Annotated in this window: 425 protein-coding genes, 1 other RNA gene and 3 pseudogenes (2 of these 429 cut by a window edge); 182 read left to right on the forward strand and 247 right to left on the reverse strand. The window is 59.8% G+C overall.

From position 1 onward, the window contains the following. Window positions 1-717, reverse strand: partial view of a prolipoprotein diacylglyceryl transferase gene (gene lgt, locus F475_RS01365; protein WP_111452999.1) — the 5' portion only. It extends 96 nt beyond the left edge of the window; the window shows 717 of its 813 coding nt (coding positions 1-717); it begins with the start codon at window positions 715-717; its stop codon lies beyond the left edge, outside the window. An 83-nt stretch (window positions 718-800) separates the two neighbouring features. Continuing rightward, entirely contained in the window at window positions 801-1583 is a 783-nt protein-coding gene (locus F475_RS01370) for a sulfite exporter TauE/SafE family protein (protein ID WP_018928658.1), read from the reverse strand. A 134-nt stretch (window positions 1584-1717) separates the two neighbouring features. Between F475_RS01370 and F475_RS01375 the strand changes: the two genes are divergently transcribed. Beyond that, window positions 1718-2464, forward strand: coding sequence for an NRDE family protein (locus tag F475_RS01375; RefSeq protein WP_111453000.1), 747 nt, complete (start codon window positions 1718-1720; stop codon window positions 2462-2464). Between the two features lie 95 nt (window positions 2465-2559). On the opposite strand, the gene ptsP is transcribed toward F475_RS01375, so the two are convergent. Continuing rightward, complete coding sequence (gene ptsP / locus F475_RS01380; protein ID WP_018928656.1) at window positions 2560-4839, reverse strand: phosphoenolpyruvate--protein phosphotransferase; 2280 nt, start codon at window positions 4837-4839, stop codon at window positions 2560-2562. Window positions 4840-4861: 22 nt separating this feature from the next. Beyond that, complete coding sequence (locus tag F475_RS01385) at window positions 4862-5341, reverse strand: RNA pyrophosphohydrolase (protein WP_007897732.1); 480 nt, start codon at window positions 5339-5341, stop codon at window positions 4862-4864. A 143-nt stretch (window positions 5342-5484) separates the two neighbouring features. Here F475_RS01385 and F475_RS01390 point away from each other — a divergent pair, with 143 nt between their 5' ends. Continuing rightward, window positions 5485-6141: an HAD family phosphatase gene (locus tag F475_RS01390; protein WP_111453001.1), complete on the forward strand. Its 657-nt coding sequence runs from the start codon at window positions 5485-5487 to the stop codon at window positions 6139-6141. 117 nt (window positions 6142-6258) lie between these two features. Here the strand turns inward: F475_RS01390 and F475_RS01395 are convergent, their stop codons facing one another. Beyond that, window positions 6259-6687 carry a DUF2269 domain-containing protein gene (locus F475_RS01395; protein WP_111453002.1) on the reverse strand — a complete coding sequence of 143 codons (429 nt, stop codon included), beginning with the start codon at window positions 6685-6687 and terminating at the stop codon, window positions 6259-6261. 39 nt (window positions 6688-6726) lie between these two features. After that, window positions 6727-8241 carry a threonine ammonia-lyase, biosynthetic gene (gene ilvA, locus F475_RS01400; RefSeq protein WP_018928653.1) on the reverse strand — a complete coding sequence of 505 codons (1515 nt, stop codon included), beginning with the start codon at window positions 8239-8241 and terminating at the stop codon, window positions 6727-6729. Between the two features lie 349 nt (window positions 8242-8590). Here ilvA and rpiA point away from each other — a divergent pair, with 349 nt between their 5' ends. Beyond that, a complete protein-coding gene (rpiA, locus tag F475_RS01405) occupies window positions 8591-9262 on the forward strand; it encodes a ribose-5-phosphate isomerase RpiA (RefSeq protein ID WP_111453003.1) in 672 nt (223 codons plus the stop codon). A 61-nt stretch (window positions 9263-9323) separates the two neighbouring features. Here rpiA and F475_RS01410 read toward each other — a convergent pair whose 3' ends face one another. The 4 genes from F475_RS01410 to F475_RS01425 form a co-directional block, all read right to left on the reverse strand. Then, complete coding sequence (locus F475_RS01410; RefSeq protein ID WP_026286613.1) at window positions 9324-10229, reverse strand: SdiA-regulated domain-containing protein; 906 nt, start codon at window positions 10227-10229, stop codon at window positions 9324-9326. A gap of 87 nt (window positions 10230-10316) precedes the next feature. Beyond that, window positions 10317-11252: an SdiA-regulated domain-containing protein gene (locus F475_RS01415; RefSeq protein ID WP_018928650.1), complete on the reverse strand. Its 936-nt coding sequence runs from the start codon at window positions 11250-11252 to the stop codon at window positions 10317-10319. Between the two features lie 181 nt (window positions 11253-11433). Continuing rightward, entirely contained in the window at window positions 11434-12099 is a 666-nt protein-coding gene (locus tag F475_RS01420) for a fumarylacetoacetate hydrolase family protein (RefSeq protein WP_111453004.1), read from the reverse strand. Between the two features lie 38 nt (window positions 12100-12137). Then, complete coding sequence (locus tag F475_RS01425; protein WP_111453005.1) at window positions 12138-13532, reverse strand: FAD-binding oxidoreductase; 1395 nt, start codon at window positions 13530-13532, stop codon at window positions 12138-12140. A gap of 204 nt (window positions 13533-13736) precedes the next feature. Here F475_RS01425 and serA point away from each other — a divergent pair, with 204 nt between their 5' ends. Beyond that, window positions 13737-14966 (forward strand): phosphoglycerate dehydrogenase, encoded by a 1230-nt coding sequence (gene serA / locus F475_RS01435; RefSeq protein ID WP_018928647.1) that lies wholly within the window; start codon window positions 13737-13739, stop codon window positions 14964-14966. Between the two features lie 77 nt (window positions 14967-15043). On the opposite strand, the gene F475_RS01440 is transcribed toward serA, so the two are convergent. Continuing rightward, the gene (locus F475_RS01440) at window positions 15044-15469 is read right to left on the reverse strand and encodes a DUF4399 domain-containing protein (protein ID WP_111453006.1); all 426 of its coding nucleotides are present in this window, start codon (window positions 15467-15469) and stop codon (window positions 15044-15046) included. Window positions 15470-15609: 140 nt separating this feature from the next. Between F475_RS01440 and F475_RS01445 the strand changes: the two genes are divergently transcribed. Next, on the forward strand, window positions 15610-16194 hold the full coding sequence (locus F475_RS01445; protein WP_064621014.1) for a transporter substrate-binding domain-containing protein: 585 nt from the start codon (window positions 15610-15612) through the stop codon (window positions 16192-16194). Between the two features lie 29 nt (window positions 16195-16223). Here F475_RS01445 and F475_RS01450 read toward each other — a convergent pair whose 3' ends face one another. Together F475_RS01450 and F475_RS01455 are read right to left on the reverse strand one after the other, a co-directional pair. After that, on the reverse strand, window positions 16224-16709 hold the full coding sequence (locus F475_RS01450) for a DUF523 domain-containing protein (protein ID WP_018928644.1): 486 nt from the start codon (window positions 16707-16709) through the stop codon (window positions 16224-16226). A gap of 2 nt (window positions 16710-16711) precedes the next feature. After that, complete coding sequence (locus tag F475_RS01455) at window positions 16712-17344, reverse strand: 2OG-Fe(II) oxygenase (RefSeq protein WP_018928643.1); 633 nt, start codon at window positions 17342-17344, stop codon at window positions 16712-16714. Window positions 17345-17477: 133 nt separating this feature from the next. Here F475_RS01455 and F475_RS01460 point away from each other — a divergent pair, with 133 nt between their 5' ends. Further along, window positions 17478-18230, forward strand: coding sequence for a DUF2059 domain-containing protein (locus F475_RS01460; protein WP_018928642.1), 753 nt, complete (start codon window positions 17478-17480; stop codon window positions 18228-18230). A gap of 42 nt (window positions 18231-18272) precedes the next feature. On the opposite strand, the gene F475_RS01465 is transcribed toward F475_RS01460, so the two are convergent. Next, a complete protein-coding gene (locus F475_RS01465; RefSeq protein ID WP_111453007.1) occupies window positions 18273-19220 on the reverse strand; it encodes an alpha/beta hydrolase in 948 nt (315 codons plus the stop codon). A 97-nt stretch (window positions 19221-19317) separates the two neighbouring features. Here F475_RS01465 and F475_RS01470 point away from each other — a divergent pair, with 97 nt between their 5' ends. Together F475_RS01470 and F475_RS01475 are read left to right on the forward strand one after the other, a co-directional pair. Next, on the forward strand, window positions 19318-19896 hold the full coding sequence (locus F475_RS01470; RefSeq protein ID WP_111453008.1) for a DUF6436 domain-containing protein: 579 nt from the start codon (window positions 19318-19320) through the stop codon (window positions 19894-19896). Window positions 19897-19998: 102 nt separating this feature from the next. Continuing rightward, on the forward strand, window positions 19999-22401 hold the full coding sequence (locus F475_RS01475; RefSeq protein WP_111453009.1) for a penicillin acylase family protein: 2403 nt from the start codon (window positions 19999-20001) through the stop codon (window positions 22399-22401). Window positions 22402-22540: 139 nt separating this feature from the next. Here F475_RS01475 and F475_RS01480 read toward each other — a convergent pair whose 3' ends face one another. The 8 genes from F475_RS01480 to F475_RS01515 all read right to left on the reverse strand — a co-directional run bounded on the left by F475_RS01480 (window position 22541) and on the right by F475_RS01515 (window position 31772). Further along, entirely contained in the window at window positions 22541-23431 is an 891-nt protein-coding gene (locus tag F475_RS01480; protein ID WP_018928638.1) for an ABC transporter permease subunit, read from the reverse strand. After that, window positions 23428-24348: an ABC transporter permease subunit gene (locus F475_RS01485; protein ID WP_018928637.1), complete on the reverse strand. Its 921-nt coding sequence runs from the start codon at window positions 24346-24348 to the stop codon at window positions 23428-23430. The genes F475_RS01480 and F475_RS01485 overlap by 4 nt, the downstream gene beginning before the upstream one ends. After that, complete coding sequence (locus F475_RS01490; RefSeq protein ID WP_018928636.1) at window positions 24345-25487, reverse strand: ABC transporter ATP-binding protein; 1143 nt, start codon at window positions 25485-25487, stop codon at window positions 24345-24347. The genes F475_RS01485 and F475_RS01490 overlap by 4 nt, the downstream gene beginning before the upstream one ends. 61 nt (window positions 25488-25548) lie before the next feature. Further along, a complete protein-coding gene (locus tag F475_RS01495) occupies window positions 25549-26646 on the reverse strand; it encodes a polyamine ABC transporter substrate-binding protein (protein ID WP_086944379.1) in 1098 nt (365 codons plus the stop codon). Window positions 26647-26884: 238 nt separating this feature from the next. Further along, window positions 26885-27979: a polyamine ABC transporter substrate-binding protein gene (locus F475_RS01500; protein ID WP_018928634.1), complete on the reverse strand. Its 1095-nt coding sequence runs from the start codon at window positions 27977-27979 to the stop codon at window positions 26885-26887. A gap of 182 nt (window positions 27980-28161) precedes the next feature. Beyond that, complete coding sequence (locus tag F475_RS01505) at window positions 28162-29526, reverse strand: aspartate aminotransferase family protein (RefSeq protein WP_018928633.1); 1365 nt, start codon at window positions 29524-29526, stop codon at window positions 28162-28164. Window positions 29527-29598: 72 nt separating this feature from the next. Beyond that, complete coding sequence (locus F475_RS01510; protein ID WP_018928632.1) at window positions 29599-30957, reverse strand: glutamine synthetase family protein; 1359 nt, start codon at window positions 30955-30957, stop codon at window positions 29599-29601. A gap of 38 nt (window positions 30958-30995) precedes the next feature. Beyond that, window positions 30996-31772, reverse strand: a complete 777-nt coding sequence (locus F475_RS01515) for a gamma-glutamyl-gamma-aminobutyrate hydrolase family protein (protein ID WP_064621023.1) — start codon at window positions 31770-31772, stop codon at window positions 30996-30998. A 278-nt stretch (window positions 31773-32050) separates the two neighbouring features. On the opposite strand from F475_RS01515, the gene F475_RS01520 reads away from it, so the two are divergent. After that, window positions 32051-33427, forward strand: a complete 1377-nt coding sequence (locus tag F475_RS01520) for a glutamine synthetase family protein (RefSeq protein WP_018928630.1) — start codon at window positions 32051-32053, stop codon at window positions 33425-33427. A 205-nt stretch (window positions 33428-33632) separates the two neighbouring features. Beyond that, complete coding sequence (locus tag F475_RS01525; RefSeq protein WP_018928629.1) at window positions 33633-34268, forward strand: TetR/AcrR family transcriptional regulator; 636 nt, start codon at window positions 33633-33635, stop codon at window positions 34266-34268. Window positions 34269-34363: 95 nt separating this feature from the next. On the opposite strand, the gene F475_RS01530 is transcribed toward F475_RS01525, so the two are convergent. The 9 genes from F475_RS01530 to F475_RS01570 all read right to left on the reverse strand — a co-directional run bounded on the left by F475_RS01530 (window position 34364) and on the right by F475_RS01570 (window position 43332). Continuing rightward, entirely contained in the window at window positions 34364-34579 is a 216-nt protein-coding gene (locus tag F475_RS01530) for a molybdopterin-binding protein (protein WP_003229256.1), read from the reverse strand. Window positions 34580-34613: 34 nt separating this feature from the next. Further along, entirely contained in the window at window positions 34614-35420 is an 807-nt protein-coding gene (ssuB, locus tag F475_RS01535) for an aliphatic sulfonates ABC transporter ATP-binding protein (RefSeq protein ID WP_111453010.1), read from the reverse strand. Continuing rightward, window positions 35417-36199 (reverse strand): aliphatic sulfonate ABC transporter permease SsuC, encoded by a 783-nt coding sequence (gene ssuC / locus F475_RS01540; protein ID WP_018928627.1) that lies wholly within the window; start codon window positions 36197-36199, stop codon window positions 35417-35419. Before ssuC ends, ssuB begins: the two co-directional genes overlap by 4 nt. 9 nt (window positions 36200-36208) lie before the next feature. Continuing rightward, window positions 36209-37357: an FMNH2-dependent alkanesulfonate monooxygenase gene (ssuD, locus tag F475_RS01545; protein WP_111453011.1), complete on the reverse strand. Its 1149-nt coding sequence runs from the start codon at window positions 37355-37357 to the stop codon at window positions 36209-36211. Window positions 37358-37382: 25 nt separating this feature from the next. Then, the gene (locus F475_RS01550) at window positions 37383-38348 is read right to left on the reverse strand and encodes a sulfonate ABC transporter substrate-binding protein (protein WP_064621026.1); all 966 of its coding nucleotides are present in this window, start codon (window positions 38346-38348) and stop codon (window positions 37383-37385) included. Between the two features lie 101 nt (window positions 38349-38449). Further along, complete coding sequence (gene ssuE, locus F475_RS01555; RefSeq protein ID WP_018928624.1) at window positions 38450-39043, reverse strand: NADPH-dependent FMN reductase; 594 nt, start codon at window positions 39041-39043, stop codon at window positions 38450-38452. Between the two features lie 239 nt (window positions 39044-39282). Beyond that, window positions 39283-39921 (reverse strand): peroxiredoxin, encoded by a 639-nt coding sequence (locus tag F475_RS01560; protein WP_018928623.1) that lies wholly within the window; start codon window positions 39919-39921, stop codon window positions 39283-39285. 291 nt (window positions 39922-40212) lie between these two features. Continuing rightward, entirely contained in the window at window positions 40213-41595 is a 1383-nt protein-coding gene (locus tag F475_RS01565; protein ID WP_064621027.1) for an OprD family porin, read from the reverse strand. Window positions 41596-41991: 396 nt separating this feature from the next. Next, window positions 41992-43332 (reverse strand): OprD family outer membrane porin, encoded by a 1341-nt coding sequence (locus F475_RS01570; RefSeq protein WP_064621028.1) that lies wholly within the window; start codon window positions 43330-43332, stop codon window positions 41992-41994. A gap of 295 nt (window positions 43333-43627) precedes the next feature. On the opposite strand from F475_RS01570, the gene F475_RS01575 reads away from it, so the two are divergent. After that, the gene (locus F475_RS01575) at window positions 43628-43981 is read left to right on the forward strand and encodes a hypothetical protein (RefSeq protein ID WP_111453012.1); all 354 of its coding nucleotides are present in this window, start codon (window positions 43628-43630) and stop codon (window positions 43979-43981) included. A 66-nt stretch (window positions 43982-44047) separates the two neighbouring features. Here the strand turns inward: F475_RS01575 and argA are convergent, their stop codons facing one another. Together argA and argE are read right to left on the reverse strand one after the other, a co-directional pair. Then, window positions 44048-45346, reverse strand: a complete 1299-nt coding sequence (gene argA / locus F475_RS01580; RefSeq protein WP_019580550.1) for an amino-acid N-acetyltransferase — start codon at window positions 45344-45346, stop codon at window positions 44048-44050. Window positions 45347-45481: 135 nt separating this feature from the next. After that, window positions 45482-46639, reverse strand: a complete 1158-nt coding sequence (gene argE, locus F475_RS01585; protein WP_111453013.1) for an acetylornithine deacetylase — start codon at window positions 46637-46639, stop codon at window positions 45482-45484. A 177-nt stretch (window positions 46640-46816) separates the two neighbouring features. Here argE and F475_RS01590 point away from each other — a divergent pair, with 177 nt between their 5' ends. Beyond that, window positions 46817-48184, forward strand: coding sequence for an inorganic triphosphatase (locus F475_RS01590; RefSeq protein WP_018927599.1), 1368 nt, complete (start codon window positions 46817-46819; stop codon window positions 48182-48184). Between the two features lie 152 nt (window positions 48185-48336). On the opposite strand, the gene F475_RS01595 is transcribed toward F475_RS01590, so the two are convergent. After that, complete coding sequence (locus F475_RS01595) at window positions 48337-48807, reverse strand: Lrp/AsnC family transcriptional regulator (protein ID WP_018927598.1); 471 nt, start codon at window positions 48805-48807, stop codon at window positions 48337-48339. A gap of 126 nt (window positions 48808-48933) precedes the next feature. Between F475_RS01595 and F475_RS01600 the strand changes: the two genes are divergently transcribed. The 5 genes from F475_RS01600 (at window position 48934) to F475_RS01620 (ending at window position 53012) form a co-directional block, all read left to right on the forward strand. Further along, complete coding sequence (locus F475_RS01600) at window positions 48934-49272, forward strand: hypothetical protein (protein WP_111453014.1); 339 nt, start codon at window positions 48934-48936, stop codon at window positions 49270-49272. Window positions 49273-49375: 103 nt separating this feature from the next. Then, window positions 49376-51160: a GspE/PulE family protein gene (locus tag F475_RS01605; protein WP_111453015.1), complete on the forward strand. Its 1785-nt coding sequence runs from the start codon at window positions 49376-49378 to the stop codon at window positions 51158-51160. A gap of 99 nt (window positions 51161-51259) precedes the next feature. Next, window positions 51260-52174, forward strand: a complete 915-nt coding sequence (locus tag F475_RS01610; protein WP_007940374.1) for an SPFH domain-containing protein — start codon at window positions 51260-51262, stop codon at window positions 52172-52174. Window positions 52175-52185: 11 nt separating this feature from the next. Continuing rightward, window positions 52186-52623, forward strand: a complete 438-nt coding sequence (locus tag F475_RS01615; RefSeq protein WP_018927595.1) for an NfeD family protein — start codon at window positions 52186-52188, stop codon at window positions 52621-52623. Window positions 52624-52691: 68 nt separating this feature from the next. After that, entirely contained in the window at window positions 52692-53012 is a 321-nt protein-coding gene (locus tag F475_RS01620) for a DUF2388 domain-containing protein (protein ID WP_018927594.1), read from the forward strand. A gap of 76 nt (window positions 53013-53088) precedes the next feature. Here the strand turns inward: F475_RS01620 and gcvP are convergent, their stop codons facing one another. Next, the gene (gene gcvP / locus F475_RS01625) at window positions 53089-55962 is read right to left on the reverse strand and encodes an aminomethyl-transferring glycine dehydrogenase (RefSeq protein ID WP_111453016.1); all 2874 of its coding nucleotides are present in this window, start codon (window positions 55960-55962) and stop codon (window positions 53089-53091) included. Window positions 55963-56115: 153 nt separating this feature from the next. Between gcvP and F475_RS01630 the strand changes: the two genes are divergently transcribed. Then, window positions 56116-57255 (forward strand): DegT/DnrJ/EryC1/StrS aminotransferase family protein, encoded by a 1140-nt coding sequence (locus F475_RS01630; RefSeq protein WP_064621367.1) that lies wholly within the window; start codon window positions 56116-56118, stop codon window positions 57253-57255. A 47-nt stretch (window positions 57256-57302) separates the two neighbouring features. Here the strand turns inward: F475_RS01630 and gcvH are convergent, their stop codons facing one another. The 8 genes from gcvH to F475_RS01670 all read right to left on the reverse strand — a co-directional run bounded on the left by gcvH (window position 57303) and on the right by F475_RS01670 (window position 66338). Continuing rightward, the gene (gene gcvH / locus F475_RS01635; RefSeq protein WP_018927591.1) at window positions 57303-57686 is read right to left on the reverse strand and encodes a glycine cleavage system protein GcvH; all 384 of its coding nucleotides are present in this window, start codon (window positions 57684-57686) and stop codon (window positions 57303-57305) included. A gap of 50 nt (window positions 57687-57736) precedes the next feature. Beyond that, on the reverse strand, window positions 57737-58819 hold the full coding sequence (gcvT, locus tag F475_RS01640) for a glycine cleavage system aminomethyltransferase GcvT (RefSeq protein ID WP_111453017.1): 1083 nt from the start codon (window positions 58817-58819) through the stop codon (window positions 57737-57739). 156 nt (window positions 58820-58975) lie between these two features. Continuing rightward, window positions 58976-60592, reverse strand: a complete 1617-nt coding sequence (locus F475_RS01645) for an iron ABC transporter permease (RefSeq protein WP_111453018.1) — start codon at window positions 60590-60592, stop codon at window positions 58976-58978. A 176-nt stretch (window positions 60593-60768) separates the two neighbouring features. Then, on the reverse strand, window positions 60769-61773 hold the full coding sequence (locus F475_RS01650) for an extracellular solute-binding protein (protein WP_019650158.1): 1005 nt from the start codon (window positions 61771-61773) through the stop codon (window positions 60769-60771). Between the two features lie 131 nt (window positions 61774-61904). After that, on the reverse strand, window positions 61905-63122 hold the full coding sequence (locus tag F475_RS01655; RefSeq protein ID WP_177431086.1) for a 2-octaprenyl-3-methyl-6-methoxy-1,4-benzoquinol hydroxylase: 1218 nt from the start codon (window positions 63120-63122) through the stop codon (window positions 61905-61907). Between the two features lie 115 nt (window positions 63123-63237). After that, complete coding sequence (gene ubiH, locus F475_RS01660) at window positions 63238-64425, reverse strand: 2-octaprenyl-6-methoxyphenyl hydroxylase (protein ID WP_064621037.1); 1188 nt, start codon at window positions 64423-64425, stop codon at window positions 63238-63240. After that, the gene (gene pepP, locus F475_RS01665) at window positions 64422-65756 is read right to left on the reverse strand and encodes a Xaa-Pro aminopeptidase (protein WP_111453020.1); all 1335 of its coding nucleotides are present in this window, start codon (window positions 65754-65756) and stop codon (window positions 64422-64424) included. The genes ubiH and pepP overlap by 4 nt, the downstream gene beginning before the upstream one ends. 27 nt (window positions 65757-65783) lie before the next feature. Then, entirely contained in the window at window positions 65784-66338 is a 555-nt protein-coding gene (locus F475_RS01670) for a YecA family protein (RefSeq protein WP_007940361.1), read from the reverse strand. A gap of 125 nt (window positions 66339-66463) precedes the next feature. On the opposite strand from F475_RS01670, the gene F475_RS01675 reads away from it, so the two are divergent. The 4 genes from F475_RS01675 (at window position 66464) to F475_RS01690 (ending at window position 67889) form a co-directional block, all read left to right on the forward strand. Further along, the gene (locus F475_RS01675; protein WP_007940359.1) at window positions 66464-66673 is read left to right on the forward strand and encodes a TIGR02449 family protein; all 210 of its coding nucleotides are present in this window, start codon (window positions 66464-66466) and stop codon (window positions 66671-66673) included. After that, entirely contained in the window at window positions 66670-66987 is a 318-nt protein-coding gene (locus F475_RS01680; RefSeq protein ID WP_018927584.1) for a cell division protein ZapA, read from the forward strand. The genes F475_RS01675 and F475_RS01680 overlap by 4 nt, the downstream gene beginning before the upstream one ends. Window positions 66988-67017: 30 nt before the next feature. Then, a non-coding RNA gene (gene ssrS / locus F475_RS01685) (6S RNA) lies at window positions 67018-67196 on the forward strand. 87 nt (window positions 67197-67283) lie between these two features. Beyond that, a complete protein-coding gene (locus F475_RS01690) occupies window positions 67284-67889 on the forward strand; it encodes a 5-formyltetrahydrofolate cyclo-ligase (RefSeq protein WP_018927583.1) in 606 nt (201 codons plus the stop codon). A 35-nt stretch (window positions 67890-67924) separates the two neighbouring features. On the opposite strand, the gene F475_RS30385 is transcribed toward F475_RS01690, so the two are convergent. Next, window positions 67925-68074, reverse strand: a complete 150-nt coding sequence (locus F475_RS30385; RefSeq protein WP_018927582.1) for a hypothetical protein — start codon at window positions 68072-68074, stop codon at window positions 67925-67927. A gap of 200 nt (window positions 68075-68274) precedes the next feature. Between F475_RS30385 and F475_RS01695 the strand changes: the two genes are divergently transcribed. The 4 genes from F475_RS01695 to F475_RS01710 all read left to right on the forward strand — a co-directional run bounded on the left by F475_RS01695 (window position 68275) and on the right by F475_RS01710 (window position 73657). Then, window positions 68275-68724 (forward strand): EVE domain-containing protein, encoded by a 450-nt coding sequence (locus tag F475_RS01695; RefSeq protein WP_064621039.1) that lies wholly within the window; start codon window positions 68275-68277, stop codon window positions 68722-68724. A gap of 129 nt (window positions 68725-68853) precedes the next feature. Then, window positions 68854-69819, forward strand: a complete 966-nt coding sequence (locus F475_RS01700) for an HlyD family secretion protein (RefSeq protein WP_019580536.1) — start codon at window positions 68854-68856, stop codon at window positions 69817-69819. Next, the gene (gene rbbA / locus F475_RS01705) at window positions 69816-72539 is read left to right on the forward strand and encodes a ribosome-associated ATPase/putative transporter RbbA (RefSeq protein ID WP_111453021.1); all 2724 of its coding nucleotides are present in this window, start codon (window positions 69816-69818) and stop codon (window positions 72537-72539) included. Before F475_RS01700 ends, rbbA begins: the two co-directional genes overlap by 4 nt. After that, entirely contained in the window at window positions 72539-73657 is a 1119-nt protein-coding gene (locus F475_RS01710; RefSeq protein ID WP_111453022.1) for an ABC transporter permease, read from the forward strand. The genes rbbA and F475_RS01710 overlap by 1 nt, the downstream gene beginning before the upstream one ends. 60 nt (window positions 73658-73717) lie before the next feature. Here F475_RS01710 and F475_RS01715 read toward each other — a convergent pair whose 3' ends face one another. Next, entirely contained in the window at window positions 73718-74125 is a 408-nt protein-coding gene (locus F475_RS01715; RefSeq protein ID WP_019580533.1) for a flagellar basal body-associated protein FliL, read from the reverse strand. Between the two features lie 150 nt (window positions 74126-74275). On the opposite strand from F475_RS01715, the gene F475_RS01720 reads away from it, so the two are divergent. Both F475_RS01720 and glpT read left to right on the forward strand, forming a co-directional pair. Continuing rightward, on the forward strand, window positions 74276-75253 hold the full coding sequence (locus F475_RS01720; RefSeq protein ID WP_018927576.1) for an NADPH:quinone oxidoreductase family protein: 978 nt from the start codon (window positions 74276-74278) through the stop codon (window positions 75251-75253). A 203-nt stretch (window positions 75254-75456) separates the two neighbouring features. Continuing rightward, complete coding sequence (gene glpT / locus F475_RS01725) at window positions 75457-76806, forward strand: glycerol-3-phosphate transporter (RefSeq protein ID WP_018927575.1); 1350 nt, start codon at window positions 75457-75459, stop codon at window positions 76804-76806. On the opposite strand, the gene F475_RS01730 is transcribed toward glpT, so the two are convergent. Continuing rightward, window positions 76782-77450, reverse strand: a complete 669-nt coding sequence (locus tag F475_RS01730) for a gamma-glutamylcyclotransferase (protein ID WP_018927574.1) — start codon at window positions 77448-77450, stop codon at window positions 76782-76784. The two genes, glpT and F475_RS01730, sit on opposite strands and share 25 nt — an antisense overlap. A 385-nt stretch (window positions 77451-77835) precedes the next feature. Here F475_RS01730 and F475_RS01735 point away from each other — a divergent pair, with 385 nt between their 5' ends. After that, window positions 77836-78279 (forward strand): hypothetical protein, encoded by a 444-nt coding sequence (locus F475_RS01735; RefSeq protein ID WP_019580529.1) that lies wholly within the window; start codon window positions 77836-77838, stop codon window positions 78277-78279. A 14-nt stretch (window positions 78280-78293) separates the two neighbouring features. Here F475_RS01735 and F475_RS01740 read toward each other — a convergent pair whose 3' ends face one another. The 5 genes from F475_RS01740 to F475_RS01760 all read right to left on the reverse strand — a co-directional run bounded on the left by F475_RS01740 (window position 78294) and on the right by F475_RS01760 (window position 83531). Continuing rightward, a complete protein-coding gene (locus F475_RS01740) occupies window positions 78294-79262 on the reverse strand; it encodes a CDP-6-deoxy-delta-3,4-glucoseen reductase (protein ID WP_111453023.1) in 969 nt (322 codons plus the stop codon). Next, on the reverse strand, window positions 79262-80728 hold the full coding sequence (ubiD, locus tag F475_RS01745) for a 4-hydroxy-3-polyprenylbenzoate decarboxylase (RefSeq protein ID WP_019580527.1): 1467 nt from the start codon (window positions 80726-80728) through the stop codon (window positions 79262-79264). The genes F475_RS01740 and ubiD overlap by 1 nt, the downstream gene beginning before the upstream one ends. 138 nt (window positions 80729-80866) lie before the next feature. After that, on the reverse strand, window positions 80867-82126 hold the full coding sequence (rho, locus tag F475_RS01750) for a transcription termination factor Rho (RefSeq protein ID WP_007899384.1): 1260 nt from the start codon (window positions 82124-82126) through the stop codon (window positions 80867-80869). A gap of 247 nt (window positions 82127-82373) precedes the next feature. Then, the gene (gene trxA / locus F475_RS01755) at window positions 82374-82703 is read right to left on the reverse strand and encodes a thioredoxin TrxA (RefSeq protein ID WP_003206727.1); all 330 of its coding nucleotides are present in this window, start codon (window positions 82701-82703) and stop codon (window positions 82374-82376) included. A gap of 120 nt (window positions 82704-82823) precedes the next feature. After that, window positions 82824-83531 carry a FadR/GntR family transcriptional regulator gene (locus F475_RS01760; RefSeq protein WP_064621043.1) on the reverse strand — a complete coding sequence of 236 codons (708 nt, stop codon included), beginning with the start codon at window positions 83529-83531 and terminating at the stop codon, window positions 82824-82826. Window positions 83532-83788: 257 nt separating this feature from the next. Here F475_RS01760 and F475_RS01765 point away from each other — a divergent pair, with 257 nt between their 5' ends. The 5 genes from F475_RS01765 to ppx all read left to right on the forward strand — a co-directional run bounded on the left by F475_RS01765 (window position 83789) and on the right by ppx (window position 88377). Then, window positions 83789-84574, forward strand: coding sequence for a transporter substrate-binding domain-containing protein (locus tag F475_RS01765; RefSeq protein WP_028939126.1), 786 nt, complete (start codon window positions 83789-83791; stop codon window positions 84572-84574). Window positions 84575-84596: 22 nt separating this feature from the next. Next, complete coding sequence (locus F475_RS01770) at window positions 84597-85277, forward strand: amino acid ABC transporter permease (protein WP_018927567.1); 681 nt, start codon at window positions 84597-84599, stop codon at window positions 85275-85277. After that, window positions 85274-85924 carry an amino acid ABC transporter permease gene (locus tag F475_RS01775; RefSeq protein WP_111453024.1) on the forward strand — a complete coding sequence of 217 codons (651 nt, stop codon included), beginning with the start codon at window positions 85274-85276 and terminating at the stop codon, window positions 85922-85924. The genes F475_RS01770 and F475_RS01775 overlap by 4 nt, the downstream gene beginning before the upstream one ends. After that, window positions 85911-86648, forward strand: coding sequence for an amino acid ABC transporter ATP-binding protein (locus F475_RS01780; RefSeq protein ID WP_064621044.1), 738 nt, complete (start codon window positions 85911-85913; stop codon window positions 86646-86648). The genes F475_RS01775 and F475_RS01780 overlap by 14 nt, the downstream gene beginning before the upstream one ends. A gap of 226 nt (window positions 86649-86874) precedes the next feature. Further along, complete coding sequence (gene ppx / locus F475_RS01785) at window positions 86875-88377, forward strand: exopolyphosphatase (protein ID WP_018927565.1); 1503 nt, start codon at window positions 86875-86877, stop codon at window positions 88375-88377. Between the two features lie 181 nt (window positions 88378-88558). Here ppx and ppk1 read toward each other — a convergent pair whose 3' ends face one another. Continuing rightward, window positions 88559-90781, reverse strand: a complete 2223-nt coding sequence (gene ppk1, locus F475_RS01790; RefSeq protein WP_018927564.1) for a polyphosphate kinase 1 — start codon at window positions 90779-90781, stop codon at window positions 88559-88561. An 18-nt stretch (window positions 90782-90799) separates the two neighbouring features. After that, window positions 90800-91813 carry a porphobilinogen synthase gene (gene hemB, locus F475_RS01795; RefSeq protein ID WP_111453025.1) on the reverse strand — a complete coding sequence of 338 codons (1014 nt, stop codon included), beginning with the start codon at window positions 91811-91813 and terminating at the stop codon, window positions 90800-90802. Between the two features lie 208 nt (window positions 91814-92021). Here hemB and F475_RS01800 point away from each other — a divergent pair, with 208 nt between their 5' ends. Next, window positions 92022-92654, forward strand: a complete 633-nt coding sequence (locus F475_RS01800; RefSeq protein ID WP_064621046.1) for a DedA family protein — start codon at window positions 92022-92024, stop codon at window positions 92652-92654. Here F475_RS01800 and F475_RS01805 read toward each other — a convergent pair. Then, entirely contained in the window at window positions 92635-93870 is a 1236-nt protein-coding gene (locus tag F475_RS01805; RefSeq protein WP_111453026.1) for a sterol desaturase family protein, read from the reverse strand. The genes F475_RS01800 and F475_RS01805 overlap by 20 nt on opposite strands. A gap of 114 nt (window positions 93871-93984) precedes the next feature. Between F475_RS01805 and elbB the strand changes: the two genes are divergently transcribed. After that, window positions 93985-94653, forward strand: coding sequence for an isoprenoid biosynthesis glyoxalase ElbB (elbB, locus tag F475_RS01810; protein WP_018927560.1), 669 nt, complete (start codon window positions 93985-93987; stop codon window positions 94651-94653). A gap of 49 nt (window positions 94654-94702) precedes the next feature. Here the strand turns inward: elbB and F475_RS01815 are convergent, their stop codons facing one another. Next, entirely contained in the window at window positions 94703-95158 is a 456-nt protein-coding gene (locus tag F475_RS01815) for a YaiI/YqxD family protein (RefSeq protein WP_064621049.1), read from the reverse strand. A gap of 106 nt (window positions 95159-95264) precedes the next feature. Further along, window positions 95265-97163, reverse strand: coding sequence for an FTR1 family protein (locus F475_RS01820; RefSeq protein ID WP_086944363.1), 1899 nt, complete (start codon window positions 97161-97163; stop codon window positions 95265-95267). Between the two features lie 153 nt (window positions 97164-97316). On the opposite strand from F475_RS01820, the gene F475_RS01825 reads away from it, so the two are divergent. The 5 genes from F475_RS01825 to F475_RS01845 all read left to right on the forward strand — a co-directional run bounded on the left by F475_RS01825 (window position 97317) and on the right by F475_RS01845 (window position 102077). Continuing rightward, window positions 97317-98714 (forward strand): COG3014 family protein, encoded by a 1398-nt coding sequence (locus F475_RS01825; RefSeq protein WP_064621051.1) that lies wholly within the window; start codon window positions 97317-97319, stop codon window positions 98712-98714. 207 nt (window positions 98715-98921) lie between these two features. Further along, window positions 98922-100316, forward strand: a complete 1395-nt coding sequence (locus F475_RS01830) for a COG3014 family protein (RefSeq protein ID WP_064621052.1) — start codon at window positions 98922-98924, stop codon at window positions 100314-100316. Window positions 100317-100331: 15 nt separating this feature from the next. Beyond that, the gene (locus F475_RS01835) at window positions 100332-100703 is read left to right on the forward strand and encodes a YcfL family protein (protein WP_018927555.1); all 372 of its coding nucleotides are present in this window, start codon (window positions 100332-100334) and stop codon (window positions 100701-100703) included. Window positions 100704-100742: 39 nt separating this feature from the next. Beyond that, window positions 100743-101330: a penicillin-binding protein activator LpoB gene (lpoB, locus tag F475_RS01840; protein ID WP_007941608.1), complete on the forward strand. Its 588-nt coding sequence runs from the start codon at window positions 100743-100745 to the stop codon at window positions 101328-101330. A gap of 3 nt (window positions 101331-101333) precedes the next feature. Next, window positions 101334-102077, forward strand: a complete 744-nt coding sequence (locus tag F475_RS01845) for a hypothetical protein (RefSeq protein ID WP_018927554.1) — start codon at window positions 101334-101336, stop codon at window positions 102075-102077. A 70-nt stretch (window positions 102078-102147) separates the two neighbouring features. On the opposite strand, the gene F475_RS01850 is transcribed toward F475_RS01845, so the two are convergent. The 3 genes from F475_RS01850 to F475_RS01860 form a co-directional block, all read right to left on the reverse strand. After that, window positions 102148-102780 carry a LysE family transporter gene (locus F475_RS01850; protein WP_018927553.1) on the reverse strand — a complete coding sequence of 211 codons (633 nt, stop codon included), beginning with the start codon at window positions 102778-102780 and terminating at the stop codon, window positions 102148-102150. Between the two features lie 117 nt (window positions 102781-102897). Beyond that, window positions 102898-103488: a mechanosensitive ion channel family protein gene (locus tag F475_RS01855; RefSeq protein WP_019650132.1), complete on the reverse strand. Its 591-nt coding sequence runs from the start codon at window positions 103486-103488 to the stop codon at window positions 102898-102900. Continuing rightward, window positions 103488-105398, reverse strand: a complete 1911-nt coding sequence (locus F475_RS01860; RefSeq protein WP_064621055.1) for an ATP-binding cassette domain-containing protein — start codon at window positions 105396-105398, stop codon at window positions 103488-103490. The genes F475_RS01855 and F475_RS01860 overlap by 1 nt, the downstream gene beginning before the upstream one ends. Before the next feature lie 50 nt (window positions 105399-105448). Here F475_RS01860 and F475_RS01865 point away from each other — a divergent pair, with 50 nt between their 5' ends. After that, window positions 105449-105913 carry a TIGR02444 family protein gene (locus F475_RS01865; protein ID WP_111453027.1) on the forward strand — a complete coding sequence of 155 codons (465 nt, stop codon included), beginning with the start codon at window positions 105449-105451 and terminating at the stop codon, window positions 105911-105913. On the opposite strand, the gene F475_RS30545 is transcribed toward F475_RS01865, so the two are convergent. Next, the gene (locus F475_RS30545) at window positions 105910-107091 is read right to left on the reverse strand and encodes an AlgP family protein (protein WP_111453028.1); all 1182 of its coding nucleotides are present in this window, start codon (window positions 107089-107091) and stop codon (window positions 105910-105912) included. The genes F475_RS01865 and F475_RS30545 overlap by 4 nt on opposite strands. 192 nt (window positions 107092-107283) lie before the next feature. On the opposite strand from F475_RS30545, the gene F475_RS01875 reads away from it, so the two are divergent. Further along, the gene (locus tag F475_RS01875) at window positions 107284-107949 is read left to right on the forward strand and encodes an FKBP-type peptidyl-prolyl cis-trans isomerase (protein WP_111453029.1); all 666 of its coding nucleotides are present in this window, start codon (window positions 107284-107286) and stop codon (window positions 107947-107949) included. A 61-nt stretch (window positions 107950-108010) separates the two neighbouring features. Here the strand turns inward: F475_RS01875 and F475_RS01880 are convergent, their stop codons facing one another. The 7 genes from F475_RS01880 to F475_RS01910 all read right to left on the reverse strand — a co-directional run bounded on the left by F475_RS01880 (window position 108011) and on the right by F475_RS01910 (window position 114567). After that, window positions 108011-108481 (reverse strand): Rsd/AlgQ family anti-sigma factor, encoded by a 471-nt coding sequence (locus F475_RS01880; protein WP_018927547.1) that lies wholly within the window; start codon window positions 108479-108481, stop codon window positions 108011-108013. Window positions 108482-108659: 178 nt separating this feature from the next. Further along, window positions 108660-109211, reverse strand: a complete 552-nt coding sequence (locus F475_RS01885; protein ID WP_018927546.1) for a disulfide bond formation protein B — start codon at window positions 109209-109211, stop codon at window positions 108660-108662. Between the two features lie 361 nt (window positions 109212-109572). Further along, window positions 109573-110811 (reverse strand): heme biosynthesis protein HemY, encoded by a 1239-nt coding sequence (locus F475_RS01890; protein WP_111453030.1) that lies wholly within the window; start codon window positions 110809-110811, stop codon window positions 109573-109575. After that, the gene (locus F475_RS01895; protein WP_111453031.1) at window positions 110808-111962 is read right to left on the reverse strand and encodes a uroporphyrinogen-III C-methyltransferase; all 1155 of its coding nucleotides are present in this window, start codon (window positions 111960-111962) and stop codon (window positions 110808-110810) included. The genes F475_RS01890 and F475_RS01895 overlap by 4 nt, the downstream gene beginning before the upstream one ends. Window positions 111963-111978: 16 nt before the next feature. After that, complete coding sequence (locus F475_RS01900) at window positions 111979-112746, reverse strand: uroporphyrinogen-III synthase (RefSeq protein WP_111453032.1); 768 nt, start codon at window positions 112744-112746, stop codon at window positions 111979-111981. After that, window positions 112743-113684, reverse strand: coding sequence for a hydroxymethylbilane synthase (gene hemC / locus F475_RS01905; protein ID WP_111453033.1), 942 nt, complete (start codon window positions 113682-113684; stop codon window positions 112743-112745). The genes F475_RS01900 and hemC overlap by 4 nt, the downstream gene beginning before the upstream one ends. Before the next feature lie 136 nt (window positions 113685-113820). Continuing rightward, complete coding sequence (locus F475_RS01910) at window positions 113821-114567, reverse strand: LytTR family DNA-binding domain-containing protein (RefSeq protein ID WP_064621063.1); 747 nt, start codon at window positions 114565-114567, stop codon at window positions 113821-113823. Between the two features lie 462 nt (window positions 114568-115029). Here F475_RS01910 and argH point away from each other — a divergent pair, with 462 nt between their 5' ends. Continuing rightward, window positions 115030-116424: an argininosuccinate lyase gene (gene argH, locus F475_RS01915; RefSeq protein ID WP_019580504.1), complete on the forward strand. Its 1395-nt coding sequence runs from the start codon at window positions 115030-115032 to the stop codon at window positions 116422-116424. A 107-nt stretch (window positions 116425-116531) separates the two neighbouring features. On the opposite strand, the gene F475_RS01920 is transcribed toward argH, so the two are convergent. Beyond that, window positions 116532-117191: a glutathione S-transferase family protein gene (locus F475_RS01920; RefSeq protein ID WP_064621064.1), complete on the reverse strand. Its 660-nt coding sequence runs from the start codon at window positions 117189-117191 to the stop codon at window positions 116532-116534. A 125-nt stretch (window positions 117192-117316) separates the two neighbouring features. Here F475_RS01920 and F475_RS01925 point away from each other — a divergent pair, with 125 nt between their 5' ends. The 3 genes from F475_RS01925 to F475_RS01935 all read left to right on the forward strand — a co-directional run bounded on the left by F475_RS01925 (window position 117317) and on the right by F475_RS01935 (window position 121080). After that, window positions 117317-117601 carry a hypothetical protein gene (locus tag F475_RS01925; RefSeq protein WP_111453034.1) on the forward strand — a complete coding sequence of 95 codons (285 nt, stop codon included), beginning with the start codon at window positions 117317-117319 and terminating at the stop codon, window positions 117599-117601. Between the two features lie 179 nt (window positions 117602-117780). Then, window positions 117781-118026, forward strand: coding sequence for a TIGR02647 family protein (locus F475_RS01930; protein WP_007894898.1), 246 nt, complete (start codon window positions 117781-117783; stop codon window positions 118024-118026). Between the two features lie 207 nt (window positions 118027-118233). Beyond that, window positions 118234-121080 (forward strand): class I adenylate cyclase, encoded by a 2847-nt coding sequence (locus tag F475_RS01935; protein WP_111453035.1) that lies wholly within the window; start codon window positions 118234-118236, stop codon window positions 121078-121080. Window positions 121081-121085: 5 nt separating this feature from the next. Here the strand turns inward: F475_RS01935 and rnk are convergent, their stop codons facing one another. The 3 genes from rnk to cyaY form a co-directional block, all read right to left on the reverse strand. Beyond that, window positions 121086-121496 (reverse strand): nucleoside diphosphate kinase regulator, encoded by a 411-nt coding sequence (rnk, locus tag F475_RS01940; protein WP_007941285.1) that lies wholly within the window; start codon window positions 121494-121496, stop codon window positions 121086-121088. Between the two features lie 275 nt (window positions 121497-121771). After that, entirely contained in the window at window positions 121772-121990 is a 219-nt protein-coding gene (locus F475_RS01950; protein WP_081625749.1) for a DUF1289 domain-containing protein, read from the reverse strand. A gap of 4 nt (window positions 121991-121994) precedes the next feature. Further along, entirely contained in the window at window positions 121995-122327 is a 333-nt protein-coding gene (gene cyaY / locus F475_RS01955) for an iron donor protein CyaY (protein WP_018927535.1), read from the reverse strand. A 238-nt stretch (window positions 122328-122565) separates the two neighbouring features. On the opposite strand from cyaY, the gene F475_RS01960 reads away from it, so the two are divergent. The 6 genes from F475_RS01960 to F475_RS01985 are packed head-to-tail and all read left to right on the forward strand — an operon-like array spanning window position 122566 to window position 127176. After that, window positions 122566-122739 carry a lipoprotein gene (locus F475_RS01960; protein ID WP_007941283.1) on the forward strand — a complete coding sequence of 58 codons (174 nt, stop codon included), beginning with the start codon at window positions 122566-122568 and terminating at the stop codon, window positions 122737-122739. Window positions 122740-122748: 9 nt separating this feature from the next. Then, complete coding sequence (lysA, locus tag F475_RS01965) at window positions 122749-123996, forward strand: diaminopimelate decarboxylase (protein ID WP_018927534.1); 1248 nt, start codon at window positions 122749-122751, stop codon at window positions 123994-123996. Window positions 123997-124000: 4 nt separating this feature from the next. Beyond that, complete coding sequence (gene dapF / locus F475_RS01970) at window positions 124001-124831, forward strand: diaminopimelate epimerase (protein ID WP_018927533.1); 831 nt, start codon at window positions 124001-124003, stop codon at window positions 124829-124831. A gap of 13 nt (window positions 124832-124844) precedes the next feature. Beyond that, window positions 124845-125570, forward strand: a complete 726-nt coding sequence (locus F475_RS01975) for a DUF484 family protein (protein WP_007941280.1) — start codon at window positions 124845-124847, stop codon at window positions 125568-125570. 2 nt (window positions 125571-125572) lie between these two features. Next, window positions 125573-126472 (forward strand): tyrosine recombinase XerC, encoded by a 900-nt coding sequence (gene xerC / locus F475_RS01980; RefSeq protein ID WP_018927532.1) that lies wholly within the window; start codon window positions 125573-125575, stop codon window positions 126470-126472. Then, a complete protein-coding gene (locus F475_RS01985; protein WP_019650117.1) occupies window positions 126469-127176 on the forward strand; it encodes an HAD family hydrolase in 708 nt (235 codons plus the stop codon). Before xerC ends, F475_RS01985 begins: the two co-directional genes overlap by 4 nt. Window positions 127177-127257: 81 nt before the next feature. Here the strand turns inward: F475_RS01985 and sutA are convergent, their stop codons facing one another. The 4 genes from sutA to glnK all read right to left on the reverse strand — a co-directional run bounded on the left by sutA (window position 127258) and on the right by glnK (window position 130033). After that, window positions 127258-127581, reverse strand: a complete 324-nt coding sequence (gene sutA, locus F475_RS01990; protein ID WP_018927530.1) for a transcriptional regulator SutA — start codon at window positions 127579-127581, stop codon at window positions 127258-127260. A gap of 102 nt (window positions 127582-127683) precedes the next feature. Then, entirely contained in the window at window positions 127684-128109 is a 426-nt protein-coding gene (locus F475_RS01995; RefSeq protein ID WP_018927529.1) for a secondary thiamine-phosphate synthase enzyme YjbQ, read from the reverse strand. Window positions 128110-128321: 212 nt separating this feature from the next. Continuing rightward, the gene (locus F475_RS02000) at window positions 128322-129659 is read right to left on the reverse strand and encodes an ammonium transporter (RefSeq protein ID WP_018927528.1); all 1338 of its coding nucleotides are present in this window, start codon (window positions 129657-129659) and stop codon (window positions 128322-128324) included. Between the two features lie 35 nt (window positions 129660-129694). After that, window positions 129695-130033, reverse strand: a complete 339-nt coding sequence (glnK, locus tag F475_RS02005; RefSeq protein ID WP_002555808.1) for a P-II family nitrogen regulator — start codon at window positions 130031-130033, stop codon at window positions 129695-129697. Between the two features lie 416 nt (window positions 130034-130449). Here glnK and F475_RS02010 point away from each other — a divergent pair, with 416 nt between their 5' ends. Next, window positions 130450-130710: an accessory factor UbiK family protein gene (locus tag F475_RS02010; protein ID WP_111453036.1), complete on the forward strand. Its 261-nt coding sequence runs from the start codon at window positions 130450-130452 to the stop codon at window positions 130708-130710. A 233-nt stretch (window positions 130711-130943) separates the two neighbouring features. On the opposite strand, the gene F475_RS02015 is transcribed toward F475_RS02010, so the two are convergent. Continuing rightward, on the reverse strand, window positions 130944-131207 hold the full coding sequence (locus F475_RS02015) for a HigA family addiction module antitoxin (protein WP_018927527.1): 264 nt from the start codon (window positions 131205-131207) through the stop codon (window positions 130944-130946). A 340-nt stretch (window positions 131208-131547) separates the two neighbouring features. Here F475_RS02015 and F475_RS02020 point away from each other — a divergent pair, with 340 nt between their 5' ends. Then, window positions 131548-133041 (forward strand): YifB family Mg chelatase-like AAA ATPase, encoded by a 1494-nt coding sequence (locus F475_RS02020; RefSeq protein WP_111453037.1) that lies wholly within the window; start codon window positions 131548-131550, stop codon window positions 133039-133041. 6 nt (window positions 133042-133047) lie between these two features. Here the strand turns inward: F475_RS02020 and F475_RS02025 are convergent, their stop codons facing one another. The 3 genes from F475_RS02025 to F475_RS02035 form a co-directional block, all read right to left on the reverse strand. Continuing rightward, window positions 133048-134262, reverse strand: coding sequence for an aldose 1-epimerase family protein (locus F475_RS02025; RefSeq protein WP_111453038.1), 1215 nt, complete (start codon window positions 134260-134262; stop codon window positions 133048-133050). Window positions 134263-134444: 182 nt separating this feature from the next. Further along, window positions 134445-136421 (reverse strand): methyl-accepting chemotaxis protein, encoded by a 1977-nt coding sequence (locus tag F475_RS02030; RefSeq protein WP_018927516.1) that lies wholly within the window; start codon window positions 136419-136421, stop codon window positions 134445-134447. A 185-nt stretch (window positions 136422-136606) separates the two neighbouring features. After that, window positions 136607-137527: a LysR substrate-binding domain-containing protein gene (locus tag F475_RS02035; RefSeq protein ID WP_019580487.1), complete on the reverse strand. Its 921-nt coding sequence runs from the start codon at window positions 137525-137527 to the stop codon at window positions 136607-136609. A 157-nt stretch (window positions 137528-137684) separates the two neighbouring features. Here F475_RS02035 and F475_RS02040 point away from each other — a divergent pair, with 157 nt between their 5' ends. Next, window positions 137685-139082, forward strand: coding sequence for a NorM family multidrug efflux MATE transporter (locus F475_RS02040; RefSeq protein ID WP_018927512.1), 1398 nt, complete (start codon window positions 137685-137687; stop codon window positions 139080-139082). A gap of 73 nt (window positions 139083-139155) precedes the next feature. On the opposite strand, the gene F475_RS02045 is transcribed toward F475_RS02040, so the two are convergent. After that, window positions 139156-140829: a bifunctional diguanylate cyclase/phosphodiesterase gene (locus F475_RS02045; protein WP_111453039.1), complete on the reverse strand. Its 1674-nt coding sequence runs from the start codon at window positions 140827-140829 to the stop codon at window positions 139156-139158. Between the two features lie 262 nt (window positions 140830-141091). On the opposite strand from F475_RS02045, the gene rep reads away from it, so the two are divergent. Both rep and F475_RS02055 read left to right on the forward strand, forming a co-directional pair. Then, the gene (gene rep, locus F475_RS02050; RefSeq protein ID WP_018927510.1) at window positions 141092-143101 is read left to right on the forward strand and encodes a DNA helicase Rep; all 2010 of its coding nucleotides are present in this window, start codon (window positions 141092-141094) and stop codon (window positions 143099-143101) included. A gap of 57 nt (window positions 143102-143158) precedes the next feature. Then, window positions 143159-143731: a xanthine phosphoribosyltransferase gene (locus F475_RS02055; protein ID WP_018927509.1), complete on the forward strand. Its 573-nt coding sequence runs from the start codon at window positions 143159-143161 to the stop codon at window positions 143729-143731. A 53-nt stretch (window positions 143732-143784) separates the two neighbouring features. Here F475_RS02055 and F475_RS02060 read toward each other — a convergent pair whose 3' ends face one another. The 7 genes from F475_RS02060 to dadA form a co-directional block, all read right to left on the reverse strand. Next, complete coding sequence (locus tag F475_RS02060) at window positions 143785-144936, reverse strand: hypothetical protein (protein ID WP_111453040.1); 1152 nt, start codon at window positions 144934-144936, stop codon at window positions 143785-143787. A 227-nt stretch (window positions 144937-145163) separates the two neighbouring features. Continuing rightward, window positions 145164-147086, reverse strand: coding sequence for an acetyl-CoA hydrolase/transferase C-terminal domain-containing protein (locus F475_RS02065; protein WP_111453041.1), 1923 nt, complete (start codon window positions 147084-147086; stop codon window positions 145164-145166). A 129-nt stretch (window positions 147087-147215) separates the two neighbouring features. Continuing rightward, window positions 147216-147644 carry a cytochrome c5 family protein gene (locus F475_RS02070; protein WP_081625748.1) on the reverse strand — a complete coding sequence of 143 codons (429 nt, stop codon included), beginning with the start codon at window positions 147642-147644 and terminating at the stop codon, window positions 147216-147218. A 170-nt stretch (window positions 147645-147814) separates the two neighbouring features. Then, window positions 147815-148363 carry a cupin domain-containing protein gene (locus tag F475_RS02075; RefSeq protein ID WP_018927504.1) on the reverse strand — a complete coding sequence of 183 codons (549 nt, stop codon included), beginning with the start codon at window positions 148361-148363 and terminating at the stop codon, window positions 147815-147817. Between the two features lie 128 nt (window positions 148364-148491). Continuing rightward, a complete protein-coding gene (alr, locus tag F475_RS02080) occupies window positions 148492-149565 on the reverse strand; it encodes an alanine racemase (protein WP_111453042.1) in 1074 nt (357 codons plus the stop codon). A 111-nt stretch (window positions 149566-149676) separates the two neighbouring features. Continuing rightward, window positions 149677-150030, reverse strand: a complete 354-nt coding sequence (locus F475_RS02085) for a RidA family protein (RefSeq protein WP_018927502.1) — start codon at window positions 150028-150030, stop codon at window positions 149677-149679. Continuing rightward, window positions 150002-151306, reverse strand: a complete 1305-nt coding sequence (dadA, locus tag F475_RS02090; protein WP_064621369.1) for a D-amino acid dehydrogenase — start codon at window positions 151304-151306, stop codon at window positions 150002-150004. The genes F475_RS02085 and dadA overlap by 29 nt, the downstream gene beginning before the upstream one ends. 156 nt (window positions 151307-151462) lie before the next feature. Between dadA and F475_RS02095 the strand changes: the two genes are divergently transcribed. Then, window positions 151463-151951: an Lrp/AsnC ligand binding domain-containing protein gene (locus F475_RS02095; RefSeq protein ID WP_003206849.1), complete on the forward strand. Its 489-nt coding sequence runs from the start codon at window positions 151463-151465 to the stop codon at window positions 151949-151951. Window positions 151952-151954: 3 nt separating this feature from the next. On the opposite strand, the gene F475_RS02100 is transcribed toward F475_RS02095, so the two are convergent. Beyond that, a complete protein-coding gene (locus F475_RS02100; protein ID WP_007934627.1) occupies window positions 151955-152308 on the reverse strand; it encodes a YkgJ family cysteine cluster protein in 354 nt (117 codons plus the stop codon). Between the two features lie 148 nt (window positions 152309-152456). Here F475_RS02100 and F475_RS02105 point away from each other — a divergent pair, with 148 nt between their 5' ends. Further along, window positions 152457-153770, forward strand: a complete 1314-nt coding sequence (locus tag F475_RS02105; protein WP_111453043.1) for an FAD-binding oxidoreductase — start codon at window positions 152457-152459, stop codon at window positions 153768-153770. Window positions 153771-153821: 51 nt separating this feature from the next. On the opposite strand, the gene F475_RS02110 is transcribed toward F475_RS02105, so the two are convergent. Beyond that, window positions 153822-154067, reverse strand: a complete 246-nt coding sequence (locus F475_RS02110; protein WP_018927498.1) for a DUF1127 domain-containing protein — start codon at window positions 154065-154067, stop codon at window positions 153822-153824. A gap of 179 nt (window positions 154068-154246) precedes the next feature. On the opposite strand from F475_RS02110, the gene F475_RS02115 reads away from it, so the two are divergent. Together F475_RS02115 and F475_RS02120 are read left to right on the forward strand one after the other, a co-directional pair. Beyond that, complete coding sequence (locus F475_RS02115) at window positions 154247-155668, forward strand: PLP-dependent aminotransferase family protein (RefSeq protein ID WP_018927497.1); 1422 nt, start codon at window positions 154247-154249, stop codon at window positions 155666-155668. 56 nt (window positions 155669-155724) lie between these two features. After that, window positions 155725-157305 (forward strand): phospholipase D family protein, encoded by a 1581-nt coding sequence (locus F475_RS02120; protein WP_111453044.1) that lies wholly within the window; start codon window positions 155725-155727, stop codon window positions 157303-157305. 16 nt (window positions 157306-157321) lie between these two features. On the opposite strand, the gene F475_RS02125 is transcribed toward F475_RS02120, so the two are convergent. Both F475_RS02125 and F475_RS02130 read right to left on the reverse strand, forming a co-directional pair. After that, entirely contained in the window at window positions 157322-158464 is a 1143-nt protein-coding gene (locus tag F475_RS02125; RefSeq protein WP_111453045.1) for an MFS transporter, read from the reverse strand. Window positions 158465-158620: 156 nt separating this feature from the next. Further along, a complete protein-coding gene (locus tag F475_RS02130) occupies window positions 158621-160114 on the reverse strand; it encodes an aldehyde dehydrogenase (protein ID WP_086944351.1) in 1494 nt (497 codons plus the stop codon). Between the two features lie 236 nt (window positions 160115-160350). Between F475_RS02130 and F475_RS02135 the strand changes: the two genes are divergently transcribed. Continuing rightward, window positions 160351-160713 (forward strand): cupin domain-containing protein, encoded by a 363-nt coding sequence (locus tag F475_RS02135; RefSeq protein ID WP_018927493.1) that lies wholly within the window; start codon window positions 160351-160353, stop codon window positions 160711-160713. 84 nt (window positions 160714-160797) lie between these two features. Here F475_RS02135 and rpmG read toward each other — a convergent pair whose 3' ends face one another. Together rpmG and rpmB are read right to left on the reverse strand one after the other, a co-directional pair. Continuing rightward, a complete protein-coding gene (gene rpmG / locus F475_RS02140; protein WP_003177274.1) occupies window positions 160798-160953 on the reverse strand; it encodes a 50S ribosomal protein L33 in 156 nt (51 codons plus the stop codon). An 11-nt stretch (window positions 160954-160964) separates the two neighbouring features. Continuing rightward, window positions 160965-161198, reverse strand: a complete 234-nt coding sequence (gene rpmB, locus F475_RS02145; RefSeq protein ID WP_018927492.1) for a 50S ribosomal protein L28 — start codon at window positions 161196-161198, stop codon at window positions 160965-160967. Between the two features lie 447 nt (window positions 161199-161645). Between rpmB and F475_RS02150 the strand changes: the two genes are divergently transcribed. Beyond that, window positions 161646-163232 carry an ABC transporter substrate-binding protein gene (locus F475_RS02150; RefSeq protein ID WP_018927491.1) on the forward strand — a complete coding sequence of 529 codons (1587 nt, stop codon included), beginning with the start codon at window positions 161646-161648 and terminating at the stop codon, window positions 163230-163232. Between the two features lie 64 nt (window positions 163233-163296). Here the strand turns inward: F475_RS02150 and radC are convergent, their stop codons facing one another. Continuing rightward, complete coding sequence (radC, locus tag F475_RS02155; RefSeq protein WP_086944350.1) at window positions 163297-163971, reverse strand: DNA repair protein RadC; 675 nt, start codon at window positions 163969-163971, stop codon at window positions 163297-163299. A gap of 135 nt (window positions 163972-164106) precedes the next feature. On the opposite strand from radC, the gene coaBC reads away from it, so the two are divergent. From coaBC to F475_RS02185, 6 genes and pseudogenes are all read left to right on the forward strand, one after another. Beyond that, window positions 164107-165315, forward strand: a complete 1209-nt coding sequence (coaBC, locus tag F475_RS02160; protein ID WP_019650096.1) for a bifunctional phosphopantothenoylcysteine decarboxylase/phosphopantothenate--cysteine ligase CoaBC — start codon at window positions 164107-164109, stop codon at window positions 165313-165315. A gap of 5 nt (window positions 165316-165320) precedes the next feature. After that, entirely contained in the window at window positions 165321-165776 is a 456-nt protein-coding gene (gene dut, locus F475_RS02165; protein ID WP_018927488.1) for a dUTP diphosphatase, read from the forward strand. 65 nt (window positions 165777-165841) lie between these two features. Then, window positions 165842-166042 carry a hypothetical protein gene (locus F475_RS02170; protein WP_111453046.1) on the forward strand — a complete coding sequence of 67 codons (201 nt, stop codon included), beginning with the start codon at window positions 165842-165844 and terminating at the stop codon, window positions 166040-166042. 17 nt (window positions 166043-166059) lie between these two features. Further along, a pseudogene (locus tag F475_RS02175) lies at window positions 166060-167436 on the forward strand (phosphomannomutase/phosphoglucomutase); the annotation flags it as partial. A gap of 25 nt (window positions 167437-167461) precedes the next feature. Continuing rightward, window positions 167462-168367 carry an acetylglutamate kinase gene (gene argB / locus F475_RS02180; RefSeq protein WP_018927486.1) on the forward strand — a complete coding sequence of 302 codons (906 nt, stop codon included), beginning with the start codon at window positions 167462-167464 and terminating at the stop codon, window positions 168365-168367. Between the two features lie 196 nt (window positions 168368-168563). Further along, a complete protein-coding gene (locus F475_RS02185; RefSeq protein WP_018927485.1) occupies window positions 168564-168824 on the forward strand; it encodes a hypothetical protein in 261 nt (86 codons plus the stop codon). A gap of 91 nt (window positions 168825-168915) precedes the next feature. Here the strand turns inward: F475_RS02185 and pyrE are convergent, their stop codons facing one another. After that, a complete protein-coding gene (pyrE, locus tag F475_RS02190; RefSeq protein ID WP_018927484.1) occupies window positions 168916-169560 on the reverse strand; it encodes an orotate phosphoribosyltransferase in 645 nt (214 codons plus the stop codon). Window positions 169561-169642: 82 nt separating this feature from the next. On the opposite strand from pyrE, the gene F475_RS02195 reads away from it, so the two are divergent. Beyond that, window positions 169643-170422, forward strand: coding sequence for an exodeoxyribonuclease III (locus F475_RS02195; protein WP_007934608.1), 780 nt, complete (start codon window positions 169643-169645; stop codon window positions 170420-170422). A 91-nt stretch (window positions 170423-170513) separates the two neighbouring features. Here the strand turns inward: F475_RS02195 and F475_RS02200 are convergent, their stop codons facing one another. Together F475_RS02200 and rph are read right to left on the reverse strand one after the other, a co-directional pair. Continuing rightward, window positions 170514-170882 (reverse strand): DUF4870 domain-containing protein, encoded by a 369-nt coding sequence (locus F475_RS02200; RefSeq protein ID WP_018927483.1) that lies wholly within the window; start codon window positions 170880-170882, stop codon window positions 170514-170516. A 30-nt stretch (window positions 170883-170912) separates the two neighbouring features. Beyond that, complete coding sequence (gene rph / locus F475_RS02205; protein WP_007934600.1) at window positions 170913-171635, reverse strand: ribonuclease PH; 723 nt, start codon at window positions 171633-171635, stop codon at window positions 170913-170915. 268 nt (window positions 171636-171903) lie between these two features. Between rph and F475_RS02210 the strand changes: the two genes are divergently transcribed. The 6 genes from F475_RS02210 (at window position 171904) to F475_RS02235 (ending at window position 177208) form a co-directional block, all read left to right on the forward strand. Next, on the forward strand, window positions 171904-172767 hold the full coding sequence (locus F475_RS02210) for a YicC/YloC family endoribonuclease (RefSeq protein WP_018927482.1): 864 nt from the start codon (window positions 171904-171906) through the stop codon (window positions 172765-172767). A 12-nt stretch (window positions 172768-172779) separates the two neighbouring features. Next, window positions 172780-173400, forward strand: a complete 621-nt coding sequence (gmk, locus tag F475_RS02215; protein WP_018927481.1) for a guanylate kinase — start codon at window positions 172780-172782, stop codon at window positions 173398-173400. Between the two features lie 167 nt (window positions 173401-173567). Beyond that, complete coding sequence (gene rpoZ, locus F475_RS02220; RefSeq protein ID WP_003177259.1) at window positions 173568-173831, forward strand: DNA-directed RNA polymerase subunit omega; 264 nt, start codon at window positions 173568-173570, stop codon at window positions 173829-173831. 56 nt (window positions 173832-173887) lie between these two features. Beyond that, entirely contained in the window at window positions 173888-175993 is a 2106-nt protein-coding gene (gene spoT / locus F475_RS02225) for a bifunctional GTP diphosphokinase/guanosine-3',5'-bis pyrophosphate 3'-pyrophosphohydrolase (protein ID WP_007934594.1), read from the forward strand. Between the two features lie 24 nt (window positions 175994-176017). After that, window positions 176018-176398 (forward strand): RidA family protein, encoded by a 381-nt coding sequence (locus F475_RS02230; RefSeq protein ID WP_003177257.1) that lies wholly within the window; start codon window positions 176018-176020, stop codon window positions 176396-176398. 69 nt (window positions 176399-176467) lie between these two features. Then, complete coding sequence (locus F475_RS02235; RefSeq protein ID WP_018927479.1) at window positions 176468-177208, forward strand: hypothetical protein; 741 nt, start codon at window positions 176468-176470, stop codon at window positions 177206-177208. 140 nt (window positions 177209-177348) lie between these two features. Here the strand turns inward: F475_RS02235 and F475_RS02245 are convergent, their stop codons facing one another. Beyond that, window positions 177349-178206, reverse strand: a complete 858-nt coding sequence (locus tag F475_RS02245) for an SDR family oxidoreductase (RefSeq protein WP_064621106.1) — start codon at window positions 178204-178206, stop codon at window positions 177349-177351. Window positions 178207-178395: 189 nt separating this feature from the next. Between F475_RS02245 and exbB the strand changes: the two genes are divergently transcribed. The 6 genes from exbB (at window position 178396) to F475_RS02275 (ending at window position 185206) form a co-directional block, all read left to right on the forward strand. Continuing rightward, window positions 178396-179346, forward strand: a complete 951-nt coding sequence (gene exbB / locus F475_RS02250; protein ID WP_064621107.1) for a tonB-system energizer ExbB — start codon at window positions 178396-178398, stop codon at window positions 179344-179346. Between the two features lie 6 nt (window positions 179347-179352). Next, window positions 179353-179781, forward strand: coding sequence for a TonB system transport protein ExbD (gene exbD, locus F475_RS02255; RefSeq protein ID WP_007934588.1), 429 nt, complete (start codon window positions 179353-179355; stop codon window positions 179779-179781). Continuing rightward, a complete protein-coding gene (locus tag F475_RS02260) occupies window positions 179778-180524 on the forward strand; it encodes an energy transducer TonB (protein ID WP_111453047.1) in 747 nt (248 codons plus the stop codon). Before exbD ends, F475_RS02260 begins: the two co-directional genes overlap by 4 nt. A 188-nt stretch (window positions 180525-180712) precedes the next feature. Next, window positions 180713-181642: a hydrogen peroxide-inducible genes activator gene (locus tag F475_RS02265; RefSeq protein ID WP_008007618.1), complete on the forward strand. Its 930-nt coding sequence runs from the start codon at window positions 180713-180715 to the stop codon at window positions 181640-181642. 9 nt (window positions 181643-181651) lie between these two features. Beyond that, on the forward strand, window positions 181652-183727 hold the full coding sequence (gene recG / locus F475_RS02270) for an ATP-dependent DNA helicase RecG (protein ID WP_111453048.1): 2076 nt from the start codon (window positions 181652-181654) through the stop codon (window positions 183725-183727). Between the two features lie 78 nt (window positions 183728-183805). Beyond that, window positions 183806-185206 (forward strand): aminoacyl-tRNA deacylase and HDOD domain-containing protein, encoded by a 1401-nt coding sequence (locus F475_RS02275; protein WP_064621108.1) that lies wholly within the window; start codon window positions 183806-183808, stop codon window positions 185204-185206. A gap of 267 nt (window positions 185207-185473) precedes the next feature. On the opposite strand, the gene F475_RS02280 is transcribed toward F475_RS02275, so the two are convergent. Next, window positions 185474-185857, reverse strand: a complete 384-nt coding sequence (locus F475_RS02280; protein ID WP_018927473.1) for a hypothetical protein — start codon at window positions 185855-185857, stop codon at window positions 185474-185476. 531 nt (window positions 185858-186388) lie between these two features. Between F475_RS02280 and F475_RS02285 the strand changes: the two genes are divergently transcribed. Further along, the gene (locus F475_RS02285) at window positions 186389-186769 is read left to right on the forward strand and encodes a DUF6124 family protein (protein WP_064621110.1); all 381 of its coding nucleotides are present in this window, start codon (window positions 186389-186391) and stop codon (window positions 186767-186769) included. A 55-nt stretch (window positions 186770-186824) separates the two neighbouring features. Here the strand turns inward: F475_RS02285 and F475_RS02290 are convergent, their stop codons facing one another. The 41 genes from F475_RS02290 to tagH (F475_RS02495) form a co-directional block, all read right to left on the reverse strand. Continuing rightward, window positions 186825-187247 carry a hypothetical protein gene (locus F475_RS02290; protein ID WP_064621111.1) on the reverse strand — a complete coding sequence of 141 codons (423 nt, stop codon included), beginning with the start codon at window positions 187245-187247 and terminating at the stop codon, window positions 186825-186827. A 55-nt stretch (window positions 187248-187302) separates the two neighbouring features. After that, window positions 187303-188295 carry a hypothetical protein gene (locus F475_RS02295; protein ID WP_256597035.1) on the reverse strand — a complete coding sequence of 331 codons (993 nt, stop codon included), beginning with the start codon at window positions 188293-188295 and terminating at the stop codon, window positions 187303-187305. Between the two features lie 31 nt (window positions 188296-188326). Then, a complete protein-coding gene (locus F475_RS02300; protein WP_111453050.1) occupies window positions 188327-189082 on the reverse strand; it encodes a lysozyme inhibitor LprI family protein in 756 nt (251 codons plus the stop codon). Between the two features lie 2 nt (window positions 189083-189084). Beyond that, on the reverse strand, window positions 189085-189951 hold the full coding sequence (locus tag F475_RS02305; protein ID WP_230138909.1) for a type IV pilus biogenesis/stability protein PilW: 867 nt from the start codon (window positions 189949-189951) through the stop codon (window positions 189085-189087). A gap of 82 nt (window positions 189952-190033) precedes the next feature. Continuing rightward, entirely contained in the window at window positions 190034-191431 is a 1398-nt protein-coding gene (locus F475_RS02310; RefSeq protein WP_177431083.1) for a lysozyme inhibitor LprI family protein, read from the reverse strand. Window positions 191432-191439: 8 nt separating this feature from the next. Then, a complete protein-coding gene (locus F475_RS02315) occupies window positions 191440-191901 on the reverse strand; it encodes a hypothetical protein (RefSeq protein WP_111453052.1) in 462 nt (153 codons plus the stop codon). A 79-nt stretch (window positions 191902-191980) separates the two neighbouring features. Further along, window positions 191981-192490: a lysozyme inhibitor LprI family protein gene (locus F475_RS02320; RefSeq protein WP_111453053.1), complete on the reverse strand. Its 510-nt coding sequence runs from the start codon at window positions 192488-192490 to the stop codon at window positions 191981-191983. 90 nt (window positions 192491-192580) lie between these two features. Continuing rightward, window positions 192581-193546: a hypothetical protein gene (locus tag F475_RS02325; RefSeq protein ID WP_146602927.1), complete on the reverse strand. Its 966-nt coding sequence runs from the start codon at window positions 193544-193546 to the stop codon at window positions 192581-192583. A gap of 55 nt (window positions 193547-193601) precedes the next feature. Then, window positions 193602-194891, reverse strand: coding sequence for a M23 family metallopeptidase (locus F475_RS02330; protein WP_111453055.1), 1290 nt, complete (start codon window positions 194889-194891; stop codon window positions 193602-193604). A 50-nt stretch (window positions 194892-194941) separates the two neighbouring features. Continuing rightward, on the reverse strand, window positions 194942-196975 hold the full coding sequence (locus tag F475_RS02335) for a type VI secretion system tip protein VgrG (protein WP_111453056.1): 2034 nt from the start codon (window positions 196973-196975) through the stop codon (window positions 194942-194944). 28 nt (window positions 196976-197003) lie between these two features. Beyond that, window positions 197004-198020 (reverse strand): serine/threonine-protein kinase, encoded by a 1017-nt coding sequence (locus F475_RS02340; RefSeq protein ID WP_177431084.1) that lies wholly within the window; start codon window positions 198018-198020, stop codon window positions 197004-197006. Further along, a complete protein-coding gene (locus F475_RS02345) occupies window positions 198017-198745 on the reverse strand; it encodes a PP2C family serine/threonine-protein phosphatase (protein ID WP_019580447.1) in 729 nt (242 codons plus the stop codon). The genes F475_RS02340 and F475_RS02345 overlap by 4 nt, the downstream gene beginning before the upstream one ends. Next, window positions 198745-202284, reverse strand: a complete 3540-nt coding sequence (gene tssM / locus F475_RS02350) for a type VI secretion system membrane subunit TssM (RefSeq protein ID WP_168206147.1) — start codon at window positions 202282-202284, stop codon at window positions 198745-198747. Before tssM (F475_RS02350) ends, F475_RS02345 begins: the two co-directional genes overlap by 1 nt. A gap of 13 nt (window positions 202285-202297) precedes the next feature. Then, entirely contained in the window at window positions 202298-203173 is an 876-nt protein-coding gene (gene icmH / locus F475_RS02355) for a type IVB secretion system protein IcmH/DotU (RefSeq protein WP_018927447.1), read from the reverse strand. Between the two features lie 5 nt (window positions 203174-203178). Continuing rightward, entirely contained in the window at window positions 203179-204510 is a 1332-nt protein-coding gene (gene tssK / locus F475_RS02360; RefSeq protein WP_018927446.1) for a type VI secretion system baseplate subunit TssK, read from the reverse strand. Between the two features lie 2 nt (window positions 204511-204512). Next, window positions 204513-205013, reverse strand: a complete 501-nt coding sequence (gene tssJ, locus F475_RS02365; protein ID WP_018927445.1) for a type VI secretion system lipoprotein TssJ — start codon at window positions 205011-205013, stop codon at window positions 204513-204515. Window positions 205014-205018: 5 nt separating this feature from the next. Next, window positions 205019-206215: a type VI secretion system-associated FHA domain protein TagH gene (gene tagH / locus F475_RS02370; RefSeq protein WP_111453058.1), complete on the reverse strand. Its 1197-nt coding sequence runs from the start codon at window positions 206213-206215 to the stop codon at window positions 205019-205021. Between the two features lie 17 nt (window positions 206216-206232). Then, window positions 206233-206373 (reverse strand): hypothetical protein, encoded by a 141-nt coding sequence (locus tag F475_RS02375; RefSeq protein ID WP_018927443.1) that lies wholly within the window; start codon window positions 206371-206373, stop codon window positions 206233-206235. 93 nt (window positions 206374-206466) lie between these two features. Continuing rightward, window positions 206467-207984: a sigma-54-dependent Fis family transcriptional regulator gene (locus F475_RS02380; protein WP_018927442.1), complete on the reverse strand. Its 1518-nt coding sequence runs from the start codon at window positions 207982-207984 to the stop codon at window positions 206467-206469. A 10-nt stretch (window positions 207985-207994) separates the two neighbouring features. After that, entirely contained in the window at window positions 207995-210643 is a 2649-nt protein-coding gene (gene tssH, locus F475_RS02385; RefSeq protein WP_018927441.1) for a type VI secretion system ATPase TssH, read from the reverse strand. A gap of 13 nt (window positions 210644-210656) precedes the next feature. Beyond that, window positions 210657-211664, reverse strand: a complete 1008-nt coding sequence (gene tssG / locus F475_RS02390) for a type VI secretion system baseplate subunit TssG (RefSeq protein ID WP_018927440.1) — start codon at window positions 211662-211664, stop codon at window positions 210657-210659. After that, complete coding sequence (gene tssF, locus F475_RS02395; protein ID WP_019650073.1) at window positions 211628-213415, reverse strand: type VI secretion system baseplate subunit TssF; 1788 nt, start codon at window positions 213413-213415, stop codon at window positions 211628-211630. The genes tssG (F475_RS02390) and tssF (F475_RS02395) overlap by 37 nt, the downstream gene beginning before the upstream one ends. Before the next feature lie 63 nt (window positions 213416-213478). Then, on the reverse strand, window positions 213479-213679 hold the full coding sequence (locus F475_RS02400) for a hypothetical protein (RefSeq protein ID WP_019650072.1): 201 nt from the start codon (window positions 213677-213679) through the stop codon (window positions 213479-213481). A 285-nt stretch (window positions 213680-213964) separates the two neighbouring features. After that, window positions 213965-214771: a hypothetical protein gene (locus tag F475_RS02410; protein ID WP_168206148.1), complete on the reverse strand. Its 807-nt coding sequence runs from the start codon at window positions 214769-214771 to the stop codon at window positions 213965-213967. Beyond that, on the reverse strand, window positions 214768-215280 hold the full coding sequence (locus tag F475_RS02415) for a PAAR domain-containing protein (protein ID WP_064621122.1): 513 nt from the start codon (window positions 215278-215280) through the stop codon (window positions 214768-214770). The genes F475_RS02410 and F475_RS02415 overlap by 4 nt, the downstream gene beginning before the upstream one ends. A gap of 10 nt (window positions 215281-215290) precedes the next feature. Further along, window positions 215291-215698: a type VI secretion system baseplate subunit TssE gene (gene tssE / locus F475_RS02420; RefSeq protein WP_018927433.1), complete on the reverse strand. Its 408-nt coding sequence runs from the start codon at window positions 215696-215698 to the stop codon at window positions 215291-215293. Window positions 215699-215710: 12 nt separating this feature from the next. After that, window positions 215711-217186 (reverse strand): type VI secretion system contractile sheath large subunit, encoded by a 1476-nt coding sequence (gene tssC, locus F475_RS02425; RefSeq protein WP_019580436.1) that lies wholly within the window; start codon window positions 217184-217186, stop codon window positions 215711-215713. Between the two features lie 28 nt (window positions 217187-217214). Then, window positions 217215-217718 carry a type VI secretion system contractile sheath small subunit gene (gene tssB / locus F475_RS02430; protein WP_007934526.1) on the reverse strand — a complete coding sequence of 168 codons (504 nt, stop codon included), beginning with the start codon at window positions 217716-217718 and terminating at the stop codon, window positions 217215-217217. A 32-nt stretch (window positions 217719-217750) separates the two neighbouring features. Then, window positions 217751-219307, reverse strand: a complete 1557-nt coding sequence (gene tssA / locus F475_RS02435; RefSeq protein ID WP_019650068.1) for a type VI secretion system protein TssA — start codon at window positions 219305-219307, stop codon at window positions 217751-217753. 836 nt (window positions 219308-220143) lie between these two features. Continuing rightward, entirely contained in the window at window positions 220144-221073 is a 930-nt protein-coding gene (gene tagQ, locus F475_RS02440) for a type VI secretion system-associated lipoprotein TagQ (protein WP_019650067.1), read from the reverse strand. Window positions 221074-221157: 84 nt separating this feature from the next. Further along, window positions 221158-222885, reverse strand: a complete 1728-nt coding sequence (locus F475_RS02445) for an SUMF1/EgtB/PvdO family nonheme iron enzyme (RefSeq protein ID WP_018927429.1) — start codon at window positions 222883-222885, stop codon at window positions 221158-221160. After that, on the reverse strand, window positions 222878-224074 hold the full coding sequence (locus tag F475_RS02450; RefSeq protein WP_111453059.1) for an ABC transporter permease: 1197 nt from the start codon (window positions 224072-224074) through the stop codon (window positions 222878-222880). Before F475_RS02450 ends, F475_RS02445 begins: the two co-directional genes overlap by 8 nt. After that, on the reverse strand, window positions 224074-224790 hold the full coding sequence (locus tag F475_RS02455; protein WP_111453060.1) for an ABC transporter ATP-binding protein: 717 nt from the start codon (window positions 224788-224790) through the stop codon (window positions 224074-224076). Before F475_RS02455 ends, F475_RS02450 begins: the two co-directional genes overlap by 1 nt. Then, window positions 224790-227822 (reverse strand): serine/threonine-protein kinase, encoded by a 3033-nt coding sequence (locus F475_RS02460; RefSeq protein WP_111453061.1) that lies wholly within the window; start codon window positions 227820-227822, stop codon window positions 224790-224792. Before F475_RS02460 ends, F475_RS02455 begins: the two co-directional genes overlap by 1 nt. After that, on the reverse strand, window positions 227819-228538 hold the full coding sequence (locus F475_RS02465) for a PP2C family serine/threonine-protein phosphatase (RefSeq protein WP_168206193.1): 720 nt from the start codon (window positions 228536-228538) through the stop codon (window positions 227819-227821). The genes F475_RS02460 and F475_RS02465 overlap by 4 nt, the downstream gene beginning before the upstream one ends. Before the next feature lie 12 nt (window positions 228539-228550). Next, the gene (gene tagF / locus F475_RS02470) at window positions 228551-229201 is read right to left on the reverse strand and encodes a type VI secretion system-associated protein TagF (RefSeq protein ID WP_064621130.1); all 651 of its coding nucleotides are present in this window, start codon (window positions 229199-229201) and stop codon (window positions 228551-228553) included. After that, a complete protein-coding gene (gene tssM, locus F475_RS02475; protein ID WP_111453062.1) occupies window positions 229198-232698 on the reverse strand; it encodes a type VI secretion system membrane subunit TssM in 3501 nt (1166 codons plus the stop codon). Before tssM (F475_RS02475) ends, tagF begins: the two co-directional genes overlap by 4 nt. Further along, on the reverse strand, window positions 232695-233993 hold the full coding sequence (locus tag F475_RS02480) for a DotU family type VI secretion system protein (RefSeq protein WP_018927422.1): 1299 nt from the start codon (window positions 233991-233993) through the stop codon (window positions 232695-232697). The genes tssM (F475_RS02475) and F475_RS02480 overlap by 4 nt, the downstream gene beginning before the upstream one ends. 6 nt (window positions 233994-233999) lie before the next feature. Beyond that, a complete protein-coding gene (gene tssK / locus F475_RS02485) occupies window positions 234000-235334 on the reverse strand; it encodes a type VI secretion system baseplate subunit TssK (RefSeq protein WP_018927421.1) in 1335 nt (444 codons plus the stop codon). A gap of 16 nt (window positions 235335-235350) precedes the next feature. Then, complete coding sequence (tssJ, locus tag F475_RS02490; protein ID WP_018927420.1) at window positions 235351-235857, reverse strand: type VI secretion system lipoprotein TssJ; 507 nt, start codon at window positions 235855-235857, stop codon at window positions 235351-235353. A 75-nt stretch (window positions 235858-235932) separates the two neighbouring features. Continuing rightward, entirely contained in the window at window positions 235933-237372 is a 1440-nt protein-coding gene (gene tagH, locus F475_RS02495; protein ID WP_111453063.1) for a type VI secretion system-associated FHA domain protein TagH, read from the reverse strand. Between the two features lie 404 nt (window positions 237373-237776). Between tagH (F475_RS02495) and tssA (F475_RS02500) the strand changes: the two genes are divergently transcribed. The 20 genes and pseudogenes from tssA (F475_RS02500) to F475_RS02590 all read left to right on the forward strand — a co-directional run bounded on the left by tssA (F475_RS02500) (window position 237777) and on the right by F475_RS02590 (window position 259400). Beyond that, a complete protein-coding gene (gene tssA, locus F475_RS02500; protein ID WP_111453064.1) occupies window positions 237777-238808 on the forward strand; it encodes a type VI secretion system protein TssA in 1032 nt (343 codons plus the stop codon). Window positions 238809-238888: 80 nt separating this feature from the next. Further along, window positions 238889-239398 carry a type VI secretion system contractile sheath small subunit gene (gene tssB, locus F475_RS02505; protein WP_007894500.1) on the forward strand — a complete coding sequence of 170 codons (510 nt, stop codon included), beginning with the start codon at window positions 238889-238891 and terminating at the stop codon, window positions 239396-239398. Window positions 239399-239413: 15 nt separating this feature from the next. Then, window positions 239414-240907: a type VI secretion system contractile sheath large subunit gene (gene tssC, locus F475_RS02510; protein ID WP_018927417.1), complete on the forward strand. Its 1494-nt coding sequence runs from the start codon at window positions 239414-239416 to the stop codon at window positions 240905-240907. Window positions 240908-240993: 86 nt separating this feature from the next. Further along, window positions 240994-241482, forward strand: coding sequence for a type VI secretion system tube protein Hcp (locus tag F475_RS02515; RefSeq protein WP_018927416.1), 489 nt, complete (start codon window positions 240994-240996; stop codon window positions 241480-241482). Between the two features lie 82 nt (window positions 241483-241564). Continuing rightward, a complete protein-coding gene (locus F475_RS02520; protein WP_018927415.1) occupies window positions 241565-242017 on the forward strand; it encodes a type VI secretion system amidase effector protein Tae4 in 453 nt (150 codons plus the stop codon). Beyond that, complete coding sequence (locus F475_RS02525) at window positions 242017-242442, forward strand: hypothetical protein (protein WP_019650056.1); 426 nt, start codon at window positions 242017-242019, stop codon at window positions 242440-242442. The genes F475_RS02520 and F475_RS02525 overlap by 1 nt, the downstream gene beginning before the upstream one ends. Further along, on the forward strand, window positions 242436-242948 hold the full coding sequence (gene tssE / locus F475_RS02530) for a type VI secretion system baseplate subunit TssE (protein WP_018927413.1): 513 nt from the start codon (window positions 242436-242438) through the stop codon (window positions 242946-242948). The genes F475_RS02525 and tssE (F475_RS02530) overlap by 7 nt, the downstream gene beginning before the upstream one ends. Then, on the forward strand, window positions 242945-244804 hold the full coding sequence (gene tssF, locus F475_RS02535; RefSeq protein ID WP_111453065.1) for a type VI secretion system baseplate subunit TssF: 1860 nt from the start codon (window positions 242945-242947) through the stop codon (window positions 244802-244804). Before tssE (F475_RS02530) ends, tssF (F475_RS02535) begins: the two co-directional genes overlap by 4 nt. Further along, the gene (tssG, locus tag F475_RS02540; RefSeq protein ID WP_086945203.1) at window positions 244768-245820 is read left to right on the forward strand and encodes a type VI secretion system baseplate subunit TssG; all 1053 of its coding nucleotides are present in this window, start codon (window positions 244768-244770) and stop codon (window positions 245818-245820) included. The genes tssF (F475_RS02535) and tssG (F475_RS02540) overlap by 37 nt, the downstream gene beginning before the upstream one ends. Then, window positions 245813-248491 carry a type VI secretion system ATPase TssH gene (gene tssH / locus F475_RS02545; RefSeq protein ID WP_111453066.1) on the forward strand — a complete coding sequence of 893 codons (2679 nt, stop codon included), beginning with the start codon at window positions 245813-245815 and terminating at the stop codon, window positions 248489-248491. Before tssG (F475_RS02540) ends, tssH (F475_RS02545) begins: the two co-directional genes overlap by 8 nt. Before the next feature lie 48 nt (window positions 248492-248539). Beyond that, window positions 248540-250477: a type VI secretion system tip protein TssI/VgrG gene (gene tssI, locus F475_RS02550; protein ID WP_111453067.1), complete on the forward strand. Its 1938-nt coding sequence runs from the start codon at window positions 248540-248542 to the stop codon at window positions 250475-250477. An 18-nt stretch (window positions 250478-250495) separates the two neighbouring features. Further along, a complete protein-coding gene (locus F475_RS02555; protein WP_019650052.1) occupies window positions 250496-250930 on the forward strand; it encodes a DcrB-related protein in 435 nt (144 codons plus the stop codon). A 12-nt stretch (window positions 250931-250942) separates the two neighbouring features. Next, the gene (locus F475_RS02560) at window positions 250943-255358 is read left to right on the forward strand and encodes an RHS repeat-associated core domain-containing protein (protein ID WP_111453068.1); all 4416 of its coding nucleotides are present in this window, start codon (window positions 250943-250945) and stop codon (window positions 255356-255358) included. Window positions 255359-255369: 11 nt separating this feature from the next. Beyond that, a complete protein-coding gene (locus F475_RS02565) occupies window positions 255370-255981 on the forward strand; it encodes an imm11 family protein (protein ID WP_111453069.1) in 612 nt (203 codons plus the stop codon). Window positions 255982-255994: 13 nt separating this feature from the next. Next, entirely contained in the window at window positions 255995-256240 is a 246-nt protein-coding gene (locus F475_RS02570) for an RHS repeat domain-containing protein (RefSeq protein WP_111453070.1), read from the forward strand. Then, the gene (locus F475_RS02575; RefSeq protein WP_111453071.1) at window positions 256221-256655 is read left to right on the forward strand and encodes a hypothetical protein; all 435 of its coding nucleotides are present in this window, start codon (window positions 256221-256223) and stop codon (window positions 256653-256655) included. The genes F475_RS02570 and F475_RS02575 overlap by 20 nt, the downstream gene beginning before the upstream one ends. 22 nt (window positions 256656-256677) lie before the next feature. Beyond that, window positions 256678-256863: pseudogene (locus F475_RS30565) on the forward strand (RHS repeat-associated core domain-containing protein); the annotation flags it as partial. A gap of 27 nt (window positions 256864-256890) precedes the next feature. Next, window positions 256891-257202 (forward strand): hypothetical protein, encoded by a 312-nt coding sequence (locus tag F475_RS30570; protein WP_256597036.1) that lies wholly within the window; start codon window positions 256891-256893, stop codon window positions 257200-257202. Next, the gene (locus F475_RS02585) at window positions 257203-258357 is read left to right on the forward strand and encodes an ankyrin repeat domain-containing protein (protein ID WP_111453072.1); all 1155 of its coding nucleotides are present in this window, start codon (window positions 257203-257205) and stop codon (window positions 258355-258357) included. Window positions 258358-259004: 647 nt separating this feature from the next. Continuing rightward, window positions 259005-259400 (forward strand): DUF6124 family protein, encoded by a 396-nt coding sequence (locus F475_RS02590; RefSeq protein WP_111453148.1) that lies wholly within the window; start codon window positions 259005-259007, stop codon window positions 259398-259400. 88 nt (window positions 259401-259488) lie between these two features. On the opposite strand, the gene F475_RS02595 is transcribed toward F475_RS02590, so the two are convergent. The 3 genes from F475_RS02595 to F475_RS02605 all read right to left on the reverse strand — a co-directional run bounded on the left by F475_RS02595 (window position 259489) and on the right by F475_RS02605 (window position 261291). Then, the gene (locus F475_RS02595; protein WP_003213368.1) at window positions 259489-259764 is read right to left on the reverse strand and encodes an HU family DNA-binding protein; all 276 of its coding nucleotides are present in this window, start codon (window positions 259762-259764) and stop codon (window positions 259489-259491) included. Window positions 259765-259956: 192 nt separating this feature from the next. Further along, a complete protein-coding gene (locus tag F475_RS02600; RefSeq protein ID WP_007934519.1) occupies window positions 259957-261105 on the reverse strand; it encodes an NAD(P)/FAD-dependent oxidoreductase in 1149 nt (382 codons plus the stop codon). A gap of 18 nt (window positions 261106-261123) precedes the next feature. After that, entirely contained in the window at window positions 261124-261291 is a 168-nt protein-coding gene (locus tag F475_RS02605; RefSeq protein ID WP_007896465.1) for a rubredoxin, read from the reverse strand. 200 nt (window positions 261292-261491) lie between these two features. Between F475_RS02605 and F475_RS02610 the strand changes: the two genes are divergently transcribed. Next, window positions 261492-262055, forward strand: a complete 564-nt coding sequence (locus tag F475_RS02610) for a chorismate lyase (RefSeq protein ID WP_064621149.1) — start codon at window positions 261492-261494, stop codon at window positions 262053-262055. Next, entirely contained in the window at window positions 262055-262945 is an 891-nt protein-coding gene (ubiA, locus tag F475_RS02615; RefSeq protein WP_018927398.1) for a 4-hydroxybenzoate octaprenyltransferase, read from the forward strand. The genes F475_RS02610 and ubiA overlap by 1 nt, the downstream gene beginning before the upstream one ends. Window positions 262946-263021: 76 nt before the next feature. Here the strand turns inward: ubiA and F475_RS02620 are convergent, their stop codons facing one another. After that, window positions 263022-263405, reverse strand: a complete 384-nt coding sequence (locus F475_RS02620) for a hypothetical protein (RefSeq protein ID WP_018927397.1) — start codon at window positions 263403-263405, stop codon at window positions 263022-263024. Window positions 263406-263557: 152 nt separating this feature from the next. Here F475_RS02620 and phoB point away from each other — a divergent pair, with 152 nt between their 5' ends. The 3 genes from phoB to F475_RS02635 all read left to right on the forward strand — a co-directional run bounded on the left by phoB (window position 263558) and on the right by F475_RS02635 (window position 267073). Further along, window positions 263558-264247 (forward strand): phosphate regulon transcriptional regulator PhoB, encoded by a 690-nt coding sequence (gene phoB / locus F475_RS02625; protein ID WP_007896474.1) that lies wholly within the window; start codon window positions 263558-263560, stop codon window positions 264245-264247. Between the two features lie 75 nt (window positions 264248-264322). Next, window positions 264323-265609: a phosphate regulon sensor histidine kinase PhoR gene (gene phoR, locus F475_RS02630; protein ID WP_218585017.1), complete on the forward strand. Its 1287-nt coding sequence runs from the start codon at window positions 264323-264325 to the stop codon at window positions 265607-265609. Window positions 265610-265732: 123 nt separating this feature from the next. Beyond that, the gene (locus F475_RS02635) at window positions 265733-267073 is read left to right on the forward strand and encodes a hemolysin family protein (protein ID WP_018927395.1); all 1341 of its coding nucleotides are present in this window, start codon (window positions 265733-265735) and stop codon (window positions 267071-267073) included. A gap of 66 nt (window positions 267074-267139) precedes the next feature. On the opposite strand, the gene F475_RS02640 is transcribed toward F475_RS02635, so the two are convergent. The 8 genes from F475_RS02640 to F475_RS02675 all read right to left on the reverse strand — a co-directional run bounded on the left by F475_RS02640 (window position 267140) and on the right by F475_RS02675 (window position 277855). After that, window positions 267140-268060 (reverse strand): peptidoglycan DD-metalloendopeptidase family protein, encoded by a 921-nt coding sequence (locus tag F475_RS02640; protein ID WP_018927394.1) that lies wholly within the window; start codon window positions 268058-268060, stop codon window positions 267140-267142. 200 nt (window positions 268061-268260) lie between these two features. After that, window positions 268261-269205, reverse strand: coding sequence for a response regulator (locus F475_RS02645; protein WP_086945212.1), 945 nt, complete (start codon window positions 269203-269205; stop codon window positions 268261-268263). 181 nt (window positions 269206-269386) lie between these two features. Beyond that, the gene (gene phoU, locus F475_RS02650; RefSeq protein ID WP_007934507.1) at window positions 269387-270148 is read right to left on the reverse strand and encodes a phosphate signaling complex protein PhoU; all 762 of its coding nucleotides are present in this window, start codon (window positions 270146-270148) and stop codon (window positions 269387-269389) included. Between the two features lie 71 nt (window positions 270149-270219). Continuing rightward, window positions 270220-271053, reverse strand: a complete 834-nt coding sequence (pstB, locus tag F475_RS02655; RefSeq protein ID WP_008150054.1) for a phosphate ABC transporter ATP-binding protein PstB — start codon at window positions 271051-271053, stop codon at window positions 270220-270222. A 166-nt stretch (window positions 271054-271219) separates the two neighbouring features. After that, window positions 271220-272890 carry a phosphate ABC transporter permease PstA gene (gene pstA / locus F475_RS02660; RefSeq protein WP_018927392.1) on the reverse strand — a complete coding sequence of 557 codons (1671 nt, stop codon included), beginning with the start codon at window positions 272888-272890 and terminating at the stop codon, window positions 271220-271222. 15 nt (window positions 272891-272905) lie between these two features. Beyond that, window positions 272906-274939 (reverse strand): ABC transporter permease subunit, encoded by a 2034-nt coding sequence (locus F475_RS02665; RefSeq protein WP_172901218.1) that lies wholly within the window; start codon window positions 274937-274939, stop codon window positions 272906-272908. 461 nt (window positions 274940-275400) lie between these two features. Further along, the gene (locus F475_RS02670; RefSeq protein ID WP_018927390.1) at window positions 275401-276402 is read right to left on the reverse strand and encodes a phosphate ABC transporter substrate-binding protein PstS; all 1002 of its coding nucleotides are present in this window, start codon (window positions 276400-276402) and stop codon (window positions 275401-275403) included. Between the two features lie 154 nt (window positions 276403-276556). Then, the gene (locus tag F475_RS02675; RefSeq protein ID WP_111453073.1) at window positions 276557-277855 is read right to left on the reverse strand and encodes an MFS transporter; all 1299 of its coding nucleotides are present in this window, start codon (window positions 277853-277855) and stop codon (window positions 276557-276559) included. A gap of 365 nt (window positions 277856-278220) precedes the next feature. Here F475_RS02675 and F475_RS02680 point away from each other — a divergent pair, with 365 nt between their 5' ends. Together F475_RS02680 and F475_RS02685 are read left to right on the forward strand one after the other, a co-directional pair. Then, entirely contained in the window at window positions 278221-278625 is a 405-nt protein-coding gene (locus tag F475_RS02680; protein WP_007896491.1) for an acyl-CoA thioesterase, read from the forward strand. A gap of 73 nt (window positions 278626-278698) precedes the next feature. Further along, the gene (locus tag F475_RS02685) at window positions 278699-279598 is read left to right on the forward strand and encodes a D-hexose-6-phosphate mutarotase (RefSeq protein WP_111453074.1); all 900 of its coding nucleotides are present in this window, start codon (window positions 278699-278701) and stop codon (window positions 279596-279598) included. Between the two features lie 47 nt (window positions 279599-279645). On the opposite strand, the gene F475_RS02690 is transcribed toward F475_RS02685, so the two are convergent. The 5 genes from F475_RS02690 to F475_RS02710 all read right to left on the reverse strand — a co-directional run bounded on the left by F475_RS02690 (window position 279646) and on the right by F475_RS02710 (window position 283342). Beyond that, a complete protein-coding gene (locus F475_RS02690) occupies window positions 279646-280182 on the reverse strand; it encodes a DUF3299 domain-containing protein (protein ID WP_026286519.1) in 537 nt (178 codons plus the stop codon). An 88-nt stretch (window positions 280183-280270) separates the two neighbouring features. Next, window positions 280271-280516, reverse strand: coding sequence for a GlsB/YeaQ/YmgE family stress response membrane protein (locus F475_RS02695; RefSeq protein WP_018927386.1), 246 nt, complete (start codon window positions 280514-280516; stop codon window positions 280271-280273). A gap of 101 nt (window positions 280517-280617) precedes the next feature. Continuing rightward, window positions 280618-281700: a 5-(carboxyamino)imidazole ribonucleotide synthase gene (locus tag F475_RS02700; protein WP_007934491.1), complete on the reverse strand. Its 1083-nt coding sequence runs from the start codon at window positions 281698-281700 to the stop codon at window positions 280618-280620. Between the two features lie 11 nt (window positions 281701-281711). Next, window positions 281712-282203 (reverse strand): 5-(carboxyamino)imidazole ribonucleotide mutase, encoded by a 492-nt coding sequence (gene purE, locus F475_RS02705; RefSeq protein ID WP_003196369.1) that lies wholly within the window; start codon window positions 282201-282203, stop codon window positions 281712-281714. 224 nt (window positions 282204-282427) lie between these two features. After that, window positions 282428-283342, reverse strand: coding sequence for a LysR substrate-binding domain-containing protein (locus F475_RS02710; RefSeq protein WP_018927385.1), 915 nt, complete (start codon window positions 283340-283342; stop codon window positions 282428-282430). A gap of 180 nt (window positions 283343-283522) precedes the next feature. Here F475_RS02710 and aspA point away from each other — a divergent pair, with 180 nt between their 5' ends. Beyond that, a complete protein-coding gene (gene aspA, locus F475_RS02715) occupies window positions 283523-284947 on the forward strand; it encodes an aspartate ammonia-lyase (protein ID WP_007934488.1) in 1425 nt (474 codons plus the stop codon). Between the two features lie 56 nt (window positions 284948-285003). On the opposite strand, the gene F475_RS30200 is transcribed toward aspA, so the two are convergent. After that, complete coding sequence (locus F475_RS30200) at window positions 285004-285186, reverse strand: hypothetical protein (RefSeq protein ID WP_138866537.1); 183 nt, start codon at window positions 285184-285186, stop codon at window positions 285004-285006. A 250-nt stretch (window positions 285187-285436) separates the two neighbouring features. Between F475_RS30200 and F475_RS02720 the strand changes: the two genes are divergently transcribed. From F475_RS02720 to F475_RS02750, 7 genes are all read left to right on the forward strand, one after another. Beyond that, complete coding sequence (locus tag F475_RS02720; RefSeq protein WP_111453075.1) at window positions 285437-286885, forward strand: sodium:alanine symporter family protein; 1449 nt, start codon at window positions 285437-285439, stop codon at window positions 286883-286885. Window positions 286886-287018: 133 nt separating this feature from the next. Continuing rightward, window positions 287019-288023: an asparaginase gene (locus F475_RS02725; protein WP_111453076.1), complete on the forward strand. Its 1005-nt coding sequence runs from the start codon at window positions 287019-287021 to the stop codon at window positions 288021-288023. A 108-nt stretch (window positions 288024-288131) separates the two neighbouring features. Next, on the forward strand, window positions 288132-289124 hold the full coding sequence (locus F475_RS02730; protein WP_111453077.1) for an AraC family transcriptional regulator: 993 nt from the start codon (window positions 288132-288134) through the stop codon (window positions 289122-289124). A gap of 71 nt (window positions 289125-289195) precedes the next feature. Beyond that, complete coding sequence (locus F475_RS02735; RefSeq protein ID WP_146602928.1) at window positions 289196-291085, forward strand: ankyrin repeat domain-containing protein; 1890 nt, start codon at window positions 289196-289198, stop codon at window positions 291083-291085. A 163-nt stretch (window positions 291086-291248) separates the two neighbouring features. After that, the gene (locus tag F475_RS02740) at window positions 291249-292280 is read left to right on the forward strand and encodes a histone deacetylase family protein (protein ID WP_018927381.1); all 1032 of its coding nucleotides are present in this window, start codon (window positions 291249-291251) and stop codon (window positions 292278-292280) included. 12 nt (window positions 292281-292292) lie between these two features. Continuing rightward, complete coding sequence (locus tag F475_RS02745; protein WP_111453079.1) at window positions 292293-293393, forward strand: polyamine ABC transporter substrate-binding protein; 1101 nt, start codon at window positions 292293-292295, stop codon at window positions 293391-293393. Window positions 293394-293553: 160 nt separating this feature from the next. After that, on the forward strand, window positions 293554-298179 hold the full coding sequence (locus tag F475_RS02750; RefSeq protein WP_111453080.1) for a dermonecrotic toxin domain-containing protein: 4626 nt from the start codon (window positions 293554-293556) through the stop codon (window positions 298177-298179). Between the two features lie 44 nt (window positions 298180-298223). On the opposite strand, the gene F475_RS02755 is transcribed toward F475_RS02750, so the two are convergent. Continuing rightward, a complete protein-coding gene (locus tag F475_RS02755; protein ID WP_111453081.1) occupies window positions 298224-299768 on the reverse strand; it encodes a PLP-dependent aminotransferase family protein in 1545 nt (514 codons plus the stop codon). Window positions 299769-299892: 124 nt separating this feature from the next. On the opposite strand from F475_RS02755, the gene F475_RS02760 reads away from it, so the two are divergent. Together F475_RS02760 and F475_RS02765 are read left to right on the forward strand one after the other, a co-directional pair. After that, a complete protein-coding gene (locus F475_RS02760; RefSeq protein WP_111453082.1) occupies window positions 299893-300339 on the forward strand; it encodes a GNAT family N-acetyltransferase in 447 nt (148 codons plus the stop codon). Between the two features lie 17 nt (window positions 300340-300356). After that, entirely contained in the window at window positions 300357-301028 is a 672-nt protein-coding gene (locus F475_RS02765) for a GNAT family N-acetyltransferase (RefSeq protein WP_111453083.1), read from the forward strand. Between the two features lie 88 nt (window positions 301029-301116). Here the strand turns inward: F475_RS02765 and F475_RS02770 are convergent, their stop codons facing one another. After that, window positions 301117-302013: a homocysteine S-methyltransferase family protein gene (locus tag F475_RS02770; protein WP_111453084.1), complete on the reverse strand. Its 897-nt coding sequence runs from the start codon at window positions 302011-302013 to the stop codon at window positions 301117-301119. A gap of 112 nt (window positions 302014-302125) precedes the next feature. Here F475_RS02770 and F475_RS02775 point away from each other — a divergent pair, with 112 nt between their 5' ends. The 3 genes from F475_RS02775 to F475_RS02785 all read left to right on the forward strand — a co-directional run bounded on the left by F475_RS02775 (window position 302126) and on the right by F475_RS02785 (window position 306114). After that, window positions 302126-302947: an ABC transporter substrate-binding protein gene (locus F475_RS02775; protein ID WP_064621156.1), complete on the forward strand. Its 822-nt coding sequence runs from the start codon at window positions 302126-302128 to the stop codon at window positions 302945-302947. Beyond that, window positions 302944-303777 carry an amino acid ABC transporter permease gene (locus tag F475_RS02780; protein ID WP_086945218.1) on the forward strand — a complete coding sequence of 278 codons (834 nt, stop codon included), beginning with the start codon at window positions 302944-302946 and terminating at the stop codon, window positions 303775-303777. The genes F475_RS02775 and F475_RS02780 overlap by 4 nt, the downstream gene beginning before the upstream one ends. Window positions 303778-304026: 249 nt before the next feature. Then, on the forward strand, window positions 304027-306114 hold the full coding sequence (locus tag F475_RS02785; RefSeq protein WP_111453085.1) for an autotransporter domain-containing protein: 2088 nt from the start codon (window positions 304027-304029) through the stop codon (window positions 306112-306114). A 78-nt stretch (window positions 306115-306192) separates the two neighbouring features. Here F475_RS02785 and oadA read toward each other — a convergent pair whose 3' ends face one another. Next, a complete protein-coding gene (gene oadA, locus F475_RS02790) occupies window positions 306193-308001 on the reverse strand; it encodes a sodium-extruding oxaloacetate decarboxylase subunit alpha (protein ID WP_018927372.1) in 1809 nt (602 codons plus the stop codon). Window positions 308002-308012: 11 nt separating this feature from the next. Then, a complete protein-coding gene (locus F475_RS02795) occupies window positions 308013-309428 on the reverse strand; it encodes an acetyl-CoA carboxylase biotin carboxylase subunit (RefSeq protein WP_111453086.1) in 1416 nt (471 codons plus the stop codon). 190 nt (window positions 309429-309618) lie between these two features. Between F475_RS02795 and F475_RS02800 the strand changes: the two genes are divergently transcribed. Beyond that, window positions 309619-310581, forward strand: coding sequence for a LysR family transcriptional regulator (locus tag F475_RS02800; RefSeq protein ID WP_007934452.1), 963 nt, complete (start codon window positions 309619-309621; stop codon window positions 310579-310581). Here the strand turns inward: F475_RS02800 and F475_RS02805 are convergent. The 3 genes from F475_RS02805 to F475_RS02815 form a co-directional block, all read right to left on the reverse strand. Continuing rightward, window positions 310523-310735: a PA3496 family putative envelope integrity protein gene (locus F475_RS02805; protein WP_019020903.1), complete on the reverse strand. Its 213-nt coding sequence runs from the start codon at window positions 310733-310735 to the stop codon at window positions 310523-310525. The two genes, F475_RS02800 and F475_RS02805, sit on opposite strands and share 59 nt — an antisense overlap. A gap of 215 nt (window positions 310736-310950) precedes the next feature. After that, window positions 310951-311817: a transcriptional regulator HexR gene (gene hexR, locus F475_RS02810; protein ID WP_017850032.1), complete on the reverse strand. Its 867-nt coding sequence runs from the start codon at window positions 311815-311817 to the stop codon at window positions 310951-310953. Window positions 311818-311952: 135 nt separating this feature from the next. Then, window positions 311953-314826 carry an EAL domain-containing protein gene (locus tag F475_RS02815; protein WP_111453087.1) on the reverse strand — a complete coding sequence of 958 codons (2874 nt, stop codon included), beginning with the start codon at window positions 314824-314826 and terminating at the stop codon, window positions 311953-311955. 259 nt (window positions 314827-315085) lie between these two features. On the opposite strand from F475_RS02815, the gene uvrD reads away from it, so the two are divergent. From uvrD to F475_RS02835, 4 genes are all read left to right on the forward strand, one after another. Next, window positions 315086-317269: a DNA helicase II gene (gene uvrD / locus F475_RS02820; protein WP_111453088.1), complete on the forward strand. Its 2184-nt coding sequence runs from the start codon at window positions 315086-315088 to the stop codon at window positions 317267-317269. An 88-nt stretch (window positions 317270-317357) separates the two neighbouring features. Beyond that, on the forward strand, window positions 317358-317798 hold the full coding sequence (locus tag F475_RS02825) for an EamA family transporter (RefSeq protein ID WP_018927368.1): 441 nt from the start codon (window positions 317358-317360) through the stop codon (window positions 317796-317798). 179 nt (window positions 317799-317977) lie between these two features. Next, a complete protein-coding gene (locus F475_RS02830) occupies window positions 317978-318847 on the forward strand; it encodes a Tim44 domain-containing protein (protein ID WP_111453089.1) in 870 nt (289 codons plus the stop codon). Window positions 318848-318981: 134 nt separating this feature from the next. Then, on the forward strand, window positions 318982-319389 hold the full coding sequence (locus F475_RS02835; RefSeq protein WP_007934432.1) for an SMI1/KNR4 family protein: 408 nt from the start codon (window positions 318982-318984) through the stop codon (window positions 319387-319389). Window positions 319390-319554: 165 nt separating this feature from the next. Here the strand turns inward: F475_RS02835 and F475_RS02840 are convergent, their stop codons facing one another. Next, complete coding sequence (locus F475_RS02840) at window positions 319555-321318, reverse strand: cation:proton antiporter (RefSeq protein ID WP_111453090.1); 1764 nt, start codon at window positions 321316-321318, stop codon at window positions 319555-319557. Between the two features lie 204 nt (window positions 321319-321522). Between F475_RS02840 and F475_RS02845 the strand changes: the two genes are divergently transcribed. Continuing rightward, entirely contained in the window at window positions 321523-322005 is a 483-nt protein-coding gene (locus F475_RS02845; RefSeq protein ID WP_007934430.1) for an acyl-CoA thioesterase, read from the forward strand. Between the two features lie 80 nt (window positions 322006-322085). Here the strand turns inward: F475_RS02845 and pdxY are convergent, their stop codons facing one another. Continuing rightward, entirely contained in the window at window positions 322086-322958 is an 873-nt protein-coding gene (pdxY, locus tag F475_RS02850; protein ID WP_018927365.1) for a pyridoxal kinase PdxY, read from the reverse strand. Window positions 322959-323078: 120 nt separating this feature from the next. Between pdxY and F475_RS02855 the strand changes: the two genes are divergently transcribed. Beyond that, on the forward strand, window positions 323079-323492 hold the full coding sequence (locus tag F475_RS02855; RefSeq protein ID WP_064621161.1) for a DUF3301 domain-containing protein: 414 nt from the start codon (window positions 323079-323081) through the stop codon (window positions 323490-323492). A 42-nt stretch (window positions 323493-323534) separates the two neighbouring features. Here F475_RS02855 and F475_RS02860 read toward each other — a convergent pair whose 3' ends face one another. Continuing rightward, the gene (locus tag F475_RS02860) at window positions 323535-324500 is read right to left on the reverse strand and encodes a GTP-binding protein (protein ID WP_111453091.1); all 966 of its coding nucleotides are present in this window, start codon (window positions 324498-324500) and stop codon (window positions 323535-323537) included. Between the two features lie 27 nt (window positions 324501-324527). Between F475_RS02860 and F475_RS02865 the strand changes: the two genes are divergently transcribed. Further along, window positions 324528-324884 carry an NADH:ubiquinone oxidoreductase gene (locus F475_RS02865; RefSeq protein WP_111453092.1) on the forward strand — a complete coding sequence of 119 codons (357 nt, stop codon included), beginning with the start codon at window positions 324528-324530 and terminating at the stop codon, window positions 324882-324884. Between the two features lie 4 nt (window positions 324885-324888). On the opposite strand, the gene F475_RS02870 is transcribed toward F475_RS02865, so the two are convergent. Next, window positions 324889-325539 carry a DUF1826 domain-containing protein gene (locus tag F475_RS02870; RefSeq protein WP_111453093.1) on the reverse strand — a complete coding sequence of 217 codons (651 nt, stop codon included), beginning with the start codon at window positions 325537-325539 and terminating at the stop codon, window positions 324889-324891. Then, window positions 325539-326747 (reverse strand): zinc metallochaperone GTPase ZigA, encoded by a 1209-nt coding sequence (gene zigA / locus F475_RS02875; RefSeq protein WP_111453094.1) that lies wholly within the window; start codon window positions 326745-326747, stop codon window positions 325539-325541. Before zigA ends, F475_RS02870 begins: the two co-directional genes overlap by 1 nt. A gap of 143 nt (window positions 326748-326890) precedes the next feature. On the opposite strand from zigA, the gene F475_RS02880 reads away from it, so the two are divergent. Then, window positions 326891-327268, forward strand: a complete 378-nt coding sequence (locus F475_RS02880) for a hypothetical protein (protein WP_064621165.1) — start codon at window positions 326891-326893, stop codon at window positions 327266-327268. On the opposite strand, the gene F475_RS02885 is transcribed toward F475_RS02880, so the two are convergent. Continuing rightward, window positions 327265-328473, reverse strand: coding sequence for an N-acetylmuramoyl-L-alanine amidase (locus F475_RS02885; protein ID WP_111453095.1), 1209 nt, complete (start codon window positions 328471-328473; stop codon window positions 327265-327267). The two genes, F475_RS02880 and F475_RS02885, sit on opposite strands and share 4 nt — an antisense overlap. Window positions 328474-328559: 86 nt before the next feature. Here F475_RS02885 and folE2 point away from each other — a divergent pair, with 86 nt between their 5' ends. The 7 genes from folE2 to F475_RS02920 are packed head-to-tail and all read left to right on the forward strand — an operon-like array spanning window position 328560 to window position 334699. Continuing rightward, window positions 328560-329456 carry a GTP cyclohydrolase FolE2 gene (folE2, locus tag F475_RS02890; RefSeq protein ID WP_111453096.1) on the forward strand — a complete coding sequence of 299 codons (897 nt, stop codon included), beginning with the start codon at window positions 328560-328562 and terminating at the stop codon, window positions 329454-329456. Beyond that, complete coding sequence (locus F475_RS02895; protein ID WP_111453097.1) at window positions 329453-330121, forward strand: metal ABC transporter ATP-binding protein; 669 nt, start codon at window positions 329453-329455, stop codon at window positions 330119-330121. The genes folE2 and F475_RS02895 overlap by 4 nt, the downstream gene beginning before the upstream one ends. Then, window positions 330121-330987 (forward strand): metal ABC transporter permease, encoded by an 867-nt coding sequence (locus tag F475_RS02900; RefSeq protein WP_111453098.1) that lies wholly within the window; start codon window positions 330121-330123, stop codon window positions 330985-330987. The genes F475_RS02895 and F475_RS02900 overlap by 1 nt, the downstream gene beginning before the upstream one ends. Window positions 330988-330998: 11 nt before the next feature. Continuing rightward, on the forward strand, window positions 330999-331874 hold the full coding sequence (locus F475_RS02905) for a metal ABC transporter substrate-binding protein (RefSeq protein WP_111453099.1): 876 nt from the start codon (window positions 330999-331001) through the stop codon (window positions 331872-331874). Then, window positions 331871-332431 carry a DapH/DapD/GlmU-related protein gene (locus F475_RS02910; protein ID WP_019580363.1) on the forward strand — a complete coding sequence of 187 codons (561 nt, stop codon included), beginning with the start codon at window positions 331871-331873 and terminating at the stop codon, window positions 332429-332431. Before F475_RS02905 ends, F475_RS02910 begins: the two co-directional genes overlap by 4 nt. Window positions 332432-332433: 2 nt before the next feature. Continuing rightward, complete coding sequence (locus F475_RS02915; protein WP_111453100.1) at window positions 332434-333771, forward strand: dihydroorotase; 1338 nt, start codon at window positions 332434-332436, stop codon at window positions 333769-333771. Between the two features lie 34 nt (window positions 333772-333805). Then, window positions 333806-334699 carry a His/Gly/Thr/Pro-type tRNA ligase C-terminal domain-containing protein gene (locus F475_RS02920; RefSeq protein WP_111453101.1) on the forward strand — a complete coding sequence of 298 codons (894 nt, stop codon included), beginning with the start codon at window positions 333806-333808 and terminating at the stop codon, window positions 334697-334699. A gap of 78 nt (window positions 334700-334777) precedes the next feature. On the opposite strand, the gene F475_RS02925 is transcribed toward F475_RS02920, so the two are convergent. Continuing rightward, window positions 334778-335299 carry a DUF3617 domain-containing protein gene (locus F475_RS02925; protein WP_111453102.1) on the reverse strand — a complete coding sequence of 174 codons (522 nt, stop codon included), beginning with the start codon at window positions 335297-335299 and terminating at the stop codon, window positions 334778-334780. Between the two features lie 132 nt (window positions 335300-335431). Here F475_RS02925 and cls point away from each other — a divergent pair, with 132 nt between their 5' ends. Beyond that, window positions 335432-336871, forward strand: coding sequence for a cardiolipin synthase (gene cls / locus F475_RS02935; RefSeq protein WP_111453103.1), 1440 nt, complete (start codon window positions 335432-335434; stop codon window positions 336869-336871). Here the strand turns inward: cls and cfaB are convergent. The 8 genes from cfaB to hflK (F475_RS02975) form a co-directional block, all read right to left on the reverse strand. Further along, a complete protein-coding gene (gene cfaB / locus F475_RS02940) occupies window positions 336868-338052 on the reverse strand; it encodes a C17 cyclopropane fatty acid synthase CfaB (RefSeq protein ID WP_111453104.1) in 1185 nt (394 codons plus the stop codon). The two genes, cls and cfaB, sit on opposite strands and share 4 nt — an antisense overlap. A 71-nt stretch (window positions 338053-338123) precedes the next feature. Beyond that, entirely contained in the window at window positions 338124-338924 is an 801-nt protein-coding gene (locus F475_RS02945; protein WP_111453105.1) for a DNA-binding domain-containing protein, read from the reverse strand. Then, the gene (locus F475_RS02950; protein ID WP_064621173.1) at window positions 338915-339760 is read right to left on the reverse strand and encodes a DUF692 domain-containing protein; all 846 of its coding nucleotides are present in this window, start codon (window positions 339758-339760) and stop codon (window positions 338915-338917) included. The genes F475_RS02945 and F475_RS02950 overlap by 10 nt, the downstream gene beginning before the upstream one ends. A 65-nt stretch (window positions 339761-339825) precedes the next feature. After that, a complete protein-coding gene (locus tag F475_RS02955) occupies window positions 339826-340080 on the reverse strand; it encodes a membrane protein (protein ID WP_018927345.1) in 255 nt (84 codons plus the stop codon). A 119-nt stretch (window positions 340081-340199) separates the two neighbouring features. Then, complete coding sequence (locus tag F475_RS02960) at window positions 340200-342110, reverse strand: heavy metal translocating P-type ATPase (protein WP_111453106.1); 1911 nt, start codon at window positions 342108-342110, stop codon at window positions 340200-340202. Then, complete coding sequence (gene hflK, locus F475_RS02965; RefSeq protein WP_026286517.1) at window positions 342107-343165, reverse strand: protease modulator HflK; 1059 nt, start codon at window positions 343163-343165, stop codon at window positions 342107-342109. The genes F475_RS02960 and hflK (F475_RS02965) overlap by 4 nt, the downstream gene beginning before the upstream one ends. After that, entirely contained in the window at window positions 343162-344217 is a 1056-nt protein-coding gene (hflC, locus tag F475_RS02970) for a protease modulator HflC (protein WP_086945235.1), read from the reverse strand. The genes hflK (F475_RS02965) and hflC overlap by 4 nt, the downstream gene beginning before the upstream one ends. Beyond that, window positions 344214-346178 carry a protease modulator HflK gene (gene hflK / locus F475_RS02975; protein WP_111453107.1) on the reverse strand — a complete coding sequence of 655 codons (1965 nt, stop codon included), beginning with the start codon at window positions 346176-346178 and terminating at the stop codon, window positions 344214-344216. Before hflK (F475_RS02975) ends, hflC begins: the two co-directional genes overlap by 4 nt. A gap of 210 nt (window positions 346179-346388) precedes the next feature. On the opposite strand from hflK (F475_RS02975), the gene lpdA reads away from it, so the two are divergent. Further along, on the forward strand, window positions 346389-347789 hold the full coding sequence (lpdA, locus tag F475_RS02980) for a dihydrolipoyl dehydrogenase (RefSeq protein ID WP_018927339.1): 1401 nt from the start codon (window positions 346389-346391) through the stop codon (window positions 347787-347789). A gap of 45 nt (window positions 347790-347834) precedes the next feature. Here lpdA and F475_RS02985 read toward each other — a convergent pair whose 3' ends face one another. Then, on the reverse strand, window positions 347835-348308 hold the full coding sequence (locus F475_RS02985; protein WP_019580354.1) for an Lrp/AsnC family transcriptional regulator: 474 nt from the start codon (window positions 348306-348308) through the stop codon (window positions 347835-347837). A 145-nt stretch (window positions 348309-348453) separates the two neighbouring features. Between F475_RS02985 and F475_RS02990 the strand changes: the two genes are divergently transcribed. After that, window positions 348454-349083, forward strand: a complete 630-nt coding sequence (locus F475_RS02990; protein WP_064621373.1) for a LysE family translocator — start codon at window positions 348454-348456, stop codon at window positions 349081-349083. A 3-nt stretch (window positions 349084-349086) separates the two neighbouring features. On the opposite strand, the gene F475_RS02995 is transcribed toward F475_RS02990, so the two are convergent. The 26 genes from F475_RS02995 to rpmH all read right to left on the reverse strand — a co-directional run bounded on the left by F475_RS02995 (window position 349087) and on the right by rpmH (window position 376680). Next, window positions 349087-351219 carry a hypothetical protein gene (locus tag F475_RS02995; RefSeq protein WP_111453108.1) on the reverse strand — a complete coding sequence of 711 codons (2133 nt, stop codon included), beginning with the start codon at window positions 351217-351219 and terminating at the stop codon, window positions 349087-349089. Then, a complete protein-coding gene (locus F475_RS03000) occupies window positions 351206-352399 on the reverse strand; it encodes a DUF3142 domain-containing protein (protein ID WP_111453109.1) in 1194 nt (397 codons plus the stop codon). Before F475_RS03000 ends, F475_RS02995 begins: the two co-directional genes overlap by 14 nt. Before the next feature lie 176 nt (window positions 352400-352575). Beyond that, on the reverse strand, window positions 352576-354606 hold the full coding sequence (locus F475_RS03005; protein WP_111453110.1) for a pyridoxamine 5'-phosphate oxidase family protein: 2031 nt from the start codon (window positions 354604-354606) through the stop codon (window positions 352576-352578). A 63-nt stretch (window positions 354607-354669) separates the two neighbouring features. Next, window positions 354670-355296, reverse strand: coding sequence for a glutathione S-transferase family protein (locus tag F475_RS03010; protein WP_018927332.1), 627 nt, complete (start codon window positions 355294-355296; stop codon window positions 354670-354672). A 131-nt stretch (window positions 355297-355427) separates the two neighbouring features. After that, window positions 355428-356330 (reverse strand): LysR family transcriptional regulator, encoded by a 903-nt coding sequence (locus F475_RS03015; protein ID WP_111453111.1) that lies wholly within the window; start codon window positions 356328-356330, stop codon window positions 355428-355430. A 79-nt stretch (window positions 356331-356409) separates the two neighbouring features. Continuing rightward, window positions 356410-358242, reverse strand: a complete 1833-nt coding sequence (gene glmS, locus F475_RS03020) for a glutamine--fructose-6-phosphate transaminase (isomerizing) (protein WP_111453112.1) — start codon at window positions 358240-358242, stop codon at window positions 356410-356412. A gap of 1 nt (window position 358243) precedes the next feature. Beyond that, window positions 358244-359020 (reverse strand): DeoR/GlpR family DNA-binding transcription regulator, encoded by a 777-nt coding sequence (locus F475_RS03025; RefSeq protein ID WP_007934349.1) that lies wholly within the window; start codon window positions 359018-359020, stop codon window positions 358244-358246. A gap of 195 nt (window positions 359021-359215) precedes the next feature. Next, window positions 359216-360583: a bifunctional UDP-N-acetylglucosamine diphosphorylase/glucosamine-1-phosphate N-acetyltransferase GlmU gene (gene glmU, locus F475_RS03030; protein ID WP_019580347.1), complete on the reverse strand. Its 1368-nt coding sequence runs from the start codon at window positions 360581-360583 to the stop codon at window positions 359216-359218. A 117-nt stretch (window positions 360584-360700) separates the two neighbouring features. Beyond that, window positions 360701-361126, reverse strand: a complete 426-nt coding sequence (locus tag F475_RS03035) for a F0F1 ATP synthase subunit epsilon (RefSeq protein ID WP_007934346.1) — start codon at window positions 361124-361126, stop codon at window positions 360701-360703. Between the two features lie 45 nt (window positions 361127-361171). Further along, window positions 361172-362548, reverse strand: a complete 1377-nt coding sequence (atpD, locus tag F475_RS03040) for a F0F1 ATP synthase subunit beta (protein WP_007969907.1) — start codon at window positions 362546-362548, stop codon at window positions 361172-361174. Between the two features lie 27 nt (window positions 362549-362575). After that, window positions 362576-363436 (reverse strand): F0F1 ATP synthase subunit gamma, encoded by an 861-nt coding sequence (gene atpG / locus F475_RS03045; protein WP_007934344.1) that lies wholly within the window; start codon window positions 363434-363436, stop codon window positions 362576-362578. 50 nt (window positions 363437-363486) lie between these two features. Next, entirely contained in the window at window positions 363487-365031 is a 1545-nt protein-coding gene (atpA, locus tag F475_RS03050; RefSeq protein WP_007969905.1) for a F0F1 ATP synthase subunit alpha, read from the reverse strand. Window positions 365032-365052: 21 nt separating this feature from the next. Next, entirely contained in the window at window positions 365053-365589 is a 537-nt protein-coding gene (locus F475_RS03055) for a F0F1 ATP synthase subunit delta (RefSeq protein WP_086945241.1), read from the reverse strand. Window positions 365590-365601: 12 nt separating this feature from the next. Then, complete coding sequence (locus F475_RS03060) at window positions 365602-366072, reverse strand: F0F1 ATP synthase subunit B (protein ID WP_007969903.1); 471 nt, start codon at window positions 366070-366072, stop codon at window positions 365602-365604. Between the two features lie 58 nt (window positions 366073-366130). Next, complete coding sequence (gene atpE, locus F475_RS03065; protein ID WP_003097235.1) at window positions 366131-366388, reverse strand: F0F1 ATP synthase subunit C; 258 nt, start codon at window positions 366386-366388, stop codon at window positions 366131-366133. Between the two features lie 133 nt (window positions 366389-366521). Beyond that, the gene (atpB, locus tag F475_RS03070) at window positions 366522-367391 is read right to left on the reverse strand and encodes a F0F1 ATP synthase subunit A (protein ID WP_007934337.1); all 870 of its coding nucleotides are present in this window, start codon (window positions 367389-367391) and stop codon (window positions 366522-366524) included. 16 nt (window positions 367392-367407) lie between these two features. Next, entirely contained in the window at window positions 367408-367815 is a 408-nt protein-coding gene (locus F475_RS03075) for a F0F1 ATP synthase subunit I (RefSeq protein ID WP_064621181.1), read from the reverse strand. A 148-nt stretch (window positions 367816-367963) separates the two neighbouring features. Next, complete coding sequence (locus F475_RS03080) at window positions 367964-368836, reverse strand: ParB/RepB/Spo0J family partition protein (protein ID WP_007934333.1); 873 nt, start codon at window positions 368834-368836, stop codon at window positions 367964-367966. A 9-nt stretch (window positions 368837-368845) separates the two neighbouring features. Then, on the reverse strand, window positions 368846-369643 hold the full coding sequence (locus F475_RS03085; protein ID WP_007934331.1) for a ParA family protein: 798 nt from the start codon (window positions 369641-369643) through the stop codon (window positions 368846-368848). Window positions 369644-369661: 18 nt separating this feature from the next. Then, window positions 369662-370306, reverse strand: coding sequence for a 16S rRNA (guanine(527)-N(7))-methyltransferase RsmG (rsmG, locus tag F475_RS03090; protein WP_111453113.1), 645 nt, complete (start codon window positions 370304-370306; stop codon window positions 369662-369664). Beyond that, the gene (gene mnmG / locus F475_RS03095; RefSeq protein ID WP_111453114.1) at window positions 370303-372201 is read right to left on the reverse strand and encodes a tRNA uridine-5-carboxymethylaminomethyl(34) synthesis enzyme MnmG; all 1899 of its coding nucleotides are present in this window, start codon (window positions 372199-372201) and stop codon (window positions 370303-370305) included. The genes rsmG and mnmG overlap by 4 nt, the downstream gene beginning before the upstream one ends. A gap of 550 nt (window positions 372202-372751) precedes the next feature. Continuing rightward, a complete protein-coding gene (mnmE, locus tag F475_RS03100) occupies window positions 372752-374122 on the reverse strand; it encodes a tRNA uridine-5-carboxymethylaminomethyl(34) synthesis GTPase MnmE (RefSeq protein ID WP_111453115.1) in 1371 nt (456 codons plus the stop codon). A 79-nt stretch (window positions 374123-374201) separates the two neighbouring features. After that, window positions 374202-375887, reverse strand: a complete 1686-nt coding sequence (gene yidC, locus F475_RS03105) for a membrane protein insertase YidC (RefSeq protein WP_018927323.1) — start codon at window positions 375885-375887, stop codon at window positions 374202-374204. A gap of 2 nt (window positions 375888-375889) precedes the next feature. Beyond that, the gene (gene yidD, locus F475_RS03110; RefSeq protein WP_003213574.1) at window positions 375890-376135 is read right to left on the reverse strand and encodes a membrane protein insertion efficiency factor YidD; all 246 of its coding nucleotides are present in this window, start codon (window positions 376133-376135) and stop codon (window positions 375890-375892) included. Further along, window positions 376128-376529, reverse strand: coding sequence for a ribonuclease P protein component (gene rnpA, locus F475_RS03115; RefSeq protein ID WP_026286513.1), 402 nt, complete (start codon window positions 376527-376529; stop codon window positions 376128-376130). Before rnpA ends, yidD begins: the two co-directional genes overlap by 8 nt. A gap of 16 nt (window positions 376530-376545) precedes the next feature. After that, window positions 376546-376680: a 50S ribosomal protein L34 gene (gene rpmH, locus F475_RS03120; RefSeq protein ID WP_003213577.1), complete on the reverse strand. Its 135-nt coding sequence runs from the start codon at window positions 376678-376680 to the stop codon at window positions 376546-376548. A gap of 568 nt (window positions 376681-377248) precedes the next feature. On the opposite strand from rpmH, the gene dnaA reads away from it, so the two are divergent. Genes dnaA through gyrB form a run of 4 tightly spaced genes read left to right on the forward strand, consistent with a single transcriptional unit; the run spans window position 377249 to window position 383459 of the window. Next, window positions 377249-378769 carry a chromosomal replication initiator protein DnaA gene (gene dnaA, locus F475_RS03125; RefSeq protein ID WP_007934322.1) on the forward strand — a complete coding sequence of 507 codons (1521 nt, stop codon included), beginning with the start codon at window positions 377249-377251 and terminating at the stop codon, window positions 378767-378769. A gap of 39 nt (window positions 378770-378808) precedes the next feature. Further along, a complete protein-coding gene (gene dnaN, locus F475_RS03130) occupies window positions 378809-379912 on the forward strand; it encodes a DNA polymerase III subunit beta (protein WP_007903001.1) in 1104 nt (367 codons plus the stop codon). Between the two features lie 20 nt (window positions 379913-379932). Next, window positions 379933-381036, forward strand: coding sequence for a DNA replication/repair protein RecF (gene recF / locus F475_RS03135; RefSeq protein WP_018927321.1), 1104 nt, complete (start codon window positions 379933-379935; stop codon window positions 381034-381036). Window positions 381037-381041: 5 nt separating this feature from the next. After that, a complete protein-coding gene (gene gyrB, locus F475_RS03140) occupies window positions 381042-383459 on the forward strand; it encodes a DNA topoisomerase (ATP-hydrolyzing) subunit B (protein WP_007934319.1) in 2418 nt (805 codons plus the stop codon). A 79-nt stretch (window positions 383460-383538) separates the two neighbouring features. Here the strand turns inward: gyrB and F475_RS03145 are convergent, their stop codons facing one another. Further along, window positions 383539-384258, reverse strand: coding sequence for a response regulator transcription factor (locus F475_RS03145; protein WP_111453149.1), 720 nt, complete (start codon window positions 384256-384258; stop codon window positions 383539-383541). 269 nt (window positions 384259-384527) lie between these two features. Between F475_RS03145 and F475_RS30390 the strand changes: the two genes are divergently transcribed. The 3 genes from F475_RS30390 (at window position 384528) to F475_RS03165 (ending at window position 388358) form a co-directional block, all read left to right on the forward strand. Continuing rightward, a complete protein-coding gene (locus F475_RS30390) occupies window positions 384528-384698 on the forward strand; it encodes a hypothetical protein (RefSeq protein WP_177431085.1) in 171 nt (56 codons plus the stop codon). Window positions 384699-385040: 342 nt separating this feature from the next. Continuing rightward, window positions 385041-386027, forward strand: coding sequence for a FecR domain-containing protein (locus F475_RS03160; protein WP_371924227.1), 987 nt, complete (start codon window positions 385041-385043; stop codon window positions 386025-386027). An 18-nt stretch (window positions 386028-386045) separates the two neighbouring features. Next, complete coding sequence (locus tag F475_RS03165; RefSeq protein ID WP_111453118.1) at window positions 386046-388358, forward strand: CHASE2 domain-containing protein; 2313 nt, start codon at window positions 386046-386048, stop codon at window positions 388356-388358. A gap of 182 nt (window positions 388359-388540) precedes the next feature. Here the strand turns inward: F475_RS03165 and F475_RS03170 are convergent, their stop codons facing one another. From F475_RS03170 to glyQ, 4 genes are all read right to left on the reverse strand, one after another. Further along, a complete protein-coding gene (locus F475_RS03170) occupies window positions 388541-389320 on the reverse strand; it encodes a 1-acyl-sn-glycerol-3-phosphate acyltransferase (protein ID WP_018927315.1) in 780 nt (259 codons plus the stop codon). Window positions 389321-389401: 81 nt separating this feature from the next. Then, window positions 389402-389941, reverse strand: a complete 540-nt coding sequence (gene gmhB, locus F475_RS03175; protein WP_167331188.1) for a D-glycero-beta-D-manno-heptose 1,7-bisphosphate 7-phosphatase — start codon at window positions 389939-389941, stop codon at window positions 389402-389404. A 4-nt stretch (window positions 389942-389945) separates the two neighbouring features. Beyond that, on the reverse strand, window positions 389946-392000 hold the full coding sequence (gene glyS, locus F475_RS03180) for a glycine--tRNA ligase subunit beta (protein WP_111453119.1): 2055 nt from the start codon (window positions 391998-392000) through the stop codon (window positions 389946-389948). Beyond that, the gene (gene glyQ / locus F475_RS03185; protein ID WP_003213601.1) at window positions 391997-392950 is read right to left on the reverse strand and encodes a glycine--tRNA ligase subunit alpha; all 954 of its coding nucleotides are present in this window, start codon (window positions 392948-392950) and stop codon (window positions 391997-391999) included. Before glyQ ends, glyS begins: the two co-directional genes overlap by 4 nt. 81 nt (window positions 392951-393031) lie before the next feature. On the opposite strand from glyQ, the gene tag reads away from it, so the two are divergent. Together tag and F475_RS03195 are read left to right on the forward strand one after the other, a co-directional pair. Continuing rightward, a complete protein-coding gene (tag, locus tag F475_RS03190; protein ID WP_019580331.1) occupies window positions 393032-393589 on the forward strand; it encodes a DNA-3-methyladenine glycosylase I in 558 nt (185 codons plus the stop codon). 40 nt (window positions 393590-393629) lie between these two features. After that, complete coding sequence (locus F475_RS03195) at window positions 393630-394517, forward strand: lysophospholipid acyltransferase (protein ID WP_111453120.1); 888 nt, start codon at window positions 393630-393632, stop codon at window positions 394515-394517. 60 nt (window positions 394518-394577) lie between these two features. Here the strand turns inward: F475_RS03195 and F475_RS03200 are convergent, their stop codons facing one another. From F475_RS03200 to def, 5 genes are all read right to left on the reverse strand, one after another. Further along, complete coding sequence (locus tag F475_RS03200) at window positions 394578-394892, reverse strand: tetratricopeptide repeat protein (protein WP_018927310.1); 315 nt, start codon at window positions 394890-394892, stop codon at window positions 394578-394580. A gap of 131 nt (window positions 394893-395023) precedes the next feature. Beyond that, window positions 395024-396397, reverse strand: a complete 1374-nt coding sequence (gene trkA / locus F475_RS03205) for a Trk system potassium transporter TrkA (RefSeq protein WP_018927309.1) — start codon at window positions 396395-396397, stop codon at window positions 395024-395026. A 22-nt stretch (window positions 396398-396419) separates the two neighbouring features. Continuing rightward, entirely contained in the window at window positions 396420-397730 is a 1311-nt protein-coding gene (rsmB, locus tag F475_RS03210) for a 16S rRNA (cytosine(967)-C(5))-methyltransferase RsmB (RefSeq protein ID WP_019580328.1), read from the reverse strand. Then, a complete protein-coding gene (fmt, locus tag F475_RS03215) occupies window positions 397727-398686 on the reverse strand; it encodes a methionyl-tRNA formyltransferase (protein WP_018927307.1) in 960 nt (319 codons plus the stop codon). The genes rsmB and fmt overlap by 4 nt, the downstream gene beginning before the upstream one ends. 70 nt (window positions 398687-398756) lie before the next feature. Continuing rightward, entirely contained in the window at window positions 398757-399263 is a 507-nt protein-coding gene (gene def / locus F475_RS03220) for a peptide deformylase (RefSeq protein ID WP_007941507.1), read from the reverse strand. Between the two features lie 169 nt (window positions 399264-399432). On the opposite strand from def, the gene F475_RS03225 reads away from it, so the two are divergent. The 3 genes from F475_RS03225 (at window position 399433) to F475_RS03235 (ending at window position 402258) form a co-directional block, all read left to right on the forward strand. Further along, the gene (locus F475_RS03225) at window positions 399433-400458 is read left to right on the forward strand and encodes a LysM peptidoglycan-binding domain-containing protein (RefSeq protein WP_018927306.1); all 1026 of its coding nucleotides are present in this window, start codon (window positions 399433-399435) and stop codon (window positions 400456-400458) included. 80 nt (window positions 400459-400538) lie between these two features. Next, window positions 400539-401645 carry a DNA-processing protein DprA gene (gene dprA, locus F475_RS03230; RefSeq protein ID WP_111453121.1) on the forward strand — a complete coding sequence of 369 codons (1107 nt, stop codon included), beginning with the start codon at window positions 400539-400541 and terminating at the stop codon, window positions 401643-401645. 55 nt (window positions 401646-401700) lie between these two features. After that, the gene (locus tag F475_RS03235) at window positions 401701-402258 is read left to right on the forward strand and encodes an L-threonylcarbamoyladenylate synthase (protein ID WP_018927304.1); all 558 of its coding nucleotides are present in this window, start codon (window positions 401701-401703) and stop codon (window positions 402256-402258) included. A 38-nt stretch (window positions 402259-402296) separates the two neighbouring features. Here F475_RS03235 and F475_RS03240 read toward each other — a convergent pair whose 3' ends face one another. Then, a complete protein-coding gene (locus F475_RS03240) occupies window positions 402297-403274 on the reverse strand; it encodes an NADPH:quinone reductase (RefSeq protein ID WP_019580323.1) in 978 nt (325 codons plus the stop codon). A gap of 181 nt (window positions 403275-403455) precedes the next feature. On the opposite strand from F475_RS03240, the gene hemF reads away from it, so the two are divergent. Continuing rightward, entirely contained in the window at window positions 403456-404370 is a 915-nt protein-coding gene (hemF, locus tag F475_RS03245; RefSeq protein ID WP_018927302.1) for an oxygen-dependent coproporphyrinogen oxidase, read from the forward strand. Window positions 404371-404383: 13 nt separating this feature from the next. After that, on the forward strand, window positions 404384-405205 hold the full coding sequence (gene aroE / locus F475_RS03250; protein WP_018927301.1) for a shikimate dehydrogenase: 822 nt from the start codon (window positions 404384-404386) through the stop codon (window positions 405203-405205). Between the two features lie 61 nt (window positions 405206-405266). Here aroE and F475_RS03255 read toward each other — a convergent pair whose 3' ends face one another. From F475_RS03255 to betC, 3 genes are all read right to left on the reverse strand, one after another. Further along, a complete protein-coding gene (locus F475_RS03255) occupies window positions 405267-406835 on the reverse strand; it encodes a SulP family inorganic anion transporter (protein WP_111453122.1) in 1569 nt (522 codons plus the stop codon). Window positions 406836-407037: 202 nt separating this feature from the next. Then, the gene (gene choX, locus F475_RS03260; RefSeq protein WP_064615651.1) at window positions 407038-407970 is read right to left on the reverse strand and encodes a choline ABC transporter substrate-binding protein; all 933 of its coding nucleotides are present in this window, start codon (window positions 407968-407970) and stop codon (window positions 407038-407040) included. Between the two features lie 16 nt (window positions 407971-407986). Beyond that, window positions 407987-409501 (reverse strand): choline-sulfatase, encoded by a 1515-nt coding sequence (gene betC, locus F475_RS03265; protein WP_111453123.1) that lies wholly within the window; start codon window positions 409499-409501, stop codon window positions 407987-407989. Window positions 409502-409615: 114 nt separating this feature from the next. Between betC and F475_RS03270 the strand changes: the two genes are divergently transcribed. Beyond that, entirely contained in the window at window positions 409616-410566 is a 951-nt protein-coding gene (locus F475_RS03270) for a LysR family transcriptional regulator (RefSeq protein WP_018927297.1), read from the forward strand. 5 nt (window positions 410567-410571) lie between these two features. Here the strand turns inward: F475_RS03270 and F475_RS03275 are convergent, their stop codons facing one another. Then, window positions 410572-411237 (reverse strand): NAD(P)-dependent oxidoreductase, encoded by a 666-nt coding sequence (locus tag F475_RS03275; RefSeq protein ID WP_111453124.1) that lies wholly within the window; start codon window positions 411235-411237, stop codon window positions 410572-410574. A gap of 83 nt (window positions 411238-411320) precedes the next feature. Here F475_RS03275 and F475_RS03280 point away from each other — a divergent pair, with 83 nt between their 5' ends. Next, entirely contained in the window at window positions 411321-411647 is a 327-nt protein-coding gene (locus F475_RS03280) for a DOPA 4,5-dioxygenase family protein (RefSeq protein WP_019580317.1), read from the forward strand. Here the strand turns inward: F475_RS03280 and F475_RS03285 are convergent, their stop codons facing one another. Then, window positions 411648-412049 carry a GFA family protein gene (locus F475_RS03285; protein ID WP_111453125.1) on the reverse strand — a complete coding sequence of 134 codons (402 nt, stop codon included), beginning with the start codon at window positions 412047-412049 and terminating at the stop codon, window positions 411648-411650. 319 nt (window positions 412050-412368) lie between these two features. Between F475_RS03285 and F475_RS03290 the strand changes: the two genes are divergently transcribed. From F475_RS03290 to F475_RS03330, 9 genes are all read left to right on the forward strand, one after another. Next, window positions 412369-413676, forward strand: a complete 1308-nt coding sequence (locus F475_RS03290) for a CitMHS family transporter (RefSeq protein WP_018927294.1) — start codon at window positions 412369-412371, stop codon at window positions 413674-413676. A gap of 82 nt (window positions 413677-413758) precedes the next feature. After that, window positions 413759-414526 carry a TerC family protein gene (locus F475_RS03295; protein ID WP_018927293.1) on the forward strand — a complete coding sequence of 256 codons (768 nt, stop codon included), beginning with the start codon at window positions 413759-413761 and terminating at the stop codon, window positions 414524-414526. Between the two features lie 211 nt (window positions 414527-414737). Continuing rightward, a complete protein-coding gene (locus tag F475_RS03300; RefSeq protein ID WP_018927292.1) occupies window positions 414738-416396 on the forward strand; it encodes a Na/Pi cotransporter family protein in 1659 nt (552 codons plus the stop codon). Window positions 416397-416451: 55 nt separating this feature from the next. Next, a complete protein-coding gene (locus F475_RS03305; RefSeq protein ID WP_018927291.1) occupies window positions 416452-417828 on the forward strand; it encodes a pitrilysin family protein in 1377 nt (458 codons plus the stop codon). Window positions 417829-418069: 241 nt separating this feature from the next. Further along, window positions 418070-419098 (forward strand): DUF5924 family protein, encoded by a 1029-nt coding sequence (locus tag F475_RS03310; protein ID WP_028940067.1) that lies wholly within the window; start codon window positions 418070-418072, stop codon window positions 419096-419098. Window positions 419099-419151: 53 nt separating this feature from the next. After that, window positions 419152-420300, forward strand: coding sequence for an ABC transporter permease (locus F475_RS03315; RefSeq protein ID WP_018927289.1), 1149 nt, complete (start codon window positions 419152-419154; stop codon window positions 420298-420300). Continuing rightward, a complete protein-coding gene (locus F475_RS03320; RefSeq protein ID WP_018927288.1) occupies window positions 420297-421100 on the forward strand; it encodes an ABC transporter ATP-binding protein in 804 nt (267 codons plus the stop codon). The genes F475_RS03315 and F475_RS03320 overlap by 4 nt, the downstream gene beginning before the upstream one ends. 1 nt (window position 421101) lies before the next feature. Then, window positions 421102-422040 carry an MlaD family protein gene (locus F475_RS03325; RefSeq protein ID WP_018927287.1) on the forward strand — a complete coding sequence of 313 codons (939 nt, stop codon included), beginning with the start codon at window positions 421102-421104 and terminating at the stop codon, window positions 422038-422040. Beyond that, window positions 422037-422663, forward strand: a complete 627-nt coding sequence (locus F475_RS03330) for an ABC-type transport auxiliary lipoprotein family protein (RefSeq protein WP_019651219.1) — start codon at window positions 422037-422039, stop codon at window positions 422661-422663. The genes F475_RS03325 and F475_RS03330 overlap by 4 nt, the downstream gene beginning before the upstream one ends. Window positions 422664-422713: 50 nt before the next feature. Here F475_RS03330 and F475_RS03335 read toward each other — a convergent pair whose 3' ends face one another. The 5 genes and pseudogenes from F475_RS03335 to F475_RS03360 form a co-directional block, all read right to left on the reverse strand. Then, entirely contained in the window at window positions 422714-423943 is a 1230-nt protein-coding gene (locus F475_RS03335) for a nucleoside recognition domain-containing protein (RefSeq protein WP_111453126.1), read from the reverse strand. 105 nt (window positions 423944-424048) lie between these two features. Then, window positions 424049-425380 carry a glutamate/aspartate:proton symporter GltP gene (gene gltP / locus F475_RS03340; protein ID WP_018927284.1) on the reverse strand — a complete coding sequence of 444 codons (1332 nt, stop codon included), beginning with the start codon at window positions 425378-425380 and terminating at the stop codon, window positions 424049-424051. Window positions 425381-426063: 683 nt separating this feature from the next. After that, window positions 426064-426168: pseudogene (locus F475_RS03350) on the reverse strand (Ivy family c-type lysozyme inhibitor); the annotation flags it as partial. Window positions 426169-426234: 66 nt separating this feature from the next. Continuing rightward, window positions 426235-426399 carry a DUF1328 domain-containing protein gene (locus F475_RS03355; protein ID WP_003177151.1) on the reverse strand — a complete coding sequence of 55 codons (165 nt, stop codon included), beginning with the start codon at window positions 426397-426399 and terminating at the stop codon, window positions 426235-426237. Window positions 426400-426480: 81 nt separating this feature from the next. Beyond that, window positions 426481-426768 (reverse strand): hypothetical protein, encoded by a 288-nt coding sequence (locus tag F475_RS03360; RefSeq protein WP_111453127.1) that lies wholly within the window; start codon window positions 426766-426768, stop codon window positions 426481-426483. A 440-nt stretch (window positions 426769-427208) separates the two neighbouring features. Between F475_RS03360 and algB the strand changes: the two genes are divergently transcribed. Then, window positions 427209-428555 (forward strand): sigma-54-dependent response regulator transcription factor AlgB, encoded by a 1347-nt coding sequence (algB, locus tag F475_RS03365; protein ID WP_086945253.1) that lies wholly within the window; start codon window positions 427209-427211, stop codon window positions 428553-428555. 10 nt (window positions 428556-428565) lie between these two features. Then, window positions 428566-430356 (forward strand): KinB sensor domain-containing domain, encoded by a 1791-nt coding sequence (locus F475_RS03370; protein WP_111453128.1) that lies wholly within the window; start codon window positions 428566-428568, stop codon window positions 430354-430356. A gap of 12 nt (window positions 430357-430368) precedes the next feature. On the opposite strand, the gene F475_RS03375 is transcribed toward F475_RS03370, so the two are convergent. The 7 genes from F475_RS03375 to F475_RS03410 form a co-directional block, all read right to left on the reverse strand. After that, window positions 430369-431985: an EAL domain-containing protein gene (locus tag F475_RS03375; RefSeq protein ID WP_018927280.1), complete on the reverse strand. Its 1617-nt coding sequence runs from the start codon at window positions 431983-431985 to the stop codon at window positions 430369-430371. A gap of 73 nt (window positions 431986-432058) precedes the next feature. Beyond that, window positions 432059-432838, reverse strand: a complete 780-nt coding sequence (locus tag F475_RS03380) for an N-acetylmuramoyl-L-alanine amidase (protein ID WP_064615664.1) — start codon at window positions 432836-432838, stop codon at window positions 432059-432061. Between the two features lie 102 nt (window positions 432839-432940). Then, window positions 432941-434980, reverse strand: a complete 2040-nt coding sequence (locus F475_RS03385) for a GGDEF domain-containing protein (protein ID WP_111453129.1) — start codon at window positions 434978-434980, stop codon at window positions 432941-432943. After that, window positions 434981-435841, reverse strand: coding sequence for an endonuclease/exonuclease/phosphatase family protein (locus F475_RS03390; RefSeq protein WP_007940704.1), 861 nt, complete (start codon window positions 435839-435841; stop codon window positions 434981-434983). A gap of 14 nt (window positions 435842-435855) precedes the next feature. Then, complete coding sequence (locus tag F475_RS03395) at window positions 435856-436497, reverse strand: thiol:disulfide interchange protein DsbA/DsbL (protein ID WP_019580303.1); 642 nt, start codon at window positions 436495-436497, stop codon at window positions 435856-435858. A 198-nt stretch (window positions 436498-436695) separates the two neighbouring features. Then, window positions 436696-437307 carry a cytochrome c4 gene (locus tag F475_RS03405; RefSeq protein ID WP_007940706.1) on the reverse strand — a complete coding sequence of 204 codons (612 nt, stop codon included), beginning with the start codon at window positions 437305-437307 and terminating at the stop codon, window positions 436696-436698. 46 nt (window positions 437308-437353) lie between these two features. Continuing rightward, complete coding sequence (locus tag F475_RS03410; protein WP_019020904.1) at window positions 437354-437644, reverse strand: cytochrome c5 family protein; 291 nt, start codon at window positions 437642-437644, stop codon at window positions 437354-437356. A 191-nt stretch (window positions 437645-437835) separates the two neighbouring features. Between F475_RS03410 and yihA the strand changes: the two genes are divergently transcribed. Next, window positions 437836-438477, forward strand: coding sequence for a ribosome biogenesis GTP-binding protein YihA/YsxC (gene yihA, locus F475_RS03415; protein ID WP_007940707.1), 642 nt, complete (start codon window positions 437836-437838; stop codon window positions 438475-438477). A gap of 298 nt (window positions 438478-438775) precedes the next feature. Here yihA and polA read toward each other — a convergent pair whose 3' ends face one another. Beyond that, window positions 438776-441544 carry a DNA polymerase I gene (gene polA / locus F475_RS03420; protein ID WP_111453130.1) on the reverse strand — a complete coding sequence of 923 codons (2769 nt, stop codon included), beginning with the start codon at window positions 441542-441544 and terminating at the stop codon, window positions 438776-438778. A 74-nt stretch (window positions 441545-441618) separates the two neighbouring features. Here polA and F475_RS03425 point away from each other — a divergent pair, with 74 nt between their 5' ends. Continuing rightward, complete coding sequence (locus F475_RS03425) at window positions 441619-441909, forward strand: DUF2782 domain-containing protein (RefSeq protein WP_111453131.1); 291 nt, start codon at window positions 441619-441621, stop codon at window positions 441907-441909. Window positions 441910-441967: 58 nt separating this feature from the next. Beyond that, on the forward strand, window positions 441968-442918 hold the full coding sequence (locus tag F475_RS03430) for a homoserine kinase (RefSeq protein WP_111453132.1): 951 nt from the start codon (window positions 441968-441970) through the stop codon (window positions 442916-442918). A 47-nt stretch (window positions 442919-442965) separates the two neighbouring features. Here the strand turns inward: F475_RS03430 and F475_RS03435 are convergent, their stop codons facing one another. Then, the gene (locus F475_RS03435) at window positions 442966-443886 is read right to left on the reverse strand and encodes a zinc ABC transporter substrate-binding protein (protein ID WP_111453150.1); all 921 of its coding nucleotides are present in this window, start codon (window positions 443884-443886) and stop codon (window positions 442966-442968) included. Window positions 443887-443952: 66 nt separating this feature from the next. Here F475_RS03435 and zur point away from each other — a divergent pair, with 66 nt between their 5' ends. From zur to F475_RS03455, 4 genes are read left to right on the forward strand one after another with little or no spacing between them, the layout of a single operon-like run. Next, on the forward strand, window positions 443953-444435 hold the full coding sequence (gene zur, locus F475_RS03440; RefSeq protein WP_026286509.1) for a zinc uptake transcriptional repressor Zur: 483 nt from the start codon (window positions 443953-443955) through the stop codon (window positions 444433-444435). After that, entirely contained in the window at window positions 444435-445220 is a 786-nt protein-coding gene (gene znuC / locus F475_RS03445; protein WP_007940713.1) for a zinc ABC transporter ATP-binding protein ZnuC, read from the forward strand. The genes zur and znuC overlap by 1 nt, the downstream gene beginning before the upstream one ends. Then, window positions 445213-446001, forward strand: coding sequence for a zinc ABC transporter permease subunit ZnuB (gene znuB / locus F475_RS03450; protein WP_019580298.1), 789 nt, complete (start codon window positions 445213-445215; stop codon window positions 445999-446001). Before znuC ends, znuB begins: the two co-directional genes overlap by 8 nt. 37 nt (window positions 446002-446038) lie before the next feature. Further along, window positions 446039-446755, forward strand: coding sequence for a PA5502 family lipoprotein (locus F475_RS03455; RefSeq protein WP_064615672.1), 717 nt, complete (start codon window positions 446039-446041; stop codon window positions 446753-446755). 119 nt (window positions 446756-446874) lie between these two features. Here F475_RS03455 and katE read toward each other — a convergent pair whose 3' ends face one another. Next, complete coding sequence (gene katE, locus F475_RS03460) at window positions 446875-449013, reverse strand: catalase HPII (RefSeq protein WP_290371192.1); 2139 nt, start codon at window positions 449011-449013, stop codon at window positions 446875-446877. Between the two features lie 248 nt (window positions 449014-449261). Here katE and F475_RS03465 point away from each other — a divergent pair, with 248 nt between their 5' ends. From F475_RS03465 to F475_RS03475, 3 genes are read left to right on the forward strand one after another with little or no spacing between them, the layout of a single operon-like run. After that, a complete protein-coding gene (locus F475_RS03465) occupies window positions 449262-450269 on the forward strand; it encodes a methionine ABC transporter ATP-binding protein (protein ID WP_007940716.1) in 1008 nt (335 codons plus the stop codon). Continuing rightward, window positions 450269-450943, forward strand: a complete 675-nt coding sequence (locus F475_RS03470) for a methionine ABC transporter permease (RefSeq protein WP_111453134.1) — start codon at window positions 450269-450271, stop codon at window positions 450941-450943. Before F475_RS03465 ends, F475_RS03470 begins: the two co-directional genes overlap by 1 nt. Before the next feature lie 58 nt (window positions 450944-451001). After that, entirely contained in the window at window positions 451002-451775 is a 774-nt protein-coding gene (locus tag F475_RS03475) for a MetQ/NlpA family ABC transporter substrate-binding protein (RefSeq protein ID WP_111453135.1), read from the forward strand. A 77-nt stretch (window positions 451776-451852) separates the two neighbouring features. On the opposite strand, the gene F475_RS03480 is transcribed toward F475_RS03475, so the two are convergent. Genes F475_RS03480 through F475_RS03500 form a run of 5 tightly spaced genes read right to left on the reverse strand, consistent with a single transcriptional unit; the run spans window position 451853 to window position 455761 of the window. After that, window positions 451853-452488: an SCO family protein gene (locus F475_RS03480; protein ID WP_018927266.1), complete on the reverse strand. Its 636-nt coding sequence runs from the start codon at window positions 452486-452488 to the stop codon at window positions 451853-451855. Next, complete coding sequence (gene cyoE, locus F475_RS03485) at window positions 452485-453384, reverse strand: heme o synthase (protein WP_018927265.1); 900 nt, start codon at window positions 453382-453384, stop codon at window positions 452485-452487. The genes F475_RS03480 and cyoE overlap by 4 nt, the downstream gene beginning before the upstream one ends. After that, complete coding sequence (locus F475_RS03490; RefSeq protein ID WP_018927264.1) at window positions 453372-454451, reverse strand: heme A synthase; 1080 nt, start codon at window positions 454449-454451, stop codon at window positions 453372-453374. The genes cyoE and F475_RS03490 overlap by 13 nt, the downstream gene beginning before the upstream one ends. A 10-nt stretch (window positions 454452-454461) precedes the next feature. Next, window positions 454462-455055 (reverse strand): hypothetical protein, encoded by a 594-nt coding sequence (locus tag F475_RS03495; RefSeq protein WP_086945258.1) that lies wholly within the window; start codon window positions 455053-455055, stop codon window positions 454462-454464. Then, a complete protein-coding gene (locus F475_RS03500; RefSeq protein WP_111453136.1) occupies window positions 455021-455761 on the reverse strand; it encodes an SURF1 family protein in 741 nt (246 codons plus the stop codon). The genes F475_RS03495 and F475_RS03500 overlap by 35 nt, the downstream gene beginning before the upstream one ends. A 70-nt stretch (window positions 455762-455831) precedes the next feature. On the opposite strand from F475_RS03500, the gene F475_RS03505 reads away from it, so the two are divergent. Beyond that, a complete protein-coding gene (locus F475_RS03505) occupies window positions 455832-456035 on the forward strand; it encodes a twin transmembrane helix small protein (RefSeq protein WP_018927261.1) in 204 nt (67 codons plus the stop codon). A gap of 15 nt (window positions 456036-456050) precedes the next feature. Here the strand turns inward: F475_RS03505 and F475_RS03510 are convergent, their stop codons facing one another. The 4 genes from F475_RS03510 to coxB all read right to left on the reverse strand — a co-directional run bounded on the left by F475_RS03510 (window position 456051) and on the right by coxB (window position 460449). Then, window positions 456051-456938, reverse strand: a complete 888-nt coding sequence (locus tag F475_RS03510; protein WP_018927260.1) for a cytochrome c oxidase subunit 3 — start codon at window positions 456936-456938, stop codon at window positions 456051-456053. A 33-nt stretch (window positions 456939-456971) separates the two neighbouring features. Further along, window positions 456972-457529 carry a cytochrome c oxidase assembly protein gene (locus F475_RS03515; RefSeq protein ID WP_018927259.1) on the reverse strand — a complete coding sequence of 186 codons (558 nt, stop codon included), beginning with the start codon at window positions 457527-457529 and terminating at the stop codon, window positions 456972-456974. A gap of 117 nt (window positions 457530-457646) precedes the next feature. Then, on the reverse strand, window positions 457647-459239 hold the full coding sequence (ctaD, locus tag F475_RS03520) for a cytochrome c oxidase subunit I (RefSeq protein ID WP_018927258.1): 1593 nt from the start codon (window positions 459237-459239) through the stop codon (window positions 457647-457649). Window positions 459240-459321: 82 nt separating this feature from the next. Next, on the reverse strand, window positions 459322-460449 hold the full coding sequence (gene coxB, locus F475_RS03525) for a cytochrome c oxidase subunit II (RefSeq protein WP_019580289.1): 1128 nt from the start codon (window positions 460447-460449) through the stop codon (window positions 459322-459324). A gap of 372 nt (window positions 460450-460821) precedes the next feature. Between coxB and F475_RS03530 the strand changes: the two genes are divergently transcribed. Continuing rightward, window positions 460822-461373, forward strand: the 5' portion of a protein-coding gene (locus F475_RS03530) for a hypothetical protein (protein WP_018927256.1). The gene runs 99 nt beyond the window's last position; the window shows 552 of its 651 coding nt (coding positions 1-552); it begins with the start codon at window positions 460822-460824; the stop codon falls past the right edge of the window.

A 461373-nucleotide genomic window follows, 5' to 3' on the forward strand; every position in this document is an offset into this window, starting at 1 on the left:
CATGGTCAGCCAATTCCACGCCAGATAGCCCAGTTGCGCATCCGGAACGCGGACGAACTCGACAATGAAACGGAAAATGCCATAGAACAGCGCAAACATCCCGGATACCGCCATGGTCGGCCGTGGCTTGCGCGAGAACAGCCAGAGGATCAGGAACAGCGCCACACCTTCCAGCGCAAACTGGTACAGCTGCGACGGGTGACGCGGCAACTGCGCCGGGTCGCTGAACGGAGGGAAGATCATCGCCCACGGCACGTCGGTCGGCTTGCCCCACAACTCGGCGTTGATGAAGTTGCCGATGCGCCCGGCACCCAGACCGATCGGCACCATCGGCGCAACGAAGTCCATCAGCTGGAAGAACGACTTGTTGTTCTTTTTACCAAACCACAACGCTGCGAGCATCACACCGATGAAGCCACCGTGGAACGACATGCCGCCCTTCCACACTTCGAAGATCAACATCGGGTTGGCCAGGTAAGCGCTCAGATCATAAAACAGCACATAACCCAAGCGGCCACCGACGATGACGCCCATCGACATCCAGAACACCATGTCGGAGAGTTTCTCCTTGGTCCAGGTCGGGTCGAAGCGGTTCAGCCGACGGGACGCCAGCAGCCACGCGCCGCCGATGCCGACCAGATACATCAGGCCGTACCAGTGGATTTTCAGCGGACCGATGGCCAGGGCCACCGGGTCGATCTGCGGGTAAGGCAGCATTGCGACTCCTCGTTAGAGTTGAAACCTTCAAAATTCCCGGGCGACGCTGTCACGCCAGGATTAAGCCAGGATTGCGTTAGGTGTCAGAGCAGGAAGTTCAAGCCGACGCAAAACAGCAAAGCGGCAAACAGTCTTTTCAGCAAGCGTGGCGACAGCCTGTGGGCCAGTCGTGCACCGAGGCGGGCGAAGACCATGCTGGTCAGAGCGATCCCCAGCAGCGCCGGCAAATAAACAAAACCGAGACTATGGGCCGGCAGCAGTGGATCGTGCCAGCCCAGAATCATGAAACTTAATGCACTTGCCAAGGCGATGGGCAGGCCACAGGCCGACGATGTGGCCACCGCTTGTTGCATCGGAACGCTGCGCCAGGTCAGGAATGGCACGGTCAGCGAACCGCCGCCGATCCCGAAAATCGCCGAGGCCCAGCCAATTACACTGCCGGCCACGGTCAGACCGACTTTACCGGGCACCGTTCGGCTGGCCTTGGGTTTGAAGTCCAAGGCGAGTTGAACAGCGATGATCAACGCGAATATGCCGATGATCTTCTGCAGATTCGGCCCGGAGATCGCTTCGGCGGTCAGCGCGCCGAAACCGGCACCGATCAGAATGCCGAGGGTCATCCAGGCAAAAATCGGCCAACGCACGGCGCCGCGGCGATGATGTTCGCGAACCGCATTGACCGACGTAAAAATGATCGTCGCCAGGGAAGTACCGACTGCAAGATGCGTCAGGATCGACGGATCAAATCCCTGCAAGGTGAAGCTGAACACCAGCACCGGGACGATGATAATCCCGCCGCCTACCCCAAACAGCCCGGCCAGCACGCCCGCACAGGCGCCCAGCGCCAGATAGAGCAGAAATTCCATGGCCACATCCCCAAGCATCCCGAAACAGGAGCGGCATGGTAACGGATGCATGGCCTCGGGCTCCACTGCGGATGGCGATGGATCGATGAGCGATGTCTGCGTAGAGTGAGCAAAAAACACACAAGGACCACCTTATGTGCCTGATTGTCTTTGCCTGGCGGCCGGGTCATGCCCAGCCGCTGATCGTGGCGGCCAACCGCGACGAATTCTATGCCCGGCCCAGCCTGCCCCTGGCGCAATGGCCGCACGCCCCGCATGTCTACGCCGGGCGTGACCTCGAGGCCGGCGGTACGTGGCTCGGTGTCGGCGCCAATGGGCGCTTCGCCGCACTGACCAACATCCGTAATCCCCTTCAACCGCCGGCCGCCAAGTCGCGAGGCGAACTGGTGGCGCAGTTTCTCAGCGGGGAAACGCCCATTGAAGACTATTTAAGCGACGTTATCGCACGTTCGGCTGAATATGCCGGGTTCAATCTGCTGATCGGCAATGCCAAAGAGCTCTGGCACTTCAACGCTCGGGAAACCTCGGCGGTCAGGCTCGAACCAGGGCTTTATGGGTTATCGAACGCGGGGCTGAATACGCCGTGGCCAAAAGTGCTCAAGGCCAAGGCAGCGTTGAGCGAAGTCCTGGACGATCCACAACCACAGGCGTTATTGGCCTTGCTGAGCGATCCGCAGATCGCACCACTTGCCGAGCTGCCGGACACTGGCGTGGGGCAAGCCACCGAGACGTTGTTGTCGAGCGTGTTTATCAAGAGCCAGGCTTATGGGACGCGGGCGAGCACGGCGTTGATTGTTCAGGCGAATGGGATGCGGCATATGGTCGAGCGGAGTTTCGGGCCGTATGGGGGGCATTTGGGGGAGGTAGAGATCAGGATTTAGAGATGCGGTGTGTTTGCGGACGTCTTCGCGGGCAAGCCTCGCTCCTACAGGACGGTGTAGGAGCGAGGCTTGCCCGCGAAGAGGCCCTCAGCGTTTTAGAGGGTCTTGACCGAAGCCGGATTGATCATCCGTGCCAACCCAAGGTTTTTCAGCGCCAGTTGCAGCGAGCTGTGGATAACTTGCGGGTTGTCGATGGTCATCAGCTCCGCCAGCAACTCCTTGGCCTTGCTCAGGTTGATCTGACGCAGCATCCACTTCACTTTCGGCAAGTTGGTGGCGTTCATCGACAGGCTGTCGAAGCCCATTGCCATCAACAGCACTGCCGCCGCCGGGTCACCGGCCATTTCGCCGCAGATACTCACCGGTTTGCCTTCGGCATGCGCATCGCGCACCACGCTCTGCAGGGCTTGCAGCACCGCCGGGTGCAGGTAGTCGTAGAGGTCGGCCACCCGTGGGTTGTTTCGGTCCACGGCCAGCAGGTACTGAGTCAGGTCGTTGGAGCCGACCGACAGGAAGTCCACCTGCCGCGCCAGTTCCTTGGTCTGATACACCGCTGCCGGAATCTCGATCATCACGCCAACCGGCGGCATCGGCACGTCGGTGCCTTCGTCGCGGACTTCGCCCCAGGCCCGGTGGATCAGGTGCAAGGCTTCTTCCAGTTCATGGGTGCCGGAAATCATCGGCAGCAGAATACGCAGGTTGTTCAGGCCTTCGCTGGCCTTGAGCATGGCGCGGGTCTGCACCAGGAAGATTTCCGGGTGGTCGAGGGTCACGCGAATCCCGCGCCAGCCGAGGAACGGGTTGTCTTCCTTGATCGGGAAGTACGACAGCGCCTTGTCACCGCCAATGTCCAGGCTACGCATGGTCACTGGTTGTGGATGGAACGCGGCAAGTTGCTCGCGATAGATCGCCAGCTGTTCCTTTTCGCTCGGGAAACGCTGGTTGATCATGAACGGCACTTCGGTGCGGTACAGACCCACGCCCTCGGCACCGCGCTTCTGCGCCCGTGCCACGTCCGCCAGCAGGCCGGTGTTGACCCACAGCGGCATGCGGTGGCCATCAACCGTTACGCACGGCAGGTCGCGTAATGCATCCAGCCCGAGGGCCAGTTGTTTCTCTTCCTCGACCACGTCGGCGAACTGCTTGCGCAGCACGTCACTCGGGTTGGTGTAGACCTCGCCGTGGTAGCCGTCGACGATCATCTGGATGCCGTCGACCTTGGAGTACGGCAGGTCGACCAGGCCCATCACCGTCGGAATACCCATGGCGCGCGCCAGGATCGCCACGTGGGAGTTGCCAGAACCGAGTACCGACACCAGGCCCACCAGCTTGCCTTCCGGTACCTCGCCGAGCATTGCCGGCGTCAGTTCTTCGCTGACCAGAATGGTGTTGTCGGGGTAGACCAGCGTCTGCTGCCGCTCTTCCTGCAAGTAGGCGAGCAAACGGCGGCCGAGGTCCTTGACGTCCGAGGCCCGCTCACGCAGGTAGGCGTCGTCCATCAGTTCGAAACGGTTGACGTGATCGGTAACCACCTGACGCAGCGCGCCCTGGGCCCACTGACCGGTCTTGATCACGGTGGTGACTTCGCTGCCGAGCGAGGCATCGTCGAGCATCATCAGGTAGACGTCGAACAGCGCCCGCTCTTCAGGTCGCAGCTGGGTTGCCAGCTTGGCGGACAAGGCACGCATGTCGGCGCGCACGCCTTCGATGGCCGTCTTGAACAGCCCAAGTTCTGCATCGATGTCGGTGATGGTCTTGTCCGGCACCACATCCAGATCGGCCGGCGGCAGCATGACGACTGCGGTGCCGACCGCCGCGCCCGGCGAACCCGGTACGCCGACGAACTTTGCTTCCTGGATACCTTTGCCCTGACGGCCCAGGCCACGGATCGAACCGGTGGCCTCGGCATGGGCGATAACGCCGGCGAGCTGCGCGCTCATGGTCACGAGGAAGGCTTCTTCACCCTCATCGAACTGGCGGCGTTCCTTTTGTTGAATGACCAACACGCCGACGACGCGGCGGTGGTGAATGATCGGCGCCCCGAGGAACGACGCGTAGCGCTCTTCACCGGTCTCGGCGAAGTAACGGTAGCGCGGGTGATCCGCGGCGTTTTCGAGGTTCAGGGGTTCTTCACGCGTGCCGACCAGGCCGACCAGACCTTCGTTGGGTGCCATGCTGACTTTGCCGATCGAGCGCTTGTTCAAGCCCTCGGTGGCCATCAGCACGAAGCGGTTGGTCTCTGGATCAAGCAGGTAGACCGAGCAGACCTGGCTGCCCATGGCCTCTTTGACGCGCAACACAATAATCCCCAACGCCGCCTTGAGATCCTTGGCGGAGTTAACTTCCTGGACGATCTTGCGCAGCGTATTGAGCATGGCTCGGGGTCGAACTCCGTCGTCAGTCGCGCGCTAAAAGGCGCGGGGCAAGCTCTTTGAGAGCGCGTCGATACACCTCGCGCTTGAATGTCACCACCTGGCCCAACGGATACCAATAGCTGACCCAGCGCCAGCCATCGAATTCCGGTTTACCGGTCAAATCCATCCGCACCCGCTGCTCGTTGGAGATCAGGCGCAGGAGAAACCATTTCTGCTTCTGGCCGATGCACAGCGGTTGGCTGTGCGTTCTGACCAGACGTTGCGGCAAACGATAACGCAACCAGCCCCGGGTGCAGGCGAGAATTTCAACATCTTCGCGCTCCAGGCCCACTTCTTCGTTCAACTCGCGGTACAAGGCGTCTTCCGGCGTCTCCTGGGGGTTGATCCCGCCCTGTGGAAACTGCCAGGCATCTTGATTGATTCGGCGAGCCCATAGCACCTGGCCAGCATCATTCGTCAGAATGATCCCGACATTGGGGCGGAAACCATCGGGGTCGATCACGGCAACAACCTCGCAAACGCATGTCGCCGCATTGTTCCACAAAGGTTGTGAAAGCAGCAACGAGCCGACCTACCTTATGTGCACTCTTGTGAAAAGTCCGTATTCTGGAGACCTTTCTACAGACTTTTCAGCGAGTAACTGCAATGCGGCTGGCTTTATTCGACTTGGACAACACGCTTCTGGGCGGCGACAGTGACCACGCCTGGGGCGATTATCTGTGCGAACGCGGTTTCCTCGACGCCGTCGCCTACAAGGCGCGCAACGACGAGTTCTATCAGGATTACCTGGCCGGCAAGCTGGATAACGATGCGTACCTGAACTTCTGCCTGGAAGTCCTCGGTCGCACCGAAATGGCTACGCTGGATCAATGGCACCTGGACTACATGCGCGACTGCATCGAACCGATCGTGCTGCCCAAAGGCCTCGAACTGTTGGCCCAACACCGTGAGGCTGGCGACAAGCTGGTCATCATCACCGCCACCAATCGCTTTGTGACCGGGCCGATTGCCACGCGTTTGGGCGTCGAGACCCTGATCGCCACCGAATGCGAAATGATCGACGGACGGTACAGCGGGCGCAGCACCGATGTCCCGTGCTTCCGTGAAGGCAAGGTGACCCGGTTGACTCGTTGGCTGGAAGAGACCGGCCACAGCCTGGAAAACAGCTATTTCTACAGCGACTCGATGAACGACTTGGCATTGCTGGAGATAGTGACCAACCCGATTGCGGTCGATCCGGATCCGAACCTGCGGGCCGAAGCCGAGAAGCGGGGTTGGCCGGTGATCAGTCTGCGCGACTGATTAAGCCTGTAGCAGCTGCCGAGGTACGAGGCTGCGTTGCGGTCCGCAGGACCGCCCTTGGGCCCGCTTCGCAACCCATCGCGGTCTCGTACCTCGGCAGCTGCTACAGATTCCGCGCTATACCGGCTTGGCCCCCATCAACCCCGCAATGGCGATCAAGCAGACAAAACTGAACAACGCCAACGCCAACGTAAACTTCCCATTACCCACCGAAGGCGCCTTGCGCAGCCGATTGAGCCGCACCAGCAGCCAGAACCAGCCCAGCGCCGCCACGGTGTACAGCACACTGGACGCCAGCAACCAGGTCTGCCCCAACGGCCAGCCCACCAGATGCACCATCCACCAGCCGGTGAACGGCATGCTCAACAGCGCCAGGCCCATCAACAGCCAGATGAACACCTGCGGTCGCTGCAAGGTACGCGCAGGCGCCGTCGCATCACCGTTACGACGAGTGCGCCAGACCCAGATTGCCAGCCCCAGTGCGCTGATCAACAGCAGCACCGTCGCCACGCCATGCGCGACTTTGAGGGCGGTTAACGTTTCCATTGTTCGAATTCCTTATAGGCTGCCCATCAGCGTAGCCGCTCAGCCGAGAAACAGCTGATAGGCCGGGTTGTCGCTTTCGTCCCAGTACGGGTAGCCGATTTCTTCCAGCGCCGCCGGTACCAGATGACGCTCGTCGTGGGGCACTTGCAGGCCCGCGACCACACGGCCATCCGCCGCGCCGTGGTTGCGGTAGTGGAACATCGAAATATTCCAGCGCCCACCGAGCTTGTTGAGGAAGTTGAACAACGCACCCGGACGCTCCGGGAACTCGAAGCGCAGCACCACCTCATCGACCACCTGGGCGGCACGCCCGCCAACCATATGGCGAATGTGCAATTTGGCCAGTTCGTTGTCGGTCAGGTCGAGTACCGGGAAACCCTGCTCGGTCAGGCTGGCGAGCAGCGCACTGCGCGGGTCGTTTTCCGGATGGGTCTGCACGCCGACAAAGATGTGCGCTTCGCTGCCGGTGTTATAGCGGTAGTTGAATTCGGTGATCTGGCGCTTGCCGATGGCTTCGCAGAACGCCTTGAAGCTGCCCGGTTTCTCGGGGATGGTCACGGCGATGATGGCTTCGCGGCCCTCGCCCAGCTCGGCACGCTCGGCGACGTGTCGCAAGCGGTCGAAGTTGACGTTGGCGCCGGAATCGATGGCCACGAAGGTGTGGCCGGTGACGCCACGTTGCTCGACGTATTTCTTGATCCCGGCCACGCCCAAGGCGCCGGCAGGTTCAGTGATCGAGCGGGTATCGTCGTAGATATCCTTGATCGCCGCACAGATTTCATCGGTGCTGACGGTGATCACTTCATCAACGTAGTCTTTGCAGATATCGAAGGTGTGCTGGCCGATCTGCGCCACCGCGACGCCATCGGCAAACAGGCCCACGGTCGGCAACACCACGCGCTCACCGGCCGCCATGGCGGCTTGCAGGCAGTTGGAGTCATCCGGTTCGACGCCGATGATCTTGATGTCCGGACGCAGGTATTTCACGTACGCCGCAATCCCGGCGATCAATCCGCCACCGCCCACCGGAACGAAGATCGCATCCAGACGCCCCGGGTGCTGGCGCAGAATCTCCATGGCCACCGTGCCCTGCCCGGCAATGGTGTGGGGATCGTCGTAGGGGTGAATGTAGACGTAGCCTTTTTCGTCGACCAGTTTCAGCGAGTAGGCCAGGGCTTCCGGGAACGAATCGCCGTGCAGTACCACTTTGCCGCCGCGCGAACGCACGCCCTCGACCTTGATCTCCGGGGTGGTCTTGGGCATCACGATGGTCGCTTTCACGCCCAGCACTTTGGCTGCCAGGGCCAGGCCTTGCGCATGGTTGCCCGCCGAAGCGGTGACCACGCCACGGGCGCGCTCTTCATCGCTCAGTTGCGTCAGCTTGTTGTAAGCGCCGCGAATCTTGAACGAGAACACCGGCTGCAAGTCTTCACGCTTGAGCCAAATCTCGTTGCCCAGCCGCTCGGAGAGCTGGCGAGCAGTCTGCAATGGGGTTTCTACGGCAACGTCATAAACGCGCGAGGTGAGGATCTTTTTGACGTACTGTTCGAGCATCGGAAAGCATCACTGAACGGGTTGGGCAGGGCCAAGGAGTCTAACCCGGCTTTCGGGCGGGCGACCACACTAAACAGGTGGTTTTAGCCACTCGCAAACGCAAGAGACTCATTGTGGCGAGGGAGCTTGCTCCCGCTGGAGTGCGAAGTGCTCCCCAAAACAGGCAGCCCGTTTCTTCAAACACACTGTATTGGCAGGTTTTACGACTGCTGCGCAGCCGAGCGGGAGCAAGCTCCCTCGCCACAGACAAGCCCCCTCGTCTCCATTCGACACACTGGCAATGACCTTCCACATCGCGAGGCCTATAATGCCGGCCTTTCGTCCCCCTCTTCGGCACCTCGGAGCCCGCATGACCCAGGATCAACTCAAACAGGCAGTGGCTCAGGCCGCCGTCGACTTCATCCTCCCGAAACTCGATGACAAGAGCATCGTCGGGGTCGGCACCGGCTCTACCGCCAATTGCTTCATCGACGCCCTGGCCAAGCACAAAGGCTCGTTTGACGGCGCAGTGGCCAGTTCCGAAGCCACCGCCGCGCGCCTCAAGGGCCACGGGATTCCGGTGTATGAGCTCAATACCGTCAGCGATCTGGAGTTCTACGTCGACGGCGCCGATGAAAGCGACGAGCACCTGCACCTGATCAAAGGCGGCGGTGCAGCCCTGACCCGCGAGAAGATCGTGGCGGCCGTGGCCAAGACCTTCATCTGCATCGCCGACGCCAGCAAACTGGTGCCGGTGCTCGGTGCGTTCCCATTGCCGGTGGAAGTGATCCCGATGGCTCGCAGCCACGTGGCCCGCGAACTGGTGAAGCTGGGCGGCGACCCGGTTTACCGTGAAGGCGTGCTGACCGATAACGGCAACATCATCCTTGACGTGCACAACATGCAGATCACCAACCCGGTGGAGCTGGAAGCACAGATCAACGCCATCGTCGGCGTGGTCACCAACGGTTTGTTCGCGGCCCGCCCGGCGGACTTGCTGCTGTTGGGCACGAGCGAAGGCGTGAAAACCCTCAAGGCCTGATGCCACACCCATTTGTAGGAGCGAAGCTTGCTCGCTCCTACAATTGGTTTTGCGGTGTTGGTCAGGGCTGTGCCGGTTTTTTGAAGACGTAGAACAGGTTCGGCTCGCTGACGAGGTACAGGGTGCCGTCGTCATCCATGGCAATGCCTTCCGGCTTGTGCAATCCCTGACGACCCTTGCTCAGTGACAGGGTGCTCAGCGGTCGCCCGTCCACATCCAGTTCAAGAATCAACCGCGACTCATCGGACAGTGCCAGCAAATGGCCGCTGCGCTCGTCATATTGCAGGCTCGACAGGTCTCGCACGAACATTCCGCCATCGCGCTTGGGATTGTTCACCACGTGCACCGCGTAGGACTTCTCCGGGTTGTAATGGGGAAAGCCCTGCACTTCGTAGATCAGCATCGGGTCGCGCTCCTTGGCGACGAACAAGCGCTTGCCCACCGAGTCATAGGCCAAACCCTCGAAACCCTTGTTGCCGCTCATGTGCACGCCGAGGGTCATCTGCTCGGCGTCCGCGGCATCGAGGAACGTCGTGCCCTTGCGCAGATGAATCTTGATCAGCCGTTGCTCACGCTCATCGGTGATCACGTAAGTGTCAGCGCTAATGAACTCCACTGCTTCCGGGTCGCCGAACCCGACCAGCGCCACACGCCGCAGGATTTTGCCTTCCAGGGACAACTCGATCAGCTCGGCGTTTTTTTGGGTGACCGTGAACAGGCTTTTGCGCACGGGATCGAAGGTCAGCGCTGAAACATCGTCGTCCAGACCGTCAATGACTCGCGCCTCGATCGCCACCTGATACTGGTCCAGGCCAATGGATCGGGTATTCATCGGCTGCCATAGCGCCTGCACATTGAACCCGCTGCGTTCAAACAGGCGCTGGTACTGGCCGACGGCAACCAACACGATCAGGGCAATGACCGACAGGATCAGCATCAGGGGTTTGGGGCGGACAAGTCGACGCATTCAGGCAAACTCGGAAACAGGACGGGCGGATGAAACACCACGGCTGCCTGAATTAAAACCCTAATGGCCCGCGACCTTCTACCGCAACTACCGAACCTGTTGCTTTTCGAAGCGGTAGAACAGGTTCGGCTCGCTCACCATGTACAGCGTGCCTGCTTCGTCCATGGTGACGCCTTCGGCACGGGGAATGGTTTTCTTCAGGCCATTGAACCCTCCGAGCAAGGTCATGAAACTGACCTGCTCGCCCTTCTCGTCCAGTTCCAGCAACAAGTGAGAGTCGGCGGACAGCACCAGGGTGTGGCCAGTGCGCGGATCGATGGCCAAGGCCGACAGGTTACGGACATCCAGTGCGTCGCTGGAGAGTTTCTGCTTGTCACCCTTCAGGATCTGGCTACCATCGCTTTTCCAGCTGAACAGCGCTGGTGGACGCTCTTCACCCAGCAGCAGTTGCTGGCGACGGGCATCCCAGACGACGGCTTCGAAGCCTTTATTCTGGTTTTTCGAGGGGCCGAGATCGTACTTCGGGAAATTGGCGATGTTCAGCTCGCGCGTATCGGCATCGACCTTGACGATCGAGAGCAGGTGTTCGCGCTCATCGGTAATCGCCAGCAAACCATTGCCCATTACCGTCACCCCTTCCGGGTTGCTCCACCCCACCAGCGGCATTTTGCGCAACACGTCGCCTTGCAACGTCAGCTCGACCAGGAACGGGTTCTTGCCCATCACGGAGAACAGGGTTTTGGTCTGCGGGTCGTAAGACACGTCCGACGCTTCGTCCTTCTCCATCCCCGGCAGCAGTTTGGCGTCGATCACCGCCCGATAGTCCGGCAGCCAGACACTCTCTTTTCGTTCGGCAGGGCTTTCGAAGCGTTCCTTCACCCAGAGCACACCGCGATCATCCCAATGCATCGCAAACGCAAGGCCATAAGCGGCGACCGCCACCAGTAAAAGCCAGAAATACCAACGCATGACAAAGCGCGAGCGGCGGGCAGTTTTCAGCTTGGGCAGCGATTCGATGGCCATTCAGGGATGCGTTCCAGAAATTCAGGCTATGGGTAATAGCACATTGGGACAGGCTCAGATGCCATAAGCCCCGGAATTATCCAGACAAAATGTGAAAAAAACGGGAAATGGCCGGATTGCCCTGTGTGGGCAGCCAAGATCAAAAGATCGCAGCCTGCGGCAGGCTGCGATCTTTTGCTTTTTAGAGAACGGTACTGGTAAAGCGGCTGACACCCGGCAATTCAAGCACCAGTTCGTCACCGACATTCAGCGGGCCAACGCCCACCGGCGTGCCAGTGAGGATCACGTCCCCGGCCTGCAGCGAGAAGCAGCCGGCCATGTACTGGATCATCGGCACGATCGGATTGAGCATGTCCTTGCTGTTGCCATCCTGGCGGACTTCGCCATTGATGGTCAGGCGGATGCCGATGTCGGTCAGGTCGGCAAACGTGCTGCCGGCCACGAATGGTGCAATCACCGCCGCACCGTCGAAGCACTTGGCGATTTCCCACGGCAGGCCCTTGGCTTTAAGCTCGGCCTGCTTGTCGCGCAGGGTCAGGTCCAGGGCCGGGGCGAAGCCGGAGATGGCATCCAGCACTTCTTCGCGGCTCGGCTTGGTCGACAATGGCTTGCCGATCAGCACCGCTATTTCTGCTTCGTAATGCACCGAACCGCGCTCGGTCGGAATGCTGAAGCTGCCTTCCAGTGGCACCACGCAGCTGCCGGGCTTGATGAACAGCAGTGGTTCGGTGGGCACCGGGTTGTCCAGTTCCTTGGCGTGTTCGGCGTAGTTGCGGCCGATGCACACCACTTTCCCCAGCGGGAAATGAATACGCGTTCCGTCGACATACTGGTGCTGATAGCTCATTGACCGACTCCTGCTTCGTGCTCTTAAAGTTCGAAGAATCAAACAGCGAAAATCTTGCCCGGGTTCATGATGCCGTTCGGGTCGAACACCGCTTTGACGGCTTTCATGTACTCGATCTCAACCGGTGAGCGGCTATAGGTCAAGTAGTCACGTTTGGTCATGCCCACGCCGTGTTCGGCGGAAATCGAACCGTTGTACTTCTCGACGGTTTCGAACACCCACTTGTTGACGGTGGCGCACTTGGCGAAGAACTCATCCTTGCTCAGGTTATCCGGCTTGAGGATGTTCAAGTGCAGGTTGCCGTCGCCGATGTGGCCGAACCAGACGATTTCGAAGTCCGGGTAGTGTTCGCCGACGATCGCGTCGATTTCCTTGAGGAACCCCGGGACTTTCGACACAGTGACCGAAATGTCGTTTTTGTACGGCGTCCAGTGGGAAATGGTTTCGGAGATGTACTCGCGCAGCTTCCAGAGGTTCTGCAACTGGGTTTCGCTCTGGCTCATCACACCGTCCAGCACCCAGCCCTGCTCGACGCAGTGCTCGAAGGTTTCCAGGGCGTGATTGGCCACTTCATCGGTGGTCGCTTCGAATTCCAGCAATGCATAGAACGGGCAGTCGGATTCGAACGGCGCCGGCACATCGCCGCGAGCCATGACCTTGGCCAGGGCTTTGTCGGAGAAGAACTCGAAGGCAGTCAGGTCAAGTTTGCTCTGGAACGCGTGCAATACCGGCATGATCGAATCGAAATCGGCGGTACCGAGCACCATCGCGGTGAGGTTTTTCGGCGCACGGTCCAGACGCATGGTGGCTTCGACGACAAAACCCAGGGTGCCTTCAGCGCCGATGAACAGCTGACGCAGGTCGTAGCCGGTGGCGTTCTTGATCAGGTCTTTGTTCAGTTCCAGCAGATCGCCCTTGCCGGTGACGACTTTCATGCCGGCCACCCAGTTACGGGTCATGCCGTAGCGAATCACCTTGATCCCGCCGGCATTGGTGCCGATATTGCCGCCAATTTGGCTTGAACCTGCCGAAGCGAAGTCCACCGGGTAGTACAAACCGTGCTCTTCAGCCTTGTTCTGTAATTGTTCGGTAACCACGCCCGGCTGACAAACAACGGTGCGATCGGTGAGGTTCACGTCGAGAACCTGGTTCATGTAGTCGAAGGACACGACCACTTCGCCATTGGCCGCCACTGCTGCGGCAGAAAGCCCGGTACGACCGCCGGACGGCACCAGTGCAACCTTGTGTTCATTGGCCCAACGGACAATGGCCTGGACCTGCTCGATGGTCTTGGGGAACACAATGGCCGTCGGGGCCGGGGCGAAATGTTTGGTCCAATCCTTGCCGTAAGCGTTCAGGGAGTCGACGTCGGTCAGCACCTTGCCAGGCTCAACCAGGGTCTTCAGCTCATCAATCAGCGCAGGATTGGTCATCGACAGAACTCTCGAACAATTCATGGTCATCCTGAGTACGCTTCACGTCGCAGAATGAGTGTTAGCAGGTCGCATATGCTAGCATACCGACCCCGCAGGATAGTGCCCAAAGGCTGTTCTGCGGCGACGGCTTTCCTGCCGTCCGGGTCAGCTCTGGCTGCTCCCTTCCCTGCCATTTTTTCTCCGGGACACAGGTTTACGCAGATGAGCAAGACTTCTCTCGATAAGAGCAAGATCAAGTTCCTTCTTCTCGAAGGCGTCCACCAATCGGCTGTCGACGTCCTCAAGGCGGCGGGCTACACCAGCATCGAGTACCTCACAGGTTCTCTGCCGGACGCCCAGCTGAAGGAAAAGATCGCTGATGCTCACTTCATCGGCATTCGCTCCCGCACTCAACTGACCGAAGAGATCTTCGATCACGCGAAGAAACTGGTGGCTGTCGGCTGTTTCTGCATCGGCACCAACCAGGTCGACCTCAACGCGGCTCGCGAACGCGGTATCGCGGTATTCAACGCGCCGTACTCCAACACTCGCTCCGTTGCCGAGCTGGTGCTGGCCGAGGCGATCCTGTTGCTGCGCGGCATCCCTGAGAAGAACGCTTCCTGCCACCGTGGCGGCTGGATCAAAAGCGCAGCCAACTCCTTCGAAATCCGCGGTAAAAAGCTGGGTATCGTCGGTTACGGCTCGATCGGCACTCAACTGTCGGTCCTGGCTGAAGGCTTAGGGATGCAGGTTTACTTCTACGACACCGTGACCAAGCTGCCATTGGGCAACGCCACCCAGGTCGGCAACCTGCACGAGCTGTTGGGCATGTCCGACATCGTCACCCTGCACGTTCCGGAAACCGCTGCCACCCAGTGGATGATCGGCGAGAAGGAAATCCGCGCCATCAAGAAGGGCGGCATCCTGATCAACGCCGCGCGCGGCACCGTGGTCGAACTGGACGCCCTGGCGGACGCGATCAAGGACAAGCACCTGATCGGCGCGGCCATCGACGTATTCCCGGTGGAGCCACGCTCCAACGAAGAAGAGTTCGAAAGCCCGCTGCGTGGCCTGGACAACGTGATCCTGACCCCGCACATCGGTGGTTCTACCGCTGAAGCGCAGGCCAACATCGGCCTGGAAGTGGCGGAAAAACTGGTCAAGTACAGCGACAACGGTACGTCGGTATCGTCCGTGAACTTCCCGGAAGTGGCCTTGCCGGCTCACCCTGGCAAGCACCGTCTGCTGCACATCCACGAAAACATTCCGGGTGTGATGAGCGAGATCAACAAGGTCTTCGCCGAAAACGGCATCAACATTTCCGGTCAGTTCCTGCAGACCAACGAGAAAGTCGGCTACGTCGTGATCGACGTCGATGCCGATTACTCGGAAATGGCGCAAGAGAAGCTGCAGCACATCAACGGCACCATTCGTTGCCGCGTGTTGTTCTGATCGCGACTTGAGCGACAAAAAAGGGAGCTCCTCGGAGCTCCCTTTTTTACGGCTGCTTTTTTATCGCTGTGGAAAAGTTACTTCACCGTCACGGTGATTTTCTTCGACACGATCGGCGGCTCGAACGGCATGTGACCGCTGTCGCCCAGTTCGAGCTGCAAGGTGTGCTTGCCCGGTGCCAGTTTGATTTCAGCGTGAGTCTGCGCTTTGCCAAAGTGCATGTGATTGGCATCGTTTGGAATCGGAGCGCCGGCAGCCGGTAGTTTGTCGACATCGATCAGCAGATGGTGGTGCCCAGTGTTTTTGGTGGTGTCGCCCGCTGGTGCCAGTGCGATTTCCTTGACGCCGAAATTCACTGTAAAGGTTTGCGCGACCGTGGCTCCGTCCGCAGGAGATACGATGAACACTTCTGCCCCCTTCGGAGCCGGGGTGGCGGCACCGGCCAGCACCGAAACACCCATCAGCACACCAGCCAATGCTGCTCGTGACATAAAGCTTTTCATTCTCTTCTCCAGTTTTTCCGTAAAATTCGCTCGACCGTGAACAACTTAACGGCCATTCGTTGTCGAAGGCACTCAATAACCATAGCAAAGCGAGCCTGAACAGCGCGTCGCGATAGATAAATGAATTCAAAGGAGTGACCATGCGCTTTTTGCCTGGCCTGATCTGCCTGCTACCCCTTTTGAGCCCTTTGGCTCATGCCGAACTGATGGACGATGTAAACGACCGCGGCGAATTGCGCATTGCTCTTGAGGCTAATACACCGCCCTTCAATTTCAAGGATGACGGCAAACTGACCGGGTTCGAGGTCGAGTTGGGTCAACTGCTGGCCAATGAGCTGGATGTACGGGCCGACTTCGTCGTCACCGATTCCGACGATCTGATGACCGGCGTCGAAAGCGGCAAATACGACGTTGCCATCAATCACATAGCACTGACCCCGGACCTGAAGGATCGTTTCGACTTCAGCGAACCTTACATTCACACCAACGCACAATTGATCGCGCAGAAAGAAGAGCAACCACGATCAATCCTGTTGGTGCAGTCGCTGACGGAACAAAAACCGAAGGCCACCCCTGTGAGCCTGGCGATTCCGTTTCAGAAGGGTAATCCGGCGTTTCATGCCAGCCTTGAGAATGCAATGCAGCGGATCAAGGCCGATGGCCGGCTGGAGGCGCTGGAGCAAAAGTGGTTTGGGGCAGATGCGGGTGTGGCGCCGAAACCTTGATTCGGGCGAATGAGTAACCCTGCGGGCTGTTACTTCAGGGTTGCCAGGGCCTGCGCCGCTTGCGGCAACTCCAGCTCGCTGAAGACTTGCACACCATGGCGCTTGAGCAGCGCGGCGGTCACGCCCTCACCGCTGACCTTCACTCCACTGAACGTCCCGTCATAGGTCAGCAGATTCCCGCAAGACGGGCTGTTGGCCTTGAGCACGGCAATCCGGATGCCGTGCTGTTGCACCAGCTCCAGCGCCTGAGAAGCCCCCGATAGAAACTCGGCACTGACGTCCTCGCCCTCGGTGGTGATGACCGATGCAAGGCCATCAAGCACTTCACCGCCCTGCCCGCCGGGAATTTCCGCCGCAGCCCTGGGTGTCGGCAACCCGCCGGCGACTTCCGGACACAACGGCACCACCCGGCCCTCGGCAATCCACTGTTCCAACAGATCGAACGGCCCGCTGGCCCCGCCGTCGTAACGGACGCGGTGACCGAGCAAACAGCGGCTTACCAGAATCTTTTGCATGATCAGAACGGCTCGTTGCCACGACGGCGGAACCAGCCCGTCAAGGACAGGCGTTCTCGGGTCGCGGGCAGGACTTCGTGGGGCACGTCGCCCGACAGGAACACCACCAGGCATCCGCCGGTGGGCACCACATCGTGTTCGACGCCTTCGTCCAGGTACATGCGCAACTGACCCCCATGCTCGGGCAGCCAGGCGTCGTTGAGGTAGATCACCGCCGAGACCATGCGCCGGTCGTCGTCACGGAAACGGTCGACATGCTTGAGGTAGAAAGCGCCGGGCGGGTACAGGGCGAAATGGCTTTCGAAATCTTCCAGGCCCAGGAACAAACCACGATTCATCGCCTCACGCAGGCTGTCCATCAACCCCAGGTAGCTGTCGCAGGACTCGGCCTGGCCGGGTTCGAGCCACTGGATATGGTCGCCGCGAATGCCCTCGCGAATCTCCGAAAACGCCCCGCGCCCCACGGCGGCCGGGGCTAGCTCACCCTCGGCGGCACGTTTACGACATTCGGCGGCCAGCGCCCGGGTCAGGTCCAGGGGCAGGAAAATATTCTGCTGCGACCAGCCGTGTTCGGCCAGGTCGTCGACGATACGTAACAGCAGTGGATGATCAGAGGGTATGTGCATGGCGCGCATAGTATTCCTGTGCCCGCAAATCCGACAGAGCCACGCAGCGGAGGATTGGTCGGATAAGGTACTCAACCTGATACGAATTCTCGACAAGTACGAATGCCGCACGGAGAATAGTCGCCTGCTGACAGGAGTCCCTATGCGTCGCTTGCTTTTCTCACTGTTGATGTTCTGCGTTTTGCCCGCCTGGGCGGACGGCCACGACCAGTTGTACAAGGTCGCCGGTTGGCCAGAACAACGCGCGCATTTCAACGATGCTCTCTCGGCCGCTCAGCAGCGCTATCAGAACAGCTTGCCACCGGCAGTGTTCCAGGCCCTGGTCGACAACAGCAATCTGCGGTTCGCCCCCAAGGCCATGGACCAGCGCGCCGAAGCGCAACTGCGCAAGAAGCTCGCCGACCCGAAACCTGCGCTGACCTTCTTTCAATCGCCCCTGGGCAAGAAAATCGTCGCCGCCGAACTGCTGGCGACCCGTCGCGATCAATTGGCGAAAAACGCCAAGGGCTTGCCGAAGATGCAAGCCAGCGATACCCGTCAACTGATCATCGGCCACCTGGCCCAGGCCCTGCCCGCCCGCGAGGCCGGCGCTGAAGTCAGCCTGGCGATCGCAGGCGTCGCGGCCGACAGCCTGAGTTCGATGATCCCCGGCCTGCTCGGCAACGGTCAGGCTCAAGGCATGTTGAACGGTCAGCGCCAGCGCCTGATGGAGCAGATCGGCGCCGACCTGAACAACACGCTGCTGTATGTCTATCGCGACCTGTCGGATGACGAACTGGAAGAGTTTTCGACCTTTGCCGAGTCCTCTGAAGGCAAGGCTTATTACCAAGCGGCATTGGCGGCGATTCGGGCGGGGTTGGCAGTGGGGCAAAGTACGTCGAGCCTGACCCAGTAATTTTTGGCGTCCGTGAAATGGCCCGCGAAGACTATCGAAATGTCACCGCCGATCCCGACTCATGCGCTTGGTCAAAAACCCGAAATACTCCTGCCGCAACCCCGGCGACTCATTCGCCAGATGATGCCGCGCCTCAGGCAGCATCAACACCTGGGGCCGATCGAACTTGCCTCGCAGCACTTCAAGGTTGTGCTCCCAATCCACGGTCATGTCCGCCTGCCCCTGCACGATCAGCGGCCGCCGCGGGCTGCTCGGTGCCGCTTCGATACGCTTGATCCACCGTCCCAGCGCACCGACCCAGGCCGTTGGCAGACGCAGCGGTTGCAGCGGATCGGCCTGCAGGAACGCGAGGAAGTCAGGGTCGTTGGAATTCTCGCTGAAGCGCCGGGCGATGCCTTTGACAAACGGCTTGAGCAGGTAATAACTGAGCCGCGACCAACCCCAGGCTCGCGGTCGCACCAAGGGCGACAGCAGAATCACTTGCCCCTGGGCCGGGCTGCTCGCACCTTGATTGAGTACATGGTCGATCACAATCGCCCCGCCGGTGCTTTGCCCGCACAAGTGCCAGGGCTGCGGAAGACCCAACGACTGCGCCTCGGCCAGCAGGCCTTGCAGGGCGCTCTGGTACTCGGCGAAGTCCTTGATACTCGCCCGTTCGCCACTGGACAAGCCATGCCCCGGCAGGTCGCAGGCGATTACCGCAAACCCTTGGTCCAGCGCCCACTCGATCACATGCCGGTAGAGCCCGGTGTGATCGTAGAAGCCGTGAAATAGAAACAGCGTCGCCTTCGCCCGCTCGGGCCACCAGAGCTGGCTGACCACTTCATAACCATCGATCTCGAAACGCCCCAAGCCACGGCGCAGGGTCCGCTGTGGAAAATCCATACCGTAAAAACGCTGATAGGCCATGGCCTCCGTCGACAGCGGCTGCCACTCGGCCAACGGCCGCAGGCTGGCACGCAAATGATCGGGATCGAAAGTGGCAGACATGGGCTATTCCAGAGCGCTAAACGGACTTTATCGGCCTGCGATATTCATCTGTCGCAGCAAGCATGGCAAGCTAGCCGACCTTCGAGGATTGAAACCCATGCGCCCGGCCTATCGCACCACACTGCTTGCCAGCCTGCTCGCCCTTGTGTGTGCCAGTGCGCTGTGGGCCGCTTACAACTGGTTTCAGGGACGCTACCTGCGAGCCTTCAGTTCGCACACCGCCGTGTTCTCCGGCGACCCGTTGCGCCTGCCCGACGAACTCGCCGGCCCCGGCGCCATTCGCCTGGTGCACTTCTGGGACCCGGCCTGCCCATGCAATGTCGGCAACCAACAACACCTGACTGAACTGGTTGAGCAATATGTACCGCAGGGCGTCGAGTTCTATACGGTACAAAAGCCCGGCAGTCACGGCCAGTTGCCCGGCACCTTGAGCCGCCTGAAAACCCTCGCTGTCCTGCCTGGCTCCGAACAGATTCCCGCCAGTCCGGCAGTGGCGATATGGGACCGCGACGGCAAGCTGGCATATTTCGGCCCGTACAGCGAAGGCCTGACCTGCAATTCGAGCAACAGTTTTATCGAGCCCATCCTGCAAGCGCTGAACGCAGGCAGGACGGTGAACGCCACCCATACGATGGCGGTGGGTTGCTACTGCCCGTGGCCTGCGAAGGCGAAGTAAGGCATTCCTGACTTTTCCAGGACCGCGATGCCCGGCACAGGAGGTCTGTGCTACACGTTTGCAGCCCGCACGGGGGCAACCCCGAAAGAACAAGGAGTCACCATGAAACGCGTCCTGACCGTACTTGCCTTGCTGATCGTCGCGCTCGCCGCCGGGGGCGGCTGGTATGTGTACAGCAAACAACCGACGCGCCAGGGCCAGGTGGCGTTGCAGCATCTGCAAGGTTCAGTGACCGTGCGCTACGACGAGCGCGGCGTGCCGCATATCCGCGCCGAAAACGAAACCGACCTCTACCGCGCCCTCGGCTACGTGCAGGCCCAGGACCGACTGTTCCAGATGGAAGCCGTGCGGCGCCTGGCCCGTGGTGAGCTGGCCGAAGTCCTCGGCCCGAAACTGCTCGACACCGACAAACTGTTTCGCAGCCTGCGCATCCGCGAACGTGCTGACAGTTACGTGGCCGCGCTGGATCGTCAGTCGCCGGCGTGGAAGGCCCTGCAAGCCTATCTGGACGGCATCAATCAATATCAGGACAGCCACGCCGCGCCAGTAGAGTTCGACGTGCTGGGAATCCCCAAGCGCCCTTTCACCGCCGAAGACAGCATCAGCATCGCCGGCTACATGGCCTACAGCTTTGCCGCGGCGTTTCGCACCGAACCCTTGCTGACTTACGTGCGTGATCAACTGGGCGCCGATTACCTGAACATCTTCGACCTCGACTGGCAGCCCAAGGGCGTGCTGGTCAAAGGTCACGCCAGCCCTGCGCCGACGCTCGCCGCCAGTGACTGGAAAGACCTGAACGCCCTTGCCCGTCTGAGTGAGCAGGCTCTGGCCGACCACGGCCTGCCGCAATTCGAAGGCAGCAACGCCTGGGTGATTTCCGGCAACCGCAGCAAAAGCGGCAAGCCGCTGCTGGCCGGTGACCCGCACATACGCTTCTCGGTGCCGTCAGTGTGGTACGAGGCGCACCTGTCGGCGCCAGGCTTCGAGCTGTATGGCTACCATCAGGCGCTGGTGCCGTTTGCATTTCTCGGCCACAACCTGGACTTCGGCTGGAGCCTGACGATGTTCCAGAACGACGATCTGGACCTGATCGCCGAGAAGGTCAACCCGGACAACCCGAACCAGGTCTGGTATCGCGGCAAGTGGGTGGACATGGTCACCACCGAACAACAGATCGCAGTGAAAGGCCAGTCACCGGTCACATTGACGCTGCGCCAGTCGCCCCATGGCCCGATCGTCAACGATGCGCTTGGCACTGCCGCCGGCAAGACGCCGGTTGCCATGTGGTGGGCGTTCCTCGAAACCCCGAATCCGATCCTTGACGGCTTCTACCAGCTCAATCGCGCCGACACCCTGGCCAAGGCCCGCGCCGCGGCCGCCAAGGTTCAGGCTCCAGGGTTGAACATCGTCTACGCCAACGCCAAGGGCGACATCGGCTGGTGGGCCTCGGCGTTGCTGCCCAAGCGTCCGGCCGGGGTGAAGCCCGGTTTCATCCTCGACGGCAGCACCCCTCAGGCGGACAAGGAAGGTTTTTACCCGTTCAGTGCCAACCCGCAGGAAGAGAACCCGGCGCGGGGCTACATCGTCTCGGCCAACTTCCAACCGGTGTCGCCGACCGGCATGGAAATTCCCGGCTACTACAACCTCGCCGATCGCGGGCAGCAGCTCAATCGCCAGCTCAGTGACAAGAATGTGAAGTGGGACAACGTGGCCAACCAGAAGCTGCAACTGGGTACCACCACCGCCTACGGGCCGCGTTTGCTGGCGCCGCTGTTGCCGGTGTTGCGTGAAGTGGTGAGCGATCCGGCCGAGCTCAAACTGGTGGAGCAACTGGCGCAGTGGAGCGGCGATTACCCGCTGGACTCCATCAGCGCCACCCTGTTCAACCAGTTTCTGTTCAACCTCGCCGACGCGACGATGCATGATGAACTGGGCAATGACTTCTTCGAAACACTGCTCCCGACCCGGGTGATCGATGCCGCGCTGCCGCGCCTGGCGGCCTCCGCCGACTCGCCGTGGTGGGACAACCGCAACACCCCTGGCAAGGAAACCCGCGCCGATACGGTCAAGGTGGCCTGGCAAGCGAGCATGGCTCATCTCAAAGCCACCCTTGGCGCCGATTCCGCGCAATGGCAGTGGGGCAAGGCGCACACCCTGACCCACGGCCATCCGCTGGGGATGCAAAAGCCCCTGGACCAGATTTTCAACGTTGGCCCATTCGCGGCACCCGGCACCCACGAAGTACCGAACAACCTCTCGGCCAAGATCGGCCCGGCGCCGTGGCCCGTGACCTACGGCCCGTCGACCCGGCGGCTGATCGACTTCGCCGACCCGGCCCATAGCCTGACCATCAACCCGGTGGGCCAGAGCGGCGTGCCGTTCGACAGCCACTATGCCGACCAGGCCGAGGCGTATATCGAAGGGGTTTATTACCAGGCGAATTTCAATGAGGAAGAAGTGATGGCCAATACCCGCAGCACCTTGAAGCTGTTGCCGGCGCGGTAGGTTTTTTCTGGCCGGGCTGACGCCTTCGCCGCAAAATTCTGGGCCATAAAGTCAAAAGATCGCAGCCTGCGGCAGCTCTTACGGGATTCACATTCCACTGGAGCTGCCGCAGGTTGCGATCTTTTGATCGGCAGCAGTTTTAAGCCGCTTCCGGTGCCTGCGCCCGACGTACGTCCGGTTGTTTCCAGGAGTCGGCAGCGGCTTCCTCGATGGCTTGCTGGATCGCACGTTTGCGGCTTTCTTCGGCGCGACGGCTGAAGAACCAGACCAGGAAGGTCACCAGCGACACCGCCAGCAGAATCAGGCTGGCCACGGCGTTGATCTCAGGCTTCACGCCCAGACGCACCGCCGAGAACACTTCCATCGGCAGGGTCGTGGAGCCTGGCCCGGACACAAAGCTCGCCAACACCAAATCATCCAGCGACAAGGCAAACGACATCATGCCGCCGGCCGCCAGTGACGGCGCGATCATCGGGATGGTGATCAGGAAGAACACTTTCCATGGCCGCGCACCGAGGTCCATGGCGGCTTCTTCGATGGACAAATCCAATTCACGCAAGCGCGCCGACACCACCACCGCCACATAGGCTGCACAGAATGTGGTGTGAGCGATCCAGATGGTGACGATGCCGCGCTCCTGCGGCCAGCCGATCATCTGCGCCATGGCCACGAACAGCAGCAACAGCGACAGACCGGTGATCACTTCCGGCATCACCAGCGGCGCCGTCACCAGGCCGCCAAACAGTGTGCGGCCCTTGAAGCGGGTGATGCGGGTCAGCACGAACGCCGCCAGCGTCCCCAATGCCACCGCCGCTATCGCCGTGTAGCAAGCGATTTCCAGCGAGCGCACCACTGAGCCCATCAGTTGCGTGTTGTCGAGCAGGCCGACGTACCACTTCACCGACCAGCCGCCCCACACCGTTACCAGTTTCGAGGCGTTGAACGAGTAGATCACCAGGATCAGCATCGGTGCGTAGATGAACAGCAGACCCAGCACCAGCATCAGGTTCGAGAAACGGAAGCGCTTCATTCTTTACCCTCCATTTCCTTGGCCTGACTGCGGTTGAACAGGATGATCGGCACAATCAGGATTGCCAGCATCACCACCGCCAGGGCAGACGCCACCGGCCAGTCGCGGTTGTTGAAGAACTCTTGCCAGAGCACTTTACCGATCATCAGGGTTTCCGGACCACCGAGCAGTTCCGGGATCACGAACTCCCCCACCACCGGGATGAACACCAGCATGCAGCCGGCGATAATGCCGTTTTTCGACAGCGGCACGGTGATCTTCCAGAAGCTGTTGAAGTTGCTCGAACCGAGGTCCGATGCGGCTTCCAGCAGGCTGTGATCGTGTTTCACCAGGTTGGCGTAGAGCGGCAGGATCATGAACGGCAGATAGGAGTAAACAACCCCGATATAAACCGCCAGGTTGGTATTGAGGATCTGCAACGGCTCGTCGATCCAGCCCATGCTCATCAGAAAACCATTGAGCAGCCCGTTGTTGCTGAGGATGCCCATCCACGCGTACACGCGGATCAGGATCGCGGTCCAGGTCGGCATCATGATCAGCAGCACCAGCACCGTTTGCAGCTCTTTGCGGGCGGTGGCAATGCCATAGGCCATCGGGTAGCCGATCAGCAGACAGAGGATGGTGCTGAACAGCGCCATCTTCAGCGAGCCTAGGTAAGCGGCGATGTACAACTCGTCATCGCCCAGCATCGCGTAGTTGGCCAGGTTGAGCAGCACCTGCAGTTTCTGGTCAACGAAGGTGTAGATCTCGGTGTACGGCGGAATGGCCACGTCGGCTTCAGCGAAGCTGATCTTCAGGACGATGAAGAACGGCAGCATGAAGAACATGAACAGCCAGATGAACGGAACCCCGATGACCAGCTGACGGCCACCGGGAAGTATTCGATTGAGCCGGCGTTTGAGTTTGCGCATGTTCATGAGCGAAGTACCACGCCGCTGTCGTCTTCCCACCACACGTAAACCTGGTCACCCCAGGTCGGGCGCTGGCCACGGCGCTCGGCGTTGGCGACGAAGGACTGCACCAGCTTGCCGCTCGGCAGTTCGACGTAGAACACCGAATGGCCGCCGAGGTAGGCGATGTCGTGCACCTTGCCGCTGGACCAGTTGTGTTCGCAGGTCGGCATTTCGGCCGTCACCAGCAGTTTTTCCGGACGGATCGCATAGGTAACGGACTTGTCCTGCACCGAGGTGCTGATGCCGTGACCCACGTAAATGTTGCGGTCCAGATCCTTGCAGGTGATCAGTGCATGGCCCTCGGCGTCGTCCACCACTTCACCTTCGAAGATGTTGACGTTGCCGATGAATTCGCAGACCAGTCGGCTGGTCGGGGTTTCGTAGATGTCGATCGGGCTGCCGATCTGGGCGATCCAGCCCAGGTGCATGATCGCAATGCGCTCGGCCATGGTCATGGCCTCTTCCTGGTCGTGGGTCACCATGACGCAGGTTACGCCGACGCGCTCGATGATCTCGACCAGTTCCAGCTGCATTTGCGAACGCAGCTTCTTGTCCAGCGCGCCCATCGGTTCGTCGAGCAACAACAGCTTCGGCCGCTTGGCCAACGAACGCGCCAGGGCCACGCGCTGACGCTGACCACCGGACAGCTGATGCGGTTTGCGCTTGGCGTACTCGCTCATCTGCACCAGCTTGAGCATCTCGGCCACGCGGGCATCGACCTCGGCCGTCGGGATCTTGTCCTGCTTGAGGCCGAAGGCGATGTTCTGCGCCACGGTCATGTGCGGGAACAACGCATAGGACTGGAACATCATGTTGATCGGCCGCTCGTACGGCGGCATGTCAGTGATGTCTACGCCATCGAGGAAAATGCGCCCCTCCGTGGGCCGTTCGAAACCTGCCAGCATCCGCAGCAAGGTGGATTTGCCCGAACCCGAGCCGCCGAGCAAGGCGAAGATTTCGCCTTTCTTGATTTCCAGGGACACGTCGTCCACGGCAATCGTCTCGTCGAACTTTTTGGTGACCCGGTCGATTTTGACCAACACCTGTTTAGGTGATTGGTCGCCCTCGAGGGCTTTCTTATAGGCGCCGGAGGCAACTGCCATTTACGAAACTCCCAACAGAATTTGCAGTTCGCTCAATGGGGCGAACCTGGATAGTTTGACGCTATTTGCCCGACTTGACCTTGGTCCAGCTGCGCGTCATCAAACGTTGAATGTTCGGCGGTAACTCGATGGACACGTACATCTTGTCGAGGACCGCTTGCGGCGGATAAACCGACGCGTCGGTGCGTATGGATTGTTCCATCAGTTTGTCCGACCCAGGGTTTGGGTTGGCGTAGCCCACGGTATCGCTGACCTTGGCGATCACCTCAGGCTTGAGCAAATAGTTGATGAAGGCGTGGGCTTCCTTGACGTTGGCCGCATCCTTGGGGATCGCCAGCATGTCAAACCAGAGCGCGCCACCCTCTTTTGGAATCGAGTAGGCGATGTTTATGCCTTTACCGGCTTCAGCCGCGCGGGCCTTGGCCTGGAACATATCGCCGGAAAAACCGATTGCAACGCAGATATCGCCGTTGGCCAGGTCCGCGATGTATTTGGATGAGTGGAAGTACGTCACATAAGGCCGCACCGCCAGCAATTTAGCCTCGGCCTTTTTGTAGTCTTCGGGGTTGGTGCTATTGGCGTTCAGGCCCATGTAATTGAGGACCGTGGGCATCATTTCATCGGCGGAGTCGAGGAACGCGACGCCGCAGCTGTGCAGCTTCTTGATGTTTTGCGGCTCGAACACCACATCCCAGGAGTCGATCTTGTCGAGCCCCAGCACAGCCTTGATCTTGTCGACGTTGTAACCGATGCCGTTGGTGCCCCACAGATATGGCACGGCATATTGGTTACCCGGATCGTTCTGCTCCAGGCGCTTGAGCAACACCGGGTCGAGGTTGGAATAGTTGCCTAGCTTAGACTTGTCGAGCTTCTGGAAAGCGCCGGCCTTGATCTGCTTGCCAAGGAAATGGTTGGACGGCACGACCACGTCGTAACCGGTACGCCCGGCCAGCAATTTGCCTTCCAGGGTTTCGTTGGAATCGAATACGTCGTAAATCGGCTTGATACCGGCGTCTTTCTGAAAGTCGGCCAGGGTGGTCTCACCGATGTAGTCCGACCAGTTATAAATATGCACCGTGCCGGTGGCCTGGGCACTGACGGCAAGCGTCAGCCCGGCGCCGACCAGCAGGGCATTGCGCAACAAAGAAAAAACAGGCAAGTGGAGGTCCTCTAAAATTAGTTGGGCCCAAGTTGCCCCGCGCTACATGACAGCCATGGCTGCCTGACAACAAAACCGGCGCGCAACTTACCCTCGAAAAACCGTTCCAGCAAACTTTATGAAGATCCTGTAGCAGCGGCCGCAGGCTGCGTTCAACTGCGAAGCAGTTGTGCTGTCGAAAAGCGGAGGTCCTTCGGACCTCAACGCAGCCTTCGGCAGCTGCTACAGGGTTTATTACTTATTTACCGGATTTGATCTTGGTCCAGCTGCGGGTCAGTTCACGCTGGGTGGCGGCTGGCAAATCAGCGATCGCATACAGCTTGGCCTGTACTTCAGGAGTCGGATAGATGCCCGGATCCGAAGTGATGTCCTTGCTCACATACTGGGTGGCTTCAGCATTACCGTTAGGGAAACGCACAGCGTTGGTGATGTCAGCCATTACTTTCGGTTGCAGCAGGTAGTTCATGAACTTGTAGGCCCCCTCGACGTTTTCCGCATCCTTGGGGATTGCGACCATGTCGTAGAAGCTGCCAGCGCCTTCTTTTGGAATGGCGTAGCTGACTTTCACCTTGTCACCGGCTTCGGCAGCACGGGACTTGGCTTGCTGGACGTCACCCGAATAGCCGACGGCTACGCAGATGTTGCCGTTGGCCAGGTCCGAGATGTACTTCGAGGAGTGGAAGTAGGTGATCGAAGGACGAATCTTGAGGAACAGCTCCTCGGCTTTCTTGATGTCTTCTTTCTTCTGGCTGTCGGTTGGCAGACCCAGGTAATGCAGGGCGACCGGCAGCATTTCGGTCGGCGAATCCAGGAAGCTCACACCGCAGCCCTTGAGCTTGGCAATGTTTTCAGGCTTGAGCAGGGTGTCCCAGGAATCGATCGTGTCGACGCCCAGTGCTGCCTTGACTTTCTCAGGGTTGTAACCGATCCCGATCGAGCCCCACATGTAAGGGAAGGCATGTTTGTTGTCCGGGTCACTGACGGAAACCGCTTTAAGAAGTGATTTGTTCAGGTTGCCGTAGTTGGACAGCTTGGACTTGTCCAGCTCCCGGTAAACACCGGCCTTGATTTGCTTGGCGAGGAAGTTGTTCGACGGTACGACAACGTCGTAACCGGACTTGCCTGCCAGCAACTTGGCTTCCAGGGTTTCGTTGCTGTCGAATACGTCGTACACCACCTTGATCCCGGACTCTTTTTCGAAGTTCGCGATGGTGTCCGGTGCGATGTAATCGGACCAGTTGTACACGTGCAGCACTTTATCGTCGGCCTGAACGGCGCCCGCCATCACGCCCATCAGGGACATGGCGAGGAGGGTCTTGCCAGTTATCTTCATACCTAATGCCTTCATGGGTAATGCTCCAGTTTTTCTTTTTAACCACGTGCTCAGCAGCCTGTTACAGGGCATCCGAACAACCGTTAGTCTGGCAAGATCCAAGGCAGGCTTTCAAGGAAAGCCCCATCCTTTGTTTGCACTGAGCGAAGTGCAGACATTGCACCTCGCTCAGAGCCTAGCACTTAGCCCTGCAACGCACTCAGGGTCAGGTCCAGGCACTTGCGCGCCTTGGTCACCAACTCGTCGATTTCAGCCGGTGTAATCACCAGTGGCGGAGCAATGATCATGGTGTCGCCAACGGCGCGCATGATCAGGCCGTTGTCGAAGCAGAACTGCCGGCAGATCATGCCGACGCCCTTGCCTTCGTAACGCTTGCGAGTGGCCTTGTCCTGAACCAGCTCGATAGCCCCCAACAGACCGACCCCACGCACTTCCCCCACCAACGGGTGATCGTTCAGTTCCCGTAGACGCTTCTGCAAATAAGGTGCCGTCTCTGCTCGCACATGCTCGACAATTTTCTCATCGCGCAAGATGCGGATGTTTTCCAGCGCCACCGCCGCGGCCACCGGGTGCCCGGAATAGGTGAAACCGTGGTTGAAATCACCACCTTCGTTGAGCACCTCGACCACATCGTCATGCACGATCAGGCCACCCATCGGGATGTAGCCGGACGTCAGACCTTTGGCGATGGTCATCATGTGGGGCTTGAGGTCGTAGAAATCGGTACCGAACCACTCACCGGTACGACCGAAACCGCAGATCACCTCGTCGGCCACGAACAGGATGTCGTACTTGGCGAGGATTTCCTTGATGCGCGGCCAGTAGCTGTCTGGCGGAATGATCACGCCGCCGGCGCCCTGGATCGGCTCGGCAATAAAGGCACCGACGTTGTCGACGCCGATTTCCAGAATCTTCTCTTCCAGCTGATTGGCCGCCCAGATACCGAACTCTTGTGGCGTCATGTCACCGCCTTCACCGAACCAATACGGTTGGGCGATGTGGACGATGCCCGGGATCGGCAAATCGCCCTGTTCGTGCATGTACGTCATGCCACCCAGGCTCGCGCCGGCCACGGTGGAGCCGTGATAGCCGTTCTTGCGACTGATGATGACTTTCTTCTTCGGCTGGCCCTTGATCGCCCAGTAGTGGCGAACCATCCGCAGCATGGTGTCGTTGCCTTCAGAACCGGAACCGGTGAAGAACACATGATTCATGCCTTCAGGCGCGATTTCAGCGATGACCTTGGCCAGCTCCAGCACCGGCGGGTGAGCGGTCTGGAAGAACAGGTTGTAATAAGGCAGTTCGCGCATTTGCTTGGCGGCGGCATCGGCCAGTTCATCGCGACCATAGCCGATCGCGACGCACCACAGACCAGCCATGCCGTCGAGGATCTTGTTGCCTTCGCTGTCCCAGAGGTAAACACCCTTGGCATTGGTGATGATCCGCGGGCCTTTCTCTTTCAGCTGCTTGAAGTCGCTGAACGGGGCCAGGTGGTGATCATTGCTCAGGGTTTGCCATGCACGGGTTTGCGGGTTGTTGCTGGTCATGCGAATTCTCCTTGGATTGCAGTGACGGCGCGACGTCAGAGGGCAATCACGCCCCTTGTCGCGCCCGGCGCATCAGACGGCGAAGAGCAGGAACTCCCGCTCCCACGAACTGATCACGCGCTTGAAGTTTTCATGCTCGGCCCGCTTGACCGCGACGTAGCCTGTGATGAATTTCTTGCCCAGATACTTTTCGATGGTCTTGCTGTTTTCCATACGATCCAGCGCGTCTTCGATGGTTAACGGCAGGCGCAGATTGCGCCGCTCGTAACCACGCCCCACCACCGGGGCACTCGGGTTATGCCCTTCGAGCATCCCGATCAGGCCGCACAACAGGCTGGCGGCGATGGCCAGGTAAGGGTTGGCGTCGGCACCCGGCAGACGGTTTTCCACCCGACGGTTCTGCGGCCCGGCATCCGGAACCCGCAGGCCCACGGTGCGGTTCTCTTCGCCCCACTCCACGTTCACCGGTGCCGAGGTATCCGGCAGGAAGCGGCGGAACGAATTGACGTTGGGCGCGAACAGCGGCAGCAACTCAGGGATGAATTTCTGCAAACCGCCGATGTGATGGAGGAACAGCTGGCTCATGGTCCCGTCTTCATTGGAGAAGACGTTTTTGCCGGTCTCGATGTCGATGATGCTCTGGTGCAAATGCATGGCACTGCCCGGCTCGCCAGTCATGGGCTTGGCCATGAAGGTCGCCGCCACGTTGTGCTTGAGTGCGGCTTCTCGCATGGTGCGTTTGAACACCAGAATCTGGTCGGCCAGGGACAGGGCATCGCCGTGACGGAAGTTGATTTCCATCTGCGCAGTGCCGTCCTCGTGGATCAACGTGTCGAGGTCCAGCTCCTGCAATTCGCACCAGTCGTAGACGTCTTCGAACAACGGGTCGAATTCGTTCGCCGCTTCAATGGAGAACGACTGGCGACCGGTTTCCGGACGGCCGGAACGGCCAATCGGCGGTTGCAACGGGTAGTCCGGGTCATCGCTGCGCTTGGTGAGGTAGAACTCCATTTCCGGCGCCACGATCGGCTGCCAGCCGTGGTCGGCGTAGAGTTTCAGTACCTTCTTGAGCACGTTGCGCGGCGACAGCTCGATCGGGTTGCCCTGCTTGTCGTAGGTGTCGTGGATCACGATGGCGGTGGGTTCGATGGCCCAGGGCACCAGGAACACGGCGTTCTGGTCGGGGCGGCAGACCATGTCGATGTCGGCCGGGTCGAGCAGTTCGTAATAGATGTCGTCTTCGACATAGTCGCCGGTCACGGTCTGTAACAGAACGCTTTCGGGCAGGCGCATGCCTTTTTCGGCGATGAACTTATTGGTCGGCGAGATCTTGCCCCGGGTGATGCCGGTCAGGTCGCCAATCATGCATTCGACTTCTGTGATCTTGTGGTCTTTCAACCAATCGGTGAGCTGGTCGAGGTTGTTACTCATAAATGCCTCTTAGGCTTGAGTTTCCTGACTTTTATAAGTCAGGCGTTGTTTGACGCATCGGCGTCGCGTTGTAATGCGCGCTTGCGGCAGGCATCGCCAAATGCCTGGAAAATCGCAAGGTAGTCAGGATTCAAGCTTACCTGCCATTCGGGATGCCATTGCACGCCTAAAGCAAAAGCCTTGCCTTCGATCACAGAGACCGCTTCGATCAGCCCATCGGGCGCCACAGCTTCCACACGAAGGCCCGGCGCCAGCCGCTCGACGCCCTGACCATGAATCGAGTTGACTTGAATGTCGCTCGCCAGGCCCAGCCCCGCAAGTACACCACCCGGCTGGACGTGTACCGGGTGACTGGGGGCGTACTGCCCTTCGAGCGGCAGGCTGTCGTCTTCACGGTGGTCCATGAAGGGACCGGCCTCGTGGACCTTCTGATGCAGGCTGCCACCGAACGCCACATTCATTTCCTGGAAGCCGCGGCAGATACCGAGCACGGGAACGCCAGCTTCGACAGCGGCGCGGATCAGCGGGAGAGTGGTAGCATCGCGTGCAGAATCATGAGCAGTACCCGGCGCGCTGGCCGGGCCGTTGTAGTGAAACGGTTCTATATTAGAAGGAGAGCCTGTAAAAAGAATGCCGTCCAGAGCGTCCAGAATATCGGACGGCGCCAGTCGATCTGCCAGGGATGGAAGAATCAACGGCAGGCCTTTGGCAGCTGAAGCCACGGCGCGTACGTATTTGTCGCCACTGATGTGATAAGCATGCAGACCGATCTGCTTTGAGCAGGCGGTGACGCCGATTAACGGCAGGCGAGACATGAAGCACCCCGGTATTATTGCTGTTATGGGTTTGAATCGAGCTTAGCCTTGTTCATTTTTTTACACAACACCCCCGTAAAAAATACAACACGGCCCGCTCAAGCCCGCGGGCGCCAAGACGTCAGAAGACAAAAATACGCCCCAAAGTGCCTCAAAAAAGCCTTTCGAGCGCTTTTTTAGGGCAAAAAAGGCCTCGCTTGACTTCGGCATGCCGTTCGGGTTGACTGGAATCTGAAAAGATCAATGATTGATATTTTTAACAACAAAGGTGTTGCATCATGTCGGTACCCCCGCGTGCCGTTCAGCTTAACGAAGCGAACGCGTTCCTTAAGGAACATCCTGAGGTTCTGTACGTTGACCTTCTGATTGCGGATATGAATGGTGTGGTGCGCGGCAAGCGCATCGAACGCACCAGCCTCCACAAGGTTTACGAGAAAGGCATCAACCTGCCGGCCTCTCTATTTGCTCTGGATATCAATGGCTCGACGGTGGAAAGCACCGGCCTGGGCCTGGACATCGGCGATGCTGACCGAATCTGCTATCCAATCCCCGACACCCTGTGCAATGAGCCCTGGCAGAAGCGCCCGACTGCGCAACTGCTGATGACCATGCACGAACTCGAAGGTGAACCTTTCTTCGCCGACCCGCGCGAAGTCCTGCGTCAAGTGGTGACCAAGTTCGATGAGATGGGCCTGACCATCTGCGCCGCGTTCGAACTGGAGTTCTACCTGATCGACCAGGAAAACGTGAACGGTCGCCCGCAACCGCCGCGCTCGCCGATCTCCGGCAAACGTCCGCACTCGACCCAGGTCTACCTGATCGACGATCTGGATGAATATGTCGACTGCCTCCAGGACATTCTGGAAGGTGCGAAAGAGCAAGGCATCCCTGCCGACGCGATCGTCAAGGAAAGCGCCCCGGCGCAGTTCGAAGTGAACCTGCACCACGTGGCCGACCCTATAAAGGCCTGCGACTACGCGGTGCTGCTCAAGCGCCTGATCAAAAACATCGCCTACGACCATGAGATGGACACCACCTTCATGGCCAAGCCTTATCCAGGCCAGGCGGGTAATGGTCTGCACGTCCACATCTCGATTCTTGATAAAGATGGCAAAAACATTTTTGCCAGCGAGGATCCCGAGCAGAACGCCGCACTGCGTCACGCGATCGGCGGTGTGCTCGAGACCCTGCCGGCGCAGATGGCTTTCCTCTGCCCGAACGTCAACTCCTACCGTCGTTTCGGCGCGCAGTTCTACGTGCCGAACTCGCCGTGCTGGGGCCTGGACAACCGCACCGTGGCGATTCGCGTACCAACCGGCTCCTCCGATGCCGTGCGCATTGAACACCGTGTGGCTGGCGCCGATGCCAACCCGTACCTGCTGATGGCCTCGGTCCTGGCCGGCGTGCACCACGGCCTGGTCAACAAGATCGAGCCGGGCGCGCCCGTGGAAGGCAACAGCTACGAGCAGAACGAGCAAAGCCTGCCGAACAACCTGCGCGATGCACTGCGCGAGCTGGACGACAGCGAAGTCATGGCCAAGTACATCGATCCGAAATACATCGATATCTTCGTCGCCTGTAAAGAGAGCGAGCTGGAGGAGTTCGAACACTCCATCTCCGACCTCGAGTACAACTGGTACCTGCATACCGTGTAAACGGTTGCTGTAAATACAACGCCGCCGGCCTTACCGCCTGCGGCGTTTTTTTATGGCCGCCTGCGGCGGTTCGCGGGCAAGCCTCGCTCCTACAAGCCCATGTCGATCGGCGCCCCTGTAGGAGCGAGGCTTGCCCGCGAAAGCGTCCTGGCAGACAACAAAGAAACCTGCTCGTACAATGCCCGCTGCCCTGCAGGAGACTTCAATGACCCGACTCGCCACCCCACGCAAACCCCGCGCACGCAGCCAGGCCCGGATCGATTCGATACTCGATGCCGCCCGCACGCTGCTGGCCGCCGAGGGCGTGGCCAGTCTGTCGATCTACAGCGTCGCTGAACGCGCAGAGATCCCGCCCTCCTCCGTCTACCACTTTTTCGCCAGCGTCCCGGCCCTGCTCGAAGCCCTGACCGCCGACGTCCACGCCGCGTTCCGTGCTTGCCTGCAAGCGCCCATCGACCACCACGCCCTCAACGGCTGGCGCGATCTGTCGCGACTGGTGGAGCAACGCATGCTCGACATCTACGACGAAGACGCCGCTGCCCGCCAACTCATCCTCGCCCAGCACGGCCTGACCGAAGTCACCCAGGCTGACCGCCAGCACGACATCGAACTCGGCGACCTGATGCACAAACTGTTCGACCATCACTTCGAGCTGCCAAGGCTGCCGACAGACGTCGATGTGTTTGCCCTGGCCATGGAGCTGGGAGATCGAGTGTATGCGCGCTCGGTGCAGCAACATGGGCAGATCACGCCGCGCATGGCTGAAGAAGGGATGCGGGTGTTTGATGCCTACCTCGGGCTGTATTTGCCGCCGTACCTGCCCAAGCGCGTAGCGCTTTAAAAGATCGCAGCCTTCGAATACACCACCACTACCACTGCACGCATAAAAAACCCCGAAGGGCTCACACCCTCCGGGGTTGTTGTTGGCGCACGCACTTACAACTTGGCGATCGACACCTCGGTGGATTTCACAAACGCGATCACTTCGCTGCCGACCACCAGTTCCAGCTCTTTCACCGAACGAGTGGTAATCACCGAAGTGACGATGCCGGAGGCAGTCTGCACGTCGATTTCCGAGAGGACGTCGCCGAGCACGATTTCCTTGATCGAGCCTTTGAACTGGTTACGAACGTTGATGGCTTTGATAGTCATGATGTTGATTCCTGTCGTTGGATGAGTTTTTACGTTATTGAGCCCAGCGCAATTGCGTGGGCAATGGTGAAACAGGTTCCGGTTCCGGCGGTTGGCCGGGTACCGACAGCACGCGGTTGAGCACTTCGGTTTCCAGCGCCGCCAGCCGATGGGAGCCGCGAATCCGAGGGCGCGGCAACTCCACTGCCAGGTCGAGGCCGACTTCGCCCTCTTCAATCAGAATCACCCGATCGGCAATCGCCACCGCCTCACTGACGTCGTGGGTTACCAGCAACACGGTGAAACCGTGTTTCTGCCAGAGCCGTTCAATCAGTTGCTGCATTTCAATACGGGTCAGGGCATCCAGTGCCCCCAGCGGTTCGTCGAGCAACAGCAGGCGCGGTTGATGGATCAGCGCGCGGGCCAGGGCCACTCGTTGCTTCTGGCCACCGGACAGTGCCGCCGGCCATTCGTGGGCGCGGTCCGCCAGGCCGACCGACTCCAACGCGTCCAGTGCTTGCGGCCGCCAGTTGCCCTTGAGCCCGAGACCGACGTTGTCGATGACCTTCTTCCACGGCAGCAACCGCGCTTCCTGGAACATCAGCCGGGTGTCTTCCCGGGCGGCACTCAGCGGCGCGGAGCCAGCAAACAACTCGCCAGCCGTAGGTTTGTCGAGACCGGCGAGCAAGCGCAGCAAGGTGCTTTTGCCGCAACCGCTGCGCCCGACCACCGCCACAAACTGCCCGGCAGGAATGTGCAGGTCGATTTCACGCAGCACTTGCCGCGAACCGAAGGTCTTTTGCAGCTTGCGCACTGCCAGCGGGATTCCGCGCAGCAGGCGTGGAGGTTGTTGAGCCGTCATGCGGCACCTCCCTTGGCAACCTGATAGGCCGGATGCCAGCGCAGCCACACGCGTTCAAGTCCACGGGCCGCGAGATCAGCGAGTTTGCCGAGCACGGCATACAAAAGAATCGCCAGCACCACTACGTCGGTCTGCAAGAACTCCCGGGCATTCATTGCCAGGTAACCGATGCCGGCGTTGGCAGAGATGGTTTCGGCGACGATCAGGGTCAGCCACATGAAGCCCAGGGCAAAACGCACGCCGACCAGAATCGAAGGCAGCGCACCCGGCAGGATCACCTGACGGAACAGGCTGAAACCGGACAGGCCATAACTGCGGGACATTTCCACCAGCGCCGGATCGACGTTGCGGATGCCGTGATAAGTGTTGAGGTAGATCGGGAACAACGTGCCCAACGCCACCAGGAAAATCTTCGCCGACTCATCGATGCCGAACCACAGGATCACCAGCGGAATCAGCGCCAGGTGCGGTACGTTGCGGATCATCTGCACCGAACTGTCGAGCAGGCGCTCGCCCCACTTCGACAGGCCGGTGATAAAGCCCAGCGCCAGGCCAATGCCGCCGCCGATGGCGAACCCGAGTGCCGCGCGCCAGCCGCTGATAGCCAGGTGAGTCCAGATTTCACCGCTGCGGAACAGGCTCACACCGGCTTCGATCACCGCGATCGGTGCCGGCAGAATCCGCGTCGACAACCAGCCCGCCGACACCGACAACTGCCATACCGCCAGCAACAGAATCGGCAACACCCAGGGTGCGAGGCTGTGGATAGTTTTCTTCATGGCCACGCCTCAGCTCTGGGACGCGGCTTTGGGAAGAATGTCGTTGGCCACCATCTCGCCGAACGGGCTGACGTAACCGGCGCTTTTCGGCAGTTCCGGGCGCTCGATGTCCAAGTGCGGGAACAGCAACTCGGCCACCCGATAGGATTCTTCCAGGTGTGGATAACCGGAGAAGATGAACGTATCGATGCCCAGATCGGCGTATTCCTTCACCCGAGCGGCCACGGTCGGACCATCGCCGACCAGCGCCGTACCGGCCCCGCCGCGCACCAGACCGACACCGGCCCAGAGGTTGGGACTGACTTCCAGGTTGTCGCGACTGCCGCCATGCAAAGCGGCCATGCGTTGCTGGCCGACCGAATCGAAACGCGCCAGAGAAGCCTGGGCGCGGGCAATGGTGTCATCGTCCAGATGAGAGATCAGTCGATCCGCCGCTTGCCACGCCTCGGCGTTGGTTTCGCGAACGATCACATGCAGGCGAATACCGAAGCGCACGGTGCGCCCGAGCTTCGCGGCTTTGGCGCGAACCTGTGCGATTTTCTCGGCAACGGCGGCCGGTGGCTCACCCCAGGTCAGGACCATTTCGACCTGCTCCGCCGCCAGATCCTGCGCCGCTTCCGACGAGCCGCCGAAATACAGCGGCGGACGCGGTTGCTGGATCGGCGGATAGAGCAACTTGGCGCCCTTCACGCTGATGTGCTGACCGTCGTAATCGACGGTTTCGCCTTCCAGTACCCGGCGCCAGATGCGGGTGAATTCCACCGAGGCCTGATAGCGCTCTTCGTGACTGAGGAACAGACCGTCGCCGGCCAGTTCTTCCGGATCGCCACCGGTGACCAGGTTGAACAGCGCACGGCCGCCGGACAGACGATCCAGGGTCGCGGCCTGACGCGCCGCCACTGTCGGGGAAATGATCCCGGGGCGCAGGGCGACGAGGAACTTCAAACGCTGGGTCACCGGGATCAGCGAGGCAGCCATCAGCCACGAATCTTCGCAGGAGCGACCGGTGGGAATCAGCACCCCGCCGAAACCCAGACGATCCGCCGCTTGCGCGACTTGTTGCAAGTAACCGTGGTCGACGGCGCGAGCGCCTTCGGCGGTACCAAGGTAATGGCCGTCGCCGTGGGTAGGCAGGAACCAGAAGATATTGAGGCTCATGGAGTGGTCTCCTTGGGGAATCGGATTACGGCGCTTTGGCGACGGCTGCCGGTGGCGTCCAGATCACGTCCTTGATACTCAAGGGCTTGGGAATCAGCTTGAGCTGGTAGAAGCTGTCGGCGATTTTCTGTTGGGCGGCGACCACCTCAGGGGTCAGGAACAGCGCGCCGTAACCCTGGCGTTTCACCGAAGTCAGGGTGATGTCCGCCGGCAGGCCGAGCAGTGGCGAAACCTGTCGGGTGACGTCCTCGGGATTGGCCCGGGACCATTCACCGACCGCGCGCACTTCTTCCACCAGGGCCTTGATCACGTCAGGATTTTTTTGCGCGTAAGGCTTGGTCGCCAGGTAGAACTGGTGGTTGTCGACGATGCCTTTGCCATCGCGCAAGGTGCGCGCTTGCAATTGCTGTTCGGCGGCAGCCTGGTACGGGTCCCAGATCACCCAGGCATCGACACTGCCGCGCTCGAATGCGGCGCGGGCATCGGCGGGCGGCAGGAACACGGTCTGGATATCGGTGTATTTGAGGCCGGCGTCTTCCAGCGCACGCACCAGCAGGTAGTGCACGTTCGAGCCTTTGTTGAGCACGACTTTCTTGCCCTTGAGTTCCTGCACCGATTTGATCGGCGAGCCCTTCGGCACCAGGATCGCTTCGCTGTGGGGCGCTGGCGGTTCATAAGCGACGTAGAGCAGATCGGCGCCCGCGGCCTGAGCGAAAACCGGAGGCGTTTCGCCGGTGACGCCGAAGTCGATGGAGCCGACGTTCAGGCCTTCAAGCAGTTGCGGGCCGCCGGGGAACTCCGTCCATTGCACGTCCACACCTTGGGCGGCGAGGCGTTTTTCCAGAGTGCCTTTGGCTTTGAGCAGCACCAGGGTGCCGTATTTCTGATAGCCGATTCGCAAAGTCTCGGCTTGGGCTTGAGTAATGACGCCGAAGGACACAGCCGCAGCAAACAGAGCGACCAGACCACGACGCAAAATGACAGGGCGCATGGCGCTCTCCTTTTTGCAGTTGGGTTTTGGCTGCACCTGCTTGCCCGTTGGCGGGCCAGTAAGGTGAGTACTTCAAATTCAGATGTTGCTTGAGGGCTGGCTTAAATGCTCCAGCGAGCACTCAACAAACGTTCGTTCAACAGGTTTGGATCGAGCGGCTTGGGCCGGCGAGCCATGGCGCTGTAGAACAGCTCCAGCGATTCATTCAGTCGTTGTGCAAGCTCGGGAGCCAACTGCGCCTGGGCGCTGCCTTCGCCGTAAGCGATCTGACTGTCTACGGCGAAAATCCCGTGGAGCATTTCCTGAGCCTTCAACGCCGACAGCACTGGCTTGAGCGCGTAATCCACCGCCAGCATGTGGGCGATGCTGCCACCGGTCGCCATTGGCAGAACCACTTTGTGGGCCAGGGCGCGTTCGGGCAGCAAATCCAGTACGGTTTTCAACGCGCCGGAGAACGACGCTTTATAAACCGGTGTGGCGATGAGCAGGCCGTCGGCGTTATCAATCTGTTGCAACAGATCGATCACCTTCGGGCTGTCAAAGCGGGCATGCAGTAAATCTTCAGCCGGGAAGTCCCGTACCTGATAACTCACCACTTCCACACCTTGCTCTTGCAACCAGCGTTTGGAGCGCTCCAGCAACACCCCGGAACGGGAGCGTGGGCTGGGGCTGCCACCGAGTGAGACGACCAGCATTCAGACAATTCCTTGAGCGGTGTTGGCGATTCGCAGCTTGCGATCTCGCGTCGATGGAATGACCTTAACAGGTGATTTATATATCCATAAATCATATTTATTCATTTGGTTATAGCTTAAGTGAATATGTTGTTTGTCTTTTTCCGGACAAAAAAACAGGCCGTCGAAACGGCCTGAAAATCCCCTGCTTTGGTAGACATGATCGTTCCCACGCTCTGCGTGGGAGCGATCTTTTGACGTTAACGATTCGGCTGCGGCGTCAGGCGCAGGTACGGTTTCACCGCGCGATAACCCTTGGGAAAACGTCGCTGGATTTCATCTTCGTCCTTGAGCGACGGCACGATCACCACCTCATCACCGTCCTGCCAATTGGCCGGTGTGGCCACCTTGTAGTTGTCGGTGAGCTGCAGCGAATCGATTACCCGCAGAATCTCATTGAAGTTACGGCCGGTACTCGCCGGGTAAGTGATGGTCAGCCGGATCTTCTTGTTCGGATCGATCACGAACAACGAGCGCACGGTCAAGGTGTCGTTGGCATTCGGATGGATCAGGTCGTACAGGTCGGACACTTTACGGTCCGCATCGGCGAGGATCGGGAAATTGACGATGGCGTTCTGGGTTTCGTTGATGTCCTCGATCCACTTGTGATGCGAATCCACCGGGTCCACGGACAGGGCAATGGCTTTGACGCCGCGCTGGGCGAATTCATCCTTGAGCCTGGCGGTGAAGCCCAGCTCGGTGGTGCACACCGGCGTAAAGTCTGCCGGATGGGAAAACAGCACGCCCCAGCTATCGCCTAGCCATTCGTGGAAACGGAGGGTGCCGGCGCTGGAATCCTGTTCGAAATCGGGGGCGATATCGCCAAGTCTGAGGCTCATGGTGCTGCTCCTGGTGAGTGCTTGTTGAGCTCAACTGTGCCTGCGTTCAAATTTAATTAAAAAGAATAAATATCAATTTATTTAGATCATAAAGAAATATTAAAGATCTGTTCACTGGACCTGATCCGCCATCGGGACGAACATCGATCCCAAGGTTCGAGAAGGCCTTGAGTTGTTGCAAAAAGGGAACTTCAAGGAGGGTTTACGGGGGTGAGCCCGCCTTGAAAACGCAAAAGCCCCGCCCGGCGTGATGCCGGGCGGGGCTTTTTTTTGTCGGTTATGCGAGCGCTATTACAACAGCGGGATCGAGTAGCTGACGATCAGACGGTTTTCGTCCTGGTCGCGCTGACCTGGGATGTCGTTGCGCCACATGGCGTTTTTCCAGGTGAGGCCCAGGTTTTTCAACGGACCTTCTTGTACTACGTACGCCAGGGTCAGGTCGCGTTCCCACTCGGAACGGCCAGTTGCGTTGACGCTAGTCTGAGCTGCCCCCACTTTACCGGTTGTGTCGATGTTATCGCCACGCAGATAAACCATGCCCGCAGTCAGGCCTGGGACGCCGACTTTGGCAAAATCGAACGCGTAGCGAGCTTGCCAGGTACGTTCGCCAGCACGGGCAAACTTGGCGATCTGGCTGTCGGTAGTCAGGTAAGCCGACGAGCCATCACCCTGGTTCAGCCAAGGGAAGTCGCTATTACCATTGCTGACCTGGTAACCGCCGCCGAAGGTGTGACCGGCAACCGAGTACAGGAAAAGACCGCTATACAGGTTATTGTCGACTTTACCTTTGGTAATGCCGGTTCCGTAGTCACCTGTAGTGAAATAGGCAGAGTCATGGCCGTTGGCGCCATCGTTACGGCTGTTGAAGTAACGGAAGTCAGACTTCAGTACACCTGGACCAATCGACCAGTTGTGAACCAGACCCAGGAAGTGCTGCTTGTAGAAATCTTCCAGGTTGCCGTAGTAGTACTGGGCGGTCAGGTCCTTGGTGATTTTGTAGTCGCCACCGCCATAGATGAACTTGTTGCTGTCACGACCGGCAGCAGTGTGAGCGTTGGCACCAGCGATCGACAACTCTTCGTTGTTGCTGGAGTTACGCCCCTTGGCGTGCTCGATCTGACCGCCAACCAGTGTCAGGTCTTTGATTTCGTTCGAGGTGATCTGACCGCCCTGGAAGGTTTGCGGCAGCAGACGACCGTCGTTGGTCACGATCACCGGCAGTTTTGGCTGCAGGGTACCCAACTTCAATTCGGTCTGGGAAATCTTGGCTTTGGCAGTCAGGCCCAGGCTGGAGAAGTTATCAACCGCTTTGCCGTTGGACTCACTTGGGAAAACAGTGCCGCCGTAAGAAGTCGAAGTGGCGCCGTTAGTACCGCCACCGGTGTCCAGACGCACGCCCAACAGGCCGATGGCATCGATACCGAAGCCGACAGTGCCTTGGGTGTAGCCGGAAGTGAAGCGCAGATCGAAACCTTGGCCCCATTCTTCGTTCTTGCTTTGAACGCCGTTGGCCTTGACCTTGGCGGTACCCGCGTCGGAATCGCGGTTATCGGTGTTGATGTAGAAGTTACGCAGCCCCAATGTAGCCTTGCTGTCTTCGATGAAACCGGCGGCGCCTGCCTGCTGCGCCAAAACCCCTACGGCCACAGCCAGGGCCAAGGTGGACTTGTTCATTGTTTCGCTCCTCTCATTTCTAATTCTGGGTTCCTGGTCCTGGTCGAGTGCCCGGATCCAAAGATGCGCAATGAGCGCCGGGTGGTCAGCCCCCTTGTTTTTGCCGACATGACAAACCAAAAGATTTATTGCGGTTTTTTTTAATGCCATTTAGGCATATATATCCATGCCGGGACACAAGGTATCGGCTCATGAACCAATTCCTTGATCTTCAAAATCGGGGGGTGCTGAATCCGATACTCGTGTCGCTGCCAATGAGTACCTGATGGATTCATTTTATAGACTTGGGTAAAAAACAAAAAAGAATAAATAATCAACTTAAGCTATTTTTTTGGAATATAAAAAAACACACCAAAAAAAACCTCGCCAACAGGCGAGGCTTTTTTTTGAGGGTTATTACAGGAAGCTGTAGGTGTAGTTGAAGATCAGACGGGTCTGGTCTTGGTCAGCGGTGCTGGTATTACCGCTGTAAGTACCGTGACGCAGAGTCGTGCCAAACCCTTTGAGTGGGCCCGTTTGAATCACGTAGTCCACACGCGCGTCGGTCTCGTGCTCATTCAGGTCTTTACCCACGCCGTTGGTTGCCTTGATGTCTCGGCCATCGAGGTAAGCAATCGAAGCTTTCAAACCTGGCACGCCCAGTGAGGCGAAGTCATAGGAGTACTGACCGTACGTGGTGTTTTCACCGGCACGGATGAAGCTGCCCACGGTGGCGTCGGTGAACGAGTAGAAGCTGGCGCCACCGGCACCTTCTGGACGACCTTTGCTATCGATCAGGCTGCCCTGGTTCAAGAAGACAAAGCCGCCGTCATCGCTGACACGCTGATGACCAAGCAGGAACGCGCTGCCACCCAGGGTGTAGGTGAACGTCGCGCTCCAGGTCTTGTTATCGACCTCGCCTGGATTCTTGGCGTAGCCATTGTTGTTGTTGAAGCGGTAGCCGACGTCGCCGTTCTTGCCATCGGAGCTGCTGTCGAAATAACGAATATCAGTCTTGAACGACTGGTTCGGGGCGATCGGGTAGACGTGCACCAGGCCGAGGAAGTTCTGCTTGTAGTAGTCTTCCAGGTTCGCGTAGTAGTACTGCAGCGTGAGGTCTTTGGTGACTTTCCAGTCAGCACCGGCGTAACGGAACTGGTTGCTGTCATGAGTACCGCCAGCCACTGCCAGGCCAGTTCTGTTGGAGGAGGCGCGACCCGACGCGTGCTCCAGTTGACCCAAGTTGAAGGTCACATTGTCAATTTCCTTCGAGGTGATGGTGCCACCGTCAAAGGTCTGCGGCAGCACACGGCTGTCGTTCGCGATCAGGATCGGCAAGTTAGGTGCCAAAGCGCCACCCAAGTGGGCCTCGGTCTTCGAGAAGCGCGCCTTGACGTTGCCATCCAGACGACTCCACTCGTCGGCGGACCTGTCGCCGTCGCTCGGGAAGAAGGAGTTGCTGTTACCGAGCGGGTGATGTCCCCTGCCGCCATCCAGATGGATGCCGACCAGTGCCTGGGCGTCGATACCGAAACCAACGGTACCCTGGGTGAACCCGGACAGGTAATCGAACTTGAGACCCTCAGCGGCTTCTCGCTGTCTGTTAGCAGGAGTGCTCGCACCTTCACGTACGTCAGCGTCGTAATACATCGTGCGAGAACTGACGGAAGCCTTGCTATCTTCCAGGAAACCCGCTGCGCCTGCCTGCTGCGCCAAAACCCCCACGGCCACAGCCAGGGCTAAGGTGGACTTATTCATGTTTCGCTCCTCTCGTTTTCTAATTTTTGTGTTCTTTGGTCTTGGGTCGAGAGCCCTGGATCCACAGATGCGCGATTAGCGCCAGACCGTGACTACCAAGTCAATCGTAACCATGTGTGTCTACGACCAAGGTCTAACGTCGAATATTGAGTCCCTGCCGGCGGCTCATCGAACCGGATATAACGGCATTGGCCCAAAAGCTAATTCCTAAAGGGTATTTACCAGCCTTTTTTTATTCCCATTGGCTTTGGCACATCCCGTACGCGTCAATCCCTATCGAAAAGGCGACGCCATCATGGCTAAACGCGCACTATCTAGTCAATTTGTTACAGTTTGTGTATCGCTAATATTTTCTCTTTCCACTCAGGCGACGACGCTCGCGTTCGGCTATCAAACCGGCGTCCCCCCCCCACCGCAGGCCTTCGAGCCGACGACGATTCGAGAAACCATAGGCCATAAAGTCGATTGGCGTCGTTTCAATAACGATCCGGAAATGGTCAGCCCCGCGCAGCAGATCACCGCGCAGCGCAATGACGGCACGGCCAAAGCGATTGGCGAGAGAACGAAATTCTTGCAGGAACAAGGGAAGGTAGAGGCTGTGCTGCCGGACTATGCGCCGTATGTCAGCGCCAAATACGTCACTGAGTAGCACGTAAAACCTGTGGCGAGGGAGCAAGCTCCCTCGCCACAAAAGCCAATATAGACAGCCACTCAGTCAGAGGGCTTTTTCGAAGATCTTCGAATTACGCTGATAGTTGTACAGCGACGCCCGCGCCGACGGCAGGCGATCAACGCTGCTCGGCACGAAACCTCGCTCACGGAACCAGTGGGCAGTCCGGGTGGTGAGCACGAACAGGGTTTTCAGGCCCTGAGCCCGGGCGCGGGTTTCGATGCGCTCCAGCAATTCATCACCGCGACCACCATGGCGGTACTCCGGGTTCACCGCCAGACACGCCAGCTCCCCCGCATCCGAATCGGCAATCTGATACAGCGCCGCGCAGGCGATGATCATGCCTTCACGCTCGACCACGCTGAACTGCTCGATTTCGCGCTCCAATACCTCGCGGGACCGGCGAACCAGAATGCCCTGCTCTTCCAGCGGGCTGATCAAGTCCAGCAAACCGCCGACGTCCTCGATGGCCGCCTCGCGCACAACTTCGAATTGTTCCTGGGCCACCAGCGTACCGCCACCGTCACGGGTGAACAGTTCGGTCAGCAGCGCGCCGTCTTCGGCGTAGCTGACGATATGACTGCGCGCCACACCACCCCGGCATGCCTCAGCGGCCGCATCCAGCAGCTCGGCCTGATAGTTGCTGCCCAGGCGTTGCAGGTGTGCCGGCACTTGTTGCGGACGCAACTCGCGAACCAGACGACCCTGCTCATCCAGCAGACCGAGCTCGGCGCCGAACAGCAGCAACTTGTCTGCGCCCAGGTCGATGGCCGCACGGGTCGCGACGTCTTCGCAGGCGAGGTTGAAGATTTCGCCGGTCGGCGAGTAACCCAACGGCGACAACAGCACGATGGAGCGTTCGTCCAGCAGGCGATTGATGCCCTTGCGGTCGACCCGGCGCACTTCGCCGGTGTGGTGATAATCGACACCTTCGAGCACGCCGATCGGCCGCGCAGTGACCAGATTGCCGCTGGCCACCCGCAGGCGCGAGCCCTGCATCGGCGACGAGGCCATGTCCATGGACAACCGCGCTTCGATGGCGATGCGCAGTTGGCCGACCGCATCGATCACGCACTCCAGCGTCGCTGCATCGGTGATGCGCATGCCGTGGTGGTAGTGCGGGGTCAGGCCGCGAGCAGCGAGGCGGGTTTCAATTTGCGGACGCGAACCGTGAACCAGCACCAGTCGCACGCCCAGGCTGTGCAGCAGCACCAGGTCGTGGACGATATTGCCGAAGTTCGGGTGCTCCACACCGTCGCCGGGCAGCATGACGACGAAGGTGCAATCGCGGTGGGCGTTGATGTAAGGCGAAGCGTGACGAAGCCAATTGACGTATTCGGGCATGAACCTGGGCCTGTAATAAATAGCAGCCGAAAAAAGAGTAACGCAGTAAACGCACAGCGGGCTGATGGTTATCGTCGGAACAGGCTTGGCGACACGCGCGCTCTCCTCATAAGTACGGGTAGTGACACTGGCAATTTATACGAGCGACGCCGGCGTCAGGCAGTAATGTTCGATCAGTTGACGTAATAGATGCACGGTAGGCTGCAAACGTGACATTTCGAGGTATTCCCCCGGTTGGTGGGCGCAGGCGATATCGCCGGGGCCCAAGACCAGTGTTTCACAGCCAAGGCGCTGAAGATAAGGCGCTTCTGTGCCGAACGCCACTGCTTCGGCGCGATGGCCGGTGAGCTTTTCGGCGACCCTCACCAATTCCGAGTCCTCGGCCTGCTCGAATGGCGGCACTTCGGGGAACAATGGCGCGTAATCGATCTTCACCTGGTGCCGTGCGGCAATAGGGTTGAGCTTCTGCAAAATCGCCGCGCGCAGGGCACTGGGGTCCATGCCCGGCAGCGGACGCAAGTCAAATTCCAGCGAGCACTGGCCGCAGATGCGGTTGGGGTTATCGCCACCGTGAATGCAGCCGAAATTCATCGTCGGCTGCGGCACACTGAACTGCGGATTACGAAATTCCCGCTGCCACGCCAGACGCAAGCCGCGCAGTTCGCCGATGGCATCGTGCATGGCTTCAAGGGCGCTATGGCCCAGGCTCGGGTCCGAGGAGTGACCGCTCTGACCGAGGATGTCGATGCGCTCCATCATCACGCCTTTGTGCAGACGGATCGGTTTCAGCCCTGTCGGCTCGCCAATCACCGCCGCACGACCTAGTGGCCGCCCGGCTTCGGCCAAGGCACGCGCACCGGACATCGAGCTTTCTTCATCGCAGGTCGCAAGAATCAGCAAGGGTTGCTTGAATGGTTGCTCGAGCAAGGGTTTGACGGCTTCGATGGCCAAGGCAAAAAAGCCCTTCATGTCGCAACTGCCCAGGCCCACCCAACGGCCGTCCACTTCCGTCAGTTTCAGCGGATCGGTCTGCCACAGCGCCGCGTCGTACGGCACCGTATCGCTGTGACCGGCCAGCACCAGGCCGCCGGGACCGGAACCGAAACTGGCCAGCAGGTTGAACTTGCCGGGGCTGACCTGCTGGATGTCGCAGGCAAAACCCAGCTCCCCGAGCCATGTCGCCAACAAGTCGATGACCGGCCGATTGGTTTGATCCAGATTCGGTTGGGTACAGCTGACGGACGGCGCGGCGATCAGTGCAGCGAACTGATCTTTCATGGACGGCAAAGGCATCGCTGACTCCCAACTCCCGAATTGAAGTCCATCATAGAGCCATCCGGCGACAGGAATAAACCGTCGCGGCCGTCACCAAGCGTCAACAGACCCTACAACCCTTGAGTCCTGTACACTGCACGACCTTGGCAGCCACACATTTCCCCGGCTGCGCTCCCGATCCTGGATTTTCCGGCCATGCAGAAAGAAACCGAAATCAAACTCCGCGTCAGCCGCGAAACCCTCGCCGCCCTGCGCGAGCACCCGTTACTGAAGAAACGCAACAAAAGTGGCTGGGAACGCCGTGAGTTGATGAACCAGTACTTCGACACGCCCGAGCGCGACCTGGCCCGCGCCAAGGTTGCCCTGCGCCTGCGCCGCGATGGCGAAGAAGTGATTCAGACCCTCAAGACCCGTGGCCAGAGCGTCGCCGGTCTGTCCGAACGTCACGAGTACGACTGGCACCTGCCCAAAGCCAAACTCGACGTGAAGAAGCTCGACGGCGAATGCTGGCCCGAGCAGTTGGCCGAACTGGACAAGAAAACCCTGAAAGCCATCTTCACCACCGATTTCGTGCGTGAACGCGCGGAAATCGCCTGGGGCCGTGGCAAGACCAAAGTGGTCATCGAAGCCGCGCTGGACCTGGGCCACGTGGTGGTCGGCAAGCAGAAAGAAGAAATCTGCGAGCTGGAACTGGAACTGCGCGAAGGCGAGCCGGCCGCACTGCTGGAACTGGCCGCCGAACTGGCCGCGACCCTGCCGCTGATGCCATGCGACATCAGCAAGGCCGAACGCGGTTATCGCCTGTTCGACGCCAACAGCTACTCGCTGAGCTTGCCGGCGCCGCAGATCACCGCCGAAATGCCACTGGACGATGCGTTCGCCGCCTTGTGCTGGCATTTGCTTGGTAGCAGCCAGCGCCTGGCCGAGCAATATCGCTTCAATGGCCACTGGCGCCTGCTGCAGGACTGGGTCGAAAACCTCGCTGAAATGCGCGCGCTGATCAGCAGCCTCGGTCAAGCCGCGCCGCGTCAGTCGACTCACGATCTGCGGGTCGCGCTGGATGCCTTGCTGGAAGACTGGCGCCCGCTGGTACAGGCCGGCCTGGACGACGAAGACGTGCGCAAAGCCGCGCCGGAGCAGTTCCTCGAAGAGCTGGAAGATCCGCGCTGGGGCCTGTTCTCGCTGAACACTTCGCGCTGGTTGCTGGCCCGTACCTGGGCTGCCGATCGCAACACCCGTGGCAATCGCCAGGGCGCCGCGCAACTGGGCAGCTGGCTGCCACGCCTTCTGGGCGAAGAAGCCAACTCGCTGCAACTGCAGCGTTACCAGCAACAGCCGGAAGACCTGGCCGAACAACTGCCGCGCATCGAGCGCATCCAGGCCTGGCTGCACCACGCCCGTAGCGTGCTGGACATCCCGGAAATGGATCGCCTGTACGGTGAGCTGAAACAGCTTGCCCTGCTGGCTAACGAGCCGATCACCGATGAGTCGCTGGATGCGCGTAAGCAGCAGGCGATTGCGGTGTATCAGAATCGTGCCTGGAAAATGCTATTGCGCATGTAACACCTGTGGCGAGGGAGCTTGCTCCCGTTCGGCTGCGAAGCAGTCGTAATCCGGGCATCGCGGTTTGTCTGGCATACCGCAATGGCCGGATTAGGAGCGCTTCGCACTCCAGCGGGAGCAAGCTCCCTCGCCACAAAGGCCCTCGAACATCATCAACGCAACACCGGCAAACTCGTCGTGGATTTGATTTCCGACAAAGCCACGATCGAGTTGACCTCCTGTATCCCCGGCACCATTGACAGTTTCTCGAAGAAGAAACGCTCATAAGCCTCGATGTCTGCCGTGACGATCCGCAACAAGAAATCCACCGATCCCATCAGCACATAACATTCCAGCACTTCGGGGAAACCGCGAATCGCTTCGGTGAACTCAGTGAAGTTCGAGCGCCCGTGGGCGTTGAGTTTGATCTCGGCGAAGATTTGCGTGTTGAGGCCGATTTTCTTGCGGTCAAGCAACGTCACCTGACCGCGAATGATCCCCTCCTCCTTCATCCGCTGAATCCGCCGCCAGCAGGGCGACTGCGAGAGCCCCACCTGTTCGGCGATCTGCGCGCTGGAGAGCGAAGCGTCCTCTTGCAGCAACGCGAGAATCTTGCGGTCGTAGCCATCCAGCTCGCTATGCATAGAAAAACCTTAAATTAATATGATCTTGAATTGATCGATTCGATAAATCGTCAACAAGCCCAATCATAGATAAGAAATACCCCACACCGAATGTAAAAATTCCTCCAATGATTTTGGAGCCTGACCATGCCGCCCCTCGAAGCCGTGAACACCCCGCCCGCCCGCGCCGATGTCTGGAACGTCAGCAACACCCACTGCCGCGTTCAATATCAACTGCTGGCCGAGGCCGAGCCGGACCTGCTGTGCCGCGCACTCAATCTGTTCGCCTTGCAGTTTCTGACGCCGCAGCAGGTCAACGTGCAGCGCCTGGACGATCTGCTATCGATTGACATCGTCATGGACGGCCTGAGCTGGCACCGAGCCCAGGTGATCGCGGAAAAGCTGCGTAACCTGATCAGCGTCTGCTCGGTGAATCTGCAAGCGGCCGATTCGGCGTGGCAGGAGCCGGCGCAGGCAGCGGGCTGACCCCCTCCCCTGAAAAAAACCGACACGTGTTGGTCGGGTAGTGGCCCAACGGTCTGCGGGTGCCCAGCTATCCTTTGCGAACGGTTGTTCATAAGGAGCCCGCATGTCCGTTCAACTTGCCACTCAGGACCGCTGGCTGGACCTTAACGATTTGCTGCGTGAACTGGTCGCCCAGGGCTTTGTCAGCCAGGACTCTGCCGAACACGCACTCAACGCCCGCCGCCGTCATGCCACCAATGCTCAGCAACATCCGCTGGAGTTCATCGCCAGCCAACACCTGGACGACCTCAGCCGTCCCGGTAAACACCTCGATCTGGAAAGCCTGACGCTGTGGCTGTCCCAGCAGGCCGGCCAGCCTTACTTGCGCATCGACCCACTGAAAATCAACGTCGCCGCCATTACGCCGCTGATGTCCTATGCCTTCGCCCAACGCCACAAGATTCTGGCGGTGGCCATCGACCGCGATGCCGTCACCGTGGCCAGCGCCCAGCCCTTCGTCAGCGGCTGGGAAGTCGACCTGACCCACGTATTGAAACTGCCGATCAAGCGCGTAGTGGCCAACCCGGTGGATATCCAGCGCTTCAGCGTGGAGTTTTTCCGCCTGGCTAAATCGGTCACCGGCGCCACCAACGCCGATCAGAAGACAAGCAACCTGGGCAACTTCGAACAATTGCTCAACCTCGGCGCCAGCGACCAGGAGCCGGACGCCAACGATGCGCACATCGTCAACATCGTCGATTGGCTGTTCCAATACGCGTTCCAGCAGCGGGCCAGCGATATCCACATCGAACCCCGGCGCGAGCAAGGCACGGTGCGCTTTCGCATCGACGGCGTGCTGCACAACGTCTATCAATTCCCGCCGCAGGTAACCATGGCCATCGTCAGCCGCCTGAAAAGCCTGGGGCGGATGAACGTTGCGGAAAAGCGCAAACCCCAGGACGGCCGGGTCAAGACCAAGACCCCGGACGGCGGCGAAGTCGAGCTGCGGTTGTCGACATTACCGACAGCGTTCGGCGAGAAGATGGTGATGCGGATCTTCGACCCGGAAGTGTTGCTCAAGGATTTCGACCAACTGGGTTTCTCCGCCGAGGACCTGCGCCGCTGGCAAGACATGATCCGCCAGCCCAATGGCATCATTCTGGTGACCGGACCAACCGGTTCGGGCAAGACCACCACGCTGTACACCACCCTCAAAAAACTGGCGACGCCGGAGGTCAACCTCTGCACCATTGAAGACCCGATCGAAATGGTCGAGCCGGCGTTCAATCAGATGCAGGTCCAGCACAACATCGACCTGACCTTTGCCGCCGGCGTGCGCGCGCTGATGCGACAAGACCCGGACATCATCATGATCGGCGAGATCCGCGACCTCGAAACCGCCGAGATGGCAATTCAGGCGGCACTTACCGGCCACCTGGTGCTGTCGACGTTGCACACCAACGATGCCCCCAGCGCCATCAGCCGCCTGCTGGAACTCGGCGTGCCGCATTACCTGATCAAGGCCACGGTGCTCGGGGTCATGGCCCAGCGTCTGGTGCGTACGTTATGCCCTCACTGCAAGGCCCCCTTGACGTTGAGCGAAGACGACTGGCAAACCCTGACCCGGCCTTGGCAAGCGCCACTGCCGACCAATGCCCAGCGCGCCATCGGTTGCCTGGAATGCCGCGAAACCGGCTATCGCGGTCGCGCCGGGGTTTACGAAATCATGCAGCTTACGGATGGCATCAAAGCGCTGATCAACCCCGACACCGATTTGCTGGCGGTCCGGCGTCAGGCGTTCAAGGAAGGCATGCGCAGTTTGCGGTTGTCGGGGGCGCAGAAAGTGGCGGCGGGATTGACCACGATTGAAGAGGTGTTGCGGGTGACACCGCAGAGTGAGCAGAAATAGGTTACAGATTGCGCTCGGATGCTTCCCCCAAGTCGCATCCAAACCTTTTGCCCTACACTCTGGTCATCGCAACTCAATCCAGACTGGACAGGGACCGTTATGAGCATTGCACTGATTCTCTTCGTCGCGCTGGTCGTGGCCATTCTTTTCATGGGTTTCAAAGTGGTGCCCCAAGGGTTTGAATGGACGGTCGAACGCTTCGGCCGTTACACCAACACCCTCAAGCCAGGCCTGAGCATCATCATTCCGGTGATGGACCGCATCGGCCGCAAGATCAACGTGATGGAAAGCGTGCTGGACATTCCGCCCCAGGAAGTCATCACCGCCGACAACGCCACCGTGCAGATCGACGCTGTGTGCTTCTTCCAGGTGGTCAATACTGCCCAGGCCGCCTACGAGGTGAACAACCTCGAACATGCCGTGCGCAATTTGCTGCAAACCAATATCCGCACCGTGCTCGGGTCCATGGAGCTGGACGCGATGCTCAGCCAGCGCGACAACATCAACGAAAAACTGCTGCGCACCGTCGACGAAGCCACGGCGCCGTGGGGCATCAAGATCACCCGGATCGAGATCAAGGACATCAGCCCTCCCGCCGACCTGATGGCCGCCATGTCCGGCCAGATGAAAGCCGAGCGGATCAAGCGCGCACAGATTCTGGAAGCCGAAGGTTTGCGCGCTTCGGCGATCCTCACCGCCGAAGGCAAGAAGCAGGCGCAGATTCTCGAAGCCGAGGGCAGTCGTCAGGCGGCGTTCCTCGAAGCCGAGGCCCGGGAACGTCAGGCCCAGGCCGAAGCCCAGGCCACCAAAGTGGTGTCCGAAGCCATCGCCGGCGGTAACGTGCAGGCGGTCAACTACTTCGTCGCACAGAAGTACATTGATGCCTTGGGCAAACTGGCCTCGGCCAACAACAGCAAAGTGATCCTGATGCCGCTCGAAGCCGGTTCGATGATTGGTGCAGTCGGCGGCATCGGCGAAATCGTCAAGGCCACCTTCGACGGCAAGAAAGGCTGAGGTCGCCGCCCATGGAACTGTTCTCGTTCTGGAGCTGGCTGGCCCTGGGTGCGCTGTTGCTGATCCTCGAGGTGTTCGGTGCCGGCGGTTATCTGCTGTGGATCGGCATGGCAGCCGCCGCCGTCGGCGTGCTGAAGTTCCTGATACCGGGTTTACCCTGGGAATGGCAGGTGCTGTTGTTTGCCGTTTTTTCGATCCTCACCGCCCTGTACTGGTGGAGACGTCAGCGCAGTGTGGTGCGGGCCAGCGATCAGCCGAACCTGAACCTGCGAGGGCAAGAGCTGATCGGCAAGGTGTTCGTGGTCACTGAAGCGATTGTCGATGGCCGCGGCAAGATCAAGGTCGCCGACGGTGTGTGGATGGCCCGAGGGCCTGATGCCGCGTCCGGCAGTCGTGTTCGGGTGATCGGGCAACAAGGGGCGATTTTACTGGTGGAGCGGGCCGACTAACGTCACGGAACTCGATTGGGTTATTGGCAATCAAAGGCCGCAGTTAAAACCCAGTGGAGTCACCTTTTATGCGTCTCAAACTTGCTGTCGCTACCGTCGCCGTGTTGTCCCTTCAAGTCGGTTCGGCGATGGCTGATGACAGCTTTTTGCGTAACGTCCTTACTTCCGGTGCCACCACCGGTACGTCCTACCTGACCTCCAGGGATCACAAGCTGATCGTCGCCGCCCAGGACGACGCCGGTAGCTTTGTCGCCAGTGACGGCGCCATTCGCGGCCCCTATCTGGAAGCCGCCATGCAGAAAGTCCGCGCTGAAAACCCTGGCCTGCAAGCCACGGACATGGAACTGGCGAACGCCATCCTGGCGAAGAATGCCATCGCCTCGAAGTAAGGTTCGTTGCTGAACAAAAAATGCCGCTCTAAATGAGCGGCATTTTTTCGCCCCTGATTTGTAGGGGCGAGTGACTTCAGCGGTATTCATCCACCGGCACACACGCGCAAAACAGGTTGCGATCGCCGTAGACATTGTCCACACGGTTCACCACCGGCCAGTACTTATGGGCCTTGGTGTGTGCATCCGGCGTCACCGCCTGCTCGATGCTGTACGGCCGCTCCCAGACACCGGTGATGTCGGCCAGGGTATGCGGCGAACGCTTCAGCGGGTTGTCCTCCGCCGGCCAGTTGCCGTTCTGCACCTCGTTGATTTCCGCGCGAATGCTCAGCATCGCATCGATAAAACGGTCCAGTTCCGCCTTCGATTCACTCTCGGTCGGTTCGACCATCAACGTCCCCGGCACCGGGAATGACATGGTCGGCGCATGGAAGCCGTAGTCCATCAGGCGTTTGGCAACGTCTTCTTCGCTGATCCCGGTCAGCACCTTGAGCGGACGCAAGTCGAGGATACATTCGTGGGCCACGCGCTCGTTGCGCCCGGTGTAGAGCACCGGGAACGCCCCGGACAAATGCTGCGCCAGGTAATTCGCGGCGAGGATCGCCACCTCACTCGCATCCGCCAGTTGCGGCCCCATCATCGCGATGTACATCCAGCTGATCGGCAGAATGCTTGCACTGCCCCAAGGGGCTGCGCTTACCGCACCATTCCCCGGCAGCGGGCCATCGATCGGCACCACCGGGTGATTGGCGACAAACGGCGCCAAGTGCGCCCGGACACCAATCGGGCCCATCCCCGGGCCCCCACCGCCGTGGGGAATACAGAACGTCTTGTGCAGGTTCATGTGCGACACGTCGGCGCCGATGTCTGCCGGCCGCGCCAACCCGACTTGCGCGTTGAGGTTGGCGCCATCCATGTATACCTGACCGCCATGGCGGTGGATAACTTCACAGATCTCGCTGATGCCTTCCTCGTAAACCCCATGGGTCGAAGGATAAGTCGCCATCAGGCAGGCGAGTTTATCCCCCGCCTCGATGGCCTTTTCTTTCAGATCTTCCAGATCGACATTACCCGCCTCGTCACACTCGACGATCACTACCCGCATCCCGGCCATTTGCGCCGAGGCCGGGTTGGTGCCGTGGGCCGAAGACGGGATCAGGCAGATATCCCGCGCGCCCTGATGACGGCTCTCGTGATATTTGCGGATCGCCAGCAACCCGGCGTATTCGCCCTGGGCGCCCGAGTTGGGCTGCATGCAGATCGCATCGAAACCGGTGATTGCGCAGAGCCAGCGTTCCAGTTCCTCGATCATCAAGGAATAACCCACCACCTGCTCTTTCGGCACGAACGGGTGCAGGTTGGCGAACTGCGGCCAGGTGATCGGGATCATCTCGCTGGTGGCATTGAGCTTCATGGTGCAGGATCCCAGCGGGATCATCGACTGATTGAGCGCCAGGTCTTTGTTTTCCAGCTGCTTCAAGTAACGCAGCATTTCGGTTTCGCTATGATGGGCGTTGAACACCGGATGACGCAGATAAGGCGTACTGCGCTGCAATCCTGCAGGAATGCCGGACACCAGGGTCTCAGCATCCAGTTCCTCGACGTTGAGCCCATGATCGGCCCCTAGAAATACATCGAACAGCTTCGCCACGGTGCCTTCGTCACAGGTTTCATCGAGGCTCAGGCCCAACCGCCCGCGACCGAGAATGCGCAAGTTGATCTGCGCCGCCTGGGCACTTTCGATGATCGCGGTCTGAGTGCCACCGACCTCCAGGGTCAGCGTGTCGAAGAACTGTTGGTTCACACGTGTAACGCCATGGCGTTCCAGACCGGCGGCGAGGATGCAGGTCAGCCGATGGACACGCTGGGCAATATTTTTGAGCCCTTCCGGGCCATGGTAGACCGCATAGAAACTGGCGATATTGGCCAGCAGCACCTGGGCGGTGCAGATATTCGAGTTGGCCTTCTCCCGGCGAATGTGTTGCTCGCGGGTTTGCAGGGCCATGCGCAGGGCGACATTGCCGCGAGCATCTTTCGACACGCCGATGATCCGCCCGGGAATCGCCCGTTTGTACTCGTCGCGGCTGGCAAAAAACGCCGCGTGCGGGCCGCCGTACCCCATGGGCACGCCGAAGCGCTGGGATGAACCGAACACCACATCGGCGCCCAACTCTCCCGGCGGAGTCAGCAACAACAGGCTGAGCAGGTCGGTGGCGACGCAGGCCAAGGCTTGCTGGGCATGCAGATGATCGATCAGCGGACGCAGGTCGCGAATTTCGCCATGGGTGTCGGGATATTGCAGCAACGCGCCGAACACTTGATGCTGCTTCAAGTTATCCACAGCGTCGATGATCAGGTCGAAACCGAACCCTTCGGCCCGGGTCTGCACCACGGAAATCGTCTGCGGGTGACAGTTTTCGTCGACGAAGAACAGATTGCTTCTGGACTTGGCGACACGCTTGGCCAGCGCCATGGCCTCGGCGGCCGCCGTGGCTTCATCCAGCAGCGAGGCGTTGGCCAGTTCCAGACCGGTCAGGTCGATGGTCAGTTGCTGGAAATTCAACAGCGCTTCGAGCCGGCCTTGGGCAATCTCCGGTTGGTAAGGCGTGTAAGCGGTGTACCAACCGGGATTTTCCAGCACGTTGCGCAGGATGACGGCCGGCGTGAGGGTGCCGTGATACCCCATGCCGATCAGGCTGGTCCAGACCTGGTTCTGTTCGGCGTAGCCGCGCAGTTTGGCCAGTGCGGCTACCTCATCGAGGGCCGGCGGCAGGTCCAGCGGTCGGTTGAGGCGGATTCCCGGCGGCACCGTCTGCTCGATCAACTCGACGCGGCTGCCAAGGCCCAGGCTGTCGAGCATCGCCTGCTGCTCGGCGGCATCGGGCCCGAGGTGGCGGCGCAGGAAGGTATTGGGGTCGCGTAACTGGCTCAAGGACGGCAACTGGGACATGACGGGCTCTCTCATGACTGGCGCTCAGCGTCGATGCAACTCGGTCAAACCAGCATAGCAGTCGATACCGGCACGGATGGCGTGGCGCTGTCGGTCAATCCGGATCATTATGCTCGGCGCCTACAAACGTTCGCTGATCGGGTATCCACATTTATGAGCCAACTGTCTTTCCTGCCCTTCTCCAAACCCACCATCGATGAAGCCACGATTGCCGCTGTCGGCGATGTGCTGCGCTCGGGCTGGATTACCAGCGGCCCCAAGGTGCAGGCTTTTGAAGCGCAACTCTCGGAATATTTCGGCGGGCGCCCAGTGCGTACGTTCAATTCCGGCACCTGCACCATGGAGATCGCATTGCGAATTGCCGGCGTCGGACCGGGTGATGAAGTGATCACCACGCCGATTTCCTGGGTGGCCACCGCCAACGTGATTCTGGAAGTTGGCGCCACGCCGGTGTTTGCCGACATCGACCCAGTCACCCGCAATATAGACCTGACGCAGCTTGAAGCAGCGATTACCCCACGCACCAAAGCCATCATCCCGGTGTTTCTCGCGGGGCTGCCCGTGGACATGACGCGCCTTTACGCGATTGCAAAAAAACACGGTTTGCGAGTGGTGGAAGACGCGGCCCAGGCGTTGGGTTCGAGCTGGAACGGCCAGCGAATCGGTGCGACTGGCGATTTCGTGTCCTTCAGTTTCCAGGCGAACAAGAACGTCACCTGTTCAGAAGGCGGTTGCCTGGTACTGAACAACGCCGAGGAAGCGCGGCTGGCGGAAAAGTACCGCTTGCAGGGCGTCACCCGCAGCGGTTTCGACGGGCTGGACGTTGATGTGCTGGGCGGCAAGTTCAACATGACCGATGTCGCGGCAGCCATTGGCCTGGGGCAGTTTGCCCACATCGAAGCGATCACCGCTCATCGTCGTGAGCTGGCCAAACATTACTTCGCTTGCTTCGGCGAGGACTTCGAAGCGCAATACGGTGCTCAACTGCCCCCGGCGGATTTCGAGAACAGCAATTGGCATTTGTTCCAACTGGTGCTCCCGGAACGCCAGGATGGCAAACCGGCACGGGCTACTTTCATGGAGCAGATGCAGGCACTGGGAGTGGGTATCGGCTATCACTACCCACCGATTCACCTGCTGAGTCTTTACCGCGAACGCGGGTTCAAGGAAGGCATGTTCCCGGTCGCCGAACGGGTCGGACGACTGATCGTCTCGCTGCCGATGTTCACGGCCATGGATAAAGCGGATGTCGAGCGTTCGGTGGCCGCGGTGAAAGCCGTCTTGCGGACTTGATTCGGCCTTTGCAGGAGCTGCCGAAGACAGCTCCTGCAAAGCGGGCATTACTCGCCGATGGCGGCCTTGTAGGCCATCGGGTCGAGCAGCTTGTCCAGCTCAGAGGTATCGCTTGGCTCGAGTTTGAAGAACCAGCTGTCATAAGGCGCGCTGTTGACCAGTTCCGGGCTGTTGGCCAACTCTTCGTTGACGGCAATGACTGTGCCGGAGACTGGCGAGTAGATATCCGACGCGGCCTTGACCGACTCGACGACACCCGCCGCTTCACCGGCAGCGAACACTTTGCCGATCTCCGGCAACTCGACGAACACCACATCACCCAAGGCTTCCTGAGCATGGTCTGAAATACCCACTTTCACGCCGCCATCATGGTCTAGACGGGCCCATTCGTGACTTTCGGCAAAACGCAGGTCGACAGGGATTTCGCTCATGTTCTGTGTCCTCAAGAAAAATGTCGGCAGTCATTGACCGCCAAAAAAGGTTAGATCAAGGTTTTGCCATGGCGTACGAAGGTCGGCTTGACCACTCGAACCGGGTACCACTTGCCACGGATTTCCACTTCAGCGCGGTCGGCGGTGGCCGCCGGCACGCGCGCCAGTGCAATCGACTTGCTAAGCGTAGGAGAGAAACTACCACTGGTGATCTCCCCTTCGCCAACATCGGCGATGCGAACCACCTGATGCGCTCGCAAAACGCCACGCTCTTCAAGGACCAGACCGACCAGTTTGTGTTGTACGCCATTGGCCTGTTCGGCTTCCAGGGCCGTGCGACCGATGAACTGGCGCGAGGCCGGTTCCCAGGCAATGCTCCAGGCCATGTTGGAGGCCAACGGTGAAACGTCTTGATGGATGTCCTGACCGTACAGGTTCATCCCGGCTTCGACCCGCAAGGTATCGCGCGCGCCAAGGCCGATCGGGGAAATACCCGCGCCCACCAGATCGTTGAAGAAACCCGGCGCCTGATCGGCCGGCAGCACGATTTCCAGACCATCCTCACCGGTGTAACCGGTGCGGGCGATGAACCAGTCACCGTCGGCCTGACCTTCGAAATATTTGAGCTGCAGGATCAGCGCAGCGCGGGACTGGGTCACCAATTCGGCAATCTTGTGCCGGGCGTGAGGGCCTTGAATGGCCAGCATCGCCAACTCGGAACGTTCGTTGAGCTGCACATCGAAGTCGCCGAGATGAGCCTGCATCCAGGCCAGGTCCTGATTGCGGGTGGAGGCGTTGACCACCAGCCGATATCCGTCATCGAGGCGATAGACGATCATGTCATCGACGATACCGCCGTGCTCGTTGAGCATGGCGCTGTACAAGGCACGGCCGGGGCTGTGCAGGCGCTCGACGTCGTTGGCCAGTAAGTATTGCAGCCAGGCCTTGGCCTGGGGGCCGTCGACATCGATCACGGTCATATGGGATACATCGAAAACCCCGCAATCGCGGCGCACCTGATGGTGTTCCTCGACCTGCGAGCCGTAATGCAGAGGCATATCCCAACCGCCAAAATCGACCATCTTCGCGCCGAGGGCGAGATGAAGGTCATACAGAGGCGTGCGCTGTCCCATGGGTTTCTCCTTCCGGGCGTGGCGAAGGTGCGGACAGCCGCTGTACGGGGTGAAATGCCTTGAAATAAAGGCTTTCAGCCGATTTCAGCAACCCGGTCTGAAAGACGGACCGCACCGAATGCCGCGCATTGTAGCCGCAAGGTGTAGGACTGACACCTAGCCGTTTCGATGCGCCGACCTTCTGATTAATCCGATGACCGGCAACAGCCCGACCAGAACCAGGGTCAGTGCCGGCAACGAGGCCCTCGCCCACTCGCCTTCGCTGGTCATTTCAAAGATCCGCACCGCCAGCGTGTCCCAGCCGAACGGGCGCATCAGCAGGGTCGCGGGCATTTCCTTGAGCACGTCGACGAACACCAGCAACGCAGCGCTCAACGTGCCCGGAAGCAGCAGCGGCAGATACACTTTGAAAAACAGTCGTGGCCCACTGACGCCAAGGCTACGTGCTGCTTCGGGCAAAGAGGGCCGTATTCGCGCCAGGCTGCTTTCCAGCGGCCCGTAAGCCACGGCGATGAATCGCACCAGATAGGCCAGCAACAACGCCGACAGACTGCCCAGCAGCAACGGTTTGCCCGCGCCACCAAGCCAGCCCGACAGCGGAATCACCAGTTCGCGATCCAGATAACTGAACGCCAGCATGATCGACACCGCCAACACCGAGCCCGGCAGTGCATAGCCGAGGTTGGCCAGGCTGATGCCGGAACGGATCGCCCGGGTCGGTGCCAATCGACGGGCAAAGGCCAGCAGCAGCGCGACGCTGACGGTGATCAACGCCGCCATGCCGCCCAGGTACAAGGTATGCACGATCAACCCGGCATAACGCTCGTCCAGATCAAAGCGCCCGCGTTGCCAGAACCACACCAGCAGTTGCAGCACGGGAATGACGAAGGCGCAGGCGAACACCAGACCACACCAGCTCATCGCCGCCAGCGCCTTGACCCCATGCAGGTGATACAGCGCCTTGACCCGCGGCCGTTCGTTGCCCGCCCGGTTGGCGCCGCGGGCACGGCGTTCGCCATATAACACCACCATCACCACTAACAGCAGCAGGCTGGCCAGTTGCGCGGCGGTGGAGAGACTGAAAAAGCCGTACCAGGTCTTGTAAATGGCGGTGGTGAACGTATCGAAGTTGAACACCGACACCGCACCGAAATCCGCCAGGGTTTCCATCAACGCCAACGCCACCCCCGCGCCGATCGCCGGACGAGCCATGGGCAACGCCACTCGCCAGAACGCCTGCCACGGGGATTGCCCAAGGACTCGCGCCGCTTCCATCAGGCCTTTGCCCTGAGCCAGAAATGCAGTGCGCGCCAACAGGTAAACGTAGGGATAGAAAACCAGCACCAGCACCAGAATCACGCCACCGGTGGAACGCACTCGCGGCAGCCTCAGACCACTGCCGAACCATTCGCGCAACAGGGTTTGCACCGGCCCGGCGAAATCCAGCAGGCCTACGAAGACGAAGGCCAGCACGTAGGCAGGAATCGCGAACGGCAGCATCAACGCCCAGTCCAGCCACCGCCGCCCCGGGAACTCACAGAGGCTGGTGAGCCAGGCGAGGCTGACGCCCAACAGCGTCACGCCGATGCCAACGCCGACGACCAGCGTGAGGGTATTGCCCAGCAGCCGCGGCATCTGCGTGTCCCACAGGTGGGACCAGATCTGCTGATCGATGGTTTGCCAGGAAAGAAGCAGGACGCTCAGGGGCAGCAGGACCAGCGCAGCGATGACGAAGACCAGGGGATACCAGCGGCGTTGGGCGGGGTGGGCCAAGGACAGTTCTCGTTTAAATGATTGTGCCCACACTCTGCGTGGGCACACATCTTGTGACGCTCTGCGTCACGCCTCGACGCAGAGCGTCGGTGGATGCATTCCCATGCAGAGCGTTGGAACGATCAGGCCGGCAGGGACGCCGCCACTTCATTCGGTGGCGCAGTATATCGACAGACTCAGTTCCATCCGACCCGATCCATCATCCGAATCGCTTCAGCCTGACGCTTGCCGGCGATTTCCACTGGCAAGGTATCGGCCACGAACTTGCCCCAGCTCGCGACTTCAGCCGAAGGCGGAACGGCAGGGTTGGCCGGGAACTCCTGGTTCACGTCAGCGAAAATCTTCTGCGCTTCAGGCGTGGTCATCCACTCCACCAGCGCCTTGGCGGCTTCCGGGTGCGGTGCATGTTTGGTCAGGCCGATACCCGACAGGTTGACGTGCACGCCACGGTCGCCCTGATTCGGCCAGAACAGTTTCACCGGCAGGTCCGGCTTCTGCTTGTGCAGACGGCCATAGTAGTAAGTGTTGACGATGCCGACGTCGCACTGACCGGCATTGATCGCTTCCAGCACGGCGATGTCGTCGGAGAACACGTCGGTGGACAGGTTGTTGACCCAGCCTTTGAGGATCTTCTCGGTTTTCTCGGCGCCATGGACTTCGATCATGGTGGCGGTCAGGGACTGGTTGTAGACCTTCTTCGCCGTGCGCAGGCACAGGCGGCCTTCCCACTGTTTATCGGCCAGCGCCTCGTAGGTGGTCAGCTCACCGGGTTTCACCCGGTCGGTGGAGTAGGCGATGGTTCGCGCCCGCAGGCTCAGGCCGGTCCAGGCATGGGAGGATGCGCGGTATTGCAGCGGGATGTTGGCGTCGATCACCTTGGAGGTGAACGGCTGGAGGATGCCCATCTGCTCGGCCTGCCAAAGGTTGCCGGCATCGACGGTCAGCAGCAGGTCGGCAGTGGCGTTTTCGCCCTCGGCCTTGATCCGCTGCATCAGCGGCGCTTCCTTGTCGGTGATGAACTTCACCTGTACGCCGGTTTTCTGGGTGTAGGCATCGAAGACCGGTTTGATCAGCTCATCGATACGCGAGGAGTAAACCACCACCGCGTCGGCAGCCTGGGCGGCGGTGCTGCCTATCAGGGTCAGGGCCAGTGCGGTCAGTAGACGCTTGGGTGCCAACATGGAAGCGGTCTCTCGAAATGGGAAGTGAGGCCAAATGATAAGGACTCACATTTCGCTTCTCAATCGAACACTGGGCGGAGGAGTTACCAGATGTTGCACAATCGAATGAATGACAATGTGGCGAGTGGGCTTCAGGCCTTGGCCAACGCCGGCAGATCCCCGATCAACCCAAGCGCTTCACGCACGAACAACGCCTTGGCCTCGGGCATTTGGTCGACCATCTTCAACCCGGTATTGCGCAACCAGCGCACCGGCAACGGATCGGCCTGGAACAGCCGTTCGAACCCTTCCATCGCCGCCATCAACGCCAGGTTGTGGGGCATGCGCCGACGCTCATAGCGACTGAGCACTTTCACATCCGCCAATCGCTCACCGCGCGCGGCCGCTTGCAGCAGTACTTCGGCCAATACAGCGGCATCGAGGAAACCGAGGTTCACGCCCTGCCCGGCCAGTGGATGGATGGTATGGGCCGCGTCGCCGATCAACGCCAGGCCTTCAGCCACGTACCGCTTGGCATGACGCTGACGCAGCGGCACGCACAGACGCGGATCGGCATTGAGCACCGTGCCGAGGCAGCCTTCGAAGGCCCGCTCCAGCTCCTTGCAGAAGCTTTCGTCGTCCAGTGCCATCAGGCGTTCGGCTTCGCTCGGCGTGGTCGACCAGACAATCGAGCACCAATCCTGCTGGCCGTCCCGTTCCAGCGGCAGAAACGCCAGCGGGCCGTTGTCGGTGAAACGCTGCCACGCGGTCATTTGATGCGGTTTGGAACAGCGCACACTGGTGACGATCGCGTGGTGCATGTAATCCCATTCGCGGGTCGCAATGCCGGTCAGGCGCCGCACCGCCGAGTTGGCGCCATCCGCCGCGATCACCAACGGTGCCCGCAAGGTGCGGCCATCGGCCAGGGTCAGCAGCCAATCGTCACCGGAACGGCGCATCTGCTCTAGACGTGCGTTGGCCAGCATCCCGAGGTCGCAGTCGTGCAGCCGGTCGAGCAAGGCGTCCTGAACCACACGGTTCTCGACGATATGCCCGAGTACGTCGGCATGTACGCTGGTCGCCGAGAAATGGATCTTCCCGGTGCCGCTGCCATCCCAGACGTGCATGTCGGTGTAAGGACTGCTGCGCCGGTTGGCGATGCCGTCCCACACGCCCAGGCGTTCGAGTATTCGTTGGCTGGCCGCCGACAGGGCGCTCACCCGCGGCTCGAACGGCGCTTGGCCATCGAAGGGTTTGACGCTCAAAGGGCTGCCGTCCAGCAGCAGGACTTCAAGCCCGCTGTTTTGTAACGCCAGCGCCAGGGCACTGCCGACCATTCCGGCCCCGACAATCAGCAGATCTGCGCGCATTTCCATGCTTTAGGCCTGTCTCTCTTGCGGCTTGAGCCGCAGGTAAAGGGTTCTCTCGACGCGCGTCACCGAAGTGCTCGCGTCGTCATGAATATTGATGTGCAGGTGCGCCCGCTTAAACATCGGGACGTGTACCCAGGCCCATGGCCTGCCGGGCGAACCAGCGCTTGGCCGGCGGCAGCAGATCGAGACCGAGCAGGCCGATGTTGCGCCCCAGGGAAACCAGCGGCTGGGTGCTGCCGAACAACCGGGTGACCTGATCGGAGAAACCCACGGTCAGGTTCTGGTCCAGACGCTGACGCTCGCGATAAGCCTGCAACGTGGTGAAATCGCCGAGCGCGGTCTCGCTGCTCAGCAAGGTGTCGGCCAAGGCCTGGGCATCGCGCAGGGACAGGTTGAAGCCTTGTCCGGCAATCGGGTGCAGGCTGTGCGCGGCGTTGCCGAGGATCGCCAGATGTGGGCGGACTTGCTCCTCGGCTTCGATCAGCGACAGCGGATATAAATTGCGGGCGCCGACCTGTTTCAGCGTGCCGAGGCGATAACCGAACACGCCCTGCAACTCGTTGAGAAAGCTGCGGTCATCAAGGGCCGCCAACCGTTGCGCGTCCATGCCCAGACGGGTCCAGACCAGGGCGCAGCGGTTTTCCGGCAGCGGCAACAAAGCCATTGGGCCGTCGTCAGTGAAGCGTTCGAAGGCCATGCCGTTGTGCGCTTCGCTCGGAGTGATGTTGGCGATCAGCGCGCTCTGGTTGTACGGGCGCTTCTTGATGCCGATCCCCAGCTGTTCACGCAGGCCCGAACGGCCGCCATCGGCCAACACCGCGAGGTCGCATTCCACCAGGGTTTCATCGTTGAGCGTCAGGCGATAGCCGTCGGTCAGCGGCTCCATGGCGGTGACTTCCGCCGGGCAACGCCAACTGATCACATCCTTGTCCAGACTGTGCCAGAGGCATTGGCCGAGCCAGGCGTTTTCCACCACATAACCCAGTGCTGGAACGCCCTCTTCCATCGCCGACAACCGCGCCGTGGAAAAACGCCCACGGTCGGAGACATGAATCTGCTTGATCGGCTCGGCGCGGCGGGAAATTTCCTGCCACACGCCCAGCCGTTGATAAATCTGCCGGGCGCCGAACGACAACGCTGAAGAGCGAGCGTCATAGCTCGGTTGGTACGTATCGCCGGGGGCAAAGGGTTCGATCAGCACGATCTTCCAGCCACGGGCCTTGGCCCCGGCCTGTAACGCCAACGCAAGGCTGGCGCCAACCAGGCCGCCGCCGATGATTGCCAGATTGACTCGACTCATGCCGCTTGTGTCCGTGCGGCGGCCATCAGGGCCTCGATTTCGGCGACCGTTTTCGGCACGCCGTTCGTCAGGATTTCACAACCGGTTTTGGTGACCACCACGTCGTCCTCGATGCGCACGCCAATGCCGCGCCATTTCTTCGCCACGTTCTGGTTGTCCGGGGCAATGTAGATGCCCGGCTCGACCGTCAGCGCCATGCCGACTTCCAGCACGCGCCATTCGCCGCCGACCTTGTACTCGCCGACATCATGCACATCCATGCCCAGCCAGTGGCCGGCGCGGTGCATGTAAAACGCCTTGTAGGCTTCGCTGGCGATCAGTTCATCGACCTCGCCCTGCAACAGGCCCAACTTCACAAGGCCCGTGGTAATGACGCGAACAGTGGCTTCATGCGCCTGATTCCAGTGTTTGTTCGGTGCGATTTCGGCAAACGCCGCTTCCTGGGAAGCCAGCACCAGCTCGTAGATCGCCTTCTGTTCCGGTGAATACTTGCCGTTGACCGGCCAGGTGCGGGTGATGTCGCTGGCATAGCAGTCGATCTCGCAACCGGCGTCGATCAGCACCAGATCGCCATCTTTGAGCACCGCGTCATTCTGCTGGTAATGCAGGATGCAGCTGTTGCGCCCGGCGGCGACGATCGAACCATAGGCCGGCATCTTCGCCCCGCCCTTGCGGAACTCGTAATCGAGCTCGGCTTCGAGGCTGAACTCATGCAAACCGGCACGGCTGGCCTGCATCGCCCGGATATGCGCCTGGGCGGAAATCCGCGCGGCTTCGCGCATCACCTTCACTTCTGCCGCCGATTTATACAGGCGCATGTCGTGCAGCAGATGATCCAGGGCAACGAATTCGTTCGGCGGCTGGGCACCGAGATTCGCCTTGGAGCGGATCACGTTGATCCAGTCCATCAGGTGCCGATCGAATTCCGGGTTGCTGCCCATGGCCGAATACACCCGGTCGCGGCCTTCGATCAGGCCCGGCAGGATGTCGTCGATGTCGGTGATGGGGAAAGCGTCGTCGGCGCCGAAGTCGCGGATCGCGCCTTCCTGGCCGGCGCGCAGGCCGTCCCACAGCTCACGCTCGGCATTGCGTTCACGGCAGAACAGGATGTACTCGCCATGTTCGCGACCGGGAATCAAAACGATAACGGCCTGAGGCTCGGGAAAGCCGCTGAGGTACTGGAAGTCGCTGTCCTGACGGTAAACGTGCTCGACGTCACGGTTGCGAATGGCAACCGCGGCGGCGGGCAGGATGGCGATGCTGTTGGGTTCCATCTGCGCCATCAGGGCCTTGCGGCGACGGCTGTATTCCGATTTCGGGATATGAATCATGGGCAGATGGCTTTTCCTGGCTCGCGATTAATGCAACGACGGTTTGGCGGCTGCTTCGTCGGTTTTCTTGGTTTCAGTGAACAGCAGCAACGGTGCGACGCGCAGGTACTCCATGACTTCCATGTAGTCGCTTTCGCCGTCGTCGGACTCTTCCAGGGCGTCTTGCACCTGAGAAATGGCGGCCAGATCCTGCAGCACTTCAGTCGCTTCAGCGCTGAGGGCATATTCGCGACGGGTCAGGCCGAAGCCAGTGAGAAAGCCCTGGCACCACTGGCCCAGCGCGGCTGCGCGCTCGGTGAGCGGCGCGTCGTCGCTCGGCAGCAGCAGAACAACGGTCATGTCGTCGCTGGTAAGCTCGCCCTTGACCATCTCTTGCAGGCCGATCAAGGCGTTGCGAACGTTGTCTTGCGGCTCGCCTTCGAGCAGCTCGGCGGCGTCTGCCAGCCAGCTGTCGGCATCGAAACCGGCACCGGCGCAGCTACGGCCGAGCAGCAGGCCGTGCAACTCGGCAGGCGAGACGGGATGGCCGCTGGTACTCAGCAGGGTGGCGAAGGCTTGGTACGGAGAATTCTGAATGGGCATGGGTAGCTAGGCGCCAGACGGCGCTATGTCTAGAATGAAGGCCTTGTATCCTACATCGACAGACTCGCCAAGACTATTAAAGGCTGTCCGCCAGCTACCTCCCATCAGACGAACACGTGGACACAATGGAAGACACCGACCTGCAAGCGCTGATGGCCAGACTCGAGCTGCTGATTACCCGAGTCGAGCAACTAAAGAGTCAAAACGCACTCTTACTAGCTCAAGAAAAGACCTGGCGCGAGGAACGCGCGCACCTCATTGAAAAAAATGAAATCGCCCGGCGTAAGGTCGAATCGATGATTTCGCGCCTCAAGGCCCTGGAGCAAGACTCATGAGTTCAAGCAATAGCGTTACCGTGCAGATCCTCGACAAAGAATATTCGATCATCTGCCCCCAGGAAGAGCGCAGCAACTTGATCAGCGCCGCCCGTTACCTGGACGGCAAGATGCGCGAAATCCGCAGCAGCGGCAAAGTCATCGGCGCCGACCGCATTGCCGTGATGGCTGCGCTGAACATCACGCACGACCTTCTGCACAAGGAAGAACGTCCGGATGTTCAGGCCAGCGGCTCGACCCGCGAACAGGTTCGCGACCTGCTGGACCGCGTCGACCTGGCGCTGTCGACCGATCCGGATGTCACCAAGGGCTGATTCGCCAGGCCGCTTGAGTTATACTCGCATCACTCCCTGGGGTGCTTGCCAGTTGACCACGTCCCTGAGCCGATTCGCACTACCCTGGAGGTTGCACGTTGGGCTGGTGTGCATGTCCGCTAGACGGAAAGCCTTAAAGCCTACTGCATCTTCCACCTTGAACTTTCGGGTTCAAGGGCTAAGTCAGCAGCGGTTCATCCGGGGAGCCTGATTTCAATCCGATGCCGGTTTTCATACCGGCATCGGCATGTTTACGGGTACGCTTTTAGTACTCGCACTTTCTGAAGCCTGAATCCATGACCGAACCTGCGCTGCTGCCCCGACCGCAACTTCGACGCATGCTGCGCAAGGCCCGCCGCGCACTGACCCCCAGTCAGCAGCGCGAGGCCGCTCGCGGGCTGTATAAGCAATTGGCCCAGCACCCACTGTTCCGCCGCGCAAAACACATCTCCCTGTACCTGCCCACCGACGGTGAAATCGACCCGCGCCTGTTGATGCGTGCCGCGCAACGTCGGGGCAAGGCGACGTACCTGCCGGTACTCAGCGCCTGGCCGCGAACCAAAATGGTGTTCCAGCGGATTCGTCCCGGCGAAAAACTCAAACCCAACCGTTTCCGTATTCCAGAACCACGGGCCAATATCGCCCGGCAACGCAAGGTCTGGGCGCTGGATCTGGTGTTGCTGCCGCTGGTGGGGTTTGACGATGTCGGCGGACGCCTGGGTATGGGCGGCGGCTTCTACGACCGAAGCCTGGCGTACCTGGCGCGCCGAAAAAGCTGGCACAAGCCGACGCTGCTGGGCTTGGCCCATGAATGTCAGAAGGTTCAACGATTGGCTCAGGCGAGCTGGGATGTGCCGTTGCAGGGCACGGTCACTGACAAGGCGTGGTATTTCGCGGACTAGACGCCACTGATATCAGCGGCGTCCAAAAGACGGGCTCAGCGCTTGAAGGCCGACGGCTGTTGCTGCGCGATCTCGACGGGAGCATCGGGTTTGTTGTTCCACAGGCTTTGGGCATAGCCGGTGGTCACGACACCAAGGCCGAATAAAATAACCAAAATCCATAGTAAATCCGGTTTGCGTTTCATCGACTGCCCCCCAAAGGCACATCAACACGATGACAGCAGCGGTTTCCGTTGTAGGTGTAGGCCGTGCAGCAGCGTCAAGCTAAGAAGGCCGGCATTTTGCGACAACGTGAACCGACACGCAAACGCTGGCGTCAACCGACTGTCGGTTTGTCATAAAATTGCCTGACCACTTGTCCACCAACCTCGCAAGGAGCAAAACCATGGCTTATTGGCTGATGAAATCCGAGCCCGACGAACTCTCCATCAAAGACCTGGAGAAGCTTGGGCGAGCGCGCTGGGACGGGGTTCGCAACTACCAGGCGCGCAATTTTTTACGGGCCATGGCAGTCGGCGACGAGTTTTTCTTCTATCACTCCAGCTGCCCTGAGCCAGGGATTGCCGGGGTCGGAAAGATCGTCGAGGCGGCGTATCCGGACCCGACGGCGCTGGAGCCCGAGAGTCATTACTTCGATCCGAAGGCCACCGCCGAGAAAAACGCCTGGAGCGCGATCGATGTCGCTCACGTCGAGACGTTTTCCAAGGTGCTTAAACTCGATTATCTGAAGCAGCAAACGGCACTCGCCGAGATGCCACTGGTGCAGAAAGGCTCGCGCCTGTCGGTAATGCCGGTGACAGCCGAGCAATGGGCAGTGGTGCTTAATCTGCGCTAAATACTGCGCTACAGCCTGTGACTCTGGCTTACCTTGCCAAACGGTCAGGCTTACCCCTCAGTTGACTGACATCAAGTCGCCCTAGCACTTTCCTGTCAGACTGGGACGCAATAGACGCAGGATGCAGACATGTCGACGCACAGCCGCTCTTCGCTTTTCTTCGTTTTTTTGCTGGGGGCTGTATTGCTGGCCGCCGGAGGGTTTGGTTATTGGCGGTCGACCGTTAACCGACTGCCCCAAGGGTTGTCTGTCGGCAATGGTCGACTTGAAGCCACTGAAGTGCAGATCGCCAGCAAAACACCCGGTCGATTGGCTGAAGTGCTGGTGGACGAAGGCGACAAGGTAACCCAGGGGCAACTGTTGGCCCGCATGGACACCCGTACCCTCGAAGCACAGCGCAACCAGGCTGAAGCCGAAGTGATACGCGCCCGGGAAAATCTTTCCGCGGCCCAGGCCAATGTGAAACTGCGCCAGAGCGAGCAACTGCTTGCCCAGCAAGAGCTCAAGCGCTCCCAGGCATTGTTCAATCGCGGTTTCGCCAGCGGCCAGATCATCGACCAACAGCAGTCACGCTTCGACACCGCCAACGCAGCTGTTACTGCGGCCCGCGCTCAGGTGTCCGCCGTCGGCGCAGCCATTGGCGCTGCACAGGCGCAAGTGGCGCAGTTGAACAGCGAAATCGACGACAGCAGTTTGCGAGCCCCCATCGACGGGATCATTCAGCTTCGCATGGCCGAACCCGGGGAAGTGCTCGGCGCCGGAGGGCGAGTGTTGCTGCTGATTGACCCGAATGACCAATACATGAATCTCTACCTTGCAGCATCCGTCGCCGGACGCCTGGCGGTCGGCGATGAAGCGCGGATCCTGCTAGACGCCCTGCCCGACCAGCCACTGCCGGCAAAAATCAGCTTCGTGGCGGCCAAATCGCAGTTCACGCCCAAAGAAGTCGAGACACGCGACGAACGTCAGAAACTGGTGTTTCGGGTCAAGCTACGCCTGACCCGTCCCAGCGCAGTGCCCCAGGCCAAACCGGGGATGCCCGGCAATGGCTACGTGCGCACCGCTCCCATTGACTGGCCGGCCAATCTTCAATGACCGGCCTGGCACTGCATGCCACTCGTCTTCAGCACCGCTATGGCGAACGGCATGCGCTGACTGACATCACGCTCAGCCTGCCCACTGGCACCCGGTGTGGGTTGATTGGCCCGGATGGCGCCGGCAAATCCAGCCTGCTGGGATTGATCGCCGGCGTGAAGACGCTACAGGAGGGCCAACTGGAAGTGCTCGGTGGCTCGATCCAGGACCGGCGCCACCGCAACAGCCTCTACTCGCGCATCGCGTTCATGCCTCAAGGTCTGGGCGGCAACCTGTACCCTGATCTGTCGATCCGCGAGAACATTCACTTCTTCGCCACGCTGTTCGGGCTGTCCGCGGCCGAAAGCGATCAGCGCATGCACAGCCTGCTGCTGGCCACCGATCTACTGCGATTTGCCGAACGCCCGGCCGGCAAGCTGTCGGGCGGAATGAAACAGAAGCTCGGACTCTGTTGCGCACTGATCCATGAGCCGGATTTGTTGATCCTCGATGAGCCGACCACTGGCGTCGACCCTTTGTCCCGACGGCATTTCTGGGAGTTGATCGATGATGTTCGGCGCCAACGCCCGCAACTGACGCTACTGGTCGCCACCGCGTACATGGAAGAGGCCGAACAGTTCGAACACTGCCTGATGCTCGACGGCGGCAAGCTGATCGCCGCCGGTTTGAGCCGCGATCTGGCGGCGGTAACCCCCAGCGGCAAGCTCGATGAAGCCTTCACCCACTTTCAGGGCGACACCGGCCACGACAACCAGCCGCTAGTGATCCCTCCCCGAACCAATGCTACGGCCGACATCGCCATCCAAGCCCATGACCTGACCCTGCGCTTCGGCGATTTCACCGCTGTGGATAAAGTCAGCTTCGCCATCGGCCGCGGCGAGATCTTCGGGTTTCTGGGCTCCAACGGCTGCGGCAAAACCACCACCATGAAAGTGCTTACCGGACTGATTCCGGCCAGCGAAGGCAGTGCCATGCTGCTGGGCAACCCAGTGAACGCCAAGGATCTGGCCACCCGCAAGCGCGTCGGCTTCATGTCTCAGAGCTTCTCGCTCTATGGCGAACTCAGTGTCCGGCAGAACCTGGACCTGCACGCGCGACTGTTCGATCTGCCCCAGGCCGACAGCACTCAGCGCATCGACGAACTGATCCAGCGCTTCAGCCTGGCCAGCGTCGCCCATCAGCCGTCCGGTGCATTGCCGCTGGGTCTGCGCCAACGATTATCCCTGGCGGTGGCGGTGCTGCATCGCCCGGAAGTGCTGATCCTCGACGAACCTACCTCCGGCGTCGACCCGGCGGCGCGGGACGATTTCTGGCGACTGCTGATCGAACTGTCCCGTGAACAGGACGTGACAATCTTCCTGTCCACCCATTTCATGAACGAAGCCCAGCGTTGCGACCGCATCTCATTGATGCACGCAGGCAAGGTTTTGGCCTGCGACACCCCGGCAGCACTGCAACAGCAGTTCAACGGCCAGACACTTGAGGCCGCGTTCGTCACCTGCCTGGAACAGGCCCAGAGCCCGGGCGCGACAGAGGCGCCACCAACGCCCATCGACACAACGCTCGCACCCACCCCATCGATGAAAGACCGTCGCTTCAGCTTTGGGCGACTGCGGGCATTGGCGAGCCGTGAAGGCAAGGAACTGCTGCGCGATAGAGTACGCCTGGCCTTCGCTCTGCTCGGGGCGATGCTCATGATGGTGATTTTCGGCTATGGCATTTCCCTGGACGTGGAGAAACTCGCCTTCGCGGTCTACGACCAGGACCAGACCCCGCAAAGCCGGGCATATCTGGAGGCCTTCCGCGGCTCCCGTTACTTCGACGAGCAACCCCCGATAAGCGATCCGGCGCAGTTGCATCGACGACTGCAACGCTCGGAAATCAAACTGGCGCTGGAGATTCCCCCCGGATTCGGTCGGGATCTGTTCGCCGGTCGCCAGCCTACGGTGGCGGCCTGGCTCGACGGCGGTATGCCGTTTCGCGCTGAAACCAGCCGCAACTATGTGGAAGCGGTACACCAGGCCAACCTGGAGCAACTGGCGGATCAGTCCAGTCCCGCACCATCCCGGCAAGCGCCAGCCAAACTGGAAACCCGTTTCCGCTACAACCAGGATGTCGTCAGCGTCAACGCCATCGGCCCTGGAGTGATGGCGCTGATCCTGGCGTTTATCCCGGCCATGCTGACTGCGCTGGGCATTGTGCGGGAGAAGGAACTGGGCTCGATCACCAACTTCTACGCCACACCGCTGACCCGCCTGGAGTTCCTGTTAGGTAAACAGGTGCCGTATCTGGCCGTCAGTCTGATCAATCTCGCCGTGCTGACAGCCATGAACCGCTGGCTGTTCGGCGTCCCTTTCAAGGGCAGCGCATTGACCCTGGCCTTCGGCGGGTTGCTCTACGTGCTGGCGACCACCAGCATGGGTCTGTTGATTTCGGCGTTCACCCGAACCCAGATCGCCGCCATTCTCGGCACCATGATCATCACCAGTCTGCCGACCATCCAGTTTTCCGGTCTGATCGTGCCACGGTCGTCCCTTGATGGCGCCGCCGCGGTCATGGGGATGCTGTTTCCGGCAGGCTATTTTCTCGATATCGCTGTTGGCACCTTTACCAAGGCGCTGGATATCCGGCAGTTGTGGCCACAATGCCTGGCGCTGTTCGGGTTCTTTCTCGGGTTCACCGGGCTCAGCCTGGCCATGCTGAAAAAGCAGGAGGTCTGATGCATAAACTCGCGCACATCCTGCGTCTTGGCCTCAAGGAACTCACCAGCCTGCGACACGACAGTGTATTGCTGCTGTTCCTGTTCTACGCCTTTACAGTCGCGATCTACATGCCGGCCGCGGGCTCAGTGATCGGTGTGCACAACGCCAGTGTGGCCATGGTCGATGAAGATCACAGCCCCATGTCACGCCAACTGGCCCAGGTTCTGCGGCCGCCGGAATTTCAACCGCCGGTGCCGCTGCCTTATGGTCAACTGGACGAGGTGCTGGACAACGGGCGGTACACCTTCGTGATCAATGTTCCAGCCAATTTTCAGGCCGATCTGCTAGGCGGCCACCAGCCGGCGGTGCAGGTCAACGTTGACGCCACGGCCATGAGCCAGGCGTTCATGGGCGCAGGCTATATCGGGCGGATTTTCCAGCGCGAGCTGCTGACCTACAGTGGCCAGGGCGATGCGGCGAGCCAGACACCCGTGCTGCTGACGACACGAGCGTTGTTCAACACCAATCTGGAAGGTGGCTGGTTCCTGGCGGTGATTCAGATCGTCAACAACATCACGATCCTGGCCATCATCCTGACGGGCACGGCGCTGCTGCGTGAACGCGAACACGGCACCCTCGACCATTTGCTGGTGCTGCCGCTGACGGCACTGGAAATCATGCTGGCGAAAGTCTGGAGCAACATGCTGGTGGTGGTGCTGTGCACCTGGGTGTCGCTGGAAGTGATTGTCAAAGGCGCCCTCGGCGTGCCGCTGGCCGGCTCCCTGAGCTTTTTCTTGCTGGTAACGGCGGTTTATCTGTTCGCCAGCACGGCGCTGGGGATATTCCTCGCGACCCTCGCCCGCTCGACACCGCAGTTCGGCTTGTTGGCGATTCCGGTGATTATCCCGATGTTGCTGCTTTCCGGGGGCAGTACGCCCCTCGACAGCATGCCGCAATGGCTGCAATGGGTGATGCAGGGCTCGCCATCGACGCACTTCGTCAGCCTCAGCGCCGCGATACTGTTTCGCGACGCCGGCATCGGCGTGGTCTGGCCGGACTTGCTGGCATTAAGCGCCATCGGCCTGCTGTTCTTTACCATTGCACTGCTGCGGTTTCGCAAGAGCCTGGCGTCCTGAAGGGCCGAGTCGCCCTTCGCGAGCAAGTCCGCGAAGGGGCCGCCCCAGACAACAAAAGCCTTACTGGATAATGAGGTTGTTGAACAACAGATCCTCAACCACCGGCTTGCCGGTTTCGTCGTTCATCACTTGCTGGGTCTGCTTCAAGGCTTCCTGACGCAGCTTTTCCTTGGCTTCGACGTTGTTCATGGTTTCAGTGGTCTGCTGGGCAAACAACGCCACCAGCTGATTGCGGATCAACGGCTCATTGGCCTTCACCGCCTTGGTCGCCTCGTCACCAGTCACCCGTAGCGCCACATCGGCCTTGTAGACCTTGAGCTTCGGCGTGCCATCCAACCCATAGTTGCCCACGAACGGCGGGCTCAGGGTGATGTAGTTGACCTTCGGGGCTTCACCTTCTTTGGCTTCTTCGGCCATCGCTGCCACAGGCAGAGACAGGGCCAGCATCAACATGATCCACGCTTTCACAATTCGCTCCTTATCCGGTTTGCGGCCTAGCATAACGACCCGCCGCTCAAGCACAAGCTTATGGCTGACTATCAGGGTCGGGCATGCTCGTTGACCCGTTAACTCACACACCTACACTTATCGGCCATCACTCCCAAAGGAATAGCCCTGATGAAAGCCGTGCTGTGCAAAGCCTTCGGCCCTGCCGAATCGCTGGTGCTGGAAGACGTCGCCAGTCCTGTTGCGAAGAAGAACGAAATCCTGCTGGACGTGCACGCGGCCGGGGTGAATTTCCCGGACACGCTGATCATCGAGGGCAAATACCAGTTCAAACCGCCCTTCCCGTTTTCACCGGGTGGCGAAGCGGCTGGCGTGGTCAGCGCGGTGGGGGAAAAGGTCAGCCACCTCAAGGTCGGTGACCGGGTCATGGCCCTGACTGGCTGGGGCAGTTTCGCCGAGCAGGTCGCGGTGCCGGGCTACAACGTGCTGCCGATCCCGCCATCGATGGACTTCAACACTGCCGCCGCTTTCAGCATGACCTACGGCACTTCGATGCACGCCCTCAAGCAACGAGGCAACCTGCAACCCGGCGAAACCTTGCTGGTGCTCGGCGCGTCCGGCGGCGTCGGCCTCGCCGCCGTGGAAATCGGCAAAGCCATGGGCGCCCGGGTGATCGCCGCCGCGAGCAGTGCGGAAAAACTCGCGGTGGCCAAAGCCGCCGGCGCCGATGAACTGATCAACTACAGCGAAACCAGCCTCAAGGACGAAATCAAACGCCTGACCGACGGCCAGGGCGCCGACGTGATCTACGACCCGGTGGGCGGGGACCTGTTCGACCAGGCCATCCGCGCCATCGCCTGGAACGGTCGTCTTCTGGTGGTCGGTTTCGCCAGTGGACGTATCCCCGAACTGCCAGTGAACCTGGCACTGCTCAAAGGTGCTGCAGTGGTCGGCGTGTTCTGGGGCTCGTTTGCCCAGCGCCAACCACAGGACAACGCGGCGAACTTCCAGCAGTTGTTTCACTGGTTCGCCGAAGGCAAGTTGAAACCGCTGGTGTCACAGGTGTATCCACTGAGCAATGCGGCGCAGGCGATCAACGATCTTGGCCAGCGCAAGGCGGTCGGAAAGGTGGTCGTGCAGGTTCGTTGATCGTTTTCAAGCCAGGTCGCAGCCTGCGACCTGGCTCCGTCATCCCCGTACCGACTCTCATTTATACCTGAGCGACATGTTCATAAAGGAACATGCGATCTCTAACATTTCCGCTGTTTTGCCGATGCGAACCGGTGCTATTTTCGGTAACGAAACTGTAACATTCGCATCCGCAGTCAAAACAAGAAATCTGGAGCTCTTGAATGTTTGCTTTCTTTCGTCCTGCCGCACATCAGGCTCCATTGCCTGAAGAAAAAATAGACAGCACCTACCGACGCCTTCGCTGGCAGATCTTCGCCGGGATTTTCATTGGCTATGCCGGTTACTACCTGCTGCGCAAGAACTTCACCCTGGCGTTCCCGGACCTGATCGCCCAAGGCTATACAAAAGGCCAACTGGGTGTGGCGATGTCGGCGATTGCAATCGCCTACGGCCTGTCCAAGTTTCTGATGGGCATCGTGTCCGACCGCTCCAACCCGCGTTACTTCCTGCCCTTTGGCCTGGTGGTGTCCGCCGCGGTGATGTTCGTTTTCGGTTTCGCACCTTGGGCCACGTCCAGCGTGACCATGATGTTCATCCTGCTGTTCATCAACGGCTGGGCGCAAGGCATGGGCTGGCCGCCGAGCGGGCGAACCATGGTGCATTGGTGGTCACAGAAAGAGCGTGGCGGCGTGGTTTCGGTCTGGAACACCGCGCATAACGTTGGCGGTGGCTTGATCGGCCCGCTGGCGATTCTCGGCATGGGCTGGTTCAACGACTGGCACAGCAAGTTCTACGTACCGGCTGCCGTGGCGCTGTTGGTCGCCGTGTTTGCCTTCATTGTGATGCGCGATACACCGCAGTCGACGGGCCTGCCGCCGATTGAGAAGTACAAAAACGATTACCCGGAAGGCTACGACGCCAGTCACGAAGAGGAATTCAGCGCCAAGGACATCTTCGTCAAATACGTGCTGCGCAACAAAATGCTCTGGTTCATCGCACTGGCTAACGTTTTCGTCTACCTGCTGCGCTACGGCATTCTGGACTGGGCGCCGACCTACCTCAAAGAGGTCAAGCACTTCGACTTCGACAAGACCTCGTGGGCTTACTTCCTGTACGAGTGGGCGGGCATTCCCGGCACGCTGCTGTGCGGCTGGATGTCGGACAAGATCTTCCGTGGTAACCGTGGCCTGACCGGCATGGTGTTCATGGCGTTGGTGACCGTTGCGACGATCGTGTATTGGCTGAATCCACCGGGCAATCCGATGATCGACATGATCTCGCTGTTCGCCATCGGCTTCCTGATCTACGGCCCGGTGATGCTGGTCGGCCTGCAGGCGCTGGAACTGGTGCCGAAGAAGGCCGCGGGTACGGCCGCAGGCTTTACCGGCCTGTTCGGTTACTTGGGTGGTTCCGTCGCGGCCAGTGCCATGATGGGCTACACCGTGGACTATTTCGGCTGGAATGGCGGCTTCATTCTGTTGGTCGTTGCCTGCCTGCTGGCTATGGCGTTCCTGGCTCCCACCCTGGGCCACAAAAACGTCGCCAGTCAGGGCCGCGAAGCGCTCGCCTGATCTGCCTTTGATTTACAGCGCTTGAGCCGCGCCTCCAGATTCCGGTCTGGCATGGCGTGGCTACGCAGGGCGTGGGCGGTCTGCTCGACATACTCGCGAGTAGTGCCATAGCGCCCGCAAGCGTTCTCGAATACTTGGCTCAGCACGTGATCCGGCAAGTTGCCGGCATAGCTGGGCAGGTGCCGCTCCAATACAAATCCCAATGCCTGAACCTGGTTTCCGTTTTCAAGACGGCAGTTGAGCCAGTGTGGACGATAGGAAGGGAATGGCATCTCGCGCTGCCAGAGTGCATAAAGTGAAGCCTCGAGTTGTTCTTCGGGCAAACGATAGGCGAACCCGCTGCACGAACCACCGCGATCCAGGCCAAATACCAGCCCCGGCACTTCCGGCGTGCCGCGATGCTCGTGGGACCACAGGTACAAACCGCGATGGTAGCCATGCACCCGGCCGCGCACCCGCTCAACCGCCGCACATTCAGGCCGCCAGATCAGCGAACCATACGCGAATAACCAGACCGGCCCACCCTTATGGCGCGCCATGGTCGACTGCATCGAGCTGAGCAATTGTTCGTGTGTAAGCTGCGGCCCCAGATCGAGCCGCGGAGGGTAAGCCAGATTCAAAAAAGCAGATTCAATGGCGCTCATGGCAATAAAATTTTGGTCCAGCAATTATTACAAAATATAAACAACTTTCACTTCATAGAACATATAGCAGTAATACTAAAACGAAAAGTACTAAGCGCCCTATGACCTTGCGTCCCCTATAAAAAATCCAATACTGAAGCTGGAGGGCTTGGCGATATACCCTAATATCATTTAAGAGAATTCTTAAATACCAGAACGAAATATACATAAGCATTCGGCGCGTCTAGGATAAAGCTCACCTAGGAGAAAATGCCTACAAACCCTTCGGATTTACCGCCTACCCATTGCAGCTTTACGTCGCGTATAACGGCCACCCAAAGACGCAAACCAAACTGCCTCAAAGGCCTGAACAATGAAAACACCATGGATTTACGGGTTACTTCTAATGCTCACGGCGCAGCACTCGCTGGCCGAGGACACCTCTGCGAAAGACACCGGCTCCTGGTATTTGCAGGCCAGCGTCTATACCAGACACTTCTCCCCCGACTCCGACCACAATAACAATCAGGACCTTATCGGTCTTGAGCGCGAGCAAGCGTCCGGTTGGTTGTTTGGTGGCGCAACTTTTCGCAACTCGTTCAGCCAGCGTTCATATTATGCGTATGCGGGCAAACGCTACGAGAGCGCTGACTATCCCGTGTACATAAAACTTACCGGTGGTCTGTTGCAAGGTTACAGCGGCAAGTCTCAGGACAAGATCCCTCTGAATCACTTCGGGGTCGCGCCGGTGATCATTCCTTCAGTCGGGGCACACTACGGACCATTGGCAGCCGAGCTGGTGTTGCTCGGCTTCAATGCCGCCATGGTGACAACCGGGGTGCGCTTCTAGAACGGTTCACGCACCTATGATCGCGGGGCGTAAGCAAATACATCGGCACGCATTTGATGGGCATCCATCCCCGCTTCGACCAAAGCATCGAGCGTGCCATAGACCATGGCTGGAGAGCCGCTGGCATAGACGTGCAGTGCTTTCAGATCAGGGAAATCTTCACACACCGCCTCATGCAACATGCCGCAACGCCCCTGCCAGCCGCATTGATCGCTGACGACTTTATGCAGGAACAGATTGGGCAGCTTCAGCCATTCATCCCAATGTTCGATCTCATAAAAGTCTTCGGGACGACGTACGCCCCAATACAGGTGCACCGGATGCTTGAAGCCCGTGGCGCGGCAATGTTCGATCAGGCTGTGAATCTGGCCCATGCCGGTACCGGCAGCAATCAGTACGAGAGGACCGTTCGGCAGTTCCGCCAGATGGGTGTCGCCGAACGGCATCTCGATCCGCACCATCGGGTTGCGCTGGAGCTGTTCGATCAGGCTCAGCGCGCTGCTTTCGCGCGCCAGCACATGAATTTCCAGGTCGCGGCCGGAATGCGGTGCAGAGGCCACGGAAAAAGCGGATTTCTCGCCACTCTCACGCTCGATCATCAGGTACTGGCCGGCGTGATAGCGCGGCGGCTTGCCCGCTGGCGCACGCAGACGCACGCGCCAGGTATCGCCACCGACGTCCCTGCATTCAATGACCTGACACGACACGCTGCGCACCGGCAGTTCTCCCAGCGCGAGCACGCCATCCCACAACACGATGCAGTCTTCCAGCGGCTCTGCAATGCAAGTGTAGAACTCGCCATGGTCGCGCACATCGCCAGCCTGTTCGACCCGCCCTTCCACCAGCAATGCGCCGCACACATGGCAATTGCCGTTACGACAGCTTTGCGGGCATTCATAGCCCAGGCGCCGCGCGCCATCGAGAATCCGCTCGCCGGGCAGAATCTCAAGCACTGCTCCGGAGGGCTGCAAGGTTACACGCATCAATCTATTCCTAACTGATTCCAGATGGCATCGATCCGTTGGGTAACGGCTTCATCCTTGACGATGACCCGGCCCCACTCACGGGTGGTTTCGCCTGGCCATTTATGCGTGGCATCGAGCCCCATCTTCGAACCCAGGCCGGAGACCGGCGAGGCGAAGTCCAGGTAGTCGATCGGCGTGTTATCGATCATCACCGTGTCGCGCTTGGGGTCCATGCGCGTGGTAATGGCCCAGATCACGTCGTTCCAGTCCCGTGCGTTGATATCGTCGTCGGTGACGATAACGAACTTGGTGTACATGAACTGTCGCAAAAACGACCAGACACCGAGCATTACCCGCTTGGCGTGACCGGGATACGACTTCTTCATGGTCACGATGGCCATGCGGTACGAGCAGCCTTCGGGTGGCAGGTAGAAGTCTGTGATCTCCGGGAATTGCTTCTGCAGGATCGGTACGAACACTTCGTTCAGCGCCACACCGAGAATCGCCGGCTCATCCGGCGGACGGCCGGTGTAGGTGCTGTGGTAGATCGGCTTGATCCGATGGGTGATGCGCTCGACGGTGAACACCGGGAAGCTGTCGACTTCGTTGTAGTAGCCGGTGTGGTCGCCGTACGGACCTTCATCGGCCATTTCGCCCGGATGGATCACGCCTTCGAGGATGATTTCGGCCGTGGCCGGTACTTGCAGGTCGTTGCCGCGGCATTTCACCAGTTCGGTGCGATTGCCCCGCAGCAGACCGGCGAAAGCGTATTCGGAGAGGCTGTCCGGCACCGGCGTCACGGCGCCAAGAATGGTGGCCGGGTCAGCGCCCAGCGCCACGGACACCGGGAACGGCTGGCCGGGGTGTTTTTCGCACCATTCGCGGTAATCCAGCGCGCCGCCACGGTGACTCAACCAGCGCATGATCACCTTGTTGCGACCGATCACCTGTTGACGGTAAATGCCGAGGTTCTGGCGATCCTTGTTCGGACCTTTGGTGACAGTCAGGCCCCAGGTGATCAGCGGGCCGACATCGCCTGGCCAGCAGGTCTGCACCGGCAACATCGCGAGGTCGACATCGTCGCCTTCGATGACCACTTCCTGGCACACCGCGTCTTTGACGACTTTCGGCGCCATCGAGATGATCTTGCGAAAGATCGGCAGCTTGGACCAGGCGTCCTTCAAACCTTTCGGCGGCTCGGGCTCCTTGAGGAACGCCAGCAACTTGCCGATTTCGCGCAACTCGCTCACCGCCTCTGCACCCATGCCAAGCGCCACGCGCTCAGGCGTACCGAACAGATTGCCGAGCACAGGGATGTCATAACCCGTGGGCTTTTCGAAAAGCAGGGCCGGGCCTTTGGCGCGCAATGTGCGGTCGCAGACCTCGGTCATTTCGAGCACTGGGGACACCGGAACCTGGATGCGCTTGAGTTCGCCGCGCTGTTCCAGGCCGCTGATAAAGTCGCGCAAGTCGCGATACTGCATGCGTGAGCCTCGTTTTGGCCGTGGCGTTCGGGGGTGGCAGTTTAGCGCCGAACCCCTCAGTTCAGAACCACGAACTGCCGTTGATCAAAAATCAGATAGCAAAAAGCCGGGTTTCCCCGGCTTTTTGGCCTGTTCGATTTACTTGCGTTTCATCGACAGGAAGAACTCGTCGTTGGTCTTGGTCTGTTTCAGCTTGTCGACCAGGAACTCGATGGCAGAGACTTCATCCATCGGGTGCAGCAGTTTGCGCAGGATCCACATACGCTGCAGTTCGTCGTCGGCTGTCAGCAACTCTTCGCGGCGAGTACCGGAGCGGTTGATGTTGATGGCCGGGAACACACGTTTTTCGGCGATCTTGCGATCCAGAGGCAGTTCCATGTTGCCGGTGCCTTTGAATTCTTCGTAGATCACTTCGTCCATCTTCGAACCGGTTTCAACCAGCGCGGTAGCGATAATGGTCAACGAGCCGCCTTCTTCGATGTTCCGCGCAGCGCCGAAGAAACGTTTCGGTTTCTCCAGGGCGTGGGCATCGACACCACCGGTCAGCACCTTGCCGGAGCTCGGGATCACGGTGTTGTAGGCACGGGCCAGACGGGTGATGGAGTCGAGCAGAATCACCACGTCCTTCTTGTGCTCGACCAGGCGCTTGGCCTTCTCGATCACCATTTCAGCAACCTGCACGTGGCGGGTTGGCGGCTCGTCGAACGTCGAGGCAACCACTTCGCCGCGCACGGTGCGCTGCATTTCGGTCACTTCTTCCGGACGCTCGTCGATCAACAGCACGATCAGGTGAACTTCAGGATTGTTACGCGCGATGTTTGCCGCGATGTTCTGCAGCATGATCGTTTTACCGGCTTTCGGCGGAGCAACGATCAGGCCACGCTGGCCTTTGCCGATCGGGGCGCACAGGTCGATGACACGACCGGTCAAGTCTTCGGTGGAACCGTTGCCGGCTTCCATCTTCATGCGCACAGTCGGGAACAGCGGGGTCAGGTTCTCGAAGAGAATCTTGTTTTTCGCGTTCTCGGGACGATCGTAGTTGATCGTGTCGACCTTCAGCAGCGCGAAATACCGCTCGCCTTCCTTTGGAGGACGGATCTTGCCAACGATGGTGTCACCGGTGCGCAAGTTGAAGCGACGGATCTGGCTCGGCGAGACGTAGATATCGTCCGGGCCGGCGAGATAGGAAGCGTCAGCGGAGCGCAGGAAGCCGAAGCCGTCCTGGAGAATCTCCAGCACGCCATCACCGGAGATTTCCTCGCCGCTTTTCGCGTGCTTTTTGAGCAGGGAGAAAATCACGTCCTGCTTGCGCGAACGGGCCATATTTTCTATGCCCATCTGTTCGGCCAATTCGAGCAGTTCGGTAATCGGCTTTTGCTTGAGTTCAGTCAGATTCATATAGGAATGACGTAATCATTTATGGAGGGGGGAAATTAAGCTTTTGGCTTAATGAGGCCGCGCCGCAGAGAAGGCGACAGGATCGCGTACTTATTCGAAAAGGAGTGCGTCGGCGACGGCTAGCAGGGGGCAGTGGAGAAACCAGTGCGGGGCCGAATGTACCACCTGAGTTTCGGAGCGTCTAGCCCTCAATAACGAAAAGGCCCCGCATAATGCGGGGCCTTTTCATGACGCTTTATAACAACGCTTAGATGTTGGCGTCGAGGAAAGCGGCCAATTGCGACTTCGACAGCGCGCCGACCTTGGTGGCTTCGACGTTGCCGTTCTTGAACAGCATCAGCGTCGGGATACCACGCACGCCATGCTTGGCCGGGGTTTCCTGGTTCTCGTCGATGTTCAGTTTGGCAACGGTCAGCTTGCCTTTGTAGGTCTCGGCAATTTCGTCCAGGACAGGAGCGATCATTTTGCAAGGGCCGCACCACTCAGCCCAGTAGTCGACCAGTACAGCGCCTTCGGCCTTGAGTACGTCGGCCTCGAAGCTAGCGTCGCTAACGTGTTTGATAAGATCGCTGCTCATGGAAGTCTCCAGGTTGTAAGCAAAAAAACGTGGCCCATCATAGCTGCCCTTCCCCCGTTCAGGAAGCCGCAGATGATTGAGTCTCGCTATGGTGCCCCATGAATTTGGGTATAGCTCAAGTCACGAGGTGGCGGGAGCGACGAAGGCAATTCCGGTGCGCAGGGCGGCGTTGCGCACATGCTCCTGCATGGCCTTCTGCGCGGCGCCAGAGGCTCGACGGGCCAGTGCGCGGAGGATTTTACGGTGTTCCTGCCAGGTTTCCATGGCCCGTTCGGCCCGGATGAACGGTAGCTTCTGGCTCTCCAGAAAGATGTCGGCGCTGGCTGTCAGGATGCTCAGCATCGCCTGATTGCCGCTGGCCAGGAGGATGCGCCGGTGAAACTCGAAGTCCAGTCGCGCCGCTGCATCGAAGTTGGCGGCACGCAGTTCGTTGCGCATGGCGGCGACGTTGTCTTCCAGGGCATCGAGATCCTCGGTGCTCAGGGTCACGGCCGCCAAACCCGAGGCAAAACCCTCCAGCGCATAGCGCAACTGGAAGATGTCCAGCGGCGATGCCTGGGCCGCGAATGGCCAGCCCGGCACCGCCTCGCCCCGGGGCAGATCGACCGGTGACTGCACGAACACGCCCTTGCCCGGCTGGATGCTGATCACGCCCAGCGCACTCAGGGACGACAACGCCTCGCGCAACGACGCCCGGCTGACCCCCAATTGCACCGCCAGATCCCGTTGCGAGGGCAAGGCATCACCCGGCCCGAAACCTTGCTCGGTGATCAGTTTGCGGATGGCTTGCAGCGCCACTTCAGGTACTGCACGGGAGATCGAATTCATGGTTTCTTCAGACGAACCAGGCCAATGAGCGGCTAGTTGTAAAGCTATTCGCGACGTCCGGCAAGTCGTGCCCCATGGGGGTTCGGGAGTTTTCACGATTGCGCCATCAAGGTGCGAAATGCCACCTAACTGTTCAGACCAGTAAGACCGAGAAACACCAGCAAAACCGTGGCCTGCAACCCCTGAAACCGAATCTTGGCATGGCCCGTGCTCTGTCGATCCGCAGAAATCACTTCCCGCCGATCCGGAGATTTGCCATGACCCAGCGTTACAGCGCCCTCCTCGCCGCCCTGTTTGCCAGCCTGATGCTGAGCCAGGCACCTGCCCACGCCGACGGTCTGGAGGATGTGGTCAAACGCGGCACCCTCAAAGTCGCCGTGCCCCAGGACTTCCCGCCGTTCGGTTCGGTCGGCCCGGACATGAAACCGCGCGGCCTCGACATCGACACCGCCAAACTGCTGGCCGACCAACTCAAGGTCAAACTCGAACTGACCCCGGTCAACAGCACCAACCGCATCCCGTTCCTGACCACCGGCAAGGTCGACCTGGTGATTTCCAGCCTCGGCAAGAACCCTGAACGCGAGAAAGTCATCGATTTCTCCCGTGCCTACGCGCCGTTCTACCTCGCCGTGTTCGGTCCGCCAGACGCCGCCATCAAGGGTTTGGACGATCTCAAGGGCAAAACCATCAGCGTCACCCGTGGCGCCATCGAAGACATTGAGCTGACCAAAGTCGCCCCCGAAGGCGTGACTATCAAACGCTTCGAAGACAACAACTCGACCATCGCCGCCTACCTTGCCGGGCAAGTCGACCTGATCGCCAGCGGCAACGTGGTGATGGTGGCCATCAGCGAGAAAAGCCCGAAACGCGTACCGGCCCTGAAAGTGAAGCTCAAGGACTCGCCGGTGTACGTCGGTGTGAACAAGAATGAGCCGGCGTTGCTGGACAAGGTCAATCAGATCCTCACCACCGCCAAGGCTGACGGTGCGCTGGAAAAGAACTCGCAAACCTGGTTGAAAGAACCGCTGCCGGCCGATCTCTGATCGTTCGCTCGGGAGACGACTTATGGCTTATCAGTTCGATTTCTTGCCGGTGGTGGAAAACACCGACCTGCTGCTGCGCGGTGCGTTGTTCACCCTTGAGCTGACGGCCGTTGGCGCAGTGTTCGGGGTCGCTCTGGGCATCATCGGCGCACTGGTGCGGGCGTGGAACATCCGCCCGTTCGCCGGCATTTTCGGGGTCTACGTCGAGTTGATCCGCAACACACCCTTTCTGGTGCAGTTGTTTTTCATCTTCTTCGGTTTGCCGTCGCTGGGCCTGCAGATTTCCGAATGGCAGGCGGCGGTGCTGGCGATGGTGATCAACCTGGGCGCCTATTCGACCGAGATCATCCGCGCCGGCATTCAAGCGATCCCCCGCGGGCAACTGGAAGCCGCAGCCGCCCTGGCAATGTCGCGTTTCGAAGCCTTCCGCCACGTGGTTCTGCTGCCGGCACTGGGCAAGGTCTGGCCGGCCCTGAGCAGCCAGATCATCATCGTCATGCTCGGCTCGGCGGTCTGTTCGCAGATCGCCACCGAAGAGCTGAGTTTCGCCGCCAACTTCATTCAGTCGCGTAACTTTCGCGCCTTTGAAACCTACGCCCTGACCACGCTGCTCTACCTGTGCATGGCGCTGCTGATCCGCCAATTGCTGAACTGGATCGGTCGCCGCTACATATCCAAGAGCAGCGCAAGGAGCAGCCAATGAGCGATTTCACCTTCTGGGACATCCTGCGCAACCTGCTTACGGGCCTGCAATGGACGCTGGCGTTGTCGCTGGTGGCGTTTATCGGCGGTGGGCTGATCGGTTTGCTGATCATGGTGATGCGGATTTCAAAGAAATCCCTGCCCAGCCACTTCGCCCGCACCTACATCGAATTGTTCCAAGGCACGCCGCTGTTGATGCAGCTGTTTCTGGTGTTCTTCGGTGTGGCCTTGGCCGGTGTGGAAATTTCACCGTGGATGGCGGCGGCGATTGCCTTGACGCTGTTCACCAGCGCCTACCTGGCAGAGATCTGGCGCGGTTGCGTCGACTCGATCCCCAATGGCCAGTGGGAAGCCTCATCGAGCCTGGCGCTCAACCCGCTGGAGCAATTGCGTTACGTGATCCTGCCACAAGCGCTGCGCATCGCCGTGGCGCCGACCGTGGGCTTCTCGGTGCAAGTGGTCAAGGGCACCGCCGTCACCTCGATCATCGGCTTCACCGAACTGACCAAGACCGGCGGCATGCTCGCCAACGCGACCTTCGAACCCTTTATGGTCTACGGCCTCGTCGCCTTCGGTTACTTCCTGCTCTGCTACCCCTTGTCCCTCAGTGCGCGCTACCTGGAAAGGAGACTGCATGCCTCTGCTTAGAATTTCCGCCCTGCATAAATATTACGGCGACCATCATGTGCTCAAAGGCATTGACCTGAGTGTCGAGGAAGGCCAGGTGGTGGCGATCATCGGTCGCAGCGGCTCGGGCAAGTCCACCTTGCTGCGCACCCTCAATGGTCTGGAATCGATCAATGACGGCGTGATCGAAGTCGACGGCGAATACCTCGACGCCGCCCGCGCCGACCTGCGCAGTCTGCGACAGAAAGTCGGGATGGTGTTCCAGCAGTTCAACCTGTTCCCGCACCTGACCGTCGGCGAAAACGTCATGCTTGCGCCACAAGTGGTGCAGAAAGTGCCGAAAGCCAAAGCCACCGAGCTGGCGCGACAGATGCTGGAACGGGTCGGGCTGGGCGAGAAATTCGACGCCTTCCCGGATCGACTCTCTGGCGGCCAGCAACAGCGGGTGGCGATCGCCCGGGCGCTGGCCATGTCGCCGAAAGTCTTGCTGTGCGACGAAATCACCTCGGCCTTGGACCCGGAACTGGTCAATGAAGTGTTGAGCGTGGTCCGGCAACTGGCCAGGGAAGGTATGACATTGATCATGGTCACCCATGAGATGCGTTTTGCCCGGGAGGTGGGCGACAAATTGGTGTTCATGCACCAGGGCAAGGTGCATGAGGTGGGAGATCCGAAGGTGTTGTTTGCCAATCCGCAGACGGCGGAGCTGGCGAACTTCATTGGGACCGTGGAGGCGGCGGGCTGACACCCCTGTGGCGAGGGGGCTTGCCCCCGTTGGGCTACGAAGTAGCCCCAAAACCATTCACATCAACTCCAAATAGACCGCGCATGCAGGTTTTACGACTGCTGCGCAGCCGAACGGGGGCAAGCCCCCTCGCCACAGGGTTGGATCAAGGCTTTCAACTCTGCGCGTTGGCGCGAGCGTTTGATCGTGGCAGGATGTCGAGGTTATCGACCGAGACCCCCTGACCATGCCGCTATCCCAAGTCAAGAATCTGTCCCTGATCGCCGCAATCGACCTGGGCTCCAACAGCTTTCACATGGTCGTGGCCAAGGCCCAGAACGGCGAAATCCGGATTCTCGAGCGTCTCGGGGAGAAGGTTCAGCTGGCCGCCGGCATCGACGAAGAGCGTCAACTCAGCGAAGAATCCATGCAACGCGGGCTCGATTGCCTGAAGCGTTTCGCCCAACTGATCAGCGGTATGCCGCCCGGCACCGTGCGGATCGTCGGCACCAACGCCCTGCGCGAAGCCCGTAACCGCGGTGAATTCATCCATCGGGCCGAAGAAATCCTCGGCCATCCGGTAGAAGTCATCTCCGGCCGTGAAGAAGCGCGCCTGATTTACCTCGGCGTCTCCCACACCCTCGCCGACACCCCGGGCAAACGCCTGGTGGCCGACATCGGCGGCGGCAGTACCGAATTCATCATTGGCCAGCGCTTCGAACCGCTGCTGCGCGAAAGCCTGCAAATGGGTTGCGTCAGCTATACCCAACGCTATTTCAAGGACGGCAAGATCACCCCGGCCCGCTACGCCCAGGCGTACACCGCGGCGCGGCTGGAGATCATGAGCATCGAACACGCCCTGCACCGCCTGACCTGGGATGAAGCCATCGGCTCCTCGGGCACCATTCGCGCCATTGGCCTGGCGCTGAAGGCCGGCGGGCATGGCACTGGCGAGGTGAACGCCGAAGGCTTGGCCTGGCTCAAGCGCAAGCTGATCAAGCTCGGTGATGTCGAGAAAATCGACTTCGAAGGCATCAAGCCCGACCGCCGGGCGATCTTTCCCGCCGGGCTGGCGATTCTCGAAGCGATCTTCGATGCCCTCGAACTGCAACGCATGGACCACTGTGAAGGCGCCCTGCGCGAAGGCGTGCTCTATGACCTGCTGGGCCGTCATCATCACGAAGATGTCCGTGAGCGCACGCTCAGCTCGCTGATGGAGCGCTACCACGTCGACCTGGAGCAAGCCGCGCGGGTCGAACGCAAGGCGCTGCATGCCTTCGATCAAGTGGCCGAGGATTGGGACCTGGACGACGGTGTCTGGCGCGAACTGCTGAGCTGGGCGGCCAAGGTCCACGAAGTGGGCCTGGACATCGCGCACTATCAGTACCACAAACACGGCGCCTACCTGATCGAGCACTCGGACCTGGCCGGGTTCTCCCGCGAAGACCAACTGATGCTCGCGCTACTGGTGCGTGGCCACCGTCGCAATATTCCCAAGGACAGGTTTGCCGATTTTGGCGACGACGGCATCAAGCTGATTCGCCTGTGCGTGCTGCTGCGCTTCGCGATTCTGTTCCACCACATCCGTGGCACCCAGGAAATGCCACAGGTCGTGCTGCACGCCAACGGCGACAGCCTGGATGTGTTATTCCCGGAACATTGGCTGGATGACAACCAGTTGACCCAGGCCGACTTCGCCCTGGAAGCCGAATGGCTGACCCGCGTCAGCTTCGTGCTGAACGTTCGCTAAAAAACCGAAAATGGTCGCCGAACACGGTCCTGTAGGAGCCGGCTTGCTGGCGAAGGCGTCCTTGAAATGGATGCATGACTTGAAAGCCATTCGCTGGCAAGCCAGCTCCTACAAGGGACGGTGGTGGAAATGAAAATGGCGATCCACATGGATCGCCATTTTTTATCGCCCAAGGTTTGCGTTAACGCACCGCCAGAATCGGGCTGCCCAACCGCTCCAGCAAGGTGGCCTGGGCGCTGCGCGGGTTCTGGTTGCCGGTCGGTGTATTACGGACGTAGCGACCGTCCGACTGCAGGCTCCAGCTGTGGGTGTTGTCGGTAAGATAAAGCTCCAGCTCTTTCTTGACCCGCAAAATCAGCTTCTTGCCCTCGACCGGGAAGCAAGTCTCGACGCGCTTGTCGAGGTTGCGTTCCATCCAGTCGGCACTGGACAGGAACATCTGCTCTTCACCGCCATTGAGGAAGTAGAAGACCCGGGTGTGCTCCAGGAAACGACCGATGATCGAACGTACGTGGATGTTGTGCGATACCCCGGCGATGCCCGGTCGCAGGCAGCACATGCCGCGCACCACCAGATCGATGCGTACCCCGGACTGGCTGGCCTTGTACAACGCGCGGATGACCTTTGGATCGGTCAGCGAGTTGAACTTGGCGATGATGTGCGCCGGTTTGCCGTCGAGGGCGAATTGCGTCTCCCGGGCAATCATGTCGAGCATGCCCTTCTTCAACGTGAACGGCGCGTGCAGCAGTTTTTTCATGCGCAGGGTTTTACCCATGCCGATCAACTGGCTGAACAGTTTGCCGACGTCTTCGCACAAGGCATCGTCGGAGGTCAGCAGGCTGTAGTCGGTGTACAGACGGGCGTTGGCCGCGTGGTAGTTGCCGGTACCCAAGTGAGCGTAGCGAACAATCTCGCCGGCTTCGCGACGCAGAATCAGCATCATCTTGGCGTGGGTCTTGAAGCCGACCACGCCGTAAATCACCACGGCGCCGGCCGCCTGCAGACGGCTGGCCAGCTGCAGGTTGGATTCTTCATCGAACCGCGCGCGCAATTCGATCACCGCCGTCACTTCCTTGCCGTTACGCGCCGCATCCACCAGCGCATCGACGATCTCCGAGTTGGCGCCGCTGCGATACAACGTCTGGCGAACCGCCAACACGTGTGGATCCTTGGCCGCCTGACGCAGCAAGTCGACCACCGGGGTGAAGGACTCGAACGGGTGCAGAAGCAAGATGTCCTGCTTGCTGATCACGCTGAAAATGTTCTCGCTGTTCTGCAGCAGTTTCGGGATCTGCGGGGTGAACGGCGTGTATTGCAGCTCCGGATGACTGTCCAGGCCGGTGATGCTGAACAGCCGGGTCAGGTTGACCGGACCATTGACCTGATACAGCTCGGTCTCCTGCAGGTTGAACTGCTTGAGCAGGTAATCGGACAGGTGTTTCGGGCAGGTGTCGGCCACTTCCAGCCGCACCGCATCACCATAGCGACGGGAGAACAACTCGCCGCGCAGGGCGCGGGCCAGGTCTTCCACGTCTTCGGTATCGACCGCGAGGTCGGCGTTCCGGGTCAGGCGGAACTGGTAGCAGCCCTTGACCTTCATGCCCTGGAACAGGTCGTCGGCGTGCGCGTGGATCATCGACGACAGGAATACATAGTTGTCACCCGGGCCGCCGACTTCTTCCGGCACCTTGATGATCCGCGGCAGCAGACGCGGCGCCGGGATGATCGCCAGGCCGGAATCGCGACCGAAGGCGTCGATGCCTTCGAGCTCGACGATGAAGTTCAGGCTCTTGTTCACCAGCAACGGGAACGGGTGCGTCGGGTCGAGGCCGATCGGGGTGATGATCGGCGCGATCTCGTCGCGGAAATAACGGCGGACCCAAGTCTTGAGCTTGGTAGTCCAGTAACGACGACGGATGAAGCGGACCTGATGTTTTTCCAGTTCCGGTAACAGAATGTCGTTGAGAATCGCGTATTGGCGGTCAACGTGACCGTGCACCAATTCGCTGATGCGAGCCAGGGCCTGATGCGGTTGCAGGCCATCGGCGCCAGCCTGTTCACGGGCGAAGGTGATCTGCTTCTTCAGGCCGGCCACACGAATCTCGAAGAACTCGTCCAGGTTGCTGGAGAAGATCAGCAGAAACTTCAGCCGCTCCAGCAATGGGTAGGACTCATCCAGCGCCTGTTCCAGCACGCGGATGTTGAACTGCAGTTGCGAGAGCTCGCGATGGATGTACAGGCTGCTGTCATCCAGACCGGGAATGGCAATCGCTGGCGCCGCCACAACGGGCTCGGCCACCACCGCAGGTGGAGCGGGCTCCAGCTCCGGCGGAGTTTCAGCGATTTGCTCCACCACAGGTTGAGCGTCTTTTACGGCAACTTCAGTGAGTCCTTCGGTATTCATCGAATGTTCCTGGGAGGGCTATTTTTGCTCTCGTAACAATTGAGCAGCACGGACGGCAAAGTAAGTCAGGATGCCATCAGCGCCTGCACGTTTAAAAGCGGTCAGGGATTCGAGGATAACCCCTTCGCTCAACCAGCCATTCTGGATCGCCGCCATGTGCATGGCGTATTCGCCGCTGACCTGATACACAAAGGTCGGCACTTTGAACGCTTCCTTGACCCGATAAAGAATATCCAGATACGGCATGCCTGGCTTGACCATGACCATGTCTGCGCCTTCTGACAAGTCGGCCGCCACTTCGTGCAGGGCTTCGTCGCTGTTGGCCGGGTCCATCTGATAGGAGGCCTTGTTGGCCTTGCCCAGGTTCAACGCCGAACCCACCGCATCGCGGAACGGGCCGTAGTAGGCACTGGCGTACTTGGCCGAGTAGGCCATGATCCGCACATTGACGTGACCCGCCAGCTCCAGCGCCTCGCGGATCGCCTGTATGCGCCCGTCCATCATGTCTGACGGAGCCACCACTTGAGCGCCGGCTTCGGCGTGGGACAAAGCCTGCTTAACCAGTGCGTCGACGGTGATGTCGTTCTCTACGTAGCCTTCTTCGTCGAGGATGCCGTCTTGCCCATGAGTGGTGAACGGGTCCAGGGCGACGTCGGTGATCACACCCAGCTCCGGGAACTGCGCACGCAGAGCGCGGGTAGCGCGCTGGGCGATGCCGTTGGGGTTCCAGGCTTCGGCGGCATCCAGTGACTTGAGTTCCGGTGGCGTCACCGGGAACAGTGCCAGCGCCGGAATGCCCAGCTCGACCCACTTGGCAGCCTCTTCCAGCAACAGATCGATGGTCAGGCGTTCGACGCCCGGCATCGATGCCACTGCTTCGCGACGGTTTTCACCGTCCAGCACGAACACCGGCAGGATCAGGTCATCGACGGTCAGTACGTTTTCACGGACCAGACGACGCGAAAAATCATCACGACGGTTGCGACGCAGGCGGGTTGCAGGAAACAAACGGTTGGCGGGGGTAAAGCTCACGGCAGACTCCTGAGCCCGCGCTGGCGGGCGAGCGTGACAGTTATAAGCGGCCATTATGACCAACGTATGACAGTTGTGTGCACCCCTGTGACAGGTAGCCGCATTCCATTGTCCTTGTAGGAAATGTTCACGTCGAGACACATTTGGACACTTTCATGAATGTGCACGAAGGGTTAGGCTGCGCGTTCATTTCGCCAGCACCCAGACAATGCTCCAACAATTCCTACATGACTTCGGCTACTTTGCCCTGTTCCTCGGCACGTTTTTCGAAGGCGAAACCATTCTGGTACTCGCAGGCTTCCTCGCGTTCCGTGGGTACATGGACATCAACCTGGTGGTGGTCGTGGCGTTCTTCGGCAGTTATGCCGGCGATCAGCTGTGGTACTTCCTGGGGCGCAAGCACGGGCGCAAATTGCTGGCGCGCAAACCGCGCTGGCAATTGATGGGCGATCGGGCACTGGAACATATCCGCAAGCACCCGGACATCTGGGTGCTGAGCTTCCGCTTTGTCTATGGCTTGCGCACCGTGATGCCGGTGGCAATCGGTCTGTCGGGCTATCCGCCGGGACGCTATCTGCTGCTCAACGGGATTGGCGCGGCCATCTGGGCTGCGGCGCTGGCAGCGGCTGCGTATCACTTCGGCGCGGTGCTCGAAGGTATGCTGGGCAGTGTCAAGAAATACGAGCTGTGGGTGCTGGGCGCCCTGCTGGTCCTGGGCTTTGTCCTGTGGCTGCGGCGGCGCTTCAAGAATGCCCGCTTGGCGAAAAAGATCTACGCCGATGAGCAGGCACTGAAAGCCGAACAGGCCAAGTCCAACGAACCTACGACGCCCATCGAGTGACGCGGTTTCTACAACAGTAGAGACCGATGCCGCTGAGCAGGCTGTAACTGAGCAGCACCACCCAGCCCACCGCGCTGCCCGGCCATAGCCCGACCATCGGTGCCAGCCACACCAGCGGCAGGTTCGACACCAGCCGCAACAGCTCCAGCTTCAACGCCTGCGGGCGATTCTCCAGGGCTGCACCCAACACGAACAACCCCAACGCCACGGCGCCCCAACCCAACACCAGGGCTGCGGTCGGCAGGCTCTGCTCCAAATTCATCAAGTAACTGCCCAAGGCGATGTAGACGCAGAACTGCAGCGCCACATACCACTGCTGACGTCCGTCCAGCGGCACCTCGAATTTGCGGAACTGAGCCAGGTCCGGCTTGTTCATCGGGTATTTGGCCGCCACGTCCGCCGGCCGCCAACCGGTGCGCATGAACCAGATCCGCAGCTTGTCCCACCAGCGCTCGGCGCGCCGGGCGTCATCCCACAACTGCGCGTAAAACTGCACGTTCGCCCACAACGGATTCCAGCTCGCCAGCGGCGTGGTCACGCCGAATATCACCGGTTCGTTATCGTCCTCTTCCTGGAACGAGCCGAACAGACGGTCCCAAATAATGAACACCCCGCCGTAGTTGCGATCCATGTAGAGAGCGTTCTGTGCATGGTGAGCCCGATGATTGGACGGCGTGACGAAGGACCACTCGAACCAGCCAAGCTTGGGAATATGCCGGGTATGCACCCAAAACTGGTACAACAGGTTCAACGCCGCAACGCTGACGAACACCAGCAGCGGCACGCCGAGCACGGCCAGGGGCAGGTAGAAGATCCAGCTCAACAGAAACCCGGTGCTGGTCTGGCGCAGGGCCGTGGAGAGGTTGTAGTCCTCGCTCTGGTGATGCACCGAATGCGCGGCCCAGAGGATGTTGCGCTCATGGCCCATCCGGTGCAGCCAGTAGTAGCAGAAGTCGTAGAAGACGAATGCAAACACCCAGACCCAGACACTGTCGGCCGACAGCTCGATCAAGGCCAGATGTTCCAGGGCGAAGGCATAAGTGACCAGGCCGACACCTTTGGTCAACAGGCCCGTGGTAGTCGACAATACGCCGGTGCTGAGGCTGTTGATCGCGTCTGCCACGCGGTAATTGCTCACCCCGCGCCAACGGTCGGCCAACAACTCGACCGCAATCAGCCCAAAGAAAAACGGCACCGCATACAGAATGAAGTTCATGACGCGACCTAATCGGAATCGTTCAGCAGAGATTAGGTGTAGCCGCGAATTAACCCTATGGCAACGAGTGACAAATTAGTGGACATTTAACGCCATGAATCTGGAGAAAAGCCCATGAGCAAAAAAATTGCAGTGATCCTTTCCGGCTGTGGCGTGTACGACGGCGCCGAGATCCACGAAAGCGTGATCACCCTGCTGCGGCTGGACCAGCGCGGCGCCCAGGTGCAGTGCTTTGCACCCAACATCGCGCAGTTGCATGTGGTCAACCACCTGACTGGCGAAGAAATGCCCGAATCGCGCAACGTGCTGGTGGAATCGGCGCGTATCGCCCGGGGCAACATCAAGGATATCCGTGAAGCGGACGTCGAAGACTTCGATGCGCTGATCGTTCCCGGCGGTTTCGGGGCGGCCAAGAACCTGTCGAACTTTGCCGTCGAAGGCGCCGGCTGCAGCGTTCAACCTGACGTCCTGGCGTTGACCGAAGCGTTCGCCGAGGCTGGCAAACCGGTGGGGCTGATCTGCATCTCGCCGGCCCTGGCGGCAAAAATCTACGGGCCGGGCGTGACCTGCACCATCGGCAACGATGCCGATACCGCCGCCGCGATGAACAAGATGGGCGCCACCCACGCCGAGTGCGCCGTGACCGACATTGTCGAAGACAAGGCGCGCAAGCTGGTGAGCACGCCGGCGTACATGCTCGCGCAATCGATCAGCGAAGCCGCTTCCGGCATCAACAAATTGGTCGACCGCGTACTGGAACTGACCCACGAAAACGACGAGTAACACTCGTGATTGTTCCCACTCCGCGTGGGAACGATCATTACCGTCTTGCTCAAGCTTTACGCGACAACCGGGTCAATATCCGGTCCAGCGCATTGGCGAACGCCTGTTTCTCGCGCTCGCCGAACGGCGCCGGGCCGCCGCTCATCTGCCCCTGCTCGCGCAAGTCGGTGAAGAGGTTACGCACCGCGAGTCGATCGCCCATGTTCTGCGCATCGAACTCCTTACCCCGCGGATCCAGCGCCGCAACGCCGTTCTTCACCAGCCGATCCGCCAGCGGCACATCGCTGCAAATCACCAACTCCCCCGGCACCGCGTGTTCCACCAGGTAATCGTCGGCGGCATCCGGGCCGCTGGGCACCACGATCAGTTTCACCAGCGCAAGGCCCGGCTTGATCTGCGGCTGACCGGCCACCAGTACCACTTCGAACTGGCGCTTGAGGGCGAACTTCACCACTAGATCCTTGGCTGCCCGAGGGCAGGCGTCGGCATCGATCCATACGCGCATTGGATTTCCTCTATTGAAAAGCATCGCGGGCAAGCCCGCTCCCATAAGGTTAGCGCTGAACCTGTGGGAGCGGGCTTGCCCGCGAATATGAGCGCAGCGAATGCTTTTAAGACGCCGGCAACTGCCGCTTCTCGGCCATCCGGCTGCGACTGTACAGCACGATGATCGCGATGATCGCTACAGCCTGGGCACTCAGCGAATACGCATCAGCGTGGATCCCCAACCAGTCGAAGTCAAAGAACGGTACCGGCCGCGTGCCGAAGACCCCGGCTTCCTGCAACGCCTTCACGCCATGGCCGGCAAACACCACCGACAACGCGCACAGCAATCCGGCATTGATGCCGAAGAACAGTGCCAGCGGCAGCTTTGCCGAGCCGCGCAGAATCACCCAGGCCAGACCGACCAGCATAACCAGCGCCGTCGCGCCGCCAGCCATTACGGCGTTATGCCCCGCAGGCCCCGCCTGCAACCACAAGGTTTCGTAAAACAGGATCACTTCGAACAGTTCGCGATACACCGAGAAGAACGCCAGGATCGCAAACCCGAAACGCCCACCGCCGCTCACCAGGCTGCTCTTGATGTAATCCTGCCAGGCCGCTGCGTGGCGACGGTCGTGCATCCACACGCCGAGCCAGAGCACCATGACACTGGCAAACAGCGCAGTGGCCCCCTCCAGCAGCTCACGCTGGGCCCCGCTGACGTCAATCACATACGCCGCCACCGCCCAGGTCGCCAGCCCGGCCAACAGCGCCAGGCCCCAACCGATGTTGACGCTGCGCACCGCCGATTGCTGGCCGGTATTGCGCAGGAACGCGAGGACCGCCGCGAGCACCAGAATGGCTTCCAGACCTTCTCGCAACAGAATCAACAGACCGGAAATGTAGCTCAGCGACCAGCTCAAGCCATCGCTACCGAGCAGGCCAGCGGATTCTTTCAGCTTGGCCTTGGCCACTTCCAGACGTTGCTCGACCTGGGCCACTGGCAAGCCGTCCTGCAACGACTGACGGTAAGCCATCAGGGACTTTTCAGTGTCTTTGCGTACGTTGGCGTCGACGTTGTCCAGAGAGCTTTCAACCAGTTCGAAGCCTTCCAGGTACGCCGCCACCGACAGGTCGTAGGCCTGATCGTGCTCGCCAGCGCGATAGGCGGCGATACTCTTGTCCAGCGTGGCCGCCGTGTATTCAAGCAATTGCCCCGGGCCACGCTTGACCTGCGGCGGTTGCGCTCGTTGCGCGCGGAAGGTCGCGGCCGCTTGCGGACCTTCGACGGCCTGCACTTCGGCTGGCGTCTGACGCGCCAGGTCGGCGATGTTGTAGGTTTTTTCGGATTTTGCCGCGGCCGGATCGGCGCTGAAGCCGGCGATGTAGGTCGCCAGGTCCCAACGCTGACGATCATCCAGCTGATCGGCGAAGGCCGGCATGTCAGTACCTTCGACGCCCATACCCAGCGTGTTGTAAAGCGCGTAGAGGCTCAGACGGTCCAGTCGCGCGGCATCGCGCAGATTGGTCGGCGGTGGCGTCATGCCGACACCTGCCGGGCCGTCACCGATGCCCGTATCGCCATGGCACACCGAGCATTGCTGGGCATACAGCGGCGCGCCGCGGGTCGGGTCCGGGGTAATGACCGGAGCCTGGCTGACTTCATAGGTCACCGCCAGTTTTGCCCCCAGTTGCCGCGCCTGACGGGTGACGTCCGCGCCGTCCTTGCGAGCGGCGATCGCGGTGCGCAGACCGTTGACGCCCTGCTCCAGTTCGGCACGCTGGGGTTTGGCCGGCAAATCGGCGATCAACCCTTGCAGCTCCCCCAGGAATGTCTGCTGTTCGAGATACTCAGCCTCATCAATAACCTTGCCTCCCTCGACCGCCGTCGGGTAATCGGCGGCAATGTAATCGAGCAAATGCAGGGCCTTGGGCGCACCCTCCGCGGTTTCGGCCAGCGCATTGAAGCTGCAGAACGCGATCATCGGCAGCACGAGCCACGCCAGAAAACGAGAGAAGCCAGTCATGAATAAATCTCAAATGGAAATACGAAGTAACACATTGTTCACTTCCAATGAGTTTCGCTCAAGCTTTGTTGGTATTTCCCGCATAACGGCGTGTACATTGGGCGGCAAACTGCTATCTCCTCGCGGTATCCGATCAGGGAAGAATCATCGTCCATGCGCTCCTGCCTGTTGTTCTCTTTGCTGCTGAGTTTCGCCCTACAACTGAGTGGCTGTGCCGCGTACCGAAATTATGATCAGGAGATGCAACAGACCAATGACCAACTATTGGTGGGCAACCTCCAGGGTGCGTTGGACCTAGTGGAGCTGCACAATCCCTGGGAAGACAAGGATCTGCTCTATTACTTCGAGAAAGGCGCCATCCTTAGTGTCGCCAATGCGCTGCCGGAGAGCCAGAAAGCCTGGCGCAGCGCTGACCAGATGGTATTCCAGCGCGAAGAAGCGGTGCCCTCCGGGGCCATGAAACTGCTCACACGGTTTGGCAATGAAATGGGCACCATGCTGGTCAACGACAAACTGCGTCGCTACGAAGGTTACGATTACGAAAAAGTCATGCTGACCACGCAAATGGCCCTCAACCAATTGGCTGCGAATGACTTCGACGGCGCCCGCGCCGACATCAAGAAAACCCACGAACGCGAAGCACTGATTGCCCGCCAGCGCGAGCGGCAATACGAAGAGCTCGAAGAGCAGGCCAAGGCCCAGGGCATTTCGGTGCGTTACAAGGATCTGCAAGGCTACCCGGTGACCACCCTCGATGCGCCAGCCGTCATCGAATTGAAAAACGGCTATCAGAGTGCCTTCAGTCATTACCTGGCTGGCTTCACCTATGAAGCCCTCGGCGAACGCGATCTCGCCGCGCCGGGCTATCGCCAGGCAATTGAATTGCGCCCGAACCTGCCGTTTCTCGAGCAGGCGTTGCGCAATCTCGACAAACCGCCGGCAAAAGCCGATGAAAGTGATGTGTTAATCATTGTCCAAAGCGGCCTGGCACCGGCACGCAGCTCGGTGCGCGTGCCGATTCCGGTACGGCTCAACGAAAACCTGGTGATCGTTGCCCCGATTTCTTTCCCGGTGATGATCCCGGACACCATCACGCCAGCATTCGACCACATCATCGTCGATGGTCGAAAACGGCCGCTGACCGCACTCAACAGCGTCACCGACATGGCCTTGCGCACCTTGCGTGATGATATGCCCGCCATCATCTCGCGGGCCATGTTCCGCGCCAACATGGCGGCTATCGGCCAGGCTGAGGAAAACCAACGCAACCCGGCCAAAGCATCGCTGGTGGTCACGCGCGAAGACCCATTCGAGGAGGCCGACACCCGCACATGGCGTACCTTGCCGGACAAAACCCTGGTCGCGCGTCTGCGGCTGAAAAAAGGTGAACACCTGTTCAGCGCGCCGAACGCGCCCGGCACCCCGCCGGTAACCCTGCGCATCGACCGCGACTTTCAAGTCATCAACCTGCGCACAATAAACACCGTGGCATTCGTCGTCGGAAAGACTTATGTGCAAACCTCGCCAGCGCCGGTATCAGGCCAGAAATAAGTAATGGCACGTTGTGAAAACATACAATTAAAAAGCCATTACATAGCCAGCATCCCTGTTTATAATGCCGCGCCGTCGTTCTCGCGATACGGCATTTAAGCTCCTCTTTTTATGAGGAATTGGCAGGGCGCCAGTCTCCCTGCCGATGGGTCCCAACAGCCCGACCAGCACGCGCGGCTGCTTATACTCAGGGAAGAAGTACCCCCTATGGCCTCTCGCGCCCTTACCTCGATCGCGCTCAGCGCTGTCACCTTGCTCTCCGGCTGTTCGGCTTTTCGCAACTACGATTCCGAACTGGCACAAACCAACCAGCAACTGGCTGCCGGCAACGTCGACGGCGCCTTGACCTTGTTGGAAAAGAACAACACCGGCGCCGACAAAGACCTGCTCTATTACTTCGAGAAGGGTGAACTGCTGCGCGCCAAGGGCGACTTGTCCGGCAGCCAGAATGCCTGGAGCAGCGCCGATCAGGTGGTGGGCAAGTGGGAAGACTCGGTCAAGCTCGACACCGAAAAGTACCTGGCTCAGTTCGGCAGCTTCCTGGTCAATGACAAAGTCCGTCGCTACGAAGGCTACGACTACGAGAAAGTCATGCTGACCACGCAGATGGCCCTCAACCTGCTGGCGGTGAACGACTTCGACGGCGCGCGCACCGCGATCAAGAAAACTCACGAACGTGAAGCGGTGATCGCCGACCTGCGCGACAAGGAATACCTCAAGAGCGAAGAGCAGGCCGAGAAGGAAGGCGTCAAAACCCAGTACAAGGATCTCCAGGGTTATCCGGTGGCCAGCCTCGACGCGCCAGAAGTGGTCAGCCTGAAAAACAGCTACCAGAGTGCGTTCAGCCATTACCTGGCCGGTTTCGTCTATGAAGCCCTGGGCGAGAAAGACCTGGCTGCACCGGGCTATCGCAAGGCCGCCGAATTGCGCCCGAACACCCCGCTGCTGGAACAGGCGCTGGTGAATCTCGACAAACCCGCCAAGGACGAGGACAGCGACATCCTGATCGTCGTGCAAAGCGGCCTGGCGCCGTCCCGCGACTCGATCCGCATTCCGTTGCCATTGCCGATCAGCAACCAGGTGGTGATCACACCGCTGTCGTTCCCGGTCATCAAGCCGGACACCTCGACCGCTCCCTTCGCCCAGATCGGCGTAGACGGTCAGCAGGTGAACCTGACGCAACTCAACAGCACCACCGCCATGTCCCGCCGCGCGCTGCGTGATGACATGCCGGGCATCATCCTGCGCACCACCGTCCGTGCCGTGACCAAAGGCGTGGCTCAGAAGAAGATCAACGAATCCAACCCACTGGCGGGTCTTGCGGTCGGGATCTCTTCAGCGGTGCTCGAAGGTGCCGATACCCGTACATGGCGTACCCTGCCAGACACCACTCAAGTCGTGCGTCTACGCTTGAAGAAAGGCGAGCACCAAGTCACCCTGCCGAGCGCCGTGGGCGGTTCGGTGGTCAAGATCACTGTGGATCAGCGCTATCAGGTCATCAGCCTGCGCGCCGTGGGCAATCAGGTATTCGCCAGCGGCCAGGCCGCTCATGTGATCCCGAGCGCCAACCCGACCACCGTGGCCAGCCTCAAACAACCTTAAGAACGGAGTCTTTGCATGCGCTTCAAACTCATCACTGTCGTCGCCCTGGCCTTGCTGGCCGGCTGCGCCACCCCGCCACCACCGGAGCCAGGCAGCGCTGCCAGCAAGGTCGTGGCCATGGGCAAGCTCAAGAACATCGTGGTCGGCGCCATGCGCGTGGCGCGGGAAAACGGCTTTATGACGGTCAACGCACAGCTGAGCAACACCAGCTACAACAACAAGACCTTCTACTACCGCTTTGCCTGGCTCGGCCCTGAAGGCTTCCCGGTTGCCGAAGAGGAAACCTGGAAAAGCCAGATGATGTACGGCGAGCAGACCAGTTTCATCCAGGCCATTGCGCCAACCGCCAAAGCCGTGGATTTCCGTCTCGAAATCAAAACGCCTTAAGCCCGACACCCTATTCGTTCAGTTCTAGAGAGCATTCCCATGTTTGCACGCTTTTCGTTCATCGCCGTCATCGCCCTCTTGGCCAGCGGTTGCGCCAACACTTCACCGACGCTGGGCAGCAAAAACATCAGCTACGGCGACACCAAAGCCGTGGAAACCGTGACCAACGAGTTCGGCTCCACCGACCTGCAGATGATCGCCGAATCCATGACCCGCTCCCTGGCCCAGTCCGGCATCCTGCAAGGCCGTCCGGTGGTTCAGGTCTACGACGTGAAGAACAAGACCAGCGAGTACATCGATACCCGCGAAATCACTACCAGCATCAAGACCCAGCTGATGAAGTCCGGCGTCGCCCGTTTCGCCAGCGACAACACCGCAATGCAGAGCCAGGTCGACCAGCTCAAGCTGCAAAACCAGAGCGGCCTGTACAAGAAGAGCACCGTGGCCAAGACCGGCAACATGATTGCCGCCCAATACCGTCTTGAAGGTTCGATCAGCTCGATCGTCAAGCGCAGCAGCGACTACAAGGACGTCTTCTACAAATTCAGCCTGCAATTGATCGACGTTGAAAGCGGTCTGGCCGAGTGGATGGACGAAAAAGAGATCCGCAAAACCACGGAGCGTTAATCGATGCGCACATGGATTGGCATGATGGCCCTGGCTTGCGCGTTCAGCGTGCAAGCGGCCCCGAAAGTTGCAGTAGCGGATCTGGCGTACCAGGAGCGCGTGGAGCAATACGTCCACACTGTTTCGGCACAGAGTAACCATAGCCAGAGCTATTACGGCGCCAGTGGTTCTTCCAGTTACGAAGAGTACGAAGCCACCAACAGCTACATCGAGCAAGGCGAGTTGCGCAAATTCACCGGCGACATCAAGGGCGAGATCCTGCGCACCGGGATGTTCCAGTTGGTGCAGGGCACGCCTTACACGGCATCGTCCAAAGGCGACGTGTATGACGTGATCAAGCGCATCAAGGCCGGTAGCTTCAAGGGTGCCGACTATGTGCTGTTCGGCACCGTGTCAGACATCGACTTCACCCGCGACATGAATGAGCTGGCCAACACCGACAGTTACTCGGCGGTGCTGGCGTTGACGCTGGTGGCGGACTTCAGCCTGATCAACACCAAGACCTTCGAGATCACCTCGGCCTTCACGGCGATGGGCGAAGGTCAGGACACCAAACTGGTGAATGGCCGGGACATCCGGGTTTCCCTGAACCGCCCACGGGTGGTGCGTGACGTGTCCAAGGCGCTGGGTGAAGACGTGGCTTCACAACTGAGCCAACAGCTCGGTGGTGGGGGTTACGAGCAGCCGGGGCAGGCACCGCTGCGTAATAACCTGCCGCGAGATACGGCGCCGGTGATTCTGCACTGATCTCAGACTGGCCACTCTGTAGTAATGAAAAAGGCGACCTCAATAGGTCGCCTTTTTTGTGCCTGAAGCTTTATGTCGCTGCTTTGCGCAAAGTCGCCATGAATGCCGCCGCGCCGATGAACAGCCCGGCAAAAGTGCGGTTCATGCGTTTCTGCTGCCTGGGCGTGCGCAACAAACGCAGGACCTTGGCCGCCAGCCCGGTGTAGCCGGCCATGACGATCAGGTCGACACAGATCATGGTCACGCCGAGGATCAGGTACTGGGCCACCAGCGGCGCGTGGGGATCGATGAATTGCGGCAGCACCGCGAGCATGAACACCAAAGCCTTGGGGTTGCTGACGTTCACTAGAAAACCGCGGAACACCAGCGCCATCGGCTTGCCGATCTGCCGAATGGCAGCGTCGTCGCTCATCTCATTGGGCAGCGCGCGCCATTGCTTGACCGCGAGGTAGACCAAGTAAGCCACGCCGAACCATTTGATCGCATAAAAGGCAGTGGCGGAGGCCGCGAGGATCGCACCGACACCGGCAGCGACAATCGCAATTTGCAACGCCAGGCCCAGTTGCAGACCCAGGGCGTTCCAGTAACCGCGCCAGAAACCGTAGCGCAGGCCGCTGGACATCGACGCAATGGCGCCGGCACCGGGGGAAAGACTGATTACCCAGCAGGCGGCAAAAAATGCCAGCCATGTTTGAAGCAGCATTGCACACCTCGACTCAGACTCGTGACAAACGTCTAAGCTAATGCGCCTTACGACCAATGACTACCGATTTTTTGCAGGACAGAGTGACTGCCGACCAGCGTTGACGGCGGTAGCGTCCTATCGAGCCTGCTTTTCGAACCCGTTTGAAGGAAATACATCAGTACCGCGCCAGCGTCGAACCGAGCGCTGGAAGAACAGGCTGTTGGGCACTTGCACCATGGCACTGCCGGTACCGAGCTCTTCGGCTTCGATCAGCGTGGTGTAGAGCAGATTGATCGCCACCACCCGGCCCTTGACGCCCGGCTTGTCGGTGGTGTCCACCAACTCGACCACATCGCCGATTCGGAATGGGCCGACGGTGAAGATCAGGATCGCGCACAACAGATTGGACAGCACGCTCCACATGGCGAAAAACGCCACGGCAGCCACCGCCACGAAGCCGGACAACGCGGTCCAGAGCACCGTGGCCGACACCCCAAGACGCTCCAGCACGAAGATCAGCGCGCTACCCATGATCAGCCAACGCAAACCACCGCGCAGCGGCATCAAGAACTGCGGCGGGAACGGGTAACGCTCGCCCAAGCGAGTCAGGCCTTTAGCGACGACGCGCTGAGCGACATAGCCGGCCAGCAGGATCAGCAGGATTTGCACGACCAGCCAGAGCGGCTCGACCCACATCGCCGGCAACGGCAGCTTGAAGGCCTCCATCAAGACAGCGCCTCCAGCTCCGCCTGCATGCTTTCGAGCAATTCGAGCGCTTCCATCCAGGCTTCTTCCAGCTCGGCTTCACGCACCTTCAGCCGGGCCTGCTCGGCCAGCAGATCACGCAATTCGTTCTTGCGTGCCGGCTCGTAAATATCGCTGTCGCCGAGGCTGGCGTCGATCTTCGCCAGTTTCTCGTGCAGCTTGCCCAACTCGGCTTCGAGCTTGTCGGCCTCGCGCTTGTGCGGTGCCAGTTGCTGACGCAACGCGGCGGCGGCCTGGCGCTGGGCTTTCTTGTCGGTCTTGTCCGGGTTGACCGGGGTATTGCTGACCGGCACGTTGCGCTGACGGTACTCCACCAGCCAACGGGTGTAGTCTTCCAGGTCGCCGTCGAACTCCTCGACCTTGCCGTCTGCCACCAGATAGAAATTGTCGGTGGTGCTTTTAAGCAAATGACGATCGTGGGAGACCACCAGAACCGCGCCACTGAATTCCTGCAACGCCATGGTCAGCGCCAGGCGCATTTCCAGGTCCAGGTGGTTGGTCGGTTCGTCGAGCAGCAACAGGTTCGGTCGGCCCCAGGCGATCAGCGCCAGGGCCAGTCGCGCCTTTTCGCCACCGGAGAAATTCAACACCGGCTCATCGATACGTGCACCCCGGAAGTCGAAACCACCGAGGAAGTCACGCAGGGTCTGCTCACGTTCGGTTGGCGCCAGGCGCTGCAAGTGCAGCAACGGGCTGGCCTTGGAATCGAGGGAGTCCAGTTGATGCTGGGCGAAGTAACCAACCACGGTGTTCTCGCCCCGGGTCAGTCGGCCCGCCAATGGCTCGAGCTCACCGGAGAGGTTCTTGATCAGGGTCGATTTACCGGCACCGTTGGGGCCGAGCAAACCGATCCGCGCGCCAGGGGTCAGTTGCAGCTTGACCTTCTCCAGCACGGTTTTTTCGCCATAACCCAAGCGAGCGTCCGATAGATCGATCAGCGGGCTGGAGATTTTCTGCGATTCGCGAAAGACGAAATCGAACGGCGAATCGACGTGCGCGGCGGACAGCTCTTCCATCCGCTCCAGCGCCTTGATCCGGCTCTGGGCCTGACGGGCCTTGGTGGCTTGGGCCTTGAAGCGGGCAATGTAGCTTTCCATGTGCGCACGTTGCGCCTGTTGCTTCTCGTACGCCTGCTGTTGCTGTGCCAGACGTTCGGCACGGGCCCGTTCAAACGCGGTGTAACCGCCGCGATACAGGGTGATCTTGCGTTGATCGACGTGAGCTACGTGATCGACCACGGCATCGAGGAAGTCCCGGTCGTGGGAAATCAGCAATAAAGTGCCGGGGTAGCTTTTGAGCCACTCTTCGAGCCAGATGATGGCGTCGAGGTCCAAGTGGTTGGTCGGTTCGTCGAGCAGCAACAGGTCCGAGGGGCACATCAAAGCCTGCGCCAGATTCAGACGCATCCGCCAGCCACCGGAGAAATCTCCTACTTGCCGGTCCATTTGCTCGTTGGTGAACCCAAGGCCCGCCAATAGCTTGCGAGCCCGGGCATCGGCGGTGTACCCATCGGCGCTGTCGAGCTCCGAGTGCAGGCGGGCCTGAGCGGCGCCGTCATGGGCCGCTTCGGCCGCCGCCAGGTCGCGTTGCACCTGACGCAGGCGCAGGTCGCCATCGAGCACGTAGTCGACCGCCAGGCGCTCGAGGGTGTCGACCTCCTGGCGCATGTGGGCGATGCGCCAGTCGGCCGGCAGGAAGCAGTCACCCGAGTCCGGGTGCAGCTCGCCCCGAAGCAAGGCGAACAGGCTCGATTTGCCGGCGCCGTTGGCACCGATGAGGCCGGCTTTGTGGCCGGCGTGCAGGGTCAGCTCGGCGTCTTCTAGCAGACGTTGCGGGCCACGCTGTAAAGTCAGGTTCTGAAGTCGAATCATAATGGCGGCGGAGTCTACCAGCTTCGCTCGCAACTGGCGCGAGTAGCACTATGTCCTCTGACCTGTGGAGCTTTTCCCTCGACACTTACGCCCTTCCCGGCGTTGAACACGCCTGCCTGCAATTGCAGGCAGCGGGTGTGAATGTGTGCCTGCTGCTCTGTGGATTGTGGCTGGGGCAACGTGGAGTCGCCTGCAACGAACAACGCTTGCAGCTGCTACGCGATGTAGCCGGGCCTTGGGACGTGGATGTCGTGCAACCGTTACGCACCTTGCGCCAGCAATGGAAAGCCGCTGCCAGCGAGGATGCCGGTCTGGATGATTTGCGCGAAAAAGTGAAGACACTGGAGATGGAAGCCGAAAGGCATTTGTTGCTGCGACTGGAGCGTTTGGCGCAGAGTTGGCCGCAGTGTGGAGCGACCGATCCAACGGCCTGGCTGGAAGGTATGGCAGCAGGCGCCGCCAACCTGAGCCGCGACGCGCTGCATCAGCTGCGCGTCGCGGTAACCGGCACTTAGGAAGCGCTGGTTGGGGTAGTGCTGGTGCTCGACGATGCCGCTGGCGCAGGCGAAGCTGTCGAGGTAGTGGCTACCGGAGCCGGCGAAGCCGATGCAGCTGGGGCCGGGGCCGGGGTTGCTGGCTTGGCAACAGGTGCGGCAGTCGGCTTTGCAGCAACGACTGGCTTTTTCACGGCCGGTTTTGCTGCTGGCTTGGCGGCAGGTTTTGCAGCCGGTTTGGCAGCGGCAGGTTTGGCTGCTGGTTTCGCTACAGCTGGTTTGGCGGCAGTGGCTGGCTTGGCAGCGACGGCAGGTTTCGCAGCAGCAGTTTTGGCAGCCGGTTTAGCGGCGGGTTTGGCTGCAGTTTTTGCAGCAGTTTTTGCAGCAGGTTTCGCCGCCGGTTTTGCAGCAGGCTTGGCTGCAGCGGTTTTAGCCGCGACAGGTTTGGCGGCAGTTTTGGCTGCTGGTTTTGCAGCAGGTTTAGCGGCCGGTTTGGCAGCTGCAGTTTTCGCCACGGCGGGTTTGGCAGCCGTGGTTTTGGCAGCGGGTTTAGCGGCAGCTGTTTTGGCAGCGACTGGCTTAGCGGCAGGTTTGGCAGCTGTCGTTTTAGCTGCTGGTTTCGCAGCGCTGGCAGCGACTGGTTTTTTCGCCGCAGGTTTTGCGGCTGGTTTCGCTGCAGCTTTTACCGGTGCTTTGGCGGCGGTTTTTTTAACAGGAGCCGCAGCAGGCTTGGCCGGTGCTTTTGCAGCAACCGGTTTGGCAGCGGCTTTCTTCGCAGGTGCCGCGGCTGGCTTGGCCGAACGCAGGGACAACGCCTTGCCGACAGCCTCTTGGACACGACCGACACCCTGGGCCAGTTTCAGGCTTTCTTGAGCGTCGCGTTTGAGTTGCAGGATGTAGCTGCGAGTTTCGGACTGACGAGCCTTGAGGGCGTCGAGCAGGTCCTCAAGTTCTTTCACCGCATCTTTGGCCTTGGCTTGTGCCTTGGCTTTGCCGGCCGCCGCAGCGTCCTGCAATTTGGTGCGGGATTTATGCAGTTTTTCCTGCGCTTTTCCGCGCTGCTTTTCCAGTTTGGCGAGCAGTTTTTCAGCATCAGCCAAGGCTTGGGAACAAGCGTTTTCCAAGTGCTCGAGCAGGCTGCCCGAGAGTTGTTGGAGTAAGTGCAACGGAGTATTTACTGGCTTCTTGGTGGCCGACATGGTTTACCTCCTGGCTGACGTGAATGCGGCTCATACTAGACCTCTGCTGCAACCGCCGCTAGGGCATGTTGACAGTATCGAAAGCGCTGCGTTGCAACGAAGTAAAAATGTTCTGCGCTTACGCAAAACCAGTTCACCTTCGAGAGCATTCACACTGGCATAATCCTGCGCATCTCAGGTCGGAGAGTGCCTATGTCGCGCTACCTTTTTTTATCGCTGTGCATGTTTTTTTCCGTGGTCCAGGCCGCCGAAAAAGCCACCACAAATGACGCTCACGATCTCGCTTACAGCTTGGGTGCGAGCCTTGGCGAACGCTTGCGCCAGGAGGTTCCGGACCTGCAACTTCAGGCACTGCTCGAAGGTTTGCAGCAAGCCTACCAAGGTAAGCCGCTAGCGCTGAAAGACGAGCAGATCGAACAGATTCTTGCCGAGCACGAAGCCCAGGTCGCCGAGCAACCCGCCGTCGCGCAAAGCGAAGTTGCCCTCGAAAAAGAGCGGCGCTTTCTCGATGAGGAAAAAACCAAACCTGGCGTCCGTCAATTGGCAGATGGAGTATTGCTGACCGAGCTGGCTCCCGGAACCGGCGCGAAGGCAGGACCGAACGGCAAAGTCCAGGTGCTGTATATCGGTCGTCTACCTGATGGCACCGTGTTCGATCAGAACAGTCAGCCGCAGTGGTTCAGTCTTGATAGCGTGATCAGCGGCTGGCGTAGCGCGCTGCAAAATATGCCGGTCGGCGCAAAATGGCGCCTGGTAATTCCATCGGCGCAAGCCTATGGCGCCGACGGTGCCGGCGACTTGATCGCGCCGTTCACGCCGCTGGTATTCGAAGTCGAATTGCGTGGTGCTACAAGCTGAATGCCGGAAACGAAAAACGGTGCGCATTGCGCACCGTTTTCAGTGTCTAGCCGGGAAGGGTTCAGGCCTGAACCGAACTCTCTTCCTTGTGGGCGGTGTGCAGCACTTCGATCAGGCAATCTTCCAGTTCGAAGCGTTCACGCAGTTGGCTGCCCAGCTTTTCCAGCGCTTCGGCGAAACGCTCGGTGTCGTTGCAGTCACCCTTGTGACAATGATCATTGAACGACAGCGCCATCTCGGTGCTCACGTCGATACGCGGGTTGATCTGCTCCGCCAGTTCAAGGCCGCCATCGTCGCCAAAGGCCTTGGCCTCATTGACCAGATGCTCACTCACTTCGAAGTGCCAGGCAGAAACGTAATCGACAAGAATCTCGCAGAACCGACCGTTCAAGGACTTGTCGGCGAAAGCCGGTTTGGCATTTCGCAAGTCGTGGAACGACTTTACCAACTCTTCACGCTCTTGTAGCCAGCGGTCAATGAGCTTATGAACCCCACCCCAGCGTTCCTGAGCATTCTGACAACTATCTAACATGGCGATCTCTCTTCCCTAATGGGTCATGCCGTTCTACGCCTGACCAAGACTCGGCACATCCGGTCTTGGTCAGGCAGAACAGCAACGAGCAACATAATTCCAATGATACGTGCGGGCCAGATTATGCCCGCGCGCCTATGGCTTCAAGGTACGCAGGAGATAAAGTTCATACAAGTGTTTAATCGCCCGTCAATACCCGGTGCGACGACTCGCCGCTGAGCGGTCGCTGACAGGCGATCCAGACAAGGCGCAGCAATTGATACCCGCCCAGAATCATCATCGCAACGAAGAACAACAGGCTCCATTCCGGGATACTCAGGTCGAACAGCGTCCAGGAAATTTCCGCGCAGTCGTCGGTTCCCTTGAACAACCGTTGCAAGGCACACAACCAGGGCGTACTGGCAAACAGATCAGTCAGGTTGGGCGAGCATGCCGAGAGCTGATGCACCGGATCACTCTGCAACACAACCTGCCGCCACGCCGTGACGGTACCCGCCACACTGCATAGCAGACCCAGTAACCAATACAGGAATGATCCGAAGCGACCAGGCCCCTGCACCGAAGCCATCAGGCAGACACCCGTGAGCAGCGCCAGGCAAACCCGTTGCAACAGGCACAACCCGCAAGGCTTGAGGCCGACCGCATATTCCAGGTAATAGGAAACGCCCAAGGCCAGGGCACCTGCAATGAAAACCATGAAAAACAAGGAGCGTGAGCAGGCCAAAGACATGGCTTTTCCGTAACTGTAGAGACAAGCGGTTACGGTAGAGGAAAGCGCAGCAGCCTTTCAAGGCAGGCCAGCACGGACACTTCACCAGAAGTGTAGGGAATTCCCGACAGAGTCGAGAGGATAAGATGTAGTCCGCTGTAGGACTTTGCCAGACCAGGACCACAACTCAAAAACAGTGGCAGACTCGGAGCGGTTGGATTGCCCTGACGAACGACTCCCCCTGTAGCAGCTGGCGCAGCCGGCGTTCGGCTGCGCAGCAGTCGTAATCGGTTTAACACGACTCACCTGATCCGACTGCGGCGCCTGATTTACGACTGCTGCGCAGCCGAACGCAGCCTTCGGCAGCGGCTACAGGCCGGCATCAAGCATGAGCCGGCACCGGCAGCGGAGCCGACAGCAAGCGCTCGTCCAGCAGGCCCAAGCCCTCCTGGAACAACTGATTACTGCGTTCAGTGTCACCCAATTGCGCCAGCAACCGCGCCAGTTCGGCGCAGGCTTCAGGATTACGCTGTACACGCAGACTGTTTTCCAGATAATCCCGGGCCTTGCCCCACAGACTGCTTTGCAGACACAAACGGCCCAACGTCAGCAACAGGCTCGGGTCGGCCGGATGATCCTTGAGCCAACCTTCAGCGGTGTGCAGCTGTCTGGCCGGATCGCTACCGCGAACCAGACCGTACAGGCGTGCCAGATGACTGTCGTATTTGCGCTTGAGAGCCGTACGCAGAACCTCTTCGGCCTCGACCTGCGCTCCCAGTTGCCGCAGTTGCTCGGCATAGGCGAGCACCAGTTGCGGTTCCTGCCGCTGAGCGGCGGTGAGCTGCTGCCAGGCACGAGCGAGCGATTGCAAACCGACCGTTCCGTCCTCTTCCCGGTGCGCCGCCAACGAAAGATTCTTACCCCAGGCGCGTTGCTCCAGTTCAGCCAGCTCCGCCGGCGGCAGCACCTTGTCCTTGCGTAACTCCGGCAGCAAGCGAATCACTGCCGACCAGTCGCCCCGTTGCTGATGCAGGCGTTGCAACTGGCGCAGGGTCTGGACGTTATGAGGATGACGCTCGTGCATGGCCTGCAGGGTGACCAGGGCGCCGTCGGTGTCGCCGCGGTCGGTCTGCAATTGGGCATGACTCAAGGCAATCGCCAGCTCGGCCTGGGGCTGTCGCTCCAAAGCGCGCTCCAGCAAGTTATCGCTTTCCTGGTAGAGACCTTGTTCGTTCGCGGCGCGGGCAGCACCCAAGTAGTAGAGCAGTGGCTGACGCTCGGCTTCTGCCGCGCGATACAGGTGACGCTGAGCACTGGCCCAGCGGCCCTCGGCCAAATCCAGCTGGCCGTGCTCGATCGCCACTTGCACCCGTCGACTGCGATTGCGCCGCGACCATGGGTTGACCACCCCACCGGAAGTCGTCACCAGTTCGACCAGCGCCTTGATGCCCCAGAACACCAGCCACAGCACGGCCACCAAGGCCAGGGTTGCCCACAGGCTCGATTCGTAACGGAAGCTCTTGTAGGCGATCAGCACGTAGCCGGAATGCTCGGCAATCGCCAGCCCCAAAGCGGCGGCGGCAGCGATGACCACGAACACGATCACATAGAGACGCTTCATGGTGTGGCCTCCTGCGCAGTGCTCGCGGCAGGTTTGCCAAGAGGTTTCACTGAGTCCTCGGCGTTGACGTTGCGTCGCTCAAGGTAAGCCTGGACGGCGCTCAACGTGCCTGTCAGATCCGGCGTGACCACCGTGACTGGCTGTTTGCTCAACTCGGCCACCTGCTCCAGCATGATCTTGCTCTGAGGGTTGTCCGGGTTGAAGTTACCCTTGAGCACGTCCCGCGCCTCGGTCAGCGCCTGAGTGTAGACCGCAGCCTGACCGTTGAGCGCGGCCCACTGCGCCTGTTCCAGCGCCAGGCTCAAGGCCAGACGCACCTGGCTCAGGCTCTGCCCTGCCAGCAATGGACGGACATTCTTGTCGGCGTTGAAATCGATTCGGATGTAACGCGAGATCTGATCCCACCATTGCGCCCAGCGACTGGCGCCGTCGCCATCGGCCGTCAGGCCCAGCAGGGATTCGCCACGGTCCTTGTACTCGGGCGCCAGTTCGGTGAGGCTGATCACTTGATCGCGCAAGGCACCCAGTCGCAGGAACAACCCGGTGCGATCCGGCTGTTCGGTACTGCGCAGGGCCACCAGGGTTTTGGCCACTTGCTCGCGAGCGGCAAAAGCCCCCGGGTCATTCTGTTCACGGAGTATCTCATCGGCCCCCTGCACCAGGGCCTGGGCGCTGCTGATGTCCTGCAACGCCGACAGACGCAGGCTGGCCAGTCGCAGCAAATGCTCAGCCTCGGCCAGACGCCAATCCTTGCGGCTGGCACCGAGGACGGTTTCCAGGCGTTGATTCAAACGCTGTTGATCGCCCTGAAGTTGAGTGACCAAGCGACTGCGCGCATCGAGCTCTTCGGCGGCAGGCATTTGTTCGAGGCGAGCGGTCAGACGCTGCTCGTTGAGCTTCAGGCTCTGCGCCTGATCGTTCAACGCCTGTACCTGACTCAACTGCTGCAGGTTATCGGCTTGCAGGTGACGCACCTGCCAGACTCCCCAACCGCCCACGGCAACACCGGCAGCGCCCAACAGCAGCGCGACGATTGCCAGCCCATTGCCTCGGCGCGGCTCAGTAGCAGGTGGCCCGGTTACAACCGGTGCTTCTGCCGGCGCATCGAGCACCGGCTGGACGTCATCTTTAGGCAAGGCTGTTTTGCTCACGTATCCATCCTTTGCATTAGAAAACGGGTACGGGGTGCTCCCGTAACGCCGTCAGCAAGGCCGCGGCACTGGCGCCACGACAATCCACAACTGTTTGGGCCCCGGCGGCGCGTGCCAGCTCGGCGACCCTGGGGCTTGGAACAAACAACGGCAACCGCGCCATGATCGGCCAGGCATCGCCAGCCAATCGGTGCAGGTGCTCAAAACCCTGTCCACTGCTGACCACCAGCCCGTTCAAGCGTTCCGCCTCGATCCGCTCAGGCAACGCTGCCGGTGGGTACTGCGGTAAGCCGCGTCGGTACAACTCCAGATACTCGACACTAGCACCAAGCTCGCGCAAACGCTCAGCCAGCAACTCGCGCCCACCCTCCCCACGCACGATCAACACCCGAGGATCGGGACGGGCGATAGCCTCGCGCAACCGTGGAAGTTCAAGCAAGGCTTCGCTGTCATCACCGTCGGCCGGGAAACTCACATCCAGCCCGTTAGCCTCGAGGATCTGCGCCGTTGCCGCGCCGACGCTGAACCACGTCAGAACCGGCAGTTGCGGCCAATGCTGGTGGAGCAGCTCGACAGCGATTCTGGCGGCCGGCTTACTGACCACGATCACCGCGCAATAGTGATCCAGGTCCTGAATCACTGCGCACATTGTGGCAGAGGCCGGCATCGGCTCGATGTCCAAAAGCGGCAAGCTGCTACTGAAAACCCCCGCGTCAGCCAACACGCAGGCAAGCGCCGCCGATTCATCCGCAGGGCGCGTCAGCAGCAGGCGCCAGCCAGTCACTCGTGCCCAGCCTCGCCGTAGACTGCTTTGAGAATGGCGTCGGCGCCCTGACTCAGCAGGTCTTCGGCCACTTGCACGCCCAGGGCCTCGGCCTTGCTGCGTGGCGCTCGGGCCTCGGCGCAGAGCAGCAGGCCGCCGTTCGGATCGCCCACCAAGCCACGCAACCAGATCTGCTCGCCTTCAAGCACGGCGTAGCAGGCGATCGGCACCTGGCAGCCGCCATTCAGATGTTTGTTGAGGGCACGTTCAGCGGTCACGCGGATGGCCGTATCCTGATGATGCAGCGGCGCGAGCAGTGCATGAATCTCAGTGTCGGCGCTACGGCACTCGATACCGACCGCGCCCTGGCCTCCGGCCGGCAGGCTGTCATCGACACTGATGGCCGAGGTGATGCGGTGTTCGAAGCCCAGACGAATCAAACCCGCCGCGGCGAGGATGATGGCGTCGTATTCGCCGGCATCGAGCTTGGCCAGGCGCGTGTTGACGTTGCCACGCAGGAAGCGGATTTCCAGATCCGGGCGACGGGTCAGCAACTGAGCCTGGCGGCGCAGGCTGGAGGTGCCGACGATGCTGCCTGGTGGCAACTCATCCAGGCTGGCGAAGGTATTGGAGACAAATGCATCGCGCGGGTCTTCGCGCTCGCAGATGCAGAACAGACCGAGGCCTTCGGGGAAGTCCATCGGCACGTCCTTCATGGAGTGCACGGCGATGTCGGCTTCGTTTTCCAGCAGCGCGGTTTCCAGCTCCTTGACGAACAGGCCCTTGCCGCCGATTTTCGACAGGGGCGAATCGAGCAGCTTGTCGCCGCGACTGACCATGGGCACCAGTGTCACGAGCAGGCCCGGATGGGCCTGTTCCAGACGAGCCTTGACGTATTCGGCCTGCCACAGGGCGAGAGCACTTTTGCGGGTGGCGATGCGGATTTCGCGAGAGGACATGGATCAATCCGTACTGAATAGATACGGCGGATAATAACAGCTCAGCCAAATCCACTTTGACTTGTATCAGAAACTGCATGGCCTCCCTGGCCCTCAAGGCCCTAAAACAGGGTAGAAATCCGCCCTGAATGGCGGATTAAAGCTGCTGCATCATTTTGCGCACGCCGGCCACATGGCGTCGGCTGACGATCAGGGCGTCGCCGTTCAGGCCTTTGAGAAACAGCTGGAAATGCCCCAGGGGGGTGCGTTGCAGCCGTTCAATGCGTTCGCGGGCGACCAGTGCATTGCGGTGGATCCGCACGAAACGGTCGCCAAATTCGTCTTCGAGGGCCTTGAGTGGCTCATCCAGCAGCACCTCGCCACCTTCATGGCGCAAGGTCACGTACTTGTGGTCGGCAATAAAGTAGACCACCTGGCCCAACGGGATCAGTTCAATACCTTTACGGGTGCGGGCGCTGATATGGCTGCGTGGGCCGCTGCCGGTTTCGGCGGCGGGACGAGTCAAGGCGGCGAGCTGGATGCGATTGGGGCGTTCGGCTTTTTTCAATGCTTCATGTAACTGTTCTGTGCGCACTGGCTTCACCAGATAGCCCACGGCGCTGGCCTGTAGGGCTTCCAAGGCAAATTCATCGGGCCCTGTGCAAAACACCACGGCGGGCGGGGTTTCGCGTTCGCACAATCGTGCCGCCACTTGCAGGCCATCGAGGCCCGGCATGCGAATATCGAGTAGTACGATATCCGGCTTGTGGCTGTCGATCAGTGCCAACGCCTCTTCGCCATTCGTGGCGCTGGGCTCCAGGACGTTGTATCCCTCGAGTTCGCCGACCATTCGGCTCAGGCGCTCGCGGGCCAGGGGTTCGTCATCAACGATCAGGACATTCATATTGCGCTGGATTCCTGCGTGAGTCTCGCACAAAGATAGCGTAGACAGGTGAAGTGACGTCCGTCACCGCGATCCACGCTAAGACTAGCGCGAGGGCCAAAAAGTGCCGCAAGACCGGCGGCTAAATTTTCATCTGCCGGGTGACTGACGGCCCAGGCCCGCGTTGGCGAGGCATCGCCATAAGGTTTGCTGATACACAATATGAACACCCCTCTTCTCTCTATAGTCAGCTGCAGCATCGAGAAGTGCGCTGATCCTACTGTCCAACTGTAGACGGTTGCCGCGACGATATTGCTCAAATGAGAAATATCGTTGCGCAATTTGCGCATCGCTGGCTTCGAGTATGGATCGCCCCATGAGAAAAAAACGTATCGACCAGTGTCAGCGACAGGATTGGCAACCCTGTTATTATCCGCGTCAGCGTTCCACGCCATCTTTCTTCAAGCCGATACGAGCGAATTCATGAGCACTGACAAGACCAATCAGTCCTGGGGCGGCCGCTTCAGTGAACCCGTCGACGCCTTCGTTGCCCGCTTCACCGCCTCCGTCACCTTCGACCAGCGCCTGTATCGCCACGACATCATGGGCTCGATCGCCCACGCCACGATGCTGGCCAAGGTCGGCGTGCTGACCGATGCCGAGCGCGACAGCATCATCGATGGCCTGAAGACCATCCAGGGTGAAATCGAGGCCGGCCAGTTCGACTGGCGCATCGACCTCGAAGACGTGCACATGAACATCGAGGCGCGCCTGACCGACCGCATCGGCGTGACCGGTAAAAAGCTGCACACCGGCCGTAGCCGCAACGACCAGGTCGCCACCGACATTCGTCTGTGGCTGCGTGACGAGATCGACCTGATCCTGGCTGAGATCACCCGCCTGCAAAAAGGCTTGCTGGAGCAGGCCGAGCGCGAAGCCGGCAGCATCATGCCAGGCTTCACCCACCTGCAAACCGCGCAGCCGGTGACTTTCGGGCACCACATGCTGGCCTGGTTCGAAATGCTCAGCCGCGACTACGAGCGCCTGGTGGACTGCCGCAAGCGTACCAACCGCATGCCGCTGGGCAGTGCTGCACTGGCTGGTACCACTTACCCGATCGACCGCGAGTACACCGCTCAGTTGCTGGGCTTTGACGCTGTTGGCGGCAACTCCCTGGACAACGTGTCCGATCGCGACTTCGCCATCGAGTTCTGCTCGGCCGCGAGCATCGCGATGATGCACTTGTCGCGGTTCTCCGAAGAGCTCGTGCTGTGGACCAGTGCGCAGTTCCAGTTCATCGATCTGCCGGACCGTTTCTGCACCGGTAGCTCGATCATGCCGCAAAAGAAAAACCCGGACGTGCCGGAGCTGGTTCGCGGCAAGACTGGCCGGGTGTTCGGCGCGCTGATGGGCCTGCTGACCCTGATGAAAGGCCAGCCGTTGGCCTACAACAAGGACAACCAGGAAGACAAGGAACCGCTGTTCGACGCCGCCGACACCCTGCGCGACTCGCTGCGAGCCTTCGCAGACATGATCCCGGCGATCAAGCCCAAGCACGCGATGATGCGCGAAGCGGCCCTGCGCGGTTTCTCGACCGCCACCGACCTGGCCGACTACCTGGTACGCCGCGGCTTGCCGTTCCGTGATTGCCACGAGATCGTTGGCCACGCGGTGAAGTACGGCGTAGACAGCGGCAAGGACCTGGCGGAAATGAGCCTGGAAGAACTGCGCAAGTTCAGCGACCAGATCGAGCAGGACGTGTTTGCCGTGCTGACCCTGGAAGGTTCGGTGAATGCCCGTGACCATATCGGCGGAACCGCGCCGGCACAGGTCAAGGCTGCCGTGGCTCGCGGTCAGGCATTGCTCGCCAGCCGTTAAAAGCTTCGCGGGCAAGTCGGATCGCCGCACCGCTCGCGCCTACAGGGGACCGTACCCCTCAGGCGCGAGACTTGCCCGCGAAGGCATTCTCAAGATCGTTACACAATCTATTTCTTCGACGCGATCATCTCCAGAAACGCGGGCATTGCTGCGCCCTTTTCTGCCGCAATTCGCTGCACGTTCGGATTCTGCCCCAGACGCTCCAGCAGCGCCCTGGCCGCCGGCATCTCAGCCAGCAGATCAATATCGAACAGCTTCTGCGCCACGGCACAAGCCATCGGCACGCTGTACAGGAAATACAAATCCGCAATGCTGAGACGGTCGCCCGCCACGTAAGGGGCGAACTTGCCGTGCCTGCCCAGTGAGGCGAACCCCAGCAGCAACTCGGCCTTGGTCTTGTCCTTGATCGCTTCCGGCACTGACATGCCGAAAAACGCTTCGGGGTAGCAGGCTCGCGCTGGCAGTTCGATGTACAACTCGATTTCCTTGGCCAAAGCCAGCGCCTGCGCTCGCTCGAAGGGCTCGCTCGGCAGCAGCGGTGTGCCTTTCTGGCTCTGCTCGAGGTACTCGAGAATCACGCTGGTTTCGTTGACGAAACCTTGCTCGACGCCCAGTACCGGAACCTTGCCGCGCGGGCTGATGGCCAGCGCCTCGGGGCTGGAGCCTGGGTAAAACGGCACCTCTTCAAACGGCAGTCCCTTCTCCAGCAACGCCAGCTTGACCATGTTGTAGTAGTTGCTGACGCAAAATCCATAAAGCTTGAGCATTACATAGCCTCCAGGCCGTGCAGGGGGTTGGCAGCGCCAGTTATAGAACGCCCAGGCACTTCTTGCCAGCAGCATCACAATGCTGAATGCAGGTAAACTGGCCGCCTTTCCTTGAGGAGCCTGCCATGAGCGAGCCAAACGACATCGACAACGACGACGAAGAATTCGCCGAAACGACGCTGATCGAAGCAATCGAAAACCAGATCGAAAGCGACAACCCGCCAGCGGCCAAGGCAACCTTCAACAAGCTGACCCTGGTGGGTTACGAGCGTGAAGAAATCCTCAACCTGATGGCCCATGTGCTGGCCTACGAGATCGACGCCATGCTCGATGAGGACCGTGCATTCGACACCGAATGGTATGAAACGGCGCTGCGCGCACTGCCAGAGTTGCCGCCGGAAAAGCAATAACCCCGCCCTCCCCCTGTAGGAGCGCGCTCGCTCCTACAGAAACCACCCCCGCTGTCCTTATCACCCTCCGGGGAATGCCTCTCGGGGAGAAAAACCCTGTTGCCAGCACTGGACATGCCTCACCGACGGGTTCACCTTAGGGGCGCTATCGTCTAATTCCTAGAAAGTCTGGAGTCCTTATGTCGCTTACCCCTGAGTTGGTTGCCGAACTGGAAATCCTCGCACTCTTCAACCTGGACAGTTCCCAGGAAGGTTTGAAAATTCATCAGACCGCTGCCCCGAAAGCCATTGCCGCCGCACAAAGACTGTTCGACAAAGAATTGATCACCCAGCCCGATGGCGGTTATCTGACCAGCCTGGGGCGTGACGCCGCACAAAACGTGCAAACCGTTCTCACCATTCTGTCCGTGCGGGAAACAGCCTGAGCATCACTGCATAGCCCACGGAAAGCTCTGTCACGGGATTTCCGCGGGCACACTTGATGACTGGCCCTGTGACCTGCCGTCGCCAAACGATAGAAATCTGACGCCAGGAAAACAAAATCAGCTTAAAAGTCCCGGGGCCGAGGCGCTAAACTGCCCCTCACCCTGAGCCCTCCTGCGTCCGAGCCCCGCGAGCCGGATTGAGCTGACATGACCCGCACCCATGAAATCCGCCCCGATCTGGACGAGGGAATCGATCGCAAGGTTCTCAGCCAGCTGCGCGCCCGTTTCCTGAAGCTCAACGAGGGTCGCATGGCCCGTGCGATGGAAGGGTTGTCGACCCGCCAGCAAACGGTGCTGACCCTGCTGCCGCTGTTTTTCCACGTCAATCATCCGCTATTGCCGGGTTACGTTTCGGGTAGCACCCCGGCCGGCCTGTCGAATTACGACCCCGACACCAACACCCTCGCCGAAGCCCAGCGCCTGACCCGCTCGTTTTCCTACAAACCGCGCCACGGCAGCAATCCGCCGCGCCCCATTCACGGCCTGTTCCTGATGGGCAGCCTCGGCACTCTGGCCCAGGCCGATCAGAGCGACATGGACGTGTGGGTCTGTCATGGGCCGGACCTGAGCGAATGCGAGCTCGCTGAACTGCGCAAGAAATGCCAGTTGCTGGAAGTCTGGGCCGCCAGCCAGGGCGCCGAGGCGCACTTTTTCCTGATCGACCCGGCCCGCTTCGTGCTCGGCGAGCGCGATACGCAGTTGAGCTCGGAAGACTGTGGCACCACCCAGCACTATCTGCTGCTGGACGAGTTCTATCGAACCGCGATCTGGCTGGCCGGACGCACCCCCATCTGGTGGCTGGTGCCGGTCTACGAAGAGGCTGCGTACGACCGTTACACCCACACGCTGCTTTCCAAACGCTTCATCCGTGCCGACGAAACCCTGGACCTGGGGCATCTGGCGTACATCCCTCCCGGGGAGTTCATCGGTGCCGGGCTCTGGCAGCTGTTCAAAGGCATCGAATCGCCCTACAAATCAGTGCTCAAACTGCTGCTGACCGAGGTCTACGCCAGTGAACACCCGAAAGTCCACTGCCTGAGCCTGCGTTTCAAACAGGCGGTGTTTGCCAATCGACTGGACCTCGATGAACTGGACCCGTACATGGTGGTTTACCGGCGCATCGAGGAATACCTCACGGCTCGGGGCGAACCGGAGCGGCTCGAACTGGTACGTCGTGCGCTGTACCTGAAGGTCAATCGCAAGCTCACCGGCAGCAGCGGTCGCACCCAGAGCTGGCAGCGTTCGCTGCTCGAACGTCTGGCTCACGAATGGCATTGGGATCAGCGTCAGTTGGCGTTGCTCGACAGCCGCAGCCAGTGGAAAGTCCGCCAGGTCAGCGCCGAGCGCCGTGCCTTGGTCGGCGAACTGAATTACAGCTACCGCTTCCTGACACAGTTTGCCCGTAACGAGCAGACCGTCAGCCTGATCAACAAGCGCGACCTCAATGTGCTGGGCCGGCGGTTGTACGCGGCCTTCGAGCGCAAGGCCGACAAGGTCGAATGCATCAACCCGGGCATCGCCCCCGATCTGGCCGAAGACACCCTGACGCTGGTGCAGGCCCCGAACAAGAGAGAGCCGGGGCAAACCCAATGGGGTTTGTACAACGGCAGCCTGACCGCTCATGAGTGGGAGCATTTCGCGCCGATCAAGCGCAGCCGCCAGTTACTCGAACTGCTCACCTGGTGTCACCGTAACGGCGTGATCGACAGCAGCACCCGCCTGGCCCTGCACCCCGGCACCAGCGACTTGAGCGAGTTCGAACTGTTCAACCTGCTCGGCAGCCTGCAGCAAAGCATCGCCCTGCCCCTGACCACCGTCGCCGAAGAGCCTTTGCTGCGCGCCAGCGTGCCGAGCGAAATACTGATTCTGGTGAACGTCGGCGTCGATCCGCTCAAGCACCATCGCGACATGAACATCCTGATGACCACCGAGCGCACCGATTCTCTGAGCTACGCCGGCGTGCGGGAAAATCTGGTGCTGACCCTGGATCAGGTCACGCTAAACAGCTGGAACGAGGTGCTGGTCAGCCGCTTTGACGGTCCCCATGCCCTGCTCGACTGCCTGCGCGATTACCTCAACAACCTGCCGGACGGGCCACAGCAGCCCAAGCTGCGGGTACGGTGCTTCTGCCACAACCGCGCGCAATTCATAGCCCGACGAGTCGAAGAAGTTCTCGATACCGCGCAAAACCTGCTGCTGAGCAAACTCAATCATCGCTACCTGATTCAGGTCCAGCAGCATTACCACGTGCTGGAGCTGGTGCCCGGCCAGGTCAATCACGTTGCCCTCGCCACGCTGCCGGCGCTGTTTGACTACCTTGGCGAAGAGCTGGCCAGCTACAGCCCGCTGCATCTGGACCCGATGGCACTGGAAGACCACGACCTGGCGCTGATCCTGCCCATGGGGCAACCCGACTGCGTTCAGGTGTTCTACCGGATCAACGAACACCAGGCCGATCTGTACGTACTGGATGAGTTCAATGCCTTGTGGCAACAACGCTTGCCCTATCACGACGAACAAAGCCTGCTGGTGCCGCTGCAACGTTTCCTGCAATCGATCCAGTACCGGCGCGACGCCTTGCTACCGATGGACGCCGCCCAGCCGCTGAGCCTGGAGACTTTGTATTACCAGTTATTGCCTTCAGGCACCGCGCGGGCGCGTCGGGTCGAAGCCCGACCGGCGCCGCAAACCCCGGTCAACAAACCGTTCTATGACGTGCAGGCGATCGTCGGCAAAGCCGCACCAGGACAGGTGCAAGTAACGCTGTATTGCAATCAGCGGGAATTTTCAGAGCTGGAACATGGCGACCAACTGTTCAGCGTGGTCGCCCGGGAAATCGTCGAACAGCGCCGCGAGACCGAACGCTATCGCTGCTACATCACCGACCTGGACCTGTCGGGCCTGCTCGGTGATGGTCAGAGTTCAAGCAATCTGTATTTGCGCTACAAGGCCGACCTGGAGCGCGCATTGAACGAGGCGCTCGAGCAGGTCTGAGGGGTTCATTCCGGGAACGCGCCGCCATTGGCAGGCTGCGATTCAACTTCCAGCAGGGTCAGTTTGAGAGTCTTGCCACCCGGTGCCGGCCAGTCGATGTGCTGGCCAACCTTCAGGCCGAGCAACGCACTGCCCACCGGCGCCAGAATGGAAATCCTGCCTTCGTCGGCGTTGGCATCCTTGGGGTAGACCAGGGTCAGGTGGTAGTCCTTGCCACTGCTTTCTTCGCGGCAATGCACTTTAGAATTCATGGTCACGACATCGGCCGGCACCTCTTCGTGACCGACCAGGGTATCGGCGCGATCCAGTTCGGTTTGCAGCGCGATAACGCCCGGCAGCGAGTCATCCAGGCTGTCGATCAGGCGCTCCAGACGTTGCACGTCCAGACGGGTAAGGGTGATGGAAGGTGCGGTCATGATCAGGGCAGACTCCTTTCTTCTGCACGAAAAAAGCAAAACCCCGCCAGAAAAAGGCGGGGTTTTCACGAGCCTCGATGGGTTGAGGCGTATCTGGACACTATCACAGCTCAATAAATAAACAAGCCGGGGGCGACCACGGCCCAGCGCTGACCATTGTGGCGAGGGAGCGATGTAGCGAGGGGGCTTGCCCCCGTTGGGTCGCGAAGCGGCCCCAAAAAGCTTACGACTGCTGCGCAGCCGAACGGGGGCAAGCCCCCTCGCCACAAAAGCCCTTAAGCCAAGATCTTGCGTTGTACAGCCTGCGCACAAATCACCCGCCGCCGCTCATCATCGGCCGAGCGCCATTCGCGGATATCTTCGACATGCCGAAAACACCCCAGGCAAACCTTCTGCTCATCCAGCCGGCACACACCGCTGCACGGCGAAGGCACTGCCGGGCTGACGTTGCTATAGAGCGGCTTGGGCGGGCGAACGGGCGCAGGCTGGGTCACGATCTCACAGACCTTCGAAATCGAGTTCGACGTCGGCTTGCTGCTTGACGATGCGCTCGAGCATCTCACCCAGTTGCTCGTCGCTCTTGTCACACATCCAGCGCTTGCTCTCTTCGTCATAGTCGAAGTGGAAACCGCCGGACACCGCCGCCAACCACAATTGCCGCAACGGCTCCTGGCGACTGAAGATCAACTGGCTGCCGTTTTCAAACTTGACGGTGAGCACACCGGCCGAGCTCTCCAGATCGATATCCAGGTCACTCTCATCGAAAATATCCTCCAGCGTCTGCTGGGTGGCATCGACCAGGTCGTGAAAACGGGCTTCAGTCAAACTCATTACGGGAACCTCAAAAAGTGTCTACTCACGCTCAAGCGCCGCAAGATACGGGCGAGCCCCGATGATTGCAAAGAATAACCACCAAGGACGAGGTGCGGTACGAAATATCCCTGCGCAACGCAGGACAAGTTACTGCGCCACAGTCAAAGGCCCGCCGGACGGGAGCCGCGTCACATAGGCAAGCTGCCGGGTGGCCGGTATACTCCGGCGCAATTAACGCATTTTCAAGGATTTCGCCATGAAGCGCCTGATCTCTTCCCTTGCTGCGCTCGTCGCGGTTGCCTGCCTGGTATCGGCCTGTGGTCAAAAAGGCCCGCTGTACCTGCCCGATGACAGCCAGGATCCTGCAGAGCAGGCCAAGTCGTCGCAACAGTCTCCGTCGAAAGCACACAAACACGACGTCTACCAATAAGGGAACGCCATGGACGCTTTTAACTACCGTGACGGTGAGCTGTTCGCGGAAGGTGTTGCCCTGTCCGCCATCGCCGAACGCTTTGGTACACCGACCTACGTCTACTCCCGTGCCCACATCGAAGCCCAGTACCTGGCTTACGCCGATGCGCTGGCCGGCACGTCTCACCTGGTCTGCTTTGCGGTCAAGGCCAACTCCAACCTGGGTGTACTGAATGTCCTGGCCCGTTTGGGCGCCGGTTTCGACATCGTTTCCCGTGGCGAGCTGGAGCGTGTACTGGCCGCTGGCGGCAGCCCCGAAAAGATCGTGTTCTCCGGTGTCGGCAAGACCCGTGACGACATGCGTCGCGCCCTGGAAGTCGGCGTGCACTGCTTCAACGTCGAATCCACCGACGAGCTCGAGCGTCTGCAAGTAGTCGCCGCCGAGCTGGGCGTTCGCGCGCCGATCTCGCTGCGCGTCAACCCGGACGTCGATGCCGGCACGCACCCGTACATTTCCACCGGTCTCAAAGAAAACAAGTTCGGCATCGCCATCGCCGACGCCGAAGACGTGTACGTCCGCGCCGCGCAACTGCCTAACCTGGAAGTGGTCGGCGTCGATTGCCACATCGGCTCGCAACTGACCACCCTGCCGCCCTTCATCGATGCCCTCGACCGCCTGCTGGGCCTGGTCGACCGCCTCGGCGATTGCGGCATCTACCTGCGCCACATCGATCTGGGTGGCGGTCTGGGCGTGCGTTATCGCGATGAAGAGCCGCCATTGGCCGCCGACTACATCAAGGCCGTGCGCGAACGTCTCGACGGTCGTGACCTGGCGTTGGTGTTCGAGCCAGGCCGCTTCATCGTTGCCAACGCCGGCGTGCTGCTGACCCAGGTCGAGTACCTCAAGCACACCGAACACAAAGACTTCGCCATCGTCGATGCGGCCATGAACGACCTGATCCGCCCGGCGCTGTACCAGGCCTGGATGGACGTTACCGCCGTGCGCCCTCGCGATACCGCCGCGCGTGCCTACGACATCGTCGGCCCGATCTGCGAAACCGGCGACTTCCTGGCCAAGGATCGTCAACTGGCGCTGGAAGAAGGCGACCTGCTGGCCGTGCATTCGGCCGGTGCCTACGGGTTTGTCATGAGTTCCAACTACAACACTCGCGGCCGCGCCGCTGAAGTGTTGGTGGACGGTGATCAGGCAATTGAAGTGCGTCGCCGCGAGACGGTAGCCGAGTTGTTTGCTGGCGAAAGCCTGCTGCCGGAGTAACCCCATGCTGCTGCGTTTTACCAAGATGCACGGCCTGGGCAATGACTTCATGGTTCTCGACCTGGTCAGCCAGCACGCGCACATTCTGCCCAAGCATGCCAAGCAATGGGGCGATCGGCACACCGGCATCGGGTTCGACCAGTTGCTGATCGTCGAGGCGCCCAGCAACCCGGACGTGGATTTCCGCTATCGGATCTTCAACGCCGACGGCTCCGAAGTGGAACAGTGCGGTAACGGCGCTCGATGCTTCGCCCGCTTCGTGCTCGACAAGCGCCTGACCGCCAAGCGGCAGATTCGCGTCGAGACCAAAAGCGGCATCATCGAACTGGACATCCGCAACGATGGCCAGATCAGCGTCAACATGGGCGCCCCGCGCCTGGTGCCGGCCGAGATTCCGTTCGAAGCCCCAAGCCAGGCCCTGAGCTATCAGGTCGACGTCGACGGCACCATGGTCGAACTGGCTGCGGTGTCCATGGGCAACCCCCATGCTGTGTTGCGGGTCAACGACATCAACAAAGCACCGGTGCATGAACTGGGGCCGAAAATCGAACATCACCCGCGCTTTCCGGCGCGGGTCAATGTCGGTTTTCTCCAGGTCATCGACCGGAACCGCGCGCAGTTGCGCGTCTGGGAACGCGGGGCCGGGGAAACCCAGGCCTGCGGAACCGGCGCTTGTGCTGCCGCGGTGGCCGCGATCAGCCAGGGGTGGATGGATTCGCCGCTATTGATCGACCTGCCCGGCGGGCGCCTGTCCATTGAATGGGCAGGCCCTGGCCAACCGGTCATGATGACCGGCCCGGCAGTACGCGTATACGAAGGACAAGTGCGTCTTTGAGTGAGCGAAATCCATGACCGACAAGCCCCAGGTTCCCGCCCTACAGCCCGACGAATCCCCTTCCGAAAGCCTTGAGGCGGCGGCGATTGCCGCGTACCTGGAGGCTCATCCGGATTTCTTCATCGAGCATGAAGAACTGCTCCCGGCCCTGCGCATTCCGCACCAGCGCGGCGACACCATTTCGCTGGTCGAACGCCAGATGACAATTCTGCGCGATCGCAACATCGAGTTGCGTCATCGTCTCTCGCACTTGATGGACGTGGCCCGCGACAACGATCGCCTGTTCGACAAGACCCGCCGTCTGATTCTCACGTTGATGGACGCGACCAGCCTGGAAGACGTGGTGATCGGCGTCGAAGACAGCCTGCGCCAGGACTTTCAGGTGCCCTTCGTCAGCCTGATCCTGCTGGGCGACAACCCGATGCCGGTAGGCCGCTGGGTCACCCACGCCGACGCACAAACGGCCATCGGCGGCCTGCTCTCGGAAGACAAGAGCGTCTGCGGCAGCCTGCGTGAGCATGAACTGGACTTCCTGTTCGGCGAAGAACAGCGCAAGCAGATCGGCTCCACCGCCGTCGTCGCCATCAGCCACCAGGGCATCCACGGTGTTCTGGCCATCGCCAGCCGCGATCCTCAGCACTACAAGAGTTCGGTGGGCACGTTGTTCCTCAGCTACATCGCCGAAGTCATGGGTCGCGTACTGCCACGGGTCAACAACTCCCTGCGCTCGGTACGCTGATCGTGGAACGGCAACTGGACGCTTACTGCGAACACCTGCGCAGTGAGCGGCAAGTGTCGCCGCATACGCTGTACGCCTACCGCCGCGACCTCGATAAAGTGCTTGGCTGGTGCGTCAAACAGAACATCGGCAGCTGGGCCGCACTGGATATCCAGCGGCTGCGCAGCCTGATCGCCCGTCTGCATGCACAAGGCCAATCGTCCCGCAGCCTGGCACGGCTACTGTCGGCGGTGCGCGGGCTCTATCATTATCTGAACCGCGAAGGCCTGTGCGACCACGATCCGGCCAACGGCCTGGCACCGCCCAAAGGCGAGCGTCGTCTGCCGAAAACCCTCGACACCGACCGTGCGCTGCAACTGCTGGAAGGCGCGGTGGAGGATGATTTTCTGGCCCGTCGGGATCAGGCGATTCTGGAGTTGTTCTACTCCTCCGGCTTGCGGCTTTCGGAGCTGACCGGGCTCAACCTCGATCAGCTGGACCTGGCTGACGGCATGGTCCAGGTCCTCGGTAAAGGCAGCAAGACCCGGCTGTTGCCAGTGGGTAAAAAGGCTCGCGAAGCACTGGAACTGTGGCTGCCGTTGCGGGCCATGACCAACCCGGCGGACGACGCAGTGTTTGTCAGCCAGCAAGGTCGGCGCCTCGGTCCTCGGGCGATTCAGGTGCGGGTCAAGGCCGCCGGCGAGCGCGAGCTGGGGCAGAACCTGCACCCGCACATGTTGCGACACTCTTTCGCCAGCCATTTGCTGGAGTCCTCTCAGGACTTGCGCGCCGTGCAAGAGCTACTCGGCCACTCAGACATCAAGACCACCCAAATCTACACCCATCTGGACTTCCAGCACCTGGCGACGGTCTACGACAGCGCCCATCCACGGGCCAAACGCATTAAAGGCGATGATTCATGACCATCCAACTGATCACCTTCGACCTCGACGACACCCTGTGGGACACCGCCCCGGTAATCGCCAGCGCCGAAGCCATATTGCGTGAATGGCTGACCGAGCATGCGCCGAACCTGGGCGCGGTGCCGGTGGAGCATTTGTGGTCGATTCGCGAGCGGGTATTGAGCAACGAGCCGAACCTCAAGCACCGAATCAGTGCGCTGCGTCGGCGGGTGCTTTTTCATGCTCTGGAAGAGGCTGGTTACGACCATGGTCAAGCCTCAGACCTGGCTGATCAAAGTTTTGAAGTGTTTCTGCATGCCCGGCATCAATTGGAAGTTTTCCCCGAAGTCGAGCCGACGCTGGAGACACTCGCCAAGCACTACGCCCTCGGTGTAGTGACCAACGGCAACGCCGATGTGCGCCGACTGGGCCTGGCGGATTACTTCAGGTTTGCCCTGTGCGCCGAAGACATCGGCATCGCCAAACCGGATGCGCGACTGTTTCATGAAGCGTTGCAACGGGGCGGCGCGACCGCCGAAACCGCGGTGCATATCGGCGATCATCCTGGCGATGACATTGCCGGAGCACAGCAGGCGGGGTTGCGAGCGATCTGGTTTAACCCGGCGGGCAAAGTGTGGGAAGCCGAGAAGGCGCCGGATGCCGAGATTCGCAGTTTGACCGAGTTGCCTGCACTGCTCGCCCGCTGGAACTCAGTCGATATTTGAGGTGCTGCGATCTTTTGATTTTCACCCATGAAAAAGCCCGCAGCGACGGCGGGCTTTTTTCAGCAAGCTGGAAGCAGGCGCTTAGATAGGCCGGCTGCCGTACTTGTTATCAGGCTTCTTGGGAGGATCGGCGACCACATTGGCCTCCACTTCCTGCACCTTGCCGCCCCGTGCCAGAAACTCTTCCATGGCCTTGGCCAGGGCATCGCGTTCCTTGTTCTTGGCTTCAACGCTCGGCAGCTCATCGACCGATACCGCTGCCTTGGCTTTGCCTTTGGCAGTCGGAACGGGCACATCACCGCCGTCGTCTTCAGCGACGTCTTCAGCCGCCGCTTCCAGGCCTTCTTCGGTTTCGTCGTCGTCGCCTACTTCGAGGTCGTCGTTTTCCAGATCATCGTCGCTCATGTTCTACCTCATGACTTGCGAAAAGCAGATTAGTTATAGCCCAGCTTTGCCTTCTGTCGAAGGCCGCCGGAAAAAATTCAACCACCGCTGGTGACCAGCGGTTTATTCCCCTTCACCGTGCACGGTGGCGAGGACTTTACGGGCACCGCCATGATCACGGTGCTCGCCCAGATAAACGCCTTGCCAGGTTCCCAACGCCAGTCGGCCTGCCGAGATCGGCAAACTGAGCTGACAGCCAAGTACGCTGGCCTTGAAGTGCGCCGGGAGGTCGTCCTGGCCTTCGTCGTTATGCTCATAGTCGTCCGTTCCTTGTGGGATCAGACGATTGAAAAATCGTTCGAAGTCGCGACGTACCGCCGGATCGGCGTTCTCGTTGATGGTCAACGACGCCGAGGTATGCTGTAGCCACAAATGCAACAGACCGACCCGACACGCCTTGAGTTCAGGCAAGCCGGCGAGTAACTCGTCCGTTACCAGATGAAAGCCCCGGGGCCGTGCCCGCAAGGTAATCAGAGTCTGTTGCCACATACAGTTCTCCGCACGTTCGGGGCGCATTCTAGCGCGCTCTGGGAAAAAACAAAGGCCCTAATATTCCTTCAATCGTGTAAGCCATTGGCCGCAGAAAAACACCCGTTGTAAACGCCCCTGAACGTGTATGAAAAAACCTTTCAGCCTTTCCTTCACTGACAAAATCAAGACAAAAAAATACCCGGCAAGCCGGGCATTTTTTATAGGCGTGCTTACAAGTTGTAGCCGCGTTCGTTGTGCAGCGCCAGATCGATGCCGACTGCTTCTTCTTCCTCGGTGATGCGCAGACCCATGACAGCGTCCAGCACCTTGAGGATGATGAAGGTGACGATCGCGGTGTAGATCACCGTGAAGCCCACGCCTTTGCACTGAATCCAGACTTGAGCCGCGATGTCGGTGACGGTGCCGAAACCACCCAGGGACGGTGCAGCGAACACACCCGTCAGGATCGCGCCGAGGATACCGCCGATACCGTGCACGCCAAAAGCGTCGAGGGAGTCGTCGTAACCCATTTTGCGTTTCAGAGTCGTGGCGCAGAAGAAGCACACCACGCCTGCTGCCAGACCGATGATCATCGAGCCCATCGGGCCAACGGTACCCGCCGCCGGAGTGATCGCAACCAGACCGGCCACCACGCCCGAAGCGATACCCAGTGCGCTCGGTTTACCGTGGGTCAGCCACTCGGCAAACATCCAGCCCAAGGCTGCGGCGGCGGTAGCGATCTGAGTCACCAGCATGGCCATACCGGCAGTGCCGTTGGCTGCGGCAGCGGAACCGGCGTTGAAACCGAACCAGCCAACCCAGAGCATCGCGGCACCCATCAGGGTATAGCCGAGGTTGTGCGGAGCCATCGGGGTGGTTGGGAAGCCTTTACGCTTGCCCAGTACCAGACAGGCGATCAGCCCGGCCACACCGGCGTTGATGTGCACCACGGTGCCGCCTGCGAAGTCGAGCACGCCCCAGTCGCCCAAAAGCGAACCCGGACCGCTCCAGACCATGTGCGCAATCGGCGCGTAAACCAGGGTGAACCAGATCCCCATGAACACCAGCATTGCGGAGAACTTCATCCGCTCGGCGAAAGCACCGACGATCAGCGCGGGGGTGATGATGGCGAAGGTCATCTGATAGGTGACAAACACCGCCTCGGGAAACAGCGCCGCGGGGCCGGTAATACTGGCAGGCGTGATGCCGGCGAGGAATGCCTTGGCGAAGCTGCCGACAAACGAATTGAGGTTGACGACGTTAGCTTCCATACCCGTTGTGTCAAACGCCATGCTGTAGCCGTAAAGGAACCACAGGATGGTGACCAGGCCGGTAATGGCGAAGCATTGCATCATCAACGAAAGAACGTTTTTGGAACGAACCATGCCGCCGTAGAACAGCGCGAGGCCGGGGATGGTCATGAACAGCACAAGGGCTGTCGAGGTCATCATCCAGGCGGTATCGCCGGAATTGAGGACTGGAGGCGCCACCGGATCTGCCGCCATGGCCAGGCCAGGCATTACGATGGACAACAGGGCTCCTAGCCCTGCGAATTTACGCAGAGTCATTTTGTTTTCTCCTGGGGCGTTGGGTTTGTGGCGGCTTAGATTGCGTCGGTATCGGTTTCGCCGGTACGGATGCGAATCGCCTGTTCCAGATTGACCACGAAGATCTTGCCGTCACCGATCTTGCCGGTGTTGGCGGCCTTGGTTATCGCCTCGATAACCCGGTCCAGATCCTTGTCGTCAATGGCGACATCGATCTTCACCTTAGGCAGAAAATCGACCACGTACTCCGCGCCGCGATACAGCTCGGTGTGACCCTTCTGCCGACCGAAGCCTTTGACCTCAGTAACGGTAATGCCCTGCACGCCGATCTCGGACAGCGACTCGCGCACGTCGTCCAGTTTGAACGGCTTGATGATGGCAGTGACTAGCTTCATGAAAACTCTCTCCCGAATTGGTGGACTTGCCCCAGGAAAACAAACCCGACTCAAGTCTAAGCGCAGTGCCTGGCTTTGTAACGCATCGTCGGCTTTACCTGCCCGTCCGACGCCAGCTAACCACTCCGCACGAAACTTCCCCCGTTCCGCTTGGCGCACTGCATTCGTCACAGCGACTGCATCAGTGCATGGGTCACCAGCGACTAAGCAGAAAGCTTGCCATCTATCCAAAAGCCATTGATTTCAAGCCCTTGGCCGCTAACGCAGGCCTCTCCAGCCGATTGACGTCACGGTTACGCACAACAACAGTGCGTGGCTGTCCACTCGCATGCGCGAAAAGCGTGCATCCCAGCCTTCGAGATTGACTATAGACACTGCGTGGTACACTGCCCGCCATTGTTGACAGGACATTTCCCATGCTCGCGCCCAAAGACTTCCTCGACGCCCTGAGCGGCACCGCCTCCCGCCTCTTCAGCGGCGACACCCCACTGCCGAAAAGCGAAATCGAAAGCCAGTTCAAGGCCCTGCTTCAGAGCGGCTTCAGCAAACTGGATCTGGTAAGCCGTGAAGAATTCGACTGCCAGATGGTCGTACTGGCCCGAACCCGCGCCCGCTTGGAGAGCCTTGAGGCGAAAGTGGCGGAGCTGGAAGCGAAGCTCAATCCACCCACCGAATAACCCCGCCGGTTCCCATGGCAATGGGATCTACTGTGGGGGCGAGCCTGCTCGCGATTAGAGTCACCACGGTGTTCCAGCCGCCCCGCGCTGGAACAACCACCCCGTAGGAGCTGCCGAAGGCTGCGATCTTTTGATCTTAAGCCCCGCGAACATCCCGGCAACTTCCTCCGCCGCCGTCCGCTCAATGCCTCTTGGTGGAAGCGTGCTTCGCGGGTGATGCAAGCACCCGAAGCTCAACCACGCTCGATTTCGGCCCTGCGCTGATCGTAGGTCGATTGCAGGTTTAGCCAGAGTTCGGGCGTGGTGTTCAGGTAAATGGAAAGCCTCTCGGCAAGATCAGGGCCTACATCGCTCTCCTGCATCACAAGGGCACTCACCTCATCTCCAACCTCATTCAACGAGCTAGCCAAACCAGCCGCCGTAATGCCCATTGGCTCAAGAAACTCCTTTTCAAGGATTTCGCCAGGATGAATCGGCCGCATTCCAGAATTGCTCATCTCCCCTCCTGAGGGCTTGATCAACTGTGATCATAAGCAGCCACCCCGATCCGACAAGAGCGTCCGAGCTCTTTCACCGAAGTCCTTCATCTATCCAGGCCCGGTCCTACAAAAAAACTAGCTCCTCAGTTGATTACGCCCAAATACCAGCCGCGACGTAACCTGTGTAGCAGCTGCCGAAGGCTGGTACAGATTGCGTTACGACTTAACTGACTGGAATCAGCTCGCCCAGCAACATCCTGCGAAAGTTTGGTTACTCCGCCACAACGCTAAATCATCTGCCCACGACTACCCTTCAAAAACCCGCAGGAAGCGGCCCCCGTCAGCTCAAGGAACGACCATGTCCCTATCCATCGTCCACAGCCGCGCCCAAGTCGGCGTGGATGCGCCCGCCGTCACCGTCGAAGTGCATCTGGCTAACGGCTTGCCGTCGCTGACCATGGTCGGGCTGCCCGAGGCGGCAGTGAAGGAAAGCAAGGACCGGGTGCGTAGCGCGATCATCAATTCGGGGCTGCAATTTCCAGCGCGGCGCATCACCTTGAATCTCGCTCCCGCCGATTTGCCGAAGGATGGCGGGCGGTTCGATCTGGCGATTGCCTTGGGGATTCTGTCGGCCAGCGTGCAGGTGCCGACGTTGACGCTGGATGACGTGGAGTGCCTGGGAGAGCTGGCGCTGTCGGGCGCGGTGCGTGCGGTTCGCGGGGTGTTGCCGGCGGCGCTGGCGGCGCGCAAGGCCGGGCGCACGCTGGTAGTCCCGCGAGCGAACGCTGAAGAAGCCTGCCTGGCGTCGGGGTTGAAGGTGATTGCGGTGGATCATCTGCTTCAAGCGGTCGCGCATTTCAATGGTCACACGCCCATCGAACCCTACGCTTCCAACGGTTTGCTCTACGCCAGCAAACCCTATCCCGACTTGAATGAAGTTCAGGGACAACTTGCGGCCAAGCGAGCCTTGCTGATTGCAGCGGCGGGGGCTCATAACCTGCTGTTCAGCGGTCCGCCGGGGACGGGGAAAACGTTGTTGGCGAGTCGTCTGCCGGGGTTGTTACCGCCATTGGCCGAGAGCGAAGCACTGGAAGTCGCGGCGATTCAATCGGTCGCCAGTTGTGTGCCGTTGAGTCATTGGCCGCAGCGCCCCTTCCGACAACCCCACCACTCCGCCTCAGGCCCGGCACTGGTGGGTGGCGGCTCGAAACCGCAACCCGGCGAAATCACCCTCGCCCACCATGGCGTGTTGTTCCTCGATGAGCTTCCAGAGTTTGATCGCAAGGTATTGGAGGTGTTGAGAGAGCCACTGGAATCCGGCCACATCGTGATTTCCCGTGCCAAGGACCGCGTACGCTTTCCGGCGCGCTTTCAACTGGTCGCAGCGATGAACCCCTGCCCCTGTGGATATCTTGGCGAGCCAAGTGGTCGTTGTTCCTGCACGCCGGACATGGTGCAGCGCTATCGCAACAAACTGTCGGGGCCGCTGCTGGACCGCATCGATCTGCACCTGACGGTTGCTCGTGAGGCCACGGCGTTGAATCCTGCGTTGAAACCCGGCGACGATACAGCCACCGCCGCCGAGTTGGTTGCTGATGCAAGAGAGCGGCAACACAAACGCCAGGGTTGCGCCAATGCCTTCCTCGACCTGCCAGGCCTACGCCGGCACTGTAAGTTATCCACAGCCGATGAAAACTGGCTGGAATCCGCCTGCGAGCGTTTAACGCTGTCGTTGCGAGCGGCCCATCGACTGCTCAAGGTCGCGCGCACGCTGGCGGACCTTGAGCAGGCTGACGGGATCAGACGCGAACACCTGGCCGAAGCGCTGCAATATCGGCCAACAACGCTCTAGTCCGTGTCACCCCTTGGTCAGATCAACCAACGGCGTCTGCCGCACCTCCGTCTCGCGCCCACCCTGAATCTCGCTCACCTGCTTCAACGCCTTATCCACAGCCGCTTTATCCGACAACAAGCTGTAGCTGATGCGGAACTGCTTCTGTTCCTTCGGCGCAATTGTCGGCACCAGGTTCAGTGGCCGCTGATACCGGCGGTTATAGGAAAAACTCGTCCCAGGCTCCAGCCCCGTGACGTAGCCCTGGCCTTGGGTATCGGTGTTTTTCCACAGGGAGAACACCGGCAGTGTTTGAGTGTTGAAACCGACCGAGACACCCAGGCTGCCGGCCTTGTTATGCAGCACGGTCAACGTATCGCCCTTGGCATCGGCATACGGCACCACGTTGTAAACCGTTTCGTCGTAGTCCTTGGTCGGTGCGCGGTAGGTTTGCCAGTCCGGCAGATCGCCCTTGGCTTTGTCGTTGAACGGCGAGACCTGCTTCACCGGCGCGGCGAAGCGGGCGCCCTGCTCCAGGAACGGTGTGCTGAAGTTGCTGTGATACAGCGCCTGGTATTCCTTCGGATAATCACCGTTGTTGGTCAGGGTGTCGTTGAGGGCGAACACGACGCTGCCGGGCTCGGTAACCAGTTCGGTCGCGACGGAGAAGTCGACTTTCTTGAATGCCTGCTCTTTCAGTTCACCGCGCAGGCTGATGGCGTATGGCGGTTTTTCATCAATGTGCAGGGTGACTTTGTTGGCCGGGATGTTGGCGGCGCGACCGTGCAGGGTCAGCAGCTCGCCATTGTCCATGCCGGGATGGCCGACCCATTCGTAGCCGCAGCGGGTGACCAGTTCATTGAAACCTTCCAGCCAACCCAGGCCACCGCGACCGTTGAGTTCGATGAAGGACGGGTTGACCACTTCCTTGACCGGCGAATCCCAGCCCATGCGCACATTGCCGACCGAAGCTTGCAGCACGTTCATACCGCGAGTCGGCACCACCGAGAGTTTCATCGCGCCGTTATCGATGTCGACAATGCTGACGCCCTCCTGCCGACCGCCATGCAAGGTGCGCAGGGTCACGGAGAAGGGTTTGTCGGTTTTCACGCCGAGTTGCTGGCTGGTGATCTGCCAGTTCTGGGCGGCTTTGTCGGTATCGAGCAGGACGTAATCCCAGGCCATGGCGTGGGAAGCAGCGGACAGTGCGCTGAGGGCAACGAAGAGTTTGAGCGGGGTCATGGCAGCAGCCTTTCTTGGAGTTGTGCCATTTTTATAAACTTGAAGAAACGTTTCAGCAAGCATAAAAATCGAGATCACGACGGCAAATGCCAAATGATCGTCGATACGGGGCTTGTGGATAACGCGCAGAATCGAGTTGATGCCATCGCGAGCCTGCTCGCGATGGCTGTTTCGGAGGTGCCTCAGCGGAACCGGTCAACCTCATGCCGCAAGTCCGCCGCGAGCTTCTCCAGCTCTTTGGCAGTCACCGCCAGGTTCGACACCACTTCCCGCTGCTCACTGTTCGCCAAGGCAATGCTTTGCAGGTTGCTGCTGAGCAAGGTCGCGGTGCTGCTTTGCTCCTGGGTCGCGGTGGTGATGGCGGCGAATTGCTGACCGGCCGAGCGACTTTGCTCATCGATTCGCGCCAGGGCTGAGGCGACGTTGGCGTTGCGCGACAAGCCTTCCTGCATCAGCACGTTACCCTGCTCCATGGTGCTGATCGCGTTGCCGGTTTCCTGCTGGATACTTTGGATCATCCCGGAAATTTCGTCAGTGGCCTGGCGAGTGCGTGAAGCCAGGTTGCGCACCTCATCGGCCACCACCGCAAACCCACGACCTTGTTCACCGGCACGGGCGGCTTCGATGGCAGCGTTGAGCGCCAGCAAATTGGTTTGCTCGGCGATCGCGGTGATCACCCCGACGATGCCGCCGATTTCCTGGGAGCGCTGACCCAAGGTGTTGATTACCGTCGCGGTGCTGTTCAGCGCACCGGCGATTTGCTCCAGGGATGAGGACGCTTCGTCCATCGACGTACGACCGATCTGGGTTTGCTGTGCGTTTTCCTGCGCCAGGCGCTGGGTGTTGCCCATGTTGTCGGCGATGTTCAGCGAGGTGGCGCTGAATTCTTCCACGGCGCCGGCCATGCTGGTGATTTCGCCGGACTGCTGCTCCATCCCTTCATAGGCACCGCCGGACAAGCCAGACAACGCCTGGGCGCGGCTGTTGACCTCTTCCGAGGCTCTACGAATGTGCTCGACCATGGTCGACAAGGCCTGGCTCATCTGGTTGAAAGCGCGGGCCAACTGACCGATTTCGTCGTTGCTCGACACGTTCAGGCGCACGCTCAAATCACCGGCCCCCAAGGCTTCGGCCTGACGCACCAGATCCCCCAGCGGCGCCAGTTTGCTGCGCAACAACCAGACCGCCGAACCCACCGCCAGCAACATCGCCAACAGGCTGCCGATGGCCAGACGAATGCCGACGCTCCAGGTCACCGCGCGGATTTCCGCTTTCGGCATGCTCGCCACCACCGACCATGGGCCGCCTTCGAACGGCACGGCAATGCTGTAGAAGTCTTGCGACTTGTCGCTCCAGAAATCGCCCTTGCCCGGTGTCTTGGCCAGACCGACGATGGCCGGTGCTGCCACGTCCAACGCTTGCACACCGGCGATCGGCACCAGCCATTTGTTCTGCTCATCGAGCAGCGCCAGGGAGCCGGTCTGGCCGATGCGGAAGCGCTTGAGGTTTTCGAACTGGGCGTTCTGGGCGTCGGTGTAATCGAATCCTACGAACAGCACGGCAATCACCTTACCGCCGCTGTCGCGTACGGGGGTGTACTGAGTCATGTAGGACCGTTCGAAGAGCAAGGCGCGACCGACGTAGCTCTGCCCGGCCATCAAGCGCGCATAAGCCGGGTGAGCGTGATCCAGCAATGTGCCGATGGCCCGGGTGCCGTCCTGTTTGCTCAGGGACGTGCTGACCCGGATGAAGTCTTCGCCACTGCGCACGAACAGCGTCGCAACGCCGGCAGTCATTTGCTTGAACTCATCCACTTCCTTGAAGTTGTTGTTCAACACTTCGCCACCCAGGTGCAGGCCCGGGGTCTGCACGCCCGCCACGGTCACCGGCTCATCCGGATGCACGCTCAAACCGGCGCTGAAGCGCTTCTCGAACAGGCCGCTGAGGCGCTGGGTACTCTCACGCAACGTGCCGTGGAACGTGCTCAGCTGATCGGCCAGCAGCCGCGCCTCGCTGGCTAGGTGCTCTTCGCGGGTGGCGAGGTTGGCGGCGTCCAGCGAGCGCAGGGCAAACACGGTGCTGCCGCTGATGACAATCGCCAGTATCACGGCAAGCGCAAGACCCAGCTGTGAGGCAATCCGAGCACGAGGTTGAGACATGACAGCTCCTGACCCAGTGGGCCGGATCATCCTGATCCCGTCGCACTCGGCTAAATTTCTGATAGAGGGGAAAACGTGGAGCCTGGTACGAAGGTTCCATCAGCAGATTTTCGGCGGCAAAGCCGAATACTTGAGTGATTAACGGGGATATGGCTCAAGGCCGCCATTGCAGCGGCTCCATCGATTCAACCCAGGCGTTCGACATCCGGTAATTCCATGGCCCGGACTTCGCCTTGCAGGAAATCGCTGAGCCGGCGCAAACGTTCACCTCCCGGGCGGGTTTTCGGCCAGACCAGGTAATAATTCTCACCACTGGCGACGGCCGTCGGCCACGGCAAACTCAGACGTCCCTGCGCGACATCCTCCGCCACCATCAGCAAATCACCCATGGACACGCCGTAGCCACGGGCGGCAGCGATCATGCCCAGCTCCAGCGTATCGAACACCTGCCCGCCCTTGAGCGAGACCTGATCGCTCAGGCCCATGCGCTCCAGCCAGTTGCGCCAGTCACGGCGGTCCGGCGTCGGGTGCAGCAGTTCGGTGCTGGCCAGGCGCGCAACGTCCCACGGTTGATCCTTCAGCAGATTCGGCGCGCCCACCGGAATCAACTCTTCGGGGAACAGCAAAGTCGTCTCCCAGTCCGGTGGAAAATGTCCGTTGCTGAGGATGACGGCGCAGTCGAAGGGTTCGTGGTTGAAGTCCACCGTATCGACGTCCATCCAGGCGCTGGTCAATTGCACCTCGTTCCCCGGTCGCAGGTGGCGAAAGCGACTGAGCCGCGCCAACAGCCAACGCATGGTCAGGGTCGACGGGGCTTTCATGCGCAGGATGTCGTCCTCGGCACGCAGGGTATTGCAGGCTCGTTCCAGGGCGGTGAAACCTTCGCGAATGCCCGGCAGGATCAGCCGCGCCGATTCGGTCAGTTGCAGGTTGCGCCCGCTGCGATGAAACAGCCGACAGGCGAAATGCTCTTCGAGCGTACGAATGTGCCGGCTGACCGCACTTTGCGTGATCGACAACTCTTCGGCGGCGCGGGTAAACGAACTATGCCGCGCCGCCGCTTCGAATGCTCGAAGGGCATACAAGGGAGGGAGACGACGAGACATTGGGAAACCTCCTATAGCGCGGTTGCCTCAACTTATCAGAAAGTCCCGAGCATGAGTTTTAATCATGCTACCCATCCTTTTTATCCCTTTGTGGAATCCCCGCAGAGCGCCGAGAATCGACGCTTCCTGTTCTCTCTGACAATCGAGCGTGATGATCATGCAGCATCCAGCGCGTATTGAACTCTGGGCCATCCTGCGGCTGGCGGGGCCGTTGATTGCCTCGCAGTTGGCGCACATGTTGATGGTCCTCACCGACACCTTGATGATGGCGCGCCTGAGTCCCGAGGCGCTGGCCGGCGGTGGTCTGGGCGCGGCGACGTATTCGTTCGTGTCGATCTTCTGCATCGGCGTGATCGCGGCGGTCGGCACCCTGGTGGCGATCCGTCAGGGCGCGGGCGACATCATTGGCGCAGCGCGGCTGACCCAGGCCGGTTTGTGGCTGGCCTGGTTGATGGCGCTGGTGGCGGGTCTGCTGCTGTGGAACCTCAAACCGGTGTTGCTGCTGTTCGGCCAGACCGCAACCAACGTCCAGGCCGCCGGCCAGTTTCTGTTGATCCTGCCGTTCGCCCTGCCCGGCTACCTGAGTTTCATGGCACTGCGCGGCTTCACCAGCGCCATCGGCCGGGCGACGCCGGTGATGGTCATCAGCCTCGGCGGCACCGTGGCCAACTTCCTGCTCAACTATGCGTTGATCACCGGCATGTTCGGCCTGCCGAAAATGGGCCTGATGGGCATCGGTCTGGTCACAGCGATCGTGGCTAACCTGATGGCGCTGGCGCTCGCGCTGCACATTCGTCGGCACCCGGCCTATGACGCTTATCCGTTGCGCCAGGGGCTGTCGCGGCCCAATCGTCAGTACTTGAAGGAGTTGTGGCGCCTGGGCCTGCCGATTGGCGGCACCTATGCGGTGGAAGTCGGCCTGTTTGCCTTCGCCGCGCTGTGCATGGGCACCATGGGCAGCACGCAACTGGCGGCGCACCAGATCGCCCTGCAAATCGTCTCGGTGGCGTTCATGGTGCCGGCGGGGCTTTCCTACGCGATCACCATGCGCATCGGCCAGCATTACGGCGCCGGGCAATTGCTGGATGCGCGGCTGGCCGGACGGGTCGGGATCGCCTTCGGGGCGGTGTCGATGCTGGGGTTTGCGATGGTCTTCTGGCTGCTGCCGAATCAGTTGATCGGCTTGTTCCTCGACCACAACGACCCAGCCTTTCGCCCGGTCATCGAACTGGCCGTGAGCTTGTTGGCGGTGGCGGCGTGGTTCGAGCTGTTCGACGGCACGCAAACCATTGCCATGGGCTGCATTCGCGGACTCAAGGATGCCAAGACCACGTTCCTGGTAGGTTTGGGCTGCTATTGGCTGATTGGTGCGCCGGCCGCCTGGTGGATGGCCTTCCATCTGAACTGGGGGCCGACGGGCGTCTGGTGGGGGTTGGCGCTGGGGCTGGCGTGTGCGGCGGTGAGCCTGACGCTGGCGTTTGAGTGGAAGATGACTCGAATGATTCGGCGCGAGCCATCGTCACAGCCGAGCTTCCAAATCACCCAGCCTGATTAAACCCTGCAGGAGCGAGGCTGTGTGGCGAGGGAGCTTGCTCCCTCGCCACAAAAGCATCCACCGTTGTTTGTGGTTAGCTTACGACTTCCAGTAAGGGCTGCTGACTACTGCCGAAGGTCAAATACTCAACCAACTCCGCCAACGGCAACGGCTTGCTGATCAGATACCCCTGCACCTGATCGCACCCAAACCCGCGCAACAAATCCAGCTGCTCCGGTGTTTCCACCCCTTCGGCAACCACTTCGAGGTTGAGGTTGTGCGCCAGGTTGATCATGGCGTGCACCAGCTTGCGATTCTCTTCCCGCTCTTCCATGCCGCCGACAAAGCTCTTGTCGACCTTCAACAAGGCGATCGGCAGGCTGTTCAGGTGCACGAACGATGAGAACCCGGTGCCGAAATCGTCCAGCGAAAAGCGCACACCGAGCCGTCCGAGGGCGTCCATGGTCTGCTTGACCAGGTCACTGCGACGCATCACCGCGGTTTCGGTCAGTTCGAATTCCAGCCATTGCGCCTCGACGCCACGCTCGGCAATCAACCGGCTCAGGGTCGACAGTAACTGGCTGTCCTGAAACTGCCGGAACGACAGGTTGATCGCCATGTGCAGCGCCGGCAGGCCCCGCTCACGCAACGCCTGCATGTCCCGCAGGGCTCGGGAAATCACCCAGTAACCCAGCGGCACGATCAAGCCGCTTTGCTCGGCCAGTGGCACGAATTCGCTGGGGGGCAGCAAACCGCGTTCGCCATGACGCCAGCGCACCAAGGCTTCGAGGCCGACGATCTGGCCGTCCGCAAGGTTCAGGCGTGGCTGGTAATGCAACTCCAGCTCATCGCGACGCAAGGCCCGGCGCAGCTCACTTTCAAGGTCGGCGATGCTGCGGGCATTGCGATTGATCCGCTCGTTGAAGATGTGAAAGGTACAGCCTTGAGTACTCTTGGCCTGCTGCATGGCGATGTGCGCATGCCACATCAGCGGGTCGGCGCCGGCCTGCGCCCGGGCGTGAGCAATGCCGAGACTGGAACCGATCAACAGGCTTTCGCCGTCGATCCAGTAGGGCTCGGACAGGGCTTCGGTAATCCGTTCGGCCATCCATTCAGCGCGCTGAGGGGCGCGGCGGGTGTCGATCAGCAGGGCGAATTCATCGCTACCCAGCCGCGCCAGTTGATCGCCGGCCTCCAGCTGGCTTTTCAGCCGCGAGACCACTTGCAGAATCAACCGGTCGCCTGCCTGATGGCCGAGGGCGTCGTTGGCGTGTCGAAAGTTGTCGAGGTCGAGGTGACCGAGGGCCAGGCCGCGGCCGTCGTTGTCCGCCAGACGCGCCGCCAGCAAGGTCTGGAAACCCTGACGGTTGGCGATGCCGGTCAGCGGATCCTGCTCGGCCAGGCGCTGCAAGGTGTTTTCCAGCACCCCACGCTCACGCACATGACGCAGACAGCGGCGCAACATGCCGGGATCCAGCAGATTACGCACCAGCCAGTCGCTCACACCGTCGGGCGGCGCCAGCGGCTCGTGTTCGAGCAGCAACACCGTCGGCAGGCTGCAACGGCCGGGTGCCGGCTGCAGAGCAGGAATCGTCAACAACACCGCGCTGCGGTTGTCATCGAACAGGTTGCTGACCGACTCCCAGCTCGGCGCGCTGAGCAGCACTGCCGAACTCCCCATTGGAGCCAGACACTCGCGCAACAACGCTGCCCACGCCGGCTCTTGGGCCAGTAGCAGCAAACGCAAGGGTTCGACAGGCGTAGACAAGCTAGCTCCCTAGACTCTGCAAAGATGTAGGCGGCGCGCATTATGCCGCTCGGGTAACCAATGACCCAATATCATCGGTTATCAAACACGACTTCGAGTCTTGAATACGTACATTAGACGCGAATTCATTGCGCATCCTGCGTGAAAGTATCAAAACCGGCAAATAGAGATCGCGTGTTGCGTCACAAGTCGGAGAGAGCAGCACAATTCTCTGAGCCTGTTAAAATGCCGGCCCATTTCGCTAACGACTCCCTGATTTCGTATGTCCCGACTCAATCCCCGGCAGCAAGAAGCCGTGAGCTACGTCGGCGGCCCTCTTTTGGTGCTCGCCGGCGCAGGCTCCGGCAAGACCAGCGTGATCACCCGCAAAATTGCGCATCTGATCCAGAGCTGCGGCATCCGCGCCCAGTACATCGTCGCCATGACCTTTACCAACAAGGCCGCGCGGGAGATGAAGGAACGGGTCGGCACGCTGCTCAAGGGCGGTGAAGGCCGCGGCCTGACGGTGTGCACCTTTCACAACCTGGGCCTGAACATCATCCGCAAGGAACATGTGCGGCTGGGCTATAAACCGGGCTTCTCGATCTTCGACGAGACCGACGTCAAAGCCCTGATGACCGACATCATGCAGAAGGAATACTCGGGCGACGACGGCGTCGACGAGATCAAGAACATGATCGGCGCCTGGAAAAACGACCTGATCCTGCCGCCCGAAGCCCTGGAAAACGCACGCAACCCCAAGGAGCAGACCGCCGCCATCGTCTATACCCACTACCAGCGCACACTCAAGGCGTTCAACGCGGTGGACTTCGACGACCTGATCCTGCTGCCGGTAAAACTGTTCCAGGAACACGACGACATCCTGGAAAAATGGCAGAACAAGGTCCGCTACCTGCTGGTGGACGAATACCAGGACACCAACGCCAGCCAGTATTTGCTGGTGAAACTGCTGATCGGCAAACGCAACCAGTTCACCGTGGTAGGCGACGACGACCAGTCGATCTACGCCTGGCGCGGCGCCCGCCCGGAAAACCTGATGCTGCTCAAGGACGATTACCCGTCCCTGAAAGTGGTGATGCTGGAGCAGAACTACCGCTCCACCAGCCGCATCCTGCGCTGCGCCAACGTGCTGATTTCGAACAACCCGCACGAATTCGAAAAGCAGCTGTGGAGTGAAATGGGTCACGGCGACGAGATCCGCGTGATCCGCTGCCGCAACGAAGACGCCGAAGCCGAGCGCGTGGCCGTGGAAATCCTCAGCCTGCACTTGCGCACCGACCGGCCCTACAGCGATTTCGCGATTCTGTATCGCGGCAACTACCAGGCCAAGCTGATCGAGCTGAAGCTGCAGCATCACCAGGTGCCTTACCGACTGTCCGGCGGCAACAGCTTTTTCGGACGCCAGGAAGTGAAGGACCTGATGGCCTACTTCCGCCTGATCGTGAACCCGGACGACGACAACGCCTTCCTGCGGGTGATCAACGTCCCACGCCGGGAGATCGGTTCGACCACACTGGAGAAGCTGGGCAACTACGCCACCGAGCGAAAAATCTCGATGTACGCCGCCACCGACGAAATCGGCCTGGGCGAACACCTGGACAGCCGCTTCACCGATCGCCTGTCGCGCTTCAAGCGCTTCATGGACAAGGTCCGCGAGCAGTGCGCCGGCGAAGACCCGATCTCCGCCCTGCGCAGCATGGTCATGGACATCGACTACGAGAACTGGCTGCGCACCAACAGCTCCAGTGACAAGGCCGCCGATTACCGCATGGGTAACGTCTGGTTCCTGATCGAGGCACTGAAGAACACGCTGGAGAAAGACGAAGACGGTGAGATGACCGTCGAAGACGCCATCGGCAAACTCGTGCTGCGCGACATGCTGGAGCGTCAGCAGGAAGAGGAAGATGGCGCCGAAGGGGTGCAGATGATGACCTTGCACGCCTCCAAGGGCCTGGAATTCCCTTACGTGTTCATCATGGGCATGGAAGAGGAAATCCTCCCGCACCGCTCCAGCATCGAAGCCGACACCATCGAAGAGGAACGCCGCCTGGCCTACGTCGGGATTACCCGAGCGCGTCAGACGCTGGCTTTCACCTTCGCCGCCAAGCGTAAGCAATACGGCGAGATCATCGACTGCGCGCCCAGCCGCTTCCTCGATGAACTGCCGCCGGACGACCTGGCCTGGGAAGGCAACGACGACACCCCGACCGAAGTCAAAGCCGTTCGTGGCAACAGCGCATTGGCAGATATACGCGCAATGCTAAAGCGCTAGAATTAGCCACATTTATTTAGACCTTCGGCACAAAAGACGCCAACAGAGGACAGCTTCATGGAAGCACTGCACAAGAAAATTCGCGAAGAAGGCATCGTGCTTTCCGACCAGGTCCTGAAAGTCGACGCCTTTCTGAACCACCAGATCGACCCGGCCCTGATGAAGCTGATCGGCGACGAATTCGCCTCGCTGTTCAAGGATTCGGGCATCACCAAGATCGTCACCATCGAAGCCTCGGGTATCGCCCCGGCGATCATGACCGGCCTGAACCTCGGCGTACCGGTGATTTTCGCGCGCAAGCATCAGTCCCTGACCCTGACTGAAAACCTGCTGTCGGCGACGGTCTACTCGTTCACCAAGCAGACCGAAAGCACTGTGGCGATCTCCCCGCGTCACCTGACCAGCAGCGACCGCGTGCTGATCATCGACGACTTCCTGGCCAACGGTAAGGCTTCGCAAGCGCTGATCTCGATCATCAAACAGGCCGGCGCGACCGTGGCCGGTCTGGGCATCGTGATCGAGAAGTCGTTCCAGGGTGGTCGTGCGGAACTGGATGCCCAGGGTTATCGCGTGGAATCGTTGGCTCGGGTGCAGTCGCTGAAGGATGGCGTTGTAACCTTCATCGAATAAAGCCACACCGCCTATGCCTTGTGGGAGCGAGCCTGCTTGCTCCCACTTCGGTTTCAAGCCTTTGACAGGTCCATTCTGTAACCCGCCCCAGGCGCTCCTTCATGCATCGCCGCCTGAAAGTCCGCATACAAAGCGTTCGCCTCAGCGGTAGTGATTGATCGCGAACAATCACGCAGCACCACGCGTAAAAGCACATTCTCCTGACCCGGCAGCAGCCCGAGCCTTTCAATTGCCTGCGCGGGTAAATCCGAGAACTCCCACCTTCCCTTGACTTGCATCTCCTCGATCCAGTCAGAGCAGTCGCCGGCCGCCTGCAACATTCTTTCGGTCAACACTTCCTCGCTCAGCCCCGGCGTTACCGCCAACGAAATATCACGAGCAATCGACGGCAAACGAGATACCGCCGTCCATGGATTCAGATCATGCATCTGCGCCTGCACTCGCACGTTCTGATCACGCAGCAAGCGAATATCCGGAATGCCTTTTCGCAACATCGTCAGGCGATCCAGCCCCATCCCAAGCGCCAGCCCTCCATGATGCAGCGGATCAATGTTCAAACGCTCCAACAAAGACCTCGCAATACGACCGCACTCCAGCACCTCAACCGGAGCCCCGTCATTCAACACATTTACTTCGATTCCGCCCTCCGTGTAGTGATGCGGACTATCGCTGTAGACCCAAGATTTATCGGGAACGGCAGACTTAAGAATATCGCCGACCAAACGCAACAGATGTTCGTGCGTTGCCAGTTCCGGATCACCCAGCACCCAAATATCCATTTGATGCGGTTCCGCGCAATGCCAACGATCCCGACTATCACGACGGAAAGTAATACCTGGTGCTGCCAGCAGTATCGTCTGTCCCGACTGCCGCACCTGAGCCGCTCGCTGAAGCGCTACCGGAATCTGACTGGTGGTTTGTGTTCGCAACAGCGAGCACTCATCGACCCAACGGGTGTGTTCACTCCCGAGCGTAACCTCCGCCGGGTCATAACCGAGCAAACCGTAATTTTCTTCAGCAGACACAATCCGCGGCCCAGCTTGTAGTTGCGCTTGGGGCCAACCTTTTTCAGAGAGTCCTTGGAGGATTTCATTTAGCAGCAATCGAACAGCGTGATCGGGATCGTTTGTTTCGGTTAGATCAACCAGTAACAGAGCTTGTTTAAGTGCGGCGTCCGTAACAGTTTTCCTTGAAGACGTGTCCATGCTCTTTCTCTCAACAATGGGTCCTTGCCGACAAGGTACACAGCTGTTGGGGTGTATCGCCGTAGAGCAGGGAAAATCAGAAGGGGCTGACAGCACAGTCTTACTCTGCAGACGTGCAAACTTAGAAAGAATTTAAGTGTAGGTATTGGTTCGCTCGAGAAGGGACTGTCCCTCACGGGCAAGTCGAATCGTCGCACCGCCGCTCCCACAGGTTTTTGTGGCGGCTGTTAATGCACGGTAGCCTTCAGGCCAGCCAGCAACAACCGCTGAAACAAATCCTCTTTCAATCCTTCGGGTTTCGTCAGCTGCATGCGCTCCAGATGCTCGGGAAACTCCGCCGGCTCCGGCGCATCCAGCGCCGCCTTGCCCAATTCCAGAATCTCCGTGAGCTTGAACTTGCTCTTCAACCAGTTCAGCGCCCGCAATAAATCCCGCTCCTGCGCCGTGAAATCACAGCCCAACGGATATTCCGGAAACAGATTCGAATGCCGGGCCTGAATGGCCTGTAAACGCTGCGGGCTGTTGTCGGCGAAACGCGGATCGAGGCGAAAATGCTTCGATAATTTGCCAGCGTTCTGCGCCTGTTCGATCAGCCCCGGCTGGAAGCGTGAGTCGCTGATGTTCAGCAACGCCTCGATCACCGCCGCGTCGGTCTTGCCCCGCAAATCGGCGATGCCGTACTCGGTGATGACGATGTCCCGCAGATGCCGTGGGATCGTGCAATGGCCGTATTCCCAGACGATGTTCGAACTGACCTCACCGCCCGACTCGCGCCAACTGCGCAGGAGCAGGATTGAGCGCGCGCCTTCCAGTGCATGACCCTGGGCCACGAAGTTGTATTGCCCGCCAACGCCGCTGAGTACCCGCCCGTCTTCGAGCTGATCCGCCACGCCCGCACCGAGCAACGTCATGGTGAACACAGTGTTGATGAAGCGCGCATCAAGGCGCTGCAAGCGTTTGAGTTCTTCCTGACCGTAGAGCTCGTTGATGTAACTGATGCGGGTCATGTTGAATTCGAGCCGCTTGCTCTGCGGCAACTCGCGCAAGCGCTCGTAGAAACTGCGCGGCCCGAGGAAAAACCCGCCATGTACCGAGATGCCATCGGTTTGCGCCGACTCATTCAGCGTCCCGGCGTTCGCCTGCTGCTGGGTCTGCACGTCCGGGTAGACCTTGCGTCGCACGATCCCGGCGTCCGCCAGCACCAGCAAGCCGTTGACGAACATTTCGCTGCAACCGTAAAGGCCCTTGGCAAACGGTTCGACGCCACCTTCGCGCTCGATCAGCTGCGCCCACTGGCTGAGATTCAAATCTGCCAGCAACGCCTTGTAACCGTCACTGTCCGCCTGCCGCGCCAGTAACGCCGCCGTCAGGGCATCGCCCATGGCGCCGATGCCGACCTGTAAGGTGCCCCCATCGCGCACCAGCGTGCTGGCGTGCAGCCCGATGAAATGATCCTGGCAACCTACCGGCATGTTCGGTGTGGAGAACAACGTGGTGTTGTCCTTGGCGTCGATCAGCAGATCGAAGGTGTCGATGCCGACTTCCGCGTCACCGGGCATGTACGGCAAATCGTTGTGCACCTGGCCCACCATCAGGATCGTCTCCCCCGCCGCCCGGCGCTTGGCGATCATCGGCAACAGGTCGAGGGTGATGTCCGGGTTGCAGCTCAGGCTCAGGCGATCGGGATGTTCGCTATGGCTGGCGACCAGTTGCGCCACCAGATTCAAACCGGCGGCATTGATGTCCCGTGCGGCGTGGCTGTAATTGCTGCTGACGTAATCCTGCTGGGCCGGGGCGCTGTTCAGCAGGCTGCCCGGTTGCATGAAAAACTGATGAATGTGGATGTTGTTCGGCAGGCTGTCGCGATGCAGGTCGGCGAGGAAATCCAGTTCCGGGTAATCGCCGAACACCCGCTCGATGAAGGGTTCGAGGAAGCGCTTTTGCAAGCCATCACCCAAGGGCGGACGGCCGAGACACAGGGCGGTGTAGACCGTCAGCTGCCGCTCGGGCAGTTGCGCAATGCGTTGATACAGCGCGTTGACGAAGTGGTTGGGTTTGCCCAGCCCCAGCGGCAGGCCCATATGGATATGCGCCGGCAACCGTGCCAGAACGTCATCGACCGCCTGCTCGATAGAACACAACTGCACCATCTGATCCTCCCGCCCAACCCATGAATTGGGTTGAACCGAGCTTGCCGGGTCTTTGCTGCAAAGAATAGCCTCAGACAAATCGCAGGCACAAAAAAGCCGCTCGCAAGCGGCTTTTCGTTGAAAACAGGCTTATTTCAGGCCAGACATCTTCTGGATGGCGCCTTCAAGGTCTTTCAGTTCGCAGTCACTGCATGTGCCTTTTGGTGGCATCGCATTGAGCCCGCTCAACGCTACCTTCGCCAAGCCAGCAGCGGTGCCGCCTTCTTTATCGGCACGTTTTTTCCAGTCTGCGGCATCACCGATCTTGGGTGCGCCCAACAGGCCGGTGCCATGGCAAGCATTGCAGTGTTTGGCAATAATTTCGTCAGGAGTTTTCGACGCACCGCCGCCAACCGAAGCAGCGACTTCCATCCCCTTGCATTCTTTACCCTGCACACAGACTTGGCCGACTGGCTCAAGACGTTTAGCGATATCGTCGTTGGTCGCAGCTTGTGCGCTGACTGCCCAAAGGGCCAATACGGTTGCTGGTGCGGCCAGCATTTTCATAATTAGGTTCACGCGTACACCCTCAATGGTGGCTAGTCACGCCTGCGGCCACGGTTCGCAGGCGGGCGCAAGTATAGCGGTAAGCCCGCCACACTGAAACAACCCCAAAGTCGAAGGGGTCTTATCACAAGGCGGGAATACAGCATGGGCGTCTGTGCAATCCGGGCACGACGCCGTGTCTCTTAGAAATTCGCTGGAGTGGCTGCGCTGATTAGTCGCGCCGGGGCATCGAACGGATTCCGGAAACGGTGCGGCTTGGTACTTTCAAAGTAGTAGCTGTCGCCGGCCTCGAGCACAAATGTTTCGAGCCCTACCACCAGTTCCAGCCGACCTTCCACCAGAATCCCGGTTTCCTCGCCCTCGTGGGTGAGCATCTCCTCGCCGGTGTCGGCGCCTGGCGGGTAGATTTCGTTGAGGAACGCGATAGCCCGGCTCGGGTGAGCCCGACCGACGAGCTTCATGGTCACTGCGCCATCGGAAATATCGATCAGCTCGTGGGCCTTGTAGACGATCTGAGTCGGCTTTTCCTGCAGGATTTCTTCGGAAAAGAACTCGACCATGGACATGGGAATCCCACCCAGTACCTTCCTCAGCGAACTGATCGAGGGGCTGACGCTGTTCTTCTCGATCATCGATATGGTGCTGTTGGTAACACCCGCGCGTTTGGCGAGCTCACGCTGGGAAAGACCTTTGAGCTTACGGATCGATTGCAGTCGTTCACCGACGTCCAATGCTGGAGCCTCCAGGGATTCAGGTTGCAAGAATATTGAGCGTTATCATGGCGACAGCGTTCAGTATTTACAACACTTGCGCCTGAATCCAGCCTGGCGAAGCGACTTTCGGTCGGGAGCGCTGTTTGTCAGGCCCCGGAATAGAGCAGCGGAACCCGACGCAGGTTGCAGAAGATCTGATAAGGAATCGTGTCGGCGGCTGTCGCGACATCACTGGCGAGGATATTTTTACCCCATAGCTCGACGGGCGAACCGAGGCCGGCTTGCGGCACGTCGGTCAGGTCGACGCAGAGCATGTCCATCGATACCCGACCCAGTAACTGACTGCGTTGCCCGGCCACCAGCACCGGTGTGCCGCTCGGTGCCTGGCGCGGATAACCATCGGCATACCCCATCGCCACCACACCCACACGCATCGGCTTGGGGGTGACGAATTTCGCGCCGTAACCAATCGGCTCGCCGGCCGGCAGTTCACGCACGCAAATCACCTTCGATTCCAGGGTCATCACCGGTTGCAGGCGAGACGCCACGGCATTGGCCTCTTCGAACGGCGTCGCACCGTAGAGCATGATGCCCGGGCGCACCCAATCGCTCGGAATCTGCGGCCAACCAAGCACCGCCGGCGAGTTACGCAGGCTGATTTCGGCCGCCAAACCCTTACGCGCCGCTTCGAATACCGCGACCTGATCGACGCTGGCGTGGCAGTGCAGTTCATCGGCACGGGCGAAGTGACTCATCAACACGATCTTCGCCACTTTGCCGCTGGCCAGCAGCCGTTGATAGGCTGCCTGGTAATCCGCTGGATGCAGGCCAACCCGATGCATGCCGGAGTCGAGCTTGAGCCACACCGTAATCGGTTTGCTCAGCGTGGCTTTTTCGATGGCTTCGAGTTGCCACAACGAATGCACCACACACCAGAAGTCATGCTCGACGATCAGCGCCAACTCATCGGCTTCGAAAAAACCTTCCAGCAGCAACACCGGCGCACGAATACCGGCGGCGCGCAGCTCCAGGGCCTCTTCGATACACGCCACGGCAAAGCCGTCCGCCTCGGCTTCCAGTGCCTGGGCGCAACGCACCGCGCCATGGCCATAGGCATCGGCCTTGATCACCGCGAGGGCACGGGCACCCGTGACTTCACGGGCAATCCGGTAGTTGTGACGCAGGGCTTGAAGGTCGATCAGGGCACGGGCAGGACGCATGGCGGCAGACTTCTAGTCGGTCATTGGGAAAAAAACCGGCGCTGGCTGACAGCGTGAACCACCAACAGCGCCGGGAGAGGGATCTTTGTGACTTGATTTATGGCAGAGCGTTTATGGCAGCGCGGCAACGACCGACAGCTCGACCAGGATTTGCGGTTCGCACAGCTTCGATTCGACCGTGGCACGGGCCGGCGCGACGCCTTTTGGCAGCCACTGATCCCACACCGAATTCATGCCTGCGAAGTGCGCGTCGATGTCTTTCAGGTAAATGGTCACCGACAGCAGACGGTTCTTGTCCGTCCCGGCCAGATCCAGCAAACGCTCGATGTTGGCGAGGGCTTCACGGGTCTGCTGTTCAATCCCGGCGCTCATGTCGTCGCCGACCTGTCCTGCCAGATACACAGTACCGTTATGGACAACGATCTGGCTCATGCGCTCATTGGTGAGCTGGCGCTGGATTGACATGTTTTGCAGGCTCCTTAAGTGTGTTGCCATAACGGGAAATATCGAGGCCTTCGGCGCTGATCTGCGGCGTTCTCTTGGCCATCAGGTCAGCCAGCAAACGACCGGACCCACAAGCCATGGTCCAGCCGAGCGTACCGTGGCCCGTATTCAAGAACAGGTTTTTGAACGGTGTGGCACCGACAATCGGCGTGCCGTCCGGAGTGGTCGGACGCAGGCCGGTCCAGAAACTCGCTTCGGGCAGATTGCCGCCCTGAGGATAAAGGTCGTTGACGATCATCTCCAGGGTTTCGCGCCGGCGCGGGTTCAACGACAGGTCAAAACCGGCGATTTCAGCCATGCCGCCGACGCGGATGCGGTTGTCGAAGCGGGTGATCGCGACCTTGTAGGTCTCATCGAGAATGGTCGACGTCGGGGCCATCGCCGGGTTAGTGATCGGCACGGTCAGCGAGTAACCCTTGAGTGGGTACACCGGGGCCTTGATGCCCAGCGGCTTGAGCAACTGCGGCGAGTAACTGCCGAGGGCCAGCACGTAACGGTCGGCGGTTTCCAGCTTGCCATCGATCCACACACCGTTGATGCGATCACCGGCGAAGTCGAGGCGCTGGATGTCCTGGCCGAAACGGAACTCCACACCCAGTTTCACGGCCATTTCGGCCAGGCGGGTGGTGAATATCTGGCAGTCGCCGGTCTGGTCGTTCGGCAGGCGCAAGGCACCGGCGAGGATGTCGGTGACGCTGGCCAGGGCCGGTTCGACCCGGGCAATGCCGGCACGGTCGAGCAGTTCGAACGGCACACCGGACTCTTTCAGCACGGCGATGTCTTTGGCGGCGCCATCGAGCTGCGCCTGGGTGCGGAACAGCTGGGTAGTCCCCAGGCTACGGCCTTCGTAGGCAATGCCGGTTTCGGCGCGCAATTCGTCGAGGCAGTCGCGGCTGTACTCGGACAGACGCACCATGCGCTCCTTGTTCACCGCGTAACGGCTGGCGGTGCAGTTGCGCAGCATCTGCGCCATCCACAGGTATTGGTCGATATTGGCAGTGGCCTTGATCGCCAATGGCGCGTGACGCTGCAACAGCCACTTGATGGCTTTGAGCGGCACGCCCGGTGCGGCCCACGGTGAGGCATAACCCGGCGAAACCTGCCCGGCGTTGGCGAAACTGGTTTCCATGGCCGGCGCTGGCTGACGGTCCACGACCGTCACTTCAAAGCCGGCTCGTGCCAGATAATAGGCACTGGCGGTACCGATGACGCCGCTACCCAAGACCAGAACGCGCATTTTCATATCCCTCATCGCGGCTTACCGCTGACGTTTATTGTGCAGACCGAAGATGTGGGCAGTTTAAAAAAGATTAGCCAGTGCTTTTCACTATATAAGTGCTTATATTTGGCGACAATTCTCGGCAAAAACCCTTTTCACGGAGGCGCATCCCCTATGCGGACCAACACTCAGACCAAACGTGAGCTGGACAAGATCGACCGCAACATCCTGCGGATCCTGCAAGCGGACGGGCGTATCTCCTTCACCGAACTGGGGGAAAAGGTCGGCCTCTCCACCACCCCCTGCACTGAACGGGTACGGCGCCTGGAGCGCGAAGGGATCATCATGGGCTACAACGCCCGGCTGAATCCGCAGCACCTGAAGGGTAGTCTGTTGGTGTTCGTCGAGATCAGTCTCGACTACAAATCCGGCGATACTTTCGAAGAGTTCCGACGTGCGGTGCTGAAACTGCCCCACGTCCTTGAATGCCATTTGGTGTCAGGGGACTTCGATTACCTGGTGAAAGCGCGGATTTCCGAGATGGCCTCGTACCGCAAATTGCTGGGCGACATCCTGCTCAAGTTGCCGCATGTGCGCGAATCCAAGAGCTATATCGTGATGGAAGAAGTGAAAGAGAGTTTGAATCTGCCAATTCCGGATTGAGCCCTACACCAACACCTGCCGGGTACTGGCCATGTATTCGTGGATCTGCTTCTCGACCCGCGGGTGAATCAGCTCCACCGGCCGCCGCCCATTAGGGCATGGCAATGTCTTGGTGGTACCGAACAGACGGCAGATCAATGGGCGCTCGTCATACACCGTGCACCCGTTGGGCCCCAGATGGACGCAATTGAGTTCGTCCATTGCCGCGTCCTGCTCGGCCCGGGTCTTGCGCGGCAGGCGGGACATTTCTTCGGGCGAGGTGGTGACCGGCCCACAGCAGTCATGGCAGCCGGGCACGCACTCGAAGGTGGGAATTTGCTGGCGCAGCGTGCGAATTTTCTGACTGTTGCAGCTCATCGAAGCGGTGACCCGAATGCGGAATAGACCGGGATTCTGACGCAAAAGCCCCAATCCAGACAGCGCCAACCGACCAATGTTGCCCGTATCCGAAGGGGCGGCTTATGCTCCGTCAACTTTTTCAAACACACGCATCAGGATGACGTCCATGAACGCCCCCGTTCAGCAACCTGCCCCTAACCACCGGCACGTCGCCTCTTATTACGCCGCCAGCAGCCTGCCGCAACCCGACCTTCCAACACTCACAGGTGAGCTGGTCGCGGACGTGTGCGTGGTGGGCGGCGGGTTCTCGGGGCTGAACACCGCGCTGGAACTGGCTGAACGAGGCTTGCGCGTGGTGCTCCTTGAAGCGCACAAGATCGGTTGGGGCGCCAGCGGACGTAATGGCGGGCAATTGATTCGCGGCGTCGGCCATGGCCTCGAGCAGTTCGCCAATGTGATCGGTGCAGACGGCGTGCGTCAGATGAAACTGATGGGCCTGGAAGCGGTGGAAATCGTCCGCCAGCGAATCGAGCGCTTTCAGATCGCTTGCGACCTGACCTGGGGCTACTGCGACCTCGCCAACAAGGCCCATGACCTGGAAGGCTTCGCTGAAGACGCCAGCGAGCTGCGCAGCCTCGGTTACCGTTACGAAACCCGTCTGCTGCAAGCCAACGAAATGCACAGCGTGGTGGGTTCCGATCGCTATGTCGGTGGTTTGATCGACATGGGCTCCGGGCATCTGCACCCACTGAACCTGGCACTGGGCGAAGCGGCCGCAGCCCGGCAATTGGGCGCCAAACTGTTTGAGCAATCGGCTGTAACCCGCATCGATTATGGCCGCGAGGTCAAGGTCCACACCGCCCGGGGCTCGGTCCGCGCCAAGACCCTGGTGCTGGGCTGCAACGCCTACCTCAACGATCTCAACCCGCAACTTGGCGGCAAGGTGCTGCCCGCCGGCAGTTACATCATCGCCACCGAACCCTTGAGTGAAGAGCAGGCTCACGCGCTGCTGCCGCAGAACATGGCGGTCTGCGATCAACGGGTAGCGCTGGATTATTACCGACTCTCGGCGGACCGCCGCCTGCTGTTCGGCGGCGCCTGCCATTATTCAGGACGCGATCCGAAAGACATCGCCGCATACATGCGTCCGAAGATGCTGGCGGTGTTCCCGCAACTGGCCGGGGTGAAAATCGACTATCAGTGGGGCGGGATGATCGGCATCGGGGCTAATCGCCTGCCGCAGATCGGCCGGCTCAAGGAGCAACCGAATGTGTATTACGCCCAGGCCTATTCTGGTCATGGCGTAAACGCCACGCACCTGGCAGGCAAGCTGTTGGCTGAGGCCATCAGCGGCCAGCACAGTGGTGGTTTCGATCTGTTTGCCAAGGTGCCGCACATTACCTTTCCAGGCGGCAAACATTTGCGCTCGCCGTTGTTGGCGTTGGGAATGCTTTGGCATCGTCTTAAAGAACTGGCCTGAACCCTTGCAGGAGCTGCCGAAGGCTGCACCTGCAAGGGATCGCGGTTCATCTCACAGATGCCAGAAAGGTTTAAGCCCCTCCTCCCGCGCCTGCTCCCGACTCAACCCGACATCCTTGAGTTGCTCCGGCGTCAGCTCCAACAACGCCTTACGCGTGTGCAGACGATGCCAGAACAGACCCCAGCGACCCAGGCAGGACGGTGCGTTGCGCATAATTGCCTCGCGCGCGCCGTTCTGTTGCCCTGCCGCCAGTTCCTGACTGTGTAACGTCAGCCGCACATCGCTCAAGCCGTTCATTTTCGTCGCTCCTGTTTACTTGGGTAGCCAGAGCTTTCATGATGCGCGGACGGCAAAAAGCATTACAGATTCAACAGGGCAGTATTAATTCCATACAGTTTTTCTGTTTCGGCCTCTGAATCGCTTATTTTTGCCCCATCTGTATTGGTTAACCGAATCACCCACATCGAGACTGCACCATGACCCTTTACGTCAACCTCGCCGAGTTGCTCGGCACACGTATCGAACAGGGCTTCTATCGCCCCGGTGACCGGCTACCCTCGGTGCGGGCGCTGAGTGTCGAGCACGGGGTCAGCCTGAGCACGGTGCAACAGGCCTATCGAGTGCTGGAAGACGTAGGCCTGGCGATGCCCAAACCCAAATCCGGGTATTTCGTACCGGTGAGCCGCGAACTGCCGGAGCTACCCGTGGTCGGCCGCCCAGCCCAACGACCGGTGGATATTTCACAGTGGGATCAGGTGCTGGAACTGATCCGCGCCGTGCCGCGCAAGGATGTCGTGCAGTTGGGCCGCGGTATGCCGGACATCACCTCGCCGACCATGAAACCGCTGCTGCGCAACCTGGCACGTATCAGCCGCCAGCAGGACATGCGAGGCCTGTATTACGACAACATCTGCGGCACCCTCGAACTGCGCGAACAAATCGCCCGCCTGATGCTCGATTCCGGCTGCCAATTGAGCGCCAACGATCTGGTAATCACTACCGGTTGCCACGAAGCGCTGTCGACCAGCATCCGCGCCATCTGCGGACCGGGTGACATCGTCGCAGTGGATTCGCCAAGCTTTCACGGCGCCATGCAGACCCTCAAGGGCCTGGGCATGAAAGCGCTGGAAATCCCCACCGACCCGCTCACCGGCATCAGCCTCGAAGCGTTGGAACTGGCGTTGGAGCAATGGCCGATCAAAGCCATACAGTTGACCCCCAACTGTAACAACCCGCTGGGCTACATCATGCCGGAGTCACGCAAACGTGCGCTGTTGAACCTCGCACAGCGTTTCGACGTGGCGATTATCGAGGACGATGTGTATGGCGAACTGGCCTACACCTACCCCCGCCCGCGCACGATCAAATCCTTCGACGAAGACGGCCGCGTCCTGCTCTGCAGTTCCTTTTCCAAGACCCTGGCACCGGGCCTGCGCATTGGCTGGGTCGCGCCGGGCCGGTATCTGGAGCGCGTGCTGCACATGAAGTACATCAGCACCGGCTCCACCGCGACGCAACCACAGATTGCGATTGCCGAATTTCTCAAGGCCGGGCACTTCGAACCGCATTTGCGGCGGATGCGGATGCAATACCAGCGCAATCGCGACGCAATGATCGATTGGGTCACCCGTTATTTCCCGGCCGGCACCCGCGCCAGCCGTCCGCAAGGCAGCTTCATGCTGTGGGTCGAACTGCCGGAGGGCTTTGACACCCTGAAACTCAATCGTGCACTGCATGATCAGGGCGTACAGATTGCCGTGGGCAGTATCTTTTCCGCCTCGGGCAAATACCGTAATTGCCTGCGGATGAACTACGCTGCCAAAACGACCCCGCAGATTGAAGAAGCCGTGCGCAAGGTCGGTGCGACAGCAATCAAACTGCTGGCGGAAACCGACTGACCTTTCTTCGGGATACGGCGTCCATATGCTATCCGCCACCATCCGGAATACGCGCCGTGAGAATCAGACAGCCCCTGCTTGCTCTTCTGTTACTCGCCTCACTTCTGGGTGGCTGTACGACACTCAATATCCCTCGCGAACCGAGCCAGGCCCTGCCGGCCGCCGACTCTGCTTTTGGCCGTTCGATCCAGGCCCAGGCCGCTCCCCACCAGGGCCAGTCGGGCTTCCGCTTGCTATCCGATAGCACCGAGGCCTTCACCGCCCGCGCCGAGCTGATTCGAAATGCCCAAAGCAGCCTCGACTTGCAGTACTACATCGTCCATGACGGCATCAGCACACGGATACTGATAAGCGAGCTGCTCAAGGCCGCCGACCGCGGCGTACGGGTGCGGATTCTGCTCGACGACACCACCAGCGATGGCCTGGACCAGATCATCGCAACCCTCGCTGTCCATCCGAAGATTCAGATCCGCGTCTTCAACCCGCTGCACCTGGGCCGCAGCACCGTCGTGACGCGTACCATGGGCCGGCTGTTCAACCTGTCGCAGCAACATCGCCGCATGCACAACAAACTGTGGGTGGCGGACAATAGCGTGGCAATCGTTGGCGGGCGCAACCTGGGGGACGAGTACTTCGATGCCGAGCCCAACCGTAATTTCACCGACATCGACATGCTCAGTGTCGGCCCGGTTGCCGAGCAGCTGGGGCATAGCTTCGACGAGTATTGGAACAGTGCTCTGAGCAAGCCGATCGAGCAGTTTCTCTCGATCAGGCCGACACCCAAGGACCTGGAAAATACCCGGACGCGACTGGACGAATCCCTGGAGGAAACGCGCAAACAGAATCACGCGCTCTACCAACAGTTGATGACCTATACCACTCATCCTCGCCTGGAGACCTGGCGCCAGGAGCTGATCTGGGCCTGGAACCAGGCGCTGTGGGACGCACCAACCAAGGTGCTGGCCGACGGCGAGCCGGCTCCGTACTTGCAGCTGTCCACCCAGTTGGCACCCGAGCTCAATGGAGTCAGCAAGGAGTTGATCATGGTCTCGCCCTACATCGTACCCGCCCAACCGGGCCTGGTGTACCTGACCGGTCGCGCCGATGCCGGCGTGTCGATAAGTTTGCTGACCAATTCACTGGAAGCCACCGATGTGCCGGCCACGCACGGTGGTTACGCACCTTATCGCAAAGCCTTGCTGGAGCATGGCGTGCAGCTGTTCGAATTACGCCGCCAGCCCGGCGACAACGGAGGCAGCGGCAGTGGACCGAGCCTGTTTCACAGCGGGAGCAGTTCCTCCCGTAGCTCCGACTCCAGCCTGCACAGCAAGGCCATGATCTTCGACCGACAAAAAGCCTTCATCGGCTCATTCAATTTCGACCCGCGCTCGGTACTGTGGAACACCGAAGTCGGAGTACTGGTGGACAACCCACAGCTCGCCGGACGGGTGCGTGAATTGGCGCTGGAGGGTATGGCGCCCCCTCTCAGCTATCAGGTCCGACTGGAAAAGGGCCAGATGGTCTGGGCCACTGAAGATGACGACAAGCCGCACACACTGACCAAAGAACCGGGAAGTTGGTGGAAGCATTTCAATTCATGGCTCAGTAGCATGGTCGGCCTGGAGCGGATGCTGTAGCTTGAATTACCTGGAGCTATGCCGGCTGCACCGCCCCAAACGCCCCCTGCCGCGATACCAGAATCACCAACCCCAACGCGCCCGCCGCCATCAGCAACGGCAAGGCGTGCCCGCTGACCCACTGGCTCCCGGCACCGGCCGCCAACGGCCCGATCAGGCAACCGATCCCCCACAGCTGCGCGATATGGGCATTGGCCCGCACCAGCGCATCGTCGCGGTAACGCTCACCGATCAGGATCAGCGACAAGGTGAACAGACCGCCGGCGCTGGCGCCAAACAACACCCACAGCGGCCAGATCAGCAACGTATCGATCAGCAATGGAATCGCCAGGCTCGACAGCAGCAAGAGCATTGCGCAGCCGGTAAACAATGTACGCCGCGACAAGCGATCAGCCAGCGCACCAATCGGCAATTGCAGCAAGGCATCCCCCACCACCACCGTACTGACCATCGCCAGGGCGATTTCCGTGGTGAAGCCCTGACGCAGGCAGTAGACCGGCAACAAGGTCAGGATCATCGCTTCGAACGCAGCAAACAGCGACACCGCCCACGCAATTGCCGGCAGGCCGCGGCAGAAGTTCAGCAAATCGTTGAGGGTCACGCTGCAGGCCTCACTGGTGGGCGCTCCGCTACGGCCCAGCAGCAGGAACGGTGACGTCATCAGCAAACCGACGCCCACCCAGAAACCGTAATCGTGCTCGGTGCCCAACGCCCCCAACAGTAGCGGCCCGGCCAGCTGACTCAGCGCATAACTGCTGCCATACAGCGCTACCAATCGGCCGCGCCATTGCTCGACCACCAGTTGGTTGATCCAGCTTTCACCAAGGATGAAGACGAGTGTCAGGATCACCCCGATCATCAACCGCAGCACCAGCCAGATCGGGTAGCTCGGCCATAGCGCTAGCAAGCCGATGGACACCGCCCCGGCCCACAGGCACAGGCGCATCAGATTGGCCGTGCCAAGACGGGCCGCGAGATGGCTGGAGATCTTCGCCCCCAGCAGCACGCCAATGGCCGGCATCGCCGCCATCACGCCAATCGCGAAGGAGCCGTAACCCCAGCCTTCCAGGCGCAGCGACACTAACGGCATGCTGACACCCAGGGCCAGGCCGACACTCAAGACAGACGCCAAGACGGCGAAATAAGTCGCCCAACGCATGTTCCACGCTCCTGTGGATATTTTATGTACAGCACAAAACAGTGTGGGAGCGAGCTTTTGTGGCGAAGGAGCAAGCCCCTTCGCCACAAAAGCTCGCTCCCACAAGGGATCTGCGTCGTTCAGGAGCCCGATTTACCGCCGGGCGCCCTCACTTGTTTACAACTTGATCCAGGTCGCCTTCAGCTCGGTGTACTTGTCGAACGCGTGCAGCGACTTGTCGCGACCGTTGCCGGACTGTTTGAAGCCACCGAACGGCGCGGTCATGTCGCCGCCATCGTACTGGTTGACCCAAACGCTACCCGCACGCAATGCCTTGGCGGTGAGGTGAGCCTTCGAGATATCCGTGGTCCATACCGCAGCCGCGAGGCCGTACGGCGTGTCGTTGGCAATCGCAACGGCTTCTTCGGCGGTATCGAAAGTGATCACCGACAACACCGGGCCAAAGATTTCTTCCTGGGCAATTTTCATCGCGTTGCTGACACCGTCGAAAATCGTCGGCTCGACGTAGGTGCCCCCGGTTTCCTGAAGAATACGCTTGCCGCCAGCCACCAGTTTGGCGCCATCGGTGTGACCGGATTCGATGTAGGACAGCACGGTGTTCATCTGCTGGGTATCCACCAGCGCACCGACGTTGGTCGCCGGATCCAGCGGATTGCCCGGCTTCCAGGCCTTGAGGGCTTCGATCACCAATGGCAGGAATTTGTCTTTGATCGAACGTTCGACCAGCAGGCGCGAACCGGCGGTGCAGACTTCGCCCTGGTTGAAGGCAATAGCGCTGGCAGCCGATTCGGCGGCGGCTTGCAGGTCCGGCGCATCGGCGAACACGATGTTCGGGCTCTTGCCACCGGCTTCGAGCCAGACACGCTTCATGTTCGATTCGCCGGAGTAGATCAGCAGTTGCTTGGCGATCTTGGTCGAACCGGTGAACACCAAGGTGTCGACATCATTGTGCAAGGCCAGGGCCTTGCCGACGGTATGACCGTAACCCGGCAGCACGTTCAGCACACCTTTCGGGATGCCGGCTTCAACTGCCAGCGCTGCAATACGAATAGCCGTCAGCGGCGATTTTTCCGAAGGCTTGAGGATCACTGAGTTACCGGTGGACAGCGCCGGGCCGAGTTTCCAGCAGGCCATCATCAACGGGAAGTTCCACGGCACGATCGCACCGACCACACCGACCGGCTCGCGAGTCACCAGCCCCAGCTGATCGTGCGGGGTGGCGGCGACTTCGTCGTAGAGCTTGTCGATGGCCTCACCACTCCAGCTCAGGGCTTGCGCCGCGCCAGGAACGTCGATGTACAGGGAATCGCTGATCGGCTTGCCCATGTCCAGGGTTTCGAGCAGGGCCAGCTCTTCGGCGTGCTGTTTCAGCAAGCCGGCAAAACGAATCATGGTGGCTTTGCGCTTGGTCGGCGCCAGGCGCGACCAGGCGCCGGAATTGAACGTGGCGCGAGCGTTTTCCACGGCGCGCTGGGCGTCGGCGGCGTCACAGCTGGCAATCTTGCCCAGCAGACGGCCATCGACAGGGCTGATGCACTCGAACGTTTCACCGGAGACTGCATCGGTGTATTCGCCATTGATGTAGGCACGGCCTTCGATCTTCAGATCGCGAGCCCGTTGTTCCCAGTCGGCACGAGTCAGGGTGGTCATACGAGTGTCCTCCTCTTATTGAATACGAGCGCCCGCGCTCTTCGCGGGTGCTGTCAGGAATTCTGCCCGGCCAGCCTGCTTTTCGGCTCAAGGCAACCGTTACCCTAAACCAGCGACGGGTGAAGTTTCAATATATTTGACAAAGGACCGTTAAATGGCCTTGCGATGTTCATTTTAATAAACATAGACTTTCAACTTTCCAGTCAGTCGCGCCGCAATCACGTGGGAATACCAACATGAGCATTCAGGATATCGTCGATTTCAGTCAGGCCACCACCCAGCCCGATCGCTATCGGCCAGACCCGGCCAAAGTCCTCAAGGGCGACCCCGAACAAACGGTGTACAACCACTACAACAGCCCGTGCGGCCAGATGAGTGCAGGTGTCTGGGAAGGCGAAGTCGGTCAGTGGCGGGTGAACTACACCGAACACGAATACTGCGAAATCGTTCAGGGGGTGTCAGTGCTGCGCGATGACAACGGCGGCGCCAAGACCCTGCGCGTGGGCGATCGCTTCGTGATTCCGGCCGGTTTCAAAGGCACCTGGGAAGTGCTGGAGCCGTGCCGCAAGATTTATGTGGTGTTTGAACAGAAGGCTTGAGGGTTTGTGCCGCTTGAACCGACAGGCAACAAAAAAGGCCCGTATCTCGCGATACGGGCCTTTTTCGTAAGGAGGAAAAATCAATTACTTGATTTTGCCTTCTTTGTAGATCACGTGCTTACGAACAACCGGATCATATTTCTTGATCTCGATTTTGTCCGGAGTAGTGCGCTTGTTCTTGTCGGTAGTGTAGAAGTGACCAGTACCGGCGCTCGAAATCAAACGAATCAATTCACGCATGATTAGCTCCCTTAGATCTTGCCATCGCGACGGATTTCGGCCAGCACGACATCAATGCCACGCTTGTCGATGATACGCATGCCTTTGGCAGATACGCGCAGACGCACAAAACGTTTCTCGGACTCAACCCAGAAGCGGTGATGCTGCAGGTTCGGCAGGAAACGACGACGGGTTTTGTTGTTTGCGTGGGAAATGTTATTCCCAGTCACCGGACCCTTACCGGTAACTTGACAGACTCTCGACATGCCTCAGCCCTCTAAAACCACATGCCCAACCCGGCATGGGTTGGCCGCTTAATCTCTCAGTCATTTGGCGCCAGGCGCCGCGTTTCTTTAAGGGTCTTACCGGCTACACCTACAAACGAAGGAACCGGGCCCCTAGAAAAGAGCGCTGCTTTATACCAGAAAGACCAGAGAGCAACAACAACCGGTGTGAATTGAGTTGATAAAAACCCGTTTTTTCGGGCGCCGAGCGCCTTGGGCAAAGGCTAAGCCCGATAGCGACCGCTCGTCGCAGAGAATCGGCCAACGGGACAATTCAGGGTTTTTCTCAACCGTCACTCACCGAAAACAATCGCCCATACTCCCCTGAAAATGAAAAAGGGGATAGTCATTTGCAAAAGAGCCCACTAGGGTAAGCCTTTTCCAGACTGCACTTGCAGATGGGCCTTCGATCTGTAAAGGAATCCGACCATGCGCCTCGCTGCCCTACCACTGTTGCTCGCCCCGCTTCTGCTGAGCCCCCTGGCCCATGCCGCCGCCCTGAGCGTCTGCACCGAGGCCAGTCCGGAAGGGTTCGACGTGGTGCAATACAACTCGTTGACCACCACCAACGCCTCGGCCGACGTGCTGATGAACCGCCTGGTGGACTTCGACACGGCCAGCGGCAAAGTGGTCGCCAGCCTCGCGGACAGCTGGGACGTCACACCCGACGGCCTGACCTACGTCTTCAAGTTGCATCCGCAGGTGAAATTTCACCGCACCGAGTATTTCAGCCCGACGCGCGACCTGACCGCCGAAGACGTGAAATTCAGTTTCGACCGCATGCTCGATCCGGCAAACCCGTGGCACAAAATCGCCCAGAGCGGCTTCCCGCACGCTCAGTCGATGCAGTTACCGACACTGATCAAGAAGATCGACGCCCTGGACCCACTCACCATCCGTTTCACCCTCGATCACCCGGACTCGACGTTCCTGCCGACCCTGACCATGGGCTTCGCCTCGATCTATTCGGCCGAGTACGCCGAGCAACTGATGAAGGCCGGTACTCCGGAGAAGCTCAACAGCCAGCCGATCGGCAGCGGCCCGTTCATCTTCACGCGTTTCCAGAAAGATGCCTCGATTCGCTATAAGGCCAACCGCGACTACTTCCAGGGCAAGCCATCGGTGGACCCGCTGATCTTCGCGATCACCCCGGACGCCAACGTGCGCTTGCAGAAATTGCGCCGCAACGAGTGTCAGATCGCCCTGTCGCCGAAACCGCTGGACGTGCAGGCTGCGAAGCAGGAGCCGACCCTGAAGGTGGAAAAGACTGACGCCTTCATGACCGCATTCGTCGGCATCAATAGCCAACATCCGCCGCTGGACAAGCCGGAAGTGCGCCAGGCAATCAACCTGGCGTTCGACAAGGCCAACTACCTCAAGGCCGTATTCGAAGACACCGCCGAACCTGCCAATGGGCCCTATCCGCCCAACACCTGGAGCTATGCCAAAAACTTGCCGGGCTACCCGCATGATGTCGAGAAAGCCCGGGCATTGATGGCCAAGGCCGGACTCAAGAACGGTTTCCAGACCACCATCTGGACCCGTCCTTCCGGCAGCCTGCTGAACCCCAACCCGAGCCTCGGTGCGCAATTGCTTCAGTCCGACCTGGCGGAAATCGGCATTCAAGCAGAGATCCGCGTGATCGAATGGGGCGAACTGATTCGCCGCGCCAAGGCCGGCGAGCATGACCTGCTGTTCATGGGCTGGGCCGGCGACAACGGTGACCCGGACAACTTCCTCACGCCGCAGTTTTCCTGTGCGGCGATCAAAGCCGGCACCAACTTCGCCCGTTACTGCAACCAGGATCTGGACAAGCTGATCAGCGCCGGCAAGACCACTGGCGAGCAAGGTGTACGCACCAAGCTCTACGAACAGGCCCAGGCGCAAATACAGCAACAGGCATTGTGGCTGCCACTGGCCCACCCCACGGCCTTCGCCCTGACGCGCAAAGACGTCGAGGGTTATCGGGTCAGCCCGTTTGGCCGGCAGGATTACTCCAAGGTCAACTTCAAGTAATCAGCGTCACCACAAAAGCCGTGGGAGCAGGCTCGCTCACAGTGACTCATCTAGCCTTTCCTCTTCACATCCACCCGTACTCGGCCATGGACAACGGATCGCCATCACCGACGATGAAATGGTCGAGCACCCGCACATCGATCAGGTCCAGCGCTTCTTGCAGGCGCTTGGTCAGCATCCGGTCGGCTTGACTGGGATTGGAGTTACCCGACGGATGGTTGTGGCAGAGGATCAACGCTGCGGCGTTGTGGGCCAAAGCGCGTTTAACCACTTGTCTTGGATAGACACTGGTACTGTCGATGGAGCCGCGAAACAGCACTTCAAAGGTCAGCACTTGATGTTTTGAATCCAGAAACAGACAGCCGAATACCTCGTGAGGCTCATGGCGCAGCATCGACTTCAGGTAATCACGAACCGCCTGCGGATTTTCCAGTGCCGATTTCTGGCGCGCACGTTCGGCTAAATGCCGCCTGCCCATTTCCTGTGCCGCTTGCAACTGAGCGAATTTCGCCGGCCCGAGCCCCAATTGCCTGCTGAACGCAGTTTGATCGGCTTCGAGCAGTGAACGCAGGCTGCCAAACTGACTCAGCAGATGTCGTGCCAGATCTACTGCACTTTTACCCGATACACCGGTACGTAAAAAAATCGCTAGCAACTCGGCGTCCGAAAGACTCGCCGAACCCAACTCAAGTAACCTCTCCCGCGGTCGCTCCGCCGCTGGCCAATCGCGAATGCTCATAACACCTCCATGTAAGTGGGCGCCGCTGTTCCGTAGCGGTCGCTGTGATATCGTAGCCCATCTTTTTTGCGGGCGATTTCACCCCTGGGGAGGGGGTATCGCCATGCAGTCATCAACGAAATGAAAGGCAGACCTATGCAGCGGCTGTATCGGAAACGCATCGTTCTGGGCGTCGGCGGCGGCATTGCTGCCTACAAGAGCGCCGAGCTGGTTCGCCGCCTGATCGACCAGGGCGCCGAAGTGCGCGTGGTCATGACCCGTGGCGGCAGCGAATTCATTACCCCGCTGACCATGCAGGCCCTGTCCGGGCACCCGGTCCACCTGGACCTGCTGGACCCGGCGGCCGAAGCCGCCATGGGCCACATCGAACTGGCCAAATGGGCCGACCTGGTATTGATCGCCCCTGCCACTGCGGACCTGATCGCTCGCCTGGCCCAAGGCATTGCCGACGACCTGCTGACCACGCTGGTGCTGGCCACCGACGCGGTAGTCGCCGTGGCGCCGGCGATGAATCAGGCCATGTGGCGCGACCCGGCGACCCAGGCCAACCTGCAAACCCTCGAAAGCCGCGACTTCAAAGTCTTCGGCCCGGCCTCCGGCAGCCAGGCCTGCGGCGACGTCGGCATGGGCCGCATGCTCGAAGCCACCGACCTCGCCCAGTGCGCGGCAGACTGCTTCCAGCGCCAGGCGCTGACCGGCAAACACGTGCTGATCACCGCCGGCCCGACCCAGGAAAACATCGACCCGGTGCGCTACATCACCAACCACAGCTCCGGCAAAATGGGCTTTGCCCTGGCCGAAGCCGCGGTAGAAGCCGGCGCCCGCGTGACCCTGATCACAGGTCCCGTGCACCTGCCGACCCCGGATCGCGTCACCCGCATCGACGTGGTCAGCGCCCGGGACATGCTCGCCGCTTGTGAAGCCGCGATTCCTTGCGACCTGTTTATCGCCTCGGCGGCGGTCGCGGACTACCGCCCGGAAGTCGTGGCCCCACAGAAACTCAAGAAAGACCCTACAAGCGGCGACGGCTTGTTGCTACAGATGGTGCGCAACCCAGACATTCTGGCCACCATCGCCACCCGTCCCGACCGTCCGTTCAGTGTCGGCTTTGCCGCCGAAACCGAACACCTGCTCGACTACGCTGCCCGCAAGTTGAAAGACAAGAACCTCGATCTGATTGTCGCCAACGACGTCGCCAACCCGAGTATTGGCTTCAACAGCGAAGAAAACGCCTGCAGCGTGATCGACCGGGAGCTGCACGCCACTATTTTTGCCCAGACCAGCAAAGGCAAGATTGCCCGCCAGCTGATCACTTTTATCGCCGAACGTCTGAACCAGGTTTAATTTACATGCACGCTTTGCAAGCCAAGATCCTCGACCCACGCATCGGCAGCGAATTTCCGCTGCCGCAGTACGCCACGCCAGGCTCCGCCGGCCTCGACCTGCGCGCCATGCTGGAAAAAGACACTGTCATCAAGCCGGGCGAGACCCTGCTGATCCCTACCGGCCTGTCGGTATATATCGGCGATCCGGGCCTGGCGGCCTTGATTCTGCCGCGCTCCGGCCTGGGCCATAAGCACGGCATCGTGCTGGGCAACCTGGTCGGCCTGATCGACTCCGATTACCAGGGCCCGCTGATGGTCTCGTGCTGGAACCGTGGCCAGACCGATTTCAACATGGTCGTTGGCGAACGCCTCGCACAACTTGTTCTGGTACCAGTGGTTCAAGCGCACTTCGAAATGGTCGAAGAGTTTGTCGAAACCCAGCGCGGCACCGGCGGGTTCGGCCACTCCGGCAGCCACTGATCATCGGCATTCAGGCTGGGAGCACTGCCCGGCCTGACCTGCCCTCTGCATTTTAAGGATGAAAATTGCACAGACGTCATCTGGAAGGTTTACCACTGGAAATCAAGGCATTGGCCGGCCAATTGCTCGCCGATGTTGATGGCATGGCCTTTTCACACCACGAACTCTCGGTGGAAAACACCGTCATACCCTTCAGTTTGAGCCTGCCGACGAGTTCTTCGCCGGCAGGTCCAGCCACTTTCGAGATGGAGCATTCCTACAGATGAGCACCCCAGCCCAAGTCGCACCCAAGTTCCCCGACAGCATCTTCCGCGCCTACGACATTCGCGGCACCGTCCCGGAATTCTTGAACGCTGAAACCGCTTATTGGCTCGGTCGCGCCATCGGCTCCCAGAGCCTGGCCCAGGGCGAACCCAATGTGTCCGTCGGCCGCGACGGTCGCCTGTCCGGCCCGGAACTGGTGGAACAACTGATTCAGGGCCTGGCCGACAGCGGTTGCCACGTCAGCGACGTCGGCCTGGTGCCAACGCCTGCGCTGTACTACGCCGCCAACGTACTGGCCGGCAAATCCGGGGTGATGCTCACCGGCAGCCACAACCCGTCGAACTACAACGGCTTCAAGATCGTCATAGCTGGCGATACCCTGGCCAACGAACAGATCCAGGCCCTGCACGACCGCCTCAAGACCAACAACCTGAGCAGCGGCAAGGGCAGCATCACCAAGGTCGAGATCCTCGACCGCTACAACACCGAAATCGTCCAGGACATCAAACTCGCCCGCCGCCTGAAAGTGGTGGTCGATTGCGGCAACGGCGCGGCCGGCGTGATTGCCCCGCAACTGATCGAAGCCCTGAACTGCGAAGTCATCCCGCTGTTCTGCGATGTCGATGGCAACTTCCCGAACCATCACCCGGACCCGGGCAAGCTGGAAAACCTGGTAGACCTGATCGCCAAGGTCAAGGAAACCAACGCCGACCTGGGCCTGGCCTTCGACGGTGATGGCGACCGCGTGGGCGTGGTCACCAACACCGGCAGCGTCGTGTTCCCGGACCGCCTGCTGATGCTGTTCGCCAAGGATGTGGTAGCACGCAACCCCGACGCGGAAATCATCTTCGACGTCAAATGCACCCGCCGCCTGATCCCGCTGATCAAAGAATATGGCGGTCGCCCACTGATGTGGAAAACAGGTCACTCGCTGATCAAAAAGAAAATGAAACAATCCGGCGCCCTGTTGGCCGGCGAAATGAGCGGGCACATCTTCTTCAAGGAGCGCTGGTTCGGTTTCGACGACGGCATTTACAGCGCCGCGCGGCTGCTGGAGATCCTCAGCAAAGAGAAATCCACCGCGGAAGAGTTGTTCGCGACCTTCCCGAACGATATTTCTACGCCGGAAATCAATATCCATGTGACCGAAGAGAGCAAATTCAGCATCATTGATGCACTGCACGACGCACAGTGGGGTGAAGGCGCCGACCTGACCACCATTGACGGCGTGCGAGTCGACTATGCCAAAGGCTGGGGCCTGGTTCGCGCCTCCAACACCACACCGGTGCTGGTGCTGCGCTTCGAGGCCGATGACGAGGCTGAATTGCAGCGCATCAAGGATGTATTCCACGTCCAGCTGAAGCGCGTTGCACCTGATCTCCAACTACCGTTTTGATCTATTGAAGCACCCGGAGCCCTGAATGACCCTCGAACGCGAAGCCGCCGCCAACACCGCCAAGGTCCTGTCCGAAGCGCTGCCTTACATTCGCCGCTATGTCGGCAAGACGCTGGTGATCAAATACGGCGGCAACGCGATGGAAAGCGAGGAGCTGAAAACCGGCTTCGCCCGCGACATCGTGCTGATGAAAGCCGTGGGCATCAACCCGGTGGTGGTTCACGGCGGCGGCCCGCAAATCGGCGACCTGCTCAAGCGACTGTCGATCGAGAGCCACTTTGTCGATGGCATGCGCGTCACCGACGCCGCGACCATGGACGTGGTGGAAATGGTCCTCGGCGGCCAGGTCAACAAGGACATCGTCAACCTGATCAACCGTCACGGCGGCAGCGCCATCGGCCTGACCGGTAAAGACGCCGAGCTGATTCGCGCGAAGAAGCTCACCGTCACCCGCCAGACCCCTGAGATGACCCAGCCGGAAATCATCGACATCGGCCACGTCGGCGAAGTGGTCGGGATCAACACCGACCTGCTGAACCTGCTGGTCAAAGGCGATTTCATTCCGGTGATCGCGCCGATCGGCGTCGGTGCCAACGGCGAGTCGTACAACATCAACGCCGATCTGGTGGCCGGTAAAGTGGCCGAGGCTCTGAAAGCTGAGAAGCTGATGCTGCTGACCAACATTGCCGGCCTGATGGACAAGAGCGGCAAGGTCCTGACCGGCCTGAGCACCCAGCAAGTCGACGACCTGATCGCCGACGGCACCATCTACGGCGGCATGCTGCCGAAGATCCGTTGCGCGCTGGAAGCGGTACAGGGTGGCGTGGGCAGCTCGCTGATCATTGATGGTCGGGTGCCAAATGCAATTCTGCTGGAAATCTTCACCGACACCGGTGTGGGTACGCTGATCAGCAATCGCAAGCGTCCCTGATTCAAAACCTTAAAAAGATCGCAGCCTTCGGCAGCACCTACGGATTTCGGATGTACGAAAAACCTGTAGGAGCTGACGAAGTCTGCGATCTTTTTTATGCGCGCCGGAAATGCCTGACCTGATTGGGCGAAACGTCCGACTTCACGAAGGAAGCAATCTGCATAGGATCTTCTCTGAATCCACAGGAGGTCTACCCATGCAAAAAGACTACGTCCCTTACGGCAGCGATGTTTCACCTGGCACCTATGCCTGTGTCGATTGCGGTCACGAATACTCGAATCAGGGCAAAACATCGATGCCGCCCTGCCCGCAACTCCGCAAGACCGCACACACCCGTCATGGCTGGAGAATTCTGACTGGCCAGGGCGATGCTGTGGCTGATCCGTACCCGGAGAAAACCAATGAACCCAGCGGGATCAAAAAAGCCGAGACATTCAGCAGCACCAGCAAAAAATAATGCTGGGGGACTGGGCCATACATAAACAAAAGACCCCGCTCAACATGCTGAGCGGGGTCTTTTGCTGTCTGCAATCCCTGTGGGAGCGTGATTACACGCCGAACTGGGCGCGGTAGGCTTCAACCGCAGGCAAATGTTGCTTGAGCTGCGGATCGTCAGCCAGGAACTCCAGCACCTGGTTCAGCGAAACGATGCTGATCACCGGAATGCCGAAGTCACGTTCCACTTCCTGGATGGCCGACAACTCACCATTGCCACGCTCCTGACGGTTCAGGGCGATCAGCACACCGGCAGCTTTGGCGCCGTCCTGGGAAGCGATGATCTGCATCACTTCGCGGATGGCGGTGCCCGCGGTGATCACGTCGTCGATGATCAGCACGTCGCCAGTCAATGGCGCGCCAACCAGGCTGCCACCTTCGCCGTGGGCCTTGGCTTCCTTGCGATTGAAGCACCATGGCAGGTCACGGTCGTGATGTTCGGCCAGTGCCACGGCGGTGGCTGCCGCCAACGGGATGCCTTTGTAGGCCGGGCCGAACAGTACGTCGAAGGAAATACCGCTCTCGACGATGGCTGCCGCATAGAAACGGCCCAGCTGTGCCAGGGCCTTCCCTGAGTTGAACAGGCCGGCATTGAAGAAGTATGGACTGGTGCGCCCGGACTTCAGGGTGAACTCACCGAAGCGCAAAACGCCGCGATCGATGGCAAAACGAATGAAATCGCGTTGATACGCTTGCATGAAAAAAACCCCAAATACCACGGATTTAGCTAATTAGGTAGACGCCGTGTATCATACCCGCACGCGATTTTTGGGGCCACTTATGCGGATCATCAGTGTGAACGTCAATGGTATTCAGGCTGCAGTCGAGCGTGGTTTGCTCAGTTGGCTGCAAGCACAGAATGCCGACGTCATCTGCCTGCAGGACACCCGCGCCTCCGCCTTTGAACTGGACGATCCAGCCTTCCAACTGGATGGCTACTTCCTTTATGCCTGCGAAGCCGAAGTTCCCGCCCAAGGTGGCGTGGCTTTGTACTCGCGGTTGCAACCGAAGGCTGTCATCAGCGGTCTCGGCTTCGAGACGGCCGACCGCTACGGGCGCTACCTGCAAGCCGATTTCGACAAGGTCAGCATCGCGACCTTGCTGCTCCCTTCGGGGCAGAATGGCGATGAAGACTTGAACCAGAAGTTCAAGCTAATGGACGACTTCGCCCGTTATCTGGATAAACAGCGACGCAAACGTCGCGAGTACATTTATTGTGGCTCGCTGTACGTGGCGCAACAGAAGCTGGATATCAAGAACTGGCGCGACAGCCAGCAATCCCCGGGCTTCCTGGCGCCTGAGCGTGCCTGGATGGACGAGATTGTCGGCAACATGGGTTATGTCGACGCCCTGCGGGAAGTCAGCCGCGAAGGCGACCAGTACAGCTGGTGGCCGGACAACGAACAGGCCGAGATGCTCAACCTGGGCTGGCGTTTCGACTACCAGTTGCTGACCCCTGGCCTGCGCCGCTTCGTACGCAGCGCACGCCTGCCACGTCAGCCACGGTTCTCGCAGCACGCACCGTTGATCGTGGACTACGACTGGACGCTGACGATCTAAGCGTCTTTTCGCAGATGCAAAAAAGCCGACATTGCTGTCGGCTTTTTTGTGCGTGCTGACTTTTGCTTTTTGTGGGGATTTTTGCTGCCTGTTATTTGATCAACCGCCAGGTGAAGGGATAGCGGTAAGGCACCCCGTCATTGGCCTTGAGCCCGGCAATGATGCACAGCACCATCGCCCCGATCAGGACCAGCGGCAGCAGCGCAAAACCGATCAACACCAGCATCAGCACGTAACAGATGCCCGAGACCAGGGCCACGGTAATCTGAAAGTTCAGCGCTTCTTTGCCTTGGGCATCGATGAACGGGTCGGCTTCACGCTTCCACTGCCAGAGTATCAGCGGCCCGATCAGGTGACCGAACGGAAACCAGACACCGAGAAACGCCGAGAGGTGACAAAACATCGCCCACTGGCGAGCCTCGGAGCTCGGGGTGGGAAGCAACTGCTGTTCATCACTCATGGCGCTCTCCTTTGCCGGACATCAAAACAATCAGTCAGCCAGTGCAGCCTTCTGCAGTTCGAAAATCTCGATCATGCCTTTCTTCGCCAGTGCCAGCATCGCGTTCAGCTCTTCCGGCTGGAACGGTGCGCCTTCGGCAGTGCCCTGGACTTCGATGAAACCACCAGTGCTGGTCATCACCACGTTGAGGTCAGTCTCGGCAGCCGAGTCTTCCAGGTAGTCGAGGTCAAGCACAGGTTCGCCCTGATACATGCCCACCGAAACGGCAGCGATCATTTGCTTGAGCGGGTCGCCACCTTTGAGGCCGCCGCGCTTCTTGATCACTTTCAAGGCATCGACCAGTGCAACCATGGCGCCGGTGATGGACGCGGTGCGGGTGCCGCCATCAGCCTGGATCACGTCGCAGTCGACGTACAAGGTGACGTCGCCCAGCTTGGACATGTCCAGCGCAGCGCGCAGGGAACGACCGATCAGACGCTGGATTTCCAGAGTGCGGCCGCCTTGCTTGCCGCGGCTCGCCTCACGCTGGTTACGCTCGCCAGTGGCGCGCGGCAGCATGCCGTATTCAGCGGTCAACCAGCCCTGGCCCTGCCCCTTGAGGAAACGCGGCACGCCGTTCTCGACGCTGACGGTGCAGATGACCTTGGTATCACCGAACTCGACCAGTACAGATCCCTCGGCGTGTTTGGTGTAGTTGCGGGTAATGCGGATCGAGCGGAGCTGATCGGCAGCGCGACCACTTGGACGTTTCATAGGGATTACCTGTACGGGGGACGGAAAACTGCCGAGCATTATAGAGCCGTGGGCCGCGAGTGGGCACTTCTAAAAAAATCACCCGACGATTGAAGGCTCTGAATAGAGCGTAGCCGACGGCCTGCAGCCCATTGTCACAGCGTGTGATTGGGCGCATCCGCCCCACTGCGCTACAATCCTGCGCCTTTGCTGCCTGTCGGCTTTAATTCACAGATAGCGGGTCCGCGAACCATGGGTTACGCGCCGACCTGCATTGCGAGGTACCTCCATGGTGCACAGCATGACCGCCTTCGCCCGCGTCGAGAAAGCCGGCGTCCAGGGCACCCTGAGCTGGGAGCTGCGCTCGGTCAACAGCCGCTACCTGGAACCCCATCTGCGCCTGCCGGAATCTTTCCGCGACCTCGAGGGCGCCGTCCGCGAAGCCCTGCGCCAGGGAATTTCCCGAGGCAAGCTCGAATGCACCCTGCGTTTCACCGAAGAAAGCACTGGCAAACCGCTGCAAGTGGACCGCGAGCGCGCCGCGCAATTGGTCGCTGCCGCCGAGACCGTCGCCAGCCTGATCAAGAACCCTGCCGCGCTGAACCCGCTGGAAGTCCTGGCCTGGCCCGGCGTGCTGGTGGCCGACGCCGCCGACCCGCAAGCGCTGAATGCCGAAGCCATGGCGCTGTTCAACCAAGGCCTGAAAGAACTCAAGGCCGGCCGCGAGCGCGAAGGCGCGGAGCTGGCGCGGTTGATCAACGAACGCCTGACGTCCATTGAAGAAGATGTGGTGATCCTGCGTGAGCTGGTCCCGCAGATGCTCGCCACGCAGCGTCAGAAAGTCCTCGACCGCTTCACTGACATGAAGGCCGACCTCGACCCGCAGCGCCTGGAGCAGGAAATGGTCATGCTCGCGCAAAAGAGCGACGTCGCCGAAGAACTGGATCGCCTGAGCACTCACATCATCGAAGTTCGCCGGGTGCTCAAATCCGGCGGCGCTGCCGGTCGACGCCTGGATTTCCTGATGCAGGAGCTCAACCGCGAAGCCAACACACTGGGCTCCAAAGCCTTCGACCCGCGCAGCACCCAAGCGGCGGTCAACCTCAAGGTGTTGATCGAGCAGATGCGCGAACAAGTACAGAATATTGAGTAAGGCAAACCTGACATGACCCACAGTACCGGCACCCTGTACATCATTTCCGCACCTTCGGGTGCGGGCAAGAGCAGCCTGGTCAAAGCCCTGACCGACGCTGATCAGGAGATCCGCGTCTCGGTCTCCCACACCACCCGCGCCATGCGCCCTGGTGAAGTGAACGGCGTGAACTATCACTTCGTCGAACGCAGCGAGTTCGTGAAGATGATCGAGCACGGAGATTTCCTCGAGCGCGCCGAAGTGTTCGGCAATCTCTATGGCACTTCGCAAAGCCACCTGCAGCAGACCCTGGATGAAGGTCACGACCTGATTCTGGAAATTGACTGGCAGGGTGCAGAGCAAGTGCGCAAGTTGATGCCCCAGGCCCGTTCGATCTTCATTCTGCCGCCGTCCCTGGAGGCCCTGCACCAACGCCTGACCAATCGCGGCCAGGACAGTGACGAGATCATCGAAGGCCGGATGCGCGAAGCCGTCAGCGAGATGAGCCATTACGTCGACTACGATTACCTGATCATCAACGACAATTTCGCCCACGCACTGGACGATCTGAAGGCGATTTTCCGCGCCAATCAGCTGCATCAGAAGCGTCAGCAGCAGCGTCATGGCAAATTATTAGCTGAATTGCTCGGCTAATCAGCTCTTCCCAAAACCGCTGCAAGGGCTTTACATTGGTGCTTATAGCGCGTTGAAGAGCCTGGTCAAAAAATCAGCGCTTCCCTAATCGCTGGTGATTTTTTAAACTGTTGAGTCCGCTCGCCCAACCGGGCAGCGCGCATATTGCATTCGCTCCGAGGAATACCATGGCCCGCGTAACCGTTGAAGACTGCCTAGAACACGTGGAAAACCGCTTTGAGCTGGTCATGCTCTCTACCAAGCGTGCCCGTCAACTGGCCACTGGTGGCAAAGAGCCCCTGGTTCAGTGGGAAAACGACAAGCCTACAGTTGTAGCGCTGCGTGAAATCGCTGAAGGCCTGATGAGCTACGAGTTCATCGCCAACGCTGAAATCGTCGAAGACGAACCGCTGTTCGCAGCGTTCGAGGACGAGTCCAACGAGGCAGTATAAGCCATGCCTGGTCGACGTAGCACGGCGCGGGGTCATAGCAAACGGCAGGAATTATCATGCCGAGCATAGACGCCCTCGCCGATCGCTTATCGACCTACCTCGGCAAGGACCAGGTCAACCTGGTCCGCCGAGCGTACTTCTACGCCGAACAAGCCCACGACGGTCAACGCCGCCGCAGCGGTGAGGCGTACGTCACGCATCCTCTTGCGGTGGCGAATATTCTTGCCGACATGCACATGGACCATCAAAGCTTGATGGCTGCAATGCTGCATGACGTGATCGAAGACACCGGTATTGCCAAGGAAGCGCTGCAAGCGCAGTTCGGCGAAACCGTGGCCGAACTAGTCGACGGGGTCAGCAAACTGACCCAGATGAACTTCGAGACCAAAGCCGAAGCCCAGGCCGAAAACTTCCAGAAAATGGCCATGGCCATGGCGCGCGACATTCGCGTGATCCTGGTCAAGCTGGCCGACCGCCTGCACAACATGCGTACCCTGGAAGTGCTGTCCGGCGAAAAACGCCGGCGGATCGCCAAGGAAACCCTGGAAATCTATGCGCCCATCGCCAACCGGCTGGGCATGCACGCCATCCGCATAGAATTCGAAGACCTCGGCTTCAAGGCCATGCACCCGATGCGTTCCGCGCGGATCAACCAGGCGGTCAAACGCGCCCGGGGCAACCGCAAGGAAATCGTCAACAAGATCGAAGAGTCCCTCAGCCACTGCCTGGCCATTGATGGCATCCAGGGCGAGGTCAGCGGTCGTCAGAAACACCTCTACGGCATCTACAAGAAAATGCGCGGCAAGCGTCGGGCCTTCAACGAGATCATGGACGTCTACGCGTTCCGGATCATCGTCGACAAGGTCGATACCTGCTACCGCGTGCTGGGTGCTGTGCATAATTTGTACAAACCGTTGCCGGGGCGCTTCAAGGATTACATCGCGATCCCCAAGGCCAACGGCTACCAGTCGCTGCACACCACGCTGTTCGGCATGCACGGTGTACCGATCGAGATCCAGATCCGCACCCGTGAAATGGAAGAGATGGCCAACAATGGCATCGCCGCCCATTGGCTGTACAAATCCAGCGGCGACGAACAGCCCAAAGGCACTCATGCCCGCGCCCGCCAGTGGGTCAAAGGCGTGCTGGAGATGCAGCAACGGGCCGGCAACTCGCTGGAATTCATCGAGAGCGTGAAGATCGACCTGTTCCCGGACGAGGTCTACGTGTTCACGCCCAAGGGCCGGATCATGGAGCTTCCAAAAGGCTCCACGGCGGTCGACTTCGCTTACGCGGTACACACCGACGTGGGCAACAGCTGCATTGCCTGCCGGATCAACCGTCGTCTCGCGCCGCTGTCCGAACCGCTGCAAAGCGGCTCCACGGTCGAGATCGTCAGCGCCCCCGGCGCACGGCCGAACCCGGCATGGCTCAACTTCGTGGTCACCGGCAAGGCGCGGACCCACATCCGCCATGCGCTTAAGCTGCAACGCCGCTCCGAATCCATCAGCCTCGGCGAACGCCTGCTGAACAAGGTGCTCAACGGTTTCGACAGCTCGCTGGAAAAAGTCCCGGCCGAGCGTGTGCAGTTGATGCTCCACGAATATCGCCTGGAACTGATCGAAGACCTGCTCGAAGACATCGGCCTGGGCAATCGCATGGCTTACGTGGTCGCCCGCCGCCTGCTCGGCGAAGGCGAACAGCTGCCAAGCCCGGAAGGTCCGCTGGCCATTCGCGGCACCGAAGGCCTGGTGCTCAGTTACGCCAAGTGCTGCACGCCGATCCCTGGCGACCCGATCGTTGGCCATCTGTCCGCCGGCAAAGGGATGGTGGTGCACCTGGACAACTGCCGCAACATCAGCGAAATCCGCCACAACCCGGAAAAATGCATCCAGCTCTCGTGGGCCAAGGATGTCACCGGCGAATTCAACGTCGAGCTGCGCGTCGAACTGGAACACCAGCGCGGCCTGATCGCCCTGCTGGCCAGCAGCGTCAACGCGGCCGACGGCAATATCGAAAAAATCAGCATGGACGAACGCGACGGTCGTATCAGCGTGGTCCAACTGGTGGTCAGCGTGCACGACCGCGTGCACCTGGCCCGCGTGATCAAGAAACTGCGCGCCCTGACCGGGGTCATCCGCATCACCCGCATGCGCGCGTAGCCCACCCTTCACAAGGAGTCATACATGACCAAGACCGTTATCAACAGCGACAAGGCCCCGGCCGCCATCGGTACTTACTCCCAGGCGATCAAGGCTGGCAACACCGTGTACATGTCGGGTCAGATTCCTCTGGACCCAAAAACCATGGAACTGGTCGAAGGCTTCGAAGCCCAGACCGTCCAGGTATTCGAGAACCTCAAAGCCGTGGCTGAAGCCGCCGGTGGTTCGTTTAAAGACATCGTCAAACTGAACATTTTCCTCACCGACCTGAGCCACTTCGCCAAGGTCAACGAGATCATGGGCAAGTACTTCGACCAGCCTTACCCAGCCCGCGCCGCCATCGGCGTTGCAGCCCTGCCAAAGGGTTCGCAGGTTGAAATGGATGCCATTCTGGTCATCGAGTAATGTGTCTGGCGCAGCCTTGCGAGGCTGCGCCGACTGATCTTGTACAAAGGGTTCTGAAAGGATTCCACCATGCGCCACGCGCTAGCTCTCTCGCTGGTCGCCCTACTCTTGGGCGGATGTGCCAGCAACCCTGCCGACCGTGATATCAGCGGCACCTGGATCAACCAGGTGGCGATCGATGCCGCATCCAAAGGCGGCCCCCTGCGTGAAGCGCTCCAGGCCTATGGCCCGAATCTGGAATGGAACGTCAACACCAGAGCCGGTCAGGCCCGCTACACCAATGGTTTTGAAAACGTCGAAGGCAAGCTGCTGGGCGAAAAGTCCGGCGCCTGGAATGTCGACTTTTATGGCAGCTCCGCCAGCGAGCTGAAGCGTGATGGCAAGCGACTGAACCAGGCTGCCAACGACAACGAGCCCGAGCAAGTCTTCGACCGTGCATCGGTCCAGGTTCCGGAAGGAGCGCCTATTGGCGCTAGTTTCGAGCGCGCGCTGTATTCGGCTTACATGGGCGGCAGCTGGAAAATCCTCAGCGGCCCGGGCGAAGGCAGCACCGTCCAGTTCCAGGCAGACGGTCAGGTCGCCGGTCTGCCCGGTGCAGATCGCTATGCCCTGTGCCTGGCGGGCGATTGCGCGTCGATGAGCGGCGGCAACGACAACATCTGGCTGCAGTTGAATGGCCAGGGCAATACTTGGATCTTTGCGCGCAAGGGCAAAGAACTGGAGATTTTCCAGACGGTGAACACTGCACTGGCGGACGAGATGCCTTCGTTCACACCGGGTGATCGCAAGTGGTTGCTCGAAAAGCAGTAAGCCGACCCTGAGGCCAACGCAGAACCCATGTGGGAGCGGGCTTGCTCGCGAAAGCGGTGTAACAATCAACGATGATGTTGAATGTTATGTCCCCTTCGCGAGCAAGCCTGCTCCCACATTTGGTTTGAGGTGACCGGAAGTCAGCAGCGGCCTTCGAGGATCGCGGCATAACCTTCGCGAAAACTCGGATAGCGCGGTGTCCAGCCCAACGCCTTCGCCCGGGAGTTACTGCAGCGCTTGCTGCCGGCACGACGCACACTGGCATCATCGGCCCACTCGGTCACGCCCAGATACTCACGCAACCAGCCCACCACCTCTGCCATTGGCGCAGGCGCATCATCGACACCTATATAGGCATCATCCAGCGCCACTCCACGCCGATCCGCCTCAAGCAGGAACGCCAGCAACCCCGCCGCGTCGTCGACGTGAATGCGATTGGCGTACAACGGGGGATCGATCGCCACGCGATAACCGCGACGAACCTGAGTCAGTAGCCACTCTCGACCCGGACCATAAATACCGGTCAGACGCACGATGCTGGCCGGGATGCCGCTATCACGCGCCACTTGCTCGGCTTCCAGCATCAAACGCCCCGAATAACCGCCCGCCACCGTCGGCGAGGTTTCATCGACCCACTCACCGTCCTGCTGACCGTAAACACTGCTGCTGGAGACAAACAGAATGCGCTTTGGCTGCTGGCCATGTTGTTTCAACCATCCCAGCACATGCTGCAAGCCTTCGACATAGGCGGCGCGATAGCCCGCCTCGTCGTGGTCGGTGGCAGCGGCGCTGTACACCAGATAGTCCAGTGGCGTGGTCGGCCAGTCAGCCGGGCATTGCGCGCTGAACAGGTCACCCGCAACGCCAACCACTCCGGCTGGCAAGCGCGACACATTGCGGCGCAGACCATAAACCTGCCAGTGCCCTGCCAGCAATTGCGTAGCCAGACGGCTGCCGACATCACCGCAGCCGGCGATCAAAACAGAAGGCGCGGACATCAGAAGACTCCCTCAAGAAAGGTACAGACTAGCGCCCGAAATGGATAAGCAGCTAGCAATGGAAGAAAAAAAGAGACGCTATTACTTTTGTTAACAAGAATTAATTGCAATAATGCCAGCCACTTTTGTTCTCGGCCTTACGAGGCCTGGAAGAACACTTACCGTCTTTTCCTCTCAGGTCCGGCCAGCATGACACGCAATCAACTCTCCGCTTCGCCAACCAAACGACCTCGCGCCTGGAGCGCGGTAGCCGCCCTGCTGCTCAGCCTGATGCTGGCGCCGACCGCCGCATTCGCCGATGCGCAAGCGCCGGCCACACAGCCTGCGGCCACTCAAACACCAGCCGTTCAAACCGCACCTGTCGCGACCGATCCGGTCCAGGCCGTAGACGCCGCGGACATGCCGCAAGCTCTCGAAGCCGACAACTCCCTGGGCATGGCCCACGACCTGTCGCCATGGGGCATGTACAAGAACGCCGATATTATCGTGAAAATCGTGATGATCGGCCTGGCCATCGCCTCGATCATCACCTGGACCATCTGGATCGCCAAGGGCTTCGAGCTGATGGGCGCCAAGCGTCGTCTGCGCGCTGAAATCGCTCATCTGAAAAAAGCCGCCACCCTTAAGGAAGCCAGCACCACGGCGGCCAAGGAAGGCACCCTGGCCAACCTGCTGGTCCATGACGCGCTGGAAGAAATGCGCCTGTCGGCCAACAGCCGCGAGAAGGAAGGCATCAAGGAACGCGTGAGCTTTCGCCTCGAGCGCCTGGTTGCCGCCTGCGGTCGCAACATGAGCAGCGGCACCGGCGTGCTGGCCACCATCGGTTCCACCGCGCCGTTCGTCGGCCTGTTCGGTACCGTATGGGGCATCATGAACAGCTTCATCGGCATCGCCAAAACCCAGACCACCAACCTCGCCGTCGTGGCCCCCGGCATCGCCGAAGCCCTGCTGGCGACCGCGCTGGGTCTGGTTGCAGCGATTCCTGCGGTGGTCATCTACAACGTCTTCGCCCGCTCCATTGCCGGTTACAAGGCACAAGTGTCCGACGCCTCGGCGGAAGTCCTGCTGCTGGTCAGCCGCGACCTCGACCACCAGCCGCCCGAGCGCAGCTCGCAACCGCACATGGTGAAAGTGGGGTAATCGGCCATGGGCCTGCATTTGAAAGAAGGCGCAGACGACGATCTGGCCGAGAACCACGAAATCAACGTCACGCCGTTCATCGACGTAATGCTGGTGCTGTTGATCATCTTCATGGTGGCGGCGCCGCTGGCCACCGTGGACATCAAGGTCGACCTGCCCGCCTCCACCGCCAAACCGGCGCCGCGGCCAGAGAAACCGGTGTTCCTCAGCGTCAAAGCTGACCAGCGCCTGTTCCTCGGCGAAGACGAAGTGAAGACCGAAGCCCTCGGCGCCACACTCGACGCCAAGACCCAGGGCAAGAAAGACACGACGATCTTCTTCCAGGCCGACAAAGGCGTGGACTACGGCGACCTGATGAGCGTGATGGACGCCCTGCGCGCCGCCGGCTACCTGAAGGTCGGTCTGGTCGGACTCGAGACGGCAGCCAAAAAATGATCAACACGCGCCAAAAGCTGACGCGTTACAGCGGTAGCCTGGCCGTGGTGCTGGGCGTCCATGCGCTGGCCATTGCACTGGCGCTGAACTGGACGTCACGCCCGCCGATCGAGCTGCCGCCGCAAGCGATGATGGTCGAGCTAGCGCCGATGCCGGCCCCGCCACCGCCCGCACCGCCGAAGGTGATCACGCCGCCACAGCCACCGGCACCGGTGGAAGAACTGCCGATTCCAAAACTCGCTGAAGCGCCGAAAGCCGAGATTGCCGTGCCCAAGCCGGTCAAACCCAAGCCGAAGCCGCAACCGCCCAAGCCTGTAGAGAAAAAGCCGGAGCCACTGAAGGAAAAGCCTTCCGAGGAGAAGCCTAGCGACACGCAGCCAACCCAGGCGCCGACGGAGAAATCCGCTCAGCCGGCACCCGGCCCATCGCCCGCGCAACAAGCCGCCAAGGCCAGTTGGCAAGGCACCCTGCTCGCGCACCTGGCCAAGTACAAAAAGTACCCGGCCAGCGCACAGCAACGCGGCAAGGAAGGTTTGAACCGTCTGCGCTTTGTGGTGGATGCCGAAGGTAACGTGCTGTCGTTCGAACTGGTGGGCCGCTCCGGCAACGCCGATCTGGACCGGGCTACCCTGGAAATGATCCGCCGCGCCCAACCGCTGCCCAAGCCACCGGCCGACATGCTGAACAACGGCACCATCGAAATCGTTGCACCGTTTGTTTACTCGCTGGAACGCCGACGCTAAAAACACCGCCGCCCCCACAGGTTCTTCGGCGGTTACAAAACCTATAAAAGGCACCGAAAGGTGCCTTTTTGCATATCTGGAAACGGCAAACCTGCATTGCCCAGTGTCACTTAGCACACTCAGTCTGATAACGTGCGTCTATCGATTGCAGCCGGTATGCTTGGCCCGCAACTTCATGGACGCTTGCTATGACTCTCACAGAATTACGCTACATCGTTACCCTCGCCCAAGAGCAGCACTTCGGTCACGCGGCCGAGCGTTGCCACGTCAGCCAGCCGACCCTGTCGGTGGGCGTGAAAAAGCTTGAAGACGAACTCGGTGTGCTGATTTTCGAGCGCAGCAAGAGCGCCGTGCGCCTGACCCCGGTCGGTGAAGGCATTGTTGCCCAGGCACAGAAAGTCCTGGAACAGGCCCAAGGCATCCGCGAACTGGCCCAGGCCGGCAAGAACCAGCTGACCGCGCCGCTGAAAGTCGGCGCGATCTACACCGTCGGCCCGTACCTGTTCCCGCACCTGATTCCACAACTGCACCGGGTCGCCCCGCAGATGCCGTTGTACATCGAAGAAAACTTCACCCACGTGCTGCGCGACAAACTGCGCAACGGCGAGCTCGACGCGATCATCATCGCCCTGCCGTTCAACGAAGCCGATGTACTGACGTTGCAGCTCTACGACGAGCCGTTCTACGTCCTGATGCCGGCCCAACACCCGTGGACGCAAAAAGAATCCATCGACGCCGCTCTGCTCAACGACAAGAGCCTGCTGCTGCTCGGCGAAGGCCACTGCTTCCGCGATCAAGTGCTGGAAGCCTGCCCGACCCTGGCCAAAGGCAACGACGGTGCCAAGCACACCACGGTGGAATCCAGCTCGCTGGAAACCATCCGCCACATGGTCGCCTCTGGCCTGGGCATTTCGATCCTGCCGCTGTCGGCGGTGGACAGCCACCACTACGCCCCCGGCGTGATCGAAGTGCGTCCATTGAGTGCGCCGGTGCCGTTCCGCACCGTAGCCATCGCCTGGCGCGCGAGCTTCCCGCGGCCCAAGGCGATTGAAATCCTCGCCGACTCCATTCGCCTGTGCTCGGTGGCCAAGCCGCCAGCGCCGGTGGTGGCCGGTTAAGTCGCTGTCATGACCGAGTTGTCGCAAGTGTCGGTGACGGCACTCAAGGGTGTCGGCGAAGCCATGGCCGAGAAACTCGCCAAGGTCGGTCTGGAGAATCTCCAGGACGTGCTGTTCCACCTGCCGTTGCGCTATCAGGACCGCACTCGCGTGGTCCCGATCGGCCATTTGCGACCCGGGCAAGACGCGGTGATCGAAGGCACCGTCAGCGGCGCCGATGTGGTCATGGGCCGGCGCCGTAGCCTGGTTGTTCGTCTGCAGGACAGCACCGGCGGGCTCAGCCTGCGCTTCTACCATTTCAGCAACGCCCAGAAAGAAGGCCTCAAACGCGGCACACGGATTCGCTGCTACGGCGAAGCCCGGCCCGGCGCCTCGGGGCTGGAAATCTACCACCCGGAATACCGCGCCATCACCGGTGACGAGCCGCCGCCGGTGGATGAAACCCTGACCCCGGTCTACCCGCTCACCGAAGGCCTGACCCAGCAGCGTTTGCGCCAATTGTGCATGCAAACCCTGACCCTGCTCGGCCCCAGCAGCCTGCCCGACTGGCTACCGACCGAACTGGCCAGGGATTATCAACTGGCGCCGCTGGCCGATGCGATCCGCTACCTGCATCACCCGCCCGCCGATGCTGACGTCGATGAGCTCGCCCTCGGTCATCACTGGGCCCAGCACCGCCTGGCCTTCGAAGAGCTGCTGACCCATCAACTGTCCCAGCAGCGCCTGCGCGAGAGCATGCGTGCCCTGCGCGCGCCGGCCATGCCCAAAGCCACGAAACTGCCACAACAGTATCTGGCTAACCTCGGCTTCACCCCGACCGGCGCCCAGCAACGGGTCGGCAACGAAATCGCTTACGACCTCAGCCAGCACGAACCGATGCTGCGGCTGATTCAGGGCGACGTGGGCGCGGGCAAAACCGTGGTTGCCGCCCTCGCCGCGCTTCAGGCGCTGGAAGCGGGTTATCAGGTCGCGCTGATGGCGCCCACCGAAATCCTCGCCGAGCAGCACTTCATCACCTTCAAGCGCTGGCTCGAACCGCTGGGCATCGAAGTTGCGTGGCTGGCGGGCAAGCTCAAGGGCAAAAACCGCGTGGCCGCGCTGGAGCAGATCGCGGGCGGCGCACCGATGGTGGTCGGCACCCACGCGTTGTTCCAGGACGAAGTGCAGTTCAAGAACCTGGCACTGGCGATCATCGACGAACAACACCGCTTCGGCGTGCAGCAGCGCTTGGCATTGCGGCAGAAAGGCGTCGGCGGGCGGATGTGTCCGCACCAGCTGATCATGACCGCCACGCCAATCCCGCGGACGCTGGCCATGAGCGCCTACGCCGACCTCGACACCTCGATCCTCGACGAACTGCCCCCCGGTCGCACCCCGGTGAACACGGTGCTGGTCACCGACACCCGGCGCGTCGAAGTGATCGAACGGGTGCGCGGCGCTTGTGCCGAGGGCCGTCAGGCCTATTGGGTGTGCACGCTGATTGAAGAATCGGAAGAGCTGACCTGCCAGGCCGCCGAAACCACACACGAAGACCTCACCGCCGCCCTCGGCGAGTTGAAGGTCGGCCTGATCCACGGCCGCATGAAGCCCGCCGAAAAAGCTGCCGTCATGGCCGAATTCAAGGCCGGCAACCTGCAACTGCTGGTCGCCACCACCGTGATCGAAGTTGGCGTGGACGTGCCCAACGCCAGCCTGATGATCATCGAAAACCCCGAACGCCTTGGCCTCGCACAATTGCACCAGTTGCGTGGCCGCGTCGGCCGGGGCAGCGCCGTCAGCCATTGCGTGCTGCTCTACCATCCACCGCTGTCGCAGATCGGCCGTCAGCGGCTGGGCATCATGCGCGAAACCAACGACGGTTTTGTCATCGCCGAAAAAGACCTCGAACTGCGCGGCCCCGGCGAAATGCTCGGCACACGCCAGACCGGCCTGCTGCAATTCAAGGTCGCGGACCTGATGCGCGATGCCGATTTACTGCCCGCCGTGCGCGACGCCGCCCAAGCCTTGCTCGAACGCTGGCCGGATCACGTCAGCCCGCTGCTCGACCGCTGGCTACGCCATGGGCAGCAATACGGCCAAGTGTGAGCACTGTCGCAGTTTCTGGACCCTGGCCTTAAACAAGCTGGTTATACTCCTGCAATTGTTTGAAAACGGATACAGACCATGACAGAAGCTGCCCTCGCCCCTGAAACCCCGCACGCTCCGTCTGTTATTCGGCTGCTGCTCGGCAAACTGGGCATCGCCTACCAGGAAGTCCTCGACCATCACGGCCTGAACGCCTCACGCAAAGTGCAGGCGGTTTTGCTGGACGATGCCGTCGGCGCGCTCATGGTGCTGTTTCCGCAAAGTCAATTGCTCGACCTCAACCGCCTCGCCGAACTCACCGGCCGCCGGTTGACCGCCGTATCCACCGAACGCCTGGTAAAAATGCTCGGCAAACACAGCCTGAGCCTGCTGCCCGGCCTGCCGGCGCTCACCAGCTCACCGTGCCTGTATGAAGAAAGCCTGCTGCGCGAACCGAAGTTGCTGATCAACTCGGGCGAGCCGGGCGTGCTGCTGGAAATCACCAGCGAAGATTTCAAAACCATGCTGACCAAGGCCAGCGCCGGCAACTTCGGCGAAGCCGTGCACAGCATCCGCCCGAACCTCGACCGCCCCGACGATGACCGCGAGGAAATCACCCAGGCCGTGCAAGCGTTCACCGCGCGGCGCATTCAGCAACGCCTGGAAGCGACCATCGAAATTCCGCCACTGGCCGAAACCGCGCAAAAAATAATCAAACTGCGGGTCGACCCCAACGCCACCATCGACGACATCACTGGCGTGGTCGAAACCGACCCGGCCCTGGCCGCGCAAGTCGTCAGCTGGGCGGCGTCGCCGTACTACGCCTCGCCGGGCAAGATTCGTTCAGTGGAAGACGCCATCGTCCGCGTGCTGGGTTTCGACCTGGTGATCAACCTGGCGCTGGGCCTGGCCCTGGGCAAAACCCTGAGCCTGCCCAAAGACCACCCGCAACACACCACGCCGTACTGGCAGCAATCGATCTACACCGCCGCCGTCATCGAAGGCCTGACCCGCGCCATGCCCCGCGCCCAGCGCCCGGAAGCCGGCCTGACCTACCTCGCCGGCCTGCTGCACAACTTCGGCTACCTGCTGCTGGCCCACGTCTTCCCGCCGCACTTCTCGCTGATCTGCCGCCACCTGGAGGTCAACCCGCACCTGTGCCACAGCTACGTGGAACAACACCTGCTGGGCATCAGCCGCGAACAGATCGGCTCATGGCTGATGCGCTACTGGGACATGCCCGAAGAGCTGGCCACCGCCCTGCGCTTCCAGCACGACCCAAGCTACGACGGCGACTACGCCGAGTACCCGAACCTCGTATGTTTGGCCGTGCGTTTGCTGCGTAGTCGCGGGATTGGTTCGGGGCCGGATGAAGACATTCCGGATGCCTTGCTGGAGCGTGTGGGGCTGACTCGCGACAAAGCCAACGATGTGGTCAGCAAAGTGCTTGAAGCTGAAGTGCTGCTGCGCGAATTGGCTTCGCAATTTAGCCAGGCCTAAAAGCATCGTCGGATCGCCGCCCGGACCAAGCCACGCTCCCACAGGACTCAGGTAATCCCTGTGGGAGCGGGCTTGCCCGCGATGAATCCACCTCGGTCTGACTGAAATACACCAACCCCTGTGGCGAGGGAGCTTGCTCCCGCTCGACTGCGCAGCAGTCGCAACCCAGCCGCCGCAGTGTGTCAGATACAACCGAAGTCTCAGGCTTTAGGGCCGCTTCGCAGCCCAGCGGGAGCAAGCTCCCTCGCCACAACAGCCCTTCCACTCTCAAGCCTTAGGCTTAGCCTTCCTAGGCTTCAAATACTTGGTCAACCCCTGAAACCAGATCACCAGCGCCGGGTTGCCCTTGATCTGAATCGACTTGTCCTGAATCCCCGTCATAAACGCCAGCTGCTTGTTCTTCGCCTGCATCGTGGCAAAGCCATACGCCGCGTCTTTAAAGGCAATCGCAAACGCAGGCTCGGCATACACGCCCGACTTGCTGGTAATGCGCTGGTCCTTCACAAAGAAATGCCGAGCCACCTTCCCGTCCAGGGTCTGTAGCTGAAACACCAACGCCTTGTCACCCAACTGCTGCTGAAACGCAGGATTAGTCCGACTGGCCTTACCCATCAACAAACCCAGCATCCACAGAAGAAAACGAAATTTCATGCGCACAGCCTCAAAAGAAAAATGAACGGCCGGCGCAGTGTAGCCGCTCCAAGCCAGAACGCCACCATCGTGTTGCGTTAGAAGAAGATGAACCGTTTTTCCCGCATGATGACCGCTAAGTCACGCTTTGCACTTCATTCTGAGGGACCCGACCTACACCTAAAGAAACACATTCCTGTAGGAGCTGCCGAAGGCTGCGATCTTTTGATCTTAATGCCCTCAAACCACTCGGACATTTCCTTCAAAACGCCGGGCTGTCCGTGAACTAGGCGACCTTGGCGTTCACCGATAACCTCTGTTCGTCACCGCAAAATCGGTGACTCGGACGTGCAAGTCCGGAATCGGCACACAATCGGTTATGGCTATTCATTGAGCGTTTTCTTATGCTCCCGAATCGTTATGGCGGCTGTGTGTGGGAGACCTTCGGGTCTGCCGGTTTGCCGATTCCGGTCTTGCACACCTATACACAGCTGCCACCTCATTCGAAGTGCAAGCGAAACGGTGCTAGCTCCTAATATCGGTACTACTCAAATGATCAAGCCAACACCGAATCCCCCAGAAAACCCAGCCACATCCCCCTACGAATCCTTAGATTCCAGAAAACTCCACGAAGCCGCCGAACGCGCCCTCGACCACCATTTCGCCCCACCACCCAACGAAAAACCCAAGCGCAAAGGCAAACTCTTCACCGTCTCCCCCGACATCGACACCGAAGCCCTCCTGGCCAACGCCTCCGAAGACCTGAAGTCCATCAGCGCCATCGCCGCCGACCTGGCCGATGACATCGAAGGCACCCGCCGCTCAGTCGCCCTGGCGCTCAGCAGAATGGCGGATGGAGTGCAGTTGTTGGTGGAGCGAGCGCTGGATCATATCGATTCGCCGAATCCGGCGGAGCATCGGGCTAAGGCATAAAGGGACCACAGAAAGAGAAAGGGGACGTTGAGTCCCCTTTCTCGATGATCTCGACTCACCACTGACAGCCTGTCTCTGGTGACGCCTCCATGCTGATATCCTGATCGAACGAATATTTCTTACCGGATTTGTAATTCGTGTAGTACATCGAGTTTACCCGAGCCCCCTGAGTCGCCCTTTCATACTCCCCCGTCACCACACCGTCAGAAACCTCCACCCAAGTCGTCGTGAACTGATAAGGCCCGTCCTCCGTCATGACTTCTTCCACAGTGTTCCGATAGACGAGAGGAATGGCCTTCTTTGACTTGCTATACCTAACCCCCGCGCCGCTCCATTGGGTGACCGAGTCGTAATAGGTTCTGAATTCGAAATTGATGTTTTTACCTTCCAGCGAACGGAAACACGAGACCTGTGTTGTGATCTCACTACGGGCCGTCAGCGGCAATACCAACAACAGCATTAAAAATAACTTCTTCACAGATCCCTCTGATCTCATTTTTTTGAAAACGATGACGTGCGAGCTTACCGCATGCCTAAAGTGAAAAATCCGAGACTTCTGCAAGCCGCCAACATTGCCCACGAACAAACTGATACTCGAAGACATAATCGGTATCCGGCTTCTGCAGGATCGCCGTGGCGTTGTTGCCCCGTTCTTCCTTGACGGTCAACGTAAGACCATCGGCCTCTCGTTTCCCGCGATCCGGGATGATTGGAAACTTGATCTGATCGCCGCTGACGCTGCGTTTTTCCATCTCAGGCTCGGGATCTCCCGCCACAGTCGTGACCATTTTCAGCGGTTGTTGGACGAAGGCTTTCTGCACGTCTGCGCGTTCGGAGAAAGCTGAGAGGAACGTTGAAAAGTCGGTCGAGGGGCAAGAGTCACTGGCCGCGTCACCATCGGCTTGTAGTGTCTTCTGACGGTTGCCCTGACCCAGTTTTGAATTCGCAATCATCTTTGCATCCAAGTCTGCCAAGCGCTTCTTAATGCTCGCCGCATCCTTGTAAGCACACTCGACTTCTACGTCATCTTCCAGATTTAGACCGTCGCGGCAGTTCTGCAACTCAGGGTCTGGCGGGTCACCGCGAAAAAACTGCAAGGACAAGTGATCGCCGTCCTTGAAGAGCGGCAGTTCCAGCACCGAATAGGAATCACCTTCGAAATGGCTGTGCGAGACTTTGTGTTTTGTCAGAACAAACATGGACTTCCCCGCTCGCTCAGGGAATTTGCGCTCGAAGAAGAACACCGAAGCAATTTGTTCGCCTTCGACCTTCCACACATAATTCAGCGAAGGCTTCACCGCATTCATGGGGGCGTAGAAAATTTCAGCATCAGGCACATGCACGCCCCCAACCTGACCTTTAAGGTTGTTCTTCAAAAAGAACACCGTGATCTTTTGATCACCCAACGAAGCAACCACCGGCGGATGCAGCTCGCCTATGGTTTGTAGGTCACTTGCCGATGCCGGTTGAGCCGACAAACCGACCATGCATCCGAGCGCAGCAATAAAACTTAAGAGCCTGGCCAATGCCAATCTTCAAATGTTTACGCTGATGGTTTCACGCTGCCTCAGGTGCGCTGCACTTCAGTTCTTTGATTTGCTCATTCTGAATCGGAATCACGCAGGCGAGGCGCTTCTCTCCGTCCCCACGAAGCTCGAACAAGCTGAGCGTCAGGTGTAAACCATCGGCAGCAAATGCATGATCCTCAAACAACGCACTGGCATAGCCATCCCAAAACGATTTGCCGTCAAAACTGCAAAACCGCTTGGAGGAAAGCACTCTCCAACCGCCGTTAGGCGCCAGAATCTGAACCGTCAAACAAGGGCTGCCAAAGGTGCTGACATAACGCGCCACGACATCGCCGAAGCGCTGGGAGCCGGACAGGAACACCTTGTTGAGATCAACCACATTACCCGGCTCATCAGCGACGATAGTGTCCAGATAAGCCGCACGCTCCAGGCTCATTCTGGCCACGCAGTTGTTGATAGTCGTAATATGCAGCGCCACACCGGGCTCGCTTTCCGTGGCTTCGAGCGGGCACGTGGTGTCGCGCAGCTTGATCCACGCGCGCTGGGCCTCTCTGGCCATCGCCATCAACGCCTTGCCCTGTTCAGGGTCGCGCCGCTGCTGAGACTCGAACCGCGCTAGCAGTTTCTTGTAACTAGCATTGAGCTGTACGTCGGCTTCTTTGCGTGCCGCTTCCACGCACAGATCGATCTGCCAGCTCACGGTGGTCTCTTTGCATTCGTCCTTGGCCATCGCGATGGAGGCAAACAGGCATCCAAAGGACAATGCGATACAGCGCACAAACATATTCAATTTTTCATTCCCTGAATTACAGATCGCTCAACTACACGTTGCGGAATTTTCTGCGCCTTGCCATCGGCGCTCATTGCGTCGCGGTATTGGCTGTAATAGCGCTGCGCTTCGTCTTCGCGACCAAGGCGCCACAGTGAATCGGCGATGTTCAACATCAACACTGTGCGTTTACCGAGCGCCTCAACGCCTCGATAAAACGCCAGCGCAAGCTCATCGTTTCCACCTTCAGCCAGGTAAAACCCAAGGTCGTTGAAACCTTGAACATTGCGCGCCGGTGGATGGCAAGCCATATACGCGTCCAGACTTATAGTGCCCAGACTCAATTCGAGGGCTTCCCCGCGGGATTCGACAGTCTCAATACTTGAGACCTGCTTCAGCAAATCCTTTGGAGAAGGCGTCTTCATGACAAGGTCAAGAACCTCCCCTTCACCGGAAGTCCATCGATTGCCCTCCCATTCGCCGTAGCAAAACCGAGCTACGTGTTGATGGAGCACGCAGCCAGTTTCCATCGAAATTAAATCGCAACTAGTCTCTTCTGTCGGGATCTCTTCGCCTTCCTGACCAATTACAACGCCATAAAGAGTCTGGTTAATCAGCAATGTTTTCTTGTCAGGACTTAGCCAGCCGTTATGCGTTTCGGTACCAACGTCGGAAACATAGAGGGGAAAAGTCTTGCCGTTCGCGGTAAACGAGGCGATCGCCGACTCCGGAACAGGCCTACTCCATGTCTTATCCTTCAGCGTCAATATGTGCCCGCCAACCCCGATGATTTGGGTGTCCTCGGCCAAGGTACTGGCTGAAGCCAACAGGCTCATTAGAATCATTGCCAACCTAAGGCTGCTGACGAAAAAAAGCTGTTTCACGAAAAATCCTTTTTATCTTTGGCTCGCCAGGCACTTGGCGTAACCGTCGGAAAACTACTCATCGAAAGACAATGCATCCGGTTCAAATACAGTGACTTGCCTTGAGCGCTTCCGCGCTTTGCGATCTCAAACGCTCCAGGTTTTCGATGCCCAACTGATTACCTTTGTCAGCAGCCATTTGATAACAGGCTAACGCCCGGGACACATCCTTCGTTCCCAACTCGCCACCCTCAAAGGTAGAAGCCAGATAATTCATCGCGTCAGCGGAGCCCATGGAAATAGCACGAATAACCTGCTTTTCTGCCTGCTCGGGATGCAGGCATGGGCCGCTATAGTCGGTGGAATTTCCTACGCAAAAAAACGTGGCATAAGCCAACGCTCCACTCGGTATTTTGGATGCCGCTTTGAACAAAGCCTCAACCTTGTTGGTTTCCAACTGGGACGCCATCTGCGAAAGACTCAAGCTTGCCGCCGACAGGCTCGCCTGAGCATCACCCGACTCTGCAGCACATACATAATTTTCCAAGGACGCTTCAATCAACTCCACAGTCAGAGGATATTGCTCAAGAAACCCTAACCCTCCTAAAGCCTCAGCACGTTGATAACAGAAATTCTCCGCGCGGCTCATTCCGGGGTTACCTGTTGCGACAAGATCCTTCTCACTGATCGACCAGTCTTCAATTCCCTCAAGTACCCAACATGCCTGGCGAGAGAAGTTGAAGATTTTTACATTGCTGTTGCCCGCCCGCTTATCCACCACATTGACGTGACTGTCGTCGACGTTCTCAATCTCAACCCCGACCGTCCCACTTGGACTGACAGGCGCCAGCAATGGGTAGGTCAGCGAAGCACCCTGCACTCCCGTTGTTACTGGCTCGAAGTCCGTCGGGCCCTTGCCCGCTATCGGCTTCAGTAACAGTTGCTTGACCGTCAGCGCCGTGAGACGCCGCTGAGACTCGCTATCGGCAGAAAACGCTGTCAGAAACGGAGTGAACTCCTCGGACGGGCAAACATCGTTGACCGGTGCCACTGCAGCATTTTTGTTGGCTGGGGGAGTTACCAGCTCAGGCGCGATTTTTTCCAGGGACGCCGATCGCTCACGGCTCATCCTGGCGATGCACAAATTAACGGTCGTCACATAAGCCGGTTGACCCGTCTCGATCTCGAACGCTTCCAAAGAACAACCAGTGTCCCGCAGCTTGAGCCAAGCTCGCTGCGACTCTTTGACCTTTGCGGCATACGCCGAGCCCAGCACAGGATCTGCCCGATACTGTGCTTCAAGCCGTGCCATCAACTGTTGATAACTGACATTCAATTGCGTATCAGCAGATTTTTTGGCCGACTCGGAACACGGTACCATTTCCAGACTAGAGGGAACCTGAGTGCAGTCATCCTGCGCATACACTGCCGAAGTCGGTAGCAACAGCGCGCCGACAAACGCAAAAACAAAACGCTTCACTGTGTTCAATCCTTGATTCATTCAGGTCATCAGGCCTTGCGCTTTGCAAAGCGAGTTGTGCATTGCTTGGGGACGTTCATCTCCCAGTAGGTACTGATCAACGCTTTGCGCTTGCCATCAACGCGCAGATTGACGAATCCATCACCGCAATCGGGCTGTAATTCCTGGAAGGTGCCGGTTTTGGGCTGGTAAACAAAAATCCTGTGGATGTTGTAAGTGCTCATGCCGTCATCAACCTGCCAGATCGCGAAATCTTTCACGCCGTCGAAATTGAAATCATCAATCTGCACACGTAGCTCGCTTTCGGCTTCAAAGGTGATTGTTCGGGATTCGCTGTGGCCATCGTTTGTAACCGATAACGCAAGCGAAGAGCCTTCCAATGTGAGTGTTACCTCTGCGCCTTGGGTTGGGCTGAAGGTAGTTACCTCGGCATGGGCCGACACCATCCACAACAGGCCAAGCAGCAACCCGCTTAAAAGCTTGAATCGCATGTGCTCGCCCTACTCCCACTTGCAGCCCATCCCAGGCGACCAAGCTTTGCCTGGCGCACATAAATCTGACCCTTATCTCTTACCGCGAGGGAATTATTGCATCCAAATATTTAGCTCGATCCAAGCTCATTCTTGCGATACATTTATTCAAATTCGCTGCATATAAAACCTTATCCCACTCATTTTCGAATCCTTCCAAAGAACAGTTCGTATCGCGTAGCTTTATCCACGCTCTCTGAGAGTCTTTCAACTTCCCCAAAAAAGCTTTATTCAACTCAGGCTGCGATTGATACTGAAAAATATATCTGGACTCCGCTCTATCAATTACTGCCTTGTAGCTTTCATTCAGTTTGGCGTCCGCTATTTCCATTTCCGCTTGCGCACACTGCGCGCTCTGCTCTTCAGCCATATTTTCAGCGCAAACATCTTGGGCGAAGCTCATTAATGGAAGTGACGCGCCAGCTAAAACAAAAATAACTACTCGAGTAACATTGTTGCAATTCATCCAACTCCTGCAATATTTAACAAAACTATAGCCACTTAAAAAAAACACCATAAAACAATCTACAACAAGTCTTAAAAATTTCACAACAAGCTCTCCATACCAATACCCAAAATTATTTCACCTAAGCACCTAACCACAACATCTCAAATATCAACTATGACTATTTCTAGTAAATCACTCTCGCCGCGGTTTAAAATCCTCAGGCTTTTCGTTTAGTTTGCCTACGGCATCAGGATAACTCATCAGCTCAGTCAACACAGTCAACGCGTTCGTGTAAGCTTGGTAGCGCGTCACAATTCCGTAAACACTTTTTATCTTGCTAGGATCTGGCATCGGCCGGCCATAGTTTACAGTTGATGCAACTTGCCCAAACGACTCACAAGTATAATAAACGTAATTTTTTGTACCTACCTGCTCGGTATCGCGCACCAAAACAGGACTCTTGTCGGCAAATTGAGCTGCGCCTGTCCAAGCCCAATAAGCACCTGCACTCATTGCCGCATCGTGACCTTTATCACCTACATCACTCCTCCACCGAATCATTTCGGATGTTAATCCTTTGGATGTCAGAGCGGCATCAGCCAAGTAACTCTTATCCCTAGTTTTGTCCGCAGATTTTGCCGCTGCTGAAAGCGATTTCGCCGTCGATTCGGAGATCTTGCGCCCTCGGAATCTCCAGTATTTTACATAGTTATCTGGCCAAGTTAGCTGGAAGAATCCTCGTCCATCCCACGGAGAATATCTTGCGCTAGAATCATTTTCATGTAGCTTGCCAAACCACTGCGTTTCTTGAGTTGAGTTTCCAAAAAAAGCAGCCATTCTGAACGGACTACCACTAATTAAAAACTTTCGCAGCGCTTTATTTAAGTCATCTTTCACTGTAGAAATTTTTGACTTTGTGGCTGTACCTATCGCGACAGCTTCAAAAAGCCACCCACTATTACCTTTGCGCAATATATTTGAAGGGAGCAACTGCGTTAATTCCCTCTCGCTCAACCAACCACACTTTCTAAAAGCACCTACAAATTCTTTTGGTGGGAAATGCCAATGCTTCGATCCGATACCCGCCAAGCCTGCATCTTCCCAAAAAGCCATCGCTTTCTGGTGGGATTTTAGTTTATCGTAATCACCCTTTGGCATAGCCGGCCCCAACTCCGACTCTTGTTTCAACCAACCGTAACGGATATCAAAGTCATTACCCCCCCCACTCACTTGGAAACTTAAATATGCATCGCTTAAGTTTTTCCTTAGAGCTCTCCTTTTCAATAATTTCTTGATTATGCTTCTTAATACGATAGCTCTTGCTATATACGTGGTCTTCTTCTGGCTTGGCCGGAACATGCTTAAAGTCAGGAGCCTTGGATATTTCCACTATGTTCCTAGAAGGCGGATACAATGGATCCTCATCCAACTTCAACAACTCCCGCAAATATGGTGACTGACAGTGACTATCTTCATCAGCATCATCATCAACCAACTTCCAACCCGACCATTGAGGGAAATCAGCGTCACTGAAACAAGTTACAGTGCTGCTGTTCAAATTAACCCAAGCATTTCCATCAGAGAATGCGATCTTGCGCCAATGTGCCGCATTCGTCGGCGCGAGCGCATCCGAGCCAAGTACACGGCCAAATCGGAGAAGTTCATAACCTGCACTTGGACAATCTGGAAAGCGGTCTACAGACGTTTCATAAAGATTATATTCGAAGTTCTTCTCTTCTTTCTGCTCTCCCAAACACTCACCGTCAAGCGTAAAGGTACTTAACAGACACTGTCCGCGGCTATAGCTCATACGGACAAATAGACCGTCCGCAGGAAGACGCACACAACTAGACATATTATTTGTATCTGTCCATTGGCCTGGCCGCTCCGCATACCCGAGGACTTCAGGAGGCAAATAAAAATACATGTCCCCCCAGCAGCTCTCCCTCCTCCCGGAGATTGTCTGATATGACAGTTCTCTTTCTGTACGACCTATTAAATTTTTTACTTGGCTATCATCAGCAATAATTTCAAAATGAATCTTATTTTCTGCTCCATAAATTTTCCCAGCCTCTCCGAGCACTTCTTTGCGATAAATCTGCATGCCCTTCTTCGGATCTTTCACCGTTATTTTTGAAAGATGCATGTAGATCGAGTAGAAAACCACCTTCGAATTTGCACCCTCACCAATCTCGGTTTCGTGCCGAAGAACAATGCAGCCATTGTCCGTCCAGCCGCTGTAATTCAGAGGAGCATCTTCACTCGTGTCCACGGGTGCTGGCTCGCGGAAGTAGGCCAGGGTTCCATCCGCAATCGCGCGTACCGGCAGTGCACGCCCAGCCTCTTTAGGGGCCTTCAGGTGAGTACCGCCATGCCAGTTCAAATCAAAGCTAATCGGGAAAAAGCCATCACCCGGTTCACCGCAAAGCATCGCTCGATTCAAATACGCTTCGTCACTCTCTCCAGCAGTCGGTGCAGGAAGAAATGGAGGGCTAATCAACATAGGTGTGATCCATCTTTAATCAATTTTTTCAAATCCATTGAGCGCTGACTTCACAGCGATAACAGGTACTTTGTCTTAGGTTTAGGTTCCTCAGGCACATTCCCCAACGCCTGATCCATCAAACTCCCCGCCTTATCCTTATCCGCAGCCCCCGGCAGCACCGGTGGCTTAATCCCAATCCCGGTCCCACTCCCCGCCGATCCACCGGCATTAATCTTCACCACCGGCCCAACCACGGTAACCCCACCGGCATCGAGCTTGATGAAGCTTCCGCCCGCCTTTACGGTCAGTTCCATCCCGGCTTCGATGACGATTTTGTCCCCTGCCTTGAGGTGTATTTCCTTCCCGGCACTGGTCAGCTGAGCAGTCCCCAACTTCACATGCTGGTTCTGCCCAACCGTCAGGTGGTCATCCATCCGCGCTTCGGTCTTGCGATCAGCAATCGTGGTGCGGTGTTCTTCGGCCTTCAGCTCGGTGTAGGTGTTCTTCACCACTGTGTCGTGGCGTTCATTCCCCACCCGAATCTTCTGGTCGTGCTCGACGTTTTCATCCCAATCCCGCTGGGCATGGATGAAGATCTGCTCCGCCCCTTTCTTGTCTTCAATCCGCAGTTCGTTGTACCCGCCGCCCCCCGGTGAGCTGAGGGTTTTGAAGACGGTGCGGGTTTTGTTCGCCGGCAGGTCGTAGGGAACCTGGTTTTCCTTGTGGTACAGGCAACCGGTTACCAGCGGTTGGTCGGGGTCGCCTTCGAGGAAGGTGACGAGGACTTCCATGCCGATGCGCGGGATGGCGATGGCGCCGTAGCGGTCGCCGGCCCAGCTCGAAGAGACGCGCATCCAGCAGCTGGTTTTGTCGTCGGCCAGGCCTTCGCGGTCCCAGTGGAATTGCACTTTGATGCGGCCGTATGGGTCGCAGTGGATTTCTTCTCCTTTGGGGCCGGTGACCATGGCAGTCTGGCTGCCGAGGACGCGGGGTTTTGGGTGTTCCAGGGCCGGGCGGTAGAACACGTTCCACGGGGTGGCGAGGAAGCGGTTGCGGTAGCCCTGGTGGAAGTCGTCTTTGTTGTCGGTGGTGTCGCTGGTCACCGCCTCTTCGAGCACTTGCGGCTGTTTGCCTTCGTGGACGATTTCGGTGAGCAGCCAGAGGTCGTTCCACTCGGTGCGCGGGTGGTCGGAGATTTCCAGGAAGTGGCCGCTGACGAGGGTGGTCTGGTCGCCATGGCCTTCGGCTTGCTGGTAGTCGGCGCGGTGGCGTTCCAGGGCGCGCTGGCTGAGGAATTTGCCGCGGGCGCGGTCGAGGAAGCGGCCGGGGTAGTCGTAGTCTTCGAGGTCCGGTTCGGTGCTTTCACCGTCGGGTTTGTACGCCGCTTCGAGTCGCAGGTTGGGCTTTTCGAAGTCGTAGTCGCGGCGGGTGACGCGGCCGGTGCGGGTTTCCAGGCGCAGTTTGAAGCCTTTGATCACTGGCTCGTCGGCGACCATGCCGCTGCCCTGTACGTAGGCGGTGGGCTGGCCGAGTTTGGGGAACACGGTCTGGTCGTCGCCGAACACCAGCAGGTGGGCTTTTTCGCTGTGCTGGAAGTGGTAGTGAATGCCTTCTTCTTCGCACAGGCGCTGGACGAAGTGCAGGTCGGTTTCATCGTACTGCACGCAGTAGTCGCGATCCGGGCACGGGGTGCTCAGCTGGAAGCGGTAGGCGTTGCCCTTGATGCCGTGTTCTTCGAGGATCAGCGCGATGATTTTCGGCGCCGACATCTGCTGGTAGATGCGCTGGTTGGTGCGGTGATGCAGGTATTGCAGGTGCGGCACCAAGGAGATTTTGTAGCGAGTCAGGCGCTTGCCGGCATCGCCTTGGGCGACGCGGTAGATCTGGCCGTGGATGCCAGAACCCTTCGGATCAAACGCCAGAAAGGCTTGCTTGTGCAGGAGATTTTCCAGGTCCAGGTCCGGGTTTTCGCTGACCAGTTCCAGGTCGAAGCGATACGGCTGGCTGATGCCTTCGGTGCCGGTGAACGACAGCACTTGCAGGTCGCCGACGTAGTCTTCGACTGTGAGGCTGAAGTGCGTTTCGTTAGCTGAGTTGAACATTGCTTGCTCCCTGTTCGGTAGTCATCCGTTACGCCCGCAGTCGAAGGCGTTGCAGCAAAGACGAAGTGGCGCCCAGGGCGTCACGCAATTGGGCGGCGGTGATGGTGCGCTTGGCCGCATCGAAAGCCAGCGCCGTTCGCAGGGCTGGCCAGCAGTGTTTGGGTAGATTCCGAGGTGCGTGCAGCTCGCGGTCGAGGTGGCCGTCGCGGGCCTCGGTCGACGGCAAGCGGCGGAACGGGTGTTTGCCGCCCGCCAATTCATAGAGCACGCAGGCCACGCCGTACACGTCCGCGCTGGCCGAGAGTGGCTGGCCTTCAAGCAGTTCGGGGGCGGCGTAGCCGGGGGTCCAGGCGTTGAAGCGGTCGCGGCTCAGGTGCGGCAGGCCGGGCAAGATGCCCTCTTCGGCCTGGCCGAGGCCGTAGTCGAACAGACGCACGCCCTCTTCGCTGAGCATCACGTTGCTCGGTTTCATGTCGCCGTGCAGCACGCCGCGGGCGTGGGTGTAGGCCAGCGCGTCGAGCAGCGGCAGCGCGATGTCGCGCAGCTCGAACCACGGCAGGCCCAGGGGCCGCTCGCAGAGTAATTTGTCCAGGGTCAGCCCACGCATGAGTTCCATGGTGATGAAGGCACGCTGGCAGTCGGTGTCCACTTCAAAGGTGTGCAAACGCAGCACGTTGTCGTGGCGCAGTCGTCGGGTCAGGGTGAACTCGCTGTAGAGCAAGGCACTGGCGTCCGGCGATTCGGCAAATTCTTCGCTGAGGATTTTCAGCGCAATGTAAGGGTCGGGATCGCCGAACTGTTCGCGCAGCAGATCCCGTGCACGGTAAACCGCGCCCATGCCACCAGCCCCGAGCAGACGCTCGATGCGGTAACGTCCCGCGAGCACGTCGGGCAGTTCACCAATGCTGGCCCGGGTCGGCGCCAGCGCAGGTTTGGCCTGATGCGGCTTTCCGTTTAGCGACGTGGCGAAAGCGAAGTAAGTCAGGTTATTGGCTTCTTCCTCGGTCACCAGCAGGTCGTCGATCGGTGGCATGAGTTCAGTCATTGGCGGATCACCACGGCAGTCAGGTTATCCCGGGCCGAGCCACGCAGAGCGCCGTCGAACAGACGCTCCAGCGCAACGTGCGGCGCGGTCAGGCTCAGGGCGTTGCCCAGGGCATCGCTAGTCAGCCCTTGATACAAACCGTCGCTGCACAACAGAAACGCATCGCCGGGATAGACCTCGAGTTCCAACACATCCAGCGTCAGTTGCTCGGCAGCGCCGACCGCACGGGTCAGCGCATGAGCGGCAGGATGCGCGCGAGCGTCTTCGACGCTCATGTTCTGTTCGTCGATCAGTTGTTGTTGCAGCGAATGGTCCTTGGACAGCTGATACAAACGCTGGCCGCGCCACAGGTAGCAGCGGCTGTCGCCGGCCCAGATGCAGGCCGCGCGATTACCTTCCACCAGCAGCGCCACCACGGTGCTGCCCATGATGCTGTCGTGACGGCCGGCGGTGACGGTCAACTCCTGACCCAAGCGGCGGTTGAGCCAGTGCAAGCACTGGCGAATGCCTTTGAGTCGTTCGTCGAAGTCGTCCTGCACCGGCAATTCCGCCAGGCTGGCGACGATCAACTGGCTGGCGATGTCGCCACCCTGATGACCGCCCATGCCGTCCGCGACCACCCACAGCCCCTGCTGTGGACAGTCGAGAAAGGCATCTTCGTTGCGCGCCCGAACCTTGCCCGGATCGGTACGCGCAGCGCTGCGCCAGGGGCTGGCAACCAGCATCAGAGCTGCACCGGCATACGGAAGGTGCGCAGCACGCCCATGTCGAACGGGTTCGGCGTGCGCTGGCTCGACAGCAAGTAGTTGGCGCGCAGGCCACCCACGTCAGCCTTGAGCACCAGCACGTCGCGACCGGTCAGGTACTCGGTCTGCATCAGGTCGAACAGACGGAACAACGACCATGGGCCGGTGTTCTTCTCGATGCCGATCGGGCGGCCAGCCATTTTGTCGAGAACCAGGCTGGTGCGACCGTCTTCGGCATCGGTCGGCCATTTGAACGACACCGGCACGATCGGGCCGTGGCGGTATTCGATGGTCTTGTCGCCAAACTTGAACTCGGAACGGCTGACCGCCGGGTCGAGGGTGTACGGCTCCAGTTTGAACTGCACTTGCGGCTCGGCCGGGTTGATGGCGAAGAAGCTCTGGCGGATCACTTGTGCCGCGGCCATCTGGTCGAGGTAGACCTTGGAGATCGGCATGCTGTGACCGTCAATGCTGCGCAGGCGGTAGTTGCCTGGGTCGCCACTGACGAATGGACGCATGTAGGTATCAAAGAACCGATCGGCGATGCCCTGGGCCTTGAAGAACTCGCGGAAATCGCTGATCGCGACGTCGCTGGTGCTGTGGGCGCTGAACGGGTAACGCTTGTTGATCGCCTTGCCGTAGAAGCTGTACAGCTCGCTCTGATAACGCTGGTTCAGGTACTGGTAAGAATCGTTGAGCACCAGACGCCAGGTGTCCTCGGCCAGCACGTTGAACCACACGCTGACAGGGCGCGGTAGACGGTTCGACGCATTGCGCAGGGTGCTCAGCGCATCACGCTGGCCGCTCATGCGGGTCTTGGCCATTTCAAACGCAGCCTGCTCTGGCGAACTGGCGCGGGCCAGGCTTGCCATTTGCATTTGCAGGTCGTTGAGTGCTTGCAGGGCCGGAGTCAAATCAGCGGCCGGGCCGTTGTTGTCATCCAGCAAGCGGTGCAGCGGTTCGAAGCGACGTTGCAGGGATTTCTTCGCGGTGTCCGGCAGGTTTTTGGTCGCGGCCATGTCAGACGCCGCGTCCGCTGCGGCCGACGCCAGTTTGCCCAACTTGCCGAGCTTGCCCTTCTGCTCGCCCAGTTTCGCGGCGGCATCGGCGGCTTCATCAACCGGTTCGGCTTCCGCCGGGAAACGGGTGTTCTCGCGCACTTCCACCAGCAGTTGCAGCACCGGGGAATTGGCCGACGTCAGGCCCGCCAGTTGCTCGGCACCCTCACTGAAATCGCTGATCGCGGGCAGAGCCACCTGGCCGACCGCTTCGCTCCAGAAGTTGGCGTAGTCGCGGAAGTACAGCTGCTCCAGCTCGACCATCAGGCGACGCAAGTCCATGCCGCTGATGCCCGAGCCTTCGCCCAGCACCCAGTTATCACGCAGGATATCGGTGACCAGCGCCGAACCCTGGACCGAGAAATACTGCTGATAACCCTGTTGGGTGTAGAACCCCGGAATCACGTAATCGGTGCCGACAAACAACGAACCCTGCGGGCCGATGTGTTGGCTCAGGCGGTATTCCGGCAGGTTGCGAGCCTGCTCGCGCAGCATCCGGTAAACCACGTTGGCCAGCGACTCGCTGCGCAGCACCTGACGCGCCTGCGCCACCAGCTGTTCGTTGAGCGGGTAGATAAACGGCTGCTTGAGCAAACGCTCGAAGTGGGTGTTCAAACCGTTCTGCACCGCGGTGTTGCCGGCGTAACGCTGGGACCATTCGGTAGCGACCCAATCCTTGAGCCATGCCGCATCGCGGCGATCTTTCATGTTCAGCATCAGGTATGCGCGCAGGCTGTTGAGCAGGCGTTCGCGGTCCTTCATGTTGGCGCGGATCTGCCCTTCCAGCAGCGTCGCAACCCGTGGCAGCAGTTGCGCTTCGAGTTCACGCTCATAGGCGCTCTTGACCACCGGGTTGGCGTCTTCGCCTTGGTACAGGCCACCACGTTCGTGGTACGACACGTCACCTTTGTTCGGGAACACTTGTGTCGCCGCGTAGCTGGTGTCGAGGGTCTTGAGCACCGCCATGGAATCATCGCGCGCAGTCAGGGCCGAGCGTTGCTGGTTCCAGGTTTGTGCCAGGGAACGCAGGTTTTCCAGACGCTCATAGTTGGCCGAGAAGCCGCCCGCCCAGAGCATGCCGAACAGCGCCAATGCCGCCAGTGCGCCCACGTACAGGGCACGTTGACCCCAGTGGATGCGGCTGCGCTCGCGCTTGTCCAGACCGGCCAGGTCGGCCTCGGGGAAGATCACCCGGCTGAGCAAATGGTGAATGAACCGCGAACGGCCGCTGCGCAGGGTTGGCAGCATGCCGGCGCTCATGCCCAGGTTGGCGCCGATACTGGCGGTGGTCTGGTCCATCTGTTGAGTCAGGTGCGGTGCGCTGGTCAGGTAGAAACCGCGCAACTGGCTGACACGCTGGTAGCGGTTGCCGGTGAACGCCAGGTCGACGAACAGGCACAGGCGCTCGCCGATCTGCCCCAGTTGATGCGGGAAGTCGAGGATGCGGCCACGGCGCTGGGTGTCGCGCTCCTGGTGCATGCGCATGATCACCTGGCTGTTGAGGCGACGCAGCAGCTCTTCGAACTCGGCGCGCAGCACGGCCACATCGGTGCCGCTCTGCTCTTTGCGGAAGCTGGTGCCGAGGACCTGATCGCTTTCTTCGCGGGTCAGTTGATCGAAGAACTCGTCGAAACCGAGCAGGCGATCGGCCTTGCTCAACACCAGATAAATCGGCACATCGACGTGCAGTTTCTGATGCACGTCTTGCAGGCGCGCACGCACCTGGCGGGCCAGGGTTTCGAGGTCCTGCTCGCTGCCGCCCAGCAGGGTTTCCACCGGAATGGTCACCAGCACGCCGTTCAACGGGCGGTTGCGGCGACGCTTGCGCAGCAGGTCGAGCAAGGTGCTCCAGGCACTGCCATCGACTTCGGCATCCGGCTGGGTCAGGTAACGCCCGGCGGTGTCGATCAGCACGCCGTGGTCGGCGAAGTACCAGTCGCAGTGCCGCGTGCCGAGGGTGTCGCGGGTGAGTTTGCGGTCGATCTTGTTGATCGGAAACTCAAGGCCCGAGAAGTCCAGCAGGCTGGTCTTGCCGCTGCCCTGCGGGCCGATCAGCAAGTACCACGGCAAATCACTGCGCCAGCGTTCGCTGCGGCCGCGATACAGGCTCGAGGTTTTCAGGGTTTTCAGGGCGTCCTTGAAACGCACCTTCAACTCTTTCTCTTCTTCGTCGATCAGCTCTTCACGGCGGATACGGTCCTGGCCGTCTTCGGTGGCTTCCACAGCTTTTTTGCGCACACCGGCGCGCCAGCTGACGAAGACCATGGTCAGGCCCCAGATCAGGAACAGCACACTGATGGTCAGCAAACGGGAGGTCGAACCTTCCCAGAACTTGTAGTCATTGACCGCCAGCAGCGGGCCGACGAACCACACCAGCAGCGCAACGAACAGCACCAGCAACAGGGTCCAGACCCAGGTCTGGCGCAGGAATGCGCCGACTTTCTTGAAAAACTTTTTCATCACACGTCCCTGTTTACGGCTTCGACTGCGGCTGAGCCGTGGCCGGATCAAGCTGCTGATAAGGTTGCAGAACGGTTTCGCGTTGTTCGCCCAGCACCCAGGCAAAGCCCGAATACATCACCACCAGGCACACCACGGTGAACAGCACCACCATCCACGCTGGCACGATGCGCACCAGGCTGCGACGCTGATCGTTCAAGCCTTCCCAATGCGGCGACAACTCGCGAGGCACGTCGCCGCGCAGTTGGCGAATCTGCCGATACAAAGCGTCGCGGATGCCTTCGAGTTCGAGCATGCCGCGGGCTTGCACGCGGTACTTGCCTTCGAAGCCGAGGGACAGGCACAGGTACATCAGCTCCAGCATCGGCAGGTGCTTGACCGGGTTTTTCGACAGGCGATCCAGCAGTTGGAAGAACTTCTCGCCACCGAAGGTTTCGTTGTGGAAGCTGCTGAGCAGGCTCATCTGCGACCACTCGCTTTCGTTGCCCCACGGCGTGGTCACGACAGCTTCGTCGACCACGGTGCAGAGCACATAACGGGCGGCCATCACCTGGCTGCTTTCGGCGCCATTGTGCAGCGCCCGCACTTCAAACAGTTTCAACCCGGCGGTCAGCCGCTCGTTGAGCGCGTACAGGTCTTCGCGGGTGTCGCTGTGTTTGAGCCGCACCACTTCCGACAGCAGCTCGGACGCCGCCGCCACCAGCGAATTGAGGCTGATGTTGAACGCTTCGGCCGGGCGCAGACGTGCGGCGTAGATCATCCGTTCTTCCAACTGTTCAAAACGCGGCGGTGCCGCGAAGTCAGTCAGCGGACTCGAGGCCGGGCCGTGGCCCTGGCGGTCGAGCAGGACGGTTTTGTCGTCCTGGGTGTGTTCCATGTCCTTGATCATGTCGGTCAGTTCCTGATGGCCCAGAATTTCAGTTCAAGCTCGGCGAATTCGCCGGACACGTGGAACGCGAAGCCGCCGGAGCGTTCGAGTTGCGCCAGGTCTTCGGAACTGAGTTCGAGGATGAAATAGGTTTTATTGGAGTGGAACGCGATCTGCCGTGGGGCCACCGGCAACGGTTTGACCTTGATGCCCGGCAGGTGCAGGTTGACCAGTTGGCGGATGCGCTCCACCGGGCCGACCTTGAGGTGCGCCGGCAGGCGATGGCGCAGTTCTTCGGAGTCGCAGTTGGCACTGGCCGCGAGCACGAACGAAGCCGAGCCCAGCAGTTTGTGGTCGTGCAACGGCGACACGATGATCCCGTACTGACGCGCTTGCAGAACCAGTTCGATGGCGTGCTGTTCGAGCACCATCGACAGCACCTGACGAATCGCTTCCATCAGTTTGCGGAAGCTCGCGCCCTGGTCGCTGTGCTGGTAACGGCTGTCCAGACGCGGGCGTTTGCTGTCGCTGGAAAACGTCGCCAGATCGCCGAGCATGGTCAGCAGCGTGCGGTACAACTCTTCCGGGTGAACCTGTTCCAGGCCGAGGTAATGGCGCAGCAACAGTTCAGTGCGGTTGATCAGTTGCAGCATCATGAAGTCGCCGACTTCCGCGCCGCCGACCTTGCCGTTGGAGCGGATCCGGTCGGCGATGGTGTCGCCCCGGTGGCCGAGCATGCTGATCACTTCTTTAAGGCATGACAGCAGGTAGCTGGACGAGTGCGCCTGAATGTAGGTCGGCACGAAATCCGGGTCGAGGCTGATCACGCCGTCAGGCGTGGTGTCGAGCACTTCGCAGATCTTCAGCTTCACGTAGGCCTGATCGCTCTGCTGCTCGCCGAGCAATAGCTTGAAGTCCGGACGGGCGCAACTGACCTGGCTGGCGGAGTCGTCGCCGGCGTTGGAGTCGGCCACTTCCGCTTCATACGCGGTGTAGCGCGCCAGCACGTCGGATTGCTCCGGGCGGCGGGCCTCGATGTGGTTACCCGTCACCAACGGCAGTGCCAGGTAGATCGGCGTATTGCCGGTGTTCGGCGGCACGTCCAGGGCCAACGGCTCGGTGTTGCCGCCCAGTTCGAACAGGCTGCCGTCGGGCAGAATCCCCGAGGCCTGGCTGATCACCAGTTTGCCCATGTTGAGGAACTGCAAGTCGATTTCCAGGTTGAGGAAGCCCCAGGTGTAGCTGCCCAGCAACTGGGTGCGGGTCTTCATCTGGTGGTCGTAGTAACGATCGTTGTGCTGGAAGTGCTGCGGACGCAGCAGCATGCCTTCCTGCCAAATGACTTTATGGGCATTCATGTTCAGTCATCCGCCTTGGCGAGCGTTTCATGGGTGTTGCGGATGCCGGCCTGATCGAGGGTCAGATCAGCCGCGGTGACTTGCACCGGAGTGATTTGCACGGTGTAGCGCCACTTGGTTTCCGGCAGGTCGCGGTAGGCGGCGAGCACACCAACGTAACGGCTGCCCTCTTCCACACTGAGCTTGAGCTCGACGGTTTCGCCTGGGCGCAGTTCCAGTTCTTCGCTGGCCACCAGGTCCGGGGCCAGGGATTCCTTGGCGCGTTCGTAGAGGCTGAAGAAATCAGCGTTCTCGAAGGCCACCGGGTGCTTGAGCTCGAATAGGCGCACGACGATCGGCGACGGACGACCGTTGAGGTCCGGGTTCAATTGATCGCTGGCGGTCAGCTTCAGGTTGAGTTTGGTCACGGTGGAATACGGCGACAGCGACGAGCAACCGGCCAGCAGCACCAAAGCAGCGAACGCAGTCAGCATCTTGAAAAAAGCGGTGGAACAGCGAGACATGCGCATCATCCTTGGTGGTCGGTGTGAAGGGTGGAAATCAGGCGGATCTGTTCTTCGTAGGCCTGGGCGAAGTCGCGGGCCAGCAGGCGCTCGCTCCAGTCATCGTCCTGACGCAGGGCCTGGTGATAACGCCCATAAGCTCTCCAGCGACTGCCGGAGGTGGCGAGCAACGGCTTGTTGTCGCGCTCGAAACGCAGGGTCAGCTGTTGCGGCGAGAAGTGCTCCAGGGTGCCGCGAACAGCGGCGCGGCTGGCGGTCAGCAAGGCCACCTGATGCGCCTGCAAATCGCGGAACGCACGGGAGATCGCTTGCTCGGCCGGCAATTGGCCCGGCTTGTTGCCCTGCAACAGAATGCCCAGCGCTTCACCGGCATCGACGGCGAATTTCAACGGGTTCTTTTGGCTGCCCTGCACGGTGGTCTGGGCCAGGCGCAGTTCGTTTTTCAGCTCGCTGCGGGTGCGCAGGCTCTGCTGCAAACCGCTGACGCTCTGCTTGAGCAGGCGTGCGGCGTTCAGGGCCAGGGCTTCGCGGGCATCGTGGTCGAGGCCTTTGAGGTCCACGCCCAACGCCGCACCGAAGTGCTCCCAGAAACCTTCGCTCTGACGCTCAACCGCTTTTGGCAGCGGGGCTGGCGCTGGTTCTGCCGGGGCGGCGATCAGCTCCGGCACCATCAGGCTTTCCATGTCGATGCGCGCGTAGTCGGCACGCTGACGGGTGTCCTCGATCACCGTGCTCGGGGAAATCAGCTCCTCGATCTCCGAGTACACGCGTTCTTGCTGGTCGAGGGCATTGAGCGGGTCAAGGTCGAGGAACGCATCGTCCGGGATGATGCTGCCCGCGGCCTGCGGACGGCCGACTTCGACGTCGAACGTGGCCGGGTCGCGCACCAGTCGCGCGCGAATCTCGAAGTCACCCAGCACATACACGCTGCCGTGTTCGATGCGCATCGGCTCGCCCTTGCGCAGGCGCGCGCCGCTTTCGCTGTCCTGAATCCCGTTGCTGCTGGTATCGGTCAGGAAAAACGTGCCTTCGCGGTAGCTGATCACCGCGTGGTGGTTAGACAGATGACGCTTGCGGTCGGGGATGATCCAGTCGCAGTCCTCGCCCCGGCCGATCACGCCACCGGCCTGTTTGAAGGTCTTCTGGCACAAATCCGTGGGCACGAACTGCTTGGTGTTCAGCATTTCGAAAACCAGTTCCATGATGATGCTCCTTGCGGTCACTTGCCGCGATTGACCGCCTGCGGATCACCCAATGGGCGATAGGTGTTGTCGTTGTATTTGTAATTGCCGCTACAGCCGCCGAGGCCGCATAGAACGACGAAGGTCAGCAGGACGGCTTGCCAGTGACGAACAGGCATCAGAGGGTCTCCAGAGGTAGACAAAGCACAAAGCGCCGACCCTTTCGGGTGGCGCTGTTAGAAGCGAATGAGGCGGATCCGACGGTCTTTTGCCTACCCATCGAAGTCACCCAAATTGATATTCAGCCGCCCGAGGCGGTACAGCAGCGTGCGCCGTGGCAGCCCGAGTTCGCGGGCGGCGAGGGTCTGGTTGCCGTCGTTTTTGCGCAGGCAGTCGAGCAGCAGACTGCGTTCGACCTGCTCCAGGCGTTCACGCAGGTTCAGGCTGCTGTCTTCCGGCATGGCTTCCATGCGCAGGGAGAAATGCTCGGCCAGCAACTCGCCGCCCTCGCACAGCAGCACTGCGCGCTCGACCAAACCCTTGAGTTCGCGAACGTTGCCGGGGAAGGCATAACCGGACAGGTGATCCAGCGCCGCGTCGGACCAACGCACCGCATCGCGCTGCAGAAACGCGCAAGCCTTGTCGGCGAAGTGCCGCGCCAGGTCGAGGATGTCGCCTTCGCGTTGACGCAACGCCGGCAGTTCGATCGGGAATTGCGCGAGGCGGTAGTACAAGTCCTCGCGGAACTTGCCTTCGCTGACCAGCACCGACAAATCCCGGTGCGTCGCGGCGATGATGCGCACGTCGATTTTGTGGGTGTCGTTGGAACCCAGCGGACGGATCTCGCCCTCCTGCAATACCCGCAGCAATTTGGCTTGCAGCGATAACGGCATGTCGCCGATTTCATCGAGCAGCAAGGTGCCGCCGTTGGCCGCATCGAAGAGCCCGGCACGGTCGCGATCAGCACCGGTGAAGGCGCCCTTGCGGTAGCCGAACAGCTCGCTTTCCAGCAGGTTCTCGGGGAACGCCGCGCAGTTCTGCACGATGAACGCCTGGGACCGGCGCGGGCCGCAATCGTGAATCGCCCGCGCGACCACTTCCTTGCCGGTGCCGGTCTCACCGCGCAGCAGTACGGTGTACGGGCTGTGCAGGACTTTGCTGATCAGCGAATAGGTCTGGCGCATCGCCGCGCTCTTGCCGATCAGGCCATAACCGCTGGCGCTCGGGACGTTGAGAGGCGCCGGGCGTGTATCACCGTTCGGCTGACGCAAACGCTGCAGCAAGTGCAGTTGGCCGAGCACGAACGAGCCCAGTTGACCGAGGGAATCGGCAAAGCCTTGCAGGTCGATTACCCGGCGACTGGCGCACAGCAGCAAACCTTCGACAGCCTTCTGCTGATTGACCAGCGGCACGCACAGCAGCGACTGCCAGGGCGTGGCCTGGGGCGGCAGGAAGCTGGTTTCGTGCAGGCTGCCGCTCAGCTCGCTGAGGCACACCACGCGGTTCTGGCACAGGGCGAATTGCAGCAGTTGTTCACCGTTGTAATCCGCCGGCAGGCTGGCCCCTTCCCGGGGTTGCAGAACGCCGTTCAGGCACTCGGCGTTCATCCCCAGGCAAGTGTGGGTCGCATCCAGCAGGTACAACTGCGTCAGCTCGCAACCGCTGAGCTCGGCCAGGCCGCGCACGAAGTCACCCAGCAGCACAGCGCTGTCCGCCGCCCGCGACAGGCTGGCGAACTGCGCCAGCAAGGCTTCGGCATAGACCAGCGGTTGCGGCACTTGAGTGAACATCACACCCACCTCAGGCGAACTCGCACGTCACGCTGGCATTGCCGTCGAGCGTCGCATGCACGCGCTTGAGGCTTTCACCGGTGGCCATCGCATCGAGCAAACGGTCGGCCACCAGCGGCAGTACATGCAGGTCGAGCAAGTGGTCGATCAGGCGTGCACCGCTGTCGCTTTGAGTGCAGCGTTCAGCCAGGTGATCGACAAGGTCCTGGGAGTAAGTGAAATCCAGCTGACGGCGGTTCAGGCGCTCGCCCAGACGACCGAGTTTGATTTCGATCAGCTCGCGCAGCACCGGGCCGCCCACCGGGTAGTAAGGCACCACGCGCATGCGCGCCAGCAATGCCGGCTTGAAGTGTTTGCTGAGCACCGGGCGAATGGTTTCTTCGAGGACTTCGGCTGTCGGCCGCGCGCCGTTTTCGCAGAGCTCGCTGATGCGGTCGCTGCCCAGGTTCGAGGTCATCAGGATCAGCGTGTTGCGGAAATCGATCTCGCGCCCTTCCCCGTCGTTGGCCACGCCTTTGTCGAAGATTTGGTAGAACAGGTTGAGCACGTCCGGGTCGGCTTTTTCGACTTCATCAAGCAACACCACCGAGTACGGTTTCTGCCGCACGGCTTCGGTGAGCATGCCGCCCTCGCCGTAACCGACGTAGCCCGGCGGCGCACCGATCAGACGCGACACGGTGTGCTTCTCCTGGAACTCGGACATGTTGATGGTGGTGATGAAACGATCACCGCCGTACAACAAATCAGCGAGGGCCAGCGCGGTTTCGGTCTTGCCGACGCCGCTCGGGCCGACCAGCAGGAACACGCCAACCGGGGCATCCGGCTTGTTCAGGCCTGCAGCGGTGGCGCGCATCGAGCGATCAAGGGCGTGAACGGCTTGTTCCTGACCACGAATGCGCGTGCGCAGGTCGGTGGCGAAGCTTGCGACCTTGGCGTTGTGTTCGCGGGCCAGTTGCGCCAATGGCACACCGGTCCAGGCGCTGATCACTTCGGCCACCAGACGCGGGCAGACTTCGAAGCTCACCAGGCGTTCTTTGACCTGAAGCTCGGTCAGAGCTTTGTGAGTTTCGTTGAGCGCGGTTTCCAGGGTTTCAACGCTTTGCGCTTCGTCCACCGGCAACGTTTCGATCACGTTGCCTTCGGCGTCTTCTTCAACCGTGATGCTCGGTTCGACAGCAGCGGCTTCGCGAGCCTTGGCCAGTTGCTGACGCAGCTCCAGCAGGCGCTCGGCCAGTTCTTTTTGCTCGGTCCACAGCGTTTCGAGGGCGACCTTTTCGTCTTCGGCATCAGCCAGGCGATCTTCCAGAGCGTCCAGCGCTTCGTGATCGATCAGCAGACCGGCTTCGGCGTCACGACGCAGGGCCTGACGCTGACGGCCACCTTCGGCCAGTTCGCCACGCAGGCGTTCCAGGCTTTCCGGGGCGGCGGCGAGGCTGATGCGTACGCGGGCGCAGGCGGTGTCGAGCACATCGACAGCCTTGTCCGGCAGCTGACGACCCGCCAGGTAACGGGCGGACAACTCAGCCGCGGCAACCACCGCGTCATCGCGCAGGTAGATGCCGTGGCTCTTCTCGTAGACCTGAGCCAGGCCACGCAGAATGGTCACCGCTTCGCTGACGGTCGGTTCGTGCAGTTGCACCGGTTGGAAACGACGGGCCAGGGCCGGGTCTTTCTCGAAGTATTTTTTGTACTCCGCCCAGGTGGTGGCGGCGATGGTGCGCAACTCGCCACGGGCCAGGGCCGGTTTCAACAGGTTGGCCGCGTCGGAACCGCCAGCGTTGCCGCCAGCGCCGATCAGGGTATGGGCTTCGTCGATGAACAGGATGATTGGCTTCGGCGAGGCTTTGACTTCGTCGATCACGCCTTTGAGGCGACGTTCGAACTCGCCTTTGACGCTGGCGCCGGCCTGCAACAGGCCCATGTCCAGCGACAGCAGCTCAACGCCTTTCAAGACTTGCGGCACTTCACCGGCGGCGATGCGCGAGGCCAGTCCTTCGACGATAGCGGTTTTACCGACGCCCGCTTCACCCACCACAATCGGGTTGTTCTTGCGGCGACGAGCGAGGATGTCGACCATCTGACGGATCGCGCCATCGCGGCACAGCACCGGGTCGAGTTTGCCGTCGCGAGCCTGCTGGGTCAGGTTGTGGGTGAAGCGCTCCAGCAGTGATTCGCCGGGCACCGCCGGTTTGCCGGTGGCCGGTTGTTCTTTCTGCGACAGGGCGAATTCTTTCAGACGCTCGATGTTCAGCTTGGCCAGCAACGACTGATAACGGCTGCCGGCATAGCGCATCGGGTTGCGCAGCAGCGCGAGGATCAACGCGGCTTGCTCGACCTGGCTCTGGCCCAGTTCGAGGTTGGCCACCAGCAAGGCATCCTGCAGCCACTGCACCAGTTCCGGGGCGAACACCGGGTTGCGCGAGGCGCTGTGCTCGACCCGCGATTGCAGCGCGGCGCTCAGCTCGCCAGCGTCCACTTCGGCATCCTGCAACGCCCGGGCGAGCAGGCCTTGCGGACGCTCCAGCAGGCCCAGTAGCAAGTCTTCGACGAGGATCTTGCTGCCGCCACGGGCGACGCAGCGTTCGGCAGAACTTTCCAGGTCACGACGGGTTTCGGCGTCCAGCGCCTGGATAAGTTGTTGCAGGTCTACGTTGATCATGTGTCATCTGTCCTTAATGAATTTTGCTGCCCAGGGTCACCACGCCGTCCGCTTTTTCGCGGCCGAGCCAACTGGTCCACCCCAGGCGACAGGCGTTCTGCTCACCGATGCGAAGTTCGCGGATTTCTTCCTGGCGCAGCACCAGGCGAATGTCGTAATCGAGCGGGTCACGCAGGGTGAACCGCACCAGCGCGCACAGCGGCTGGTAGCCGAAACCGATCGGCAGGAATTCGTGGAAGCGTTGCCAGTCGAGCTCGCGGATGTGAATGCGGAATTTGCCGCTGCGGTCGCGCACGTGTTCGCCCAGCACCAGGTCTTCGCCGAGCATGCTGTTGCCGCGACCGAGGCGATTGCGCTGCTCGTCGAGGATTTCGACGCGGCGCTCGATGCACTGCTCGATGGTCAGCTCGGCGTGCTTGAAGTAGTAGCGCAGCACCGCTTCGATCAACGCCGCCGAGTGCGCCCGCAAGCTGAGCAGGCCGAGGTACGGCAGCAGGCGTTTCCAGTTCAGTTCCTGGGCCTTGCGGATCTCTTCGCCGCCGAGGCCGATCAGGGCAAACAACTGCGCCGAAAACGGGTCGAGCGCGCCACTCTGGAAACTGGCGCGGTAGCGATACTTTCGCCAGATCGGCAGCATCAGCCGTTGCAGGCGATGGTGAAACAGGTCGAGAAAGTTACGGGTCGGGTTGCCGTCTTCGCTGTCACCCAGCGCTTGTTCGCCATAAAACGCAGGCAACGGCGAACCGGAGCCGACCAGGCCGATCAGGTTGAAACGCAGACGCGCGCGCCTCATCCCGTGTTCTTCGAAAAACTCCACGCGATCGACGTCGCTGCCAGGGAAACCCAGGCTCGGGTTGGCCTGGAATTCCAGCTGGTCGTACAGGTCGTCTTCGCTCAGGTGCGGGTGTGCATCGCGCAGCCGGTCAATCACCAGCAGCACGGCCTGAAACAGCGAGTACTCGCGTATTACCCGGGTCAGCCCGCTTAAAGCAGGGGCTGCAGGCCCATACGTGGTGTCCATTGGTACACCTCTCCCTGTGTGCTTTTTACCCGCAGCTCGTGGTACGAATTGAGACTGGCGTAAAGCGCGAAAAACTCGTTAAGAACCGAAGCGAACACGAACAGGTCGCCCTCGCCGATATACCCTTCCGGGTCGATGGTCAGCTCGGTGCGCAACCCGCGAACCGGCAACCCTCGGTGCAATCTGTCGACATGCTGGTGCTTGATCGACTTGAGCCCGCCCAGCAGGCGTTTGCTGACTTTTTCCGCATGCTGGTCGTAGTAGCGCGGCAGGTCGTAGGTTTCGAGAATCACCTTCAACGCGTTGACGTCGGCCAGCGACAGATAGTTGAGCGACATGTTGCTGATCAGCTTCCAGAGGAAGTCGCGGTTCAGCGGCGGCGCGAAACTCGAGGTAGCCGGGGTGATGTTGCGGAAGCTCAAAAACTCCGGCGTCTCTTCACAGGCCATGCGGATGTCGCCGAGCTTGAGCTTGCGCGGCAGGTTCTGGTTGGTGCACATCAGCTCGATCGACAGGGTTTCGTGGGCTTCGGTATGGCGGATGCCGAAACTCAAGTAGGTGTCGAGGCCGTCGTGCAGCAACGACGAACGCTGGCGGATGCTGTAATGCGGACGGCTGTTGGGCACGTCGAAACTCGGGTCGTGCTCGAAGGATTCGAATGGCACGTACTCTTGATAACCGAGGCCGCCGGGCTTCCAGCCAGTCACGGTTTCCACCGAAAACACACCGCAGTTTTCCAGGTCGTATTCGGCCGGCAACAGCAGGTATTCGTCCTGTTTGCCGTCGAGGCGAATCGGCAGTGCATCGTGCTCGAACAGGTTGACGATCGGCGTGCAATAGAGCTTCACGTTGTCCAGGGTCGGACGCATCCGCATGATGCCGCTCTTGCGAATATCGAAGCGCAATTCAAGGCCGCGCATTTGCTTGAGGGTGTCTTCCGGCAATGCCTTGAGCAGGTCCAGACCGTTGATGTCAACGAAGAGGAATTTGTCCTGGAAGGCGAAATATTCCTGCAGATAGCGATAGCCGCGGAAGGTGTTCAGCGGATACGGGATCAACGCTTCTTCTTCGGCAAAACCCACCGGCTGCACACGGTCGCCGGGCATCTTGAACGCCATCGGCTGACCGCTTACGCCGTTGATGGGCTTGCCGGCACCGTCCAGCGGGATCAGCTCGATGCCTTCGAGGTTGCGCAACAGGCTCAGGTACAGCATCTGGCTGATGTAGCGCTCACCGGCAAAGTGCAGGCGCAGACGGCTCAGCTCCAACTCGCCGAGGTGACCATCCGCGCTCATCTCCAGACGCAGGCTCAACAGCGAACCGTCACCCTTCACCGAGTAATTCAGCGCAGCCAGATCCAGCGGCAGCACCTCGGTCGGGTAGCACGTACGGAAACGGCAGCGCACATCATCGACCGGCACGCTCTCGACCGGCGTATCACGCTCAACCCTCAACGCCGGCCCGGAACGCTTCAACGGATCGAACTGCAAAATGCTGAACGCCGGCAGCGGCCGCATGTAGTTCGGCCACAGCAACTGCATCAGCGAGTGGCTGAGCTCCGGCAACTCGTCGTCGAGCTTTTGGCGCAGACGGCCAGTCAGAAAGGCAAAGCCCTCCAGCAACCGCTCCACATCCGGATCCCGCCCGGCCTGACCAAGGAAAGGCGCCAACGCCGGGCTACGCTCGGCGAAACGACGACCTAACTGGCGAAGTGCGGTGAGTTCGCTTTGGTAGTAGTGGTTAAAGGACATGGATGGGCTGCCTGGTTTTGAATTTGGGTGAGCTAGATACGTGTTTTTGCTCAGTGGTCATATTTATGCGGGAGGCAAATTCAGGAAATAGGTGCCAATGCCGTGCATCACCGGTATCGCCATCAAGACAATGAACGTCAGCAACCTATGAAGCTTCGAGTTACGGCTTTTATTGCGTAGCCCAGTCAGGGCTAGAATCAGCGATAAAATGGCCAACGTACCGAATAGGTCACTGTCAGCTAATACGGCCAGATAACCGCTCATCCCTTACATCCTCTTGAGTAAAACTTCCGTTGTAGAGCAGCAGCAGTTTCAGTGCCAAAACACCACAGAAAAAAGTCTGCATTCACGCAGGCGGTAAGTTGGCATAATAACTGCCAACCACTTCGAGCAATGTAATGGACACCAGACACAAAAAAGTCAAAACTCGGTGCCACTTTGAGTTTCTAACCCTAACAAACAAATTACCAATCGCCGCAAAAAAACAAAAAATCGCCAAAGTGCCAAACAAATCACTATCAGCCAACACTGCCAAATAGACGTCAAAACTCATTTTTTATTAAACCCCATGAAATTCCAACGATACAATTGGAAGTTTTTCAAAAAGTCTTCATCCGTAGAGCCTTTAGCCATATTTTTATAATCCCACCCAACAACCGCCTTCTCATAAAATCCTTTTTCAATCGACATACCCGCATATCCATCATTCTGCGGATCAGCCATGTTAGAGCCAATCAATCTCTGAAATGTTGTATTAGGGCGGGTACTCCAACCACTAGTATTACCCTGCCTGATGTCAATTCTGGAGGCATTAATTCCGACTACGACTTGGATATGGTGCGCAACATCTCCAGGACGATCAAGAGCCTGCGCAAGGATGTCCCCGGGCATCAGGCTTTCTACTGCATCCACAGCCAGAGTATTTTCACCCACTTCCTGCATATCCGGAGCACCATAGGTCAACATGACCATTTCGCTAAAGCCGTACATATTGGAAGCGTAACGATCATGCTGCGCTGCGGTGTAATTCTCCATATTCCGGTAAGTTCTAACACCCGTTTTCAGCTTTACCGGCAATCCACGCTTAGACGCAAATTCGCATAAAACCCTCAGAGCAAAGTCTTCACACGTAAACTTATTATTTTTTACAGCGCCGTTTTTATCCCAATATTTTTCATTGATCAGTTTTTCCGCAATCAATGGTGCTTCGTCGTGATAAGCAGCAATATCTGCATCCGTCCAGAAAGCAGTCGTTTTCCAGAATACTTTATAGGTAACTTTTTTCCCGACGGGATCTGACTTTGGAGTTAACGCAATTGACCGCGCCATCAAGGTAGACAAAATTTCGGCACTCATACCGACGCTCCATCAATTGCGGCGTGAAAGTCAAAAGTTTCACCTTCTTCCCCCCCTACCAACTGGGTTCTGCCCATTGCATCACTTTGCCCGGAGATAACTTCGCCTTTGGCGGTTGTAATCTGATAAGGAATATCCTGAAGTGGATTTCCATCCTGATCTTCCATCACAACATGCTGACAATGGGAAAACAGCATCAATGGAACCGGCGGAATAAACGGAACCGGCGTGTGAGAGTTCCCGATAATCACCGTCGAAGACCCGGCCGTAACTTTATTACCATGAGCACCAACGGAGCCCACGGTCGCCGCCGGTTTACCGTTAATCAAAACAGTCGTCGCAAGGTCGCCAACCATCGCACCACCACACGCCGAGGCATCGCCTTGGCGGGCGGCCGCGAGGCCGTCGAAGAACACGTCGCCGGAACCGGCGGCGATCGGGTTGGTGCCGTGGCCGGGGAGCGGGCAAGCGGTGGGGTCGGATACGCGTGCTGCGGGTTTGCCGGACATCGGAGTCTCCTTAATTGACCTTTACTTGACCGCTGCCATCCAGGCGCGCGGCGAAACTGACCTGGCGCTTGAAACCATCAACTTCCAGCAGGCCTTCGATGCTGAAGGACAGGCGAAGCTGATCGTTGTCACGCGGCAGGGAGATGACACGCACGTTGCTCAGGCGCGGTTCGTAGGCTTCGATGAAGCTTTCGATGGCCCGGCGGGCCTGACTCAGGGAGTCGTGCAGGCTCAGGCGCATGTCATTGAGATCGGGTAGCCCGTAATCGGACAGCGTTTGCACGCTGCCCGCACGGGTGCTGAGCATCTTGGCCAGATGGGCAGCCACCGACGCCATGGCGGAAACCTCGCGGCTCCAGCCGACGCGTTTGTCCGCGTCGCCACCCAGGCGTTCGAAAAGGCTGCCGTATCCAGTCATGAGTCGCTCCGTTTACTCTTTGTCCAGCTTGCCAACCAGCGACAGGGTGAAATCGGCACCCATGTATTTGAAGTGCGGGCGCACGTTCAGGCTGACGCGGTACCAGCCCGGCTCGCCTTCAACATCGCTGACGATGATCTGGGCTGCGCGCAGTGGACGACGGCCACGGACTTCGGCGCTCGGGTTTTCCTGGTCGGCCACGTACTGGCGGATCCACTTGTTGAGTTCCAGCTCGAGGTCGGTACGTTCTTTCCACGAACCGAGTTGCTCGCGCTGCAGCACTTTCAAGTAGTGAGCCAGGCGGTTGACGATCATCATGTACGGCAGTTGGGTGCCGAGCTTGTAGTTGAGCTCTGCAGCCTTGCCTTCAGCGCTGATGCCGAAGAATTTCGGCTTCTGCACCGAGCTTGCGGAGAAGAACGCCGCGTTGTCGGAGCCTTTGCGCATGGTCAGGGAGATGAAACCTTCCTCGGCCAGTTCGTATTCACGACGGTCGCTAACCAATACTTCGGTAGGAATCTTGGTTTCGATTTCGCCCATGCTTTCGAAGTGGTGCAACGGCAGGTCTTCAACCGCGCCACCGCTTTGTGGGCCGATGATGTTCGGGCACCAGCGGAATTTGGCGAAGCTGTCGGTCAGCTTGGTGCCGAACGCGTAGGCCGTGTTGCCCCACAGGTAGTGCTCGTGGCTGTTGGCGACGGTTTCTTTGTACACGAACGATTTGACCGGGTTTTCTTCCGGGTCGTACGGGTTACGCAGCAGGAAGCGCGGCACGGTCAGGCCAACGTAACGGGAGTCTTCCGACTGACGGAAGCTCTGCCATTTGGCGAACTGCGGGCCTTCGAAGTGATCCTTCAGATCTTTCAGGTCCGGCAGACCGGTAAAGCTTTCCAGGCCGAAGAATTTCGGGCCGGCGGCAGCAATAAACGGCGCGTGGGACATGCAGGCTACGCTGGACACGTACTGCATCAGTTTCACGTCCGGCGAGCTTGGGGACATGTAGTAGTTGGCGATGATCGCGCCAACCGGCTGACCACCGAACTGGCCGTATTCAGCGGTGTAGATGTGCTTGTACAGGCCCGACTGCATCACTTCCGGCGAATCTTCGAAGTCATCCAGCAGGTCGTCCTTGGAGACGTTGAGGATTTCGATCTTGATGTTTTCGCGGAAGTTGGTGCGGTCGACCAGCAACTGCAGGCCACGCCACGACGATTCCAGGGACTGGAAGTCCGGGTGGTGCAGGATTTCGTCCATCTGGCGGCTGAGCTTGGCATCGATCTCGGCGATCATGCGGTCGACCATGGCCTTCTTGACCGGCTCACCGTTGTTCTGCGGCTTGAGCAGCTCTTCGATGAACGCCGACACACCGCGCTTGGCGATGTCGTAGGCTTCGTCATCCGGGGTCAGGCGGGTTTCGGCGATGATGCTGTCGAGAATGCTGTATTCGCCGTTCTCGTTGCTCTTTTGCTGTGCTGCGCTAGTGCTCATTGTGTTGGCTTCCTTGGCTGATGGGGGCTCAGGCGTCCTGGGCTGCGGCGTTCAGGCCCAGCTCACCGAGTACGCGACCGCGGGATTCGTCGTCGGCGAGCACGCCTTCGATGGCTTTGCGGAACGCAGGCGCGTTACCCAGCGGGCCTTTGAGGGCCACCAGCGCGTCGCGCAGTTCCATCAGTTTTTTCAGCTCAGGCACTTGCTCGACCAAGGATGCCGGGTTGAAGTCCTTCATCGAGTTGACGCGCAGTTGCACGGCCAGTTCTTCAGTGTCGCTTTCTTCCTGAAGACGGTTCGGTACGCTCAGCGTCAGGCTCAGCTCTTGCTTGGCCAGCACTTCGTCGAAGGTCATCTTGTCGATGCTGATCGGCTTGCGATCTTCGACTTTGCGTTCGTCCTTGCGGTGGGTGTAGTCACCGATTGCCAGTAGTTTCAGCGGCAGTTCAATCTCTTCCTGAGCACCGCCGGTGGCGGGTTTGAAGGTGACGTTGATGCGTTCCTTGGGGGCTACCGAGCCTTCTTTGGCCATGGCTTTTCTCCTTGCGGTTGTGGCCCTGGGGCCTATTCGAGTACCACTTCGAGATCGAGGTGGCACAGCCTGCGATAAATCTCTTCCTTGCGTTCACGCACTGCATGGTTCTGCGGTAACAACTCGCAGCAGCTATGCAGCAAATGCAGCACTTCCAGCGCAAGATCGGGCTCCCAGGCGTGCAGGCCTGAGTCCTGTAATGTTTGGTCGAGGGTTTCGAGTTGGGTCTTGGCCAGTTCGTATTTCTTGGCCATGAAGCACAGCCGCGCGAGGGCGAACTGCCAGAAGAACCGAACCCGCCCGCCGTGGGCGCTTTGCAGGCCCTGCTTGAGGATCTGCACGGCGGCCTTGAGGCCGTCCTTGCGCAGAATCGGCATGACTTCTTCCAGGGCCAGTTCCCAGGCCGGCTGGGTATCGGCGACTTCGACCTTGCGCGGCGCACTGGCGCTTTGCAGGTGCGGCATGACGTGGGCGCTGATCCAGGCGCGGGTGGCCGGGTCGGCGAACGGCGCGCCGTCGTGGAAACGCAATTCGATGATGCCGGGCAGGCGCTGAACCAAAAGCGCGAAGTGGATTTCCACTTCGCGCATGGCCATCTCGGCGTTCAGCCCCTGAAGGCATTCCCAGACCATTCGCTGGCCATCGAACCAGAACGGCGCCTTCGCCAGGCTCGCCTCCAGCTCTACCAGCAGATCAGCGTATTTCCCTTGGTCGAAGCGGTCCTGATAGGCCTTGAGTTTGTCTGCCGGCACGCCACGCAGGACGGTGATCTGCTCGGCATTGCGCTCGGGCACCGCGTCGATGGGCAGCCACAGCAGCGTACGATTGAGGCGCAGGGCGCGCAGGTCGGTGGCTTTCTGCTTGAGCCACCAGGCGCACAACGGACGGGCGCTTTCCTGCTGAGCGCGCAGGGCCTTATGGGCTTCTTTCTCGTTGTCGATCGGTGCGCCGGGGGTGAACAGCTGGGTCGCAGCCTGCTTGACCTGGGCCACTGCGGCGCCCACCACACCGGGCTCCGGCTGGTTGTCGGCGGCGCGCTGAACCATGTTTTTCAAGCGGCGGGAGATCGGCAGCAGCAACGGCGCGTCATCGCCCAAGTGCTCGGTGCACGCGGCGTCGAGGCCTTCCAGATGCTCGACCAGCCGGCGGAACAGCGGCAGCTGCTCTTTGATCGCAACGTTTTCGTTCAGCACCTGCTCAAGACGCGGCACCAACCAGCTGATGGCGGCGGAGCGGGTGCGGGCCTTGTTCGGGTGAACTTCAGCCCAGTGGTTTTCGCAAAGATGGTGCAACAAACCGAGGCCGGCCAGCAGCCCCTGGAAGGATTCACGTTGGTATAGCGCCCAGGTCAGCCACGCGCCGACACGCAAATCCTTGGATTGAGTGCGCAGCAGGTTTTCGCTGTTTTCACGGATTTTCAGCCAGTCGATCTGACCACTTTCGTGCATGGACTGGGCTTTGGCCAGTTCGCTTTCCAATGCCTCGTATTCGCTCGAAAAGCGAACATCCTCGCCCGCGAAACTCTCTTGGGAAACAGAGGCTTTTGCGAGTTCAAGGTAATGGGCAGAAAGTTTGCTTGAGTAGGACATCCATGGCCTTTAATTAGGAAAACGGTCATGCGGCCATTGCAGTTGCAATGGCGCCGGACAGTATCAAAGAGCTGCGATGAGTCTCATCCAATTGAGTTCGTGCTCTTTCAAGTGCGCGCATCCTAATCACAATGATGGCCATTAGCAAGCACCCAAATAAACAATAAAACGGCGGTTTCTCTATTGCATGTAGGAGAAAGCCCTATATGTGACAGGGGATTCCCTGACGCTGGCTTTAACCCTCCCATCTCGACGAATTGCCCCCGAAACCATTGGGCCAGAGCGGTTTATCAAACCAGTGGATAATCACTGAACATTCACGCCCTGAAGCGGAACCCAGCATGACAAAAATAAAAAATGAAAAATGTAGGAGGTTTCCGAAAAGTTACAGTCATCTATGGACATAGCAGTGACAGACAATAAGCAATACAAGGCTCCGTCAAAATGATGGCGCCTTGTATTTGATCCATTTCTCTCCATATACATATTCCGTTCACCTCAAATTTCTTACAAAAGTATCGAAATCCCTTCGCGCGTTGCTGACGCAACATTCTGAAACGCGGAAAACTCTGACGTACTTTCTGGAGGCGTCCGACATCATTCTTTTGTTCGCTTGTAAGCGTGTCGGGTAGTTTGCGCTTGCTCCAACTCGGCATCCCCTCTGGAGGCTGGCAGGGATGTAAATTGGCGTTGAGCAGAATGGCGGATAACCCGCAGTTGCTGATGAAGCGAGCGCTGCATCACTTGCCAGCACAGGAGATGGCGGCGCATGGCGCCAAGTACAGATCATTCCCACGCAGCGCGCGGGAATGATCAAAACCCTACAGGAAACTCAATCAAACATTCGGGCAAGGTACCGGTGCCCAGTCGCCCAGGTCCGGGTTCTTGCACATGCTGTTGACCTGAGTGGTGCCTGCGCTGGCGACTTGCTTGCTTTCCGCCTGTTTGGCTTGTGCGGTTTGCAGGGTTTTCTCGGTGGTGACCGCTTCTTTCGGCACGGTTGGCAGCACCGGTTTTTTCGCCGGTTTCACCGCTTTTTTGCTCTTGGTCGGGGTCACGACCGGTGTGGTGTCGGCGGTCGCCACGGTGACCACGTCAGTGCGCTGCACGCCTACTTGCTGCAGGTCTTTTTCGTAGGCCTGGGTGTAGTTGTTCAGGTCTTCGCTGGCTTTACCGTTCACCGCGACGATCAGGTCGTTGGACTCTTTGAGGCCGGCGACGATTTCTGCCAGGCGCTTGCGGCCCTCGGTGTCGCTGACGGTCTTGGCCTTGCGGTCGGCGACCAGTTTGGTGAACGCGCTCTGGTAGCACTGTTGCGAAGCCTTGGCGTACGCGGTGCTGCGGTCGATGTCGGCGGCGCTTTTGTTGACGTCGGAGGCGTAGGACGCGATGCGCTGGTTGTCATCGGCGATCTGCTTCTGACGCTCGTTGTAGTAACCGACCGCGCCGCCCGCCAGGGCACCGCCTGCTGCACCGATGGCGGCGTTGCGGCCACGGTTCTCGGAATCGGTCAGGGCGCCCAACAGTGCACCGCCGACAGCGCCGACAGCCGCACCGGTAACCACCGACTTGGTCATGTTCGAATCGGTGGCGCGCAGGTGCTGCACCGGCTCGTAGCAGTTCGGGTAGTACTCGACCTTGGTGCTCGAGGCGACCTTGGACGTCGGCGACGTAGCGCAACCGGTCAGTACGGTGCTGAAGCCAACAGCGATCAGCAGCAAGTGACGCTTGGAAACCGAAGCAAAAGCTTTACGGGAGGAAAGCATAGTTGTGTTCTCGTTTAAGTTTGACCAGCTCAGCACGGCCCATCGCCGCCTGAGTCCCTTCCAAGCTCGCTGTACAACGAACGATCAAGACCGCTGAGCGTTCGATGCGAGCAATTCCTTCAATATCGCCGCCGGGTCGGCTCGTCGTTGCTGACGATAATCACCGACATGGCGAACGAATAACGTCGCGCGCGTCACCAGGCTCTTGCCCAGTACCGGCTTGCGCTCCAACTCTTCCTTGATGCGTTGAAACTGCGCCTGGATCACGGCATCGGTGTAGCGCGTGCCAGTCGCCAGGTTGTCGATGTAGATCGCCACCGCGCCGTCCAGCGCGCTGCGGCCGTTGTCGATGGCCATGGCGAACAGCTTGGCGCTGGCCTCGTCCTTGGCGTCCACGGCCTGCTGGCGACTCTTCTGCAAATTGGTCAGGCGAATGTTGTAGTTGTTGACGGTCTCGGCCACCAGGGCCGCCGACTGGATCAGGTTGCCGGCCGCTTCCTCGCGCTGTTGGGCGATGAGCGAGACGTTGCGCTTGAGCTCTTCGTTGACCAGCCCCAACTCGGCTTGCAAACGCGGATCGACGCTGGCGGCAATGATGCTGTCCAGGCGTTTGGTCGGGTCCTGGGCGTCATCGATGGCATCGGTCAGCGAAGCCAGCCGACCTTCTTTCTGCCATTGGGCAAACAGTTCCTTGTAGCGCGAACGGGGTGCCGACAACGCGCCAACCGCGACCCGGAAGCCGGTGGTTTCGTTGTTTTGCTCGGTGCCGTCGGCGGCGAACAGCGGGTACTCGCGGCGCATCCCGGTGAACAAGGTGCCCTCGCCTTCCAGGTAATTGCCGCCCTTGACCACGAAGCCACCGTAGGTGCCCTGGCGGCGTCCGGCGTGCACCAGCTGGAAGGACTCCTGGACCATTTCGGCGGCGTTGCCGATCACGTCGAACAAGCCAATGGGGTTTGGCAATTTGGTACCGATCGGCATCAACCGCGCGGCCTGACCGGTGCCGCCGGCGACCTGATTGAAGACCGCCCAATCGGCCAGCGGTCCGTCGCTTTCGCTGCCGTCCAGGCGCCGGGGAAACAGGCGCCCTTCCAGGTCCTGACGGCTGACGGCCTGCCCGCCACGGGCAGCAAATTCCCATTCGACTTCGGTCGGCAAGCGCACAAAACCCAGCCCGCCCTCCTCTGCCGAGGTGCCGCGACCGCTCACCGGCAGCAGGTCCTTGTGGTATTTCATCAGCCAGGCGCTGTACACCGCCGAGAAGCGTTCCGCCTCGAATCGCGACAGCTTCACCTTGGGCAAGCGCCCGGCCATGCCTTGCGGAATTTCAGCCTGCAACGCCTCGCAAGCCGGCGCCGGCTCGCCGCTGGCCAACGATTGCGCCTGGGCCATGACCTGTGCGTATTGGCGGGCGGTGACTTCGTATTTGCCGATGAAATAGAGCATCGGTTTGAGCGGGGTGTTGGCGTCGGTCTTGGGCATCAACGGGGTGATGCTTTTACTCCAGTCCTTGGGCAGATCCTTGAGGGTGAACTGGCCATTGATGAAGTCCCGGCGATAACCGGAAATGAACGACTGCTGATAGCCGGCCTCGCCTTCGCTGAACGGGTAACCGAGGCTGATCTCGCGGTCGTCCAGACTGCCCTGGGCCAGGATGTAGACGTAACGGAACACCATCTGCCCTTCGCACGGCAGCGGCAGGCTGACGTCATCGGGCAACGGCTTGGGGTTGTCCAGTTTGTCGGTGCCTTCATCGGCCCAGACCATGCCGGCAAGGCTCAGCGCCATGGCGGCGCCCAGTAACTTATACATCTCGGATTCCTTCACACGCCTGGATACGCGCCACTCGCCAGCCACCACAGAGCGCCGCCACGGCACTGACGCCGAGCACGGCCGCCAGGGCCAACGCGTAGTGACGCGCCAGCAGATGGCTGGCGTACTCGCCCGGCATCTGCGCAAATAAATGGTTCAGGCCCGATTGCGCCAGGCCATACAGCCCGGCACTCAACAGGGCGGCAAGGCCGGCGCTGTACAGCGCCTGCACCACCACAAACAACAGCAACGCTGCCGTGGAAAACCCCAGCAAGCGCAGCACCGATAACGCTCGACGCTTGCGCTCGACCGCTGCCAGCGCCCCGGCAAAAATCGCCGCGAACGCTCCCGCCACGGCCAATCCGGCGATGATCCAGAACACGATCGACAGGTTGCGGCTCAGCGATTGCACTTGGGCGATGGCCTGGGCCTGGGTCGAGACCAGCAGGTTCTGCGCAGCGAAGTACTGGCGCAGCGGTTCGACATCCTTGAGGCTGCGGGCGTACAGGCGAAACGCCGGATATACCCGCTGCTCCGTCGCGCCCACCGCATCACCTGGCCAATCGAACGCAGGCACGGCGCGGCCGTCCCGGTAATCTTCAGCCGCTTCCAGTAACGTCAACGGCGCGAACAATCCGTCCCTGGCGAAGGCTTCCAGCGGCAGAACCTGCAGCACCTGAACGCGAGTGCGCTGCGCCTCGCCACGACCGGCCACCTGCCGGCCAAAACCGGCCTGTAACCAATCACCGGCCTTGGCCCCGAGCTTTTCGGCGGCGGTCTGGCTGAGCAGCACCTGATCCAGCCCTTGGGGCACCGGCAGACTGCCGAGCAACGGATCGTTGGTGGCGGTGGGGATCATTTCGACGGTCACCGTCGAAGCGCCAGCGGTCAAATCCGCTGTCGCGGCAATCTGCCGGGTGCGCGGCAACGCGAACGACACGTCGCTGCGCTGGCTCAACTGCTCGATAAACGCGGCACTGAACCGGCCGCCACCCAGGGGGATGATCTCCCGGGTGGCCGGGTCGTTTTCCAGGCGCTCGGTCAAACTGCTGACCAGGCCGAATTTCAAACCGAACAGCACCAGCAGCGGTGCGATCACCGCCACCAGCGCCAATACCGAGCAGGCCGACAGCCAGGCATCGTTGCGGTAATCCTGCCAGGCCAGGGAAGCCACCAGCGCGCCGCGCATCAGCAGGCCTCCCCAAGGGTGGCGGTGACACCGCCATCGACGTCGCGATGACAACTGATGCGTCGCACCTGCAAACCGCTGGCGCGGGCCAGTGACTCGTCGTGGGTGGCAACGACGCAGCACACCCTGTGTTCACGAGCCTGGGTCACCAGTAACTGCATCACGCGTTCCGCGTTCAGCGGATCGAGGGCAGCGGTCGGTTCATCGGCCAACAGCAGGCGCGGCCCATGGGCCAGGGCGCGGGCACAACTCACCCGTTGCCGTTGGCCGACGGACAAGTCGCACGGTCTTTTGCCCAGTTGATCGGTGATATCCAACGCCCCGGCCAGGCGATCCACGCTGCCGTCGTCGTTCAAGCCGAGCAGTTGGCGCGACAGGTCGATGTTGCCGCGCACGTCCAGAAAATCCAGCAGGCCACCGGTTTGCAGCACGTAGCCCAAGTGCCGGCTGCGCAGGTTCGCCAAGGCACTTTGCGCATCTGCGCGCCACAGCCCGGCAATGTCCGTCGTGGTTTGGCCGGACGCAAAATCAAACTGCCCGGCCTGATCCGGCGCCAGCACCAGCGCCAGCAAATCGAGCAACGTGCTTTTGCCGCAGCCACTGGGACCGACCACCGCCAGTTGCTCACCGGCACGCAGTTGCAGCCGTGGAATCACCAGGCTGTAGCGCTGGCTGCCGGCGCCCCGGCTTTTGTGCACTGCGCTCATGTTCAGCATCACGGCAGCGTCGACAATGGAACGCGGTACAAGGCATCACCCGGTTCGGCATCGCCGAAACGCACCCAGTTGGCCAGGTCGTTGTGGAAGGTTTCGTAGAGGCGAATTTTCGAGTCCAGCTCGTCGATAAAGTCCTCCTGCTCAGCCACGCTCAGGGAAAGCCACAAATCCTGGGTCATGTTCAGCGACTTGCTGCGATAAGGCAGTCCTTCCAGGTACTCCCCCAAAACCCCGCCATCGGCCAGATTGCCGCCCTTGCGCAAGGCCGAGGGATCTCGGCTCATGTAGGCACTGGCACTGGCGATTTCCTGGAAGAAATTCTTCGGTGAGGTCTGGGTCTTGCGGGCGGCGTCGACGATCAGTTTCAGCGATTGCTGCAAGTCGTTGAGCTGCAGTTTGGTCAGCATCACGCACACCTGGAACGCCGGCAGTGCCGGGTTGGTCAAGTCGCGGTCGGCGGTCCAGGCGCTGACCAGTTGCGGCGCCTGGCTGGCGGCTTTTCGCCCCAGGAAGTCCATGTGCATCGCGTAGCCGACGGCCGCCGATTTGTCGGCCAGGCTCGGCGCAGCGCTCAGCAGCGGCACGGTTTGCGACTTGTTGCTGCGCACCTGATGCACCAGGTCGGCAAACACCGAACCGATCTCGTCCACCCGTTCACCGAACTTGCGCACATCGGCGCCCGGCACCGGGATGTACAGATCGCCGATCTGCGGGTTGGCGTCGGCGGTCAGGGTTCGATACTGACTTTGCGCACCGCCATGGGTTTTCTTGCCGGCATCGCTGAGCAGGTGCAAGGCGTATATTTTGATCTGTTTGCCCAATGCGGCCTGACGTACTTCGGCCTCGTTCATTTGCGTGGTGGCATACGGGTCGTTCTTGCGCAACGCACCGGCATCGGTGACCAACAGAATCAAGCGTCCGCCATAACCGGACCAGTCCATGCCCTCGACCGCTTCCATCACGCCGGCAAACGCATCTTCGTTGAACGAATGGCTCGAGACCGTGGACGCCTTGACCTGCCGCGCCAGGTCCATGAAGCGCTGTGGGTCGCGGCCCTGGTCCAGGGTGATCAAGGTTTTGGCGACGTATTCCAGGCCAGGGGTTTTCTGGATGCTGTTTCGAAACCCCACCAGGCCAAAGCTGACACTGTCCAGCTCGCCCCGCTCGGCGATGCGGGTTTGCAGTTGGTGCACCACGTCGCGGACCTGATCGATGTAGGGCTGCATGGACACCGTGGTGTCGACGACCAACACCACAGCGGTGCGAAATGCATCGGCATTGGCGGCGCTGATCGGAGTGTTGCCGACAGTGGCCTTCGGTGCATTGCCGGGGTCGATGGACGCCACGTTCAGCAACTGCACCGGCTGGCCGTTTTCATCGAAGCTCTCGCGCGAATCAAAGATCGGCAACAGATAAAACTGGTTCTGCGGCACCGCGCTGGCGGCCGGTTCCAGGGCCAGCACCTGCTGATTGTCTTCACGGTTCTGCTGGGCCTTGAGCAACAGGTTTTTTGCAGCCGACGGATCGGCCAGCAGCCGCTCCACTTCGCCGGGCTGACGCAGGAACATCACCGGCGCACGACCGGAGCGTTCGGTGAACTTGAGCACCAGGCTTTGCTTCCAGTCGCTGACTTGCTCGGCTGGCAACCAGCCGTCACTGCGCCCGTCGGTGGCGGCGCCGACGCGTAGCCACGGGCTGCCGGCCACCTCTTGGCGCTGATAGACGTACAGCACGGAAAACGCCGGCAAGGCCTTGCCAGGCGTGGCCCCCGGTTCACTGGCGAGTTTCGCTCCCGGCTTGCTGAGCACCCGCTGGAACAAGGTTTTTTTGCCGGCCATCAGCAGCGGGCGCTGACCATTATCGACTTCTGTCGCCACAGGGGGGTTCACCGGTGGCGCCACGGCTGGTGGTGGTGTTTTGACTGGAGGCACTGAAGCCACTGGCGCCTTGGCGTCCGCTTCGACGCCACCGGACAACCACCAATAACCCGCGCCGCCCAAAGCCAGCACCACGGCTACCGCAACAGCGGCAAGCGCGAACACCGGTCCCTTGCGCTGCTCCGAGGCCGGGGATTGCGGCGTCGACTTCGCCGTCGGCGCAACAGGCTTGGCTTGGGGTTGTGGCTGTGCAGGGCTCGTCGGAATGTCGATAGACACCGGCGTCAGTCCCGCCAGGTCATTGTTCATTGGAAGGGGCAACGGCCGGATCGTGGTCGCTTCAACCGATTCCCCGGGCAGATTATCCAGCGCCTGCAACAACGCCTTTGCATCCGGGAAACGCTCGGCCGGATCCTTGGCCAACAGCTTGCGCAGCACCTCTTGATAACGGCCGTGGTGCACCGGCAGCTCCGGCAGCGGTTCGGTCAAATGCGCCAGGGCCGTAGAGAGCGCGTCGTTGCCGGTGTACGGCAGTTTGCCGACGAGGATTTCGTAGAGCACCACGCCCAGGGCATAAAGATCGGCCCGGCCGTCAATGTCCTGGCCGCGCGCCTGTTCCGGGCTCATGTAGCTGGGCGTGCCGACGGCGAAACCCGCTTGGGTGAACTGGGTGCGGTCGTCCAGCGACTTGGCGATGCCGAAGTCCGAGAGCACCGCTGTGCCATCGGCGCGGAACAGAATGTTCGCCGGTTTGACGTCGCGATGAACCAGCCCCAGCCCATGGGCATAGCCCAGCGCCGAGGCGATCTGGCGGATGTAGATCAGGCCCTGCTCCGGCGTCAGGCCGGCGGCAATGCGCTCCTTGAGCGTGCCATTGGGCAGGTATTCCATAGCCATGTAATACAGCTCACCGACATTGCCGATGTCATGGATGGTGACCGTATGCGGGTGAGACAGGCGCGCCAGGGTTTTGCCTTCGCGCAGGAAGCGCTCGCAGAAACTCGGATCGGCTGCCAGCGCGGCGGCCATGACCTTCAACGCCACCTTGCGCTCCAGCGAGCGTTGGGTCGCCAGGTAAACGCTGGCCATGGCGCCCTCACCGATCTCACCGTCGATGTCGTAGCCCGGGATCAGAATGTTCGCGGTGAGGTTCATGAAGGCACCTTCACGACGATGACGGTGATGTTGTCCGGAGCGCCGCGCATCAGGCCCAGGGACACCAGGCTGCTGGCGATTTCCCCTGGCTCGTCGTGGCCCAGCACCTCGCGGATCTCATGATCTTCAACGGTTTTGTTCAGCCCGTCGCTGCACAACAGGTAACTGTCGCCGGGCTTCAACAGCAACTCGACCATCGCCAGTTCCAGCTGTGCCTGGACCCCGATGGCGCGGGTGACAATATTGGACCGCGGGTGCACCCGGGCTTCGGCTTCACTAAGCAGGCCGCTGTCCTGCAGATCCTGGACGTAACTGTGATCCCGCGAGATGCGTTTGAGTCGGCCGTCACGCAGGCGATACAAGCGGCTGTCACCCGCCCACAGACACACCCCACGCAAGTCACGCGCCGCCAGCACCACCACCGTGCTGCCCATCATGGTCACGCCGCGGTTGGCGGTTTCTTCACGCACGGCGGCGTTGACCCGCAGCAGGTCGGTTTTCAACGCCGCGACGTATTCATCCAGCGAACGGCCCACAGCAATGCTACGCAAACTGTCGACAATCAGACTGCTGACGTAGTCGCCCGCCGCGTGCCCGCCCATGCCATCGGCGACCACCCACAGGCCTTTTTGCGGCAGGTCCAGGCAAGCGTCTTCGTTAACCTGGCGGACCATGCCGACATGGCTTTTGCTTGCAGACTTGAGGGTCCTTCCCACGTTTGAACACATCTACACAACACCTTCTTGGCCGAGCAAAAATTGCGCAAAATCAGCGGCGGCCGGCAGGCCCTGGCACCGCAATAAACCGGGGGCGATGCGCTCCGAACCCTGGCCCCACCACACACTGGCCCCTTCGCAGGCCTGTTCGGCGAGGGCGATCATTCGCGCCTGCGGATCAGTGACATCAAAGCGGTGCAAACCGGCAAAACGGCCGCTCGGGGTGCGTCGCAGATAAGCCGGGCTGCCCAGCGCCTCCAGTCCTGCACCGAAGGCCTCGAAGCTTGCCTCCACGTTCAAGGTGCTCAACAGCAATTGCTCGACCTGTTCAAACCAGATATCCGAACCGCCTATCACCGACGCAGGATCAGCGTCGTGATCCAGCAGCACCGCGACGGTCAGCGGAAAATACCGGCCAACCCGATCAATGCTCGGCATCACCACCCCCACGGCGGCCTGCGGCCCACACACACCGGGCGCAACCATAAAGCGCCACAGCGGACTGACCAGATAGGCATTCAGCCAACGGTCGCCAAGGCTCTGGCTGGCGAGCAACCCCGCCGCCAGCCACGAATCCCAAGGGCCGATAAAACTCTGCGGCAAGCCACGGCTGACAAAGTCCCCGCGACTGGCCAACTTTCCATAGAAGCCCGGCGTGCTCATAAGCGCTCCGGCAGGCTGAAACCGCTGAGCACACGGCTCTTGAACGGGTTGAAGGCGCTGTTGGCCCGTAGCTCATAAGAGGCACTGGCGCCGTCGACCCGCAGCCGCAGGTTGAAGCGGTCCGGCGAGTTGCCGGCGGTGAGGTCCGATTGCTCGAGCAGGCGGAACCAGGCCCAGGGCCCGTCCAGGGTGATGCCGGACCGACCGCTGGCCGTGGGCGGCATGATCGAGATCCGCACCACACCGATGCTGCCGGGGTTGGGCCATTGCATGGCGGTCGGACGGCTAGGTCCGTGGTCGTAGCTCAATTGCTGGCCGTCGAGGTCGAGCAAAAACTGGGTGATGGTGGAATCCATGGCCACGGGCTTGAGTTCGAAGCGCACCATCGGTTGGGTACCGCCGGAACGGAAAAACGCATCCCGGATGGTCGCTGCCCGCTGGAAGGTTTGCAGCACGCCCGGGGCGATGCCGAGCTTCTGCGCGGCGCCCGGTTGCCAGCGCCAGGCCTGGGTCGAGGTATCCACGTAGGGCTGCAGGTATTTGCGGAAGTAGTTGTCCATCACCCCGCCCACGCCGAAGAACTGACCGAAGTCGTCGAGGGTCGCGTCCCGCGCACTGCCTGGCGACATCGGATAACGCCCGGCCAGGGACTGGCGATAGATGTTCACCACTTCGCTGGTCCAGGCCGCGTTCAGTTGATTGCGTACTCCACCCATCATGCTGTTGGTGGTGGAGTTGACCACCGACTTGACCAGGCCCTGCACCAACGCCGGTTGACGCTCGGCGTTGAGGCTGACCCGCGTCGCCGCCGCTGCGGCCTGGTTCTTGGCTTCGCCAAGCAAGGCGTCGCCGCTGGCACCGACCATGGCGCTGACCTGCACATACAGGGCGTTCATGTCGGCCAGCAGGCCGTCGATGGCTGCCGGCTCGCCTTCGTTCTTGCTGACGATGCGGTTGAGTTCGGCAAAATGCGCGGTGACTGGATCGTCACTGGCCTCAGGCGTGTTTTGCATCGCCTGCTCCTGGCCGAGCAAAGTGCCCAAGCGCTCTTTGAGCTTGTCGACCCCGCCCTCCACCGGCGCGCCCTTGGCGGCCAGCACGCGTTCTTCCTGTTGCAGGTCGGTTTCCTTCGCCACCGCCACCAGCAGTTTTTTCAACGGCGAAGTCGGCCCGGAAATCACCCGCAGCACATCGGCGGCCTGGGCCACGCTGGTGATCGGCACGAAGTCGATATCAGCCAACAAGGCGTCCCACTGGCGCTGGTAATCCTGGAAATACAAACGGCGTACATCGGCAGCCAGGCTGGCGACGTTCTGTTGTTCTGCCTGATCGCGACCGAGCACCCACTGCTCCTCGGCCAGGGTGCCGGTCTGGTTCAGGCTGGTGAGCAAAAACCCTTGGCGGTAACCCTTGGCCGTGAAGAAGCCACTCAAGGGGTCGCCCAGCGGCTTGCCGCTCTTGCGGCTGAACACCAGCGCAGCATCGTGCCCGGCCGCTTCGCTAAGACGAAAGTCCGCAATGCCGTCCGGCAGTTTCTGCCGTTTGATCCGGTCGTAGACACGCTGGGCCACCGGCAGCTGTTGCAACTGCCGGCGTAAATCGTCGATCAGGCGTGGGTCGAGACGTGCGGTGGGCGGATGGCGTTCGAACAGCGCCTGCAAGTGCTCACCGAGGGCTACGCGCTGCTCGGCCGGCAAGTCGCGCGGCAGGCTGCGGTCCCAGTCCAGGGCGATCCACGCCTTGATGAAATCAGCATCGTAATGCTCGCTGTCGGCGAGCATCAGGTAGGCCTTCAAGCCTTCGTAAAGGAAGTCCGAATTGCCGCCGCCGTGCAGTTGCTCCTCGATACGCGTGAGCAAGCGCGGCGCGAAGACCGCGATCAACAGCTTGCGATAAACGCTGCCGGACTCGGCTTCAAGCATGTCGCCCTGATACAGACCCAGGCCTTCGGCCCAGTTCGGCGCATCATCGGCCAAGTGCTTCACTGCGTTGAGCAAGGGCAACACGGCGAGCACGTCCCGCTGCGCCGGGCTGAGGTTCTGCACGGCCTGGCCCAGGGGCACGACTTTCTGATCGACTTGCGCGATATACGCCTGATTGGCGCGGTAGCTGACCCACCACAAGGTCCCGACCACCAGCACCAAGGCTACGGTCGAGGCCAGCACGCCCTGGGCGATCCACTTGCGTCGACGTTCGACTTTCGGATTGACACCCACCAGCCCACGCTCGGCAAAGGCCACGGCGCTGAAGAGCTTTTCGATGAAGTAACTGCGCCCGGTGCCGTTCTGGCGCACCAGGTGCTGGCGGTCCAGGTTCATGCTCTGGGCCATGGAGCCGATCAGCCGGTCAATCGGGCTGCCTTCCTGGGTGCCGCTGGTGAAATACACCCCGCGCAACAGCGCCCGCTCTTCAAAGGCGTTGGGTTTGAACACGCCCTCAAGGAAGCTTTGCAGGCAATCCTTCAACGCGCCGAACTGCTGTGGAAAACCGTAGATCAGATCGCGTCGCGCCGGGTCGCGTTCCTGCTGCAAGCGCTCCACCAGCCGATCGTTCAGGCGTTGCTCCAGACCGGCGAATTCGCTTTGCAGATGGGCCAGCGGGCTGTCATTGCTTTTGCCGTCATCCAGAGCGAAGGTCATGCCCCAGACCTGGGCTCGCTCTTCCTTGCTCAGGGTGTCGAAATACTCCATGAACCCAGGCACCAGATCGAGCTTGGTCAGCATCAGGTAGATCGGGAAGCGCACGCCCAGTTGGGCGTACAGCTCCTGAATGCGCAGGCGTATCGCAGCGGCATGGGCGGCGCGTTCGGAGTCGCTGCCCAGCAACAGGTCGGAGAGGCTGATGGCGATAAATGCACCGTCGATCGGGCGACGGGCCCGCTGTTTTTTCAACAGACCCAGAAAGCCCAGCCATGCGGCCTTGTCGACCGTCGCGTCGCTGTCCTGAGTGGTGTAGCGGCCTGCGGTGTCGAGCAGCACAGCCTGGTCGGTAAACCACCAATCACAATTGCGCGTACCGCCGACGCCGCGCACCGCACCGGCGCCCAACTGCGCGGCCAACGGAAAATGCAGACCGGAGTTGACCAGCGCCGTGGTCTTGCCCGAACCCGGCGGGCCGATGATCACGTACCACGGCAATTCGTAGAGATTGCGTCGTTCGTCGCCGCCCAGCTTGGCTTTCTTCAACAGCGTCAGGGCTTCGTCCATGCGCTGGCGCAGGGTTTCGAGCTCTTCGGCCGTAGCGATGCTGGTCGGGTCCGGCGGGGTTTGCGCCGCCAGGCTGCGCATGACTTCGGCGGCCTGACGGCGGGCCTGGATGATGCGAAACACTCGATAGGCGATCCACACCGCGAATACCAGAATGATCAGCGTCCAGCGCCGGCCTTCGGGCACCAGGAGTTCAAGCAGCGGCCCGACAAACCAGATGATCAGGCTCAGGGCGATCAGCCCCAGCAACGGAATGACCCAGCGGGTCATAAAACTGAAAAACGCCTTCACTCGACCCCCTCCGCCAACACTGTGATTTCGACCCGACGATTGCGTGCGCGGCCCTCGGTCGTAGCGTTCGAGGCCAACGGTTCGGTGTCGCTGCGGCCTTCGGCGCTGAAGCGCTCGGGCTGGCCGGTCTTGGCCGAAAGGATTTGCAGCACCGAAGTGGCCCGCGCCTCGGACAACGCCCAGTTCGATGGAAACCTCAAGGTGGCAATCGGGCGATTGTCACTGTGACCGGTCACCCGGACCTGGCCCTTGACCTTGCGAATGGCATCGGCGATGCGCAGCATCAGCGGCTGGAAATTGTCGACGATACTGGCGCTGCCCGAGGCGAACAGCTCATCGCCACGGATAGTCACCACTGAACGGTCAACGGCATCTTCCACGGCCACCCGGCCGGCCTTGATTTCATCAGCGAGAAAACCGGCCAAGCGTGGCCGCTCGACCAGTTTCGGCTGCACCACCGGACGGTCGATGGCCTGCACCGGGATCTCGCCCAGCGCATGAATGTTTTTAAACACCGGCTCGGCATCGGCGGCCAGTTTCAAGCGCAGGCCGAACACCAGGGCCAGCAGCAACGCCACACCGATGGCCACCGCGATCCATGGCGGCATGAATTGCGCCAGTCGATCGCGCGCCACGGTCACGCCGCGCCAATGGGGCGACAGTTCACGCTCATATTCGCCACGGGCGCTGCGGATAACCGCACTGGTGCGCTCACGCAACGCCTCCAGTTGGCTGCGACCATCATTCATGACCCGATAACGCCCTTCGAAACCCAGGCACATGCACAGGTACAACAGCTCCAACAGATACAAACGTTCGCGGGGGCTTTGCAGGCAATGTTCCAATAGCTGGAACACCTTCTCGCCGCCCCAGGCCTCGTTGTGCACGGTGATCAGCAGGCTCTGCTTGCCCCAGTCGCCGGTGCCACCCCACGGCGTACTCAACACCGCTTCATCCAGGGCGGTGCACAAGGCGTAACGGGCCAGCAACACATCGTTGCGCACCACGCCGGCGGCCTCGGCGCGCTCCTCGAACTGGCGCAGGTAGGCCAGTAGTTGCGCCCGCAGACTCGCCGGTGCCGGGTGGGCAATGGTGTTGCGCAAGCGGGTCAGCAAAGCCAGCAGCGGGCCCGCGGCGCTCTCCAGGGGGTTGAGACCTTCGGCTTTGCCGGTCAACAGCGGCGCGGCCGGCATCGACAGTGGCGCGGGCTGGGCGCGGCCAGGGTCCGGGCGGGCCGGCTCGGCGCCACGGCCACCGGGTGTCGGCATGAACTGGGTACGATCGTCGTTATTCATCGCGGTTTATCCTCGGATCGCCCAGAAAGCCAGGTTCAACCCCGGGAACTGACCCGCGATGTGGAACGCAAAACCGCCGGAGTTGGCCAGTTGTTGCCAATGCTCGCTGCCCCGGTCGAGTTCGTAATAGGTGGAGCCGGCGTGATAGGGAATCTGCCGTGGCGCCACCGGCAGCGGCAGCAGACCGATGCCCGGCAATTGCAGGTTGACCATGTCGCGAATGTGTTCCACCGAGCCGATTTTGCTCTGCAGGCCGAAGCGGCTGCGCAGGGTCTCGGCAGGTACATCGGCGCGCACCACCAGAATAAAACTGGCGTTGTCGAGCAGGGTCTTGTCAGCCAGCATGGCCACATGAATGCCATAGGCTTTTTCGACGATCGGAATCGGCGTGGCCTTGCTGTCGATCAGCATCGACAGCGCTTCACGCAGGGCTTGCATCACCGGCGCAAAGCTCAGCGCGAGGTCATCATGCTGGTACTGCGGGAATTCCTGCGGTCGCCGCCCGGAAGCGGTAAAAGTCGAGAATTCCCCGGCCAGGCTCACCAACTCGCTGTAGAAGCGCTCGGGATGCAAAGGGCTCAAGTGGCTCAGGTGCTGGATCAACGGCTGAGCACGGTTGACCAGTTGCAGCAGCATGAAGTCGGCAATCTCCGAAGCACCGCCGGCACCGGACGCCACCACCCGCCCAGCGAGCGCTTCTCCGCGTTGATGAAGCAGGCCCAGTAGCTCGTTGCGAAACGCAGCCAAGGGCGTGGAGGCGACCACATCCAGCAGCGGCGGGATGTAAGTGTCATCGAGCACCAAGGCGCGGTCGGCGCGTTTCTCCTTGATTCGCACCAGGCCGATGGCCGCGTAGTCGCTGATGCCATCCCGGGCGACCAATAATCGCAGTGCCCTCGACCCCACGGCCACCGGGGCCTGGTTTTCGAACGGCGCGTTGTCGTCCCGCACTTCGCGCACCTGACTCACATAGCGCGCAGCGCCCAGGGCCTCGCCTTCGTCAACGGTGTCACGCGCGCCGGCGCGCTTGAGCGGCAAGGCCAGGTACACCAAACCATCGCGCAGGTTGTCATCGATATTCAGCGGGCTCGGCGCCAGATCATCCTGGGGAATGTTGAATGGCGTGCCGTCTGGCAACAGGCCACGCGCCGAGATGATCGCCAGTTTGCCCTGGGCCAGCAGGCCCTGGTCGATCAGCAACTCAGAAAACCCCCAGGCACCGGCCGACAATGGGCGACTCCGGGCGTCGATGAGATTCTCCAGGTAACGGTCATGCTGCTGGAAGTGCTGCGTTCCAATGAACATGCCTTCCGACCAGACCACGCGATTGTTCCAGGACATGGGGGGCTCCGATTGTTTATTGGGCAGGGCTGGATGGGGGAACCGCGACGGCGCTGCGCACGGCTCGCACGTCGAGGCTGATCTGGTATTCGGTGTATTGGCGCGGCGGGACGTTCATCACCGTGCGCCACAGCGACTGATCCAGCTCGCGATACCCCACCAGCACGCCGATATGGCGGGTGGCCGGATCGAGGTCACGCTGCAGACTCAACTGCTGGCCAGGCTGGATCAGCACTTCGTCCTGGTCGATAAGATCCGCACCGAGCGTCGCCTGGGCTCGTTCGGCCAGTGCGAAATAATCGGAACGACCGAAGGTGGCGGCATTCTTCAATTCGAAAATGCGCACCCGGACCGGGGCCGGCTGGCCAGTGGCTCCGGGGTTGAGCCCGGCGATGGCGTGAAAGTGCAACTCGACGGCGGCCGTGTCGGCCTCAGCCTCTTCGGGCTGGGGTTTGGTGGCCTCCTTGGCACACGCGGTCAGCAGAAGCGCGGTGGCGACTGCGAGTAAAAACCTGTGAATCATCCTGCGTCCTCAATGACGTTTCAGCTATCCGTTGTTCCGTTCTTTGCTCTGAATGCCGTTATGCAACGGCCACGCTCAGCGGCGGCGTTGCCTGGTACTGTGTTCTTCGTAGGCGCGGCTGAATTCCCGACCGAACAGGTCCTGGAAATCCTCTTGGGCCTCACGGGAAATATTGCTGTAGAGCTCGGTGAACTGCTGCCAGTACTGGGCCTGTCGTGAACCATTGAAAATGCTCGACAGGCCAGCGGGCTTGCCCATGCGCTCTTCCAGTTGTGCCGGCTCGAAACGCGACAGCAGATGCTTGATCGCCGCTTCCACACCGGCCATCACCGCCAATTGGTGGGCGCGCAAGTCATCGAAGCTGTCGCGCACCGCCAGGTCCGGCGCCATGAACGCCTGATTGGTGTGGCGCAACAGCAGCAGCAAGGCCTCATCGACGTTGGGAGCGAATTTCAGCGGGTTGTTTTCCACCGGCTGAATCATCGTCTGCTGAATGCGAAACTCGCCCTTGAGGCTGCTGCGGGCGCGCAAGACATCGATCAGGCCTTCGACCATCAATCGATAACTGCGGCCGATGTTTTCCATCTGCGCTTCGGCCTGGGCCTTTTCCAGGCGCACTTGATCCAGCCCGGCGCCGCGCAGAAAGGCTCGTAACAGGTCGGGTTGCGAATGGTCGACCGGGCTGACCGGATTGACCGGGGGCTCAACGATAGCCACGGGCGGTTCGCGCAGGGGTGCCGGCTCGATCGGCACGCTGATTTGAGGTACGGGTGGTGGCGCAACTTCTGCAACAGGCAAGGGGGCGACAGGCAGGGGGGCAACCGCCACCGGCGCGGGCTTGTCGCTGAACAGGTCCCAATCTTCCGGAATCACCGGCGCTGGGGCTGGGGCTGGGGCCGACGCCAGCGGCACAGGCTCGGCCATGGGCGTCGGGTTGGGGATCGGGGTCGGTGGGCGGAAATCGTGCTGCTCAGCCGGGACATGGTCGGACTGGGTGGCCGGCGGGACGGTGGTCGGTGCCAGAAAGTCGAACAAGTCCGGCAGCGTGTCCATGGCCGACACACCCTGGAAATGTGCAGGCGGTGTCATGGGCGACGATGTCGGCGTAGCCACGCCGGCGCCCTGACGCCCCATCAGAGCCTCGAAGCTGTTGGACGAATCGGCAAAAGGGTTGTTGTCAGTCACCGGCAGATTGAAATCGATGCGCGCCTGGATTTCATAATCACCTATGCGGATAACTTCCCCATCTTGCAATGGCTCGCTGTTTCCTTTGCGCAGACGAATGCCGGCCTTAACCAATTCCACACCATTAGTGCTGTTATCGGTTAAATAATACCGGCCATCTTTATATTGAATAACGCAATGCTTTCCGGAAACCAAGCGCTCTGGATCGGGCAATACCCAGTCATTATCAGAATTACGGCCAATTGCCATTACTCCCTGATCCATGGATTTTTCAGAGCATTGACCAGGGGTAATCTTGTGATAACTAGTGATAGTCAAACACAGCGGCATCTTGCCTCCTTGCTGCACACTTTGCGCGCCGGCGAATGAAGGGATCAATCCCCGCGAAGCTCGCCGACAAACCTTGCAAACAACCTAAAAAACAGCTTTTTACCAGCACATTTGCTGATCTTAACCGGTTTACGTGACAAAAAATCTGCGTCAGTACCTTCTTGGACCTACCGGTCGCGAGGGTTGTTAAGCACCTCACATCTGTCACACAGGAGAAATAGCTTACCTTGACAAGCCATAAGTACTACACCAAAAATGAACAACTTTCTTGAATACAGTGATGGCACTTTAAGATCACAGAGGATCCAAAGGGCCATTACACACAAGGAAACATGCGAAGTTCCACTTGGAACTAACGTGTGAACTGCCCGTTTCTGTCGCGGGCGATAGGGAGATCAATTTCAGTGGAAGTGCCTTTGCTGCTCGCCGCCGTTTCCGCGACTTCGCCTTGTGGCGAAGATCTGGAATACGACGCTGACTTTTTGCGCCTGGAACGCGATTCCCAAGGCCAGCCCGAGCGCAGCATGGGCGATTCGATATTGCCTGCCGAACCGCCTGAATGGCGCAGCATCCAGCAGCAAAGCCTGGATTTGTTGCAACGCAGCAAAGACCTGCGCATCACCCATTTCCTTTTGCAAAGCTCCCTTGCCCTGGAAGGTGTCCCCGGCCTGGCCCGCGTCCTGACGCTGATCAGCGAATTGCTCAAGCAATACTGGGCCGACCTGCATCCACGCCTGGATGCCGAAGACGACAACGATCCCACCGTGCGCATCAATGCCCTCGCCGGCCTGGCGTCCGATGCCACCATTCGCCTGCTGCGCGAAAGTATCCTGGCCCGTTCGCGAACCTTTGGCACTGTCAGCCTGCGCGCCGCCGCCAACGCCAGCGGTCTGCAAAGCTTCCCTGACGAAAACCTCGGCGCCGAACAACTCGCCGGAGCGTTCCTCGACAGCGATCCCGAACAGTTGGACATCATCCGCAAAGCCTTGCACGAGGCCCGTAGCGCCGCCGAGACCATCGAGCAACACGTCAGCGAACAAGTCGGCTCCGCCCAGGGCGTTGACCTTGGCCCATTGAAGCAACCGCTCAAAATGGCCTTGCAGATTCTCGGCCAATTCGCCCCGCAGAGCGGCGACAGCCCCCAGCCCGATGCCATCAGCGACGACAGTGCCGCGCCGGTTGAATACCCCACCGCGCCAAGCGCGCCGCGCAATGCCAACGCCAGCAGCGGCGAAATCAACAACCGTGACGACGTGCTGCGCAGCCTGGACCGGATTCTTGCGTATTACACCCGTCACGAGCCCTCCAGCCCCCTGCCGGTGCTGTTGAATCGGGCAAAGAATCTGGTGCACGCCGACTTCGCGGCGATCGTGCGCAACCTGATTCCCGACGGCATCAGCCAATTTGAAAACCTGCGCGGACCAGACAGCGAATAAAAGCGTACGGATCACGCAGTCACGTCACCGGCACCGCCGATGACGCCAACACCGTCGCTTGAGCGACCAGGAGCAGCAACGTGGCGAAGCAAAGTTCTCAGAAATTCATCGCGCGCAACCGTGCGCCTCGAGTGCAGATCGAGTACGACGTCGAGCTTTACGGCGCCGAGAAAAAGGTCCAGTTGCCCTTCGTAATGGGCGTTATGGCTGACCTCGCCGGCAAGCCCGCCGAGCCTCTGGCACCTGTGGCCGATCGCAAGTTCCTTGAAGTGGATGTGGACAACTTCGACTCCCGCCTCAAGGCCATGCAGCCACGCGTTGCGTTCCACGTGCCCAACGAGCTGACCGGCGAAGGCAACCTGAGCCTGGACATCACCTTTGAAAGCATGGACGACTTCAGCCCGGCCGCCGTGGCGCGCAAAGTCGACTCGCTAAACAAGCTGCTCGAAGCGCGCACTCAATTGGCCAACCTGCTGACCTACATGGACGGCAAGACCGGTGCCGAAGAAATCATCATGAAGGCCATCAAGGATCCGGCGCTGCTCCAGGCACTTGCCAGTGCGCCCAAGCCCGCCGAGCCTCAGGCTTAATCAGGACGAATGATCATGACCGATCCAGTACGCGCAAGCGCCCAGACACTGGGCACCACCGAAGAAGCCAGCGAGTTCGCCTCCCTGCTGCTGCAAGAATTCAAACCCAAGACCGAACGCGCCCGTGAAGCCGTCGAGACCGCCGTGCGCACCCTGGCCGAACAGGCCCTGGCGCAGACCGACCTGGTGTCCAACGACGCCATCAAGTCGATTGAGTCGATCATCGCCGCCATCGACGCCAAGCTCACCGCCCAGGTCAACCAGGTCATCCATCACCCGGAGTTCCAGCAACTGGAAAGCGCCTGGCGTGGCTTGCACTACCTGGTCAACAACACCGAGAGCGACGAGCAGCTCAAGATCCGCGTGCTCAACATCTCCAAGACCGACCTGCACAAGACCCTGAAGAAATTCAAGGGCACCGCATGGGACCAGAGCCCGATCTTCAAAAAGATGTACGAAGAAGAATACGGCCAGTTCGGCGGCGAACCTTACGGCTGCCTGGTGGGCGATTACTACTTCGACCAGTCGCCGCCGGATGTCGAATTGCTGGGCGAACTGTCGAAAGTCTGCGCCGCCATGCACGCGCCATTCATTGCCGCCGCATCGCCGACCGTGATGGGCATGGGCTCGTGGCAGGAACTGTCGAACCCGCGCGATCTGACCAAAATCTTCACCACCCCGGAATATGCCGGCTGGCGCTCGCTGCGTGAATCGGAAGACTCGCGTTACATCGGCCTGACCATGCCGCGCTTCCTGGCACGCCTGCCGTACGGTGCCAAGACCGACCCGGTGGAAGCCTTCGCCTTCGAAGAAAACACCGACGGCGCCGACAGCTCCAAGTACACCTGGGCCAACGCCGCTTACGCGATGGCGGTGAACATCAACCGCTCGTTCAAACACTTTGGCTGGTGCTCGCGCATTCGTGGCGTGGAGTCTGGTGGTGAAGTGGAGAACCTGCCGGCGCACACCTTCCCGACCGACGATGGTGGCGTGGACATGAAGTGCCCGACCGAAATCGCCATTTCGGACCGCCGTGAAGCGGAACTGGCGAAGAACGGTTTCATGCCGCTGCTGCACAAGAAAAACACCGACTTCGCCGCGTTCATCGGCGCCCAGTCGCTGCAAAAGCCGGCTGAGTACGACGACCCGGATGCTACCGCCAACGCCAACCTGGCCGCGCGCCTGCCCTACCTGTTCGCCACCTGCCGTTTCGCCCATTACTTGAAGTGCATCGTGCGCGACAAGATCGGCTCCTTCAAAGAGAAGGACGAAATGCAGCGCTGGTTGCAGGACTGGATCCTCAACTACGTCGACGGTGACCCAGCGCACTCCACCGAAACCACCAAGGCCCAGCACCCATTGGCGGCGGCCGAAGTGATTGTCGAAGAGGTGGAAGGCAACCCGGGGTATTACAACTCCCGGTTCTACCTGCGCCCGCACTATCAGCTCGAAGGTCTGACTGTGTCACTGCGCCTGGTATCCAAGCTGCCTTCGGCCAAAGGCGCGTAACACCGCCCTTGATGTGATCGTCCCCACGCTCAGCGTGGGAACGATCAGAAAAACACAACGTGGTAGACACCACACAGGGAGAGAACATGGCTGTTGATATTTTCATCAAGATCGGCGACATCAAGGGCGAGTCCATGGACAAGGCCCACAAGGACGAAATCGACGTCTTGAACTGGAGCTGGGGCATGTCTCAGTCCGGCAATATGCACGTGGGCGGCGGCGGCGGAGCCGGCAAGGTGAACGTCCAGGACCTGTCGCTGACCAAGTACGTCGACAAGGCTACACCCAACCTGATGATGCACTGCGCCAGCGGCAAGCACATCGACAAGGTCAAGCTGACCGTGCGCAAGGCCGGCGGCGAAAGCCAGGTCGAGTACATGATCATCAACCTGGAAGAAGTGCTGATCAGTTCCCTGAGCACCGGCGGCTCGGGCAGCGATGATCGTCTGACTGAAAACGTCACCCTGAACTTCGCCAAGGTGCTGGTGGACTACCAGCCGCAAAAAGCCGACGGCACCAAGGAAGGCGGGCCGATCAAGTTCGGCTGGAACATCCGCCAGAACGTCAAGGTGTAATCGAACGTGCCCCCGTCGTTATGCGCCGGGGGCATTTTGGTGCTTGCTCGAATCCAATCCTTTCCCATCCGGTGTCTGAGTCATGGCCAAGCCTTCGTTTGTCAATTTGTGGAAAGCCTATTCCGACCTTCTGGTTACGTATCCTGACGCCAAGCCCTGTGAGGGCCCTTGGGAAAACCAGTGTGCTATCCGCATGAGCGCGACACTCAATGCAGAGCTGACCATCAAGGTCAACAAATCCACCTATACCGAACCCAAGTGTGCACATGAGCACGCCCGGGGTGCCGAGTCGCTGGCGAACTGGTTGTGGAAGCATCATCTGGGGCGGCCAACCATTCTGGGTAACAGCGCCGAGGAGCGTCGCACGTTGATGGGCAAGACCGGGCTTATCTTCTTCAAGGACTGTTTCCAGCAGTCAGGGGAGTCGGCGGACAATCGTACTGGCGATCATATTGATCTATGGAATCGGGGCCTGACCCAAACCGGCGACCTCTTTTACAGGTCCAGAGCTGTCTGGTTCTGGGAGCTCGCATAATGAAAAATCACCGGCTCGCCATGTGCCTGGCGATAAGCCTGACCAGCCTGAGCGCATGCGCCGAACATGCCCAGATGCCAACAACCCAGGCCGTCTTTGTTGGGCAGCAACTCAGCCTGATTGACGACCAGGGTCAATGCACGCTGGTCAAACCCGACCAGAGTCGCATGAAGCTGGACATGGAATGGCCTTGCAGCTTCAGCCTGAATAAACAACAGCAACTGCGCGTAGAAACGTTCAACAACATCCCGATATTTTCGGTCTGGCGCAGCGAGCACATGCCTGCGCCCAGCCGCGACTGCCTCAGCAAAATGCAGGCTATCCGCCAGATCCCGGGAGGGCTGGAGGCGGGAGCGGTCAACACGTTTGCGTCCTGCGGCACGGGAGGGGACCAAAAAATGTATGTAGCGCCATTTACGTGGTAACCGACATCGCCACCCGTGATCGCCTGCAACCGTCCCTGCTGGATCGGTTGACCGACGACGACCCAGGCAACCTCAAGGAAAGCGCCGACAAGCGCGTGCTGTCCCTGACCCAACTCAAAGCCTCGGTGTTGCGGGACCTGGCGTGGCTGCTCAACACCACTTCATTGCTCAGCGCCGATGCGACGCTGCACACACCGGCCGGCACTTCGGTGGTCAACTTCGGGCTGCCAGCCCTGGCCGGCAACAGTGCATCGAACGTCGATATCGCGGCGCTTGAAGCACTGATCCACCAGGCCATCGCCACGTTCGAGCCGCGGATTCTGCGACATACCCTGCGCGTGCGGGCCCGGGCATCCGCCGAGATGAATCACAACGCCCTGAGTTTCGAGATCGAAGGCGATCTCTGGGCGCAGCCAGTGCCGCTGCGCCTGATGCTGCAAACCGACCTGGACCTGGAATCCGGCCATGTGCGAGTGGTCAACGCCGACCAGCGGAGACACTCATGAACCCGCGCCTGCTGGAACTGTACAACCAGGAATTGCACCACGTACGCGAAAGCGCGGCGGAGTTCGCCCAGGAATACCCGAAAATCGCCAGTCGGCTGACGTTGTCCGGCATGGACTGCGCCGATCCGTACGTCGAGCGCTTACTGGAAGGGTTCGCCTACTTGACGGCGCGGGTACAGCTCAAGCTCGATGCCGAATACCCGACCTTCACTCACAACCTGCTGGAAATCGCGTACCCCCATTACCTGGCGCCGACACCGTCGATGACCGTGGTGCAATTGCAGGCAGACCCCGATGAAGGCTCACTGAGCAGCGGCTTCCCGTTGCCCCGGGATACGGTTCTGCGCGCAGCCCTGGGTCGCGAAAGCCAAACCTGCTGTGAGTACCGCACCGCCCATGCGGTGACGTTGTGGCCATTGCAGGTCAGCCAGGCCGAGTACTTCGGCAACCCGTCCGCCGTGCTCGGGCGCCTGGCCGCCAGTGCCCCCAAGGCCAAGGCTGGCCTGCGCCTGACCCTGCGCACCGGTGCCGAACTGCCGTTCAACAGTCTGGCCCTGGACAACCTGCCGTTGTACCTCAACGGCGCCGACGAACAACCCTTTCGCCTCTACGAACAGTTGCTGGGTAACGCCTGCGCCGTCTTCGCCCGTCAGCCCGGCGGCGATTGGGTAGAACGCCTGCCCCAGGATGCACTGCGCTCCGTGGGGTTCGACGATACCGACGCCGCGCTGCCCGTGGTGTCGCGAGCCTTCCAGGGCTATCGCCTGTTGCAGGAATACTTCGCCCTGCCCCGCCGCTTTCTGTTTGTCGACTTCACCGGGTTGAGCCGGGCGGTCAAACGCTGCCAGGGCCAGGAGCTGGAATTGATCGTGCTGTTCGACCGTCACGATCCGAGTCTGGAAGGCAGTGTCGGTGCCGCACAGTTCCTGCCGTTCTGCACCCCGGCAATCAACTTGTTTCCCAAGCGCCTGGATCGCATCCACTTGTCGGAACGGGTGAATGAACATCATGTGATCGCCGACCGTACCCGGCCGATGGATTTCGAGATTCATTCCCTGACCGCCCTCACCGGCCATGGCACCGGGTCGGAACAGCCTTTTTTGCCGTTCTACGCCGTCCGCGATCCGTCTCGCTACGGCCGCGATCAGGCGTATTACACGGTGCGGCGCGAACCCCGCATGCTCTCCAGCGGCCAGCGGCGCAACGGCCCACGTTCGACTTACATCGGCAGCGAAACCTTCGTCAGTCTGGTGGACAGCCAGCAGGCGCCCTATCGTCACGACCTGCGCCAATTGGGCGTAACGGCGTTATGCACCAACCGCGACCTGCCGCTGTTCATGAGCGTGGGCAACAACAAGACCGACTTCACCCTGGCCGACAGCGCACCGGTAGCGGCGGTACGCTGCGTGGCCGGCCCGAGCCGCCCACGCGCCAGCCATGCCCACGACGCCAAGGCCTGGCGGTTGATCAGCCAGCTTTCGCTCAATTACTTGTCCCTCAGCGAGCAAGGCCAGGGCGCCGCCGCCCTGCGCGAGCTGCTGCGCCTGTATGGCGACGACAACGATGCAGCCTTGCAATTGCAGATCGAAGGCCTGCGCGAAGTCAGCAGCAAGGCCTGCACCCGACGTTTGCCAATGCCGGGCCCGATCGTGTTTGGCCGCGGCCTGGAGATCACCCTGGAATTCGATGAGAACGCGTTTCGTGGCACGGGCGTCTTTTTGCTCGGTGCAGTGTTCGAGCGCTTCCTGGCACGTTACGTGTCGATCAACAGTTTTACCGAGACGGTGATCCGTACCACCGAGCGCGGCGAGATCATGCGATGGAAAGCCAAACCCGGACGTCGTCCGACCCTGTGAATACCCTGGACGCGATGCACCAGGAGCCCTGGGAATACGACTTCTTCCAGGCATTACGGCGCATCGAGTGCGAATCGCCTGAGCTTCCGCGCCTGGGTCATTCGTTGCGCCTGGCCGATGACCCCTTGCGCCTTGGGCAGCAAGCCGATTGCACCTTCGCTCCGGCGACCCTGGCCTCGGTACAGCCGGGCATCGACGGTTCGCCGGCACGTCTGGAACAATTCTTTTTTGGCCTCGGCGGCCCCAACGGCCCGTTGCCGTTGCACCTCACCGAATATGTGCGTGAACGCCAGCGCAACAACGCCGACAGCACCAGCAAACGCTTTCTGGATGTATTCCACCATCGCCTGCTGAGCCTGTTTTACCGGGCCTGGGCCGAAGCGCGACCGACAGTCAGCCATGATCGCCCGGACGATGACTACTGGTCGGCACGTCTGGCAGCGCTGAGCGGTCGAGGCATGCCGAGCCTGCTCAAACAAGGCCTGATACCCGACACGGCGAAGCTGCATTACAGCGGTCATCTGTCGGCACAAACCCGCTATCCCGACGGTTTGAAGGCAATCATCAGCGAGTACTTCGGCCTGCCGGTGGAGATCGAAGAGTACGTCGGCCAATGGCTGGTGCTGCCGGAGCGCAGCCGCGTGGGCGTCAGCGCCCATCAATTGGGCGTGGATTTTTGCCTGGGCCGCTGCGTCTGGGATCGCCAGCACAAATTCCGCATTCGCCTGGGGCCGCTCAAGCTGGACGACTACATGAGCATGTTGCCCGGCAGCCCATCCTTCAATGAGCTGGTGGCCTGGGTGGCCGAATACCTGGGCCATGAACTGGACTGGGATCTGAACCTGGTTCTGAAACAGCCCGAAGTGCCGACGCTGCAACTCAATGGCCGCTTCCGCCTGGGGTTCAATACCTGGGTGGGCAAGCCCGCAAAAGATGCCAAGGACTTAATACTGGCCCGGCATTACGCCGAGCAAGCCAACACCTCACAGATCTCAAGGAGCCAAGAGCATGGGTGAAATCAGTCGCGCCGCGTTGTTCGGCAAACTCAACAGCGTGGCCTACAAAGCCATCGAAGCCGCCACCGTGTTCTGCAAGTTGCGCGGTAACCCTTATGTGGAACTGGCCCACTGGTTTCATCAGTTGCTGCAATTGCAGGATTCGGACCTGCACCGCCTCATCCGCCAGTTCAATATCGAGCCGGCGCGCCTGGCCCGGGACCTGACCGACGCCCTGGACCGTTTGCCACGGGGCTCGACGTCAATCACTGACTTGTCTTCCCATGTGGAAGAAGCCGTGGAGCGTGGCTGGGTCTACGGCAGCCTGATGTTCGGCGAAAGCCAGGTGCGTACCGGTTATCTGGTGCTGGGCATCCTCAAGACCCCAAGCCTGCGCCATGGATTACTGGGACTGTCGGCAGAGTTCGACAAGATCAAGGTCGAGGCCCTGAGCGAGCGTTTTGACGAGTACGTCGGCGACTCGCCGGAAAATGCACTCAGCGCCAGCGATGGTTTCAACGCCGGCAGCGTGCCCGGTGAAGCCAGTGGCGCCATGGCCCCAAGTGCCATGGGCAAGCAGGAAGCGCTCAAGCGTTTTACCGTCGACCTCACCGAACAAGCGCGCAGTGGCAAGCTTGACCCGATCGTCGGCCGTGACGAAGAGATCCGCCAATTGGTAGACATCCTCATGCGTCGTCGGCAGAACAACCCGATTCTGACCGGTGAAGCTGGCGTCGGTAAAACCGCCGTGGTCGAAGGTTTTGCCCTGCGCATCGTCGCCGGTGACGTACCGCCGGCGCTCAAGGATGTGGAACTGCGCAGCCTGGACGTCGGCCTGCTACAGGCTGGCGCGAGCATGAAAGGTGAATTCGAACAGCGCCTGCGCCAAGTCATCGAAGACGTCCAGGCCTCACCAAAACCGATCATCCTGTTTATCGACGAAGCCCACACCCTGGTAGGTGCCGGTGGCGCCGCCGGCACCGGGGACGCGGCCAACCTGCTCAAGCCGGCCCTGGCCCGGGGCACCCTGCGCACCGTGGCCGCCACGACCTGGGCCGAGTACAAAAAGCATATCGAAAAAGACCCGGCCCTGACCCGCCGCTTCCAGGTGGTGCAAGTGGCCGAGCCGTCGGAAGACAAGGCGCTGTTGATGATGCGCGGCGTGGCCTCGACCATGGAAAAACACCATCAGGTGCAGATCCTCGACGAAGCCCTGGAAGCCTCGGTCAAACTGTCCCATCGCTACATCCCCGCGCGCCAGCTGCCGGACAAATCCGTGAGCCTGCTGGACACCGCCTGCGCCCGCGTTGCCATCAGCCTGCACGCCGTGCCGGCCGAAGTGGACGACAGCCGTCGGCGCATCGAGGCGTTGGAAACCGAGCTGCAGATCATCGCCCGCGAGCACGCCATCGGCATCGTCATCGGCGCCCGCCAAACCCAAAGTGAAAACCTGCTGAGTGCCGAACGCGAACGCCTCGCCGAGCTGGAAAGTCGCTGGGCCGAAGAGAAAACCCTGGTAGACGAATTGCTCGCCACCCGCGCCACCCTGCGTGAACGCGTCGGCGTGGTGGACAGCGAGGACGGCAGCGAGACCAGCCACGCCTTGCGCGAAAAACTGGTGGACCTGCAACAGCGTCTCAGCGCCCTGCAAGGGGAAACGCCGCTGATTCTGCCGACGGTCGATTACCAGGCCGTGGCCTCGGTGGTCGCCGACTGGACCGGGATTCCGGTGGGCCGCATGGCCCGTAACGAACTGGAAACCGTGCTCAACCTCGACCTGCACCTGAAAAAACGCATCATCGGCCAGGACCACGCCTTGCAGATGATCGCCAAACGCATCCAGACCTCCCGCGCCGGCCTCGACAACCCGAGCAAGCCGATTGGGGTATTCATGCTCGCCGGCACCTCCGGCGTGGGCAAGACCGAAACCGCCCTGGCGCTGGCCGAAGCCATGTACGGCGGCGAGCAAAACGTCATCACCATCAACATGAGCGAATTCCAGGAAGCTCACACGGTGTCCACCCTCAAGGGCGCGCCACCGGGCTACATCGGCTATGGCGAAGGCGGCGTGCTGACCGAAGCCGTGCGGCGCAAACCCTACAGCGTGGTGCTGCTGGACGAGGTGGAAAAGGCCCACCCGGACGTGCACGAGATCTTCTTCCAGGTCTTCGACAAAGGTGTGATGGAGGACGGCGAAGGCCGGGTGATCGACTTCAAGAACACCTTGATTCTGCTGACCACCAACGCTGGCACCGAGCTGATTGCCCAGGTCTGCAAAGACCCGCAAAACATGCCGGAGCCCGAAGAAATCGCCAAGGCCCTGCGCCAACCGCTGCTGGAGATTTTCCCGCCGGCCTTGCTGGGCCGCCTGGTGACCATTCCGTACTACCCGCTCAGCGACGAGATGCTCAAGGCCATCACCCGCCTGCAACTCAACCGCATCAAGAAGCGCGTGGAGAACACCCACAAGGTGGCTTTCGACTACGACGACGCGGTGATCGACCTGATCGTCTCCCGTTGCACCGAAACCGAAAGCGGCGGGCGGATGATCGACACCATTCTGACCAACAGCCTGCTACCGGACATGAGCCGCGAGTTCCTCACCCGCATGCTCGAAGGCAAAGCGCTGGCAGGGGTGCGGATCAGCGCCCGGGACAACGAATTGCACTACGACTTCAGCGACGCCGCCTAAGCGGCCCTCCTCCGTAGGAAGGAACCGAGCAGTGACAAGGGATAACTGATGCTATTCAAGCAACTCTCACGCCTGGCAAAGATCACCAGCCCCCTGGGGCCGGATGTGCTGTTGCTCAAGGACATGGGCGGCGGCGAAGAATTGGGGCGGCTGTTCAGCTATGAGCTGCAGTTGCACTCGCTGGACAACGCCATCGACCTCAACCAGTTGCTCGGCAAACCCATGTGCCTGAGCCTGCAACTGGACGGCGGTGGCGAGCGTCATTTCCATGGCATCGTTGCCCGTTGCAGCCAGAACGTCGACCAGGGCCAGTTCGCCAGTTACCAGGTCACGCTGCGGCCCTGGCTATGGCTGTTGACCCGCACGTCCGATTGCCGGATTTTCCAGAACCTGACCATCCCGCAGATCATCAAGCAGGTGTTTCGTGACCTGGGTTTCTCGGATTTCGAAGATGCCCTGAGCCGGCCCTATCGCGAGTGGGAATACTGCGTGCAGTATCGCGAAACCAGCTTCGACTTCGTCAGCCGCCTGATGGAACAGGAAGGAATCTACTACTTCTTCCGCCATGAACAGGGTCGTCATGTGCTGGTGCTGGCCGATGCCTACGGCGCCCATGCCAACGTGCCCGGCTATGCCTCGGTGCCCTACTACCCCAAGAATGAACAGCAACGCGAACGCGATCACATCTACGATTGGCACCTGGCCCAGCAAGTCCAGCCGGGCTCGCTGGAACTCAACGACTATGACTTCCAGCGCCCTGGCGCGCGGATTGACGTTCGCTCGGCCATGCCCCGTCCGCACACCGCCGGCGATTATCCGCTGTACGACTACCCCGGCACCTATGTGCAAAGCGAAGACGGCGAACACTACGCACGTACCCGCATCGAAGCCTTGCAGACCCTGCACGAACAGGTCGAGCTGGCCGGCAACGCCCGAGGCCTGGGGTCGGGTCATTTGTTCAGCCTCACCGGCTTCAGCCGCCAGGACCAGAACCGCGAATACCTGATCGTCGGCGCCCGCTACCACATTGACCAGGAAAGCCTGGAAACCAGCGGTGGCGTGGCTTCGGCACAGTTCGAAAGCAGCCTGACCTGCATCGACGCACAACAAAGCTATCGCCCGCTGCCCAACACCCACCGCCCCATCGTCAAAGGCCCGCAGACCGCACTGGTGGTGGGCCCCAAGGGCGAGGAAATCTGGACCGACCAGTTCGGCCGGGTGAAAGTGCATTTCTATTGGGACCGTCACGACCAATCCAACGAAAACAGTTCATGCTGGATTCGCGTGTCGCAATCCTGGGCCGGAAAAAACTGGGGCTCGATGCAGATCCCACGAATCGGCCAGGAAGTCATCGTCAGCTTCCTCGAAGGCGACCCGGATCGGCCGATCATCACCGGCCGCGTCTACAACGCCGAACAGACCGTGCCCTACGACTTGCCGGAAAACGCTACCCAGAGCGGCATGAAAAGCCGTTCGAGCAAGGGCGGCTCGCCGGCCAATTTCAACGAAATCCGCATGGAAGACAAAAAAGGCGCCGAGCAGTTGTACATCCATGCCGAGCGCAATCAGGACATCGTGGTCGAGGTGGATGAAAGCCACTCGGTGGGTCACGACCGCAACAAAAGCATCGGGCATAACGAGACGGTGACCATCGGCAACAACCGGCTGCGCATCGTCAAGCAGGAAGACATTCTGTCGGTGGGCCAGCGCAAGACCGACAGCATCAGCCAGAGCTACGTCATCGAAGTGGGCGAAAACCTGCGGCTGGTATGCGGCGAAAGCATCCTGGAGCTCAATGCCAGCGGCCAGATCAACCTGACCGGCGTGCAAATAAGCTTCTATGCCAGCGGTGACGCCGAGATCAACACCGGCGGCGTGCTGCACCTGAACAACGGCGGCGGCCCTGGCGCCACGCCTGACGGCCAGGGCGTCAAGGCCAGCATCGACGCCAATATCAATGCCGCATTCCCCAAGCCCAAGGGCTAACCACGAGATTCAAGCGCCATGACTTACCGCATCAATGAGTTCCAGTTCCAGCTGCCGGCAAGCGAGCTGCAAGACGCGACGATCAACATCCTCAAGTTCCCCGAACTGGGCACCTCGCTGATTGTCAGCCGCAGCTTGCTGGCCGAGGGCGAAACCCTGCAAAGCAACTTCGACGACCAGCTCAAGCGCCTGGAAAAACAAGTGCAGGACTTGCGTTTTCAGCCGGGCGTCGCCGTGCGCCTGGGCGCCAGCCAGGAGGTCGAAGGCATCGAGTTGCGCAGCCAGTTCAACAAGGGCAACGACAAAGTCTTCCAATATCAGTTGGCGCTGGTATTGCCCGGAACCCGCAAAATGCTCGCCCTGAGCTACGTGAAGGCGGAAAAACTCGGCGATGCCGAAGCCGCGCATTGGGCAACCATCAAGAGTTCGTTGCTGTTCGACGTTCCGGCCTGATGAGCACCCTGCATGTCTGACGCACTCTGGGCCGCCCGGCTGGGCGATGCCCTCGACCACACCTCGATGATGGCCGACATCCTCGGCGGCGTGCTGGAGGTGGCAGCGAACATCGCGATCACCGCGCTGGCGACGGCTGCCGTGGTGGCGGCGACGGGCATCACCGTCGCCACCGGCGGCCTCGGCTGCTTCCTGCTCGGCGCGGTGGTGGGCACCATCGTCGGCCTTGCCATGAGCAAGACCGGGGCCGACAAGGGCCTGAGCAACCTGTGCGAGAGCTTCAGCAATGCGCTGTTCCCGCCCACGGTGCAGGCAACGATTCTCACCGGCTCCACCAACACCCTGACCAACAACATGCCCGCCGCCCGGGCCGCCGGGGCGATTGCGTCCCATGTCGCGCCGGCCGGCACCGAGCTGGAGGCACCCGAGCCCGAAGCCGAGCCCAGCTATCTGGACATGGCCGAGAGCTTCTTCTCGCAGATGTGGCGCCCCACCGTCGCCACCCCGGCGCCCGGCGCCGTGCCCAAGCCGCTGGACCTGCTCGTCTGCATGAAGCATCCGCCGATGCCGCCGCAGTTCATGGCCGAGGGCTCGGACAAGGTCACCATCAACGGCCAACCCGCCGTGCGCAGCGGCGACCGTAGCACCTGCGATGCCAAGGTCGTATCGTCCGGGCTGATCTCATCGAACGTGACCATTGGTGGCGGTTCGGTGGTAGTGCGTGAGATCCGCAGCGGCAAGACCCCGGGCGTGGGGCTGGCGGTCACCGCGTTGCTGATGCTCAAGGGCGGCAAGGGCAAGTTCTTCAGCAAACTGCCGTGCATGCTGATCGGCGGCGCGACGTCGATGGCTATCAGCAGCGCCATGGGCGCCATGGCCAACGCCGCCATGGGTTCGTCGAACCCGGTGCATGCTGCGACCGGGGCCAAGGTGCTGGGTGGGGACGAAGAGCTGGATTTCGTGCTGCCGGGCATCTTGCCGATCGATTGGCAGCGCTTCTACAACAGCCGCGACGAACGCCGCGACGGGTTGTTCGGCGCGGGTTGGAGCGTGTCCTACGAGGTGCGGGTTGAAATCCTGCCTCACCCGGAGGGCGGGAAAACGCTGGTGTACACCGATGAACAGGGCCGGCGCATCGATATGGGCTCGATTCCTCTGGGCGGCGCGGTGTTCAGTGCGGGTGAAGGGCTGAGTGTTCGGCGGCATCGCAATGGGGAATTGTTGATTGAAAGCGATGACGGGTTGTATCGGCTGTTCGACGGTACACCCGGTAATCCGTCGTTGTTGCGCCTGAACCAGCTCGGTGACCGCAATGACAACCGCATCCACCTCGACTATGACGACGCCGGACAGTTGGCGCGCCTACGGGACACCTTCGATCTGGTGCAGGTCGAATTGATTCGGGAGCGCGACCGCGTGGCTCGAGTGGAACGCGTGTATCCCGACCAGCATCGTGAAGTGCTCGTCAGTTATGGCTACGACACAGTGGGCAACCTGGCCGAAGTGCGCGACGCCACCGACCAGGTGCAACGGCGCTTCGCCTACGACGCCGGGCGGCGGATGGTCGAGCATCAGTTGCCCACGGGGCTGCGATGTTTCTATGAATGGGCGTTGGTTGAAGACCTTGAATGGCGCGTGGTCCGGCACTGGACCGACGAAGGCGACACTTACCAGTTCGACTATGACCTGAAGGCCGGTGCAACGCGCATCACCGACGGCTCACAGCGCATCAGTACACGGCGCTGGAACACCCAGCACCAGATCACCGAATACACCGACAACCTCGGCCAGACCTGGCAGTTCGAGTGGAACGACGAACGCCAATTGCTCAGCGCGACCGACCCGCAGGGCGGGCGCTATGAATACAGCTACGACGACGCCGGCAACCTGATCGGCGAAACCGACCCGCTGGGCCGCAGTGAATCGACCCTATGGCTCGAGCACTGGGCCTTGCCGCTGGTGGAAACCGATACCGCGGACAACAGTTGGCAATATCGCTACGATCAGCGCGGCAACTGCATCGCCGAAACCGATCCGCTGGGCCATGTAACGCGATACCGCTACGACACCCAAGGCCAGGTCGTCGAGATCATCGACGCCACCGGCAAAAGCAAAAGGCTGCGCTGGAACCCGTTCGGCCAACTGGTCGAACACATCGATTGTTCGGGTTACCCGACGCGGTTCAGCTACGACAACCGGGGCTATCTGCAAACCATCACCGATGCCCTCGGCGAACGCACCCAATTCAGTTACGACGCCCAGGGACGGTTGCTCAGCAGCCAATTGCCGGACGGCCGCACCGAGCAGTATCAGCGCGACGTCAGCGGCCAGTTGACCGGCTATACCGACCCGGCCGGGCACACCACGCTCTACCAACACAACCGTCGCGGCCAGGTCCGCCAACGCACCGACGCCCATGGCCGGCAGGTGCAGTTCGGGTACGACCGCTATGGGCGGCTGCAGGCGCTGACCAACGAAAATGGCGAGAGTTATCGGTTTGCCTGGGATGCTGGGGATCGACTGATTGAACAACAGGATCTGGATGGCAGTGCCAAGCGCTACACCTATGACCTGCTGGATAACGTCGCGGCGGTCACGGCTGTTCCGGCACCTTACGGTAACGGCCTGGCCGTCGTCCCCGAGTCGCCCCCCGCTCCCATCGTTCACCGACTGGAACGCGACGCCGTCGGCCGGCTGATCGCCAAAGTCACCGACGATGGCCGCACCGACTACACCTACGACCCACTGGACCAGCTCACCGCCGTCACCTTCACCGACCACCAGGGCAACGCACAAACCCTGAGCTTCGCCTACGACGCCCTCGGCCAGTTGCTCGCCGAACACAGCGCGGCCGGCAGCCTGCAATATCACTATGACGAACTCGGCAACCTGATCCAGACCCAACTGCCCGACGGCCGCTGGCTCAATCGCCTGTACTACGGCAGCGGCCACCTGCACCAGATCAACCTCGACGGCCAGGTCATCAGCGACTTCGAACGCGACCGCCTGCACCGCGAAGTGCTGCGCACCCAGGGCCAGATCAGCACCCGCAGCGAATACGACCGCAGCGGGCGCTTACGCTCACGCCAACGCCGTCACACCAGCCAGCCCTCGTTGATGCCGGCGGCCGTGCAAAAGCACTTCGAGTATGACCCCGCTGACAACCTGATCGGCAAACTCGACCAGCAACCCGCCGCACAACACCGCCAACTGCTGCACTACGACGCCACTGGCCGCATCATCGCCAGCCAGGACAGCCTGCACGGCCAGCGCGAAACCTTCGCCTACGACGCCGCCGCCAACCTGCTGGACGGCCCACAACCCGGCGCCGGGCTGGTGGTGCACAACAAACTGCTGACCTATCAGGACAAGCGTTATCGCTATGACGCGTTTGGCCGGATGATCGAAAAACGCAGCGCTAAACGAGGCCTGCAGCGCTTCGGTTACGACGCCGAAAGCCGCTTGATTGAAGTGCGCAATGAAAACGGCAGCGTGGTCAGGATGACCTACGACCCACTGGGCCGGCGCATCGAAAAAACCGTACACGACAGCAAGGGTTATCCACTGGGAGAAACCCGCTTCACGTGGGACGGCCTGCGCCTGTTGCAGGAACATCGCCATCAGCAAACCAGCCTCTACCTATACGAAGACGAAGGTTACGAACCCCTGGCCCGCGTCGACGGCACCGGCCCACTGCAAAAAATCCGCTACTACCACAACGACCTCAACGGCCTGCCGGAACAGCTCACCGAGGCGGACGGCCACAACGTCTGGCAGGCGAGTTATCGGGTGTGGGGCAACACGTTAGAAGAGGTGCGCGAGCCGTATTACATTGAAGAGCAGAACCTGCGATTTCAGGGACAATACCTGGACCGGGAGACGGGGCTGCATTTCAATACGTTCAGGTTTTATGATCCGGATGTGGGGCGGTTTACGACGCCGGATCCGATTGGGTTGGCAGGGGGAATCAATCTATATCTGTATGCGGCCAACCCACTCGAGTGGGTGGACCCGTTGGGATGGAGTTGCTCGTCATCCATTAACAAACGAATCAACAAGCTGAAGAAGCAGGGCTATCAGGACCATCACATTCTGAGTGACAAACACGCCAGTACCAAAAATCATCCGCTGCTGAAGTTGGCTGGATTTGACCTGCAAAGCAGACAAAATAAAATTTTCCTACCCAACAAGGCCACCGCCATGGCCGATGGACGCCGATCAATTCATGAGGGACGTCACGCCGGTAGAGTCAACGACAACCTGGCCGGACGAATGACACAAGCAGAACAAGCTGGCAAGCGGAACAACTGGAATCAGGCGCAATATCGCAAGGCCCTGGATAAAATAGTTTCCGATGAGCGCAAACTACTCCGTTCCGGCGAGAGGCAACTGAACAAAAATGCCCGTCCCGGCGCTTATTACGATTAGGAAAATCAAGCATGATCTTAAGTTGGAAAGCCCCTACCTATTACAGCGAACAACTGATCGGCTCGTATGACATCGAAAGCGGTTCTTATGAAACCGCCGGTTCGAATTTTGACTACCTGTCATTGTTGGCGGGAAAACCCTATCCATTGAATATGGACAAGCCAAAGGTCTATTTTCCGTGCAAGAAAAAAAAGCTGCTTGCGTATGACTGCCTATGGCTACTTGGGGGAGTCCCACTAGTCACTGAGCGACTTGCGAATTTTCTCACCAATCAATCTGCTCAGGACATTCAGCTCATTCAACCTGCTGTCGTCATTGCAGACGGGGAAGAGGTCGACGAAGCTTTTTTCATAGTGAATGCAATCAATACCGTCAACGCGATAGATCAAGGGCAATCTGCCGCTGAACGGGATGATGACGGATCGATCATCTATTTCACTAAAACCTGGTTCCTGGACGATGCTGCCGGCATGCGCGGAATCGCTCGTGAGCCAGAGTCAGGAGACCTTCTGATCTCTCAGCAGTTGGCCGATTCTATGATCGAGAAAAAATTCAAAAGCAACAAAGGCTTGGGTTTCTATATCGCCAACCGCACATTTGTCCCTTATAAAAATCAGGCCTAGGCTTCTGGCCCCCATGATGATCGACATTTTTAGGGGCGGCTCTGGGCTGGTGGTGCACAACAAACTGCTGACCTATCAGGACAAACGTTACCGCTATGACTCGTTAGGCCGGATGATCGAAGAACGCAGTACTAAACGGGGCGTGCAGCGTTTCGGTTACGACGCCGAGAGTCGGTTGATCGAAGTGCGCAATGAAAACGGCAGCGTGGTCACGTCTACCATAAATACAGAACTATCATATGAAGAACTTGGCAGATAAAAACCCCACGCTGGCAGATGAGATAATGGCCATTATGGCCTCGGGCAATGAGCTCGATGAGCAAAACAAAAAAAATGAAGCCCAGGCCTTGTACCAAAAAGCATGGGACTTGCTTCCTGAGCCAAAACTAGAATGGACACCTTTGTCGTCATGGGTCACAGGTTCTTTTTTCAACCTGCACTTCGACAACGGTGACTTCGAGGCCGCTAAAGATTGGGCACAAAAGACCCTGGATGGCCGAGAGTCAGATATCGATACAGGTCCGTTGATCAACTTGGGAATGGTCTACTTTGAACTGAAAGATTATTCACAGGCTTATAAATACTTTGACGATGCTTATAGCTTCGGTAAGGCACGAGCCTTTCAAGAAATATTAAAAAAATATCTGAAGTTCTATTTAGAGAAAAAAGCCTGACCATGGCCGAGGGCTCTAGGGCCGACACCTGAGGTTTCAGGGGCAGTACCTGGAGACGGGGCTGCATTTCAATACGTTCAGGTTTTATGATCCGGATGTGGGGTGGTTTACTACGCCGGATCCGATTGGGTTGGCGGGGGGATTCAACCTCTATCAATACGCACCGAATCCGATTGGGTGGGTGGATCCGTGGGGGTGGGAAGTTTGTCGACTCAGCGCCTCACAGAAGAGAGCGATGGGGCCTGCTCCTAAGGGTATGGTAAAGCCGCATTACCATCATATCGTCCGCGAAAAAGCTCCGAAAAGCTGGAAAGCTCAAAATCAAAAGTACATTACCGACTCGCAAAAAATTCTGGCCAAACACAAAATTGGCCTAAACAACGACCCGCGCAACTTCACCTGGGCCCAAAATGGTGGAGGGAATCACTCGATAGCCAGCGCCAAAAAAGTCTATGAAATACTACAGAAAGCAGACGTCGGCGGGCTGGCCAGTGTCCAAAACGCATTGAAAAACATGGGTGCTCAAATGACAAAAGGTATTTTTTAAATGAACAACCCAGAAGAAATTTATGAAAAGAACATTAAAACTTTATTAGCCATTCACGCAGACATCGCGTCGGGAAATGCAGCCTCACTAAAAAAGTGCCTAGAGAAAAATTCCGTTCTATTGCACTTGCCCATGTATGGTCTTGATGGGCATGAAACCCTGCTGCACATGGCCGCTGAACAGGGGCAAACCGAAATTTGCCGCTTATTGGTGTCTTTAGGTATTGCGCTGGACCAGCCTGCCGCCAGTTCCGGCAATAGCACGCCACTTGCCGCAGCCGCTGGCAATGGACACTTACAAACATGCCAATGGTTTCTTGAGGCCGGTGCTTTGGTGGATGGGTGGCCTAACAGCATAACCACCCCGCTGATTGACGCGATTACCTTTGGGCATCAGGACGTCGTCAATCTTCTTGTAGAACACCATGCCAACATCAATCGACTGCACACCAGGCTGAATACTGCGCCATTGGACATCGCCAACACCTGGGGATTTACAGAGATTGCGTCCACCTTAAGAAAATCCGGGGCGGTCAGTATCATGGACGTTGAAAGCCAGCCTGAGGAATTTGGTGGTTCTATAGTCACTTTCGTGCACAACACCGCTGGCTGGGTTCTACCCGCGCAACTGAGTCCCATCACTAATGAAGGGGGGCTGGAGCTGCGTATCAGCTGTATTGATGGCAAAAGCAAGTTCAAGTTACTCTTTACCATCGGACTTTTTGCCAAAAATCCTCATACCGAATTATTCGTATGCTTACCTGGCGACTGGCCTCTTACGCAGCATGGTTTTCCCCCCCACAGTCCTTGGGTTTTTCCGGTTGAGTTGCTGTCTCTGCTCGCTCGCCACACGTTCGATAATGGCCCCTTGTCGGAAGGCTTCTTGATTCGTCGTTCCGATGCCATGTATGCCAACCTGGCCTGGCCAGACGAAGTGGATGCTTTCGTGGCCGTGGATAAAGCCTGGGATACGAAAACTGAAAAAGAGATCATCCCCGACGATGAAAAGGTGATGCTCTATGTTTTGGTGCCTGTCAAATTCAAGAAAAAAGGCGAACCCGACACAGCAGCATTGCGTGCTCTGACACAACGCAAACGTACAGCCAGTTGGGCGAGTGTGGTCATTCCGGCTCCGGATCCAGAGATAATGCAGTAGAAAGGTGGAGCGGCAAAGCACCAGCCAAGTCCCTGTTGGGCGATCCTTGGGGCGGAGAAAAAGACCAGAGACTGGTGGAGGGTCTTCGTTAGAAGTTCATCTCTGCGTCCAACAAAAATGGGCACCCGACCCAGTCGGCGTGCCCATTTTTCCAGCTCGCACTCATCATGTTCTCTCGCCATCCGGTCAGTCGCCAAATCAACAAGGAAGTACTAATGCTTTCTACCTGACGATTACGTAGGCAACCCCAATCCCGATCAAAAATGGTATTCCAGTCGGTCCCACGCCAATGCCTGACAGTGCTTGTTTAAAAGCCTTGTAGGTAACGTCGTGAAAGCTACAACACCTTGCGTCGTTGCCTACGGCTACGCCAGAATCCGCCGGCTTGTGCGCTTTGGGGTCGGTCGGTAACTTGATTCGTGTCACTGATCGTCAGTGGTCGGGTTTAGTCGCCCGCTGGTAATTGAAGTTGTACAAGCGTCCGTCAGACAGGTACTTGCTACCTGCATTTTGATGGTGGCTGTGCGTAGGGCACCTTTGGGTGCGCCGGCTTCTTCAATTCCCCGGTCCGACTAACCTGCGTACAGCCGCCACCCCTTCGTTTAGTCGGCGAAGGGGTGTCAGCATCACTCATGGAATTGAAGATCATGTTCAAAGTTACACCTAACCCACCGGACACCGATCCGGTCTCCCCATACGAAAGCCCCGATTCAAAAAAACTCAACGACGCCGCCGAACGCGCCCTCGACCATCACTTCCCGCCAGCCGAACCAAAGCCACCGAAACGCAAAGGCCAGCTCTTCAGCGTCTGCCCGGGCATCAACACTGAAGCCCTCCTCGCCAATGCCTCGGAAGATATCTTGTCCATCAGCGCCATCGCCGCCGACCTCGCCGACGACGTGGACGGTTCACGCCGCTCCGTAGCCCTGTCGCTCAGCCGCCTGGCCGATGGGGTGCATTTGTTGGTAGAGCGCGCGCTGGATCACCTGAATGAGCCGGAAATAGCAGCGATTCTCGCCAGGAAACAAAGCCGAGTCGGCTGATCCGCCAGACAGAAAAAATGGGCACCCAACCTCGTTGGCGTGCCCATTTTTTATCCCGCTCGCCCGCTGTGCGGGAAGTCGGTGCGTGTTACGGATTAACGCTGTCTTTCAACGACTTGCCTGGCTTGAACGCAACAGTATTGCTGGCCTTGATCTTCACCGGCTCACCGGTTTGCGGGTTTTTGCCGGTGCGGGCACCGCGATGGCGTTGCAGGAAGGTGCCGAAGCCCACCAGCGTGACGCTATCCTTGCGATGCAGAGCGCCAGTGATTTCTTCGAGAACGGCGTTGAGAACGCGATTGGCCTGTTCTTTGGTGAGATCTGCTTTTTCCGCGATGGCAGCGGCGAGTTCTGGTTTACGCATGAGTGAAGCCCCTTTGACGGTTTTTTGTTGTTATGTCCGTGCTGTTCTCGTTGGAACAGCGCCCAAGGCGCCGCAGGTGCTCTACTCTGCGGCAGACGGGAATGAGGATGGCATGCGCGCAAGAGCGGCGCCAGTCTCCCCGCGACCTTTGTGGGGGCAAAAACGGGGTGATTCCGACAGAACGACCGGCATTTACGCCAACAGGGCCGGAAGTTCTTTGTTCAGGGCGAGTTTTTCCATCACCGCCGCGCCGGTCAGGGCATAGCCCAGCAATTTGCCGGCGCTGTCGCGGCACAGCACCTTGATGTCCGCGCCCTGCCCTTCGACCGTCCAGACGCCCTCCGCGCCCCGTGGCGGCGGCGAAACCACCAATGGGCAGACCGGGGTTTTCACGGTGATCGGCATCGGGCCGTAACTCACCGCCGTAGGGTTTCCGGCGAGGGTCTGGGCCAGCGCTCTCGCACAGCTCATGAGGGGCATGACGTACAACAGATTCAGCCCATCGACCTCGGCGCAATCGCCCAGGGCGTAGATGTTGGCGTGAGAGGTTTTCAGGTGACGGTCAACCACCACGCCACGATTGACCTGCACCCCGGCAGCGGCCGCCAGGTCGATGCGCGGACGCAGACCGATGGCTGACACCACTACGTCGCAAGGGATGACCTGGCCGTCAGACAGATGCGCTTCCAGGCCGTCCGCCACTCGCTGCAAGCGATTGAGCACCGGCCCGAGGTGGAAGCGCGCGCCCAGGCTTTCCAGGCCGGCCTGGACCGCAGCGGCCGCCGCCGGGTGGAGCAAGGTCGGCATGACTTGTTCGCAGGGGGCAACCAGTTGCACTTCGTAGCCACCGAGAATCAGGTCGTTGGCAAATTCGCAGCCAATCAAACCGGCGCCCAGCAGCAGCACCCGACGCTTGCCGGCCGCGGCTGCGCGAAAACGTGCGTAGTCTTCAAGGTCGTTGATCGGGAAAACGGCATCGGCCGCGTCGCCTTCAATCGGCACGCGCACGGTTTCCGCGCCCCAGGCCAGGATCAGGTCACGATAGATCACTGATTCTTCGCCGATCCACAGGCGCTTGTGGCCCGGATCGATGCCGCTGATGCGCGTGTGGGTGCGCACTTCGGCCTTTAATTGCTCGGCCATGGCGCCCGGTTCGGCCATGCTCAGGCCATCGGCGTCTTTATTCTTGCCAAAGCCGGTGGAAAGCATCGGCTTGGAGTAGGAGCGTCCGTCATCTGCGGTAATCAACAGCAGCGGGGTTTCGCCATCGAGTTTGCGAAACTCCCGGGCCAGGTTGTAGCCAGCCAGCCCAGTGCCGACGATCACGACAGGTGCGTTCATTCCTAGCTCCTTGGAGGCTTAGTTGATTTCAATCATTTCAAAATCCATTTTGCCCACGCCGCAGTCCGGGCACAGCCAGTCTTCCGGCACGTCCTGCCACGGTGTGCCCGCCGCAATACCGTCGTCCGGCCAGCCTTCGGCTTCGTTATAGATCAGGCCGCAGACCACACATTGCCACTTTTTCATTCAGGTATTTCCTCGGGATTCAGGCTTTTGCCGGCGCGAACGGTCGATAGATGAAGCGTTGCTGTCCGGCTCAGGGCGTTTTGTACTGATCGGGCCCGGCAGATGCAAGCCTGTTCGGCGCAACGGCAGGCCGGATCAATCAAACTCGCCGCCTGACATGGTAAGCTCGCCGCCTCATTTGCTGCCAATAATGACTCACTGTGCCGCACTCAAAAGCCCCCTCCCCGACGCCGCTCTGGCTTTCTCAAAGCCAACTGATGCCCCGCCCCGACACGTCTACGCTCGATTGGTTGTTCGATGAAGGGTCACTGACCCGACGCCTGACCCGTTTGTCGAATGACGGTTTCAGCGTCACGCCGCTGTTCGAAGGCTGGCAATCGCTGCGCGCCGACGAATGTGCCGCGCTGGAGCTGGCCGAAGGCAGCGAAGGCTGGGTGCGCGAGGTGTATCTGCGCGGCCACGGTGAAGCCTGGGTGTTTGCCCGCAGCGTGGCGGCGCGTAGTGCGCTGCAGGGCGACGGATTGCATATGGATGAGCTGGGTAGCCGCTCCCTGGGCGAACTGCTGTTTTGCGATCGGGCGTTTCAGCGCCGGGCCATCGAGGTTTGTCACTATCCTCAAGCGTGGTTGCCGATGGAGGCTCAGGCGCCTGAACTGTGGGGCCGGCGCTCGCGTTTCGACCGTGGCGCCCTGAGCGTGCTGGTGGCCGAGGTTTTCCTGCCGACCCTGTGGAGCGCCGCCCGCGCGCATCCGGAGAACTGCTGATGTACCAGAACCTGCTCAAGTCTCTGAACCGCGTGAATCCTCGGGCCTGGGATTTCATTCAGCTGACCCGCATGGACAAGCCGATCGGCATTTACCTGCTGCTGTGGCCGACGCTGTGGGCTCTGTGGATTGCCGGTGAAGGTTCGCCGTCACTGGCCAATATCGTGATTTTCGTGCTCGGCGTGGTACTGACCCGTGCCGGCGGTTGCGTGATCAACGATTGGGCGGACCGCAAGGTCGATGGCCATGTGAAACGCACCGAGCAACGGCCGCTGGTGAGCGGCAAGATCAGCTCCAAAGAAGCCCTGGTGTTCTTCGCGGTGCTGATGGGTGTGAGCTTCCTGCTGGTGCTGTGCACCAACGCGGCGACGGTCTGGCTGTCGCTGGGCGGTTTGGCCCTGGCCTTCACGTATCCGTTCATGAAGCGTTACACCTATTACCCGCAAGTGGTGCTGGGCGCGGCGTTCTCCTGGGGCATGCCGATGGCGTTCACTGCCGAGACCGGTGAGTTGCCGGCGACAGCCTGGTTGCTGTGGATCGCCAACTTGCTGTGGACCGTGGGCTACGACACCTATTACGCCATGACCGACCGCGATGACGACCTGAAGATCGGGGTGAAATCCACCGCGATCCTGTTTGGCGATGCCGACCGGGTGATCATTCTGACCTTGCAAGGCCTGGCGCTGGGCTGCCTGTTGCTGGCTGGCTCGAAATTCCATCTCGGTGGCTGGTTCCACCTTGGGTTGCTGGTGGCGGCAGGCTGCTTTGCGTGGGAGTTCTGGTACACCCGCAGCAAAGACCGGATGCGTTGCTTCCAGGCGTTTTTGCATAACCACTGGGCGGGGTTGGCGATTTTTGTGGGGATTGTGCTGGATTACGCATTACGTTGACTGCGATTGATCTGTAGCAGCTGCCGAACTCAGGCTTCGCCAGCTGCTACAGACTGTTTACAGGGCAGGCAATCGCTTACTTGTGTTCGCCAATCACGTGCCACATTTTCATCATGCCGTCGCCTTTCATGTCTCCCGGCTTGCTGTCCATTTTGTAGGTGTACATTGGCTTGCCGTCGTAAGTCCATTGCATTGTGCCGTCGTCACGCTTGATCGGCTTCCATTCACCCATGGGCTTGGCATCCATCGGAGCCATCATCGGCGGCCAGTTCTTCGCACACTCACCCATGCACATCGACTTGCCGTCCTTGTCCTTGTCAAAGGTATACAAGGTCATGCCCTTCTGATCGACCATCATGCCGCCTTTCATCATGGCGGGTTCTGCCGCAAAGGCCAGGGACGGCAGCGTTAACGCAGCCGTGACCAGCAGGACCTTCCAGGATTTAGCAATGTGATTCATGGAAACCTTCCTTTTGTGGTTGTCAGGATTCGGAATTAGAGCTTAGTTCAGGATCGCGACAATCGCAGGGCGGCTAAAATACTGTCACACGACTGCAATAATTCCGTTATCTAATGCGGCGCAAGACAGTTAAATGACAAGAGGATTAAGGCATGGTTGGCAGGAGCATTCTGATCGTCGACGACGAAGCGCCCATTCGCGAAATGATCGCCGTTGCGTTGGAAATGGCCGGCTATGACTGCCTGGAGGCGGAGAACTCCCAGCAGGCCCATGCCATTATCGTCGACCGCAAACCGGACCTGATCCTGCTCGACTGGATGCTGCCCGGCACCTCCGGCATCGAGTTGGCCCGCCGCCTCAAGCGCGACGAACTGACCGGGGATATCCCGATCATCATGCTCACCGCCAAGGGCGAAGAGGACAACAAGATCCAGGGCCTGGAAGTCGGCGCCGACGACTACATCACCAAACCGTTTTCCCCCCGCGAACTGGTGGCCCGCCTCAAAGCCGTGCTGCGTCGCGCCGGCCCGACCGATGGCGAAGCGCCGATCGAAGTCGGCGGCCTGCTGCTGGACCCGATCAGCCACCGCGTGACCATCGACGGCAAACCTGCCGAGATGGGCCCGACCGAGTACCGTTTGCTGCAATTCTTCATGACCCACCAGGAACGTGCCTACACCCGCGGCCAGTTGCTGGATCAGGTCTGGGGCGGCAATGTCTACGTCGAAGAGCGCACTGTCGACGTGCACATCCGTCGCCTGCGCAAAGCCCTCGGCGATGCCTACGAAAATCTGGTACAAACCGTGCGCGGCACCGGCTACCGGTTTTCCACCAAGGCCTGAACAGACCGCCAGCCTCGCTGACAAGGACGCATATTTTCCGTGAACCAAAACTGGCATGGCACCCTGATTCGCCACATGCTGTTGCTGGTCACCGCCTGCCTGGTGATCGGCCTGATTTCCGGCTACTACGGCTGGAGTCTCGCCGTGGGCCTGGGGGTTTACCTGGCCTGGACCCTCAAACAGCTGCTGCGCCTGCACGAATGGCTGCGCCTGCACCAACCCGATGAAGCACCGCCCGACGGCTATGGCCTGTGGGGCGAAGTGTTCGACAGCATCTATCACCTGCAACGCCGCGACCAACGGGTACGCGGGCGCTTGCAAGCGGTGATCGACCGGGTCCAGGAATCCACTGCCGCGCTGAAAGACGCAGTGATCATGCTCGACAGCGACGGCAACCTTGAGTGGTGGAACCGCGCCGCCGAAACCCTGCTCGGCCTCAAGACTCCTCAGGACAGCGGCCAGCCGGTGACCAACCTGGTGCGCCATCCGCGTTTCAAGGAATACTTCGAGCAGGACAACTACGCCGAACCATTGGAGATTCCGTCGCCGATCAATGATCGCCTGCGCATTCAGCTGTACATCACCCGCTACGGCAACAACGAGCACTTGATGCTGGTGCGCGACGTGACGCGTATCCATCAGCTGGAGCAGATGCGCAAAGACTTCATCGCCAACGTGTCCCACGAACTACGCACGCCCCTGACGGTGATTTGCGGCTACCTGGAAACCCTGCTCGATAACGTCGAGGACGTGAATCCGCGCTGGACCCGTGCCCTGCAGCAAATGCAGCAGCAAGGCGGGCGCATGCAGACCTTGCTTAACGATTTGCTGCTGCTGGCCAAACTGGAAGCCACCGATTACCCATCGGACAACCAACCAGTGTCCATCGATAGCCTGCTGCAATCGATCAAGAGCGACGCCCAACAGCTGTCGGGTCAGAAAAATCAGCGCATCACCCTGGAAGCCGACCCGACGATTCTGCTCAAGGGCAGTGAAGCCGAACTGCGCAGTGCGTTTTCCAATCTGGTGTTCAACGCGGTGAAATACACCCCGGCCGAAGGCAATATCCGCATTCGCTGGTGGGGTGACGAGCAAGGTGCACACCTGAGCGTGCAGGATTCGGGAATCGGCATCGACAGCAAACACCTGCCGCGCCTGACCGAACGCTTCTATCGCGTCGATTCCAGCCGCAATTCCAACACCGGCGGCACCGGGCTGGGGCTGGCCATCGTCAAGCACGTGTTGCTGCGCCACCGGGCACGCATGGAAATCAGCAGTGTGCCGGGGCATGGCAGCACGTTTACCTGCCATTTCGCGCCGGCCCAGGTCACCAAATCCCGCGTGATCAGCGCCGCGGACTGATACCGACTAGCACTCGCCACTAGGCAATCGATCAGTCAGCCGCTACATTGGCTGACTTGTGCCTGCCCTTCAGGCACTGCATTTCCCCCTTTTTTGAATACACGGAACCCGCAAAACTCCATCATGGACCCTTCCCCTGGCTTGACCCTCGCAACAATATTCGCCGACTTCGGCATGATTCTTTTTGCTCTGATCCTGGTTTTGCTCAACGGCTTTTTCGTTGCGGCAGAGTTTGCCATGGTCAAACTGCGCTCGACCCGGGTCGAAGCCATCGCTGAACAGCACGGCTGGCGCGGGCACATCCTGCGCACCGTACACAGTCAGCTCGATGCTTACCTGTCAGCGTGCCAACTGGGTATCACCCTCGCTTCTCTGGGTCTGGGCTGGGTCGGCGAACCGGCGTTCGCGCACCTCCTGGAGCCTGTGCTGAGTGCCGTTGGTGTAGATTCCGCTGAAGTGGTCAAGGCGGTTTCGTTCTTCACGGCGTTCTTCATCATTTCGTACCTGCACATCGTGGTCGGTGAGCTGGCACCAAAATCCTGGGCCATCCGCAAACCCGAGTTGCTGTCGCTGTGGACGGCGGTGCCGCTGTACTTGTTCTACTGGGCCATGTACCCGGCCATCTACCTGCTCAACGCCAGCGCCAACCAGATCCTGCGCATCGCCGGGCAAGGTGAGCCCGGCCCGCACCACGAGCACCATTACAGCCGCGAAGAACTGAAACTGATCCTGCACTCCAGCCGTGGCCAGGACCCAAGCGACCAAGGCATGCGCGTACTGGCCTCGGCGGTGGAAATGGGCGAGCTGGAAGTGGTCGACTGGGCCAACTCCCGGGAAGACCTGGTCACCCTCGAGTTCAACGCTCCGCTCAAGGAAATCCTGGCGTTGTTCCGTCGCCACAAGTTCAGCCGCTACCCGGTGTACGACAGCGAGCGCAAGGAGTTCGTCGGCCTGCTGCACATCAAGGATCTGCTGCTGGAACTGGCCGCCCTTGATCACATTCCCGAGTCGTTCAACCTCGCCGAACTGACCCGACCACTGGAGCGCGTATCGCGTCACATGCCGCTGTCGCAACTGCTGGAGCAGTTCCGCAAGGGCGGCTCGCACTTCGCCTTGGTCGAGGAAGCCGACGGCAACATCATCGGCTACCTGACCATGGAAGACGTGCTGGAAGTGCTGGTGGGCGACATTCAGGACGAACACCGCAAGGCTGAACGCGGGATCCTCGCGTATCAGCCGGGCAAGCTGCTGGTGCGGGGCGATACGCCGCTGTTCAAGGTGGAACGCCTGCTGGGCATCGACCTGGACCACATCGAAGCCGAAACCCTCGCCGGGCTGGTCTACGAAACCCTGAAACGGGTGCCGGAAGAGGAAGAAGTGCTGGAAGTCGAAGGTTTGCGGATCATCATCAAAAAGATGAAAGGGCCGAAGATCATATTGGCCAAGGTGTTGATGCTGGACTGAGCCACGCCCTTGTAGGAGCCGGCTTGCTGGCGATCAGGAGCGCTGCGGTGTCTCTGTTATACCGCGTTATCGTTCATCGCCAGCAAGCCGGCTCCTACTGCCCAACGCAAAGTTGGGCAACGCCCCCACCGGTTGATTGAACTGGTACGGAATGGACACCAGACCCAACCCGGTATTGCGCTGCACCACGAAGTGCAGGTGCGGGCCGCTGCTGTTGCCGGTGTTGCCCGACAGCGCCAGTGCACTGCCCACCACTACCCGCTGACCTTCCCGTACGCAGACTGAACCTTTCTTGAGGTGCAGGTACACGCCCATCGTCCCGTCATCGTGCAACACCCGCACGAAATTGCCCGATGGATCGTTGCCGCGCCCGGTCTGGCCATTCTCGGTTTTCACCACCACCCCGCCGCGCGCCGCGATGATCGGCGTGCCTTCGGGCATGGCGATATCCATCGCGTAACGGTTCTTCGGTCCGTAGTGGCTATATTGGCCATTGGGGCCCTGGGTCAGCCGAAACGGACCGCCACGCCAGGGCAACGGATATCGATAGGCCATGGCAGCCCCTGAGGGGTCGCCCAGGAAATATGCGAACCTTGGGTTATACACGATCGGCCTTCCAGCCTTCGTCGGCGTGAGCAGGGCCAGACGAAGGTTACTGCGCGCCGGCATCACCCGCCGGATCGGTCGGCTCGGCGCTCCGCTGACGTTCTGCAACCGGTCGAAACTCAGCTCGATCTCGACCGGCGCATACAGGTCGTTGCGCACGAACACGCTGTCCATGCCATTCAGCCTCTTGATGTCGAGGTACACCTGCCGCTCAAGGTGTTCGACCATTCGGTCGCGAAAAACGAACACCTTCGCGCCTTTGGTGGGGCGGTCGCTGTAAGAGACCACGCCACTGGCATCAGTGGACTTATAGATCGTCATGGCCACAGCCGAGGTGGAGGCCATGAAAAGACCACAGAAAAACAGCAGGCGCGCGAGCATGGGCAAAATTCTGTTGAGTAGGCCTGGGAAGGAGCCTAGCAGCAGAAATGGACCTGCGTAGTCGACAGATGTTTCAAATGATCATTCCCACGCTCTGCCTGGGAATACAGCAAGGGACGCTCTGCGTCCCATCCGAAGCGGACGCGGAGCGTCCGGGGAGGTATTCCCACGCAGCGCGTGGGAACGATCAGCGGTACACGTTACGCACCCGGTACGAAGTGCTTCTGCGCGGTGCCACGGGCGATCAGGCGGGAGATGTAGTCGAGCTTCTGTGCATCCTGGTCGACAAAGCGGAACGTCAGTTGCAGCCACTCGCTGTCCGGCTTCGGCTCGTGGGCGACGATGGCGTGCAAGTAGCCGTTAAGACGGGCAGTTTCGGCATTGTCGCCCTGCTCCAGGTCGAGTACGGCGTTGTCGAGGACTTGCGGCAAGGTGTCGGTGCGTTTCACCACCAGCAGCGCTTCCTTGATGCTCAAGGCCTTGATCACGCATTGCTGTGTGCCGCTCGACAGGCGCAGTTGGCCTTGGCCACGACCGCCAGCTGATGCGGAGGCAGGCGCCTTGACCGGTGGATTGTTGAGCAGGCCGCGAGACGGCGCCGCAGCCGGGGCTGGCGCGGCGGCGGCAGGTTTGGCAAACGGGTTGACCGCTGCAGCCGAGGGTGCGACTACCGCCGCTTTGCCACCGGTCAATGCGCTCAGGGAATCGTTGCCGAACGCCGAGTTCATTTTGGTCGGCGCGCTATTCATCAAGGTATCGAGCTTGCCAACCTTGTTCAGGGCCTGCTTGACCTTGGTCAACAGCTGCTCGTTGGTGAATGGCTTGCTGACGTAGCCGGAAACCCCGGCCTGGATCGCCTGGACCACGTTTTCTTTATCGCCACGGCTGGTCACCATCACGAACGGCATGGTCTTGAGGTTGTCCTGCTCACGGCACCAGGTCAGCAACTCCAGACCGGACATTTCCGGCATTTCCCAGTCGCACAGAACCAGGTCGAACGCTTCCTTGGCCAGCATGGCCTGGGCCTTTTTACCGTTGACTGCATCTTCGGTCCGGATCCCCGGGAAGTAGTTGCGCAGGCACTTTTTTACCAGGTCACGAATGAACGACGCATCGTCCACGACCAACACACTGATCTTGCTCATCCAACACCCCTTTAAAAATCCCGGCAAGCATAACGCTGGCTGATGGCACTTTGCCAAAACTCTTCAGTCACGCCGGGACTTTTCGTTCGCGGGTGCTGCTTTTCAATTCGGCTTTTCAGTTCAAAAGCCACACAAACAAAAACGCCCGGCCAAGAGGCCGGGCGCTTTTTCTTGGGCAACCTTACTTATCGTCAGCTTTGTCCGGAACATTAGCGGTTTCGGCACTTGTGCCTTCCACTTCTTCCTTCATGCGCTTGAGGCCCAGGTGACGCACGTCGGTGCCGCGCACCAGGTAAATCACCAGTTCCGAGATATTGCGCGCGTGGTCGCCGATTCGCTCAAGGGAACGCAGCACCCAGATAATGCTCAAGACACGCGAGATAGAGCGTGGATCTTCCATCATGTAGGTGGCGAGTTCGCGCAGCGCGGTCTTGTATTCGCGGTCGATGATCTTGTCGTACTGCGCCACCGACAGCGCCAGGTCGGCGTCGAAACGGGCAAATGCGTCCAGGGCATCGCGAACCATGTTGCGCACCTGGTCGCCGATGTGGCGAACCTCGACATAACCGCGCGGCGCTTCGCCTTCTTCACACAACTGAATGGCGCGACGGGCGATCTTGGTGGCTTCGTCGCCGATACGCTCGAGGTCGATCACCGATTTGGAGATGCTGATGATCAGACGCAAGTCCGACGCCGCCGGCTGACGACGGGCCAGAATGCGCAGGCATTCTTCGTCGATGTTGCGTTCCATCTGGTTGATCTGGTCGTCGACCTCGCGCACTTGCTGGGCCAGGCCGGAATCGGCCTCGATCAGCGCGGTGACCGCGTCGTTGACCTGCTTCTCGACCAGCCCGCCCATGGCCAGGAGGTGGCTGCGCACTTCCTCGAGCTCAGCGTTGAACTGCTGGGAGATGTGATGGGTAAGGCCTTCTTTACTAATCATGTTGGCGTCCTTGGAGCGTCCGGTAAGGTGCGGTGGGCCGCAGCGTCAGTTCAGTGAGCAACAACAGCTTCCTAGCCGTAACGACCGGTGATGTAGTCTTCGGTCTGCTTCTTCGCCGGATTGGTGAACAGGGTGTCGGTGTCGCCGAACTCCACCAGTTTGCCCATATACATGAACGCCGTGTAGTCGGAAACCCGCGCGGCCTGTTGCATGTTGTGGGTCACGATAACAATGGTGAACTTGGATTTCAGTTCGTAGATCAGCTCTTCGACTTTCAGCGTGGAGATCGGGTCGAGTGCCGAGCACGGTTCGTCGAGCAGCAGCACTTCCGGCTCCACGGCGATGGTGCGGGCAATCACCAGACGTTGCTGCTGACCACCGGACAGACCGAGTGCCGACTCGTGCAGACGATCCTTGACTTCATCCCACAGCGCCGCGCCTTTCAACGCCCACTCGACGGCTTCGTCGAGGATGCGCTTTTTGTTGATGCCCTGGATGCGCAAGCCGTAAACCACGTTTTCATAGATGGTTTTCGGGAACGGGTTGGGCTTCTGGAACACCATGCCGACGCGACGACGCAGCTCGGCCACGTCCTCGCCCTTGCGGTAGATGTTGTTGCCGTAGAGGTTGATCGCGCCTTCGACGCGGCAGCCATCCACCAGGTCGTTCATGCGGTTGAAAGTGCGCAACAGCGTGGACTTGCCACAGCCGGACGGGCCGATGAAGGCGGTCACGCGCTGTTTCGGGATGTTCATGCTGACGTCATACAGCGCTTGTTTGTCGCCGTAGAACAGGCTCAACCCCGGCACTTCAATGGCCACGGTTTCCTGCTCGAGACTCAGGCTCTGTTTGTCGCGGCCCAGGGCCGACATGTTGATGCCGTGAGTGTGTGCTTCGTGCTGCATGGGAGGCTCCCTGTGCTAACAAATTCGGTTCGGGGCCGCAGGCCAGGCCCGCGGTTACGCAATTCTTTGTAGGAGCCGGCTTGCTGGCGATGCAGGCAACTCGGTCCCGCAGGCTCACCGCGGTGATGCCTTCGCCAGCAAGCCGGCTCCTACAGTTCGGTGTTGATCAGCTATCCAGCGCCTTGTACTTCTCGCGCAGGTGGTTACGGATATAAACGGCCGACAGGTTCAATGTCGCGATCACCAGCACCAGCAGCAGCGCCGTGGCATACACCAGCGGCCGCGCGGCTTCTACGTTCGGGCTCTGGAAGCCGACGTCATAAATGTGGAAGCCCAGGTGCATGATCTTCTGGTCCAGGTGCAGGTACGGGTAGTTGCCATCCAGCGGCAGCGACGGCGCCAGTTTCACTACACCCACCAGCATCAGCGGCGCCACTTCACCGGCGGCGCGGGCCACGGCGAGGATCATGCCGGTCATCATTGCCGGGCTGGCCATCGGCAGCACGATCTTCCACAAGGTCTCGGCCTTGGTCGCACCGAGGGCCAACGAGCCTTCGCGCACGGTGCGAGGAATCCGCGCCAGGCCTTCTTCGGTGGCCACGATCACCACCGGCACAGCCAGCAGGGCCAAGGTCAACGAAGCCCACAACAGACCCGGCGTACCGAAGGTCGGCGCCGGCAAGGCTTCGGGGAAGAACAACCGGTCGATCGAGCCGCCCAGCACATAAACGAAGAAGCCCAGGCCGAACACGCCGTAAACGATCGCCGGTACGCCCGCCAGGTTGTTCACCGCAATACGGATCACTCGGGTCAGGGTGTTCTGCTTGGCGTATTCACGCAGGTAGACCGCCGCCAGCACACCGAACGGAGTGACGATCATCGCCATGATCAGGGTCATCATCACGGTGCCGAAAATCGCCGGGAAGATCCCGCCTTCGGTGTTGGCTTCGCGCGGGTCATCACTGAGGAATTCCCAGACCTTGCTGAAGTAGAAGCCAACCTTGGTAAAGGTGCTCATGGCGTTCGGCTGATAGGCGTGAACCACTTTGCCGATACCGATCTCGACCTCTTTACCGTTCGCGTCACGAGCCGTCAGGCTGTCACGGTTGAACTGCTTGTGCAGGTCGTTCAGACGCGCTTCGATTTCCTGATAACGGGCATTCAGCTCGGCACGCTCAGACTCCAGGTCCGCCTGTGCGGTAGCGTCGAGACGGCCGGCCAATTCCAGCTTGCGACCGTGCAGACGAACACGTTCGAGACCGGCGTTGATCGCGCCGATGTCGGTTTTTTCCAGGCTCTTGAGCTGCCCAGCCAACTGGTTGACGCGATCGACACGGGCCTGCAACTCAGGCCATGCGGCTTCGCCTTCAGCGACGACCTTGCCGTCCTCTTTGACGTTGACCAGGTAGCCGTAGAAGTTGCCCCACTCGCGACGCTCGATGGTCATCAGCTCTGGCGGGGTTTTCTGGTTGGTCAGCCACTCGCCGACAATCCAGGTGAAGTCCGTGCCGTTCAGATCGCGGTTGCCGACCTTGATCAGCTCGCGGGTCATGAACTCCGGGCCCTGATCGGGCACCGGCAGGCCAGCGGTTTTCAGGCGCTCGCGTGGCACTTCTTCCTTCTGCACCACTTCGCCGATGACCAGGTGGTTGGCCTGGCCCGGCACGTCGTAATTGGCGTGGATCAGGTCCGCCGGCCAGAAGTGCCCCAGACCGCGCACGGCAATGACCGCCAGCAGGCCAATGGTCATGATGACCGCAATGGACACCGCGCCGCCGCTGATCCAGACGCCGGGGGCGCCGCTCTTGAACCATCCATTCAGGGAGTTCTGTTTCACAGACTTCTACCTTTGTTAAAGCGACGAGTATTTCTTGCGCAGACGCTGACGAATCAGTTCCGCGAGGGTGTTCATGATGAAGGTGAACAACAGCAGCACCAGCGCCGAGAGGAACAGCACGCGGTAGTGGCTGCCGCCGACTTCCGATTCGGGCATTTCCACCGCGACGTTGGCTGCCAGTGTGCGCAGGCCTTCGAACAGGTTCATTTCCATGACCGGGGTGTTACCGGTGGCCATCAGCACGATCATGGTTTCACCGACCGCGCGGCCCATGCCGATCATCAGCGCCGAGAAGATGCCCGGGCTGGCGGTGAGGATCACCACGCGAGTCATGGTCTGCCACGGCGTGGCGCCAAGGGCCAGGGAACCGAGGGTCAGGCCGCGCGGCACGCTGAACACGGCGTCTTCGGCGATCGAGTAGATGTTCGGGATGACTGCAAAGCCCATGGCCAGGCCGACCACCAGAGCGTTGCGCTGGTCGTAGGTGATGCCCAGGTCGTGGGAGATCCACATACGCATGTCACCGCCGAAGAACCAGGCTTCCATGTACGGGCTCATGTACAGCGACAGCCAGCCCACGAACAGAATCACCGGAATCAGGATCGCGCTTTCCCAGCCGTCCGGCACTTTCAGGCGGATTGACTCAGGCAGGCGACTGAAGACGAAACCTGCCACCAGAATGCCGATCGGCAGGAGCATCAGCAGGCTGAAGATGCCCGGCAAATGCCCTTCTACATACGGTGCGAGGAACAGGCCGGCGAAGAAGCCGAGGATCACCGTCGGCATCGCCTCCATCAGTTCGATCACCGGCTTGACCTTGCGACGCATGCCCGGGGCCATGAAGTACGCGGTGTAGATCGCTGCGGCGACGGCCAGGGGCGCGGCCAGCAGCATGGCGTAGAACGCGGCTTTCAGGGTACCGAAGGTCAGCGGCGAGAGGCTCAGCTTGGGTTCGAAGTCGGTGTTGGCGGCGGTCGATTGCCAGACGTATTTAGGCTCGTCGTAGTTCTCGTACCAGACTTTGCTCCACAACGCGCTCCAGGAAACTTCCGGGTGCGGGTTGTCGAGCAGCAACGGTTGCAGCTTGCCGCCCTGCTCCACGATCACGCGGTTGGCCCGTGGCGACAGGCCGAACAGGCCTTGGCCGTCGACCACCTGATCCACCAGCAAAGTGCGGTGCGCGGTGCTGTGGAACACGCCGAGCTTGCCGGACGCATCAAGGGCAACGAAGCCTTTTCGACGTTCTTCGGCGGTGATTTCAACAATCGGCGCAGCGCCCATCTGGAAGGTGCGGATTTGCTTCAGGCGCAGTTCGCCATCGTGATCGCGAGCCATGAACCACTGGGCGAGACCGCCCTTGGAGTCGCCGAGGATCAGTGAGATACCACCCACCAGCTGGGTGCTGGCGGTAATCTCGGCATCGCCGTCTTCGAGCAATTTGTAGCGACCGTTGAGACTCTTGTCGCGCAGGCTGAAAACGTCAGCCTGAGCACGACCGTTGACCACGTACAGCCACTGCTGACGCGGGTCGACGAAGATGTTCTTCACCGGCTCGGTCATTTGCGGCAGGTCGATACGTTTCTGCTCGTTGGTGACTTCGCCGGTCATCATGTTTTCTTCGCTGGTCAGCGACATGACATGCAGTTGCGCACCAGTGGAGCCAGCCAGCAGCAGGGTCGAATCGGTGGCATTGAGGCTGACGTGCTCCAGAGCGCCGCCCGCCTCGTTCAGCACGATTGGCGTTTCGCCGTACGGGTATTCGATGGCCGGCGAGATGGTTTTCTTGCCGTCCGGGTAGCTGACTTTATAGGTGTGACGGAACACCAGCACCTGACCGTTGGACAACCCCACTGCGACCAATGGATGGCCGGGTTGATCTTCACCGATGGAGGTCACGCTGGTACCGGCCGGGATCGGCAGGTCGACACGACGCAGTTCGGCGCCGCTATCGATATCAAAGAATAGCGCCTGGCCCTTGTCGGAAACCCGCATGGCCACCTGGTTCTGTTCTTCAAGGGAGATCATCAGCGGCTTGCCGGCGTCTTGCATCCAGGCGGGCGTGATGGCGTCTTTGGCGGTCAGATCAGCCCCCTGGAACAGCGGCGCGACAACATAACCGAGGAAGAAGAAGATCAGGGTGATCGCGCCCAGGACGGCGAGGCCGCCGACAAGCACATACCAACGGGTCAGGCGATCTTTCAGCGCACGAATACGGCGCTTGCGGTGCAGCTCAGGCGTATTGAAGTCAATTCGCTTGGGGGGATTTGTAGTCATGGTGGAATTGGCCAGATCATTCATGCGCACACCCTAGCGATCCTGTATGACAGAAAGATGACAATGCAGTGACGCAACAAATCCGCCGCCAGTGGAAACTGGCAGTGGATCGGAAATTTGGGGGGCCGGGTTGCCAGCGTGGCAACCCTGAGCCTTTGCAGGAGCGAGCGATGCGGCGATTCCTTCGCGGGCAAGCTTCGCTCCTGCAGGTCCGGGTTTACCCCGGACCTAGGGTTTTACTTTTTTGCGACTTCAGCGCCGCCTTCCGCCAGACCCAGGTCAGCCAGAGCTTTTGCAGCAACCTTGGCTGGCAGTGGGATGTAGCCGTCTTTCACTACAACTTCCTGGCCCTGCTTGGACAGAACCAGTTTCACGAACTCGGCTTCCAGCGGGGCCAGAGGCTTGTTAGGGGCCTTGTTGACATATACGTAGAGGAAACGCGACAGCGGGTATTTACCGTTCAGGGCGTTTTCTTCGCTGTCTTCGATGAAGTCAGTGCTGCCTTTCTTGGCCAGGGCCACGGTCTTCACGCTGGCGGTCTTGTAGCCGATGCCCGAGTAACCGATGCCGTTCAGCGAGGAGCTGATCGACTGCACGACCGAAGCCGAACCTGGTTGTTCGTTAACGTTTGGCTTGTAGTCGCCTTTGCACAGGGCTTCTTCTTTGAAGTAGCCATAAGTGCCGGATACCGAGTTACGGCCGAACAGTTGTACTGGCTTGTTGGCCAGGTCGCCGGTCACACCCAGGTCGCCCCAGGTTTTCACATCAGCTTTGGCGCCGCACAGACGAGTCGAGGAGAAGATCGCGTCGACTTGTTCCATGGTCAGGTGCTGGATCGGGTTGTCTTTGTGTACGAAGACCGCCAGGGCGTCCACGGCCACCGGGATAGCGGTTGGCTTGTAGCCGTACTTCTGCTCGAAGGCCGCCAGTTCGGTGTCCTTCATCTTGCGGCTCATCGGGCCCAGGTTGGAGGTGCCTTCAGTCAGCGCAGGTGGCGCGGTGGCAGAGCCAGCGGCCTGAATCTGGATGTTTACGTTCGGGTATTCTTTTTTGTAGTTCTCAGCCCACAGGGTCATGAGGTTGGCCAGGGTATCGGAGCCGACGCTGGACAGGTTGCCCGACACACCAGTGGTCTTGGTGTAGCTCGGGATAGCAGGGTCAACAGCGGCAACCGCGTTGGCAGTCGCAACGCCAGCAGCGACAAAAGTCATTGCCGCCATCAAACGCTTCAGTTTCATGCCTTACTCCTAGCAGATAGGGTGTGTTAAGTCGGGGCCAAGTATCAGCAGGCCGTGTGAACACTCTATGGCTGAAATATGACAATTGGATGAAAGGCCAGCATCTAGCGATAGATCGTTCCCACGCTCTGCGTGGGAATGATCGGTTACAAGGTTAGCGCCCCTTCTTCCAGAGATACCCGCCCACCAGAACCCCGACACCACAAATGATCGCTACGTAATACGCCGGCCCCATCGGGCTTTCCTTGAGCAGCAGGGTGACGACCATCGGGGTCAGGCCGCCGAAGATGGCGTAGGCCAGGTTGTAGGAGAACGACAGGCCGCTGAAGCGCACCACCGCCGGGAAGGCTTTGACCATCACATACGGCACTGCACCGATGGTGCCGACCAGCAAACCGGTCAGGGCATACATCGGGAACAGCCAGTCGGGATGATTGAACAGGCTGTGATAGAAGGTCCACGAGGTCAGCAGCAGCAACGCGCTACCGAACACGAACACCCGCCCGGCGCCAAAACGGTCAGCCAGTGCACCGGAGGCCACACAGCCCAGGCTCAGGAACACGATGGCCAGGCTGTTGGCCTGCAACGCGGTAGTCGGCGGGAAGTGGTAAACGGTCTGCAATACAGTCGGCGTCATGAGGATGACCACGATGATCCCGGCGGACAGCAACCAGGTCAGCAGCATGGAAATCAGAATCGCACCGCGATGGTCACGCAGCACAGCGCGCAGCGGCACTTCTTCGGCCAGGGCTTTACGCAATTGCAGTTCGGCAAACACCGGGGTTTCGTGCAGCCAGCGGCGCAGGTAGACCGAGAACAGGCCAAACACGCCGCCCAGCAGGAACGGGATCCGCCAGGCGTAATCGGCCACTTCCACCGGCGTATAGAGGCTGTTGATTGCCGTGGCGACCAACGAGCCCAAAAGAATGCCGGCAGTCAGACCGCTGGTCAGCGTGCCGCAGGCATAACCGATATGCCGTTGCGGTACGTGTTCGGAAACGAATACCCAGGCTCCCGGCACTTCTCCGCCAATCGCTGCGCCCTGGATCACCCGCATCAGCAGCAACAGGATCGGCGCCCACATGCCTATCTGCGCATAAGTCGGCAGCAAGCCCATGATCAGGGTCGGCACCGCCATCATGAAAATGCTCAGGGTGAACATCTTCTTGCGTCCCAGCAGGTCACCGAAGTGCGCCATGACGATGCCGCCCAGCGGCCTGGCCAGGTAACCGGCGGCGAAAATGCCGAACGTCTGCATCAGGCGCAGCCACTCGGGCATGTCGGCGGGGAAGAACAGTTTGCCGACCACTGTGGCGAAGAACACAAAGATGATGAAGTCGTAAAACTCCAGCGCACCGCCCAGGGCAGACAGCGACAATGTCTTGTAGTCGTTGCGGGTCAGCGGACGTGCAGGTTGGGCTGGTTGCGCGATGCTCGAGGGCGCTGTGGTCATGGCAAGGGCTTCTCTTATAGTCAGATCTGCAACCTCAACAACGCTGGCGGAGGCTTGGGCAGGTTCGGCACGATAGCAAATTGTTCGAAAAAGCACATAGAGGTGCGTATTTGACGGTCGAAATGAGAACCGGACGGTCGTCTCGAAGTCTATCGACCGATATACTCACAACGTTGCAACGGTTTGTAAGGGGTTGCTGTGCGAAACCGTCGTTGGCACCCGTCAGCCGATTTCGCAGAGTTTCCCTTTAGGCGCCTTACGAAAAACGTGACGAACGTAGTATGTTCGGGGCTGAATCGTTTTTCCTTGAGACGGCTATTCACCTGAAGTACCAATGAGAGTCACGGGTCAGAGGCACCCCCGGCATGATAGAGCTCGAACAAGAAGATCCAATCCCGCAAGGCGACCTGGCCCTGCAAATTACCGCGCTTCCGCGTGAAACCAACGGCTTTGGCGATATTTTCGGCGGCTGGCTGGTGGCGCAGATGGATTTGGCTGGCACCGCAATGGCCAGCAAGGTTGCCGGTGGTCGCGTGGCCACCGTTGCGATCGATCGCATGGCGTTTCTGGTGCCGGTGGCGGTGGGCGCTCAGCTCTCCTTCTATACCCAGGCCCTGGAAATCGGTCGCAGCTCGATTCAGATGATGGTTGAAGTCTGGAGCGACGATCCACTGTCCAGCGAGTGGCGTAAAGTGACCGAAGCCGTGTTTGTGTTCGTCGCCATCGACGGCAGCGGCCGCACTCGTTCGGTTCCGCCCAGAGCTCGTTAAACAAGGCGCTCGTTAAACGCGGTGACCGTTTTGCGGTCCATAGCAGTCATTGTTCCTGATTGAGAGTCGCCCCATGAGCACGCCCACCGTCGAAGCCGTGAAACTGGATGAACTGAACTGCTGGCGCATCCGCCACGGTCAGGCCGAATTGCTGGTGGCCCAGCAAGGCGCGCACATCCTCAGTTATCAATTGGCCGGCCAACCGCCGCTGATCTGGCTCAACGACGAGGCGGTGTTCAAGACCGGCAAAGCTATTCGTGCCGGTGTGCCGGTGTGCTGGCCGTGGTTCGGCAATCTGTCGCGCAACCCGCAGAGTGTCCAGGCCATGCGCATCAGCCAGGAGCCGCCGACCGCTCACGGGCTGGTGCGAGCGATGGACTGGGAACTGGGCAGCATCGAAACCGAGGGCGAAAGCCTGAAGGTGGAATTCGTCCTGCCCTACCCTGAAGGCGGACTGCCAGGCTGGCCGCATCAGGTGGACTTGAAACTGAGCATTCGTCTGGATAAACAGTTGCATATCAGCCTGACGAGCGACAACAAGGGCGCTGAACCCGTCACGATCAGCCAGGCGCTGCACAGCTATTTCGCAGTCAGCGATGTGCGCAACGTGCACGTTGAAGGGCTGGATGGCTTGAGTTACATCGAGACGCTGGACGACTGGAAAACCGTCGCTCAGACCGGTGATCTGCGTTTTACCGGTGAGACCGACCGCATCTATCTGAATACCCCGCCGACTTTGAGCATCGTTGACCCGCATTGGGAGCGATGCATTGAACTGACCAGCAACGGTTCGCGCTCGGCGGTGATCTGGAACCCGTGGATCGACCGTGCGGCCGCGTTCAGCGACATGGCTGACGATGGCTGGCAGCGCATGTTGTGCATTGAAACGGCAAATGTGATGGATGATGTGGTGACGCTGGCGCCGGGGGCTAGCCATACCCTGGGCGTGAGCATCGCCAGCAAACCGCTTTAACACCACACAATAAATGTGGGAGCAGGCTTGCTCCCACATTTAAAAACCTACAAATCCGACTCCTTGACCACCCGCACCTGCGCCGCATCCAGCGCATACGCCGCATCCGCCAGGTCGTTGCTGACCTTCTCGATCTTCAGCGTGCCGGTCACCCACAGCGGTGTGTAGATGTCATTCAGCTTCAGGCCTTTGGGATAACGCACCAGCACCAGTTGGTTAGGCGGCGGCGGTGGCACGTGGATACAAGCGCCCGGGTACGGCACGAGGAAGAACAACGTGCTGCGGCCCTTCGCATCGGATTCCAGCGGTACCGGATAACCGCCGATGCGGATGTGCTTGTCGTTCATCGACGGCACGGTCTTGGTCGAATACATCACCGCCGGCAAGCCCTTGCTCTGCTTCATGCCACCTTTTTGGGTAAAGGTGCCATTGGCTTCCGGTGAGTTGTGATCGATTTCGGGCATGGCCTCGAGGGCCTTCTGGTCCGACTTGGGCATCAGTTCGAGCCAGTCGGTTTCCGGCAGTTCGCCGGCATGGGCCAAACCACTGCCCAGGAAGAGAAGAGTCAACAGAAGACGGCGCATGAAGGTGCTCGGCAAAGGAAAGGACGGTATAACGCCAAGCATTCTAGCCCTCTCCGGTGTTGGCGCAGAGAGGGCTTTGTCGCTTGAATCAGTTCTTTTTGATCAGGCCGTAGACCACCAGCAATATCACCGCGCCCACCAGCGCACCGATGAACCCTGCGCCCTGACCCGCATGGTAGATGCCCAGGGCCTGGCCGCCGTAAGTGGCCGCCAGCGAACCGCCGATACCGAGCAGGATGGTCATGATCCAGCCCATGCTGTCATCGCCCGGTTTCAGAAACCGAGCCAGCAGGCCGACGATCAAGCCGATAAAGATGGTTCCGATAATTCCCATGGCATTTCCCTCTGATTGAATTGGCTAAAGCCTAGCCAGACTTTGGCATCCTGCCATCAGAGAACGGCGGCCTCGGAAGGTTCCGCCGCCGCCACATGAAACTATTCGGCAATCAGCGCTTCGACCTTGAGGATCTGCGCGGCAAGCGTCGCACGGTCAGCACAACGCAGGTTGGCGTGACCGACCTTGCGGCCGACCTTGAAGGCCTTGCCGTAGTGATGCAGATGGCAATCGGCGATGGCCAGGACTTTCTCGGTGTCCGGGACTTTGCCGATGAAGTTGAGCATCGCGCTCTCGCCGACCTTGGCCGTCGAACCCAGCGGCAGACCGGCAACGGCCCGCAGGTGGTTTTCGAACTGACTGCACTCGGCACCTTCGGTGGTCCAGTGCCCGGAGTTGTGCACACGCGGGGCGATCTCGTTGGCCTTGAGGCCACCGTCGACTTCGAAGAACTCGAACGCCATCACGCCGACGTAGTCCAGCTGCTTGAGTACCCGGCTGGAGTAGTCTTCAGCCAACGCTTGCAACGGGTGGTCGGTGCTGGCCACGGACAGCTTGAGGATGCCGCTGTCGTGGGTGTTGTGCACCAGCGGGTAGAACTTGGTTTCGCCATCGCGAGCGCGCACGGCGATCAGCGAGACTTCGCCAGTGAACGGCACGAAGCCTTCCAGCAAGCAGGCGACGCTGCCCAGTTCGGCGAAGGTGCCGACCACATCTTCAGGCTTGCGCAGGACTTTCTGACCCTTGCCGTCGTAACCCAGGGTGCGGGTTTTCAGCACGGCCGGCAGGCCGATGGAAGCCACGGCGGCGTCCAGGTCAGCCTGGGACTGGATGTCGGCGAACGCGGGAGTTGGAATTCCCAGGTCCTTGAACATGCTCTTCTCGAACCAGCGATCGCGGGCAATGCGCAGCGCTTCGGCGCTCGGGTACACCGGAACGAATTGCGACAGGAAGGCCACGGTTTCGGCCGGGACGCTTTCGAACTCGAAGGTCACCAGATCGACTTCATCGGCCAACTGACGCAGGTGATCCTGATCGCCGTAATCGGCCCGCAGATGTTCACCCAGCGCAGCGGCACAGGCGTCCGGCGCAGGGTCGAGGAAAGCGAAGTTCATGCCCAGCGGAGTGCCCGCCAGCGCCAACATGCGACCCAACTGGCCGCCACCGATTACACCGATCTTCATCGTCAACAACCTCAGGCGATGCGTGGGTCTGGATTGTCCAGGACGCTGTCTGTCTGCTCAGCGCGGAATTTTTTCAGCACGGTATGAAACTGCGGATGCTTGGCGCCCAGGATGCTCGCCGAGAGCAGGGCTGCGTTGATCGCACCGGCCTTGCCGATGGCCAGGGTGGCGACCGGAATGCCGGCTGGCATCTGCACGATAGAAAGCAGCGAATCGACGCCCGAGAGCATCGACGACTGCACCGGCACGCCCAGCACCGGCAGGTGGGTTTTGGCCGCACACATGCCAGGCAGGTGGGCCGCGCCACCGGCACCGGCGATGATCACCTCGATGCCACGGGCCTCAGCCTCTTCGGCATACTGGAACAGCAGGTCCGGGGTGCGGTGGGCAGAGACCACTTTCACCTCGTAAGGGATGCCGAGCTTTTCCAGCATATCGGCGGTGTGGCTAAGGGTGGACCAATCGGACTTGGAGCCCATGATCACGCCAACCAGTGCGCTCATCGTCGTGCCTCTTCTCTCTGGGCGCCCGCAGGCGCGTCAAAAAACAACAAGCCACGCAAAATGCGTGGCTTGATTGTACGAATTATGGCCAGTCAAACCGGCCGAAGGCCGCGCAGTATACCTCAATGAAGCAGATAAACAGCCCCCCATACGACCATCTGTCATACGGCGCAAAGTACCGGTTTTATTGACTTCAGGGTCAGCCCGACGCCTACAAAAAATCATTAACCCGCAGGGTTTGGCGCTGTGCCGCCTTCCAGCTTGCGCCAGAGCAACCGAACATTCGCCTTGCGCACCAACGCGCAGCGATACAGCCGAATCTCCAGCGGCACATGCCATTGCGGGCCACCGCAGATGACCAACTCGCCGCGAGCCAATTCGGCGCGCGCGCTCAAGCGCGGCACCCAGGCGATGCCCAGGCCTTCCAGCGCCATGCTTTTCAGGCTGTCGGCCATGGCGGTCTCGTAAATAGTGGTGAACCTCAGGGCACGCTGGCGCAACAGCATGTTCACCGAGCGCCCGAGAAATGCCCCGGCGCTGTAGGCCAGCAAAGGCACGCTGGTCTCGCCTTCCAGGTCGAACAACGGTTTGCCGTCAGCATCCGCGGCGCACACCGGGAGCATTTCAGTGTCTCCCAGATGCAGTGACGGGAAAATTTCCGGGTCCATTTGCATCGCGGAGTCCGGATCATAGAACGCCAGCATCAGATCACACCCGCCTTCACGCAGCGCATGCACCGCATCGCCGACGTTGGTGGCCACCAGCCGCGTGGCAATGTTCAGCCCTTCGTTGCGCAATTGTGCGATCCAGCGTGGAAAGAAACCCAGTGCCAGGGAGTGGGCGGCGGCGACCTGGATCACCTCGCCCTGCCCGCCTTCCAGGTGATGAAGATGACGTAACACTTCACCCAACTGTTCGACCACGGTTCGCGCGGTCACGAGAAACAACTGCCCCGCTGCCGTCAGCTCGACCGGGGTGCGAGAGCGATTGACCAGGGTCAGCCCCAGCGCGGCTTCGAGGCTGCGGATCCGCCGACTGAAGGCGGGCTGAGTCACGAAGCGTCTTTCGGCCGCCTGGGAGAAGCTGCGGGTGGCAGCCAGAGCACTAAAGTCCTCCAGCCATTTGCTTTCCAGATTCATCACGCCCTCCCGGACATGCACCAATTTAGGTCACACGTTCGCCACGTACGCGGCGTCACACCGACATTATGCCGAATGTGCATAGCCCAGTGTTTAACAGCATTGGCCCAAAATTCTTCTCAAGCCTAGCATTTGCGCTATTCCGGCACAGACCGGGTCCATATCGAGATGATTTCTATCATGTCCTCCGCTGCATCTTTCCGCACAGAAAAAGACCTGCTTGGCGTACTCGAAGTACCTGCTCAAGCGTATTACGGCATCCAGACCCTGCGAGCGGTAAACAACTTCCGTCTCTCCGGCGTTCCGATTTCGCATTACCCAAAACTGGTTGTTGGTCTGGCGATGGTCAAACAGGCCGCCGCTGACGCCAACCGCGAGCTGGGTCACCTGAGCGAAGCCAAGCACGCTGCCATCAGCGAAGCCTGTGCCCGATTGATCCGCGGCGATTTCCACGAAGAATTCGTGGTGGACATGATTCAAGGCGGCGCTGGCACTTCAACCAACATGAATGCCAACGAAGTCATCGCCAACATCGCGCTGGAGGCCATGGGCCACAGCAAGGGCGAATACCAGTACCTGCACCCGAACAACGACGTGAACATGGCGCAGTCGACCAACGACGCCTACCCGACGGCTATCCGCCTGGGTCTGCTGTTGGGTCACGACGCGCTGCTGGCCAGCCTCGACAGCCTGATCCAGTCGTTCGCCGCCAAAGGTGAAGAGTTCAGCCACGTCCTGAAGATGGGCCGTACCCAGCTGCAAGACGCCGTGCCGATGACCCTCGGCCAGGAATTCCGCGCCTTCGCCACCACCCTGAGCGAAGACCTGGCACGCCTCAAATCCCTGGCGCCTGAACTGCTGACCGAAGTGAACCTGGGCGGCACCGCGATCGGTACCGGCATCAACGCCGACCCGCGTTACCAGGCCCTGGCCGTTCAGCGTCTGGCCCTGATCAGCGGTCAACCGCTGGTGCCAGCCGCCGACCTGATCGAAGCCACCTCCGACATGGGCGCCTTCGTGCTGTTCTCCGGCATGCTCAAGCGTACCGCGGTCAAGCTGTCGAAGATCTGCAACGACCTGCGTCTGCTGTCCAGCGGCCCACGCACCGGCATCAACGAAATCAACCTGCCGGCGCGTCAGCCAGGCAGCTCGATCATGCCAGGCAAGGTCAACCCGGTTATCCCTGAAGCCGTGAACCAGGTGGCGTTCCAGATCATCGGCAACGACCTGGCCCTGACCATCGCGGCCGAAGGCGGCCAGCTGCAGCTGAACGTGATGGAGCCGCTGATCGCCTTCAAGATCTTCGACTCGATCCGCCTGCTGCAACGTGCCATGGACATGCTGCGCGAGCACTGCATCGTCGGCATCACCGCCAACGAAGAGCGTTGCCGTGAACTGGTCGAACACTCGATTGGCCTGGTCACCGCGCTGAACCCGTACATCGGCTATGAAAACGCCACCCGCATTGCCCGTGTTGCCCTCGAAAGCGGCCGCGGCGTGCTGGAACTGGTGCGCGAGGAACGCTTGCTCGACGAAGAAATGCTCGCCGACATCCTGCGCCCGGAAAACATGATTGCTCCGCGTCTGGTGCCTTTGAAGGCTTAACCAAACGCAGGCTCTTTTGAAGAGCACGCTCACCAGGTCGAGGGACTAGACACCTCTCACCTTTTGAGGGCTTGGGGATTTACTCCCTCAAGCCCTTTTTTTTCCAACACTTTGCGGATTTTACGAACATGTTGAATGTTTTCAGTGCCGCCAAGATCGCAGCCTTCGACAGCTTCTACAGGGTTTGACAGAGACCCGTAGAGGCTGCCGAAGGCTGCGATTTTTTGATTTTGCAGCACTTTCGTTTCGTCGATTGCACCACAACTGTGCAGACGGATGGCACTCTCCTATGTATAGTGCCGGCCCTCTTCGCGTGAGCGGTCGTCGATAACGAGACCCAAGCCCATGCGAAAGCCGAACTAATAACAACCCGCGAAATGGAACAGGGACGAACCTTCGACCCACCTGTTGTGCCACGCACAACCTGGTGTAACGCGATGTGTCGACCACCCAGTATTCGCACACACAAAAAATAGCGAGGAATAATCCATGCTCGAAGTCATCAACGACTTCCTCTCAGGGAAAGTACTGATCGCGCTCATTGTCGGGCTCGGTAGCTACTTCACGATCCGCTCGCGTTTCGTCCAGTTCCGCCATTTCGGCCACATGTTCAGTGTCTTCAAAGAGTCCCTTCACGGCCAGGCAGGCCAGCTGAGCTCGTTCCAGGCCCTGATGCTGAGCCTCGCCGGCCGCGTCGGCGCCGGTAACATCGCCGGTGTCGGCATCGCCGTGACCCTCGGCGGCCCGGGCGCCGTGTTCTGGATGTGGGTCACCGCACTGGTGGGCATGTCCAGCAGCTTCTTCGAATGCACCCTGGCCCAGGTCTACAAGCGCGCCGAAGGCGACGGCCTGTATCGTGGGGGCCCGGCCTACTACATCCAGCACGGCCTGAAGCTGAAAGGCATGGCGGTGGTGTTCTCCATCCTGCTGCTGGTCACCTACGGCTTCGCCTTCATCGGCCTGCAGTCCTACACCGTGACCCACTCGCTGCAGAACGCCTTTGCCTTCGACCCACGCCACACCGGTATCGTCCTGGCGGTGCTGCTGGCCATCACCTTCATCGGCGGCATCAAACGCATCGCCGCGGTGTCCGACCTGCTGGTACCGATCAAGACCCTGGCCTATATCGGCGTGACCCTGTACGTGATCGGCACCCAGATCGAACACGTGCCAGCCATGCTGGAAACCATCTTCAAGAGCGCCTTCGGCCTCGACCCAGCCTTCGGCGGCCTGCTCGGCAGCGCCATCGTGATGGGCGTGAAGCGTGGCGTGTTCGCCAACGAAGCAGGCCTGGGCAGTGCGCCGAACGTCGCCGCCGTGGCCGCCGTGAAGCACCCGGGCGCCCAGGGCGTGGTCCAGGCCTTCAGCGTGTTCCTCGACACCTTCGTGATCTGCACCTGCACCGCGCTGCTGATCCTGCTGTCGGGCTTCTACACCCCGGGCTTCGAAGGTGACGGCATTGTCCTGACCCAGAACTCGCTGGCCGCCGTGGTCGGTGACTGGGGCCGCGTGTTCGTCAGCGTCGCGCTGTCGCTGTTCGTCTTCACCTGCATCCTCTACAACTACTACCTGGGCGAGAACAGCCTGCAGTTCCTCAGCCGCAACCGCGCCGTGCTGATGGTTTTCCGCGGCCTGGTTCTGGCGCTGGTGGTATGGGGTTCGATGCAGGACCTTTCGACCGTGTTCGCCTTCGCCGACATCACCATGACCTGCCTGGCCTTCGTCAACTTGATGGCCCTGGCCATGTTGTTCAAGGTCGGCCTGCGCGTGATGCGCGACTACGACGAGCAGCGCCGCGCCGGCGTCAAGCAGCCAGTGTTCGACTCCAGCAAATTCACCGATCTGGACCTGGACCTGAAGGCCTGGCCGACCAGCCCAAGCCAATCGGCTCCACGCGAGCAAGGCGCAGCCCAGGGCACGCCTGCCACGCAACGCTGATCGCCCTGGCGGGTGGCTCCCCGCCACCCGCCGCGACAGACCGCAACGAGTGGCGTCCTGCCACTCGACGTGACACACCTTGCGCACGCAGGCATGCTGCGGCGCAAGGTGCATTCGTCCAGGAGACCCATCAATGAATTCCGCCTCTTACCCTGCCGCGCAGCACGTCATGGTGCTATACACCGGTGGCACCATCGGCATGCAAGCCAGTGCCCACGGCTTGGCCCCGGCGTCCGGTTTCGAAGCGCGGATGCGCGACTACCTGCACGGCCAGCCTGAGTTGGTGGTGCCGCAGTGGCGCTTTCGCGAGATGTCGCCACTGATCGACAGCGCCAACATGACCCCTGCGTACTGGCAGCAACTGCGTGAAGCGGTGGTCGACGCCGTTGATGTCCAGGGCTGCGACAGCGTGCTGATCCTGCATGGCACCGACACCCTGGCCTACAGTGCCGCGGCCATGAGCTTCCAGTTGCTCGGCCTGAACGCCCGTGTATGTTTCACCGGCTCCATGCTGCCGGCCGGCGTGACCGACAGTGATGCCTGGGAAAACATCAGTGGTGCACTGGGTGCCCTTGGCCAAGGCCTGGCGCCGGGTGTTCATCTGTACTTCCACGGCGAACTGCTCGACCCGACCCGCTGCGCCAAGGTTCGCAGTTTCGGTCGTCATCCGTTCAAGCGACTGGAGCGTCAGGGCGGCGGCGTGAAAGCTTCCTCGATACCTGCCCAACTGAACTACAACCAGCCAAGGCAACTGGCGAAGGTCGCGGTGCTGCCGTTGTTCCCCGGCATCGGCGCCGAGCAACTGGATGGCCTGCTCAACAGCGGTATTCAGGGTCTGGTGCTGGAATGTTATGGCAGCGGTACCGGACCAAGCGACAACCCCGGGTTTATCGCCAGCCTGGAACGGGCACGAGACAATGGCGTGGTAGTGGTTGCGGTCACCCAATGTCATGAGGGTGGCGTGAAGCTCGACGTGTATGAGGCGGGCAGCCGCTTGCGCGATGCCGGCCTGTTGTCCGGTGGCGGCATGACTCGCGAGGCGGCGCTCGGCAAGTTGCATGGGCTGCTCGGTGCAGGGCTTGAAACCGCTGAAGTTCGGCGGCTGGTCGAACTCGACCTGTGTGGCGAACTGAGCTGACACAACACATAACCTTGTGGGAGCCCCCTCGCCACAGCCCGCTCCCACAAGATCGTTATTGGGCACATAACTTGCTCCCGTTCCAGCATCTCGACGCTGGAAGACTCCATGCTCCACTCCCACCTCACCACCCTCAACGCCGTCTCCCTGGTGCTCAACACCTTCAAGGCCGAAGGCCTGTCCAGCGAGGCGTTATTGGCCGGCAGCGGCATCAGCGTGGCGGATCTGAGCCGGGCGGACACGCGCATCACCACCAATCAAGAGATGCTGGTATGCGCCAACGCCGTCGCGCTGCGCCACGATATCGGTCTGGAGTTGGGCCGGCGGATGCACGTTTCGTCCTATGGCATGCTCGGGTACGCCTTACTCACCAGCGCCACTTTAGGTGACGCCTTGCAACTGGCACTGCACTACCCGGCGCTATTGGGAACACTGTTCGAGTTGAGCCTGGAGGAAGATGGCGAGCGCATCTGGCTCACCGCGGGCGACTACCGGGAAAACCCCGCGCTGGCACCGTTCAATGTCGAGTTTTGCCTGGTCTCGATGAAAGTCACCTGCGAAGACCTGCTCGGCCACCCTCTACCTCTGCTTGGCGCTCGCTTCGATTACCCGGCACCGGACTATCAGACGCGCTACAGCGAGCGTTTCGACTGTCCGTTGCAGTTTGATGCAGCGTCCAACGGATTTGCCTTCGACAAGCGCTGGCTCGAACACCCCCTGCCACTGGCCGACGCCATTACCCACCAGGCCATGGCCGAACGCTGCCGCAAGCAAAACACCGAGTTCACCGGGCGTCAGGCCTGGCTCGGGCGCATCCGCCAATTGCTCGCCGCGCAACTGAGCGCGGCACCGGGTCTGGACGGGCTGGCCGAACAGTTGAACTGCTCGTCGCGCACCCTGCGCCGACATCTGAAAGACCTGGGATGCAGCTATCAGGAACTGCTCGATGAACTGCGATTCGAACAGGCCAAACGCATGCTTTGCGAGGATCAACTGCCGATCTATCAAATCGCCGAAGCACTGGGGTTCAGCGAGACCGCGAGCTTCCGGCATGCGTTTGTGCGCTGGAGTGGCGTGGCACCGAGCCAGTTCCGGCCTTGAGATAAAACCAGGCACATCCGACCGGGCTGAACTACATTACGCAGCCCAATCTTTGCCGGTGTTCCTGCTTGATGCCCTTCTCTTCTCTTTGCACGCGTGCTGCCTTGCTGGCCTTGCTGCTCAACCTGCCCCTGGCCGCACAGGCCATTCAAATGGACTGGTTTGGCCTGCCCCCTCAAGCCGTGGTCGATACCCCCGAATACAAGATTGCCATCGTCCCTACAGCCGTCACGGAAAGTGCGACGGGCGTCTCACCGCCCATGGTCGGCTTGCTCAGCCAGTATCGCGGTTTGTTTTATCTGAATGTTTATCGCGATGAAAACTATCGGGAGCGCGCCTATAAGCTCGGCCCGATACCGCTGATGACTGCGCAAGAATTCCATGACTGCACCAAAAGTCAGGAAAACCTCGTCATGAGTCCCAGCGCCTCGCATATCGAGTTGGCGCCAGGCATCGCGGTGAACGAGCTGAGCTTTGAATGTGGGCGCAACGGCTGGGACACCAAACGTTACCTGCTGGTCGACAGCCGCAATCCGGGCACGCCGTTGCTGGCTATCGGGCGCTTCCCAAACGATCAGCACCTGGTTTTCCAGGCGCTGCAAGCGACCCTCCCGGACACTTCAGACGCCTGGCTCAAGGCATTGGAATCTTCGCGGCCGGCGCTGCGTTACCACGTCCCGGACGAGGCATTCAGTTTCAGCATTGCGGCTCAACCCTACGACGCCGGTGACGGCGCGAAACAACTGCGTGAGCTGCACCAGCAACTGGCCAAAGCCAAGGACAAAGGCCCGGGCCTGAAGAAAGTCGAAGAGCTGTTTCTCAACACTGACTTTCGCGTTGTCGGCGCCGACCAGAAAGATTTCGCCGGCCTGCTTAATGACATCGCTTTCTGGCGAAGTGCAAACACGCCGGACAAAGTCACCATCAATTTGTTGAAGGAAGTCATTCGCCGCGATCCTCAACGTATCCCGACCTATCTGAACATGGCAGACCTGCAGTGGTCCTGGTACGAAAAGACCCCCGCGTACACCACCAACCACGCACAGGCGTTGGAGTACTACCGAATTTACTGCGGCCTGCGCTTGGCACGCGACATGAGCATTCCCGATCGGGTCCTGGAAAGGCTGAATATCACCCAGGGCGATCCGCAAACCTGCAAGGCTCAATGGCCGCTGTTGCAAGCGGTCGACGCTCAGGATGAAACCCGCGTGCGCAGTCTTTTGGAAGCCGGCATTCCTGCCGATACCCAGGGCGAGGATGGGCGCAGTGCGTTGCTGCATTCACTGGATAAACCCAACTTTGCAATCGCTCGCTTGCTGCTGGAGCACGGCGCAAAGACCCAAGGCCTTAATGGCAGCGAGCCTTTGGTGATGCAGGCGCTGTACAAGGATCGCCGGGAAAGCAAAGACCCCGAAAAGGCCCGGCGCCTAAAATTTTTGCTCGAAGCGGGAGCCGCCATCGACGAGACCGATCTGAACGGTGAAACCGTGTTGATGCAACACGCCACGATCATGGATTCCGACCTGTTCACTTGGCTGCTCAAGTACCCTCAGAACCTCGACCTGCGAGAAAAGAAAGAAGGTCGATCCGTGCTTTACCTCACAATCGAAAGCGGCGCCTACCCTGCCGCTGCACGGTTGATCAACAGCGGAGCACAGTTGGACGTGGGTTATCGAGAAGGCACCTGCAACAGCAATGAAGAGGTACTCGAACCGGCACTGCTGCGCCTGGCCCGACGGGACCTGTCGAGCGGAATGGACCCTGTCGCCTACCAGCAACAAACGCTAGACCTGTTCACGTTGATGCTGGAAAAAGGCGCCGACCCTCGCGCCGGTCACCAGTGCAAGGGAGATAACCTGGCAGTGATGCGTTTTTGGTTAAAACAACGCAAACGTGAAGACATGCTGCAAGTACTGCAACGGTACTTCCCGGAAGAGGCAGGCTCCATTCCGAGCGCTTGAGCACTTTATTGCCCCGGACCGGGGCACTCCCGCGCCAATAAGGGGCGAATTTCGGTCAAATGTTTTGGCCACATAGATCCCCTTTTGGCCTTTCCTGCCGTTCTCCCAAACGTCGCCTGCCGCAAGACTGTGTTCAAACCGAATCAGCCTGCGGAGAACAACAATGCTGACGATCTACTCGGACGATCACCACCTGCACCACGGCCGTTGTGAATTGATGGACGGGCAATTGATGCCCTGCTTCGAAATGCCTTCACGGGCCGATCACGTATTGCAACGGGTCAAGGACCAGAACCTCGGCCCGGTTGAAGTGCCGAAAGACTTTGGCCTTGATCCGATCGCGCGCATCCACAGCCGCGACTACCTCGACTTCTTCAAAGGCGCCTGGGCGCGCTGGACCGCATTCAATACCGACGGTGACTTGCTGCCCTACACCTGGCCGGCCCGCACCTTGCGCCGAATCATGCCCACCAGCCTGCACGGCCAACTCGGCTATTACAGCTTCGACGGCGGCGCACCGATTACCGCCGGCACCTGGCAAGCGGCGTACAGCGCAGCGCAAGTTGCCCTCACGGCCCAAGCGGCGATCCAGCGCGGCGCCCGCAGTGCCTTCGCCCTGTGCCGTCCACCGGGACACCATGCCGCCAGCGATTTGATGGGCGGCTATTGCTACCTCAACAATGCTGCCATCGCCGCTCAAGCGTTCCTCGATCAGGGCCATAAAAAGGTCGCGATCCTCGATGTCGATTACCACCACGGCAACGGCACTCAATCGATTTTCTACGAACGCAGCGACGTGCTGTTCACCTCGATCCACGGTCATCCAGAAGCCGAGTTTCCGTTCTTCCTCGGCTACGAAGACGAACGCGGTGAAGGCGCAGGCGAAGGGTTCAACTTCAACTACCCGTTGCCCGCCGGCAGTGCTTGGGACCGTTGGAGCGCCGCGCTGGAACAAGCCTGCAAAGAGATCGAAACGTACGGCGCCGACATCGTTGTCGTGTCCCTGGGCGTCGATACGTTCAAGGACGACCCCATCTCCCAATTCAAACTCGACAGCCCGGATTACCTGGCGATGGGTACCCGCATCGCAGGCCTCGGCAAGCCGACGCTGTTCGTGATGGAAGGCGGTTACGCGGTAGAAGAAATCGGCATCAACGCCGTGAACGTTCTCGAAGGTTTTGAAAGCGCCCAATGAGGAATTAGAAGAATGAACAGACTCAAGCGTCTTATCGCTCCAGCGCTCTGCGCCACCCTGCTCAGTGGCGCCGTCCATGCTGAAGAACGTACTTTGCGGGTCTACAACTGGTTCGACTACATCACCCCCAAAGCCCTGGACGATTTCAAGGCTCAGAACACCCAGACCAAACTGGTCTACGACATCTTCGACACCAACGAAGCGCTGGAAGCCAAGCTGCTGACCGGCAACTCCGGCTACGACGTGGTGGTGCCGTCCAACGTGTTCCTCGCCAAGCAGATCGAAGCCGGCGTATTCCAGCCAGTGGACCGCAGCAAACTGCCGAACTGGAACCACCTCGACCCCAAGCTGATGAAGCTGATCGAAGCCAACGACCCGGGTAACAAATTTGCCGTGCCCTACATGTACGGCACCATCCTGATCGGTTTCAACCCGGCCAAGGTCAAGGCTGCGCTGGGTGACAACGCACCGGTGAACAGCTGGGACCTGATCTTCAAGGAAGAGAACATCAGCAAGCTCAAGCAGTGCGGCGTGGCCCTGCTCGACTCACCTTCGGAGATCCTGCCGCTGGCCCTGCAACACCTCGGCCTGGACCCCAACAGCAAGAAGCCGGCGGACTACGCCAAGGCTGAAGCGCTGCTGATGAAGATCCGGCCGTACATCACCTACTTCCATTCGTCCAAGTACATGGCCGACATCGCCAACGGTGACATCTGCGTCGCGGTCGGGTATTCCGGCAGCTTCTCCCAGGCCGCCAACCGCGCCAAGGAAGCCAAGAATGGTGTGATCGTCGACATGCGCCTGCCCAAGGAAGGCGCGCCGATCTGGTTCGACATGCTCGCGATCCCCAAAGGCGCGAAAAACCCGGAAGACGCCTACACCTTCATCAACTACCTGCTGCAACCTCAGGTCATCGCACCGGTCAGCGACTTCGTCGGCTACCCGAACCCGAACAAGGACGCCACGGAAATGGTCGACCCGGCGATTCGCAACAACCCGAACCTGTACCCGACCGAAACGGCGATGGGCACGCTTTACACCCTGCAACCCTTGCCTCGCGATGCTGAACGGGCACGGACCCGGGCCTGGACCAAGATCAAGTCCGGGACCTGAAACCCTCACTCATCTGATCTGAAGGCCCGCATGGATGCGGGTCTTTTTATTGTTGGCTCTAAATAAATACCACCTGACCCATCCACCCGCCCTCTACCTTGCGATTTGCCCAATCGGCGGTGCACTCCATCGCCAATAAAAACATCATAAGGAAATGGCCATGCCCGATAGTTCAACGACCAAGCCGGTATCTGGCGCCTCGGTCCCCCTCTTCAGTGATTTGCTAAGGCAACTGTCCTCCGGCCCCTCAATCCGCGAGGTTGCCTCAACCGCACTGAGGCCGGCACTCAAAGCGCTGTACCCTCAACTGGACATCAATCCCGCTCTCGTCTTCGTTGTGACGCCGACATGGCAAATCGTCGAGGGGGAGGTGATTCCCGGCATCAGTCGGATTGAATCACTCACAGGTACGCTAGTCAGGCACGGCCTGCGCAAAACAACAGTGACTTATATCGATGGCGAACATTTCCTCTCGCGGCAACCACACGACGCCTCACCGATCCCGCTCCCGGTCAAAATCGATGCGATCGGACGCCTGATCAACGAGCTCGCGCCATTGCTATTCGTGGCGTATCAAGAACAGCAGCTGGACTTCTGGAACCAGACCGGCAGCGCGGCAATGCCCCGTTGGCAGGAACTGTCTCGCGCGCTACGCAATATCTGGAACGTTCGCAGCGTCAAAGGCTGGGACGACGACCAGTGCGCAATGGCCCGCAACCTCTTCAATTACCCGGACCTGGCAGTACGGTTACCCCACGACAAGTACCTGAGCAGAACCTATCTGATCGATCTGGATATTCAGGATGGCGAGACGTCGAAACACCTGCGCCTCCTCGATATTGCGGTGCTGATTGGCGTTGTCGGGCAACGCACACTGATCCTCACGTATTCGATTGCCAACGATTTCCAGTCGTTCGACTCCCTGGAGCAGTTGGGCGAGTCATTGCTCGCCTACCTCGAAACGCCCGTATCTGCCTTGCAATGGCGCCTGTTTGAGCCGAGCGGCAATTTTTTCGACATCCAGGCCTGTACCATGATTGCCCTTCAAAGCGACACAATCGGGGAGATAAACGCCTCCACCCCACTCCCCGGGTCCAACCTCGGGCATCATGTCAGCAGTGTCGCGAACGACTTCGATGGGTTGAGCGCCAAAGAGTATTTGCGCTTCAGCCGAATACACGACTTGCTACCCGCCTGGCTCGCGAAGGCCTCGTCGGCGGATCTGAGCTCCTACAGCCGATACTTGATGGACCTGGCACAACTGCAAGCTGAAAACGCAGGCAAATCCTTTCAGGATGGCATCCCGTCGATTCAGGACTTCGCCCTCCAGGCTATTCGACGTCAGATGCTCATAGAACATCCCGACGCGGCAAAGCTGAAACTCGAAGACATCGAAATCGTCGTCACCAGCCCCGTCGTCTGGGGCACCTTCGTGCTTCCCGGCAAGACCGATATCACCAGAATTCCTCTCACCGAACTTGCACTGGAAAACCTGATTGCGATCCCTCCAGGCAACAAGGTCGTGCATTGCAAAAACGCTGACGCAGTTCCGGTATGGATGACACCCGCCTACCTTGAAGGACTGGTGAGTCAGGTAAACATCGGCCAGACCTACCCCGCACTCATCAAGCGCACATTGATCGACGCTTCCCCGGACTCACAGCGCCGGAAAAACCTCTACGCTCGTCATTTGCGCCTGCAACTGCCACTGCTGGCACTGCAAAACAAAATCCGCGGCGAGGCCGGCATCGATGAGCGAGGCTATCGATACGTGGCCGCTGTCATGGCGTCTTCCAGCGAGAACCGCCGAGTGGACGGGCATGAGATCGTCATGCGCCCGCTGGCCTTCTTCCCGAGTCTCGAACCTGACGCTACGCCCGATGAGGTCGATAACATGTTCGTGATCGGCCCAAGGGGACAGGGTACCGGACCGGTCTTGCTCTACCGGCCATTACTCGCTCCTGCGCTAATCCAGTATCCCTCTACCGAGAATCTGCTGTATGCGATCAAACATTCGAAAGAATTACGCCTGTCGGTACTCGCCTGGTTACCTGACAACGCCCGCACCAACTACGCCCGCTACGTTTTCCCTGGTGAACTGCCCTCGGTCTGGAGCCTGTCGCAATTGCTGGTCGATCCACTGACGCCGCTGACGATGACAGGCCCGATTTCCTTCGGTGAAAGGGTGATCGAAGACGAGCTGATGCCAACGCTCTTCAACGCCAATGCCAGCGCGCTGATCACTCTGGCGGACCGGCAATCGGTATCAAACGCTGAAAGTCGTTGGGCCACGCTCAAGCAAAGTGCCTGGATGATCTTCAATGCCGCCTTGCCTTTCCTCGGACGCACGGTGGGCACGGCCGCCTGGATCTGGCAAATCATGGATGACCTGCAACAAGCAGCCGATGCCAGGGAAAATGCCGATGGCCAACACGAGTGGGCCGCCTTGACCGACGTTTTCCTGACCCTCGCGATGGTGCTCGTCAGTCACGCAACCGCACCACGCGAATCCGCACAGAAAACCACCACACCCCACGGCAGCAGGCCACGAGAGACAGCTCTTGCAGAAAAAGTCAGCGTGACCCGCAAACCCGATGTCGCCACTGACACTCTGCCGGCCTTACACGAAACATCGCTCCACTCAGACACTGCACTGATCCGTTCTCGCTTGAGCCTGGGACACCTGCTCGATAGCTTCAAGATTCCAAAACCCGAAGGCCTTGGCCAACCCGCGATCGAGCAAGGTCCGCACCAACACCTCTCGGCCCTTGGGCAAAAATGGTACGCCAACATCGGCGAGCGTTGGTTCGAGGTCACCGTGAACGATAACGACGATGTGCTGATTATTGACTCCCGCCAACCAACCTCGCGCACCGGCCCGCTGTTGGTCAACAACCAAACAGGTCAATGGTTCGTCGATACCCGGCTACGACTGCGTGGTGGCGGCTTGAAAAGTCGCAGGGAACAGATACAGCGCGAGAACAAGGCGCGCATCACCGAACTTCGCACACAACTGGCGGCATTCGACCTGGAGATGGACAGCAAACGCGCCGAGCTTACGAGCGCCCATGCCGCCCTGAACAATGCACCCGGCACATCCGCTGAAGCCAGGCGCCAGCTGTTCCTCGACAAACTGGACACACGCCTGAAGGACTATGACGTGGCACTCGACCGGCTGAAAACCCTGAACAGGCTCGACACGGTCCCCAATTACCGCACCGCCATGGTCGAACTGCTGGGCACCCAGCTGTTCTTCAATCAAACCGGAATCGATCAACAGCACACCACCTATACCCAGACGCTACGTCGTACTTTCGAGCTGCTTGAGCAAGCGGAGACAGAAGGAAAAGAGCTGGATCGCGGCACGCTGCAGAAAATGACGGACCTGACCGAAGAGCTCATAAACAAGATCGAGTTCGCTCAATCGCGCTTCCAGGAACTGAGCACGCTCGGAAAGAACGCCGCCGAGCTGACCCACGAGTACAAGCAGAAATTACCCACCTTTGACGTGCAGGATCTGAAAGCATTCCAGGTCACCCTGGCCAAGGAGCTGTGCTTGAAAGAAGGCAATACCCCCCTCATGGCCGAGGCCAGGATTGCCATGGACAGTATCGGTGAGCATGCCGACCTGACCATTCAGGCATCCCTGGATGTAACCCTTGAGGATAACGAACTCAACCTTGGTGAACGCATCGAGACCCTCAATACCCTGGTGAGTCAGTTCACGGCAATCGACCAGCGCCTTGAAGACTTCGCAACCGACTACCCCGAGCAACTGGCTCAGCAGCAGTTTGACCGTCTGCGCAAGCGAACCAATGAGTTCCATCAGGCGACGGTCAACTACCTGGTGCAGTTGCTGCGCGAACGAGAGGCCCTGGAGCCCAAGCCTGGTCCCTCACGAGTCGCAGCACCGCCGCGCAAAAAAATCATCAAGACCCGTTACAAAGGCATAGTCGTCGGTGAAGTCCGCAAGGACACGCCGGTCGATGAGGTTCTGGTCGACGTCACCGAGCCGATGACAGGCAAAGTCATTGCTACCTTTCATGAGAAATCGCCCGGCGTCTGGCTTGAGCGAGCGACCAGAAAGCCTTCACCGGCAACCGGCCTGGTTCTGGATCTGGGTGCCCAGGTAGAGGTCGGCCAGGCGCTGCTCAATGATCTGGAAACCTTCATTCACCGCACCCGAGCACACGCAAAGCGCCCGAACCGGATTCCGGTAGAAATAGAGGACATGTTCCAACAGCAAGCCGGAAAGCTGAAACGCGCAGCCGATGGAATTGAAGAGGCCTTGAGTACCGGCAACACCCCGGACACTCAATCGGATTCAGCCAAAACCCTGAAAAAACAGCTCACCGAAGCAGTAGCGCGGCTTTACTCAGAGGGTCATATGACCCGAGTGGAAATGATCAAACTGCAACCTCCCACTGCCGCACGCATCGAGTGGTTGCGGAGCAAAAACGTTGTCGACATCGTCCGCAACGGCGAACGCAAACGACTCAAAGGCCCTGGGAAGGATTACCTTCAGGAATACGAAATTCTTGACCGAAAAACCCGGAAACCGCTGTGGTACGCGCACCTCCATTACGCAGGGCCCACCGGTCCTGTCGATTCGTTCACGGCGGCTCACCTGAAAACCCGTGACCAACGATTATTGAAGGGGCGCTTCGACTGGCGTGCGACCACCAGCAATCATGAGCTGATTGCTGTCTATCGCAGTGAGATCAGCCCGCAACAAGCCAAAGAACTGTTCTTCACGCAGACACCACCTTCTGCAACAGGGTCGTAAGCCATACGTCCGACTTGAACCCGAGACCCACGCTACTCAGTCCGTCACCAGACTGTTTTTAACCGCCCGAGCGCTGCCTTGATCGCCGCCTCGGGCACCGCCGCGAAACCCAGTACCAGACCGGCGCGCTGATCGACTGGTGTCCTGGAGTCCGGTAGCCAATAGTTGCTCAAGCCATTGATCTCCACACCCACGCTTTCCGCTTGTTCGATCAGTCGCCGTTCGCGGGCCAGGCTGTCCACCGAAACCGTCATGTGCAGCCCGGCGGAGACGGTGGGCAGGCTACCCACTCCGGTCATCTCCGCCGGCCAGCCGCCCAACAAACAATTGCGACGGCTGAGGGCGGCACGCCGCATCCGGCGAATGTGCCGCTGGAAATGCCCGGCGGCCATGAACTCGGCCATCACCGCTTGAGTGCTCACTTCGGAATGCCGCACATCCACCGCCCGACGCTGCGCGAATGCGTCCACCAGGCCCGGCGGTAGCACCAGATAACCCAGGCGCAACGCCGGAAAAGCGACCTTGCCGAAGGTGCCGACATACAGCACCCGCCCATGGCGATCGAGTGCCGCCAGCGGCGCCAGTGGCGCGCCGCTGTAACGGTACTCGCCATCGTAGTCGTCCTCGATGATCCAGCCCTGGTTACCCTCGGCCCAGGCGAGCAGTTCCAGACGCCGGGCCAGACTCATGACCACACCGGTCGGGTATTGATGGGAAGGCGTAACGTAAGCCAGCCGGCAATCGCTCAACTGCGCCAAGGCGCTGCAGTCGATCCCCTCCTCATCCACCGGCACACCGTGCAGCCGCGCCCCGGCTACCGCAAAGGCATGGCCGGCAGCACGATAACCCGGATTTTCAATCCCCACCCCATCGCCAGGCTCCACCAGCAACTGTGCACAAAGGCTGATCCCCTGCTGCGCGCCACTGGTGATCACAATTTGCTCAGCGGCGCACTGCATCCCTCTCGAGCTGCGTAAGTAGGCAGCAATCAATCCGCGCAAGCGTTCATCGCCTGCCGGGTCGCCATAACACAGCTGCTGTAAATCCGGCTTACGCCAGAAAGCCGCATTCAGCTTGGCCCAAACCTCGAACGGGAACAGATCGAACGCCGGCACGCCGACCCTGAATGCGCGCGGCGGACCACCAGGCGGCACAGCCAAATGATTCTTTTCAACGCGCCCCAAAGCACTGCTGTGGATAACTTTACTGGATGGAACAACAGGTAAATCCAGCCAATTTGTGGATAAGGTTGTGGGTAACCCTGTTGAAAAGCCTGTGGATACTTTTGTGGATAATTTTTTCGCCGGTAACGCTGCCTGAGGCAATTGCGCCACGTAAGTCCCGTCACCCACACGCCCCTCGATGAAGCCTTCAGCGTAAAGCTGATCGTAGGCACGAACCACGCTGTTGCGGGAAATCGATAAGGCCGTAGCCAGATCGCGACTGGCCGGCAGTCGTGTGCCGCTGGCCAATCGTCCGTCGAGTACGCGTACCCGCAGCGCTTGATAGAGCTGTCGACTCAGGCCCTGGCGGCGGTCGAGTTCGATACCCGCCGGGTTGAACGACGAGGGAAGCGGCGTATTCGACATGACAATGGACCTATGAAATTGGTCATTAATGGCTCTTACAACAGACCATTAGCCTGCCTAGGATGAAGGCATTCGCCAAGGAATTTTCCATGTACCTGCCACTTTGACGCGTTAAGGAATGAACATGAGTCAGATCGACATCCGCCAGGTCACCGCCGACGATCACGCTGCCTGGCTGCCGTTGTGGCAAGCTTACTTGCGCTTCTACAACACCGAGCTGCCCGAGGCGGTCACTCAAAGCACCTGGCAGCGCCTGCTCGACCCGAGCGAACCGACCCACGGGGCGCTGGCCTGGGTCGACGGCAAAGCGGTGGGCATGGTGCATTTCATCTATCACCGCTCGAACTGGAGCATCGAAAACTCCTGTTACCTGCAAGACTTGCTGGTGACACCCGAAACTCGTGGCACCGGCGTCGGTCGGCAACTGATCGAATTCGTCTACAGCACAGCCAAGGCCGACGGTTGCTGCAAGGTCCACTGGCTGACCCACGAAACCAACACCACCGCGATCCAGCTCTACGAGCGCATCGCCGAACGGCCCGGTTTCATCCAGTTTCGCAAAGCCCTTTAAGGTTCAAGGAGAACACCATGTCGACTTCACTCGCAGACTGGAAAGGCGTTCCGGCGCCCTCGGTCCAACTGATCGAAGGGCGTTTCATTCGCCTGGAAAAACTCGACCCGGCGCGCCACGCCGACGGTTTGTGGAAAGCCCTGGAAGGCCCGGGCTCAGACCCGAAACTCTGGGACTATCTGCCCTACGGTCCTTTCCCGGAACGCAGTGCGTTCAATGACTGGCTGAACAACCATGCGGCCAACAGCGATCCGTATTTCTTCAGTGTGATCGACCGTGTCAGCGGCGAGGTGCAGGGCCTGCTCAGCCTGATGTCGATCGTTCCTGCCCAGGGGCGTATCGAGATCGGCCATGTGACCTTCGGCGCACCGATGCAGCGTTCGCCGAAAAGTACCGAGGCGGTTTACCTGCTGGCCAGGGAAGCCTTTGCGTTGGGTTACCGGCGCCTGGAATGGAAGTGCAACAACAGCAATGCCCGCTCCAAGTACGCGGCGGAGCGGTTGGGGTTCAGTTTTGAGGGGGTGTTCCGCCAGCACATGGTGGTCAAGGGTCAGAACCGTGACACGGCGTGGTATTCGATTCTGGATTCGGAATGGCCGACGATTCAGGCGGGGTTCGAGCGGTGGTTGAGCGATGAAAACCAGACGGAATCGGGGCAGGTGAAAACGTTGACGGAGTGCCGGAGCTAAAAGCCTTAACGACAAAAGATCGCAGCCTTCGGCAGCGCCCACTGGCGCGCAGGAGCTGCCGAAGGCTGCGATCTTTTGATCTTTCTTTTTACACCAGCTTTTGCGCCAACACCGCAATATGCTCCGGCCCGATCCCACAGCACCCGCCCAAATGGCTGGCTCCCCTCTTCTGCCAGTCAGCCGCCCACATCAGGTAACCCGGCGGGTCGAGATCGTCGCGTAGCGGATCCAGACCGTCGTTGGCCGTGGCCTCTTTCGGCTGCGGCGGGAAGGCGTTGGCGTATGCGCCAATGTGAATCTTCACCCCCAGGCGCTCGAAGGTTTCCCGCGCCGCATCAATCGCCGCCCCGATCACTTCCGGCTGGCTGCAGTTGAACAGCAAAGTCTCGACACCCAACTCAGCCGCCACTACAGCGGCCTCAGCCACCGGTTCACCGGAGCGCAAACGCGGCACTTCGTCGGTGTCTTCATCTTTCAAGGTAAACGACAGCCAGAACGGTTTGCCGTCCTTCGGCAGACCGGCATGGATCGCCCGTGCTTCGACGATCGAACTCTGGGTTTCGGCCAGCCACAGGTCGACATGAGGCGCCAGACCATTGACCAGAGGGCTCAGCAGTTCAGTCACCCGAGCAGCGTCGAACAAGTCCGGGCGGTAGGAGCCGAATAACGGCGGCAATGAGCCGGCCACACGAACCGCTTGGCCCGAAGCATCGACTGCACGCCGGGCCAGCTCACCGGCCAATGCCGCGAGCGCCTGACCCTCAGCGGTAAAACGCGCTTCACCAATATGGAACGGCACCACCGCGTAACTGTTGCTGGTGATCACGTTGGCACCGCTTTCAATATAAGCCGCGTGCACCGCCTCCACCGCCTGCGGCGCTTCGCTCAAGGCCAGCGCCGACCACTCGGGCTGCCTGAACGGCGCCCCTCGGCGCTGCAGCTCCCGACCCATGCCACCATCCAGAATTACCGTCCCTGCGCCCATATGCTTTTCACTCATAAGCTTATGAAAATAACTCACTATCAGAGTCGTTCTTATAACTATTTAATACGCACCACTCGGTTAATAACAACCTCTTTTTTTTCAGGGATCAACTGTGAAATTTCAACCGCTGCTGGCCCTGGGCCTGACGATTCTGGCTGCCTCCACCCAAGCCTTTGCCGGCGCCACTCTGGATCGCATCGAGCAAAAGAAAGAACTGGTCGGCGTGTTGATGGAAAGCTATCCACCCTTCTCGTTCCTCAACGATCAAAACCAGCTCGACGGTTTCGACGTCGACGTGGCCAAGGCCGTGGCGGACAAACTGGGCGTCAAGCTGCGTCTGGAAACGCCGTCCTGGGATGTGATTGCCGCCGGCCGCTGGAGCGGGCGTTACGACATCTGCATCTGCTCCATGACCCCGAGCAAGGCCCGCGCCGAAGTCTTCGACTTCCCGGTCGAGTACTACGCCTCCCCTGCCGTGATCGTGGTCAATGCCAAGGACGATAGCATCCACAGCGCCAAGGACCTGAGCGGCAAGAAAGTCGGTCTCACCAGCGCCTCCAGCTATGAAAGCTACCTGAACAAAAACCTGGTGATCGAAGGCGCCGAAGACACCCAATTGCAGTACCCGTTCGAGAACGTGCAGATCGCCCCGTATGACACCGACAACGTCGCGTTCCAGGATCTGGGCTTGGGCGCTGGCGTGCGTCTGGACGCGATCCTCACCAACCTCGTCACCGCGCAACCGCGCCTGAACGAAGACAAGCGCTTCAAGCTCGCCGGCCAGCCGCTGTACTCGGAGCCGAACTCGGTGGCCATCGAAAAAGGTGACGCGCAGTGGGACGCCAAAGTGCGTGATGTGTTCGCTCAGTTGAAACAGGACGGCACCTTGAGCAAGCTGTCGCAAAAATGGATCGGCGCCGACATCAGCAAATGACTTCCTTCCCCAAACCTCCTCAGCCGCCGCAACCGGTGGCTGAGTCATTACTGCAACGGGTCTTCGGCTTCCGTACCCGGCTGTACCTGACTTGGGCGGCGATGTTCGGCTTGTTCGCCAGTTTCTTCCTGAGCTTCGACCTGAAGTTCTCGATCATCCTCGACAAACTGCCGAACCTGATCGGCCTGCACCTGGCGCCCAACGGCTTTCTGCAAGGCGCGGCGCTGACGCTGTTCTTGTGCCTGTGCTCGATTGTGGCTTCGTCGCTGCTGGGCTTCATCACGGCCCTGGCTCGACTGTCGAAAAGCGCCGTGGCGTTCGGCATCGCAAGTTTCTATGCCTCGTTCTTTCGCGGCACGCCGCTGCTGATCCAGATATTGCTGATCTACCTAGGCTTGCCGCAATTGGGCGTGGTGCCGGGCGCCATCGCCGCCGGTATCATCGCCCTGTCGCTGAACTATGGCGCCTACCTGAGCGAAATCTTCCGCGCCGGCATCCTCGGCGTTCCCCACGGCCAACGCGAAGCATCGCTGGCCCTGGGCATGCGCGAAACCGTGATTTTCTGGCGCGTCACCCTGCCCCAGGCCATGCGCGCCATCATCCCGCCCACCACCAACCAGTTCATCTCCATGCTCAAGGACTCGTCGCTGATCTCGGTGATGGGGGTTTGGGAAGTGATGTTCCTGGCGCAATCGTACGGGCGCTCGAGCTATCGCTATATCGAAATGCTGACGACGGCGGCGATCATTTATTGGCTGATGTCGATTGGACTGGAGCTGATTCAGGCGCGGATGGAACGGCATTACGGGAAGGCGTATGTGAGCCGGTAAGAGCTGCCGAGTGCTGCGATCCTTTGATCTGCGGCAGATGCGTTTTTGTCGGTGCGCTAGCCCCCATGTCTTGATTCACTGTAAGAAAAAGCGTCCAGTTCAAATTGGTAAAAACAGCCGCCCTCAAGCGGCTGACTATTTTCCACACAACCTGCCGACAACCCCCGCAAGCCCGCCGGAAGCAGCTGACATCGGCACCTATAGCCTCCCTTTTAGAGTTTGGCCTCCCATCAAAAGAGGCCGTACTCGATGCCCGTTCAACACAAATACCGACCACAACACCTGGCGCTGGCCATTGCGCTTGCGCTGGGTTGCGCCGAATTTTCAAGCGCCCAACAACTACCCGCGCAAGCTGAGGCAACGAATATCGCTGAGGTAACCGGGCAGCTTGATACTGAGCCGCACCCGCTTACCCGGCTTCTAGCCTTTATCGAGGCGGACACCACCTTTCAAACGGTGATTGATGCGCCGCAGCCCGCTCGGCGAGGTACTTCCCTGAGACCGGAAAATAGAGATGACCTCATCATCGTCAAAAATGGTGGAAGCTTCGAAGGTCGGGTCGATGGCGGCAAAGGAACCAACGTCATACAGCTTGATGCAACTGACGGTGGCCGATTGGGGAATACCCGCAACTTCAACGGCCTGTATGTTTCGCAGGGATCCTGGACGCTGACCAGTACCGGAGATTTCAACATGGGTGTGGTGGTGCTCGATGACGGCATCCTGACCAATGACGGGAAAATCGAAGGTGGGGCGATTACGGTCGGAAAGCTCTTCAACAATGGCGACATCAAAGGTCATGTAACAGTCGCGCACGGCGGTACTTTTGCAGGTGCAGGCACCGTCGGTGGCCTGGATGTCTCCGGCCGCGTCAACGTCGATGGATTGCATGGCGCCCCAAGGGTCAAAGGCAATTTGAACCTGTCCAACTCAGCCATCCTGGCCTATGAGGTCAACCCCGACGGCCGTCACGAAACGATCAAAGTCGACGGCACCGCCAGCCTCGGCAATGCCACCCTGAAAATCGTCGCAGTATCGGGTGACTATCCGCAAACCACCCAGTACACCATTATCGAGGCCGACAAGGTCGATGGGCATTTCGGCAATATTGAAAACAATCTTGCATTCATGACGGCCACCCCGGACTACAGCGACGAAAAGGCCGTCCGCCTGACCTACGCTCGCAACGAAGTGCCTTTCGAGAGTCTCGCGACCAACAAAAACGGTCGGGAACTCGCCCGCAGTATTGAAGAACCCAAAGCCAGTCCGACGGCGCAGACACCTCCCAATACCGCGAACGCCGCTGTCACGGCCCTGCTTGCCTCCACCACCGAAACAGCCTCCCAGGCCATCGACCAGCTGGACGGCGGCAACAACGCCAACCTTGCGAAAGCGACCCTGAACAGTGACAGCCCAATCAGCGCGACCATGCTCTCGGCCATGCGTCAGCTGCACAGCACCAGTAGCTACAGCAATTCCACCAGGCGCAATGCGCCACGCCTGGCCGCCGGCAGCGAAGACAATGGCCGAGTCTGGCTTCAAGCATTGGGTCACGGTGGAACGCTGGATCGCGACTACGACGCTCTGAAACACACAACCCACGGTCTGGTACTGGGAGCTGATTGGGGCATCGATGAAGAATGGCGCATCGGGGTGATGAGCGGAAAATCCGAAACGCGCCTGGACAGCCGCGGACTCGACGGCGATCTCGACAGCTGGCATTTGGGAGCTTATGCCCTGCGTCAAAACGGACCAATGTCCCTGCGCCTGGGTGCGACCTACAACAGTCACGATGGCAGCACTAAACGCCGGGTTGCCTTCAAAGGTTTCAGCGACCGCCCCGAAGGCCGATACGATGCCAACACCCAGCAGGCCTTTGCGGAATTGGGTTACAACCTGGGGCGGACGAGCGTCAGCATCGAACCGTTTGCCAGCCTGGGCTACCAGCGCTATCAACGCGACACTTACACGGAAAAAGGTGGCGCTGCGGCTCTGAAGGTACACGGTCAAACGCAGAACAATTTGAACGGCACGTTCGGCCTGCGGCTGGCAAAGCTCAACACTCTGGATAACGGCATGCAACTGACGCCACGGTTCAGTGCCGGCTGGAAACATACTTACGGGGACGTCTACAGCGATACCCGCCAACGATTGGTAACGGGCGGGAAAAACTTCACCGTTTCCGGTGCGCCGCTGGATCGTGACAGCCTGCTGGTCAATACAGGGCTGGACCTTGGATTGTCAGCAAAACACACCCTGGGCATCGGACTCACTGGCGAGATCGGCACCGACAGCCGTAACCACGGCGTGACGGGTCAGTGGCGAATGAGTTTCTAACAGCCACAAACCCAGTGCGAAAAAAAAGGGGAGCACATGCCCCCCCGAGGTTTAAAGCGGTATATCGAGGCTGTTAACTCAGCCTTCGATCTCGATCAGGATCTCGCCCGGGTTCACCCGGTCGCCCTTGGCCACGTGGATGGCGGTGACTTTGCCGGTGATGGCCGACTGGACTTCGGTTTCCATCTTCATCGCCTCGGTGATCAGCACGGCCTGGCCGGCTTTCACGGTGTCGCCTTCCTTGACCAGCACGTCGACGATGTTGCCCGGCATGGTGGTGCTGACGTGGCCCGGTGCAGTGGCTTGCTTGCGCTTGCTGCTGCCGCCGCTGACGAATTCGTTGAGCGGTTCGAACACCACTTCTTCCGGCATGCCGTCGATGGACAGGTAGAAGTGGCGCTTGCCTTCAGCCTTGACGCCCACACCAGTGATGTCGACGCGGTAGGTTTCGCCGTGAACGTCGATGACGAACTCGGTCGGCACGCCTTCACCACCGGCCGAAGCCACACCGCCTGCTTCCGGAATCGGCAGCAGCACTTCCGGTGTCAGGGTGCCGGCTGCGCGTTCTTCGAGGAACTTGCGACCGATGTCCGGGAACATGGCGTAGGTCAGCACGTCTTCTTCAGACTTGGCTACGGCGCCGATTTCGGCACGCAGCTTGGTCATCTCCGGCTTGAGCAGATCGGCCGGACGCACGTCGATCACCTCTTCGCTGCCGATGGCCTGACGACGCAGCTTTTCGTTCACAGTGCCCGGCGCCTTGCCGTAGCCGCCTTGCAGGTAAAGCTTCACTTCGTTGGTGATGGTCTTGTAGCGCTCGCCGGCCAGCACGTTGAAGAACGCCTGGGTGCCGACGATTTGCGAGGTCGGGGTCACCAGCGGCGGGAAGCCGAGGTCTTCGCGAACGCGCGGGATTTCAGCCAGCACTTCGCTCATACGATTCAGGGCGCCCTGCTCTTTCAACTGGTTGGCCAGGTTGGAAATCATCCCGCCCGGAACCTGGTTGACCTGCACGCGAGTGTCGACGGCAGTGAACGCGCTTTCGAACTGGTGGTACTTCTTGCGCACGGCGTAGAAGTACAGGCCGATCTCTTGCAGCAGCTCCAGGTTCAGGCCGGTGTCGAACTCGCTGCCTTTAAGGGCGGCGACCATCGATTCGGTGCCCGGGTGGCTGGTGCCCCAGGCGAAGCTGGAGATCGCGGTGTCGATATGGTCGGCGCCGTTTTCGATGGCCTTGAGTTGGCACATCGCAGCCAGGCCGGCGGTGTCGTGGGAGTGGATGAACACCGGCAGCGATTGCTCGGCCTTCAGTGCCTTGACCAGTTCACCCGTGGCGTACGGGGTCAGCAGACCGGCCATGTCCTTGATCGCCACCGAGTCGCAACCCATGGCTTCCATTTGCTTGGCTTGCGCCACGAAAGCCTCGATGGTGTGCACCGGGCTGGTGGTGTAGGCGATGGTGCCCTGGGCGTGTTTGCCAGCAGCTTTCACCGCTTCAATGGCCACGCGCAGGTTACGCACGTCGTTCATGGCGTCGAAGATACGGAACACGTCGATGCCGTTGACCGCGGCCTTGGCGACGAAGGCTTTGACCACGTCGTCGCTGTAATGGCGGTAGCCCAGCAGGTTCTGGCCACGCAGGAGCATTTGCAGGCGCGTGTTAGGCAACGCGGCGCGCAGTTGGCGCAGACGCTCCCACGGGTCTTCTTTCAGGAAGCGTACGCAGGCGTCGAAGGTCGCGCCGCCCCAGACTTCCAGCGACCAGTAACCGACTTTGTCGAGTTTGTCGCAGATCGGCAGCATGTCTTCGGTGCGCATGCGGGTGGCGAGCAGCGATTGATGGGCGTCGCGCAGGATTGTGTCGGTAACGTGGATTTGTTTGCTCATTGTTCTATTCCTCACAGGCCTGCGTGGGCGGCGATGGCGGCGGCGATGGCCAGGGCCAGCTCTTCGGGTTTGCGCTTGATCGAGTAGTTGGTCAGTTCAGGGTGGCTTTCAACGAAGCTGGTGTTGAACTGGCCGCTACGGAATTCCGGGTTACGCAGGATTTCCTGGTAGTACGCGGCGGTGGTCTTGACCCCTTGCACGCGCATGTCGTCGAGGGCTCGCAAGCCACGGTCCATCGCCTCTTCCCAGGTCAGCGCCCAGACCACCAGTTTCAGGCACATCGAATCGTAGAACGGTGGAATGGTGTAACCGGTGTAGATCGCCGTATCGGTGCGCACACCGGGACCGCCGGGCGCGTAGTAACGGGTGATCTTGCCGAAACTCGGCAGGAAGTTGTTTTTCGGGTCTTCGGCGTTGATCCGGAACTGCAGCGCGAAACCACGGTGCAGGATGTCTTCCTGTTTCACCGAGAGCGGCAAACCGGATGCGATGCGGATCTGCTCGCGAACGATGTCGATGCCGGTGATTTCTTCAGTGATGGTGTGTTCCACCTGAACCCGGGTGTTCATCTCCATGAAGTACACCTCGCCCTCGGCGAGCAGGAACTCCACGGTGCCGGCGTTCTCGTAACCCACGGCCTTGGCTGCACGCACCGACAGGTCGCCGATGTAGGCGCGCTGTTCCGGGGTCAGTTGCGGGCTCGGAGCGATCTCGATCAGCTTCTGGTTGCGACGCTGGATCGAGCAGTCACGCTCGAACAGGTGCACCACGTTGCCGAAGCTGTCGCCGAGGATCTGCGCTTCGATGTGTTTCGGGTTTACGATGCATTTTTCCAGGAACACTTCCGCCGAACCGAAAGCCTTGGTGGCTTCGGAAATCACCCGAGGAAAGGCCTGTTCGAGTTCTTCGCGACTGTTGCAACGACGAATACCGCGGCCGCCACCACCGGAGGTAGCCTTGAGCATCACCGGGTAACCGATGCGGTCGCCTTCGGCCAGGGCTTCTTCGATGCCCGACACGTTGCCTTCGGTGCCCGGCGTGACCGGCACGCCGGCCTTGATCATGCTGCGGCGCGCTTCGGTCTTGTCGCCCATGCGGCGAATGACTTCCGCCGACGGGCCGATGAATTTGATTCCGCGTTCGGCGCAGATGTCCGCCAGCTCGGCATTTTCCGAAAGGAAGCCGTAGCCGGGGTGCAACGCATCGCAACCGGTTTCCACCGCCAGGTTCACCAGCTTGCGCGGGTTCAGGTAGCCGGCCAGTGGCTCGGCACCGATGCTGTGGGCCTCGTCCGCACGCTTCACATGCAAAGCATGACGGTCGGCGTCGGAATAGATCGCGACCGAGCGAATGCCCATCTCGGCGCAGGCGCGCACGATTCGTACGGCAATCTCACCACGGTTGGCAATCAGGATCTTTTTTATCACTTGGAGGTTCCCTTGAGCCGGTGGCACCCACGACCCGATTAGACAGGTCGACGCGTGACCAAATGTTTCAATTCAGTCGCAGCTCCACACTAGCTCTCGCAAGGGATTAACAAAAATGAATAATAATTGGGTCAGGCATAAGCAAAGACTTATAGTTGAGTCATCGGCCTTCGCTCAGGATCTATAGAAAATGCGTAAGTCATTGATGCGTATGACATTGCGTCAATTGCAGATCTTCAATGAGGTGTGCGATTTAAGGTCCTACAGCCGCGCAGCCGACGAAATGTCTCTCACACAACCTGCCGTGAGCCTACAGATTCGTCAACTCGAAGAGCTGATCGGTCAGCCCTTGTTCGATTATGTCGGCAAAAAGCTCTACATGACCGAGGCGGCCGAAGCGCTGCAGCGCGCCAGCCGGGACATTTTCGGCCGCTTGGAAAACCTCGATATGCAGCTGTCGGACATGCAAGGCTCATTGCAAGGTCAGCTGAAACTGGCGGTGGAGTCCAGCGCCAAGTATTTCGTGCCGCACCTGTTTGCCGCGTTCAAGCGCCAGCACCCGGAAGTGAACCTGCACCTGACGGTGGTCAACCGTGGCCAGGTCATCCGGCGCCTGTCGGATAACCGCGATGATCTGGTGATCATGTCGATGGTCCCACAGGACATGGGGCTGGAATTCCTGCCGTTCCTCAATAACCCGATTGTAGCCGTGGCGCCGCCGGATCATCCGCTGTGCCACATGGGGCCGCTGCGCTTGCAGGATCTGGAACCCTACACGCTGCTGTTGCGCGAACCCGGTTCCGGCACGCGACTGGCCTGCGAGGAGTATTTCAAAGAGAAGCGCGTGCACTTCACCCAGACCCAGGAGGTCGCGTCGGCGGAAGCTCAGCGTGAATGCGTGCTGGCGGGTCTGGGCCTGGCGCTATTGACGCGCCATGCCCTGAACCTTGAATTGGCGACCGGCGCCCTGATTGAGCTGCCGGTCGAAGAGCTGCCGCTGCTGCGTAGCTGGTGCCTGGTGCAGGCCAAGGCCAAACGGCTATCGCCGGTGGCCCACGCATTCCTTGCGTTTATCCGCAGCGAACGGGCACAAATCAGCGCACTGGTTGAGCGTTTCGACGGGAAGTTACCGGTGCTGCCTGCCAGTAGTTGAGCTCGAGGTCGTCGGGAAATTCGCCGATTTCGGCCAGAAGCTGGCGGCGCTCGCAGCGATCTTCGATGGCGCGGCGAAATTCCATGCGGCGCTGGTCTTCTTGCTGACGACGGGTTTTGACGGCGCTGTTGCGTTCTTCGTAGGGCTGGGCCATTTCGAGTCTCCCAAGGCGAGTACGGGAGTTTCAAGATAGGCGCGAGGGATGACGGTTTGGCGGCGGGAGGGTTACAGAACGATGAACCTCACCGGCTGACTGCGAACCTGTGGCGAGGGAGCTTGCTCCCGCTGGGTCGCAAAGCGGCCCTAAGATTTTGCGACTGCTGCGCAGCCGAGCGGGAGCAAGCTCCCTCGCCACAATTCCAGCCAGAATCAATCGTCCAGCGCTTTTACTGACTTTGGCGACAACCGCAAGCTGCGAAGGCTGCGCTTGACGCTTTTCAAGTGATTGACCAGGCTCGGCCCACGGGCCATGGCCACGCCCATCGCCAACACATCGATCACTACCAGGTGGGCGATGCGCGACGTCAGTGGCGTGTAGATTTCAGTGTCTTCGTGCACGTCGATCGCCAGGTTAACGGTCGACAGCTCGGCCAACGGTGTCTGGCTCGGGCACAGGGTGATCAGCGTGGCGCCGCTTTCGCGCACCAGGTTGGCGGTGATCAACAGGTCCTTTGAGCGACCGGACTGGGAAATGCAGATCGCCACGTCGGTCGGCTTCAAGGTCACCGCCGACATCGCCTGCATGTGCGGGTCGGAATACGCCGCCGCGGTCAGCAACAAACGGAAGAACTTGTGCTGGGCATCCGCCGCCACCGCACCCGACGCACCGAAGCCGTAGAACTCGACACGCTGGGCCTGGGACATCGCGGTCACGGCTTTCTGCAACGCTACCGGGTCAAGTTTCTCGCGAACTTCCATCAGGGTGTGCAGGGTGGTGTCGAAGATTTTCAGGCTGTAGTCGGCAACCGAATCGTCTTCATGGATCGCGAATTGCCCGAAGCTCGCGCCGGCCGCCAGGCTCTGCGCCAGCTTCAGTTTCAAATCCTGGAACCCGGAGCAACCGATGGCGCGGCAAAACCGCACGATGGTCGGCTCGCTGATGCCTACGCTGTGGGCCAGGTCGGCCATGGAACTGTGCATCACCGCCGCAGGATCAAGCAGCACGTGGTCGGCGACCTTGAGCTCCGACTTGCGTAACAGGTGGCGTGACTGGGCGATGTGTTGCAGCAGATTCAAGGGGCTGGACTCTTTGTCATTGGCAGGTGCCGGGGATGTAGCACGCTTGTAGTTATACTACATGAATCGGCTTTTTGCCTGCTCAATGCGTAACTCAATGTCCCCATATCACGCGACATATGCTCCATGTAGCACCTACGAGGTTTTTTCGTCCGCGCGCAACAGCTCAGCCAGGTCTGCAGCCTCAACCGGACGGCTGATCCAATAACCCTGCACTTCATCGCAATGCTCGACCTTCAGAAACTCCAGCTGCTCCGGCCGTTCGACCCCTTCAGCCACCACTTTCAACGACAGGCCGTGGGCCATGGCAATAATCGCCCGGGTGATCGCCGCATCCTCGCTGCTCTCTCCCAGCCCACGGATAAATGCCTGATCGATCTTCACGTAATCCACAGGAATACGTTTGAGGTAGCTCAGAGACGAATACCCGGTACCAAAATCGTCGATCGCCAGCTTCACTCCCAGATCGCGCAATTGCTGGAAGGTCGCGATGATGTGCTCGACGCTGTCCAGCAACTGGCTTTCAGTAAGTTCCAGTTCCAGGTAGTGCGGCGCCAGGCCGGTTTCTTCCAGCACCTGGCGCACCAGGCTGACCAGTTTCCCCTGACGCAGCTGATGCACCGACAGATTGACCGACACCCGAATCGGCTCAAGCCCCTGACGTTGCCATTCGCAGGCTTGCCAGCAGGCCTGACGCAAGACGAACTCGCCGATAGCGTTGATCAGGCCGGTTTCCTCGGCCAGACCGATGAAATCCCCCGGCGGTACCTGGCCAAGGGTGGGGTGATTCCAGCGCACCAGCGCTTCGGCGGCATTCAACCGGCCGGTGGCGAGGCAGAGTTTCGGTTGATAAAACACCTTCAACTGCTTTTCTTCGATGGCTTTGCGCAATTGGTTCTCAAGCTGCAAACGCTCGAGCGTGCTGGCCTGCAAGCTGTCGGTGTAGAACTGGAAGTTGTTGCCGCCCAAGTGTTTGGCATGCTGCATGGCCATGTTCGACTGGCTGACCAGCGCGGAAATCTCCCGTGCGGTGTCCGGCAACAGGCTGATGCCCATGGACGCGCTCATCACCAGTTCATGCCCCTCGACAGTGATCGGCAAACGCAGCTTGGTCGACAATCGCGTCGCCACGCGCGCCAGGCTCGACAGGTTGCCGTAGGCGTCAAACAGCACCGCAAATTCATCGCCGGACAACCGGGCGATGGTGTCCGCTTCCGGCAACGCATTGACCAACCGCCGGGCCATTTTCTGTAACAGCTGATCGGCGATTTCGTGGCCGAGGCTGTCGTTGAGCAACTTGAAGCGATCCAGATTGATGTGCAGCAGCGCCAGGCTGCGCCGACCGCCCTGACGCACCCGCTGATGAGCCTCGCTTAGTCGTTCACGGAATAACGAACGGTTGGCCAGCCCCGTGAGCTCGTCGTAATGGGTGAGGTAGCGCATGCGCTCTTCGGATTCACGCCGAGCGGACAGATCAGCGAAGAAGCCAACGATATGACTGACATTTCCCCGCAAATCGCGTACGGCATTCAGTTGCAGCCACTGCGGATACAACTCGCCATTCTTGCGGGTCTCGACCAACTCGCCCTGCCAACTACCGTGCTGCTCCAGCGCCTGACGAATCGCCGCGTAATGCCGACGGGCGTCGCGGCTGCAAGGCAAATCGACCACGTTGCGCCCGAGCATGTCGTCGATTTCATAGCCAGTTACCCGACTGAAAGCCTGATTGACCGCGATCAGTGCGTAATTCGGGTCGAAAATCACGATGCCTTCGCTGGCCGCCTCGAACACCGTCGCCGCCAGCTGGCGCTGTTCTTCCAGGTGCTTGCTGGCGCTGATATCGCGACGGGTGCCGACCATGCGGATCACCCGGCCGTTTTCACTACGCTCGACCGCTCGACCACGGTCCTCGATCCAGACCCAATGGCCATCGCCATGCCGAACGCGGTACTCGATCTGATAATCCTCGGTGCGGCCCTTCAAATGCTCGACCAGCGCCCGCTTCAGCGCTGGCAAGTCGTCGGGATGCAGCCTCGGCTTGAGGTGGCGGAGCATTGCCGTCACGTATTCCGGCTCCAGCCCGAACAACTCCTGGAGCTGAGTGTGATGAACTTCGTCGGTCTGCAGGTTCCAGTCCCACAAACCGAGTTCACTCGCTTTCAACGCCAGCGCCAGCCGCGCTTCGCTCTTGCTCAAGGCCTGGTTGGCCGCATCCAGCTCCAGACTGCGCTGGGCAACCCGGTTTTCAAGGTCGACCTGGGTTTCGCGCAATGCTTCTTCGGCGCGACGACGCTGGTCGATTTCCTTGGCCAGTTCGTGATTGAGTTGCTCGCTGCGACTTTGCGCTTGCTGCAAGTGTTCGATCAGCGCCTGATTTTGAAAACGCCGCAACAAACCCTGATCGATCAACCGATTGACCTGCCAGGCGACCACGCTCAACGAGCCCAGAAGAATCAGCCCGAACCAGCCCCAGCCCTGCTCCTGTTCATCGCCGCCCCAGAACAGATAGCCGATGGCGGGCAACAGACAGGGCAAGGTAAAGGATAGAAATGCTGGCAGGCTGACCGCATAAGCGACGCTGGCCGAAAGGGCTGCGGCGCCGATCAGACCGAATACCCAGGCTTGCTGGATGAAATTGTCAGCGGGCACCAGCGCGATGCCGGCACCGGCTAGGGTCAGGCCGGTCATCGCCGAACCGAGCAGAAACATGCGACGCCAGATCGGATGGGCCTGACGGTTGGGAATCGCCGAATCGAAGGCCGCGACCTGAATCACCCGCAACGCCACCAGCGACAACAACCAGACCAGCCAGACACTGACCACGAAGTAGCGTTGCGGGCTCCAGAGCAACCCGGCGCAGACCAGACCGTTGATCAACATGAAAAGCGTCGGCAAGAGCGAGCCCTGGTACAGCAGACGCGTGCGTTCGACCGCCATCTCCATGGCGTACTGTTTGCGGATAGCCCGAGGCTCCACGGAGGGGCCCGACAGGTCGGAGCTGAGGGTCATAGGCGATGTTCTTGTTCTTATAGTTGAGCATGCGAGCCCGAATTGTGGACGGAGCATACACAAGCAAATGCCCGGACCAAACTGCCTCAGGTCATAAAATAGACAAAAGTTTTAGTCGCCCGCATCCGGCGTAAAAGCCGCCAGGCGAGCCCCGTCCCTGCTTGCAGCCAGTGACCAACCGGTCATCGTCGATGCTTCTTTCATCGGCTAATGTAAAGCTCGGTTTGCCCGGTGTGACGGCGCACCCTAGAATGCCCCGATGCGCGATGATCTCTCCCTTCTGCTGAACTCCCTCAACGATGCCCAACGCCAGGCCGTAGCTGCCTCCGTGGGTCGTCAGTTGGTCCTGGCCGGTGCTGGCTCCGGTAAAACCCGAGTGCTGGTGCACCGTATCGCCTGGTTGATCCAGGTCGAAAACGCCTCGCCCCACTCCATTCTGTCGGTGACCTTCACCAACAAGGCCGCTGCCGAGATGCGTCATCGCATCGAGCAGCTGATGGGTATCAACCCGGCCGGCATGTGGGTCGGCACCTTCCACGGCCTGGCACACCGCTTATTGCGGGCGCACTGGCAAGAGGCGGGCCTGAGCCAGACCTTCCAGATTCTCGACAGCGACGACCAGCAACGGCTGGTCAAGCGGGTGATCCGTGAGCTGGGCCTGGACGAGCAACGCTGGCCGGCCCGGCAGGCCCAGTGGTTCATCAACGGGCAGAAAGACGAAGGTCTGCGTCCACAACATATTCAAGCCAGCGGCGATCTGTTCCTGGCGACCATGCGCAGCATTTATGAAGCCTACGAGGCTGCGTGCCTGCGTGCCGGCGTCATCGACTTCTCCGAACTGCTGCTGCGCGCCCTCGATCTGTGGCGCGACCACCCGGGGCTGCTCGCCCATTATCAGAAGCGCTTCCGGCACATTCTGGTGGACGAGTTCCAGGACACCAACGCCGTGCAGTACGCCTGGCTGCGTCTGCTGGCCAAGGGTGGCGACAGCCTGATGGTGGTCGGCGACGACGATCAGTCGATCTATGGCTGGCGCGGCGCGAAAATCGAGAACATCTATCAGTATTCCGACGACTTCCCGGATGCCGAGATCATTCGTCTGGAGCAGAACTACCGCTCCACCGCCGGGATCCTCAAGGCCGCCAACGCCCTGATCGCCAACAATACCGGGCGCATGGGCAAAGAGCTGTGGACCGATGGTGGCGAAGGCGAAGCGATCAATCTGTACGCCGCGTTCAACGAACACGATGAAGCACGTTACGTGGTTGAAACCATTGAAAGCGCGCTGAAAACCGGCTTGGCTCGCAGTGATATCGCGATTCTGTACCGCTCTAACGCCCAATCGCGCGTTTTGGAAGAAGCCTTGCTGCGCGAGCGCATCCCGTACCGCATTTATGGTGGTCAGCGCTTCTTCGAACGGGCAGAAATCAAGAACGCCATGGCTTACCTGCGTTTGTTGGAAGGCCGTGGCAACGATGCGGCCCTGGAGCGGGTGATCAACGTTCCGGCCCGTGGCATCGGCGAAAAAACCGTCGAAGCGATTCGCGATCATGCGCGCCACAGCGACGTGTCGATGTGGGAAGCCATGCGTCAGCTGGTGGCCAACAAGGGCCTGACCGGGCGCGCTGCCGGTGCTCTTGGGGCGTTTATGGAACTGATCGAGAACCTCGCCGCCAAGTGCATGGAAATGCCGTTGCACCTGATGACCCAGACCGTCATCGAGCAGTCGGGGCTGATCGCCTACCACCATGCGGAAAAAGGCGAGAAAGGCCAGGCCCGGGTAGAAAACCTTGAGGAACTGGTCAGCGCCGCGCGCAACTTCGAAAACCCGGAAGAGGACGAAGAGCAATCGCCACTGGCGGCATTCCTCGGCCACGCCTCGCTGGAGGCCGGGGACACCCAGGCCGACGAGCACGAAGACAGCATTCAGTTGATGACCCTGCACAGCGCCAAGGGCCTGGAATTCCCTTACGTGTTCCTGGTGGGCATGGAAGAAGGCCTGTTTCCGCACAAAATGAGCCTGGAAGAACCCGGTCGCCTTGAAGAAGAGCGTCGTCTGGCCTATGTCGGTATCACCCGGGCGATGCAGAACCTGGTGCTGACGTATGCTGAAACCCGACGCTTGTACGGCAGCGAGACCTACAACAAGGTGTCGCGTTTCGTACGTGAAGTGCCGAAAGGCCTGATCCAGGAAGTGCGACTGTCCAACAGTGTCAGCCGTCCGTTCGGCGGAGGCCAGCAGCAGAGTTCCAGCAGCCTGTTCGGCGGCAGCGAGATCCCGGACACCGGGTTCAGCCTCGGCCAGACTGTGCGGCATTCGGTGTTCGGCGACGGTGTGATCCTGAATTTCGAAGGCGCCGGTGCTCAGGCGCGGGTGCAGGTGAACTTCAGCGAAGGCAGCAAGTGGCTGATGCTCGGTTACGCCAAGCTGGAAGCGATCTAAAACCTGCCAGTGATTTACTGTGGGGGCGAGCCTGCTCGCTCCCACAAGGTTCTGTGTTTCAGATTGATCTTATAAAAGGCGCAAAAACATGGGCTCGGGTTTCTTTTCTTCCTGGACATTCTGGGCCCTGATGTCGGCGGCGTTTGCCGCCATGACCGCGATCTTCGCCAAAATCGGCATCGAAAACGTTAACTCGGACTTCGCCACGCTGCTGCGCACGGTGGTGGTTTTGGTCAGCCTGGCCTTGATTTTGTACGCCACGGGCCAATATCAGTCATTAGGATCGATCTCGGCCAGGAGCTACCTGTTCCTGCTGCTGTCGGGACTGGCCACCGGTGCCTCGTGGATCTGCTACTTCCGCGCGCTGAAACTGGGGCCGGCCTCGTTGGTCGCTCCGGTGGACAAGCTCAGCGTGGTGCTGGTGGCGGTGCTCGGCGTAATCCTGCTGGGTGAAAAACTCGACCTGCGCCAATGGAGCGGAATCGGCCTGATTACGGCCGGTGTCGTCATGCTGGCGCTGCGGCGCTAAGCATCCTTCCTACAGAAGCTGTCCACTCGTCCTACAGACTAACGCTAACAGGCCTTATTGCGCTGACTGAAGCTGAACACAACCTGTCAGGCAAAAGCCCGAAACACTCTGCCGCTAGCCAGTAACACTTCAGCTGTGCAACATGGCGCGCGTGCCATCCACAAATGGGAATTCCCTTTATGAAACGTTTTCTTAGCATCGCCATGGCGTTGTGCATCGGCCTGACGATGAGCCTGGACGCCAACGCCAAGCGCTTTGGTGGCGGCAAGAGTGTCGGCGCTGCGCCGACTCACCAGACCAGCCAAATGGCTCCTTCTTCTCCTGGCGTGGGCGGTGCAGCCGCCACTGCCGGCGCGGCCGGTGCCGCTGGCGCTGCCGCCAAGGCCGGCGGTGCTTCGCGTTGGCTCGGCCCTCTGGCCGGTATCGCGGCCGGTGGCCTGCTGGCTTCCATGTTCATGGGCGGCGGCTTCCAGGGCATGCAGTTCTTCGACATCCTGATCATGGCGGTCATCGCCTTCCTGGTCTTCCGCTTCATTGCCGCTCGTCGTCGCAAACAGCAGGAGCATATGGCTCCGGCCGGCGCGCCGATGCAACCTGAAGTGTTCGAGCAGAAGCCAGCCATGGGTTCGATCTTCGGCGGTTCGGCCGCACCTGTTGCCCGTCCGGTGATCAATGCTCCGGCCTGGTTCAACGAACAGCGCTTCGTTGAAGCCGCACGCAACCATTTCCAGTCCCTGCAACAGCACTGGGACGCCAACGAAATGGACAAGATCGCCGAGTTCGTGACCCCGCAACTGCTGGAGTTCCTCAAGCGCGAACGTGCCGACCTGGGCGACGGCTTCCAGTCGACCTACATCGACAACCTCCAGGTACAACTGGACGGCGTTGATGACCGTGCGGACAAGACCATCGCCACCCTGACCTTCAGCGGCGTGTCGAAGACCTCGCGTTTCGACCAGGGCGAAGTGTTCAGCGAAAGCTGGAACATGGAACGTCCACAGGGCGAAAACCAGCCTTGGCTGGTCGCAGGTATCCGCCAGAACAGCTGATAACTCCGCGTTTCGCATGCTGTAATGAAAACCCCGGCTCTGCCGGGGTTTTCTATTTCACGGTTGCATCTATAGCGAGCTACTGTATAAACCGCCCAAACTAAACCGCGCCATCAAGCAAGAGGATCCCGGACGTGGAAGAAATCATCGAACAACTGCGTGAAGCCAACGAACCGGTACCGGTCCCCTTGGAGTTGCCCGACGAAGATCTGCTGGTAGAAATCGAAGAACAACTGTTCATCGACATTCCCTTCGTATTCAGAGAATTTCTGCTGACCGTCAGCGATGTTGTCTACGGCAGCCTGGAGCCGGTGACCGTCACCGACCCGCAATCCCACACCTACCTGCCGGACGTTGCCGCCAACGCCTGGGACGCTGGTGTTGATCGCAGCCTGATCCCGATCTGCCAGGACGGTGACAACTACTACTGCGTCGAAGAAGACGGCACCGTGGTGTTGTGGCTGGCCGAAGAAGAGTTACTCGCCGAAGAAACCTGGGAATCGGTCTGGCACTGGGCACGGGACGTCTGGCTGGAAAGCTGATGTACCTCTGCACGACTTTTTGTAGCAGCTGGCGCAGCCTGCGTTCGGCTGCGAAGCAGTCGTAAACCCTGACACCCGGTTAACCTGAATCACCTCGTAGCCTGATTGGCGACTGCTGCTCAGTCGAACGCAGCCTTCGGCAGCTGCTACAGGGACTCGTCACGCTCAATGCTCGGACGAATCCTTGTGGTTATCCAGGGTTTCCAGCAAGGCCACCTGCATCCGCGTATGCACGCGGATGAACCAGCGCCAGAGCAGCGCCGCTATCGCAGCCGCGACCACGACAATCAGCACCAGCAACTTGTTGGTCGGCAGAATACTGGCCGACAAGGCCGCCAGCAGCAGGAAAATCACCAGCAGCGAGAGGATCGGGATCACTTCGGCGATCACCCGACGCACTCGCTGCGTGTGGCGGCCGGCCATCTCCGACTTCACCCCCATTTCTGCCAGCAGCATCGACAGCGCCTTGAGCTTGCGATAGGCGGCGATCAGGAACGGCAGCGACAACAGCAACGCCCCACCCCAGATCAACGCTTTCTGCCAGCTCGGGTCGCTGATCCAGTCTTGCAGGTAAACGGACATGCGCTCGGCGAAGAAGCCGCCCGATAAAAAGATCGCAACCACCAGCGCCAGATTAACCCCCACCTGCAACAGAATCCGCCGAATCATCGACGCCAACAGCGCGCCCTCGCCCTGAGGCTGGATGCTGCGCAGCCATTCGCCATACATCCCCAGCACACGAGCCAGGCGCTGCGGCATCACGGCAGCAAGCTTGATCGACAGCGGATCGGCCGCGCGGATCAGATAGGGCGTCAACAACGTGGTGATCACCGAGACGGCCACAGCCACCGGATAGAGAAAGCTGCTGGTGACCTGCAGCGTCATGCCCAGCGCGGCGATGATGAAAGAGAATTCGCCAATCTGTGAAAGCCCCATCCCCACGCGCAGTGAGGTGCGTCCGTCATTGCCGGCGATAAACGCGCCAAGGCCGCAGGACAGCATCTTGCCCAGCACTACCGCCACAGTGATCACCGCAATCGGCCAGGCGTATTGCAGCAGGATCATCGGGTCGAGCATCAGGCCGATGGCGACGAAGAAGATGGCACTGAACAGGTCGCGAACCGGCTCGATCAACTGCTCGATCTTCAGCAGCTGGCGCGATTCGGCCATGATCGCACCGATCAGGAACGCGCCGAGAACCATGCTGTATTCAAGCTTGACCACCAGCAGGCAGAAGCCGAAACACAGGCCCAGCACGGTAATCAGCAACATCTCATTGCTTTCGAATTTCGCCACATAGGCCAGTAGTCGCGGCACCAGCAGAATACCGATGACCAGTGCGACAATCATGAACAGGGAAAGCTTGCCGACGGTGGAAAAGACTTCGCCGGAACTGACCGTGCCGCTGACGGCGATGCTCGACAGCAAGGCGATGATGCCGATACCGAGGATGTCCTCGACGATCAGTACGCCGAAGATCAACTGCGCAAAACGCTCGTTCTTCATCTTCAGGTCGTTGAGCGCCTTGACGATGATGGTGGTCGAGGAAATCGCCAGGATCGCGCCGAGGAACAGCGAATCCATGGTATTCCAGTCGAACCAGCGGCCGATTTCGTAGCCGATCCAGATCATCAGGACGATTTCCAGGAAAGCCGCGATAAACGCCGTGGCGCCGACCTTGAACAGCTTGCGCAGGCTGAACTCCAGCCCCAGGCAGAACATCAGGAAAATCACCCCGAGCTCGGCGAGGGTCTTGATGGTTTCTTCGTCGTGGATCAGGCCGAAGGGCGGCGTGTGCGGGCCGATAATGAAACCGGCGACGATGTAGCCGAGCACCACCGGTTGTTTGAGACGATGAAAGAGCACGGTCACCACACCCGCGATCAACATGATCACTGCCAAATCCTGAATGAAACTGATGGCATGCATGGTGTGTGGCTCCTTCGGGGGTGGGCTTTTGAAGGGTAACACCACGACTTCCGGCGCAAAGACGGTGCAATATATGGAAACAGATCGCTTCGGGCGTGACGGCGCCTCCCCGCCCGGCGTCCCGATAACTGTTGGTTTGAAAAACACCGACAAGCACCCACAGAGGTGCCCCCCCAAACCCTGCCTTGAACCCGTGAGTACGTTATGGAACCCGGAAACGCCCAGCTGTCGATGACGGTATTGATGACCCCCGACATGGCCAACTTCTCTGGCAATGTCCACGGCGGCACCCTGCTCAAATACCTCGATGAAGTGGCCTACGCTTGCGCCAGCCGGTATGCCGGCCGTTACGTAGTGACCTTGTCGGTGGATCAGGTGATCTTCCGCGAGCCGATTCATGTCGGTGAGCTGGTGACCTTTCTGGCCTCGGTCAACTACACCGGTAATACCTCGATGGAAGTGGGCATCAAGGTCGTGACCGAGAACATTCGCGAGCGCTCGGTGCGCCACACCAACAGCTGCTTCTTCACCATGGTCGCGGTGGATGACCAGCGTAAACCGGCCTCCGTCCCGCCACTGCAACCGCAGAACAGCGAAGACAAGCGTCGGTACATGCAGGCCCAGCAGCGTCGGCAGATTCGTCAGGAACTGGAAAAGCGCTATCAGGAAATCAAGGGCGACGCTTAAAGCAAAAGATCGCAGCCTGGGCAGCGCCCACAGACGCGCAGGAGCTGCCGAAGGCTGCGATCTTTTCTACCGCCACACCGTTACAAACTGATCGCTACCGCCTCGAACCGCACCCGGGGATGGGCGATCCGGTCCTGCGCCCGCACCAGTTCCAGCTCATAGCTGGCACACGCCTGGGTTTCCAGCAGCACTTCATGCACCGCCGCCGCGGTGAATTCGAAGGCGCTCAGCAGACTGTCACCCAGCAGCACACGCGCCAGGAACAGCCCGGAAGTCAGATCGCCAACGCCCACCGGCTGACGCGGGAACGCCAGCAACGGCCGACGTAAGTGCCAGCTGCCTTCAGCGGTCACCAGCAACATCTCGAAGCCATCCGTCAGTTTGCCGGGATAGTCCAGATGCTTGACCAACACCGCCTTCGGACCGCGCGCCAGCAGCGCCCGCGCCATGGCCAGGCAATCGAACAGTGACTGCGCCTTGCGCCCCGAGAAGCTGTTCAGCTCCAGCTGATTCGGGCACATGAAGTCGGCTAACGCCGCCGCCTCTTCCAGCAGGAAATCGCTGACTTCGGCTGGAACACTGCAGCCCTTCTCCGGATGGCCCATCACCGGATCGCAGAGGTACAAGGCTTTGGGATTGATCGATTTGATTCGCTCCACTCCCGCCAGAATCGCCCGCCCTTGGGCCGCGCTGCCGAGGTAGCCGGACAACACGGCGTCGCAGTTGCCCAGTTCGCCAATCGCCGCGATGCCCTCCACCAACTCCGGAATCTGATGCGGGGCCAGCACTTCCCCGGCCCACTGGCCATATTGCGTGTGGTTGGAGAACTGCACGGTATTGAGCGGCCAGACGTTCACCCCGACCCGCTGCATCGGGAAAACCGCGGCGCTGTTGCCAGCGTGGCCGAACACCACATGGGACTGGATGGCGAGCAGATGGGGCGTACGTTTCATGCGGTGAGTTTTCCATAAACCGATTGAAATTCGAGCCGCGCAGTATGCGACTAAACGCAGCCTGTACGACAGACCAGAGACGCAGTTAAGCTGACACTATCTTGTTGGAGCACCCTGTTGATGCTGACCCTAGGAAATATCTTCGTGCTGATGCTGCTCGCCACCGGTGGCGCATGGCTGTGGCACAACCACGGCTTGCGCGAACGCGCACTGGAGCGGGTTCAGCAGCATTGCGCCAAGCTGCGGATCGAGCTGCTGGACGGCAACGTAGCCTTGAAGAAGATCGCTTTCATTAAAGACGCCAACGGCCGTCGGCGCCTGGCCCGTGTGTATAACTTCGAATTTACCGTGACCGGCGAAACCCGCCACAACGGCACCATCACTCAGTTCGGCGCCCATAGCGCACACATCGAGCTCGCGCCCTACCCAATGCCATTCGACGACACACCGCCGGTGGTCGAAGTCGCAAAACCCAGCGCCGAGGTGATTGAATTGAGCCAGTGGCGGCAAGAACACACCAAGTGGCGTCCCTGAAGATCAAAAGATCGCACCATAGGAGCGGCGGTCTTTTGATCTTCACCCCGACCGACAATCGGCCAGATCTCTTTGCAGCGACTCAACATCCTGCACTTCACTGAAAATCAGCTCGATGCGCGAATCCCGTCGCCATTCGCTGGGTTGCCAATCCAGTAACGAGTTATTCAGCGCGTTGGCCGACACCCAACCTTCGACGCTGTGGATAACCAGCTTCGCCCGCAGCCATTCAAGGCTCTCAAGCCACTTTCCGACAAGCACGGCATCGAATGTCTGACTCGGATGCCAGCGCCAGCCGACGCTCCAGCCACCCTCTTGCGCCTGACTCAAGCAAATCGGCTGCGCAGGGTCAGTCCAGATGGCCGGCATCTGTGCCAGCCCCTTGGGCACGATGAAGTTATCCACACCCGCGACAGCCTGAGCCTTGAGGCCCGGTAACTCGCTCAGCGGCAAGACAGCTTGCTGCGTCCAGTACAAAGGACGCGACGGCAACTGTGCGACAACTCGCTGGCGATCACTGTCGTCGAGGCTTTCTGCCTTGTTCAGCAACAGCAACCCGGCACTGTCCAAGGCTTGCAGTTGCGCCGCTGGCAGCGGTTTTCCAGCCGCGAGCGCCTGGGCGTCCAGCACCAGCACGCAAGGCTGCACCACCAGGACGCCTTGCCACGGCGCCTCGCTCAATTGCCTGAGCAACTGCGCCGGATGCCCCAGCCCGGAGGGCTCGATGAACAGTCGATCCGGTCGTGCCTTGCGCAGCAGCCGCCCGAGGCCGACCTGAAACGGCGCACCATTGACGCAACACAAACACCCCCCGGCCACTTCCCCCAGTGCGATACCATCGACGTCCTGGGTCAGCAGCGCAGCATCCAGGCCGATCTGGCCGAACTCGTTGATCAGCACCGCCCAGCGCTCACCGGCCGGCCGCTGCGCCAGCAGGTGCTTGATCAGGCTGGTCTTGCCGGCACCCAGCGGGCCGGCGATAACGTGGGTGGGAATGTTCTGCAACATGGTCGAAGTTTTCTGAGGAGGTAAAGGATGCGGTTGATGGGATGGTCGTTGCTTCTGGCACTCACGTCGGGTGAAGCGCTGGCCCAGGCCTGCGTGGTACATAGTACGGCTGAGCGGCTGGACGTGAAGGTCTGCCAGCAGAACCGCAACATCCCGGAAAAACTGTTCACCGACGGCTTCTGCCAGCCGAATCTGGCCGGGCAGAAAGTCGAGGTGCAGTACGTCGACCAATGCCCCGCCGGCGCGTTCGGGGTATGCAGCAACGCTCAAGTCGCCAATATGCCTTACCGGCAGGATATTCACTATTACGGCGTGGCCACCGATGCGGCGTATCTGAAGCCGTTTTGCGAAGCCCAGAGCCAGGGAACCTGGCTCAAACCTTGAGCTGTCAGCCCAGCCAGTCGAGGGTCAGGATCAAACGACGCTCGCCCGGTGCCGGCTGCGGCGAACGGTGTATCAAGCCGAAACCTTCGTTGCCGTGCCACTTCTCTCCCTTGAGCAGCGCCACTTCGCCGCTGGAGATACGCTGGATCAGCGAATCATCCTGGGGTTCGGCGTCAGGCTCGCCTAATCGGCGGCGATCCATCGCCCCTTCTTTCAGCCACTGGCTGCCGATCCCGGCGTAGGTGGTGATCAACCGCACCGGCACATGATCGACATGGAAACGCGGGCACATGGCTTTGTCCAGAACCCGCAGGCGCAGGCCGATGCGTTGGGCGCCCAACAGGCAGGCGAACGCGCTGACCAGCCAGGAAACGTCGGCGATAAAGCCTTCGTAACCTTCAAGATCGCTGAAGCCTGAGGCTAAACCGTGGAGATTGGGTTCAGTGTCTTCACTGGCCATTTCAAGAGAAAGCGACACGGCCAGCGGCTGGTTCAGGGACAACAGCAAGCGACCGAAATCGGCTATATGCGCCGGCAGTTGGCGCTGCCAAAGGGCGAGGTTCACACCGTCGTCCAGAATCCCGGTAAGCACCTTTGGCGTTTCACCTTGAACCTGAGCAATGAGCGGTCGCCGCTTCAGACTGGGCGCCAGCATCAGGCAGCCGCCTCTTCGTGCCAGAGACCGAACGGATCGGGCAACAGCCGCCAACCCTCGACGCCCAGGGCCATTTCATCATCCGTCAGCAGGCAGTTATCAAGTTCGGCGGTGAGTTGTGCAAAGTCGATGTTCTGGCCGATAAACACCAGTTCCTGCCGGCAATCTCCGGTGGCGGCCGTCCAGTTCTCCATGATCCCGGCGGTACTTTCTTCATCCTGCGGCCACTGGCTTTTCGGCACGAAACGCCACCAGCGCCCGGCAAACCCGTGGCGCATCAAGCCACCAGCCTGGGACCAGCTACCGGCATCCATGTGTTTACTGGCCAGCCAGAAAAAACCCTTGGAACGCAGCAGCTTGCCGTTCACCCACGGGCGATCGATGAAGCTGAAAAAACGCTGCGGATGAAACGGTCGCCGCGCCCGATAAGCCGTGGAGGCAATACCGTACTCCTCGGTTTCCGGCACGTGTTCACCGCGCAATTCCTGTAACCATCCTGGTGCCTGAGCGGCCTTCTCGAAGTCGAAACGCCCAGTGTTGAGGATCTTCTTGAGTGGCACCTCGCCCATGACCATCGGAATGATCTCGGCCTGGGCATTGAGCCGTTCGAGGATCGCGATCAGCTCCTGGCGTTCGCGGCTGCTGATCAAATCGATCTTGCTGATCAGGATCACGTCGGCGAATTCGATCTGCTCGATCAACAGGTCAGTGATCGAGCGCTCGTCCTCCTCGCCCAGGGTTTCACCACGGGAAGCGAGGCTTTCGGCGGCCTGGTAGTCGAGCAGGAAATTCATGCCGTCGACCACGGTGACCATAGTGTCGAGCCGCGCAATGTCGGCCAGGCCCTGCCCTTCCTCATCGCGAAAGGTGAAGGTTTCCGCCACGGGCAGCGGCTCGGAAATGCCGGTGGACTCGATCAGCAGATAATCGAAACGACCGTCCCTGGCGAGTTTGCTGACTTCTTCGAGCAGGTCTTCGCGCAACGTACAGCAAATGCAACCGTTGCTCATTTCCACGAGTTTTTCTTCGGCACGGTTCAGGCTGACATCGCGTTGAACTTCACTGCCATCGATGTTGATTTCGCTCATGTCGTTGACGATCACCGCGACCCGCAGATTATCGCGATTACGTAGTACGTAATTCAGCAGTGTACTTTTTCCGGCGCCGAGAAAGCCCGACAGGACGGTCACGGGGAGACGATTGGGCATCAGGTATTCCTCACAGGGATGCCCGGTCGCAATGTCGGGCTTAATTTATGTTATAGTATAACAACACAAACAAGCCACTCCCCCTCTTGCCCACAACGACAAAGGGCACGATGCTTTAACCCGTCCGCCCCTTGAGAAATGCCATGGGAAACGCTCTGAGATTCTCGCTGTTGAGCCTTTCGCTGCTGATCGCGGTCGATGCCTGGGGACAGATCCCAAGCCTGGCCAAATGCACCCGTAGCGCCAATCTGCTGGCCTGCGTGGATGCCGACGGCAATGCCTACAGCGTTAACACCGTCGGTAGCACGATCTACTTGCGCGGCTTTGAAGTGGCCGGCAAACGCCATTGGGCGCAAACCAACAGCCGCTACGGGCAACTGACGTTCTTTACCGGCCTCGCATCCGATGGCGAAGCCTGGGTCGGCTACAACCGCCGGGTTGGCTGGACAACCATCAATAGGTTCTCCAGCTCCGGGGGCAGCAGCGCGAAGTTCACCTGCAGCCGGATGACCGGTTGCTAGGCCTGTGCCTTCTTCTGCTCCTGCTGCCAGGCGATGTAGCTGTTCATTGGGGGATTCTTCTGAAAGTAACGCTGCAAGCCTTCGAATAAACCATCCGCCACGGCCTGCTGATGCCGCGCCGTCACCAGTCGCTGGCTGTCGCGGGCGTTCGAGATGAAGCCGGTTTCCACCAGAATCGATGGCACATCCGGCGACTTCAACACGGCGAAACCCGCCTGTTCCACACGCTTCTGATGCAGCGTGGTAATGCCCGCCAGACTGCCGAGCACCGTGTTGCCCAACTGCAAACTGGCGGCGATGGTGGCGTTCATCGACATGTCGAGAATCACCCCGGCGAGCATCGGGTCCTTGTCCTTGAGATTGAGCAGGCTGGTGGCGCCCAACAGGTCCGCGCCGTTCTCCCGTTGCGCCATGAAGCGCGCCGTGGCCGAGGTCGCACCGCCTTCGGACAGGCAGTACACCGACGCACCTGAAGCGGTGAGGCGCGGCGCGGCGTCCGCATGGACCGAGATGAACATGTCGGCCTTGTGCTTGCGGGCGATCTCCACGCGCTTGCGCAGCGGGACGAAGAAGTCGTCGTTACGCACCAGTTTCACGTCGAAGCCCTTTTCACGCTTCAGCCTCTTGGCCAACAGCTGGGCGATCGATAGCACCACGTCTTTCTCCCGCTCACCTTTGGCGCCGACCGCACCCGGGTCTTTGCCGCCGTGACCAGGGTCGACCACCACAATGATGTCGCGCCTGGGGTGAGCCTTGTCGATGATGGGCTCACGTTTTTCCGACGGCGCCGCCGCGATCTGTAGCGGAGCAATGGCCTTCAGATCGAGCACCAATCGGTGCCCCTGCCCATCCTGTGGTGGCAACAGGAAGCTGTTGAGCTGCACCGGACCGCTGAGGTCGAGGACGATCCGCGTATCGCCCTGACCGAAATGCCCGGAACGGATCGCGCGAATCACCGAGTTGTCGAGCGCCAGCTGACTGAAGTCGCCACTGAAGTTGGCGCCACTCAGATCGATGATCAGCCGCTCCGGAGCACTCAGGGAAAAAGTTTTGTACTGCACCGGCCCGCTCAGATCGAACACCAGTCGCAGCTTGTCGTCCGAACGCCACAGTCGTGCATTGCGAATTTGCGTGGCCGACACACCAAAAGGTAACGCAAAGGCCGCGCTGGCCAGAATCAGGTTGAGCAAGTGACGTCTGTGCATGATGAAAGCTCGTTCACGAAAAAGGCATCGTCGATTTGATTGTTATAATATAACATGCCAAATCAACTCCCACGATGGACCTGCTCATGAATGCGCTGACTCTGCCGGATATCGCCGCGCAGGCCTCACGCCAAGCCCTGCCACTCGATTGGGTGGGCATGTGCGGCATTGCTCTTCCTGTTTTATTCGATGGCCAGCGACTGAGTGCAAAAGCCGACGCTGGCGTTAGCCTCGACGATGGAGAGGCGCGTGGCATCCATATGTCGCGGCTGTACCTGGCGCTGGAAATGCTTGAGCAGGAAAACCTTTCACCCGCGTTGTTGCGGCGAGTCTTGCTGAGTTTTCTCGAGACTCATGAAGGACTTTCCCACAACGCTTACCTAAAAATTCACACCGAACTTCTGCTCAAAAGACCCGCGCTCGTCAGTCCGTTGTCCGGCTGGAAAACCTATCCGGTGAGCATCGAAGCGAGTCTGAAAAACGCGATGTTCCACGTGGAACTAAAAATCGACGTGCCTTATTCCTCAACCTGTCCATGCTCAGCAGCGCTCTCGAGGCAGTTGATTCAGCAGCAATTCGTTGATGACTTCGCCAATCAACCATTGCAACACGCAGACGTTCTGGCTTGGCTCGGTTCCACGAAAGGCATTATCGCGACGCCGCATAGCCAACGCAGTAATGCGCAATTGCAGCTGCGTCTGGATGACTATCTGGATGACCTGCCGTTGATCGCCGCGATCAACGACGCGGAAGCCGCTCTCGGCACTGCTGTGCAAACCGCCGTGAAACGCGCCGACGAACAAGCTTTCGCCCTCGCCAACGGTCAGAACCTGATGTTCTGCGAAGATGCCGCGCGACGCTTGAACCTGGCATTGAAACGCTCCCCGGGCATCAACGCCTTTCACGTGCGAGTCGTCCACGCCGAAAGCCTTCACGCCCACGATGCCGTCGCCGAAAGCCGCTGGAACTGGGAGGCCGCATGATCCGATGCCAAGCCTTGCGCTGGGGCGCACCCGGTCAGCCGCTCACTCCAGCGGTTGATTTCGAACTGCCCAAGGGGAGTCTGACCGCCGTCATCGGCGCCAACGGGTCGGGCAAAAGCAGCCTGCTGAAAGTCATCGCCGGCCTGCAAAAGCCACTGGCCGGCAACGTCGTCATTGATGTTCCACGAAAGGGCGGCCTTTCGTTCCTGCCTCAACAACAACACTTGGACCGGCAGTTCCCCATCAGCCTGCAAGAGTTGGTGGCCGCAGGTTTCTGGGGCAGCAAGCAAACTCCGGAAATTCGCAGCCAGCGACTCAAGGCTGCGTTGGAAGACTGGTGCCTGACCGGTCTGGAGCATCGCCCGTTGATGGCCCTCTCCGGAGGCGAATTGCAACGTGCCCTACTCGCCCGACTGAGCCTTGCCGAAGCGCCCTTGCTGCTGCTCGACGAACCCCACGCCGCGCTCGACGAACTCGGCCAGGCGCTGCTCTGGAAACACCTCCACGCCTGGCATGCAGACGGTCGAACCCTGGTCGTGGTGTGTCATGACCTGGCCGCCGTGCGCCAACAGATTCCACAAGCGCTACTGATCAAAAGCAGCGGCTGCGTCCTCGGCCCCAGTACCGAGCTGATTCGCCAACAACCTCAGACGCAGGTGGCTTGATGATCGCCGCTGCTCACCTTTGGCAACCGTTTCACGAATTCGTATTCATGCGTCGGGCACTGCTGGGTGGCCTTGTTCTGGCCTGTAGTACGGCGCCGCTTGGGGTGTTTCTGATCCTGCGGCGCATGAGTCTGATCGGCGACGCAGTGGCTCACGGCATCTTGCCCGGCGCCGCATTGGGCTTCTGGTACGCAGGCTTGAGCCTGCCCGCGCTGACCATTGGCGGCCTCGGTGCCGGCCTGAGCATGGCCGGACTGGCCGCCTGGATTACCCGCCGCACCGGCTTGCGGGAGGACGCGAGCCTGGCCGCGATTTACCCGATATCGCTGGCCAGCGGCGTGCTGATCCTCGGCATCGCCGGCAAGCGGCTGGACCTGTTGCACCTGTTATTCGGTTCGGCGCTGGCGGTCGATGGCCCGACCTTGACCGGCATGCTCTGGGTCTCGGGCTTCAGCCTGCTCGCCATGGCCCTGATCTACAAACCACTGTTGCTGGACACCCTCGACCCGCTCTTTCTGCAAACCGTCAGCCGTCTCGGGCCGCTGGCTCACGGGGTATTTCTGACGTTGGTGGTGCTGAACCTGGTGATCGGTTTCCAGGCTATCGGCGCGCTGATGGTGGTCGGTTTGATGATGCTGCCGGCCGCCGCTTCTCGCTTCTGGAGTCGTCGTTTGCCGGTGCTGATCATCATCGCCGCGTTGCTCGGCAGCTTCTCGGTCTGGCTCGGATTGTTGCTGTCGTTCTACTACTCGCTGCCCAGCGGCCCGGCAATCGTGCTGGTGGCTGGCGGTTGGTATCTGCTGTCCGTGGTGTTCGGTCCGGTACACGGTTTGCTGCGCCGCCCGCCTTTGCTCACATCCCAATGAGGTGTAACCCGATGCGCGCTTTACTCGTGCTGTTCAGTCTGATGCTGTCGATGTCGCTGTCTGCCGCGGAAAAACTCCAGGTGGTCACCAGCTTCAGCATCCTCGCCGACATGACCCATCAGGTTGGCGGCGACCATATTCAGATCACCAACATGGTCGGTCCGGACGCCGATGCCCACACCTACGAACCGACGCCGGATGATGCAAAGGCACTGCTCAACACCAAACTGATCATCAAGAACGGGCTGGGTTTCGAGCCATGGCTGGACCGCCTGGTGACCAGCACCGAGACCAAAGCCCCGGTCATCAGCGCCAGCCACGGTGTCATCCCACGCTCTCTGGACGAAGACGGCGAAACCATCCCGGACCCGCACGCCTGGCACAACCTGGCGAACACCGAGTTGTACATCAGCAACATCACCAAAGCGCTGATCGCCGCCGACCCTGCAAACAAAGCCGACTACGAACACAACAGCCAGGCCTATCTGAAAAAGATCTACGCCTTGCTCGCCGAGGCTAAAGCCAAGCTCGGTTCGCTGCCGCCGGGTAATCGCAAAATCGTCACCTCCCATGATGCCTTCGGCTATCTCGGTCAGGCTTACGGCATCAACTTCATGGCGCCGCAAGGCCTGTCCACCGAACGCGAACCTTCGGCCGCCGACGTCGCTGCGCTGATCACACAGATCCGTCAGGCCAAGGTCAAAGCGGTGTTCATGGAAAACATCAAGGACACGCGCCTGCTCAAGCAAATCGCTGATGAAAGCGGCGCGCATATCGGTGGCACGTTGTACTCCGATGCCCTCGCTGCAACTGGCCCGGCCAGCACCTTCACCGGGCTGTTCGAATACAACCTCAACACCTTGTACGAGGCATTGAGCAAGCCATGATCCGCAAGAATCCTTCAGGTGATCTGCCGTTGATTGCGGAGTCGGCGTACGTGGATAAAACCGCAATCATCTGCGGCAAAGTGGTGATCGGCGAGAACGTCTTCGTCGGCCCCTACGCGGTGATTCGCGCCGATGAAGTGGACGACTCGGGCGAGATGGAAGCAATCACCATCGGCGCCAATTCGAACATCCAGGACGGCGTGGTGATCCACTCCAAGTCCGGCGCGGCGGTGACCATCGGCGAGTTCAGCTCCATCGCCCACCGCTCCATCGTCCATGGCCCCTGCAGCGTCGGCAATCGCGTGTTCATCGGTTTCAACAGCGTGCTGTTCAACTGCGCGGTGGGCGACGGTTGCGTGGTGCGGCACAACTCGGTAGTCGATGGTCGTGACTTGCCTGACGCCTTCTACGTGCCCTCCACCACACGCATCGGCCCCAACACCGACCTGTCGCAGTTCCCACCAGTCAGCGTCAGCGCCTCGGAGTTTTCCGAAGACGTGGCGCGCACCAACGTCGATTTGGTGCGCGGCTACAAAGCCCTGCAGAACGAGTTCTGACCATGAGCAGCGTCCTGATTCGCAACGCCCGGCTGGTGAACGAAGGTCGGGAATTCGACGGTGATCTGCTGGTAAGCCACGGTCGCATCGTCAAGATCGCCAGCAGCATCGAAGGTGAAAAAGCCGCCGTGGAAATCGACGCAAACGGCCAATGGCTGCTGCCAGGCATGATCGATGACCAGGTGCATTTCCGTGATCCAGGAGCACCGGACAAGGGCAGCTTCCATACCGAGTCCCGAGCGGCGGTGGCCGGCGGCATCACCAGCTTCATGGACATGCCCAACACCTCGCCGGCCACCCTGACCCTCGCCGCGCTGGCAGACAAGAAGCGTCGAGCGGCAACTCACTCAGTGGCCAATTACGGTTTTCATTTCGGCGTGAGCAACGACAATCTCGACACCGTCGCCGCGCTCAATCCTTGCGAAGTGGCCGGGGTCAAAGTGTTCATGGGCGCCTCCACGGGCAATATGCTGGTGGACGATCCGCGAATTCTTGAGCGGTTGTTCGCCGAGGTGCCGACCCTTTTGTTGGCCCACTGCGAACACACACCCAGCATTGAAGCCAACGCGACGAACCTGCGAGAGCTGTTCGGCGAGCACCTTCCGCCCGCCGCTCACCCGCTTATCCGCAATGCCGAAGCGTGCTTTCGATCCTCCTCAATGGCCGTCGATCTAGCCAGACGTCACGGCACCCGTCTGCACGTTTTGCACCTGACCACCGCCCGTGAGCTGGCACTGTTCGAAGACAAGCCGCTGGCACAGAAACGCATCACTGCCGAGGCTTGCCTGCATCACTTGCTGTTCGACGACCGCGACTACCCGAGCCTCGGCAACCTGATCAAATGCAACCCGGCGATCAAGACCCAGGCCGACCGCGATGCCTTGCGCAAAGCGCTGTTGAGTAATCGGCTGGACGTGATCGGCAGCGATCACGCACCTCACACCTGGGCCGAAAAACAGCGCCCCTACAACCAGGCGCCGTCCGGTTTGCCGTTGGTGCAACACGCCCTGCCCGCACTGTTGGAACTGGTGGCTGATGAGATCCTGCCGATCACCACCCTTGTGGCCAAAACCAGTCACCGGGTCGCCGATCTGTTTGCCATCCCCGACCGCGGCTACCTGCGCGAAGGGTATTGGGCCGACCTGGTGTTGATCAAACACGAGCCCGATGGCGTGGCCGTTTCCCGGCAACCCATCCTTTCGCAATGTGGCTGGACGCCCTTCGCCCGGCATCGCTTTCGCCACAGCGTCAGCACCACGATCGTGTCGGGACAAATTGCGTGGCACGACAAACGTCTTAATGATAACTGTCAGGGCTTACCGCTACGGTTTATGCGCTGACGCACGTTATCGAAAACATTCGAGAACACCGATCATGATCCACATCACCCTGCCTGATGGTTCATTGCGTGAGTATGACCAACCGCTGTCCGTGTTTGAGGTTGCCGCGAGTATCAGCCTCGGCCTGGCTAATGCAGCGCTCGCGGGTCGGGTGGACGGCGTGCTGGTGGACTGCGGATTTCTGATCAAGTGCGATGCGCGGGTCAGTATCGTCACGTCCCAGGAACCCGACGGTCTGGAGATCCTCCGGCGTTCCTGTGCGCTGATGCTGGCCATGGCCGTAAAACAGCTGCATCCGAATACGCAGTTGCGGGCCGGATCGGCGCTGGGTGACGGCTTCTTTTATGAGTTTGCTTTCCAGCGATCCTTAACCCTGGCCGCTCTGCCAGTGATCGAAGCGCGTATGCGCGAATTGGCGGCGACCAACCATTCGATCCGCCGGCAGGAGCAAACGCCAACCGAAAGGCTATCGCTGTATCGTCTGGGGGACTTCGAGGGTTTCGCGGCAGGCCCGCATGTTCCCACCACCAAGGTATTGCAGGCCTTTGCACTGGACCACATCAGCGGAACGTTGCAACAACGAATCTATGGCACGTGTTGGTCCAGCCAACAGGAACTGGACACCTGGCGAGCGCCACCCCAGGTCGTGGTTGTGAATATCGATGAGCGTCAGAGCGATTATGCGCACTCGGTGACCGAAGCGCTGCGCCGGCGCGGACTGCGCGCCAACTCGGATCTGCGTCACGAGAAAATCAGCCGCAAGATTCGCCAGCACAGCCAGAAAGTGCCATACCTGTTGGTGGTCGGAGAGAAGGAAAAGGACGGTGGGTTTGTCAGCATGCGCAGTGGCAGCGGGGAGGATTTCGGGGAGAAAGGGATTGAGGCGGTGTGTGATTTGTTGAACCCGCCCAAGACTGCTGGTGCCTGAGCGGACACCTTCGCGGGCGAGCCCGCTCCCACAGGGATCACATATGACCTGGTGGGAACGAGCCTACCCGCAAAGCTTTTAGGCCCTTGGCTTCACTGTGCCGCAATCCTGACCCAACCACACAGCGCGGGTATCGAGGCTACCCTTCTGCTGAATGCCGGTGGCGTTGAAGGTGCCGTTGACCTTGGTGGTGAACTCACGATCGCTCATAAAAGTGGCCACTCCGTTGCCTTGGGCTTTCGGACAGCTGAAACGGAATTTCCACTGGTTGCCGGTGCGCTCGGTGATTTCCTGCTTGCAGCCCGATTGCGGGTCCGTCAGCGGAATGTTGTCGCTCTTCACCTGCTCAGGTGTCAGGCACGCCCGAATCCCTTTGCCGCCCATGGTGATACCTTGTTTCTCCAGCATCGCCCGCTGTTGGGGGGTCATCTGGTTTTGTAGCTGGCCGAGGATCAATTGCAGATCGGGCATGTTCTGGTCATCGACCTTCATGTTGCTTGAGGTCAACTCCCACAAGCCCGGTTGCAGCATCTGTGCCTGAGCGGCCACAGGAAGTGCCAAACCAAACGCCATGGCCAAACCCAGCAGACGAACGTTCATCGAGTAACTCCTGATCATTAGTGGCCGTTAGACGTCGGCCACGGGCTTCGGTTCATGGGCCAATTAAATAGCGACATTCTGCCCGGAACATGGTCTGTTAAGCATTGAATCTTCAAGGAGCAAGGCTGCCCCATGGATTATTTCGGACCGCATGTATTCGGTTATCTGATCGCACTGTTGCACACACTGGGCTCGATCGCCGCCATCCATGCCGTGTTGACCGTTCGGACCGCTCAGGGCTCGATCGCCTGGGCCCTGTCACTGCTGTTCATTCCCTACCTCACGCTGATCCCCTATCTGGTCTTCGGTCGCAGCACCTTCGATGGTTACATCAAGGCCCGACGGCAAGCCAACGAGGAAATGCGCAAGGCCATCTCCGAACTGAACTGGCGCCCCTGGGTAGAAGAGGCACTGGCTGCGCGTGCCTCCAGCGCTTACGCGTCTTTGCGGGCCATGCCGAAGCTGGGGCGCATGCCATGCCTGGCAAACAACGATGTGCACTTGCTGATCGACGGCCAAGCCACGTTCGATGCAATTTTCGACGCCATCAGCAACGCCCGTGAAGCGGTGCTTATCCAGTTTTTCATTATCCACGATGACCGCATCGGCCAACGCCTGCACACCCTGCTGACGAAGAAAGCCGCCGAGGGCGTGGCGATTTACTTGCTCTACGACCGCATCGGCAGCCACTCCCTGCCCCACGAGTATGTGCAACCATTGCGAGATGCCGGTATCGAGGTCAAAGCCTTCGCCACCCGCAGCGGCTGGCTCAACCGCTTCCAGGTGAATTTCCGCAACCACCGCAAGATCGTAGTGGTCGACGGGCTTGTCGGCTTTGTCGGCGGGCTCAATGTCGGCGACGAGTACATGGGCGAGAAACCACCCCTGGCGCCCTGGCGCGATACCCACGTGCAAGTTCGCGGGCCGGTGGTGGCCTGCATGCAGGAGTCCTTCGCCGAAGACTGGTTCTGGGCAGCCCGCTCGCTGCCCCCGCTGATCCTGCCAGACGTTTATCCAGATGACGGCGTGCTCTGCCAATTACTGGCCAGCGGCCCGGCGGACTCCTACGAAACCTGTTCGCTATTCTTCGTCGAAGCCATCCATGCGGCGACGGAACGCGTGTGGATCACCAGCCCTTACTTCATCCCCGACGAAGCGGTGTTCGCCGCGTTGCGACTGGCGGTGCTGCGCGGTGTGGATGTACGGATCCTGTTGCCATCGCGGCCGGATCACCGGATCGTCTACGCCGCTTCCAGCCTTTATGCCTTCGAAGCCGTACGTGCCGGGGTGCGCGTGTTCCGTTATCAACCCGGCTTCCTGCATCAGAAAGTGGTGCTGATCGACGACGAAATCAGCGCCATCGGCAGCGCCAACATGGACAACCGTTCGTTCCGGCTGAATTTCGAAGTGATGCTGCTGACGGTCGACAGCGGGTTTGCCGCCGAAGTGGAGCAGATGCTCAACCACGATTTCGCCCAGGCTCACGAAATCGCCAAAGAAGAAAGCCGGGAAACCCACCGCCTGCAACAGGTCGGCATGCGGATCGCCCGGCTTATTTCGCCGATTCTCTAGTTGTAGATGTCGTCGCGGGTCCACGGCAGTTCATGGCTGCCATCGGGATGGGCTTTCACCGCGAGGATTTGATGCAGGTTGATCCAGCCTCTGGCGAAGGCATAGGCGCATCCCGCCAGATACAACCGCCAGATCCGTAGTGCCTGCTCCGGTACCAGTTTGGCGGCGGCTTCCAGATTGTCTTCCAGGCGTTCGCTCCAGTGGTCCAGGGTCCGCGCGTAATGCAGGCGCAGGCTCTCGACATCGACAATCTCCAGCCCCGCTTCGCTGATCTCGGCCGAGATCATCGCCAGGTGCGGCAGTTCGCCGTTGGGGAACACATACTTCTCGATGAACTCACCAGCACCGCGCCCGACCGGACGACCGTCGGTGTGTTTGGCGGTAATCCCGTGGTTCATCACCAGACCGCCCTCTTTCACCGCGCCGAACAAGGTCTTGCAGTATTCGGCCAGATTGGCGTGGCCGACGTGTTCGAACATGCCGACGCTGACCACCTTGTCGAATCGCCCGTCCTGAGGCAGATCGCGGTAGTCGAGCAGTTGCAGTTCGATCTGGTCTTCCAGGCCTTCGGCTTTCACCCGCTCACGAGCCAAATCCAATTGCGCTTGACTGAGCGTGATCCCGAACACCTTCGCGCCGAACTCCCGCGCGGCATACCGTGCCAACCCGCCCCAGCCGCAACCGACATCCAGCAGATACTCCCCTGGCTGCAAGCGCAACTTGCGGCACAGGTGGCGAAACTTGGCTTGTTGAGCCTGCTCAAGGGTTTCACTGCCGGTCTCGAAGTAGGCGCAGGAATACGCCATGTCGCTGTCGAGCCACAGCTGATAGAACTCGTTGGAAAGGTCGTAGTGGTAGGAGATGGCTTTGGCGTCGGTTTCCTTGTCGTGAACCAGGCGCACCGGTTGCGCATCGTCGTCTTCGCTGATCAGCGCCTGACTCCATTCATCGCAGACACGAATCACGTCGCTGATGGAGCCTTCGAGCTCCAGTTTGCCTTCGACAAACGCCGCCCCCAGCGCGTCCAGGCTCGGATGGGTGAACTGGGTAACCATGTGCGGGTCCTTGACCACAATGGTGACGCTGGGCGTCGGCCCCAGGTTGAACTCATGGCCGTCCCAGAGTCGCAAGCGAAGCGGTAACTGCAGATTCTGTAAGGCCGGTGGAAGTTGCGCGAGCATGGATAATCCCCCTGATTTTCAGACGTCTGATTTGAGGGTAGTCCATCCTTGAAAAATAGCCGGCTATCGATTTAATAGCTGCTCTCTATGATTCGAGGCTGCAACCAACCGTCCTGAACCCACTGTTTCAGCCATGTAACAGCCTGAAGGGGTGCATCCTCACCACAGATGACTGCTAATTCGGAGCACAGTTCAGCGAAATCCCAGTCGCCCTGAAACAAGCCGTCTAGAGCTGCCGCCTCCGCAGGTTCCAGGCTGCGGTAATGACAAACCAGCCCCGCTCTCCAGATCACCAATACTTGGGGCGCCCCTAACGCTGCACTACCGGGGAACCCGGTTTTATCCTTCACTGCCCGCCACAACGCAACACTGTTGAAAGCACACTCAAGCCATTGCACAGAGGGGCTGGGGCTGACCCGCAACGTCGGCCAGTCTTCAGGCTTCAGGGCGGCCATGTCCAGTATTGTCAGCGGCGCGCCTTCAGGCGCGTCGAACGCCAGCGTGAATGCCCACTCAAGTGCCGCCAACTCCCCCAGCGCTGCACTTTGCTCTGGCACTAAATGCTGTCGAATAAACGACTCGAACCCTTCACCCAGCCACCTCAGGCTGTAATGAACAGACGGACACTGGCGAATGTAAGCCGCCGCGAGCTGCTCGAATTCATCGTCACCCAGCCAATGCCAAATGACCGGATAGTCGCCGCGCAGAACTTCCTGAAGCCTTGCCTGATAGGCGTTGTGATAGATCGCCAGCCCGGTGCTCACATCCAGTGTCGGCCCCCCCATAAGACTCGCGCCTAGCGCGGTATCGGCTGCTGTCTGCTCACCCAGCAGATACGTTTCAAAGGCCAGCTGCCAGTCGTTCAGGCGCATCTCAGTCTCCGGGTCAACACGCTATCACCCAATGCCCGGGCCTTTTGCAACTCGGTAAGTAGCTCTTCAAAAGGCGGGAAATGATCATCGCGTTCCAGCAGTGTCGCGACTGGCCCGAGGTGTTCCAGGGTTTGTTGATAGAGCGCCCAGACCGGATCACTCACCGGCTGGTCATGGGTGTCGATCACGTAATCGCCGTGGTCGCTGTGGCCAGCCAGGTGCAACTGTCGAACCTTTTTGGCCGGCAGCCCTTGAATGAATGTCCACGGATCGAAGCCATGATTGCGGGAGCTGACATAGACGTTGTTGATGTCCAGCAACAGCTCGCAGTCGCTCAACCGGCTGAGCGCATCAAGAAACTCCCATTCGCTGAATTCGTCGCCAGCGCTGCGCACGTAACTGGAGACGTTTTCCAGCACCAGCGGACGCTGCAAGACGTCCTGAACCTGCCGCACTCGGCCGGCCACGTAATAAAGACTTTCTTCGGTGTAGGGCAGCGGCAACAAATCATGGAGTTGATGGGCGTTGCCACGGCTCCAGCACAAGTGATCGGAGATCCATGCCGGTTCAACTCGCTCCGCCAGAAGTTTCAGCTGTTGCAGATACTGCGGATCGAGGGCATGAGGACCGCCAATAGACAGCGATACGCCATGCATCACTACGGGATACCGTTCGGCAATGGCGTCCAGGTAGTACAGCGCCTTGCCGCCCTGGACCATGAAATTTTCCGAGACCACTTCAAACCAGTCCACGGCTGGCGACTGTTCAAGAATCTGTTGGTAGTAGGCACTGCGCAAACCCAGGCCGTAGCCCAGACAAGAAAGGGAAGCAGACATTTTGCGGACTCCTCGCAAAGTGCCGCAGTGGCAAGAGAGCCACCGCGACGGCATTCGGCAGTCAGTTATTCGCCGACTTTTCCATCTGCCTTCATGCATTCGGCCTGAGTCATTGCCTTGAAGCCATGCCCTTTGCAGACAGCCTGACCTTTGCAGGCGTTTTCGGCTGTCTTGCAGTCATTCATGCCTTTGCACGATGTCACGCCGTAGCAGTGAACTTGTGCAGCGTCGGCGGCCTGAGCCTGAGTGGCAACACCTGCGAACATTGTTGCAGCGGCAAAGGCGAGAGCGGCACCAGCGGTGGCGGTTTTGAAGTTCATTTGTATATCCTCAGTAATCGTCAGGGGTGTCGGCTGGAAGGTTGTTCAGTCCCGACACAGCACTAGAGAGCGCTGCCCTGACGGCGTTACAGAGGCGATGAAAAAACTTTTCGCCTCGCTCAAACCTCATCTTTGAGCTTGAGCAAAGGCTCCTGAAAACGCAGCAAACGCCCAGCATTACCGAGCACCAATAACGTACTCAAGTTGTGCAACAGCGCGGCAATCATCGCCCCGGCCGCGCCCAGCCAGCCGAATGCGGCAAAGGCGACAATCGCCAGGGTCCAGCCCAGACCGATGATTACGTTCACCTGTAAAGTCTGCCGGCATTGGCGACTCAGGCGCACACAGGTTCCGAGCCGGCGCAGGTCGCTGCCGATCAGTACGATATCGGCCGAGGCCAGCGCGATGTCCGCGCCGCCCGCGCCCATGGCCACGCCGACCACACCGGCCTTCAGCGCCAGGGAATCGTTGATGCCGTCTCCCACCACCATCGGCCGGAAACCGCTGTCGATTTCTTTCAACACGCGATTGAGTTTGTCCTCGGGCAAGGCCTGGGCTTCGACATCGCTGATGCCCACATCCCGGGCCAGCGTATGAGCCACGCTTTGTCGATCCCCGGTCAGCAACAACTGACGACCCAAGCCCAGTTCACGCAACTCGCTCAGGGCAAACCGCGCCTCGGGTTTGACGCTGTCGGCGAGCAACAGCCAAGCGAGAAATTCACCGTCGAGGGCCAGCCCGGCAATCGGGCCATCGTGGCCGGGAACAGCTGAGGTGACGATGCCCAATTGCGCGAACAGCTCCGGACGACCGAGGGCCGCTTCGCCCTGCTCCGTCATCGCCACGACACCCAGCCCCTGACGCTCGCGGATGTCGGAGAGCAGCAGAAAATGTTCCTGAGTGACCAACCCGGCCAACGCGCGGCTGACCGGGTGGCTGCTGGCAGAGCCAAGGCTGGCGGCGAGTTTCAGTACGTGACTGCGATCTTTCAGCGGACTGTCGATCGATTGCAGGCGCAAGGTGCCGAACGTCAGGGTTCCGGTCTTGTCGACCACCAACGACGTCAGGTCAGCCAATTCTTCGAGGAACGCCGAGCTGCGAATCAGAATCCCGTGCCGAGCTGCGACCGCCACCCCGGCAATCGCCGTGGCCGGTGCCGACAACACCAGTGCGCAAGGACAGGCCGCCACCAACACCGCAAGCATCGCCTGGGCATCGTTGGTGACGAACCAGGTTACGGCCGCCAGCAGCAACACCAGCACCATGTAGCTACCGGCGTAGCGTTCGAGCAAACGGGTGATCGGCGGCTTGGAGCGTTCGGCGTTTTGCATCAACGCGATGACTTTACCCAGTGTCGACTCGTGACCGGTGCGGGTCACTTCAATGCGCAACAAGCCATCAAGGTTGATCGCTCCGCCGAACACCGGCATGCCCACAACGGCCTCTATGGGCACCGACTCACCGGTGATCGATGCAGTGTCGAGGCTCGCCTGACCGGACAACACCCGACCATCGGCCGGCACGCGATCACCCGCACGCACCTCCACCAGGTCGCCGGCCTTGAGTGTGCCGTTATCGACTTCAACGATAGCGCCGTCAGCCTGAATCTTGCGCGCATGGCTGCGGGTCAGTTTGCCGAGGGCATGAATCGCTTCCTGTGAGCCGATCACGCTGCGCTCTTCCAGCACATGGCCGAAGATCATGATGATCGGCAGCAGTGCCGCAGTCAGCAGATCGCCAGTGGCCCAAGCGCCGAGCATGGCGAGGGCAATCAACTGATCGGTGATCCCGTGCAGGCTCGGATAACGCAGGCTGTACCACGCCGAACGCATGACCGGCACGGCCACCAGCAACGAAGCAAAACCCAACAGCAATTGGCTGACCCCGGTCTGCTCCGGCAACAACCAGCGCCAGATCAGGCCGAGCGCAAGCAAGCCCAGTGCAAGCATGGCCAGGGTCAACTGGCGCGCGGCGCTACGTTGTTCAGCCGAGGACAACATGCTCGGCGCGGCGGCGGTTTGGGCAGTCATTGCGCAGCTCCCTGAATGATCAGGCGGGAATCGTCTTTCGGATCGACCGTCGTCACCGAACCGGCCTGCCCGAGAATCTTCGGCATCCGCTCACGGTAAATACGCAGCAGCATTTGCGGGTCGGTGCCCTGCTGTTGCGCCTTGGCCAGGCTTAATACTGTGGCGGTGTCGGTGGAGGCTTTGGCCAGGCGTTCGCTGGCCTGGGCGTGAGCCACTTGCAGCGTGCGGTCGGCTTGTTCATTGGCGGACTGAGTCAGCTTCTCGGCTTCCGTGCGCGCATTGGCCACGGCCTTGTCAGCTTGCTGGCTGGCAGTTAACACGGCGTTGAACGCGCTCACTGCCGGGCCGGGCAGACTCGATTGCACATCGACCCGCGCCACTTCGATACCCAAGCCCTGCCCGGTCGCCGTCAGTTCGGCCAAGCGTTGATTGATGCCTCGCACCAGATCGCCGCGCAGACGTTCGCGACGTTCGGCAGCCTGATTGTCGGCACCGATCAGTTCCGGTCGAGCCACCAGAATGGTGTCCAGGTCTCGCGCCGCGGTGAGTGCCACGGCACTGCGCGTCACCAGTCGATCCAGAGCCGGCAACACATGCTCACCCTGAAGAACGAAGGCATAGGGCTCAGTGACTTTGTAGAACACCCGCACATCCAGCTGCACCACGCCCGCGTCACCGGTCAGCAGATAACCGGAGCCGGCGAGCGCATCGCTGAGGGGTGTGGCGAAGCTCGCCACCCGGTCGGCCTGCAACGCGGCATCGGTGCGCAGCAGATTTTCCACCCGACGCTCGATCACCCGGTCCGCTGCCGGTAACAAGATCACCTGCTCAAACGGTCGCGGCCACGCCAACAGCAAACCGGAGTTTTGAATGCGATCCAGTGCGCCGAAGTGCAGCACCACAGCACGATTCTGCGGGTCGATCTGCCGCACATTGGAAAATGCCCACGCCAAAGCAGCCAGCACGGTCACAGCGTAAAGCGCGAGAAAAGCCAAGCGCCCGGCCTGAATCCAGGGGCTGCTCAATTCATTTGTTCCACGTGGAACCAAACTCATGGCTGCGACCCGGACTTGTTTTCGAGCGTCGGTGGACCGTCAACCAACACCCGGAACGGCGCCGCATCGGTGCGCAAAATCAGTTTGGTGCCCGGTGCGACGATGGTGCCCAAGGTGTCGAGCGAACGCAGCAAATTGTAGAGCTGCGGTGAGCCTGCGTAGGCGCGGCCGTAAATCTGCGCGGCTTCGACGCGGGATTGGGCTTCGATGTCTGCGGCTTTCACAGTGGCATCAGCTTGTACGATTCGCGCATCACGCTCGGCCGCAGAACGGATTTGTGCCGCTTCACGTTTGCCGATAGCCGTGCGTTCAGTGGCGATTGTTTCACGCTCGGCGCGCATACGATCGACCGTCGCGGTGAGCGTCACCGATGGCAGCGTCAAGCGCTCGATACCGACTTGCAGCACTCGCACGCCATAGGTGGTGAGCAACTGCTGATCGATCTGCTGGCGCAGCTGCGCTTCGAAATCGGCGATGTGCACCTGGTTGGCGTCAGTGTTCACCAGGTTGGCCAGGTCGAAACTGCTGGCAGTGGTTTCCAGCGCCGAGCCGACAAAGGTACGAATCTGCCGCGCGGCTTCATCGGGTTGATTCTGTACAGCGCGCATAAAACGTTGCACGTTGTCCGGATCGCCCTGTACCTGCCAGGCCACGTAGGCTTGCACGATGATGCGCAGACCGTCGCGCGTGCCCACATCCTGCAAACCGCTGGAGGTGGTGCGCAGCCGCAGATCAACCGGAATCGCCGCCTCGAACGGCGCCGGCCAACGCCAGCCAAGACCCGGCTCCAGCAACACCCGCGATGGATTGCCAAAGCGCGTAATCACCGTGGCCTCCCCCGAGCGCACTTGCACAAGGCTTGCCGCCGCAACGGCAAAGGCCACCAGCAGCGCCGCCCAGCCCATTCGCCGCCACGGAAAAGGGCCAGCTTCGTGCGGATCACCATGGTGGTGATGGTGATGATGACCGTGGTGATGCCCGCCATGACCGTGATCGTGGCCGGCGTGGTCATCGTGGTCGTGATGATCGTGAGTAGGCGTCGACTGGCTCAATGGGCGGCTCCTGGCTGAGCGGTATTACGCGACGGCGCAGGGTCAGCCGGCAGCGTGAATGTACGTAGGTCGATGGTCGGCGCATTGCTGCTGCCACCCAGACGGTGATCGAGAACCAGCAGCTTGGCGTTAGCCAGACCCTGGGTCAGTTGACTGAGGTATTGCTCCAGTACAAAAGCCTGGCCGGCGCTGGAGTACGCCTTTCGCTCGGCGGCAAATTTCAGGTCGGCAGCCTGAGCGCTTGAGTTGATTTCATGCGCACTGGCCGTGGCTTGATCGCGAGCGATGCTGGCCTGCAATTGCGCCTGGTTGGTCGCCTCCGCTGCGGCACCGCGCTCGCGGGAGATCAATGCCTGGGCGCCAATCTGCGCTGCTTGAACGCCGTGATAAGCATTGGCAGCCCCCGCTGGCGGATGAATGGCCTCGACCACCGTGGCGAGAATTTCCACGCCGCTGTCGAGTTTTTGCAGATCCGCCTGCACGGCGCGGCCGATTTCTTCAGAGAGCCCTACCCTGTCTTCGCCGAGCAAACCGTCGAGGGTTCTTGAGGCGAAGTCATGAACCAGAATCCGGCTGGCGGTGCTGCGAATCAGCGTCGGCACGTCGGCGCTGTTGTACGTCGCGGCCAGAGCCGCCTGATCGCTCAGGCCGATGCGATAGACGAAGCGCACATCCATGTTGACGATCTGAAAGCTCTGCTTGTCGGCACGGCTGCTGGCGATGACCTGGGATTTGTCATTCACATGGCTGGCGTCCCACAAGCGATTGGCAATGGCCGGTGCCGGGCCTTCGGCAGGTTCGGCCGCGACCGGGGCCGATGCTTCGCCCACGCTGGTGGCCAACTCATGGACTACGCCGTTCTCGACGCTCAGCACGCGACCCAGCGGCCACGGCAAACCGGCGTGCAAACCGGGCCCAAACACTTCCACCGGTTTGCCGAAACGTTCGTAGATGCCCCGCCCCTGTAGCGGTATTTCATGAATGCCGGTGAGCGACCAACCGACGATTGCCACCACCGCCAGCACCGGCAAAAACGCCCGGCGCATGTAGGTGAAGGCCCAGATTTGTCGCAGGTCGATACCGAAGCGATTGTGCAACTCGTGCTGCAATGCGAGCAGGGGCTGTGGCGGCCAGCGCAACATATCGGCGACGAAGCTTCGCGCCAGCAAGGTCGGTTCAAGCTGTTCACGACGGGGGCTGAACAGTGACAACACGGCGCGCAGCAACAACTCGATGGCGACCAGCCCCGGCAACAAGCCGATCAGCACCGCCAGACGCACCGGCCAGACGGCTGTTTCGCTACCGAACAACAGACACAAGGCGCTGAGCACCAGGCCAATAATCGCGACCCGCGTCAGCTGCGCCAACGACCCGGCTTCAGGCCATTGGGCGACATTTTCCTGCGCCAGTTGCCGCTCCAGCACCAGCAAACCGAACGCCAGCAGCAACGACAACGCCGCGCCGACACTGGCCGATAATCCCAACGCAGCGGGTGGCAAAGCGAGGTTCCAGACCTGCTCGATGCTGTACAAACTCAACAACGCCCAGCCGCCAAGCCAGAGCGTCGGTGCACCGATCTGCCCCAGCAGGCGCAGCCAACGCTGACTGATGCCGTCCAGCAACCGCTCGTACCAACCTTCGGCGACAACGACTTCTTCGGTGATAGCCACCGGCACCAACACTGATGGATTCATCGCTCGTGCGCGCCACTGCGTTATCCACCAGGCCGACTGCAGGCCGGCGACCAGCACCAGCAAACCGGCGCCCTGATTGACCAGTAACGCGGGCCAGAGCGACTGCGGTGCAAACAGCCCGACAAAAAACGCCAGCACCAGCCCTGCGGCCGACAAGGCCCCCAAACCGATTGCCCATTGGCGTAATCGACGTCCTTGAACGACCGCCTGCTGAAAGCGCGGCAGCCCTGCTATCTGTGCCCCATCGCCATCGAGATCGACTTGCATACCACCCCAGCCATTACTCACATCACAATTCGTTACGATATAACGAAAATGGTGAAATTTTCGTCCTGAATCGTTCTATCTAAAAACGCTGAACCTGTCGCCAAGCTGAAGCCTTGACCGAAATGGTGAGAAACGCACATATTACGTTCGTAATTTTTATTGAAGACTACTTTTTATCGATCCCGCCCCTCTCAATCCAGGAGTTGCACCATGAGCACCTATGACGTCGTGATTCTGGGCGCCGGCCCCGGCGGTTACAACGCAGCGATCCGCGCCGGGCAGTTGGGCTTGAAAGCGGCATGCGTGGAAGGTCGCGCCACCCTCGGCGGGACCTGCCTGAACGTCGGTTGCATGCCGTCCAAGGCATTGCTGCATGCCTCCGAGCTCTACGACGCGGCCATGGGGGCGGAATTCGCCAACCTCGGGATCGAGGTCAAACCTGTGCTCAACCTGGCTCAAATGATGAAACAGAAGGATGAAAGCGTCACAGGGTTGACCAAGGGCATCGAGTTTCTGTTTCGCAAAAACAAGGTCGACTGGATCAAGGGGTGGGGCCACATCGACGGGCCGGGCAGCGTCACAGTGACCGACAATCAGGGTGGCAAGACCCGGCTGAGCGCCAAAGACATCATCATCGCCACCGGTTCCGAACCCACTCCCCTGCCAGGCGTGGACATCGACAACCAACGCATCCTCGACTCCACGGGCGCACTGTCGCTGGCTGAAGTACCGAAGCACCTGGTGGTGATCGGCGCTGGAGTGATCGGCCTGGAACTGGGTTCGGTATGGCGGCGCCTGGGTGCTCAGGTGACGGTCGTCGAATTTCTCGACCGGATCTGCCCGGGTGTGGATGCTGAAGCCGGTAAAACCCTGCAGCGCTCATTGAGCAAGCAAGGCATCCGCTTCAAGTTGAGTTCGAAAGTCACCAGCGCCACCTCCTCGGCGAGCGGTGTTCAACTCAGTGTCGAACCGGCCGCAGGTGGCACCGCCGAACTGCTGGAAGCCGACTACGTGCTGGTGGCTATCGGTCGTCGTCCTTACACCCAGGGCCTGGGGCTGGAGAACGTCGGCCTCGCCACCGACAAACGCGGCATGCTCGCCAACAAGGGCCACCGCACTGAAGCCGCGGGGGTCTGGGTAATCGGTGACGTCACCTCAGGGCCGATGCTCGCCCACAAGGCCGAAGACGAAGCCATGGCCTGCATCGAGCAGATCGTCGGCAAGGCTGGCGAGGTCAATTACGACCTGATCCCCAGCGTGATCTACACCAAACCGGAGCTGGCCAGCGTCGGCAAGACCGAAGAACAGTTGAAGGCCGAAGGTCGCGCCTACAAGGTCGGCAAATTCCCCTTCACCGCCAACAGCCGGGCGAAGATCAACCACGAAACCGAAGGCTTCGCCAAGGTACTGGCCGATGAGCGCACCGACGAAGTTCTCGGTGTGCACCTTGTGGGCCCGAGCGTCAGCGAAATGATTGGCGAATATTGCGTGGCCATGGAGTTCAGCGCCTCGGCCGAAGACATCGCCCTGACCTGCCATCCACACCCGACCCGCTCCGAGGCCTTGCGCCAGGCGGCGATGAATGTGGAAGGGATGGCGACGCAGATTTAGAACGATCAAAAGATCGCGGCCAAAGACTGCGATCTTTTCGCTTTTTCAGTCAGGCAGATGCCCCAACGGCAACGCTCCCGGCGTCTTCACCGTGTGAATTGCAAAATTGCTGCGGATATCGCTCACGCCCGGCAATTTCAGCAATCGCCCGGTGAGGAAACGGTCATAGGCGCGCAAGTCCGGTACCACCACTTGCAGCAGAAAATCCGATTCCCCGGACACCAGAAACGCCGAAATCACCTCAGGCAATGCCGTCACGGCCAGGCGAAACGCTTCGGCTTGTTCATCGTTATGCCGTTCGACCTTGACCCCGACAAACACCGTCAGCCCAAGGCCCACTTCATCTCGATCGAGGTTGGCCTGATAGCCGCGAATCACACCGGCCTCTTCCAGCATCCGGACCCGACGCAAACAGGGCGAGGCCGACAAGCCGATCTCATCGGCCAGTTGTACGTTGCTCAGGCGTCCGTCCCGTTGCAGCGCCGTGAGGATTTTGCGGTCGTAGGCGTCCAGTTTCATGCTTTGGCAGATCCTGATGGTTCGATCATCATAAACTGGCAGGTTATGCCAAATATCGAAGCTTTAGAAGCTGACTACGCAACCACCTGCCCTGCCCCTCGGCCGTAGACTGACCCCACCAAATCGACAACGAATGGGGGGCAACATGACAGAACTCTGGCTGTTTTTCATGGCATTGACAGTGGTGTACCTGTTGCCGGGCCCGGACATGATTCTGCTGTTGCAGACCGGCGCTCGTCAGGGCAAAGGCGCGGCGCTGGCCACGGCATTGGGGTTGGGCGTGGCGCGCGGTTGTCATGTGGCATTGGCGGCATTGGGTTTGGCGACGCTGTTCAGGACTGCGCCCTGGACCTTCGACGTGGTGCGCCTGGCCGGCGCTGCGTACCTGCTCTGGATCGGCATTCAGTGCCTGCGCACCACGATGCTGCCGAGCTTGAACGGTGCAGACGCAAGGACTGCTAAACCACGGTGGCCGGAGGCGATCCAGCGCGGTTTGCTGACTAACCTGCTCAACCCCAAGGCGCTGCTGTTTTGCTCAGTGCTGCTGCCGCAGTTCATCAACCCTCAAGCCGGACCGGTGCTCGCGCAATTTGCGACCCTGGGCATGATGCTGGTCGGCGTCGGCTTGCTGTTCGACAGCGCCTACGCGCTGGTCGGCGCTGCGTTGGGCCGTTGGCTGCAACGCAGTCCATCGGCCCAGCGGGTACAGCAGTGGTTGTTTGGCAGCCTGTTGATTGGTTTTGCTGTGCGGCTGACCTTTGTTCAACAAGCTTGATGACTATCGCGCATTGCGCTGGCGTCGGTTGATCAACACCAGCGCAATCGCGGTAAACACCACCACGCTGCCCATCTGCAGCCACTTTTTATACGGTCGCAATGCCGAGCGGACCGGGCTCAATACTTGGGTAACGTAACGCTTATCTGCATTCTGAAAATCCGGATAAGGACATCGGCGACCGAAGTTCACCGCCCAATCCACGTACGGCCCTTCCTTCACATAGCGTTGATAGAAGGCGCTTTCTTCTTCAAGGCTGGTGTTCCACCCCGCCGCCGCACACAGAACGGCCGCAAAAGCCTGACTGGTATGGGGCAAATTATCAGCAGCGCGGCTGGCCAACGCCGTGGCGACATAACGATAGTGGTAACGCTGATCGGGCTGTGCAGCGCTGGCCTGCTGACGCCGGACTTCATCTTCAGCCACTAATGGACCCACCTTGAGCTCGCTGCTCTCAAGGCTGTAATTACCGCCGAACGTGGCGTAATCCGGCGCCATTTCGTAGCCGAGAATTTCCATCCCCCACTCGCGCATCAGCCAACCTGCGTTAAATAGAGCAGCAGCACGCTTGGTCGGCCACCAGGCAGCGTCCGCCTCCTGACGCAATTGCCCGTACGCCTTGGCCTTGTTCTGCAAATCGACGTTGTCGAAGTAAGCCGGAGCCTCATCGTAACGCTCTTCACGCAATAAACGCCGCCCGAGCAGATTGCGCAGGCTCGCGGCCACCGGCAACGGCACATAATTGTCGCGATCCTGCTGGCTGAGCGGTGGCGGTGCCGGCACCTGGGTGTCGACGTACTGCTTGAGTTCATCGAGGGTCAGCACCCGCTCAGCCACGGTGGCCGCGTCGAACCAGTAGATGCCCTGGCTGCGATAGAGCTGATCGAAGGCCTGCAGGTAATCCCCGCGTTGCAGGGCCAGGATCGCGCTTTCACCCTCGACCCGGCACTTGGGCTGGAGCGTTTCGTAATCCCAGTCGGGCGTCCGCCGCTCGCCCCAGGATTCGTTCTGCGGGAAGGCCTGGGCGGCTTTGGCATAGGCCGCTGCGGCGGCGTTTTTGTCGCCATCACGCACCGCCAGCTTCGCCCGCAACCACCATGCAAGGCCACCGTCACCAGCCTGTTCGAGGAAGGCTTTGGCGCTGGCGTAATCGCCCTGTTGATAATTCATCGCCGCCAGGCGATCGGCATTATCCAGACTGCCACGGGTGCTGCTTTGCAGCAGTTTGATCAGTTTCTGTTCGTTCGGCGGTTGATCACCGAATGACCAGCCCAGCCGACTGATCAACGACGCCGTCACCAGTTGCTGCACCGCTTTGCCCTTGAGCAACCCGGCCAGTTGCTCGTCGGGCATCGCCGCCAGATCGGCCATCAACAGCTTCAGCGAGGTGTAGCCCACCGCCGAACCGTGAAGATTCTGCGTGGCGTAGAGTTGGATGGCGTTGTCCCAGTCACCCGCGGTGCGGGCCACTCGCGCTTCTTCGCCGAGGCTGGCGACACCCAGTTCCAACGGGTCGCTGAAGCTGTCGATGCTCAGTTGACGGGTCTGCTCGAAGGCCTTGCGGGACTGAGCCAACAGGTCAGGGGTCGCGCCTGCTTCTGAACTCATGGCAAACAGCGCCCGGCCCATCGAGTACGCCGCCCAGGTGCTACGCAACGGGCGTTGTTCCGCCGGCAGCGCCAGCACTTTCTGGAAGTAGTCGGCGGCCAGGCCATGGTCACCGGCGTTGAACGCCACGGCGCCAGCCAGATAGAGTCTGTGCTCGGCCGGCAGATTCGCGCCTTGCTCTTCAACCTGACGGGCATCGGTCAGGTTGCGCAGTTGTTTCACCAGCGCTTGCTGCTCAGGCGTCAGACCGGCCTGTTCAGCGGTATCGCGCTGATGGGTGTAATCAGGCGCATCGCCGTAACCGTCCCCCGGAATGTTGGTGGCGGCGGTGACATTTTTCAGTCCCGCGATGGCATGCCCGAGGCGGCTGATCTCAAGGTTGAAGTTGCCTTCCGGCAGTTCCGCCAGCGACTGGCCACGGTTGTCCAGCAGGCGCATGGGGAAGTCCGGCCCGCAGGCCAGCGCCGAACCCAATGGCAGGCTGAGGCTCAGGCAAAGCACATGGCGGGGCCAGTTACGGGTAAACATTCGAACCTCCTTGATCAATGTGTGCGCAGCGAGCCCAACCGATGGCGCGCTGCCCGCCGGCCGGGATTCGACCGTCACGCAGGCGGATGAAGGTAAGCAGATCCGGGCGCTGTTGCAACGCATAACCGGCCAGCGCATCGGCGCCCTCGCAGCCCTGCACCGCCAGCGTCAGACGTTCGGGCCAGGCACTGTCGAGGTTGCCTTGGTTGCTGAGGCTGATGTCGTAGAGGCCGTCCTGCGCCGAGAGTTTCAGCCCCACATGACTGTCGAGCGTATCGCCGCGCGCCACAGCGCCCAGCGTCGTCAGGCTCCAGGCCCTGCGATCATTGGCCAGGGGCAGGCGAAACCAGATCAGCCCGGCCAGATGGGCCGGTGGATCGGCGCGCAACTCGGTGCCGAGCTTACTCAGTTGCTGCGGGTCCGCCAGCAACTCCCGACGTTCGCCACCTCGCTCGATGGGCACTTCGCTTTCCACGACCGGCGCGCCCCCGGCCCCCGGCAACAGCGCCACGCCATAAGCCGGCAGCGCCAGATAAAACGGTTTCGATGTGTTGCGACTCCAGGCCCTGGCCCACTGCCGTGTCTGATCCGGGTCGAACAGCCCACGCCGTGGATCGCTCACCGCGTGCACCTGCAACACGCTACTGTCGACCGTTGCCAGCAACGCCGGCAATTCAGAACTGTCGAGCCAGGCCGGCAACGCCGTGATGCTCAGCGGCAAGGACGCCGGCAGAACGCCACGCAAATGGGTGAGGAATTCGCGGTAGGCCGGTAACCGGGCGTTGCCCGCATCGTGGTCGATTTCCACGCCGGACAGGGTCAGCCCCTGCCCTTGCCAATCGTTGAGCACCTGCTGGATCTGTGCCGTGACCTCGTCCCGGTCCAGCCCGTTGAGTTGGCCATCCAGACGAACCACCGCAATCAGCGGTCGGCCATCACGCTTGAGCAGCGCCGGATCGATCCGCGCCCGGCTCCAGCCAGACTGTGGAAATGCCTGCAAGGCCAGCACGCGCAAGGTCGAGAAATCGGTGCGGCTGTCGCGCAACGCGGCGTCATGGGCCGGCGTCCATTGCCGTTGCCAGACATAGAGTTGCTGATCGAGCGGCGGCGCGTCCGGTTGCTCGCAACCGTTGAGCAACACCGCTGCCAGCAAAACGATCAAGCGTGTGAAAAAAACCATGAGAAACCTTATCCCAGAAATACAAAAAGGGCCTCTCAAAGGCCCTTTGTCGCTCTGCTCGCTACCCTACTCAGCCGTTGGCTTGCGGGCAACGATCACCTGACTTTTCGCAACCACCGTACCCAGCACCTGAATGCCCGCTCCCACAGAGGGATTTTCTGTGTTGTCTGGTTCAGTTACAGATCCAACACCAACGGCTGCGAACCCTGCGCCGGCACCGCACAACAAATCAGCACCTCACCCGCATCGGGAACCTCCGCCGGAGGCTGTGGATAATTCACCTCTCCGCTGATCAACCGGGTTTTGCAGGTCCCGCAGGAACCGCCGCGGCAACTGAATTCCGGGCGCAAGCCACGGCTCTCCGCCAACTCCAGCAAACTGCCGCCGTCCGGCTGCCAACGCGCTTCTTTGGCAGAGCGCTGGAACACGACGGGCACCGAAACGGTAGCGGCCGGCAATTGCTCGATGACCACCGCGTCCGGGTCCGGCTTGCGACGCAGCGTCGACGGGCCAAAGGTTTCAGCATGAATCCTTGAATCAGGGACATCCAGATCCCGCAGGCTGTCGTACAGACCCTGGGTAAAACTTCCCGGACCGCACAGGACAAAATCCACTTGGTCGTAGTCCTCCACCTCAAGAGTAGTCTTGAGCAAGTCGGCGTCGATGCGCCCTGTCAGATCGTAATCTTCACCCTCACGGGCATCGGACTCCGGCTGACTGAGCAAACGCAGCATCCGCACCTCATCACCGAGGCCGTCGAGCAGGCGATCCAGCTCAGGGCGAAACGGTTGATCGGCCAAGGTCCGCGAGCTCTGGAAGAACCACACAGGACGGATGCGCCGCGTGCGCAGGCCTTGATAAACCACTTCCCGCAGCATCGACAGCAGCGGCGTGATCCCCACGCCGGCAGCCAATAGCACCAGCGGCCGACGCTCATTCGGCGCCACGGTGAAATGCCCTTGAGGTGAGCGGGCTTCAAGCACATCGCCGACACGAATCTGCTCATGCAGGTGCGAGGACACCAGGCCTTCACGCTTCACGCTGATGCGGAAAAAGTCATCGGATGGCGCGCTCGACAGGCTGTACGTGCGGATGTGCACATCGCCTGCGATGTTGAACCGCAAGGGCAAATGTTGCCCAGCTTGAAACACCGGCAATCCGGCGCCATCGGCAGGCTCCAGATAGATCGAACGGATGTTGTGGCTCTCCCGCTCGATGCGCGTCACTCGCAGCGGCCGCCAGCGATTCCCCAGCGCCTGGGCTTGCAGGCGTGCATTCGCCTGCGCCCAGGTGCCGGTCAGCAGACTGGTGGGCGACACGCCGTCAAAGCGCCAGCGCAAGGCCAGTGCCGCGGGCCGACGCACCGCGTGCTCCACCTCGAATGTCCACAGCCGCTCGGCCCCTTGAAAGGCTTCGATCTGCGGGCCTTCAAGGATGACTTGAGTGCGACCGCTGAGGTGCAGCAAATCGCCCGAATCGAAATCGATGAACAGCAAACCGGCCCGAGGGTTGATCAGCAGGTTGCCCAAGGTATTGAAGAACAGGTTGCCGGCGAAGTCCGGGATGGTCAGGCGATTGCCTTCTATCTGGACGAAACCGGCCTGGCCGCCCCGATGAGAAACGTCCACCGAGCGTTGGCCATCGACGTCCACATAGCTGGCGACAAAGAAGGTATCGGCGCTGGCAATCATGGCTTTGGCCGCGTCATCCAGACCATTGAGATGCTGCGCGATACGGGTCTCCGGATCCGCCAATGGCACCGAGCGAAACTGGCGCAATTGAATGTATTGCGGGCAATTGCCGAAGGATTGCTCCACCGTCACCTCGAAGCCGCTCGCCGTTACAGCGCCGACTCGACCATTGAGACGGTTGCGACGCCGGGTGTGCAGCTCGATACCGAGCAGACCGATCGCCGCCCCGTCTTGCAGTTGTGCAGGGTCGTCGCTACCGGGCAGGCTGCCGATCTGCAACAGCCCGGGCTCGGGGGACTTCGCAAAGCCCGGCGCCCCTTCAAGAATACTGGCCCAAGGGTTGCCGTCGGCATCCACCGCGCCGTACAGCATGAACGGCAGTTGCTGATAGAACGTGCGGTGCTGGTCCGGCATCTCGCCGCGAATCACCCTACGACCCAATGCCTCCATTCGCTCGACGACGCCCACGTGAGCCTGCAACTGTTTCTCGCCTGCGTGCCAAGGTGAACGTTCCATAACGGCTTCTCCCCTGCGCTCATTGCGCAATAAGAACGGCCCGACTGAATAGGGCCGTGAACATCAGGCAGTTTTTTGCAAACCGGCGATGGTGCGTGGCATGCCGACAAACCCTGGCAAGGCTTCAACGCGCGCCAGCCAGGCTCGGATGTTGGCGTAGTCGTCCAGCGACACATTGCCTTCCGGAGCATGGGCGATGTAGCTGTAGGCGGCGATGTCGGCGATGGTCGGCTCGCTACCGGCCAGATAGGCCGTTGCGCCCAGTTCCTGATCGATCACTTTGAGCCAGGTGTGAGAATAGGCGATCACCTCTTCAGCGTTGTAAGGCGCACCGAATACAGTGATCAGCCTTGCCCTGCCGGGGCCAAAGGCAATCGGCCCGGCGGCGACCGACAACCAGCGCTGAACCTTGGCGGCACCGACCGGATCGGTTGGCAGCCAGCGACCGTTGCCGTATTTCTGCGCAAGGTAGACCAGGATCGCGTTGGAATCGGCCAGCACCATGCCTTGATCCTCAATCACCGGGACCTGGCCAAACGGGTTGAGCGCAAGAAAATCCGCTTGTTTGTGTGCGCCCTTGGCCAGATCGACGAAGATCAGCTCGGTCGGCAGTTGCAACAACGACAGCATCAGCTCTACACGGTGAGCATGGCCGGAACGGGGGAAGTTGTAGAGTTTGATGGCTTGCATGGTCGACTCCGCTGGGTGGTGGCGCCGCTCAGGAAGGATCAGCGCCGATGGAGCGCTATCTTCCATCCACAACCAAAGCAACAGAATAACCAGCAAACGCAATCCATTATTTCATCCAGCGCAATAAACCTTCAGCCGTGCAGGGCCGGGTGTTCGCGCAGCCCCTTCACCGCAAAGTCCACAAAACTGCGAACCCGCGTCGGGGCCTTGCGCCCACCCTGGTAGACCACATGAATGGGCAATGGCGGCAGTTCGAAGTCAGCCAGGACGATTTCCAGCTCACCGGCGGCGATCTTGCTCGCCACTTGATAGGACAGGACTCGGGTCAACCCCAGTCCCATGGCGGCGGCAGTGATCGCCGCTTGATTGGCAGAGACCACAAGACGTGGCTCCGGACGAACACTGATCGGCTCTCCCGCCTCAAGGAACGGCCAGCTTCTGGGCTGCCCGATGGACGAGGTGGCGATGATCGGGGCGCGGCTCAAATCTGCCGGATGCCGAGGTCGACCATGGTCAGTCAGGAATCCAGGGGAAGCGCAGATCACTCGCCGCACTTCGCCCACTCGAATTGCGTGCTGATTGCTGTCAGGCAATTCACCGATACGCACGGCCACATCGATGCCCTCCTCGACCATGCTCACCACCCGGTCGACCAGTACAGCGTTGATGCTGACTTCAGGAAATTGAGTCAGGTAACCGACCATGAGCGGCGTGACGAACAAATCGCCGAACAATACCGGCGCGGTGATCGTCAGTTGCCCACGGGGCTGGGCATGGCTCCCGGCGGCCGAATCTTCGGCTTCCTGCACCTCGGCGAGAATTCTCCGACAGTCCTCCAGATAACGCTGGCCCGCCTCGCTCAAATGCACGCTACGGGTGGTGCGCGTCAGCAACTGAGTGCCAATGCGCTGCTCAAGCGCCGCCACTGCCCGGGTAACGCTGGCCGCCGACATCCCCAAGCGCCGCGCCGCCGCCGAGAAACCCTGGTCCTGGGCGACAGCGGCGAAGACCTGCATTTCCTGGAATCGGTCCATCGGGTATGTCCTTCGTTCAGGTAAAAAAAATCGCAACCGTAGGCTGCGATTTTTATTGGTTCGATCACCTGTGGATAACTTATTCCACCGTCACCGACTTCGCCAGATTTCGTGGCTGGTCAACGTCAGTGCCTTTCAACACTGCCACGTAGTACGACAACAACTGCAACGGAATGGTGTAGAGGATCGGCGACAGGATGTCGTGGATATGCGGCATGTGCACAACATGAGTGCCTTCACCGTTGGTCATGCCGGCCTGCTCGTCGGCGAAGACGATCAGTTCACCGCCGCGGGCGCGGACTTCCTGGAGGTTGGACTTCAACTTCTCCAGCAACTCGTTGTTTGGTGCCACGGTGACCACTGGCATGTCGTTATCCACAAGCGCCAGCGGGCCATGTTTCAGCTCGCCCGCCGGGTAGGCTTCGGCGTGGATGTAGGAGATTTCCTTGAGCTTGAGCGCCCCTTCCATCGCCACCGGGAATTGCGCACCGCGACCGAGGAACAGGGTGTGGTTCTTCTCGGCGAACAGCTCGGCGATTTTTTCCACAGTGCTGTCCATGGCCAGGGCTTCGCCCAGACGGGTCGGCAGACGACGCAGTTCTTCCACCAGAGTGGCTTCGACGCCTGCGGCCAATGTGCCGCGAACCTGACCCAGGGCCAGAGTCAGCAACAGCAGGCCCACCAATTGAGTGGTGAAGGCTTTGGTCGAGGCCACGCCGATTTCGCGACCTGCCTGGGTCAGCAGCGTCAGGTCCGATTCACGCACCAGGGAGCTGATGCCGACGTTGCAGATTGCCAGGCTGGAAAGGAAGCCCAGTTCCTTGGCATTGCGCAGCGCGGCCAACGTATCGGCGGTTTCGCCTGACTGGGAGATGCTCACGAACAGGGTATCGGGCTGCACCACTACTTTGCGATAGCGGAATTCGCTGGCGACTTCGACCTGGCACGGGATGCCGGCCAGTTCTTCGAGCCAGTAACGGGCAACCATGCCGGCGTGATAGCTGGTGCCGCAGGCGACGATCTGTACATTACGCACCTTGGCGAACAACTCGGCCGCTTGTGAACCAAACGCCTGGACCAGCACCTGATTCTGACTCAGGCGACCTTCAAGCGTGCGTTGCACCACGGCCGGTTGCTCGTGAATTTCCTTGAGCATGTAATGCCGGAACTCGCCTTTGTCAGCGGCTTCGGCACCGTCACGGTACTGAATGCTTTCACGCTCGACGAGCACGCCGTTGATGTCCCAGATCTGCACGCTGTCGCGGCGAATTTCGGCGATATCGCCTTCTTCCAGATACATGAAGCGGTCAGTGACCTGGCGCAGGGCCAATTGGTCGGAGGCGAGAAAGTTTTCCCCCAGGCCCAGACCGATCACCAATGGGCTGCCGCTGCGGGCTGCTACCAAGCGATCCGGTTGCCGAGCGCTGATCACTGCCAGACCGTAGGCGCCGTGCAGTTCTTTGACGGTCGCTTTCAGGGCTGCGGTCAGGTCGGGCTGCTCTTTGAGTTTTTCGTTGAGCAGATGAGCGATGACTTCAGTGTCCGTGTCCGAGGTGAACACGTGGCCCAGGGCCTTGAGCTGCTTGCGCAGGGCTTCGTGGTTCTCGATGATGCCGTTGTGCACCACCGCCAGATCGCCCGAAAAATGCGGGTGAGCGTTGCGTTCGCACGGTGCACCGTGAGTCGCCCAGCGGGTGTGGGCAATGCCCAGACGGCCGACCAGATGCTCTTCGATCAGCGCCTGTTCCAGTTCACTGACCTTGCCCGGCCGACGCAGGCGCAAGAGCTTTTCATCGTTGGTGTACACCGCCACACCGGCGCTGTCATAACCACGGTATTCCAGACGCTTGAGGCCTTCGAGCAGGATGGCGGTAATGTTCCGTTCTGCGACTGCACCAACAATTCCACACATGCTATTTCTCCTGACTGACAGCGGCGCAAATCACATTGATGCCGCGGGCCTGAATCTGATCGCGGGCCTCAAGCGGCAGGCGATCATCGGTAATAAGGGTATGGACACTGCTCCAAGGCAGCTCCAGATTGGGAATCTTGCGGCCGATCTTGTCGGCTTCGACCATCACGATCACTTCGCGGGCGACCTCGGCCATGACACGGCTCAGTCCCAGCAATTCATTGAAGGTGGTGGTCCCGCGCACCAGATCGATGCCATCGGCGCCAATAAATAACTGATCGAAGTCATATGAGCGTAGTACCTGCTCTGCCACCTGCCCCTGGAAGGATTCGGAATGCGGATCCCAGGTACCACCGGTCATCAACAGCACCGGTTCGTGCTCGAGTTCGGTCAACGCGTTGGCGACATGCAGGGAGTTGGTCATCACCACCAGGCCCGGTTGCTGGCCGAGTTCCGGGATCATCGCGGCGGTGGTACTGCCGCTGTCGATGATAATGCGCGCATGCTCGCGAATCCGCGTGACGGCGGCGCGGGCAATGGCCTGCTTGTATTTCGAAACCGGTTGGCCGATATCGGCGACCAGCTCCTGTGGCATGGTGACCGCGCCGCCATAACGACGCAGCAACAGACCGTTGCTTTCAAGCGCGGCCAGATCCTTGCGAATCGTAACTTCCGAGGTTTCGAAGCGTTTGGCCAACTCGTCCACACTGACTTCGCCCTGCTCATTGAGCAAGGCGAGGATATTGTGGCGGCGTTGGGGCGTGTTGCGCTTTGACATGACTTGGTAAGTTTCGATTCGAAAGATAACGTAAGCAATCAAAACCTATCGGCGAAACTTCGTCAAGCCAGCTTCAGAAAAAAAGATGTGTGGATAACTCAAAAAAAGATCGCAGCCTCCGGCAGCTCCTACAGAGTGAACACGAATTCCCTGTAGGAGCTGCCGAAGGCTGCGATCTTTTGATCTGTGGATAACTTAACTCTTCTTGATCTTCTCAGGCCGCTTCCAGCCGTCGATGTTCTTCTGTCGAGCCCGGCCAACGGCCAATTGAGCATTATCCACATTCTGGGTAATGGTCGAACCGGCCGCCGTGGTCGCACCGGAGGAGATATCCACAGGCGCTACCAACGAGTTGTTGGAGCCGATGAACACATCTTCACCCAGCACGGTTTTCCACTTGTTGGCACCGTCGTAGTTGCAGGTGATGGTGCCGGCGCCAATGTTGGTGCGCGCACCGATCTCGGCATCGCCCAGATACGTCAAGTGACCGGCCTTGGCACCTTCGCCCATGTGAGCGTTCTTCAGTTCAACAAAGTTACCCACATGTGCGCGGGCCTCCAGCACTGTGCCAGGACGCAAACGAGCGAACGGGCCGGCATCGCTGCCTTCGCCGAGAATCGCGCCTTCGATATGACTGTTGGCCTTGATCACCACGCCTTTGCGCAGGGTGCTGTCCTTGATCACGCAGTTCGGGCCGATCACCACGTCGTCCTCGATGACCACTTTGCCCTCGAGAATCACGTTGATGTCGATCAGGATATCGCGACCAACGGTAACCTCACCGCGCACATCGAAACGTGTCGGGTCGCGCAGGGTTACGCCTTGAGCCATCAAACGACGAGCGGCGCGCAGCTGATAATGACGCTCCAGCTCGGCCAGTTGTTTGCGATCGTTGGCGCCCTGCACTTCCATGGCGTCATGGGGTTGTTCGGTGGCCACCACCAGACCATCACTGACCGCCATGGCAATCACGTCGGTCAGGTAGTACTCGCCCTGGGCATTGTTGTTGGAGAGGCGGCCCAGCCAATCGCCCAAACGCTGGGAAGGCACCGCCAAAATGCCGGTATTGCCTTCGGTGATCGCACGCTCAACCGCGTTGGCATCTTTCTGCTCAACGATGGCAGTCACTTTGCCGGCGGCATCACGGACAATACGGCCGTAGCCAGTCGGGTCATCCAACTCGACAGTCAGCAGACCCAATTGCTGCGGTGCAGCCTGCTTGAGCAGACGTTGCAGGGTTTCGACTTCGATCAACGGCACGTCACCGTAGAGAATCAGCACGGTATCGGACTCGATGAAAGGCACAGCCTGGGCCACCGCATGACCGGTACCCAGCTGTTGGTCCTGCAGGACGAAATTCAGGTCATCGGCGGCCAGACGCTCGCGCACCGCTTCGGCACCATGGCCGATCACCACGTGGATGCGCTGTGGATCAAGTTGCCGGGCGCTGTGGATAACATGGCCGAGCATTGAATTACCGGCAATCGGATGCAGGACTTTCGGCAAGGCCGAACGCATGCGAGTGCCTTGGCCGGCAGCGAGGATAACGATTTCAAGGGACATGACTGGCTACCAATCCTGGGTGGTCAGCAACTGCGACCAGGTGATGAATATCGAAAAAGAAAAAAGGGTAGCCGAGGCTACCCTTTTTAATCAATCGCGCAACAAGTCGATGGCCGATTAGTGGCCGAACTTCTTGCGGATCTGCTGGACGGTGCGCAGCTGAGCTGCAGCCTCGGCCAGACGTGCGGCAGCAGAACCGTAATCGAATTCCGCGCCTCGCTCATGCAAGGCTTTCTCGGCAGCCTTAACGGCTTCCAAAGCTGCGGCTTCGTCCAGGTCGGCAGCGCGTTGCACGGTGTCGGCGAGAACCTTGACCATGTTCGGCTGAACCTCGAGGAAACCACCGGAGATGTAATACACCTCCTCTTCCCCGCCCTGCTTGATCAGGCGGATCGGGCCCGGCTTGAGATTGGTGATCAGCGGCGCGTGACCCAGGGCGATACCAAGATCACCCAGTGCACCGTGCGCAACCACCATCTCGACCAGGCCGGAAAAGATTTCCCCTTCCGCGCTGACGATATCGCAATGGACTGTCATAGCCATCTGATTGCCTCAACCTAAATTAGCGCCCGTTGCCGGGCGCCGGGATTACAGTTTCTTGGCTTTCTCGATCGCTTCTTCGATGCCGCCGACCATGTAGAACGCTTGTTCTGGCAGGTGGTCGTAGTCACCGTTGAGGATGCCTTTGAAGCCAGCAATGGTGTCTTTCAGGGAAACGTATTTACCCGAAGCACCGGTGAAGACTTCAGCCACGAAGAACGGCTGCGACAAGAAACGCTGGATCTTACGAGCACGGTTTACCAACTGCTTGTCGGCTTCCGACAGCTCGTCCATACCCAGGATCGCAATGATGTCCTTCAGTTCTTTGTAACGCTGCAGCACGTACTGAACACCGCGAGCGGTTTCGTAGTGGTCGTTGCCGATCACGTTCGGGTCCAGCTGACGCGAAGTCGAGTCCAGTGGGTCTACCGCAGGGTAGATACCCAGGGAAGCGATGTCACGGGACAGAACGACAGTGGCGTCCAAGTGGGCGAAGGTGGTCGCTGGCGACGGGTCGGTCAAGTCGTCCGCTGGTACGTATACCGCCTGGATCGAAGTAATCGAACCTTGCTTGGTCGAAGTGATGCGCTCTTGCAGCACGCCCATCTCTTCAGCCAGGGTCGGCTGGTAACCTACTGCCGAAGGCATACGGCCCAGCAGTGCGGATACTTCAGTACCGGCCAGGGTGTAACGATAGATGTTGTCGACGAACAGCAGAACGTCGTTACCTTCGTCACGGAACTTCTCGGCCATGGTCAGGCCGGTCAGTGCTACGCGCAGACGGTTTCCCGGCGGCTCGTTCATCTGACCGTAAACTAGTGCCACTTTGTCCAGAACGTTGGAGTCCTTCATCTCGTGGTAGAAGTCGTTACCCTCACGAGTACGCTCACCCACACCGGCGAACACGGAATAACCGCTGTGCTCGATGGCGATGTTACGGATCAGTTCCATCATGTTTACGGTCTTGCCTACACCGGCACCACCGAACAGACCGACTTTACCGCCCTTGGCGAACGGGCAAACCAGGTCGATAACCTTGATGCCTGTTTCCAGCAGCTCGTTGCCGCCCGCTTGTTCAGCGAAGGTTGGCGCAGGACGGTGAATGCCCCAACGCTCTTCTTCGCCGATCGGACCAGCTTCGTCGATCGGGTTGCCCAGTACGTCCATGATCCGGCCCAGGGTCGCTTTACCGACCGGTACGGAGATGGCTGCGCCAGTGTTGTTGACGTCCAGACCGCGCTTCAAGCCTTCGGTGGAGCCCATCGCAATGGTACGAACCACGCCGTCGCCCAGCTGCTGCTGAACTTCCAGAGTGGTTTCGGCGCCTTGAACTTTCAAGGCGTCGTAGATGCTCGGTACGCTGTCGCGTGGGAATTCCACGTCGATAACGGCGCCGATGATTTGAACGATACGTCCGCTACTCATAGCTGGATCCTCTGAATATTTGAACCGTTAAACCGCGGCAGCGCCGCCGACGATTTCCGAGATCTCTTGGGTGATCGCAGCCTGACGCGCCTTGTTGTAGACCAGCTGCAAATCGCTGATCAAATCACCGGCGTTGTCGGTAGCGTTCTTCATCGCGATCATCCGCGCAGCTTGTTCAGCCGCGTTGTTCTCGACCACCGCCTGGTAGACCTGCGACTCCACGTAACGGACCATCAAGCCGTCAAGCAGCTCTTTGGCGTCCGGTTCGTACAGATAATCCCAGTGGTGCTTGAGTTCTTGATCCGGGGTTGCCACCAGTGGAATCAACTGCTCCACGGTAGGCTGTTGTGTCATGGTGTTGATGAACTTGTTGGACACCACGGACAGGCGGTCAATACGGCCATCCAGGTAGGCATCCAGCATCACCTTGACGCTGCCGATCAGATCATTGATCGACGGCTCTTCACCCAAGTGGCTGATAGCTGCAACGACGTTACCGCCGAAGTTGCGGAAGAAAGCCGCACCCTTGCTACCAACGACACACAGATCGATCTCGACGCCGTTTTCGCGGTTTACCGCCATGTCCTTGACCAAAGCCTTGAACAGGTTGGTGTTCAAGCCACCACACAGACCACGGTCACTGCTCACTACGACATAACCAACGCGCTTTACTTCACGGTCGATCATGAACGGGTGGCGATATTCCGGGTTAGCGTTGGCCAGATGGCCAATAACCTGGCGGATGCGCTCCGCATAAGGACGGCTAGCAGCCATGCGCATTTGTGCCTTGCGCATTTTGCTGACCGCCACTTTTTCCATGGCGCTGGTAATCTTTTGCGTGCTTTTGATGCTCGCAATCTTACTGCGAATCTCTTTTGCGCCTGCCATGTAACACCTATCAGGTTAGCAAGCGGGAGCCGCTAGGCTCCCGCTGCGGCTTACCAGGTTTGGGTGGCCTTGAACTTCTCGATACCGGCTTTCAGGCCGCCATCGATTTCGTCATTGAAGTCACCCTTCACGTTGATCTTCGCCATCAAGTCGGCGTGATCGCGGTTGAAGTAAGCAATCAGCGCTTGCTCGAAGCTGCCGATCTTGGCGATTTCAACGTCGGTCAGGAACCCACGCTCAGCGGCATACAGCGACAGCGACATGTCGGCGATCGACATTGGCGCGTATTGCTTCTGCTTCATCAGCTCGGTAACGCGCTGACCATGCTCAAGTTGCTTACGGGTCGCTTCGTCCAGGTCAGAAGCGAACTGGGCGAATGCCGCCAGTTCACGGTACTGAGCCAGAGCGGTACGGATACCACCGGACAGCTTCTTGATGATCTTGGTCTGAGCGGCACCACCCACACGGGATACCGAAACACCGGCGTTCACTGCAGGACGGATGCCCGAGTTGAACATGGCCGATTCCAGGAAGATCTGACCGTCGGTGATGGAAATCACGTTGGTCGGAACGAACGCGGAAACGTCGCCAGCCTGGGTTTCGATGATCGGCAGTGCGGTCAGGGAACCGGTTTTGCCGGTCACTGCGCCGTTGGTGAACTTCTCTACGTATTCTTCCGAAACGCGGGATGCGCGCTCCAGCAGACGGGAGTGGAGATAGAACACGTCGCCTGGGTAAGCTTCACGGCCTGGTGGACGGCGCAGCAGCAGGGAAATCTGGCGGTAAGCCACTGCTTGCTTGGACAGATCGTCATAAACGATCAGCGCGTCTTCACCGCGATCGCGGAAGTATTCGCCCATGGTGCAACCGGAGTACGGAGCCAGGAATTGCAGTGCTGCAGATTCCGAAGCGCTCGCTGCAACGATGATGGTGTTAGCCAGTGCACCGTTTTCTTCCAGCTTGCGAACTACGTTGGCGATGGTCGATTGCTTCTGACCGATAGCTACGTAGACGCAGAAAATGCCGCTGTCTTTCTGGTTGATGATCGCGTCGATCGCCAGAGCGGTTTTACCGATCTGACGGTCACCGATGATCAGCTCACGCTGGCCACGGCCGACAGGGATCATGGCATCGACAGCCTTGTAGCCAGTCTGTACAGGCTGGTCTACCGACTTACGCCAGATCACGCCTGGAGCAACTTTCTCGACCGCGTCGGTCTCGGTGTTGTTCAGCGGACCTTTGCCGTCAACTGGGTTACCCAGTGCGTCGACTACGCGACCCAGCAGTTCCTTACCAACCGGAACTTCGAGGATGCGGCCGGTGCACTTGGCGCTCATGCCTTCAGCCAGAGTCTGGTATGCGCCCAATACAACGGCACCTACAGAGTCTTGCTCCAGGTTGAGAGCCATACCGAAGACGCCGCCCGGAAACTCGATCATCTCGCCGTACATAACGTCGGCCAGACCGTGAATCCGCACGATACCGTCAGATACGCTGACGACAGTGCCTTCGTTACGGGCTTGGGAGGTCACATCGAGCTTGTCGATGCGGCCCTTGATAATTTCACTTATTTCGGAAGGATTGAGTTGCTGCATTGCTCTGCTGCCCCTTCAAACTCAAGATTTCAATGCTTCGGCAAGTTTCGCGATTTTGCCGCGAATCGAGCCATCGATAACCAGGTCGCCGGCGCGGATGACAACACCACCAATAAGGGATGAGTCTTCCTCGACTTGCAGGCGCACTTCCCGGTTGAGTCGTGCACTGAGAACCTTGGCGAGTTTGTCTTGCTGTTCTTGGTTCAATGCAAAAGCACTGGTCACTTCAACGTCTACCGATTTCTCTTGTTCGGCCTTGTACAGGTCAAACAGAGCGGCGATCTCCGGCAGAAGCGGGAGACGGTCGTTTTCGGCAACGACGTGAATGAAGTTCTGTGCCTTGGCATCAAACTTGTCGCCGCACACGTCAATGAACGTGGCGGCCTTTTCTGCGCTCGTCAGTCGCGGGGCCTTGAGCACGCGCTGCATGGTGTCGTCTTCCGACACCGCTGCTGCCAGGCCGAGCATGGCTGACCAATTGGCCAGTTGCTGGTGGGCCTGAGCGTGCTCGAAGGCCGCCTTAGCGTAAGGTCGGGCCAACGTGGTCAGTTCTGCCATGATCGCCCTCGCTTAGATTTCAGCAGCCAGTTGGTTAACCAGCTCTGCGTGCGCGTTTTGATCGATTGCTTTGCCCAGGATCTTCGAAGCACCGCCAACGGCCAGGCTACCCACTTGGGCGCGCAGCGCGTCTTTGACGCTGTTCAGTTCCTGTTCGATCTCGGCCTGAGCCTGAGCCTTCACACGGTCAGCTTCGACGCGAGCCTGTTCACGGGCTTCGTCGACAATCTGGGTACCGCGTTTCTTGGCTTGCTCGATGATTTCAGCTGCCTGAGCTTTCGCTTCGCGCAGTTGCTGACCCGCTTTCTCTTGGGCCAACTCCAGGTCGCGAGCTGCTCGGCTGGCAGCGTCCAGACCATCAGCGATCTTCTTTTGACGTTCGTGCAGAGCCGTGATGACCGGAGGCCATACGAACTTCATGCAGAACAGTACAAAAATCAGGAACGCAACGGACTGGCCAATCAGGGTCGCATTAATGTTCACGCCAACACCTCGCAGTTACGTTGTCCATCACACCAAATTACCCGGAAGATCCGAGTAATTAGCCAGCGATTTGACCAACGAACGGGTTCGCAAAGGTGAAGAACAGAGCGATACCAACACCGATCATGGTTACGGCGTCGAGCAGACCGGCAACGATGAACATTTTAACTTGCAGCATTGGAACCATTTCTGGCTGACGCGCTGCGCCTTCCAGGAACTTGCCGCCCAGCAGGCCGAAACCAATTGCGGTACCCAGTGCGCCCAGGCCGATCAACAGTGCAACAGCGATAGCGGTTAGACCAACTACAGTTTCCATCTTTCCTCCCGACTTTTACGTCGTATGGTTTAGGTTTTTTAGATTTTAAAGCGGTAAAACAAATCGTTTCATAGCCCGTTTAGGGCACCCACCCGTTTGACCGGGTGGGACATCAGACCAGTCGAGACTGGTCTTAATGGTTTTCTTCGTGCGCCATCGACAGGTAGACGATGGTCAGCATCATGAAGATAAATGCCTGCAGGGTGATGATCAGGATGTGGAACACAGCCCACGCCCACTGCAGAACTACGCCCAGGCCGCTCAGCCAGAGCAGACCGCTGCCGAACATCACAGCGATCAGAATGAACACCAGCTCACCGGCATACATGTTGCCGAACAGACGCAGAGCCAGGGAGATCGGCTTGGCGATCAGGGTCACGAATTCCAGCAGGAAGTTCACCGGAATCAGCAGCGCCTGAACAAAGATGTTCTTGCTACCGAACGGGTGCAGGGTCAGCTCGCCGATGAAGCCGCCGAGGCCCTTGATCTTGATGCTGTAGAAAATGATCAGCGCAAACACCGTGAAGGCCATGGCCAAGGTAGCGTTCGGGTCGGTGGTCGACACGGCGCGGAACGGGATGTGGTGGTCGCCGGAGATCAGGATGGCCAGCTGAGGAATCCAGTCAACCGGTACCAGGTCGATGGCGTTCATCAGGAAGACCCAGACGAAGATGGTCAGTGCCAGCGGTGCAACCACTGGACTACGGCCATGGAAGCTGTCTTTCACGCTGCCATCGACGAATTCGACCAATACTTCAACGAAGTTCTGCAAAGCACCAGGTACACCTGTAGTCGCCTTCTTTGCCGCCATGCGGAAAAGAAGAACGAAGATCAGACCCAACGCGACCGACCAGCCGAGGGTATCGACGTGGAAAGCCCAGAAGCCCATTTCCTTGGCTTCTGCTGCGGAGTGGGCAAAGCCCCAGCCGCCGTTGGGTAGCTGACCGAAGGTCAGGTTCTGCAAGTGGTGCTGGATATAGCCCGAAGCGGTTGTTTCTGCCATGGTTGCCTCAAACGCCCTAAGGTCTCGAAAGTCTTGTTCTCATAAGCAGGGGAGCGAACCAGCTGACCAGTTGGGTCAGCACGAAGACGCCGAATACTGCTAACGGCGCCAATGGCTTCACACCTGCAAACGTCAATGCAAACAGCACTGCCGTCAAAATCAGTTTGCCCGCCTCGCCGGCATAAAAAGACCGGACGATGGCTTGAGCTGCTCGGGCGCCGGAAAACCGAAATGCCCTGTGAGCGAAATAAATATTGGGAAGCAAGGCTATCAGGCCTCCGCAAAGTCCTGAGTACCCGGCAACGACTCCATACCATCGCCAGAGCGCCAAAGCGGCAATCAGCAAAACGACGAATTGAGCCATTAACACCGGAAAAACAGCCAATCGATGGAAAGGCAAGCGGTCTGGCGTGCGGTTTTCCATCACTTTTGCTCCCCAATGGTCGGCTGCCGAAATTCAATAACTTGGCATAATTTGTGCCGACAAAATGCGCGCAGAGTATAGGGGCGGTTCTGCCCCTATTCAACTGTCAGGTAGTGATTTCCGACTTCACGCTACAAGAGGAATTGTTTCAGCGGATGTGTGCGAGCACACCTTGAAGTTCATCAAGAGAGTTGTAGCCGATCACCAACTGCCCCTTACCCTTCTTTCCGTGGCGGATCTGCACCGCAGAGCCTAGGCGCTCGGCCAGGCGCTGCTCGAGCCGGGCGATATCCGGGTCCGGTTTTGCCGGTTCCACAGGCTCCGGTTTGCCACTCAACCACTGGCGAACCAGTGCTTCAGTCTGGCGCACAGTCAGCCCCCGTGCGACAACATGTCGCGCCCCTTCAACCTGTTGGTTTTCTGGTAAACCCAGCAAGGCACGGGCATGACCCATTTCCAGGTCGCCGTGAGACAGCATGGTCTTGATGACTTCCGGCAACGAAATCAGGCGCAACAGGTTGGCCACGGTAACGCGGGACTTACCCACAGCCTCGGCCACTTGTTGCTGAGTTAGCTGGAATTCCTGCTGCAAACGCTGCAAGGCCACCGCTTCTTCGATCGGATTGAGGTCTTCGCGCTGGATGTTCTCGATCAACGCCATGGCGATGGCGGTTTCATCCGGCACATCGCGGACCATCGCCGGGATGGTTTCCTGGCCAGCCTGCTGGCTGGCGCGCCAGCGGCGTTCGCCGGCGATGATTTCGAAGCGACCGCTGCCAATCGGGCGAACCACGATCGGCTGCATCACGCCCTGAGCCTTGATCGACTGCGCCAGCTCTTCCAGCGCCTGAGGATCCATGTCGCGACGCGGCTGGTACTTGCCACGCTGGATCAGGTCCAGGGGCAGGTGCTGCAGCTCACGCTGGTCGGCTTGCACCGCTTGTTCTTCCAGCGAGCTGACAGTCGGACCACTCAGCAGTGCATCCAGTCCACGTCCGAGACCTCGTTTCTTGACGGCCATGGGGATTCCTTAAGTTGCCTGGGCAGCGGCGGTGCGTGAATTTTTGCGTTGACGGCGAACCATCTCACCGGCCAATGCCAGATAGGCAATCGCGCCGCGCGATGATTTATCGTACGCCAGCGCCGGCATGCCATAGCTTGGCGCTTCGGCCAGACGGATGTTGCGCGGAATCACGGTGTCGTAGAGCTGATCGCCAAAGTGTTCCTTGAGCTGCGCCGAGACGTCGTTCATCAGGCTCAGGCGCGGGTCGTACATGGTCCGCAACAGGCCTTCGACTTTCAGGTTCGGGTTCAGCAGTTCGGCAATGCGCTTGATGTTATCCACAAGGTCGCTCAACCCTTCGAGCGCGAAGTACTCGCACTGCATGGGGATAATGACCCCGTCCGCGGCAACCAGCGCATTGAGCGTGAGCATCGACAGCGATGGCGGGCAGTCGATCAAAATGTAATCGTAGTTTTCACGGATCGGCGCCAACGCGCTGCGCAGGCGGCTTTCCTTCATCTGCATTTCCAGCAGAACGACTTCGGCCGCGGTCAGATCGCGGTTTGCCGGCAACAACTGGTAACCACCGTGTTCGGAATAGTGCATGGCCTGGGCCAGATCACATTCACCGATCAACAGATCGTAGACCGAGTTTTCCAGACCGTGTTTATCCACACCGCTACCCATGGTGGCGTTGCCCTGTGGATCAAGATCGATCAACAGCACCCGACGCTTGGTAGCGACCAGGGAAGCTGCGAGGTTGATGCAGGTGGTGGTCTTGCCCACACCACCCTTTTGGTTCGCTATCGCGAATACCTTAGCCATTCTTGCTTGTGTTCCCAATCATGCCGTGCGGCGCAGTATCAGCAGATGGCGTTGGCCTTGGCAACCGGGTACGGCCAGGGCGTGTTCGCTATCGAGGTGGAAGTCTGCCGGCAATGCTACCAGCTCATCGGCGGGATGAACGCCCTTCATTGCCAGCCAGCGTGTATCGGCGTCGCCCAAATGGCGAGTCCAGTTGCTGAAGTTCTCCATGCTGCTGAACGCCCGGGAAATGATCCCGTTGAATGGCAGTTCAGGCTGGAAGGCTTCGACGCGACTGTGGATAACTTGCAGGTTATCCAGTTTGAGTTCGAGTTTGACCTGGGTCAGGAAGCGGGTTTTCTTGCCGTTGCTGTCCAGACAGGTCACCTGGGACTCAGGAAACAGGATCGCCAACGGAATACCCGGCATGCCTCCGCCGCTGCCAACGTCCAGCCAGCGACCATTTTCGACGAACGACATCACGCTCAAGCTATCGAGCAGGTGACGGGAGACCATTTCGTCCGGATCGCGCACGGCGGTCAGGTTGTAAGCCTTGTTCCATTTGATCAACAAGGCCAGATAACCCAGCAGCTGAGCGCGCTGGGTTTCCGTCAGTGTGACACCGAGCTGGCGAGCACCTGTGGATAACTCTTCTGCATGTTGCGAGGTAACCAACGAACTCAAGCGCTTTGCTCCAACTGACGGCCCGCGCCGCGTTTTTTCAAATGAATCATCAACAGCGAAATCGCCGCTGGGGTCACGCCCGGAATACGCGACGCTTGGCCCAAAGTCTCTGGACGGGTCGCACCGAGCTTGCTCTGGATCTCCTTGGAGAGACCGGAGATGTTCGTGTAATCGATATCCACAGGCAATTTGGTGTCTTCGCTGGCCCGCAGGCGTGCGATTTCATCCTGTTGACGGTCGATGTAACCGGCGTATTTGGTCTTGATTTCGACCTGTTCGGCGACCTGTGGATCTTCTGCGCCCCCGCCAGTCACGGCGATCAGACCAGCGTAGTCGATTTCCGGACGGCTCAGCAGGTTGAGCAAATTGTATTCGTGGGTCAGCGGCGTGCCGAACTTCTCGGCAATCGCATCGCCCTGCTCGGTGCCCGGGCGAACCCAGGTACTTTTCAGGCGTTGTTCTTCCAGATCGATGCTTTCGCGTTTTTTGCAGAAAGCCGCCCAACGCGCGTCATCCACCAGACCCAGCTCGCGACCTTTTTCGGTCAGGCGCAGGTCGGCGTTGTCTTCGCGCAGAATCAAGCGGTATTCGGCACGGGATGTGAACATCCGATACGGTTCCTGGGTACCGAGGGTAATCAGGTCGTCAACCAAAACGCCGATGTACGCTTCATCACGACGCGGGCACCAGGCATCTTTGCCCTGGGCTCGCAGTGCGGCGTTGGCTCCAGCCAGCAAACCCTGGGCGCCGGCTTCTTCGTAACCGGTGGTGCCGTTGATTTGCCCGGCGAAGAACAGACCGGCGATGACTTTGGTTTCCAGGCTGTACTTCAGGTCACGCGGGTCGAAATAGTCGTACTCGATGGCGTAGCCCGGACGCACGATGTGCGCGTTTTCCATGCCGCGGATCGATTGCACGATCTGCAATTGCACGTCGAACGGCAAGGATGTGGATATCCCGTTCGGGTACAGCTCGTGAGTGGTCAACCCTTCCGGTTCGATGAAGACCTGGTGGCTTTCCTTGTCGGCAAAGCGGTGGATCTTGTCTTCGATCGATGGGCAATAACGTGGGCCGATGCCTTCGATCAACCCGGCATCGGAATACATCGGCGAACGGTCGAGGTTGGCGGCAATGATTTCGTGGGTCCGGGCGTTGGTGTGGGTGATCCAGCAGCTGACCTGTTTCGGGTGCTGTTCTTTGGAGCCCATGAACGACATGACCGGGATCGGCGTATCACCGGCTTGCTCGGTCATGACCGAGAAATCCACAGACCGACCGTCGATACGCGGCGGAGTACCGGTTTTCAGGCGACCGACACGCAATGGCAGTTCACGCAGACGATGTGCCAAAGCAATCGAAGGCGGATCACCGGCGCGACCACCGGAATAATTCTGCATGCCGATGTGGATAAGTCCACCGAGGAAGGTGCCCGTCGTCAGCACCACGGAGTCGGCGAAGAAACGCAGGCCCATTTGCGTGACAACGCCGCGCACTTGTTCCTGTTCGACGATCAGGTCGTCCGCGGCCTGTTGAAATATCCACAGGTTCGGCTGGTTTTCCAAAGCTTCGCGGACAGCGGCCTTGTACAGCACCCGATCTGCCTGGGCGCGAGTTGCACGCACGGCCGGGCCTTTGCGGCTGTTCAATACGCGAAATTGAATACCACCTTTATCGGTAGCCATGGCCATCGCGCCGCCCAGGGCATCGATTTCCTTGACCAGATGGCTTTTACCGATCCCACCAATCGCGGGGTTGCAGCTCATGGCACCGAGGGTTTCCACGTTATGCGTCAGCAACAGGGTTTTTGCCCCCATACGTGCTGATGCAAGTGCTGCCTCGGTACCGGCATGACCGCCGCCGATGACGATCACTTCAAAACGGGAAGGGAAATCCACCACGCACCTCGTGCCTGCTTTAGTCAGGTAATCCGGAATAGTTTGAGCTCAGGTTCTTGGACCTGGTCGGCAAGTATAGGGACTTCGCCCTTCCTAAAGAACCCTTTGCACAAAATTTAACCAGCTGTGGAGAAGTCGGGGTTATAGAAATTAAAAAGAGAGAAATTTATTAAATCTTTGTTTTAATGTTTATTTCTACTGACCTACCTTTCTGTGGATAGATTCATACAGGCCTTTATTTTCAATGTGTACAGAGATTCAAAACCCTGTGGTCATGTGCCGAGGAGGCCCTTGGATAACCGGTGTAAGCCTGTGGATGAAAGGGGTGGTTATCCACAGAGGCGGTTATCTTCAGTTTTTAGGCCCTGTTATCAACTGCCCTTAGCGGCAGTTATTCACAGGGCTTAATCCACAGAAAAGGGCTTACCGAGCAAATCCCGGGCACGGAAAATCCGCCCGAACAGAAAAATCTGCTCGGGAGCGGAGGGCTATTTCAGAAGAAGAGGGGCAGACAGGCCAGAAAGGCCTGTCTGTGGGTAACGCAGAAGGACTATTTACCGATGCAGAAGCTGGAGAAGATCCTGCCCAGCAGATCATCGGAGCTGAATGCCCCGGTGATTTCGCCCAAAGACTGCTGGGCTTGCCGCAAATCTTCGGCCAGCAGTTCACCGGCACCCGCTAACGTCAGCTGCGCGCGGCCGTGTTCGAGGGACGCACTCGCGTGACGCAGTGCCTCCAGGTGACGCCTGCGAGCACTGAAGCTGCTTTCAGAGGTCTGCTCGTAACCCATGCAGGCCTTGAGATGCTCGCGCAACAACTCCAGGCCTTCGCCGGCGGACCTGGCACTGAGGCTGATCGTGACGTGGCCATCGTCACTGACTTCCAGGGCAATCGCTTCACCCGTCAGGTCTGCCTTGTTACGAATCAGCGTCACTTTTGCCGGATCCGGGCGGGTTTCGAGGAATTCAGGCCACAAAGCAAATGGATCAAGGGCCTCGGGAGACGTAGCGTCGACCACCAGCAATACCCGATCCGCCTCGCCGATGGCTTTCAATGCCCTTTCGACGCCGATTTTCTCGACCTGATCATCGGTATCCCGCAGCCCGGCAGTGTCGACCACATGCAACGGCATGCCATCGATGTGGATATGTTCGCGAAGAATATCCCGGGTCGTGCCGGCAATCTCGGTCACGATCGCGGCTTCACGTCCGGCCAAGGCATTCAGAAGGCTGGACTTGCCGGCATTCGGCCGACCGGCAATGACTACCGTCATGCCGTCACGCAGCAAGGCCCCCTGCCCGGCTTCACGAAGCACTGTGGATAATTCATCGCGCACTTTGTCCAGCATGCTCAGCACGTGGCCATCGGCGAGGAAGTCGATTTCTTCTTCAGGGAAGTCGATAGCCGCTTCGACGTAAATGCGCAGGCCTATCAATTGCTCGGTAAGGTTATGCACACGTTGGGAAAATGCACCTTGCAACGAACGCAGAGCATTTCGTGCAGCCTGTGCAGAACTCGCCTCGATCAAGTCGGCGATGGCTTCGGCCTGAGCCAGGTCGAGTTTGTCATTGAGGAAGGCGCGTTCGCTGAATTCACCCGGTCGGGCCAGACGGCAGCCCAGTTCCAGGCAGCGTTTGAGCAACATATCCAGGACGATGGGGCCGCCGTGACCCTGCAGCTCCAGCACATCTTCGCCGGTGAACGAATTCGGTCCCGGGAAATACAGCGCGATGCCTTCATCCAGCACCTCTTCGTTTTCACTGAGGAACGGGCCGTAATGGGCGAACCGCGGTTTCAGCTCGCGGCCGCTGATGGCTTTGGCCGCCACACTCGCCAGCGGCCCGGAAATACGGACGATGCCCACACCGCCGCGACCTTGAGCGGTGGCAACGGCAGCGATGGTTTCACGAGGAACGCTCATAAACCGGTATCCAGACAAAAGTGACAGATAGCAAAACGCCCCACTAGGGGGCGTTTTGAGTGGTTATCCACAGTGTAAATCAGGCAGCTGCTTTGGTAGCCGCTTCGATCTTACGAGTGATGTACCACTGTTGGGCGATCGACAGGCAGTTGTTCACTACCCAGTACAGTACCAGACCGGCCGGGAACCACAGGAAGAAGAAGGTGAAGATGATTGGCATCAGCTTCATCACCTTGGCCTGCATTGGATCCGGAGGCGTCGGGTTCAACTGCTGCTGGATGAACATGGTTGCGCCCATGATGATCGGCAGAATGAAGAACGGATCCTTGATCGACAGGTCAGTAATCCACAGCATGAATGGCGCCTGGCGCATTTCCACGCTTTCCAGCAGAACCCAGTACAGCGAAAGGAAAACCGGCATCTGCACCAGGATTGGCAAGCAGCCACCCAGTGGATTGATCTTCTCTTTCTTGTACAGCTCCATCATGGCTTGCGACATTTTCTGCCGGTCTTCGCCATGTTGCTCTTTCAGCGCGGCCAGTTTCGGTGCCACTGCACGCATGCGCGCCATGGATTTGTAGCTGGCGGCCGACAGCGGGAAGAAAATCCCCTTGATCAGCATGGTCAGGAAGATGATCGAGAAGCCCCAGTTACCAACCAGTGCGTGGATATGTTGCAGCAACCAGAAGATTGGCTGGGCAATGAACCACAGAATGCCGTAGTCGACGGTCAGTTCCAGACCTGGGGATAACTGTTTCAGCACAGCCTGGCTTTTTGGACCTGCGTACAGAACGGCGCTGGTTTCAACTTTGGCACCTGGCGCTGCGGTCAGAGAAGGACCGGTGTAGCCGATGATGTAGTTGCCTTTGCTGTCTTTACGGGTCTGGACGACGTTGTTTTCGCCCTTGGCCGGAATCCACGCGGTCACGAAATAGTGCTGCAACCAGGCAACCCAGCCACCGCTGACGGTTTCTTTCAGCTGAGCCTTGTCCATGTCCTTCATCGACACTTTCTTGTACGGCTCGTTACTTGTCCACAGGGCGGCGCCCAGGTAAGTCGCGGTGCCGGTGGCAGTGCTGGAAGAAGGATCGGAACTGGCGTCACGCTTCAGTTGCGCGAACATTGCACCGGACCAGGGCTGAGCGCTCTGGTTGTCGATCAGGTAGGAAACGGTTACGTCATACAGGCCACGTTTCAGGGTGAAACGCTTGATGTAGTTGACGCCGTCCTTGCTGAACTTCAGGTCTACGACCAATTGGTCCTGACCGTCAGCCAGTTGATAAATCTTCTTCTCGGAGGAGTAAACCGGACGACCGGCAGGACTTGCGTCCGGACCATTGGTGCCGATCAGGCCGCTCTGAGCCAGATAAGTCCGCTCGTTGCCGTTATCGAACAACTGGAATGGAATTTCCGGATGGTCCTGGCGACGTGGATACAGCGGCAGCGTCAACTGGGCAACATCGCCACCTTGTGGATCGATGGCCAGGTTGAGCACATCCGTTTTGATCTGGATGAGGTCTTTGCTTGCAGCCACTGGCGTTTCAGCAGGTGCAGTTGCACTGGTATCGCTTGCGGCGCGCGGGATGTCGTCACTGGCGGAAGCATTATTGCCAGTCGCCGTATCCGGTAGACCCGGTGCGGTAGTACTGGAAGCAACATTCTGAGTCGGCAGGGCAGCCTGGCCATAGTCCTGGTTCCATTTAAGAACCATAACGTAGGACACGATTGCCAGGGCGACGATCAGGATCGTGCGTTTGATATCCATGATTACTCGGCCATCGAAGAAGAACGGGAGGTAGGGATAGGTGGAACCGGGTCATAACCACCGGGATTCCACGGATGACAGCGACCTAAACGACGAAAGGTCAGCCAGCCACCGCGCAGAAGGCCATGATTTTCTATGGCTTCTAACGCGTAGCAGGAACAACTGGGGTAGAAACGACAGTGATTGGCCATCAGGGGACTAATGGCATAGCGATAAAACTGGATCGGAACGAGTGCCAGTTTACGCATCGGGACTGTCTACCCCTACAGTTTCGGCTTTGACCGCTGGTACCGGCTTGCTGCGTGCCAGACGTTTCCAGAGTTTGCCGAAATGCTGAATCAATTCGGGGTTTTCTACGTCACCCAAACCTTTGCGCGCGACGATAACAATGTCCCAACCGACCAGTGAATCCTGGTTCAGGCGAAACGATTCGCGCATCAGACGTTTGAGGCGATTGCGCTCGACGGAGAGCTTTACGCTCTTTTTCCCGATAACCAGCCCGAGACGGGGGTGATCAAGATCGTTATTGCGCGCAAGGAGCAGGAGATTTTTCCCCGGAACCTTGCCGGTAGGGGAGTCAAAGACTGCCTTGAAATGCCGGGGAGTAAGCAGACGCTTATCCCGACTGAAGTCCTGACTCACCTCCAGTGCCGGATTATCAAACTGCCAGACGCGCACGACCTTTGGCGCGACGACGCGACAGGACGGCACGACCGTTCTTGGTAGCCATGCGAGCACGGAAACCGTGGGTACGAGCGCGTTTGATAGTGCTTGGTTGGAAAGTACGTTTCATTGTCGTGTTACCTGGTTCGTCCACAACGGGCCGGAATGGCCCCCGTTTTAAGAGACCGGGGATTCTAGAGAAAGCAAGCCTCTAGGTCAATTTCCAACCAACGTTTCCTTATAAATAGATCTCCAGAGGATTTGCTCGTCCGCAGGTCGTTCGCTAGATATAGAAATAAAGAAGGGAATTATTTAAAGCTTTTCTGTAAAGCTTGTAAAAGCTAGGCACGCGATCATCTGTGGATAACTGCCTTAAGCCCTTAAAAACCGTGATGTACAGAGAATGACAACTACAGTGGAAAACGGTGATCAGCCTGTGCTGCGCTATCGGATAAGCTGTGTGTGAAAAGGTCAGTTATCCACAGGCAGGTTATCCACCGAGTTTCGCCCCCACTTGTCCAGTGCCCTCATGGGCGGTTATCCACAGAGCTTATGCACATACCGTTGGTCTTCTTTTTGAGGGTTAACGCGTTGATAATTCATGCCCTGTGCGCAACCTGCATGTGGATAAGTGGGCGTCTGGCCGCTACAATGACCGCTTGTTTTTGCCTCACCGGCTTTCAACTTAGGGGATATCCGTGTCAGTGGAACTTTGGCAGCAGTGCGTGGAGCTTTTGCGCGATGAGCTGCCTGCCCAACAATTCAACACTTGGATCCGCCCGCTACAGGTCGAAGCCGAAGGCGACGAGTTGCGTGTCTACGCACCGAATCGTTTTGTTCTCGACTGGGTCAACGAAAAGTACCTGGGCCGCGTCCTTGAACTGCTGGATGAGCACGGCAATGGCATGGCGCCGGCGCTTTCCTTATTAATAGGCAGCAAACGCAGTTCGGCACCACGTGCGGCACCCAATGCCCCGTTGGCCGCAGCGGCGTCCCAGGCTCAGGCGGCGGCCGCACCGGTCAGCGCTCCAGCCCCTGCTCCGGCGGCGGCACCGACCAAGCGTTCGACGCAAAAAGTTGCCGAGGTCAGTGAAGAGCCGTCCCGCGACAGCTTCGACCCTATGGCCGGCGCCAGTTCGCAACAGGCCCCGGTTCGTTCCGAGCAGCGCACGGTGCAGGTCGAAGGTGCGCTCAAGCACACCAGCTACCTGAACCGCACTTTCACCTTCGAGAACTTCGTCGAAGGTAAGTCCAACCAACTGGCACGGGCTGCGGCCTGGCAGGTGGCGGACAACCCCAAGCACGGTTACAACCCGCTCTTCCTTTATGGTGGCGTCGGTTTGGGTAAAACCCACTTGATGCACGCTGTGGGTAACCACCTATTAAAGAAGAACCCGAATGCCAAGGTCGTGTACCTGCATTCGGAGCGTTTCGTGGCCGACATGGTCAAGGCGCTGCAGTTGAACGCGATCAACGAGTTCAAGCGCTTCTACCGTTCGGTGGATGCGTTGCTGATCGATGACATTCAGTTCTTCGCTCGCAAGGAACGTTCGCAGGAAGAGTTTTTCCACACCTTCAACGCCCTGCTCGAAGGTGGCCAGCAGGTCATTCTCACCAGTGACCGCTATCCGAAAGAAATTGAAGGCCTTGAAGAACGCCTTAAATCCCGCTTTGGCTGGGGCCTGACGGTTGCCGTCGAGCCGCCGGAGCTGGAAACCCGTGTAGCGATCCTGATGAAAAAGGCCGACCAGGCCAAAGTCGATCTGCCACACGACGCGGCATTCTTCATCGCCCAGCGTATTCGCTCCAACGTCCGTGAGCTGGAAGGCGCGCTCAAACGCGTGATCGCCCACTCGCACTTTATGGGTCGCGACATCACCATCGAGTTGATTCGCGAATCCCTGAAAGACTTGTTGGCGTTGCAAGATAAACTGGTCTCTGTGGATAACATTCAGCGCACCGTCGCTGAGTATTACAAGATCAAGATCTCCGACCTGCTGTCCAAGCGTCGTTCACGCTCGGTAGCACGTCCGCGTCAGGTCGCTATGGCGTTGTCCAAGGAATTGACCAACCACAGCCTGCCGGAAATCGGCGATGTGTTTGGCGGCCGCGACCACACGACTGTTTTGCACGCCTGCCGCAAGATCAACGAGCTTAAGGAATCCGACGCGGACATCCGCGAGGACTACAAGAACCTGCTGCGTACACTGACCACTTGATGAACACCAGCGCAGCTTATTAAGGCAAGGGACTAGACCATGCATTTCACCATTCAACGCGAAGCCCTGTTGAAACCCCTGCAACTGGTCGCAGGCGTCGTCGAGCGCCGACAGACCTTGCCGGTGCTTTCCAACGTGCTGCTGGTTGTCGAAGGCCAGCAACTGTCGCTGACCGGTACCGACCTGGAAGTCGAGCTGGTCGGTCGTGTGCAACTCGAAGAGCCTGCAGACCCGGGTTCCATCACTGTGCCTGCGCGCAAGCTGATGGACATCTGCAAGAGCCTGCCAAACGACGCGCTGATCGACATCAAGGTCGATGAGCAGAAGCTCGTGGTGAAGGCCGGCCGTAGCCGCTTCACCCTGTCGACCCTGCCGGCCAACGACTTCCCGACGGTGGAAGAAGGCCCGGGTTCGCTGACCTGCAGCCTTGAGCAAAGCAAACTGCGTCGCCTGATCGAACGCACCAGCTTCGCCATGGCGCAGCAGGACGTGCGTTATTACCTCAACGGCATGCTGCTGGAAGTCTCGGCCGGGATCATCCGCGCTGTGGCGACCGACGGTCACCGTCTGGCCATGTGCTCGATGCAGGCCGATATCGGTCAGCCGGATCGTCATCAGGTCATCGTGCCACGCAAAGGTATCCTGGAACTGGCACGTCTGCTGACCGAACCGGACGGCAACGTCAGCATCGTGCTGGGCCAGCACCACATCCGTGCTACCACCGGCGAGTTCACCTTCACCTCGAAACTGGTTGACGGTAAATTCCCTGACTACGAGCGCGTTCTGCCTAAAGGCGGCGACAAGCTGGTACTCGGCGATCGCCAGGCCCTGCGTGAAGCGTTCAGCCGTACCGCGATTCTGTCCAACGAGAAGTACCGCGGCATCCGTCTGCAACTGGCCAATGGTCAGCTGAAGATCCAGGCGAACAACCCGGAGCAGGAGGAAGCGGAAGAAGAAGTGGGCGTTGAGTACAACGGCGGCTCTCTGGAAATCGGCTTCAACGTGAGCTACCTGCTCGACGTATTGGGCGTGATGACCACCGAGCAGGTTCGCCTGATCCTGTCCGACTCCAACAGCAGTGCGCTGGTGCAAGAGTCCGACAACGACGACTCGGCTTACGTTGTCATGCCGATGCGTCTGTAATCATGCTCAGCAGAAGCTAGATGTCCTTAAGTCGCGTCTCGGTCACCGCGGTGCGCAATCTGCACCCGGTGACCTTCTCCCCCTCCCCCCGAATCAACATTCTTTACGGCGCCAACGGCAGCGGCAAAACCAGTGTTCTGGAAGCCATTCATCTGCTGGGGCTTGCCCGTTCGTTTCGTAGCACCCGCCTGTTGCCGGTTATTCAGTACGAACAATTGGCGTGCACAGTATTTGGCCAGGTCGAATTGGCCGAGGGTGGGCACAGCGCATTGGGGATATCTCGCGATCGTCAGGGAGAGTTCCAGATACGTATCGACGGGCAGAACGCCCGTAGTGCGGCACAACTGGCGGAGATTCTGCCGCTGCAGTTGATCAACCCGGACAGCTTCCGCCTGCTGGAAGGCGCGCCGAAGATTCGCCGGCAGTTTCTCGACTGGGGTGTGTTCCACGTGGAACCGCGATTCATGTCTACGTGGCAGCGCTTGCAGAAGGCCTTGCGCCAGAGAAACTCTTGGCTGCGGCATGGTACACTTGACGCCGTTTCGCAAGCGGTTTGGGACAGGGAACTGTGCCAGGCCAGCGATGAAATAGATGAATACCGCCGCGCTTACATCAAAGCCTTGAAACCAGTCTTTGAACAGACCTTGAGCGAACTGGTTGAGCTTGAGGGCTTGACGCTCAGCTATTACCGAGGCTGGGACAAAGACCGTGAGTTGAGTGCAGTGCTCGCTGGATCCCTTCAGCGGGATCAGCAAATGGGTCATACCCAGGCCGGACCACAACGGGCTGATTTGCGTCTCCGATTAGGCGCACATAACGCCGCGGACATTTTGTCCCGTGGTCAGCAGAAGTTGGTGGTCTGTGCATTGCGGATTGCCCAAGGGCACTTGGTCAGCCAGGCCCGACGCGGCCAGTGTATTTATCTGGTGGATGACTTGCCGTCCGAACTGGACGAGCACCACCGTCGCGCGCTTTGTCGCTTGCTGGAAGACTTACGCTGCCAGGTTTTTATCACCTGTGTAGATCACGAATTATTGAGGGAAGGCTGGCAGACGGAAACGCCAGTCGCTTTGTTCCACGTGGAACAGGGCCGTATCACCCAGACCCACGACCATCGGGAGTGAAGGCATTGAGCGAAGAAAATACGTACGACTCAACGAGCATTAAAGTGCTGAAAGGCCTGGATGCCGTACGCAAACGTCCCGGTATGTACATTGGTGACACCGACGATGGCAGCGGTCTGCACCACATGGTGTTCGAGGTGGTCGATAACTCGATCGACGAAGCTTTGGCCGGCCACTGCGACGACATCAGCATCATCATCCACCCGGATGAATCCATCACTGTTCGCGACAACGGTCGTGGCATCCCGGTAGACGTGCATAAAGAAGAAGGCGTTTCGGCGGCCGAGGTCATCATGACCGTGCTGCACGCCGGCGGTAAGTTCGACGACAACTCCTACAAGGTTTCCGGTGGTCTGCACGGTGTAGGTGTATCGGTGGTTAACGCCCTGTCCGAAGAACTGGTCCTGACCGTTCGCCGCAGCGGCAAGATCTGGGAACAGACCTACGTCCACGGTGTTCCGCAAGAACCGATGAAAATCGTTGGCGACAGCGAATCCACCGGTACCCAGATTCACTTCAAGCCTTCAGCTGACACCTTCAAGAACATCCACTTCAGCTGGGACATCCTGGCCAAGCGGATTCGCGAACTGTCCTTCCTCAACTCCGGTGTCGGCATCGTCCTCAAGGACGAGCGCAGCGGCAAGGAAGAGTTGTTCAAGTACGAAGGTGGTCTGCGTGCATTCGTTGAATACCTGAACACCAACAAGACTGCGGTCAATCAGGTGTTCCACTTCAACATCCAGCGTGAAGACGGCATCGGCGTGGAAATCGCCCTGCAGTGGAACGACAGCTTCAACGAGAACCTGTTGTGCTTCACCAACAACATTCCACAGCGCGATGGCGGTACTCACCTGGTGGGTTTCCGTTCGGCACTGACGCGTAACCTGAACACCTACATCGAAGCTGAGGGCCTGGCGAAGAAGCACAAAGTCGCCACCACCGGTGACGATGCCCGCGAAGGCCTGACGGCGATCATTTCGGTGAAAGTGCCGGATCCGAAGTTCAGCTCCCAGACCAAAGACAAGCTGGTGTCTTCCGAAGTGAAGACCGCGGTCGAACAGGAAATGGGCAAGTACTTCTCCGACTTCCTGTTGGAAAACCCGAACGAAGCCAAGCTGGTCGTCGGCAAGATGATCGACGCGGCGCGTGCTCGTGAAGCGGCGCGTAAAGCCCGTGAGATGACCCGTCGTAAAGGCGCGCTGGACATCGCCGGCCTGCCGGGCAAACTGGCGGACTGCCAGGAAAAAGACCCTGCCCTTTCCGAACTGTACCTCGTGGAAGGTGACTCTGCTGGCGGCTCCGCCAAGCAGGGACGTAACCGCAAGACCCAGGCCATCCTGCCATTGAAGGGCAAGATCCTGAACGTCGAGAAGGCGCGCTTCGACAAGATGATCTCTTCGCAAGAAGTGGGCACCTTGATCACCGCGCTAGGCTGTGGCATCGGTCGCGACGAGTACAACATCGACAAGCTGCGTTATCACAACATCATCATCATGACCGATGCTGACGTCGACGGTTCGCACATCCGTACCCTGCTGCTGACCTTCTTCTTCCGTCAGCTGCCGGAGCTTATCGAGCGTGGCTACATCTACATCGCTCAGCCGCCGCTGTACAAAGTGAAGAAAGGCAAGCAAGAGCAATACATCAAAGACGACGACGCCATGGAAGAGTACATGACGCAGTCGGCCCTGGAAGATGCGAGCCTGCACCTGAACGAAGAAGCCCCGGGTATCTCCGGTGAAGCTCTCGAGCGTCTGGTGAATGACTTCCGTCTGGTGATGAAGACCCTCAAGCGCCTGTCGCGCCTGTACCCGCAGGAACTGACCGAGCACTTCATCTACCTGCCAGCCGTGAGCATGGAGCAACTGTCCGATCACGCAGCGATGCAGGATTGGCTGGCTCAGTACGAAGTTCGCCTGCGCACCGTCGAGAAGTCCGGCCTGGTCTACAAGGCCAGCCTGCGCGAAGACCGTGAACGTAACGTCTGGCTGCCAGAGGTCGAACTGATCTCCCACGGCCTGTCGAACTACGTCACCTTCAACCGCGACTTCTTCGGCAGCAACGATTACAAGACCGTCGTTTCCCTGGGCGCTCAACTGAGCACCCTGTTGGACGATGGCGCTTATATCCAGCGTGGCGAACGCAAGAAAGCCGTCACCGAATTCAAGGAAGCCCTTGAATGGTTGATGGCCGAAAGCACCAAGCGTCATACCATCCAGCGATACAAAGGTCTGGGTGAGATGAACCCTGATCAGCTGTGGGAAACCACCATGGATCCGGGCTCGCGCCGCATGCTCAAAGTGACCATCGAAGACGCCATCGGCGCCGACCAGATCTTCAACACCCTGATGGGTGATGCGGTCGAACCTCGCCGTGACTTCATCGAAAGCAACGCCTTGGCGGTGTCCAACCTGGACTTCTGATCCGGCAGGACCGCTAAAACAAAAAAGGCCAACGCTATGCGTTGGCCTTTTTTATTGATCGAAGGAATGTAACAGCTGTTCACTCGCTGGCAGTCGCTACGCTCTCAAGCCGATACCCATACCCGTAAATCGTCAGCAGTTGCCAACCGCGATCAGCCGTCAGACCCAGCTTGTTGCGCAGGCGATAAATATGAGTATCCAGAGGCCGGGAGGACACGATTTCTTCATGGGTCCAAAAGCGCTCATACAAGTATTCACGGGACAAAGGTCGGCCCAGATTGGCGAACAGGCAGCGGGCGAGACGGTATTCCCGTTCGGTCAGGCTGATGGGGGTGCAGGCACGGGTGACAGTGAGTTCGGCGTCGTCGAATTCGAGGTCATTGAATGTGAGTATTTCGGTGGCTGCCGCGCGTTGCAGTCCATGCCGACGAAGCACGGCGCTCACCCGAGCCATCAGCTCGTTAGGACGAAACGGTTTGCTCACGTAATCGTCGGCTCCGGTGTTCAAGGCCTGGACGATATCGCTTTCGGTATCGCGACTGGTGAGCATGATCGCGGCCGGTGGTGAGTCCATGTGTTCCCGGGTCCAGCGCAACAACGACAGACCGCTGATGTCGGGCAATTGCCAGTCGAGGATCAGCAGATCGAAAGTTTCCCGGCGAAGTTGCCGTAACAGGTCCTCTCCCCGCTCGAAACTGTGCAACGTCCACGTCTGCTCCCCCGTGACGGGGATCTGTCGCAGTGTCTGTTCCACCCGGCGGAGTTCGGCGGGTTCGTCATCCAGTATTGCGACACGCATGCCGAGTGCTTCCTTCATCTCGTAAGTGCAACGGTTAAGAAAATTCCTGCGGGAGTTTAGGCTGATTGGTTGAATCTGAACAATTGTGGCGAATTGCTGTGAACTTCCCAAGTGTGGATACGCTGATATCACTTAGCCGGTAGGCGATGAATTATCGGCAGAATGCTCCAGAGGGACTGTGGGAAAAAATGCGTCTAAAGATTATCTTTAACGGGTTTACAAGATTAACAGCGTTGATGTTGGCCGCGGGTCTCGGATTGGGATGCACCATGGTCCAGTCAATATCTGTCATCGAGCAGAATGTTGCACCGCGTTACTTCGGCCCGGCAGAGACGAACACGGTGATGGGCGACTCGCCAGGCTTTGCCCCGGTGCACTCCGCACAGGCGGAAGCCGCCCAGCTCGACATTCGTTCGGCGCAACAACGTTGGGTGTTTTAGGCGCCTTCAGTCAATTCTGAACAAATATTGAGAATGACCGCGCAAGGTCGCTTATACCGGTAAATTCGTTTTCGCTGAGCGGCACAGGGGCATTGGGATGTGCTCCGACGCAGGGAGCGTCAATGCCAAACTGCAGGACCGTCGATCGCCGGTTTTCGGCGGGTCTGCAGTTCAGGGGAAAAACACATGGAGTGCCTGCTCGGTTCCGACACAGGGATGTGTCATTTCCTTTCCTTTGCACCCATGGCTATCTGCCAGAGCATCCGGTCAGGTATCGTGCGTCAGCGCGGGCGTTTCCCGGCATGATTTGTATAAGAGCATAAAAGCCAATCCATGAACCTCATGACCTTATTGCTCCCACGCCGTTCTGGCGTTTGTCTTTTACTGGTTGCCGGGTTGATGGAATTGTTCACCCAGAGTGCATCGGCGGCTGCGGCCTCGGCAAAACGTCTGCCTTATATCGATGATAATCAACAATGTCGCGGCCAACCGCTGCCCGCGACTGTCGAACATCTGACTGGCGAAGCCTGGAAGCTGGATGCCAAAGGTAAACAGACGTCACTGCAGGAAGGCATGCCGATCGACGAGCAGGAAGGCATCAAGACCTCGCCTTCGGCGTTTGTCAGCCTTTCCCTGGGCGATGGCTCGCGGGTAGTGCTGCCTTCCAGCTCCCAGATCACGCTACACCTCAATGAAGAACATTCGATCCCTCAGGTTATCCTCGAGCAGGGTCAGGTCGAGTCGTATGTGATCAAGCATGCCAGCGACCATGATCGTTTTCAGATCGTCACGCCGGTCGGTGTACTGGGCGTACGGGGTACGCACTTCCGGGTGCGCAACGATGATGGTGGCCAGGCATTACTGGAAGTGCTGAATGGGCAAGTGGCGGTCAATCGTGATGAGGAACTGTCGCGCCCCCGCTCTGCCCGCTCCACTGCCAAACGGACTCAGGGCCCTGAGGATGATGAAGTCCAGGTCATGGCCCGTCAGGGCTTGCGTATTCAGAAACAAGGCACGTTGACGCCAATCGACTTGTTACCTGCCCCACGTTTGTTGGGGCAGGCCGGTCAAACGGGTAATGTGCCTGTCTGGCAATTGATCATGAAGCCCATCGAAGGCGCCACGCGTTATCGGGCGCAAGTGGCCACCGACGCGGCTTTTCTGGACATCAAGCAAGAGCAGTTTTCCAGCACGCCCGAGGTCAAATTCAGCGGGTTGAAGGCGTTGTTCTACCATGTTCGCCTGTCGGCGTATGACGCTCAGGGGTTAGAAGGAGAGACCGGGGTGTATGACATTTTCTATTACCCCAGGACCACGCGTGTCCAATAGCGCCCTGGCCGACGACCGATGAAGGGCCGCCCAAGGAAGGACGGCCGCGAGCCGACCCAGGCTCAGCGGCTGTTTCGGCGGATGGTCCGCGAGTGGCTGTGGGTCAGCCTGATCCTGTTGCCGCTGACGGCAGTGCTGTCCATGACCCATGGCCTGGTCTTGAGCAATCTGCTGTATGACAACCTGCGTCGGCTGAGCCCGCTGCCGGTGGACCCACGAATACTCATCGTCACGATCGATGACTACAGCTTGCAGCAGCTAGGCAAATGGCCTTGGTCGCGGGCCATGCACGCGCAGTTGCTTGATCGGCTAGGCGCTGCGAACGCCAAAGGCATTCTGTTCGACGTGATTTTCAGCGAGCCCGATAGCCATCCCGGCAACGATCAGCTTCTGGCCCAGGCGGCCTGCCGTGCCGGAAATGTCTTCGTGCCGTTGCTGCGTGAAGGCGTGGCGCGTTATGGACAGCCTTTGGGGGAAATTGAACCGGTGGCGCCACTGAGCCATTGCGTCAAAGGCATCGGGCACATCAATGCCCAAGCGGATGCCGACGGGATCGTTCGCAGTGTGTACTTAAGCGAAGGACCGGCACAACAAACACGCGCGCAACTGGCCTGGCTGCTGTACGAACAGACCCTTGCCGACAAGGTAAATGTACCGATGCCCGGGACCCCTGCCCTGCCGTCGACGCAAGGCTGGCAGCGAGCCCACAAAATACGGATTCCTTTCATCCGTTCCGATGCGGGTTTTCCCAGTGTGCCCTACGTCAGCGTCTTGCGCGGTGAAGTCCCGCCCGAATTGCTGCGCGATCGCTTGATCCTGATCGGCTCCACCGCTCCAGGTTTGGGGGACCGTTACGTGACACCGCAATCGGCGAGCATGGGCACCACCCCGGGCATCGAAATTCAGGCAAATATCCTCAATGGGTTGCTGCAACAGCGCAACATTGTGGCTCTCGATGAACGTTTGGCGGCGTTGTTATCGGTGGTGATTGTCGGTGAGTTGCTGGGCCTGATGTTGGTGCGTCCGCGTCGCGCGTTATGGCTGACCCTGGGGGCAATGGCGGTCGCGCTGCTGGGTTCGAGCCTGCTGTTGCGTCTTGGTTGGTGGTGGTCACCGGCCGCGAGTCTGCTGGGTATGCTGTTGGGTTACCTGATCTGGAATTGGCGAAGGCTGAATGCGGTGCTCGCCTATTTCGGCTGGGAACTGGCGCGTCTGGACAGCGAGCCGAAAGTGTTTCCCGAACGCCGCCGGACCCAGGCCCCGGCTGGCGATGTGCTGCAAGGGCAAATCGTCGCGCTGGAACAGGCCATGAGCCGGACACGTGACACCCGGCGTTTCATTGCCGATGGCCTTGAGTACTTGCCGGTGGCGACGCTGATCAGCGATCCGAATGGGCGCATTCTGTTGGCCAACCGTAAGGCTCGGGAGATATTTTCCAGCAGCCTGGTGGGCGAGGAGATGCTCGAGCAACTGAGCGAGTTGGGTTACCCGGTGCCGTCCGATGGAACGCTGCCGGCGTTGTCGACCCTGGAGCTGCTGGAGTTTCGTGACACTCAGGCACGCAGCCTGCGTCTGGACCTGGCGCCGCTGTTGCCGGCCGAAGGCGACTCGGTGATTGGCTGGTTACTGAGCCTCACTGACTTGAGCGTCGAACGGGACGCCGAGGAGCAGCGGGCTGTGTTGCTGCGTTTTCTGTCTCATGACCTGAGGGCCCCCCACTCGGCGATTCTGGCTTTGCTCGACGTTCAGCGGCATCAGATGTCTGGCGACACTCAAGTGTTCAGTCAGATCGAGTTACAAGTGCGCAAGGCGCTGAACCTGACCGAGGCCTTTGTGCAGTTGGCAAAGGCTGAATCCGAGGCCTATCAGTTTCAGCCGAGCATGTTCGCGATGTTGCTGCTCGATACTTTCGACCAGGCCTCGAGCATCGCTCATCTGAAGAACATTCAGTTGCTGCATGACCTCGACGAAGATGCTGAAGCGCTGGTCCTGGCCGATCAGTCGTTACTGACACGGGCACTGTTTAACCTGCTGGAAAACGCCATCAAGTACAGTCCGGCGGGTTCGCGGATCACCGTGCGGGTGAGTTGTACCGAGGGTTGGTTAACGTGCGAGATCGTCGACCAGGGCCGAGGGATTGCCGTCGAAGAGCTTCCCGAGCTGTTCAGTCAGTATCGACGCTTTGCATCGGCTCACGGCAGTGACGGCCTGGGGTTGGGGTTGTCCATGGTCAAGGCGGTGGTGGATCGTCACGGCGGGCGGATTTCCTGTCATAGCGTGGTAGGACAAGGCACGACGTTCAGTGTCCAGCTACCCCTTTTGAGCGAGTGAGCCTGATCATTTTTACAGGCATAAAAAAACCGGCTATATCAGCCGGTTTTTTTACGTCCGAAAAAAACTTATGCACGTTTTCCGAAGTTTTATTTGCTTAAGAAATATGTATAAAAATCAAAAGCTTAAAAACTAAATACAGCGATTTTCAACGAAACGGTACACAGGTTATCCACAGATCTTCAGACAGTCACTTGGTCGGTCGCACTCGGTGCTGCCGGGGCTGCTGGCAGCGAACCCATTTCGCGCTGCATCTGTTCGTTCCAGGCCTGCACCCGGTCATTCAGGTCGGCGATGGCCCGTGGCCCGCTACCCTCGGCGTACATCGGCGCGCCGATGATCACGGTGATCACGCCCTGCTTTTTGGCCCAACCGGTTTTTGGCCAGAACTTGCCGGCATTGTGTGCAATTGGCAGCACGGGCAATGACGCATTGACGGCCAACGCGGTGCCGCCTCGGGAGAACTTGCCGATGGTGCCGTAGGGAACGCGAGTCCCCTCCGGGAAAATCAGCACCCAGACATTGTCCTTGAGCAGTTCATCGCCCTTCTTCGCTACATGCTTGAGCGCGGCTTTCGGGTTGTCGCGGTCGATGGCGATCGGCCGCAGCATGGCCATGGCCCAGCCGAAGAACGGCACGTAGAGCAGTTCGCGCTTGAGCACCTGGCTCAACGGTTCGAAGTAGGCCGAGAGAAAGAACGTCTCCCAGGTGCTCTGGTGGTTGGACTGAATCACGCAGGGCTGTTCAGGCACATTCTCGGCGCCCTTCACTTCGTAGCGAATACCCAGAAAGACTTTGCTCAGCCACAAGGCGCAGCGGCACCAATACACGTTGATAAAGCGATAACGCGCCTTGAACGGCAGAAACGGCGCGATAAAAAAGCTCAGGGTGCACCAGAGCAACGAACTGGTGCCCAGCAGCAGGTAAAAGAGGAAAGTTCTGATGGCCTGCAGTATCGACATGGCGACATTTACCGTTGCGGGCACTGCCCGCCTATTCAAGCGCACTCCCGATCAGTCCTTGGCCAGGATGTCAGAAGAGCCTTAGTTGTGGATAAGTTCTGCGGCAATCGCCGCCAGATCGTCAAAAATCAAGGTGCCTGCCGGTAGGGTCTTGCCCTGAGTCTTTTCGCCTTTCCCGGTCTTTACCAAAACTGGCTGACAGTCGACGGCTTTGGCGGCCTCCAGGTCACCGAGAGTATCGCCGACGAACCATAGATTCGTCAGCGAAACGTTGTAATGCGCGGCGATGGTTTTCAACATCCCGGGTTTTGGCTTGCGGCAATCGCAGCCATCGTCTGGCCCGTGCGGGCAATAGACGATCAGACCGACTTCGCCGCCCTGCTCTGCCACCAACTCGCGCAAGCGGGCGTGCATGGTCTCCAGGGTGGCGATGTCGTAATAGCCGCGAGCGATGCCCGACTGGTTGGTGGCGACCGCCACCGTCCAGCCGGCCTTGCTCAACTGCGCGATCGCTTCGATCGAACCGGGGAGTGGAATCCACTCCTCCACCGACTTGATGTACGCGTCGGAGTCGTAATTGATCACCCCATCCCGATCGAGAATCAGCAGTTTCAACAGCAGCTCCTCAGCCCAGCAACGAAATGTCGGCGACGCCGAGGAACAACCCACGCAGACGCGCCAGCAGCGCATAGCGGTTGGCTCGCACCTTGGCGTCTTCGGCGTTGACCATCACGGCCTCGAAGAACGCATCCACTGGTTCGCGCAATGCGGCCAGACGCGCCAGCGATTCGCTGTACTGACGGGCAGCGGCCATTGGCTGCACAGCCTGGTCTGCCTGCTGGATCGCCGAATACAGCGAGAACTCGTTGGCGTTGTCGAAGTACTTGGCTTCAACGACCGTCGGCACGGAGCCTTCGACTTTGCTCAGCAGGTTCGACACGCGCTTGTTCACGGCGGCCAGGGCAGCGGCTTCCGGCAATTTGCGGAACGCTTCTACCGCTTGTACACGCTGGTCGAAGTCCAGGGCCGAACCCGGCTTCAGGGCACGTACCGACAGGTAGGTCGCGACGTCCACGCCTTCGTCTTCGTAACGGGCACGCAGACGGTCGAAGATGAACTCCAGCACGGCATCATTAAGCCCGGCAGCCTTGACCTTGGCACCGAACGCATTCACGGCGAAGGCCACGGCGTCGTTCAGGTCGAGGTCGAGCTTCTTGTCGATCAGGATCCGCAACACACCCAGCGCGGCGCGGCGCAGGGCATACGGGTCTTTGCTGCCGGTCGGCAGCATGCCGATACCGAAAATGCCCACCAGGGTGTCGAGCTTGTCGGCAATGGCCACGGCCGCACCGGTCAGGGTGGTCGGCAGTTCAGCGCCGGCACCGCGCGGCATGTACTGCTCGTTCAGCGCCAGGGCGACGTCTTCCGGCTCGCCGTCGTTGAGGGCGTAGTAGTAACCGGCGACACCTTGCATCTCCGGGAACTCACCGACCATCTCGGTCGCCAGGTCGCACTTGGACAGCAGGCCGGCACGCGCCGCCCAGGAAGCATTGCCGCCGATGCGAGCGGCGATGTAGGCCGCCAGCTTCGACACGCGCTCGGCCTTGTCGTAGACGCTGCCGAGTTTTTCCTGGAACACCACGTTCTGCAGACGCAGATTGAATTCTTCGAGTTTTTGCTTCTTGTCTTGCTTGAAGAAGAACTCGGCGTCGGTCAGGCGTGGGCGAACCACTTTCTCGTTACCGGCGATGATCTGCTGTGGATCCTTGCTTTCGATGTTGGCCACGGTAATGAAACGAGGCAGCAACTTGCCGTCGGCATCCAGCAGGCAGAAGTACTTCTGATTGTCCTGCATGGTGGTGATCAGCGCTTCTTGCGGCACGTCGAGGAAACGTTCTTCGAACGAGCACACCAGCGGCACCGGCCATTCAACCAGCGCGTTCACTTCGTCGAGCAGGTTTGGCGGCACGATGGCCGTACCTTCCTGCATCGTCGCCAGTTCTTCGGTGCGCTTGCTGATCAGCTCGCGACGCTCGTTGGCATCGGCCAGTACATAAGCAGCACGCAGATCGTTCAGGTAGTTGGCCGGCGAGGTGATGCGCACGCTTTCAGGGTGGTGGAAGCGGTGACCACGGGAATCACGGCCGGCCTTCTGGGCGAGGATGGTGCAGTCGATGACGTGGTCACCGAGCAGCATCACCAACCATTGGGTCGGGCGAACGAATTCTTCCTTGCGAGCACCCCAGCGCATGCGCTTGGGGATCGGCAGGTCGTTCAGGGAATCTTCGACGATGGTCGGCATCAGGCTCGCGGTCGGCTTGCCGGCGATGCTTTGGCTGTAGCGCAGCTTCGGGCCGCTCTGATCGATTTCGCTCAGTTCTACACCGCACTTCTTGGCGAAGCCCAGGGCTGCTTGAGTCGGGTTGCCTTCGGCATCGAACGCAGCCTGACGTGGCGGGCCGTCGAGGTTGATGCTGCGATCCGGCTGCTGGGTCGCCAGCGCGGTAATCAGCACGGCCAGACGACGCGGCGCGGCGTAGACGGTTTTGCTCTCGTAGTTCAGGCCAGCGGCTTGCAGGCCTTTGTCGATACCGGCCAGGAATGCCTCGGCCAGGGTGTTCAGGGCTTTGGGTGGCAGTTCTTCGGTGCCCAGTTCAACCAGAAAATCTTGAGCACTCATTGTGCAGCCTCCAGCTTGGCCAGTACTTCATCACGCAGGTCCGGGGTCGCCATCGGGAAGCCGAGCTTGGCGCGAGCCAGCAGATAGGCTTGCGCAACGGAACGCGCCAGGGTGCGTACACGCAGAATGTATTGCTGACGCGCGGTCACCGAGATCGCCCGGCGCGCATCCAGCAGGTTGAAGGTGTGGGAAGCCTTCAACACCATTTCGTAGCTCGGCAACGGCAGCGGCTGGTCGAGTTCGATCAGGCGCTTGGCTTCGCTTTCATAGAAGTCGAACAGTTCGAACAGCTTCTCGACGTTGGCGTGTTCGAAGTTGTAGGTCGACTGCTCCACTTCGTTCTGGTGGAACACGTCGCCGTAGGTCACCTTGCCGAACGGACCGTCAGCCCAGACCAGGTCGTAGACCGAGTCCACGCCTTGCAGGTACATGGCCAGACGCTCCAGACCGTAAGTGATCTCGCCCGTCACCGGGTAGCACTCGATGCCGCCCGCTTGCTGGAAGTAAGTGAACTGAGTCACTTCCATGCCGTTGAGCCAGACTTCCCAGCCCAGACCCCAGGCGCCCAGCGTTGGCGACTCCCAGTTGTCTTCGACGAAACGGATGTCATGCACCAGCGGGTCCAGACCCACGTGCTTGAGGGAGCCCAGGTACAGTTCCTGGAAGTTGTCCGGGTTCGGCTTCAGCACTACCTGGAACTGATAGTAGTGCTGCAGACGGTTCGGGTTTTCACCGTAGCGGCCGTCAGTCGGGCGACGACTGGGCTGCACATAAGCGGCGTTCCAGGTTTCCGGGCCAATGGCGCGCAGGAACGTGGCAGTGTGGAAAGTGCCGGCGCCTACTTCCATATCGTAGGGCTGAAGTACCACACAACCTTGCTCGGCCCAGTATTGCTGGAGGGCGAGGATCAAGTCTTGGAAGGTACGCACGGCTGGCGTAGGCTGGCTCACGAAATTCACCTGTTTCTTGGGCTGCGATTTAAAGAGCGGGAGTATACCCGATTCGGTCCTGCGCACGCCCCCTGGAGCCTTATGCCACGCTGCTTTTGGTGTACCGAAGATCCGCTGTACATGGCTTATCACGATCAGGAGTGGGGCACGCCGCTACGCGATGCGCAGGGATTGTTCGAGTTGCTTTTGCTCGAAGGGTTCCAGGCCGGGCTTTCCTGGATCACTGTATTGCGCAAGCGAGAGCGTTATCGCGAGGTGCTGTTCGGCTTCGACGTGCAGCGCGTGGCGCAGATGAGCGATGCGGAAATCGATGAACTGATGCTCGATCCGGGGATCATCCGCAATCGTCTCAAACTCAATGCAGCCCGGCGCAATGCCCAGGCCTGGCTGGAGCTGGAAGACCCGGTGGCGTTTCTCTGGTCGTTCGTCGGCGGCACGCCGGTGATCAATCATTTCAAGGATCGCAGTGAAGTACCGGCGGTGACACCGGCCGCCATCGAGATGAGTAAAGGCCTGAAAAAAGCCGGCTTCACGTTCGTCGGCCCGACCATTTGTTACGCGCTGATGCAGGCTTCAGGCATGGTCATGGACCACACTCTGGATTGCGATCGCTACGCCACGTTGGCGAACGGCGGTTAGAATAGCCGCCTCGCGCACAGCACAAGATCAGGAGTGACCTGTGGATAAGTTTAAAGGCGCCTTGCTGGTAGGCGCTCTGCGGCTGTTTGCCCTACTGCCATGGCGGGCAGTGCAGACGGTGGGTTCGGCGATTGGCTGGATCATGTGGAAAACCCCCAACCGTTCCCGCGACGTGGTGCGGATCAACCTCGCCAAGTGCTTTCCGCAGATGGACCCGGCCGAGCGTGAGCGTCTGGTGGGTCAAAGCCTGAAAGACATCGGCAAGTCTCTGACTGAAAGCGCCTGCGCGTGGATCTGGCCGGCCCAGCGTTCCATTGAACTGGTGCGCGAAGTCGAAGGCCTCGACGTTTTGAAAGAGGCGTTGGCGTCCGGTAAAGGCGTGGTTGGCATCACCAGCCACTTGGGCAACTGGGAAGTGTTGAACCACTTCTATTGCAGCCAGTGCAAACCGATCATTTTCTACCGTCCGCCAAAACTGAAGGCGGTGGATGAGTTGCTGCGCAAGCAGCGGGTGCAATTGGGTAACCGGGTGGCGGCTTCCACCAAGGAAGGCATCCTCAGCGTGATCAAGGAAGTGCGCAAGGGGGGCGCGGTAGGCATTCCGGCTGACCCGGAACCGGCCGAATCCGCCGGGATCTTCGTGCCGTTCTTCGCCACTCAGGCCCTGACCAGCAAATTCGTGCCGAACATGCTCGCCGGTGGCAAAGCGGTCGGCGTGTTCCTGCATGCCCTGCGGCTGCCGGACGGTTCGGGTTACAAAGTGATCCTCGAAGCCGCGCCAGAGGCCATGTACAGCACCGATACCGAAACCTCCTGCGCGGCCATGAGCCAGGTAGTCGAGCGCTACGTGCGGGCTTATCCGAGCCAGTACATGTGGAGCATGAAGCGCTTCAAGAAGCGTCCGCCGGGTGAAGAACGCTGGTATTGAGGTTGCTGTGGATAACTCCGCAGGCTGCGATCTATTGATCTTGGCCTGCGTTACCGCTGATCAGTGCGCCTGTCGCTCAAGCTTTTTCAGAAACACCGTCATCTCCTTCTCTGCCTGTTTGTCGCCATGGGCGCGGGCAGCTTCCAGACCCTGTTCCCAGGCCTGTCGCGCCGCCGCGTAATCCGCCAGCGCCAGATGGGCCTTGCCCAAGAGCTTCCAGGCTGCCGAATACTTCGGATCGAACTCGACGCAGCGCTGGAAATGCTCTGCGGCCTTGGCGTTTTCCCCAAGATCCAGATAACCCTTGCCCAGGCCGAAGCGCAGCAATGAGTTATCCACACCCTTGGCGAGCATTTTTTCCAGGGATTCGATCATCGGTGCTTCCTCAGTCAGTGATCGTTCCCACGCTCCGCGTGGGAATGCAGCCCGGGACGCTCTGCGTCCCATTCAAAGCCGAACGCGGAGCGTCCGTTGAGGCATTCCCACGCAGAGCGTGGGAACGATCATCAGAAGAAGCTCAGCCCCACATGGAACAGCTTCTCCACATCCCGAATATGCTTTTTATCCACAAGGAACAGAATCACATGGTCGCCGGTTTCGATCACGGTGTCGTCGTGGGCGATGATCACTTCTTCATCGCGGATGATCGCGCCGATGGTGGTGCCCGGTGGCAGGCCGATGTTTTCGATGGCCTTGCCAATCACCTTGCTCGACTTCGCATCGCCGTGGGCAATCGCCTCGATGGCTTCCGCCGCGCCCCTGCGCAGTGAGTGCACGCTGACAATATCCCCGCGCCGGACGTGGGCCAGCAAGGTGCCGATGGTCGCCAGTTGCGGACTGATGGCGATGTCGATGTCGCCGCCCTGGATCAGGTCGACGTAGGCCGGGTTGTTGATGATCGTCATCACCTTCTTCGCACCCAGGCGCTTGGCCAGCAGCGAAGACATGATATTGGCTTCATCATCGTTGGTCAGGGCCAGGAAAATATCGGCGTCGGCGATGTTCTCTTCCAGCAGCAGATCCCGGTCTGAAGCACTGCCCTGCAACACCACGGTGCTGTCGAGGTTGTCCGAGAGGTAGCGGCAGCGGGCCGGGTTCATCTCGATGATCTTCACCTGGTAACGGCTTTCGATGGCCTCGGCCAGGCGTTCACCGATCTGCCCGCCACCGGCGATGACGATGCGTTTGTAGCTTTCATCGAGGCGGCGCATTTCGCTCATCACTGCGCGAATGTTCGCTTTGGCGGCGATGAAAAACACTTCGTCGTCAGCCTCGATCACCGTATCGCCCTGGGGCAGGATCGGCCGGTCACGACGGAAAATCGCCGCGACGCGGGTTTCGACATTCGGCATGTGTTCGCGTAACTGGCGCAGTTGCTGGCCCACCAGCGGCCCGCCGTAGTACGCCTTGACCGCTACCAGCTGCGCTTTGCCTTCGGCGAAGTCGATCACCTGCAATGCGCCCGGATGCTGGATCAGGCGCTTGATGTAATTGGTGACTACTTGCTCCGGACTGATCAGCACGTCGACCGGAATCGCTTCGTTGTCGAACAGTTCGGCACGGGTCAGGTACGCGGCTTCGCGGACCCGGGCGATCTTGGTGGGGGTGTGGAACAGGGTGTGGGCGACCTGACAGGCGACCATGTTGGTTTCGTCACTGTTGGTCACGGCCACCAGCATGTCAGCGTCGTCGGCACCAGCCTGCCGCAGCACGGTCGGCAGCGAGCCGCGACCCTGCACGGTGCGGATGTCCAGCCGATCGCCGAGGTCGCGCAGGCGTTCGCCATCGGTGTCGACCACGGTGATGTCGTTGGCCTCGCTGGCCAAGTGTTCTGCCAGCGAACCGCCGACCTGCCCTGCGCCGAGGATGATGATCTTCATCCAGTCACTCCCTTAAACCCGGTTAACCGCGCGCGGCGGCAATCTTGATCAGCTTGGCGTAGTAGAACCCGTCGTGGCCGCCTTCCTGGGCCAGCAACTGGCGACCATGGGGCTGCTTGATGCCGGCCGCTGTGGCGAGGTCCAGTTCACGGGCGCCTGGCGTGCGGGCGAGGAACGCTTCGATGACTTCGGTGTTTTCGGTCGGCAGCGTGGAGCAGGTGGCGTAAAGCAGAATGCCGCCCACCTCCAGAGTTATCCACATGGCGTCGAGCAGTTCGCCCTGAAGCACCGCCAGTGCGGCGATGTCGTCGGGTTGGCGGGTCAGTTTGATATCCGGGTGACGGCGGATCACCCCGGTGGCCGAGCATGGCGCGTCGAGCAGAATGCGCTGGAACGGTTTGCCGTCCCACCAGGTGGCGGTGTCGCGACCGTCGGCGGCAATCAATTCTGCGCTCAGACCCAGGCGTGCGAGGTTTTCCCGCACCCGCACCAGACGCTTGGCTTCCAGATCCACAGCCACCACGCCGGCCAGTTTGGGCTCGGCCTCAAGGATGTGGCAGGTCTTGCCGCCCGGTGCGCAGCAGGCGTCCAGCACCCGTTGGCCCGGCGCGAGGTCCAGCAGATCGGCGGCCAATTGAGCGGCTTCGTCCTGCACGCTGATCCAGCCTTCGGCGAAACCCGGCAGGCTGCGCACGTCGGCAGCAGCATCGAGAATGATGCCGTCGCGACTATAAATGCAGGGCTTGGCGGCCACGCCAGCGTCACTCAGCAAGCCAAGGTAAGCGTCGCGAGTGTGATGACGACGGTTGACCCGCAGAATCATCGGCGGATGTGCGTTGTTCGCTGCGCAAATGGCTTCCCATTGTTCAGGCCAGAAGGCCTTGAGGGATTTTTGCAGCCAGCGCGGGTGGGCGGTGCGCACCACCGGGTCGCGTTCCAGCTCGGCCAGCAGCGCTTCGCTTTCCCGTTGGGCGCGGCGCAGTACGGCGTTGAGCAAGGCTTTGGCCCACGGCTTTTTCAGTTTGTCGGCGCAACCGACGGTTTCGCCGATGGCGGCGTGAGCCGGGACGCGGGTATAGAGCAGTTGATAAAGCCCCACCAGCAACAGCGCCTCGACATCGGCATCAGCCGCCTTGAACGGCTTTTGCAGCAGCTTGGCCGCCAACGCCGACAAGCGCGGCTGCCAGCGAGCCGTGCCGAACGCCAGGTCCTGGGTGAAGCCGCGATCGCGGTCTTCGACCTTGTCCATTTGTGTCGGCAGAGAACTGTTGAGTGAGGCTTTTCCGTTAAGAACTGCAGCAAGTGCCTTGGCGGCGGCCAGACGTGGGTTCATTGAGCGTCTGCCGTTTGACCGAGGACGGTGCCGACGGCGAATTTCTCACGACGGCTGTTGAACAAGTCGCTGAAGTTCAGTGCCTTGCCGCCGGGTAATTGCAGACGGGTCAGGCACAGCGCCTGTTCACCGCAGGCGACGATCAAGCCGTCCTTGCTGGCGCTGAGGATTTTCCCCGGTGCGCCCTGCCCTTCGGCCAGGCTTGCGGCCAACACTTTCAGCGCTTCGCCGTTCAGCGTGCTGTGGCAGATCGGCCATGGATTGAAGGCGCGGACCAGACGCTCCAGCTCAACCGCCGGGCGGTTCCAGTCGATGCGCGCTTCGTCCTTGTTCAATTTGTGTGCATAGGTGGCGAGGCTGTCGTCCTGCACTTCGCCTTCCAGTGTGCCCGCAGCCAGGCCGGCAATCGCCTGGATCACGGCCGGTGGGCCCATCTCTGCGAGGCGATCGTGGAGGCTGCCGCCGGTGTCTTCGGCGCTGATTGGCGTGGTGACCTTGAGCAGCATCGGTCCGGTATCGAGGCCGGCTTCCATGCGCATCACGGTCACGCCGCTTTCGCTGTCGCCCGCTTCAACGGCACGCTGGATCGGCGCCGCACCGCGCCAGCGTGGCAGCAAGGAGGCGTGGCTGTTGATGCAACCCAGGCGTGGGATATCCAGCACCACTTGCGGCAGGATCAGGCCGTAGGCGACCACCACCATCAAATCCGGTTTCAGCGCGGCCAGTTCCGCCTGAGCGTCTTCGTTGCGCAGGGTTGGCGGTTGCAACACCGGGATGTTGTGCTCCAGAGCCAATTGCTTGACCGGGCTTGGCATCAGCTTCTGCCCACGGCCCGCCGGACGGTCCGGTTGGGTGTAGACCGCAACGATCTCGTAAGGACTGCCCAGCAGGGCCTTGAGGTGTTCGGCGGCGAATTCCGGGGTGCCGGCAAAGACAATGCGCAGTGGCTCAGTCATGGAAGCTCTCAATTGCAAAGCATCTTGAAAAGAAAAAGGCTTGCCGCGGCAAGCCTTTGAAAGAAGGGCATCAAGCGTTCTGGCGGTGGAGCTTTTCCAGTTTCTTCTTGATCCGGTCGCGTTTGAGCGTGGACAGGTAATCGACGAACAACTTGCCGTTGAGGTGGTCGCATTCATGCTGGATGCACACGGCGAGCAAGCCTTCGGCGATCAGTTCGTAAGGCTGGCCGTCGCGGTCCAGGGCCTTGATCTTGACCTTTTGCGGGCGATCGACGTTTTCGTAGAAGCCTGGCACCGAGAGGCAGCCTTCCTGATACTGGCCCATCTCGTCGGTCAGGGTTTCGAACTCGGGGTTGATGAACACCCGCGGTTCGCTGCGGTCTTCGGAGAGGTCCATCACGACGATACGTTTGTGCACGTTGACCTGGGTAGCGGCGAGGCCGATGCCTGGCGCTTCATACATTGTTTCAAACATGTCATCGACCAACTGACGCACTTCGTCGTCCACTACGGCCACCGGTTTGGCGATAGTGCGCAGGCGCGAATCGGGGAATTCGAGGATGTCTAAAATGGCCATAAGCTTAATTGCTGCACGTGTGAGGTAAAGTCGGGTCGATGGCCTGGCGAGTCCGAAGATGCAGGCTACCGTTGTGAACGTAGCTTCCGGCTTTTCAATAATGAGCCGGAGGCGAGCCACGAGGGCTCTGGCGTTTCACGCGAACGTACATAATAAAGGGATTCACCGCATGAGGAAATCACTACTCGCCTTGCTCCTTCTGGCCTCGGCCGGTTTTGCGCATGGGCAAGTGCAACTCAGGGAAGGTTTTCCACAGCAATACACCGTGGTGGCAGGGGACACACTCTGGGACATTTCCGGCAAATACCTGCGTGAGCCGTGGCAGTGGCCGCAGCTTTGGCAAGCCAATCCACAGATTGAAAACCCCAATCTCATCTATCCCGGCGATACGCTGTCGCTGGTCTACGTCAACGGTCAGCCACGCCTGACCCTCAACCGCGGCGCTTCCCGGGGCACCATCAAGCTGTCGCCACGAGTCCGCAGTTCGCCGGTGGCCGACGCCATCCCGAGCATTCCGCTGAAGTCGATCAACAGTTTTCTGTTGAGCAATCGCATCGTCGACAAGGTCGAGGATTTCGACAAGGCGCCCTACATCGTTGCCGGAGATGCCGAACGGGTACTCAGCGGCACCGGCGATCGAATCTTCGCGCGTGGCCATTTCGATCCGGCACAACCGGTCTACGGCATCTTTCGTCAGGGCAAGGTCTACACCGATCCGCAGAGCAAGGAGTTCCTGGGGATCAACGCCGACGACATCGGTGGCGGCGAGATCATTGCCACTGAAGGTGACGTCGCCACCCTGGCCCTGCAACGCACCACTCAGGAGGTGCGACTCGGCGACCGGTTGTTCAGTGGCGAAGAGCGCTCGATCAATTCGACCTTCATGCCCAGTGCGCCAAGCACCGACATCAATGGCCTGATCATCGATGTGCCGCGTGGGGTCACCCAGATTGGCGCGCTGGATGTCGTCACGCTGAACAAGGGGCAGCGCGATGGCCTGGCCGAGGGCAATGTGCTGGTGGTGATGAAAACCGGCGAAACCGTGCGCGACCGGATCACCGGTCAGCCCTTGAAAATCCCCGACGAACGGGCCGGCCTGCTGATGGTATTCCGCACCTACGACAAGCTCAGCTACGGGCTGGTGCTCAACGCATCGCGCTCCTTGGCGGTGATGGACAAGGTGCGAAATCCTTAAGCCTGCTCACAAGTTACCAACAGAGTTATCCACAGCTTATTCCCGATTCGACGGGACCTTATAACGATCAAGGATGATCCATGTCGCTGTCTGCCTGTACGTCCGTTTCCCCTGCGGAACTGGAAGCCCGTTTACGCCTGCACCTTTTGCCTGGACTCGGTCCGGCACGTTTCAAGAAGTTGCTGGAGGCTTTCGGTTCTGCCTCCAAAGCCATCAGCGCACCGGCCAGCGCCTGGCGCGCGTTGGGCCTGCCCCTCGCTTGCGCGGAGGCCCGGCGCTGCAGTGAAATTCGTGATGGTGCCAGCCACGCATTGGCCTGGCTAGAGCGTCCGGGCCAGCATTTACTGATGTGGGACCAACCTGACTACCCCGCGCTGCTGGCGCAAATCAGTGATGCGCCGCCGCTATTATTCGTCGCGGGCGATCCGGGCATTCTGGAAAAACCGCAGTTGGCGATGGTCGGCAGCCGTCGCGCATCGCGACCGGGCATGGATACCGCCAGTGCGTTTTCCCGCAGTCTGGCCGGCGCCGGTTTTGTCATCACCAGCGGTCTGGCCCTGGGCATCGATGCCGCCGCGCATCAGGCGGCTCTGGACGTTGGCGGGCAAACGGTAGGGGTGCTTGGCACGGGACTTGAAAATTTTTATCCACAGCGCAATCGACGACTGGCGGACGCCATGATCGCCTCGGGAAGCGCGGTACTTTCGGAGTTCCCGCTGGACGCCGGGCCTTCCCCGGGCAACTTCCCCCGGCGCAATCGAATCATCAGCGGTTTGTCCCTTGGTGTGTTGGTGGTCGAGGCAAGTATTGCCAGCGGTTCATTGATTACCGCGAGGCTGGCGGCGGAACAGGGGCGTGAGGTGTATGCGATTCCAGGTTCGATTCACCACCCTGGCGCAAAGGGTTGCCATCAGTTGATCCGCGACGGTGCGGTGTTGGTGGAAACCATCGAACACATCCTTGAGGCCTTGCGCGGCTGGCAACGGCTGCCGTTATCCACAGAAACGCCGCAAACGACGGTAACTCATCCACTGCTCATGTTGCTCCACGCGGCGCCTCATACCAGCGAAGCCCTGGCGGTCACCAGCGGCTGGGCCTTGTCGAAAGTGCTGGCAGCGCTGACGGAGCTGGAGATGGATGGCCGGGCGGTCTGTGAGAGCGGTCGATGGTTTGCGCGGGTAAACTAGGTTTTATAAGGAAGATCGGTAAACTGCGCAGAGCCTTATTCCGGAGAGTTTTTTCATGGTTAACAGTTGGCGTGTGCAACAAGCCGCACGAGAAATTCGCGCCGGGGCGGTCATTGCCTACCCAACGGAAGCCGTCTGGGGACTGGGTTGCGACCCGTGGAACGAAGAGGCGGTGGATCGTCTGCTGATGATCAAGGGCCGATCTGTGGATAAGGGCCTGATTCTGGTGGCCGACAATATTCGTCAGTTCGACTTCCTGTTCGAAGACTTCCCGGAGTTGTGGATGGACCGCATGGCCAGCACCTGGCCGGGCCCCAACACCTGGTTGGTGCCGCATCAGAATCTGTTGCCCCAGTGGATTACCGGTGTGCATGAAACGGTGGCGTTGCGGGTCAGCGACCACCCTCTGGTGCGGGACTTGTGTGCGGTGGTCGGCCCGCTGGTGTCGACCTCGGCGAACCCTCAGGGCCGACCGGCGGCACGGACGCGGATTCGCGTGGAGCAGTATTTCCGGGGGCAGGTTGATTATGTACTCGGTGGCAATCTGGGCGGGCGCAAGAATCCGAGTGTGATTCGCGATCTGGCGACGGGGCATGTGGTGCGCCCGGATTGATGTGGCGAGGGGGCAAGCCCCCTCACCACAGTCTGGTGTCAGGGCAACAGAATCGTTGAACCAGTCGTACGGCGCGCCGACAACTCAGTCTGCGCCTTCGCTGCATCAGCCAGTGGATACCGCTGGCTGATGTCCACCTTCAGCTTGCCGCTGATGATCATCTCGAACAGTTCATCAGCCATGCGTTGCAGGTTTTCAGCATTGTTGGCGTAGGTCGCCAGCGTCGGCCGGGTCACGTACAGCGAACCCTTGGCCGCGAGAATCCCCAGATTCACCCCGTCGACTGCGCCTGAAGCATTACCAAAGCTCACCACCAACCCCCGAGGCGCAACGCTGTCGAGCGATGTCAGCCAGGTATCTTTGCCTACACCGTCGTACACCACCGGGACTTTTTTACCGTCAGTCAATTCCAGCACGCGTTGTGCGACGTTCTCATGGCTGTAATCGATGGTCGCCCAGGCACCATTGGCTTTCGCCAGGGCGGCTTTTTCCGCTGAACTGACCGTGCCGATCAGCTTCACCCCCAGGGCCTTGGCCCATTGGCAGGCAAGCGATCCGACGCCGCCGGCCGCGGCGTGAAACAGGATGGTTTCGCCACCCTTGAGCTCATAAGTCTGACGCAGCAGGTATTGCACGGTCAGGCCTTTGAGCATCACGCCGGCGGCTTGTTCGAAGCTGATGGCGTCCGGCAGGTGCACCAGGTTGGCTTCCGGCAAGACATGCACGTCGCTGTAGGCGCCCAACGGGCCACTGCCATAAGCCACGCGATCGCCAACCTTGAAGCGGGTGACTTCGCTACCGACTGCGTCGACCACGCCCGCGCCTTCGGCGCCCAGGCCCGATGGCAGGGCTGGCGGTGCATAAAGGCCACTGCGGTAATAGGTGTCGATAAAGTTCAGGCCAATGGCCTTGTTGGTCACGCGTACCTGTTGCGGGCCGGGCTCGGCGGGTTGGTAATCCACGTATTCGAGCACTTCGGGGCCGCCATGGACGCGGAACTGGATACGCTTTGCCATCTGCTCTCTCCTTAGGTCTTTGGCTTCTAGAGTCGTAGCGCCAAGCGCCCTATCGAACTCCCAAGCTTGATCTTCGTCAACTGCGGCAGGCTCGCCTGCGATGTTATGCTACGGACCCATTTGCGCCGGCCCCCCGCTCTGATGGAGCGCCGCGTAGCTTTGCCCGATTCAAGGTGATGCCATGACTACCCGCACCGAGGCCGTAAAAGCCTACCTGCTCGACCTGCAAGACCGTATTTGCGCTGCCCTGGAAGCCGAAGACGGCGGCGCGCGTTTCGTCGAAGACGCCTGGACCCGGCCTGCCGGCGGCGGTGGTCGCACCCGGGTGATTGAGAACGGCGCAGTCATCGAAAAGGGCGGCGTCAACTATTCCCACGTGTTTGGCAGCGGTCTCCCACCGTCCGCCAGTGCTCATAGGCCGGAACTGGCCGGTCGAGGCTTCGAAGCCCTGGGTGTGTCTTTGGTGATACACCCGCATAACCCCCATGTGCCGACGTCCCACGCCAATGTGCGCTTTTTCATCGCCGAAAAAGAAGGTGAAGAGCCGGTCTGGTGGTTCGGTGGTGGCTTTGACCTGACCCCTTATTACGGCAATGAAGAAGATTGCGTGCATTGGCACCGCGTCGCCGAACAGGCCTGCGCGCCGTTCGGCCCGGACGTTTACCCGCGCTACAAGGCCTGGTGCGACAGCTACTTCCACATCAAGCATCGCCATGAGCCACGGGGCATCGGCGGCCTGTTTTTCGATGACTTGAACGAGTGGGACTTCGATACCAGCTTCGCTTTCATGCGCGCCATCGGCGATGCGTTCATCGACGCGTACCTGCCGATCGTGCAACGCCGCAAGAATGATGCGTTCACCGCCAAACAGCGTGAGTTCCAGGAGTTTCGCCGTGGTCGTTACGTTGAATTCAACCTGGTCTATGACCGCGGCACGCTGTTCGGCCTGCAATCGGGCGGGCGTACCGAGTCGATTCTGATGTCGCTGCCGCCGCAAGTACGCTGGGCCTACGACTGGAAGGCCGAGCCGGGCAGTGAAGAAGCACGCCTGACCGAATACTTCCTGCAAGACCGCGATTGGTTGGCCAAGGCCTGAACGAGGAATTCTGATGGACCGTTATGTCGTATTCGGTAACCCGATCGGCCACAGCAAGTCGCCGCTGATCCACCGTCTGTTCGCCGAGCAGACCGGGCAGAAACTGGACTACAGCACCTTGCTGGCACCTCTCGACGATTTTTCCGGCTGTGCATTGGAATTTTTCCGCGAAGGCCGTGGGGCGAATGTGACAGTGCCGTTCAAGGAAGACGCCTATCGCCTGGCGAACAGCTTGACCCAGCGGGCGCAACGGGCCGGCGCGGTGAATACCCTGAGCAAACTGGCTGATGGCAGTCTGCTGGGCGACAACACCGATGGTGCCGGGCTGGTGCGGGACCTGACGGTCAACGCCGGATTCAGCCTCGCGGGCAAACGCATCCTGCTGCTGGGGGCCGGTGGTGCGGTGCGCGGCGCGCTGGAGCCGCTGCTGGCGGAGCAACCGGCGTCGGTGATCATTGCCAACCGCACCGTGGAAAAAGCCGAATTGCTGGCGCAATTGTTTGCCGATCTGGGGCCGGTGTCGGCCAGCGGTTTCGACTGGCTGCGCGAGCCGGTGGACCTGATCATCAACGCCACATCCGCCAGTTTGTCCGGCGATGTACCGCCGATTGCCGGCAGTTTGATCGAACCGGGCAAGACGGTTTGCTACGACATGATGTACGGCAAGGACCCAACCTCGTTCTGCCGTTGGGCCAGTGAACATGGGGCTGGCGTGTCGATGGATGGCTTGGGCATGTTGGCCGAGCAGGCGGCGGAAGCTTTCTATCTGTGGCGCGGTGTGCGCCCGGATACGGCGCCGGTGCTGGCCGAACTTCGCCGGCAACTGGCGCTGTAGTTCTGTGGCGAGGGAGCAAGCTCCCTCGCCACAGGTTATCTGTTTGTCAAAACAGTGGCGTTTAGTCCTCAAACCGGATCGGGCATTTCTCCGCGCCTTCCAGCTTCCTCAATTCCTCCACCACTTGCGGCCGTGCCTGCCGCAGAGTCAGGCTGCGATCCTGACGCAGCAGCCGTCGTGCTTCCTGGTGCAGCATTTCCACGCCCGAGTAGTCGATGAAGTTGATCTGCTGTGCTTCGATCACCACTCGCGGGCCTTGCATCCGTTGCAGGCGCACTTGCAGGTAATGGCTGGCGCCGAAAAAGATCGAGCCGCCGACCCTCAGGATGTCTTCGTCACCATTGCGCCAGTGCTGCACCCGTGGCTGTGAGGTGCGTTTGAGGTAGAAGAACAGTGACGCCAGCACCCCGGCGTAGATCGCCGTCTGCAACTCCAGCAACAGGGTGGCGACACAGGTCAGCGCCATGACCAGGAATTCGGCATGGCTGACCCGCAACAAGGCACGAATGCCGCGATGATCCACCAATCCCCAAGCGATCAAAAGGATGCTGCCAGCCATGGCCGGGATCGGGATGTGCGCAATCAATGCCGCACCGAAGATCGCGAACAGTGCCACCCACAGCGCCGAAAAAAACCCGGCCAGCGGTGAACAGGCGCCGGCATCGTAGCTCAGGCCCGAGCGAGTGAAGGAACCGGCGGACAGCGAACCGGAAAAAAACGCCCCGACCATGTTCGAGAAACCCTGGGCGCGAACTTCCTGATTGGCATCGAGCAACTGCTGCGAGCGGGCCGACAGGGAGCGGGCAATCGACAGGCTCGTCACCAGCCCGAGCATGCCGACCGCCACCGCACTGGGCAGCAGGCGCAATATCAGGTCCAGATCCAGCGGCAGCGAGCTGAAGGGCGGCAGCCGCCCGACAAACGCGCTGACCAGCTTCACATGACCGAACATCGCTGGCCACAGCCACACCAGCAATCCGCTCAGGGCCAGAGCGATCAACAGCGTCGGCCAGCGCGGCACCAGCAGTTTCAGCACGATGCCAACCGCGACCGTGGCCAGGCCCAGCAGCAGCGAGGGTTTGTCCACTTCGCCGAGATGATTGAGCAGCATCATCAAGCTGTTGAGCGCCGTGGCCTGGTTGGGCACATCCAGCCCCAGCAGGTTCGGCAGCTGCCCGATGGCAATCACCACCGCCGCGCCGAGGGTGAAGCCCAGCACCACCGAGTGAGAGACGAAATTCACCAGGGCACCGAACCGCAGCAAACCCAGTAACCACTGGAAAATGCCCGCAAGGAAAGTCAGAAGCAGGATCAGCGTGACGTAGTCCTGCGATGCAGGGACGGCCAGAGGACTGACGCTGGCATACAGGACGATGGAAATGGCCGCCGTAGGGCCGCAGATCAAATGCCATGACGAACCCCAGAGGCAGGCAATCAGCACCGGGATGATGGCGGCGTACAGGCCATATTCCGGTGGGAGGCCGGCGATCAGGGCGTAGGCAATGGATTGTGGCAACGCGAGAATCGCACCGCTCAGGCCGACGATCAGGTCACGACCAACGCTGGCGCGGGTTTGCCGGGGCAACCAGGTCAGGAAGGGAAAGAGTGAATGGCGGCTGGGGAAGGCCATGGGTCCTCTCGGTACGGGGTAAATCGTCAGGGTAAAGCATTGGCTCGTAGTGGGCAGATCATTGTGGCGAGGGAGCTTGCTCCCGCTCGGCTGCGCAGCAGTCGCAAATCCGGACAACTCGGTGAGGCTGATAAACCGAGTTTGCCGAAATGGGAGTGCTACGCCCTCCAGCGGGAGCAAGCTCCCTCGCCACAGCGGAACCTTACAACTTGGCTTTGACCGCCGGCAGAGCATCCTTGCCGTCCACGGTCTTCACGCCCTCCAGCCATTTATCCAGCACCACCGGATTGGCCTTGATCCACGCCTTGGCCGCGTCGGCGTTGCTGACCTTCTTGTTCACCACTTCGGCCATGATGCTGTTCTCCATTTCCTGAGTAAAACTCAGGTTGGTGAGCAGTTTGCCGACGTTCGGGCAGGCCTGTGCATAACCTTTGCGGGTCAGTGTATAAACACTGCCGGTGTCACCGAAGTACTTCTCGCCACCCTTCAGATAATGCATTTTCAACTGCACGTTCATCGGGTGTGGCGTCCAGCCGAGGAAGGTCACGAACTTCTGTTTCTTCACCGCGCGGGATACTTCGGCCAGCATCGCCTGCTCGCTGGACTCGATCAGTTTCCACTGGCCCATCTCGAAGTCATTCTTCTTGATGATCTCTTGCAGCGAAATGTTCGCCGGGGCGCCGGAACCGATGCCATAGATCTTCTTGTCGACTTCTTTGGGGTGTAGCTCGGCGTACTTGTTCAGGTCGTTAAAGTTATGCACACCCGCGTCCCAGACGTAATCCGGGACCGCCAGGGTGAACTCGGTGCCGTCGAGGTTCTTCGCCAGCTGCGTGACATCGCCGTTGGCCACGAACTTGTCGTAGAAGCCTTGCTGCGCCGGCATCCAGTTACCCAGAAACACGTCCACCTGGCCATCCTTCAGACCGCCAAAGGTGATCGGCACTGCCAGCGTGTCGACCTTGGCCTTGTAGCCCATGCCGTCCAGCAGAAACCCGGTGATGGCGTTGGTGGCGGCGATGTCGCTCCAGCCAGGGTCGGCCATCTTCACCGTTTCGCAGCTTTGCTCGGCGTAGGCCGAGGTGCTGCCCAGAGCCAGAAGCCCGACTGTCAGTACTGTGGATAACTTTTGCATGGACGTCCCCTTAACATTATTGGTTTTGGCAGGGTTGTGGATAACGGGCTTTACGCTCCAGATCGTCGAGGTCGATGTGGTTGCGCATGTACTGCTGACTGGCATCTACCAGCGGCTGGTGGTCCCAGCTCTTCAGCTTGCCGATGGTCAGGGCGTCGGCGACGAAACGCCGGCGTCGCTGACTGGCGAGCACCTGTTGGTGGATCGCCGGGATATTCCATTTGGCCCGTGCTTCGGCGAGAAAATCCTCGAACAGCTGACGATGTTGCGGCGAATGGCTGAGTTCTTCCTGTTCACTCGGGTCGTTATGCACATCGAAGAGCAGGCAAGGGTCGTCTTCGCTGTAGATGAATTTGTAGGCGCCGCGACGAATCATCATCAACGGGCTGATGGTGCCTTCGGCCATGTATTCACCGAACACCTCGTCGTGACCGCCCTGCCCTTGCAGGTGTGAAACCAGCGAGCGGCCGTCCAGCGGCAGGCCTGGCTCCAATGAGCCGCCGGCCAGTTCCACAAAGGTCGGCAGCAGGTCGGCGGTGGATACCGCTGCGCTGACCCGTCCGGCGCCGAATTGCCCCGGCGCGCTGATCAGCAGCGGTACGCGGGCGGCCATTTCGTACCAGTGCATCTTGTACCAGAGACCACGCTCGCCGAGCATGTCGCCGTGGTCACCGGAGAACACGATGATGGTGTCATCGATCAGCCCGGTTTCCTCGAGTGTTTGCAGGAGTTTGCCGACGTTGCTGTCGATATAGCTGCACGCACCAAAGTAGGCACGGCGCGCGTCGCGAATCTTATCCACAGGCAGCGGCTTGTCCCACAGGTCATAGACTTTGAGCAGGCGCTGGGAGTGAGGATCGAGTTCATCCTGTGCGGGTGTTTCCGGCAAAGGGATGTCGGCGTCGTCGTACAGATCCCAGAACGCCTTGGGAATCGTGTACGGGTCGTGTGGGTGCGTCATCGACACGGTCAGGCAGAACGGCTGATCGCCATCCTCGCGGATGTGATCGAACAGGTATTGCTGGGCCTTGAACACCACCTCTTCGTCGAAATCCAGCTGATTGGTGCGCACGCAGGGCCCGGCTTGCAGCACCGACGACATGTTGTGGTACCAGGTCGGCCGCACGTCCGGCTCGTCCCAGTTCACCGCCCAACCGTAGTCGGCCGGGTAGATGTCACTGGTCAGGCGTTCTTCATAGCCGTGCAACTGGTCCGGACCGCAGAAGTGCATTTTGCCCGACAGCGCGGTGCGGTAACCGAGGCGCCGCAGGTAGTGGGCATAGGTCGGAACGTCGGCGGGGAAATCGGCCGCGTTGTCGTAAGCGCCGATCTTGCTCGGCAACTGACCGCTGACCAGGGTGAAACGTGACGGTGCGCAGAGCGGGCTGTTGCAGTACGCGGCGTCGAACACCACGCCTTCGGCGGCGAGGCGGCTCAGATTCGGCAGTTTGATGGGCGAAGGGCCGTAGAACGGCAACATTGGCGCGGCCATTTGATCGGCCATGATGAAAAGAATATTTTTGCGCTTCATGTGATCGCGGCATTCCATAGTGGATATTTATGCGAGAGTGCTGTGATCGAGCATGCAACCCATGGAAATTGTGGTAAAGCCCACCCCAGGCAATGACTAGGATAAGCACAGCTTATGTATGACGCCCTCGGTGATTTGTCTCTGGACCTGTTACGCGCCTTTGAAGCCGCGGCCCGCCAGCGCAGTTTCACTGCCGCTGCAGTGGAGCTCGGCACCACGCAACCGGCCATCAGTCAGCAGATCAAACGATTGGAGGAGCAGCTCGCTACACGATTGTTTGACCGCATTTATCGCGGTATCGAACTGACCGAGGCTGGCGCGATTCTATTTGAGCAAGTTCAGCTCGGTTTACAGAATATCGACGCCGGATTGAGCGCGATCAGTGCACAGCAGCAACACGAAGTGTTGCAGGTGGCCACCGACTTCGCCTTCGCCGCGTACTGGCTGATGCCACGGCTGCACCGCTTCCATACCGCCCATCCTCAAGTGGACGTCAGCCTGGTTACCAGTGAGCGCAGCCACAACATGCTGCGCACTGATATCGATGTGGCGGTGCTGTTCGGCGATGGCCGGTTCAAGCAAGGCGAGAGCCATTGGTTGTTCAGTGAAGAAGTGTTTCCGGTGTGCAGCCCGCTGCTCTTGAAGGATCGTCCCCTGCCCTTGCCGGCTCAGTCATTGCTGGAGTTTCCGCTGTTGCACCTGCGTGGCGAACACAGCAGCAACTGGTTCGACTGGAGCGGCGTGTTTCGCGAACTGGGGATCACGTCGGCGCCAGCGCCGGGGCAACTGCGCTTCGACAATTACACCTTGCTGATTCAAGCGGCGATTGGCGGCCAGGGCGTTGCGATCGGTTGGCGGCACCTTGTGGATAACTTGCTGGCGCAAGGTCTGTTGTGTCGACCGATTGCCGAGACAGTGATTTCCAGGCTGGGTTATTACGTGGTCCTGCCCCAGCGCAAACGGCGCGGGGCGTTGATTCAAACATTTGTGGATTGGTTGATGGCGGAACAGGCCAGCAGTGCGCAATCGCTTAATGGCCTTCCTTTGCCATCGATTGCGGTATGAGGGCTTTACGGTTCCGAAGTCGCGACAAAATTCACATGCTGACCGACATGCAAATTCAGCCATAACTCATCGGCAATCCCGACGGCAACTCGGTTCAGCCGTTCCAGCGGTTCGGCCAGGCCAGGTTCCAGGCTCGTGCTGACGTGACTGAAGTGCTCGATGGACAGTCCTGGTACGCCGCGTGGGGCATTCACCAGGGTCCAGTGCAATGGGCTGCTTTGCAGTGCCTCGCGGATTTCTTCTGCGGCGTGGCGTTGCAGTTCGTCTTCTATCTCCGGATCGTCCAGCACCTCGAAATCACCCACCACAAACAACCGCGCGATACCCGCGGCCTGCATGCCGTCAATCAGTGCATCCACTGCCAGCACCTGCTCGACCGGGCCAGGCACGATGGATTTTTCGATGTGTTCGCTGTTCATCGGCAACCCCGGCGCATCCAGCAGGCAGATCACCGCCGAACAGCCGGCCACGCTTTGCTTGACCCGTTTGGCATCGAACAGATTGCCGGCCTTGGTGCGCAATCCGGGGCGTGGCGCGAGTGCCGTCAGGTCATCGAGAATCGCGATCACTTCATGTTGGCGCCGCAGCATTTCCGCCATCAGCGCACTGCCCAGGCTACTCATGGCACCATAAAGCACTACCTTCACTACCGGGGTTTCGGCATTTCTCATGGCTGTGCTCCGAACGTCCTGCCTATATAACGTAAGACCTGTGGGGAACGGTGTGGGTTCGACCAGGTTCAAAGGGGTTTCAGATGCAACAGATCAAGGGCTACCACGCCCATGTCTATTTCGACGCCAATACTCTCCCGCAGGCCCGGGCCTTGTGTGAGCAGGCCGCACAATTGTTTCCACTGAAGATGGGCCGCGTGCATGAACGCCTGGTTGGCCCGCACCCGGACTGGAGCTGCCAATTGGCTTTCGAGCCGCAATACCTTGGCGAGGTATTGCCGTGGCTGGCGCTCAATCGCAAGGGGTTGGTGGTGTTCCTGCACCCGGAGACCGGCAACGATCTGCTCGACCACACCGAGCACGCGATCTGGATGGGTGCGATCCGGCCGCTGGACCTGTCTGTTTTCTGATCAGAGTTGTTCTTCGGCCTCGCCAGGCAAATGTTCGTCCAGATGCAGCCAGGGCAACCGACTGTCCGTCCAGATATGCCGCTCGGCCGGCGCCTGCTCAGGGTGGTCAAGGGTGGCGATGGTCACGTCGACGCTTTCGGGACTGAGCGTTGTTACCAGCGCCAGCTGCGCCCCGCAGTTGGGGCAGAAATACCGCGTGCAAGTGGATGATGAGCCATACCGGGACGGTGTACCCGCGACCCAGGCAAATGCCGAGGCGGGGACGGTGATCCAGGTGGTCACGATCCCGCCGCTGACCCGCCGGCAAATCGAGCAATGGCAGTGGGCGATATCCTGCAATGGCCCGCTGAATTGATAGCGGATTTGTCCGCAGTGGCAGCCGCCAGTGTGAAGTTCGCCCATGTTTTTTCCTCCTGAGCCTGTGTTTACTGACTTTCAACCCGGCCGACGACCGGTCGTACATTCGGTCAATGCTTTCATCCGCGAAAGCTGGCTGAAAGCTTCCCCGATTAGGATCGCCTCACTGCCGGCAACAGACCGGTTGGCCAACGCGAGTGTTTCATTGCCCGCCCGGCCCATTTAACAACAACAATGGTGATTCTGATGTCCGCTCCTATCCGCCTCTTCGCTGCACCTCCGTCCGTACGTTTCGTGCTTCCCGTTCTGCGCTGACCTCATCGGTTCGCCCATTCCCTAGCCGCGCTACGCCTGGAGTATTCCTATGCTGACTTTCCTTGGCTTTGCCATGGTCATCACGTTCATGTTCCTGATCATGACCAAGCGCCTGTCCGCGCTGATCGCCCTGATTATCATCCCGATCATCTTCGCCCTGTTCGGCGGTTTCTCGCCGAAGATCGGCCCGATGATGCTCGAAGGCATCACCAAGCTTGCGCCGACCGGCGTGATGCTGATGTTCGCCATCCTTTACTTCGCCCTGATGATCGACTCCGGCCTGTTTGACCCGGCCGTGCGCAAGATCCTCAAACTGGTCAAGGGCGACCCGTTGAAGGTGTCGGTCGGTACCGCCGTGCTGGCGCTGATCGTGTCCATGGACGGTGATGGCGCCACCACTTACATGATCTGCGTGGCCGCCATGCTGCCGCTCTACAGCCGCATCGGCATGAGCCCGCGGATCATGGCCGGTCTGATCATCCTCGCCGGTGGCGTGATGAACATGACCCCTTGGGGCGGTCCGACCGCTCGTGCGGCCAGTGCGCTGCATGTGGACCCGTCCGCGATCTTCGTACCGATGATTCCGGCGATGCTGGCCGGTGTGGTGGCGATTCTGGCGATTGCCTATGTCTACGGTAAACGCGAGCGTGCGCGTCTGGGTGAATTGCATCTGGTCGGTGATGAAATCGACCACAGCGAAATCAGCGTTTCGCAGTTCCCGGACGCCCGTCGTCCAAAGCTGATCTGGTTCAACGGCGCGCTGACCCTGGCACTGATGGGCACCTTGATCGCCGGCCTGTTGCCGCTGCCAGTGCTGTTCATGGTGGCGTTCAGTATCGCGATGATCGTCAACTATCCTTGCCTGCAACAGCAGAAGGACCGCGTTGCGGCCCACGCCGGTAGCGTGTTGGCGGTGGTCGGGTTGATCTTTGCCGCGGGTATCTTCACCGGTATCCTGACGGGCACCGGCATGGTCGACGCCATGTCCAAGAGCCTGCTGGCAGTCATCCCGGATTTCCTCGGCCCGTACCTCGCCGTGATCACCGCGCTGGTGAGCATGCCGTTCACGTTCTTCATGTCGAACGACGCATTTTATTACGGCGTGTTGCCAGTGCTTGCTGAAGCCGCCAGTCATTACGGTATAACCGCGGTAGAAATGGCACGTGCCTCGATCGTCGGTCAGCCCGTCCACTTGCTGAGCCCGCTGGTACCATCGACCTACCTGTTGGTGGCCCTGGCCGGTATCGAATTCGGTGACCATCAGCGGTTCACCTTGAAGTGGGCGGTGCTGGTTTGCCTGTGCATACTGGTGGCGGCCTTGCTGATGGGGATATTTCCACTGTTCAGCACGCTATAAGCCAAGACTCGCCATGAGGGGTCCAGGCTTTGTTTGAAGCCTGGGCCCTTCGTGGTTTAAACACATCCTCAAAGGAATACACATGGAATGGCTGACCAACCCTGAAATCTGGGTTGCCTTCTTCACCCTGACCGCCCTGGAGATCGTCCTGGGCATCGACAACATCATCATGATCTCGATCCTGGTCAGCCGCATGCCCAAACACATGCAGGCGCGTACCCGGATCTTCGGCCTGGCGCTGGCCATGGTCACCCGGATTCTGTTGCTGCTGTCGATCACCTGGGTCATGCGTCTCACCGCGGACCTGTTCGAAGTGTTCGGCCAGGGTATTTCCGGGCGTGACCTGATCTTGTTCTTCGGTGGTCTGTTCCTGCTGTGGAAAAGCTCGCAAGAGATGTATCACGCGCTGGAAGGCGAGGATGAAACCAGCGACGAGCCAAGTGGCAAGGGCGGTAACTTCCTCTACACCATTATCCAGATCGCGATCATCGACATCGTGTTCTCGCTGGACTCCGTCATCACTGCCGTTGGCATGGTGTCCCACGTACCGGTCATGGTCGCGGCAATCATCGTCGCAGTGCTGGTGATGATGTGGGCTTCCGGCACCATCAGCGAGTTCATCGACAAGCACCCGTCGCTGAAAATGCTGGCGCTGTCTTTCCTGTTGATCGTCGGTACCGTGCTGATTGCCGAATCCTTCGATGTGCATGTGCCGAAAGGCTACGTCTACTTCGCCATGGCGTTCTCGCTGGCAGTGGAAGCGATCAACATCAGGATGCGCACCGCGATTGCGAAAAAACGCACACAGCAAGAGCCGGTGAAACTGCGCAAGGATGTTCCGGGTCAGTAACCCGAACACCCTGCTGTGACAAAGGGGCCTTCGGGCCCCTTTGTCATGTCTGCATCAAACTGTTTTCATGACAGTTTTGTTTCAATCGCTTCTTTAGCTATGCGATGCTGGCGTCCAGACCGTTAGCCAACTACAGCTTAAGTACAGAACGTAGAAGAACGCGGCATCGTTAACTTGCCCCGCTGGGGCGCTACCACCACAGGGGGCCTGTATGCTCACCCTGCTCAATTTATTATCGGCCGTGGCCTTGCTGATCTGGGGCACGCACATCGTCCGAACCGGCATCCTGCGGGTTTATGGCTCCAACTTGCGCCATGTGATCGGCCAGAACATGGCCAGGCGCTGGCTGGCGTTTATCGCCGGGATCATGGTGACCGCCATGGTCCAGAGCAGCAACGCCACCGCCATGCTCGTCACCTCATTTGTCGGTCAGGGCCTGATGGCGCTGACCCCGGCCCTGGCGACGATGCTCGGTGCCGACGTCGGTACCGCACTGATGGCGCGGGTACTGACCCTCGACCTGTCGTGGCTGTCACCGCTGCTGATCTTTCTCGGGGTGATTTTCTTTCTGTCGCGCAAGCAGACCCGGGTCGGGCAGATGGGGCGGGTCAGCATCGGTCTGGGGCTGATCATTCTGGCGCTGCAACTGATCGTCGAGGCCGCCACGCCGATCACTCATGCTCAGGGAGTGAAGGTGATTTTTGCCTCTCTGACCGGCGATATCTTGCTCGATGCGCTGGTCGGTGCACTGTTCGCGATGATTTCATACTCCAGCCTGGCCGCCGTATTGCTGACCGCGACCCTCGCCGGTGCCAGCGTGATCAGCCTGCCAGTGGCCATCGGCCTGGTGATCGGCGCCAACATCGGCAGCGGCGTTCTCGCCTTCCTCAGCACCAGCATGCAGAACGCCGCCGGCCGTCAGGTGGCGCTGGGCAGCCTGTTGTACAAACTGATTGGTCTGCTGCTGATCATTCCGGTGCTCGATCCACTGGTGCACTGGATCGACAGCTTCGACTTCAGCGCTCAGGAAATGGTCATCGGCTTCCACCTGCTCTACAACACCGCGCGCTGCCTGATCCTGTTGCCCAGCGTCGGGCTGATGGCCAGGCTCTGTGCTTGGCTGCTGCCGGAGCGGCCGGACATCAACGGCACGGCCAAGCCGCGGCACCTTGACCCGACGGCTTTGGTGACCCCTAGCCTGGCGCTGGCCAATGCCGCCCGGGAAACCCTGCGCATCGGCGATCTGGTCGACAACATGCTCGAAGCCATGCTCGCCGTACTGCGTGGCAAACAGACCGCCGTTACCCAGGAAATCCGACGCCTGACCGATGATGTCGAAGCGCTCTACAGCGCGATCAAACTCTATCTGGCGCAAATGCCTCGGGAAGACCTCAGCGAACAAGATAGCCAACGGTGGGCTGAAACCATCGAGCTGGCGATTAACCTGAAACTGGCCAGTGACCTGATCGAACGCATGCTGCGCAAGGTTCAGCAGCAGAAAACCGCGCAGCGGCGGTCGTTTTCCGAGGTCGGTCTGGAAGAATTGGCGGGCCTGCACAGCCAGCTGATTGCCAACCTGCGCCTGGGGTTGTCGGTGTTCCTCAGTTCCGATCCGGAAAGTGCTCGCCAGTTACTGCGTGAGAAACGTCGCTTTCGCGCACAGGAACGCCGCCTGGCCCACGCTCATGTCAGTCGTTTGCACCGTAAGATTGTGCAAAGCATCGAGACCAGTTCGCTGCATCTGGAGCTGATCGCTGATATGAGGCGCCTCAATTCGCTGTTTTGCAGCAGTGCCTATGCGGTGTTGGGCACTTCGGACACCGGTGCTCTGGCGGTCGACGATTTGGCTGACATCACTCATTCACCCTGAACGTCCACAGTTGCCTGAAGTCTGTTGTACTTACGCTGTCGTACGGAAACTCGTTATGCGTTGTCTGCTATTCGCTTGTCTGTTGCTCGGCGCCCTGCCCTCATTTGCCCTGGATCGCTTTCAGGTCGAGGGCTATACGCTGCCCAACGGTCTGCAATTGGTCCTCAAACCGGGCACCGAGCGCGGGCATGTGGCGATTCGGCTGGTAGTCGGCGTGGGTCTGGATGATTTCAGCTGCGCCGACAAGGAGCTGCCGCATCTGCTCGAACACTTGCTGTTCAGCGGCATCGACGCCACCGGCGAAGGTGGTCTGGAGGAGCGCATGCAGGCCCTGGGTGGTGAGTGGAACGCTTACACCAGCAACGCCGACACCACGTTCGTCATCGAAGCACCGGCGAAAAACCAGCGTAAGGCCCTCGATCTGTTGTTGGCTCTGCTGACCCAGACCCGTATCGACGACAACGCTATCAACGTCGCCAAGCAGGTGGTCGAGCGCGAAGACGGTGGCCATTATTCGCACCTGCAACGCTGGCTGGATCGCCAGGACCTGGGCCACACCGCCAGTAATCAGTTGGCGGTGGAACTGGGCCTCAAATGCCAGGAGCGCGCCGAAGTCAGTCACCTGACCCGCGAGCAACTGGAGAAGGTGCGCAAAGCCTGGTACGCGCCCAACAACATGACCCTGATCGTGGTCGGCGAGCTCGACCGCTTGCTGCCGGCCTATCTGGAACGGGCGTATGGCGCGCTCGTAGCCGTCGAGCCTGCCGATCACCTGCCCTTGCCGACAATCCAGGCCAGCGCGGCCCACGAGCGTACTCTGAGCCACGGTTTTGTCGGTGGCGGCGCCAAGTTGCACTGGCTGGTGCCGGAACCGGTGCAGGAAGACCAGCCCGACGAAACGTTCGATCTGCTCAAGGACTACCTGGACTGGGCGCTTTATCGCCAACTGCGCCTGGTCCATGGGTTGTCCTATGGGCCCTCGGCCGAGCGTGAGGTGTTTGGCGGAGTGGGCTTCATGAGCCTGAACGCCGATCTTGAACGCGGCGACGTGCCGGCAGCTGAACAGGTGCTGGATGAGCTCAAAGCCGGTTTGCTCAAGGACGGTCTCGACGCCACCACCTTCGCCCGCCTCAAGCAGGCCGCCATCGCCCGTCAGGCCTGGGCCGTGCAAGGCAATAGCGCCCTGGCGGATTACTACTGGAGCGCCCTTGGGGACTACGAGGACGGCCATTTCACCAACCCGGCCAAGGCACTGCAAGAAGTGACGCTGGCCGAGGCGAACCAGGCGATGCGTGAGTTGCTGCTGCAACCGGGGTATTTGCGGATCGAGAAGCCGTTGGTGAGTTATGATCAGTTGATGTGGGCGATTGCCGGGGTATTTGGATTGATGGTGCTTGGGGCATTGGGTTGGCGTGTTCACCGCAGAAAGTAGTTATTTCCCTGTGGCGAGGGAGCTTGCTCCCGCTCGGCTGCGCAGCAGCCGTAAACCGGTATCGGAGATCTACTTGAAATTACGCGGTGGGTGGTTTTTAGGGCCGCTTCGCGACCCAGCGGGAGCAAGCTCCCTCGCCACAGGGTTTTGGGGTTGGTCAACGTAACCGGAACCCTCGCCACAGGCCCCCTCGGACGGTACCCTGTCGGGGATTTTTCCCACGACTATTGTGAACCGCCGAATGCCGACTCTGACCCTGTACATACAGCGCATCCTGGAATTGATGAAGCGCTACCCCGGGGTCATCGCGCTCGGCGGTTTCATTTCCGGGGTCGGCAGCTTCATCTTGGTGGATCGCCAGCAAGGCCTGGCGACCTGGATCACCACCATCATGCTGGTCAGCTGGGTCTGGCTGATGCTGGAAAACAGCCTCACTGAGTTGTTCGCCAAGGTCTTCAAGCGCGAAATACCCCAGCCCCTGCTGCGTTATGCGACGCAGATGATCCATCAGGAAAGCCTGTTCTTCGTCCTGCCGTTCTTTTTCATCACCACCACCTGGAACAGCGGCCAACTGTTTTTCACGGGGTTGTTGGGCATGGCGGCGTTGATCTCGATCACCGACCCGCTCTACTACAAATGGCTGGCGCCGCGCCGCTGGGCGTTCCTGGCGCTGCATACCCTGACCCTCTTCGCCGCCCTGCTGACCGCCCTGCCCGTCATCCTGCACCTGACCACCTCCCAGAGCTTCAAACTGGCGCTGGGCATCGCCATGGTGCTGTCGTTCCCCAGTCTGGCGTCGATCTTCCCGATTCGGACCGTGCGCAATGCGTTGGCGATCCTCAGCATCACCGTGGGCATCGGCGCTGTCGGCTGGGTGCTGCGTTCCTGGGTTCCGCCGGCCACCCTGTGGATGACCGATGTGGCGATCAGCACCCAAATGCAGGACCGCACCCCCGGCAAGAGCCTGGAAGAAGTCAGCGCCGAGCAGATTCGTGGCGACGGTTTGTACGCCTACACCGCGATCAATGCCCCACGGGGGCTGGACGAGCGGATTTATCACGTCTGGATGTTCAACGGTAAAGAGGTCGACCGCATCCCTCTGGATATCCACGGCGGGCGCAAGGAAGGCTACCGCGCCTGGACCCACAAGCAGAATTTCCCCGGCAATCCCGCGGGTAAATGGCAAGTTCGGGTGCTCACCGAAGACGGCCAGTTGATCGGCGTGCTGCGCTTCAAGGTCATGGACAGCACACCCATCAAAGATAAGTAACGCGGTTCGTGCTATTAATCTGGTCTGCGCAATTGCCGAACAAGCAGGAGCTTATGACCAGCAGCACAACGCCTGGCAATGTCCGACTGGATACCTCGCACATCCCTGCCCTGCTGCGGGTCACGGGTGACTGGACGCTCGCTCATTACGCCGATCTCAGCCACCTGAGCGAAAAGCTCCGTGGCCAATACGACAACAACACCCCCATCGACCTCAACGGCCTCGGTGCCCTGGACACGGCGGGTGCATCGCTGTTGGTGGAGTTGCTGGGTTCCGAGCGTCTGGGCAAGTCCGCCGAACACCCTGATTGCACCCTTTCCTCCGCCGATCGCGCCTTGCTGCAGACGGTGTATTGCTCGCTGACTGATTTCTGCGTGCCGATCAAAGAGCCGGAAATCAGCGTCGGCATTCAACTGCTGACCCGTATCGGCCGTGCGGTCGATGCGGTCTGGCAGGACGCCCTGCAGGTGCTGGGTTTTGTCGGCCTGATCCTGCAAACCATCGCGCGCGGGCTGTTTTGTCCCAAGCGCTGGCGCCTCACGCCGATGGTCGCGCACATTGAACAGACCGGCCTCGACGCCGCTCCCATCGTCGCCCTGCTGACCTTTATGGTGGGCGCCGTGGTAGCGTTTCTCGGTGCGACTGTGCTGGCGAGCTTCGGCGCGAGCATTTTTACCGTGGACCTGGTGGCGTTTTCTTTTTTGCGCGAATTCGGCGTGTTGCTCACCGCGATCCTGATGGCCGGCCGCACCGCCAGTGCGTTCACCGCGCAGATCGGCTCGATGAAGGCCAACGAAGAGATCGACGCGATCCGCACCCTCGGCCTCGACCCGATGGAGTTGCTGGTGGTGCCGCGGGTATTGGCGTTGCTGGTGGCGCTGCCGATGCTGACCTTCCTGGCGATGTTGTCGGGGATTGTCGGCGGTGGCGTGGTGTGTGCGCTGTCGCTGGATATATCGCCGGCGATGTTCCTGTCGCTGCTGCAATCGGACATCGGCGTTCAGCACTTCCTGGTGGGGATCGTCAAAGCGCCGATTTTTGCGTTCCTGATCGCCGCCATCGGCTGTCTTGAAGGCTTCAAGGTCAGCGGCAGCGCCGAGTCCGTCGGCGCGCACACCACGTCGAGTGTGGTGCAGTCGATTTTCGTGGTGATCGTCCTCGATGCCGTGGCCGCATTGTTTTTCATGGAGATGGGCTGGTGAGTCGTCTACCCCGAGCGCCTTCCGAGGCGGTGATCGAAGTCCGTGGGCTGTGCAATCGCTTCGGCCGCCAGAGCGTGCACGAGAACCTCGACCTGGATTTGTACAAAGGCGAAATTCTGGCGGTGGTCGGCGGTTCCGGCAGCGGCAAATCGGTGCTGTTGCGCAGCATCGTCGGCTTGCGCCAGCCCAGCGAAGGGCTGGTGAAGGTCTTCGGCAAGAACTTGCCGAGCCTGTCGGAGCACGAGCGTTCGCTGGTCGAGCGGCGCTTCGGCGTGTTGTTCCAGAAAGGCGCCCTGTTCTCTTCGCTGACAGTGACCGAGAACGTCGCCCTGCCCCTTATCGAACACGCCGGCCTGAGCCGTACCGATGCCGAGCACCTGGCGGCGGTGAAACTGGCATTGGCCGGATTGCCCTTGTCGGCGGCCGACAAGTACCCTGCTTCACTGTCTGGCGGCATGATCAAGCGCGCCGCCCTGGCCCGGGCGTTGGCGCTGGACCCGGACATTCTGTTTCTCGACGAGCCCACCGCTGGTCTCGACCCGATTGGCGCGGCGGCGTTCGATCAATTGATTCTGACCCTGCGCGACGCGTTGGGTTTGAGTGTGTTTCTGGTCACCCACGACCTCGACACGCTCTACACCATCACCGACCGGGTGGCGGTGCTGGCGCAAAAGAAAGTACTGGTGGCGGATGCCATCGACAAGGTTTCGGAAACCGACGACGCGTGGATTCACGAATACTTCCATGGCCCTCGCGGCCGCGCGGCGCTGACGGCCGCTAACCAGCTCAACGAGGTCTGACATGGAAACCCGAGCCCATCACGTATTGATCGGCCTGTTCACCGTCATAGTGGTGGCAGGCGCCCTGCTCTTCGGTCTGTGGCTGGCCAAGTCCAGCGTCGACACCGAATTCAAGGATTACGAAATCGTCTTCAACGAGGCGGTCAGCGGTTTGTCCAAGGGCAGCGCCGTGCAGTACAGCGGGATCAAGGTCGGCGACGTAGTGACGCTGCGCCTGGACCCGAACGATCCACGCCGGGTGTTGGCGCGGATCCGCCTGGGCGGCGATACCCCGATCAAGGAAGACACCCAGGCCAAACTGGCGCTGACCGGGATCACCGGCACCTCGATCATTCAGCTCAGCGGTGGTACACCGCAAAGTCCGACGCTCAAGGGCAAGGGCGGCAATTTGCCGACCATCGTGGCATCACCCTCGCCTATCGCCCGTTTGATGAGCGACAGTAACGATCTGATGACCGGTGTGAACGTGTTGATGCAGAACGCCAATCAGATGTTTTCTTCGGAAAACGTCGAGCGCATCAGCAAGACCCTTGAGCATCTGGAGCAAACCACCGGCATCATCGCCGACCAGCGCGGCGACATCGGCCAGGCCATGCAGCAACTGGCGTCGATCAGTAAACAGGCCTCCGCCACACTCGAACAAACCGCTGGGCTGATGCGCAACGCCAACAGCCTGCTCAACGATCAGGGCAAGCAGATGTTTGGCAGTGCCGAGCAAGCCATGAAGTCCCTGGAACGGAGCAGCGCGACCATCAACTCATTGCTCACCACTAATCAGGATTCCCTCAACAACGGCATGCAGGGCCTCAATGGCCTGGCGCCGGCAGTGCGTGAGTTGCGCGACACCTTGAGCTCGCTGCGCACCATTTCCCAGCGGCTTGAGGCCAACCCCAGCGGTTACCTGCTGGGCAGTGACAAGAACAAGGAGTTCACGCCATGAAGCTGATCCCGTTAGCCTTGGCTGTCGGTTTTGCCCTGACCAGTGCCTGCTCGATTCTGCCCAAGTCCGAGCCATCCGATGTCTACCGGTTGCCCTCGGCCCAGAGCGGCGCACCGGCCAATCACAGCACGGCGCTGCACTGGTCGCTGCGGCTGGCCAAGCCGCAGACGAGCGAAGCCTTGAACAACCCGAAGATCGCCGTGATCCCTCAGGGTGACCTGATCAGCAGCTACAAGGCTTCCCGCTGGAGCGACCCGGCGCCGGTGCTGCTGCGCAATCGTCTGCTCGATGGTTTCCAGCGTGACGGTCGGGTGCCGTTGCTCAGCACCGATGACAGCAATTTGCAGGCGGACCTGGAGCTGGGCGGCAACCTGCAGGCGTTCCAGACCGAATACCAAGGCACGACGGCGAGCGTGGTCGTGCGGCTGGATGCATTGCTGGTGCGTGGGTATGACCAGCGCATCCTCGCCAGTCGGCGCTTTGAAGTGCGTCAGCCGTTGAGCGATGTGAAGGTGCCGGCGGTGGTCGCCGGGTTCGGCCAGGCCAGCGACCAGTTGACGGCGCAGGTGGTGGCCTGGACGGTGGAGCAGGGTCAGAAAGTCGTGCCGCCGCTGAGGCCCTGAAGCCACCGCTGAACCCTGTGGGAGTGGGTTTGCCCCCACAGGGTTTTCGTTTAGCCGAAGAACCAGTAGCAAACCCCGATGGCCCCCAGCACCCCGCCAAGCTCCGCCAGCAGCGCACAGCCCACTGCATGCCGTGCACGCTGGATGCCCACCGCGCCGAAATACACCGCCAAGACATAGAAGGTCGTTTCGGTACTGCCCTGGACTGTCGCCGCCACCAGCGCCGGGAAGCTGTCCACCCCCTCGGTCTTCATGGTTTCAATCAGCATTGCCCGGGCGGCACTGCCGGAGAACGGTTTGACCATGGCCGTCGGCAGCGCATCGACGAAGCGTGTGTCCCACCCGGCCCACGCCACCAGGTGACGAATCCCGTCCAGACCGAAGTCCAGCGCCCCGGACGCCCGCAGCACACCCACGGCGCAGAGCATCGCCACCAGATATGGCAGCAGGTTCTTGGCGACGTCGAAGCCTTCTTTGGCGCCTTCGACGAATGCCTCGTAGACCTTCACCTTGCGTAATGCGCCGATGATCATAAACAGCATGATCAAGCCGAACAGCGTCACGTTGCCGAGGACCGATGACAGGCTCGCCAGCGCGGTCGCCGAGAGCGTCGCCAGCAGTGCCATGAAGCCGCCAAGGGCGAGGGCGCCGGGAATCAGGTATGCCAGCACCACCGGGTCCCAGATGCGCAGGCGTTGCATGAACGCTACGGTCAGGAAGCCGACGATGGTTGAGCAACTGGTGGCGAGCAGGATCGGCAGGAACACCAGCGTCGGATCGGGCGCGCCTTGCTGGGCGCGGTACATGAAGATCGTCACGGGTAGCAGGGTCAGGGAGGAGGCGTTGAGCACCAGGAAGAGGATCTGCGCGTTGCTGGCGATCGTTGCACTGGGGTTGAGCTCTTGCAGCGCCTTCATGGCTTTGAGGCCGATCGGTGTGGCGGCGTTGTCCAGGCCCAGGCCGTTGGCGGCGAAGTTCAGGGTGATCAGGCCGATGGCGGGATGGCCGGCCGGCACTTCCGGCATCAGGCGCAGGAACAGTGGCCCCAGCGCCTTGGCCAGCCACTCGACGATCCCGGCCTTCTCGGCGATCCGCAGAAAGCCCAGCCAGAGGGTGAGGGTGCCGAACAACAGGACCATGACCTCGACCGACAATTTGGCCATGGCGAAAATACTTTCCACCATCGCCGCAAAGATCCCGGCGTTACCACCGATCAGCCACTGCGCCAGCGCCGATACGGCTGCCACGATGAAGAAGCCAAGCCACAGGCCATTAAGCATCAGTCAAATCCCCCGGAAGATGCGGCGAATGATAGCGGGGTAGGCAGAAACGACAAACCCCGGATTTCTCCGGGGTTTGTTGGGGGGCTCTTGTGGGAGCGGGCATTAGTTGCTGGAGGTTTCACCAACCGGCAGCTTTTCCTTGCTGCGCCAGTGCGGCAGGGAGTTCCAGTAGCGCTGGCCCTTGGCGTCGTCGTACATGCCTTCCCAACGCGAGATGACCAGCACGGCCAAGGCGTTGCCGATCACGTTCAGCGCGGTGCGGGCCATATCCATGATGCGGTCGACACCGGCGATAAATGCCAGGCCTTCCAGCGGAATACCGACGCTGCCCAGAGTGGCCAGCAACACCACGAAGGACACGCCCGGTACGCCGGCGATGCCTTTGGAGGTGACCATCAGGGTCAGCACCAGCAGCAATTGCTGGCTGATCGACAGGTCGATGCCGTACAGCTGGGCAATGAAGATCGCCGCGATGCTCTGGTACAGGGTCGAACCGTCGAGGTTGAACGAGTAGCCGGTCGGTACCACGAAGCTGCAAATGGCTTTCGGCGCACCGTAGGCTTCCATCTTCTCGATCACGCGCGGCAGCACGGTTTCGGAACTGGCGGTGGAGTAGGCCAGGACCAGCTCATCCTTGAAGATGCGCATCAGCTTGATCACCGAGAAGCCGAACAGGCGAGCGATCAGGCCCAGCACCACGAAGGCGAAGAAGGCGACGGCGAAGTAAACCAGGACGACCAGCTTGGCCAGTGGCAGCAGGGAGGCGAAGCCGAAGTTGGCCACGGTCACCGCGATCAGTGCGAACACGCCGATCGGGGCGTAGTTCATGATCATGTGGGTGACTTTGAACATGCTTTCCGACACGCCCTGGAACATCTTCACCAGAGGTTCGCGCAGGTCCGATTGCAGGCTCGACAGACCGAGACCGAACAACACGGAGAAGAAGATGATCGGCAGCATCTCGCCGCGCATCATGGCCGCAAAGATGTTCGACGGGATCAGGTTGAGGATGGTTTCGATGAACGCGTGTTCATGCTGAACCTCGGCAGCAGTGGCTTGGTACTTGGAAATATCCACGGTACCCAGGGTGCTCATGTCGATGCCGCTGCCCGGATGGACCACGTTGGCCAGCACCAGACCGACCAGAATGGCGATGGTGGTGACGATCTCGAAGTAAATGATGGTCTTCAGACCGATACGCCCGAGTTTTTTCGCGTCCCCAACGCCAGCGATGCCGACGACCAGCGAGGAGATTACGATCGGGATCACGATCATCTTGATCAGACGGATAAAGATATCGCCTGCTGGTTGCAGGACGTTGCTGATCCACCAGGCCTTTTCAGCGCTGAAGTGGTTGAGCAGTGCACCTATTGCTATCCCCAGAACCAGACCGATGAGGATCTGCCAGGCGAGGCTAAGCTTTGCCTTCTTCATATCTTTACCCTTACTTGCGTTTGACTCAGGCTGATGCATGAACTGCAACGCTCAATGGCGAAGCCGTCTTGCACCAACCCCCGTATAAGGTCCCCGCGAGCGAGCATTTACAGCTCTCTGGCAGCGAAAAAGGCGCAACTATTCCGATGCGGGGAAGCGCCGTCTAATGCCGTAAACGCCTACCCTATGCCGAATCGGCATGAGATTTTTCAACTGAAACCCACGTCCCAGCCGGTTCGAATGCGACATTTCGGCAGGTATAAGTGCCGTGAACCGGCCATTTCAGCGCCGGTTGATGTTTTTTTGAACCAGTGAAAATTTAGGAGATGTCCTACGTTCGACTGCGATTTTTCTTCTCATGAAAGTCAGAGCTTTCTCGATATACGGTCACGAAGAAACACCGCGAAACGGTTTTGCGGGGAATATGCAGCAAGAACATATGAGCAGAATGCTCTAGATCAACGTTTTGCACGTTGAAGCTCTCCGCAAGTCCGTCGAGCCACGCTAGGCCGACGAACTTGCGTCGCAGCTTCACCTGACCCGGCCCTTGCGCGGCTACTCCCTGTACCCGTAGGTCACTCCGACCCTGAAGCAGTCAGAACGTCCCGACCCCTTGGTCATGCGTCTACCGTCCTCGGGTAGCGCAGTGGAAAGAAGCGCCAGGCCTCTTTCGTGTTTCAAACTCAATACCTGCCTGGATCTTTCTTCAGTCGCGCCATCCACATCTTCTGCATGCCTTCGTCCGGTTTACCGAGTAAGCGGTAGTCGGCATGTCGCGTGGGTGGCCGCGATCGTCATGGCACTGCCGCCCAGAAGCAGGGCGGCCGCCAATGTCTTTAACCGAAACACACATATCAACCTCGACCGCGACGGCCAAAGAAGAAGGAAGCAATGAACATCACCAGGAATACGACAAAGAGAATCTTGGCGATGCCCGTGGCGGTGCCCGCGATACCACCGAAGCCCAATACTGCAGCGATGATGGCAATGATCAGGAATGTGATTGCCCAGCTCAACATGGTGATTCTCCTTACGCTTCTATTTAAGGATGTTGCTTGTGGTGCATTTCCCGGCGCGTTTAGCGCGCCAAGTTCGTTTACTTAAAACACCCAACGTTCCTGGGAGGGCGTCTCGTCAACAGGCCGGGCCTGGTCGACGCCCATCATTCGCATTGAGGCGTTGTCAGCCGGGTTGCTGCTGACGGCGCTGAAGTGGGTTTGGGGGGGATGTGGAATCGAAAGGTGCACTGGCGCCGGTTGCTCGCTCTGCTCCCAACGCATGTACTGCTGGCCACCAATCAGGGTGATCAACAATGCCAACAGGGCAAACAAGCCTTGCTGGACATGCAGTGGCGAAAGACGCAATTGGGCGGCACTTTGGCGATTCATCCTGAAGTTCCTCCCATACGGGTAGTGATCTTTGGCGGGCGCTGGTTCATTAAATGCCCTGATTACCTAGACCATTGCAGCCTGCATGCCAGCTTTAATAAAGAATAAATACGATAGAAATCAAAAGGTTATTGTGTTTGTAGAAATCGTTTTGGACGCATCCTGCACGATGATCCGTTTGCAGTCGTGCGTAATGCACGATGAGTTCGCAGGCACTTTCAATATTTTTGGAATTGCGGGGAGGGCGTAGATGTCAGAAAGGGACGCAGGCAATCGCTGAAAGAATGGTCTGTAAATAAAAGTTCAAATAAATCAGCGTATTAGCTGAACTTTGAGTAGATAGATAGCCTGTTGTGGCTGGAATCGACCAGAATCAATCATGCAACTTGCCCGATTTTTCCGGGACTAACCAAGAACACCTATTAAAGGAGCGTAGGAACATGGAATCAGCCACTGAGCATCAAGGCCGCATTCTGCTGGTGGACGACGAATCCGCCATCCTTCGAACCTTTCGCTATTGCCTCGAAGACGAAGGCTACAGCGTGGCCACCGCGACCAGCGCTGCTCAGGCCGAAGCCTTGTTGCAGCGTCAGGTTTTCGATCTGTGCTTCCTCGATTTGCGCCTGGGTGAAGACAATGGCCTCGATGTGCTGGCCCAGATGCGAATTCAGGCGCCCTGGATGCGTGTGGTGATCGTCACCGCTCACTCGGCCGTAGATACTGCCGTGGATGCAATTCAGGCCGGTGCCGCCGACTATCTGGTCAAACCTTGCAGCCCCGATCAGTTACGTCTGGCCACCGCCAAACAGCTGGAAGTGCGGCAACTCTCGGCACGCCTGGAAGCCCTCGAAGGTGAAGTGCGTAAACCCAAGGAGGGGCTGGACTCCCACAGCCCGGCGATGAAAGTGGTGCTTGAAACCGCCCGCCAGGTCGCCAGTACCGACGCCAACATTCTGATTCTCGGAGAGTCTGGCACCGGTAAAGGTGAGCTGTCACAGGCCATTCATGGCTGGAGCAAACGCCAGAAGAAATCCTGCATCACCATCAACTGCCCCTCCCTGACAGCGGAATTGATGGACAGTGAACTCTTCGGCCACAGCCGTGGCGCGTTCACCGGTGCCAGCGAAAGCACCTTGGGGCGTGTCAATCAGGCTGATGGCGGAACGTTGTTTCTTGACGAGATCGGCGATTTTCCCCTGACTTTGCAGCCAAAGTTGCTGCGTTTCATCCAGGACAAGGAATACGAGCGTGTGGGTGACCCGGTGACCCGTCGCGCCGACGTGCGAATCCTCGCGGCTACCAACCTCAACCTTGAAGACATGGTCCGCGACGGGCGCTTTCGTGAGGATTTGCTCTATCGGCTGAACGTCATCACTTTGCACCTGCCGCCGCTTCGCGAACGCAGGGAAGACATCCTGAACCTGGCTGACCGTTTCCTGGCGCGCTTCGTCAAGGAATACTCGCGTCCGGCCCGGTGTTTCAGCGACGAGGCCCGCGAGGCGCTGCTCAGCTACCGCTGGCCCGGCAATATCCGCGAGCTGCGCAACGTGGTGGAACGGGCGAGCATTATTTGTCCGCAGGAGCGGGTCGAGATCAGCCACTTGGGCATGGCCGAAGCTCCGACCAACAGTACGCCACGCATTGGCGCCGCGTTGAGCCTGGATGAGTTGGAGAAAGCCCACATCGGCGCGGTCCTTGCCACCGCCGATACCCTGGATCAGGCGGCCAAGACCCTGGGTATCGACGCCTCGACCCTGTACCGCAAACGCAAGCAGTACAACCTGTGAGCTGCACCCGATGAAACTGGCGATGACATTGCGCACCCGGTTGTTCCTGAGTATTTCAGCCTTGATCACCGTGGCGCTGCTCGGGCTGTTGCTCGGGCTGGTCAGCGTGATGCAGATGGCTGGTACGCAGGAGGCCCTGATCCGTGACAACTTCGTCAGGCTGGACCTGGGATTGAAGCTGCGCCAGACCCTGGGTGATCAACTGATCATCATGCTCGGCGAGAAGCCTGATCCCGCGGCGCTCGAGGCATCCAGGCAGCATTACCTCGAATTGCTCGATGAAGGCATTGCTCGCGAGCCGTCCAGCGAGGGCGCCCAGTACGGTTTCAAAAAGGCCAAGGCTGATTACCAGAGCTTTCTGCAGGCCTACGATCTTTCCCGCGATACGGCACAGGTGCTCACTGGGGGCGGGGATCTCACGGAAAAATTCAACACGCTGCGCAACGGTTTGATCGCCGAACAGAAGCGCGCGCTGGATAACATCAGTGAAACCGAACGCCAGGCCCGGGACCGCGCGTTGCTGATTGCCGGCCTGCTCGGGTTGATCGGGGTGGGGGTGCTGTTCATCGGGTTCATTACCGCCCATGCGATCGCCCAGCGTTTCGGAGCTCCGATCGAGGCCCTGGCGGCGGCGGCTGACAACATCGGCCAAGGCAATTTCGAAGTGACTCTGCCGATTTCCTCCGCAGTGGAAATGAACCAGCTGACCCGACGCTTCGGAATCATGGCCGAGGCCCTGCGACAGCACCAAGCCACTAATATCGACGAGCTACTCGCCGGACAGCAGCGTTTGCAAGCAGTGCTCGATAGCATCGACGACGGTTTGCTGATCATTGATCGTCAAGGTCAGCTCGAGCACCTCAACCCGGTGGCTCAGCGCCAGTTAGGCTGGGACACCGAGCGTCTCGGCCAAGGGCTGGGCACGGCACTTGAGCGTCCCGAACTGGATGAACAACTGCATCTGGTGCTGCGCGGCGGCACCCTGGAACGAGTGCCGGACGACCTGAGCATCGAGGTTGACGGGGAGTCGCGATTGCTGACGTATAGCCTGACGCCGGTCAGCCATACCCAGGGTCATATTCTCGGCGCTGTGATGGTGTTGCATGACGTCACCGAGCAGCGTGCCTTCGAACGGGTGCGCAGCGAGTTCGTCTTGCGTGCTTCCCATGAGTTACGCACGCCGGTCACCGGGATGCACATGGCATTCGGCCTGTTCCGCGAGCGGGCGCATTTTGCCGAGGACTCCCGTGAGGCCGACTTGCTGAATACCGTGAATGAAGAAATGCAGCGCTTGATGCAGTTGATCAACGACTTGCTGAATTTCTCTCGCTATCAGAACGGCCTGCAAAAACTCACCCTGGCGCCGTGCTCCATCGAAGATTTACTGGAGCAGGCCCAGGCACGCTTTGCCGGTCCGGCGCAGGAGAAGGGCATTGAGCTGTTGGTGGAAGTGCAGGGAACGTTGCCGCGGCTGCAGGCCGATCAGGCGCAACTGGAGCGGGTGCTCGATAACCTGATCGACAACGCCTTGCGTCATACCTCCCGCGACGGGCTGATACGCTTGCAGGCTCGACGTCATGGGGAGCGGGTGATTATCAGTGTCGAAGACAACGGCGAAGGCATTGCCTACAGCCAGCAAGGAAGGATATTCGAGCCTTTTGTTCAGGTCGGCCGCAAGAAGGGCGGCGCCGGGCTCGGTCTGGCGCTGTGCAAGGAGATCGTGCAGTTGCACGGTGGGCGGATGGGCGTGTATTCACGGCCGGGGCAGGGTTCGCAGTTCTACATGGCGCTGGCGGTATAAGCCTGAACCCTCTCAGTCTTCGTCATCCAGACGCCGCGTTGCCTGTCGGCGGCCACGGGTAATCAATTCGATGAATTGCACAGCGCTCAATGGGTGCGCGAACAGCCAGCCCTGACCGAACTTCACCCCCTCGCTGCTCAGAAACTCTGCCTGGGCTTCATGTTCGATGCCCTCGGCAATCACCTTGAGTTGCAGGGCCTGGGCCATGCGAATGATGTGCGGTGCCACGCCGCTGCTGGCGGCGTCATGACCCAGCGCGTCGATAAATGCCTTGTCGATTTTCAGGCAGTCCACGGGCAGTGTTTGCAGGTAGGCGAGGCTGCAATAGCCAGTGCCGAAGTCATCGATCAGCACCTGATGCCCGACATCGCGCAAGGCCTGCAGGTTTTCTCTGGCCACCACGACATCAACCAATCCGCGCTCGGTCACCTCAAAGGCAATCTGTCTGGCGGCTACACGGTGCAAGGCCAGCAGGCGCGCCATCACCTGACCGATACGCGGCACCATGACGTCGCAGGCCGCCAGGTTGACCGAGATATACAACTGCGGATTGGCGCGCAACAGTTGTCCGAGCTGTTCCAGCAGGCGCTGTAATACGAAATCAGTCATCTGGCGGATCTGGCCGGTGTTTTCCGCCATGGGAATGAACAGCTCGGGGCTGGTCAAGGTGCCGTCCGGCCTTCGCCAGCGCAGCAAGGCTTCGGCTCCGACACAGTTGCGACTGTCGAGGTCGAAGATCGGTTGATACAACACCTGCAATTCGCCTCGTTGTATCGCGCCGTGCAGTTCGGCATCCAGTGATTGACGCTGGCGCACCAGCAGAAACACCAGAATGCCTACGCAGGCACTTAGCGCGAGGCTGGCCGGAAGCAGCCACCACCAAACGGCCGGCACATGCATCCCGGTACGCGGGGTGATCAGCACCAGTTGGTATTCGGGAGTGTTGGTCGGCATTCGGTAAATCAGGCGGGTAGGGGTGACTTGCAGTGCATCGTGATTTTTCGGGGGCCAGGGTTGCGTCGGGGGCCACTCCTGCTCGGCACCGAGCACGGGAATCGCGCGGGTGTCGTGGTCGAGCACCACCAGCAGGCTGCTCCCCGGAGACAGATCAACCATGTCGGTCAAATGCCCGCGAGACGTAGCCACCCGGAAATTGCCACGCCCCAGCATCAGTGCGGCGCGGTTCTCATCGGGTTCTGTGGTGGTGTTCAACCAATAGCTGTAGGTGGGGCCCTCGATGTCCGGTGGCCGGATCACCGAAAGCCCTTCCTGGCGTGGGCGGTTGGAGCAGATTCCTGAAGCATCCATGTAAGCGGCTTCGTAAACGAAGCGGTAATTGAAGCTGACTTGCTGCAATGTGGCGATCATTTCATCGTCGCAGCCCCGCAGCGGTTGAGCTTCAAGGTCATCGAGGCTTTCGCGCAGTTGCCCGAACAGCTGCTCCAGACGGACCAGAAAGCGCTCCCCCTGGGCGTTCATCTCCTGGCTTTCGTTGTCCTCGACCTGATGCATCGCAATGAACAGACTGCCGGTCATCAGCAGCGTGGCACTCAAGGCAGCCGCCAGCGTCGCCAGAAACCAAGGGCGATAGAACCAGCTACGCAGCTTCTCTCGAGCAGCCGTCATCATGGAATATCCGAAGGATTACCAATGAGTTATAGCTGCTGATTGGGAAAAGACCCTGACCGTCGGGCGGGCGTCATTATTTTGTCTGGTTCAACACCTGGAGAAGCGCCGCGGTTTGCGCGTCCGGCGTGCCGTCGAAACGGGACGGGCGAAAATGCAGCTGAAAAGCCGCCAGCACATTGCGTGTCGCTGCATCCAGTTCGCCGGTTTGTGGCGTGGCGTAGCCCAGGCGGGCAAGTTGTGCCTGAAACCAACTGATGCTTGGCAGCTGCACGGCGAACTGCGCTTGCTGACGCGCCACGGCCTGCTCGTTCGGCCAGATTCCCAGGCCTTCGGCCGCCAGGCGTTTCCAGGGGAACAGCGGGCCAGGGTCGAGCTTGCGCATGGGGGCGATGTCGCTATGGCCGATGATATGGCGAGGGCTGATGCCCTGGCGCTTGCTGATGTCCTTGAGCAGAAAGATCATCGATTGGACCTGGGCTTCGCTGTAGGGATACCAGAGGCGCCCGGTCGGGGTGTCCTGGAAGCCCGGATTGACGATTTCGATGCCAATGGAACTGGAATTCAGCCAGGTCCGGCCTTGCCATTGGCTTTCGCCGGCGTGCCAGGCTCGAAGATTTTCATCCATCAGCTTATAGATGGTGGCGTGCTCGTCGTCGCCGATCAGGTAGTGGCTGCTGACTTCGCCATGGGTCAGCAATTGCAGCGAGTCCTCCAGGGATGCGGAGGTGTAATGCATCACCACGAACTGAATACGGCTGTCGTGATTGACTGAAGGGTGGCTGGTGTCAATCCGGGGACCGCTGGCGCAACCGGCTAATACGAGCAGCGAAGCAATAAGAGCAAGAAGTTTCATGGTGGAGGCAATATACACGAGACAATAATGCAACAGTGTAACGTATTGCCTTGCGCGCCGACCGCAAAAGCGCGCCTTTAAACAAAATGGAACAATTAACTGTCAGCCCAGTTCTATCCGATTACGCCCGGTGTTTTTCGCGCGATATAACGCCTGATCAGCTCTTTTAAGCACCAGGTCGCTATGTTCGCCCGCTCTGAAGGCGGTCAGTCCCATGGAAATGGTGACAGTGACTCGCTCGCCCTTGAAGTGGAATGGGCAAGCTTCGATCGATGCGCGCAAGGTTTCCAACAGTTTCGCGCCGGCCATCGGCGCCGTGGCAGGCATCAACAGCACAAACTCCTCACCGCCAAACCTGGCTATGAAGTCCGTCCCGCGCAGACGCTTGCGCAGCACACTGGCGATGATTTTCAGCACCTTGTCGCCCGCGAGATGGCCGTAGTTGTCATTGATGCGTTTGAAATGGTCGAGGTCGAGCATCGCCAGCAACAGGGTATTGCCGTGTTGTTGCCATTGACTGATTTCGTGGTCCAGCCGTTCGCTCCAGGCCGCTCGATTCGGCAGGCCGGTCAACGGATCGATCAAAGCCTTCTGGCGCTGTTCTTCGAGGTGCTCGCGGTAACCCAGCGCTTCCTGCTCCATGTGGGCCACCCTTTCAGCCAGGCTTTGCAGGCGGGCAGCGACTTCCTGCTCGCGCTCGTCGCGTTGCTTCTGGTGCTGGTCCATGGTGCCGAGCAGGCCTTCGAGATGGTCTTCCAGCATGTGCTTGAGGTCATCGAGGTCCGCCGCGTCCTGCATGCTGCTTTGCAGGCCGTCGACTTGCTCGCGAATCTGCGTGTCCATCACTCGCGCGGCAGAGCGGTTGTCGGCGTGGCCTTCGCTGGCGGCTTGCAGGTTGCTCTGAAATGATTCGAGGCGTTCGTTGAGTCGTTGCAGATAGGCTTCGAATTCGTGTTGGCCGCTGTCGGTAATGGCCAGCATTAATGTTGCAAGATCATCGAGGATGGGTAGCAGTTCGTACCAATTCAAGCCGTTTTGAAGACGATTGCGCATCGCTTCGGCTTGCGGTCGATGGCGTTCGGGCAGCGTCAGGTCGTCGAGAAGGCCCAGCAGAGTGTCTTCGATGTGCTTGGCCACAGAGCTGTAGGACGGTTCCGGCGAGTCCGGCAGGGCATACAGAATGTCGTGTTCTGACGTTTGCGGATCGCTGGCCTCCGGGATCAGTTCATCCGGGTTGATTGCCGGCGGAGCCTGGGTGGCCGGTACGGCGATCGATGGAGCCGGCTCTTGCGGGTGTTCGAGGTTCGGCTGGATTTGTGGCTCCGGGGCCTGGCTGCTCGTGGCCTCTGGCTCCAGGATGGGCGGGGCGAACGCCACGACTTCGGCTATGGGTGCCGTTGTTGCTGTGGGAGCCGGAGTGTCCACGGGTTCAGCGGGCGCAGCGGCGGGCAGGGCAGCTTCAACGGTTGGCATTACCGCTTGCGGTTTGTTGGCGGCTGGCGCGAGATTGACCGTCGCGAGTGGGAGTTCGGCCAGTGGAGCTGCAACCGGCTCGACAGGTTGCGGTGCAGGCATTGGCAATTCGGGGGCGGCGATCTGTGGCGCAGCCTCGTCTGCATCCCGGCTACCGAACAGGCGCTGCAGAAAACCCGGACGACCCGGTTCCACAGGGTTCTCCAACAGGCTCAAGGCTTTGCCTTGCAAGCCGCTCAGTTCGCTGAGCAGCAACGGGATTTCGCGAGCCTGGCCGACACGTCCGTTCAGCTGCTTGGCGAAACTCTTCAGTGGCCGGCTCACTTCCCGTGGCAGCGGCAATGCTTGCAACTGAGAGACCAGCGCCGTCAGTGCGGCGCTGACTTGATCAACCCGGGTTTCCCGGCGTTGCTCGGAGTCGAGCACGGCTTTTTCCAGGCGCGGCAGCAAGGCTGCCAGGCCGGCGTCCATGTCGTCTGTGCGTACGACTTCGCGCATTTCCTTCATGCATAGGTCAACGGCGCGATCGGTGCCTTCGGCAGCCAGGGTGCTGCGCACCAGTCCGCGACGCAGCAGGTCGAGCCGGGCGTCCCATCGACGTTCGAGCTTTTCCTGTTGTTCGATGCTTTTGAGGTATTTCTCTTTCCAGCGCTGTGCTTCGTCGCTCATTCAGGCAGGACTCAACGCGGGGAATGCATCGGCCGTGAGCGAGCCCGGCAGACGAATCTCTACCGCGACCGGCAGGTGATCGGAAATGGGTTGTGCCAGCACTTCGACCTTTTCAAGCGTCAGGGTGGGGCTGAGCAGAATGTGGTCCAGGCAGCGCTGTGGGCGCCAGCTGGGAAATGTCGCTTCCATCTGCGGCGCGAGCAGGCCTAAATCGCGCAGCGGGGAATGTTGCAGCAAGTCACCGGCGTGGGTATTCATATCGCCCATCAGCACCTGGTGCTTATAACCGCCGATCAACTCGCGGATGTAAGCCAGTTGCATGCTACGGGCGCGAGCGCCCAGCGCCAGGTGCATCATCACCACCACGAGCGCCTCCGGACCTTCGCCGAAGCGCACCAGAATGGCCCCGCGACCCTTGGGCCCCGGCAGCGGATGATCCTCGATCGCCCACGGGCGCAGGCGGCTGAGCACGCCATTGCTGTGCTGGCCGAGATGACCGAGATTGCGATTGAGTTGTTGATACCAATAAGGGAAGGCGCCGAGCTGCGCCAGGTGTTCGACCTGATTGACGTAGCCTGATCGGAGGCTGCCGCCATCGGCTTCCTGCAAGGCGACCAGATCGAAGTCGCCCAGCAGATTGCCGATTTTTTGCAGGTTGTCGGCACGCCCGGTGTGCGGCAGCAGATGCTGCCAGCCGCGGGTCAGATAGTGCCGATAACGCTCGGTACTGATGCCGACCTGGATATTGAAACTGAGCAAACGCAGACGGCTGTCCACGGGCAACCCCGTCGATTCCAGGTGATGCTCGTTGACCCGCGGGTCGTGCAGGCCAACGATGCGTTCAGTTCCCCAGCGGCGCATGGCAGGTGCCGCGCTTAGTTGGCAACGGCCTTGGTTGCCGCTCGCTCTTTGGCGACCAGTTGGTCGGCCAGTTTCAACGCTTGTTCGGCGCCGCCGGCAGAACCGATGTCAAAGCGATACTTGCCATTGACGATCATGGTAGGCACCCCGGTGATTTCGTATTTCTTGGCAAGCTCTTTGGCTTTGTTGATCTGGCCCTTGATGGCGAAGGAGTCGAAGGTGGCCAGGAATTTGTCCTTGTCTACACCTTGGGTCGCCAGGAAGTCCGCCATGTCTTCTTTGTCGGTCAGTTTCTTGTGTTCTTTCTGGATTGCGTTGAACACCGCAGCGTGAACCTTGCTCTCGACACCCATGGCCTCAAGCGTCAGGAACATCTGGCCGTGGGCATCCCAAGGGCCGCCAAACATGGCCGGGATACGTACGAAATTCACGTCGGAAGGCAGCTTTTCAACCCATGGGTTGATGACGGGTTCGAAGGCATAGCAATGCGGGCAGCCGTACCAGAACAGCTCCACGACTTCGATCTTGCCAGGCTCGGCCACCGGGACCGGGTTGCTCAGTTCGACATAGGGCGCTTCAGGTTTTTCGGCGGCTTGGGCAGTCATGCCGAACAGGCTGGCAGCGACGAGTGCGGCGCTGATGATCAGATTACGCATGCTTTACTCCTGGACAATTTGGGCGCCTCGCGCGACCTGTTTTCAGACAGATTCCGGCGGGCTTGAGTTCTGTAGTGTAACGGCAGCGGCCACAAAAAAGGGCAGCCAAAGCTACCCTTTTTATGTTTGCATCGACGGATTAATCGAGAGTTAACGTTGCAAGAGATGTACATCACTCACAACGCTCGATCACAGGCCTTAGTGCAAGCCTTGAATATAGCTGGAGACGGCGGCGATATCTTCGTCGCTCAGCTTTTTAGCGATGCTTTGCATTGGTTTGGTGTCGCCGTCGTTGGTCCGGCCACCTTCTTCTTTTCTGAATTCGGTCAGTTGCTTGCCGACGTACTGAGCATGCTGGCCGCCCAGGTGCGGGAAGCCGGCAGCTGCGTTGCCTGCGCCATTGGGCGAGTGGCAGCCGGTGCAGGCTGGCAGCCCTTTGGCCAGGTCGCCGCCACGGAACAGTGCTTCACCGCGAGCCACGATTTTCGGGTCGGCGGCACCGACGCTGCCTTTCTGGCTGGCGAAGTAGGCGGAGATATCGGCCAGGTCCTGATCGCTGAGGTTGGTCAGCAGGCCGGTCATTTCCAGTACCGTGCGTTTGCCGGACTTGATGTCGTGCAGCTGCTTGTTCAGATAACGCTCGCCCTGGCCTGCCAGTTTCGGAAAGTTAGGCGCCATGCTATTGCCATCCGGGCCATGACAGGCGCCACATACTGCGGCTTTCGCCTGACCAGCAGTCGCATCACCTGCAGCATGGGCAATACCGGAGATCCCCACGGTCAACAGCAGACTCACGATCAATTTGTTCATCAGCTAATCCAACTACGGCTAAGGGTTAAAGAGTTATGGACCGGGTTTACTCGCTCATCCACTGGATGATGGCTCGGTAATCCTCGGCACTGCAGTCCATGCACAAACCACGCGGCGGCATCGCCTTGAAACCCTGGGTCACGTGTTGCACCAGCGTCTCCATACCTTTCGCCAACCTCGGCGTCCAAGCTTCCTGATCGCCCCTGCGGGGCGCCATGGGTAGTTGGCCGGAATGACAGGCACCACAAACACGGTTGTACACAGCTTCCGGATCCTGTGTAGCCTGAGCGCTGTAAAGCGGCATCAAGACACCGGCAGCTAGCAGCCATTTCGTCATAAAACGACCTTTTCAGGGTTGAGAGCGTGCTGCGTTCTAATGCGCAATCAAGGTCAATCGCTCTCGTGAACTTCATCCTACGCTGGGACAAAGCGCACACAAAATCTGCGGCATTATATACTGGCGTCACTGAAACGGAAACGACACTGCTTGCCGCGTCCATTCCCGGCGCCGCCCACATCGGAAATCCCATGCAACTCAAGAATCCCATACTCGGCCTGTGCCAACAGTCCACCTTTATGCTCAGCGCCGCCAAAGTCGACCAATGTCCCGACGACGAAGGCTTTGAAGTGGCCTTCGCCGGGCGTTCCAACGCCGGCAAGTCCAGCGCGTTGAATACTCTGACCCACGCCAGCCTGGCGCGGACCTCGAAAACACCGGGTCGCACACAGCTGTTGAACTTCTTCAAGCTAGACGATGAACGCCGTCTGGTCGACCTGCCAGGCTACGGTTATGCAAAAGTACCGATCCCGTTGAAGATGCACTGGCAGCGTCACCTGGAAGCCTATCTGGGTGGCCGTGAGAGTCTGAAAGGTTTGATTCTGATGATGGACATCCGTCATCCAATGACCGACTTCGACCTGTTGATGCTCGATTGGGCCGTCGCCAGCGGCATGCCGATGCATATTCTGCTGACCAAGGCCGACAAACTGACCTACGGCGCGGCAAAAAACACGCTGCTCAAGGTTCAATCGGAAATCCGCAAGGGTTGGGGCGATACGATCACTATCCAGCTGTTTTCGGCCCCCAAGCGCATGGGCCTGGAAGAAGCCTACACCGTACTGGCGGACTGGATGGAGTTGGCGGACAAGGGTGCCGAGGCTGCCGAGTAAGTCTCTCGAGGCCAATTGGCAGGCAAAAAAAACCCCGGACTTCGTATGGGGAGGGAGAAGTTCCGGGGTTCAAGTTCCGGACCGCTAGGGCGGGGTCCAGATATCTGCCAACACTTAACACAACATAGGAGCATCGAAGGGCTTCACCAGCCATTCAGTATCTCTGAGTGGCGGTTCGCGGATTTAGTTCAGACTATTTTCAAAATCCTTTGGAAATAATCACTGTCGTTTTTCGCTCTATAGCCCTTCGTCATGTGCTGCGGCGCCAGGCCGCAGCACAAACGTCTTTTCAGGTGGCTCAGTGCGCCTCATCCCAGTTGTTGCCTGCGCCCACCTCAACCAGAAGCGGTACGTCCAGTTGTGCTGCGTTGCTCATGTGCACGCGAATCTCCTCGCGTACCTGGTCGACCAGGTCCTCACGCACCTCGAGCACCAATTCATCGTGTACCTGCAGGATGACTTTGGCGTCCAGGCCTGACGATGCCAGCCAGTTGTCCACCGCCACCATGGCTTTCTTGATGATGTCCGCCGCGGTGCCTTGCATCGGGGCGTTGATCGCCGTGCGCTCGGCAGCTTTGCGCAGGGCCTGGTTTTTCGCGTTGATTTCCGGCAAGTACAGGCGACGACCAAAGATGGTTTCGACGAAGCCTTGCTCGGCGGCCTGGGCGCGCGTGCGCTCCATGTACTGCAGCACGCCGGGATAACGGGCGAAATAACGGTCGATGTAGGCCTGGGACTGTTTGCGATCGACGCCGATCTGCTTGGCCAGGCCAAACGCGCTCATGCCGTAGATCAAGCCGAAGTTGATGGCTTTCGCACTTCGACGCTGATCGTTGGTAACCGCATCCAGCTCGACGCCGAACACTTCTGCGGCCGTGGCCCGGTGGACATCGAGGTTGTTGCGGAAGGCATGCAGCAAGCCTTCGTCCTTGGCCAGGTGCGCCATGATCCGCAGTTCGATTTGCGAGTAATCCGCGGCCAGCAGTTTGTAACCTTTCGGCGCGACGAACGCCTGACGAATCCGGCGACCTTCGGCGGTACGGATCGGAATGTTCTGCAGGTTCGGGTCGATGGACGACAAACGCCCGGTGGCTGCGACAGCTTGCTGGTAAGACGTATGAATGCGCCCGGTGCGTGCGTTGATCTGCTCTGGCAAACGGTCGGTGTAGGTGCTTTTGAGCTTGCTCAGCGAGCGGTATTGCATCAGCACCTTGGGCAGCGGGTAGTCCTGTTCGGCCAACTCGGCCAGCACGGCTTCGGCAGTCGACGCCTGACCCTTGGCGGTTTTGCTGAGTACAGGCAAACCGAGCTTTTCGTAGAGGATCACGCCCAGTTGCTTTGGCGAGCCAAGGTTGAATTCTTCACCGGCAATGGCAAAGGCCTCACGCTCAAGGGCGACCAGTTTCTCGCCCAGCTCGACGCTCTGGATGCCCAGCAGGTTGGCGTCTACAAGCGCGCCCTGACGCTCGATACGGGCCAGGACCGGCATCAGCGGCATTTCAATCTCGTTGAGCACTTTGACCAGGCTTGGCGTCGCGGCCAGTTTTTCCTGCAATACCAGATGCAGGCGGAAGGTGACATCGGCGTCTTCGACGGCATAGGGGCCTGCCAACTCAAGGGAAATCTGGTCGAAGGTCAGCTGTTTGACGCCTTTGCCCGCAATCTCCTGGATGTCGGTCTTGCTTTGGCCCAGGTACTTGAGCGCCAGGCTGTCCATGTCGTGGCGGGTGGCCGTTGAGTCCAGTACGTAGGACTCGAGCATGGTGTCGTAGGCAATACCCTGAACAGTAATCCCGTTGTTCTGATCGCCACCGATGGCGCAATTGGCGAGGATATTGGTGTCGAACTTCGCATGTTGGCCGACTTTCAGTTTATTCGGGTTTTCCAGCAGCGGTTTCAACGCCAGCAGCACGGTGTCACGGTCCAGTTGTTCCGGTACGCCCATGTAGGAATGGGTCAGCGGAATGTAGGCTGCTTCGTTGGCCGCGACAGAGAACGACAGGCCTACCAGTTGCGCGTGTTGGGCATCGCTGCCGTTGGTTTCGGTGACGAAGGCGATCAGCGGCGCCTTGTCGAGTTTGTCCAGCCAGGCCTCGAAGCGCTTCTGGTCGAGGATGGTTTCGTATTTCGCTTCGGCGGCACCCGGCTGCTCCTGGGCGACCTCGACGATGTCCTGACCCGAACGCTTGGCGTCGCGCTGGTTCTCTTCGAACCAGCTCTTAAACTCCAGCAGGGAATAGAGTTCGGCAAGCTTGTCGTGATCCGGTGGGCCCATCTGCAGATCGTCGAGGCCGATGTCCAGCGGCACGTCGATCTTGATGGTTGCCAATCGGTAAGAAAGAAAGGCCATTTCCTTATGCTCTTCGAGCTTGGCCGGCAGGGTCTTGGCGCCGCGAATCGGCAGGGTCGGGACGATATCGAGCTGCGCATAGAGCTCGGTCAGGCCGCCATTCACGCCAACCAGCAGGCCGGAAGCGGTCTTCGGACCGATACCCGGAACGCCCGGGATGTTGTCGGACGAATCGCCCATCAACGCCAGATAATCGATGATCTGCTCGGGAGCGACGCCGAATTTCTCCTTCACGCCTTCCACGTCCAGCGCGCTACCGGTCATCGTATTGACCAAGGTAATGTGCCCGTCGACCAGTTGTGCCATATCCTTGTCACCGGTGGAAATCACCACCGGACGGTCGGCGGCCGCGCTGCTGCGGGCCAGGGTGCCGATCACATCGTCCGCTTCGACGTTGTCCACGCACAGCAATGGAAAGCCCAAGGCCTTGACGCTGGCGTGCAGCGGCTCGATCTGGACCCGCATATCGTCAGGCATGCTTGGGCGGTTGGCCTTGTACTCGGCGAACATCGCGTCGCGGAACGTCCCGCCCTTGGCGTCGAACACCACGGCGAACGGGCTGTCCGGGTACTGCTTGCGCAGACTCTTGAGCATGTTCAATACGCCCTTGACCGCACCGGTCGGCAGGCCTTTGGACGTGGTCAGCGGTGGCAGCGCATGAAAAGCGCGGTACAGGTAAGAAGAACCGTCCACCAGGACGAGGGGGGCTTGGCTCATGAGCAGGATCAACCTTTTCGGCGGGTCCGGCGCTAGAATAGCGGGACCGTTGACGACAAAGGGACAAGGTTATCATGCGCACACTAAATCGCTTGTTGCTGGCTGGCTTCTTTGCAATCACTCCATTGGCTGTCATGGCGGCGGATGACAAGCCCTCGGCGGACCCGGAAGTAACGATCCGCACGGAAGGCGATAAAACCATTCAGGAGTATCGCCAGAACGGCTTCGTGTACGCGATCAAGGTCACCCCGAAGGTCGGAAAACCGTACTTTCTGATACGTGCGGACGGAACAGATGCAAACTATATCCGCTCGGATCAGCCGGATATGCTGATTCCCTCGTGGAAAATCTTTGAGTGGAAGTAGTTTCTTAATTTCAATCGGCGCTGGCTCAACCGCGGCGCCCGTACTGGCAGTTTTAACCATGTCTGTGTTCACCCCCCTGGCTCGGCCCGAGCTGGAAACCTTTCTCGCCCCTTACGGGCTCGGCCGCCTGCTTGATTTCCAGGGGATCGCCGCCGGTAGCGAAAACACCAATTTCTTTATCAGCCTGGAGCAGGGCGAGTTTGTCCTGACCCTGGTCGAGCGCGGTCCGGTGCAGGAGATGCCGTTCTTCATCGAACTGCTCGATGTGCTGCACGACGCCAACCTGCCGGTGCCTTATGCCCTGCGCACCACCGACGGCGTTGCATTGCGCGAGTTGGCCGGTAAACCTGCGCTGTTGCAGCCACGTCTGGCGGGCAAGCACATCAAGGACGCCAACGCCCAGCATTGCGCTCAGGTCGGCGAGCTGCTGGCTCACCTGCACCTGGCGACCCAGGCCAACATGATCAAGCGCAAAACCGATCGTGGCCTGGACTGGATGCTGGAAGAGGGCACGCAGTTTCTCTCGCACCTGAACGCCGAACAAAGCGATTTGCTGCAACGGGCTCTGGAAGAGATCACCCAGCAGAAGACGAAAATTCTGGCGCTGCCGCGGGCCAACATCCATGCGGATCTGTTCCGCGACAATGCGATGTTCGAAGGCACGCACCTGACCGGGTTGATCGACTTCTACAACGCTTGTTCAGGGCCGATGCTCTATGACGTGGCAATTGCCTTGAACGACTGGTGTTCGGACGAGCAAGGGCAGCTCGACGGGGTTCGGGCGCGGGCGTTGCTGGGCGCTTATGCCGCGCTGCGACCGTTCACCGCTGCCGAAGCTGAGTTGTGGCCGACCATGCTGCGCGTGGCGTGCGTGCGGTTCTGGTTGTCGCGGTTGATTGCGGCGGAGTCTTTCGCTGGGCAGGACGTGTTGATTCACGATCCGATGGAGTTTCAACTGCGCTTGGCGCAGCGGCAGAAGGTCGACACGCCGCTGCCTTTCGCCCTTTAAAATGTGGCGAGGGGGCTTGCCCCCTCGCCTCAGGGTCTATGGGATGCTTACAACGACTCCAGGCACCCGGCCAAATCATTCCCCAACTTTTCCAGCACCTGCTCGTACCCCTGGGCAGTCGCTGGTGTGTACCCGCCCAGCGCATCCAGCTCTGCCAGTTTCACCGGTAGCCCGGCCACCAGGGTTTCTGCCAGGCGCGGGCGCAGCGGCGGTTCGCTGAACACGCAAGTTTTGCCGACTTCCTGCAACCGCGCGCGCATCGCCGCGACGTGCTGGGCACCGGGCTGTACTTCGGCTGCGACACTGAACACACCGGCGTGCTTGAGGCCGTAGGCGTCTTCGAAGTAGTCGAAGGCTTCGTGGAACACGAAGTAAGGCTTGTTCGCGATCCCTGCCATGCGAGCCTTCAGGCGTAGGTCCAGGGCATCCAGGCGTTCATCGAAGGCTTTGAGGTTGCTCTGATAGCGCGCCGCGTTAGCCGGATCGGCTGCACTCAGATCGGCCGCCATTTTGCTGGCGATCACTCGGGCGTTGATCGGTGACAACCACAAGTGCGCATCCAGGCTGCCGGGGCGATGATCGTGGTCATGCTCATCGGCTTCTTCGGCGTGGGAGTGGCTGTCTTCGGCGAAACGTCGCAGCTTCAGGCCAGGCAAATCCTGCACTGCGACGCTGGGCAGCGTACGACCTTTCAGTACGCGAGGCAGAAAACCCTCCATGTCCGGACCGATCCAGTAAACCAGGTCCACCGACTGCACCTTCCGTACGTCGGATGGGCGCAAGGCATAGTTATGCGGCGATGCCCCGGGTGGCAGCAACACTTCCGGAATCGCCACACCTTCCTGCACCGCAGCAGCAATCAGCTGCAGCGGCTTGATGCTGGTAAGTACTTTGACTTCGGCCTGGGCTGAACCGATCAGCAGAAAACTTGCGACAAATGCGACAAAGATAGAAAAAAGTCGGGACACGATGACCACTCGAAGAGGCGAGAACGGGTAACATAATAACGTCTCTCACAACACTCGTCGCCGCTCATGCCTAAAACACCGATTGCCAGTCGTCCCCACGACCACTCTCATTGCGTCCATAGCGCATTGTCTGAGGCCGATGCCTTGTGCGCACGTCAGGGGCTACGCCTGACCGCTTTGCGCCGGCGGGTGCTGGAACTGGTCTGGCAAAGCCATAAACCTCTGGGTGCCTACGACATTCTGGCGGTGCTCAGCGAGCAGGACGGCCGCCGAGCTGCGCCGCCGACCGTGTATCGTGCGCTGGATTTTCTGCTGGAAAACGGCCTGGTACACCGCATCTCCTCGCTGAACGCCTTCGTCGGCTGCAATCACCCGGAACACGCTCACCAAGGCCAGTTCCTGATTTGCCGCCAATGCCACGCCGCCATCGAGCTTGAACAGAAGTCCATCAGCGACGCGATCGTCGGCAGCGCCAGGGACGTCGGATTTATCGTCGAGGCCCAGACCGTTGAAGTCATCGGTCTCTGCTCGGGTTGCCAGGGGGCTTAATGAGCAATGCGCTGATCCGTCTTGAGCAGGTGGCCGTCACTTTTGCCGGGCAAAACGTGCTGGATAACATCGAACTGAGCGTCGAGCCGGGGCAGATCGTTACCCTGATCGGCCCTAATGGCGCCGGCAAAACCACGCTGGTGCGCGCGGTGCTCGGTTTGTTGAAGCCGGACAGCGGCAGCGTCTGGCGCAAGCCGAAGTTGCGCGTCGGTTACATGCCGCAAAAACTCCATGTCGATCCAACCCTGCCGCTATCAGTGCTGCGTTTCTTGCGTCTGGTCCCTGGCGTGGACCGCGCTCGGGCCTTGGCCGCCCTCAAGGAAGTCGGCGCCGAGCAGGTGATCGACAGCCCGGTGCAAAGTGTTTCCGGTGGCGAAATGCAGCGAGTACTGCTGGCCCGGGCATTGCTGCGCGAGCCGGAGTTGCTGGTGCTCGATGAGCCGGTACAAGGCGTCGACGTGGCCGGTCAAGCCGAGCTCTATAGCCTGATCACACGTCTGCGCGACCGTCATGGCTGCGGCGTATTGATGGTCTCTCACGATTTGCATCTGGTGATGAGCACCACCGACCAGGTGGTGTGCCTGAATCGCCATGTCTGCTGCTCCGGGCATCCCGAGCAGGTCAGCGGCGATCCCGCGTTCGTCGAACTGTTCGGAAAGAACGCGCAAAGTCTGGCGATTTATCACCACCATCACGACCACGCTCACGACCTGCATGGCTCGGTGGTCATTGCGACCCCGTCGGCCCATACCCACGTTCATGGAGATAGCTGCAAGCATGGCTGATTTTCTGCTCTTCGCCCTGCTTGCAGGTCTGGCCCTGGCGCTGGTTGCGGGCCCGTTGGGTTCGTTTGTGGTCTGGCGGCGCATGGCTTATTTCGGCGACACCCTGTCCCACGCCGCGCTGCTGGGTGTGGCGCTGGGCTTTCTGCTGGATGTCAGCCCGACCGTGGCTGTCACCGTAGGCTGCCTGTTGCTGGCAGTGTTGCTGGTGACGCTGCAACAGCGGCAGCCATTGGCGTCTGACACGCTGTTGGGAATTCTCGCACCGAGCACGCTCTCCCTGGGCCTGGTGGTACTAAGCTTCATGCATGAAGTGCGGATCGACCTGATGGCCTATCTGTTCGGCGACCTGCTGGCGATCAGCCCGACCGATCTGGCCTGGATCCTCGGCGGCAGCGCGGCGGTGCTGGTATTGCTTGTCACGCTGTGGCGACCCTTGCTGGCGATCACCGTGCATGAAGAACTGGCCAGGGTGGAAGGTTTGCCGGTGGCGGCGTTGCGTCTGGTCCTGATGTTGCTGATCGCCGTGGTGATCGCGGTGGCGATGAAAATCGTCGGCGTGTTGCTGATTACTTCGTTACTGATTATTCCGGCGGCTGCGGCACAACGTCACGCCCGCTCGCCGGAGCAGATGGCACTGGGCGCGAGCCTGCTGGGCATGCTCGCGGTGTGTGGCGGGCTGGCGTTGTCCTGGTTCAAGGACACCCCGGCTGGCCCGTCGATTGTGGTGGCGGCCGCCGCGTTGTTTCTGCTGAGTTTTGTCCTGCCCCGTCGAGGGGTGTAGACTTGCTCGTTTTTTGCGCAAATAGAGAGTCGCAGGAATGAAGCCGTTCGCCTCCCGTTATCTGCTCCTTGTCGCATTTTCGCTGCTACTGGGTGCTTGCCAAAGCACGCCGCCGGCGGCCACCGAGGCCCCCGATGCACGGGCCACGGCTATTGCACAGCTGGAACAAAGCCTGGCCAGCAGCGAGCTGGCCACCGCCGAGGATCAATTGGCGGCCTTGCAGGCCGAGTCGCCCAACGATCAATCCCTTGAGCAATACCAGCGGCAATTGGCCGAAGCCTATTTGCTGCGCAGCCAGATCGTGTTGCAAAAAGGTGATGTGAATGCCGCGGCCACTGCCCTCAGCCGTGCCCGGGTATTGATGCCCAAGGCCCCGGCGCTGACCGGTGGCGTTAATAATGCAATTGTTCATGCACGCAAGGCTGAACTGGATAAAGCCGAAGCGGCCCTCAAGGCTGCCGAAGCCAGACCGCAGGCCAAAGTGATCGACCCGACGGCTGAAAGCACGACGGTGGCATTGAACCTCAACGATATGAGCAAACTTCGTCGTCAACTGGATGCTATCGCCGCCGATGTGGTGAATTATCAGTGCGACGTGAGCATTCAGGTTCCCCGTACTCAGGACTACCCATGGTTGGCCACGTTGCTGACCAAACGGGTGAAGAAGCTGGATTCGGGGTTTGATCTGAAGCTGGAGAAACAGATTCTGCGCAATATTCCGGCGCAGATGGTTTTGAGCCCTCGCAAGCCCTAAAAGCATCGCGGGCAAGCCTAGGTCCTACAGGCCCGGATTGATCACACATTATGTGTACGACCCAAAACCGTAGGAGCGAGGCTTGCCCGCGAAGGCGCCCTTCCTGTCGATAGAAATCCCTAAGCCGGAATCGCCTTGGCCTTAGGCTCCCTGTCCCATACTCTATGCTGACCGATCGCGGCAAAAAACGCCTTGAACAACTTGGTATCCGTACCCACGATCAACCCCGCGTCCGCTTCCAGTTTCAATACCTCCAGCAACTGCTTCGCTTCGCCATGCAAGGCGATCGCCTTCAGGTGTTTGTATGCCTCCAACAGGTAATGCAGCGCCACACCATCACTGCTTAGTGCCTTGATCGACGCCGCGCCACCCGGCACGAACACCGCGTCGAAGGCCACGGAAGGCAAACCTTCCATCGACGCATCCACCGGCAGTGCTTTGCCATTGGCGGTGGTCACGGGGGCCGAGGTCGGGCCGAGCAGTTTGGCGTGAGCGCCTTCGGCCTTCAGCGCTTTCTTCATGGCGTCAATCGCCGCGCCATCGACACCGTTGGCCGCCAGGATCGCGACTTTTCGGGTTTTAATGTCTTCGGGCAACAAGTTAGCCTGGCTCAGGGCAGGGGAGTGATCCAGTGAGGTGTTACGCACCTTGACCGTTCCAGCCTTCGGGACCGGCAAGCCCAGGTTCTGCGCCACGCGCTTGGCCAGTTCCAGATCGATATTGGCCAGGATCTCATTGACCTGACGCACACGAATAAACTCGCGTTCGACCTTGCCCAGCTCAAAGCTGTAGGCGGCAATGATGTGCTCCTGTTCGTGCTTGCTCATGCTGTGGAAAAACAGCCGAGCCTGGGAGAAGTGGTCGCTGAACGACTCGCTGCGCTGGCGGATCTTGGCGGCGTCGACGCGCTCCGGGTAACTCTCGAAGCCGCCGTCCTGCGCTGCGGGCAGGGTCTCCTTCGGCCAGCCACTGTCGATGGAGTTCGGCTCGTAGGAAGCACGCCCCTTGTCGATGGTGGTGCGGTGCTGCGCATCCCGTTGACCGTTATGGAACGGTGCCAGTGGGCGGTTGATCGGGATCTCGTGAAAGTTCGGTCCGCCAAGTCGGCTGATCTGCGTATCGGTGTAGGAAAACAGCCGGCCTTGTAGCAGCGGATCATTCGAAAAATCGATTCCGGGCACGATATGCCCTGGGCAGAAGGCAACCTGTTCAGTCTCGGCGAAGAAGTTGTCCGGGTTGCGGTTGAGCACCATCTTGCCCAGGGGAGTGATCGGTACGATTTCCTCGGGGATGAGCTTGGTCGGATCAAGGATGTCGAAGTCGAAGGCATGTTCGCTTTCCTCCTCGATGACCTGTACGCCCAATTCCCACTCTGGATAGTCCCCCGTCTCGATGGACTCCCAGAGATCACGGCGATGGAAGTCGGCGTCTTTCCCGGCGAGCTTCTGCGCTTCATCCCACACCAGCGAACAGGTGCCGGCGACGGGGCGCCAATGGAATTTGACGAACCGCGATTTGCCCTCGGCGTTGATCATGCGGAACGTGTGCACGCCGAAGCCTTGCATGCTGCGCAGGCTTTTGGGGATCGCCCGGTCGGACATGGTCCAGATCACCATGTGCGCGGACTCCGGCACCAGAGAAACAAAGTCCCAAAAGGTGTCGTGGGCCGAACCGCCGGTAGGAATTTCATTGTGGGGCTCGGGTTTTACCGCGTGCACGAAGTCAGGAAACTTGATCGCATCCTGAATGAAGAACACCGGCATGTTGTTACCCACGAGGTCGAAGTTGCCTTCGTCGGTGAAAAACTTCACCGCGAAACCGCGTACGTCGCGCACGGTATCGCCCGACCCGCGCGGGCCTTGCACCGTGGAGAAGCGCACAAAAACCGGAGTTTTTTGATGTGGATCTTGTAGGAATGCGGCCTTGGTCAGTACGGAATGGGGCTCGTAGGCCTGGAAGTAACCGTGGGCGCCAGTGCCGCGGGCATGAACGATGCGCTCAGGAATACGTTCATGGTCAAAATGCGTGATCTTTTCACGCATGATGAAGTCTTCCAGCAATGACGGCCCACGGGCGCCGGCCTTCAACGTGTTCTGATTGTCCGCGACCTTCACGCCCTGGTTGGTGCGCAGGGCCTGCTCGGTGGCATCGGAGCGAAATTGTTCCAGGCTGTCGAGCTTGGGATTGGTGTTGCTGCGGTCCAGGGTATCGGTCCCGGCCAGTGCGCTGGTGGCGGCAGGCTTTTTAGTACTCATCAGACGTAGACTCCTCGTTGCGATTCCCGTCGTGGTCAGGGCTCATTGGCATTGCCCGGGCTTTTTCGAGTTGCTTAATGAGTGACTGATGAGGCGCTGGCGCCGTTCCTTTTTTCTGACCTTTGATCGCGTTATTGCCAAATCGCTGGTTGAAAGCGAAATAAATGCTAAGAACCTCTATACGGACAGGCTAAAATGCGCGCCCGGCTAACCGCTGATCCTTTTCTAACGCGCCCCACAAGGTTCGCTACGTGATCGAGTTTCAAAACGTCCACAAAACTTACCGCGTCGCCGGTAAGGATATTCCCGCCCTGCATCCGACCAGTCTGACGATTGAGAACGGTCAGGTCTTTGGCCTGATCGGCCATTCCGGTGCGGGAAAAAGTACCCTGCTGCGCCTGATCAATCGCCTGGAAAACTCCAGTGGCGGCAAGATCATCGTCGATGGTGAAGAAGTCACGGCGCTGGATGCCAATGGCCTGCGACGTTTCCGTCAGCAGGTCGGGATGATTTTCCAGCACTTCAACTTGCTGGCGTCCAAGACCGTGGCCGATAACGTTGCGCTACCGCTGACCCTCGCCGGTGAGCTGTCGCGTAGCGAAATCGACCAGCGTGTGGCGCAGTTGCTGGCGCGGGTTGGCCTGGCCGACCATGCGAAAAAATACCCGGCGCAACTGTCCGGTGGTCAGAAGCAGCGTGTCGGCATCGCCCGCGCCCTGGCAACCAAGCCGAAAATTTTGCTGTGCGACGAAGCCACCAGTGCCCTCGACCCGCAGACCACGGCGTCGGTTTTGCAATTGCTGGCCGAGATCAATCGCGAGCTGAAGCTGACCATTGTCCTGATCACCCACGAGATGGATGTGATCCGTCGAGTCTGCGATCAGGTGGCGGTGATGGATGCCGGTGTGATCGTCGAGCAAGGTTCGGTGGCCGAGGTGTTCCTGCATCCCAAGCACCCGACCACCAAGCGCTTCGTCCAGGAAGACGAGCAGATCGACGAGAACGAACAGCGCGACGACTTCGCTCACGTACCGGGCCGCATCGTACGTCTGACCTTCCAGGGCGAAGCGACCTACGCACCATTGCTGGGTACCGTCGCCCGGGAAACGGGCGTGGACTACAGCATCCTGGCCGGTCGTATCGATCGCATCAAAGAGGTTCCCTACGGCCAATTGACCCTGGCCGTCACCGGTGGCGACATGGAAGCGGCGTTTGCTCACTTCACCGCAGCTGATGTCCACATGGAGGTGCTGCGCTGATGGAAGCCCTGACTGTTCTGTTTTCCAATGTTGACTGGTTCGAGATCTGGGTCGCCACCTGCGACACACTCGTGATGCTTGGTGTCTCATTGTTCTTCACGGTGTTGATTGGCTTGCCGCTGGGCGTATTGCTTTTCCTCACATCTCCGCGTCAGTTGCTAGAGCAAAAGCAGGTGTATTCGGCAGTTGCTCTGGTGGTCAACTTGTTGCGTGCGTTACCGTTCATCATTCTGTTAATCGTGATGATTCCACTGACCCAACTGATCACTGGAACTTCACTGGGGGTCGCTGGCACCATTCCGCCACTGGTAGCGGGAGCTGCACCTTTTTTTGCGAGGCTGGTTGAAACGGCATTGCGAGAAGTAGATCGCGGCATTATTGAAGCTACCCAGGCCATGGGCGCAACGACCCGGCAAATCATCACCAATGCTCTATTACCGGAGGCCAAACCCGGCATTATTGCAGCCATTACCGTCACCTCGATCGCACTAGTCTCGTACACAGCCATCGCGGGAGTCGTGGGGGCTGGTGGTCTCGGCGACCTAGCGATTCGTTATGGTTATCAGCGTTTCCAGAACGATGTGATGTTTGTCACGGTGATACTGCTTCTGGTACTGGTCCATGTGCTGCAAAGCGTTGGCGACCGAATGGTGATCCGTGTTTCCCACAAATAATAGCAACGTCGGCGTTGATGCCGATGACGTCCGCCAGACGCAATCAAGGAGCCGTTAGATGAAAAAACTACTCGTCGCATTCGCTGCCATTGCAGCCTTTTCCGCCCACGCTGCCGACACCCTGACCGTTGCGGCCACCCCGGTGCCCCACGCGGAAATCCTCGAGTTCGTTAAACCGGCCCTGGCCAAAGAAGGCGTGGACCTGAAAGTCAAAGTCTTCACCGACTACATCCAGCCGAACGTACAGGTGGCCGAGAAGCGTCTGGACGCCAACTTCTTCCAGCACCAACCCTACCTGGATGAATTCAACAAGGCCAAGGGCACTAACCTAGTCAGCGTTGCCGGTGTGCACCTGGAGCCGCTGGGCGCTTACTCCAGCAAGTACAAGAAACTGGAAGAGCTGCCGGGCGGCGCCAACGTGGTGATCCCGAACGACGCCACCAACGGCGGCCGTGCGCTGTTGCTGCTGGCGAAGGCTGGCCTGATCAAGTTGAAGGATTCGAACAACATCCTGTCGACCGTCAAGGACATCACCGAGAACACCAAGGACCTGAAATTCCGTGAACTGGAAGCCGCGACCATCCCGCGCGTGCTGACTCAGGTCGACCTGGCGCTGATCAACACCAACTACGCGCTGGAAGCCAAGCTCGATCCGTCCAAGGACGCGCTGGTCATCGAAGGCAACGACTCGCCGTACGTGAACATCCTCGTTGCCCGTCCGGACGACAAGGACAGCGCGGCAATGCAGAAACTGGTTGCTGCCCTGCACAGCCCGGAAGTGAAAGCCTTCATTCTCGAGAAGTACAAAGGCGCGGTATTGCCGGCGTTCTGATCTGAAGCTTTAACGAAAAAAATGGGGCGCATTGAATGCGCCCCATTTTTTTGCCTGAAACACCGTACCTGTGGTGCTTATTGACGGTTGAGCATCACCGGCAACTGCGCCACCAGTTTCTGGTTATTCAGCGGTGCACGAATGAACCCGCGTTGAGTCCCGTCCGGTCCGATCACCGCCAGGTTGCCGCTGTGGTCGACGGTGTAGTTCGGCTTGCTGGTGTCCGCCGGAATGAACGGAATGCTCACCGCGTTGGCCATTTTCTGAAGGTCTTCGACCGAGGCTGCGGTCAGCCCGATGAATTGCGGATCGAAGTAGCCCAGGTACTGCTTGAGTTGCTTGGGCGTATCGCGGTTAGGGTCGACGCTGACCAGGATGACCTGCAACTTGTTCACCGCATCCGCCGGCAGTTCACTCTTGATCTGCCGCAGCTGGGCGAGGGTGGTCGGGCAGATGTCCGGGCAGAAGGTGTAGCCGAAGAACAGCAAACTCCACTTGCCTTTCAGTTCGTTGACCGCCACTGGCTTGCCGTCCTGATCGGTCATCTTCACGTCCGGCAGATTACGGCTTTGGGGCAGCAGGATGATCCCTGCATCAATCAGCGCCGTCGGGTCTCCCTGGTTTTTCCCGGTCAGTACTTTATTGACGGTCAGGCCCAGGATCAGCGCGATCAGGGCAACGAGGATGAAGACGGTTTTCTGGGTTCGGGTCATAGGATCAGCAGTAAGTAGTGGTCTACGAGCAGCGCGATAAACAGCAGGAACAAGTAGTAGATAGAGTACTTGAACGTGTTGATCGCCGCGTGCGGTCGAGTGCCACGGTACAGCACCACGGCCCATTGCAGAAACCTTGCGCCCAGTAAGAGGGCACACATCAGGTAGAGCACGCCGCTCATGTGGATCACGTAGGGCATCAGGCTGACGGCCAGCAACGCAAAGGTATAAAGCAGGATGTGGACTTTGGTGTAGTGCTCGCCATGGGTCACCGGCAGCATCGGAATGTCAGCCTTGGCGTATTCTTCCTTGCGGTGAATCGCCAGCGCCCAGAAGTGCGGCGGGGTCCAGGCGAAGATGATCAGCACCAGCAACAATGGTTCGGCGCCGACATGACCGGTGGCGGCGGTCCAGCCGAGCAGTGGCGGGGCAGCTCCGGCGAGGCCGCCGATGACGATGTTCTGCGGCGTCGCGCGTTTCAGGAAACCGGTGTAGACCACGGCATAACCGAGCAAGGAGGCGAGGGTCAGCCACGCCGTCAACGGGTTGGTGAAAGTCAGTAGCAAGGCCTGGCCGAGCATCGCCAGTATCAGGGCGAAGGTCAGCGCGGCGGCTGGAGATACCCGGCCTTCGGCCAGGGGCCGTTTGTGGGTCCGGGCCATGACCGCGTCGATGCGCCGGTCCACCACATGATTGACCGCCGCGGCACCGCCGGCACACAGGGCGATCCCCAGATTGCCGAACACCAGCACCGTCCATGGCACCCCGGCGCGGGTCGCGAGGAACATGCCGACCAGCGAGGTGATGAGCATCAACACCACCACTTTCGGCTTGGTCAGTTCCAGATAGTCTCGCCAGATGGCCTGACTGTGACGTTCGCCGATCAGAGTCGCCATGGCATCTCTCCTTTTATTGTTATGGGCCCGGCCGAGTGTTTACGCAGGCGTAGACGCCAGCGACGAGGGGGCTGATGCTTGACCCGAACCAGGCTGGTTCGCGCGTGATAATTGACCAGCACCATCGTCAGCAACAGCGCCGCACCGCCGGCGTTGTGGGCGACGGCCACCGGCAGCGGCAAGTGGAACACCACGTTGCTGATGCCCAAGGTGATTTGTGCGGCAAGGGCGATCAGCACCATGACGGCCAGGCGCGTCATGCCGACGACCTTCAGTTGCCAGGCCAGACCGAGCAGAACAAAGGTGACCAGTAATGCGCCGATGCGGTGAGTCAGGTGAATCGCGGTGCGGGCATCGCTGTCCAGCTGCCCGCCCAGATAATTCGGGCCGATGTGCTGGGTCAGGTGAAAACCGTTGGCGAAATCAGCCGGCGGCAGCCATTGGCCGTGGCAGGTCGGAAAGTCGATGCAGGCTACCGCCGCGTAATTGGAGCTGACCCAGCCACCGAGAGCAATTTGCAGGATCACCAGCAGCAAGCCGGCGGTTGCCCAGTATTGCAAACGTCGAGGCACGGTCAGCGCTGGCAATACGCCGGACAGGCGCAAGGTCAGCAGAAACAACAGGCTCAAGGTCGCAAAACCACCGAGTAAATGTCCGGTGACCACTTGCGGCCAAAGCTTGAGCGTCACCGTCCACATGCCGAAAGCCGCTTGGCCAATGACCAACGCCAGCAGGAACAGCGGCAACTTCACCGGCTGCCCCGGATGATGACGATGGACCCAGGCGCGGCCCGCCAGCACCGCGATCAGCAGCCCCAGCGTGCCGGCGAAGTAGCGATGGACCATTTCGTTCCAGCCCTTGTGGGCTTCCACCGGGGTGTCTGGAAAATGCAGTTCGGCATGAGCCAGTTGGGCTTCGCTTTGCGGCACGCTGATAAAACCGTAGCAACCGGGCCAGTCCGGGCAACCGAGGCCGGCGTGGGTCAGGCGTGTGTAAGCGCCGAGCAACACCACAATCAGTGCCAGCAAGGTGGCAAACAGCGCGAGGCGAAATCCAGGTTTGGCCATGACGATGCCCTTATCCGATGTTCGACAGTTTCAGCAGGTGGCGCAGGTCGTTGAGCAGATCCTTGCCCTTCACCGTCGGGTCGTAACGCAGCACCAGATTGCCGTGAGGGTCGATGATCCACAGGTGCGGCGTGTCATTGCTCTGTGCGCCTTTGATGTAGGACGGCAGGTCCAATGAATAGCGTTGCAACTGTGGGTACTCGCGTTGAAGTTTAGTCTCGTAATCGCTGTTCAGCGGCTGCGCGATCGCCAGCGCATGGCTGGCGCGGGCAGCATCGCGACCGAGGCCGATCTGGATCTGCCGCGCCAGATAAACCAGCTGCTGGCAATCCACCGAGCAGTCCTTCGGTGCCGTTACCAGCAACTGCCAGCGGTCTTCCTGGGCCTGTACGCCGATGTCGGCGCGGGTCTGGCCGTTACCGATCAGTTCACCGTGATAACTGCGGCCTTCGGGTACCCAGAACTGCAATTTGTACATGCCGGTGGCGAGGATCATCGGACCGATCACCCCCAATAGGATCAGCAGCAACTGCAAGCGTCCGCGCCGCCGATTCACCGGTGTTTTCGCCTCAGACATGCCGGGTGGATTCATGGCCACTCCCATTATTGTTCTCCTTTGCGTTGTGCCATCCGAGATAGAGATAAAGGCCGAACAGCGCGATCGCCAGGGCGAACCACTGCACGGCGTAAGCCAGGTGCTTTTCCGGCCCCATGGCCACCACCGGCCAATCGGCGCGGTAGGTCGCAGGGCCACTTTGCGCGCGTAATTCGTAGGCGAAACCGTCACGTTCAAGCGCCGTCCACAACCTGGCCGGTTCAACGGCGGTGATCAGTTGTGGCCAGGTCGTGGTGTTGGGGTCGGCGTGCAACTGGAACGTTGCGCCGGGGGAGACGTAGACCCAGGCGTCGAGGCTCAACACCTGAGTCGGTGTGGTGAATGACGGCGGGGTACGCCGATCCGGCCACGGCAGCCAGCCGCGATTGACCAGCAGCCAGAGCCCGGTGGCCTGATCCTGAAACGGTTGTAACAGCTCGACCCCGACCTTGCCGTCGCGCTGCCGGTTATCCAGCAGCAGGCTGTGTTCGGCATCGAACTGGCCGTGCAGGCGAACCCGGCGAAAGGCCGGATCTTCGGTGTGTTGCAGTTCGGTGCTGGCCATCGGTTCGGCCGCCCGGCGCTCGGCGTAATTTTGCAGCAGCGCGCTTTTCTCCGCGCCCCGGCTCAACTGCCAGAAGCCGAGTGACACCAGCAAGGGCAGCAGCACCGCGACCACCAGAGTCGGCACGAGGCCCAGCCGGAAGCGCTTCATGGCGTCGCCAGAAAGTCGGTCATCGCGATAGCTATACTCACATGCATCGCCTGTCCCCCGGAGTGTCACCATGCTCAAAGCAGCCATCGTCCTGATGCTGATTGCCACGGTTGTCAGCCTGTTCAGCGGCCTGTTTTTTCTGGTCAAGGACGACAGCAGCTCGAATCGCCTGGTCATCGCCTTGAGTATTCGTGTTGCGCTGGCCGCCATTACTGTCGGCTTGATCGCCTGGGGTTTTTTCAGCGGCCAGTTGGTGTCCCACGTGCCTTGGTAGTCATGAGTGCCAGGCTCAAAGTACGTAGACGAAAACGAACAACCCGATCCACACCACATCCACAAAGTGCCAGTACCAGGTCGCCGCCTCGAAGCCGAAATGGTGGTCTGCATTGAAGTGCCCGCGCATGATGCGCATCAGCATCACGAACAGAATGATGGTGCCGATGGTCACGTGGGCACCGTGGAAACCGGTGAGCATGAAGAACGTTGCGCCGTAGATGCCGGAACCGAGGGTCAAGCCCAGCTCGTGGTAGGCGTGCAGGTATTCTTTGGCTTGAAAGCCCAGGAAGCCGCAACCGAGCAACACGGTCAGCGCCAGCCAGATTTTCAACGCCCCGCGATGGCCTTTCTTCAAGGCGTGGTGAGCGATGGTCACGGTGACGCTGGAACTCACCAGCAGTACGGTGTTGAGCAGCGGCAGACCCCAGGGGCTGATGACTTCCTTGGGGGGAGGAAAGAGTTTCGAGTCCGGGTTGTTCAGCAGCGGCCAGGTGAATTCGAACGTCGGCCACAGCATATGGGCGATGCCTTTGGTGCCTTCACCACCCAGTGCCGGGCCCGCGATGTTGCGCACATAAAACAGCGCACCGAAAAAGGCCAGGAAGAACATCACCTCCGAGAAAATGAACCAGCTCATGCCCCAGCGGAACGAGCGGTCGAGTTGCGGGCTGTACAACCCCGCGCGACTCTCCTTGACCACCGTCCCGAACCAGCCGAACAGCATGTAGGCCAGCAGCAGTCCGCCGACGAAAAAGATCAGCGGGCCATGGGATTCTGGCCGCGCAGCCTTCAGGTCGTTGAACCAGGTGCCCAGGCCGAACACCGTGACCAGCATGCCGATCGTGGCGATGATCGGCCATTTGCTCTGGGCTGGAACGTAATAATGTTCATGAGTTGCCATTTATTGTTCTCCTTATCGGGCACGCTTTAACGCCTAGCCACCCGTGCTTGCTGCAACAGCTACGGGCGGATGACGTGCGGTGATATCGAACAGCGTGTAGGACAGCGTCAGGTGCTTCACATCCTTGGGCATGTCGCGGTCAACGATGAACCGTACTGGCATCTCGATGCGTTGACCGGGCTGCAGCACTTGCTGGGTAAAGCAGAAACATTCGGTCTTGTGGAAGTACGCCGCAGCTGCACTCGGCGCGATACTCGGCACCGCCTGGGCGCTCATCGGCCGGTCGGTGGGGTTGTGGGCGATAAAAATCATCTCGTTCACCGCCCCGGGGTGCGCGGTCAGCTCATCCGTCTTGGGATAGAAATCCCAGGGCATGTCAGCAGCGTTGGTCGACAGAAACTGCACGCGAACCTGGCGCGAGGCGTCGACCGTTTGCTCGCCTTCATACTGCCCGGCGGTTTTGCCATTGATGCCGAATGCCTTGCACATCACGTCGTAGATCGGTACCAGGGCAAAGCCGAAGACAAACATCGCCGCCACCACCAGCAACAGGCGGGTGACCAGTTTCTTCATCGAGATCGAGTCAGCCATTATTTCCAGCCTCTACGCCATATCCTGTAGGAGCTGGCTTGCCAGCGAAGGCGGAGTGTCTGACACACCGCGCTGCGTTCATCGCCAGCAAGCCGGCTCCTACAGGACCGAGGCGTTTCATTTCACTTCCGGCGGTGTGGTGAAGGTGTGATACGGCGCGGGCGATGGAATGCTCCATTCCAGCCCTTCGGCACCATCCCACGGCTTGGCCGGTGCCGGCTCGCCGCCGCGAATGGTCTTGATCACGATGAACAGGAAGAAGATCTGCGTGGCACCAAACATGAACGCGCCGATCGACGACACCATGTTGAAGTCGGCGAATTGCAGGTTGTAGTCCGGAATCCGCCGCGGCATGCCCGCCAGGCCCACGAAGTGCATCGGGAAGAACGCCATGTTCATGCCGATGAAAGACAGCCAGAAGTGCAGCTTGCCGAGGGTTTCGTCGTACATGTGGCCGGTCCATTTCGGCAGCCAGAAGTAAGCCGAGGCGAAGATCCCGAAGATCGCCCCCGGCACCAGCACGTAATGGAAGTGCGCGACCACGAAGTAGGTGTCCTGGTACTGGAAGTCTGCCGGGGCGATGGCCAGCATCAGCCCGGAGAATCCGCCAATGGAGAACAGGATCACGAACGCCACGGCGAACAGCATCGGCGTCTCGAAGGTCAGCGAGCCTTGCCACATGGTGCTGGCCCAGTTGAACACCTTCACGCCGGTCGGCACTGCGATCAGCAGCGTGGCGTACATGAAGAACAACTCGCCCACCAGCGGAATGCCGACCACGAACATGTGGTGCGCCCAGACGATGAATGACAGGAACGCAATACTGGCCGTGGCATAGACCATCGAGGTGTAGCCAAACAGCGGCTTGCGCGAGAACGCCGGAATGATTGAGCTGACGGCACCGAAGGCCGGCAGGATCATGATGTACACCTCGGGGTGGCCGAAGAACCAGAACACGTGCTGGAACAGCACCGGATCACCGCCACCGGCGGCACTGAAGAAACTGGTGCCGAAGTGGATGTCCATCAGCATCATGGTCACGCAGCCGGCCAGCACCGGCATCACCGCGATCAGCAGGAACGCGGTGATCAGCCAGGTCCAGACGAACAGCGGCATTTTCATCAACGTCATGCCGGGGGCGCGCAGGTTGAGGATGGTCGCGATCACGTTGATTGCGCCCATGATCGAACTGATCCCCATCAAGTGGATGGCGAAGATGAAGAACGTCACGCTTTCCGGCGCGTAGGTGGTCGACAGCGGTGCGTAGAAGGTCCAGCCGAAGTTCGGCCCGCCACCGGGGGTGAACAGGGTCGATACCAGCAGCAGGAACGCGGCCGGCAAAAGCCAGAAGCTGAAGTTGTTCATTCGCGGCAGGGCCATGTCCGGCGCGCCGATCATCAACGGGATCATCCAGTTGGCAAGGCCGACGAAGGCCGGCATCACCGCACCGAACACCATCACCAGACCGTGCATGGTGGTCATCTGGTTGAAGAACGCCGGTTCGACGATTTGCAGTCCCGGCTGGAACAGCTCGGCACGGATCACCATGGCGAACGAGCCGCCCAGCAGGAACATAGTGAATGCAAACCACAGGTACAGCGTGCCGATATCCTTGTGGTTAGTGGTCAACACCCAGCGCATCAGGCCTTTGGCGGGGCCGTGGGCGTGGGCGGTATCGGTATGAACATGGTCATCGACTACAACAGTCATGTCCTGTCTCCTGCAAACGGCTGGGCTGGGCGAACCGGGACGTCATGCCCCGACCGATTCCTTGAGTACGCAATAGACCGGGTCATTTGCTTTCCGCCTGTTTCAGCTCCAGCACTTCTTTAGGGGTGACCATGTCGCCTTTGTTGTTGCCCCAGGCGTTACGTTCGTAGGTCACGACCGCCGCGATATCGACTTCCGAGAGCTGCTTGCCGAACGCCGCCATCGCGGTGCCGGGCTTGCCGTGGAAGACCAGGCTCAGGTGAGCCTCTTTCGGCCCGGTGGCGATTTTCGAGCCCTTGAGTGCCGGGAACATCGGCGGCAGGCCCTGGCCTTCGGCCTGGTGACAGGCCACGCAAGTGGTGTGATAAATCTTGTCGCCGCGCTCCTTGAGCTCGTCGAGGGTCCATTCCTTGCTGGTCAGCTCTTTGAGTTGCGCGGCTTCCGCCTTGCGCTCGCCCAGCCATTTTTCGTAGTCGGCCTTTTCCTTGACCTCGACCACGATCGGCATGAAGCCGTGGTCCTTGCCGCACAGCTCGGCGCACTGGCCACGGTAGATGCCGGGCTTGTCGACACGGGTCCAGGATTCATTGACGAAGCCCGGAATCGCATCGCGCTTGACTGCGAAGGCCGGCACCCACCAAGAGTGGATGACATCGGCGGAGGTCACCAGAAAACGCACCTTGGCACCGATCGGCAGCACCAGTGGCTTGTCGACCTCCAGCAGGTAATGCTCGCCCTTGGCTTCCTTGTTGTGGATCTGATCGGCGGGGGTAGTCAGGTTGCTGAAAAATTCGACGTCCTGACCCAGGTATTTGTAATGCCACTTCCACTGATAGCCGGTGACCTGGATATCGATATCCGGCTCCGTGTTGTCGTACATCTTGATCAGTGTGGCGGTTGCAGGGACCGCCATGGCTACCAGGATAAGCAGGGGGACGATGGTCCAGAGGATTTCAACGGTGGTGCTTTCATGAAATTTTGCGGCCACCTGCCCGGTCGAGCGGCGGTGGATCATCATCGACCAGAACATGGCGCCGAAGACGATGATGCCGATCACCACACAAATCCAGAAAATGGTCATGTGCAGATCGAATACTGCGTGACTGATCTCAGTCGCTCCAGGCGCCATATTGACAGTCCAGGCCGCTTGCGCCTGACTGAAAATCGACCACAACAGGAGGCCCATCCAGACATGTGGATGTCGCATCATTGCGGGTTCCCCTTATCGTTCTTGTTATCCCGTAGGCGTAACGCCTGCGGCAAGGGAGCGGCATTTTCAGACCACGAACTTGAATCGCCGAGCCTTGCTGCGTATGCAGTCGGGTGTCATCAGCTAACTCCATTCAGAACCGAGTATAGACAGCGACTGCCACCTCGCAACGCGATGGGGTAAATCAGCTGAAACAGGTTGGACTTGCGTTCCAGGTCACGAATGGAGAAGGATGCAGACGAGTGGTGGCAAATCGATATAACTTCGATGTCTCAAGGATGAAATAATTATGACAAATGCGTCTTAGCCTTTTTCCTGAGCCAGCTAAGTTATGTCTTCCCTATTTCATTGCCTTTGTTTCCTGGAGTTTTCATGAACACCGCCGCATTGCGCGAGCAGATCCAACAAGCCCAACAACACGAGGCCGAGACCGGCCTGCTGACTCGTCAGCTGGAAACCCAACTGCCGCACCTTCACTCCGCCATCCAATTGCCGGATGTCGACGCTAACGGCGTGATGACGCGTTTTGTGGCCGCGTATATAGAACAAGTGCCAGACCTGCTGGATGCAGCCAATGAAGTCGCCAGGGAAGCGGGCATCGAATCGCAGATCAAGCCGGTGCTGACAATCGCCGAGCAGTTCTTCCTCCAACCGCCGGCGATCATGGCCGGTCACGTTGGCCTGGACAGCCTGCTGGACGAAGCTTATCTGGCGCACCGCCTGGTCGAAGAGGTCAACGACCTGTACATCAAGCATTTTGGTCAGCCATTGATCCCCTTGGACATGACTGTCGCCAACCTGATTGCCCACCAATTGATTGGCGAGGAATTTGCCAACCAACTGGATGAGGCGGTGCATCACGCCGTGGACGAGATGCTTGACGATGAAAGTTTCGCGCTGGAGTCGGTGGAGGCCTACCGCGAG

It is taken from the genome of Pseudomonas sp. URMO17WK12:I6 (genome assembly GCF_003253625.1).
Taxonomy (GTDB): Bacteria; Pseudomonadota; Gammaproteobacteria; order Pseudomonadales; family Pseudomonadaceae; genus Aquipseudomonas.

Excerpts from the sequence above, each read along its gene's own strand:
- F475_RS01370 (WP_018928658.1), bottom strand. The coding sequence starts at position 1,583 with ATGGAATTTCTGCTCTATCTGGCGCTGGGCGCCTGTGCGGGCGTGCTG.
- F475_RS01375 (WP_111453000.1), top strand. The coding sequence starts at position 1,718 with ATGTGCCTGATTGTCTTTGCCTGGCGGCCGGGTCATGCCCAGCCGCTG.
- ptsP (WP_018928656.1), bottom strand. The coding sequence starts at position 4,839 with ATGCTCAATACGCTGCGCAAGATCGTCCAGGAAGTTAACTCCGCCAAG.
- F475_RS01390 (WP_111453001.1), top strand. The coding sequence starts at position 5,485 with ATGCGGCTGGCTTTATTCGACTTGGACAACACGCTTCTGGGCGGCGAC.
- F475_RS01395 (WP_111453002.1), bottom strand. The coding sequence starts at position 6,687 with ATGGAAACGTTAACCGCCCTCAAAGTCGCGCATGGCGTGGCGACGGTG.
- ilvA (WP_018928653.1), bottom strand. The coding sequence starts at position 8,241 with ATGCTCGAACAGTACGTCAAAAAGATCCTCACCTCGCGCGTTTATGAC.
- rpiA (WP_111453003.1), top strand. The coding sequence starts at position 8,591 with ATGACCCAGGATCAACTCAAACAGGCAGTGGCTCAGGCCGCCGTCGAC.
- F475_RS01410 (WP_026286613.1), bottom strand. The coding sequence starts at position 10,229 with ATGCGTCGACTTGTCCGCCCCAAACCCCTGATGCTGATCCTGTCGGTC.
- F475_RS01415 (WP_018928650.1), bottom strand. The coding sequence starts at position 11,252 with ATGGCCATCGAATCGCTGCCCAAGCTGAAAACTGCCCGCCGCTCGCGC.
- F475_RS01420 (WP_111453004.1), bottom strand. The coding sequence starts at position 12,099 with ATGAGCTATCAGCACCAGTATGTCGACGGAACGCGTATTCATTTCCCG.
- F475_RS01425 (WP_111453005.1), bottom strand. The coding sequence starts at position 13,532 with ATGACCAATCCTGCGCTGATTGATGAGCTGAAGACCCTGGTTGAGCCT.
- serA (WP_018928647.1), top strand. The coding sequence starts at position 13,737 with ATGAGCAAGACTTCTCTCGATAAGAGCAAGATCAAGTTCCTTCTTCTC.
- F475_RS01440 (WP_111453006.1), bottom strand. The coding sequence starts at position 15,469 with ATGAAAAGCTTTATGTCACGAGCAGCATTGGCTGGTGTGCTGATGGGT.
- F475_RS01445 (WP_064621014.1), top strand. The coding sequence starts at position 15,610 with ATGCGCTTTTTGCCTGGCCTGATCTGCCTGCTACCCCTTTTGAGCCCT.
- F475_RS01450 (WP_018928644.1), bottom strand. The coding sequence starts at position 16,709 with ATGCAAAAGATTCTGGTAAGCCGCTGTTTGCTCGGTCACCGCGTCCGT.
- F475_RS01455 (WP_018928643.1), bottom strand. The coding sequence starts at position 17,344 with ATGCGCGCCATGCACATACCCTCTGATCATCCACTGCTGTTACGTATC.
- F475_RS01460 (WP_018928642.1), top strand. The coding sequence starts at position 17,478 with ATGCGTCGCTTGCTTTTCTCACTGTTGATGTTCTGCGTTTTGCCCGCC.
- F475_RS01465 (WP_111453007.1), bottom strand. The coding sequence starts at position 19,220 with ATGTCTGCCACTTTCGATCCCGATCATTTGCGTGCCAGCCTGCGGCCG.
- F475_RS01470 (WP_111453008.1), top strand. The coding sequence starts at position 19,318 with ATGCGCCCGGCCTATCGCACCACACTGCTTGCCAGCCTGCTCGCCCTT.
- F475_RS01475 (WP_111453009.1), top strand. The coding sequence starts at position 19,999 with ATGAAACGCGTCCTGACCGTACTTGCCTTGCTGATCGTCGCGCTCGCC.
- F475_RS01480 (WP_018928638.1), bottom strand. The coding sequence starts at position 23,431 with ATGAAGCGCTTCCGTTTCTCGAACCTGATGCTGGTGCTGGGTCTGCTG.
- F475_RS01485 (WP_018928637.1), bottom strand. The coding sequence starts at position 24,348 with ATGAACATGCGCAAACTCAAACGCCGGCTCAATCGAATACTTCCCGGT.
- F475_RS01490 (WP_018928636.1), bottom strand. The coding sequence starts at position 25,487 with ATGGCAGTTGCCTCCGGCGCCTATAAGAAAGCCCTCGAGGGCGACCAA.
- F475_RS01500 (WP_018928634.1), bottom strand. The coding sequence starts at position 27,979 with ATGAAGATAACTGGCAAGACCCTCCTCGCCATGTCCCTGATGGGCGTG.
- F475_RS01505 (WP_018928633.1), bottom strand. The coding sequence starts at position 29,526 with ATGACCAGCAACAACCCGCAAACCCGTGCATGGCAAACCCTGAGCAAT.
- F475_RS01510 (WP_018928632.1), bottom strand. The coding sequence starts at position 30,957 with ATGAGTAACAACCTCGACCAGCTCACCGATTGGTTGAAAGACCACAAG.
- F475_RS01515 (WP_064621023.1), bottom strand. The coding sequence starts at position 31,772 with ATGTCTCGCCTGCCGTTAATCGGCGTCACCGCCTGCTCAAAGCAGATC.
- F475_RS01520 (WP_018928630.1), top strand. The coding sequence starts at position 32,051 with ATGTCGGTACCCCCGCGTGCCGTTCAGCTTAACGAAGCGAACGCGTTC.
- F475_RS01525 (WP_018928629.1), top strand. The coding sequence starts at position 33,633 with ATGACCCGACTCGCCACCCCACGCAAACCCCGCGCACGCAGCCAGGCC.
- F475_RS01530 (WP_003229256.1), bottom strand. The coding sequence starts at position 34,579 with ATGACTATCAAAGCCATCAACGTTCGTAACCAGTTCAAAGGCTCGATC.
- ssuB (WP_111453010.1), bottom strand. The coding sequence starts at position 35,420 with ATGACGGCTCAACAACCTCCACGCCTGCTGCGCGGAATCCCGCTGGCA.
- ssuC (WP_018928627.1), bottom strand. The coding sequence starts at position 36,199 with ATGAAGAAAACTATCCACAGCCTCGCACCCTGGGTGTTGCCGATTCTG.
- ssuD (WP_111453011.1), bottom strand. The coding sequence starts at position 37,357 with ATGAGCCTCAATATCTTCTGGTTCCTGCCTACCCACGGCGACGGCCAT.
- F475_RS01550 (WP_064621026.1), bottom strand. The coding sequence starts at position 38,348 with ATGCGCCCTGTCATTTTGCGTCGTGGTCTGGTCGCTCTGTTTGCTGCG.
- ssuE (WP_018928624.1), bottom strand. The coding sequence starts at position 39,043 with ATGCTGGTCGTCTCACTCGGTGGCAGCCCCAGCCCACGCTCCCGTTCC.
- F475_RS01560 (WP_018928623.1), bottom strand. The coding sequence starts at position 39,921 with ATGAGCCTCAGACTTGGCGATATCGCCCCCGATTTCGAACAGGATTCC.
- F475_RS01565 (WP_064621027.1), bottom strand. The coding sequence starts at position 41,595 with ATGAACAAGTCCACCTTGGCCCTGGCTGTGGCCGTAGGGGTTTTGGCG.
- F475_RS01570 (WP_064621028.1), bottom strand. The coding sequence starts at position 43,332 with ATGAATAAGTCCACCTTAGCCCTGGCTGTGGCCGTGGGGGTTTTGGCG.
- F475_RS01575 (WP_111453012.1), top strand. The coding sequence starts at position 43,628 with ATGGCTAAACGCGCACTATCTAGTCAATTTGTTACAGTTTGTGTATCG.
- argA (WP_019580550.1), bottom strand. The coding sequence starts at position 45,346 with ATGCCCGAATACGTCAATTGGCTTCGTCACGCTTCGCCTTACATCAAC.
- argE (WP_111453013.1), bottom strand. The coding sequence starts at position 46,639 with ATGCCTTTGCCGTCCATGAAAGATCAGTTCGCTGCACTGATCGCCGCG.
- F475_RS01590 (WP_018927599.1), top strand. The coding sequence starts at position 46,817 with ATGCAGAAAGAAACCGAAATCAAACTCCGCGTCAGCCGCGAAACCCTC.
- F475_RS01595 (WP_018927598.1), bottom strand. The coding sequence starts at position 48,807 with ATGCATAGCGAGCTGGATGGCTACGACCGCAAGATTCTCGCGTTGCTG.
- F475_RS01600 (WP_111453014.1), top strand. The coding sequence starts at position 48,934 with ATGCCGCCCCTCGAAGCCGTGAACACCCCGCCCGCCCGCGCCGATGTC.
- F475_RS01605 (WP_111453015.1), top strand. The coding sequence starts at position 49,376 with ATGTCCGTTCAACTTGCCACTCAGGACCGCTGGCTGGACCTTAACGAT.
- F475_RS01610 (WP_007940374.1), top strand. The coding sequence starts at position 51,260 with ATGAGCATTGCACTGATTCTCTTCGTCGCGCTGGTCGTGGCCATTCTT.
- F475_RS01615 (WP_018927595.1), top strand. The coding sequence starts at position 52,186 with ATGGAACTGTTCTCGTTCTGGAGCTGGCTGGCCCTGGGTGCGCTGTTG.
- F475_RS01620 (WP_018927594.1), top strand. The coding sequence starts at position 52,692 with ATGCGTCTCAAACTTGCTGTCGCTACCGTCGCCGTGTTGTCCCTTCAA.
- gcvP (WP_111453016.1), bottom strand. The coding sequence starts at position 55,962 with ATGTCCCAGTTGCCGTCCTTGAGCCAGTTACGCGACCCCAATACCTTC.
- F475_RS01630 (WP_064621367.1), top strand. The coding sequence starts at position 56,116 with ATGAGCCAACTGTCTTTCCTGCCCTTCTCCAAACCCACCATCGATGAA.
- gcvH (WP_018927591.1), bottom strand. The coding sequence starts at position 57,686 with ATGAGCGAAATCCCTGTCGACCTGCGTTTTGCCGAAAGTCACGAATGG.
- gcvT (WP_111453017.1), bottom strand. The coding sequence starts at position 58,819 with ATGGGACAGCGCACGCCTCTGTATGACCTTCATCTCGCCCTCGGCGCG.
- F475_RS01650 (WP_019650158.1), bottom strand. The coding sequence starts at position 61,773 with ATGTTGGCACCCAAGCGTCTACTGACCGCACTGGCCCTGACCCTGATA.
- F475_RS01655 (WP_177431086.1), bottom strand. The coding sequence starts at position 63,122 with ATGCGCGCAGATCTGCTGATTGTCGGGGCCGGAATGGTCGGCAGTGCC.
- ubiH (WP_064621037.1), bottom strand. The coding sequence starts at position 64,425 with ATGAGTCGAGTCAATCTGGCAATCATCGGCGGCGGCCTGGTTGGCGCC.
- pepP (WP_111453020.1), bottom strand. The coding sequence starts at position 65,756 with ATGATTCATATCCCGAAATCGGAATACAGCCGTCGCCGCAAGGCCCTG.
- F475_RS01670 (WP_007940361.1), bottom strand. The coding sequence starts at position 66,338 with ATGCCCATTCAGAATTCTCCGTACCAAGCCTTCGCCACCCTGCTGAGT.
- F475_RS01675 (WP_007940359.1), top strand. The coding sequence starts at position 66,464 with ATGGAAGACACCGACCTGCAAGCGCTGATGGCCAGACTCGAGCTGCTG.
- F475_RS01680 (WP_018927584.1), top strand. The coding sequence starts at position 66,670 with ATGAGTTCAAGCAATAGCGTTACCGTGCAGATCCTCGACAAAGAATAT.
- F475_RS01690 (WP_018927583.1), top strand. The coding sequence starts at position 67,284 with ATGACCGAACCTGCGCTGCTGCCCCGACCGCAACTTCGACGCATGCTG.
- F475_RS30385 (WP_018927582.1), bottom strand. The coding sequence starts at position 68,074 with ATGAAACGCAAACCGGATTTACTATGGATTTTGGTTATTTTATTCGGC.
- F475_RS01695 (WP_064621039.1), top strand. The coding sequence starts at position 68,275 with ATGGCTTATTGGCTGATGAAATCCGAGCCCGACGAACTCTCCATCAAA.
- F475_RS01700 (WP_019580536.1), top strand. The coding sequence starts at position 68,854 with ATGTCGACGCACAGCCGCTCTTCGCTTTTCTTCGTTTTTTTGCTGGGG.
- rbbA (WP_111453021.1), top strand. The coding sequence starts at position 69,816 with ATGACCGGCCTGGCACTGCATGCCACTCGTCTTCAGCACCGCTATGGC.
- F475_RS01710 (WP_111453022.1), top strand. The coding sequence starts at position 72,539 with ATGCATAAACTCGCGCACATCCTGCGTCTTGGCCTCAAGGAACTCACC.
- F475_RS01720 (WP_018927576.1), top strand. The coding sequence starts at position 74,276 with ATGAAAGCCGTGCTGTGCAAAGCCTTCGGCCCTGCCGAATCGCTGGTG.
- glpT (WP_018927575.1), top strand. The coding sequence starts at position 75,457 with ATGTTTGCTTTCTTTCGTCCTGCCGCACATCAGGCTCCATTGCCTGAA.
- F475_RS01730 (WP_018927574.1), bottom strand. The coding sequence starts at position 77,450 with ATGAGCGCCATTGAATCTGCTTTTTTGAATCTGGCTTACCCTCCGCGG.
- F475_RS01735 (WP_019580529.1), top strand. The coding sequence starts at position 77,836 with ATGCTCACGGCGCAGCACTCGCTGGCCGAGGACACCTCTGCGAAAGAC.
- F475_RS01740 (WP_111453023.1), bottom strand. The coding sequence starts at position 79,262 with ATGCGTGTAACCTTGCAGCCCTCCGGAGCAGTGCTTGAGATTCTGCCC.
- ubiD (WP_019580527.1), bottom strand. The coding sequence starts at position 80,728 with ATGCAGTATCGCGACTTGCGCGACTTTATCAGCGGCCTGGAACAGCGC.
- rho (WP_007899384.1), bottom strand. The coding sequence starts at position 82,126 with ATGAATCTGACTGAACTCAAGCAAAAGCCGATTACCGAACTGCTCGAA.
- trxA (WP_003206727.1), bottom strand. The coding sequence starts at position 82,703 with ATGAGCAGCGATCTTATCAAACACGTTAGCGACGCTAGCTTCGAGGCC.
- F475_RS01760 (WP_064621043.1), bottom strand. The coding sequence starts at position 83,531 with ATGAATTCGATCTCCCGTGCAGTACCTGAAGTGGCGCTGCAAGCCATC.
- F475_RS01765 (WP_028939126.1), top strand. The coding sequence starts at position 83,789 with ATGACCCAGCGTTACAGCGCCCTCCTCGCCGCCCTGTTTGCCAGCCTG.
- F475_RS01770 (WP_018927567.1), top strand. The coding sequence starts at position 84,597 with ATGGCTTATCAGTTCGATTTCTTGCCGGTGGTGGAAAACACCGACCTG.
- F475_RS01775 (WP_111453024.1), top strand. The coding sequence starts at position 85,274 with ATGAGCGATTTCACCTTCTGGGACATCCTGCGCAACCTGCTTACGGGC.
- F475_RS01780 (WP_064621044.1), top strand. The coding sequence starts at position 85,911 with ATGCCTCTGCTTAGAATTTCCGCCCTGCATAAATATTACGGCGACCAT.
- ppx (WP_018927565.1), top strand. The coding sequence starts at position 86,875 with ATGCCGCTATCCCAAGTCAAGAATCTGTCCCTGATCGCCGCAATCGAC.
- ppk1 (WP_018927564.1), bottom strand. The coding sequence starts at position 90,781 with ATGAATACCGAAGGACTCACTGAAGTTGCCGTAAAAGACGCTCAACCT.
- F475_RS01800 (WP_064621046.1), top strand. The coding sequence starts at position 92,022 with ATGCTCCAACAATTCCTACATGACTTCGGCTACTTTGCCCTGTTCCTC.
- F475_RS01805 (WP_111453026.1), bottom strand. The coding sequence starts at position 93,870 with ATGAACTTCATTCTGTATGCGGTGCCGTTTTTCTTTGGGCTGATTGCG.
- elbB (WP_018927560.1), top strand. The coding sequence starts at position 93,985 with ATGAGCAAAAAAATTGCAGTGATCCTTTCCGGCTGTGGCGTGTACGAC.
- F475_RS01815 (WP_064621049.1), bottom strand. The coding sequence starts at position 95,158 with ATGCGCGTATGGATCGATGCCGACGCCTGCCCTCGGGCAGCCAAGGAT.
- F475_RS01820 (WP_086944363.1), bottom strand. The coding sequence starts at position 97,163 with ATGACTGGCTTCTCTCGTTTTCTGGCGTGGCTCGTGCTGCCGATGATC.
- F475_RS01825 (WP_064621051.1), top strand. The coding sequence starts at position 97,317 with ATGCGCTCCTGCCTGTTGTTCTCTTTGCTGCTGAGTTTCGCCCTACAA.
- F475_RS01830 (WP_064621052.1), top strand. The coding sequence starts at position 98,922 with ATGGCCTCTCGCGCCCTTACCTCGATCGCGCTCAGCGCTGTCACCTTG.
- F475_RS01835 (WP_018927555.1), top strand. The coding sequence starts at position 100,332 with ATGCGCTTCAAACTCATCACTGTCGTCGCCCTGGCCTTGCTGGCCGGC.
- lpoB (WP_007941608.1), top strand. The coding sequence starts at position 100,743 with ATGTTTGCACGCTTTTCGTTCATCGCCGTCATCGCCCTCTTGGCCAGC.
- F475_RS01845 (WP_018927554.1), top strand. The coding sequence starts at position 101,334 with ATGCGCACATGGATTGGCATGATGGCCCTGGCTTGCGCGTTCAGCGTG.
- F475_RS01850 (WP_018927553.1), bottom strand. The coding sequence starts at position 102,780 with ATGCTGCTTCAAACATGGCTGGCATTTTTTGCCGCCTGCTGGGTAATC.
- F475_RS01855 (WP_019650132.1), bottom strand. The coding sequence starts at position 103,488 with ATGGAGGCCTTCAAGCTGCCGTTGCCGGCGATGTGGGTCGAGCCGCTC.
- F475_RS01860 (WP_064621055.1), bottom strand. The coding sequence starts at position 105,398 with ATGATTCGACTTCAGAACCTGACTTTACAGCGTGGCCCGCAACGTCTG.
- F475_RS01865 (WP_111453027.1), top strand. The coding sequence starts at position 105,449 with ATGTCCTCTGACCTGTGGAGCTTTTCCCTCGACACTTACGCCCTTCCC.
- F475_RS30545 (WP_111453028.1), bottom strand. The coding sequence starts at position 107,091 with ATGTCGGCCACCAAGAAGCCAGTAAATACTCCGTTGCACTTACTCCAA.
- F475_RS01875 (WP_111453029.1), top strand. The coding sequence starts at position 107,284 with ATGTCGCGCTACCTTTTTTTATCGCTGTGCATGTTTTTTTCCGTGGTC.
- F475_RS01880 (WP_018927547.1), bottom strand. The coding sequence starts at position 108,481 with ATGTTAGATAGTTGTCAGAATGCTCAGGAACGCTGGGGTGGGGTTCAT.
- F475_RS01885 (WP_018927546.1), bottom strand. The coding sequence starts at position 109,211 with ATGTCTTTGGCCTGCTCACGCTCCTTGTTTTTCATGGTTTTCATTGCA.
- F475_RS01890 (WP_111453030.1), bottom strand. The coding sequence starts at position 110,811 with ATGAAGCGTCTCTATGTGATCGTGTTCGTGGTCATCGCTGCCGCCGCC.
- hemC (WP_111453033.1), bottom strand. The coding sequence starts at position 113,684 with ATGTCCTCTCGCGAAATCCGCATCGCCACCCGCAAAAGTGCTCTCGCC.
- F475_RS01910 (WP_064621063.1), bottom strand. The coding sequence starts at position 114,567 with ATGAATGTCCTGATCGTTGATGACGAACCCCTGGCCCGCGAGCGCCTG.
- argH (WP_019580504.1), top strand. The coding sequence starts at position 115,030 with ATGAGCACTGACAAGACCAATCAGTCCTGGGGCGGCCGCTTCAGTGAA.
- F475_RS01920 (WP_064621064.1), bottom strand. The coding sequence starts at position 117,191 with ATGCTCAAGCTTTATGGATTTTGCGTCAGCAACTACTACAACATGGTC.
- F475_RS01925 (WP_111453034.1), top strand. The coding sequence starts at position 117,317 with ATGAGCGAGCCAAACGACATCGACAACGACGACGAAGAATTCGCCGAA.
- F475_RS01930 (WP_007894898.1), top strand. The coding sequence starts at position 117,781 with ATGTCGCTTACCCCTGAGTTGGTTGCCGAACTGGAAATCCTCGCACTC.
- F475_RS01935 (WP_111453035.1), top strand. The coding sequence starts at position 118,234 with ATGACCCGCACCCATGAAATCCGCCCCGATCTGGACGAGGGAATCGAT.
- rnk (WP_007941285.1), bottom strand. The coding sequence starts at position 121,496 with ATGACCGCACCTTCCATCACCCTTACCCGTCTGGACGTGCAACGTCTG.
- cyaY (WP_018927535.1), bottom strand. The coding sequence starts at position 122,327 with ATGAGTTTGACTGAAGCCCGTTTTCACGACCTGGTCGATGCCACCCAG.
- F475_RS01960 (WP_007941283.1), top strand. The coding sequence starts at position 122,566 with ATGAAGCGCCTGATCTCTTCCCTTGCTGCGCTCGTCGCGGTTGCCTGC.
- lysA (WP_018927534.1), top strand. The coding sequence starts at position 122,749 with ATGGACGCTTTTAACTACCGTGACGGTGAGCTGTTCGCGGAAGGTGTT.
- dapF (WP_018927533.1), top strand. The coding sequence starts at position 124,001 with ATGCTGCTGCGTTTTACCAAGATGCACGGCCTGGGCAATGACTTCATG.
- F475_RS01975 (WP_007941280.1), top strand. The coding sequence starts at position 124,845 with ATGACCGACAAGCCCCAGGTTCCCGCCCTACAGCCCGACGAATCCCCT.
- F475_RS01985 (WP_019650117.1), top strand. The coding sequence starts at position 126,469 with ATGACCATCCAACTGATCACCTTCGACCTCGACGACACCCTGTGGGAC.
- sutA (WP_018927530.1), bottom strand. The coding sequence starts at position 127,581 with ATGAGCGACGATGATCTGGAAAACGACGACCTCGAAGTAGGCGACGAC.
- F475_RS01995 (WP_018927529.1), bottom strand. The coding sequence starts at position 128,109 with ATGTGGCAACAGACTCTGATTACCTTGCGGGCACGGCCCCGGGGCTTT.
- F475_RS02000 (WP_018927528.1), bottom strand. The coding sequence starts at position 129,659 with ATGACTCTGCGTAAATTCGCAGGGCTAGGAGCCCTGTTGTCCATCGTA.
- glnK (WP_002555808.1), bottom strand. The coding sequence starts at position 130,033 with ATGAAGCTAGTCACTGCCATCATCAAGCCGTTCAAACTGGACGACGTG.
- F475_RS02010 (WP_111453036.1), top strand. The coding sequence starts at position 130,450 with ATGCTCGCGCCCAAAGACTTCCTCGACGCCCTGAGCGGCACCGCCTCC.
- F475_RS02015 (WP_018927527.1), bottom strand. The coding sequence starts at position 131,207 with ATGAGCAATTCTGGAATGCGGCCGATTCATCCTGGCGAAATCCTTGAA.
- F475_RS02020 (WP_111453037.1), top strand. The coding sequence starts at position 131,548 with ATGTCCCTATCCATCGTCCACAGCCGCGCCCAAGTCGGCGTGGATGCG.
- F475_RS02025 (WP_111453038.1), bottom strand. The coding sequence starts at position 134,262 with ATGACCCCGCTCAAACTCTTCGTTGCCCTCAGCGCACTGTCCGCTGCT.
- F475_RS02030 (WP_018927516.1), bottom strand. The coding sequence starts at position 136,421 with ATGTCTCAACCTCGTGCTCGGATTGCCTCACAGCTGGGTCTTGCGCTT.
- F475_RS02035 (WP_019580487.1), bottom strand. The coding sequence starts at position 137,527 with ATGTCTCGTCGTCTCCCTCCCTTGTATGCCCTTCGAGCATTCGAAGCG.
- F475_RS02040 (WP_018927512.1), top strand. The coding sequence starts at position 137,685 with ATGCAGCATCCAGCGCGTATTGAACTCTGGGCCATCCTGCGGCTGGCG.
- rep (WP_018927510.1), top strand. The coding sequence starts at position 141,092 with ATGTCCCGACTCAATCCCCGGCAGCAAGAAGCCGTGAGCTACGTCGGC.
- F475_RS02055 (WP_018927509.1), top strand. The coding sequence starts at position 143,159 with ATGGAAGCACTGCACAAGAAAATTCGCGAAGAAGGCATCGTGCTTTCC.
- F475_RS02060 (WP_111453040.1), bottom strand. The coding sequence starts at position 144,936 with ATGGACACGTCTTCAAGGAAAACTGTTACGGACGCCGCACTTAAACAA.
- F475_RS02065 (WP_111453041.1), bottom strand. The coding sequence starts at position 147,086 with ATGGTGCAGTTGTGTTCTATCGAGCAGGCGGTCGATGACGTTCTGGCA.
- alr (WP_111453042.1), bottom strand. The coding sequence starts at position 149,565 with ATGCGTCCTGCCCGTGCCCTGATCGACCTTCAAGCCCTGCGTCACAAC.
- F475_RS02085 (WP_018927502.1), bottom strand. The coding sequence starts at position 150,030 with ATGTCAATCCAGCGCCAGCTCACCAATGAGCGCATGAGCCAGATCGTT.
- dadA (WP_064621369.1), bottom strand. The coding sequence starts at position 151,306 with ATGCGCGTTCTGGTCTTGGGTAGCGGCGTCATCGGTACCGCCAGTGCC.
- F475_RS02095 (WP_003206849.1), top strand. The coding sequence starts at position 151,463 with ATGCGGACCAACACTCAGACCAAACGTGAGCTGGACAAGATCGACCGC.
- F475_RS02100 (WP_007934627.1), bottom strand. The coding sequence starts at position 152,308 with ATGAGCTGCAACAGTCAGAAAATTCGCACGCTGCGCCAGCAAATTCCC.
- F475_RS02105 (WP_111453043.1), top strand. The coding sequence starts at position 152,457 with ATGAACGCCCCCGTTCAGCAACCTGCCCCTAACCACCGGCACGTCGCC.
- F475_RS02110 (WP_018927498.1), bottom strand. The coding sequence starts at position 154,067 with ATGAACGGCTTGAGCGATGTGCGGCTGACGTTACACAGTCAGGAACTG.
- F475_RS02115 (WP_018927497.1), top strand. The coding sequence starts at position 154,247 with ATGACCCTTTACGTCAACCTCGCCGAGTTGCTCGGCACACGTATCGAA.
- F475_RS02125 (WP_111453045.1), bottom strand. The coding sequence starts at position 158,464 with ATGCGTTGGGCGACTTATTTCGCCGTCTTGGCGTCTGTCTTGAGTGTC.
- F475_RS02130 (WP_086944351.1), bottom strand. The coding sequence starts at position 160,114 with ATGACCACCCTGACTCGTGCCGACTGGGAACAACGGGCTCGCGATCTG.
- F475_RS02135 (WP_018927493.1), top strand. The coding sequence starts at position 160,351 with ATGAGCATTCAGGATATCGTCGATTTCAGTCAGGCCACCACCCAGCCC.
- rpmG (WP_003177274.1), bottom strand. The coding sequence starts at position 160,953 with ATGCGTGAATTGATTCGTTTGATTTCGAGCGCCGGTACTGGTCACTTC.
- rpmB (WP_018927492.1), bottom strand. The coding sequence starts at position 161,198 with ATGTCGAGAGTCTGTCAAGTTACCGGTAAGGGTCCGGTGACTGGGAAT.
- F475_RS02150 (WP_018927491.1), top strand. The coding sequence starts at position 161,646 with ATGCGCCTCGCTGCCCTACCACTGTTGCTCGCCCCGCTTCTGCTGAGC.
- radC (WP_086944350.1), bottom strand. The coding sequence starts at position 163,971 with ATGAGCATTCGCGATTGGCCAGCGGCGGAGCGACCGCGGGAGAGGTTA.
- coaBC (WP_019650096.1), top strand. The coding sequence starts at position 164,107 with ATGCAGCGGCTGTATCGGAAACGCATCGTTCTGGGCGTCGGCGGCGGC.
- dut (WP_018927488.1), top strand. The coding sequence starts at position 165,321 with ATGCACGCTTTGCAAGCCAAGATCCTCGACCCACGCATCGGCAGCGAA.
- argB (WP_018927486.1), top strand. The coding sequence starts at position 167,462 with ATGACCCTCGAACGCGAAGCCGCCGCCAACACCGCCAAGGTCCTGTCC.
- F475_RS02185 (WP_018927485.1), top strand. The coding sequence starts at position 168,564 with ATGCAAAAAGACTACGTCCCTTACGGCAGCGATGTTTCACCTGGCACC.
- pyrE (WP_018927484.1), bottom strand. The coding sequence starts at position 169,560 with ATGCAAGCGTATCAACGCGATTTCATTCGTTTTGCCATCGATCGCGGC.
- F475_RS02195 (WP_007934608.1), top strand. The coding sequence starts at position 169,643 with ATGCGGATCATCAGTGTGAACGTCAATGGTATTCAGGCTGCAGTCGAG.
- F475_RS02200 (WP_018927483.1), bottom strand. The coding sequence starts at position 170,882 with ATGAGTGATGAACAGCAGTTGCTTCCCACCCCGAGCTCCGAGGCTCGC.
- rph (WP_007934600.1), bottom strand. The coding sequence starts at position 171,635 with ATGAAACGTCCAAGTGGTCGCGCTGCCGATCAGCTCCGCTCGATCCGC.
- F475_RS02210 (WP_018927482.1), top strand. The coding sequence starts at position 171,904 with ATGGTGCACAGCATGACCGCCTTCGCCCGCGTCGAGAAAGCCGGCGTC.
- gmk (WP_018927481.1), top strand. The coding sequence starts at position 172,780 with ATGACCCACAGTACCGGCACCCTGTACATCATTTCCGCACCTTCGGGT.
- rpoZ (WP_003177259.1), top strand. The coding sequence starts at position 173,568 with ATGGCCCGCGTAACCGTTGAAGACTGCCTAGAACACGTGGAAAACCGC.
- spoT (WP_007934594.1), top strand. The coding sequence starts at position 173,888 with ATGCCGAGCATAGACGCCCTCGCCGATCGCTTATCGACCTACCTCGGC.
- F475_RS02230 (WP_003177257.1), top strand. The coding sequence starts at position 176,018 with ATGACCAAGACCGTTATCAACAGCGACAAGGCCCCGGCCGCCATCGGT.
- F475_RS02235 (WP_018927479.1), top strand. The coding sequence starts at position 176,468 with ATGCGCCACGCGCTAGCTCTCTCGCTGGTCGCCCTACTCTTGGGCGGA.
- F475_RS02245 (WP_064621106.1), bottom strand. The coding sequence starts at position 178,206 with ATGTCCGCGCCTTCTGTTTTGATCGCCGGCTGCGGTGATGTCGGCAGC.
- exbB (WP_064621107.1), top strand. The coding sequence starts at position 178,396 with ATGACACGCAATCAACTCTCCGCTTCGCCAACCAAACGACCTCGCGCC.
- exbD (WP_007934588.1), top strand. The coding sequence starts at position 179,353 with ATGGGCCTGCATTTGAAAGAAGGCGCAGACGACGATCTGGCCGAGAAC.
- F475_RS02260 (WP_111453047.1), top strand. The coding sequence starts at position 179,778 with ATGATCAACACGCGCCAAAAGCTGACGCGTTACAGCGGTAGCCTGGCC.
- F475_RS02265 (WP_008007618.1), top strand. The coding sequence starts at position 180,713 with ATGACTCTCACAGAATTACGCTACATCGTTACCCTCGCCCAAGAGCAG.
- recG (WP_111453048.1), top strand. The coding sequence starts at position 181,652 with ATGACCGAGTTGTCGCAAGTGTCGGTGACGGCACTCAAGGGTGTCGGC.
- F475_RS02275 (WP_064621108.1), top strand. The coding sequence starts at position 183,806 with ATGACAGAAGCTGCCCTCGCCCCTGAAACCCCGCACGCTCCGTCTGTT.
- F475_RS02280 (WP_018927473.1), bottom strand. The coding sequence starts at position 185,857 with ATGAAATTTCGTTTTCTTCTGTGGATGCTGGGTTTGTTGATGGGTAAG.
- F475_RS02285 (WP_064621110.1), top strand. The coding sequence starts at position 186,389 with ATGATCAAGCCAACACCGAATCCCCCAGAAAACCCAGCCACATCCCCC.
- F475_RS02300 (WP_111453050.1), bottom strand. The coding sequence starts at position 189,082 with ATGTTTGTGCGCTGTATCGCATTGTCCTTTGGATGCCTGTTTGCCTCC.
- F475_RS02310 (WP_177431083.1), bottom strand. The coding sequence starts at position 191,431 with ATGAATCAAGGATTGAACACAGTGAAGCGTTTTGTTTTTGCGTTTGTC.
- F475_RS02315 (WP_111453052.1), bottom strand. The coding sequence starts at position 191,901 with ATGCGATTCAAGCTTTTAAGCGGGTTGCTGCTTGGCCTGTTGTGGATG.
- F475_RS02325 (WP_146602927.1), bottom strand. The coding sequence starts at position 193,546 with ATGCCAAAGGGTGATTACGATAAACTAAAATCCCACCAGAAAGCGATG.
- F475_RS02330 (WP_111453055.1), bottom strand. The coding sequence starts at position 194,891 with ATGTTGATTAGCCCTCCATTTCTTCCTGCACCGACTGCTGGAGAGAGT.
- F475_RS02335 (WP_111453056.1), bottom strand. The coding sequence starts at position 196,975 with ATGTTCAACTCAGCTAACGAAACGCACTTCAGCCTCACAGTCGAAGAC.
- F475_RS02340 (WP_177431084.1), bottom strand. The coding sequence starts at position 198,020 with ATGACTGAACTCATGCCACCGATCGACGACCTGCTGGTGACCGAGGAA.
- F475_RS02345 (WP_019580447.1), bottom strand. The coding sequence starts at position 198,745 with ATGCTGGTTGCCAGCCCCTGGCGCAGCGCTGCGCGTACCGATCCGGGC.
- tssM (WP_168206147.1), bottom strand. The coding sequence starts at position 202,284 with ATGAAAAAGTTTTTCAAGAAAGTCGGCGCATTCCTGCGCCAGACCTGG.
- icmH (WP_018927447.1), bottom strand. The coding sequence starts at position 203,173 with ATGATCAAGGACATGGAACACACCCAGGACGACAAAACCGTCCTGCTC.
- tssK (WP_018927446.1), bottom strand. The coding sequence starts at position 204,510 with ATGAATGCCCATAAAGTCATTTGGCAGGAAGGCATGCTGCTGCGTCCG.
- tssJ (WP_018927445.1), bottom strand. The coding sequence starts at position 205,013 with ATGTCTCGCTGTTCCACCGCTTTTTTCAAGATGCTGACTGCGTTCGCT.
- tagH (WP_111453058.1), bottom strand. The coding sequence starts at position 206,215 with ATGGAACTGGTTTTCGAAATGCTGAACACCAAGCAGTTCGTGCCCACG.
- F475_RS02375 (WP_018927443.1), bottom strand. The coding sequence starts at position 206,373 with ATGCCTGTTCGTCACTGGCAAGCCGTCCTGCTGACCTTCGTCGTTCTA.
- F475_RS02380 (WP_018927442.1), bottom strand. The coding sequence starts at position 207,984 with ATGTTCACTCAAGTGCCGCAACCGCTGGTCTATGCCGAAGCCTTGCTG.
- tssH (WP_018927441.1), bottom strand. The coding sequence starts at position 210,643 with ATGATCAACGTAGACCTGCAACAACTTATCCAGGCGCTGGACGCCGAA.
- tssG (WP_018927440.1), bottom strand. The coding sequence starts at position 211,664 with ATGGACACCACGTATGGGCCTGCAGCCCCTGCTTTAAGCGGGCTGACC.
- tssF (WP_019650073.1), bottom strand. The coding sequence starts at position 213,415 with ATGTCCTTTAACCACTACTACCAAAGCGAACTCACCGCACTTCGCCAG.
- F475_RS02400 (WP_019650072.1), bottom strand. The coding sequence starts at position 213,679 with ATGAGCGGTTATCTGGCCGTATTAGCTGACAGTGACCTATTCGGTACG.
- F475_RS02410 (WP_168206148.1), bottom strand. The coding sequence starts at position 214,771 with ATGAGTGCCGAAATTTTGTCTACCTTGATGGCGCGGTCAATTGCGTTA.
- F475_RS02415 (WP_064621122.1), bottom strand. The coding sequence starts at position 215,280 with ATGTCCGGCAAACCCGCAGCACGCGTATCCGACCCCACCGCTTGCCCG.
- tssE (WP_018927433.1), bottom strand. The coding sequence starts at position 215,698 with ATGACTGGATACGGCAGCCTTTTCGAACGCCTGGGTGGCGACGCGGAC.
- tssC (WP_019580436.1), bottom strand. The coding sequence starts at position 217,186 with ATGAGCACTAGCGCAGCACAGCAAAAGAGCAACGAGAACGGCGAATAC.
- tssB (WP_007934526.1), bottom strand. The coding sequence starts at position 217,718 with ATGGCCAAAGAAGGCTCGGTAGCCCCCAAGGAACGCATCAACGTCACC.
- tssA (WP_019650068.1), bottom strand. The coding sequence starts at position 219,307 with ATGTCCTACTCAAGCAAACTTTCTGCCCATTACCTTGAACTCGCAAAA.
- tagQ (WP_019650067.1), bottom strand. The coding sequence starts at position 221,073 with ATGCTTTCCTCCCGTAAAGCTTTTGCTTCGGTTTCCAAGCGTCACTTG.
- F475_RS02445 (WP_018927429.1), bottom strand. The coding sequence starts at position 222,885 with ATGTATAAGTTACTGGGCGCCGCCATGGCGCTGAGCCTTGCCGGCATG.
- F475_RS02450 (WP_111453059.1), bottom strand. The coding sequence starts at position 224,074 with ATGCGCGGCGCGCTGGTGGCTTCCCTGGCCTGGCAGGATTACCGCAAC.
- F475_RS02455 (WP_111453060.1), bottom strand. The coding sequence starts at position 224,790 with ATGCTGAACATGAGCGCAGTGCACAAAAGCCGGGGCGCCGGCAGCCAG.
- F475_RS02460 (WP_111453061.1), bottom strand. The coding sequence starts at position 227,822 with ATGAACCTCACCGCGAACATTCTGATCCCGGGCTACGACATCGACGGT.
- tagF (WP_064621130.1), bottom strand. The coding sequence starts at position 229,201 with ATGAGCACGCCGGGCTTCTATGGAAAGTTGGCCAGTCGCGGGGACTTT.
- F475_RS02480 (WP_018927422.1), bottom strand. The coding sequence starts at position 233,993 with ATGAATAACGACGATCGTACCCAGTTCATGCCGACACCCGGTGGCCGT.
- tssK (WP_018927421.1), bottom strand. The coding sequence starts at position 235,334 with ATGTCCTGGAACAATCGCGTGGTCTGGTCGGAAGGCATGTTCATTGGA.
- tssJ (WP_018927420.1), bottom strand. The coding sequence starts at position 235,857 with ATGATTCACAGGTTTTTACTCGCAGTCGCCACCGCGCTTCTGCTGACC.
- tagH (WP_111453063.1), bottom strand. The coding sequence starts at position 237,372 with ATGCCGCTGTGTTTGACTATCACTAGTTATCACAAGATTACCCCTGGT.
- tssC (WP_018927417.1), top strand. The coding sequence starts at position 239,414 with ATGACCGATCCAGTACGCGCAAGCGCCCAGACACTGGGCACCACCGAA.
- F475_RS02515 (WP_018927416.1), top strand. The coding sequence starts at position 240,994 with ATGGCTGTTGATATTTTCATCAAGATCGGCGACATCAAGGGCGAGTCC.
- F475_RS02520 (WP_018927415.1), top strand. The coding sequence starts at position 241,565 with ATGGCCAAGCCTTCGTTTGTCAATTTGTGGAAAGCCTATTCCGACCTT.
- F475_RS02525 (WP_019650056.1), top strand. The coding sequence starts at position 242,017 with ATGAAAAATCACCGGCTCGCCATGTGCCTGGCGATAAGCCTGACCAGC.
- tssF (WP_111453065.1), top strand. The coding sequence starts at position 242,945 with ATGAACCCGCGCCTGCTGGAACTGTACAACCAGGAATTGCACCACGTA.
- tssG (WP_086945203.1), top strand. The coding sequence starts at position 244,768 with ATGGAAAGCCAAACCCGGACGTCGTCCGACCCTGTGAATACCCTGGAC.
- tssH (WP_111453066.1), top strand. The coding sequence starts at position 245,813 with ATGGGTGAAATCAGTCGCGCCGCGTTGTTCGGCAAACTCAACAGCGTG.
- tssI (WP_111453067.1), top strand. The coding sequence starts at position 248,540 with ATGCTATTCAAGCAACTCTCACGCCTGGCAAAGATCACCAGCCCCCTG.
- F475_RS02555 (WP_019650052.1), top strand. The coding sequence starts at position 250,496 with ATGACTTACCGCATCAATGAGTTCCAGTTCCAGCTGCCGGCAAGCGAG.
- F475_RS02560 (WP_111453068.1), top strand. The coding sequence starts at position 250,943 with ATGTCTGACGCACTCTGGGCCGCCCGGCTGGGCGATGCCCTCGACCAC.
- F475_RS02565 (WP_111453069.1), top strand. The coding sequence starts at position 255,370 with ATGATCTTAAGTTGGAAAGCCCCTACCTATTACAGCGAACAACTGATC.
- F475_RS02570 (WP_111453070.1), top strand. The coding sequence starts at position 255,995 with ATGATGATCGACATTTTTAGGGGCGGCTCTGGGCTGGTGGTGCACAAC.
- F475_RS02575 (WP_111453071.1), top strand. The coding sequence starts at position 256,221 with ATGAAGAACTTGGCAGATAAAAACCCCACGCTGGCAGATGAGATAATG.
- F475_RS30570 (WP_256597036.1), top strand. The coding sequence starts at position 256,891 with ATGGGGCCTGCTCCTAAGGGTATGGTAAAGCCGCATTACCATCATATC.
- F475_RS02585 (WP_111453072.1), top strand. The coding sequence starts at position 257,203 with ATGAACAACCCAGAAGAAATTTATGAAAAGAACATTAAAACTTTATTA.
- F475_RS02590 (WP_111453148.1), top strand. The coding sequence starts at position 259,005 with ATGTTCAAAGTTACACCTAACCCACCGGACACCGATCCGGTCTCCCCA.
- F475_RS02595 (WP_003213368.1), bottom strand. The coding sequence starts at position 259,764 with ATGCGTAAACCAGAACTCGCCGCTGCCATCGCGGAAAAAGCAGATCTC.
- F475_RS02600 (WP_007934519.1), bottom strand. The coding sequence starts at position 261,105 with ATGAACGCACCTGTCGTGATCGTCGGCACTGGGCTGGCTGGCTACAAC.
- F475_RS02605 (WP_007896465.1), bottom strand. The coding sequence starts at position 261,291 with ATGAAAAAGTGGCAATGTGTGGTCTGCGGCCTGATCTATAACGAAGCC.
- ubiA (WP_018927398.1), top strand. The coding sequence starts at position 262,055 with ATGTACCAGAACCTGCTCAAGTCTCTGAACCGCGTGAATCCTCGGGCC.
- F475_RS02620 (WP_018927397.1), bottom strand. The coding sequence starts at position 263,405 with ATGAATCACATTGCTAAATCCTGGAAGGTCCTGCTGGTCACGGCTGCG.
- phoB (WP_007896474.1), top strand. The coding sequence starts at position 263,558 with ATGGTTGGCAGGAGCATTCTGATCGTCGACGACGAAGCGCCCATTCGC.
- phoR (WP_218585017.1), top strand. The coding sequence starts at position 264,323 with ATGCTGTTGCTGGTCACCGCCTGCCTGGTGATCGGCCTGATTTCCGGC.
- F475_RS02635 (WP_018927395.1), top strand. The coding sequence starts at position 265,733 with ATGGACCCTTCCCCTGGCTTGACCCTCGCAACAATATTCGCCGACTTC.
- F475_RS02640 (WP_018927394.1), bottom strand. The coding sequence starts at position 268,060 with ATGCTCGCGCGCCTGCTGTTTTTCTGTGGTCTTTTCATGGCCTCCACC.
- F475_RS02645 (WP_086945212.1), bottom strand. The coding sequence starts at position 269,205 with ATGAGCAAGATCAGTGTGTTGGTCGTGGACGATGCGTCGTTCATTCGT.
- phoU (WP_007934507.1), bottom strand. The coding sequence starts at position 270,148 with ATGATTAGTAAAGAAGGCCTTACCCATCACATCTCCCAGCAGTTCAAC.
- pstB (WP_008150054.1), bottom strand. The coding sequence starts at position 271,053 with ATGCAGCACGAAGCACACACTCACGGCATCAACATGTCGGCCCTGGGC.
- F475_RS02665 (WP_172901218.1), bottom strand. The coding sequence starts at position 274,939 with ATGCAAGACGCCGGCAAGCCGCTGATGATCTCCCTTGAAGAACAGAAC.
- F475_RS02670 (WP_018927390.1), bottom strand. The coding sequence starts at position 276,402 with ATGAAACTGAAGCGTTTGATGGCGGCAATGACTTTTGTCGCTGCTGGC.
- F475_RS02675 (WP_111453073.1), bottom strand. The coding sequence starts at position 277,855 with ATGACCACAGCGCCCTCGAGCATCGCGCAACCAGCCCAACCTGCACGT.
- F475_RS02680 (WP_007896491.1), top strand. The coding sequence starts at position 278,221 with ATGATAGAGCTCGAACAAGAAGATCCAATCCCGCAAGGCGACCTGGCC.
- F475_RS02685 (WP_111453074.1), top strand. The coding sequence starts at position 278,699 with ATGAGCACGCCCACCGTCGAAGCCGTGAAACTGGATGAACTGAACTGC.
- F475_RS02690 (WP_026286519.1), bottom strand. The coding sequence starts at position 280,182 with ATGCGCCGTCTTCTGTTGACTCTTCTCTTCCTGGGCAGTGGTTTGGCC.
- F475_RS02695 (WP_018927386.1), bottom strand. The coding sequence starts at position 280,516 with ATGGGAATTATCGGAACCATCTTTATCGGCTTGATCGTCGGCCTGCTG.
- F475_RS02700 (WP_007934491.1), bottom strand. The coding sequence starts at position 281,700 with ATGAAGATCGGTGTAATCGGTGGCGGCCAGTTGGGTCGCATGTTGGCG.
- purE (WP_003196369.1), bottom strand. The coding sequence starts at position 282,203 with ATGAGCGCACTGGTTGGCGTGATCATGGGCTCCAAGTCCGATTGGTCC.
- F475_RS02710 (WP_018927385.1), bottom strand. The coding sequence starts at position 283,342 with ATGAATCTGGAAAGCAAATGGCTGGAGGACTTTAGTGCTCTGGCTGCC.
- aspA (WP_007934488.1), top strand. The coding sequence starts at position 283,523 with ATGTCCTCCGCTGCATCTTTCCGCACAGAAAAAGACCTGCTTGGCGTA.
- F475_RS02720 (WP_111453075.1), top strand. The coding sequence starts at position 285,437 with ATGCTCGAAGTCATCAACGACTTCCTCTCAGGGAAAGTACTGATCGCG.
- F475_RS02725 (WP_111453076.1), top strand. The coding sequence starts at position 287,019 with ATGAATTCCGCCTCTTACCCTGCCGCGCAGCACGTCATGGTGCTATAC.
- F475_RS02730 (WP_111453077.1), top strand. The coding sequence starts at position 288,132 with ATGCTCCACTCCCACCTCACCACCCTCAACGCCGTCTCCCTGGTGCTC.
- F475_RS02735 (WP_146602928.1), top strand. The coding sequence starts at position 289,196 with ATGCCCTTCTCTTCTCTTTGCACGCGTGCTGCCTTGCTGGCCTTGCTG.
- F475_RS02740 (WP_018927381.1), top strand. The coding sequence starts at position 291,249 with ATGCTGACGATCTACTCGGACGATCACCACCTGCACCACGGCCGTTGT.
- F475_RS02745 (WP_111453079.1), top strand. The coding sequence starts at position 292,293 with ATGAACAGACTCAAGCGTCTTATCGCTCCAGCGCTCTGCGCCACCCTG.
- F475_RS02750 (WP_111453080.1), top strand. The coding sequence starts at position 293,554 with ATGCCCGATAGTTCAACGACCAAGCCGGTATCTGGCGCCTCGGTCCCC.
- F475_RS02755 (WP_111453081.1), bottom strand. The coding sequence starts at position 299,768 with ATGTCGAATACGCCGCTTCCCTCGTCGTTCAACCCGGCGGGTATCGAA.
- F475_RS02760 (WP_111453082.1), top strand. The coding sequence starts at position 299,893 with ATGAGTCAGATCGACATCCGCCAGGTCACCGCCGACGATCACGCTGCC.
- F475_RS02765 (WP_111453083.1), top strand. The coding sequence starts at position 300,357 with ATGTCGACTTCACTCGCAGACTGGAAAGGCGTTCCGGCGCCCTCGGTC.
- F475_RS02770 (WP_111453084.1), bottom strand. The coding sequence starts at position 302,013 with ATGGGCGCAGGGACGGTAATTCTGGATGGTGGCATGGGTCGGGAGCTG.
- F475_RS02780 (WP_086945218.1), top strand. The coding sequence starts at position 302,944 with ATGACTTCCTTCCCCAAACCTCCTCAGCCGCCGCAACCGGTGGCTGAG.
- F475_RS02785 (WP_111453085.1), top strand. The coding sequence starts at position 304,027 with ATGCCCGTTCAACACAAATACCGACCACAACACCTGGCGCTGGCCATT.
- oadA (WP_018927372.1), bottom strand. The coding sequence starts at position 308,001 with ATGAGCAAACAAATCCACGTTACCGACACAATCCTGCGCGACGCCCAT.
- F475_RS02800 (WP_007934452.1), top strand. The coding sequence starts at position 309,619 with ATGCGTAAGTCATTGATGCGTATGACATTGCGTCAATTGCAGATCTTC.
- F475_RS02805 (WP_019020903.1), bottom strand. The coding sequence starts at position 310,735 with ATGGCCCAGCCCTACGAAGAACGCAACAGCGCCGTCAAAACCCGTCGT.
- F475_RS02815 (WP_111453087.1), bottom strand. The coding sequence starts at position 314,826 with ATGACCCTCAGCTCCGACCTGTCGGGCCCCTCCGTGGAGCCTCGGGCT.
- uvrD (WP_111453088.1), top strand. The coding sequence starts at position 315,086 with ATGCGCGATGATCTCTCCCTTCTGCTGAACTCCCTCAACGATGCCCAA.
- F475_RS02825 (WP_018927368.1), top strand. The coding sequence starts at position 317,358 with ATGGGCTCGGGTTTCTTTTCTTCCTGGACATTCTGGGCCCTGATGTCG.
- F475_RS02830 (WP_111453089.1), top strand. The coding sequence starts at position 317,978 with ATGAAACGTTTTCTTAGCATCGCCATGGCGTTGTGCATCGGCCTGACG.
- F475_RS02840 (WP_111453090.1), bottom strand. The coding sequence starts at position 321,318 with ATGCATGCCATCAGTTTCATTCAGGATTTGGCAGTGATCATGTTGATC.
- F475_RS02845 (WP_007934430.1), top strand. The coding sequence starts at position 321,523 with ATGGAACCCGGAAACGCCCAGCTGTCGATGACGGTATTGATGACCCCC.
- pdxY (WP_018927365.1), bottom strand. The coding sequence starts at position 322,958 with ATGAAACGTACGCCCCATCTGCTCGCCATCCAGTCCCATGTGGTGTTC.
- F475_RS02855 (WP_064621161.1), top strand. The coding sequence starts at position 323,079 with ATGCTGACCCTAGGAAATATCTTCGTGCTGATGCTGCTCGCCACCGGT.
- F475_RS02860 (WP_111453091.1), bottom strand. The coding sequence starts at position 324,500 with ATGTTGCAGAACATTCCCACCCACGTTATCGCCGGCCCGCTGGGTGCC.
- F475_RS02865 (WP_111453092.1), top strand. The coding sequence starts at position 324,528 with ATGCGGTTGATGGGATGGTCGTTGCTTCTGGCACTCACGTCGGGTGAA.
- F475_RS02870 (WP_111453093.1), bottom strand. The coding sequence starts at position 325,539 with ATGCTGGCGCCCAGTCTGAAGCGGCGACCGCTCATTGCTCAGGTTCAA.
- zigA (WP_111453094.1), bottom strand. The coding sequence starts at position 326,747 with ATGCCCAATCGTCTCCCCGTGACCGTCCTGTCGGGCTTTCTCGGCGCC.
- F475_RS02880 (WP_064621165.1), top strand. The coding sequence starts at position 326,891 with ATGGGAAACGCTCTGAGATTCTCGCTGTTGAGCCTTTCGCTGCTGATC.
- F475_RS02885 (WP_111453095.1), bottom strand. The coding sequence starts at position 328,473 with ATGCACAGACGTCACTTGCTCAACCTGATTCTGGCCAGCGCGGCCTTT.
- folE2 (WP_111453096.1), top strand. The coding sequence starts at position 328,560 with ATGAATGCGCTGACTCTGCCGGATATCGCCGCGCAGGCCTCACGCCAA.
- F475_RS02895 (WP_111453097.1), top strand. The coding sequence starts at position 329,453 with ATGATCCGATGCCAAGCCTTGCGCTGGGGCGCACCCGGTCAGCCGCTC.
- F475_RS02900 (WP_111453098.1), top strand. The coding sequence starts at position 330,121 with ATGATCGCCGCTGCTCACCTTTGGCAACCGTTTCACGAATTCGTATTC.
- F475_RS02905 (WP_111453099.1), top strand. The coding sequence starts at position 330,999 with ATGCGCGCTTTACTCGTGCTGTTCAGTCTGATGCTGTCGATGTCGCTG.
- F475_RS02910 (WP_019580363.1), top strand. The coding sequence starts at position 331,871 with ATGATCCGCAAGAATCCTTCAGGTGATCTGCCGTTGATTGCGGAGTCG.
- F475_RS02915 (WP_111453100.1), top strand. The coding sequence starts at position 332,434 with ATGAGCAGCGTCCTGATTCGCAACGCCCGGCTGGTGAACGAAGGTCGG.
- F475_RS02920 (WP_111453101.1), top strand. The coding sequence starts at position 333,806 with ATGATCCACATCACCCTGCCTGATGGTTCATTGCGTGAGTATGACCAA.
- F475_RS02925 (WP_111453102.1), bottom strand. The coding sequence starts at position 335,299 with ATGAACGTTCGTCTGCTGGGTTTGGCCATGGCGTTTGGTTTGGCACTT.
- cls (WP_111453103.1), top strand. The coding sequence starts at position 335,432 with ATGGATTATTTCGGACCGCATGTATTCGGTTATCTGATCGCACTGTTG.
- cfaB (WP_111453104.1), bottom strand. The coding sequence starts at position 338,052 with ATGCTCGCGCAACTTCCACCGGCCTTACAGAATCTGCAGTTACCGCTT.
- F475_RS02945 (WP_111453105.1), bottom strand. The coding sequence starts at position 338,924 with ATGCGCCTGAACGACTGGCAGCTGGCCTTTGAAACGTATCTGCTGGGT.
- F475_RS02950 (WP_064621173.1), bottom strand. The coding sequence starts at position 339,760 with ATGTCTGCTTCCCTTTCTTGTCTGGGCTACGGCCTGGGTTTGCGCAGT.
- F475_RS02955 (WP_018927345.1), bottom strand. The coding sequence starts at position 340,080 with ATGAACTTCAAAACCGCCACCGCTGGTGCCGCTCTCGCCTTTGCCGCT.
- F475_RS02960 (WP_111453106.1), bottom strand. The coding sequence starts at position 342,110 with ATGACTGCCCAAACCGCCGCCGCGCCGAGCATGTTGTCCTCGGCTGAA.
- hflK (WP_026286517.1), bottom strand. The coding sequence starts at position 343,165 with ATGAGTTTGGTTCCACGTGGAACAAATGAATTGAGCAGCCCCTGGATT.
- hflK (WP_111453107.1), bottom strand. The coding sequence starts at position 346,178 with ATGCAAGTCGATCTCGATGGCGATGGGGCACAGATAGCAGGGCTGCCG.
- lpdA (WP_018927339.1), top strand. The coding sequence starts at position 346,389 with ATGAGCACCTATGACGTCGTGATTCTGGGCGCCGGCCCCGGCGGTTAC.
- F475_RS02985 (WP_019580354.1), bottom strand. The coding sequence starts at position 348,308 with ATGAAACTGGACGCCTACGACCGCAAAATCCTCACGGCGCTGCAACGG.
- F475_RS02990 (WP_064621373.1), top strand. The coding sequence starts at position 348,454 with ATGACAGAACTCTGGCTGTTTTTCATGGCATTGACAGTGGTGTACCTG.
- F475_RS02995 (WP_111453108.1), bottom strand. The coding sequence starts at position 351,219 with ATGTTTACCCGTAACTGGCCCCGCCATGTGCTTTGCCTGAGCCTCAGC.
- F475_RS03000 (WP_111453109.1), bottom strand. The coding sequence starts at position 352,399 with ATGGTTTTTTTCACACGCTTGATCGTTTTGCTGGCAGCGGTGTTGCTC.
- F475_RS03005 (WP_111453110.1), bottom strand. The coding sequence starts at position 354,606 with ATGGAACGTTCACCTTGGCACGCAGGCGAGAAACAGTTGCAGGCTCAC.
- F475_RS03010 (WP_018927332.1), bottom strand. The coding sequence starts at position 355,296 with ATGCAAGCCATCAAACTCTACAACTTCCCCCGTTCCGGCCATGCTCAC.
- F475_RS03015 (WP_111453111.1), bottom strand. The coding sequence starts at position 356,330 with ATGGACCGATTCCAGGAAATGCAGGTCTTCGCCGCTGTCGCCCAGGAC.
- glmS (WP_111453112.1), bottom strand. The coding sequence starts at position 358,242 with ATGTGTGGAATTGTTGGTGCAGTCGCAGAACGGAACATTACCGCCATC.
- F475_RS03025 (WP_007934349.1), bottom strand. The coding sequence starts at position 359,020 with ATGTCAAAGCGCAACACGCCCCAACGCCGCCACAATATCCTCGCCTTG.
- glmU (WP_019580347.1), bottom strand. The coding sequence starts at position 360,583 with ATGTCCCTTGAAATCGTTATCCTCGCTGCCGGCCAAGGCACTCGCATG.
- F475_RS03035 (WP_007934346.1), bottom strand. The coding sequence starts at position 361,126 with ATGGCTATGACAGTCCATTGCGATATCGTCAGCGCGGAAGGGGAAATC.
- atpD (WP_007969907.1), bottom strand. The coding sequence starts at position 362,548 with ATGAGTAGCGGACGTATCGTTCAAATCATCGGCGCCGTTATCGACGTG.
- atpG (WP_007934344.1), bottom strand. The coding sequence starts at position 363,436 with ATGGCAGGCGCAAAAGAGATTCGCAGTAAGATTGCGAGCATCAAAAGC.
- atpA (WP_007969905.1), bottom strand. The coding sequence starts at position 365,031 with ATGCAGCAACTCAATCCTTCCGAAATAAGTGAAATTATCAAGGGCCGC.
- F475_RS03055 (WP_086945241.1), bottom strand. The coding sequence starts at position 365,589 with ATGGCAGAACTGACCACGTTGGCCCGACCTTACGCTAAGGCGGCCTTC.
- atpE (WP_003097235.1), bottom strand. The coding sequence starts at position 366,388 with ATGGAAACTGTAGTTGGTCTAACCGCTATCGCTGTTGCACTGTTGATC.
- atpB (WP_007934337.1), bottom strand. The coding sequence starts at position 367,391 with ATGGCAGAAACAACCGCTTCGGGCTATATCCAGCACCACTTGCAGAAC.
- F475_RS03075 (WP_064621181.1), bottom strand. The coding sequence starts at position 367,815 with ATGGAAAACCGCACGCCAGACCGCTTGCCTTTCCATCGATTGGCTGTT.
- F475_RS03080 (WP_007934333.1), bottom strand. The coding sequence starts at position 368,836 with ATGGCCGTCAAGAAACGAGGTCTCGGACGTGGACTGGATGCACTGCTG.
- F475_RS03085 (WP_007934331.1), bottom strand. The coding sequence starts at position 369,643 with ATGGCTAAGGTATTCGCGATAGCGAACCAAAAGGGTGGTGTGGGCAAG.
- mnmE (WP_111453115.1), bottom strand. The coding sequence starts at position 374,122 with ATGAGCGTTCCTCGTGAAACCATCGCTGCCGTTGCCACCGCTCAAGGT.
- yidC (WP_018927323.1), bottom strand. The coding sequence starts at position 375,887 with ATGGATATCAAACGCACGATCCTGATCGTCGCCCTGGCAATCGTGTCC.
- yidD (WP_003213574.1), bottom strand. The coding sequence starts at position 376,135 with ATGCGTAAACTGGCACTCGTTCCGATCCAGTTTTATCGCTATGCCATT.
- rpmH (WP_003213577.1), bottom strand. The coding sequence starts at position 376,680 with ATGAAACGTACTTTCCAACCAAGCACTATCAAACGCGCTCGTACCCAC.
- dnaN (WP_007903001.1), top strand. The coding sequence starts at position 378,809 with ATGCATTTCACCATTCAACGCGAAGCCCTGTTGAAACCCCTGCAACTG.
- recF (WP_018927321.1), top strand. The coding sequence starts at position 379,933 with ATGTCCTTAAGTCGCGTCTCGGTCACCGCGGTGCGCAATCTGCACCCG.
- F475_RS03145 (WP_111453149.1), bottom strand. The coding sequence starts at position 384,258 with ATGCGTGTCGCAATACTGGATGACGAACCCGCCGAACTCCGCCGGGTG.
- F475_RS30390 (WP_177431085.1), top strand. The coding sequence starts at position 384,528 with ATGGTCCAGTCAATATCTGTCATCGAGCAGAATGTTGCACCGCGTTAC.
- F475_RS03160 (WP_371924227.1), top strand. The coding sequence starts at position 385,041 with ATGACCTTATTGCTCCCACGCCGTTCTGGCGTTTGTCTTTTACTGGTT.
- F475_RS03165 (WP_111453118.1), top strand. The coding sequence starts at position 386,046 with ATGAAGGGCCGCCCAAGGAAGGACGGCCGCGAGCCGACCCAGGCTCAG.
- F475_RS03170 (WP_018927315.1), bottom strand. The coding sequence starts at position 389,320 with ATGTCGATACTGCAGGCCATCAGAACTTTCCTCTTTTACCTGCTGCTG.
- glyS (WP_111453119.1), bottom strand. The coding sequence starts at position 392,000 with ATGAGTGCTCAAGATTTTCTGGTTGAACTGGGCACCGAAGAACTGCCA.
- tag (WP_019580331.1), top strand. The coding sequence starts at position 393,032 with ATGCCACGCTGCTTTTGGTGTACCGAAGATCCGCTGTACATGGCTTAT.
- F475_RS03200 (WP_018927310.1), bottom strand. The coding sequence starts at position 394,892 with ATGATCGAATCCCTGGAAAAAATGCTCGCCAAGGGTGTGGATAACTCA.
- trkA (WP_018927309.1), bottom strand. The coding sequence starts at position 396,397 with ATGAAGATCATCATCCTCGGCGCAGGGCAGGTCGGCGGTTCGCTGGCA.
- rsmB (WP_019580328.1), bottom strand. The coding sequence starts at position 397,730 with ATGAACCCACGTCTGGCCGCCGCCAAGGCACTTGCTGCAGTTCTTAAC.
- fmt (WP_018927307.1), bottom strand. The coding sequence starts at position 398,686 with ATGACTGAGCCACTGCGCATTGTCTTTGCCGGCACCCCGGAATTCGCC.
- def (WP_007941507.1), bottom strand. The coding sequence starts at position 399,263 with ATGGCCATTTTAGACATCCTCGAATTCCCCGATTCGCGCCTGCGCACT.
- F475_RS03225 (WP_018927306.1), top strand. The coding sequence starts at position 399,433 with ATGAGGAAATCACTACTCGCCTTGCTCCTTCTGGCCTCGGCCGGTTTT.
- dprA (WP_111453121.1), top strand. The coding sequence starts at position 400,539 with ATGTCGCTGTCTGCCTGTACGTCCGTTTCCCCTGCGGAACTGGAAGCC.
- F475_RS03235 (WP_018927304.1), top strand. The coding sequence starts at position 401,701 with ATGGTTAACAGTTGGCGTGTGCAACAAGCCGCACGAGAAATTCGCGCC.
- F475_RS03240 (WP_019580323.1), bottom strand. The coding sequence starts at position 403,274 with ATGGCAAAGCGTATCCAGTTCCGCGTCCATGGCGGCCCCGAAGTGCTC.
- hemF (WP_018927302.1), top strand. The coding sequence starts at position 403,456 with ATGACTACCCGCACCGAGGCCGTAAAAGCCTACCTGCTCGACCTGCAA.
- aroE (WP_018927301.1), top strand. The coding sequence starts at position 404,384 with ATGGACCGTTATGTCGTATTCGGTAACCCGATCGGCCACAGCAAGTCG.
- F475_RS03255 (WP_111453122.1), bottom strand. The coding sequence starts at position 406,835 with ATGGCCTTCCCCAGCCGCCATTCACTCTTTCCCTTCCTGACCTGGTTG.
- choX (WP_064615651.1), bottom strand. The coding sequence starts at position 407,970 with ATGCAAAAGTTATCCACAGTACTGACAGTCGGGCTTCTGGCTCTGGGC.
- betC (WP_111453123.1), bottom strand. The coding sequence starts at position 409,501 with ATGAAGCGCAAAAATATTCTTTTCATCATGGCCGATCAAATGGCCGCG.
- F475_RS03270 (WP_018927297.1), top strand. The coding sequence starts at position 409,616 with ATGTATGACGCCCTCGGTGATTTGTCTCTGGACCTGTTACGCGCCTTT.
- F475_RS03275 (WP_111453124.1), bottom strand. The coding sequence starts at position 411,237 with ATGAGAAATGCCGAAACCCCGGTAGTGAAGGTAGTGCTTTATGGTGCC.
- F475_RS03280 (WP_019580317.1), top strand. The coding sequence starts at position 411,321 with ATGCAACAGATCAAGGGCTACCACGCCCATGTCTATTTCGACGCCAAT.
- F475_RS03285 (WP_111453125.1), bottom strand. The coding sequence starts at position 412,049 with ATGGGCGAACTTCACACTGGCGGCTGCCACTGCGGACAAATCCGCTAT.
- F475_RS03290 (WP_018927294.1), top strand. The coding sequence starts at position 412,369 with ATGCTGACTTTCCTTGGCTTTGCCATGGTCATCACGTTCATGTTCCTG.
- F475_RS03295 (WP_018927293.1), top strand. The coding sequence starts at position 413,759 with ATGGAATGGCTGACCAACCCTGAAATCTGGGTTGCCTTCTTCACCCTG.
- F475_RS03300 (WP_018927292.1), top strand. The coding sequence starts at position 414,738 with ATGCTCACCCTGCTCAATTTATTATCGGCCGTGGCCTTGCTGATCTGG.
- F475_RS03305 (WP_018927291.1), top strand. The coding sequence starts at position 416,452 with ATGCGTTGTCTGCTATTCGCTTGTCTGTTGCTCGGCGCCCTGCCCTCA.
- F475_RS03310 (WP_028940067.1), top strand. The coding sequence starts at position 418,070 with ATGCCGACTCTGACCCTGTACATACAGCGCATCCTGGAATTGATGAAG.
- F475_RS03315 (WP_018927289.1), top strand. The coding sequence starts at position 419,152 with ATGACCAGCAGCACAACGCCTGGCAATGTCCGACTGGATACCTCGCAC.
- F475_RS03325 (WP_018927287.1), top strand. The coding sequence starts at position 421,102 with ATGGAAACCCGAGCCCATCACGTATTGATCGGCCTGTTCACCGTCATA.
- F475_RS03330 (WP_019651219.1), top strand. The coding sequence starts at position 422,037 with ATGAAGCTGATCCCGTTAGCCTTGGCTGTCGGTTTTGCCCTGACCAGT.
- F475_RS03335 (WP_111453126.1), bottom strand. The coding sequence starts at position 423,943 with ATGCTTAATGGCCTGTGGCTTGGCTTCTTCATCGTGGCAGCCGTATCG.
- gltP (WP_018927284.1), bottom strand. The coding sequence starts at position 425,380 with ATGAAGAAGGCAAAGCTTAGCCTCGCCTGGCAGATCCTCATCGGTCTG.
- F475_RS03355 (WP_003177151.1), bottom strand. The coding sequence starts at position 426,399 with ATGTTGAGCTGGGCAATCACATTCCTGATCATTGCCATCATCGCTGCA.
- F475_RS03360 (WP_111453127.1), bottom strand. The coding sequence starts at position 426,768 with ATGAATCGCCAAAGTGCCGCCCAATTGCGTCTTTCGCCACTGCATGTC.
- algB (WP_086945253.1), top strand. The coding sequence starts at position 427,209 with ATGGAATCAGCCACTGAGCATCAAGGCCGCATTCTGCTGGTGGACGAC.
- F475_RS03370 (WP_111453128.1), top strand. The coding sequence starts at position 428,566 with ATGAAACTGGCGATGACATTGCGCACCCGGTTGTTCCTGAGTATTTCA.
- F475_RS03375 (WP_018927280.1), bottom strand. The coding sequence starts at position 431,985 with ATGATGACGGCTGCTCGAGAGAAGCTGCGTAGCTGGTTCTATCGCCCT.
- F475_RS03380 (WP_064615664.1), bottom strand. The coding sequence starts at position 432,838 with ATGAAACTTCTTGCTCTTATTGCTTCGCTGCTCGTATTAGCCGGTTGC.
- F475_RS03385 (WP_111453129.1), bottom strand. The coding sequence starts at position 434,980 with ATGAGCGACGAAGCACAGCGCTGGAAAGAGAAATACCTCAAAAGCATC.
- F475_RS03390 (WP_007940704.1), bottom strand. The coding sequence starts at position 435,841 with ATGCGCCGCTGGGGAACTGAACGCATCGTTGGCCTGCACGACCCGCGG.
- F475_RS03395 (WP_019580303.1), bottom strand. The coding sequence starts at position 436,497 with ATGCGTAATCTGATCATCAGCGCCGCACTCGTCGCTGCCAGCCTGTTC.
- F475_RS03405 (WP_007940706.1), bottom strand. The coding sequence starts at position 437,307 with ATGAACAAATTGATCGTGAGTCTGCTGTTGACCGTGGGGATCTCCGGT.
- F475_RS03410 (WP_019020904.1), bottom strand. The coding sequence starts at position 437,644 with ATGACGAAATGGCTGCTAGCTGCCGGTGTCTTGATGCCGCTTTACAGC.
- yihA (WP_007940707.1), top strand. The coding sequence starts at position 437,836 with ATGCAACTCAAGAATCCCATACTCGGCCTGTGCCAACAGTCCACCTTT.
- polA (WP_111453130.1), bottom strand. The coding sequence starts at position 441,544 with ATGAGCCAAGCCCCCCTCGTCCTGGTGGACGGTTCTTCTTACCTGTAC.
- F475_RS03425 (WP_111453131.1), top strand. The coding sequence starts at position 441,619 with ATGCGCACACTAAATCGCTTGTTGCTGGCTGGCTTCTTTGCAATCACT.
- F475_RS03430 (WP_111453132.1), top strand. The coding sequence starts at position 441,968 with ATGTCTGTGTTCACCCCCCTGGCTCGGCCCGAGCTGGAAACCTTTCTC.
- zur (WP_026286509.1), top strand. The coding sequence starts at position 443,953 with ATGCCTAAAACACCGATTGCCAGTCGTCCCCACGACCACTCTCATTGC.
- znuC (WP_007940713.1), top strand. The coding sequence starts at position 444,435 with ATGAGCAATGCGCTGATCCGTCTTGAGCAGGTGGCCGTCACTTTTGCC.
- znuB (WP_019580298.1), top strand. The coding sequence starts at position 445,213 with ATGGCTGATTTTCTGCTCTTCGCCCTGCTTGCAGGTCTGGCCCTGGCG.
- F475_RS03455 (WP_064615672.1), top strand. The coding sequence starts at position 446,039 with ATGAAGCCGTTCGCCTCCCGTTATCTGCTCCTTGTCGCATTTTCGCTG.
- F475_RS03470 (WP_111453134.1), top strand. The coding sequence starts at position 450,269 with ATGGAAGCCCTGACTGTTCTGTTTTCCAATGTTGACTGGTTCGAGATC.
- F475_RS03475 (WP_111453135.1), top strand. The coding sequence starts at position 451,002 with ATGAAAAAACTACTCGTCGCATTCGCTGCCATTGCAGCCTTTTCCGCC.
- F475_RS03480 (WP_018927266.1), bottom strand. The coding sequence starts at position 452,488 with ATGACCCGAACCCAGAAAACCGTCTTCATCCTCGTTGCCCTGATCGCG.
- cyoE (WP_018927265.1), bottom strand. The coding sequence starts at position 453,384 with ATGGCGACTCTGATCGGCGAACGTCACAGTCAGGCCATCTGGCGAGAC.
- F475_RS03490 (WP_018927264.1), bottom strand. The coding sequence starts at position 454,451 with ATGGCCAAACCTGGATTTCGCCTCGCGCTGTTTGCCACCTTGCTGGCA.
- F475_RS03495 (WP_086945258.1), bottom strand. The coding sequence starts at position 455,055 with ATGGGAGTGGCCATGAATCCACCCGGCATGTCTGAGGCGAAAACACCG.
- F475_RS03500 (WP_111453136.1), bottom strand. The coding sequence starts at position 455,761 with ATGAAGCGCTTCCGGCTGGGCCTCGTGCCGACTCTGGTGGTCGCGGTG.
- F475_RS03505 (WP_018927261.1), top strand. The coding sequence starts at position 455,832 with ATGCTCAAAGCAGCCATCGTCCTGATGCTGATTGCCACGGTTGTCAGC.
- F475_RS03510 (WP_018927260.1), bottom strand. The coding sequence starts at position 456,938 with ATGGCAACTCATGAACATTATTACGTTCCAGCCCAGAGCAAATGGCCG.
- F475_RS03515 (WP_018927259.1), bottom strand. The coding sequence starts at position 457,529 with ATGGCTGACTCGATCTCGATGAAGAAACTGGTCACCCGCCTGTTGCTG.
- ctaD (WP_018927258.1), bottom strand. The coding sequence starts at position 459,239 with ATGACTGTTGTAGTCGATGACCATGTTCATACCGATACCGCCCACGCC.
- coxB (WP_019580289.1), bottom strand. The coding sequence starts at position 460,449 with ATGATGCGACATCCACATGTCTGGATGGGCCTCCTGTTGTGGTCGATT.